Below are 454,524 nucleotides of genomic sequence, written 5' to 3' on the forward strand. Positions count from 1 at the left end.
CCAGCACGAATTATTTCGATAAATCTGCGGCCCCGATCTTCCCCTCACCAACGGTGTCGGGAAACCATGAGGTATCCATATCTCGGAAGGCGTTCACAAACTCGCAGTCGTGCTCCCACACTTCCCTTTTCAACAGTCGGAAGTAGGGCCGTTCAATCTCCAGATCCCCCTCGTCGACGAACTTTCTGAGCAGCTTGTTCACGTAGATCGACGTCATACCCACCGCTTGTCCGATTTCGACTTGGCTAAAGGGTACGCGAAAGCGATTGCCCAAACCCACATTCGCGACTTCCAGACGGGATCGAAGCTGTAGGAGCCAATACTTCAACTTGTTTGCAGCATCCATCGAGGCAAGGCTGTTTGCATGATGGCGCAGAGCGATCTGGTCAAGGCTACTGAGCGACATGAGCAGCGCCGCCAGTCTCGGATAGTCGTTGAACAAAGGTGCCAAGCCTTTACGGGGAAAGGGACAAACCGTCCCGTCTGTCAACATAACGATCTGGTGGTTCGCATGAGACGATCCAAGCTCGGCTATACCCATCACTTCACCCGGCAGATAGATCCGCAGGATCTGACTAGGTCCTTTCGCACTGCCAGATTTCACCACGGCCCAACCGGACTTCAGGACGGTAACTCCTTCGGAGACATCACCGATGTTTACGACCGGATGCCCTTTCCGACAGGCACGCTCGTCTTTTTCCATGCTTGCGACAAACGCACATTCCGCTTCCGTAAGCGCGACGAAGCGCGATAGGCGGCTGATAAGACAGCTTTCGTAATCAATCGACATGACTATGGTTACCACGCTTCGGCATTATTGAAACGGCCCGTTACTCTAGTGGCCGCAGAAAACGCGTACACCAGATATTGCTACCTACTCAACCATCTCCATCGTCTTCTTACCAGGTTGTTGCGCGGTCCTGTCGCTGGAAGGCAGATACTGCCAAATCTCCTTCCCGCAACCACTAGCGTAATCTGTAGCGACTTCGGACCAGTCGATGAGCCCCGCCATCGACCATTTCGGACGCTGCCCGTCGGGCTGATCCGCGGTTACTGCGCGTTCTGCTGCGTACCTGATGGTTTCCTGACCTTCGCGAAAATCACCCAATTTTTGCGTCCAGTGCACGCCGGCCATGGTCAGAGCCAGAGAACGCCTCTTGGGATCGTATTCTGCTGTGAATAGTGTACCAAACCCCTCGCTGTACCTGTGCTGCAACAACGGCGCATCCAGAAATTGAGCGCATAACTCTTCTGGCGGCACGTCAAGCTGATCCAGATGTGAGAGCCTCTCGAAACTTCGTGTAAATTCGGGACGCTCCGCCATTTTCGGACCGCTTTGATGATTGGTCGCAATGGCCTTCCGCATCCGCTTACACCCGCCTCCGGGCGTCAGCTCTACACTTGCGGTATGTCCCTCGGCGTCCGCCAAAACAACGTTATACGCCATATGTGATGGTACGCGACCTAGCACCGATAGCGCCTGCGAAACCGTATCACAGGTTTCCAGAACATATCTCAATATCGTCGTGATGCCAAAGCCCGTTGCGGTTTCGGAACGCCCACCATAGGCGAGCGCAACACTCAATCCAGCTTCGTTTATTCCGTCAGAGACACCCCATAAAAACTCGATCATCCCCATGACGGGTCGCCCGTTCCATTCGGACCTCAAAAGCAGCCCCTCATTCAGCTCTGGCGACAAGTCGTAATTTCTTACAAGACGAACCTCGGATTTTGTAGCTGACGCAGCAATCGAGCAACCACCAAGATAGCAAGGAGGACACCACGTTGTCAGGAAGCGGGCAGCCCGATCCGTTCCACCAGCCAGCCTGAGAAGTTTGACATAGATCGGATAGAGTTCTGGCATGTGCCGTTTAAGCGCGGCTTCAGACTCGCTCCGTGAAGGACCCATGTCGCCGCCACGGGCCGTGAACCAAGCCTCGTATGCCGGCCATGAACGGTTCCAGCGCGCCAACCATTTCTGACCAGGAAGACATTCATCAACTGCGTCGAACGTAAGTGTCGATAATGACATATTTCTATACACCTTCCACACAATTGAAGAAAAAGCGCACCATCTCTCGGCTTGCATCAGGACCTTGATCATCAGTGTAAGAGCCGGACTTATCTCCTCCTGACCACGCGTGCCCCTGCCCCTCCACACGCCATAACTCCGCCGTGGGAACACCGTCGTCTCCCCAAACGATGCATCTCTCGTAAGAGCGACCATTCTGCGTACCAAGTTCCGTCGTAGCGTTGCCGGATGAACCACGGATATTGGTGGCACGGCGAAAAATACGCTCGCTGTTTTCGGGGTGAACTGTGCTGTCACGCGTGCCGTGAAACGCTATTGTACGAACCGTTGACCCACTCTTTGACGGTAGTGCCGCGTCGAGAATCTTACCGGACATCGCACCAAATGCCGATGGGACGTCGCGTGCCGCCCCTTTGGGCAAACCCGAGTGAGCGCCAACTGCGGCGAATACGTCGGGATAGGTTTCGCCCAAAATTGCTGCCATGGCAGCCCCGGCAGATAGTCCGGCAACAAAGGTATTTGCGCGGTCGACCTTGTGATCTGCTGCCACTTCAGCAGCCAATCCCGCAAGGATTGCGGGTTCTCCGGCCCCTCGGCGCTGATCAGCCACAGAGAACCAATTCCAACAGGATTGGGCGTTGTTTCCCCGCGCCTGCACTGGATAGACGACTACGAAACCATGCAAATCGGCGAGCGCGTTCATGCCGGTGCCTGCCGCAAAGTCCTCTGGCGATTGCGTGCAGCCGTGAAGCATCATCACCACGCCACTGGCCTGCTCCGATGCGACCTCCGGAACGTAAATGAGATACTCGCGGCTACCTGCGCGACAGGTATAGGTTTTACGATGTTGCGACCTGTTATTCCGTGGCGCTTTCAGCTTCGAACCAAACTGCGCCATCGGGTCCATAGGTGCCTGATCGCCCAGCGGTTTTGACCTTTGCAACCCATCATCTGCGGGCCACAGACCATGTTGCGACAGGGTGCGCTCAACAAGAGAGTTCGCATTTGATAGCCGCGCGGCATCAAACGCCGGGCCCATTGCGCCCACGTTGAAAAATTTCATATTCTGTCCTCAATAAAATTGCAGGTGCTAGCTAATGCGATCAGCAAGCGCCTCTTTTAGGTCTTTGCTGGCCTGTAGGGCGCCGAGCACATTGATGGAAGCGATCGTCTGCAACGCGAGCTCCGCGCTGATATCCGCGTCGAACCGCGCAAGTCCCACCACCTTGATATGCAGTTTCTCACCTGCATCGCGCACCTTCTCCAGATCTTGTCGGGAAAAGTCTCGCAGCCCCAACTCCATCGTATGCCGCTCGAGTGTTTGGCTGACGACGCCGGAGTGCGTATCAAGCTGGTTCCGAATTGCCGTGCGTATGAGGTCACTGCGATTTGAGTAGAAACCTTCCTGAACGAGCAGATCTATCCGGCCCAGGTCTACAAAGCCCAGGTTGATGGTAATCTTCTCGTTCTCTGGAAGCCGGTCTCGCAGCTGTTTCACGTTACTCATCTGATTCTCCATCCATATGGATGGTATACAGATGCCTTATGGAGCCCTGCAAGTTGATACATATCAACTGCGGCGGCGTTACTTTTTGGACAAAACGCGCCGCTGTTCTTGATCTGGGGCGACCAAAGTTGTCTGGCAGTAGAGTAGATGAACCAAGAAAAAAGCCGAAATCCCGAGCGGGAGTTCCGCTTTACGGCAATGGATTTACGGCTCTATCTGTGCGCAAGAGTGGCGAAAACTGCCCCCAACCGCCCTACCCTGCAGGACGTCGGTGAGCTTACTGGCGGAGACGCAAGGCGGGGTTCCGACACCTTCCGTGGCGACAAGAACGTTAGTGTTGAGCGTATCCAATCACTCAAGCTGCTATTCTAAACCAGCCGAGCAATATCATGAGCATCGGCGCGTCTTCGACTTTTGGCGCAGCGGTTTCGGTTTTCGCAGTGGGTGCTAGCTCGGAGTGGCACTTTTCGAGCGCCGCAGCGCTCGGGATCGGGGTCGTGGAGACGGGGAGCAATTGGATGCCCCCCGAAACGAGTTCATTTCAGGGTAAAACCTCAATTCCACCAACCTTCATCGACCGCGTCCATTTCCTCGAGTTGTTCCTCGGTTTTGCGCGTGACGATGACGAAGGTTTTATCGTCAACAGGCGTCAGCCGAATATCCTCTATGGGGAGAAGCACATGCTTGTCACCAATATCGAGGAAACCGCCGATCTCTGCCACGATACCGATCATCTGCCCCTCACGGTCGAGAATGATATCCTCGATCTCGCCGATATCGTTCCAGTCTGGTCCAACGCCGTCGGCCTCCCAGTTGCCCCAGGTGTCTTCGTCCATGGGACCGTTCAGCGTGTAGATATCACCACCGGTGATGTCGCGGGACCGGATCAGATTTTCGGTATCCAAGTGGCTTTCCGCCAGCGCAGGACCAGCAGCCATTCCGGCTGCAAGCAGTAGAGATGCAAAGCGTTTCATCGATATTCCTCATTATGTAGTAAGAGCGCCCCACCGTGGGGCGTTGTGACGACAAAACGATAAAGATCGCCTACGGTTCCCTCTCGCCTCTCCGGTCAGGCAAAGAACATCCAATTCATTAAACCAGAACAAGTTTTCGATCTGATATCGCATCCGGGAAGCAGCCGTTATGATGCTTCCAACCCGCAAATTCGGCAGAAATCGGGCCGGGTCGCCCTGAGCGGATCTGATTGTCGGAGTCTGCAAAGACCATGAAGTGAGATGCAGACAATTACTGGTCTGCCAATACTTGGCAGACCGGCAAATGCTCCGCGGTGCCAAAACCGGTAGGAACCGAGAAGCCTCGCCCTATCGCATCGATCTCAGACCGTTTGCGGGTTGGCTCCTACGAACTCCCAAGCGGAAGAAGTCTCGGCGCTATCAAATGCACGTGCTTCTACCGGAATGACCTTATCGGCCCATTTGATCATTGTTGCTGCACTTTCGGGCGCACCGATAACCGCATATCGCGCAACCTTGGACCAGGACCGAACCTGTGCTTTCAGAACATCGTCGTCAAACATGATATCAAGATCGCGACCCGTCATGCTGCTCAGGTCGAGCAGCATGCTGACTTTGCCCGGGGCCTGATCGAAAACATCATTCATGTATTTCGACATCGCTTCCATATCATCATCATCAACATGGCCTTCGATTTTGAAGGCGTGAACGTCTGCTGTGGTTGTCGGGATCGAGTGGATTGAGCCGTGTTGGAACGCAGTCATGATCATCTCCTGAAATATCGACTTTGAGTTTCAGGTTTAACGCGTACATTTGCCGGTAGTTCCTGCCTCGTGGTTAAACGCGGTCGCAAGCAGTGCTGTCTGAAATAGGCTCGGTTCGGTTTTCATGATCTGGCCCTTTCGATGATAGACCAAACTTGTCTTAAATCGACATGGCGATCTTCTACATAATCGCCAACGTCGCGCCCTGAGCTGGCATTCTGCGGTCGCAGCCCGCATTCCGGTCATTCGCTGCGCGAGCGAGCTCCAGAACTGAGTGATCTCACACATCGCGGGACAAAGCGCCAATTCGTCGCATCCGCACCTACGTCCGCTTTTGACGGTGATGCTAGACGTATACTCATCGAGTATCTAGTACTAGGGTTTCTAGATGGAACTCTGGCAGCCACTCTCAATCGCGTTCTTTTACCTTGCGGCAGGCAATACGGGATCGCACGCGTTGCTGGCACCTGTACGCAAGGTGACGCCGATAGACTGTACGGCGTAGTTCTTTCACTTGCGCTCTATTGCGTGGCGTTACTCGGTTTGTGGTTGTCGTCGAGAGCCCGTTCTATCATTTTGTTTTGCCTTCCGGTCTTTCCAATCATCTTATGGCAAGTTTGGTTTTCGTTTCGCTTGAGTTTTGAAATTCTCTTACTGGGTCAATCTGCATGTACCGTTCCAGAGGGGCCCTCACCTGTATATCCCAACAGTGGTTCTGAACTCTTCTTTGCACTGTCGTGGCCACTTGTTTCATTCAGTGTCTTACTGGGAATACTGGCGGTATTGCGCGGCAAATACACTAGGACTCAGAGCCACTGACCTTTCGGGAAAGCAGCCATTCATGCGGTTTGCAGCATCGGTCAACATGGGCTCTTTGCAAGAGTCAGATCGGCCGCAGCGCAGCATCCTAAGAACGCGCAGCCCGGCTTTCGTCAGTTTGAGGTTAGACCGCCGCCTACCTCAACAACCACTGGAATGCGTTCCGCAGAGTTTGCAGCCCGTCGGTGGCTCGGGGCGCACCATGTGCGAAGACGAGACGCTCCGGTTCCCACTCAAGGATGTACTGCACGGCCTTTCTCGCGGCGGTTTTGTCAGTTGTTGCGAGGCGAAATTTGCGTGGGACGGACGGGCTTGCGGCGGTCATGAGGTCAAGCCGCGCGACAAGCGCACGCCAACCGCGAAACCAACCCGAAGGGATTTGCTGAACCCAATCTGTAACGATCACGGTGGACGAGTCCCTGTGAAAAAAGACGATCTCGGTTGTGATACGATTTCCCGGCACAAGCACTTGGTCCAAAGCGTCTGACCATTCCGGATCGGGTACATTGCCCAGCCGATGGTGAATTGAAGTCCCCGCAACAGTCTCTGACAGGCCAGGCGCAGCATGAACGCGCGCCAGCGGATAGGCCGCCGCCCATTCAGCCAGGAACGTATAGTGCAGGTTATTGGGTGCTATGAGATGCCGAACGGGTCCAAGAGCGTCTATTTCTGCCCTCAATTCCTGAGAAACTGCGACCGGGGACCAAACCCATAGTCCGCCGTCATCCGGAAGCCTGATTACGACCATGCGTGTGGGAAACCTGAATCCCGCGGCCCCGGTTACAGTCGGACCATCGCAAAGCCAGAGGTCGGAGCCAAACGGTTGAAGCATAGCGATTTCTCTCGGATCAGAATATCGGTGTGAGTTTTCATACCAATTTTACCCACGTGTCGAAATACCACTGAGCGTTGTCTTACAACTGCAGACGTCTGGGTCAGCATTTCAGTATGTCTAGCACACCAGTTCCAAGCTCCCGTCAGGCTCGGTCGAGGGCTTGCATCTTAGCCGCAATTGAAACTGTGCTTTGGGAAGTGGGGTGTCCGCCATACGCTGCACCCGCAAAGCCATAAAGGCCGGATTTACACATCGCGTCCTAAGCCGACATTGCGTCCCTTTAACACTGTCCACAGCCGCCGCTCGCCACCGATAATGATCCATGTTGTGCTGCTCGTCGCATCGCATTTTCGCTGCGCGCGCAAATTCAATAATCCGTGAATATCCACATCGCGGGGCAATGCTTCCCTCCCTTCCCGCTTAATTCCGCCTCTCCATCCTGTAGATGCGGGGGGTTGTTCCTACCTTTTTCTTGAACACGTCATTGAGGTGACTTTGAGAAGCAAATCCGCAGGCGTAGGCGATCTGGGCGATCGACATTTTAGAACTCCCAAGCATCTCCTTGGCGCGTGCGATACGACGACGCATGACGTACTGATGCGGACTAAGGCCCGTCGAATTCTTGAAGGCGCGGCCAAAATGCCAATCCGATAGTGATGTGAGCCGTGCAAGATCTGCAACGCTGAAACTTTCATCCAGTTGCTCTTCGATCATCTCGGAAACTTTTGCCAGATCGTCGTCCGACAGCACGATTGGCGCTTCTTCGATTACCGGTATGATCTCGCTTCGACATAGAAGAGTTGTCAGGATCGTATTTGTCGCCTGATCCAGAAACAGGTCACTAGTCGGATGCTCAAGCAAAGCTTGGTCAAGCATCCGCAGCATAAGCGCCTCCACGATGGGGTCGTGGAACTTCTGTGCATGCAGCTGGCCAAAATCCTTGGGAAGGTCGATGTCGGCTTGATCTCTAAATCGATCGGCAAGTGCCTTATTGATCGCCAGCGAAACAAATTTTTGCGGGCCATCGACTTCGTAGTCGACCTTTGTGTTCGCCGGCGCCATGAACAACGCGCCCGCATTCAATTGCGTGCGCACTTCAGCACCTTCAAATGACATCCGGAGGTTCGCGTTGCCACGCTGTACCAATTGAATGTGAAACTCAGGCATCGCAGGGTCGGGGAACGCGCCCGCTGGCTGTTCCAGCAATGCAAGCGCGTGCGTATTGCGCTTGCCGGTATGCAGCATTTTCACATGCGGGGCCCAGTCCCCGTCGGCCCAATATTCAGCGAAGGAGCCGAAGCTACCATTCTCGTTCTTGCTTTGAATACTCATTTTGAAACTCCTTGCCTCAGCAATCGTTCAGTCATGACATAAGTACGCCAGCCGCATGGTCCCGGTTGCCCCGTGATCATAAGCTAGCTCTGGAAGCCTGCTGTACAAGCGAGCGGAAAATGGAGGTTGCGTTGTCGGAAATTTCGGGATTCCAGCGGAATTTTCGCCGTGCAACAAGCGATGAGAAGTGTTGGTGGACCGTCAGCACCGCAGCAAAAGGACCGAACTGTGCCGCTTCTTCATCAGTGTTCAACGAGCGGGCCGAACACCCCAGAACCTCGCCGATTGTTTCAGCGACCGCTTTGATCTCGATTGGCTGGGCGGCCGCGAATAGCTCGGTATTCGGGACCGTCCTGTTTTCTACTGCATCAACGAGAAGTTTGCCCAGATCATCTACGTGTACAGTCGACCAGATCTGCTGACCCTTACCAAAGTATAATGCGGACCCTGTCTCTATGGCCGCCGCAATGAGCGTCGAAGGGATTGCGGCACCGCGCCCCCCAAAAACGAAAGAGCCATAGACGATCCTTGTATAGATATCTGACCGCCCGAATTGGAGAACACCGCGTTCGAACGAGGCCCGCGGCTCAAGCGGTGCCGGAGGGTTAAAAACAGGGGACCGCATTGCGTCCGGCCCGGTATCTCCGAACACGGCACTGCCCCCCTGCATGGCAAATCTTCCCCCCGGCGGCAGTCCTTTCAGAAACGCATCCGTTGAACGTCTCAACAGAGGCAGGAACGCAGGATCATCGCTTGCAGCGCAGTGTATGACGGCATCAACCGCAGCCGCGATTTCAGTCAGCCCATCCGCATCGTCCAGATCAATCACGGCATCACTCGACCTGCCAGCAGGCGTCCCGGGCCTCACTATTCGCGTTACACGGTGACCTCGATCTATTGCACAGCGTGTCACTGAACTTCCGATAAAACCAGTTGAGCCGGTGATGGCGATCTTCATACTCGAACCTTCTTCAAGAGCCTTAAGAGATGCGGAACCAAGTACCGCTTCGTAGAACCTTAGATGCTTGAGGTATCGCGTCTTCTTGAATTGCTGGCCTTTCCATATTTCGTGAGGCGTTCTGGATTCTCTGCCCTCTTAGCGTCGCGCTCCATCTGCAAGTGCCGGTCGGTCTGGCCCCGAGGTCTGGTTTCGCTTGAGTTGCGAAAGCCGCGAGTACTTTCGCAGGTCGCGGCCAAGCGATCATTACGACGATCATACGCGAGCGCCTTCTCCCTTGCCTCGTTGATTGTAAAAGATTGGCACCCCCCAAACCAAAGTCTGTCCGCAACGGTGCCCCCCCACCTGTCTCGCCGGCCTCTTGCGGGTTTGTCAAATATACAATCGCCTAAGAAATCGACATCCGGGTTTAAGAGCTGACCCAAACGCGAATTACCGGACCCAAAAACCGCGCCAACGGCATCGAAAGAAATCTGGAAAAATGTGGAGTTGGCGGAGGCTCAGTCCCCAAGCAATACCTCATAACTCTTTGTACAAACGAAACTATCTTATAGACAGGTATCATTGATACCACTGATCATACCACATAAGCGCTGCACCTATTTATCGACCCATAGTACTGTGTCTGGCTGTAGCTGCGAAGTGCTTCGCCTGGTTTAATTTTGCGTGCTAAACCCGATAGTTGCGCCCTAGCTCCTTCGAACCGGTCTAAACCTAGGCGTAGGTGACTGCCAAACCGCGAACTGCCAGTCTCGGCGTAAAGCTTTCGGGCAGGCCGATAGGAGCGAAGCCGTAGACCGATCCTAGAATTCAATATCGAAATACGGAACTATCTATCTTTTCAGAACGCTACAGTCAGTTTCGGACCGACGCCTGCGCTTTTTTGAAACCAACCCCGATGCCACGTAAAAGCTCTTCAAACCAAGCCCGAGCCACCGAATGTACTCAGCGTCACCGCAAGTGGAGGGAACAAAGTTGACGAATGAACGTTCCTTAACCGTGTAACGCGGGATCACGCGCACAACAAGATCGCGCAGATGCACAGTAATTTATTAATCTGTCTCGCAAGTTGTGGAGAATTTTCGTTGGACGTCAAAAAACATTCGCTTCCGCGTATCAGCCAAAGCGCCCTATCGGTTCGTCTGTCCAACTTCGCAACCTTGGGACAGCAAGAAGAGACCTTTCTGCAGAAAGCGCAAACGACTTCAAAACGGTACAAGAAAGGTGAGTGTCTCGTAAGGAGAGGCGATCGGCAAAATAACCTTTTTATGCTTCAATCCGGATTCGCTGTTATGAAGTCGTACAGCAGAGGAAACGGAGAACGGATCCTTCAGACTTACTTTCCCGGCGATATTATCGGGCTCGCTGAAATGGGCTCTCAACAAGCCACTCACCATGTATCCATGCAGAAGGACGGCATGCTCAGTACTATGTCAAAAACGTCATTTTGGCAGAAGTTGGAGGAGCTTCCGAGATTGGCCGCCCTGCTGAGAGCAATTAGTTGCTTGGATCTCTTAGCGCTCAGATATCACTTTTCTTGCTTGAGTTCGATGGACGCCAGCTCAAATTTGAAGCATTTCCTGCTTCAACTGCGAGCACGACAGAATGTACACAAGCTGGGGCTCGGAGACAAATTTGAAGTCCCGTTCAGTCAGGTTGAAATAGGACAGGCAATTGGTTTGACTCCGATCTATGTAAATAAGCTTTTGCGTTTGTTTAGAGACGAAGGCAGTCTTGAAATAGAGCGCCCCTACTACACACTCATGAAACGCCAAGCTTGGGAGCGGGAAACTGAGTTTCGCGATGCATACACCAACGTCGATCTCTCATGGTTCAATGAACGCAACAGCAAAGAATGTGCTTATAGTGACGAAATTATCGATCGTGTCCCGATTTATTCTCACCAAAAGAAATTCATTCAGGACCGCCCCCAATCCATCCTCTAGGCCCACTAATGCAAGTTTGACCTGAGTAAGTACGCGGTCATTCGGGTCAATATCTTGAACTCATATTTTTCAGAACTCGAGCATCCAAGCAGCGACAGTGAGATTTCAAGGGGCGGTCAAGTGGGGTCTTACAGGCTTTTCTTGCTGCCCATAAGCATGCAGAGATGAAACGTCCTCCACCCGTTTCCAGAATTCAATTATCAGACATTGTTTAACAAGAAAGTGCCAAAAAGCTGTTCCAGTTTAGTGCGGTCAGGAACGACTTCGGACGCCACCCACCTAGTTTGTAAATAGCTTGAAAGATTGACGAAATCGTCACTCTGGGCCGCCGTGGGGAAACTGCAAGAACTTCGGTTTTGCGGAACTCTCACCGGTAATTCAAAAGACCGGAATCAAACTTGCGGAGCACTATTCGACGCCTTCGAGCTTCTGGCCGTCTTGGGAAAAATACTATGAATACTACTATGAAAACACTTCTGAGCACCGTCGCTATTGGCGCGTTTACCGCCGGTGGCGTGTTCGCTCAATCTGCCACCGGGACTGATGAAACAACTGTCCCCGTTCAAGGTGGCCAAGTCGTTGTTGAACAGGAAGATGCAACGGTCAATGTCACCGTTCCGGATCCAAACGTCGAAGTTACACAAGGTCAGCCCGTCGTAACCGTGGAGCAGCCACAACCTGAAATCACAGTCGTCGTTCCTGAGCCAACAGTACGCGTCAGGCAACAGGCTCCCATTATTACAGTCGAGCAGGCACAGCCGCAAATTACGGTTGTCATCCCTGAACCTGTGGTCACCGTGATGGTGCCAAAACCCCAGGTAGATGTGGATACGGGAGAGCCAATAATCGATCTCGACCAGCCGGAACCCGTGGTGCGGTTTGTCCGCCCGGAGCCAAAGATCACAATTCAGGAAGCACAGCCGCGTATTGAATTCCAACAGGGTGAAGCGTCGGTAAACGTGACAGCTTCAGAAGCAGCCGAAGTAAACGTCACGCAAGAAGACGCTCAAGTGAACGTTGAGCAAGGCGACGACGCCAATGTTTCGGTGACAAGCGAAGAGGCTGAAGTAAACGTCGTAGACGGCGGCGAAGCTGACGTTCAGGTTGAACAGATGCAGGCGCGCGTCGTGCTCGAAGACTTCAATGCCGACGCCGAGGGCAACATGAGCGAAGAAGACCGCTCTCGCTATCAGGAATCTGTTAAGGTCCTTCCGATTTTTGATCGCACCGCGGAAGACCTGATTGGTCGCAGTGTTGCAACCGAAACCGGCGAAGATGTCGGCGAAGTAGATTTTATCGGTGTGCGCGGTCAGACGCTTGTTGCAATCGTGGGCGTCGGTGGCTTTCTCGGTATGGGCGAAAACGAAATCGCCGTGCCGGTTGAGAAGCTCATCCTTCGTCGTGACGAACTGATCTTGCCGGAGCATACGCAGTCACAACTTGAAAATATGCCGGAATACAATGAGGCCGAAGTAAAGGTTCTCGAACCCGGCATCCGGCTGGCAGAACAACTCGGTCTCGACTAAGCGAACGCTAGGCTGGCCGGCTTGCCAGATTAACCTAACAAAGCGATGCTCTGAGTTCTTATGGAACATGCGTAGAGCTTTGTTTTATTAGCGATAGTAGGTGCCTACAATCAAGGACCGCCCTCTGGGCGGTCCATTTTCTGTGTATAACTATGGAAACGCATGGAACCTTGCGGCGTGTCAATCGCTGCAAAAGTTAACCGGAAGATTCATACTGGCAGCGCAGCAACTTCCAGCAAATTACACCAGATTTTCGTGGATAAGCTGATCGCCAAATAGACTTCTGTCGCTTTCGGCTAATCCCACCAACAGGCACTGCGATATCTACGAACTGTTCCTCGAAATACGTTCGCATGGTATCTGTCCTGAATACACCGACAAGCCGACCAGTCTCCCTTGTGCGCGACCTCTGTCACTGCAAGGCATTTGAAGACTGCACAGAACCGCTCGGGATCAACGCAAGGCCCAAGCTGGAGCGGATTGACTGATGATCTTCATAGGTGCGCTGCGATTGCCATTGGGACAACCAAGTGCTGCGATCGATTGAATGCGACGCCCCACCCTCGGTAAATGGGCTATTGGCGGACAAATACAAGTTCAACCATAGGCACCCAAAGCGAACCGGAATGAACGGACGGTAAGCCCACTCATCAAGTATTTATTCAGATCCAGCCGAACCTTCGGGCTATCGGCGAATTTTGGTCGTGGCTCTTATGCCCTACTCAACACGCAGCGCGTCGGAAAGAAGACCGTCGCATGAATGGGAAAGTGGTCGGATCCAAAGTTCTCAAGCCGCGCAAACGATGTTAGCCCAATATCTTGTGTCACAAAAAGCTGGTCAATTGGTAGACGCATCCAGGGATATCCCGCATGAAAGCTTGACAGCATCCCTCGCCCGACCCGTGGTTCTCGAAAATCGGCATAGTGCTTGAAGCGCTTAGTAGTCGATGACCATGCGACATCATTGAAATCACCCATGCATACTGTCGGGCGTTCGGCGGAAGATGTCATTAGGGCGGCCTCGCGAATTTGCTCATCGCGGGTCTTGGTATCGTTCCCGGGTACAGGGGGCCGGGGATGTAGGCCGATAAAATTGAACTTTGTATTATTAGGAGCACACAGTAAGGCCTTGATGGCCGGTGTATCATCGCGTGATAGCCATACAAGCTCTGCTGAGAGTGCCTTAAGCCTCGTCGCGAATATCAGACCATAGTGATCATCAGTGATATGCGTTCTGACGGTACCATATCGCGCCAGATAAGGCTCAAGCGCATCTGCCCAGATTGCGTCGGTTTCCATAAGAAGAAGGACGTCAGGATCTTCACGTTCCAAAAGCTTCAATAGATCATCATGACGTTCGTTTTCCATGAGCACGTTGACAGACAACAGCGAAACTTCATGGGCGACGCTGGGTGCTTCAGTGAGCGATACTTCGGTAGGAGACCATTTGGTGTACGGAAATATGTGCACTACTTGATAGCCAAGTGCAGCGGATACAATAGTGATCAACACCGACTTGAACGGTATTGAAATTGGAGAGATCGCCAGAAGCAGTACGACAAAAGCAACTGCAGCGATGTGCAGGCGTGGGAAATCCCACATTCGGACCCACCATCGAACCGAGTTTAAGAACGGCAAAAGCGTGGTCACCACTACCAAACTGGCAACGATCCAGACTAGAATGCTTAGCATCGCCTGAACAGATCGCTCAAAAGGGTCGCATAGTGCGTTGATCTCAAACTGTTCACCATAAGAGCGTCCCCGTTAGTATCGTACGCTTCTCAAAACTAACTGGCACTTCCTGCTTAGGTTCCGCCTCAATGCCAAATCTCAAGCGTATTGAGCGCCTACAGAGCAAAAATTAGCTCCGCACCGATGATTTTGCCAAGTTCCGTTGCCTCCTTGATTTTGCTCGTCCGGGTTCTCATCATGTCCTTCCTCGCATAATCGGGTGGGCAAAGCAGGTCAGAGGTCAGACACTGGATAGCGCCGAGGGCACTCGCGCGCGCATATAGTGAGACGCCGATCAAGGAGATGAAGCTTTTAGTAATTCGCGGTACACCGCAGATGTTCCGCCGCGTACGGATCAGCGCCAGAATGTACCAAAGTCGGTTTTGACCGTTTGGCAGAAAAGGCCCGTCGCAGCTGTCAGGCGATAACAAGTTTGGACCAAGGGGCCGGCCGTAGGCGCCATTCACCTTGAATTATTGATACATTCTGCTCGTTAGGCTTGCAGGAGCTTGATTTCTCCCCATCCCGGTTGACCATTAAACGCTCCCGGAAAGCCTCTCGTCGTCTGCCGTTTGGAACTTGTCTAGCCCCCTGCGTCCGGGCCACTGATAAGGGGTTTCTCTAATAGGGTTTCTCCTTCTCCGGAAGCCGGTCTTGCAGCTGCCTAAAATTCCCCACTTCGCAATCCATCCATATGGATGGTATACAGATGACAAGCAGGGCCATGTAAGTTGATACATGTTAATTTGGGTCATATTGCCTTTTTTGACGAAACCCAACGTGTTTTCTGATCTAGGATGACCGAAGGTGTCATGTTGTAGAGCTAATGCACCTACAAAAATACTGAAATCCAGGGCGGGAGTTTTGCTATATGGCAATGACTTGACGGCTCGATTTGGTCGCAAGAATGGAGAAAACTGCACCCCAGAAACCAAACCTCCTACCCTGCAGGACGTCGGTGAATTTATTGGCAAGACGCAAGGCGGCATCCTGACAACTCTCGTGGCGAAAAGAACGAAAACGTTGGTCGATTGCAAACACTTAAACTGCTGAGGATAAGGCAAAAAGGTTCGTCTCAAAGACGTTAAGGGGGGAGGCGGCCCCTTCCCTCGATGAGAGTTCTGGTCGAAATGAGCGCTGGCATCGCAGCTGCCTGTCACAAGGTGGGCCCCCGGATCATCACCGATGATAAGGAAGTCTCACCGTGGGGCCCTTATTGTAAGCAGCTGTCTACTGCGGTTTCGGGGAAAAGGTAGTGCAACAAAAATTGGATCTTACAGTCCTTAACATCATCAAGTCACTTTCTGAACTTTGAGGAATAGCCTATGCGTGTACTGTTTCAATTTTTAGCTTTCGAAGTATGGAAGCAGATTTTTGCGCTTGGTCGCGGGACGGGAGATCGGGAGCATGCGTGACGACCTAAACATCGATACCGGTCCCTATTCGAGCAACTCAGAAATCGCTGAGAACGTGCTAGAGCTTGTTGGGAAAACGCCCCTCTTGCGCCTAAAAAGATACCTTAACCAAACTGACGTAAACCTGATTGCCAAGATCGAGGCACTCAACCCTGGTGGCAGTGCTAAAGATCGTCCCGCCCGCTACATGATCGAACAAGCGCTGAAAGAACGTCAGCTCGTTCCAGGCGACACAGTTGTTGAATCCTCTTCAGGGAACATGGGGATTGGTTTGGCGCAAACTTGCGCCGTGCACGGTTTGAACTTTATCTGCGTTGTCGATCCGAATGCACAATCGCAAAATGTCGAGATTATTCGAGCCTTGGGAGGCAAGATAGAATTGGTCGAACACGCAGTCGAGGGCGACTTCCTAGCGGCCAGGCTTGAACGGGTCGCGAAACTGCTGAGGGAATCTCCCGATCGCTACTGGCCAAACCAATATGCGAATAAGAACAATCCGGCAGCACACGCTTGCAGCACTATCGTGGAGATAGACGATGCGCTGCCCAATCAAGTCGATTATTTGTTCGTCGCCTGTTCCAGCACCGGTACAGCGCAGGGATGTCGCGATTATCTTCGGGAACAAGGCCGTAAAACGAATGTCGTTGCTGTAGATGCGATGGGAAGCACTTTGTTTAACGGTACCGCTGGCAAACGAAAGATTTCTGGTATGGGCGCGGGTCGGCTGCCTGAATTAGCCCAAGGCCAAACCTTCGACGACCTCGTACGTGTTGCAGACGTGACCTGTGTTGCAGGCTGCCGCAGAGCCGTCGCGAAGGAAGGTCTTCTAGTAGGAGGATCTGGGGGCGGCGTTCTCGAGGCAGTTCGTGGTATGCAAAACCAACTGGCGGGAAAGACCGCTGTCGCAATTATACATGATTCAGGATCGCGCTACCTCGGAACTGTCTTCGACACGCAATGGATACAACGAGAATTGGGGACATCTGAAGCCGAGATAAGAAAACTAGCTGGATTGGACGACTAACGCGGATGACAAGAACTCAAACACTGAGGCTCGCGATCGTAGGATGCGGGCCGAAAGGCCTTTACGCCTTGGATAGTTTGTCAGAGGCCGCAAAACGTAAATCGGCAGCCGTTGAGCTTGATATTTTCGAACCCGCCCCCTTTCCCGGCGCAGGCGTGATCTACGATCCGAACCAGCCCGATTGCCTGGTTATGAACTATGCTGCGGAACACATAGACGCTTGGACAGGAGGTCGGGGACCTTCGTTGATTGATTGGCTGTCCGAGCGCCAAACACCGGTATCACCTCAAGCTTGCGTACCGCGTTCCGTTGTAGGACGGTATCTCAACTGGTGCTTTTCTATGGTGCTGGACCGCCTACCGGAAAACCTACAGGTAAATTTACATAAGACACGCGTTACTTCCGTTAAGCCGACCGAAGATGGTTGGGTTTTGGAACCTGGCGCTGTGAAAGTTCGTGAAGTTCTTGTTACGACCGGCCATCAAAATTGGAACCGCCGTGGTGAAGAAACCCCGCCTCGGACAGTCGTTTCCCCGTTCCCGGTAAACCAGTCATTGACCACAGAGGTCATCCCTCCCAATAGTTCCGTTACCTGCAAAGGATTTGCACTCACATTTATAGATATGGTACTCGCACTCACTGAGGGTCGCGGCGGCACTTTTCGCGAGAAAAATGGATCCTTTGAGTACGTACCCTCTGGAGCGGAACCCTCTTTGATAGCTCCTTTCAGTAGATCAGGTCGCCCGATGCGTCCAAAAGTAGATCATTCACGGTTCGTTTCGCCAATGAACGAAGTGGAGTGGCGCAGCCTGCTATCGCCACTGCTGAAAGACTTGGAGAAAGACAAGCTGACGTCTTTCCAGAACGAGGTATGGCCCGCACTCCAGTCCATCGCCGGTCAAATACAAAATCTGCCACTTTGGGAGGTTAATGAAATATTTGCACATAGGCTGTCAGGACAGTTCGACTCAGCACGCGCTCAGCGCGAGATTGAAACCGGATATAATATAGCGGTCGGCAAAAGCGCGCCGGACCTAATCTGGTTCCTCGGGGAGGTATGGCGACGTAGCTACCCATCGCTAATTAATTGGATCGGAGGCCGCGATCTTTCGAAATCCGACGCCAACCTCTTCCAGCGGGTCGCGGCTGAAATGGAGCGGATTGCGTTTGGTCCTCCAGCCAGCAGTTTAGGCAAACTCATTTGCCTTCAAAAATTGGGGATGTTGACCTTCGAACACATTTCGGGTGGTGCGAAAGCCGACTGTACAGTCAACGCAACCATACCCTCCGGTAGTAGTCTGGCCCTGTCTGAACCTCTGTCTCAACTACTGGAAGATGGGCACCTCGATACCTGTTCTCTTGGAGGTGTCAAAATCGACGCAAGCGCAAACGCATGTAAAGGCCAAAACGTGATCCGTGGACTTTCGATCATTGGACGTTCGACCGAAGGGTGCGTCCTAGGAAACGACACTCTTTCGCGAAAACTTCACAATCATCCTGAACAGTGGGCTGTTCGTGTATTGCGGCCATACGCTTCGTGCCCTCTTGAAGGTTTGGAAACCACTACATGAAAAACCGATCTAATCTCTTCGCCAACTGTGAAGGTGTCGTTCCCCTGCGTCCCCGGCTCGAAAGCTGGATGACCGAATTACTGAGCGACACGACGATGCTGCACAGTATTTGTGATACGCACGGCGCGCCGCTTAACGTCCAGCATGACGGCCCATTTCACAGGAACATCAACAACCTGATTGATTGCGTTGGCGAATTTGGTGTGCCGTTCCTGCCTATGTTCGCTCGAAAAGCGAACAAGTGTCTAACCTATGTGGAATCAGCCCGCGACCTCGGTATCGGAGTTGATGCTGCAAGCACGGCAGAAGTCGCCCAGTGTGTTGATCTTGGCGTTCGCGGATCACGGATCGTCTGTACGGCCGCAGTTAAGGATCGCGACCTTATGACCCTTTGCATCAACAACGGCGTTACGATCATCATAGACAATTCTGACGAACTCGCTCTCTTGGAAGAGTTGGCTATCAATCCAGATCTTCCTGTATCCGTAGGACTGAGGCTGAACGGCTTTGTGACGGACGGTAAGGCTCTTTATTCGCGATTTGGCTTTCCTCTGGCTAAAATTGACGCAATTGCCAGACGTATTAACCGCTCTTCAAACCTGCGGCTCGATGGCCTGCACTTTCATCTGCACGGCTACAGCTTCGAAGATAGAATAGCTGCGATATCACAAACCTTGGATCTGCTCAAAACACTGGAACGCCCGCTAGATAAGTCGTTCTTCGTCGACATCGGTGGAGGTATCCCGATGAATTATCTTGAACAGATTGATCAGTGGCAGGAATGGCTTTCACAGTTGGATGCAGCCTTAGCGGGATCGAGGCCCGCCATCACTCACCGCAACAGTGATTTAGGTCGTACGAAGACGGCTGGTCAGGGCGCCGGGTCGATCGACAGCTATCCGGTCGCTCAGAACCTAGTGCAATCCGAGTGGGTGACGAAAGTTCTAGGTGGACAAAGCGGAGGCTCGACAATCGCACGTCGATTGAAGAATGAAAATGTTACGCTGCGGTGTGAACCGGGGCGATCTCTTCTCGACGGCTGTGGCATAACGGTAGCTCGGGTAACGTTCTGCAAAGAGGATAGTGAGGGCGCACGGGTGGTAGGCGTACAGATGAACAGGACACAATCGAGATCAGGCTTCTCCGAGTTTGCGGTAGATCCACTCATGGTGTTTGGTCCGTCTGAGCGCAGGGAGCCAGTGGAGGGGTATCTGGCCGGTACCTACTGTACGGAGAGTGAATGGCTCACGAAGCGAATGATGAAGTTTCCGCATGGTGTACGTCCGGGCGATCTGATGATATTTCCAAATACTGCTGGCTACCTCATGCATTTTTTGGAAAGCCGATCACACCAATTTCCGCTAGCGAAGAATGTTTTTCTGGACGCTGAACGAGGTGGGTCAGTCAGGCAAGATCCGGTAGACCTTATCTGAGCTCATATCGTTACGCGCATGGAATGCCTTCACTCGACCGTGCTAATCAATGTGTGGTCACCCGCAACCACCGTTTCTTACGTGGGAGAGAAGAGCATTCGTTGAACACCCGCGTCACTATCCTTCACTGCTGAACCTATTCCTGGGCTGCGCAGTACAATGCGTGCGCTTCTACCTATCAGACGGACCGTTTGCTTTCTAAGCTGTTGCGCTACCTGTGTTTTACTATGGACAAAAATAATCTAAACCAGATCGGCCTTAGTCGTCATTTGACACCTCAGCAATGGCGCACGCTTGTTGATTGCTGCGAAAGTATCGTGCCTGTTCCGAACAAGACCACCCTCAGTGAGCGGGGGACAAAACTCTCAAAGAGTTTATTTTTGGTTGAAGGTTTTATGGGCCGCTTCATCACGTACGATGTAACAGATCGAAAACAGTTAGTCGCAGTTGAAGTCCCGGGTGATTTCGTCGACTTCCACGCTTACCCGCTCAAACGGTTGGATCACGACGTCGTTTCTCTCTCCGATGCAAAGGTCGCGGTTTTTGATCACGTTGTTTTGCAAGAAATTTTTGATCAAGACGTAGAACTATGCAGGACAGTTTGGTTCATGACCCTTATCGACGCTTCAATACAAAGGCATTGGACATATCGAAATGCGGCGATGCGGGCACTTCCGGCAATAGCCAATCTGTTGTGTGAATTCAGGCAGAGGCTGATGCATGCCGGAATGGACACTGACTCCTCTTTTGAACTGCCTATACAACAGTCTACACTTGCTCTCGCGTGCGGGTTGTCAGTCGAACACGTTAGTAGAGTGATGCGGGACCTTCGAGAGGGCGGCTACTGCTCAATGTCTAACACAGTTGTACAAATACATGACCTACGCAGGCTCGAAGAGATTGCCCAATTTCGTACTGATTATCTCTGCCCGTCACATGACTGACACCTAAGTTGATAATTCTCAACTGCTGAGAAACGCAGAACAGCGTTCGTTAGTCCCGGCGTTTCGATAGGTAGACTTTTGGTTTCGTTCGGGAACAGGTCACCACCTGTTGCTGTTATAAAGGCAACCAATTGGCATGCTAAGTCAGCTTGGAGAACAAAATTGAAGGACGAAGCAGAAGCACTCAGCGACCTCCATACAACATTTGTCGACAGTCGCGATGGCTACGAACAGGCCGCGGGGTTGATCCATAGTGCACGGCTGACATCGTTCTTTGACGAAATGCAGTCGAACCGTGCGACACAGGCAGATGAAGTCCGGTCTTTTCTTCGCGGCGTAGACGTAGACTTGAGTAAAGACGGAACACTCTTCGCAGCGGCTCATCGGCATTTCCTGACCCTACGGGACTTCGCCTCAAGCGACGACGAAGACGTGGTCGAAGATATAATCCGCGAAGAACGCAAGGTGCTCGAGAACTACGACGAAGCTATCCGCCCGATGAATGGCGACAGCGACGCGTACAGGTTTGCGCAGACGCAATACGAAGCCCTAGCAAAACGTGTCGAAAAGCTAGAGAAAGAGGAACGCAGGCTGGATCGACCTTCCTGATGTCATTCTGTTGCTGAGGCGTCGAACGCATCGTTCTTTACCTACTTGGATTATGGTCTGGTTCAAGTTGCAGAAGTCGCTGGTTGACGCGCCTCGCAAGGGACCGTTCCAAATTCTTTTGGAACGATCTCTCTATACGTAAGCTTCGAGCAAAGGATTTGCCAAGGCGCGCCATCGCTCGTGCGAACTTGCGCGATCAAAATTGTTCAACTGTAGGTTTGCGGCTTCAGTGCAGGTCCGGTCTGTCGTCTGACCCCCTATTCTCCATGACGCAGCTCACCGCCAAGAGAGCAGCAGCGAGAATGGCGCAAGCAATCGAAAACAGACCATAGCCCATCCCCGCCGCCATTCCGAGTGCGCCGGCCACCCAGAGACTGGCAGCTGTGACCATTCCACCGACACGACGGTTGCCCTGGATGATTGCGCCAGCACCAAGAAAACCTAGACCGCCTATTATGCCCTGTATGACACGGGTCGGATCGCCCGATAGCCCCAGTTCGGTTAAGTCTTGAGACATTTCGACAGAGACAATCGTAAAGATAGCCGCACCGAGCGAGACCATCATGTAGGTACGTATGCCGACCCGGCGCTTACGTACCTCTCGATCTATACCAAGAATTGCTCCGGCGCTGAGGGCGAGGACAAGGCGGATAAACCAGTCCCCCTGCTCAAAATCGAACCCGATATTGTCAAGCCATTCAGGCATCTGAGGACCTCCAGTTTAAGACTGCATCTCTTAAGTCGACCTCGAGGAGCCTGCTATCCGGTGCCGTCATTCGAACTAATACCAACCTCGCGCTTCAATACATCTCGGAGGGACACGAGAGACCTATTTCCGGCAAGGCCTCGCTGACCCAAACGCAGCGCATTGTCGATGATATCCCAAGTAGTCTTGCTTGCGTACGGTCCTACCGTAACGACCTCCGACGTTATTGTCGGCCACTCACCATAGAGATCAAAATAGTCCAGTATCGTTCGCCTAACACCGTCTTCGTAGAAAGGCAGGTCGCGGAATACGTAGGCATCATAAACTCCGAGTTCGATAGCCACCTCCCGGGCTAGTTCGGCAAAGGTTGGGACCGGAGGTGAACCTGGCTGGTGCTTGGCCTTGAGCGATTTTTTCCGCAGTGAGGAAGCGACGGCCTTCCAAGTCGTCTTACCATTCGCATACGGTCCTTGCTTTATCTCTCCAGAGTTCTGTTTTGGCATCTGGCCCATAGCGTGCCAGTACGCTGAAATGCATTCACGCACCAAGGCGGGATCATACTCCTCCGGCCTGACTACAAGCTCCTCATCAAAGAATGACTCCTTTTGGTAGGATAGCTCATCCAATGCTTCACCGATCTTCGTACGGTACTGAACGCTGCTGCGGAAAAGGACGGTAGTAATTCCAAGTGTGTTCGTCAGTTCAATTTTCGAACGATTGTTCCAAAAATCCAAACCCCGTTGCCCCACTGAGATGTATGTCGCATGATTCAGCTGATTTGAAACAACAATTTCCAAGTTCCGCTTCGGCAAAACGAGCAAATAGTACTCCGCTCCCTTATGATCTTTGTATGCAACGGTACCGGAGTAAGCTGTGATATCTCCGCTCTGTGTTCCGCGCTTATCGAGCTCCTCAAGCACGAGGTCCAGCTTTGGCGCTGCATCTCGCTCATGGCTGCCAGTCGATTTGGATGGTGAATTTCGTGGCTGCGCGAGCCGCCTGCCCGTTCCAGACTTCAGCTCCAGTTCAGCACGTACGAACCTTAACCCGTCCGACCGGTCAGATGCTAATTGTTCAGCTTCCTTTTTTGACTTTTCCAAAGCATCAGATACGCGTTTGTCGATTAGAGAACGCAGGGTGGCAACAGCTTCTTTAAGTTCCTCGTCATCGTCACGGATCAAGTGAAAACTCCCGACCAACGCAAGAGATATCATCGCGAGCTTGCTATCGTCTTTTTGATCATCGTTCTCTGACATAGGTAACCTCGAAATTCCGAATATGCAGTTTACCCGCATGACCGCAAAGGTCCAACGCTGTGTTGTCCTTTTCTGCGACACAGACTGAACGGCGCAAACGAAAAACAGGACAAATCTGCGCGCCTTCGCCAGATTGCATTGTCTGTAACCTGGCGGCCGTAGCTAGTATCAAACCTAGGATAGCGGCAGGGCGCAAAAACATCAGTTACCTTCGAACGATCTCTAGGCTTTGACCTAGACCTTCGCCGATCGAAACACTCATCTATGCGATCGTACGACTGTCAACAGCGACTCATCCGCTGACGTCTGATCCGGACAGAGTGACAACATCGCAAAGTGATGAAGATGTATCGAACCCAAAACATTCGACGCGCGACGTGTCCATCGGTGCGAGCGAGCCACACAGGCAAAATCAAATCACAAGCCAGTAAGGTAGAGCAGCACGTCTGTGACTGTCCAAATGCCGTCGATGCAAGGATGACACCCCTTTCATCTCAACATATGCGCCAACCAGCTATTGTACCAAACGTGCTGGGTCCGTTGACGGTATGCTGGGGAAAAATCGGTACGGGTCCGCGAGCATGTTTCAGCGCCGTGCGATCATGGTGTGTCAAAAGTGCTTTGAACCGGTGCATCCTGGCGATATCGGAGAGCGTTGCCCGTGCGGGTGTCACGCGCACCCCAACCGTCGAGGATACACAGGACGACAGGTTTTGGGATACTCATTCACGGGCCTCAACATGTTTTCTGGCTTTTGCACAGGGTTGTAGCCGCTGCGCCCGCCACGGTGAACCATTGTCGACCGCGTGATGGATTTGAGCATGATCCGGTTCGCGCGGGTGGCGAAATTCGGCTACGTCCGGGTCGAAACAACAGGAGAGACAGCATGCGGTTCACGACCCTTCCCACCCCTCTCGTGCCGTCATTGCCTGACAGATGTACCCGCAGGCGCGCCCTATCTGATCGTGGCGCACCGGCCCTTCGAGGCGCTGCACCCTTACGCCGAATGTGGTCCGCTGTTCGTTTGTGCCGACGCCTGTGCGCGTCATCCCGATGGGCCTGATCTGCCGCCGATCCTGACCACGTCGCCCGATTATCTGCTGAAGGGATACAGCGCGGACGAGCGGATCGTCTATGGCACCGACAAGGTCGTCGCGCAGGCCGGGATCGCCGCTTATGCCGCGCAGGTGCTGGACGATCCGCGGGTGCGCCATATCCACGTCCGTTCGGCGCGCAACAACTGTTATCAGCTGCGGATCGCGCCTGATTGACACCCTTGCCCCGCGCCCTTCTAGCGGCCATATCGAGGCAACCGCCGCATCAGCCCCAAGGACGCGCCCGATGACCATCGCGGCCCCCGAAACCCGCATCGTGAACACCTGGCGCATCGCCTGCGACGGCGGTGAAGGGGGTCTGGGCCATCCGCGCGTCTGGTTGCAGATCCCGCGCGACGGGGGGTTTGTGGAATGCGTCTATTGCGACTGCAAGTTCGTACACGCCGATTTTGACGGCAAGGTCTGAGGGCGGGCCGCCCCTGTTTCCGACGCACTACCCCGCGTGAGCCTGCGCGCGCGGAGGGGGGCGCTTCATCGTAAAATTCGTGGCGTTCGGACGGGCAATGTCTGCGCCGTCGGATATCTAGACCAGGATCATGTCAGCGCTTAGGTCTTCGAAGGTCCTGTCCGCGATCCACAACGGCGAAAGTGAGAAATCGACAACAGGTCCATCGCCCCCAAGCCTGCGCAAGTATAGACCCCCGTCCTTTTCGACGAAGTCAGCCAGCGCCTCCTGTGGCGTTTCGTACATGAGCACGCCCAGGTCGATCCTGTCCCAAGGCTCCAGATCGTAGATCTTCTGTTCCGCGTCGGTCAGACGCAGGGCGAAAGTATCCGACAGGATGCCGCCCACCATTATCGCACCCCCGTACAGCTCATCATCCGTGCCCTGTGCGGCGATCCAGTCGGCGTGGGCCTGATCCGTGGCGGTGGTGAACTCTGCGCTTTGGGAAAAGCCGATGACGATCTCGGCGCGGCTTTGCCCGTCCGCCAGCCGCGCGACCCATCCTGCGGCCCCCGCCGCATCGCTCGCACGGTCCAGCGCATTCAGATAAAGCTGGTCCACGAAGGCTGCGTCGTCCAGCGCCCCGTAGGTCGCCTGAAACTCGTCCGAGGCGACAAAGCCCGCGGCGACCTGCGCCAGCTCAGCGTCCCCCGCCAGCCGTGCGGTCCAGTCGTAGAAACCGTCCAGATCGGGCGTGCGATCCAACGTCGCCTGATAGAGGCGAAAGACATCGTCGCTCCAATAGGTCTGGCGGCTTTGTGCCAGATAGGCCGTCGCGTCGGCCTGCGTCGCATCGATGACTTCATCGCTTTCGGCAAACAGATACACCACCTCGGCCCGCGACAAGCCAAAGTCGTTCATCCGCATCAGCCAGCCGTCCAACCCCTCCGGGTCCGGCGCGCGGTCCAGCACGTTGCGGTAGAGCAGCGTCACGAACTCGGTGTCGTCCGTGTCGCCGTAGAGCGCGCGGAACTCGGGCGCCTCGATGAAGCCGGGGACGATTTCGCCGACCGTATATGCATCTATGATGAAGCCCACCTCGCCCTGATTCCGCGCCACCCATTCGCCGAACCCCTGCGCATCCGGCTCGCGGCCCAGCGTCGCGAGGTAGAGGCGGTAGATGCTGTCGGCTCCGTCCTGCCCCGTGGTATCCGCCTCGTCGCCGAACAGGCGGTCGTTGCCGCGCACCCCGATCAGGACGTCGCCTCCTTTGGCGCCGATCAGCGTGTCGAGGCCCGGCGTGCCCCGCAGGATATTGTCGGCGTCGTCGCCCTGCTCGGTCCGGCCGAGGTAGCTGATGGACCAGCCGGGCTGTTCGTAGGATACCGTCTCGGTGCGCCCTGTCCCGTCCACATAGCTGACCTCGACGGCAAGGCGCGTGCCGAGATCCGCCCTCGTGGGCGTGTAGCTGGCAGCGGTGGCATCCGCGATGGGACTGTCCGTGGAGGGGTAGCCGCCGGTCCGATTGGCAAGCGTGTACCACTGAAAGGTGAAGTCGCTCGCTATTCCGTCGGCGTCCGTGATGCGGTCCGTTTGCGCCGTCAGGGGGACATCGACAAACCCGCTGTAGTCATCGCCGCCCTCCCCGGTCGTTATCCTGACCTGCCCTTCGGGCGGTACGTCATCGAGCGGCGCGCTGAAGTAGGTGCGCCCACCGGCTGCCACCCCCACGCCAGCGGCCAGCACCACGCCACCGGGCAGCCCGCGGATTTGCTCTTCGATAACGGAGATCGTGCTTTGACCGGTCAGCAAAAAGGAGACCGTCAGGATCGGCTCTCCTGCGTCGATGGTGCCGTCAAAGGTCGCGCCCGTGCCACTCGTGTAGCCGTCGACCCTGACGGTCGTCTCGATTTCGGCGCCACTTGCCCTGGTGTTCGGCCCGCCAAGGCCCGGGGCCTCGGCCGCGACAAACTGCGCGCCGGGGTGCTGGAAACCGAAGATCAAGGACACGTAGCCCCCAGGGGACGTCTGCGCTATGTCACTGACCAGCGTGCCGGTGACCGCGCGGCCCTCTTGAGTCCAGACGAAAGAAAACATGGCGTGCGGCCCCTTTCAGGTTGCAAATGCGCTGACTATGCAAGCACTCTAACACCCTGCACCCTTCTCGGAAAAGCCGCATCGCGCGCCCTACCCCACCTGCGTCGTGAATTCCGCGCCCAGCGTCGTCTCGATCAGTTCGCAATCGGGCGTCATGTCCACATAGCGCGCTTTGATGAAGGGCGGCAGGACGAAGGCGTCGCCTGCCTCGAGGCGGTAGGGGTCTTCGCCCGTGACCTCTAGCGTCAGGCTGCCCTCCTTGACGAAGGTAAAGAGGACGTCGGTATTGTGGCTGGTCCAGGCCCCCTGCGGATCGGCGGGCCGCGCGACGTGGACGCCTGCGACGCCCTTGGTTGCGGTGCCGATCCCGGTGTTGCGGCTTTCCCAGCCCGGGATGCGCCAGGGGGTCCATTCGGCCCCTTCCGCCTTGTGATGGACAAAGCGCGTGCCATCCCATTCGCGCACGGAGTCGTGGCGCCCGGTGGGCACTTCTATGTCGTGGTCGATGGTTGTGATGTGCTCGGCGGGCACGCCGATTTCCAGCACCCCCACGTTCTCGGAAGCCTCCAGCACGCGGTGGCGGATCTGCGGCGGCTGGATCACGCAATCGCCGGCCTCGAGGATGAAGGGATCGCCCTGATCCTCGTACACCAGCCGCACCCAGCCGCGTGTATTTCTGGGAACCGGGATCAAACCGCCAAACCTTGCACCGATCGTATCACTGTTGTCAGCGCAGTTGGCCCCTCGACAACGATGCGCCGTCCATCCGACAAGGTGATATCAATCCGGTTAGCGGACAGCGGCGCAGCTGGCGGCGGTGCCAGCATCTCCTGAAAGACTGGTTCGTGAACGGTGTTGCCCTCAATCTCGACAGGCAGGAACATAGCGTCATCACCCAGCTCTTCCGCAACTGGCGCGAAGCGCGGGTCCTTCAGCCAGGTATGGATCATGTTCTCGTTCATCGCATATCTGCGCGCAACCTGAGCCACTGAAACACCTGGCATCGACGTCTGCTGGCAAATCTCCCGCTTCTCACCCGACCAGCTCCAACGCTTTCGTCGCTTGCCCATAATGGCTCCCCTAAGTGTCCATTAATTTCAATGGACACTTAGCGCACTCAGCACCGCCCAGTTAGGTCGGGTTCATCGGACGCTCACCGATATCGCCTTTCTTCAATTTTTAGACCGGCCGCAGCAGCTGACCGGATAGCGATCCGCTTTAGCTAACTCTTGATAAATATCAAAGTCGGCCGTCTGTTCGGAACACGGAGCCACTAACCGGGTTAACTCACTAAAATAGCTCGGAGAACGAAATGAAGACCGTTGTGATACCGGCAGCTGGGCAAGGGACGCGACTCCTACCGCTTACGAAATGCACCCCAAAAGAGATGCTACCCGTCTTCGACAAGCCCATTCTCCAATTTGCGCTTGATGAAGCCTGCGGCGCAGGTGCCGAGCGAATTGTGGTTGTTACTCATCAAAGTAAGCCAGCGATTGCAAACTATGTCAGCAGAGATGACGAGGCAATCGAGTCCCTCAGACAGCTTAATAAGCCAGATTTGGCAAGCGTGCTTATGGAAGCGGGGGCACCTCAACACGTAGAGATCAGTGTTGTCGAACAGTCTGCCCCGCTCGGGCTTGGACATGCTATTTTAATGGCCCAGCCGCACTGCGTGGCAGGACCAATTGGCGTTATCTTGCCTGACGATGTGATTTTAGGCGAACCGGCTCTTCCAGAGATGGCACTCGCTTACGAAGGCGGTCATCTGGTTGCTGCCATGGAAGTCGATCGTAGTAGCGTAGGCAGATATGGGATTTTCAACGTAAAGGACCACACACCAAAGATGTTCAAGGCGAAGAGTATGGTCGAGAAACCCCTGTCCACGGATGCACCATCGTCGATCGCAGCGGTTGGACGCTATATTTTGGACCCATCAATCTTCTTGGCCCTCTCGTCCATCACCCGAGGAGCCGGAGAAGAGTATCAATTGACCGACGCGATCGCTTCGGACCTTTTGGACCGACAACTATACGGCTTCAAATTTTCTGGAACACGTTTTGATTGTGGCACTCACAAAGGCCTTTTGGACGCTGGCACGCGACGCCGAGCAGAAGTTCTAGAACCCGTACCGTTTCAGACCGCTGCCGAATAGTTCTGTGCCCGACCTTTAGGGGCCGTAAGCCTAGCATACGTTACTTGTGAACTGCGCCCGCGACCGCAACTATTCGTGTGCCTGTTGTACCCCGAACTCATCGGGAACGCTCACGGATTTGATCTTAGCAATCGCCAGCTCTGAATTTCCTCGCTCTGTCAAATCCGACACGAATGCAAATTGGTCTCTTGGTTCATAGGGGTAGGCCTTCAGCACATAGGTCACACCAAATGAAGTGTTTTCGCATACAACGATGATAGGTTTTTCCCAGTTGAGAAATACACTCGTAGCCGCGACATCTCGTAGAATATCGCTGACACTTCCCAGATACTGACCGCGTGCGAGGAAGAACGACGCAACACACATCAACTCGCTAGTTCCGCTGTTGGCGTTGCTTATATTCTCAGTCCAGATTCGATCATGCGGGATAGTCACGATACTGTCCTCGGGCGTCTTTATGCCGAACGAGCGCATGCCGATCTTAACGACTTCACCGTATTCATCCCCGACCCGTATCCAGTCGCCAAGCGCATAAGGTTTTTCGAACAAAGCGATGAACCCTGCGATGACCGAACTGGCCAAATCTTTAAAGGCGAAGCCGATTGCCACGCTCAGCGCGCCACCGATCACTATGAAGTTCTGAAACGTTATATTGAAGACAAGTGGCGTTACCCAGAACACCAAAATCAACAGCATGCACAGACGAAAGATCGGCACTGTATTGAGAGTGGTCTGACGAAGCCATGTTGGAAGAATTTCGGCGACAACTGGAAGAACCCGAGAAACAGCTTTGATGGCCAGCCACGTTATGAGCGCAGCGATCACAATTTCGACGATGACCCAAGCGGTGATCTCGTTAAACAAATTGGACAGGCGCTCGACCCGATCTTCCATCCTATCCTCCTAGAGTTTGTCGGCGTTCATGCCCGTCGCTCGCAACGCGCTTCGGATAGCCGGATAATGGCTCGGGCAATGACGAAACAGCCCCTGCTCCTCTGTTACGAAGCCAGATCTGGTCAGCGCGTCCCATAGACCGATCGAAACGTCGAATGGAACGCATCTTGCGATGACCTCTGGTTTGCAAGGCTCGTGTATAAGGAGGTTTTGAAGAATAAGACAGGCCATGTTGTTTGGGCTGTGCGGCAGCCTTGCATCCTTCGGGTGCCTCAAATAAACGCTTTCGCTTGTCTCATCAACTTCGTTGCAGTCCTTTGCCAACATACCATTGAAGAACATTTCAATCGCTACCCATGGCAGACCGAGGCTGCGTTTTCCAAGCTCACCGAAGTAGGGATCGGAGAGCGCGCCGTCAGATCTCTCGAATATTGGGTCGCCGGTATCGGCAGATTTGAACAACTGCAGCTTCGGTCGCGAAGCCAAAATTGGTCCAATGAGCGCGGCAAGCGCTTCTCCATCAAAAGACGGTATGGTGTAGGTATCGTGAAACAACAGTTCTATCTCGAAGTTCGAACTTAAGAACGCCCAGGTCCAACTGTTGCAGTTTACGATCAATCGACCTTCGCACGCTGCAATAGAGTTCAGTAGTTCCCGGTTTCGAGGCATTTGGCTGGCACATCGTTGCAAAGAGCTCTCCAACCCATCGAAAACCGCAATTTGTCCCGCCTGCATCTGGGCGAGTTCGGCAATCGAACTGACGACGTCCAGTCCTGCATCACGGGCCCAATCACCTACGTAGCCCTTGCCGCATGGTGGATGCACCACCGCGCATAGCGCTTTGTGACCGTCCGCAAGCCAATTGGTTAGAGTTCCGGCGATACACCGGTTGAGTATTTTCTTGAGTTCGGTGTGTGCTGCCTCTCGCTCTTTGCTATCGCTGTAATGCTTCAGCGATGGATCGTCCTCCAGGCTATCGGACTTCACCCACGGCAACTCAGCTCGCACATTATCAAATACATGCTCCAGCGTACGTCGGGTTTCCCCTTGGGGCCAAACATAACTCCCAAATTCGATAAGCTCTTCGGGGAGTTTTGCTTTGTCTTCATCTTCCTCGGTGACAGTCATTCAAAGCCATCTCGATCAGGGGGCAACAAACTTGGGCATCAAAGCGCCAAAGGCCACAATTTATTTTTTTGGTCACTATCAGCTAGAGCAACCATGCGTCCGGTCCATAATGTTCGCCAGATTCACATTCTGGCTGAACCTCTTCATATCCGCACCGTAAAAGGCACGGTTACTTGCCATGGCCTTCATCGCACACGAATGACAGGATGTCGCGTGTCGTTCTCGCGGCAGGACCGTCGCGACATCAGCTGCAACCCAGAGAAAAAGTACCTGATGAAGAAAGGTGAACTTTTCGTCTAGAGAACCGGAAGGTCCGGCTGCGTGCACTATGCCCCGCGCCTTCACCGGCGGGCATAGACGGCAAACGAAGCAAGACAGGCCTATGGCTAATCCCCGACCGCGACGGTAATGCGCGGCGAACTTGGTCCAAAAAACAATGGTTCGGGGCCTAATCATTGAACATACAGATTTCGATCCCAAAGACCGTGTCAGCTTGTTTGTGCTGTGCTATCGCGCTGACAAGTTAGGTAAACGGTTCAGTCGCGATCAATCGATGTAAAGAGCTTGATTGTTCCGGCCCCCTGCCCGCAAAAATTTTCATCAGCGCGTATATGCTCATGTGTCGCCACTGCCGCACGGCCATGCCGAGCGACAACAAAACCATGATCCGACAGTTGCGGTTCTTTATTTACATAGACTTCAACGCTTCTTCTGGCATGCTGTCTGACACAGTAATTTCCAAAGTGTCTTTGCATGCCCAGCTCCTAAGCCACGCGGCCGCTCCTTCACGCTTGCGAATGGCCTTATCGGATTTTGGCGGCACCCAGCCATAGATGGGTTGCTCACGCCAACCGGGTTTCGACATCCCGAAAACCCATCTCATATTCCCGTAGGTTGAAGGATCTCGGCCATCCAGAGACAGACGATCATTCAGATAGCACGCTGTTTTCCACGCTGTCTCTGGATCCCTCGTCCATTTAATAAGTTGCTTCCCCCAGTACATGCGCAAATTGTTGTGCATATATCCATTGTGCAGCCACTGACGCTGAGCCGCATTCCATGTCTCGTCATCAGTGCGGCCGTGAACCAGATCGGTAAGCTTATAAAGAACGGGCCGCTCATCTTCTACGTGCGCCAGAAGGGAGTGCCGCGGCTTTTCTGGTACGCTGTCAAAGCTATCGGGAGCTTCAACCCGGTAAGCTTGATAATGAAAGTACTCGCGCCAAGTCAGCAGCTCATCTAGATATTTCCATTTGGCTTTTGCAGGAGCGTCGCTCGCCCGCACGGCAGCCGTGATTTCACGAGGCCCAATGATACCAAAATGCAGATAAGGTGACAGGCGGGATACGCCGTCCTCCTCTGCTGGGTTGTTCCTTTGGTAAGGATAAAGCTCAAGCCTATGTACAACAAAGTCTCGTAAAGCGGCATTCGCGGCTTTCGATGTCGGTTCAAAATCAAGAACAGGCCGAAGACTATGATCGATGTCACATTCCGAGATAATGGATGCGATTTCGTCGTCCGATTTATTCCCCAAGGCCTCGTCTTCAAAGCATAGGCCACCATCCAAGATTGCGGCATTTGCTGCAATGTCAGATTGATGTGCTTCGTATTTCGGACGAAGTGCCCCGCTGGCTTTTCGAAAGGCCGGCGTTGCCCTTAAACCATCAGACAACACGCGCGTTGGTACCAATCGCGCAGTATCTACTGCAAATACAGTACGGTTGCACCTCTCTGCGAAGCGCTTTGCCTGTGCGCGCGCCACGAACACCGGATGATCATCGGTGAAAACCGCAGCCGCATCCTCAGCAAGTCGGTATACCAAGCCTTTTTCGTGTCGCCTTTTGCGTTCAACATAGGTGACGCACCTGACGCCGCGCTCGTCGCAGCCCTGTTGCAAATCCCGACTCGCATGAAGCAGAAAGTGATGCAGTCTGTCCGAGGCATACGGGTAATCCTCCCGCACCCCATGATAAACCACAACGGGCAATCCGATGTCATTACCCAGCTCCACGGCTGCGTCAATTACAGGATTATCCCAGGCCCACAGCGTTTGCTGGATCCAGCAGAGTACGTATCTTGCACCATTCTTACGGTTCAGTGGCACGTCATTTAGCGCACGCACGCGATCGCAAATGTCGGCCGACCAATTTATCGCCATTCCACCTTCAATCTTTCTTGTCGTACTTTGAGATCGATATTTCCTCGAAACCTAAATTAGTTAAGAACAGTGAATACACGCTGACAACCATAGCGTGATGTCACACTTTGCAGAAATGTGTTTTCGCATCATCCACCGGAGCGCTTCCAAAATCCGCCTGATCCGGGATCCGCCCAAACGCAATCTTCGCGCCAAGATAACCTCCCGGAACGATATCTTGCACACCAAGTGTGATAGCCTCCGGTCCGTGGTCACGGCGAAGTTTGTCCATCACATCGCTGATCTTTTCCCATTTCGCGACACCGCATTGTTCGGGATCCATCTGCCCGCGAAAGAGATCACTCGTCATTTGCTTGTCATCAGTCAGACCATGAAGCATCACGCTGACCGACCTTGGTGCGAAGTTGACCGCGCGCTCGGCCTCCTTGAGACTCTTCCCTAACGTTTCCAAAAAGGTGTGGTCATCTCTAGCTGGTAGAAAAGATCCTTCCCAATCCCACCGAAGATCATCCTTCCGACTGTTCGTACGGCCCCGATACCCGCCGCCTTTAAAACTTACGGACATCTTCGTGGCCCGCAAATCGTCACGTCGCAAGCGACGCGCCGCGCCGAGCGTCAATTGTCTGGCACAGATTGCGACCTTTTGGGGGGTACGCCAATCGGCAGGAAGCATTCGGCTATGGCCAAACATGCGCTTTTGGGTAGGTAGTTTTTCCGCATGAAGGCCGTGCAGTTCATTCCAGAATCTCTCGCCCTCTACACTGCGCCAAATGGCGCGAGCTTGTTTCGGAGCGATCGCCCATAGCGAACGAAAATCGGTAACTCCAGCCGCCATTAGCCGAGATTCCATGCCGGTAGATATACCTGGTATATCAGTCAATTTTATGTGCGCGAGGCTCTTAGGAAGGTTAGACGTTTCAATGAGGGCGAACCCGTTAGGCTTGTTGGCTTCAGCACCTATCTTAGCCAAGAGCTCTGTCGGCGCCATCCCTATCGAACATGTCAATACGGGACTAAAGGCAGACGCAAGAACCGTCTTTATTCTGTCGGCAAGTGCATGTCCTTTCCGCGCCTCGCTGGGAAGAAGATGGCAAACCACCTCATCGATGGACCTTACATGTGTGACCGGTAGGATCGTCTCCAAAACTTTGATAATGCGTTTGTGCAGGCGGACATAAACGTCGTGGCGAGCAACGACAAAAATCATGTCTGGAACGATTTTGCGAGCCTCTGAAATGCTCGCCATTCCTTTTACACCAAGCGCCTTTGCTTCCCGGCTGATAGCAATGCACCCCGTATTCGGACGATCGAGGGGGACCACACCTACAGGTTTCCCACGCAGATCAGCATTAAAGTGCTGTTCCGCAGTCGCGAAGAAGCTGTCGAAATCCAGATACAGTCGCGAAACAGGGTTTGGTGCAATTTGGTACATAAGGAATCACTGCCTAAAGAGACCGACAGAACATAAAGGGAACAAAGCTGATTTTCAACGTCATGTTAAGAAGACGCCTCGCAGCAAATTTGCTAAACAGTCGAACCTATGACCGATGCCGTGAATGGATCGATTGTGCAGCAACCCACTGATGTCCGCTTGAGCTACTTCATATGCCGCAACCGGCGAGATAACAGTGATGCATCAGTGTCGGTGTCAGAACTGCCGCGACAGACCTAGTTCGTACGTTCGGCAGACCCATGCTTTTCAATCAAACTGTCGGCACTATTGCGATCGGAGCTGACGTCCACGTCTAATGAACAATCTGGCGAGGACGAACACCAAAACGAAGGCAATCAGCCCAAGGTAGCGTTCGTAGACGCCGTCGATGTTGTCCGGAAGAAAGAAGAAGACCGGCGCAGACACAGCCCATAGTATGGAAACACCGATCAACAACTTTTTGTAGTGCGTACCGGCCCGGTCTGCACCGGACGACATCAGCCATGGAACCAGCGCCATAGTCAGCCCAAGGGCGTAGACCAAATAGATGTGGATTACGACACCTTCGCTATCATTGTCGCCATACTCATTACGCGCACCAATGAGGAAAACGATGAGGCCCATAAGAGCAAGGCCTAGTATTCCTACGCTCCAGCGCCAGCCCCCCATATGGACGTGAGCCGAAAGCAGCGCAATCGAAACCAAGGACGCCGAGAATGCATAGATACCGATGTCGACGATAAATTCGTAGCGACCTGCACCCAGGTCGCTGATGGTATCCGCGATCCAATCGTGGTCAGGTACCACAAAATCGGCGATCAGAATGGCGACCGCGAAGATCACACATCCGGCTATTGCATACCAGCCGAGTAATATCATGAGCATCGGCTCGTCTTCGACTTTTGGCGCGGCGGTTTCGGTTTTCACAGTGGGTGCTAGCTCCGAGCGGGATCTTTCGAGCGCCGCAGCGCTCGGGATCGGGGTCGTGGAGACGGGGAGCAATTGAATGCCCCCCGCAACGTTTTGATATCAGGGTAAAACCTCAGTTCCACCAACCTTCATCGACCGCGTCCATTTCCTCGAGTTGTTCCTCGGTTTTGCGCGTGACGATGACGAAGGTTTTGTCGTCAACAGGCGTCAGCCGAATATCCTCTATGGGGAGAAGCACATGCTTGTCACCAATATCGAGGAAACCGCCGATTTCTGCCACGATACCGATCATCTGCCCCTCACGGTCGAGAATGATATCCTCGATCTCGCCAATATCGTTCCAGTCTGGTCCAACGCCGTCGGCCTCCCAGTTGCCCCAGGTGTCTTCGTCCATCGGACCGTTCAGCGTGTAAATATCGCCACCGGTGATGTCGCGGGACCGGATCAGATTTTCGGTATCCAAGTGGCTTTCCGCCAGCGCAGGACCAGCAGCAATTCCGGCTGCAAGCAGTAGAGATGCAAAGCGTTTCATCGATATTCCTCATTATGTAGTAAGAGCGCCCCACCGTGGGGCGTTGTGACGACAAAACGATAAACATCGCCTGCGGTTCCCTCTCGCCTCTCCGGTCAGGCAAAGAACATGCAATTCATTAAACCAGAACAAGTTTCCGAGCTGATAACGCATTCGGGAAGCCGCCGTAATGATGCTTCCAACCCGCTAATTCGACAGAAATCAGGCCGGATCGCCCCTGAGCAGATCTGATCGTCGGGGTTTTCAAAGACCTTGCAGCGGGTTGCCGACAATGACTGGTCTGCCAAGATTTGGCAGACCAGTAACTGCACCGCTGTGCCAAAACCGGTATGAACCGAGAAGCCTCGCCCTATCGCATCGATCTCAGACCGCTTGCGGGCTGGCTCCCACGAACTCCCAAGCAGAAGAAGCCTCGGCGCTATCAAATGCACGCGCCTCTACCGGGATGACCTTATCGGCCCATTTGATCATTGTTGCTGCACTTTCGGGCGCACCGATAACCGCATATCGCGCAACCTTGGACCAGGACCGAACCTGTGCCTTCAGAACATCGTCGTCAAACATGATATCAAGATCGCGACCCGTCATACTGCTCAGGTCGAGCAGCATGCTGACTTTGCCGGGGGCCTGATCGAAAACATCATTCATGTATTTCGACATCGCTTCCATATCATCATCATCAACATGGCCTTCGATTTTGAAGGCGTGAACGTCTGCTGTGGTTGTCGGGATTGAGTGGATTGAGCCGTGTTGGAACGCAGTCATGGTCATCTCCTGAAATATCGACTTTGAGCTTCAGGTTTAACGCGTACATTTGCCGGTAGTTCCTGCCTCGTGGATAAACGCGGTCACAAGCAGTGCTGTGTGAAATAGGCTAGGTTCGGTTTTCATCATTTGGCCCTTTCGATGATGGACCAAACTTGTCTGAAATCGACATTGCGATCTTCTACATAATCGCCAACGTCGCGCCTTGATCCGCCGTTCGTGCAGAATACAACATTCGGTACTTTGGACTCTTCACCGCCGTTAGATCGATTGCAGTACATCCAGTCGAACGATCGACCTGTCCCGCCCAAGACGGCCCATATCTGCCGTTCGGTTGGGTTGCCGTGTGCTGCGGTGCAGCCTGTCGAACCGGCCGTTCGCTTCGGACGCAAAATCCGGTTGCAATCGAGCTCACAGTCTGCGGACTTTGCCGACCTTGGATTTTACTACTTCGCTAACGCATCATACGTTAGCACGCGCGGCACGCTTAGCGTCGAAGGCCAGTGGATGTCGCCAAACCAGCCGTTGTTGCGTGTCAATTTTGCCAGATCCAAGAGCGCGTTTTCGCTGCAGCTTGGTGGGACTAGATGGACGTGGATCTATGTCCGCGTCTGGCTCCATGCAAAGACATGTAGTTTTTCGTACATACTGCGTAGTTCTTGGTGCATGCGCCTGCAGCTTGAAAATCTCAAGTACAGAATGCGCTCTTTTCCGCTTTCGCCGGATAAAGAAGGAACGGCAGCTAAATCAAATAAGGCTCCGGATGTAATTTCGCTTTAGACCGCAAGTGACCCCTCCAGGTCCTCCCGATCCCATTTTTCATGTTCCGCACACTGACCGAATGTCGGGTTTAATAGCTCTAAGCGGATAGCACGGACCAAACGCGTTCTTCATCGAACAGCTCACCGATAATCCGAACGGGCGGCTTGGGGCTTAGTCGAAGGACGGTTGGGATTGCAAGGATGTCGAATTCAATAGCGGCCTCTGGTGTTTCATTCAAATCTATCACCTCCAAGGCTTCCGCGGGATGATTATGATGAGTCAGAAGTTGAGAAAGGGTGCGAATTTGGATATCGGCGCTGGCGCCTTCGCCCGCCACAAAAATCAGGATCGATAGCTGTTCCTTTGTCGGATCATCCATCGTCAGTCTCCAGTTTAAGACCACGATTTCCCACTGCGAATAGGAGTTTTCGATGATCGTGCGCAGTGCCGCGTGCTTTGATGATCTGCAAAGATCGTTCCACACCTTCGTCGGTCACGATGAAGCTAAGCTCAATCAGCGTGTCCAAAATGGACGAAAATGCAATTGCACGATCAGGATCATTCACTTCGGAAGGTTCAAGCGTAATGACAGTTGTGATCGCCAATCGCTTGAGGTAATCAATCATGCGCACGATTGTTCTGTACACTGCATCCCTGTCGCCCGCCGTCGCCAAACTGGATACGGGATCCAGCACGACCAATGACGGTTGATGTTCATCGACACGGCGATAAAGCTCGACCAGATGTCGTTCCAGCCCCATCAATGTCGGACGGGCAGATGTGATAATTAAATGCCCGTCATCATGAAATTTTTGCAGATCAACGCCTGCCGATCCTACGTTTTCCATCAGTTCCTGAGGGGATTCCTCGAAACTGAGATACAGCACTGTGTCTCCTCGTGCGCATGTTGCCTCGGCTGCCTTCGCGGCAAGGATGGTTTTGCATGTTCCTGTGCTGCCCGTCAGCAAAAGTGTCGAACCAACCCGCACGCCGCCATCCAGCGCATCATCTAAAGCCATAAGGCCGGTCGAAACCCGATCGGTCGAAACCTTGTGGTCGAACAATGCGGAGGTAAGCGGCGCAATTGTCAGGCCCTTTTCGTCAATCAGAAAAGGGTATTTGTTTGGGCCGTGATGCGCCCCGCGAAATTTGACGATCCGCATCCGTCGCGTAGCGGTATCGCCTATGGTGTCGTTCTCAAGAACGATAACTGCATCCGCCACATATTCTTCGAACCCATGTCGTGTTAGACGACCGTCGCCCTGCTCCGCGCTCATCAGTGTGGTGACGCCTTCGTCTGACAAAGTGTTAAAAAGATGCACGAGTTCGCCACGGATCGCGCGTTCGTCTTCGAACATCGCAAAAAGGGTTTCGACCGTATCCAACGCAAGCAGCCGTGCGTTTGTCGCTTTGAGGGCCAGCTTGATCCGCATCCGAAGACCGTCGAGCGTGTAGTTCCCGACCTCAGTTGTTGCATCGCGGGTTTGTGCCACATAATCGATCCGGAACAGCCCCTTATCGATGAGGGCTTGCAGATCAAGGCCAATAGATGCTGCATTTTTGATGATAGCTTCCGGGCGTTCCTCAAACGACATGAAGACCGCCGGACTTCCAGCCGTAAGCGCAGCGTTCGCAAGTATTGAGAGCATGAATAAAGTTTTGCCGCAGCCTGCGCCTCCGGTGATGACGGTCGTGCGACCACGTGGCAGACCACCGCCGCTAAGCTGATCAAACCCCGATATTCCGGTCGTAAATTGTTCGATTTTGTTCATAGACTAGCTTGCTACCTGTTCTTGCGCGAGGTGGAGGTAAAGGGTGTCGAAGTCGCAGAGTTCGGCCATTCCAGCGATGTCGATCAATTGCACCAATCGTTTTTGACGTCGAATAAAGCCCGCCTTTTCAAGCTTGCTGATGCTCTTGTTGACGTGAACAACGGATAGGCCAAGGACATCGGCGATTTCTGCTTGAGACAGCGGAAAGATCATCGCGGCTTCGTCGGCTTGTTGAACGATCAGCAACCTGCGGTGCACCTCGAGGAGTAGGTGCGCAATGCGTTCAATCGCCTTTCGCCGTCCAAGCCGCACAACGTGTTCGCGCACGATGCTGTCTTCTTGTGCTGTGGCCCACCACAGTGCAGCACTCAGGCCGGAAGCCTTGCGTAGCAAATTCTGTAGGTCATCCTTATTAATAAGTCTTACTGTTAGCGAAGACAGCGCTTCAATCTCATGATCAATGCTCTTCAATACGAACACATCCGGCGTGACGATATCACCAGGCAACAGAATGTTGATGATCTGACGCTGGCCCTGTGACGTATAGCGACTGCGCGCGGCCCATCCGGAGGTCACGAGCACAACCGGCCCCACCTTATCACCGCGAGAGATGACAATCTCATCTCTTACGTATTGTTTTTCTACATAGGGCAGGCTGTCGAGTACAGCGATCTCGGACGATGGAACTCGCATATGAAAGCTAAGTCGCGTTATCAGTGGAGTGTAGGCAAAATTGAGCGTTTTCACGTGACAAAGTTCCATGTTCACTAAATTGGCGCGAAAAATGCTACCTTGATAACTATGTCATAGATTAACTTTGGAGTATACATAGTCCAATTTACTCGCCGCGTAGCGGCACAGAATTTTACCCTCCCGCAGCATTTTCACCGCTGCGAGCGCACGCAGCGAGAAAACCGAAAGTTCAGTGTGGGCTCGAACCCGCCCAATGCGTTTGCAGCAACACCGCTTGCCAGCGACCTCGGACACCGGCCGTTGAACAGGATGCTATGCTATTGTTGCCAGCGCTGTGCTGATGTCTGGGTTTTGAGGGAGGATTGGAGGGCTTATTATGCCAAGAGTCCAACTTCCCGCAGTCACCCCTCAGCGAAAGGCCTGGAATAAACGGCGGATCAACGGACAGAAACGACCGCTGCTTTCCAAACAAGTGTGGGCTATACGTGCCCGGCTCAAACTTGCAGGTTATCTTCGCGACCCCGCGCTGTTTAGCGTCGCAATTGATAGCAAACTGCGTGGTTGCGATCTGGTAACTCTCGCCGTCACGGATTTGGTCAAGGAGGACCGCATCCGTGAACGGGTGTCAGTGATCCAAAGCAAAACCAAGAAGCCAGTTCAGTTTGAATTGACTGAAAACACGAAGGATAGCGTCATTACATGGGCAAGATCACCCGATTTCATGGGCAAGATCACCCGAGACGATCGGGTGCCGCTTTATGTTCCCGAGCCGTTTTCATGAGCGTCCGCATATCTCAACACGTCAACATAGTCGACTTGTGCGTGACTGGGTTACAGCGATTGGTCTGGAACCCAGCGGATACGGCACACACTCGATGCGCCCCACCAAAGCTGCGGAAAACTACCGCAAGACGGGCAACCGATCCGCCGTGCACCTTTTGCTTGGCCACACGAAGGTAGATAGCAAGGTGCGTTATCTCAGCGTTGAGCTGGAAGATCCGATGCGCATAGCAGAACGGATCGATGTCTGAACGTTGTTGGCGGGCGGTTGTTGCCGTTCGCCAACCCAAAACGGACCTAGGAATTTAATGCCACTGTCGGCGGTAGCGAGCCCAACCGGGCCAGTGCTTTTTTTCACCGCTTAAACACGGAATAAAGAATTTGCCACGCTGACTCAGATTAAGGTCAGGTACAGTGTCGTGAGAAGCAGTCGTTTGAAGATTTTGCGGAATCTGATTTTCAGCACACAACCGATTGGTAAACAGTTCCTATGTTTTTGAGCATTAGATCATTATGGGCAGTCAGTGGTAAGGATCCTCATCAACAACTGTCAGGCCATGAAGCTGGCAGAACGCCTAAGCCGGATCGACTAGACGTTCTGATTTTGCTTAAGTTATTGAGAAATGTGGTCGTAGGTGGGCAAGGTAAACTCGTTCTCATCCGCGCTGCTACCATCAAACAATGACGCGAATTTCTGCACCACTGAAGATGCACCGATTGCGGCACCTGTATGTATCAGCTTCACCTTGAACCGTGACTGCGCGTAGGCGAGATCTGGCACACCTGGCGGCAACTTTTGTTTTTTGCGAGCGAATTCCTTGAACTTGTCCTCATAAGCTTTGAAAGCTGCTGCGTGATCTTCATGCGCGACAAGCTCATTGGCCAGGATGTATGATCCGATCACAGCCAGCGTCGTGCCCATACCCGTGTAGGGCGTAGGACAACGCGCGCTATCGCCGACCAATACGCAACGCCCGTTTGACCAAGTCTCGGTCTTGATCTGGTGCAGAGGGCCAAGAAAAATATCATCCACCTCATCCAACGCTTTTGACAACCGTTCGGCTTCCCAACCGGCCCCGTCTAGACGTCTACGTAACTCGACCTTCTTATCGTCTAAAGTCATGTAGTCAGGATTATCGTTATCGCTCAGAAAGTTGACAGAGGCTCGCATCGTACCCTGGTTGTCAGGCCGTAAAAATGCAATCGCGCCCGTCGGAATGGTGTACCACCGCCACCAGTCGTTATCACGCTCCAAGCGCGGCACGGTAAAATAGGACGACCAGCAGCCTAGATATTCAAGGTAATCGCCATCTCCCACGATCATCTTGCGCGTCCTTGAATTCATACCGTCTGCGGCGATCACGATATCAAAGCTCTCTTGCTTCCCATCGTCGAAGACCACATCAACATGGCTGCCTTTGTCATCCAGCCTTTCTATTTTCGTACCAAAGCGGTACTCAACGTCATCAGGCACAGCATTCACTATGACATCAATCAGTTCGCCGCGCAGAATTTCAATTTCGCGTGTCAGAGATCCCGCATTCTCTACCGGGAAATCGGCAACAGTGTTGTTGTCGGTGTCGACAAATTGCAGCCCCTCTTCACCAGTGTGGCGTTTCTTGATTTCTTCTTTGATCTCCATAAGATCAACGACGTCCCGCGCCGCGTCCGAGAGATCAATGTTCTGCCCGCCGAGGCGCAATTCGTCTGCCCGTTCGATCATCGTGACTTTCCATCCAGCCCGTGCAAGCCAGTAGGCCGTAGTAGGTCCAGCGACGCCGGTGCCTGCAATCAAAACTGTCTTGGGCATTCACAAATTCCTTTCCTGTTCCAGAAAGTGGTGATTTGACATCCCAAGCCACGCAGTTCTCGCCTATATCGCGCGGAGTGTCCGCGTTACGGTGAAGATAGGTTGATTTGCGCAACCGAAAAGTGAAAATGTTTCAGTTATTAGGTAGAGCCTAAGTTGGTACGAGAGCCACAGCAAAATCGCGCCAAAGCAACGCGCGAGCGAATTCTGGATGCGGTCTGCGACCTCGCAGTATCCAAGGATGGCGACGCGGTGACGACAACCGCATTAGCACAACAGCTAGACGTGTCGGTTGGAACTATTTACCGCTACTTTGAGACGCGCGAAGATGCGTTACGCGCGGCCTACAATGACGCGTATGCTGACTTGATTGGTCGGTGGTTCAAGGGCTTGGGGAATCTTAGTATTCTAGATACTGATTCAGCAGCGCGGGAGCTATTTGGCAGCTACATTGCGGTGGCAGATAATCATCGGACCTTCTTACCGCTTCTAAAATGCATTCGCAAAATCCAATCACTCGAAGAGGAGCAGTCGCAAGAGGGGATGCCCCCGGACAGGCTGGCATCATTCGCGGCGATGCTCGGAGTTCATTTGCATCCCACCAACATGCAACGGATGGACTTATTGCGTCACCTTACGACGGATCTTTCGCATCTATACCTGATGCGCCCACAATCACAACGCGCGACGCTGCACGCAGAAACGCTGGCGATGATAGCACTTATGCTTGATCGCATGAGGGGTGACGGAGGGTAGAAAACGAGAACAAAAAATCCTTGTAAGCTTTTGGTGACTGCGGCCTTTGGGTCTCTTCTCCATCGACTGCTTTAAACCTAAACTACGCTCAAAAAAATTTGTATGGTAGATGCATAGCAGTACCACGTCAGTAGAGGCGAAGAAGCTTATGGTGTTTAAGTCACGCGACTTTTGAGTTCTGCACTGAGCTTCAAAAAATTTGGTTTGAAGACCGGCTAAGATCGTTAGTTTGAATGACTGCTTCGGTGAATAATTTTGCACTGGTGCATAATAGCTGAAGTGGTTCCAAACAAGTGCTGCTTAAGTAACAGGCGCATTTGCACGAGTCTGCTTTGTCCGCGACTCGATCCTTGAGCGTTTCGTTCTCGCTGTGCCTTGTATGAATGGCCGGTCTTCACGCTGCGTTGCGACACCGAGTTCTTAGCCGTTGCAACATAATCCGCGCTGCGAGCGCACGCAGCGAAAAATCTGTTGGTCTCCTGTGGGCTCTTCGCGGCCATCGGGGCGACCGCAGCATCCGGTGCTCATGGTCGGATCGCGTCGATGAGGACGGCCCTTTGCTGCCATTCGCCGACCAACTCTAATGCTGCGGTCGCAGTCCGCATCGCGGCCATTCGCTGCAAGTCCAAATTTTGGCACCACTCGAACTCACACAGTGCGGTATTTTGCGGCCATTCCTCTCCTATAGAGTTTCACGCGCCCGCCCCGTGGGGGCGGTTCGGGCGCTGCCTGTGCAACGCACGGGCAATCAAAGACAGATTTGACTAACGTGACTTCGGGCTCATTGCTGCCACCCTCTGCTTGCCGCTTCCCGCAACAAAGCCAGTTGAACCAACTCTGATTGGGACCTTCGCCGGTTGTCGCGTCGATCTCAAGACAAATGTGAGTTTGGCTCCAGCCCGGCCGTCCGGCTAAGCTTCCGGAAGCAGAAGACGGGGAATCAGTAATGGAAGATAGATATGGCAATGCGCTCGGCACGACGTCCGATGCGGCAGCAGCAGCCTATCGCAAAGGGGTGGACCACATTCTGGAAGCCAGCTTTGGCGCCACAGATGCCTTCCGTGCCGCAGTAGAAATCGACCCGGGGTTTGCGTTGGGTCATGCCGGGTTGGCGCGCGCGCTGATGTATGACGCCGATATGGCGGGCGCGAAGGCGGCGATCTCTAATGCAAAAGAGGTCAATAGCTCCGTATCCGACCGCGAATTGGCGCATATCGGGATTCTCGACTTGATGTTGTCGGGCCGCGTGCCGGAAGCGCGCGAGGCCGTGAAGCGACACGCCGTCGACTACCCTCTTGATGCGCTTGCCGTTCAGGCCGGCACCAACGTCTTCGGTCTCATTGGCTTTTCGGGCTGCCCTGGACGGGAGTCGGACTTGCTCGCCTATACCTCCATGCTCGCGCCGCACTATGGCGAGGACTGGTGGATGATGAGCATGCAGGCTTTATCGCTATGCGAGACCGGGAACCCACAGGCATCGCTGAGATTGATGGAGCGCTCACTTGAGCTCAACAACGCGAACTCTAATGCCGCCCATTTCAAAGCGCATGCGCAATATGAGCTTGGGGAGACGCAGGCGGGTCTCGACTACCTCGAGGACTGGATGACCGGGTATGACCGGCGCGGGATCATGCAAGTGCATTTGGCTTGGCACGCAGCGCTATGGGCCCTTTATCTTGGGGACCACGCCAAAATGTGGTCGCATGTGGATGCCAGTGTCGCACCGGGTGCCTGCCCCTCTGCCCTGCCGATTAATGTGCTGACGGACACTGCAGCCATCTATTGGCGCGCTCAGTTGCAAGGGGTGGAAGTGCCACGTGAACGCTGGGCGACCCTGAGCGCCTATGCCGCGAAATGCTTTCCTGAAGCAGGCCAGAGCTTTGCCGACATTCACGCAGCCCTTGCACATGCCATGGCCGGTGATGGCGACCGGCTGGACAAGCTGGCCGGTGCGGAAAAGGGGTTCGCCGCTGATCTTGTCGCACCCGTGTCGAGCGGCATTCAGGCGATCCTGCGGGAAGACTGGACGGGCGCATTAGAGGCGCTAACCCCCGTGATGAACGACCATGCCCGACTGGGCGGCAGCCGCGCGCAGCGGGACATTTTGGAACTGACCTATGCAAACGTGCTGATGCGGATGGGAAAAGGGGACGAGGCGGGTCGGGTGCTCAGGATGCGCAGGCCGGTCCTTGCCAAAATGCTGCACTAGCGCCTGTCGCAAATGAAAACTCCCGGCATGCGCCAACCGAGCATTTAAGACTTAGCCTCATCGTTTCCAAAGGCGGCGCAGCATCGACTCTATCCGTGGCCATCGGTAAGACTAGGAAGGCCCTTAGCGGACTCTCAGCACCTGATGGAATTGCTGTAGATGCAGCCCGCATTGCTGCCGTTCGCTGCATTCGCGAAATCTGGAACTGATTGAACGTTCAGTCTGCGGGACTTAGCCGACTTTCCCATTGCAAAGTCGAATGTCCGCTCCCAAAGGTTCCACCAATCAGTCTTTCAAAGATCCAAAGACATCTCGTGCCAAATCATTCCACCATGGTCAGAGGTCGATGGTCTTAGATAACTATACCCAAATCTCTCATAGAGCGGAACGTGATGCTCTTTGCACATGAGATGGATTGATGATTTTCCCATCCTTCGCATCCGTCCGATGAATGCGTCCATCAGCGCACGTGAATAACCGCGACCTTGTACCGTTGGGTCGACCACCACAGACATGATGACAACATTCGGGGCATCTGGGTCATGTCCGATGAGTTCTTTGAAGTCCTCGTCAGACATCTCGACCTCGTAAGCGCAGCCGCTATTGATGAAGCCAACGACTTCTCCGTCTACTTCAAGGATCAGAAAGCCTTCAGGATAGGTCGCAATACGTTCGGAAATTTTGGTGTGGGTTGCGGCTTCGTCGCCTTCGTAGGCTGAGGTCTCAATAGCAAAGCAGCGGTCTGTATCTGAAATAATTGCGTCCCGAAAATTTTGTTCATCCATTTGGCACCTGAATTCTCAACTATCTGACAACGGCTTTACCATAAGCACCCAGTCTTCCCCCGGTCCGTCCCAATCGCCTTTTACCATTGAGCGACGAGCAAACTCCGAGAAGCCGCATTTCTGATAAAGCCGGATCGCACCGACGTTTTCGTCGGCCACGACAAGCGCAAGGGATGGGTGATGGCCGTCACGGGCGAGCATTTCAGCCTGTTGCATCAGCACCGCTGCATGCCCCTGACCGCGAAATTCTGGCAGAGTTGCGATGACGTTGAGGCACCAACTCCCTGGAACCATGTTCTCAAGCTCCATAAGAGGAGTCCAAATCGGGTCCACGCCGTCTGTCGGAACGGAATCAGTTGCGTGTGGTTGCCCCATGAGAACGGCCTCGACCCCGTTGCCTTGATCCAGCACAATCACAACCCATCCAGAATTCACCTGCTCAATCTGTTGCAATCGCCCCTGTTCCCAAGAGTCTCCATCCTCTCCTGCCGCTTTTTCCCAAGTGTTGAACAGCAGTCCTCCCGACGCCATGTCATTCAACCGCGCCACAGTGTAGGCATCATCAGGACGGAATGGGCGCAAAGGTGGCGTAATTATTGCTGAAGTTTCTGGTTTTTTAGGTGCTTGCATAAGGCGAGCATAGCAGACCTTCATCCATCGCGCAGCATCGAGCAATTTGGACTCTCTTCCGACCTTGGAGCAAGCGCAGCATTTGACCTCTTATGCTAGCTAGCGACGTCGGGGACCGGCCCAAAGGAGACATTGGCCGGCGTTCGCGACGCCGCAGTGCAGCTTCCCCAGAACGGACATTGATCGACAACTCAAACTACAAATGTTCCGCAATTTATCGGCAATCTGATCTACCTTCTTCGGCCAAACCAAGAGCGGCTTTTGCGATTTCGTTTCTCTGCTGCCGCAATGACTGCACCGGCCAAGATCAGTGGGGCGGCGAGGATAAAGCTGTTTGACAGGCTGAGGCGGAAGATGAAGAGGTCCGCGAGGAGTGGCCAAAGCAGGGCGATATATTCAAACGGTGCCAGCCGCGATGCTTCTGCGTATCGAAAGGCCAATGTCATGGCGATATGCCCAAAGCCGCCGAAAAGACCCGATAGGATAAGCAGTCCGAGGGTCGCCCAGTCCGGCGTGATCCATCCCCATGGCAGGGTTGCGATCCCGCCGATCATGGAGGCGAGAACAAAATAAAGCGCAATCGCGCCGGGGCTTTCCGTCTGGTTCAGACTGCGCACCATGATAAGGGCAAGCGCGGACAGGGCGGCAGCACTAACCCCAATGGCATAGCCCAAAAGCCGTGCATCACCTCGCGAAGCTATAAGTTCCGGCCAGACAAGGACGATGACGCCTAAGAACCCAAACAAAAGGCCCAGAACGCGCCATTTGGTCAGCCGCTCGGACAGTAAGATAGCGGCACCGACGGCCATTAGGATGGGGGAAAGTTGCGCAATCAGGATCGCTTCGGCGAGGTTCAGCCGCGCAACGGCGGCGAAAGATGCGAACAAAGCAAGCGCGCCGAAGCTCGCCCGCAGAAAATGCGCACCGGGGCGTTTGGTGGCAAGGCCGCCGGGGAATTCGTTTCGCACCAAGAGGAAAATAAGCAGCGGCAGAATTGCGAAAAACGAGCGGAAGAACACGATCTGCCCCAGCGGCACGTCCGCGCTGACGGCCTTCACGCTAACAAACATACCGCCCATCAGTAGCCCTGACAGAATGCGCAGGCTGATCCCCAACGATGGTCTATCAAGACCGCTCATTCTTGAACGTCTCGCTTGGCCAGCGCATCGCGCAAGGCGTCGCCGCTCAGGTTGATGGCCAGCACGCAGATGACCACGGCAAGGCCCGGCCAGATCATTTGCAGCGGTGTGGACCGCAAATGAACCCGCGCGTCCAGTAGCATCGATCCCCATTCGGGGTTGGGCGGCTGCACCCCGAAGCCCAAGAACCCAAGCGCTGATATTCCAAGGATCGCCCGCGCGAACATGCCCGTCCAGACGACGGTCAGCGACGGGACCAGCGACGGCAAGTAATGCCAGCGTGCGATGGACCAGCGAGGCAGCCCGGCCAATCGCGCTTGCACCACATAGCCTTGGTTTTGGACCGACAGGCCGATGCCGCGCGCCACCCGTGCGTAGCGCATCCAGCCTGTGACGCTGAGGGCGAAGATCAGGCTCCATGTGCCCGCGCCCATCAGGCCTGCGATAACAATGGCCGCGACCAGTTCTGGGAAAGCCAAGAATGTGTCGGTGGAGCGCATCATGATCCAATCCGCAACTTTGCCGCCAAGGGCTGCAATCAGCCCGATTGTCGTGCCGACCACAAGGCTGATCACCGAGATCAGGAAGGCCAGCCCAAGCGACCAGCGCGCGCCGTGCATCAGGCGGGACAGGATATCGCGGCCCAAGGCGTCGGTGCCCAAAAGGAACTCTGTACTTGGGGGGGCCAAGCGTTTTGGAATATTAATCGCCGTCGGATCATAGGGTGCCAGCATCGGGCCGAGCCCCGTGAGCAGCACCAAGACGATCACCAGCGCCCAGACGCTACGCATTGTGCTCTCCGATGCGGGGATCGATGGCGCGGTAAATTAGGTCGATCAGTAGGTTAACCGTGACAAAGACCAGTGCCGTCAGAACGACGACGGCTTGCACATGTGAAAAGTCGCGGGCCAGAATCGCCTGCACCAGAAACGTGCCCAATCCGGGCCGCCCAAAGATCACTTCGACAAGGACCAACCCTTCCAACAAGAACGCAAGTTCCAGCCCGAAGACCGTGACGACAGGAATGGCCGCGTGCGGCGCGATGTGATCGCGGCCGATCGACTGTGCGGCGACCCCTCTGCGTCGGAACGCAGGCAGGAACGGTTGGATGCGTGCCTCTAGGATGCCCGAGCGGATAATCCGTGTCAGCGAGGCCGCGACCCCAAGCCCAAGGGTTAGTGCGGGCAGGATTGCATGGGCCGGGGTGCTGGCCCCAAGGGCCGGAAGCCACGCGAGTTGGACGGCAAAGATCAGGATCAGGATCAGACCCAGCCAATAAGACGGGATCGCATTTCCAAGTGACGCGATGCCAACGGCAAACCTATCCAGCCAACTGCCCGGGCGTTTTGTGGCAAGGATGGCAAGTGGGATCGATATGGCCAGACCGATGGCAAGCGCTGCGAAGGCAAGCGGGAATGTATAACTGATCGCGGCCCGCAGGTCCGGCCAAACCGGGCGGCCTGTCACCGCCGAATAACCCAAATCCAGCCGCAGCAGTGGCCTCAGCCAATCGCCAAAGGCCTGCCAGAAGGATCGGTTCAGCCCCACCTCTTCACGGACCTGATCGACAACATCTTGGGTTAACAGCGCGTCAAAGCGGGCCATGGCGATGGCTTGGGCCGGATCGCCGGGCGCGTTCCACAGCAGCGCGAATGTCAGGATTGCAGTGCCAAACAGCACCACGATCGCGCGTAGGATAAGGCCGCCGATGGTCTTGATCATGCCACAGCCTCAAGCGCGCCAAGGGCGATTGCGGCGTCACGCAAGCGGCGGCAGTAGGCTGATTGCGGGTTCAGCGCAAAGGTTTTCGCACCCGCGATTTCTTCGATGTGTCCGTCTTTGAGAACGGCAATCTGATCCGCATGGGCGACGGCATAGCCAAGGTCGTGAGTGACGATCAGCGCGGCGAATCCTTCCGCGGCTTGCACGTCTGCGATCACCTGTGCGGTGTGTTTCTGCGTCACCGCATCAAGCGCGGAAAGCGGTTCGTCGAATAAAACCAAAGGCGGGCTCGCGATCAAAGCGCGCAAGATGCCTGCGCGTTGGGCTTGCCCGATGGACACTTCATGCGGGCGGCGATCCAGAAGGTCAGGTGGTAATTCCAGCCCAATGCAAAGCTGTTCCAGCCTGCCTTCAGCCAACATAATACCCTGCGCGACGACGGGTTCCATGACGGACTGGCGCAGGCGCAGCACCGGGTTAAACGCCGCACGCGGCTCTTGCGTGACAAGGGCCGGGCGAATGTAACGCACTGCGGTATCGTTCCAAGTGATATCGCCAGAGGCCGGTTTCACCAATCCCAGAATAGCCCCGATCAGCGTCGACTTACCCGCGCCGCTTTCGCCGACGATGGCCAGCGTTTTACCGGCAGGCAAGGACAGGGTGATATCGTCCAGCGTCATCCGCGATCCGCGCACAACAGACAGGGCGTTGATCTTCAGCACGGCAAGGCCATCCAATTGCGGTGCGCGCAAAGCGCTTTGGCGGCGGGTGTCTGGGGGCGCTCTAACACGTCGGCGGTCGTGCCTTGTTCGACCAAGCGCCCGGTTTCCATGACCATCAGCGTATCAACACGGCGCGCGGCAAGCCCCAGATCATGGGTGATCAGGACCATCGCTGTGTCCCGCCCTTTGAGAAAAGCGCCTAGCAATTCCATCGTGGCGGCAGCGACAACGGGGTCAAGCGCAGACGTCGGTTCATCCAGCACGATCAAATCAGGCGTGCCGATCAGCGCCATGGCAATCACAAACCGCTGCTGCATGCCCCGGCTCCAGGCCCAAGGCCGTTTGCGCAGATCACCGCCCGCGATTTTCAGCGCCCCGAAAAGCCCCGCCTGATCCGCGCCCCCCGGCGCCAGGCCCAACGCAACCTCTGCCTCGCGCCAGTGAAACGCCATCGAGCGCAGCGGGTCGAGCGCCTCATCCGGGCTTTGCGGCACATGGGCGACGCTGTGCCCTTGCGCGCGTAGATCGTCGATCAGTGCATGGCCCAGCGTGGATTTGCCAGACCCAGACGCACCAACGAGGCCGATACGGCCTCGCGATGCGATCTCTATCGATGTGGGATGAAGGATCGTGCGGCCCGAGCGGATTGCGCTCAGGCCGACTGCGTTCAGAGTCATTCGGTCAGCTTTGTCTCGTGGGTGATCCAATAGGTTTCTGTCGGATGCACACGGTAGCCTGTCAGACCGGGTACGCCAACATTGGTTTGGCTGACGTGGAAGACGGGGATTATAGCTGCATCATCCGCAATGATCTGCTGCACCTCATCATAGATCGCCTTGCGGCCATCATGGTCAAAAGTCAGCCGACCATCGTCAAGCAGCGCATCAAGCTTTGCGTTCGCATATTGGCCCGCATTGGAGCCCCCGTCAGAGCGCAGGAGTGTTTCAAGCACAGCGCCCGGATCACCCTGCGGGGTGGTGACCCAAGCCTGCAAGAACAGATCGGCTTCTCCAGCGGCAATCGCGTCGTTGCTCGCACCCCATTCACCGACAGTGATATTCGCCTTCACGCCGATGGCAGACAGAAAGGCTTGCGTCAGTTCGGCGGTGGGCGGCAATGCGGCGCGCGAGGAATAGGTCACAATATCGATCTCAAGCGGCTCATCATTCAGCATCCATGTGTCGCCGTCTTTGACGGCGCCCGCTTCGGCGAGCAACGCCTCGGCCCGCGCGGGATCATAGCTGGCGGCAATGTCAGCGGCCCAACCTGTTCCCGCCGGGTAGACTGTGCCTGCCGCTTCACCGCCCACACCGGACAAAGCCGCCTGCACGATGCCTTCGCGGTCGATGGCATAAGACACTGCCTGCCGGATCAATGGATTGGCCATCGGACCGCTGGCTGCGTTCACCGTGTAGAAATAGAGCCGCGCGGTGGGAGCTGAAAATCCTTGCGCGCCGGTTTCTTTGATCCGGGTGAAATCGGTCTCGGGGTAGTTGATCACCAGATCAACTTCGCCCGCTTCAAACGCCAAAGCCGCCGTGGCCGGGTTGGTCGAAACAACCACGCGGACCTCTTCAAGTCCCGGCGCACCAAGGCGGTAATTATCATTTGCCTCAACGCGGTAAAGCTGCTCGGGAACCGCTTCTTTGAACACAAAGGGGCCTGTAGCATTGATCGGAAACGCTTCTGAGGCCGCACCTAGGATTGCAATGCCCGGTTCGGACAATGTCCAAGGGAAGGCCGCGTTCGGGCTGTTCGTCTCAAACACAACAACGTTGTCGCCGTCGGCGGACATTCCGGCAAGGTCAAGTAAGCCTGCGATCCGCGCGTTATGACCTTCGTGTTCTTCGTCAGCGATGGGTGCAATCGCGTCGATGACCGCCTGCGCAGTGACAGCGGACCTATCATGGAAGGTCAGCCCGTCGCGCAATGTGACGCGCCATGTTGTTGGCGACGACTGCGCGATCCCTTCGGCCAAGCGGGGATACAGTTTCATCTCATAATCGATCCCCATCAGCGTCTCGGTCACGCCGGTTTGGTTCGACATCCAGCCGTTATAGCCCGCGCGCGGGTCGGGAACTTCGGCGGTGGGGCCAAACCCGATTGAGATCGTCAAACTGCCCTCTTGGGCAGTGGCAGGGAGGGCGGCGATCAGCGAAAGCGCCGCTGCGCTCGCAAGGCGGGAAAAGAACGACATGAGGATTTCCTTTAGGTCGGAGAATTCAGTTTGAAAGCGGTTGATTGCCGGTCGCGCGCAAGTGTGCGGGCTTCGGCTTGGGTCAGTGTGTGCAGGGCCTCATCGTGCGATAGCCCTTTCGCGCGCGATTTTGACCAAATGCGGCGAACCGAGTTCGGGGACCACGGCAAGGCGGCTTGCGCGACCCATTGGCGGACGGGTTGCGGCAGGCCATCATAGGTATCCATGGGATGACTATTGCGCCGCTTACGGCGCAGGTCGCATTGTCCAAGGTTGCTTGCATAGGGCCTGTTTGTTGACATTAATGCGCTCCGTCGCGGTCTGAGATGATCACGCAACTTACGCAGTTACTAGACAAATGCAACCGCAATAGTTACGTGCTTTATCAATCAGAAGGAAATCAGCACATGAAGCGCAACAGCCGCCTTTCCCTTGCCCTCCACACGCTGAGTCACATGGCTGGTGACCCCAGCCGCACGCGCACGTCTGCGGATATTGCCGCGCATGCAGGCACGAATGCTGTTGTTGTGCGGCGGGTCCTTGGAAAGCTGCGTGAAGCCGGATTGCTGGCGTCTGAAAAAGGGCATGCAGGCGGCTGGAAACTGGCGAAATCAGCTGAAATCATCACGCTGGCGGATGTTTATCTGGCATTGGACGAAAGGCTTGTGTCCGGCAGTTCCGATATAGCTGAACCATCTCACTGCAATGTCGAAACCGATCTGCAACGACGTGTCTCAGAAGTTCTTGAAGACATTGAGGAAAGCTTGGTGCAACGACTAGGCGAAACATCGATCGTTGATGTACACACCAAGACCTGCAGCTATTGCGATAGTTGAGGAAGCTGTATGGCTTTCGTTCTTTGGCAGCGGCAGAGACTACAGCCGTGTCGCGCGCCTAAGCTCTCGAAAATTCAGCTGCGACAAAGCAAGGCATGATATACTGGGCCGTCAACGTCGGGTTGTCGTTGTGGGAGGGCATGGCGGATCGGAGGATCAGTCATGGAAACACCAAACTTACCTGCCATTCGCGCACTTCGCCCTGCCTGGAACAAGGGCCGTATCGTCGGCCAGAAACGCCCATTAAAGCCAAAGCATGTCTGGGCGATCAGGGTTCGGCTCGAGCTTGCAGAGAACTATCGTGATCTTGCTCTCTTCAATATGGCGATTGATAGCAAGCTACGCGGTTGTGATCTTTGTCGCATGCAAGTCGTCGATGTGATGGCGTCTGTCCAGATCAAGGAGCGGGCGTCGGTACTGCAAAGCAAGACACAGAAACCCGTACGGTTCGAAATTTCGGAGGGCACCCGGGCATCTGTTGCGAAATGGATGGAAGACCCGCTAATGGTTGGGTCCGAGTATCTCTGGCCAGGCCGCTTCCACGAGCGTCTGCACATCTCAACCCGTCAGTACGCGCGGATCGTTCGGGATTGGGTTACGTCGATTGGGCTAGAAGCAACCGCTTATGGCACTCATTCGATGCGACGGACCAAGGTGACGCAGATCTATAAAAAAACGGGCAACCTTCGTGCTGTCCAACTTTTGTTGGGGCATACCAAGATGGACAGCACTGTCCGATATCTTGGTGTCGAACTTGAAGATGCTTTGGCCATATCTGAGGCAATTGAAATCTAATACTGCGGGCCGCTGGCAGGGACGGCCCTAAGCTGCCGTTGACCAACATTCAGGACACTGCGATGCAGCTTTTGGTAAGCTGACATTCAGTCAATTGCGACCAGTTTAAGAAACTCCGTTTCTCCCAAAATCCTGATTTCATGTCCCTCACGCTGCAGTTCTTCCGCACGCCGATGCTTACTGCTTTTATCATGTCCTGCTAACGTCGAGATATCTTGGTCACCGACGATCAGTAGCGTTACCTTCTTAGAAACGCCTGTTTTGATTGTGATCCCAGCTCCGGCAGCAAAAGTAGCTGCTTCCACACGCGACATCGCCAGTTGCCCCGTAAAGCACGCAACATGACCGTAAAGCGGACCATTTTGATTGCCTGAAACAGCTACTGAAGTTTGGTATTTCTGCTTACTCGGCTTCGCCAGTTCTGAGAAGTCTTCACCTGTTACCGTTTCCGCCAAAAGAACAACTTCAGCAGCAGCTCGAGCATCCTCTTCAGCGTCGTGATGCTCAAACTCTAAATCTAGGTGAGTCTTCAAGCTAGCCAAGCCGTGACCGCCATTGCCTTTCAGTTCTGGCCAGGCCTTACGTGCTATTTGAACGCTATCTACCCAAGTCGCTCTCAGCTCTGGAACGCTATAGTATTTACTGGCAGCGTTGAACGCCTGCTTGTCAAAATTACTGTGTTGTACAAGGACGTGTCGCTCCAGAAACGGCCGCAAGAATTGCAAGACTTCCTTGAATGAAGGAGCGCCCTTTACTGTTATTTCGTCAATGCCGTGCAGGGTGACATTAAAACTCTCAAAGCCTTGCTCCGGGTCAACAAGAATGCTGATGGTTTCGATGTCACCATTAGTGGCGACCATTGCCAATCCGACTTGGCATATGCTGCTATGTTGCTGATTTGCTGTTTCGACGTCTAAAGCCACAAATCGATATGTTTGGTTCAAAAATCTGTGCAAATCGAGTGAGGTATCTATCTTAGGAAATGCGGGACTCGGCGAAGGTGCACCCTGTTCGAGCAAGTTGGTTTTGACCGAATTTGATGGAAGTTCGGCCTTGCTCAACGCATATGTCTTTCCGCTTTGCACTCTCGATATCTCTCCAGCTTTTACCAGCCAGGAAATCAGGTTGCCTATATGACGACCATCTTGTTCGTTGAGTTCCGCTTTGACCTTGTTTTGCAGCACACCAGGTTTTGACGCGACAAGTTGTCGAATACGCTCAAAAAGCTCGGCAGACTTTAAATGCTTCTCGGCATCAGACCTGTATGGCTCTAAGTGATCGAACTCACGTGTGAGATCGATCACCTTTGAAAGCCCCTTGGTGTCACCATTCAGCGCCATCATAGTACCGCCTTGTTGCAACGCCGGAATACGGAGGTGTAGGCGCTCCCCATGCCCTCTAGGGTCACTCAACCAATCTCGGAGCGGAGTGATACTCAAGTGGGCAGCTTTTGCCGCGTCGGCGTACCTTTTCTCGGAGATTGCGTTTTGCAACTTTTCGAGCAAAGCGAAGTAATCGCCCCCAGGCATCTGAGCCGACATGGCTTCTAGTCTGCTTCTGCTTTCGTGCTCGATATCTTCGAGGCTGAGACCCGCAACGAAAGGCACACGTTCATCGCTAACGTTTACGGATTGCGTGGTGTTTTCCACTGCTCCAATAGCTTTCTGACCACCTACAATTCTTCTCAAAAAAGCAAACACTATGTCCCTCCGAAATAGACCAAAATTCAACCCAAGACTCAATTTCCGCCCTTCGAGCTTCCAACATTAGCTAGGAACCTTTTGATTTCGCCAAGTCGCCAACACCCCTGCAACATCCAGCTCCGCGGGCTCTTCATTCCACAAGGCGGTGAATGATGCATCAGCGCTGTCAGGAGTGGGTTTGGGTTTGTCAACTTTGATGCGTGTGGGCATAATCATAGAGTCGCCAATGAGGATCGCTTCACCACGTCTCAAGGAAGAGAACATCGATGTAATTCCTCGCACCGAGTCTGGTAGCAGATTGCGAACATATGATTGGTCATCTGGGTTGGAAATCCTTAAGCACAGAAAGCTTCCACACTGCGACAAGATCGTAGACGACATCTCTCTGGGCCGCTGGCTAATCACCGTGAGGCTAATGCCGTATTTTCGCCCTTCCTTAGCAATCCTTTCAGCGGACTCTCTAGGTGCTTGATTTGATGCAGAGTCGCTCAAGTAGATATGAGCCTCATCTGCAAAGATCGAAATCGGAAAACGCGAACCTTTGAGGCGGCTATGCCAGTAAGAAAAATCAAACAAGCACCTCAATGTTAACGAAATCAAAGAGCCTCTAACGTCGAAAGGTACTGGGCTGAGATCAAGAACGACAATCTTCTTACGATTTGAGCTTTCTTCACCAAGCAGTTTGCGGAATAGATCATCCATTGAGGCGCTGGTGTTATATGTCTGGGGCTTGAAAATAAGGTCGTAACGTCGGTCGTTTAACCGTGACTCAAGCCGCATAAGAAGGCGAGTAAACTGCCCGTGAAGCGGGCCTTTTACTTTTTTAGTAGAACCTTGAACCATCTCGATATCAAGACGTGTGAATTCGTCGATAATTTCCGTGAGATCGAAGTACACTGGTGTGTCGATGGTCACCTTTTCCAATCCAAGTGCGGCATTCTCAGGATGATTTTCCTTTGCAGCCTGCAAAAGTTCCTTAAACTTTGCGTTTTGGTTTGGAGCACTGGACTCGGCCCGATCTATCATCAGAGACAGGATTTCTTCAGCGTTCATCAACCAATATGGCATTTCAATATCAGCGGCCGAAATGACTTCAGCTTCATCACCGAATGCCTGAGCATACTCCCCATGCAGATCTAGGAGTAGGACTGTGGATTGAGGGAAGGCTGCGATCTTCTGCAAGACCGAAGCGACAGTCCAAGACTTCCCGCCACCGGTTTGACCAAGTATTGCAGCATGACGGCTAAGAAACGCATCAAGGTTCATTTTAGCATCTTGCTCTGGCAGGAGAGATAGCTTTCCCAACGAGAAATCGCCTTCGGCAAAGCTCGTATAGATGTTGTTGATCGTCAATGGCAGCACCGCGAAGACAGGCGCGTTTACCGTCGGTAGAACATTGGTTCCTCGCTCAAATTCTCCAGTGGCATCCATAGTTCCAATTGGGATCGTTACGAGTTGCCTCAAGACCTGATCCACAACATAATCACCTGCTGCAACTGTTGTTTTCACTTCAGCGGCTCCAACATTGGCCTCCCTCATCCTAGTTTCTGTGACCAAGCAAAGCAAAGTACCGTTGGGCAAAGACAATTCTACAAACGAGCCAGGTTGGCCGATTAAGATATTCACAGGACCGTCGGGAGTAGTGACATCAACGGCCATTTCTTCGGGTACGCCAACGTTACTCTCACCGTCGAAATCCATTAGTGCGACGGCTATCGAATCGCCTTTGACCTCAATCACTTTTCCGATCTGATGTTTCAAATTCTATCCCCTAAAAGAGTTCAACAAACTTACTAAATTTCCATGTGTCGCTATCTTCTATGTGCTCACGCCCACCAATCACTTTTTTGTTGCTGCAAACGTGAAGTACGTTGGGCCGAGCGCGCAAATCACTAATGCCTTGTGGTTCGCCTTCGCAGAAGTTGGAAAGCGATATTCCCCCAGATGAAATATGGGGTTTCATTAAACTGTCATTAATATGGCTGTCGCCAAAGCTAAAACCCGATGAAATGAGGTATTTGCAACGGCTACTTAAGATCGAGTTCGAGACATGAAAAAGGCGATCATATGGACGCGACAGAGTCTCAATCACTTTGGTGCGCCTCGGAAGGACCATGCACCTGGCATCTTGGTCGACGATAGCGCTTGGAGCGGCTTCGAAAATTCTGTCGTCTCGTCTATACCAAGACACCGATCCATGAAGCTTTATCAGACGAATGGTTAAACCGTTTTCTGGCTTGAAGGTTGAGCCTGACGTTTCACCAGACACCATTGAAAACTCTTGCTCTGAAAAATGTCGCGTTGTTGCGCCGACAAAACCATTTACCAACTTCAAGCCAACTTCAGAACACGCGTCCTCAATCAAGAGGTCGTAATTTGTTGTAAAAAGCCACACGTTTGTGGGGCGCTCAAAAGCTCTCCACTTCAAGCGTTCTAAGAACTTTACTTGATTGGTAATATCGGGGTTCGTAACCCCCAAGATAACATCCCGGACCAACTCTCGTATTTTCTCTTTGAGTAGCTGATATTTTGGGAGAGGGTTGTTCGCGTGGTGAGCAATCACCAAGTCTGAAATTTCTTCGATGTTGGGTAGCCCGTTTGTGCCATCATAAGTCAAACCTGAGGCGGCAAGTATTTCATCCATCGAGGTGCGGTCGATTGCAGTTAACGCGTCGACCACAGATTTTGTGAGCCCGGTTACCAGCGGGTAACCAGACTCAAATGACGTACCAGCGCCAAACAGGAACCCAAGGTTATCAATGCTTGTTCCCGTTTTTGGGACGAATTCTTCAATACTCAAATCTGTACTTCTCAAAATAAGCGGCGCAATCGGGCCCAATCAAGAGTTGCACACTTTAAAGGAGATCGCCAGCCACAGCCCCGTCTCTTGATAATGTCAAATTCTCAGTCGAATGACTGCTAGAGCATCGAAACTTGCTCAATGTGCACATCGCAGCGAATGTCAGCTTTCCGCCCGAGATCGCCGAACCCCTTTTGCGCAAGTCTTTGCCAGAGGTAGGCTATTGTTCGAATAACCCGGAACTGCAAGAGCTGGGATCGGCATCTTTCCATTACAGGTTCCAGTCCAACAAGCGCTTGGCTGCAGGCGCTGGCGACTAAGTTGCTCCGCACTCTTTCAGGTTCATGACAGCTTTTTGAACCTTCCTTCGATATATTCAATTACATCTGCAAGGATCCCTGCAACTTCGATCGAATCCGCGGTTGTCTCTACGATGTCTTGCATGATCTCAATTCTTTTTTCGTCGGGTATATTTCCATACCACTGATCAGTCGTCTGTTCAGTGGTATGTCCCATGTTGGTTGACCACGCTTTGCGTTGCATTTGCGTCAACTGGCGCTCATCACGCGCAGCACTGATGGTGTGCCGCGCGGCGTGAGGCGTGTAGGATTTAGGCGAATTTTGGCACGCACATTTGAACGCATCCGTAACGATCTGAGTAGTCGTTGGAACCGGGATGCGAGGTCCGACAGGCGAACGTAGCTTCAGTCGTTTCTCTGCCGGAATTGCTGCATCGCCATTCTGAAAATTAAGTCGCCGGAGCTCGTTCAGCCAGCTAATCACCTCTTCCTCGAAGGGCCTTGGGATCGGGAACCAGGACACCACGATACTCTTGCCTGCCTTCGAGCGTGATATCTTCGTATCCTGTATGATACGTCGCTGGGCAATGTCGATATGTTCGACGCGCAACGACGCGATGGTGTCTGCACGCAAAGCACCCAGAAATGCGCTTGCAAATACAGCACGCGCGCGCCTGTCCTTCAGCGAGTGCGACGGCATATCCTGCAAAAGCTTTTCCGCCTCTTCAAGGTTGGGGTACGCCTTTTGCTGGATCGGCATCGCGCACGCGATAATCGCTTTGGGAAGCTGCAGATATCATGCGAAGTCGCGGGGAAGCCGCCGATACCCCGGCTGAGAGATCAGCCAGTCGAAGAATGCAATGAGATGCGACTGGAAATGCTTGTTCGACGATGCCGACAGGGAGTCGGCGACGTCGGTATCAGCGCGGCGTTTCAGGTCATCGCGCACTTTGGCGAAGTCGGTCAGCACGAGGCTAGCAAACGACTTTCCTGACAGACAGTTCTCGAAATACCGGATTGCAGCCAAATGCTTGACAACTGTCTTCTTGCTGTAACGCGCCGCATAGGTTTGCCATTTGTGAATGATGCGATCGTTAGAAAAGTGGACATCCGGCACATCGATTTGCCGGCACATCCAAATATCCCCATGCTTTCGCTTCTTTACTTCGTCTTGGCAGCCCATGGGCGTATTTGGATTGCGACAGTCTGTAGGTGTGTCGCAATCAATCTCACGGGCCAGCACCTGGATCTTGCCTTGGCAAAGAGGGCAGGCTCCCGTGCGCATCCGCCGTCCGTTTTTCGCAAGATCAAAATGAATACTATCGGGGTGCGGCATTACGGCACTCGCGCAGCGTCGGCAATAAATCTCGCCAACGCCCAATCTCCTCCTGCGCATGGCTGAACGTTGTTTATGGAATGCGACTACGACTTCACCGCGGAAGACGAAGGGTCTGTGACTGTCCGACGGCACCAGACCGTCCTTCACCCAGTTGGACACCGTGTTTTCCGTCACTTTGTATTCTGTCACAAGGTCATTTACAGAATAGACCGTGTTCTTCATCAGAGAGATGCCATTATATGATTTAGTCATCGCGCACCTCGCGGCCGCCATCGCCGATGACTTTTTGTTCAAAGCCCGAGAGCTTCTCTTCAAATTTTACCAGATCGCTGAATTTCCAACGGGAAGTACCCTTGCTCAGCTTTACGGGAGCAGGAAAATTCCCGTTTTTTTCGGCCCAGCGCCACACAGTTGCCCGTGAAATACCGTAGCGGTGCGAAACGCTGCGGTCTGACAGATAACTTTCTGCGCAAAGTGCGCATCCTGAGCGATCGGGCTTTGCGGCCTTCTTACCGCGTTTTTCGTGCTGCACCGCCACAGCGAAAAGTTCAAGTTGCTCAGTTTTCCCTGCCTTGGTCATTTAAAACCCCGCACGAGAAGCACAACTTTACCACCCTCAATGACATTAAGCATGTGACGGTGTCCCGCCTGGGATGATACGCTGCGCAGCGACCCATTCGTTCAGGTCAGCGCCGCGATACACGATCTTGCGCCCCAGCTTGTAATAGACAGGGCCCATGCCTTTGTGCCGCCATTGGGCGAGCTTGGTGCGGTCGCCCAAGAGTTCGAGTTCAGGGTCGCCCAAGACGTAGTTGCGATCGCTTTGAAAGAGTTCAGCCACCAAGATTTTCCTTCCATTGCATTGAAATACAATGGTCTGCTTCGGCTTGTTTCGGCTTTATCGGTAGTCCCCGATATCCAGATCGGGGACCTTAAAACTTCAGAAATCAAAGAAATAAAATTTGCTCAGACAGAGCGACATAGGGTGTCTGCGTGCCGCGTGGACAGCTTGAACTCAAAATCTGCCTGTACGCTTCTGCGACTTTGATCACCTCGCGTCGTCCGGTTGATCGATCTTCTTCCAAACCTAGCGCGATACTCAAATGTACAATTCCACGATATTGCTTCCAGATCTTGCGGAGACTGTCATGGTCTTTGAACACATTTAAATTTTCTCTAATTGACTGCTCTCGTACCTGTTGAAGTATGCCTGTCTCCGAGTACACGCCGTCGTATTTTTTATCGAGGATCGACGTCAGGATTTTCATCCCGATTAAGTCGGCGGTTTCAAGTCGGCGTTGATTACTTGCTTTGCCAGAACCTGTAAACCGCGCCTCAGTTTCAAAGAGACAACGCTTCGCGACATCCCGCTTCCTGGCAGCTAGGGCCATCTTCTTGTAATGTTCGTCTATTGAGGGAACTTTTATACGCCCCGCCGCATGATCTTCGACAAGAAAACTATCGGTTTCGGCTTCGACTTCGTGTCGAACATTTGCGATCGCACGCATTCTTAGGTCGTGGGTAGGTTCGCTCAACGCAACGTAGAACATCTCCAGATACCGGATCTCGAAGTTGTTAAAATAGACGGTTTCTATCATCCCTGCTCTCCTCGGGCCGCACTCGAAACAAACCCCGACCAGGCAACCATTAAGTCCCGCCTCTTTTCGAGCAAATCTGAACGGGCATAAGCCCTCTCGACATCTGAACCTACCGTATGCGCGAGGCTTTTTTCGGCCACTTCGCGCGGCGCATTCGCGACTTCGGCCGCCCAGTCTCTAAACGTCGATCTAAAGCCATGTACGGTAATACCCTCTACGTTCATACGCCGCAGAAGCATCAACATAGACATATTCGACAGCGGTTTATGTCTCTTCTGACCTTCGAATACATATGTGGATTTCAAAGCAACCAGCGGCTTCAGGATCGCCAGCGCTTCGGGTGTCAACGGAACTCGATGCGCGGTGCCCGTTTTCATCCGCTCGGCCGGGCATGTCCAAAGCTGCCTATCAAAATCAATTTCCTCCCAACACAAGCCAAGAACCTCATTCGTCCGAGCACCGGTCAGGCAGGTGAACATAAGTGCTTTTGCCGCCATAGCCTGCCTTTGGTTCAGCGCGGCATAGAGCGCGGGAATGTCTTGCCATTTCATTGCTTTGTGATGTGTGACTGCCGCCTTGACCTTCGGCAAAGTCCCGGCGCTCTTGATCAGCTCGACAGGATTTTCGCCCGACCGAAAGCCCTTCGCCCTCGCCACGTCCAGCACTGTCTTGATACGTTGCGCTAGACGCTTCGCTGTCTCATGCTTCTTGGTCCAAATGGGCAAGAGGCACATCATGACTTCTGGCTGGTCAATGCGGTCGACCGGCATCCCGCCGATCTTTGGAAACGCGTAATCACGCAACGTGTTTATCCATTGCTGTCCGTGCTTGCGATTTTTCCAAGTCGGCATACGGTCAGCGTGGACCTGCCCTGCAATCTCTTCAAAAGTTGGAACGTCGCGAGTAACATCAAACCGCGGGTCCTGACCCTGCCTTGCCAACCGCCGATACGCGAGCGCCTTCTCCCGTGCCTCGTTGATCGTAATTAGATTGGCACCACCCAAACCAAAGTCTGTCCGCAACGGTGCTCCCCGCTTGTTTCGCCGGCCCTTCACAATAACCCTGACGATCCAGCGTCGCGCACCTGAGGAGTCGACAACTAGGTAAAGTCCATTACCGTCACCATGGCGCCCAGCGCCTAATGTTTCGACCAGCTTCTTCGTAAGCCTTCCCGAAATCGCCATCACTGCATACCTCAGTTTGTACCACATAGTGAATAAAACTGACCATAATCGAGTGCAACTCAATACGCTACATAAACCGACGTAACCGCATACTAAGATGCAAAAAAATCGCGCCAACGGCATTGAGCGAAATCTGGGAAATTGTGAAGGTGGCGGAGGCTCAGGGATTCGAACCCTGGGTACGCTCTCACGCACGCCGGTTTTCAAGACCGGTGCATTCGACCACTCTGCCAAGCCTCCGCGTGGGGCTGTGCTAAAGGGCGCTTTTTGATTCTGCAATCGCGCTTTCTTGCCCGTGAGGGGTGGGGAATTTTGCCGATCCATGCGCCTGCGCCTTGTCGATGGGGCGCGTGGCAGGCTAGAGTGCCCCGAAAGCCCGTCAAAAGGGTGGTCAAGCATGCCTACAAGCATGGCGAAATGCCGCTCAAGCGGTGAAGAACAGGCAAGGACGAGGGACATGAGCAGCGCTTCTCTTATCGACGTTTTCCGGTCGGGACACCGGATCAGGATCATCGCGGGCAGCGCGCTCGCGCTTGGCCTTCTGGCCGGATGCGAGGACGGTGCGGGCTTCCGGCTGCCGGGTCTGACGCCAGCCCAGTCGGCCGACGCGACCGCCACAGACACAGGCCCCGTCATCGAACGCGACGTCGAAGCGCCCGAAATCTTCTCGGTCACCGACGACGGATTGTGGGACGGACGGCCAAGTCTGGGCGGTGTCTGGGTCGCGCATCCCGACGTGACCGACCCCGAGCGCGTGATCATCCGAAACCAGACAAACGGCAAATTCGTAGTGGGCGCCTTGTTCCGCCGCGAACGCGAAATCCCCGGCCCGAAGCTTCAGATCTCTTCGGATGCGGCGGCGGCCCTCGGCATTCTGGCGGGCGCTCCGACCAAATTGAACGTCACCGCGCTCAAGAAGGTCGAAGAACCCGCGACACCGGCCGCCCTGCCCGACACGGAAACAGCCGCAGGCATCGACGCGGCAGCGCCCGTGACGGCTGCACCGCTCGACCCGGTTGCGGCCGATGCCTCTGCCGCGATCGATGCGGCCCCCTTGGCCACGCCCACACCGCCCGCGGCCCCCAAACCGCGCCCGCAGGCCAGCTCCCTGTCGAAACCGTTCATCCAGATCGGCATCTTCAGCATCGAGGCCAACGCCAACCGGGCCGCCAAGCAGATGCGCGGCGCGGGTCTGGCCCCGCTGGTCAAGCAAAGCCAGATCAACGGCAAGACATTCTGGCGCGTGGTCGTCGGCCCCGCCGCCAATAAATCCGAACAGGCCAAGATCCTGTCGACCATCAAATCCGAAGGCTTTACCGATGCCTACGCGGTATCAAGCTAAGCCCCGCTAAAGGAGACTACCCTCGTGCGACCCCTTCGCCTTGCCCTCGGTCTGGCTGCTTTGCTGGCCTCTTCCGCCAGCGTGCACGCCTTTGAAACGCGCGCCAGCGCCGCCTATGTCGCCGATTTCACCACCGGCACCGTGCTGATGGCCAAGAACGCCGACGAACCCCTTCCGCCCGCCTCCATGTCAAAACTGATGACGCTCTACATGGCGTTCGAAGCGGTCGATAACGGCATACTGGAACTGGATCAGAAGCTGCCGGTTTCCGCCGCGGCCCAGGCCTATGGCGGGTCGACCATGTTCCTGCAGGCGGGCGAGCGTGTCTCCGTCGAGGATCTGCTGCGCGGCATCATCGTGCTGTCGGGCAACGACGCCTGCGTGGTGATCGCCGAAGCCCTCGCGGGCACGGAAGCGAAATTCGCCCGCCAGATGACCCAACGCGCACAGCAGCTGGGCATGACCAACTCGACCTTTACCAATTCCAACGGCTGGCCCAAGGCCGGTCACCGCATGTCGATGCGCGATTTGGGGCTGCTGGCCACCACGCTGATCCGCGACTACGCGCAATACTACCCGATGTTTTCGGAAACCGAGTTCCTCTTCGACGAAAAGGAGGCGCAGAACCGCTTCAACCGCAATCCGCTGCTGGGTCTCGGCATCGGCGCGGACGGTCTGAAGACCGGCCACACCCAGGAAGCAGGCTACGGCCTTGTAGGGTCGGCCAAACAGGGCGACCGCCGGGTCGTGTTCGTGCTGTCGGGCCTCGATACGGCACAGGCCCGCGCGCAAGAGGCCGAAGCGGTTGTGAACTGGGCGTTCCGCCAGTTCGCACAGACCACGCTGGGCACCGAAGGCCAGAAGATTGCCGATGCCAATGTGACCATCGGTGCAGAACCGCAGGTCGGGCTGGAACTGGCCGAGGATCTGTCGCTGCTGGTGCCGACAAATCCAATCGAGCCGCTCAAGGCCGAAGTCATCTACGAAGGACCGATCCGCGCGCCCATTCTCAAGGGTGACAAGCTCGGTGAGCTGGTGATCAGCCCCGAAGGCCTGCCCGAAAAGCGCGTGCCGCTCGTGGCGGACCGCTCCATCGCGCCCTACGGTTTTGTTGACAGGGTGATGGCCGCGGCACAGCACCTGCTGGTGCGGCTGAACCAGGGACCGGTCGACGCGGGCGAGAACGCTTCGTGAGCGCAAAAGGGCTGTTCATCAGCTTTGAAGGCATCGACGGTTCGGGCAAATCCACACAGGTGGGCCGATTGGCCGATGCCCTGCGCGCGCGGGGCCACGATGTGATTGTCACCCGCGAACCGGGCGGCAGCGACGGAGCGGAGGAAATCCGCGCACTTGTGCTTCAGGGCGATCCCGACCGCTGGTCTGCCGAAACGGAACTGCTGCTTTTCACCGCCGCACGGCGCGACCATCTCGAACGGTTGATCCGGCCTGCGCTGGCACAGGGCAAGATCGTGATCTGCGACCGTTTTGCCGACAGCACCCGCATGTACCAGGGCCTGAGCCGTGGCAATCTGCGGGCCACCGTGGACCAGTTGCACAATCTGATGATCGGGGTGGAGCCGGACCTGACGCTGCTCATCGACATGGACCCGGCCAAGGGGCTGGCCCGCGCCAAGGGGCGTCAGGGCGCCGAGGAACGCTTCGAGGATTTCGGTGCGGACCTGCAGGAAGCGATGCGCGCGGGCTTTCTCGATCTGGCCGCTGAATACGCCGATCGCTTTGTAGTGATCGACGGCGCCCGGGATATGGACGCGGTCGCACGGGACATTCTGGAGGCCGTCGGCCAGCGGCTCGATCAAAGCGGAGCGGCCCCCTGACGGGGCGGCTTTCCTCGGCCCGCAAACATGCTACACCGACCCGATGAGCACACAAGACGCCCTGCCCCCACCCGAACGCCTCGAAGGTGCGCCGCACCCACGTGACACGCCTGCGCTGATCGGTCAGTCCGCGGCCGAAGCGGCCTTTGTCGATGCGTTCAACACCGGGCGGCTGCACCACGCGTGGATGCTGACCGGCCCGCGCGGCGTAGGCAAAGCGACCCTTGCATGGCGGATCGCCAAGTTCCTGCTTGCCACGCCCGCGCCCGATGAGGGCGGCATGTTCGCACCCGAACCGGCGACATCGCTCGACATTCCCGCCGACCATCCGGTGTCGGTGCGTGTGGCCTCGGGCGGCGAAGGACGCATCCGCAACGTCACCCGCACGGTCAACCCCGACACCAAGAAGATGCGCCAGCAGATCGTGGCCGACGACATCCGCGCCCTGAACGGGTTTTTCCAGATGTCCGCCCCCGACGGCGGCTACCGCGTGGTGATCATCGACGACGCGGACCTGATGAACGTGACCGCCGCCAACGCGCTGCTGAAGATGCTCGAAGAGCCCCCCGCCCGCGCGCTGCTGCTGCTGATTTCGCACCAGCCCTCGGGGCTTTTGCCGACGATCCGCTCGCGGTGCCGCACCCTGCCCCTGCGTACGCTCGACGTGGAGGAGGTGGCGCAGGCCATGGCGCAGGCCGGTGTGAACGCCGACAACAGCGCCGGGCTCGCGGCGCTTTCGGGCGGGTCGGTCGGCGGTGCGCTGCGCCTGCACCTGCTGGGCGGTGCCGCGCTCTACGCCGATCTGATGGGGTTGATGAACACCCTGCCCTCGATGGACCGTGCCCGCGCCTTGCGCATCGCCGAGACGGCCGCGGCCCGTGGCGGCGAGGCCAAGCGCGATCTGCTTTTCGTGCTGATCGACCTGATGCTCAACCGGCTGGCGCGCACCGGTGCCATGGGCCAGCCCCCCGATCCGCAGGCCGTCGACGGCGAAGCGCAGATCCTGACACGGCTCAGCCCCGATGCCGCGCAGGCCCGTGTCTGGGCCGATGTCGCCGCCACGGTGAGCGCGCGGGCGCGTCACGGCATCGCGGTCAACCTTGACCCTGCCGCACTGGTTCTAGATACCCTGATGAAAATAAGCCAAGCCGCCCGGCGGTGAACGGACCCCATGACCCAGACACCGATCATCACCGACAGCCATTGCCATCTGGACTTTCCCGATTTCGACGGTGAACTGCCCGATCTCATCGACCGCGCCGCGGCCGCAGGGGTCGCACGGATGGTCACCATCTGCACCAAGCTGCGCAATGAACCCGCCGTGCGCGCGATCGCCGAAGCGCACGCGCCTGTTTTCTACGCCGCAGGCACCCACCCGATGAGCGTCGCGTCAGAACCGATGGCCACGCTGGAACAGCTCACCGACATCGCCAAACACCCCAAGATGGTCGGCATCGGCGAAACCGGGCTCGACTACCACTACACCGCCGAAAGCGCACAGGCGCAGCAGGACTCGTTGCGCCTGCACATCGAAGCGGCACGCCAGACCGGCTTGCCGCTGATCATCCACAGCCGCGATGCGGACGCCGACATGGCGCGCATCCTGACCGAAGAACACCGCGCGGGCGGCTACAGCTGCGTGATGCACTGCTTTTCGTCCTCCGCCGATCTCGCGCAGGCGGCGATTGATCTGGGGTTCTACCTGTCGATGTCGGGCATCACGGCCTTTCCCAAGAGTGGTGAATTGCGCGACATCTTTGCCGCCACCCCGCTCGACCGCATTCTGGTGGAAACCGACAGCCCCTATCTCGCGCCGCCGCCCTACCGCGGCAAGCGCAATGAGCCGGCCTATACCGCCCATACCGCGGCCCGCGCCGCCGAAACCTTCGGCGTCGACTACGCCACCTTCGCCGCCCGGACCGAAGCGAATTTCGCCCGCCTTTTCACCAAGGTCGCCGCGTTCGAGGCCGCCGCGTGAGCGACCGCATGCGCATCACGATCCTCGGGTGCGGATCATCGGGCGGTGTGCCGCGTCTGGGCGGTGTCTGGGGCGCCTGTGATCCCGACAATCCGCGCAACAGCCGCCGGCGCTGCTCCATCCTCGTCGAACGTGTCGGCCCGCAGGGCGTGACCTCGGTGCTCATCGACACCTCCCCCGATATGCGTGCGCAGCTGCTGGATGCGCAGGTCAGCCGCCTTGACGCGGTGCTCTATACCCATTCCCACGCCGATCATGTGCACGGTCTCGACGATCTGCGGATGATCGTGATCAACATGCGTGCGCGCCTGCCGGTCTGGGCCGATCAACCCACCCACGACGCGCTGATGGAGCGTTTCGCCTACGCTTTCGTGCAGCCCGAATGGTCCTCCTATCCACCCATCCTCGATCTGAACCTGATGGACGGCGACATCACGATCGACGGCCCCGGCGGGCCGCTGGTGTTCACCCCGTTCGAAGTGGCGCATGGCGGCATGAACGCACTGGGGTTCAAGATGAACAACGTGGCCTATCTCCCCGATGTCTCGGACATCCCCGCAGGGGTCTGGCCGCTGCTCGAAGGGCTCGACTGCTGGATCGTGGACGCCCTGCGCCGCGATCCGCACCCCACCCACAGCCATCTCGCCCAGACCCTCGAGTGGATCGACCGGGTCAAACCCGCGCGCGCGATCCTGACCAACATGCACACCGATCTCGACTACCGGACCGTCAAGGGTGAAACGCCCGGGCACGTGACGCCCGCCTATGACAACATGGTCGTCGATTTCGATCTGACCTGAGACTTTGCCATCCGGCCCCGCCCTGTGTAGGCAGGGGGCAGCACTTTCATCTGGTCGGCCGTATGCAAACCCTTCTCAACGTCATCCTGCCGGTCTTTCTGGTGATCGGGTTCGGCTATGTCGCCGTCTGGCGCGGGCTTTTTCCGCAATCGGGCATCGACGGCGTGCTGCGCTTTGCGCAAAGCTTTGCGGTTCCCTGCCTGCTGTTTCAGGCCATCGCGGGGCTGGATCTTCAGGCCGATTTCGACAGCGGCCTGCTGCTGGGCTTTTACGCCGGTGCGGCCATCTGCTTTGCGCTCGGGATGATCGGGGCGCGGGTGCTGTTCCACCGCGACTGGGAAGACTGCGTGGCCATCGGGTTTTGCTGTCTGTTCTCCAATTCGGTGCTGCTGGGCCTGCCCATCGCCGAACGCGCCTACGGAGAGGCGTCTCTGTCTGGCAATTACATGATCATCGCCTTCCATTCGCCCTTTTGCTACGGGCTGGGCATCACGGTGATGGAAATCGTGCGCGGACGCGGTCAGGGCGGGCTCAGGATGGCGCGGTCGGTCAGCTCGGCGATGTTCCACAATCCGCTGGTGATCGGCATCGGGCTGGGCTTCATCGTCAACCTGACAGGTCTGGCCTTGCCGGGGGTCGTCGACGACGCGCTGTCGCTGATTGTGCGCGCGGCCCTTCCCGCCGCCCTTTTCGCGCTCGGCGGTGTGTTGATCCAGTACAAACCCGAAGGCGACATGAAAACCATCGCGATGGTTTGCGCGATCGCGCTGCTGGTCCATCCCGCGCTGGTGTGGAGCTTTGGCAGCGCGCTGTCGGTGCCGCCCGACCTCTTCCGCGCGGGCGTGCTGACGGCTGCGATGGCGCCGGGTTTCAACGCCTATATCTTCGCCAACATGTACGGGCGCGGCCGCCGTGTTGCTGCCTCTTCGGTGCTGATCGCCACCGGCTGTTCGATACTGACGGTCTGGGTCTGGCTCGAAGTGCTGGGCTGATACAGGGGAAAAATGGTGCGGGTGAAGGGACTCGAACCCCCACGCCATAGGCGCCAGAACCTAAATCTGGTGCGTCTACCAATTCCGCCACACCCGCACGCCGCGTCCCGCCCCATGCTGTGGCCCGAACGCGTCACAGGCTCCTATCAAACGTGACAGACCGTGGCGAGACCAAAAAAACACGCGACATTAACATTTTATTACCATATTCTTTGGCAACCTGAGGCAGGTAGACAAGAAAGAGACGCCCATGAAACCGGAAAAGGTAGGGCGCGTTCGTGGACAGGATTCACAAACGGGCCGTTATGCGCCGTTTGCAGCACGCGATACAGGGCTGTTGCAAGGCACAACGATACTGACACTCGACGGGGAAATTCCCGTCGAATACCTGAGTGTCGGAGACAAACTCATCACACGTGACAGCGGCATTGCGCGGGTCGAGCATATTCAGCGCGCCACGCGCGACGTGCACGCCATTTCGCTGGCCGCCGGATCGTTGGGGCACACGCGCCCCGAACGCGATGCGACGCTTGCGGGGGACCAGATGTGTCTGATCCGCGACTGGCGTGCGCAGGCGATGTTCGGCGCGGACCGCGCGCTGGTGGCCGCCCGCACTCTGGTGGACGGTGAATTCATCCGCGACCTCGGGGTTCAGGAACACACGCTCATCCAGATTTTCTGCGACGGGCCGCATATCCTTTACGCCGACGGGCTGGAGCTCAGCACCGCCGATGGCGCACACGCCCGCGGACAGGTGCTGCACGCCGCCTAAAGCCCCTGGGCGCGTAACACCTTGGGAATTTCCCCGGCCAGATCCTCCGCGATCAGGCCGGGTCCGAACGACAACGCGCACTCCTGATGCAGCCACGCGCCCAGCGTCGCCGCATTACGCGGCGCAAACTGTCGTGCCATCAACCCTGTGATGATCCCCGCCAGCGTATCGCCCGCACCCGCCGTCGCCAGCCACGGCACCGCCCTGTCATACCGCGCGTGGCACAGGTTGGTGATCCCCTCCGGCCCCGCAACCACCGTGTCGGGCCCCTTGAGCAATACCGTACAGCCCACCTGCGCCGCGGCATCGCGCACCGCGTCGATCTTGGAATAGAGCGGGCCCGATTGCGCCGCGAGCGCCGCATGATAGGCACGTGTCTCGGCAAACCTATCCCCCGCCCGTCCGTCCCATTCCGGAACCGCCTTGGGTGCCTCTGGCCCGGCCAAACGCGCCGCGATCTCGGGAAAAACCCGCGCGAATTCGCCGCCGTGCGGTGTCAGCACGCATTTCGGGTGCAACAAGCCACGCAATCCGTCGTCGCGTGCGATCAACGTCAAAGCATCCGCGTCCAAAACGCAGGCGCGCTGTGACGCCAACGCCGCGCGCACCATATCCGCTGCCCGCGCATCGGTCCCCAGCGCCGGGCCCACGGCCAGCGCATTGATCCGGGTGTCCTGCGCCAGCACAGCCTCCAGCGCCGCGCCATCCGCCAACCGCGCCAGCAGTATCGCGTCCAGACGCGCCGCGTGCTCCATCAACGCGCTCGGCGGACAGCCCACGGTCACCACCCCCGCGCCCACCCGCAACGCCGCGCGCGCGGCCAACCGCGCAGCCCCTCCGCGCCCCACACCGCCCGACAGCACCAGCGCGGAGCCGTGATCGAACTTGTGACCGGCCCGCTTCGCCAGCCGTTCAGGCCCACATTCGACCGCATCGCGCAGGTCCGCCACCTCCGGCAGACCGGGCACCAGCCGCAACCGCACAGGCCGCAACACACGCGCCTGCGATACTGCGCGCATCTCTCCCAGCCCGATGTCGCAGACCACCAGCGCGCCACACAAATCAGGCCCGTCCGCCAGAAAATGCCCCGGTTTGGGGCTGTCAAAGGTCACCGTGAGCGCCGCATACGGGGCCAGTGACCGGAACGGCCGCGGATCGGGACAGCCCAGCACACGCCCGCTGTCGGCATCCAGCCCCGACGGCACGTCCACCGCCACCAGCCGCGGCTGGAAATAACCCGCGTCGCCGCCACTGCCCGCCAGATACCCGACGATCTCCGCCAACGCGCCCTGCACCGGCCGGCTCAGACCGATGCCGAAAAGCGCGTCCACGAAAACTGCGACCTCGCCCAGATTGGGCACCCGCCGCACCGACCGCGGGCACAGGGTCCAGACCGGATGATCGCGCGCCCAGCGGGCGTAGTTGAGCGCCGCATCCGGCGGCAAACGCGCCGCGTCACCGAAAAACTGCACCTCCACCGACCAGCCCGCCGCGTCCAGCAGCCGCGCGATGACAAACCCGTCGCCGCCGTTGTTGCCGGGGCCACACAGCACCACCGCGCGGCGGGCCTCGGGCGGCAGATCGGGCCAGCGGGCCTTGATCGCATCCACAACACCCTGCCCTGCACGCTCCATCAATTCGGCACCGGTGACACGGCCCGACGCGATGGCCCTTTGCTCCAGCGCCCGCATGTCGGCGGCGGTCAGGATTTCGGTCATATGCCCTCGCGATTCACTTTCGATTACTTTTTAATCACACCGCCCAAGAATAAGGCGGCCCTGATCTATTTCGATCCTACCGCAGGACATGGCGGCTGTCCTGTCTGGATTCCCCCCCGCACCGGTGAAATCACTCATGCGAAACGCGCAGGGAGGCGAGTATGAAAAAGATCGAGGCGATCATCAAACCATTCAAACTTGATGAGGTTAAAGAAGCCTTGCAGGACGTCGGCGTCCAGGGTCTCTCCGTGATCGAGGTCAAGGGGTTCGGCCGCCAGAAAGGCCATACAGAACTCTACCGCGGCGCCGAATACGTCGTGGACTTCCTGCCAAAGGTGAAAATCGAAATCGTGCTCGACGACGATCAGGTCGATGCGGCCATCGAAGCCATCGTGAGTGCCGCCAAAACCGAAAAGATCGGCGACGGCAAGATTTTCGTGTCCCCCATCGAACAGACAATCCGCATCCGTACCGGCGAAACCGGCTCGGACGCGCTGTAACCCATCCCTTAAGTCACAGACGAACCAACGCAAAAGGACTCCTGCCATGAGCAACAAGGACTTGCTGAAACAGATCAAGGACGAGGATATCGAGTACGTCGACATCCGCTTCACCGACCCGCGCGGCAAGCTGCAACACGTCACCGTATGCAGCGATCAGGTCGATGAGGATTTCCTTGAAGAAGGCTTCATGTTCGACGGCTCCTCCATCGCGGGCTGGAAATCCATCGAAGCCTCCGACATGAAGCTGATGCCCGACGCATCCAGCGCCTATGTCGATCCGTTTTACGCCGAGAAAACAATCTGCGTGCACTGCTCGGTCGTCGAGCCCGACACCGGCGAAGCCTACGAACGCGACCCCCGCGGCACCGCACAGAAAGCCGAGGCCTACCTGAAATCCTCCGGCATCGGTGATGTCGCCTACATGGGTCCCGAAGCGGAGTTCTTCCTCTTTGACGACGTGAAATTCTCCAACTCGATCAACAAGGTATCCTACGAAGTTGATGCGTCCGACGCATCCTGGAACACCGACACCGATTACGAGATGGGCAATATGGGCCACCGCCCCGGCGTCAAGGGCGGCTACTTCCCCGTCAACCCCATCGACGAAGCACAGGATCTGCGCTCCGAGATGCTCTCCACCATGAAGCGTCTGGGCATGAAGGTCGACAAGCACCACCACGAAGTGGCGTCGTGCCAGCACGAGCTGGGCCTGATCTTCGACAGCCTGACCAAACAGGCCGACGAGCTGCAGAAATACAAATACGTCATCCACAACGTGGCCCACGCCTATGGCAAATCGGCCACCTTCATGCCGAAACCCATCGCGGGCGACAACGGTACCGGCATGCACGTCAACATGTCCATCTGGAAAGACGGCAAGCCCCTGTTCGCAGGCGACAAATACGCCGATCTGAGCCAGGAAGCGATCTACTTCATTGGTGGCATCCTGTCCCACGCCAAGGCGCTCAACGCCTTCACCAACCCCGCGACCAACAGCTACAAGCGCCTGATCCCTGGTTTTGAAGCCCCCGTTCTGCGGGCCTACTCCGCGCGCAACCGCTCGGGCTGTGTCCGGATCCCGTGGACTGAATCGCCCAAGGCCAAGCGCGTAGAGGCCCGCTTCCCCGATCCGGCGGCCAACCCCTACCTGTGCTTTGCCGCGTTGCTGATGGCCGGCCTTGACGGCATCAAGAACAAGATCGACCCCGGCGAGGCCATGGACAAGAACCTCTATGACCTGCCCGCAGAAGAGCTGGCCGACATCCCGACCGTCTGCGGCTCCCTGCGCGAAGCACTCGACGAGCTGCAGAAGGACATGGACTTCCTGCTGGCGGGCGATGTTTTCACCAAAGACCAGATCGAGGGCTATATCGGCCTGAAAATGGAAGAGGTCGAAGCCTACGAGCACACACCTCACCCCGTGGAATTCCAGCTTTACTACAGCTGCTGATCTGCGATCCTGATCCGAGATGTGAAAGCGCCCCTTCGGGGGTGCTTTTGCGTTTTCATCCGCCCTGCGCCGCCCGCCAAAGCGGCGCTTTTCCGCGCATGATGCGCGGGGTTCTGCCAGCCCGCGGGCACTGCCTCATTTTGTCAATAATCCGTCACAATCTCGCCGCGCCGTTTCGATTTTACTACCTTCAGGCGAACACAAAGGACGGACACATGTCAGAAATCATCACCTTTCCGCATGAAATGACCCGCAAACCACAGGCACACCCGACAGCAACCCTCCATCGGGCCCTGATCCCCGCAAACGCGAACGCGGCACCTCCACGGGTGCGCTTTCGACCGCACCGGCGGGCGCGTCTGTCCTCCATCGCCGTTTTCAGCGCCAGCTACGTGCTGCTGAGCGTGGGCGTCCTGCACCCCGTGCAGGCGTCCACATCGGCGGCCCCCGATCCCGCCGCATGGGTGGAGCCTCTGGGCGCGCGCGACACACGGTCCTTGCACGTCACGGGCGATATCGTCGCACAGCCTTTGCCGCCCGCCCCCTAGGGTGCGACATTTGCCAGTTGAAAGATAAAGGCCCGCCGCTAAACTCTGATGCAATCATCATAGTTTGGGGGCCTTATGCAGCCGATCAAGACGACACTACTTTCCGTGGGGCTGTTGGCGGCCCTGTCCCTGCCAGCCCTTGCCGCGCAATGCGGCAATGACGCGGGCGGTTTCAACACGTGGAAAGCCGCTTTTGCGTCCGAAGCGCAACGCGCGGGCGTAAAGCAACGCGGGCTCGATGCGCTGGCCAAGGCTTCCTACGCGACCGATACGATCCGCGCGGACCGCAACCAGAAGTCGTTCAAATACTCGCTGGATAAATTCATGCAGGTGCGCGGGTCGGCAACGATCGTGGCGCAGGGCAAAAAGCGCAAGGCCCGCAACGCAGGCTTCTATGACGCGTTGGAGCGTCAATACGGTGTGCCCGCGGGCGTGCTGCTGGCCATTCACGGCATGGAAACCGGCTTTGGCGGGTTCATGGGCAACTCCTCCGTGGTGTCTGCCATCACGACGCTCGCCTACGATTGCCGCCGCTCCGCGTTCTTCGTGCCCCACGCCATCGGGGCGCTGATGCTGGTGGACCGCGGTTCGATCAGCGGCAATACCAAGGGCGCCAAGCACGGCGAACTGGGCCATACGCAATTCCTGCCCGGCAACGCGCTGCGCTACGGCGTGGACGGCAACGGCGACGGCAAGGTCGATTTCTACAACCAGACCGACGCGATGGCCTCCACCGCCAACTTCCTGCGCCAGAAGGGCTGGCGGCCCGGCGCGGGCTATCAGGAAGGGCAACCCAACTTCAACGTGATCAAGCAATGGAACGCCGCGGGCGTGTACCAGAAGGCCATTGCGATCATGGCGGCCCAGATCGACGGCTGATCCGCCACGCGGCTATCACCTCCAGGGGCCGCGCCATCCGCGCGGCCCTTGCGCTTTGTCCCACCTGCCCCTAAGTAACCGTCCAAGGGTCAGGCCCCTGCCGTCCGCATTCGCGGTGAAGTCCTGCTTGAGACAGATCAGCTTTCCCTCCCACGTGGACAGTTGGCAACGCGGACCCCACCTGCAGCATCGCGTGAGCGGAGTGAACGACATGACACCTCAATTCCCCAATCGGTCTGTGCTCAAGGCGCAGGCAAAACGGCTGCGCGCCGATCTGGCCGAGCGTGGCCAGACCCTGACCCACGCGCAATCGCTTGAAACCATCGCCCATCAATGGGGCATGCGCGACTGGAACACCCTCTCGGCGCGCGCGGCCCACGACGATACGCCCAACTGGCACCCCGGCCAGCGGGTGCAGGGCCGCTATCTGGGCCATGCCTTTACCGGTGTGGTCAAATCGGCGGGGCTCCGGGCAAACGGGCTGTGGTCCGTCAGCCTGCGCTTTGACGAAGCGATCGACGTGGTGAAATCCACGCTCTTCAGCGCGCACCGCCGGCAGGTCAACGCCACCCTGAACGCGCAAGGACGCACGCCGCAGAAAACCTCGGACGGGCAACCGCACCTCGTGGTCGAGCCCGCCTGACAGACCGGCCTAGCCGCGCACCACGAAGGTGTGGATGGAGAAAACCACCACATCGGTGCGCGGCATCCGCACGATGCACTGGCGCTCGGACCGGATGTAGGGGGCGGCGCGGCTGTCGGGCGCAATGCGGCGCGGCTCCTGCGCCGACCGCGGCTGGAACAGCGCCGGATCATCGTACCACAGCCGGTTGAAGCGCCACAGCGGGCGGCCCACCCGCACCCCGTCAAACAACCGCTGTACCCGCCGGGCCAGGCCTGCGTCATATTCGGGCACCGGATCGTGGATCGTCACCAGCGGGCGCCCCGCTTTTTCGGCCAATCGCCAACTGGCCGGAAAGCACAGCACCGCCCCCGTCAGAACATGCGCATCGCCGCGCTTTTGCATCAGGCAGATGTCCTGCTGCACCAGCACCCCCAGCGTGCCCAGCGGATCGCCCCTGTCCAGCGTCACGCGGCGGCCATCGGGGCAGACGGCTTCGTCGGCCCCGATCCCGAACCCCAGCCCCGGCAGGATCGCGAGCGCAGCCTCCAACACTTCGCAAGCGGCCGCGCGTGCGTCTTCCTCCAGATAGAGCACATCGCCGCGGCGTGTGCGCAACAGGTCCGCCCGCGCCGCCATCTGCCCGGCATAGGCGTCATCCACCCGCAGCCAATCGTCCGCAGCCGCCGGTGCCACCCCCGGCAGCCCCGTCTGTCCGCACATCTCGGGCGGAATCTCTTTTTGTAAAATCACCGTCATCCCTGCGGTCATAGCGCCCCTGCTGACCGAAAGCGACTGTTTGGGTCGCAATCGGCGCGGCAGCCCGCGATTCTGCGTCCCACCCTGACCCAAGGGAAAGGACATCCGCCATGAACCAGCATTTCAGCGACACGCGCAAAATCGATCCCGCCGCAGGCACCACCCTGCGCGACGGCACCCCCAACGACCAGAACCGCGTCGAAATCGGGCCAACGCAGCTGGCCTACGCGGAATGGGCCGCCGCCGGTCTCACCCTGCCCGACCTGCCCGCCATGCGCCGCTACCGCTGGGACCGGCTGACGCGCCATATCGTCGAGCGTGATCTGGGTGGCCTGCTGATGTTCGACCCGCTCAACATCCGCTACGCCACCGACACCACCAACATGCAGCTTTGGAACACCCACAACCCGTTTCGCGCGGTGCTGCTGTGCGCCGATGGCTACATGGTGATCTGGGACTATAAAAACGCGCCCTTCCTTGCGGATTTCAACCCGCTTGTCCGCGAAAGCAGATCGGGCGCATCGATGTTCTATTTTGCCGCCGGTGACCGGATCGATCCTGTCGCCGACAGGTTCAGCGCCGAAGTCGCCGATCTGGTGCGCGCGCACGGCGGTGGCAACATGCGGCTGGCGGTGGACAAGATCATGGTGCACGGCCTGCGCGCGCTCGAGGCGCAGGGATTTGCCGTCAGCGACGGCGAGGAAGTCACCGAAAAATCCCGCGCCGTCAAAGGCCCCGACGAAATTCTGGCAATGCGCTGCGCCAACCACGCCTGCGAAACCGCCGTGCGCAGCATGGAGGATTTCGCCCGCGCCGAAGTCCCGCGCGGCCAGACCAGCGAAGATGACGTCTGGGCGGTGCTGCACGCCGAAAACATCCGCCGCGGCGGTGAATGGATCGAAACGCGGCTGCTGTCTTCCGGCCCGCGCACCAACCCGTGGTTTCAGGAATGTGGCGGGCGGATCTGCCAGAACAACGAAATCATCAGCTTCGACACCGATCTGGTGGGCAGCTACGGCATCTGCATCGACATCTCGCGCAGTTGGTGGATCGGGGATCGCAAACCGCCCGCCGACATGATCTATGCCATGCAGCACGGGGTCGAACACATCCAGACCAACATGCAGATGCTCAAACCCGGTGTCATGATCCCCGAGCTGAGCGCCAATACCCACGTTCTGGACGCGCAGTTCCAGAAACAGAAATACGGCTGCCTGATGCACGGGGTGGGCCTGTGCGATGAATGGCCGCTTGTCGCCTACCCCGACAAGGCCGTGCAGGGCGCGTTCGACCACCCGCTGGAGGCCGGGATGGTCATCTGCGTCGAGGCGCTCGTCTCGCCCGAGGGCGGTGATTTCTCGATCAAGCTCGAGGATCAGGTGCTCATCACCGAAGACGGGTTCGAAAATCTCACCACATACCCCTTCGATGCCGCGCTGATGGGGGGCTAGGGCGTCACTGGCCCAGCGCCTGCGCCAGATCGTCCCACAGATCCTCGACCGCCTCGATCCCCACAGACACCCGCAACAACCCTTCGGGAATGCCGGTGTGCGGCTCGATCGTGTGACGATGCTCCACAAGGCTCTCGACCCCGCCCAGCGACGTGGCGCGGTGGAACAATTGCAGCCGCGACGTCGCGCGCAACGCGGCCTGCGCCCCGCCCTTGACCACGAAGGACAGCAACGGCCCATAACCGCCCTGCATCTGCCGCGCGGCAAGGCTGTGACCGGGGTGGTCGGTCAGACCGGGGTACAAGACCGCCTCGACCTGCGGATGGTCCGACAGCTGGTGCGCCAGCCGCAACGCATTTGCCGACATCCGCTCCATCCGCAGCGGCAGCGTGCGCATGCCGCGCAGCAACAGCCACGCCTCGAACGGGCCCAGCACCGCGCCTGCCGTATCGCGGTCTGTGCGTATCGCGGCCCAGATCGCACTGTTTGCATCCGCACAGGCCAGCGCGCCGGCCAGAACATCCGAATGGCCGTTCAGCCCCTTGGTCGCCGAGTGCATCACCAGATCGGCCCCGAAGGACAACGCCTGCGTCAGCACCGGTGTCGCCGTGGTCATATCCGCCACCAACAGCCCCCCCGCCGCGTGCACCGCCTCCGCACAGGCGGCCAGATCGGTGATGCGCAGCCACGGGTTCGACGGTGTCTCGACCCATGCCAGCGCGGGCCGCTCCTGTGCGCAGGCCTGCGCAAAGGCGTCCGTGTCGCTGCTGTCGACCTCGACCAGCCGCACATCGCGGCGGGTGCAGAAATCGCGGATCCACGCCGTCGTGCCCCAGTAGATCTGGCTTTGCACCAGCACCACCGCCCCCGCGGGCAAGGTCCGGAACACCGCCGCCACCGCCGCCATGCCCGACGGAAACACCAGCGCCTCCTGCGCCCCTTCCAGCTGCGCCAGCAAATCCTCCACGAGGCGCGCGTTGGGCGCGTGGCTGCGGGCATAGACATTGCCATCCACGGTCGGCACGTAATCGGTATCGCGCACGAAAGTCGTCGCCGGATGGATCGCCGGCACCACGCCTCCGCTGGCGGGATCGATGGCGCCTGCGGCCTGTGCTGCCAATGTTGCAGGTTTCAAACGGGCGGCGGGGGTGGCTGGCTTGCCTGACATCTGTGAAGATCCTGATATTGGACGATAATTTCGACGCCCTTCATACGCGCTGGGGGACAAAGGCGCAAATGCTGCGTCACAGCGACGTGAAACCGGTGTCACACACCTTGTCTGATGGCACCCCCTGCGCCACCTTGGGCACGAACCAAGGAGGCTTTTCATGCCAACCCAGCGCATCACATTCCCCGGCCACGACGGATCGACACTGTCGGCACGGCTGGACATGCCTTCGGGCCCGCATCTTGCAACGGCGCTCTTTGCGCATTGCTTCACCTGCGGCAAGGACATTCCGGCGGCCAAACGCATCTCGGCCCGGCTCGCGGCCATGGGCATCGCGGTGCTGCGCTTCGATTTCACGGGTCTGGGCCATTCCGAAGGCGAATTCGCCAACACCTCGTTCAGCTCGAACGTCGATGACCTGATTGCGGCCGCCACGTATCTGGCACAGGACGGCAAACCGCCCAGCATGATGATCGGCCACTCGCTGGGCGGCGCGGCCGTGCTCAAGGCCGCGGCCATGCTCGACGGGATCAAGGCGGTCGCAACCATCGGTGCGCCCTTCGATCCCGCCCATGTCACCCATCACTTCGCCGACGCAATCCCCGAAATCACCGCCAAGGGTCAGGCAGAAGTCAAACTGGCGGGCCGTCCCTTCACCATCGGGCGCTCGTTCATCGAGGACACCGGCAACGAGGTGCTCTCCAAGGTGCTGCCCGATCTGGGCGCCGCCCTGCTGGTCCTGCACGCACCGCGCGACGACACCGTGTCGATCGAAAACGCCAGCAACATCTTTCTGGCCGCCAAACACCCCAAGAGCTTCGTGTCGCTCGACGATGCCGATCATCTGGTCAGCCGCGCCGAAGACGCCGAATATGCCGCCGAAATCATCTCGGCGTGGGCCGTGCGCTATGTCAACCGCGCCGCCCCCGCCCCGCCCATCGGCACACCCGAAGGCGTGGTGCGCGTCTCCGAAGCGGACCGCAACGGTTTCCTGCAGGACATCACATCGGGCAGCAACGTGCACCTGCTGGCGGATGAACCGCTGGCCTACGGCGGCACCAACCGGGGCATGTCGCCCTACGGGTTCCTGTCGGCATCCTTGGGGGCGTGCACGTCGATGACCATCCGCATGTACGCGCGGCGCAAGGGCTGGCCGCTCGATCACGTGCGTGTCGATGTCTGCCACGAAAAGGTGCACGCACAGGATGCAGCCCTCGGCGCGGGCGACCGCATCGACACCTTCCGCCGCAAGATCAAGCTGACGGGCGACGCGCTCAGCGACGAACAACGCGACCGGCTGCGCGAAATCGCGGACCGCTGTCCGGTGCACCGCACGCTGGAGCGGACCTCCGAGGTGACCACCGAATTGCTCGCCGCAGTCTGATCCGCGCAGGTCGATCCGCTTTGGTTGATCGGTTCAGTCCATCAGCCGCCCGTCGGTCGTATCGCCCGACGGGCCGGTGAACCGCACCACATCGCCGCGGCGCGCCATGTCATAGCACGCCCACAGGTCCGATGGCGGCCACCGGCTGCAATACTGGTCCCCGCGCACCGCCCAATAGCCCCAACTGTCGCGCCCCGCATTGTAAAGCGTGCGCCCCGAGGCGCGAAATTCCTGCCACGCGCCGTCGTATGTCACCCGCTGACCGGTCAACGTGTCTGCGATGGCCGGACCGTCGAGCGGGGTAAATGTGCTGTCTTGTGCAGCCACACTGCCCGCAAACAGCACGAAAATGGGGATCAAGCCGCGCATCGGGCCCTCCTGTCTTGTCCTTGACGTGATGGCAGTCTATGCCGCGCCTGTCCCTTGCAGTGTCACAAAAAGGTGTGCCGATGATCCCCCGCTATTCCCGTCCCGACATGGTTGCCATCTGGTCGCCGGAATCCAAATTCCGCATCTGGTACGAAATCGAAGCGCACGCCTGCGAAGCGATGGCCAATCTGGGTGTCATCCCCCGCGAAAATGCCGATGCCGTGTGGAAAGCCAAGGACGTCGAATTCGATGTCGCCCGCATCGACGAAATCGAAGCGGTGACCAAACATGACGTCATCGCTTTCCTGACCCATCTGGCCGAACATATCGGCAGCGAAGAAGCCCGCTTTGTCCATCAGGGCATGACCAGCTCGGATGTGCTCGATACCTGTTTCAACGTGCAACTGGCGCGCGCCGCCGATCTGCTCATCGCCGACATGGAAGGCTTGCTGGCCGCGCTCAAACGCCGCGCGATCGAACACAAGGACACGGTGCGCATCGGGCGCAGCCACGGCATCCACGCCGAACCCACCACCATGGGCCTGACCTTCGCGCGCTTTTACGCCGAAATGGACCGCAACCTGCGCCGCCTGAAGACCGCTCGCGCCGAAATCGCCACCGGCGCGATCAGCGGGGCCGTCGGCACCTTCGCCAACATCGATCCCGCGGTCGAAGAACACGTCTGCGAACAGCTGGGCCTCTATCCCGAACCGATCAGCACCCAGGTGATCCCACGCGACCGTCACGCCGCCTTCTTTGCGGCCCTCGGCGTCGTCGGCTCCAGCATCGAAAACATCGCCACCGAAATCCGCCACATGCAGCGCACCGAGGTGCTCGAGGCCGAGGAGTTTTTCTCCGCCGGTCAAAAAGGCTCCTCCGCCATGCCACACAAGCGCAACCCCGTACTGACCGAGAACCTCACCGGTCTGGCGCGGCTGGTGCGCATGGCCGTGGTCCCCGCGATGGAAAACGTGGCGCTCTGGCACGAGCGCGACATCTCGCACTCCTCGGTAGAGCGCAACATCGGTCCCGACACCACGATCACGCTCGACTTTGCGCTGGTGCGTCTGACAAGCGTGATCGACAAGCTGGTGATCTATCCCGACAACATGCTCGCCAACATGAACAAGTTCCGCGGCCTCGTGATGAGCCAGCGTGTTCTGCTGGCGCTGACGCAGGCTGGCGTCAGCCGCGAGGACAGCTACAAGCTGGTGCAGCGCAACGCCATGAAGGTCTGGGAAGAAGGCAAGGACTTCAAGACCGAGCTGCTGGCCGACGCAGACGTGCTCGCCGCGCTCAGCGCCGAAGAGATCGAGGAGAAATTCGATCTGGGCTACCACACCAAACATGTCGACACGATCTTCAAACGCGTGTTCGGCGGCTGAGCCTGCGCGAAAGCGTCGCAGGGGATGAATGGGGTCGGACTCCTGAAAACAAGGCGTCTGACAGTGTATGACGTTTGTGTGCACACGGTGTCCACGCGCGGTGTACCGCGCATGGGGCTTTGACGCGTGCGGCTTTCAGGCTAACCTTACGCCACGTCATTAGGAGTAAGTCACATGAAACTGAAGATCACCCTCGCCGCCGTCCTTCTCACCGCCCTGCCCTCGCTCGCCGCCGCTGCCGGATGCAGCTATGGCAAACAGGCGATGTCCTGCGCCGAAGGCAGCATTTATGACAGCGAAACAGGGACTTGCGTCAAAGCATCCGCTTGATATCCGCACGCAACAACCAGCACGGAGCGCGCTCTGGCGGCGCGCTTCTGCGTACCCCAAACAAAATGTGATCGCGCGCGACCGGGAATTTCCTTTCCTTCCAGATCGCTGCACATAATTTGAACGACACATTACAGCCGCATCCACACACCGGAGACCCCAATGCGTCTATTGCTCGCCACTGCCCTGTCCCTCGCCCTGCCCAGCGGTCTGCTGGCCGCCGGCAGCGACGATTCGAATCCGCCCAAAACGGTGCATTGCAGCACTGGCGAAGTGTACGACGAAGGCGCCAAGAAATGCGTCGAGACAAGTCACCACAACATGGACACCGACAGCCTTTATGCCGCTGTCCGCACGCTCGCCTATCAGGAACGCTACCGCGAAGCGCAGGACCTGCTTGCCGATATGCCGCAAGACGACGACCGCACCCTGACCTATCTGGGCTTTACCCATCGCAAGATGGGCAACATCGACACCGCCATGACCTACTACAGCGCAGCACTCGCGCGGAACCCCGGCAACATCCTCGCGCGGTCCTATATGGGTCAGGGCATGGTGGCCGACGGGCATGTGTCGGCGGCCCTCGAACAGCTGCGGGCCATCCGCGAATACGGCGGCAAGGGAACCTGGGCCGAAGCCTCCCTGCGCACTGCAATCGCATCGGGCCGCACCTTTAACTACTGACCGGTCCGGCAAGATTTTTGACGGATGCCCCGCACGCAAGTGCGGGGCATTTTTCTCGGGCGCCGTATCCGTCAGAAACCCGATCTTAACTCCGCTGTGGCAAAGCTGCCCGCGAATGGTTGGCACAACGGGGCGGGCAGGATGCAACAGATCGGACAACTTCTACCGGCAAACGAGGCTGGTCTGCCGCATCCGGTGCCGGACGACGATCTGACGCTTGATCTGGGTCCACCGCCCAACATCAGCCGCAAGGCCAAAGCCGCCATTGTCGTGCGCCTGTTGTTGAACGAAGGGGCCGATATTCCGCTCGAGGATCTGCCATCGGAGTTGCAGGCTGACCTGACCCAGCAGATGGGCGCGATGCGCTTGGTCGATCGGCGCACGCTGGCCCATGTCATTACCGAATTTGCAAACGAGCTCGACCAGATCGGCCTGTCGTTTCCGGGCGGGATCGCCGGTGCGCTGGACGCGCTGGAAGGCCGCATCAGCCGTGAAACCGCCGCCCGCTTGCGCAAGGAAGCGGGCGTGCGCGCGGCCGGCGACCCTTGGAAACGGCTCGCCGGACAGGACGCCGAAACGCTCGCCCCGATGCTGGAGGCAGAAAGCACCGAGGTCGCGGCGGTTGTCTTGTCAAAGCTGGATGTGTCACTGGCCGCGGGCATACTTGCCAAATTGCCCGGCCCCGCCGCCCGGCGCATCACCTACGCCGTGCAGCTGACGAACAAGGTAACGCCCGAAGCGGTCGAACAGATCGGGCTGTCGCTCGTGTCCCAGCTTGATGCCCGCCCCGTGCCCGCCTTCGAGACAGAAGCGGCACAACGGCTGGGTGCCATTCTTAACAATGCGAACTCCCCCACGCGCGACGGCGTGATGGAGGGGCTGGAGGAAACCGACGGCACGTTTGCCACAGCAGTGCGGCGGGCGATTTTCACATTTGGCAATATCCCCGAACGGATCGAAACCCGCGACATTCCCCGCGTCCTGCGCGAAGTCGATCCTGCGGTGCTGCTGACCGCGATGGCCGGTGCTGAGGCCGCGGGGTTTGCGGATGCACGCGATCATATCCTCGACAACATGTCGAGCAGGATGGCCGACCAACTGCGCGAGGACATCGCAGAGGGTGGCAAGGTCAAACCCGCAGACTGCGAGGAAGCGATGAGCACCATCATCAATGTCATCCGCGAAATGGAGCGCAATGGCGACCTGACGATGATCGAGCTGGAGCAAGAAGAGGACGGCTAGCACCCCCGCGGTATTGCCTTGGTGTCCGACGCAAGACGCTGCGTGCAGCCGCCTGCGCCCTTGTTGCGGAGGCTGCGCGCCGTTAAGTCTGACAGCGCAACACTAACGCAAGAGCACCATGGCCAAAGAAGAACCTACCGGGCTGACGCAGCGCCGCATCGGCCACTACCTGACCAACGCGGTCATTGTCGGGCTTATCAAGGGCGCGTTGCTCTTGCCCTATGCCACGCGCGTGCGGGCCATGGGTTGGATTGTGCAACACGCGGTGGGGCCGCTGGCCGGATACCGCAAACGGGCCCTCGACAATCTCGCCATGATCCGCCCCGATCTGCCGCTTGCACGCCGCCAGCAGATCGCGCAGCGCTGTCTCAACAACGTGGGCCGCACGTTTATCGAAAACTACTCGGCCGATGATTTCCCCGACCGGATGGCGAAAAACACACCCGGCGGTCCGGGCATGGCGGTCCTCGAGAAAGCCGCCTCAGACGGCCGCGCCGTCGTGCTCGCCACGGGACATTTCGGCAATTACGAAGCGACACGCGCGGCCCTTGTGGCGCGGGGGTTCAATATCGGCGGGCTCTACCGCAACATGAAAAACCCCTATTTCAATGCCCATTACGTCAAGACGATGGAAGCATTCGGCGGGCCGGTTTTCCCGCAGGGGCGCAAGGGCACCGCGGGTTTTGTGCGTCACCTGAAAGACGGCGGGCAGCTGGTTTTGCTTTTCGATCAACACGTTTTTCGTGCGCCCACGTTCGACTTTCTGGGCCAGCCCGCCCATACCGCCCTGTCAGCGGCCGAGCTTGCCCTTCGCTACGATGCGCCGCTCATTCCGTTTTACGGCATCCGGCAGGCCGATGGCCTGTCCTTTGAAACAGTGCTGGAAGCCCCGATTCCACCCAGTGATGCGGAAACCATGACACAGGCCCTCAGCGACAGCCTTGCGGCTCGCGTCAACGATGATCCCGAACAATGGTTCTGGGTGCACCGCCGCTGGCGGCCCCAGAAGTGATCAGTCGATCCGAGCGGCGGCGATGATCGGTCCGGCGCCCTGCGCCTGCACCAGCACCACCGCCGGATCATCACCCGCAATCTCGGCGCTCAGCTCGAGCGGCCCTGCCCCGTCCCATGTGCCCGCCTGTTGCCAGCCGTGTGCGATGTTGGTGTAAGTAATCGTATGTCCGCGATTTTCGCCGCGCGTGATTTCGGTCTCGGCGCTTGGGATCACCCGCAATACATGTACGTCCATAGGCCCAAGATCTTCGGCAAGCGGCTGCGCCTCGATGCGCAAGGTATCGCCCGCCCGCGTCAGATCGAGATCAACCTGCGGCGCCTTTTGTGCATGGTCATTGATCGCCTTGGCCAGCGCCATCGGTTTCGAACCCACGATGTCGGTTTCGCCGTTCACGACCATTTCGGGCGTATAAATGGACCGCCGGCCCGCGACATTTGCATAAGCACGTTGCCGCTCCGCATGCGCAGGATCGCCGAATTCATCCTTCCATCCGATATAGTCCCAATAATCGACATGCAGCGCGATCGCGATGACGTCATCATTGCTCGACAGCTCGCTGAAAATCTCGTCCGCTGGGGGACAGCTCGAGCATCCCTGCGATGTATAGAGTTCCACCACCACAGGACGTTGCTCAGCCGCGAGCGCGCCCGCCAGCAGGGTCGACGCCGCAAAAGCGCAAGCGGCAATGGGGTATGATAGACGAGACATGCGATTCCGTTCGGATGTATTTTTCATGACCGACATGTATCCCCGCAGCACAGCAATATCCAATCAACGTTTCGAGACTGTACGTGTAGTTGGCGTGTGTGGCGGAATTGCGGGAAAATCGGCATACAATGGTATACAATTTTGCCGAATGACCTTGAAAATTCTGTCACGATCAGTCATCTAGGCGTCAAATCCCGCCCATATCCCTTTCCCTTAACGGAGATCCAGCATGACAATCATCGTCGGTCAGGACACTGCCAAAACCCGCAAGACGCTCACAGCGGGCGACCAGTCGGTTGCCTACTATTCCATTCCCGCCGCCCAGGAAGCGGGTTTGGGCGACTTTTCCAAGCTGCCCGCCGCGCTGAAGGTGGTGCTGGAAAACATGCTGCGTTTCGAAGATGGCAAGACCGTGACCGTCGATGACATCAAGGCATTCGCCGAATGGGCCGAAAAGGGCGGCAAGAACCCGCGCGAAATCGCCTACCGCCCCGCCCGCGTGCTGATGCAGGATTTCACCGGCGTGCCTGCCGTGGTCGACCTTGCCGCGATGCGTGACGGTCTGGTCGCACTCGGCGGTGACGCGGACAAGATCAACCCGCTCAACCCCGTTGACCTTGTCATCGACCACTCGGTCATGATTGATGAATTCGGCAACCCGCGTGCGTTCCAGATGAACGTGGACCGCGAATACGAGCGCAACATCGAGCGCTATACCTTCCTCAAGTGGGGCCAGAAGGCATTCAACAACTTCCGCGTCGTGCCCCCCGGCACCGGCATTTGCCACCAGGTGAACCTCGAATATCTGGCGCAGACCGTCTGGACCGATACCGACCAGAACGGCGAGGAAGTCGCCTATCCCGACACGCTGGTCGGGACAGACAGCCACACCACCATGGTCAACGGCATGGCCGTTCTGGGCTGGGGTGTGGGCGGGATCGAGGCCGAGGCCGCGATGCTGGGCCAGCCGATTTCGATGCTGATCCCCGAAGTCGTCGGCTTTGAGCTGACGGGCCAGATGATGGAAGGCACAACCGGCACCGACCTGGTGCTGAAAGTTGTCGAAATGCTGCGCGAAAAGGGCGTGGTCGGCAAATTCGTGGAGTTCTACGGCAAAGGGCTCGACACCCTGCCGCTGGCGGACCGTGCAACCATCGCCAACATGGCGCCCGAATATGGCGCGACCTGCGGCTTCTTCCCGATTGACGATGAAACACTGCGCTATCTGCGCACCACGGGCCGTGACGAGGCGCGCATCGCGCTGGTCGAGGCCTATGCCAAGGACAACGGTTTCTGGCGCGACGCGGACTATGCGCCGGTCTATACCGACACGCTCAGCCTCGACATGGGAACAATCGTTCCTGCCATTTCCGGCCCCAAGCGTCCGCAGGATTACATTGCACTGACGCAGGCGCACACTGCTTTCGCCGAATACGTCAAGGGTGTGCGGTCCGGCAAAGATGCGTCGACAGCGCAGGAAATCACATGGGAAGGCGAAGGCGGTCAGCCCGAGCCACAGGATATTCCCGGTGATGAAGGCCACCACAACCGCGGCTACGTCGCCACCGAAGACGGCAACTACCAGCTGCACGACGGGTCAATCGTGATCGCGTCGATCACCTCGTGTACGAACACATCAAACCCCTATGTCATGATCGGTGCGGGTCTGGTGGCGCGCAAGGCGCGTGCGCTGGGTCTTGACCGCAAACCATGGGTCAAGACATCGCTGGCCCCCGGTAGCCAGGTCGTTTCCGCCTATCTGGAGGCCGCCGGTCTGCAGGAAGACCTCGACGCGATCGGCTTCAACCTCGTCGGCTACGGCTGCACAACCTGCATCGGCAACTCCGGCCCGCTCGAAGCGCCGATCAGCAAGGCCATCAACGACTACGATCTGATCGGGACCTCGGTCCTGTCGGGCAACCGCAACTTCGAAGGCCGGATCAGCCCCGATGTGCGGGCCAACTACCTCGCCTCGCCGCCGCTGGTCGTGGCCTATGCGCTGGTTGGCGATATGAACGTCGATCTGGCCAACAGCCCGCTGGGTCAGGACAAGGATGGCAACGACGTTTACCTCAAGGACATCTGGCCGTCCTCCAAGGAAGTTGCCGAACTGGTCGAACAGACGGTCACACGCGAAAGCTTCCAGTCGAAATACGCCGATGTGTTCAAGGGCGACGATAAATGGCAGGACGTTGAAACCACCGATGCCAAGACCTACGACTGGCCCGTGCAATCGACCTACGTCCAGAACCCGCCCTACTTCCAGGGCATGTCGCCCGAACCGGGCACCATCACCAACATTGATGATGCGAAGGTTCTTGCGGTGCTGGGTGACATGATCACGACCGACCACATCTCCCCTGCGGGTTCGTTCAAGGAAACCACGCCCGCCGGACAGTATCTGGTGGAACGTCAGGTGCCGGTGCGTGAGTTCAACTCCTATGGCTCGCGCCGTGGCAACCACGAAGTCATGATGCGCGGCACGTTTGCCAACATCCGCATCAAGAACGAAATGCTCGACGGCGTCGAAGGCGGCTATACCAAGGGCCCCGATGGGGAGCAGATGTCGATTTTCGATGCCGCGATGAAGCATCAGGAAAACGGCACGCCGCTGGTCATCTTCGGTGGTGAGCAATACGGCGCAGGCTCGTCGCGTGACTGGGCAGCCAAAGGCACGGCGCTTCTGGGCGTCAAGGCGGTGATCGCGGAGAACTTCGAGCGGATCCACCGGTCCAACCTCGTCGGCATGGGCGTCATTCCGTTCGAGTTCACGAACGGAGACACCCGCAAATCGCTGGGCCTGACAGGTGAAGAAACCGTGAGCATTTCGGGTCTCGACACGATCAAGCCGCTTCAGGAAGTGCCTTGCACGATTACCATGGCCGATGGCACGGTCAAGGAAATCACGCTCAAGTGCCGTATCGATACCGCGATCGAGATCGAATACATCGAGCACGGCGGCGTTCTGCACTACGTGCTGCGCAACCTTGCGAATGAAAGCGTCGCTGCCGAATAAACCGGCCGCAAACACCACAATCAAAGGCCCTCGCTGCGCATTGCAGCGGGGGCCTTTTTCGTTAGGCTGCTGCGGGCGACAGCAGAGGATAGGCCCATGAAACCCGTAGCACTTGTCACCGGAGCGGCCCGCGGCATCGGGCGCGCCATCGCCGACAATCTGGCTCCCGATCACCAGCTTGCAGTGACCTATAATGCGACGCCGCCCACTGCCTTGCAGGCCGCCCACCCCGGCATTCAGGCCATCCATGCCGATCTGGCCGATCCTGCCAGCGCCACCCGCATCATAGACGAGATCATCGCCCGGCACGGTCGGCTGGATATCATCGTCAACAATGCCGGTTCACTGGAGCTCGACAGCGGGAATGTCGCGCTTAATCATGCGGTCAATGTGGCCGCGCCAATGGCGCTGTTGAACGCGGCGCTTGCACATCTGAAGCCGGGTGCCTGCGTGATCAGCATCTCGTCGGTGAACGCGGTCCTGCCCGCGCTCGGCGCGTCCAGCTATTCGGCCAGCAAGGCCGCACTCAACACGTGGACACGGGGCATGGCCCGCGAATTAGGGGCGCAGGGCATCAGGGTAAACGCTGTGGCCCCCGGCGCGATAGAGCGTAGCGAAACGCCCCGCCCGCCAGAGATGGTCAAGGCATTTGCCGATCTGACTGCGTTGGGCCGCGTGGGTACACCGGAAGATATCGCACCGGTCGTCAGGTTTCTCGCCTCCGATGCGGCACGGTTCATCACGGGCGAAATCATCACGGTCTCGGGTGGATACCGGCTTTAATCTAGCGCATGGCCTTTTCGAGTTCCGGCAGGAAACGTTGCTCGAAATCGCTGCCAATCAGCGGTCCGGCAAAGCGGTACAGCACGGTGCCGTCTCCGTCGACGATAAAGGTTTCCGGCGGCGCGGTGACGCCCCAGTCGATTGCCGTTCGCCCCTGCGGATCAAAACCAACGCCGACAAACGGATTTTCGTCGTCGATCAGGTATTTGGTGGCCGTGCTCGCCTGATCCTTGAAGTTGATGCCGATGATGTCGATGCCGTCCGCCTGCATTTCCAAGAGCTTGGGATGCTCCGCGCGGCAGGGCGGACACCAGCTGGCCCAGAAATTCACGAGCGTGACACGGCCATCGGACAACATCTCAGGGGTCGCTTGGGCAAAACCCTCGAGCGCCTTTTCGGGCACGCCGGGGGCGGGCTGGCCCACCAGCGTCGAGGGCAAGGCATCGGGATCGTCGCGGAACATGCCGACGGCCGCCAACGCGACGAACCCCGCGAAGATCAGCGGCGGGGCGAGCATCAGGGGGCTGATCCTAGCCATGTGTGCCGCGCTCCTTTTCGATCTCGCGCAAGGCGGCCCGCGCCCGGCGGCCCCGACGCAGCGTCGCACCCAGAAGAACCGCCAGCAGCAGCAAAGAGATACCGTAGGCGCTCAGCACCTCGACGGCATATTTTCCAAGATCGGGGATCATGCGTTCTCCATCCGTTTGCGCAGTGCCCCTGCCCGGCGCAGCGAGATTTCTGTCCCCGTGCGGTAGAGCACAAGCGCCAGAAACAGCAGGGTAAATCCGCCGATGGAAATGACCAGCGGCAGCCAGAACACATCCGAGATGTTCTCTTCCTTGTCAAGACTGAGGCTCGCGCCCTGGTGCAGACCCTGGTTCCAGAAGAACACCGCATAGCGGGACATCAATGCAAATACCGACCCCACGAGGCACAACACACTTGTCAGGTCTGCGGCGGTATCGGGGTCCTCAATGGCTTCCCACAGGGCGATATAGCCAAGATAGAACAGAAACAGGATCAGAAACGACGTCAGTCGCGGATCCCACGCCCACCACGTGCCCCACATCGGCTGGCCCCAGATCGCGCCAGTCAAAAGACCGATCACCGTCATGACCAGCCCGACCGGTGCCGCCGCCCTGGCCGCCAGCGCGCTGACATGGTGGCGCCGTATCAGCCAAATGAGCGAGGTCAGCAACATCATGATCCATGCGTTGATGGCGATCCATGCGGCGGGCACGTGCAGATAGATGATCTTGACCGTCGATCCCTGCCGGAAATCGTCAGGCGTGCCGAAAAAGCCCCAGATCAGCCCGACGCAAATCGCAACGGCCGCAAGCCCCCAGGCAAAGGGCTGCACCTTGGCGCTTAGCGCCAGAAACTTTACCGGATTGGCGTATTCCCAGACTGACATGGTGGTTATCTAACGCTCCGTTCGGTGTGGCTCAATGGGCAATTCATCGCAGTGTCATCCGCAGTGCGGCGGCGGCGGCAAAAGGCAGGAGCGCGCAGCATCCAAGCGAGATTCCTGCCAGCAATACCAACGGCGTCTCGACCGCCATTCCGGTGGCGCCCCGCCGCGCGGCTTCGGCCCCGAAGATCAGCGTGGGGACGTAGAGCGGCAGCACCAGCAGCGACAGCAAAAGCCCTCCCCGCTTGATCCCGACGGTAAGGGCCGCGCCGAACGTGCCGATCATCGACAGCGCCGGCGTTCCCAAGACCAAAGACACTACAAGCCACAGATACCCCTGTGCCGGCATATTCAACAGGACGCCAAGCGCAGGCGCGACCAGAACCAGCGGCAGACCGGTCGTCAGCCAATGGGCAAGCCCCTTGATCGCCAGCGCGGCCTCGAGGGGAAGTGCCGATGTCGCCAATACGTCAAGCGATCCGTCCTCGAAATCGAGCGCCAGCAGCCGGTCGAGCGACAGCAGGCACGCCAGCAACGCCCCCAGCCACAGCACCCCCGGCGCAATGGTGGCCAACAGCGCCGATTGCGGGCCAACGCTGAATGGGACCAGCACGGTCACGATCAGGAAAAACGCCAGTGCGAGGCCAAAGCCGCCCCCTGCCCGGAACGCCAGCTTCAGATCGCGCAGCAGCAGCGCGCTCACAGGAATGCCTCGTCACTTGCACCGTGCAGGCTGCCGCGTGCCGCACGCAATGCGCTGACGTCGAATGTGTCTGCCTCAAGGCCCAGATCGATATGCGTGGCGAGGATTGCCGATCCACCCGCCGCCAGATGGGTCTGCACGGCGCGCGCAAAGAGGCGCACCGCATCCGCGTCCAGCGATACCGTCGGCTCGTCGAGCAACCAAAGGGGCCGCCCCGTAACCATCAGGCGCGCCAGACCCGCGCGCCGTTTTTGTCCCGCCGACAACGTGCCTGCCAACCTGTCGCAAAGCGCGGTCAGCGCGAATGTCTCGAGCGCCGGCGTGATTGTGCTTTGACCGTAGATTCGCGCCCAGAACTTCAGGTTTTCCGCCACGGTCAGCATCGCCTTGAGCCCGTCGGCGTGACCAGCGTAGGCGACGCGGTCTTCAGCCCCCTCGATCTGTCCCGAAAGGACCGGTTGGAGGCCCGCGATCGTACGCAGCAGCGTCGTTTTGCCGGACCCGTTCGGCCCGCGCAGCACAAGAGCCGATCCCGCAGCCACATCAAAGGTGACGCCCGCCAGCACCGGCACGCCGCCGCGTGCCACAGCTACATTTGTCAGGCGCAGTGTCATGTGTGGATCAGACCGGCAGCATCGCCAGCGCAATGCGGCGGCCTTCGCTCAGCAGCACATTGTAGGTCCGGCTGGCGGACGGCGAGGACATCGCCTCTACCCCCACTCCGGCGGCGTCCAACTGATCGCGCAGGGTTTGCGGCAGGTGGGCGATGTCCGCACCGGTGCCCACAAAGATCACATCGACGTCCGCCGCCAGATCAAGCAGCGGCTGCACATCCTCAAAACCGCCCCACGTCCGCGTCCCCGAGGGGGCCGCGATGACCGGCCCGTCAATACGCTCACCGCCGATACGGAAGAACCCCGGCCCGTAGCTTTCCACGGGTTGGGCATCATTGAACACGATCTCATTGAGGCGCATGGGTTATCCTTTCCAAATCGGCAGCCCGATCATAGCCGATGCCGCGATGACAAGGTAGGCCACAGCTCGGAAAAGTCGCTCCGCCTGCGGGTCAAAAAGCCGCGCACCGATCATGTTCGCGATCACATTGGGCACCCCGACCAAGAGCCCGAGAAATGCGATCGGCCAATTCATCAGCCCGATGGCCCAGAGGTACGGGAACAACAGCAGGTCAATCGCAAGCAAATACAGAAGAAAGTTGGCGCGGATCACCGCGATCGGCAGACGGCTGGCCATATAGAGCATGATGACAGGCGGTCCGGGGATACCGGAAAATCCGGTCATGAAGCCACCCAACGCACCGGCCCCCACGGTCATCGGATGGGTCAGCGGCCGTTGCAGCCGCCAACCGGTGATCATCAGCCCCAGGAGCAGCCCCACAATGAGCGAGACCACCCAGCCGAATGCCGTCGGATCCATCACGCTGAGCGCCCACACCCCGAAAGGCAGCGCGATTACCGCCCCGATCATCAGGCGGCCCACGTCACGCGGCGCGCCCTCACGCCACGCCGCGGGCGCGTTTGGCAAGGGCCCGATCAATTCTGCTGCGACGAGGAAAATGACCGCTTCGACCGGCGATAGGACGGAGCTGGCAACCGGCATGATGATCATCGCCGATCCAAAGCCCGCGAAGCCCCGCACCAGACCGGCGACAAAAACCGCGCCCACCAACCAGACAAGCCCCGGCGTTGCCAGAGCTTGTCCCAAAAATTCAGGCATCGATGTTGGCGTATTGGTTTCCGGTGTTGTTGGGGTCCGGCTTGGACCAGTCCCGCTTGACGCCAAAGTAAAGCAGGATCGCCGACGCCACGAAGATCGACGAATACGTCCCGACGATCACGCCCCAGATCATCGCAAAGACAAAGCCGCGGATCACATCACCGCCCAAGACAAACAGGGCGATAAGCGCCAGCAAGGTGGTCACGGAGGTCATGAACGTGCGGCTGAGGGTTTCATTGATCGACATGTTCAGCACCTCTTTGAGGGGCCGCTTTTTGTATTTGCGAAGGTTTTCGCGCACACGGTCAAAGACAACAACCGTATCGTTCAGCGAATAGCCAACGATGGTCAGAAGCGCGGCGATGATCGCCAGATCGAAACGGATTTGCAGTTCGGAAAAGACACCGATCGTCAGCACCACGTCATGCACAAGCGCCAGCACGGCACCGGCTGCGAACTGCCATTCGAACCGCAACCAGATATAGACAAGCACGGCCCCGATTGCCAAAGCAACGGCGAGGATCGCGGTGTTGATCAGCTCGCCCGAGACTTTGGGGCCAACCGATTCCACCGAAATAAACTTGATATCCGGCCGCACGGTTTTCAGGGCGCTCTCGACCGCAGCGATGGTTTCGTTGTTCACCGCTTCCTGATCCTCCTGCGCTTGAATCCGGATCATCGCGACATTCTGGTCCGCGCGGAAATTGGGATCGAAGACTTCGGTGATCGAAATATCACCCAGTTCGAGCGGCGCAATCGCATCGCGGTAGACAGCAACATCGACGGGCATCGGGCTTTCGGTGCGCACGGTTGTGCCACCCCGGAAATCGATGCCGAAATTAAGACCCTGATAGGCGAATGACGCCGCCGCCACCAACATCATGACCAGCGAAATCCCCAGCCACATCTTCCAGCGGCTGAAGAAATCGAACGACGTGTTCTGTTTGACAAGTCTCAGGCGCATATCAAAGCTCAATCGTTTTGGGACGGCGGCGTTCAAACCAGATCACGACCATCAGACGGGTGACAAAAATGGCGGTAAACACGGACGTCAGAATGCCCAGACCCAGCGTAATGGCAAAGCCACGCACCGGACCGGACCCCATGACGAACAGGATCACTGCTGTGATGAAGGTGGTGATGTTGGCATCCAGAATGGCGCTGAGTGCCTTTTCGTAGCCGAGCGAAATCGCCCGTGCGGGCCCCTTCGCAGAGCGCATCTCTTCGCGGATGCGTTCAAAGATAAGCACGTTGGCGTCCACCGCCATACCGACCGTCAGAACGATGCCCGCAATGCCCGGCAGCGTCAGGGTCGCCCCGATCAGGCTGAGCAGACCGAAAAGCAGCCCCACATTGATGATCAATGCGATATTGGCAAACAGGCCGAACAATCCGTAGCTGGCGAACATGAAAAACAGCACCGCCGTGAAGGCGACAATGGTCGCCACCTTGCCCGCGTCGATGCTGTCCTGTCCCAGTTCGGGGCCGATCGTACGTTCTTCGAGGAAATCTAGCTGTGCCGGCAGGGCACCCGCGCGCAGCAGCACCGCAAGGCGGGTCGATTCCTCGACCGAGAAGCGGCCAGTGATGATGCCCGATCCCCCGGGAATATGGCTCTGGATGGTGGGGGCGCTGACAACTTCGTCGTCCAGCACGATCGCGAAGGGGGAGCCGATGTTCTCGGCCGTGTAGTCGCCAAACTTGCGTGCGCCGGAACTGTTGAACCGGAAATTGACCGCCGGGCCGCCGTTCTGGTCAAAGCTGGGCTGCGCGTCGACAAGCTCCTCGCCAGTGACGACGGGGCTGTCTTCGATCACGTAGAACACGCCCTCCTCGTCAAGGGACGGGAGTGCGACGTTGCCGATGCCAGGATTTGCCGCGCCGTCTGTGGTGCGGCGCACGACCGGATTGAAGGTCAGCTGCGCGGTGGTGCCGATGATTTCCTTCAGCTCCGCTGCAGATCCGATGCCCGGCACCTGAATAAGGATGCGCTCCGAACCCTGCCGCTGGATTGTTGGCTCGCGGGTGCCAACCTCGTCGATGCGGCGCCGGATAATCTCCAGCGACTGCTGCATCGTACGCTCGTCGGTTGCGACTTTTTCGGCGTCCGACAGGGCAACGATAAGGATGTTGCCCTCTGCCGAGACGTCGATGTCGTTGGCGCCTGCGCCAGTCAGCGTCTGAACGGGTTGGGCCATCTCGCGCACGATGCGCAGGGCCTCTGGCATGGCGGCGGGGTCTTGCAAACGGACCCGCAGCTCGCCGCCTTCCAGCGATTGGCGCTGCACCGGCGTGAGCGACCGCAGCGCGTTGCGCACTTCGGGCCACATCGCCTGCATGCGGGCCGTATAGACATCCTCGACGCGGACCTCGGCCAGCAGATGCGCGCCGCCCCGCAGATCAAGACCGAGATTCACCAGACCGCTGGGCAACCATTCGGGCCACAGATCGCGCTGCGCCTCGAGCGCAGGCGTCGCGCCGGACAGTTCGATTTCCTTTACGGCGTCGTTGTGGCTCTCGACGGGGCCGTAAAAAAGGTTCGGCATCGCCAGCCACAGCCCGACCGCACAGGTCAGCCAAATGGCGATGCGTTTCCACAGGTCGATCTGAAGCATGGCGCCGCCTTCTTGTCGCTTGGTGTCGTAAGGGCGAACCCGGGGCCTAGTTGGCCGGTTCGGTCTTGTTGATGACGGTTGCGATGGTGTTCTGGATGACGCGGATTTTCACGCCGTCCGCGATTTCGACTTCGACTTCACCGTCGTCTTTCACTTTGACGACCTTGCCGACAACGCCGCCCTGGGTCACGACCTGATCGCCCCGGCGCAACGCCGCGACCATCGCCTGATGCTGCTTGAGCTTCTTTTGCTGGGGACGGATCAGCAGGAAATACATGATGCCGAAAATCAGAATCAGCGGAATAAATTGCTCAATGCCAGCCATGTGACGTGTCCTTTTGGATTAAACTTGGGGGGGCCGCCCCCGCCTGTCAGAGTTTGCGAGAACCTATGCCTGCGCCTGTTGGTTTGCAAGCCGCTCGGCGGGTGTTTGTGGGCCTTTTGCACAGGTTTTGCGGCGTTGTCTGGCAGGCTCTACCACCGCGCGGGAATATCCGCCATAAGGCGGCCAGTACGATTCACTTTAAGGAGGACATCTTCGATGCATGACATTCGTGCCATCCGTGAAAACCCGGACGCTTTTGACGCAGCCCTTGCGCGCCGTGGCGATGCGCCGATGTCCTCTTCGATCCTGTCACTCGACAGTGCGCGGCGCGCCAAGATCCAATCCGCCGAAGGGGCGCAGGCCGATCAGAACGCCGCCTCCAAGCAGGTCGGTGCGGCAAAGGCATCGGGCGACGAGGCCGAGTTTGAGCGGCTGCGGGCACTGGTCGGCGAGAAGAAGGCCGAAGTGGCCCGGATGAACGCCGAGGCCAAGGAGCTTGATGCCCAATTGACGGACATGCTGGCGCGCATCCCCAATCTGGCCGCTGACGATGTTCCGCAAGGCGCAGACGAATCCGATAATGTCGAAGTCAAACGCTGGGGCACGCAGCCTGCGTTCGATTTCGATCCGGTCGAGCACTTCGAGATTGGCGGCGTGGCCGCGAACATGGATTTCGAAACGGCGGCAAAGACGTCCGGTGCGCGGTTTGTCATGCTCAAAGGGGCCGTGGCGCGCATTCACCGTGCATTGGCGCAGTTCATGATCGACACGCATGTCGACGAAAACGGGCTAACAGAAATCAACAGCCCCGTTCTGGTTCGGGACGAGGCGATGTACGGCACCGACAAGCTGCCCAAGTTCGGCGAAGAGAGCTATCGCACCGAAGAGGGCATGTGGCTGGTGCCAACCTCCGAAGTCCCGCTGACGTATTCGGTTGCGGGCGAAACACTCGATGCTGCCGCTCTGCCGCTTCGGATGGCCGCCCATACGTTGTGTTTCCGCTCGGAAGCCGGCAGCGCGGGCCGCGACACCTCCGGCATGTTGCGCCAGCACCAGTTCGAAAAGGTCGAAATGGTGTCGGTTACCCTGCCTGACGCATCCGATGACGAACAAAAACGGATGCTGTCCTGCGCCGAGGGCATATTGGAAAAACTGGGCATTCCCTACCGCACCGTGATCCTGTGCACCGGCGACATGGGCTTTGGCGCGCGCCGGACCTTCGATATCGAGGCGTGGGTGCCGGGCCAGAACACCTACCGCGAGATCAGTTCGGTGTCGACAACCGGCGATTTCCAGGCCCGCCGCATGAACGCCCGTTACAAACCCGAGGGCGGGGGCAAGCCACAATTCGTCCATACGCTGAACGGATCGGGGCTGGCCGTGGGCCGCTGCCTGATCGCGGTTCTTGAAAACGGCCAACGTGCCGACGGGTCGGTTGTGTTGCCTGAAGTGCTCTCGGCCTATCTGGGCGGAAAATCCACCCTCGGCGCGGACGGAAAGCTGGTCTAGGCGTCGAACAGGTGCGGCATGAGATTTTGCAGCGACCGGGGGCGGTAATCGCGCCGCCCCTCCACGCGCGCCTTTGCGCTGGCGTGCAGATCGATGTCGTGGCCCGGCCCGTCGCGCCATTTCAGCAGATGCCCCGCCACCTGATACAGCCACGGCGGCTGTGACAGCGACAGGCTGTTAACCAGAGGATCGAGCGGCGCATCGAGCATGTTGCCTGCGCGCATTTCCAATCCCGCCTGCTGGGCGCCTTCCGCGATCCAAGCCAGCGATTCTCCGGCAAGTCCGCGTGCGGCATCCGATCCGCCGACAATGGCGTGGGTGCCCGTGAACCAGACCTGTTTGAACTTGCGATTTTCCGAACGATCACCGGCGTTGCGGCCCGGATCATCGCGACTGGCCTCCAAATTGTCCCAAAGGCTGGGCCGGTAAAACACACGCCGCTCATCAAGCGCCACGGCGTGACGCGCGGCACTGACAATCCGGCTCAGCTTGGTATCGTGAAAGCGGTACTTGCCATTCCACAGCCCCGCGATCGGTCCCAGAATGGGCGCGGGAATACCCAAAGCGCCGACCGTGTCCCAGATCCCCAGATAGCTGATTCGCACGATGCGGTGTTCGTCGGGATCATCGTCGATCGGATTGACCAACCGGTGGTTCACGTCGTCTTGCGACGTGGCATAGTGGGGAGACAGGGCGCGCCGCGCTTTGATGATCTGCAACGCATCGGGATGATTTTCGGGTCCCGCCAACCGGTACAGATCGAAAGCCGCATCGACGTTTTCCGGCGTCGGGGATTTCAGGATACCGCATTTGCGGATCATCCCGGCAAGTGACCGCGCGGTGTAAGCCCCACGTGAAAAACCGAAGATCATGATGTCATCGCCCGGACGGTACAGCAGACACAGCGAATGATACGCCTGCTTGATATTGTCGTTCAGCCCCCAGCCGAACGCCCCCCCGCCGATCCGGTCGGCCAGCCCGGCCAAAAAGCCCGCGTTGCGGGCCCGCGTGCCCACGCCCGTGATGTAAACCGTGCGCTGCTCGGCCGTGATGGCCGTGTGGTCGAAAAGACTGACGACATGGGTGGGCTGTGCGATGGTGGGGCTGTTCCAGGTGCCGTCGCAGAAAATAGCGATCCGTCCCATTGGCAAAATTCCCTGTAGCTTTAAGTGCATAATTGAATGGGCCCAGCATACCCGCATAGGTTCAGATTCGAAAATCAATAAGGTCCACCATGTCCCGCCCCCTGCTCGCCTTCGTGTGTTTCGCACTCGCCATCACTTTTGCAGCCTCCCCGGCTTTCGTGCCGGACTTCGGGGGATTTGATGCCGATCAGTTCCCCGTCCCCCAAGAAGACCCGGCGGTCCAGCCTGCCGGATACGCCTTCGGGATCTGGGGGCTGATCTATCTATGGCTGGTCGTCGGATTGGGGTTCGGCGTGTGGAAGCGACGTGACGACGCCGCGTGGCATGCCATGCGGGGCCCGCTCGCAGTTTCGCTGGCGGTCGGAACCGCGTGGCTGGCGGTGGCGGTGGCAAGCCCGGTCTGGGCCGCGTTGCTGATCTGGATCATGCTGATCTCAGCGCTTGTCGCGCTGTTCCGCTCCCCGGTGGATGATGGCTGGTTCGCGGCCTTGCCTGTGGGCCTGTACGCGGGCTGGCTGAGTGCCGCGTCCTGCGTATCGCTGGGATTGCTGGCGGCGGGTTATGGCTATGTCTCCGAAGGCACGGCGGCGCTCGGGGCCATATTCCTCGCTTTGGTGATCGCGTCGGCCGTACAGACGCAGCTGCGCCGCGCGCCCAGCTACGGCATCGCGGTCATCTGGGCGCTGATCGCCGTGGTCGTACAGAACATGGGCGGCAACAGCACCGTGGCCGCACTGGCCGCGGGGGGCGCGATCGCCTTGCTGGTTCCCACCTACAAGGCGTGGCGCGCCTAGTCCTTGCGCCGCCCGTCGGTGTGCTTGCGCAGCTTTGATGGCGCGGCCTTTTTGCGGCCCTTGTAGGGGTTTGCATCAGACTGGCCGCGCATCCACAGGCGGATGGGCGTTCCGGGCATGTCAAAATCGACGCGCAGCCCGTTGACCAGATACCTGCTGTAGCTTTCAGGAACCTTGTCGGGATGGCTGCACATCACCACGAAGCCCGGTGGACGGGTCTTGGCCTGTGTCATGTAGCGCAGCTTGATCCGCTTGCCCTGCGGTGCTGGGGGCGGATGGGCCTCCATCATGCCCGACATCCAGCGGTTCAGCTGGGCAGTGGTGACACGGCGGTTCCACACGTCATAGGCGCGCATGATCGCCTGGTGCAGCCGGTCGAGGCCCCTGCCCGTCTTTGCCGATACGGTGATCAGGGGCGCGCCGCGCAACTGTGGCAGCAACCGCTCGAAACTCTCCTTGAGCGCCTTGAGCTTGGCTTGGCGGTCTTCCTCGATGTCCCACTTGTTCACCGCGACCACAACGGCGCGGCCTTCGCGTTCGGCCAGATCAGCGATGCGCAAGTCCTGTTGCTCAAACGGGATTTCCGCATCCAGCAGCACCACGACGACCTCGGCGAATTTCACTGCCCGCAAGCCATCGGACACGCTCAGCTTTTCGAGCTTTTCCTGAACCTTGGCCTTCTTGCGCATGCCCGCCGTGTCGAAGATCCGCATCGGCACGGCATCCCCATCGGGGCCGACCCATTCTGTCGTGAGCGAAATCGCATCGCGGGTGATCCCAGCCTCGGGACCGGTCAGCAGGCGGTCTTCTTTCAGGATCTGATTGATCAGCGTCGACTTGCCCGCATTCGGACGCCCGACGACAGCCACCTGCAAAGGTTTGGCGCGCGTGGGCATGGGAACGGCATCGGGTTCCTGTTCCGCTTCATCCTCGGTCAGGTCCACATCCGTTTCGGGTGCGTCGTTGCGGGCCTTTTCGGCAAAGCCATCGGCCAGTGGCATCAACTGCGTATAGAGATCGTTGAGCCCCTCGCCATGCTCGGCCGACAGACGGATCGGTTCGCCCAGACCCAGCGAATAGGCCTCGATCACGCCACCGTCGGCAGCGGCGCCCTCTGCTTTGTTCGCGGCGAGGATGACATGTGCGGATCTCTTGCGCAGGATTTCGGCAAAGACGAGATCGGAAGGCGTGATGCCGACCCGCGCGTCCACCATGAACAGGCAGATGTCGGCCATATCCACGGCGCGCTCCGTCAACCGGCGCATCCGGCCCTGAAGGCTGTCGTCGGTGACTTCCTCCAGACCGGCGGTATCAATCACGGTAAACCGCAGGTCCGCCAGTCGCGCGGCGCCTTCGCGCAGGTCGCGCGTCACGCCGGGCTGGTCGTCAACCAGCGCCAGACGTTTGCCCACAAGGCGATTGAACAGCGTGGATTTGCCCACATTTGGGCGCCCCACGATGGCGAGGGTGAAGGACATGTCGAAGGCTCCGATGCGTATCAGACCCGCGCCATAGCGTATCTGATGCGCTTAGGAAACCCCGCTTAGCGGTAGGCCAGCAGTTGCCCTTTGGACGACACCACGTAAAGCGTGCCACCTGCAACGACCGGCGCCGTTGTCGCGCCGCCCGCGATTTCAACGGTGCCGAGCGCGGCGCCGTTGGTCGGATCGAAGCTGCGCAGCAGGCCATCCCCCGACGCGACGTACACCCGAGCGCCAGCGATGATCGGCCCGTTGTGCGGTACGATGCGGCTTTGGCGTCTGGGCTTGCGCTTGACGTAGTTCGGCAATTCGACACCCCAGATGCGCGATCCGTCTGTGGCGTCCAGCCGGACCAGTTCATTCAGATCCGTCACCGCAAAAACGCTGTCGCCCGCGGGCCAGACGGGGCCCACCGCACCCTCGCGTGCGGTCCAGCGGCGGGCACCGCTGGCAAGCCCGAGTGCCACGATACGGCCCGACTGGTTGCCAACGTACACCGTATCGCCAGAGATCACGGGCGCGGACGTCACATCGGAGATGGACGACAATGCACGGCCGGGCCGTTTGCCCAGAACCGACGCATCCCAACGGTTGAGCCCGCCTTGCCGGAACACGCCCTGCACTTCGCCGGAGCCAAAGGCGAAAACAGCCAGATCGCCGCTGATCGCGGGGGCCGGCGCACCAAGCACATTGCTTGCGTCATCGGAGGCGTTGATTTGCCAGCGCACGCGCCCGTCGCTGCGGTTGACGGCCCAGCCGGTGTCGTCGCCCGATGTCACATAGACGAGATCCCCCGCGACCGTCGGCGCGCCAGAGGCCGTCGCGTCAAGTTGCTGGGTCCAGCGGACCACACCGTTCGCGGCATCGACCGCGGCCAGAACGCCGTAGCCCAAAGAGGCATAGACCGTACCATCGGCGACCACGACACCACCGCCTGTCGCTTCGCCTTCTTTATCGCGGGCCGGGCGCAGATCGGTGGACCACAGGGTCGCGCCGGACGTCGACGTGGCCGTCAGCAAAGCCTCCGCATCCAGCGTGAAGACACGGCCGTCAGACACAACCGGATCGGCGGTAATGCGTTGCTTGCGGCTGTCGCCCTGCCCGATGTTTGCGGACCAGACCAACTGGGGCGTCGCGCGCAGGGCGGGATGGGCGACACGGGTGCCGGGGCTGCCGACGGTCTGGGTCCAGTTTGCGTTTGTGCTGGCGGCGGGCAAGGCGATGGGCCTGCTCTGGTTGCCGGTGCTTTCGGGCGCTGTTTGCGTCGCAACATCGGGATTTTGCAGCACGGCGCGGACATCTTCGCGCGCACCTTGCAGGATCGGATCAGGTTCGACACAGGCCCCCAGAAGGGCGGCACAGGCCACGCAGGGCAAACCGATCCGGTGCCATTTGCTGGAAAGGGTCGGAAACACTGTCATCGCCTGCTCACTTCAGTCTTATGCGCCACTCATGCCCGTTTGATCGGGTTAGCCGTCTGTCTCGTCGGTTGGGGCGCCTGCGCCCTGTGGGTCTGCCATCCGGTCAAAGTCCGGCTCGCCGCCCAGCGCCACAATCACCTGCAACGCACGTTGTTGCAAGTCCGGTGTGACCTCGGCGCTCGTTAGAACGTCCTGATAGGTTGCGATGGCCGCTTCGGCGTTGCCCTCTTCGATCTCGATCAGCGCAATCTGTTCCCGCGCCAACAGGCCCAGCGCACCGCCAGCACCCGCAAGCCCGTCAAATCCCGCGCGCCGATCCGCCGCGGGCAGCGTATCTGTCTGCAATGTCAATGCTTTGAACTGCGCTACCTGCCGGTAGATCAAAGGCACATCGCCACTTCCGGCCACGGCCTGCAGGTTGGCTATCGCCTCTGCGCGGGCATCTGCCGAGATCTGCTCGGACGCTGTCAACAGTTTGAGGACCGCCGCGGCCTGCGCGTTTTCGCTCGATATGTCGGCCAGCGCGTCTGCACGCTCCGTCGCCTCGGAACTGTCGAGCGCCACCAGCATCGCGTCGCCCAGCGCTTCGGCTTCGGCGCGCGTCGAGGCTTTGCGGTATTCGTTATAGGCAGCGCCCCCCACCAGCAGCAGCACGGCGGCGACTGCGATGGGCGCATAGCGGCGCATCTTGGCGAAAAGCTGGTCGCGCCGCAGCTCGTCCGTGACTTCGTCGATAAAACTGTCGGTGTCGCTCATGCGGTACTGCCCCCCGGGGTGTCTTTCGCCCCTATTAGCGCGGCCCGACGGCCAAGCCAAGACCCCCGGATGCCGAAGCCGGAGGCATCGGGCTGCCGAAAGTCACAAAACCGCAAGTCTGAACTGGTCAGTTTAGTTGTAAACTACTACATACTTCCCCAACGACACCCCACGCGCCCGACGGACGAGTCGCCAGCGGACGCCGACACGACGAGGACCATCATGCGTGTATTTCCAATTCTGGCCGCAGCCCTTTTTGCGGGGGGCTTGTATCTGGCGATCTTCGAACGCGCGGCTCTTGTCGGTTTTTTTGCCGCAGACGAACCGCCGCAGGATGCACAGGCCGTAGCCACGATCGAGACCGGGGATGCCGGTGCCGACGCGCAGGCACCTGTGGGCCGGGTGAAGGTCGTCGTCCAACGCAGCCGTGCGCAGCAGATCGACAGTGCCGTTGTCCTGCGCGGCCAGACCGCCGCCGCACGGCAGGTCGACGTGCGCGCCGAAACATCCGCGATCGTCATCTCCGAACCCCTGCGAAAAGGGGCGCAGGTTTCGCGCGGCCAAGAGCTTTGCGTGCTCGACAAGGGCACACGGGGCGCCGCGCTGGAAGAGGCGCGCGCCCGTCTGGCCGAAGCAGAATCCCGCGTACCCGAATCCGAGGCGCGTGTGATGGAGGCGCGTGCGCTGCTCGAAGAGGCACGGATCAACCAGAACGCATCATCCAAATTGAGCGAGGGCGGTTTTGCATCAACAACCCGTGTGGCAGGAGCCGATGCCGCCGTTGCCGCGGCGCAGGCCGGCGTCAGTTCTGCGCAATCCGGTTTGCGGGCGGCCCGTTCGGGCATCGAGGCCGCGCGCGCGGCGGTCGCCTCCGCCGAGAGCGAGATTGACCGGCTGACCATCGCCGCCCCTTTTGACGGCCTTCTGGAGAGTGATACCGCCGAGCTTGGCAGCCTGCTACAGCCCGGTGCGCTATGCGCCACCATCCTGCAGCTCGACCCGATCAAGCTGGTGGGTTTCGTGCCCGAGACCGAAGTCAACCGCGTCCGCGTCGGGGCCATGGCCGCCGCGCGGCTGGCAGCGGGCGGCGATACCGTGCAGGGCGAGGTCACCTTCTTGTCACGCTCCGCCGATCCGGCGACACGGACATTCCTGACCGAGATCGAGGTGCCCAACGACGATCTGAACATCCGCGACGGCCAGACCGCCGAAATCCTGATCGCTTCGGAAGGGGCCAATGCGCATCTGATCCCGTCCTCGTCGCTGACCCTGAATGATGACGGCACGCTGGGCGTGCGCACGGTGAATGATGAGGCCGTTGTGCGATTTGTGCCCGTCACACTGGTGCGCGATGCGCCTGACGGGGTGTGGGTCACCGGTTTGCCGCAAATTGCGGATGTGATTGTCGTGGGTCAGGAATACGTCATTGACGGTGTGACCGTCGACGCCACATCGCGCGAGGTCACCCAATGAGCGGTATCGTCGATTGGGCAGCGGGCCGTGCCCGCATGGTGCTGGCCTTCATCCTGCTGAGCCTCGTCGTGGGGGGCTACGCCTATTCCACGCTGCCCAAAGAGGGCGAGCCGGACATCGAAATCCCCGCGCTTTTCGTTTCCGTCCCCTTCCCCGGCATTTCCGCCGCCGATGCCGAGACGCTTCTGCTCAAACCGATGGAAAACGAGCTGTCCGATCTTGACGGTTTGAAGAAAATGACCGGCACCGCAGCGGAAAACTATGCCGGTCTGGCGCTGGAATTCGAATTCGGCTGGGACAAGTCCGCGATCATTGCGGATGTGCGCGATGCGATGGGGACGGCCGAGGCCGATTTTCCCGAAGGGGCCGAAACCTACACGATCAACGAGATCAACTTCTCCGAATTTCCGATCATCATCGTCAACCTGACCGGACCGGTGCCCGAGCGCACGATGGCGCGCTTTGCCAAGGCGCTTCAGGATGATCTCGAAGCGATGGATGCGGTATTGGAGGCGGGGATTGCCGGCAACCGCGACGAGATGCTCGAAGTGCTGATCGATCCGCTCAAGCTGGAAGCCTATGATGTGACGGCAAGCGAGCTGATCCAGACCGTCCAGAACAACAACCAGTTGATCGCTGCGGGCGAGGTCGAAAGCGCGAACGGTACATTCGCGGTCAAGATCCCCTCGAGCTTTGACGAGCCGCGCGATGTCTACGATCTGCCGGTCAAGACAAACGGCGACCGGGTCGTGACACTGGGCGATCTGGCGCAAATCAATCTGACGTTCGAGGACCGCACCGGAACCGCACGGTTCAATGGCGAAAGCACGGTCGCCTTGCAGGTGGTCAAGCGCAAGGGGTTCAACCTGATCCAGACCTCCGCCGCGGTCAAGGAACTGGTGGCCGAGAAAAGCGCCGACTGGCCCGACGGGTTGAAAGCCGCGGTCGAAGTCGGCACGTCAAACGACCAGAGCCGCGTCGTCGACAGCATGGTCCAGCAGTTGCTCGGTTCGGTCTTTACCGCCGTGGCGCTCGTAATGATTGTGGTGCTGGCGGCGCTCGGCATCCGCGCGGCACTGCTTGTCGGATTTGCGATCCCGACATCATTCCTTTTGTGTTTCGCCTTTCTGGCGGTCATGGGGATTTCGATCTCGAATATCGTGATGTTCGGTCTGATCCTCGCCGTGGGGATGCTTGTCGACGGGGCGATCGTGGTGGTCGAATACGCCGATGCCCGCCAACAGCAGGGCGAAGGCCCCATGCGGGCCTATGTCGAGGCCGCAAAGCGGATGTTCTGGCCGATCATTTCGTCCACGGCGACCACGCTTTGTGCGTTTCTGCCGATGCTGTTCTGGCCCGGTGTGCCGGGCGAGTTCATGGGCATGTTGCCCGTGACGCTGATCTTTGTCCTGTCGGCATCGTTGGTGGTGGCCTTGGTCTATCTGCCCGTTCTGGGCGGGGTAACCGGGCGGCTGGAGCAATGGATGGCCGCCAATCTGCTGCGGATTGCAGAGCTGCGCTGGTACCTGCACGCGGCCCTTTTCTTCGGTGTGTTCCTCATGCTGCTGCCGGCGATGGTGCTGCTGGCGCCGCAGGGGCCGGGAGCGCCCGGTCTGCTGTTCGGCTGGATGGGGTCGCTGCTGGGCCAGATGGACGGTCTGAACCTGCCGGGCTCCGTGATCCCGACGCTTGCCTCCGTCTTTGCGCTGGTGGTTGTGGCGGCCGCGGTTCTGTTGATCGCGCTGGGGGGCTTCATTCTCGGGCTCATCGCGCTTTTTGCAATCGTGACCCGCATGGGGCGCGGCGGGCGCTGGTTGACATCAAAGCTGTTCCGCAAGGAACCGGACCGCATTCAGGCAGGCTACAAACGGTCTTTCTTTGGCCGTGTGATCGAAGGGATCACCGGCAATCCGGTCATGCCTCTCGTCATGTGCGGTGTGGTCTTCGTCTTTGTGGGATCGGTGCTGATCTACTTCTCTAACAACAGCAAGGGCGTGGAATTCTTTGTCGAATCCGAACCTGAACAGGCCATCGTCTATGTGCTGGCGCGGGGCAACCTGTCGCTGGAAGAAAAGGACGATCTGCTGCGACAGGCCGAAGAGGTCGTCGTGGCGCATCCCGGCATCGCCACCGCGTTTGCCTTTGCGGGTGAAGGCGGGCTGGACAGCAACACAGGCGGCAGCGCGGCCCCGAAGGATCTGATCGGTCAGGTGCAGTTCGAGACCATTCCCTGGGCGGACCGCGCGCTCAACCCCGAGCTTGACGGTGACATCATTATCGCCGAACTCACCGAACAGCTGGAAAACATCCCCGGTATCGGCATTGAAGTGCTGTCACTGGACCGCGGGCCGGCATCGGGCAAACCGGTGCATCTGCGGATGACCGGCAACAGCCTTGACGAATTGATAACGGCGACCGGCATTGCCCGTGCGCATTTCGATACAGTGCCGGGTCTGACGCTGATCGAGGATACACGCCCCCTGCCCGGCATCGACTGGCAGATCGACGTCGATGTGGAAAAAGCGGGCCGTTACGGCGCCGACGTGCTGAGTGTCGGGGCGATGGTACAGCTGGTCACCCGCGGGCTGTTGCTGGACACCATGCGCGTCGATACTTCTGACGAGGAGATCGAGATCCGCGTGCGCCTGCCCGAAAGCGACCGGGTCCTGTCCACGCTCGATACACTCAAGGTGCGCACCCCTGACGGGTTGATCCCGCTCTCCAACTTCATCACACGCACCCCTGTCCCCAAGCTCGCCGAGATCAACCGCATTGACCAAAAGCGCTATATGGACGTGAAGGCGGACGTTACGGTCGGCCTGATGAAGGCGGTCAGCGGCACCGGTGAGGACGAGGTCACGCTGGCCACCCTGCGCCCTGCGGGCCTCGATGCCGATTTCACCGATCTGGAAGCCACCCGCTACAAGATCACCGACCGCACGGACGCGGCCGGCGATACCGATCTGCAGGATGCCTACGATGACCAGTCGATCAGGCTCGTGCCGATCAACGCGAACGAACGGATTGCCGAGATCAGCAAATGGCTCGAGACCGATCCGCTGGCGGATGGTATTGCGACCGAATGGACAGGCGATCAGGAAGACCAGGCTGAATCGGGTGCCTTCCTGCAATCCGCCTTCACCGCAGCGCTGGGTCTGATGTTCATCATCCTGCTGGCGCAATTCAATTCCTTCTACAACGCTGTGCTGGTGTTGCTTGCGGTGGTGCTGTCGACCACGGGTGTCCTGATCGGGATGCTGGTGATGGACCAGACCTTCAGCATCATCATGACCGGAACAGGGATTGTGGCGCTGGCGGGGATCGTGGTGAACAACAACATCATCCTGATCGACACCTATCAGGAATACGAACGCTATATGCCACGGATCGAGGCGATCATCCGCACTGCACAGGCGCGGATCCGGCCAGTTCTGCTGACGACAATCACCACGATGGCGGGGCTCGCGCCCATGATGTTCGGGCTGTCGCTCAATTTTGCCGAGGGCGGCTATACCATCGACAGCCCCACGGCGCTGTGGTGGAAGCAGCTGGCGACGGCGGTGGTTTTCGGGCTCGGCATTGCCACGGTTCTGACGCTGATGGTTACGCCGTCCCTGCTCGCGATCCGGGTCTGGGCCACGACCTATGCCCGCTGGATCGCGCAGCTTCTGGCCAAGATGTCGATGGGCCGCGCCAGCCGTGCGGCACGTGACTGGGCGCTGCAACGCGATGCGCGCCGCACGGCCGAGGATGACCTGATCTGGAGCGACGAGGCCTTGTCGAACATGCGCCCGCAAAAACAGCTCAATCCGGCAGAATAACGCCGCTCACCTCAATGTGACCTGATCGCGCCCTCGCCCCACCCGGCGGGGGCGCTATGCTTTGTGGGTATCGCAATTACCTCAAGGAGCCATCCCATGCGCGCCCGCCTTTCCCATATCGCCCTAGCTGCCACGATCGGAGTTGTCACAATGGCCCAATCCGCATTCGCAGAAATGGTCGAGAAGACCAGCCCTCATTCGGTCGACGTGACGATAGACCGGCTCGCCGCCGCCGTGGAAGGTGCCGGGGCGACCGTGTTTGCACGGGTCGATCACGCGGCCGGTGCCGCCAAGGTCGATATGGAGCTGCGCCCGACGCAACTGCTGATCTTTGGCAACCCCAAGCTGGGTACACCCGCGATGCTCGACGGCCAGACGGCGGGGCTTGACCTGCCGCTGCGCGTTCTGGCCTACGCAGATGCGGAAGGTGTCGTGCACGTGGCGTATCACGATCCGGCGACACTGGCGCAGACCCACGGGTTGCCTGCGGATGCCAAGTATATCGCCATGATGACCGGTGCGCTGGACAAACTCACCAGCAAGGCCGTCGCCGAAGAGTGATGCAGACCGGCGCTGTTCGGCCAGCGCGTCCAATAACCATCGTCAAATCTTCCCTCAGGGGGCGGGTTTGGCTTTGGGATCTCCAGTGATCTGAACGTCGGGTGCAAGCGCGTCCCACCAGGCGGCATAGCCGGTGTTCTTGGGGTGTTTGCCGCCCTCGTCCGGTGCCCCGTCGTCCCACCAGACGGGGCCGCGTTCGCCCAGCGTATGTTTGGCCGCGTCCACCTCCGCCCGTGCCTGCGCCGTTTCTGCGTCAGTTTGGGCAAAGCGCACCGCACGCCGCCCCTGCATCAGGCGTTTGACAGCCGCGCGGCGGGTGCTGTCGTCCAGCCGGGGATCCGTGCAACGCCACAGGCGCCCCTTGGATACGAAATACCGTCCGTCGGGCGTGACGGGATATTTGCTTTGCTTACTCTTCATTCTGCTGGCGTTGCCACAGCTGCGCGTAGCGTCCTTCGCGCGCCAGCAGCTCGTCGTGGGTGCCCTGTTCTACGACCTCGCCCTGCTCCAGCACCACGATACGGTCCGCTTCGGCGACGGTGCTCAACCGGTGGGCGATGGTCAAAACCGTGCGTCCCCGCCCCGCCTGGCGCAATGCATCCTGGATCTCGTGCTCTGTTTCGGAATCGAGCGCCGATGTCGCCTCGTCCAGCAACAGGATCGGTGGGTTCTTGAGCAGCGTGCGGGCGATGCCGACCCGCTGCTTTTCGCCGCCCGACAGTTTCAGGCCCCGTTCGCCAACCGTCGTGTCGTAGCCATCGGGCAACCGCGTGATGAAATCGTGGATTTGGGCGGCGCGCGCGGCGTCTTCCACATCGGCCTGCGTCGCGCCGTCACGGCCATAGGCGATGTTATAGCCGATGGTATCATTGAACAGGACGGTGTCCTGCGGCACCACGCCTATATTGTCGTGCAAGGAGCGCTGTGTCACGTCGCGGACATCCTGCCCGTCAATCCGCAGACTGCCCGACTGCACATCGTAGAAGCGAAACAGCAGACGCCCGACGGTGGACTTGCCCGATCCGGTGGAGCCCACGATGGCGACCATTTCACCGGGTTTGGCCTCGATGCTCACACCCTTGAGGATTTCGCGGTCCGGATTGTAGCCAAAGCGCACATTGTCGAGCGTGACGCGCCCCCCATCAACTTTCAACGCAGCCGCATCCGGCTTGTCCGAAATTTCCGCCGGCTGCTCCAACAGGTCGAACATCTCGCCCATGTCGACAAGCGCCTGACGGATTTCGCGGTACACGGTGCCCAGAAAGTTCAACGGCACGGTGATCTGGATCATATACGCGTTGACCATGACGAAATCACCCACCGTCAGGTCACCGTTTTGCACCCCGATGGCCGCCATGACCATCACGCCGACCAATCCCGCAGTGATGATAACCGATTGTCCGAAGTTCAGGAACGCGAGCGAGTAATTCGTCTTGATCGCCGCCTCTTCGTAGCCTGCCATTGCCATGTCATAGCGATGCGCCTCGCGGGCCTCGGCTCCGAAATACTTCACCGTTTCGTAGTTCAGAAGGCTGTCGATTGCCTTCTGGTTGGCATCGGTATCCTGATCGTTCATCACCCGGCGCAGCTTCACGCGCCATTCGCTGACCGTGAAGGTGAACCAGATATAAAGCCCGATCGTGGCCGCAACCACCAGCAGGTAGGTCACATCGAACAGGATCGTCAGGATGATCCCGATCAGCAGCAATTCAAGGATGAGCGGCCCGATGTTGAACAGCAAGAAGCGCAGCAGGAATTCGACGCCCTTGACGCCTCTTTCGATGATCCGGCTCAGCCCGCCCGTCTTGCGGGTGATATGATAGCGCATGGAGAGTTTGTGGATATGCTCGAATGTCTCGAGCGCGAGGGTACGCAGCGCGCGCTGCCCCACGCGGGTAAAGATCGCGTCCCGCAGCTGTTGGAACCCCACGTTCATCAGACGCGCGAGACCGTAGGCCACGGTCAGGCCGATTGCACCCAGCGCAACCATCGGCACGCCCTCGCCCGCCAGCACATCCGTCGCGTCGCGGTAGAACAGCGGCGTGATGACCGACACCGCCTTGGACAGGACAAGCGCAAGCATCGCCCAGACGACCCGCTGGCGCACCCATCCCATCTCCGGCGCCTTGGGCCAGAGATAGGGCGCCACCTTGCGCAGCACCAAAAGGGCGGACTGCCGCTCCTTGGCGACGGCGTCATCTTCGGCGGCTTGGGGGGATGTTTCGGTCTGCGATGCAGCGTCTGTAGCAGACGTTCGGGCGTTGTTTGGCGACATGAGCTATCCTATGGGTCCTGTCGCTACATAGGTCACCTGCCCGCGGACTGCCACCGGATCGACCGTTTAATCCGCCGCCGAACGCCCGATTTCAGTCCGGCAAATCGAAAACCTGACCGGGATAGATCAGGTCGGGGTCGCGTATGGCGTCCGAATTGGCATCGAACACCCGCACGAACAGGGTTCCGTCCCCGTATCGATCACGTGCGATGGCCCAGAGCGTCGCGCCTTTCTGAACCGTGATGGCCTTGATCGGCCCCGTCGACGACAGGCTCGCCTGCGCCAGCGTTTGCGCGGATTCGCGTTTGAACGGTGTCTCGACTCGGCTGCTGATCCGTCCGTCGGGGGTGACCTCGTCCACGCGCAGCGTATAGATGCCCTCGTCCACGTCGGGCAGATCGCCCTGCCACCGGCCGTCCGCGCCCACGGGCAATGTAATCACCGATGCATTGTCGAGATACACGCGGACCTGCACCGCCTCGTCCTGCGCCCGCCCCGCGAGCTGTACATCGCCCACGTCGGAATAGCCGATCGTGTCGATCGCCACATTTGTCATCACCTCGGGCGATGGGGTGTTCAGCAGTCGCACGCCTTGCGCGTCCGACTGCAGCACCGCAACCTGCTCTGCGGTGTCGTCGGCATCGGGCCGGTCCAGTTGGGGCGCTGTCGCGTCCGCCGTTTGCACCCCTTCCGAGGGTGCCGCCGGCCGCGGCGCCGCCTCGGCAGTCACGGGGGCGTTTTGGGTCGGCACAGGCGCCGGCATATCGGGGGCAGCGGTGGCCGCGACGTCGACCGCGGGGCGCGGTGTGAGAATGATCTCATCCGAAGATACGATGGCCGTGTCTGCGTCCAGCGGCTGTGCGGACAGGGTCACGACCTGCGGCTGCGGGCTTGCGGGCAATGTGGCGAGTGCTGCAAACCCGCCCTGCCCGTCGGCCTGCGTTTCGGCCACCTGCTCGCCATCGACCAGAATGCGCACGGTGCTGCCGGCTTCCGCACGTCCAGCGATCACGGTCGTGCCGTCCTCTTCGCGGCGTACCTCGTCAAAGCTGGGGAACGATGGCTGCGGCGCGGGATCTTCGGCTGTTTGCGTGGTCGGTTCAGAATCTTCGGTTTGTGTCGCCACAGGCGCAGGTGTTTTGGGCGCGTTCGTTCTGGGGGCTGGTGTTTCGGGTGCGGCCGCATTTCTGTCAGGCGGTGGCGTCAGCGCCGGATCGTTGAGCGCGATATAGGCGCCAGCGATTACTGCGCAGGCCACCACGCCGCCTGCCAAAACGGCACCTGTATTTCCGCCCAATGCGGCCAGCACTTTGCTCATCTTGATCGTCTCCCCCCGGCGCCCCTTCGGACGTCCCGTTGAGGCTTTGTAGCGGAGGCTGTATCACGGGTCAAAATACGTCTGCGTGCGCGCCCCGTTTTCCGTCAATGGAGGCTTTTATGCCAATGATTTCCGTCTGCGTTTTTTGTGGCTCCCGCACGGGTGGGGATCCCGCCTATGTCGCGGATGCGCGTACGCTTGGCGCGGAGTTGGCCGGACGGGGCTGGCGGCTGGTCTATGGCGCGGGCGATGTGGGGTTGATGGGCGCGGTGGCGCACGCCGCGCAGGATGCGGGCGGCGATACCTTCGGGGTCATTCCGCGTCACCTTGTCGACTGGGAAGTCGGCAAGACCGATCTGACCCGCTACATCGTGACCGAGACCATGCATGAGCGCAAAAAGGTCATGTTCATGAATTGCGATGCCGTTGTGCTGCTGCCGGGGGGTGCGGGGTCGTTGGACGAGCTTTTCGAAGTGCTGACATGGCGGCAGCTGGCGCTGCACGCGAAACCCGTGGTGATCGTGAATACCAATGGATATTGGGATCCACTTCTCGACGTCTTGCGTCACGTCGTGGATCAGGGGTTCGCCGACGCGTCACTGCTGGAGTATTTCACCGTGGTGGCGGATGCGCCCGCGGCTCTGCGCTCGATCGAGGGCGCGATAAAAGGGTAAAGGCGCGGCCCTGTCAGGGCCGCACCTTCGTGGATTAAACTCATGCTGCTTCCAGCTCGGCGGAAACGATTTTCTCGATTTCCTCGACCGGATGGTTCGTCAGGGTTTTCGGCACCTCGCCGACGACCTTGTCGGTCACCTCCTGATGCAACTCCTTGCGCAGCTCGCCCAGCGTCGATGGGTCCGCGACCAGGACAATACGGTCAAAATCCTGCGCGTGCGCCCTGCGATAGAGAATATCGGCCAGATCGCCGGCAAAACGGTCCTTGGCCAACTGGTGCCAATCTGTGTCCTGCACCGCAGAGCGATGGGTGGACGGGCCGTCGTTGAAACGGCCGGGTCTGTTGGCCGCCTGTTCGCGGTTTGGTGGGTTGTCCTGCTCTTCCGTGCGGATCACATCCAGATGCGGGTTTGCCGCGTCGGTGCGATTGACGAGAAACAGGGCCTTCTCGCCGTCGGCGATCAGCACCCACGTATCTTGGGTCAAGGTGCTCATCCGGTTTCTCCGTGGTTGCGTTTGTCCTCGCCCGTGACGCGTGTCGTACCCTCGGGATCCTCGGTCGCTCTCTTGCGTTCGTCCTGCGTAGAGACATCGCGCTGCAAATCACCGCCCGCGCGCCCTTGCTGTGCAGCAGCGGCGGTGTCATCGGTGAATTTCTCGGTTTCGCGTGTGCCGTCATTGGATCGGTGGCGTTCGGCCATGGTAATGTCCTTTCACGTCTTTTCAGTTGCAGGACCAACGTGCCCGACCACCCAAGGGTTCCAACGCAAACGCCCCGCAGGAGAACCTGCGGGGCGTTTTTTTGTAAGCCGTAAAGGTTGATTTACATGCGGCCCGCGACGTTTTCCCAATTTACGAGATTGTCGAGGAAGTTGGACAGATAGTCCGGACGCGCGTTGCGGAAATCGATGTAGTAGGAGTGTTCCCAAACGTCACAGCCCAGAAGCGCGATCTGGCCAAAGCACACGGGGTTCACACCGTTTTCGGTCTTGGTGACCTTCAGGCTGCCATCGCTGTCCTTGACGAGCCATGCCCAGCCCGATCCGAATTGACCGGCACCGGCGGCTTTGAAGTCGTCCTTGAACTTATCGACGGATCCGAAAGATTCGGTCAGCGCCTTTTCCAGCTCGCCCGGCATCGCAGTCGAATCCGGCCCCATCATTTCCCAGAACTGGTTGTGGTTCCACAACTGGCTGATGTTGTTGAAAATACCGCTCTGGGCAACGGCGGAGGGGTCATAAGTGCCCTTGATGATCTCTTCGAGCGATTTGCCTTCCCACTCGGTGCCTTCGATCGCCTTGTTGCCATTCGTGACATAGGCATTGTGGTGCTTGTCATGGTGGAATTCGAGCGTCTCGGCGCTCATGCCTTTCGCCGCCAGCGCGTCGTGTGCATAGGGAAGATCGGGGAGTTCAAAAGCCATGGTGGGGCCTCCTCTGAGATTGTTAATGTCTGTGAGACATGAAGCGCGGAAAGGCGCGAGGTCAAGTCTACCCGGTGTCATTAAACACCAAACGTGCAATCAGGGCCGAAAGCCCTTCGCGGACTTGCGCTCGACGCAGCGGCCCTGCCCCTTGAATACCTGCTGGGTGCCTTACGGCCGTGCGAACACGGAGATGGCGCCCGTTGCGGTGTCCAACTTGCCATCGTAGCGGAAGTCGGGGATGCGCCTGCCGGTGCTGTCTTGCATTTCGCGGATGGACCAGTTGAACCTCATGGAGGCACCGCGCCGGCGCACCTTCGCAGGGACCGGTTTGCCAACGAAGTGCAGGACCGGGGCGTCGATGACCTGCAGTTTGCCCGCAGCATCGAACACCAGCCCGACCTTCGGGGAAACCCAACCGTTGGGTTCATCCACATCCATCGTACAGTCATAAAACAGGCCAGCGGCGTGGGTCGGTGCAGCGACAGACACACACAGGGAACATACAGCAAGAACAGATCGCAACATCATGAAAAGCATCCCAAAATTTCTACCATAGATAGGTAATTCAGGAAGTTTCGGGCTTCACCCGGAAACACCCGGCTGTCACGGTTTAATCTGCTTTGTGCACTTCGGAACTGGCCTGTGCTGCCACGCTGAGAACGTCGAACACGTACTGCGCGACCGATCTGAAGCAGACCACGCGGAAAGTCTGTTCATCGGTCATCCAGAACGCGGCCGCCACCTGCGCCAAACGGGTCCTGCGGAACATGCCGGGCTCGAACTGGCCCTGCGCCAGATCAACCGGGGCCAGTTTGGCCATCACGTCCCGCGCGTGTGGACCCGAGACTTCGAAAACGGCGCGAGCGTCGGATACGTTCACCGCCAGCGCGTGCTGCTTGGCCAGCTTGTCGGACAGATCCTGCGTCCTTTGGCGCACGCTTGCGTAGTCGGTCATGATCAGCAGCTCATCGGGCGACATCCATGCAATGGCGTTGTCACCCTGGCTCAGGATGGTGCGGGTTTGCGGCACGTTCACGCCCCCTGCCTCCTTGGCAGCCTTGATCAACGCCTTGTCAGCCAGATCGCCACGCAGTGTGATCATGCCGAGCGGGCCAAGCTCGGTAATGCGGGCGATGCCCCCGTCGAAACGGGCCTGGCCCAGCGCGGTTACGGGATCAGACATTCTGCTTTGCCCCTTCCTTGTCATAGAATACAGGGTCAACGATCCGAGCGCGGTAGGTTTTGCCGTCGGTGCCGGGGAACTCCAGCGTCTCTCCCATCCGGTCCGGCCCGTGCAGCACCAGACCCATCGCAATGCCACGGTCCAGATTGGGTGAATGGTAGCTGGACGTCACCCGCCCGATCACGTTGCGCTGGCCATTGTCGTTGGTGCCCTCGCCCACGGCGTATGCGCCATCGGGAAGCGTCGAGCTGTCCTCGGTTTCGAGGCCCACAAGCTTCCAGCGATCCGGATCGGCCATGTGGGAGCGCAAATGCGCGCGCTTGCCCAGATAATCCTCTTTCTTCTTGGACAGTGCCCAGTGAAGATTGAGGTCCTGGGGGATGACCGTGCCGTCGGTTTCATCACCGATCATGATGAAGCCCTTCTCGGCACGCAGGATATGCAGCGCTTCCGTGCCATAGGGCATCGCACCCAGCGACGTGCCGACCGTCATCAGCGCGTCCCAGAAAGCCCGACCCTGCCCGGCATCCACTGCGATCTCGTAGGACAGCTCGCCCGAGAACGAAATCCGGTAGACCCGGACATTGAAGCCACCGATCGTGCCGTCAGCCCATTCCATGAAGCCGAGCGCCTCGGCAGAAACATCCATACCGCCCAACGCCTCCAGTGCCTTGCGGGCATTCGGACCAACCACCGCAATCTGTGCGTATTGTTCGGTTACATTGGCGACATAGACGTCCCAATCCCACCATTCGGTCTGCAGCCATTCTTCCATGTGCGCGTGAATACTGTCGGCACCGCCGGTGGTGGTGTGGCACAACCATGTGTCCTCATCTATGCGCGCGACCACGCCGTCATCAATGAGGAACCCGTTGTCGTTGCACATCAGCCCGTAACGGCATTTGCCGGGTTTCAGCGTGCTCATCATGTTGGTGTAGAGCATGTCGAGGAATTTGCCCGCATCCGCCCCCTTCACGATCAGTTTGCCAAGGGTGGAGGCGTCCAGCAGACCAAGGTTTTCGCGGGTGTTTTTGGTCTCCCGCATGACCGCGTCGTGGGTGGTTTCGCCCGCCCGTTTGTAGGTATAGGGGCGGCGCCACTGGCCGACGGGTTCCCATTCCGCGCCATTGGCGTCGTGCCAGTCATGGAGCGGTGTGCGGCGCAGGGGCTGGAACACATCGCCGCGGGCCTCGCCCCCGATCGATGCCATGGAGATGGGGTGGTAAGGGGGCCGGAACGTGGTTGTCCCCACGGCTGGAATGTCTTCATCCAATGCACCAGCAAGCGTCGCGAGCCCGTTGATGTTGCTCAGTTTTCCCTGATCGGTCGCCATACCCAAAGTCGTATAGCGCTTGGCGTGTTCGACGCTGACAAAACCCTCCTGTGCCGCCAGCCGCACGTCTGAAACCTTCACATCGTTCTGGTAATCCAGCCATGCCTTTTCACGCAGCTTGACCGACGCGCCTTGTGGCATCAGCCATACCGGCATCATCGGGGCCTCGTCGCGGCGTGTGCCAACCGCCGCGCGGCCTGCGTCATCGGTGCTAAGCTCCAGTTGGGTCAGCGCGGCCAGCGCCGCGTCATGTGCATCGCGCAGAACGTCATCGAGTTGGAACACTCCCGTGGCCGTTCCTGCCGTGGTGACGAAAGCCTTGCCGTCGGCGCCCAGCGGTGCGCGAGACGCATCGGGGCTGAAGCACGCCTGCTCCGTGTCCCACTTGAGTTTGCCACCGCAATGCGACCACAGATGCACCACGGGTGACCATCCGCCCGACATCGCGACCGCATCGCAGGCGATCTCTTCGAGCACCGCGCCTTCGCCAGCCTGACTGCAGATCGTCACACCGGTGACCCGTTTCCCGCCTTTGACCGACGAGATCGCGTGCCCCACCATCACGCGAATGCCCAGCGCCTTGGCCTGTGTCATCAGCGGGCTGTCCTCCGCCGGCACGCGGGCGTCGATGATTGCAGGGACGTGCAGACCGGCGTGCTTCAGCGCGATCGCGGTGAGATAGGCGTCATCGTTGTTGGTCACCACCACCGTGCGGTCGCCGACCAGAACGCCGTAATTGACCACATAGTCGCGCATTGCAGCGGCGAGCATGACGCCCGGAATGTCATTACCCGCAAAGCTGAGCGGCCGTTCGATCGCCCCCGTTGCCGTGATGATGTGACCTGCCCTGATGCGCCACAACCGGTGGCGCGGGCCCGCGGCGCCCGGCGCGTGATCGGTCAGACGTTCGTAGCCCAGAACATAGCCGTGGTCGTAGACACCTGACCCCATCATGCGGGTGCGCATCGTGACGTTGTCCATAGCGACAAGTTTCACCAGAGTGTCGTCGATCCACTCCTGCGCAGGCTTGCCGTCAATCACCCCTTCATCGACAGGAGCCCGCCCACCCCAGTGGGCCGTCTGTTCGACAAGGATCACCCGTGCCCCTGTCGCCCCTGCCGCAAGTGCAGCCTGAAGCCCGGCCACGCCACCGCCGACGATCATGACATCGCAAAACGCGTAGTAATGCTCGTATGTGTCCTCGTCCCGTGCCTTGGGTGCTTTGCCGAGACCTGCGGAGTGCCGGATGATCGGCTCGTACACGTGTTTCCAAAGCGGGCGGGGATGAATGAACATCTTGTAATAGAAGCCTGCCGGCAGAAAGCGGCTGAGATGCTTGTTGATTGCGCCTACGTCGAATTCGAGGCTGGGCCAGTGGTTCTGGCTGGCCGCAGTCAGCCCCTCGAAAAGCTCGGTTGTCGTGACACGCGCGTTCGGCTCGAAACCTGCCTCCACGCCGAGATTGACCAGCCCGTTCGGTTCTTCGGCCCCCGAGGCCACGATGCCGCGCGGACGGTGGTATTTGAAGGACCGGCCCACCAGCATCTGATCATTGGCCAACAGGGCCGACGCCAGGGTGTCGCCCGCGTAGCCGCGCATGGATTTACCGTTGAACGTGAAGGAAACGGCGCGTTGCTTGTCCAGCAGGCGGCCGCCCGAAGCGAGACGGGTGCTCATAATAGAAGCTCCTTGGCGGGTTGCACGGTCGCGATGAGTTTAGGGGCAAGATGAAGCATTGCGTTACGCATCCCGCCACCCCGGGCGCTTTGTGTCGATCTGCGTGAGCAGGTCCTTGGGTGGTGCGAGCGTTTGCGCACTATAGGTGCCGAAGACTTCGAGGGTCATCGTATCGCGGGCCATATGGAACCACTTGCCGCAGCCGTTCTGGTGCCGCCAGCGTTCGAAATGCACACCTTTCGGGTTCTTGCGCATGAACAGGTATGTCTCCATCTCGTCGTCGGATGCGCCGGGGCCATGGCGGGTGATATGGGCCTCACCGTGGGCATGAAATTCCGATTCTTCGGCGGTGATGCCGCAACAGGGGCAAGACACGATCAACATGGGCGGGATCCTCCGAGACGCGCGGGGGCGTGGTGCATGCACGCAAAAAGACCGATACCCCGAGGGGCATCGGCCTGTGCGACAGATGAAAGGTTGCTTGGTTTATTCGGTTGCGGCTTCGGCGCCATCTTCGACAGCTTCGGCCCCGTCTTGGGCAGTATCTGCCGCACCTTCGACCGCGTCTGCTGCGCCCTCTGCTGCACCTTCGACGTTGATGTTGACGTCTGTGGTGCCATCACCGGCGTCACCGCCTGCGAAGACAAAATACGCGAGGATCGCCACGACGACGACAACCGCGCCGAGGATGAAGCCCATACCACCACCGCTGTTTGTCGTGGTGGTTGTGGTTGTGGTCTGGCGTTCCGGTTGCGGGTTCTCTGGTTGTGCCATGATCTGTCTCCTTTGAGTGTGCGAATGCACAGACAAACGGACAGAATGCAGGCTTCGTTCCCGCCGGTTTTCGGCGTCGGCATCAATGTGCCACCCCCGCCGCGACGCTTTCGTCGATGAAGCGGCCTTCGGTGAAACGGTCCAGCCCGAAAGCGTCGGTCAGGGGCGAGCGGCCCTTCGCCATCAGCTCTGCCATCGCCCAGCCCGAACCGGGGATCGCCTTGAAGCCGCCGGTTCCCCAGCCGCAGTTGATGAAGACGCCTTCCACCGGCGTTTTGCTCAGGATCGGCGAGCGGTCGCCGGTGACATCCACGATGCCGCCCCACTGGCGCAGCATCTTGAGGCGGCTGACCATCGGAAAGGTTTCGACCAGCGCGCGCACGGTTTCCTCGATATGGTGGAAAGAGCCGCGTTGTGTGTAGTTGTTGTAGCCATCCGTGCCACCGCCGATCACCATTTCGCCCTTGTCGGACTGGCTCATGTAGCCATGAACGGTATTGGCCATCACCACGACATCCATGCACGGCTTGATCGGTTCCGATACCAGTGCCTGAAGCGCGACGCTTTCGATCGGCAGCCGGAAACCGGCCATATCGGCCAGATGCCCGGAGTGACCGGCCACCACCATGCCCAGTTTATCACAGTCGATGTCGCCGCGTGTCGTGCTGACGCCGGTCACTTTGCCGCCCTCGGTGCGCACGCCGGTGACTTCGCATTTCTGGATCACGTCCATGCCCATGTCAGAGCACGCCCGCGCATAGCCCCATGCGACCGCATCGTGGCGCGCGGTGCCGCCGCGTGCCTGCCACAGCCCGCCCAACACAGGGTAGCGTGGCCCGTCGAGATTGATGATCGGCACCAGTTGCTTGACCTTTGCGGGCTCGATCCATTCGGTTGTGACGCCCTGCAGCATGTTGGCATGGGCCGTGCGCTTGTAGCCGCGGACTTCGTGTTCGGTCTGCGCCAGCATGATCACGCCCCGCGGGCTGAACATCACGTTGTAGTTCAGATCCTGGCTCATCGTCTCGTAAAGGCTGCGGGATTTTTCGTAGATCGCCGCGGAAGGGTCCTGCAGATAATTCGAACGGATGATCGTCGTGTTGCGGCCGGTGTTGCCACCGCCGAGCCACCCTTTTTCAAGGATCGCCACATTGGTGATGCCGAAATTCTTGCCAAGATAATACGCCGTGGCGAGCCCGTGCCCCCCCGCGCCGATGATGATCGCATCGTAGCGTTTTTTGGGGGCTGCGTCGCGCCATGCCCGTGTCCAGCCGGTGTGATGGCGCATGGCTTCGCGGGCCACGGCAAATACCGAATATTTTTTCATCTGGCATCATCCCCTGCATGCAGCTCGACACGGATTCGGGGCGGCGCCCGATCCTGAAATACTTCATGGCGGGTATGGCATAAAAAAGGATACCCGGCGCGGCAATTCTTACCCATTTTGCGACATGCGCCTTTTGACCGCAGCCCATCCATCGGTTTCCCGGTCCGCGCGGTGAAATGGCCCCTTTCGGGGCACGGCACGGCGTATTAAGTCTGTGTCCAACACAAAGGGGGCGCGATGCTGAGTTTCTGGCTGGTTGCGGCGGCAATGACGATCATGGTGGGGGCTGTTCTGGCGCGTGCCGTGCTGAAAGGATCGACACGTGACATCAGCGTGCGTGCGGCGTCCGATGTGGATGTGTACCGCGCACAACTGGCCGAGGTCGACCGTGATGTGGCCCGCGGGGTGATCGATCCTGCGGATGCCGAACGCGTGCATGCCGAGGTGGCGCGCCGCCTGCTGGCCGCCGACACCGCCGCGCAGGCCGAGACACGGCAGGCGGGAAAGCGGCGGGCCGGCATCGTGGTTTTCGCCCTCATCGGGGTGGCATTGGCCGGCAGCCTTGCCACGTACATGCGCCTTGGTGCGCCGGGGTACGGTGACATGGCGCTGAGCGACCGCATCGCGTTTGCCGAGGAAGTCCGCCGCACGCGCCCTGCCCAAGAGGTGGCACAGCGCAGCCTGCCGGACGCCGTGCTGCCCGACGGGTTGGGTGACCAGTACCGCGAGTTGCTGATCAAGCTGCGGGAGACTGTCGAGGCGCGTCCCGACGATCTCGAGGGCTACACGCTGCTGGTGCGCCAGGAACGCAACATCGGGGATTTCAAACGCGCCCTCGCCGCCCAGCGCAATGTGGTGCGCCTCAGGGGGGACGATGTGTCGGTCGCGGATCTTGAAACGCTGGGCGATTTGCTGGTGCTGGCGGCGGGCGGCTATGTGTCGCCCGAGGCAGAAACGGTGTTGCGCGCCGTGCTCGCCCGCGACCCGTCAAGTGGCATCGCGCGGTATTATCTGGGCTTGATGCTGACGCAGACCGGGCGGCCGGATCAGGCGTTCCGGATTTGGGACCAACTGCTGCGCCAAGGCCCTGAAACGGCGGCTTGGATCGAACCGATCCTGTTCCAGATCGAGGAATTGGCACAGCTTGCCGGCGTGCGCTACGCCATTCCCGAAATCGGCGGCGGTGTTGCGCGGGGGCCAAGCCAGGACGATCTGGATGCCGCCGCAGAGATGACACCGGCAGAACGCATGGAGATGATCGGCGCCATGGTGTCAGGCCTGTCGGACCGGCTGGCCCGCGAAGGAGGCCCGGCGGAAGACTGGGCGCGGCTGATCTCGTCGCTTGGCGTCATGGGAGAATGGCAGCGTGCATCGGCCATTCATACAAATGCGATCGAGGTATTTGCCGATGACAAGGACGCACTCGAGATGATCAACGCCGCAGGGCGCCGCGCGGGAGTGATCGATTGATACTGGATGACACGGAGGCGTTTCTGGCCGCACTTGCGCCCATGCAGGCGCTGATCGGGCTCGATCTGGGCGACAAGACGATCGGCGTGGCGGTCAGCGACAGCTTCTTGTCGGTCGCAACGCCGCTCGAAACGGTCCGGCGCAAGAAATTCGGGCTGGATGCCGCACGGCTGACCGAAATCATCACGGGGCGCGGGATAGGCGGTGTGGTGCTGGGCCTGCCGCGCAATATGGACGGCTCCGAAGGGCCGCGCTGCCAATCGACGCGGGCTTTTGCGCGCAACTTCGAGCGACTGCATCCCGATCTGCCGATCACGTTCTGGGACGAACGCCTGTCCACGGTTGCCGCCGAACGCGCGCTGCTCGAGGCGGATACGACGCGAAAGCGTCGCGCAGAGGTGATCGATCACGTGGCGGCGGGCTATATTCTGCAAGGTGTGCTGGACCGGATTCGCGTCCTGAGGGCCAATCAATGAACCGCGCACGCAACGCCAAGAGGGACCCCGATGTCTGACACAGTCTGGAAGCGCAACGAGGTCGAAAGCCCGTGTATCAAGATTTGCGTGATCCACCCCGAAAGCCGTCTTTGCACCGGCTGTCTTCGCAGCATTGATGAGATTACGGCGTGGTCGAAAATGACCCCGGACGCGCGCCGTGCCGTGATGGAAACCCTGCCGGAGCGGGCGGGTGCGTTTTCAAAGCGCCGGGGCGGGCGCGCCGCACGATTGGCACGCGACAGCTGATCAGGCGGATCGCATTTCAGGTGCGCGGCGTATCTGTACGGCCCGGATCACCGAACATCGCCAAAGCGGCCCCGCGGCGCAACCGGCGCGGCAAAGCCACGACCCGCGGCGCGGCATCCGTATTGGCGACCCGTGCCGCGACAGTTTTTGCAAAATCAATATCCGGACGCGGCATTGCGGGAAATTGCGATGCCGGTGTTCCATGCCCGCCAAAATAGGCAAGCCTCCCATACGGGCCTGTCAGTACGTGTTTCAAATGCCAACCTCGTCTCAGAGATGCGCCTCTTGCGGACGCGTAATGCCAAGATAGATGAACTGCGGATGGGGCAACAATGCGGCACCGGTAAGATAATTGTGTGCCGCGGCGAAACGGTGACACTGCCCTGTCAGACGCCATGCAGCCACTCCGCCGCACCTCCCGCGCATTCGGGTCGGAAAAACGCGACAATCCGGCCTTCGGGTTTCGCGGGTCCATCCCACGGTGCCACGCCGTGCAGCAGATGCCGATGCAGCAAGGCCACCTGACCGGGTTGAAGAGCCAGCGGCTCCATCCGGCACTGCGCGAAAACGGCCCGTCGCGCCTCGGCATAGGCTTCTGTCAGATCGACCTCCGCGACCGGCCTGTCGCCGATCGCATCGCGCAGGGCGGCTTGCATGATGAGATGACTGCCGGGCCAGACAACAGTCGGGGCGGCTGTCACGTCATTGAGCGGAAGTGCCAGAATATAGGCGTGGAATTCGCGGGCAAAACGGCGGCGCTCCGGTCCTTCGGGCAACAGGCCATCGACATGGGCGGCGGCCCTGTCACGTCTGAACCGGTGGTTGGCATCGCTCTCACCGGCATCCTGCTGGGGATAGCCCGGGTAGATCACCGAAACCTGCGCGGGGTGCAGAGGGAGGTCCGCCACGCAATCGCGCCACGCGCCCGCCAAAGGCACCCCGCCTACGGCACCGTCAGGCCGGTTCGGCAAAAGATCGACGCCGACGAACCAAGTCTTGCCGTGGCGTAGGTGAGCAGCCCTGTTCGCGGGATCGTCCAACAGGGGGCGCGCCACGCGCAAGGCAGCCTGCGCCCATACAGCGACACCGGGGTCGTGAGGAAAAAGCCGGACCCCGCTCGCCCCGATCATCCCATAAGGGCCTTGCGCAGCATGTTGAGCGCCACCAGAACCAGGAAAAAGCCGAAGACGCGCTTGAGCGGTTTGGGGTCCATCGCATGGGCCAGTCGCGCGCCCAGAGGGGTGGTGACCAGCGTCATGGCGATGACCAGCACGAAAGCGACCATATTCACCGCCCCTACGGTCAGCGGTGGCCGGACTTCGGCGGCGATCGGCACGAACAGGAAACCGATGACCGAGGGCACCGCGATCACGACGCCAAAACCGGCAGCCGTGGCAACGGCGCGGTGGATTGGCACGTTGAAAAGGCTCATCAGCGGGACGCCAAAGCTGCCGCCGCCGATTCCCATCAGCACGGAGCCAAAGCCGACGGCAGGCGACAGCGCCGCGCGCCCTGCCCCGCGCGGCATCGCCTGACCCAAGCGCCATTCAGACCGACCCAACCCCATATAGAGCCCGACAATCAGTGCCAGAATGCCGAATATCGCCTGCAGGGTCGCTGACCGCAGCCCGGCCACGACGAACATCCCGACCACGGCACCGATCGCGATGCCGGGCGCCCATCCGCGCAAGATATCCCAATCCACAGCGCCCTTCTTGTTGTGCGCGTGTACCGAGCGCAACGAGGTCACGATGATCGTGGCCAACGAGGTCGCCAGACACATCTGCATCAGCTGATCGCCACCATAGCCCAAGGTCTGAAACGCATAGAAAAAGGCAGGGACCAGAACGATACCGCCACCCACGCCCAGCAGCCCCGCCAGCACACCGGCAAACGCGCCGATGACAAGCAGCATAAGCCCCATCTGGAGCAGTAGGATCGTATCGGGCATGTCAGTCTCCGCAGCTTTACCGCAGACCTACACCGCCCGCGCGGCCTGTGCCAGTGCGGTTTGATCCTGTACCAGCGCCAGCGCCGTGCGCACCAATGTGCTGTCTGCACCGGCCTTGTGCGCGCCTTCGGACAGCGTGCGCCGCCAGACCCGCGCCCCCGGCTGGCCCGCAAACAGGCCCAACATATGGCGCGTGACCTGCCCCAGACGCCCCCCTTGCGCGAGATGCGCGTCGATATAGGGGATCATTTGCTGCACAACATCCTGCGGCGTGGTATCCGGGCCATGCCCGAAAATGCGGCGGTCCGCGGCACACAGGATGTCCGCCGGTTGATGATAAGCCGCACGCCCGATCATCACACCGTCCAGCCCCGCGTCCAACAGCGCCTCGGCGGCATCAAGGCTGTCAACGCCGCCGTTGATGGAGATATGCAGATTGGGAAACAGCATCTTCATACGCTGCACCAGATCGTAATCCAGTGGCGGAATATCCCGGTTTTCCTTGGGGCTCAGACCCTGCAGCCAGGCTTTGCGCGCATGGATCGTGATCCGTTCCAGCCCGACCGCCACCAATTGCGACAGGAATTCGGGCAGTGTTTCCTCGACGTTCTGATCGTCGACACCGATGCGGCATTTCACGGTGACTTCCACATCCACCGCGCGGCGCATCGCGGCGACTGCGCGGGCCACGAGAGCCGCGTCCTTCATCAGCACCGCACCGAATGTCCCCGATTGGACCCGGTCGGAAGGGCAGCCGCAGTTGAGATTGATCTCGGCGTACCCCGCCTCTTCTCCCAGCCGCGCGGCCTGCGCCAGCTCTGCCGGATCAGAGCCTCCTAATTGCAAGGCGACTGGTTGTTCTGCCGCGTCGAAATCAAGCAAATGCAACGCGCCCCCCCGCACCAAGGCGGGCGCGGTGACCATCTCGGTGTACAAGAGCGTTTCATTGCTCAGCAACCTGTGCAGATAGCGGCAATGACGGTCGGTCCAGTCCATCATCGGGGCCACGCTCAGGCGGGCGTTCCGGTGCAAATTGTAGCGTGTATGATCAGTCATCTGCGGACCTTTTGCCCAACCGTTTTTTGCAAGAGCGCTAGTTAGTCGAAAACCGGCCGGACGACAACAGTCCGGCCCTTGAAGCAAGGGGCGCAACGCTACTCGCCCGAAGTGCGCGGTGCAACGTCACCGATTCTTCAGGCCTTTGGTAAGGCACGCCTCCTGCCCCCCCACGCATTTTCAGGACGTTTTCGGAGCATGAAAGAAAGCTCATTCTTCAACAGCATGTCGAGCGCGCCGACTTCGGCTGCAACGCTGAACAGAAGCCTGCATGTCGACGCGGGTCCAATTTCGGCACGGGCCAAGCAGCCATTTCAAAGCGGTTCCTGTCTCGGCAGCCATCTGCGAGCACCCGCGCGCAACCGCGTCCTCAGCTCGGTCAGTTCTTCGCCTCTTCGACGACATGCAGCGGTTCGGTGGGCTGAATGACGTCCCTGACGACACGACCTTCCTCCAGCGTTATGATCCTGTCCGCCATCTCGAGGATACGGTTGTCGTGCGTGACCATCACCGTGGTGGTGTTGCGTTGCGCGCCAAGCGCCTTGAGCATTTCCACGACGGTGCGCCCCGACACTTTATCCAATGCCGCCGTCGGTTCATCGGCAAAGATAATTTTGGGGTTCGACACCAACGCGCGCGCAATCGCGACGCGCTGTTTTTGTCCGCCCGACAGGTTGCCCGGCAGATAGTCGCGCCGGTCAGCCAGACCGACCAGGCCAAGGATATGATGGGCCGCGGCCAGTTGCCTGGCGCGGTCACCGCGCCCGTGCACCTGCAGGCCCATCATGACGTTTTGGGTCGCCGTCAGGCTTTCGTGCAGATTGTGCGCCTGAAAGATAAAGCCCAACTTGCGCCGCAATGCGACAAGCTGCTTTTCGGTTGCCCCGTTCAGTTCGGTGCCCAGCAGTCTGACACTTCCATCGTTGACGTCCCGAAGGCACCCCATCAGCGTCAGCAGGGTGGTCTTGCCCGATCCCGATGGCCCCATCAGAACCGTCAGCTTGCCGGGTGCGATTTCCAGATTGACGTCCCAGATGGCCTGCTTGCGCGCCTCGCCCGTCCCGAAGAAATGGTCAAGACCGGTGGTGACGATGGGGGCGGTATCATGCATCAGAACAGGTCCGCCGGATCAGCACCCGCCAGCCGCCTTGTCGCAATTGCCCCCGACAGACAGCATGCGACCAGCGTGCCGGCAAAAACAGACAGGATGCGGGCAAGATCCATTTCCACGGGCAGCCCGGTGGCCGCGCTCATCCCCATATAAAGAAGCATGGAAACGAGCAGCCCCGGGATGAAACCGAAAACCGCCAGCACAAGCGCCTCTTCGAACACGATCCCCAGAAAAAACCGCTGCCCGTAGCCCATCGCCTTGAACGTCGCGTATTCGCCCAGATGGTCAGCCACGTCCGTCGACAGCACCTGATACACGATCACGATGCCCACGATGATCCCGATCAGCACGCCAAAGCCAAAGATGATGCCTGTGGGCCGCTCCGTCGTCTGGTAGGCCAGATCGGCATTGGCCGCTTCTTCCAGCGTTTGGACCTTGACCGCTTCGGCAGGCAGAACCGTGCGCAGACGCCCGACAACCTCATCCGCATCCGCCCCTTGCGCCACCTTGAGCAGGATGTGATTGGGGGCCCCGCTGCTGCGTCCGCCGAAGAACCGCAGAAACGTCTGGTCTGACACGAACAATGTGCCGTCAGCGGTGAACCCGCCACCCATTGTCAAAGTGCCCACGGCGGTCAGAGTCTTGCCCCCGATTTCGAAGGCAAACGGCTGGCCCGCGCGTAACCCGTCAAAAGCATTGGCCGGCACGCCGCGCATGGCCGTGTCGATCAACGCGGTGTTTTCAGGGATCAACTGCGCGAACTGGCCGCCGATCTCGGGCGTGACATAAGCCGCGCCTTGCGTGTCGAGCGCGTAGGTCTGCAGGCTGGCCGTGCTGCCACCGTCCAGCTGAAAGTCGAGCGATCCGATATAAAGCGGCGTACCCGATGCAACCCCGCCCACGCCCAACGCCTGAAACAGGCGACTGCGCGCCACGTTACTGCCATCTGTCAGGGTATTGGCATCTTCGGCTGAAATGATGATGTCTGCGTCAAAAAAGCTGTAGGGCGCGATGGTTGAGCTGTTAAGTGCGCCCAGGATGCCCAACTGCATGAAGACGAGAAGCGTGGCAAAGGCGACGCCGGCAAGTGCGGCAGCAAAACGGGCCTTGCTGTGCGACAGCTGCAGCCATCCGATTGGCAGACGCCCGAACAGTCGTTGCAACAGCCCGCTCATTCGGATCGCTCCGTATCGATACGCACGATGGTTTCAAGGTTGGTATAGCGCTTGGCCCTGTCGGAGGACGCAGGGTCGAGCATCACGATCACATCGACCACACGTGCGTCCGTATTGGCGGCTGGATCATCCGACGTGATCGACTGGCGACCGATCTCCAGCCCGATCGCCTGCACCGTTCCGCTCAGGTCCTCTCCCAACGCCGCAGCGGCCACCGTGACCGGATCGCCAATGGACACACGCCCGATCAGGGTTTGATACACTTCGGCCTCGACCGTCATCTGCGCGATATCGCCAAGGTTCAGGATGCCGTCCGTGCCCGGCCTCTCACCCACTTGCACGTTGATACCCAGAACTGTGCCATCTCGGGGGGCACGTACGATACTACGCTCAAGATTCCGTTCGGCGCTGCGTAAATCGACACGCGCGGCGTCCAGATTGGCTTCGGCCACGGCGATGTCGGCCTGAACTGTGCCCGACAATCCGTTGTAGCGCGACAGCGTAGCGCGGTTGCGTTCGACGTCGCGCGCCGCTTCGGTGGCACGCGCGACCACCACATCGAGATCGGCGCGTGTCGTCACCCCGCGGTCGAGCAAGGAGGTGGCACGCTCAAGCTCGGATTGCGCCTGTTGTGCGGTGATCTCGGCACGCTCAAGGTTGGCGGCGGCTTCCTCGCGGCTGGCGCGTACCGTTTCGCGCATTTGCATCAGCGCCGCTTCACGGACCTTGACCGTGGCAGCCGCGATCTCGATGTCGCTTTGCAAATCGCGCCGGTTGTCTAGGACTGCGAGCGTATCGCCTTGGGCAACCGTGTCTCCCACCGCCACTTCCAGCGCGTCGATACGGGCATCGCTGGCTCCGAACGGCGTGGCGATCCGGATCACGTCGCCCGCGGGCAAAATGCGACCCAACGCCACGATATCGCCCTCGCTCACGACGGCGACTTCCTCCTGCGTTCTGACCTTGGCCAATGCCACGGCAATCGGGGTTTCCGTCCCTGCCCCCGGCGTCAGCCCCGTCGTCGCGAAGAAAACGCGCAGGGCCGGAGGCTGGAAATAGAGGCCCAGCACACCGCCCATAAACATGAACACCATCGCCAAAGGCACCAGCCGAAGCAGCGGTTTGCGCCTGCGCGCCGGGGCATTGCGTTCTGGTACTGTCGCCCCAAGCCCATTATCCGTAAGGGGCAATTCAGCTGACGGGGCAGGATCATGTTTGGACATTCGCAATCCTCACTTTCGTTAATGACACATATGTCATTAAGGGGCGAAATATCAACCGGGGATGAAGAATGACGAAGCCCAAACGCAGCCGGCGCAAAGAGATGCGCCCGTCCGACATCATTGATGCAGCGGTTCAGGAATTCGCGATCAAGGGCTATTCAGCCACGTCCATCGGCTCAATCGCGGCACGGGCAAATATCGCAAGATCAACTGTTTATCTGTATTTCGATGACAAGGAGGCGCTGATCAAGGAAGCGTTTCGCGTGCGCATCGGCGATGTCATGGCCGACGCACGTCACGTGGGATCAGCCGCAGACCGGCCCTTTCCGGAGCTTTTGCACCATCTGCTCGACACGATGTACGCCCGGCTTGTCGACAGGGATACGATCGTGTTGCTGCGGGTATTGATCGCCGAAGGGCAACAGTTTCCCGAGCTTACGCGCTTTTACCACGACACGATTTTGAGCGCAGCGCAGGACATGCTGTCTCAGATGCTGGCGCTGGGTGTCGCGCGGGGTGAGGTTCGGCCGGAGGCGTTGGCGTACGACCCCAAGCTGATCATGGCTCCGGTTCTGATGTCGGCCATCTGGCGGCTGACCTTCGAGGAGATCGCCCCCCTAGACACGGACCAGCTGGTCAAATCGCACATGGACCTTCTGGCCTCGGGTCTGTTTGTGCACGGACCGGACTGATCCGCCCCGATCCGGAGCCCCCCGTCCGGTCGGGCATGCACCGTGTCAACCGTGGACGGGTGCGCGCGCGGCATTCTCCACTGGCGCCGGACGCGGCAATCCGCCCGCGTTGAGCAGATGCTCGACCACGGTGTCCGTCCCCTGCCCGTGCCGCACGGCGCAAAAGACAAAGGGTTTGCCCGCCCGCATCCGCGCCGCATCGCGCTCCATCACCTCGAGCGACGCGCCCACATGTGGGGCGAGATCGGTTTTGTTGATGATCAACAGATCGGATTTCGTGATGGCCGGCCCCCCTTTGCGCGGAATTTCTTCTCCCGCGGCCACGTCGATCACGTACAGGGTCAGATCCGCCAATTCGGGGCTGAACGTCGCTGACAGATTATCGCCGCCGCTTTCGATCAAAACGATATCGAGGTCCGCGTGCCGTTTGCGCATCTCGGCCACTGCGGCGAGGTTGATGGACGCGTCCTCCCGGATCGCGGTGTGCGGGCAGCCGCCGGTTTCGACACCGATCACCCGGTCCTGTGGCAAAATCTGCATGCGCATCAACGCTTCGGCGTCTTCCTGCGTATAGATGTCATTGGTGATAACCCCGACCGACAGGCGGGGATGCAGGGCCTTCGCAATGGCCGCCGTGAGCGATGTCTTGCCCGCGCCCACGGGTCCGCCGATGCCCACGCGCAGCGGGCCGTTCATCTTTGTCATGATCGAAATATCCTGTGTTTGAGTGTTTCGTGGCGCATCGCGGCAATGTCCGAGCCAAAGCAGTGGCTGGCCAGATCATCCAGCGTCAGCCCGCGCGTGGCTTCGGCCGTATCGCGGCATACAGCAATCAGGTTGCGCAAAACGAGCTGCCCTTCGGTCTGGCCCAGCGGGATCAGACGCACCGCCGCTGACACCAGATTTGCCGCAAATGCCTGCAGGTACATCGCGACTGTCAGATCCAGCGGCAGGTTCTGTGCGCGGGCGGCCACCGCGACCGCCACGGGAAGTGTAAAGGCAGGCGTGTCATCGCCCCAGATCGCCGCCGTCGTCGCGGCAAATGCCGCACCCTGCAACACCGTTTCCTGCACCCGCTCGGCGCTGACGGCATAGGCACGCGCGATGGCGTCGATCATTTCGTGCGCCGCGCGGTCGGGGGCTGCAAAGGCCGCACGCAGCAATATTGCGTCGGCGCGCCCCGTCCCGTGCGCGATGACGTCCGTCAGCCAGTCCTCGACCGATGCCGCATCCCGCAGACGCCCGTCCGCGATCGCGGTTTCGAGCCCGTGGGAATAGGCAAAAGCGCCGAGCGGATAGCCCGGCGAAAACCACTGCGTCAGGACCGCAACGCTGTGCGCATCAATGGCTGTGGTCATGGCCCTGCCCGTGCGGGTGATCGTGGGTGTGCTCGTGCGCGGTGTGCCCGTGGCTGTGGCTGTGGGTGCGCCCGTGGCCGTATGCGCCGCCTTCGGGGGTAAATGGCTCGGTCACAGCCCTGATCCGCGCGCCCAGATGCTCCAGCATGTGACCAATGACCGGATCACTCTGGATCAACAACCGGTCCGCTTCGATCTGGCACGGTGTGTGGCGGTTGCCGATGTGCCAGGCCAAGCGGACCAGATCCGGACCGGATACTTCCAAAAGCGGCTCGTCCGCCGCGCGCACCGCAATCACGCCGCCCTGCGCGAGGGCCAGCCCGTCTCCGTGACCCAGCGATGTGGTCTGCGGCAAATCCACCAGAAGCTGCTTACCCTGATCGGTTGTGAGCACCTTGCGGCGCAAAAAGCGGTCGTCGTACCCCAAGGTGCAGCTGTCGGTCGCGTGCGTGCTGTCCCAGCTTTGTGCGGGCAGGACGGATTGGCTCAGATGATCGGTCATATCGTCTCTTTCAGAACAGGAAATATCTCTGCGCCATGGGCAGCACGTCTGCAGGCGCACAGGTCAGCAATTCGCCATCGGCGCGCACGTCATAGGTTTCGGGGTCAACCTCCATGACGGGGGTCGCATCGTTGAGGATCAGGTCCGCCTTGCCGATGGTCCGCGTGTTGCGCACGGCCTGCGTGCGCTTCGACAGGCCCAGCGCGTCGCCAATGCCGTCCGCCTGTGCCGCCTGCGACACAAAGGTGACCGACCCGTGCGCGACCGACGTGCCATAAGCCCCGAACATGGGCCGCGAATACACCGGTTGCGGGGTCGGGATCGACGCATTCGGATCGCCCATCTGCGCGACAACGATCGTCCCGCCCAACAAGACCATCTCCGGCTTCACCCCGAAAAACGCCGGATTCCACAACACCAGATCGGCACGTTTGCCGACCTCGATGCTGCCCACGCAATGGCTCACGCCCTGTGCGATGGCGGGGTTGATCGTGTATTTGGAGATGTAGCGGCGCACCCGGTAATTGTCGTTTTCGCCCGTCTCCTCGGCCAGCCTGCCACGCTGCTTGCGCATTTTGTCGGCGGTTTGCCATGTCCGGATCACCACTTCGCCCACGCGTCCCATGGCCTGACTGTCGGACGCGATGATCGAAAATGCGCCCATATCGTGCAGCACGTCTTCTGCGGCGATGGTTTCACGGCGGATGCGGCTCTCCGCAAAGGCGATGTCTTCGGGAATGGATTTATCGAGGTGGTGACACACCATCAACATGTCGAGATGTTCTTCCACGGTGTTGACTGTAAAGGGCCGCGTGGGGTTGGTGGAGGACGGCAGCACATTGGCGTCGCCGCATATCTTGATGATGTCCGGCGCGTGCCCGCCTCCGGCTCCCTCCGTGTGGAAGGCGTGAATGGTCCGGCCCTTCATGGCGCCCACCGTATGCTCGACAAAACCGCTTTCGTTGAGCGTATCGGTGTGGATCATCACCTGAACGTCCATATCGTCGGCCACCGACAGGCAGCAGTCGATGGCGGCCGGTGTGGTGCCCCAATCCTCGTGCAGCTTGAGCGCGCAGGCGCCCGCCTTGACCATCTCGACCAGCGCGTCGGGCTGGCTTGCGTTGCCTTTGCCCGACAGACCGATGTTCATCGGGATCGCGTCAAATGCCTGCATCATCCGCCCGATGTGCCACGACCCGGGCGTGCAGGTGGTGGCAAGGGTTCCGTGCGCCGGGCCGGTCCCTCCGCCAAAGCAGGTGGTCACTCCCGAGTGCAGCGCGTCCTCTATCTGCTGGGGTGCGATGAAGTGGATATGGCTGTCAATGCCGCCCGCCGTGACGATCCGCCCCTCGCCCGCGATCACTTCGGTTCCGGGCCCGATGATGATGTCCACACCGTCCTGCATGTCGGGGTTGCCCGCTTTGCCGATCGCCGCGATCAGACCGTCACGCAGCGCCACATCGGCCTTGTAGATGCCTGTGTGATCCAGAATCAGCGCATTGGTGATGACCGTATCCACCGCCCCCTGTGCGCGGGTCGTCTGGGATTGGCCCATCCCGTCACGAATGACTTTGCCACCGCCGAACTTCACCTCCTCGCCGTATAGGGTGAGGTCACGTTCGACCTCGATGACCAGATCGGTATCGGCAAGCCGCACCCGGTCACCGGTGGTCGGGCCATACATCGCGGCATATTGGGCACGTGGAATTCTGGTCGCCATATCAAAAGCTCCGAAGGTCGTTGCGGATGGGGGTCTGGGGGCCGAACACGGGCAGACGCTATTTCTTCTTGGTGCCGCGCTTGGCCAGCCGTTTGGCATTGGCGCGGGTGGTTTGGCGGATGGGTTTGATGGCCGCCTGCGCGATCTTTTCGGGCGGGCCGCCCCGGGCCATGACACGCGCCGCGTCGGTGCCCGATTTCGTCAGCGCATAGGCTTTTTCGGACAGCATCCGGTTGTTTTCATTGCGCGTGACCGACCATATCCCCGCCATCCCCAGCATGCGCATCCCGATCACCGCCTGCGCTTCGGCAGCGACCATTCCGATCTGGAAGGCGTTTGCCCACATTTGCACCGGTAAAAACCCCTTCATTCCAGATCTCCCATAACCTGACCGTTGAAGCCGAATATCCGCCGTGCGCCACCGATGGGGATGAGTGACACTTCACGCGCCTGCCCCGGCTCAAAGCGCACCGCTGTTCCTGCCGCGATGTCGAGCCTGTGGCCCCGCGCGGCGGCACGGTCGAAGTCGAGCGCGGGATTCGTCTCGGCAAAGTGGTAATGGCTGCCGACCTGCACCGGCCTGTCGCCGGTATTTGCGACCACCAGCGTGATGGCCTGCGCCTGCGCATTCAGCGTGATGTCGCCCTGTGCGGGCATGAGTTCTCCGGGGATCATCTGCGTCTCCTAGCGGATCGGATTGTGGACGGTCACCAGCTTGGTGCCATCGGGGAATGTCGCTTCGACCTGCACTTCGGGGATCATCTCGGCCACGCCGTCCATACATTGCTCACGCGACAGCACATGCCCTCCCGCCTGCATCATGTCGGCCACCGACCGGCCGTCGCGGGCGCCCTCGACAACCGCATCGGTGATCAGGGCGATCGCTTCGGGATGGTTCAGCTTGACCCCGCGGGCCAGCCTTTTGCGGGCCACTTCGGCGGCCATCGCCACCAGTAACTTGTCCTTCTCACGGGGGGTCAATTGCATCTCTTACAGTCTCCAGACAGTCGGCAGGGATTGGTGGGTCAGTCGGTCGAGGATCGGGATCAGGCTGCGCCGCAGGGCAAGCCCGTCTGCCGCCAGCAACCGCACAACCAGAACATCGGCCGCAAGCAGGCTCGCCCCGCCCGTCACGGGCAGCAACGCGCGCACCTGCCCGAGCAGCGCAGGCGCCTGCGGTCCGACCATAACGATGCTGCTGACCGCGCAGGCCCCCGCACCCGTCGCGGCACCGCGCAGGCTGCGGCTGGCATCCCCGCTCAGGCGCACCGCATCGCGAAAGATCGGGCTGCCCGCGCGATCAATGGCGATCCGGTCCCACAAATCCACGCAAGCAACGCGCTCGCCCATCGCCGTGCGCCCGAAAATCAGGGTCTCGACCATCACCGCGGTCGCATCCCGTGCGAGCGAAATCTGCAACCGCCGCGATACTGCGGCGTGATCGAAAACGATCGTTTCCTGCGGCAACCAGTTCAAATGCCCGCCCTGCCCGACGCTGAGGGTGTTCTGGATGTTGCCCTGTGATCCGGCGGTCGCGCGGTACAGGCGTTCGGCGGCTTGGGTGGTTACGGTCAGCCGCGCATCGGCACCGACCTCTGCCGACAGGGCCAACCTGTCACCACCGGTGACACCGCCCGCCGTGTTGACCAGCACCGCTTCGGCCTCGGGGCGGTGCGTTGTGGGAAACACCAGCTTCAGACAGCCCGATTGCCGCAGGTCCGCCAAAGCGGTCCTGCCGTCCCGCGCACGGACCGCCACATGCGCCGCCCCCACGGCGCGGGGCTGCGCCGGGGCCACCGCGCGGGCGGGCGAATGTTTTCTCGTCAAGAGTGTTATCGGGGCCACCATAGGGTTGTTCGCCCCACTCGATCACATGGGTCCGGCCCGCGGTAGGTCTGGGGTGCATCCTGCGCATCGAAATTGGGCCAACTGCCCAATCAATAGGCAGATCAGCCGGCCGCGTCCGAAATTCTCACCCGAGGGCGGTCCCCGCCGAGCGTATCGAACGCCATCTGGCGGCAGGTAAAGACGATGACCTGCTGGTCCTCGGCCACGCGGTGCAAGGCCGTAAACATCTTCACGATGCGGTCGTCATCGGAATACACAAGCGCGTCGTCCAGAATGATCGGCACCTCGCGCCCCTGACGCGCGAACAGCCGCGCAAACGCAAGACGGGTCAAAATCGCGATCTGTTCGCGGGTGCCACCGCTCAGCGTGCCCAGCTCTTCTGCAACCCCGTCCCGCGCGAGCGTGTCCGGCAGCAGGTTGTCATCAAAGCTCAGCTCTCCTGCACCGTGCACAATCGACATCAACGGCTTGAGTTCCTGCTTGATCGGCTCGAAATAGGCCTCGCGGGCCGCGGTTCGGGTCTGCGAGAGCGTATCGGCCAAAAGCTGCAGCGCGGCCACTTCCCGTGCGAGGTTATCGGCACGCTGGCGCGCGGCGTGCAGTTGGCCTTCGACTTCGGCAAGCGCTTCTTCGACCCCGTTTTCCGCCCGTGTGGCGATCCGGCCGTCCAGCGTTGCTTTCTCGGTTTCCAGCCGCTGGATGTCGCGGGCGGCATTGTCGAGCACGGCACGGGTGCGTTTCACATCCGCCTCCGCCGTGCCCAGATCGATTGCCCCCCCGTCGATGTCCTCAAGGTGCCGCTGCGCTTGGGTCAAGGCGGCTTCGGCGCGGGCCAAGGCATGGCCAGCGGCCTGTTTGCGGGCATCGAAATCCGCGTCGTTGCCACGCTCGGCGGTTGCGGCCTCGAACGCGGCGCGGGTCTGGGCCTGCGTGGCCTGCGCCGCCATCGCCGCGCGCTCTGTTTCACGCAGGCGCGCCTCGGCTTCGGTCTGCGCCTTGCGTGTGGTCTCTGCAGCCTGCTGCGCATTGGCGAGCAGATCGGCAAGTGTCTCTGCGTCCGTTTCCTCATCCGCGTCGGTGGCCGCGCCCATCTGCTGAACGAGAGTTGCCGCCTCTTGCTGGAGCGCCGGAAGCCCGTCGGGTGCCAGCGCCTGCAGGACAGTCTGGTGTTGTTGCAGCGCCGTTTGCGTCTCGCGGCGGGCGCGTGCAGCGTTGCGCGCCGCGGCCACATCGGCGCAGTCCGCGTCGTCCAGCAGATGCGCAAGCGCGCGTTCGGCAGTGTCGATATCTCCGGCGTCGGCCTTTTGGTCACCCGGATCGATGGTAATAGCACCGAAGCCGGGCAAAGTCAGTGTTGCAGTCTCGCGCAGGGCCAACGCCGCTTGAGGGTCAAACGGCACACCGTCCATCATCGGCACCGCGCCCCCGGTGGGATCGAACCGGACCGACACGGCACTGGCCTGCGCTGCCTGCCGCGCAAGATCGAGCGTATTCTGCGCCGCGTCGATGCGGGCAAGTACGTCCGCCGATACCTTCATCACACTCAAATCGGCCTTCGCCGATTCAAGCGCGGTTCGCGCGGCCTCGGCCTTGCTGATCCTCGCGCGCAGCGTGTCCAGTTGCGCCGCCAGCGAGACGCGCAATGCGGCCGTACGGGCCCTTTGCTGGCGCGAGCGCAGCGCTTCAAACGCATCCAACGCGGCTTTGGCCTGCTTACCCGCCGCCTCGGCTGTGCGGCGTTCTTCGGCGAGCCGGTCGTCGATGACCTTCGCCTCCTTGTGCGCCTCCGCCTGCGCCTTGGCCGCCCTTTGCACCGCTTCATCCTGTGCCACAACGGCGGCGAGGCTCGCTTGGTCATTGCCAAGCTCGAGCGTGCGCAGGTCCACATCGGCGCGTGCAGCCTGCGCGCGTGCAGCATGTGCGCGCGCGGTCTCCAAGGTCGCGGATGCGGTATCGAACGCGTCCTGTCGGGACTGGCGCAGCGCGGGATCGGCCAGTTTGGCAAGCGTTTGCTCGACCCGCTTACGGCTTTGCAGCGCCTCGGCCAGATCGCGGCATTTCGCCCCCAGATCGGCCGCCCTGTCGTTCAGTGTGCTTACCGCATCGACCGCGTCTTTCCAGGCGCCGCCGGTTTTGGGGCGCCCCTGCTTGGTGGCCAGCGCCTCGAGCGCATCGTTGCACGCGCCCAGCACACGGTCCATCCGGCGACCGCCGGTCACCATGTCGATTTCACCCGCGACCGAGGACAGCACATCGCGGCGGCTCTCGCGCAGCCTGTCACGCTCCGCAGTGCTCGCACCCTGTGGCTCCAGCCCTGTCACGCCTTGTCGCACCCACAAAAGCCCCGCCGGCCCGTCCGCGCCCTCCCCCATCAGGCGTGCGATCCAGCGCTCGGCCTCGTCATCCTGCGCCACGATACGCCCGTTGGCGTCGCTCACCCTTGCGTATTTCTTGCGCAAGAAGCTCTTCTCGATGGTAAAGAGCCCCTCTGCGGTTTCGATGTCTGCCGACACCTGCACCGCGCCACCGGAATGTGGCTCGAGCGCGCGCACCTCGCGCCCGGTCGCGCTCGATTTGGTGAAGAACAGCGCGTGAAGTGCGTCGAAAAAGGTCGATTTGCCGAATTCATTCGCTTCGGACACCACCGTGATACCGTCGGCAATACCCGTTACAGATGCGGTTTGTCCCGCAAACCGGCGCACGTTGGTCAGGTGAAGGGCGCGCAGCTTCATGGGTCAGGTGCCTGTGCCGCAAATCCGAACAACAGCGACAGGGCCGCATCGGCCACGCGCCGATCCTCCAGCGCCGCATCAGGGTCACGGGCCATCTCGACCAGCCGGTCGGCCGTCAGCCGCAACGCCCCTCCGGTGGGATCGATGGCATCCAGATCATCCGTATCGTGCACCAACGCCAATCCCGACAAATCCGCATCGAGTGACAGAAAATCCGGTGCGATCCGGTCAAGCATCGCCTGCATCCGTTGGCGGGCGTCCATCCGCGCGCGGCCCCCGAACCGCAGCCGCAGATTACAATCGCGCCTGTCCGCCACTGCGGGCACCGCGCGCTCGAGCAGGGCCGCCGGATCATCGTCCGGTGTCATATCGAGCGTGTCGGCTTGCCAGTCGATCGCACCTGTTTCGATCGGGCTGACCTGCGGTTGGGCGCCCGCCGCCTCCACCGTGACCAACAAGGCCGACGCAGCAGCCGCATGCCGGAAACTGTCCCGCTCGGGCGTGCCCGAATACCAGCAGTGCGGCGTCACCTGCATTTGCCCGTGCCAATCGCCGAGCGCCAGATACGCCAGTCCCGACTGCTCCGCCCTGTCGGGTGGAATGACACCGGTGGGGCCGGCGGTGCCCGCATCGCCCATGCTCTGGAAATCGACGATCCCGCCGTGGCCCAGACCGATCCTTATGGCCCCTTCGGGGGACGGCTGGTCCATGCTGCGGGTCAAATCGCGGCCCGGCGACCGTTCAGTGCAAGGTGCGGGCAATAGCCACGCTTGTGACAGATCCAGCGGGCTGTCATCGAGTGCCAGAATGACGTTTTCGGGTTTGTCGCGGGTGATGATGCGCCAGGCCTCTGCGGCGGCAAGGCTGTCGTGGTTGCCCGGCATCAGAACCCACCGGATATCCTGTGCCCCGGCCATTGTGTTAAGCGCCTGTCGCACGACCGCAGGGTTCGGCGTTTCCTGATCAAAGGTGTCGCCCGCCAGCAGGACCAGCCCTGCGCCACCCTCCCGCGCGGCTTGGGCCAACCGGTCCAGCGCACCGTGGCGCGCCTGGCGCAGACGCCCGCGCACGTCTTCGGGATAGCGCCCGAAAGGTTTGCCCAAATGCAGATCGGAACTGTGCAGAAAACGGATCATTGCGGCGCGCCGTTGGAGGACCAGAGGGCTTATCTGCGGCCCGCGCGGGCCCGAGGTCAAGCGCAAAGCAGATACAATGCAATAAGCCTTGAACCATATCTGGGATTGCGGCGTTATCTCCTACACACCCTCGCGCATCGGAGCCTGCCTTGGACGACATCACCTCGATCCGCCGATCCCTGCAACTGCTGTGCGTGATCGCCGTCTTCGTGACGGCCTACTTCGCCAAGGACCTTATCCTGCCGATCATCCTCGGCTTGCTTCTCGCTCTGACGCTCAGCCCGGTGGCCCGCGCGCTTGAGCGGATGGGGCTGCCAAACGGGCTCGCCGCGGTGCTGCTCGTGGGCACGGCGGGCACTGTTTTTCTTGGCATTGCAGGGCTTTCGGCGGGGACCATTGCGCTCTGGTCAGAAGATCTGCCGCGCATGGGTCAGCAGATCGAAGCCAAGCTGTCGGGGATGAGCGAGACCGTCGAATCCGTACGCGAAGCCACCGAAAAGGTGCAGGAAATCTCAGCCGGTGAGGAGGCGCCGCAAGAGGTTGTCGTACAGCAGCCTTCCCTGCTCAACAGCGCGCTGAATACGGCGATCAAACTGGGGGGCACGCTAGCCGTGACCCTCATACTCGCGATGTTCCTCATCGCGTCGGGGGATCTGTTTTACGTTAAACTGGTGCAATCGTTCCAGACGCTGACAGGCAAGAAACGCGCGCTTGCCGCCGTGTATGATGTCGAACGTCGGGTGTCGCGGTATCTGCTGACAATCACGGTGATCAACGCGGCACTTGGCCTTTCGGTCGGCGTGTTCTTGTGGCTGCTGGGCCTGCCCGGCGCGCATATTTTCGGGATCATGGCGTTCTTGCTCAACTACCTGCCCTACATCGGCGGGGTGATCGGATCGCTGATCGCGGGCGCCTATGCGATCATTACCTTCGACAGCGTCGGCTTCGCGCTTCTGGCGCCGCTGGGCTATCAGGTCCTCACCGGCATCGAGGGGCAGTTCATCACCCCCTGGCTTGTCGGAAAGCGGCTCGAGATGAACACGGTTGCCGTGTTTCTGACGGTCGTGATCTGGGGTTGGCTCTGGGGCATACCCGGTGCCTTGATCGCGGTGCCGTTTCTTGTGGTGTTCAAGGTGGTCTGCGAAAACGTAACGGCGCTGAAAATCATCGGAAACTTTCTCGACAGCAGCCAGCAAGCGCCGCGCGATCCCGACGCCGAGCCCGAGGCAGGCACGGGATAGCCGCGCCTGCCCGCCTGTCAGCCCGCGAGGCTGGGCAGCCAGAGCACGATCCCAGGAAATGCCACCAGCAGGGCAATCGTGATTGCATCCGCGATAAAGAACGGCGTGACGCCTTTGAACACGTCCTGAACGGTCAGGTCATCCCGCACGCCCGCCACGACAAAACAGTTAAGCCCGATGGGCGGCGTGATCAGGCAGAACTCCGCCATTTTGACCACAAGAATACCGAACCAGATGGCGCACATCGGGCCGGACATGCCGAATGCCGAATCCGCCGCCGCGACTGTCTCGCCGCCGTTCAGGGCCATTACGGCCGGGTATACGACGGGCAGCGTCAACAGCAGCATGCCGATCGCATCCATGAACATGCCCAGCACCGCATAGGCCAGCAAAATGCACACCAGTATGACGATCGGTGCCATTTCGAGCGATGTAATCCACGCGGCAAAGGCATCCGGCAGTTCCGCAAACCCCAGAAAACGCACGTAGATCAGCACGCCCCAGATGATCGTGAAGATCATCACCGTCAGCTTGGCGGTCTCGAGCAGCGCCTCTTTCAACTGGTTCCACCGCATGCCTTTCCACAAGGCCATGAGGAACACGATGAATGCGCCCACTGCCCCGCCCTCGGTCGGGGTGCCCCAGGCGTCTCCGAAAGGGTTGTAGACAAAGAAGATGATGATCACGACGACCGCCACAATCGGCAAGGCGGGCGGCAGCGAGGCAAGACGCTCGCCCCAGGTAAAGCCGCGCACGGGCGGGCCTACGTTCTTTAACACCATTGCGATGCCGATGATCAGCCCCGCATAGACGACCGCCGAAAACGCTCCGGGAATGAAGCCTGCCAGCAGCAGCTTGCCGACGTCCTGTTCGACGATGATCGCGTAGATCACGAGGATCGCGGAGGGCGGGATGAGCGAGGCCAGCGTACCCCCGGCGGCGACGACGCCTGCGGCAAACTGTTTGTTGTACCCGATCTTGAGCATTTCGGGGATCGCGATGCGGGCGAACACGGCCGCGGTGGCAACGGATGCACCGGACACGGCGGCAAAGCCCGCGGTGGCAAAGACGGTCGAGACAGCGAGCCCGCCCGGCACCCACGCGATCCAGCGTTTCGCGGCCTCGAAAAGGGCGGTTGTCAGCTTGGCGTAATAGGCCAGATATCCGATCATGATGAAGACAGGGATCAGCGACAGAACTTGGGCGCTAACCTTGGAGTGCGGCGTCAGACCCGCGATTTTCACACTGATTTCAACGGCTTTCCAGAAACGGTCCGGGTCGTAGTCAAAGCCGTTCCAGCGCAGCCAGACCAGCCCGACAAAGCCCGCGAGGCCGGCGGCGAAGGCGACGCGCATGCCGAGCACGACGAGCACGAGCATGCCCAGCGAAACATAGATACCTATGGTGATCGGTTCCATCAGTCCGCCCCTTCCAGCGCTTCGGCTTCGGCGCGTGCCTGTTCCTCGATCGAGAGCGTCAGCGGCACGGCGACCGGGTTTTCAAGCCCCAGAACAAGCGCGCGTCCGTAGCCCCATGCCTGCAACACCAGCCGCAGGGTCAGAACGGCGAAAGCCACCGGCACGACGAGTTTGCTGGGCCAGATGGGGATGCCGATGTCGATGGAGCTGTCGCGGCTGCACAGGGGGCGCGCGCAGTCGAACGAGCGGTCGAAATGTTCCCACGCACCCCACGTGAGCGCCACGATCAGCACCAGCATCAGCAGCACCGAGACCAGCTCGAAAAACCAAAGAATACGGCCCCTTAGCGCCCCGACAAGCATGTCCATACGGATGTGTGTGCCGTCGCGCTGGACATAGGAAACTCCCATGATGGCGATGATCGGCATGGCCGCTTCGATGTAGTCCACATAGCCCGCCAGCGGGCTGGAAAAAAACTTCCGGCCGGTCACCGAATAGGCGGCCAGAAACATCAGCGAAAAGATCGCCAGACCGCTGAGAAGCGCGCAAAAACGCTCCACCGGCAACAACATCCTGTCGAGTTTACTCAGCGTGCTGCTGTCTTCGAGCACGGCGGCTGATCCTGCCATCTTCCCCTCCCTCAAGGTGCAGATCGGGGCGCGGTTTCGGCGCGCCCCTGATCGTGTCAAACCGGCCCGTTTGCGGACCTTTTTCGCGTGTCACACAGTGTGCACAGATTGTGCACCGCCCGTACACCGGACGGCGCACCCATTGGCACGGACCGCGGGCTTAGCTGTCGCCCTTGGCGTCGGCCAGTGTCTTGACCACGAGGTCGTAGAGTTCCTGACCGGGAAGGCCCTGCGCTTCCATGTCGGAGATCCAAGCGTCACGGATCGGATCGGCGGCGGTCTTGCGGAATTCCGCGATCACCTCGGGGGCGATTTCGACTTTCTGCACGCCTTTTTCCTCGAGCACGCTGTCCCAGCGCTCGAGCAGTTCGGCGTAGTTGGCCAGATAGTGATCGAGCGCTTCGTCCACGGAGCTGTCGAGGGCCTCGCGCTCGGCGTCAGAGAGGCTCTCATAGGCGTCGATGTTCACCACCACGGGGCAGTTCACGGTGCCGGGGTTGAGGTTGGCTGTCCACCAGTCGGCTTCGTTGATGGTGCCAAAGCTGAGGTGAGCGTGCTGGGCGAAGGCCACGGTGTCAACGACGCCGCCTTCCATCGCCTGGAACGCTTCGGTCGCGGTCACGGAGGTGGGCACACCGCCGACGGCCTCGAAGGCCTGGCCGATGCCGCCCGTGGCCCGCACGCGCATGCCTTCAAATTCGGACAGTTCATCGCGCGGATCGCCGGTGCCGACCAGATTGTACTGGGGCATGGGCGACGTCATCAAAAGCTTTGCGTTCCATTGCGCCATTTCTTCGGCGGCGGCGGGGTGGGCATAGACGGCCTTGGAAACGGCGACTTCCTGTTCGAGGTTTTCAACACCCAGGAAAGGCAGTTCCAGCACGGTGATCACGCGATTCTTGTCGCGGTGGTAGCCCGCACAGAATTGCGCCATCTCGAACGCGCCGATGGAAATGCCGTCGAGGTTTTCGCGGTTTTTGGACAGGCCGCCGTAGCTGACGTTCATGGTGAATTCGCCGCCGGTCTTTTCGGACACCAGTTCGGCGATTTTTTCGACGTGTTCGGTGAAGGCGCGGCGTTTGCCCCACACCGACACGTTCCATTCGGTGGCGGCGGCTTCGGTCACGAAAGCAAAGCTGATGGCGCAGACGGCGGCGCCGCTGAGGTATTTGGTCATTGGTCTCTCCCAGTTTGTGCACGTCTTCGCTGACGCGCTTGCGCGAAAGGCTAGCGTGACGGTGGGTCAGTGCCAACCCCCCAACGCGCGCCGCGGGCGTGCCGCGCGTGGCGGGTGTGCTTTGGTCGCAGATCGCTGGCTTTGGCAGCAGTGCAGACCGGCTGGCCGCAGTGACGGTGCGGTGCCGTGGCCGCCATCCCCTTGCCCAAAGGTCGGATTTACAAGTTTTCCAGAACGGCGGAAATAACTTTACAGAAGCGGCCGCATGGTTTGGCCTGCGTGTTTCTTTTGCGCAATCTTGGCCATAAGCTGCGAAAAAACCATGGTTTAGCCGCGCGTGAATGCAAAAGACGCGGCGCCAGCCCCCGGAGGAGACCCCCAAGATGTCCGATACCGCCAAGACCTTTCCGCCCAGCGAAGAGATGGCCGCCAATGCCAATGTGGACGCCGCCGCCTATGAGAAGATGTATGCCGCATCGCTCGATGATCCCGATGCGTTCTGGAGCGAACAGGCCAAGCGCATTGACTGGATGCGCGCCCCGACGCAGATCAAGGATGTCGATTTCACCTTGGGCAATGTCCACATCAACTGGTACGCCGACGGACAGCTGAACGTGTCGGCCAATTGCATCGACCGCCATCTGGACACGCGCGGCGACCAGACAGCGATCATCTGGGAGCCCGACAGCCCCGACGCGGGCGCACAGCACATCACCTACCGTGATTTGCATGCGGGCACCTGCCGGATGGCAAATGTGCTCAAGGAACTGGGCGTGGGCAAGGGCGACCGGGTGGTCCTGTATCTGCCGATGATCCCCGAAGCGGCCTATGCCATGCTGGCCTGCGCCCGGATCGGTGCGATCCATTCCATTGTTTTCGCGGGATTTTCGCCCGATGCGCTGGCTGCCCGTGTCAACGGGTCCGAGGCCAAGGTCGTCATCACCGCCGACGAGGCCCCGCGCGGCGGGCGCAACACGCCGCTGAAGGCCAATGCCGACAAGGCGCTGGCGGGGTGCGATCCGTCCGTGAAGTGCCTGACCGTGCGCCGCACCGGCGGCGATGTGGCGTGGGATGACGCGCGCGACGTGGACTACAACGCACGCGCCGCCGAGGTCGCGGACACCTGCGAGCCTGCCGTCATGGATGCCGAGGATCCGCTGTTCATTCTGTACACCTCGGGGTCGACAGGCATGCCCAAGGGGGTGGTCCATACCACTGGCGGCTATCTGGTTTATGCCGCGCTGACCCATGAGGTGACGTTCGATTACAAGGACGGCGATATCTACTGGTGCACGGCGGACGTGGGCTGGGTGACCGGCCACAGCTATATCGTGTATGGCCCGCTGGCCAACGGGGCCACCACGGTGATGTTCGAGGGTGTGCCGACCTATCCCGACGCCAGCCGGTTCTGGCAGGTGTGTGAAAAGCACAAGGTCACGCAGTTCTACACGGCCCCCACCGCCATCCGGGCCCTGATGGGTCAGGGCAACAGTTTTGTCGAAGGGTGTGATCTGAGTGCCTTGCGGGTGCTGGGCACGGTGGGCGAGCCGATCAACCCCGAAGCCTGGAACTGGTACAACGAGATTGTCGGCGGCGGCCGTTGCCCGATTGTCGACACCTGGTGGCAGACCGAAACGGGCGGCCATTTGATGACCCCCCTGCCCGGCGCCCATGCGATGAAGCCCGGATCGGCGATGAAGCCGTTTTTCGGCATCCAGCCCGTCATTCTGGAGCCCACGACCGCCGAGATCATCTCCGAGAACCCCGCCGAGGGGGTGTTGTGCATCGCCGACAGCTGGCCCGGCCAGATGCGCACGGTCTGGGGCGATCACGAGCGGTTCGAGAAGACCTATTTCGCGGATTACCCCGGCTATTACTTCACCGGTGACGGGGCCAAGCGCGACGCGGATGGCGATTACTGGATCACCGGCCGCGTGGACGATGTGATCAACGTGTCGGGCCACCGGATGGGCACCGCGGAGGTCGAAAGCGCGCTGGTTGCGCACAAGCAGGTCGCGGAGGCCGCCGTGGTGGGATACCCGCACGACATCAAGGGCCAGGGCATCTATTGCTACGTCACGCTGATGGGCGGGCAAGAGCCGTCGGATGCGCTGCGCCGCGAGTTGGAAACCTGGGTGCGCAGCGAAATCGGCCCCATCGCCAAGCCCGATCTGATCCAGTGGGCGCCGGGCCTGCCCAAGACACGTTCGGGCAAGATCATGCGCCGCATCCTGCGCAAGATCGCCGAGAACGACTATGGCGCGCTGGGGGATACCTCGACGCTGGCCGATCCATCGGTGGTCGATGACCTTATCGAAAACCGGATGAACCGCTAGGGCGCATCCGCCCCACCCGAAGACATCCTTTCCCGATGCACCTTGCGCCCCTCCGGTTTCGGACGGGGCGCTTTTTTGTGCGCCGCCGCGATCAGTAGTCGCGTTCGAAGAAGATGCCGATGGAAGAATCGCCGTCCGAGCCGAGGGTCGCGCGCCCCGTGAGGCTCTCGGTGAGATCGAGGTTCAGGGACACTTCGCCCACGCCTTCGGAGGTTGCGGTCACGTCGGTATAGACGTTGTCGCTGATGTATTTGCCAAAGCTCAGCGCGGTGGTGCCGTCGGCGTTGGTGGTCACATCGAGATCGTCCAGCCCGAAATTGTCCCGCAGATTGCCCACGATGCCGACACCGCCGCGACCGGCGAGCGTGGCCACGGCATTGGCCAGTTGCAGGGCCTGGAAGGGCGAGATGTTTTCGATGTTCTGACCAAAGAGCAACTGCGCCAGCACCTGATCCTGCGGCGCGTCGGGTGTGCTTTCGAAGGTGACTTCGGGGTCATCGGCGGGGCCTTCGACAATGACGCTGACGGTGCCCTGCTCGGTGGAGGTGGTCGAGCGGAAACGGATGTAGGGGATGAAATCGCCCTCGAAGGTCACGGCCCCCTCTTCCAGATCGAAGCGTTTGCCAAGGATGTCGAGCCGGCCGCGCTCCAGCTCGAAGCGTCCGGTGGAAATGATGTTGTTGGTGGTGCCCGTCAGCCGCAATTGCCCGCCCAGTTCGGCGTCAATGCCGCGGCCGCGCACAAAGATGCGGCCGGGTGCGACCACCGTTACATCCAGTGCCAGCCCCGGACCGGAGGCGCCTTCGGTGGGGTCATTGCCGGCGTCCTGTCCGATCAGCCCCGCGCGGCGGCGGGTGGCGGTGGCGTCCTGCGGCGCGCCGACGTGGGTAATCTGGGGAATGTCGCCGATGCTGGTCAGGCCGGTGGAGGGCACGGAAATGTTGGTGTCGTCCGTTTCGATCCGCCCCGCGATGCGCGCCCCGCCGGTGACCGGTCCGGTGATGGTCAACGTCCCGTCGAGTTCGGTGGAATAGAGACGCGGATCGGAGAGGATGAAATCGTCAAGTGTCACGGTGATATCGGCGGGCAGCGGCCCCGTCAGACCGATGCTTCCGGTGATGTCGAGCCTGCCGCCCCCGGTGGGCGATGCGTTGACGTCGAGCACGGCGCGGCTGTTTGCGAGCTCGACATCGGCGTTCACGCCTTCGAGCGCCAGCCGCAGATTGGGTGCTGTGACCGTGGCGTCGCGGGTGCGCAGCGTGCCGCTGACCGAGCCGAGCGCGGGGGGGCCGTTGATCGCCAGATCGAAATCGGCCTGTCCCGACAGGGTACGGGGCCGCACGAAGGGGCTGAACAGCCCCAGTGCCGCGCTGCCGGTAACGTCGAGATCAAGCGTGCCGTCATTGGCAACCAGCCCCGAGACATCGGCGTTGGTGCCGACAGGGCCGCTCAGATCGGTATCGATGCGCCAGCCCTGACCGGTTTGCGCCGCCGTGCCGTCGACCGAGAGCGGGCCGCGCAGCTGCGGCACGAGCGCGGCGAGATTGGGGACATTCGCGGTATATTCCACGGCCGCACTGTCGCCCGTGACGATCCCGTTGACGCTGGCGCGCGCGCTGTAGGGGCCGCTGGCGTTCACATCCACGCGCAGCCCTTGCGGGGATTGCGCGACGGTGCCGTTGGCCGACAGCGCCCCTGTGACACCGGGCACCACGGGGGCGACGTTCGGCAGGCTGAGGTCGAAATCAAGCGCCATGTCGGGCCCGGTGGCCAGCCCGTTCACGGTGGCGCGGGCGCCGTAGGGCCCCCGCGCGGTCGTATCGACCACAAAGCCGCGGTCCGTCTGGCGCAGCGTGCCCGTCGCGTCGAGCGGCCCGTTCACCTGTGGCACCAGCGGGTTCAGGTTGGGCACCGACAGATCGAAGGCCACATCGACCGCGGGGGTCAGCGTGCCGCGCACATCTGCGTTGATGGCGTATGGGCCGGTGGCGTCTGTGTCGATCTCGAACCCGTTTTCTGTCTGGCGCAGGCGGCCGGTGGCCTGCACGGGGCCGTCGATTTGCGGCGCCAGTTCAGACAGGTCCTGCACCGACAGATCAAAGCCGATGTCCACCTGCGGCGTGACCAGCCCGTTGACCCGTGCGTCGGCCCCGTAGGGACCGGTGGCATCGGCCTGCACCAGCCAGCCCTGCGGCGTCTGGCGGATCGATCCTTTGGCGTTCAGCGCGCCTTCGATGGTGTCGGCAAAGGCGCTCAGCCGTGGCACTTGCGCCGCGAAATCGAGCGCTGCGTCCGGGCCGGTGGCCAAACCGTCGAGGGACAGGGTGACGTCGTAGGGCCCGCTGCCGTCCACATCCACCCGCCAGCCCGCCGCGTTCTGGACCGCGTTGCCGGTAATTTGCACGCGCCCTTCGTATTGCGGCAGCACCGTGCCGATGTCGCGCAGCACGATGTCGGCGTCGACGCGGCTGTTGTCGGTGGCAAGGGCCGCTTCGCCGGTGAACAGGAGTGCGGCGTTGGACAGCTCGACCCCGCGCAGGAAGGTGCCGTTTTCGTTGCGGATCGCTGTGAGGGTCAGATCGGTACGCCCCTCGAGCAGCGCGTCGGCCTGCGCGATGCCGGTGGCGATACCTGTCGCTTCGCCCGCCGCATCGAGATTGAATTCACCGCTGAGCGGCGTCACCTGACCTTTGAGCGTGAGGGCGGTGCTGCCGTCGAGTTCGCGCCCCGCAAGTGCGGAAAAGCGTGACAGATCATCGGCTTGCAGGCGGACGTCAAGGTCGGTTGTCAGCCCCTCGCCGACGCCCGAGATGGCCACATCACCGGCCAGCCGGTAGTCGGTGCCGCCCAGATCGAGGTTGGTGATGCGGAAGGGTTGGTCGGTCAGGTAGTTGATGTCGGTGGTGCCTTCGATGCGCGACCCGATCGCTTCGGCCAGAGCGGGATCGGTGAGCGCGAGATCGAGGGCGGCAAAATTCACCCGGCCCCGGATCTGGCCCACGGCGCCGTTGGCCCCCGCGAGCGTTCCGGTGGAGCGCAGCGTGGTCTGGCCGATCGTGGCGGCAGAGGTCGACAGGCCGGTGATGTCAAAGACGGCCTCATAGGCTTCGCCCTGTTCGATATCGTAGTCCACATCCAGCACGACCCGTTCGAGCGTGGTTTCGCCGCCCCCGCCGGGCAGCAACACGGGTGCGCCGTCGGCGCGGGCAATCGTGCCTTCGAGGTCGATAAAGCTGGGCCATTTGTCATCGGCAAGCCGCACGCGCCCTTGCAGATCGACCGCCGCCGCCTGCAGATCGAGTGTCGACAGCTCTACCGCGCCGGACGCCGCGAGCAGCGCGTCCGCCTCAAGCGAGACTTCGGTGCCGAAAAAGTCCCGGTATTGCGGCAGGACGATTGCTGTCAGGTCGCCGTCGATGTCGGCGATGATCCGTCGGTCGGGCGTGTCGGCGTCGCCTTGGGTCACGACGCGGATGTCGCCGCCGAGCCGTTCTTCGCCGTCGGTGGTCAGGGTGATATCGGTGGTCAGATCGTCGAGTTCGCCGGTGCCCGCGATGGTCAGGTCGACCGAGGGGTTTCCGGGGATATTGGCCAGCGTGCCGATGATGCCTTCGGCCCCTTCGGAGAGGTTGACCAGCAGATCGATGGCGTTTTCATCACGCGACAGGCTGATTTCGATGTCGAACTGGCCGCGCTTGCCGTCGGTGCGGCTGGCGTTGAAATCGGCATTAAGCCCTTCATCGTTGAGCTGTGCGGTGGCCGACAGTTGCATCTGGACGGGTTCGCCCACCAGCGGCGCGCCAAGGATCACTTCGGCGATGCTGACCTGTTCGATGTCGATGGCGACGGGCAGATCGGGCAGTTGCGGAAAGGTGAAAGGGGTCGCTTCGGCGTCGGGCAGCGTGTCCGGATCGCCCTGCGGCAGGCGGGGGATGTCGATGCGCGCGGCGCTGAGTTCTTCGACCTCGAGCCGTCCACGCAGCAGGGCCGAGCGGTTCCAGTCGAGCCGCACGTCCTCGAGGGTGAGCCAGACCCCGTCGGCGTCGGCGATGGTCATGCGGTCAAACGATGCCTCGGAGCTGAGCGCGCCGCGAAAGCCGCTGATGTTCACGTCGCGGCCTGCGCCGCTGAGCAACTCCTGGATCTTGCGGGTGAGAAAGCCTTTGTCTTCCTCCTCCTGCTGCGCATGTGCGGGGATGGCCAGCAGCGACAGGACGAGAAGAAACGATGTCAGAATACGCATCAAAAGGCCTGCCCGATACCGATGTAAACCTGAAAATCCTCGTCGACACTTGGCCCCGAGGTGGGCACGGCAACGTCCAGACGGATGGGACCGATGGGGGTGTTGTAGCGCAGGCCGAGCCCCGCGCCAGAGTGCCATTCACCGGAGCCGTCGTAGAATTCTTCCTCGCCGATGTAGCCCGCATCGGCAAAAGCCACGACGCCGATGCTGTCGGTGGCCTGCACGCGCACTTCGCTCATCACGCCGACAAAGCTGCGCCCGCCCACGTCGTCATCGCCCACCGGCACGCCGAGCGTCTGGTAGGGTTGGCCGCGCACGGTGCCGCCGCCGCCCGAATAGAACAGATAATCGGCGGGTGCCTCATCGAGATCGGGGCCATAGACCGAGCCGAACTGGCCGCGCACCGCCAGCGTGACGGGCCGCGCGTCGCCGAAGGTGCGGTAAGCGCGCCCGTCAAGGTAGGTGCGCACACCGTTGTCGGCCCCGTCCACCGCCAGAAACGGGGTCACATCGGCGTTGAAGTACCACCCGTTGAGCGTATTGGCGGGATTGTCGCGGTAATCGAACTCCGCCCCCAGAGGCAGCGTCAGGATGGTGTATTTGTCTTCGCCGAATGCGTCGCGGTTTTCGGCCGTGCGCAGGCCAACGCCAAGGGTGTAGGTGCGGTTTTCGGAGGCGATCCGCTCGATCCCGGCTTCGAGGTCAAGCTGGCGCGAGAAGAACGATTCCTCGTCGAGCTGTTCGATCTGGGCCAGCGCATAGAAATTGGTGTCTTCGTTGAAGGTGGCGGGCCGTTCGAAGCGCACGCCGAGTTTATAGTCGGTGCCGCCGGTGCCACCGCCGATGCCGGTGATTTCGGCGTCAAAGCGCAACCGCTCGGCACCGCCCAGAAGATTGCGGTGCAGCCAGTAGCCGCTCAGACTGAGCCCTTCGAGGGTGGAGAGTTCAGCGCCGAACCCGATGCGGCGCAGCGGCGCGTCGATCAGCGTGGCGTTGATGGGCAGCGTGCCGTCGGGGGTGGGCACATCCGCCTCGTCGAGGTTGACGGCATTGAATGCGCCGGTGCGCCGCAGCCGTTCGGTCGCCAGACGGATTTCGCTGGGCGAGAAGATTTCGCCTTCGGGGAGCCCCGCGATGTCGATGATGCGCTGGCGGCGCACGCCGCTTTCGCTTTGGATGACGAGCGGTCCGAACCGCAGGCGGGGCCCGGGATCGAGCCCCAGATCGGCGTTGATCTGACGGTTGGGGTGATCGGCGGTGAGGTCCTGCTTGGTCAGCGCGGCCTTGGCGTGGCCCTGTTCGCGCCAGCCGTCGATGCCCGCGTCCGCGGTGCGTTTGAGCACGCCCAGACTGGCGGTTTCGCCGCTGGCAAAGCCTTCGGGCAGTTCGGTCCCTTCGGCCACGGGGGCGATACGGGCGCGCCCGAATTTGAATTTCGGCCCCGGTTCGACGGTGATGCGGATACGGTCGATGGTCGCGGGGGGCTGAACGGGCGGAATTTTCGCCGCCTCGATGCCATCGAGGCTGATGCGGATGACGCCGCCGAAATAACCGTTGTCGTAGAGCACGGCCAGCAGGCGTTTGTAATCCGCCTGCGCGGCGGCGAGGATTTCGGCCTTGGTCGGGGGGTTTTCCTCCAGCGCTTCCTGCTCGACCAGCAGCGAGCCGCCGCGCAGGGCGCTGTAGAGCGCGTCGTCCTCGGGTACACCGGTCAGCGTGACATCGGCGGCCTGTGCCGACAGCGTCCCCATGACCGAAATGAGGGCAGCCCCCAGAAAGGTGCGATACCCGCGTGGCGGAATTGGCTTCACGCAAAGACCCTCATCTATGACCCCGGCGCCCGCGTCCCGTTGGGGGGATCTGTCGGCCCGGTGTGTGACACTCACTAACGCACTCTAGTGCCACGGGCGGGCCGATTTCAAACGGCTTTCCTGCGGCGGCGTGCTTGCGCCAATGCTAACCTATCGCGGCAGGATTGCGACCGTTTTCAGCGGGCGCGCACCAACTATGACGTGATGGGGCGCAAAACCACACGGGCCGCCGCCGACAGGCACGCGTTCCGTGTGGTTTATCGTGGCGGGCATCACCGGTCAGCAGAAGGACACGGCGCGTTGGCGGGCCTGCGGAACATCGTAACGGTCCAGCATCATCACCTTGTGCCATGCGGCGGCGAAATCCTGCACGAGACGCGCGTTGCCGTCGTCGGCGCTGTACATCTCGGCCACCTGCCGCAGTTCGCTGTTGGCCCCGAACACCAGATCGCAGCGCGTGGCGGTGTAGCGCTGTGCCCCGCCGTCCCGCTCCACCAGATCAAAGAGGCTTTCGCTGTCGTCGCGCGGTTTCCATTCATAGTCCATCGACACGAGCACGCGGAAGAAGTCGTTGCTCAGCGTGCCGGGCCGGTCGGTAAAGACGCCGTGGTCGGACCCGTCGAAGTTCTGCCCCAGCACCCGCAGCCCGCCGGTGAGCGCCGTCCATTCCGGCGCGGTCAGCGTCAGCAGGGCGGCGCGGTCGAGGAACAGATGTTCGAGTGGGACGTCAAAGCGCACATCGGGGTTGTGGTAGTTGCGAAAGCCGTCGGCGACCGGTTGCAGGTAATCCATCTGTTCGGGGTCGGTCATCTCGTCGGTGGCATCCGTGCGGCCCGGCACGAAATCGACCGTGATGTCGTGGCCTCCGTCCTGTGCCGCCTGCTCTACCGCGGCGCAGCCCGCCAACACGATGAGGTCGGCCATCGAGACTTTCTTGCCGCCCGCCGCGTTCGCGTCGAAGTCCGCCTTGATGCCTTCGAGCGTGGCCAACACCCGGTCGAGCCGGTCGGGCGCGTTCACGGCCCAGCCCCGCAGAGGATGCAGCCGCAGCCGCGCCCCGTTGGCCCCGCCGCGTTTGTCGCTGTGGCGGTAGGTGGAGGCAGACGCCCATGCCACGGCCACCAGATCGGACACCGGCGTGCCGCTGTCCAGCACGCGGCGTTTGAGATCGGCCACCTCGGCGGCCTCGATCAGCGGGTGGTCGACATCGGGCAGCGGGTCCTGCCAGATGAAATCGGGGCCGACGTTTGGGCCGAGGTAGCGCGATTTCGGGCCCATGTCGCGGTGGATGAGCTTGTGCCACGCTTTGGAAAAGGCGGTGGTGAAGGCGTCAAAATCCTCGAGGAAATGCTCGCAGATCGCGCGGTAGGCGGGATCCCTGATGAGGGCGATATCGCTGGTCATCATCATCAGATCGTTCATTTTGCCCGGCTCGTGTGCGTCGGGCGTCTTGGGGGCGTTCGGGTCAGCCGGTGTCCATTGCAGCGCCCCTGCGGGCGACGTGGTCTGGACCCATTCGAACTTGAACAGATTCTCGAGGTAGCTGTTGTCCCAACGGGTGGGATCTGGGGTCCAGGATCCTTCGATGCCATTGGTCATGGTGTATTGCGCGAAACCGGTGCCGTTGGGGTTTTGCCAGCCCAGACCCATCGCCCTGAGCGGGGCACCTTCGGGGGCGGGGCCGATTTCCTGCGGGTCGGTCATGCCGTGGCTCTTGCCAAAAGCGTGCCCGCCCGCGATCAGCGCCACGGTTTCTTCGTCGTTCATGGCCATGCGGCTGAAGGTTTCGCGGATGTCGCGGGCCGATTCGAGCGCGTTGCCGTTGCCGTTGGGCCCTTCGGGATCGACATAGATCAGCGACTGGTGCGAGGCCCCGAGAGGGTTTTCGAGATCATAGTGATCCTCGTCGACCGCCCCTTCCCAGCGCAGGGTGCGGGTGACCATCTGGTTGGGGTGCCCCTCGCGCGGGCCTGCGGGCACTTCGCCGACCGGTTTGCCGTTCCAGCCTTCGGGGCCCCAGTAGGTTGCGCGGTCCGCTCCCCACGCGTCCTCGCGGCCAAAAGCAAACCCCTGCAACGGCAGACCCATGTCCTGCAGCGCGACGGTGCCCGCAAGCGCGATCAGGTCCGCCCAGCCGAGTGCGGCGCCGTATTTCTGCTTGATCGGCAGCAGCAGGCGGCGCGATTTGTCGGTGTTGCCATTGTCCCACCACGAATTGATCGGGGCAAAACGCTGCATCCCCTGCCCTGCACCGCCGCGCCCGTCGGCGATGCGGTAGGTCCCCGCGGAGTGCCACGTCATGCGCACCATTTGCGGGCCGTAGTTGTCGTAATCGGCAGGCCACCATGCCACCGGCGTGTGCAGAAAGCTGCGGATGTCGGCCCAGAGCGCGTCGACATCGAGATCGGCGATGGCGGCGGCCTGATCGAACCCTTTGGCGAGCGGATTGGCCTGCGCGGGGTTCTGATGCAAGATTTCGACCTTCAGCCGGTTCGGCCACCAGTGGTCAAGCTGGGGCTCGGACCCTGCGGCACCGCCCATGCGCGTGCCGCGGAACGGACAGGCGCCCTGGGTGGCTTCCATGCGGGTGTCGATCGGGGGGGTGGGGATAGAATTGGCCATTGCGTGTGTCTCCGTCTGCGTATGCAAACGAGTATAGGGCGCGCGGGCGGCTTGTCCGGTGTGGTGCGTGATTTGAAGCAAAGCGCCGCGACAAAAACCAATGGCGTTTCGGGAGCGCGGCGTCGGGTCATCGGGGAAAGTGGTGCGGTCGGAGAGACTCGAACTCTCACGGGTGTTACCCCACAGCGACCTCAACGCTGCGCGTCTACCATTCCGCCACGACCGCACGTCTGTGATGGTAGGGTCCAATACCGCGGTGTCGGCGCGACCTCAAGAGCCAATCTGCGAGAAAATGCGCGACCGGGGAAAACGGCGCGTGCCGGTGGGGTGTGGCGGGCCTCTTTTCCGGCGGGGGGGATTGAATTTGCCCGCCGCGATGGTCAGGTCAAGCGACGCCAAACACAAAGGATGCACCGTGACAGACACCGCAGCGCCGCAAGGCCCCGTTATTCAGGTCGACATCGTGTCGGACGTCATGTGCCCGTGGTGCATCATCGGATTTCGCCAGCTGGAACAGGCGCTTGCGCAGACCGGCACAGGCGCGCAGGTGCGGTGGCATCCGTTCGAGCTGAACCCGCAGATGGCGCCGGAGGGTGAAAACCTGCGCGATCATATCGTGCGCAAATACGGGATCAGCGCCGCGGACAGCGCCCGCAATCGCGCGCAAATGGAGGCGTTGGGCACATCGCTGGGTTTTGCGTTCAACTTTACCGACGACAGCCGCATCGTGAACAGTTTTGCCGCGCATCAGCTTCTCGATTGGGCGCTGGAGCATGGCCGGCAGCATCCGTTGAAGATGGCGTTGTTCGCGGCCCATTTCACCCAAGCGCGCGATGTGTCGGACCATGCGACGCTGGTTGATATTGCGGCGCAGGTCGGGCTGGACCGGGACGCCGCGCGCGGCGTGCTGGAGAGCGGATCACATGCCGCACAGGTGCGCGAGCGGCAGGGGTTCTGGACGGCGCAGGGCATTTCGGGCGTGCCCTCGATGATCTTTGGCGGCAAATACCTGTTGACCGGGGCGCAGGGCGCCGAGGGATACGCGCAGGTGCTGGCGCACGCGGTGGCGCAGGGCGATACCGTGACGGCAGGCTAGGCCCTTTTCCTTTGTCGGGCAGGCGGGTACATCAACGCCATGGTGGAATGGATCACATCGCACGGGTTGACCGATTACCGCCGCGCCGAGGCGTGGATGGAGACCCGCGCCGCGCAAATCGCGCAGGGCACGGCCGACGAATGCATCTGGCTGGTCGAGCATCCGCCCCTTTACACCGCCGGGACATCCGCCAGACCCGCCGATCTGATTGACCCCGACCGGTTCGATGTCTTCGACACGAAACGCGGGGGGCAGTATACCTATCACGGGCCGGGGCAGCGGGTGGCGTATGTGCTGCTGGATGTGGGCGCGCGCGGGCGCGATGTGCGCAGGTTTGTGCAAGACCTCGAAGGATGGGTGATCGACACGCTGGCCCAGTTCGGCGTGACCGGTGAGATCCGCGAGGGGCGCGTGGGCGTCTGGGTCAGTCGGCCCGAAAAGCCGCGCAACGCGGCCGGTCATGTGGCCGAGGACAAGATTGCCGCGATCGGTATCCGATTGCGTAAATGGATCAGTTTCCACGGCATTTCGATCAACGTGGAGCCGGATCTGTCGCATTTTGACGGGATCGTCCCCTGCGGCATTGCGCAACACGGTGTGACCAGTCTGGTCGATCTGGGGCTGCCGGTGACGATGGATGATCTGGACCTGGCGCTGCGCGAGAGTTTTGCCCGCCGGTTCGGACCGCGGCCCGCGCACGGCTGATCAGGCGGCATCGGCACCGCGCCCGTGCAGCCGCTGGTACTCGGCAATCACCTCGAGCAGTTTTTCGGTCCGCAGGGGTTTGTCCGAAAAGCTGTGGACGTGGGGATCGGCCTCGGCCCGGGCATGATCGGCGTGCAACAGCGATGTGGACAGCATCACGATGATCAGCTGTTCGCCCACCGGCAGACCCAGCTTTGCGTATTCCTCGAGAAATTCGAAACCGCCCATGCGCGGCATGTTGATGTCCAGAAATACGAGTTCCGGCAGGGCGCGCGCGGCGGCGAGATCGGATTTGATCAGTTCGAGCGCTTGCAGGCCGTCGGTGGCCACGTCGATATGCGCGGCCTTGCCCGATTTGCGGATGATGCGGGTGTGCATGAGGTTGGTGACGGCGTCGTCATCGACGAGCAGGATGCGGTTGATGGGGGTCATGGCTGTGTCCTTGCGCGGGGAATCGTGAGAGTGAAGGTGGCGCCCTGTCCCGGCGCGCCCTGTGCCTGCAGCGTGCCGCCGCGCCGCTGGACAAGCGTACGGGCGCAATAGAGCGCGACGCCCTGCCCCGGCGGATCGACGTGCAGGCGTTTGAAAAGCCCGAATAAATTTTCCTCGTCGCGCGGCAGGTCGATGCCGGTGCCGGTGTCCTGCACCGCGATGGCGAGTCCGTTTGCGGTGGCGTGGGCGCGGATGGTGATGGTCAACGGCCGCGTGGCATCGGCGTAGTCGCAGGCGTTTTGCAGCAGGCTGTGCAGGACGGCGCGCAGGTCGTCGGGATGAAAGCGCACCCGAAGGCCCCGCTCCACCTGCAGGACGAGCCGCGCCCCCGCCGCGCGCAGCCGTGCCCGCATGCCCCACAGCGCCGCCGCGATGGCACCGCGCGGGTCGATCAGCGGATCGGGGGCGACCGGTTCGTCGCGGATTTGCGAGACATGCACGAGGCTCGCGATTTTTTCGTTGGCCTGCTCGGCGGCGCGGTTGAGCCAATCGACAAGTTCGCGCACGTCCGGCGACAGATCGTCGGCACAATCCTGCAGCATCAGGCTCAGCCGCGCCAGATTGTTGACCGGCACCTTCAGATCATGGGTCGCCACGAAGGTAAGCTGGCGCAGTTCTTCGGCCTGTTCGGTCAATTGCGCGTGGGCGCTGGCCAGATCGAGACTGCTTTGCTTTTCGGCGGTGATGTCGGTGGCGCATCCGATGTGGCGCAGCACGTGCCCGTCTGTGCCCCGCTCGAAGATGCGGTCGACGGAGCGCAACCAGACGGTGCGCCCGTCCTTTGCACGGATGCGGTAGTCGAGCCAGAGCGTGCCGTCGGCGTCGAGATCCTGCATCGCGCCGACATGGGCGATCAGTTTGGGCAAATCCTGCGGGTGGGTGATCTGCAGAAAGAGGGCATCGCCCATCGCGCGCAATTCGTCCGGATCGTAGCCGAGATACTGCCCCACGGAGCGGTTGGTGTATTCATTCGCCTGCGTCCGGTGATTGTAGACATAGATGAAGCCCGGCATCAGCTCGACGATACGTTCGACCGACCACGGCTGCAGCGCGGCGGCAGCGGCACTGTGCGCGGGGGCGGCGGTATCGTAGGGCAGATGGCGCAGGGGCACGGGCGGTCGACCTTTCGGGGTTATGGCCCCCATTCATGGCGCGCGGTTTGTAAGGATTCGCTTAACACCCGCCCCCCGACACAGCAGGGAATCATTAAAATCAGAGCGAGCTTGCCGCCTGCGCGGGTCGGCCGGGGCGCGATCACACGGGTATGATCGCCCCGCGCGCCCGAAGAAGCGGCCGGGGGGTTGAAAATAACCCCACCTGCGACCATCGCGCCCATTGCTCTGTGCGGGACTTGGAATTAGAAGGTGCCAGAGCGCGCACCGCGTTTCGCCAACAGGCGTGGTGCGTTTTATGAATAATACTAGGAGGCACCGCATGGCAGACGCAGCCATTCACGGGCACGACCATGAAGACGAGCGTGGATTCTTCACGCGCTGGTTCATGTCCACAAACCACAAAGACATCGGTATCCTGTACCTGATCGTCTCCGCTTTTGTCGGGTTCATTTCTGTCGCCTTCACCGTTTACATGCGGTTGGAGCTGATGGATCCCGGCGTCCAGTACATGTGTATGGAAGGCGCGCGCATGTTCGCCGACGCTTCGGCCACCTGTACGCCCAACGGCCACCTTTGGAACGTTCTGATCACCGGCCACGGCATCCTGATGATGTTCTTCGTGGTGATCCCTGCCCTGTTCGGGGGCTTCGGCAACTACTTCATGCCGTTGCAGATCGGCGCGCCGGACATGGCGTTCCCGCGGATGAACAACCTGTCGTTCTGGCTGTATGTGGCCGGCACATCGCTGGCGATCTGTTCGGTTCTGCTGCCCGGTGGCAACGACCAGGCCGGATCGGGCGTTGGCTGGGTCCTGTATCCGCCGCTGAGCGTCAAGGAAGGCGGCATGTCGATGGATTTCGCGATCTTCGCGGTCCACGTCTCGGGTGCCTCTTCGATCCTTGGTGCGATCAACATGATCACCACCTTCCTGAACATGCGTGCCCCCGGCATGACCCTGTTCAAGGTGCCGCTGTTCAGCTGGTCGATCTTTGTCACAAGCTGGCTGATCCTGTTGTCGCTGCCGGTACTGGCGGGCGCGATCACCATGCTGCTGATGGACCGCAACTTCGGTTTCGCGTTCTTTGATCCTGCAGGCGGTGGCGATCCGGTACTGTACCAGCACATCCTGTGGTTCTTCGGTCACCCCGAAGTGTACATCATCATCCTGCCCGGTTTCGGCATCATCAGCCACATCATCGCGACCTTCTCGCGCAAGCCGATCTTTGGCTATCTGCCAATGGTCTGGGCGTTGATCGCGATCGGTGTTCTGGGCTTTGTCGTCTGGGCGCACCACATGTACACCGTCGGGATGAGCCTCAACCAGCAGGCCTATTTCATGCTGGCCACGATGGTCATCGCGGTGCCGACAGGGGTCAAGATCTTCTCGTGGATCGCGACCATGTGGGGCGGTTCGCTCGAGTTCAAGACACCCATGCTCTGGGCCTTCGGCTTCCTGTTCCTGTTCACCGTCGGCGGTGTGACCGGTATCGTGCTCAGCCAGGCGGCTGTGGACCGGTACTATCACGACACCTACTATGTCGTGGCGCACTTCCACTACGTGATGAGCCTTGGCGCGGTGTTCTGCATCTTTGCGGGTATCTACTTCTACCTGCCCAAGATGACGGGCCGTATGTATCCCGAATGGGCCGGCAAGCTGCACTTCTGGGCGATGTTCATCGGGGCCAACCTGACGTTCTTCCCGCAGCACTTCCTGGGCCGTCAGGGTATGCCACGCCGCTACATCGACTATCCCGACGCGTTCGCCTACTGGAATGCATGGTCGAGCTGGGGCGCGTTCCTGTCCTTTGCATCGTTCCTGTTCTTCTTCGGGGTCATCGCCTACACCCTGACACGCGGCGCGCGCGTCACGGCGAACAACCCGTGGAACGAATACGCCGATACGCTGGAATGGACCCTGCCATCGCCCCCACCGGAGCACACCTTCGAGCAGCTGCCGAAACGTGAGGACTGGGACAAGGCGCCCGGCCACTAAGGCCAGCGACACAAGAACAGCAAGGGGCTCCGACGGCGGTCGGGGCCCCTTTTTACGTGCGCCCCCTTTTTGCGCGGCGGCATTCTTACTTTTGCCGGGTTTGCACGGTAGCCTGCACGGGATTGCCACCGCCGGACACGCCATGCTGACCACCCTCACCCTTGCCGCGATCCACGCGCCGCAGACTTTGGCGAGCCGGTATGCCCCGACGCCCGAGATGATCCTGAGTGCGCAGATTGTCGGGTTGGGCCTGCTGGCGGCATGCTTCGCCGCGATTACCTTCGGGGTCATGCCCTACTGGCTGCTGATCGCCCCACCCCCGCCCTATGCCCTGCTGACGGCGACGCCGGTCGGAGCGAGCATCGTGGGAATGGTGCTGCTGGCGCCTGCGATGTGGGCCGCGGCCGGGGGCCGGACAGACCGCGCGACCGAGATCGACCGCACGCTGGTGCAGGGGCTGGGGTTCACACTGGCGCTTGCCCCCGTCGGATCGCAGGCGCAGCAGGACTTTGGCGCGGGCGGGCCGGTGCCGGTGATCCTGGGCTGTGCGTCGCTGGTGGTGGTGGCGGTGCTGGTGCTGCGCACGCTGCGGAACTTGCGCCGCGCCCTGCGGCAGCCCGACCCGTGCAATGCACCGTTCACAGATTGTCGCATTGATCCGTGGGCCAGAGGCATTACAACACCCCCATGCCTTACGAGTGGACATCAGCCCCCCACAGCACCCCGCAGATCATGCGGTTGTGGCCCCATCAATCCCTGCCCGCGCGGGGCATGGCGGCCTTTGTGCTGACGACCTTTACGCTGATCTGCATTCCTACGCTGCCGCTGCTTGGCTCGCCCATCCTGTGGGGGATGTTGCCGTTTACGATGGCTGCGGTGTGGGGCATCTATTTCGCGCTGCAACGCAACCACCGTGCCCGGCTGATCGAAGAGGAGCTGGTGCTGGACCGCGACATGGCGCGTCTGGTGCGCACCAACCCCAAGGGTGACACGCAGGAGTGGGACTGCGACCGGTACTGGACGCAGGTCACGAAATACGACGATGAAGGGCCGGTGCCGCATTACGTCACCCTGCGCGGGAAGGGCCGCGAGGTCGAGATCGGTGCGTTTCTCAGTGAGGAGGAGCGGATTGCGCTTTACGAAGACCTGCAGCGCGCGCTGAAGCGGTAGTGTCGTGGGGCACGCGGCCCCCCGATGTGCGGGGGGCTGCGGTTGTGGCGCGCTCAGGCCGAGAGCTGGTCCTTGACCATCGGGCCGACGCGGCCGAAATCCATGCGGCCGGTGTATTTCGACTTCAACACGCCCATGACCTTGCCCATATCGCGGATCGAGCTTGCGCCCGTTTCGGCAACGGCATCGGCCACGGCGGCCTTGGTTTCCGCCTCGTCCAGCTGGCGGGGCAGGAATTCTTCGATCACCTCGATCTCGGCCCGTTCGCTTTCGGCCAGATCAAGCCTGCCGCCCTCTTCGTAGGCGCGGGCGGATTCGACCCGTTGCTTGGCCATTTTGCCAAGGATCGCAAGCACATCGTCATTGCCGACGCCTTCGTCGTTGCCTTCGGCACGCGCGGCGATGTCCTTGTCCTTGATCGCGGCATTGACCAGCCGAAGGGTGGACAGCCGGCTGGCGTCCTTGTCTCTCATCGCCTGTTTCAGGGCGTCGTTGATACGGGTGCGCAGATCCATCATGGTCCTCTATGCAAACATCTGTTCGAGCCTGTGACCCTAGCGAAACTATTGCAATTCCGCAATGCTGGCGACACTGCGTAACCTGCTGGCAAACATAGACTTTTCATTTAGGCGCCCCCATTGACGGCGGATGCCCCACACGGTAGTTTCCAGCCGTTTGCCGATCCATCCCCGCCCCGCGCCGCCGGGGTCTGCCAAAAAGGATACGCCCATGGCCGCTGCTGCCCCCACACACCCGACTGCCTGTCTCGCGCTTGCGGATGGATCGCTGTTTTACGGGATGGGGTTCGGCGCGACCGGCCAGACCGTGGCAGAGATGTGTTTCAACACCGCGATGACCGGCTATCAGGAAATCATGACCGATCCGTCCTACGCAGGCCAGATCGTCACCTTTACCTTTCCGCATGTGGGCAACGTCGGCACCAACCCCGAAGACGACGAAACAGCCGATCCGGTTGCGGCGGGCATGGTGGTCAAATGGATGCCGACCGACCCGAGCAACTGGCGCGCGGTCTCGCATCTGTCGGACTGGCTGGCCGCGCGGGGGCGTATCGCCATCGGCGGCATCGACACACGCCGCCTGACCCGTGCGATCCGCCAGCAGGGCGCGCCCCACGCGGCGCTGGCCCACAACCCCGACGGGGTTTTTGATGTCGAGGCGCTGGTGGCGGCAGCGCGCGAATTTGCGGGGCTGGAAGGTATGGATCTGGCGAAGGACGTGACCTGTGCGCAGTCCTATCGCTGGAACGAGCAACGCTGGGCCTGGCCGGAAGGGTACACGCCGCAGGTCGATGCCAAGCACAAGGTCGTGGCGATCGACTATGGCGCCAAGCGCAACATCCTGCGGTGTCTGGCATCTGCGGGGTGCGAGGTGACGGTGCTGCCCGCATCGGCGACCTATGAGGATGTCATCGCGCATCAGCCCGATGGTGTATTTTTGTCGAACGGTCCGGGCGATCCGGCCGCGACGGGGGAATATGCGGTACCGATGATCCGCGACGTGCTGCACAAGACGGAGCTGCCGGTGTTCGGCATCTGCCTCGGCCACCAGATGCTGGCGCTTGCGCTTGGCGGCACCACGGTCAAGATGAGCCACGGCCACCACGGGGCGAACCATCCGGTAAAGGACATGGACACCGGAAAGGTCGAGATTACCTCGATGAATCATGGGTTTGCCGTCGACAGCCAATCCCTGCCCGACGGCGTCGTTGAGACGCACCGGTCCCTGTTTGACGGGTCGAATTGCGGCATCCGCATGGAGGGGCGTCCGGTCTATTCCGTCCAACACCACCCCGAAGCGAGCCCCGGCCCCCAGGACAGCTATTACCTGTTCGAGCGGTTCGCGGAGGCGATGGCGGCGCGGGGGTGAGCCGCCAGGCGTCTTGTTGATAGGATTATTGACAATTAACCATTTGATACAAATGGATAATTTAAGATTTCGTTAACCACCAGTTAACCTCTCGCGCACAAAGCTGTCGTGTCCTTGAACGACAGGTGGTGCGCGATGAGCGATCTGCGCCTGCGTTTGCCCGAACCGAAGGCGGCAGAATATCTGGAGGCCCCGCCGCCCTTTGGCCGATTGCTGGTAAATGCGGGAATCATAAAGCAAGACGACCTTGTCCATGCGCTGAACCTGCAGCAGCATGTGGATGCCCCTTTGGGCGAAATTCTGGCCGCCGAAGGCTTGGCGCGGCGCAGCGATATTCTGGCCGCGCTGTCGCGCCAGCACCAGATGCAACTGGCCGATCTGGCGGCCGATCCCCCCGATCCGCGCATCAAGGCCTATCTGCCCACGGCGCTGTGCCTGAAATATCAGGTGGTCCCGTGGATGATGATGGGGGATGTTTTGCTGGTCGCGACCAACACGCCGGGCGCATTTGCCGATTTTCAGGCCTGTCTGGGCGTCGGCGGACGCAAGGTGTTGCCGGTGCTGGCTCAGGCGGCGGACATCCGGCACGCGATCAGCACGCTTTATGGTGACGAACTTGCCGAACGCGCCGCGACCCGCGTGCCCGCCGCGCATAGCTGCCGGACCTGGACCGCGACATCGCCGTTGCGCCGGGTGTGGGCGAGCCTCATCGCGGGCGCAGCCATCGGCCTGACAATTGCCGCACCGCGCATGGTGCTGACCGGGCTTTTGCTGCTGGCGCTGTTGACGCTGGTGATGACGACAACGCTCAAGGTGCTGGCCTTTGGCGCCCAGATGCACGCGCGGTTTTTCGACCGCACGCCCCCTGCCCCCGAAGCGGCCGCCCCGTTCAGATTGCCGCGGGTGTCGGTGCTGGTGCCGTTGCTGAACGAAGAGGAAATAGCCGGAAAGCTGATCGAGCGGTTGTCGCGGTTGACCTACCCCAAGTCCCTGCTGGACGTGGTTCTGGTGCTGGAAGCGCAGGACACTGTCACGCGCAAGACCATCGCGCGCACCCAGATGCCCCCGTGGATGAGCGTGATTGAAGTGCCGCAAGCCTCTGATCTGACGACAAAACCAAGGGCGCTGAACTATGCGCTGGATTTCTGTCGGGGATCGGTGATCGGGGTCTGGGACGCCGAGGATTGCCCCGAGCCGGACCAGATAGAGCGCATCGTGACACGGTTCAATGCGGCGCCTGACAACGTGGCCTGCCTGCAGGGGCGGCTCGATTACTACAACCCGCGGGCGAACTGGTTGGCGCGGTGTTTTGCCATCGAATATGCCACGTGGTGGCGGATGATGTTGCCCGGCGTCGCGCGGTTGGGGCTGGTGGTGCCATTGGGCGGCACCACGCTGTTTTTCCGCCGGCCCATACTGGAAAAACTGTGCGGTTGGGATGCGCATAATGTGACCGAGGACGCCGATCTGGGCCTGCGGCTGGCCCGTGAGGGATACGTCACGGAGCTGGTCGAGACCACGACCTTCGAGGAGGCCAACGCCCGCGCGTGGCCGTGGATCAAACAACGCTCACGGTGGTTGAAAGGCTATCTCATCACGTGGGTCGTGCACATGCGCGCGCCCGGCAAGCTAATGAAAGAGCTGGGTTTTTGGCGATTCATGGGGGTGCAGGCCCTGTTTCTGGCGACATTCGTGCAATTCGCGCTGGCGCCGCTGCTGTGGTCATTCTGGATCACGCTTCTGGGGGTCACGCATCCGGTGACCAGCGTTCTGGGGTCTGACCTGATGTGGCATATCGCGGTGGTTTTCCTGGTGGCGGAAGTCATCAATCTGACGGTGTCGCTGGCGGCAGTGTCGGGGCGCGCGCACCGGCATTTGCTGCCGTTTGTCTTTACCATGCCGTTCTATTTCACGATGGCGGCCGTCTCGTCCTACAAGGCGCTCAAGGAAATGGTGGCGCAGCCATTTTACTGGGACAAGACGCAGCACGGGATCAGTCTGGGCGACGAACCCGCCCGCGCGGCGGCTCCTGACGCGGACGCGGCCCACCATGCCGATTTGCAGCCCATCCGTCTGCCGCTGGCGCAGCTGTGGGACAGCACCCGCTGTTTGGTGGCGGGCGGCGGTCGGTGGAGCGGTTTCATTCCGCCCGATCAGGATGCCGTTTTGCCGACGGTAGTGCCCGCCTTGCCGGAGGATCTGGTCGTGCCGCCGCAGGAGCCGCGCGCCTAGGCTTCAGGTTCGCGCGCGTCTGCGTCCTGTTTGAGGCGGGTGGTGAAGGCCACCGAGATATGCGCCCGCAGTGCGGCATCCGCGGCATCGCCGTCACGCGCCTCGATCGCGGCCACGATGCGGTCGTGTTCCTGCTGGGCGATTTCGCCGCGCCCTGTCGCGGCCAGCGAGGTTGTCGCCATCAACGCCATCGAGCGGTGCACCAGATCGAGCTGCTGCACCAGAAAGCGGTTGTGCGAGGCAAGATGGATCTGTTTGTGAAACCGCCGGTTGGCGCGGGCCAGTGCTGCGGGATGGTCCATCAGGGCATTGTCGTCCTCGACCATTTCACGCAGGAGCCGGACCTCTTCTTCGGTGGCGTGACGGGCGGCAAGGCGGGCGGCGAGCCCTTCGAGTTCACCGCGCACCACGTAGAGTTCGGCCATCTGGTTATGATCGAGCGACGCGACGATCAGGCTGCGCCCGTCGCGGGTTAGCAGGGATTGGGTTTCGAGCCGCTGCAGGGCTTCGCGGATGGGGGTGCGCGACACGCCGAACCGGTCCGCCAGTTCACTTTCCACCAGACGGTCGCCGGGGCGGTAGATGCCGGTGTCGATCGCTTCGAGGATCATCGAATAGGCATCGGTCGACGGGGCGCGCGCGGAGGGGGTACGGGTGGGCATGGCCGTTCTTTTCATTTGTTTCGCCGCACCTTAGCGGGCGTCCTGCGGGCTGCATAGCCCCTTGCACCTGCGCCTTCGGCTGCCTACGACTGGCACATGGCCAAAGACGCGTTTTCCCACGTGGACACCTGGGTGTTCGATCTCGACAATACGTTGTATCCGCCCTCGGCGCGGTTGTTCGATCATATCGAGGTGCGCATGACCGATTGGGTGATGCAGGCGCTTGATGTCGATCAGGCCGAAGCAAACCGCTTGCGGGTCGCGTACTGGCACCGCTATGGCACGACGCTGGCGGGGCTGATGCGCGAGCATGATCTGGACCCGCTGCCCTATCTGGAGGATGTGCACGACATCCCGATGGACAGCCTGACCCCCGACCCGGTGCTTGCCGCGCGCATTCGTGACCTGCCGGGGCGGCGCATTGTCTACACCAACGGCTGCGCGCCCTACGCCGAGCGGGTGCTGCATGCGCGGGGTCTGTCGGGGTTGTTTGATGCGATCTACGGTGTGGAGCACGCGGATTTCCTGCCCAAACCCGAAGCGGCGGCCTTTGACCGTGTTTTTGCGCAGGACGGCATCACACCCGCCCGCGCCGCGATGTTCGAGGACGAGCCGCGCAATCTGGCGGTGCCCCATGCCCTGGGCATGCGCACGGTTCACGTGGCCCCCGAACGCGCCGACGCGCCGCATGTGCAATTCCATACCGATGACCTATCTGTGTTTCTGGACAGGCTGACACGGTAAGGCGCGATGACACAGAGCTGCGATATTCTGATTTCGGGTGGCGGCATTGCCGGGCTGACGGCCGCGGCGGCCTTTGGCACCGCGGGGTTCAAGGTGATCTGTGTCGATCCGGCACCGCGCATCACCGACGGGAACGCCAAGGGCGCCGATCTGCGCTCCACTGCGATGTTGCAACCGGCGCGCGCGTTGCTGGCGCGGGCGGGTGTATGGGAGGCACTGGCCCCCCATGCGGCAGCGTTGCAGGTGATGCGGATCATCGATGCGGGCGGCGAGGTCGCCGAACCGCGGGTGACCAAGGAATTCGACGCATCCGACATTTCGGATGAGCCGTTTGGCTGGAACTTTCCGAACTGGTTGCTGATCCGCGAGCTTGTGGCACGGCTGGAGGCGTTGGAGACTGTTGATTTCCGCCCCGGTGTCGGGACAACGCGGCTGTTTACCCGCACGGGGTCGGCGAAGGTATCGCTGAGCGAGGGCGGGCCGGTCACCGCGCGGTTGGTCATTGCGGCCGACGGGCGCGGATCGCCCATGCGCACAGCGGCGGGGATCGGGGTGCACACCAAACGCTATGGCCAGAAGGCGATGGTGTTTGCGGTGACCCACCCTGTGCCGCATGATAATGTGTCGACGGAAATTCACCGCACGGGGGGGCCTTTCACGCTGGTGCCGCTGCCGGACCGCGACGGGATGCCCTGTTCGGCGGTGGTGTGGATGGACGACGGGCGCGCCACGATGGACCGGATGGCGCTGGATGCACAGGCCTTCGAGGCGGCGGCGTCGGACCGGTCGTGCCACCATTTCGGACCTTTGACGCTGGTCAGCGACCGTCAGGTGTGGCCGATCATCACCCAGCATGCCGATCGGCTGAGCGCGGAGCGGGTGGCGCTGATCGCGGAGGCCGCCCATGTGATGCCACCCATCGGGGCGCAGGGGTTGAACATGTCACTGACCGATATCGCGACGCTGCTGGATCTGGCGGAGGCCCGGCGCGAGGGGCTGGGCGATGCGCAGATGCTGGAGGCATATCACAAGGCACGCCATAGCGATGTGCGGATGCGGGTGCAGGGGATCGATCTGCTGAACCGAGCCAGTCAGGCGCAGGCTCCGCTGGCACGCGATGCGCGCGCCGCGGGGCTGAACGCGCTTTATTCGGCGGCGCCGGTGCGCAAGATACTGATGCAGATGGGCCTTGGCATGCGCTGAGTGCTGCGGCTATTCGGCGGCTTCGACAGTTTCGGCCTCAATCTGTGCCGCCCGTTTTTCAACCTGCTCGACGATGTGATCGACCATCTGCGCGTTGTCGAGTTTGTGGCTTTGCTTGCCCGCAAGATACACCATGCCGGACCCTGCCCCGCCGCCGGTAAAGCCCACGTCCGTCATCAGCGCCTCACCGGGGCCGTTCACGACGCAGCCGATGATCGACAGGCTCATCGGGGTTTTGATGTGCTCGAGCCGCTGTTCGAGGGCTTCGACGGTCTTGATCACGTCAAAGCCCTGCCGCGCGCAGGACGGGCAGGAGATGATGTTCACGCCGCGGTGCCGCAGCCCCAATGATTTGAGAATTTCATAGCCGACCTTGACCTCTTCAACCGGATCGGCGGAGAGCGAGACGCGGATCGTGTCGCCGATCCCCATCCACAGCAGGTTCCCCAGCCCGATGGCCGATTTGATGGTGCCCGACGTCAGCCCGCCCGCCTCCGTGATGCCAAGGTGGATGGGCGCGTCGGTGGCGTCGGCAAGTTGCTGGTAGGCGGCGGCGGCCATGAACACATCCGAGGCTTTGCAGCTGATCTTGAATTCGTGAAAATCGTTGTCCTGCAGGATCTTGATGTGATCCAGACCGCTTTCGACCATCGCGTCAGGGCACGGCTCTCCGTATTTTTCGAGCAGGTGCTTTTCGAGACTGCCCGCGTTCACGCCGATGCGGATCGAGCAGTTGTTGTCGCGCGCGGCCCTTATGACCTCCTTGACGCGCTTTTCGTCCCCGATGTTGCCGGGATTGATGCGCAGGCAGGCCGCACCCGCTTCGGCGGCTTCGATGCCGCGTTTGTAGTGGAAATGGATGTCGGCAACGATCGGCACGGGCGATTGGGCCACGATGTCCTTGAGCGCGGCGGAGCTGTCCACATCGGGCACCGACACGCGCACGATATCTGCCCCCGCATCGGCGGCGGCCTGAATCTGCGCGACGGTGGCGGCAACATCCGGTGTCAGCGTGTTGGTCATGGTCTGGACGGTGATGGGGGCATCGCCGCCCACCGGCACGTTGCCCACCATGATCTGGCGCGATGTGCGGCGGTAGATGTTGCGCCACGGGCGGATGTGATTGAGCGACATGTCAATTCCTCGGGACAGGGAGCACCCCATCTACCTAGTCAGGCAGGGGCCGGGCCGCAATGAAAAGCTGAGGATAAATCGGGAACCGGCCCGCGGCTTATTCGCCGGGGACCGCAGTTGCGGGCTGCAGCTCTGCGACCACCTTGGCGATGGTGCTGTCTTGCTGGAACACGGTGGGCTCATAACGCTCGGTCAGGGCCGCCTGTTGCAGGGGCAGATTGGACGTGACGCTGCCGCGCCCGCCCACGGGGCCGAAGACCTGACCGGCCATCATGAAATAGACCGCCCCGCTTTGGCCGGTGCGCAGGGTTGGCGCCTCTTCCAGCGCGGGCACGTCGTAGGTTTCGCCCTGCTGCATGACCTTCTCGAACAGGTTGGTGCCATCGGCGGCACGCACGCGCACCCAGGTTTCGCCGGTGGCGACGATGGTGACGGCGGGGGCCGGACCTTCGACAACCTGCGGCACGTTGAAGCCCGTGGGCACAAGTGGTTGCGCGATGTCGGTCGGATCGGCGTCGGCGAATTGCGCGGTAAGCGGTGTATCCGGCGCATCGGCCTGCGGGCTGCGGGTTTCCTGCGTCCCTGCTGTGGCGAAAACGCCGACATTGCGCGGATCAAGCGTCGAAATGGGCGCGTCGCGGGCCACCATGACCGGCACGTCAAGCGCCTGCGGACGGTAGAGACGGTCCAGCGCCTCCACCCGCGCGGTTTCCAGCGTGGCGGGCACCGATACATCGGTTGTGGTCGCGTCGGGTGTTGTGCCGATGGCCGCGCCTTGCAGCGGGTCAAGATCGGACAGAACAATCGGTGTCTGGTCGACGGGTGCGACCTGCACGCGCTGCACTTCCTGCAGCACGGTCCAGCCGCCAAAACCGATGGCCCCGATCAGACCGACCAGAACAAAGGTCGAGCCGATGGCGCTGGGTTCGATGCGGCTGAGCACACTGTCGCCGCTGGGGGCAAAGGGCATGACCGGTTTGGCAAAGATATCCTGATCGCCGCGGTTGTTGATGCGGTCCTCGCGGCTCGGCTTTTTGACGACAGAGGCTTCGGCGGACATGCCGTGCGCCACGGAGAAGCCTGATTCGGTGCAGAACGCATCGAACGCCTTGTCAGGGTCCATGTTCAGATAGCGCGCGTAGGAGCGCACGTAGCCGGCGATAAATCCGGGGGTGTCGAAGGCATCGGGATCGGCGTTTTCGATGGCCGCGATATAGGAGGCCTTGATGCGCAATTCGCGCTGCACATCCAGCAGGGATTTGCCCAAAGTCGCCCGTTCGCCGCGCATCACGTCGCCCAGACGCAGTTCGAAAGCGTCAAAACCAGTCGGTTCTACCGCTTCCACCTCAACGTTCTTGGAGGACCAACGCCCAATCATACCGATGCCCCAATACAGCTATATGCCTGCAGACCCTTGAACCAACCACATCTTGATTCGTCCTGAGCCTTTGTTCCGCTACCAATAGCATAACGCAAACAGTTTGGCGAATTTACGGTATTCAGCCGACCATTTCGGCGCGATTTAGCGCACAATGCGCCCATAGCCCATCCATAGCGTGTACGAGCTTGTCCATTTCATCCGGTCCGTGCACGGGCGACGGTGTAAAGCGCAGCCGCTCCGTGCCGCGTGGCACGGTGGGGAAGTTGATGGGCTGGACGTAAATGCCGTGTTCTTCCAACAGCATGTCCGACAGCAGCTTGGTGTGGACGGGATTGCCGACGATGACCGGAACGATGTGGCTGCCGTGATCGATGATCGGCAGGCCCAGCCCCTTGAGGCGCAGCTTGAGTGCCGCGGCCTGTTGCTGGTGCTTTTCGCGCAGTTCGGGCGCTTTTTTCAGGAATGCCACGGATGCGGCCGCCCCTGCGGCCACGGCGGGCGGCAGCGAGGTGGTGAAGATGAAGCCCGGCGCGTAGGAGCGAATGGCATCGCACATCTTGTCGGAGGCCGCGATATAGCCGCCCATCACGCCGTAGGCTTTTGCCAGCGTGCCGTTGATGATGTCGAGCCGGTGCATCAGGCGGTCGCGTTCGGCCACCCCTGCCCCGCGCGGCCCGTACATGCCCACGGCGTGCACTTCGTCGATATAGGTCAGCGCGCCGAATTCGTCGGCCAGATCGCAGATCGCCTCGATCGGGCCGAAATCGCCGTCCATCGAATAAATCGATTCGAAGGCGATCAGCTTGGGCGCGTCTGCGTCGTCGGCTGCCAGAAGCTCGCGCAGGTGGTCGACGTCATTGTGGCGGAAGATGCGTTTGGAGCCGCCGTTGCGGCGCACGCCCTCGATCATGGAGGCGTGGTTGAGCTCGTCCGAATAGATGATCAGGCCGGGAAAGAGTTTCGGCAGCGTGCTGAGCGTGGCGTCATTGGCAATGTAGGCGGAGGTGAACAGCAACGCCGCTTCCTTGCCGTGCAGATCGGCCAGTTCGGCCTCCAATCGCTTGTGATAGACGGTCGTGCCCGAGATGTTGCGCGTGCCGCCCGAGCCGGCTCCGGTGGCATCGATGGCTTCGTGCATTGCGGCCAGAACGACCGGATGCTGCCCCATGCCGAGGTAGTCGTTGCCACACCACACCGTGATGTCACGCTCGGCGCCGTTTTCCTGTGTCCAGACGGCATGGGGGAAGTTGCCGTTGCGCCGCTCGATGTCGATAAACGTGCGGTAGCGCCCTTCGTCGTGCAAGCGGTCAATCGCCTGATCGAGCTTTGCCGAATAGTCCATGCGCGTCTCCGTCCGAACCGGGTGTGCAGCGTCCGGGCTGCACCCCACCTGAATTGTTTAGAACGAATATAGACTGGCGGCGGCAGCTTCAACTCAGAAAGCCGCGCAGAGTGTCGCATGTCTTGTTTCCAATGGGAAATTTTGGACCCGGCGCGGGACGCTGGACACGCCCCGCGCGCCTGTTAGGGTCGCCCCGAACCGCATAAAGGAGCCCCCCATGTCGCTTGACGATGTTCTTGCCCGTATTGACGCCGATCTGCCCGCCGCGACCGAACGCCTGCTGGATCTGCTGCGCATCAAGTCGATCTCTACCGATCCCGCGTTCAAGCAGGAGTGCGAGGCGGCTGCGGACTGGTTGGTGGCCGATCTCGAGAGCCTCGGCATCACGGCGCAGAAATGCCCCACGCCGGGCCATCCGATGGTGGTGGGTCACGCGGGCCCCGAGGACGGCAAGCCGCATCTGCTGTTTTACGGCCACTACGATGTGCAGCCGGTTGATCCGCTCAACCTGTGGGACCGCGACCCGTTCGACCCCGCCGTGGAGGAGACCGAGGCGGGTCAGGTCATTCGTGGCCGCGGTGCCGCCGACGACAAGGGCCAGTTGATGACCTTTGTCGAGGCGTTGCGTGCGTGGAAGGAGGTCGAGGGGGGGTGGCCGTGCCGGATCACGATCTTTTTCGAGGGCGAGGAGGAATCCGGTTCGCCCTCGCTGGTGCCGTTCATGCAGGAGAACGCAGACGCGTTGCGCGCCGATTTCGCGATGATCTGCGACACCGGCATGTTCCAGAGCCGCACCCCCGCGATCACAACCATGCTGCGCGGGTTGCTGGGCGAAGAGCTGACGATCAAGGCCGCGACGAAAGATCTGCATTCGGGCATGTTTGGCGGTGTGTCGATCAACCCGATCCGCGTGCTGGCCCGCGTCATCGCGTCTTTGCACGACGACGAGGGGCGCATCACGGTGCCGGGATTTTACGACGGCGTGCCCGAATTGCCCGACGCGTTGCGCCAGCAATGGCAGGGGCTGGCCTTTGACCACGCGGGGTTTTTGGGCGATGTGGGGCTGAGCCATCCTGCAGGAGAGCAGGACCGCACCCCGCTCGAGATGATCTGGTCGCGGCCCACCTGCGATGTGAACGGCATCGGGGGCGGGTATCAGGGCGACGGGTTCAAGACCGTTCTGCCCGCAGAGGCCTCCGCCAAGATTTCGTTCCGGCTGGTCGGCGATCAGGATCCGCTGGCGATCCGGGCGGCGTTTCGCAAGATGGTGGAGGACATGCTGCCGCCCGATTGCTCGGCAGAGTGGACAGACCACGGGGCCAGCCGGGCCTCGGCCATGTCGATCGATGATCCGGCGTTTGCTGCTGCACTGGGGGCATTGAGCGATGAGTGGCAAATCCCCGCGGCCTATATCGGGTGCGGCGGGTCGATCCCCATCGCGGGACACTTCGCACAGATCCTCGACACCCCGCCGATGCTGATCGGTTTCGGGAAGGACGACGACCAGATCCATTCCCCGAATGAAAAATACGACATGGAAAGCTTTCACATGGGCACGCGGTCGTGGGCGCGTATTCTGGATGCGCTGACCCGCTAGGGCCGGTTGCCCGGATTGCCGTCGCGGTCGGGATCGTCGGGATTGCTGGAAAACAGCGCGATCTTGTTGCCTTGGGGGTCGCGCAGATAGCCCACGTAAAAGCGGGGGCCGTAGTCGGGGCGAAAGCCCGGCTGCCCTTCGTCGCTCCCGCCTGCGGCGATGGCAGCGGCGTGCAGGGTGCGCACCTGACGCTGGGTGCGGGCCTCGAACGCGACCATCGCGCCGTTGCCCGCTGAGGCCGGCCGCCCGTCGAACGTCGGCTTGACGTAGAAATCGGGCAGCGTCGGCGCCGGCCCCGTCGGCACCGGCAAGGCAAAGCTGAGCCCCTCGGCCCCTTCCGTCAGACCGTAGCCCAGCGCCGGCAGAAAGGCACAGTAGAACCGTTTGGCGCGGGCCAAATCGTCGGCCCCCACCGTGACATAGGCGATCATCGTGCCACTCCGGCCGGTCGCACGCTAGAGCACCTCGTCCACGACAGCCTTCAGCCGCGCCAGCGTCGCATCCACGTCATAGAGTTTATCCAGACCGAATAGGCCCAGCCGGAAGGTACTGAAATCATCGGGTTCGCCCACCTGCAGCGGGACGCCCGCGGCGATCTGCATGCCCTTTTCCATGAACGCCTTGCCCGATTTGATCTCCGCGCGGTCGGTGTAGCAGACCACCACCCCCGGCGCGCCGTAGCCGTCGGCGGCGACCGCGCGCACGCCGTGCGCCTTCATCATCTCGCGCACCCCGTCACCCAGACGCCATTGCGCTTCCTTGAGCCGGTCGAAGCCGTAGTTTTTGGTTTCGACCATCGTGTCGCGGAAATCGCGCAGCGCGTCCGTCGGCATCGTCGCATGGTAGGCGTGGCCGCCATCGAGATAGGCGCGCATGATGCTGTGCCATTTGCCCAGATCGATCGCAAAACTGTCGGAGGTGGTCTCTGCGAGCCGGTCGACGGCGCGTTGCGACATCATCACCAGCCCGGCGGAGGGCGAGGCGCTCCAGCCCTTTTGCGGCGCGGAGATCAGCACGTCGACGCCCAGCGCCTTCATGTCGACCCACGCACAGCCCGAGGCGATGCAATCCAGCACCATCAGCGCGCCCGCGTCATGGGCGGCCTGCGCCATCTGGCGGATGTAGGCGTCGGGCAGGATCACCCCCGCGGAGGTTTCCACGTGCGGGGCAAAGACCACGGCGGGTTTCGCGTGGGCGATGGCGTCGACCACGTCCTCGATGGGGCACGGGGCATAGGGCGCGGGGCTGTCGTTGCCCTGTGCGCGGGCCTTCATCACGGTGGTGTTGCCCGTCAGCCCGCCGGTTTCGATGATCTGGCTCCACCGGTAGGAGAACCAGCCGTTTCGCACCACCACCACATCGCGGTCGCGGGCGAACTGGCGGGCGACCGCCTCCATGCCGTAGGTGCCGCCACCGGGCACGAGCGCCACCGCATCGGCGTTGTAGACCTCGCACAGCATGGCGTGAATGTCGCGCATCACCGACTGGAAACTTTGCGACATCGAGTTCAGCGAGCGGTCGGTGAACACCACCGAGAATTCTTCGAGCCCATCGGGATCCACGGTATCAAGCAATGCCATTGGTCAGTCTCCATCTGTGTCAGGCTTCTTGCATAGAAAGCACGGGCCGCGGTTGCAAAGCCTATCTTGGTATACCGTGGCCGCCGGGGGCCGATGGCGCGCGCGGATCGGAAACGAATGTGCCGATCAACCGCGCAAGGGTCCCGGCAGCCGTTCCTCGCTCAGCAGCACGTTGGCTTCGACCTCTCCCGCGCCGGGCAGTGTCATGATCCGGCGGCGCAGCACCCGTTCGAAATCAGGCAGGTCGCGGGCCACGACGCGCAGCCGGTAGTCGTAGAGCCCCAGCACGTGTTCGACGGTCTGAACTTCGGGAATGGCCGTGACGGCGCGTTCGAAATCCTCAAGGCTGACGCGCCCCTTGAGCGCCAGTTTGACCCCCAGAAAGACGGTGACGCCGAAGCCCAGCTTTTCCGCGTCGAGCCGCAGTTGCCGCCCCTTGATGACGCCTGCCGCTTCGAGCCGTTTGATGCGCCGCCACGTGGCCGGTTGGCTGAGCCCCAGCCTGCGGCCCAGCGCGCCCGCGCTTTGGCTGGCATCGCGCACGAGCGCCTGCAACAGGCGGCGGTCGAGATCGTCGAGCGCGCTCACAACGGCAGCCCTTCGCTGGATTTGACCCGCGCCACCTGCATCAGCGCCTCGATGTCGGCGATGTGCGGCAGGGTCAGGATACGACTGCGGTAGATCTGCTGGTAATGCGCCATATCGCGGGCGATGATCGACAGGCGCACATCGACGCGGCCCAGAAAGGTTTGCAGTTCGATGACTTCGGGGACTTTGCGGGCCTCGGCCATGAAGGCGTCGAATGCGTTGCCTTGGGTCTTGTCGAGCGTGATGCGCAGGGAGACTTCGACGCTGTAGCCCAATGCGGCCCAGTCGATGACCGCCTGTACACCGCGCAAAACGCCCATTTCCTGCAGCCGCGCGATGCGCCGCGTGGTGCGTCCGACGCTGATCCCCGCGCGTTCCGCGAGGTCGGCGTGGCTGAGGCTGGGATCGGCCTGCCAGTAGCGCAGCAGGCGTCGGTCATCGTCTTCAAGCATGAAAAATCCGTTATTTGATAAAATGACGAATAACTCTCTTTCAATTTGGGGTAAAGAGCGTGGCTGCGCCCGTTTAATCCTGCGATCCATGCGGTAGTGTCCCGCCAGAACACATTCCAACAGGAGATCCAGACATGCGCGTGTATTATGACCGTGATTGTGACGTTAACCTCATCAAGGACGCGAAGGTCGCGATCCTCGGCTATGGCAGCCAGGGCCACGCCCATGCGCTGAACCTGCGCGACAGCGGTGCCAAGAACCTTGTCGTTGCCCTGCGTGACGGCAGCCCGTCCAAGGCGAAGGCCGAAGGCGAAGGTCTCAAGGTGATGGAAATTGCCGAAGCGGCGGCCTGGGCGGATGTCATCATGTTCACCATGCCCGACGAGCTGCAGGCCGAAACCTACAAGAAATACGTCCACGACAACATCCGTGAAGGCGCCGCGATTGCCTTTGCCCACGGTCTGAACGTGCACTTCGGGCTGATCGAGCCGAAAGAAGGCATCGACGTCATCATGATGGCGCCCAAGGGCCCCGGCCACACGGTGCGCGGCGAGTACACCAAGGGTGGCGGCGTGCCCTGCCTTGTGGCGGTTCACGAGAACGCATCGGGCAAAGCGCTGGAAATCGGTCTGTCCTATTGTTCGGCGATCGGTGGCGGGCGCTCCGGCATCATCGAGACGAACTTCCGCGAAGAGTGCGAAACCGACCTGTTCGGCGAACAGGCGGTTCTGTGCGGCGGCATCGTCGAGCTGATCCGCATGGGGTTCGAAACGCTGGTCGAGGCGGGCTATGCCCCCGAGATGGCGTATTTCGAATGCCTGCACGAAACCAAGCTGATCGTGGACCTGATCTATGAAGGCGGCATCGCCAACATGAACTACTCGATCTCCAACACGGCCGAGTACGGCGAATACGTCTCCGGCCCCCGCGTGCTGCCTTATGACGAGACGAAGGCCGCCATGAAAGGCATCCTGACCGACATCCAGACCGGCAAATTCGTGCGCGACTTCATGCAGGAAAACGCCGTGGGCCAGCCCTTCTTCAAGGGCACGCGCCGCATCAACGACGAACACCAGATCGAACAGGTCGGTGAAAAGCTGCGTGGCATGATGCCCTGGATTTCCGCGGGCAAGATGGTCGACAAGGAAAAGAACTGATCCCAGCGCGGATCAGGTCACGAAAAAGGGCGCCCGTTGCGGCGCCCTTTTTGCGTGATGGGTGGCGGTGTCAGACGTCGGCGGGTTTGCCGTGTGCGTCCTTGTCCTTGGCCAGTGTCGATTTGGCGGCCGACGGGTCGTCCATCCGGTTTTCGACGCTGCGTTTGTTGTAGATCGCAAAGCCCACGGCCCCCAGAAGGGTGACAAAGGCAAGTGCTGCGGTGAGTATCGTCCAGTCCATTGGTCTTCTCCTCAAAAGCATCTCTCTTGTCAAAGGAACCCGCGACGCACACAGAACGTTCCCGTCGCAAGTGTCGCACCCCATTGACCCTATCGGCCAAGCGGTATCTCTAGGCGCTACCCATCAGTCAGGACATTGCATGAATACCCAACCGCAGATCACACCGGCCAGCTGGCTGATGGTGGCAATACTTGGTCTGACGTGGGGGGGCACCTTCATGGTGACCGAAATCGCGCTGACCGGAATGACGCCTTTCTGGCTGGCCGCATCGCGCATCGGCTTTGCCGCCGTTCTGATGAGCGCGGTCTGGGGCGCGATGGGGTTTGCGCTGTTCGAGGCGCCGGTGGAACGCGGGACATGGGGTGTCATCACGGTGATCGGCGCGATCAGTTCGGCGGTGCCTTTCAGCCTGCTGGCGTGGGGTCAGCAGCATGTGACATCGGGCTTTGCGGGCGTGTCGATGGCAGCCGTCGCGTTGATCGTGCTGCCGCTGGCGCATTTCTTTGTGCCCGGCGAGCGGATGAACCTGCGCCGCGGCATCGGATTCGGGGTCGGGTTCGTGGGGGTGGTGATCCTGATCGGGGCGCAGGCCTTCGAGGCGACAGGCAGCGCGTGGGAAACGCCGGGGCGCATTGCGTGCCTGATGGCGGCGAGCTGCTATGCCGTGGGATCGGTGTTGATGCGACGTCTGCCAAATGTGAACCCGATCGGGTTGGCCACGGTATTGCTGATCATCGGTGCGTTGATCACCGTACCGCTGGCGCTGACGGTCGAGGGGATCCCGCAGGTGCCATCCGCGAAGATCCTCGGCGTGCTGGCGTTTCTGGGGCTGATCCCCACGGCGGCGGCCAACCTGTTGCGGGTGCTGGTCGTGCGCAGCGCGGGTCCGGTGTTCATGTCCCTTGTGAATTATCAGGTGCCGGTCTGGTCGGTGGTGCTGGGCGCGCTTGTTCTGGGCGAGCCGTTGCCCCAATCGCTGTTGCTGGCGATGGGGTTGATCCTGTGCGGTGTGGGGCTGAGCCAGTACGGCGCGCTCAAGCGGTTGTTCGGCGCTCAGGCCTGACCGCTGACGCTGGCCTGCCACAGGGCCAGCGCCTGACGGGTTTCGGCCACATCGTGCACGCGCACCATCTGCACCCCCTGAGCGATCCCCGCCAGCGCCACGGCGATGGAGCCCGGCGCGCGGTCGGAAGCGGCATCCGCCCCGCCGATGGTGCCGATGAACCGTTTGCGCGACGCCCCGAGCAGCAGCGCCACCCCCAGCCCGTGCAACACGCCCAGCCGTTCCAGCAATGCCAGATTATGCGCCTGTGTTTTGCCAAACCCGATACCGGGGTCCGCCATGATCCGGTCGCGGGGAATGCCGACCGCTTCGAGCGCGTCGAGCCGACGGGCAAGGTGGTCGTACACATCCAGCACGACGTTTTTGTAGGTCGGATCGCGCTGCATCGTGGCCGGATCGCCCTGCGCATGCATGACGCAGACCGGCACGCCCGCCTGCGCCGCAACCCCCGCAAGATCGGGGTCGTAGGTAAAGCCCGACACATCGTTGATCAGCGTGGCCCCCGCCGACAGGGCCGCCGATGCCACGCTGGATTTGCGGGTGTCGATTGAAATGACCCCATCGAAGCTAGCCGCCCGCAGCCCCGCGATCACCGGTGCGGTGCGCGCGATTTCTTCGGCGCTGTCGACGGTGTGGGCGCCGGGCCGGGTGGATTCGCCCCCGATGTCCAGCACATCGGCCCCCGCGGCCGCCATGGCCAGCCCCCCCGCCACCGCATCGTCGAGAGCGGCATGTTTGCCCCCGTCGGAAAAGCTGTCGGGGGTGGTGTTGACGATGCCCATGATGCGCGGCCGGTCGAGCGTCAGCCCCGCCAGTGGCGCGCGCGGCCCGGTCAGTTCGGCGCTCGCGTCCCGGGCGGCGATCACCTGCGGCGGCGCGGTGCGCGACAGAACCTCGACATGGGTAAACCAGCCCCAGCCCCCCGCCAGCACAAGCGCGTCGGACGGGCGGCTGCGCCCCCCCTGCACCAGCGGCCGCATATAGGTCACAGTGTGGCGTCCGACGCCAACACGACCCGCAGCGGGACCGATGCGCTCTCGGGGCGCTCTGCGCCAATCACAAGCATTTCCTGCGCATCGAAAGTGGCCGCGAACCAAGCGGCGAGCGCCACGCTGTCACGCGGTTGGGCCGATGGCGTATCGACGCTGTCGAGCACGATTTTGGACGGTGCCCAGACGCAGGTCTGGCCGTTTTTCATGGCCCAGTCGAGTTCGGTCCGGGTATCGACGACAACGCAGCGCGGATCGCGGGCCGCCAGCACCCAGGCGTTTTGTTCGATGGCCAGCAGATCAATTCGGCGCTGTGCCATCTTGTGCGCCACTTGCGGCGCCGGCGTGTCGGAGGCGCCCACGCACAGGATCAGCGGGCGGCCCAGCGCCAGCAGTTGATCCAGCCAGCCGCCCAGATGCGGCGAGCCGATGGCGTCATTGCCCAGATACACCAGCTCGGGCTGCGGTGTTTCGGTCGGCAGATCGGCATCGGGGGTCACGTCGCCCTGTTCGCGGGCCCGCACGATTTCGACGCCCAATGCGCCCGGACCGCGGTCGAGCTTTTCGATGCGCACGAAGACCCGCATGGCCTGCGGTTCGAGCAGGATGCGTTCGGCGACACGTTCGGCAAGGGTTTCGAGAAGGGCCAGACGCTCGACCGCGAGCTCGGCGGCAATCGCTTCGGTCACGCGGTCGTAGCTGAGGATGCGGTCGACATCGTCGTCGATCGGTCCGGTGAGCGGCTGCACCTCGACCACCACGTTGAAGCAGATGCGCTGGGTTACGCCACGCTCGGCCTGAAAGGCACCGATTTCGACCTCGACCGTGTGGTCGCGCAGGGAAATGCGGTCCAGCGGGGCGGCATCTGTAGCGGTGGCCTCTGCCCGCTCGGATGGGTGGGCAAAGGCAAGTCGGGTTTCGGATGGCATGTCGGCGCTCGCTTGGGCTTGGGGCAAGAATGCGTCCGTTATAGACGCTGCCCGCCTGATAGCAGGGCGACATGCGCCCTGCCAGAGCCGCTTTGCGTCAGTTCGACGCGGTACGTACGCCGCGGCGGTAGAACAGGTGCACACCGATGCGGGCGGTCCGTGTGAACTTGCGCGCCCAGCTGGGGCGTACCGCGGTCGTGTGATAGAAGGTCGCGCCATCGGTGATGTCGGGCGCGCGCCCGTCGATCACGGCCCGCGCCACCTTGGCCACCCGCTCGTAGGCGCGCGGCTCGCGGATGTGTTCGGGATTGCCGTCACAGGTATAGGTGAACTGGCACTGGTATTTCTTGCCCGTGCCCTGATTGATCACCGAACAGAAGCTGTTGGGGAACCGCGAGGAGTTCACCCGGTTCTTGATGACTTCGGCCACGGCAAACTGGCCTTTGACCGTTTCACCGCGTGCTTCGAAATAAAGCGCTTCGGCGAGGCATTTGAACTGCGCCGAGCCGGATGCCTTGGGCTGGCTGTCGATCCACGCGCGCGAAAACTTCACGTCGCCCTGTTTGGCCGACGCTTTTGTCACTGTCGTGCCCAGCTCCTTGAGCCGGTCCGGCGATACCGTTTCGAGACCCTTGGCCTCGATGCGCGCCAGATCGTCGGCGGCTTTGGTGTTTGCGAGTGTTGCGGCTGGCAGCGCCGCGATCAGTGCGAGTGCCAGCGCACCCTTTTTGAAACCGTTAAATCCGGACCCCATTGTCCTTCCCCCAAGTTATGTAAATATGCCCCGCCGCTTAGACGGAACTTTACGTGCCGACAAGCGTTGACGCAGATTTTGGGCAAGGGTCCGCTCAAATCCGATAAGTTTACTTAAATAACAGATGGTTACTCGCCAATTCGGTCTGAAATCGCAAGTTGTGCTGCGGCCAGCCGTGCCACCGGTACGCGGAAAGGCGAGCATGAAACATAGTCGAATCCCACCTGTCGGCAGAAGGCAATCGATTCGGGATTGCCGCCGTGTTCGCCACAGACCGACAAGGTGACCCCCGGCTGGGCCGCCCTGCCCCGTTCCGCGCCCAGCTTTACCAGCTCTCCCACACCTTCGTAATCGAGGGTGTGAAACGGGTCTTCGCTGAACACGCCCTGCTGGACGTAGTCGGACATGAAGCGGCCCGCGTCGTCGCGGGACAGGCCGTATGTCATCTGGGTCAGATCGTTGGTGCCAAAGCTGAGAAAGGCGCAATGGGGGGCGATTTCGCCGGCGCGCAGGGCGGCCCGCGGTGTTTCAACCATGACCCCAAGACGGTAGGTGAAATCGGTTTCATGGGCCGTGCGCACCGCGGCGGCGACCGCGTCGATGGCCACCTTGACCAGTTCGACCTCGCGCTTGGCAGAGACCAGCGGGATCATGATTTCCGGCACCACCGGATCGCCATCGCGGCTGGCCTCGACCGTGGCCTCGAAGATGGCGCGGGCCTGCATTTCGTAGATTTCGGGCACGGTGACGCCCAGACGCACACCGCGCAGCCCCAGCATCGGGTTGTATTCGCCCATCGCCTCGATCCGGCGGGTCACATCGGAGCGCGGCAGACCAAGGGCTTCGGCCAATTCGCGCTGGCCGTTCTTGTCGGCGGGCAGGAATTCGTGCAGCGGCGGATCGAACAGCCGGATGGTCACCGGCTGGCCCTGCATGATGCGGAACAGTTGCACGAAATCGTCGCGCTGCATTGGCAGCAACCGCTCCAGCACGGCGCGGCGCCCGTCCGAGGTATCGGCAAAGATCATTTCGCGCATGACGGTCAGGCGACCGGGGTCAAAGAACATGTGTTCCGTCCGGCACAGGCCGATGCCGTGGGCGTTGAAATTGCGGGCCGTCTGGGCATCGGCGGGGGTATCGGCGTTGGCGCGGATCCCGATATCGGCGGCCGCGTCTGCCCAGTCCATCAGCTTGCGGAAATAGTCGTCCAGCGCGGCTTCCTGCATTTCGGCCGCCCCGGCGAGCACCTGCCCGGTGCTGCCGTCCACGGTGATTTCGTCGCCGGCGTGAAACACGCGCCCGTCGCCGGCGGTGATCGTCTTGGCGACGAGGTCGAACTGCATGTTGGAGGCCCCCACCACGCAGGGCAACCCGATGCCGCGCCCGATCACCGCGGCGTGGCTGGTGATGCCGCCGCGTTCGGTCAGCACCGCGTGGGCCGCGTGCATGCCGCGGACGTCTTCGGAGGAGGTTTCGCGCCGCACGAGGATGCACGGTTCGTTGCGCGAATGGGCGGCCTGTGCTTCGGCGCCGTCAAACACCAGCTTGCCCGTGGCCGCACCGGGGCTGGCGGCGATGCCGTGGCCGATCACGTCACGCGGCGCGGAAGGATCGATCTGGCGGTGCAGCAATTCGGTGAGCAACCGCGACGGAACCCGCATCAGCGCCTCTTCCCGCGGGATGATCCCGTCTTCGGCGAGCGTGACGGCAATGCGGACCGCCGCGCGCGACGAGCGTGCCACGCGCACCCCGTCGAGGATGTGCAGCGTGCCGTTGTCGATGGCAAATTCAACCTGCATTTCTTCGCGCAGACGCACGCGCATCAGGCTGGCGTGGGCCTTGAGCGTTTCAAACGCATCGGGCAGCGCGTCTTCGAGCGAGGGCCCGCGTGGATCACACACCAGATAGAGCGCATCTTCGTCGCCTTCCAGCGCGTCGCGGCCCTGGCTTTGTGCCAGATACCGCCCCGTGACCTGTGGCGCGCCGGTGTCGCTGTCGACCAGTTGCAGCACGCCGGATCCGCAGCGCCCCGCGCCGACGCCGAAGATCATTTCCTGCACCACCAGCCCCAGACCCGCGTCGGCGGGCGCGCCCTTGGCCTGACGCAGCAGCCGTGCGGAGGTGCCTTCCCACGCGCGCGCCATCGAACGCAGCACGGCGGCGAGCTGGATCCGGCGCAGTTGCGGAAAACGCTCTTCGGTTTCGTCCTCGTAGGCGCGCAGGGTTTCTTCGAGCGCGCTGCGGCCTTCGCCGGTCACATCGTCGAACATATCGGGGTCGAGCCGCATGACGTTGATCGCGTAGGACTGGATAAAGCGGGTGTAGATCTGCGCGGCGGCGGTTTCGCCCATGCTGTCGCAGAAGCGCTCGAAACGGGCATCGTTCATGCCGATGTTCAGAACCGCCCCCGGCCCGCCCCAATCGGGATCCTGGCTGCTGGGCCGCACACAGAGCAGGGCATCGCGGTCGAACTGGTCCACGACCGAACCGACGTCGGGCAGTTTGTCCTGCGCGATGCGGTGCACCGTCTCGAACGAAAGAGCGACGGTACGCGGGACAGGCAAATCGAGCCGCACCAGACGCTGCAAGCATTTCGCACGCCCCCCGTGGGTCGCCGTGGCGACGGGGGCGGTTTGCGTAATCAGCGTGGTATCGGGGTTATTCTGCACCGCAGCATCCTTTCACATCGGATGCACCATAGGAGGTTTGGCGCACATGGCAAGCGCCGCGTGACGGGCGCCGGGCGTCCCGTCACGTCGCGCGCGGCGCTATCCTTCGATGCGCGTGAGGTCGGCCACACCGGTACAAATGGTGCGGATGCGGCTGAGCAGATTGAGCCGGTTGCGGCGCACGGTCGCGTTGTCGGTGTTGATCTGCACCGCGTCGAAAAACGCATCAAGCGGGCCGCGCAGCCCCGCCATCGCGGAGACGGCGGTGGTGAAATCCTGTGCCTGCATGGCGGGCGTAATCCTGGCCTCCGCCGCATCGAGCGCGGCAAAAAGCGCCTTTTCCTCGGGGGTTTCGGCGAATTTCACGTCCGCACCGTAGGAGTATTCGACGCCATCGGCGGCTTCGGCCTGCGACAGGATGTTGTTGGCGCGTTTGAAGGCCTGAATGAGGTTACCGCCATCGTCGGTTTTCAGCGCATCGGAAAGCGCCCGCGCCCGTTTGACCAGCAGGTTGAGATCATCCGATCCGTCCATCGCGATGCAGGCATCGATCACGTCGTGGCGGATGCCCTGATCCTTGAGATAGACCTTGAGGCGGTCGTGCAGGAAGGACAGCAGGTTATCCGTTTTGGCAGGCACGGCTTCGCGCAACTCACCAAAGCTTTCGGAGGGGAGTTTGTGATCCTTGCGGTGCAGGAACGCATCGAAGGCGGCACCGAACACGCCATGCTTGGCAATTTCGCCGAGCAGGTCGTTCACATCGGCCTCGTGCAGATCGGGCTTGGCCTGCGCCTTGTTGCGCACGAGCTGGACGGAATTGAGATGATCGAGCGCCACGTGCAGATCGTTTTCCACCAGAATGCGGATCACCCCGAGCGCGGCGCGGCGCAGGGCGAAGGGATCCTTGGAGCCGGTGGGCTTTTCGTCGATCGCCCAGAAGCCGGTGAGCTTGTCGATCTTTTCGGCCAAGGCGACGGCGATGGACACGGGTGCCGTTGGCACCGCGTCCGACGGCCCCAGCGGCGCATAGTGTTCTTCCGCGGCGGCGGCGATGGCGTCACTGTGGCCTGCGGCGGCGGCGTAGTAGCGGCCCATGAGGCCCTGCAATTCGGGAAATTCATAGACCATTTCTGACGACAGGTCGGCCTTGGCCAGCTTGGCCGCTTGCCGCGCCTCCTGCGGGTCGGCGCCGACCATCGGGGCCAGTTCGCACGCCAAGGTCGCCATACGCTCGATCAATTCGGCCTGTGTGCCCAGCTTGTTGTGGAAGGTCACGTTCTTGAGATTGTCGACCCAGGCGTCCATGCCAGCGTCGGACGTGGCGGTGCGCAGGTCGTTGTCCCAGAAGAATTTGGCGTCGGCCAGCCGAGCGCTGAGCACCTTTTCGTTGCCTGCGAGGATCGTGGCACCGTTGTCGGCGGTTGTGCGGTTCGCCACGGTGATGAACCGCTCGATCCGGCCCGTCTTGGGGTTGCGCACGGAAAAGAACTTCTGGTGTTCTTTCATGGAGGTTTGCAGCACTTCGGCAGGCAGATCGAGAAAGGCATCACCGATGCGCCCCATCAACACGACGGGCCATTCCACCAGACCGGCCACTTCGGCCAGAAGGCCCGCGTCCTCGACAACCTCGAGCCCGTTGGCGAAGGCGGTGTTGGTGGCGTCGTTCCAGATCGTATCGCGCCGTTCCGCGCTGTCGAGCACCACATGCGCGCGCTTGAGCTTGGTCGTGTAGTCGTCAAAGCCGGTGACCGTGATCGCGTCGGGCGCAAGAAAGCGGTGGCCGTAGGTCAGGTTGCCAGCGGTGATCCCATCCACGTCCAGCGGCACGACGTCTGCGCCGTCTTCGCGGGTCAGGATGCACAGGATGGACTGCAACGGGCGTACCCAGCGCAGGCTGCCGCTGCCCCAGCGCATGGATTTGGGCCACGGGAAATTGCGGATCGTGTGGTCGAGCACTTCGGCGATGATGTCTGCGGCGGGCCGTCCGTCGCGGGTGATCTTGGCGAACAGGATCTTGCCCTTGGGGGTGTCGCGTTCCTCGAGGTCGTCGCGGCTGAGGCCTGCGCCGCGCAGGAATCCTTCGATCGCCTTTTCGGGGGCGTCGGCCTTGGGGCCTTTGCGTTCTTCGACCGTGCGCGGGCTGGCGTCAAGCACGCCTTCCACCGTCAGGCACAGGCGGCGCGGTGTCGCGAATGCCGCTGCGGAGGCATAGGTGAGGCCCGCCTCGACCATGCCGTTGGTCACCAGCTTTTTGAGATCATCGGCCGCGCGCGACTGCATGCGGGCGGGGATTTCTTCGGAGAAAAGTTCAATCAGCAGGTCTGGCACGGGCGCGTCTTTCTGAAGTCAGATAGGTCGCCATCGCAATAGCGGTGCGGCGCGCCCGCGTCCACCCCCGCGCGACAGGCGGGGGCCGTCACCTGCGTTCAGGACAGTTTGTTGGCCAGCGTCTCCACGTCGGGTCCGTTGATGCGGGGCACCACGCGGTATGCGGCTTCGACAAAGTTGTAGAGCGCGAAGGCCAGCACCCCGATGCCCGCGACACCGAGCAGAATCCGCCCGTAGGCCACGCTGCGCAGTTGCTGGAGCGCCTGACCCAGACCGCCGGCGCGTTCGGGATCCCCAAAGAAGGCCGCCGCCGCAATCGAAAGGGCCACCAGCGCCAGCAATCCGCCGTAGACGACCAGACCGCCCGTCAGCACCGGCGAGAGTTTCGTTGTCAGCGACGAGGCCGCCAGGTGGTCCTTGTATTTGCCGCTGAGACCCTTGTACGCGTAATAGATGCCCGCACCGAGCAGGATGCAGGCGCCGATCCCCACGAGAATGCGCCCCTGTGGCATCGCCATGACCTTTTGGGTCCAGTCCGACGTGCTGTCGCCGCCGCTTGACTGGCCCTGCGCCAGACCGATCACCGATACCCCGATGGCGCCATGAAGCAGGCCCGTCACGATGAGACCCGCGCGCGAAAAGAGACCCTTGGCATCCGTGCCCTTGTCATCGACATCCGCAATGCCCGCGATCACGCGCCAACCAAGATAACAAAAAAGCCCCAGCGCGATCAGCCACAACAGCGGGGTGCCGAAGGGTTCGGAGCGCAGGGCCACCAGCGCGTCCTTCGTGCCGGATGTGCCGACCGATTTGACCGCGGCAAGGATGGCAAGAAAGCCGACCGCCACGTAAATCGCGCCGCGCGCGCCGTATCCGGCCCGCATGACCCATTTCAGTCCTTCGTGTGATTTGTCAGCCATTGCGCATCTCCCGTTGAGGAAGAAAGGGCGCGGCGGCCCGTTTGGTTCCGTGCGCGCCCAAAGAATGCGTCAGACCACCGCGATGATCACGGCCTGCGGGGGCATTCCTCGCCGACGATCGTGCCGTCGTAGGCCTTTTCGCCGCAATCGTTGAGCTCGTGCCAGATATAGCCGCGCCCGTCGTCGGTGATGGCAACGATCCGGTCGACCCCGAAAGCGATGTTCTTTTCGCTCAGAAACACGAGGGCCGTGCCTGCGGTGATGTCTGCCCCGATCGCTTCGGCGTCAAAACAGTCGAACCACCCCGGCGCGTTGCGCGGGCTGACGTCGGTGTCGACCATCTGGTAGGTTTCGGTCAGCAACGCGAGGCTGAAGGGGGTTTCGAAACAGGCGCGGTAGCGGATCGGCGAGCTGTCTGCATCAATGGCGCGGAACGCTTCGGTCGGGATGGGTTCGGGCTGCCCCGAAGAGAGCGACACCAGCGCCACGCCATCGTCGGGGGCCGCGACCTCTTCGTAGAAACCGTAGATTTGCAGATAATACAGGGCTGCGCCCGCGATCAATGCCGACACCAAAATGATAATTCCTACGATTTTGCCGCTCATCCCGCGTCCTGTCCGAAACACAGCACATTGTCGTCGGGGTCGGTGACCTCGATTTCGCGCATGCCGTAAGAGGTGACATCCGGGCCCTTGTAGGGCTGCTTGCGGGTGTCGAGATGTGCGATCATTGCGTCCATGTCCGGCACATAGAAATAGGCGCGCCAGTTGTCCCATGCCTCGCCCGGGCCATCCCAGCTGTGCAGGAAAATCTGCGCCGCACCCGCCCGGAAGATGCCGAAGCCGGTGACCGGATCGCCCGCCTCGTTCACCACGGTGTCAAAACGCAGCTCGTCCATGTAGAACGCCTTGGCCCGCTGGTAATCGGACACGCGCAGGACCGGGGTGGCGTTGACGTAGCTCACGCCGCGTCCCCGGGTTGCCAGCCGCCGGCACGGGTCTGCACGAAGGCATCGGCGCACATTTTGGTCAACGCCCGCACCCGCCCGATATAGGCCTGCCGTTCGGTCACCGAGATCACGCCGCGCGCGTCGAGCAGATTGAAGATGTGGCTGGCCTTGATCGCCTGGTCGTAGGCGGGATGGGCCATCACGATCCGTTTGCCCGTCTTGGGGTCGTCGTGCGGTGCCTCGATGATGGCGCGGCATTCGGCCTCGGCCTCTTCGAAGTGGCGCAGCAGCACGTCGGTGTTGGCCACGTCGAAGTTCCAGCGCGCGTATTCTTCTTCGGTCTGTTTGAACACGTCGCCGTAGCTGAGCGCGATGGGCGCGTCGGGATCGTTGAAAGGCATGTCCATGACGTGATCCACGCCCAGAATATACATCGCCAGACGTTCCAGACCGTAGGTCAGCTCCCCCGACACGGGGTGGCAGTCGTGCCCGCCGACCTGCTGGAAATAGGTAAATTGGCTGACTTCCATGCCGTCGCACCAGACTTCCCAGCCCAGCCCCCACGCGCCAAGCGTCGGGCTTTCCCAATCGTCCTCGACAAAGCGGATGTCGTGCAGGTCCATCTTGATGCCGATCGCCTCGAGCGATCCCAGATAGAGGTTCTGGAGATCGGGCGGGCTGGGTTTGATCAGCACCTGATACTGGTAATAATGCTGCAACCGGTTCGGATTTTCGCCGTAGCGCCCGTCGGTGGGACGGCGCGAGGGCTGCACATAGGCCGCGGCCCACGGTTGCGAGCCGAGCGACCGCAAGGTGGTGGCCGGGTGGAACGTGCCCGCGCCCACTTCCATGTCGTAGGGTTGCAGCACCGCACAGCCCTGACGCGCCCAGTAGTCCTGCAAGCGCAGTATGATTTCCTGAAAGGACCGGGGGGTTTGCGCCATCGTCTTTTTCCTTGCCGTTTGACCGCCCTTTTATGGCGAGACGCGCCGCCGCGCAAGCCGCCGCCGTGCGGGGGCCACACGGCCTCGCAAATGTCATCGGACATGTGCTTTACCTTGTGGCAATCGTTGCTAAATCCTGTTTATGTGCCGCAATTGCAAACCCAGTGAGTGTTCCTGACGATGATCCGTTCTCTATTGGCTGTTCCGGCCGCCCTGTGCCTTCTTCTTCTGACGTGGAGCAGCACTGCGCTGGCGCAGCAGGGCAACCCCGATGATGTGGTCTGGGTGCAGGTCGAAGCGCAACCGTCGCTGACCCGCGCCACCGACCGTGCCCGCGCCTATGCCGCGCAGCTCGATGATGTGAACGGGTTTGCGGTCGGCGGTGGTTGGTACGCGATTGTCGTGGGCCCCTACCGGCGCGCCGATGCGGAGCTGGTGCTGCGCAGTTACCGCCGCGACCGGATCATCCCGCGCGACAGCTTTATCCAGTTGTCGAGCCGTCTGCGCCAGCAGTTCTGGCCCGTAGGCGCCAATGTGCTGGGCAATGGTGCCGTGGCCGCGCCCGAGAGCACCCTGCCCGCGACCGCCCCCGAAGCGCCCGTGACGGACACACCGGTGGAGCCCTTGGCGCAGGACACCGAGACCCCCGCGGCCCCCGCGCCCGCGGACGAGACGCCGCAGCAGGCCCGCCAGTCGGAACGGCTGTTGGACGGTGACGGGCGCAAAGCCCTACAGATTGCGCTGAAATGGGCGGGGTTCTACACCGCCGGCATAGATGGATCGTTCGGCCGGGGCACCCGCAATTCGATGGCCGCGTGGCAAGAGGCCAACGGTTTCGAGGTCACCGGCATTCTGACCACGCAGCAACGCGCGGTGCTTTTGCAGCAGTACAACGCGGTTCTTGACGGTATGGATTTGCAGATCGTGACCGACACCCAGGCCGGCATCGAAATGCTGGTGCCGCTGGGCGTGGTCGCATTCGACCGATACGAGCCGCCGTTCGCGCAGTACAACAGCACCGGTGATGTGCCCGCGCAGGTTCTGCTGATCAGCCAGCCGGGCGACCGCGCGACACTTGCCGGTCTGTACGAGATCATGCAGACGCTGGAAATTGTGCCGCTTGAGGGTCCGCGCGAACGCAAGCGCGACAGTTTCACGCTGGTCGGAGAGGACGCGCGGCAGATCAGCTATACCGAGGTGACGCTGCAAAACGGCGAAATCAAGGGATTCACCCTGATCTGGCCCACCGGTGACGAAGAGCGCCGCCGCCGTGTGCTGGGCGAAATGCGCAGCAGTTTCACCCGGATCGACGGTGTGTTGAGCCCGTCCGCCGGTGTGGCGGGCACCCAGTCCATCGATCTTGTCGCGGGGCTTCAGATCCGCAAGCCCAAGTTGTCGCGGTCGGGGTTCTTCATCACCGCGCGGGGCGATGTGGCGACGACGGCGCAGGCGGTGCAAAGCTGTAGCCGCATCACGCTTGATACCGATACCGAAGCCATGGTCATTGCACAGGATGCGGCCAGTGGCATTGCGTTGCTCAAGCCCAGCGCGGCTCTGGCGCCGCTGGCGGTTGCACAGCTGACCGCGCAGGAGCCGCGGCTGCAGAGCGAGGTCGCGGCCGCCGGTTACAGTTTCGAGGGCGTGCTGAGTGCGCCGTCGATGACCTTCGGCACGCTGGCCGATGTGCGCGGGCTGGACGGGGAAGATACGCTCAAGCGGCTGAGCCTGAAGGCGCGTGACGGGGATGCGGGAGGACCGGTTCTGGACCAGTCCGGGCAGGTCATCGGGATGATGATGCCACGTGATGGTGGTGAGGGTGTGCTGCCCGAGGACGTCAGCTTTGCCCGCGACGCAGCCTCCGTCGTTGCGGCCAGTGCGGAAGCCGGATTGACTTTGCCCGCTTCCCAGATCACCCCCGCGGGGCTGACACCCTTCCAGATTGCGCAGCGCGCCACCGGCATGACCGTGCTGGTCAGCTGCTGGGACTGAGGCGCGCCCGAGCCTTCAGGCGATATCGGGTGTGACGTAGATCAGCGTCGGGCCGTCCGCGTCAAAGGCGGCTTTCACGGCCGTTTGCATGTCGGCAAGTGACGAAGGTGCGACAGACCTTGCGCCAAAGGCTTCGGCCAGTTTGCAAAAATCGGGATTGCGGGCGACGACGGCATTCGGGGCGATCTGGGCGCGCACCATGCTGTCCTCGATCTCCTTGAGCTTGCCATTGTCCCACAGGATGATGGGGAGCGGCAGGCCGAGTTCGACCGCGACGCCCAGTTCCGGCATGGTGTAGTGGAACCCGTAATCACCGATGATCGCGAGTGTCGGTTTGCCCTTGCGTGCCACCGCGCCGCCAATGGCCGCAGGGGTCGCATAGCCGAGGGTGCCAAAGCCGGATGGATGGTGCCAGTGGTGCGGCTGCGGCATGTCCCAGACCTCCTTGGCGGTATAGGCAAATTGGGTCATGTCGGAATAAATCATCGTGTCGTCCGGCAAGGCCGCGCGCAGCGCGTCGCAGACCGGCACGATGCCGGGGCGTTCGGCCATGATTTCGGCCCGCCAGCGGGCGCGTGCGGCGCTGATGTCGTCGGCCTGCCAGTCGCTGTCACCGGTCCAGTCCGCGGTGGCCTGCTGCAGGGCGGACAAGACCGCCCCCGCGCAGCCCGTCACCCGCACGTCCGCGTTTTGCGCGTCGGCAAGCACGGTGGGATCACGGTCGATGCGGATCAGCGGCGCGGTGTGCCCCAGATCGGCGCGCCACAGATCGACCTGCGCCAGTTCGGTACCGACCGCGATCACCAGATCGGCCTGCGCGATGTCATCCGCGCTGCTTGCACGGCTGAGGGTGGAGCCGAACGAGAGCGGATAGTCGTGCGCGATCAAACCACGCCCCGCGTAGGTGCAAAAGGCCGCGGCCCCTGTCTGGCGCAGCACATCCATCAGCGGCGCTGCGGCTGGCACGCCCCCGCCCACGATAAACAAGGGGCGGCGGGCCGTGCGCAAATGGGCGGTGATCTGGTCGATGCCGGGTGCTGGCGGCGTGCGGTCCACCATTTGTGCGGGCCTTGCCGGCGCGGGGTCTGCGGGTGCTTCGAGATGGCGGATCGGCACATGCACGACCTTGGGACGGCCACGCACCACTTCTGCGAATTCCTCGAAGGCGCGGTCGATCAGGCCATACGCGGCCCCTGCCCCCTGCGCGGTTTCGGACCAGTCCGCCACGGTTGCGGCGGCCCCTTGCTGATCTTTCATCTGGTGCAACTGGCCCTTGCGGGCCGCCGTTTCATCAAGGCAGCTGGCGATCACCAGCATGGGCACCGAATCCGAGTAGGCCTGCCCGATGGGGGTGAGGATGTTGCACAGCCCCGGCCCCGTGATCACGTAAGCCACGCCCGGTTTGCCGCTGGCGCGTGCATAGCCGTCCGCCATGAAGCCCGCGCCCTGTTCGTGGCGTGCCAGAACATGGGTGATCCCCGCTTCTTCGATGCCACGGTACATTTCCTGATTGTGCACACCAGGTATGCCGAAGATCACGTCAACGCCGCGGTCCTTGAGCATGTGGGAAATCTGTGCGCCGAGGGGGCGTTTTGTCGGTTCAGCCATCAGGCCCTCCAGAAATTGACCGTCAGGATGACGTAGACGACCATCAGCTCGAGCCGCCCCAGCAGCATCGCGATGGTGAGTATCCATTTCGCCGTATCGTTGAGCGGCGCAAAATTGCCCGCAGGCCCGATGATGTCGCCCAGACCCGGACCGATGTTTGCCAAAGCGGCGCCCGCCCCGGAGACGGAGGTGATAAAGTCCAGCCCCGTCAGCGACAGCGCCGCCGCCACCAGACCCAGTGTCACCACGAAGAACATGAAGAACGACATGACCGAGGTCAGCACGTCTTCGCTGACCGGGCGGCCATCGTAGCGGGGGGTAAAGATGCCGTGGGGCGACCGGATGCGCATCAGCTGTGCCCGGATGGAGGCGAACAGAAGCTGGTAGCGGAAAATCTTGATCGAGCAGGCCGTGGAGCCCGCACACCCGCCGATAAGGCCGATGAAGAAGAACAAGGCCACGGCAAAGCCGCCCCACTGCATGTAATCGACCGAGGCATAGCCCGTGCCGGAAATGATCGAGGTGACGTTGAAGAGCGCCTCGCGCAGCGTGCCTTCGATCTCGAGGCTGATGCCTTCTTCGAGCACGATCAGCAGCATGAGCACGAGGATCGCGATGGTGGCCACAAAGCCGCGGACCTGCGGGTCGCGGTGCAGCGCGTATGGGTTGCCGTTGATCAGCTGCACGTAGCGCACGAAGGGAAGTGCTGCGAGGATCATGAAAACCGTCGCCACATACTCCATCGAACCCGAGAATGTCCCGAAGGAGGCATCATAATTCGAAAATCCGCCCGTCGAGATCGTCGTCAGCGCGTGGGTCGTGGCATCGAAGACGTTCATGCCGAACCACAGATAGGTCAGCGCGCAAATCAGCGTCAGCCACAGGTAGATGCCCGAAATCTGGGTCGCGATCTGCCCCGCGCGGGGCAGGATTTTGCCGAAGGTGTCAAAGGCTTCGGATTTGAAGATCTGCATGCCGCCGACGCGCAGTTCGGGCAGGAACACCATCGCCACGACGATGATGCCGATCCCGCCAAGCCATTGCAGGATGCCGCGCCAGATCAGCAGTCCCTTCGGCAGGTCATCGAGCCCCGACAGGACGGTGGCACCGGTGGTCGTCAGGCCCGACATGGCCTCGAAGACAGCGTCGACGGTGGTGGACTGGGTGGCGCCGATCATGAAGGGGATGGCTCCGAACAGCGGCAGGATCATCCACACAAATGTCGTCAGCAGAAAGGTTTGCTGGATCGTCAGGCCTTCGCGCACGCCACTGGCGCAGGCCAGCGCAATGACCGTGCCGCTGAGGATCGTGATCGCGGCGCTTTCGAAAAACACGGGCCAGTGCCCGCGCCCTTCGGCTACGTCGACCAGCAAAGGCACCAGCATCGCCAGCCCCAGCACGGCCACCAAAAGGCCAATCACATATCCTACCGGGCGCACGTCCAACATCATGGCAGGGTTGGCGCTTCGCCGATCAGGTGTCAAGCGACGCAAGGGTGAGCCGCGCGAAAAAGAAAAAACCCGCGGCGGGCCGGTATCGGCGCGCGTCGCGGGCTTTGTCAGGGGGCCGCCCGGCTTTACCGGGGGGCCAACGTATCAGACGTAGTAAAGATCGCGGAAAACGTGGTGCACGATTTCGTCGCGTTTGATGCCGATATCGGCAAGCTCTGCGTCCGATTTGCTTTGCAGCGCCTCGATCTGGCGCACACGTGCAGAGGAGGTTGACGCGTGCATCAAGGCCACGTTGATCGCGCGCAGGACAGCGCCGATCTGGCTGAGGACTGCGGTGGCTGTCAGGAAGGGAGCGGGCGCCGTGGTTTGGGCGCGGGCGGGCATGGCAGCGTTGAATTGGTCGGTTGTTGTCGATTGGTATGCCATTTTGAGCACCTATTGGTCAGTTCGGGATCATCCCCGTGACGCCTAGATAGGCCGCCTGTGGGCCGGTCAGTACCGCCAAATGCGCATAGCCGCTGCCCGCTTCGCGCAGCTTGGGGGTGCATCCCCTAACACGCGGACGCAAAAGGGCCGGACCCGCGATCTGCGGTCCGGCCCTTGTAGTGTCACGAAGGATGGGTGCGTCAGCCCACGTGGAAAAGCGTGTTGAACAGTTTGGGATCAAAGCTCGTCTGCGCGAAGGTCGGGCCCTCGGTCAGCACGGAAACGGCGTCATGGCTGTGCAGGCTTTCCTGATGGCTCGCGATCACGCGGAAATCGGAGATGCGTGTGTCCGCGAGAAGCTGTTCACAGAACAGGCGCGCTGCGTCTTCGACAAAGATCGGGTTCGCCGCGTTCAGCTCGGCAAAGGCCTGTTCGTCCTCGCGTTTGACCATGACCTGGGTTTCGGTCGGGACCGCACGGCGGCAAGCGTCGATCAGATCCTCGAACCACAGACAATCGGCGCCCTCTTCGATCAGCACCGATACCCGCGCCACGGAGCGTTGCGAATGCGGCGTGGCCAGTTGCCCGCGCGTGGCGCGCGCGTGTTCCGACAGCTCGAGCGAGCAGGGGCAGGTCGAGGAATAGACATAGTCAAGATGCACGATTTTCTGGCGCACACCGTTCTGTTCCACCAGTTCCAGCGCGACGTCGTAATACTGGTACCCTTCCAGACCCGACCGCAGGCTGGTGGTCTTCATCGGGAAGGAGAAGCGCATCTGGATGCGGGCGTCAAAGCTTTCGAGATCGGTGATGTAGTCGTCCAGCGCGGCGTCGATCACCTCGAAGCTGAACGTCGCATCGGCATGCTTGTAAAAGCTGCGCATGATGCGCGACATGTTGATGCCCTTCTTGTCCGCTTCGAGGCTTACGGTGCCTGTCACGGACGCTTCGAGCGTCAGATCGCCGTTGTCACGGGTGTGAAAGCGCACCGGCAGGCGGAAGTTGGAGATGCCCACGTGCTGGATCTGCTGCTTGGCGCCGCGGATCAGGCTGGACGGTCCGTTCTGCAGGTCAGGCAGTGTGTTCTTGTAGGCCGCATCCGCATCGAAATCTTCGGGATAATCGCGTGTCAGCAAGGGATAGCCGTCACCGCTGGCCAGCATCTTGGCGATTGCCGGATCAAGTGTGGCAATGTCGCTTTCGCTGGCCTGAGCTGCGAAAGCGCGCAGGGTATCCAATGCTGCCTCGGCCTCGTCCCGGCCGGGAACCCCTTTGATGGGCATCACGATGTTCATGGATCATTTCCCCTTTTGCTACCGGATCATTACATAGGATCATGACCCGGTTTTTCCAAATCTTTGTCACAGATACGTGGCACAGGGTGCAGTTGGATCACTTATTCCGCCGGTGCCTGTTCCATTTCCGACGCCACCTGTAACGCCTGTTCGAAATCCGCGATCAGATCGCCTGTATCCTCCAGCCCGACGCTGACGCGCACCAGACCTTCGCTGATGCCCAGCGCATCTTTCTGGTCTTGCGGCAGACGTTGGTGGGTGGTGAAGGCAGGCGGCGTCAGGATGGTTTTCGCATCACCGAGATTGTTGGAGATGACACCGACCTTGATGCTGTTGAGGAAGGCATAGGACGCGCGTTTGCCGCCGCGCACCTCGAGGGCGAGCACGGTGCCCCCTGCCCCTGTCTGGCGTGTGACCAGATCGTGCTGGGCGTGGCTGGGCAGGCCGGGATAGATCACCCGCGACAGCATCGGGTGCCCCTCGAGCCGCTCGGCCAGCGTTTGCGCAGAGGCGGTCTGCGCCCGCACACGCAGGTTCATCGTCTCGAGCCCCTTGAGCATGACCCACGCGGTGAAGGGCGACATGGATCCGCCGGTATGCTTCATGTAGGGCTCAACCGTGCCGCGGATGAAATCACGGGTCCCGAGGATCACACCGCCCAGCGCACGGCCCTGCCCGTCGATATGTTTGGTGGCCGAGTAGATCACCACGTCGGCGCCCTGTTCGATGGCGCGGCTGTAGACCGGCGTGGCAAAGACATTATCGACCACAACCAGCGCCCCGTGGGCATGGGCCAGCGCGCTGACCCCCGCGATATCGACAACCGTGAGCGTCGGATTGGAAACGCTTTCGAAAAACACCGCCACCGTGTCGGGGCGGATCGCCGCTTTCCACTGGTCCAGATCAGGCCCGTCGACAAAGGTGACCTCGACCCCGTAGCGGGTCAGGATTTCCTCGAGCACGTAGAGGCATGATCCGAAGAGCGCGCGGGACGACACCACGTGATCGCCGGCCTTGAGCATGGAGGTCAGCGCCCCCGACACGGCGGCCATGCCCGAGGCGGTGGCAAAGGCGTCTTCGGCCCCTTCCAGCGCCGCGATGCGATCTTCGAACATGGCGACGGTCGGGTTGCCGTAACGGGCGTAGATGAATTCATCGGGGCCTGCCTCGACAAAGCGGGCCTCGGCGTGTTCGGCACTGTCGTAGACAAACCCCTGTGTCAGGAAGATTGCCTCGCTCACTTCGCCGTATTGGCTGCGGCGGGTGCCTGCGTGCACTGCCTTGGTCGCGGCATTCCACTTTTCGGGCGTATCGGTCATTTCGTGTCATCCTCTGTGTGCCGACGCGCGGGTTGCGGCACAAAAAAACCCCAGACGCGGTCAAGCGAAAGGGGGCTTTCATCCTGACCTTTTAGCGGAATATTTAACGTGGCCCGCAATCCGGTAACAAATCGCCACGCCATTGCGATACGCCAAACTGCGCGGGCAGGTCAAGACGGGTCTGGCCTCGCGACGCTGGTGTAACGAAATGTTCATGCCGTTGCCCTAGCGTTTCGGGACGATCCCCTGACACATCCGATGAGGACTGGCAGATGCCGCTCATTCAACTGGAAGCACGCGATGGCGTGCTGCGCCTTTTTGGTGCGAGCCCCCCTGCGGCCTGCGTTCTGCGCGGTGCGGCCCGCCGTGCGCGGCGCATCATCGTGATGGTGCACGGAGCGAAATACGCACCGGGCGATCCGCACCATTGCCCGCACCGCAAAATCCTCGGGCCGCGGGGTTGGGCGGCGCATCTGGGCGCGGACCCCGACACCTTGCTGGTGGCCTTTGGCTGGCACGCGCGCGGTGGCCTGCGTCTGGCCCAAGTGCAGGCACGCCGGGACGGCAAACTGCTGGCGCGGACCTTGCGCCATCTGCGTGCCGCTGGCCTTCTCCCACCGGTTCGGATCATGGCCCATTCGCTCGGGGCCAGCCTCGCGCTGGAGGCGCTGCACCACGCGCCTGCGCAGAGCGTCGGGCGCATGCTGCTGCTCAATGCTGCTGTTCACCGCGATCTGGCGCATGATGCCATGCTGACCCCGGCAGGCCGAAACGCCGAGTTGGTCCACCTGAGGAGCGGCGAGAACCTTCTGTTCGATCTCGCGTTCGAGCGGATGATCCCCGGTGCGGGTGCCTTGGGGCGCGGGCCACTCTGTCTGCCGTGGACGGCGGATGTACGCATCGATTGCCCGCGAAGCCTGGCGGCCCTGGCGCGGCTCGGGTATCCGCTGGCGGCGCCGCTGCGCCGGGTGTGCCACTGGTCCGCCTACACCCGCCCCGGTGTCATGCGCCTCAACGCGGCGCTGCTGAACGACGCCAATGCCCTGCCCCTGCGCACGCTGCAGCGGCTGGACGCGCAGGATGCCGCCGCCCCCCTTGCCCCTGCCGGTCAAACGCGCATCATGCCCAAAGCGCATGCGACAGGGAAATTTGCACATGACCACACCCATCGATCTGTATTTCTGGCCAACGCCCAACGGGTGGAAGGTGTCCGTCTGTCTTGAGGAAATGGGTCTGCCCTATACCACCCACCTGATCGACATCGGCGCAGGCGCGCAGTTCACGCCGGCGTTTCTGGACATCTCGCCAAACAACCGGATGCCCGCCATCGTCGACCCCGTGGGGCCGGATGGCGCGCCGGTCGCGCTGTTCGAAAGTGGTGCCATTTTGCAGTATCTGGCGCGCAAGACCGGCCAGTTCTATGGCGAAACCGAACGTGACCGGATTGCCGTCGACATGTGGCTGATGTGGCAGATGGGCGGTCTGGGCCCCATGGCCGGGCAAGCGCACCATTTTCTCAAATACGCTCCCGCGATGGACCCGCCGCAGGATCTGCCCTATGCCAAGGACCGCTACCGCACCGAAGTGGCGCGGCTCTACGGTGTGCTGGACCGGCAGCTGGCCCTTCATCCGTTTGTCGCAGGTGATTTTGTGTCGATCGCGGATTACGCGATCTGGGGGTGGGCGTCGCTTTGGGAAGGCCAACAGCAGACGCTTGACGACAAGCCCAACATGGCGCGGTGGTTGCAGGACATGGGCGCCCGCCCCGGTGTTCAGGCAGGCCGCGCACTGCACGCCGAAAAGCGTGGCGACTTCAAGAAAGACGCGCAGGACACGCTGTTCAAGCGCTAGCCGTCGGCGCTGTCGCGGCCGGTGCCGTCTTCTTCGATCACGTAGGATTGCAGCGCGGCGAATTGCCAGAACAGGAACCCCATGAGCGCGACGGGGAAAGCGAATGTTTCGATCTTGACCCACGCGTCGGTCGACATGGTGCGCCAGACAAATTCGTTGGCGCAGGCCAGTATCACAAAAGCCAGTGTCAAACGGCGGGTCAGGATCATCCAGCCTTCGTGCCGCATCGGCATCACATCGGCCATCACGAATTCGAGCCACGACCGCCCCCGCGCCAGACCGATGGCCAGTATGGCTGCGAGAAAGCCGTAGACGATTGTGGTCTTCATCTTGAAAAACCGCTCATCGTTGAACCATGCCGTCAGGCCGCCGAAAAAGATGACCATGAAGGCCGTGAAGACCTGCATGCGGCTGAGCTGTCCTGTCAGCGCCCACAAGAGGCCCATCGCGATCAGCAAGATCGGCACAAAGACCACGGCGGCCACGATGAAGCCGCTGTATTCGGTGCCGCCCCAGACAAACACGTCGTCCTTGATACGCAGGTAAAGCACGAAAAACACGAGCGTCGGGCCCAGTTCCAGCGCCTGTTTGAGAAAGGGGTTGATGTGTTTCTGCGTCGCCATGGGCGTCAGCCTCCGAATTCTACAATGACCGCACCAAGGGCGATTAACGTCATCAGCGCGACCCTGCGCGGGCCGACCGTTTCCTTGAGCACCAGCCAGCCAATCACTGCGGCAAAGACGGTGGATGTTTCCCTCAGTATCGCGGCCTCGCCCACCTTATCAAGGCGGGTGGCCATCATGATCGCCCCGAAACTGGCGAATGCGACGATACCGCCCACCACGCCCCGCGCCATCAGGGGGCCGGGTGCGGGGCGGTCGGGCATCGCGCGCCAGCGGCGATAGGCCAGTATAGGGAACAAAAAGCCGTCGATCATGAAAAACCACGCCAGAAAAGTAAACGGGTTGGCGGTGGCCCGGATGCCGTAGGCATCGAACGTGGTATAAAGCGCCACGAAAAGCCCCGTGATGACCGCCAGCCCCAGCGCCGCGTTGAGCGTTTCGCGCTCGGTCTCGAGAAAAATCATGTTGTAGAGCGCAAGACCGAAGATGCCGGCCATCAGCACAACCACCCCGAGCCATTGCACCAGCGTGAATGTCTCGGCAAAGATCAGATATGCGCCCAGCACCGTAAAGAGCGGCCCCGTCCCCCGCACCACCGGATAGACCACCGTGTACGCGCCCTTGGTATAGGCCTGGGCCTGCAGCAGTTTGTAGCCGACGTGGATCACCCAGACGCCGGCAAAGATGGGCCACATGTGCGGTTCGGGCCAGGGCACCACGAAAAGCGCGAAGGGGGCGGCCATCACGCAATAGGAGGCGTCAATCGCCCCGCGCGACAGCCACGGATCGTGCCGCCCTTTTTGCAGGGCCCCGAAAACAGCGTGCAGGAACGCGGCCATGAGCGCCAGCACCAGCGCCACGCGGCTGCCCGTTCCGGTCCCCTCGATAGAGATGAGCCAGTCGGTCACCGCTGCGGGCTTTGTCGCGAAGGCAAAGGCATGTGCGGACCCCTAGCGGTCCACACCCGTGAGTGCATCGGCAAATTCTTCGGGATCGAACGGCGCAAGATCGTCGATCTGTTCGCCCACGCCGATGGCGTGGATGGGCAGGCCGAACTGGTCTGCCAGCGCCACGAGCACGCCCCCTTTGGCGGTGCCGTCGAGTTTTGTCATCACGAGGCCGGAGACATCGGAAATTTCCTGAAAGACCTTGACCTGATTGACCGCGTTCTGCCCCGTCGTCGCGTCCAGCACCAACAGCGTGTTGTGCGGCGCATCGAGGTCTTTCTTGCGAATGACGCGCACGATCTTAGCCAGCTCCTCCATCAGGTCGGAGCGGTTTTGCAGCCGACCGGCGGTGTCGATCATCAGCAGGTCGGCGCCGTCTTCCTGCGCGCGGCCCATCGCGTCAAAGGCAAGGCTCGCGGGGTCCGAGCCTTCGGGAGCCGTCAGCACCGGCACGCCGGCACGCTCGCCCCAGACCTGAAGCTGCTCGACCGCGGCGGCGCGAAAGGTATCACCCGCGGCAATCACGACCTTTTTGCCCGCTGCACGGAACTGGCTGGCCAATTTGCCGATGGTGGTGGTTTTGCCCGATCCGTTGACGCCAACGACCAGCACCACCTGCGGCGTCTTGGAATAAAGCGGCAGGGGTTTGGCGACGGGCTCCATGATGCGTGCGATTTCGGAGGACATCAGCGCCTTGATCTCGTCAACCGAGAGTTTTCGGCCCAACCGTCCTTCTGCCATGTTGGCGGTCACCCGCATGGCCGTATCGACGCCCATATCGGCGGTGATCAGCAGCTCTTCGAGCTGCTCGAGCATGTCGTCGTCCAGCACGCGGCGCATGACGGGCGCGGCCGTGCGGCCCATCAGACGGCCAAGAATGCCGGTTTTGCGGGCAGGCTCTTCGGGAACGCTCGCCATCGGGGCAACGGGCGTCAGGGTCGTGCGCAGCGGTTCGGGCGCAGGCGGGGCAGATTGCACAGCGCGGCTTTCGGCCTCTACCGCAGCCTGAGCTTCCGCTTCTGCAGCGGCTTGGGCTTCCGCTTCTGCAGCGGCTTGGGCTTCCGCCTCGGCGGCGCGGCTTTCGGCCTCTGCCGCGGCTTGGGCTTCCGCCTCGGCGGCGGCGCGGGCGGTGGCCTCTGCTGTGGCCTGTTGCGCGGCCTCTTCGGCCTGCCGGGTGGCCTCGGCCTGTGCTTCGGCATCAACCTGCTCGCGCGCGCGGCGGGCTGCTTCCTCGGCTGCCTGCGCCTGACGACGCTCTTCCTGCGCCACACGGTCGGCTTCGCGCATTGCCGCGTCGGCGGCGGCACGCTGGGCGGCTTGCGCTTGCGCGGCGGCATCATGGTCCGGCGCGGGGGCAGGTTCGGACGCACCGTGATCCACGGCCTCGGGCACGTCCTCGATTGCTTCGGCGGGGGTTTCCATCACCGTATCGACCGGTTCCTCGACGCCGCCGTCGTTGACAATCGCCTCCAGCCCCTCGTCCAGTTTGGAGGAGGATTTGAACAGACGGTCTTTGAGTTTTTTGAAAAACGCCACGCGGCAGCACTCCGGTTTTGGTCTGAACCTGATCTAACCCCTTGTGCCGCCGGATGGAAGGGACACGCGGACGATTGACAGGGCGCGCCCCAGCGGCCACGAAAGGGTGTGCGTGTGACCTTTCTTCTGATTGCCCTTGTCTGGGCGGGCACGGCAGCCGCCGGGCCGCCGCAGAAACACTGCTCGACCGGGAAATGGGGCCATGCCCATTGCATCCGCACGGCGCATTTTGCCCACGACACCTGCCGCGCGATCGAGACTTTTTCCGCCCGTCACGGGCTCGACACAGGGTTCTTCGCACGTCTGATCTGGCAGGAAAGCCGGTTTGACCCGAACGCCCTGAGCCCCGCAAACGCGCGTGGCATTGCGCAGTTCATTCCCTCGACGGCGCGGCTGCGCGGGTTGAAAGATCCGTATAACCCGGCAGATGCGCTGGAGCATTCAGCCCAATACCTCGCCGAGATGGTCCGCCGGTATGGCAACGAAGGCATGGCGGCGATCGGCTACAACGGTGGCGAGCGGCGGGCGGAAGGGTTTCTGGAAGGCAAGGGTCTGGCCCGCGAAACGGTGAACTATGTCCCGATCATCACCGGGCTGAGCGCGGAGCAATGGCGCGATGCACCGCCGCAGGCGCATGATTTCCGGCTGTCGAAAACCGAAGCCTTTTACCCCGCCTGCTTGCAGATGGCCAAGAACCGCAAGCTGACCCCGTTGAAGCGACCGCCGCCAAAGCTGAAGCCTTGGGGCGTCCAGATCGGATTTGGCACGTCACGGGACGCGGCACGCCGCAAGATCGCCGGACAGACACGGGCCTGCCGGAGCCTTGTCCAGCGCGAGAAACTGGATCTGGTCTACGTCAAGAACCGGGTTTCGGGCCGCAAGGGGTATTACTTCGGACGGTTGGGCCGCAACACGCGGGGCGGCGCGCAAAAGCTGTGTCGCCAGCTGCAGGCACGCGGGTGCAAATGCCTCGTGCAGCGCAACAAATAGCCTCAGATTTCGTCGCCGAAGTGTTTCATCGTCAACCGGATCGGGTTCGGCGCCGCCTGCCCCAGACCGCAAATCGACGCATCCACCATCGCCTGGCTTAGCTCTTCGAGCAGGCCGCGATCCCACGTGTCGGCTTCCATCAGCTTGACCGCCTTTTCACAGCCCACACGGCAGGGCGTGCACTGGCCGCAGCTTTCGTCCTCGAAGAAACGCAGCATGTTGAGTGCAGCAGCGCGCGCGCTGTCGTCTTGTGACAGCACGACCACCGCGGCGGACCCGATGAAACTGTCATGCGGTTGCAGCGTGTCAAAATCCAGCGGAATGTCGTTCATCGAGGCGGGCAGAAGGCCGGACGACGGGCCGCCGGGCTGATAGGCCTTGAAGCTGTGACCCTCGGCCATGCCGCCGGCGGCCTCGATCACGTCCATGATCGTCGAGCCTGCGGGCAGCAGATGGACACCGGGGCGCGCGACGCGGCCCGAGACGGAATAGCTGCGCAGGCCCGTGCGGCCGTTCTTTTCGACAGAATTGAGGATTTCGGGACCTTCACGGCAGACCCGCGCGATCCAGTGCAGGGTTTCGACATTGTGCACGAGGGTCGGACGGCCGAAAATGCCAACCTGCGCCACAAAAGGCGGCCGGTGGCGCGGCAGGCCGCGCTTGCCCTCGATGCTTTCGATCATCGCGGATTCTTCGCCGCAGATATAGGCGCCCGCGCCGCGGCGCAGATCGATATAGCCTTTCTCGACGATACCTGTCGCCTCGAGCGCGGCAATTTCGCGCGCCAGAATATGCAGCACGGCGGGGTATTCATCCCGCATATAGATAAAGGCGCGATCGGCCTCGACTGCCCATGCGGCGATCAGCATCCCTTCGAGAAACAGATGCGGGGTCCGTTCGAGGTAGTAGCGGTCCTTGAAGGTGCCCGGTTCGCCCTCGTCGCCGTTCACGGCGAGATAGCGCACGCCGTCATTGGCGCGCACGAAGCCCCATTTTTTGCCCGACGGAAAGCCCGCGCCGCCCAGACCGCGCAGGCCGGATGCCAGCACCTTGTCCTGCACCGCTTCCCAATCGCCGTGATCGCGCAGATCGGCGAGCGTGGCATAGCCGCCGTCGGCGCGGTAGGCATCGAGCGTCTGGTAGTCGGGGATGTGGGCGTGCGTGTCGTTCTGCGCGATGGCGGCCTGTACCTTTTCGGGTGTGGCGTGATCGATGTGGTTATGGCCCAGCTCAAGCACCGGCGCGGTGTCGCACCGCCCCATGCAGGGCGCCCGCAGCACACGGACCTGATGCGGATCAAGCCCCTGTTCGAGCGCCGATTTCAAGGCCTGCGCGCCCGCCAGTTCGCAGCTGAGGCTGTCGCAGACTCGGATCGTCAGAGCCGGCGGTGGTGTGTCGTCCTCCTTCACCACATCGAAATGGGCATAGAAGGTCGCGACCTCATAGACCTCGGCCATGCTGAGCCGCATTTCCTCGGCCAGCGCGCGCAGATGCGCGGCGGAGAGATGACCATGGGCATCCTGAATAAGGTGCAGATGTTCGATCAGCTGGTCGCGGTCGCGCGAACGCTCCCCGAGCAGGTCACGCACCTCGGTCCAGGCATCATCACGCAGCTGGCGGCCCTTCGTGTGGGTGCGCCCCTTGCCTTTGCCCGATTTCCAGACGCCTTTGCCGGCGCCGTCCTTGGCTGTGTCGAGTGCCATGTGTCGCATCCTCCGCTCGTTCCTTGGCGGTGTAGCAAAGGGGCGCATGTCCACGACCGCAAAAAACGACAATTTAGCGCCGCTTTGCGCGGTGGTGGGGGCGCGCGCGACGCCGATCGGAAACGGGCGGGCCTTTGCCAGCGAGGGCCGGGGTGCTGGCGCGGTGGCGCAGGCTCTGGCATGATCGGGCCATGAGACATGCTTTGCCCGCCCTGTGCCTGATGATCGCCCTGCCCGCTGCGGCGGAGCCACGGATGAGCGCGGCAGAATTCGACGCCTATACCCGGGGCAAAACGCTCTATTACGCTGACGGAGCGGAGCCATACGGTGCGGAAATCTATCTGCCCGGGCGGCGCGTGCGGTGGTCCTTCCTTGACGGGGAGTGCCGTGACGGAGAGTGGTACGAGGCCGGTGGCTTGATCTGCTTTGTCTACGAGGACCGCCCCGATGCGCAATGCTGGAGCTTCGAGCGCAGGGCCACGGGGTTGATTGCGCGTTTCGAGAACGATCCCGCCGCAACCGAGCTGTATGAGGCGGCAGAACAGGACGAAGAGTTGCTGTGTCTTGGACCCAAGGTCGGGGTTTGAACGGCTAGAACAGTGAGCCCTGATCAGGTGCCGGGCCTTTCGATTTTCGCGGCGTGGCTGCGCCGCCGATCGTTACCCGTCCATCGGCAAACTGTATTTCGAGGCTCGTCGCAGCTTTGGCAGATTGCGTATCGGTGATGACCCGTTCATCGCTGCGCACAACGGCAAAGCCCCGCTCCAGCGTGGCCTCATAGCCCAGCGTCAGGCGAAGCCGCTCGGCGGCTTCGATCTGGGTTCGCCATTTGCCGGTCAGACGCTGGCCCGCGACCGCCAAGCGACGTGCGATGTCGTCGAGCCGCGCCTGCTGCCTGCGGTGTTCGCGCACCAATGCGTCGGGGCGCAGGGCCCGGCTTTGCAATGCGCGCTGCTTGTCCGCGACCATCCGCGCCAGTGCGGGTTTCAGCCGTGACGACAGGGTGGCAAGGCGGCGGTCTTCCTGCGCGATGCGGTTGCGTAATGCCGCGGGTCGCAAACCGCCGCTGCGATCGGCCAGCCGGACCTTGCGGGCCTGCACCCCCGCGATGAGCGCAGGCCCGAGGCGTTCGGCAGCCCGGTCCAGGCGCTGTGCCGGTCCTTCGATCAGCATGTCGGGACGCGGCAGCGCACGCCCCAAGTCGCGCAGGCGCTGGCCGCGCTGGATCAAACCCTGACTCAGTGCCCGGCTCATGCGGGCGTGTTGCTGGTCGAGATAGGCCATCAGCTCATGGCGCACCGGCACCGCCAGTTCGGCCGCTGCCGTGGGGGTGGGTGCCCGTTTGTCCGAGACGAAATCGATGAGCGTGGTGTCCGTTTCATGCCCCACCGCCGAAATCAGCGGGATGTCTGAGGCCGCGGCGGCGCGCGCCACGATTTCTTCGTTGAAGCCCCACAGGTCCTCGACCGATCCGCCGCCCCGCGCCACGATCAGCAGATCGGGACGCGGCATGGCACCGCCCGGTGTCAGTTTGTTGAAACCCGCAATGGCGCGGGCCACTTCGGGTGCGCATTTCGCGCCCTGCACTGCTACCGGCCAGATCAGCACCTTGCGCGGGAAGCGGTCGCGCAACCGGTGCAGGATGTCGCGGATCACCGCGCCCGAGGGCGAGGTCACGACCCCGATCACGTCCGGAAGATAGGGCAGCGGCTTTTTCAGCTGCGGATCGAACAGACCTTCGGCGGCCAGCTGTGCCTTGCGTTTTTCCAGCAGCGCCATCAGCGCGCCCATGCCCGCCGGTTTGATGTCCTCGATCACCACCTGATATTTCGACTGGCCACCAAAGGTGGTGACCCGCCCCGTGGCGATCACCTCCATGCCCTCCTCCGGCATCGTGTCGAGCTTGGACGCCACGCCCTTCCAGATGACGCCCGCGATGACGGCCTTGTCGTCCTTGAGGTCGAGATAGACATGTCCCGAGCGTGGCAGACTGACCCGGCCCACCTCGCCGCGGATGCGGACATGGCCGAACTCTCCCTCGATGACACGTTTGATCGCGCCCGACAGCTCGCCCACCGTGAATTCGGGGCTGTTGTCGCCTGTTTCGTCTGCCGGGCCGTCGTCGAATAAGTCCATGGGAGGGGCATCCACCTGTAAGGTTGTGCAATCGCGCGCCCCAGCTTAGAACGCCCGCAGCAAGAGGCCAAGGGAGTGCGCGCGATGAATATTCTGATCCTGGGCGGTGGTGGACGTGAACACAGTCTCGCATGGGCGGTCGTGCAGAATCCCAAATGTGACAGGCTGGTCGTGGCGCCGGGCAACGCGGGGCTTTCGCAAATCTCCGATTGCGCCAATTTCGACATCAACGATGGCGGCGCGGTGGTCACATTCGTCGAAGAAGAAAGCATCGATTTCGTCATCATCGGCCCCGAGGCACCGCTTGCCGCGGGGGTGGCCGACAGGCTGCGTGACGCGGGCATCGCGGTATTCGGCCCGTCACAGGCCGCAGCGGCCCTCGAGGCATCCAAGGCCTTCACAAAGGAAATCTGTGCCGCCGTCGATGCGCCGACCGCAGCCTACGGCCATTTCACCGATGCGGCGGCAGCCAAGGCCCACGTCACCGCTCAGGGCGCACCGATCGTCGTCAAAGCGGACGGGTTGGCGGCGGGCAAAGGGGTGATCATTGCCGAAACCGTGGCACAGGCGCATGCGGCCATCGATGACATGTTCGGGGGCGAATTCGGGGCGGCCGGCGCCGAAGTCGTGATCGAGGAGTTCATGGACGGCGAGGAAGCATCTTTTTTCGTGCTGTGTGACGGCACGGATGTTCTGCCCATCGGGACGGCGCAAGACCACAAGCGCGTGGGCGACGGCGACACCGGGCCCAATACAGGCGGCATGGGCGCCTATTCGCCCGCGCCCGTTTTGACCGATCAGATCGCCGAGATCGCCTTGCGCGATATCATAACGCCCACGATGGCCGAAATGGCGCGGCGCGGCATGCCGTATCAGGGGGTGCTTTATGCCGGTCTGATGATCAAGGACGGCCAGCCACGGCTGGTCGAATACAATGTCCGGTTTGGCGATCCCGAATGTCAGGTTCTGATGATGCGACTGGGTGCACAGGCGCTTGACCTGATGCTGGCGGCGGCGCACGGCGGGCTGCGCGATGCACGGGTCAATTGGGCCGATGATCACGCTTTGACGGTTGTAATGGCGGCCAAGGGCTATCCCGGCAGCTATGACAAAGGGTCGGTGATCGGCGGGCTGGACGCCATCGAAGGCGACAGCAGCAACATGGTGTTTCACGCCGGTACCGCGTCCGAGGGCGGACAGGTCATCGCCACGGGCGGCCGGGTGCTGAACGTCACGGCGCGCGGTGCCACGCTGGCGGATGCGCAGGCACGGGCCTACGCGATGGTCGACAGCATTGACTGGTCGGATGGCTTCTGCCGCCGGGATATCGGCTGGCGTGCGCTTGGCTGAGGCCCGTTTCAGGAAATCGGGGCGTCCTCGCACAGCACAGGATCGTCGCTCAGATCGGTAATCTGCTGCACTTCGCCCCGCCGTTTCGACATGACCAGCAACCTGCCGGTGTCGTTGAACGGCAACCAGCAGTTCTCGGGGTCGGGATAGTCCTCGTAGATAAAGCAGATGTAGGGGCCGCGGATGTCAATCTGTCCGTAGGTGCAGCGGCCCGTCTTGTCGGCCCACACCGACCGGTCGCGGCGCAAGAACTGCTCGACCCCGACAGTGCGCCCTTCGCCAATCGTGCCAAAAGTCAGTGTGCGGCCCACGATCATGTCGAGAAACGTATCGGGGGCAAGCTGGTCCTGTGCGGCGACGGACGTGGCCGAAAGCCCCAGACAGAACGCCAGAGCCACGCGCATCAGCATGCCATCGCCTTGGCAAAGCTGTCGCGGCCGGTATGCGGCCCGAGTTCCGTCGTGATCAGCCCGGTGCCGTCAAAGCGCACAGACATGACCCGCCGCCAGTCGGCCCGCGCCACGATCATCTCAGGGCCGTCAGCGCAGTTTCGCAGGCCCCCCGCGATGTCACGTTCACCGATGCGGTGATTTGTCAGCCCCTCTTGCGATGCAACCTCGATCAGCCCATCGTTCGCGTAGCGCCAGATGCGCAGTGTCTTGGCCAGATGGGGACGGTCGATATAGGCCAGTTCGACGGCGCCGTCACCGTCCAGATCGGCAATGGCCACGGGGGCCAGCCACCTGAACCTTTGCCCGATGAAGGGCGTGGCGGCCAAGAGGCCCGCGCCGTTGTAGATTGCCAGCCGCGCGCCCTGATCGCGGTCGCTTTCGACCACAACCACCTCTGCGAGACCGTCACCATCGACGTCCACAACACGGGGGGTCGTGTCCTCGAACACACGTGCGGTGGGCAGGGTCAGTGTAAAGACACGCGCGTCGCCGTCGTATTTGATTTCGAGCGCACCGTATTCGATTTCATCGCCCAGCACCCCGTGGGGATAGCGGGCAGTGGGCGCGGCAAAGCGTGCCCATTCGACGCCACTGCTCACCCATGGCTGGGGGTCCTGCGCTGCGGTTGCGCTTGGCATGGCCCCCGCCAGCCCCAGACACAGCATCGGCAGTGCGCGGCGCAGGTGACGGGCCAACACCCGCTCCGCCAGACGCCGCGCCCGGCGAAACATCAGATCTGTTTTTCCGGCATTTGCACGCGCAGCCCGTCCAGCGCGTCGGTCACCTTCAACTGGCACGTCAGCCGCGAGCGTGCGGGATCGGGCTCGTAGGCGAAGTCCAGCATGTCTTCTTCCATGTCGTCCTTGGCGGGCAGTTTTTCGACCCAGGCGGCATCGACATAGACGTGACAGGTCGAGCAGGCACAGGCCCCGCCGCAGTCGGCTTCGATGCCCGGAATGTTGTTGTCGCGCGCGCCTTCCATGACGGTCAGCCCGTTGGCCACCTCAACAACGTGTTCGGTGCCAGAGTGTTCGACGTAAGTGATCTTGGCCATGCGTGCAGCCCCTTTGCATTGCTGTTTCGCGCAGAGTTCTACGCAAGCCTGCCGCCCCGCGCCAGCCCCTTTTGCAGCGGCCCTGCGCCGCAGTCCGACGCCGCGCTAGGCAGCGGGCCCGCGGTACGCTAGGATCGGCCCGAAATCAGACCCGTACAGGCGGGCAGTCGCGGGCAGCGAGGCACAGGCCATGACACATCATCTGCGGGTATTGACCCTCTGCGCGACCGCCGCCCTGTCGGCCTGCGACATGCCGCGTGCGGCACAGACCGTGAGCGCGCAAGGCGTCGTGCAGGGCAACGGGTTGGCCCCACCGGGCGCACCGCGCGGCACCTGCTGGGGCAAGATTCCCACGCCCGCGGTCATCGAAACGGTGACAGAACAGGTGCTCGTAACTCCTGCAAAGACGAATGCCGACGGCACAATCGCGACCCTGCCCGTCTACCGCGACGAGACCCGCCAGAACATCGTCACGCCGCGTACGGACCGCTGGTTCGAGACCCCCTGCCCGCCTGCCTTTACGGTCGAGTTCGTCTCGACGCTCCAGCGGGCGCTGAAGGCCCGTGGTCGCTACGCCGGGCCCATCAACGGCAATCTGGACAGCGCCACCCGCGCGGCCGTTCTGGACGTGCAGCGCGCCAACGGGCTGTCGAGCGATGTCTTGTCCATCGAAACGGCGCGGATGCTGGGGCTGGTGGCTGCCCCGCGCGACGGCTGAAGCCGGAACGAAAAAAGGCGCCCGATCGAAACGGGCGCCCTTTGGCTTGATGGATTTCTTTGGCGCTTATTCGTCGCCGAGGGTCAGCGCCACGAACCGTGGATCGCCACCGCGCCGCACCAACAGCAGCAGCGATTTGCGGCCCGCCTCGCGGGCGGCTTCGACACTGCGGGTCAGCTCGGAGATGGAGGCCACGGGCTGCTGGCCCGCTTCGGTAATCACGTCACCGGCGATCAGACCCTTTTCTGCCGCTTCGCTGTCCGCTTCGACGTCAGTGACCACAAGGCCGTTCATGTCGTCCGCCACGCCGAGTTCCTCGCGCATGTCGTCCGTCAACGCCGTCAGTGTCAGACCCAGAAGCTCACTGCTTTCGGCTTCTGCTTCGGCTTCGGGCTCTTCTTCCTCGGGGGCTGCGGCGCCATCGGCATCCTCGCGGCGGCCCAGCGTGACCGGTATGGTCTGTGTTTCACCTTCGCGCAGCACGGTCACCTGCACCACGGCACCGACGGGGCTGTTGCCGACCTGACGGACAAGCCCGCGCGTGTCTTCGACATCGACACCGTCGAACGACACGATCACATCGCCTGTCTGCAAACCGGCATCGCGGGCGGGGCCTTCGGGAACATCCGTGATCAACGCGCCGGTTGCCGCTTCCAGACCGATCGCATCTGCCACGTCATCGGTGACATCCTGAATGCGCACACCGAGCCAGCCGCGCCGCGTCTCGCCGAATTCCTGCAACTGGTCGACCACCCGTGTCACCACGTTGGCCGCCATCGAGAAACCGATCCCGATGGAGCCGCCGTTGGGCGACAGGATTGCGGTGTTCACGCCGATCACGTCACCGTCCATGTTGAACAGCGGACCGCCCGAGTTGCCCCGGTTGATTGCGGCGTCCGTCTGGATGTAGTCGTCATACGTACCGCTCAGCGCGCGGTTGCGGGCCGACACGATCCCGGCAGAAACCGAAAACCCCTGCCCCAGCGGGTTACCCATCGCGATGACCCAATCGCCCACACGGGCATTGTCTGAATCGCCAAAGCTGACAAAGGGCAGCGGCCCGTCGGCTTCGACTTTCAACAGCGCGATATCGGTATTGGGATCAGTCCCGATGACCGTCGCCTCAAGCTCCTGGCCCGAGAAGAATTCGATGGTGATTTCATCCGCACCTTCGATCACGTGATTGTTCGTGACGACATAGCCGTCTTCGGAAATGACAAAGCCCGACCCCAGTGCCGAAGACCGCCGCGGTGCCGGCGCACCATCCTCATCGCCGCGGTTACGGTCCTGAAATTCACGGAAAAAATCTTCGAAAGGAGATCCTTCGGGAACAATGCCGCGCGGGCCGGTGCGCCCTTCGACAAGCGTCGAGGTGGTAATGTTCACAACCGACGGGCTGATCTGTTCGGCCAACGGGGCAAGGCTCTCGGGCTTGGCCTGTGCCATCACCGCCTGCAATGCGACAAGCGCCAGCGCCAATAGGCCCATTACGGCAGCGCGCAAGGCAACTGTATCTGATTTCGTTCTGGTTCGGGCGACCGCTTTGGGCTGCATGTAATGTCTCCTGATCGAACCCACGCCTCACTGGCGGGATATTCTTCCTTCAGACTGCCCCCAAAGAAGCAGCCACCGCAATAGGTAGATGTGGCGCATGGCGTCGATTTCAACAGGCTTTGAACAGGCCGTGATCGGCCCGAATTGACTGCGGCTGGCGCGGGGCCGCGTGCTAGGAGTTGCATAATGTGCCTGCAACAGGAGTGATTCCCGCGCCATGTCCCATGTTCTTCGCCGCAGCCTCACCGCCGCCCAACCGTCGATTGTCGGCGGTGAGGGGCCCTATCTGATTGACGACACTGGCAAACGCTATCTCGATGCCTGCGGGGGGGCTGCGGTTTCGTCGCTGGGCCACGACAACAAAGCGGTGCGCGACGCGATCTGTGCGCAGGTCAACACGCTCGCCTTTGCGCATACGGGGCTGTTCACGAATCCGTGGGCCGAGGAGCTGTCGGATTATCTGGTGGCGCAGGCGCCGGAGGGCACCGGTGAAGGCCGTGTCATGTATCTGGGCAGCGGGTCGGAGGCGATGGAGGCGGCACTCAAGCTGGCGCGCCAGTACCACGTCGAACGCGGCGAGCCCGAGCGCGCGCATATCATCGCACGCGCGCCTTCGTATCATGGCAACACGTTGGGCGCGCTTGCGGTCAGCGGCCACGCGGGGCGCCGTGCGCCTTTTGCGCCGCTGTTGATCGAAACACAGCATATTGACGCGACCTATGACTACCGCCTGCGCCGCGACGCAGAGACGCCCGAGGCGTTTGGCCTGCGCATGGCCAATCAGTTGCGGGAGCGGATCGAAGCGCTTGGCCCCGAAACGGTCGCCGCATTCGTGGCCGAACCGGTCGTCGGGGCATCGCTGGGCACCCAGCCGCCGCCGCCGGGGTACTTCAAGCGGATCCGCGAAATCTGCGACACCTACGGCGTGCTTTATATCGCCGATGAGGTGATGTGCGGCATGGGACGCACCGGCAGCCTTTTCGCGTTATCGCAGGAAGGGATTTGTGCAGATATCACCACGATGGCCAAAGGGCTGGGCGCGGGATACCAACCCATCGCCGCCGTGCTGGCATCGGAACGGATTTGCGGGGGCATCCTCGCGGGGTCAGGCAAGCTCTGGAACGGTCACACCTACATGAGCCACGCCACCGCGACGGCCGGTGCAATGGCTGTGATGCGTGAAATCGACGATCGCGATCTGCTGGCGAATGTACGTGCGCGGGGCGCCCAATTGGCCGATCGGCTGCACGCGCGTCTGGGTGCGCATCCGCACGTGGGTAACATTCGCGGGCGCGGCCTGTTCTGGTCCACCGAATTGGTGGCGGACCGCAGCACGAAAGCCCCGTTCGATCCTTCGCTGAACGTCGCGGGCCGTGTGCTCGACGCGACGCTGGCGCGGGGGATGGTGTGCTATCCGGCGCAGGGGTGTGCCGATGGCACCGCGGGTGATCACACGCTGCTGGCCCCGTGTTTCACGTCCACCGAGGCAGAGATCGACCTGATCGCAGAGACGCTGGCGGAGGCGGTGGATGAAGTGACGCGCCGCATCTGACTGCGGAGGACGCAAACAAATAAGGGGCCAGCACAACCGCTGGCCCCTTTTCGAATTGTTTGGCCGGTATGCGCGTTAGCGCAATTCGCCCTCTTCCGAGCGGACGCCCTGATCCGAGCGCAGGTAGTTGAAGAACTCGCTGTCGGGCGACAGAACCATCGTGGAGTTCGACCCGCGCAGGGATTCCTCGTACGCGCTCAGCGACCGGTAGAATTCAAAGAATTCCGGGTCTTTCGAATAGGCCTGCGCAAAGACGCGGTTGCGTTCGGCGTCGGCCTCACCTTCGATGATGCGGGCGTCGCGGCGCGCTTCGGAGAGGATCTCTTCGTAGGTACGATCCGCGAGGGCGGTAACACGCTGCGCGGCTTCACGGCCGCGGGCGCGTTCATCCGTTGCTTCACGATCCCGTTCGGCGATCATCCGGCGCAATGTGGCGTCAAAGTTCTGCTCCGGCAGGTTGGTCTGGCGCAAGCGCACGTCAACCACACGCAGGCCCAGAGCCGTGGCGCGGGCATCGGCGCGTGTGCGGATCTGGTCCATCAGGGCGGACCGTTCCGGCGACAGGATCGTGTTCGACGTCACGCCCTGCGCACCGAGCACGGCACGGATCTGGGATTCGAGAATACCGCTCAATTCAGAGCTGGCGCGGCTTTCGCCACCGGTACCGATCGCCTGACGATACTGCACCACATCATCGATGCGGTAGAGCACGAAGGCATCGACGCGCAAACGACGGTCATCGGCCGGTGTGACCTCGATCACCTCGGTTTCCAAAGACAGGATACGGTCTTCGAAGCGGACGACCTCGTCGACCCATGGCACCTTGAAGCCAAGACCGGGCTCGGTGACGACCTGTTTGATCTGGCCGAACCGCAGGACAAGCGCCTTTTCACGTTCGTCCACGACAAAGATGGAGGACAGGACCGCCGCGATGGCGACAATGATGACCGGGATGAAGAAACTGCTCTTTTTCATCAGTTTGTGCCTCCGCTGCGACGCAATTCATTGAGCGGCAGATAGGGAACAACGCCCTGCCCGCCACCGGCGCCCTGTTGGTTTTCGAGGATGATCTTGTCCACGTCGCCAAAGACCTTTTCCATCGTCTCGAGATAGAGGCGCTTGCGGGTCACTTCGGGGGCTGCCTGATATTCCTCAAGCACCGCTTCGAAACGGCTGGCTTCACCGATGGCGCCGTTGACCTCGCGCGCGCGGTAGCCTTCGGCCGCCTCAAGCAGCTTTGCGCTTTCACCACGGGCTTCGGCCGTTTTCTGGTTGGCGTAGGCGTCGGCCTGACGTTCGAGGCGGTCGCGCTCCTGCTCGGCGGCCTGAACGTCGCGGAAGGCGTCAACCACGGAGACAGGCTGCGAATTGCCCTGTGCGTCCACGACCGTCACGGTTTCGGCGGGCGGGTCGACCTTGTTCACGTTGACACGCAAAACGTTGATGCCGGTTTCGCGGTTATCGAGCGTGGTCTGGATCAGCGACTTGACCGTTTCCTCGACACGGCCACGGTCGCGGTTGAGGATCGGAGCCAGTTCGGATTGCGCGATCACTTCGCGCATTGCGGACTCGGAAATCGCCCGGACGGATGCATCGGGATCGCGCAGCGAGAATTTGAACTGCTGGGCGTCCTTGATGTTCCAGACGACCTGGAAGTCGATATCGACGATGTTTTCGTCCGTTGTCAGCATCAGGCCGTCGTTGGTGTTGCCACCACGGTTCACGCCGAGCGTTTCGGTGCGGTTGGTCGTCACATCGAACACTTCGGCCGTGACAAAGGGCCATGGCGCAAAGTTCAGACCCTCGGTGCCGATGCCGGAAAACTCACCCAGGAACAGCTCGATCGATTGCTGTTCGGGCCGGACCGTATAGGCCGAGGCAAAGAGCCACGCGGCCGCCGCGACCAGTGCCGCAATCCCGACCGTGCCGCGCGTGATGACCGGACCGCCGTTGCCGCCGCCCGTGCCACCGCCGCCGCCGTTCTGGCGGCCACCGCCGCCCATCAGCACACGCAGTTGTTCCTGACCTTTTTTGACCAGCTCGTCGATCTCGGGGATGGGGGGTTTATCACCGCCGCCGCGGTTGCCACCGCCACCACCACCGCTGGGAGGACGGTTGCCGCCCCCGCCCTGATTACCGCCGCCGCCGTTCGCGCCGCCGCCTGAATTGCCACCGCCGCCCCAAGGACCGCCTGTGTTGCCAGCCATATGTCTTTCCCTCTTTCGGCGCCTTTTTGGGCACCCTTAATCCTGTGTGTCTAACCTGTGCGCTCTGGCGTTAAAATCAAGATGTGCGCACCGGGTCTCGCATGGTTACCAGTTCTTCGGACATGGTGGGGTGAACCGCGCATGTCTGGTCGAATTGTTGCTTGGTTGCGCCCATCTTTACCGCGATGCCTGCCAACTGGATCATTTCACCCGCGTTCGGTGCGACGATATGACAACCCAGCACAACCTGCGTTTTCTTCGATACCACCAGTTTCATCAACACGCGCGAGGTTGATCCTGCAAACGCCGATTGCATGGGGCGGAAAGATGTACAGTAGACGTCGATCTCTTCCTGCTCGCGGGCGTCTTCTTCGCTCATCCCGACGGTGCCCATTTCAGGCTGTGTAAAGATGGCCGATGCGATCAGTTCGTGGTCCACCGGCGTGGGTTCATCGCCAAACACCGTCTTGGTGAATGCCATGCCTTCGCGGATCGCGACGGGGGTCAGATTGACGCGGTCGGTCACGTCACCGATGGCATAGACGGACGGAACCGCGGTTTGCGAGTACTCGTCCACGACAATTTCGCCGCGTCGCCCGATTTCAATCCCGATCTCCTCGAGGCCCATGCCCTTGGTCGACGGATCGCGACCGGTTGCGAAAAGAACCATGTCAAAAATCTTCTCACCGCCGTTCGTCGACTTGACCCAGATCGGGCCGCGCTGCCCTGCCTGCGCGCCGTCATTCTGCACCCGCATGTCCTCGGCCTGTTTGACAGACGCGCCCATCGACGCATCCGAGGCTGTCGGCTGCGGCCCCTCATTGCGGTCTGCCTCGAGCGCCATCTCGACGATATTGGTGCCCGTGTGCAGATCGATGCCGTTGCTGCGCATGCTTTCGGCAATCAGGCCCCGCGCCTCTTCGTCAAAGCCGCGTAGAATCTGGGCACCGCGGTAGTATTGCGTGACCTCGACACCCAGCCCCTTGAGGATGCAGGCAAATTCACACGCGATATAGCCGCCCCCGATGATCAAGATCGATTTGGGCAGCTTTTCGAGGTGGAAAATGTCATCCGAGACGATCCCGAGATCGGCATTGGGCAGGTCGGGGCGCACGGGGTGCCCGCCGGTTGCCACAAGAATATGCTTTGCGGTTTTTGTCTCGCCCGTGGACAGCTTGACCGTGTGCGCATCCTCAAGGCTTGCGAAGGCGTCGAATTTATCGACCCCGGAGCCGTCCAGCAGGCTGCGGTAGACATCTTCGAGCCGGTCGAGTTCGCTGTTGAGCCGGTCGCGGAAACCGTGCCAGTCGAAAGGCCCGGGCTTGATGTCCCAGCCGTAGCACTGCGCCTCTTCTGCGGTCGCGGCATAGCCGGAGGCGAAAACCATCAGCTTTTTCGGCACGCAGCCGCGGATCACGCAGGTGCCGCCGTAGCGGTCGTGTTCGGCCAACCCGACCTTGGCACCGTATTCGCCCGCCGCGACACGGGCAGCCCGCACACCACCGGATCCACCGCCGATTACAAACAGGTCGTAGTCATATTTGGACGTGTCGCTCATTGGGTAGCCTTTCGGTGTCTTTGAATTCAGTCGCTCAGATCGGAAAAAAGATTGTCGGTCTCGACAAAGTCCAGCCGCTCGGTGGCGACAGTGCCTTCATTTATGTCGCGCACTTCGACCTTGCCATCCCCGTAACCGATCACAACCGCGTCACAAATGTCGATAAACAGGCCGTTTTCCACGACACCCGGCATCTGGTTGATCACCAGTGCCAACTGGCGCGCGTTGCCGATGCGGTTGAGGTGCAGATCAAGAATATGGTTGCCCTCGTCCGTGATGAACGGGACATCGCCGTTCATCCGCAAGGTGCTGGAACGGCCCAGAACATCCATCGAGATCAGGGTTTCCTCGACAAGCGCCTGTGTGGTTTGCCATCCGAAGGGGATCACCTCGATCGGCAGGGGAAAAGCCCCGAGCGTTTCGACTTCCTTGCCGACATCCGCGATCACGACCATCTGGTCACTGGCGGTGGCGACGATCTTTTCCTGCAACAATGCGCCGCCGCCCCCTTTGATCAGGTTCAGGTCGCCGTCGAATTCATCGGCACCGTCAATCGTGAGATCGAGCCATTTCGCCTCGTCGAGGCTGATCACCTCGATCCCGACCTCGCGGGCGAGCTGTGCCGTGCGCGTCGAGGTCGGCACGCCGCGTATCTTCAGACCGTCGTCACGCACCATTTCGCCCAAGCAGCGCACCAGCCACGCGGCCGTCGATCCGGTGCCGAGCCCGACCCGCATGCCGTCCTCGACGTATTCAGCCGCGCGCTTGGCGGCCACGAATTTCGCTTTGTCGATGGGCGACAGTTCTCCGGACATGGGGCAGCTCCTTTGGTCACTGACCGCGTTATAGAGCGATTGCCCCGCAGGAGCGAGAGGGCGCATGCGAAAATTGCGCACGCCGCATTTTCGGGCGCGCGAAACCGGAACGCACCGCGCGCCGACCGGTTTTCAGAAGAGCGTCGATAGTGCGTTTTGGGCACCCAGTTGCTGGGTGAGGGTAACCCAGACGACGCTGATGATGACAAGGAATGTGAATCGCTGCATGCCCCCAATCTAGGCCAGCGGCATTTAACAGACCGTTACCCGTGACCCTTTCGGATGACAGCGGGTCGTTTTGGGCCAACCCCGCACAGGCGGCTCCCCCTACACAGCGCGTATGACTTACCTGCTGCACTACGCCCCCGACAACGCATCCCTGATCATTCGGCTGGCGCTGGAGCACCGCGGCGTGGCTTATACCACCGCCCTCGTTGACCGCAGCGCGCGCGCGCAGGAAACGGCAGAATATCGCAAGATCAACCCCACCGGCCTGATCCCGGCGCTCGAGACGCCACAGGGTACGCTCTTTGAAACGGGAGCGATTCTGCTGTGGCTGGCGGACCGGCATGGCGGATTGGGCCCCGCGCCCCATGACGCCGCGCGCGGCGATTTTCTCAAATGGTTTTTCTTTGCGGCCAACACGGTGCATCCCGTGCTGCGGATGATGTTCTATCCCGAAAAATACACGCAAGGGTCCGCCGCCGGTCTCCGGGCGGGCCTTGTGGTGCAGCTGAAATCCGGGTTTGCGCATCTGGACGCTGTCGCGGCGGGCGGTGAACAGTGGTTCGGCGGTGAGAGCCCCACCGCGCTCGATTTCTATGTGGCGTGCATGCTGCGGTGGTGCGCGCTTTATCCCGACGACTATGACAGGGGCTGGTTCGATCTGCGGGCGACGCCCGCTCTGGCCGATCTGTGCCAGCGGTTGGAGCAGTTGCCTTGTGTCCACCGGCTGCAAGCGGCAGAAGATCTTGGGCCGACCCCGTTTACGCGGCCGCGCCGCGCCACCCCTCCAACCGGAAGTGCAACCTGATGTTTCTGTCTGTTTTCGACATGTTCAAAGTGGGTATCGGCCCGTCGTCCTCTCATACCATGGGGCCGATGGTGGCGGCCGCGCGGTTCCTTGACCTGATGCGCGCCTCGCCCTTCCGCTTTGCCGGGCTGCGGGCGTCGCTGCACGGATCGCTGGCGTTTACCGGGGTGGGTCACGCCACGGACCGCGCCACGATACTGGGTCTGGCCGGCTTTACGCCCGAAGCCTACGACGCGGATGCGGCCGAGCGCTGTTTGCAGTCCATTCGAGAAAGCCACACCATCACCGTGGACGGGCTGCCGCCTTTGCACTTCGATCCCAAAGAAGATCTGGTGTTCGACTATGACACACCGCTGGCTGGCCACGCCAATGGCATGATGCTGATGGCCCGCGATGCGCAAAGCGATGTCGTGCTGCGTGAAACCTACTATTCCATCGGCGGTGGTTTCGTGATGACCGAGGCGGAGCTGGCCGCAGGCAAGGACACCGACGAAGGCGCGCCCGTGCCCTATCCGTTCAAAACCGCTTCGGAGATGCTGAAAATGGCGACCGCGGCGGGAAAGACGATTGCCCAGATGAAACGGGCCAACGAGATTTCGCGCAACGGCGAAGTGCATCTGCGCACCGGTGCCCGGCGGTTGTGGCAGGTGATGAACGCGTGCATTGATCGCGGTTTGCAAACGGACGGCATATTGCCCGGCGGATTGTCGGTGCGCCGTCGTGCCAAGGGCATACATGATGCGTTGCAGGCCGAACGGGGCCTCAACCAGAGTGCGCCGCACACGATCAATGACTGGATGAGCGTTTACGCCATGGCGGTGAACGAGGAAAACGCGGCCGGCGGACAAGTCGTGACCGCGCCCACGAACGGGGCCGCGGGCGTGCTGCCCGCAACGCTGCGCTATTATCTCGATCATGTGCCCGGTGCCTCCGAGAACCACATCGAGGAGTTTCTGCTGACCGCGGCCGCGATCGGCGGTCTGGTGAAGTTCAACGCCTCCATTTCGGGGGCCGAAGCGGGCTGCCAGGCCGAAGTTGGGTCAGCGGCGGCGATGTCGGCGGCGGGACTGTGCGCCGTCATGGGCGGCACGCCCCAGCAGGTCGAGAATGCCGCCGAGATCGCGCTCGAACATCATCTGGGAATGACCTGTGATCCGGTCAAAGGTCTGGTTCAGGTGCCCTGCATCGAACGCAACGGTCTGGGCGCGATCAAGGCGGTATCGGCGGCGTCGCTGGCCCTGCGCGGGGATGGCACGCACCTTGTTCCACTGGATGCCTGCATCGAGACGATGCGTCAGACCGGTGCCGACATGAGCGAGAAATACAAGGAAACCTCACTGGGCGGTCTGGCTGTCAACATTCCCAACTGTTGACCGTACGAAAGCGGGAACCAACTGCTGCGGCGATTGTTGGGATTGCCTGTACCCGAACGGGTGCATCTAGATACCAACAGAGCAGGAGACCGCTATGCACGTCCTTATGATCCTCACGTCCCACGATGAACTTGGTGATACCGGAGAGAAAACCGGCTTCTGGCTCGAAGAATTCGCGGCCCCCTATTACGTCCTCAAGGACGCAGGCGCGCAGATCACGCTGGCCTCCCCCAAGGGCGGGCAGCCGCCACTCGATCCGAAGTCCGACAGCGAAGACGCCCAGACCGAAGACACAAGGCGCTTCAAAAACGACGATGACGCGCAGGCGGCGCTGGCATCGACCCACAAGCTGTCCGAGATCGATCCGGCGGGATATGACGCGGTGTTCTATCCCGGCGGCCACGGCCCGCTGTGGGATCTAGCGCATGATCCCGACAGCATCCGGATCATCGAAGCCTTCGCCGCACACGACCGCCCCATCGGTGCTGTCTGCCACGCGCCGGGTGTGTTCAAGAACGTGAAGGGCACGGATGGCGACCCGCTGGTCAAAGACCGCAAGGTCACCGGATTTACCAACACCGAAGAAGAAGGGGTAGGTCTCACCGATGTCGTGCCTTTCCTTGTCGAGGACATGCTGAAAGAGAATGGCGGTCACTATGACAAGGGTGATGACTGGGCGAGTTTTGTGCTGACCGACGGGAAGCTGGTGACGGGCCAGAACCCTGCCTCCTCCAAAGAAGCGGCACAGGCGTTGCTGAAGCTGCTGTGATACCGATGGCATGCCGTTAGGTATGGACAGACCGGGCGCCCTGCGTCCGGTCTTTACGTTTGGGGGCGCGCAGACCAGCTCTGGCCCTGTGCCGCCAGAAAGCCCACGACCTGTTCAAGACAACGGCGCGGCACGATGACCAGCATCCCCGGTCCGTCCATCCACAACTCTACGGGTCCGAGCGCGTGGTTCGATGTGCCGACCGTGCCATCGGGTGCGAAATCAATCCCGTCAATGGGCCAGTTGAGACCCTCACTGCGCCCCCGCACCGGTGACAGTGGATAGAGCGATACAGGCTCCCCCGCCCGTGTATCGAGGTGCAGATGCGGCGGACAGGCCAGAACAATCTCGTGCTCGCCCAGCAAGACACACGCGCGGTCGGCCCGGCGCACCAGCACCGTCATGGCGGCCATTTGGTGATCAATCCGCGCGCCCAGAAACCCGACCCCGATCACCACGGGGGCCCGTGTATTGCGAAGCGCCTTGTCGAAATCGGTGGATTGTTGTTCACTGATGCGGTGCTGACGGTCGGAGGGGATCTGCGCCAGTGCCTCTGGGGGGGCGCTGTCCATGTCTCCGATCACTGCGTGCGGCAGATGACCTGCCGCCAATGCCAGCGACACGCCGCCGTCCACTGCCACCAACAAGGGCGCGTGGATTAAGGCCTCTTCAACGTCTCGCACGCTAGCCTGCCCCCCACCGACAAGTGTGACTGGAGCTGAATCGTGAACAATGGGATCTGACATGCAGCATTCATGCCCTTTTTGGAAACCGACCACAATAACGCCGCAAAATCATACTGCTACTGGCATAGTTTGGGGCCGCTTTAGTCTTGACCATCGTGGTAAACGACAAGCTGCAAAGACGCAGAGGACGAGCATCCGATGATCAACAACAACAAGATTCTAACGGTCTCCTACGGTACATTTTCGTGCACGCTCGAGGGGTTCGATGATTCCTTCGGCACGATGAAGGCAATTGCGGAGTATTTTCGCGATCTGGCCGCCGATGACAGATATTTCGGGGCCGAGCCGCCGCAACCCGATGCACAGATGCTGGCGCGGATCGCACAACGCGAGATATCGCGACACGTCGAAGCCCGCGAGCACGAAGGCAAGATTGTCCTGAGTGCGCAGGAAAACGCCCAGATCGCAGCACCCGCCGCAGCAGTCGCTGCAACTGCCGCAGCCACAGCGCCTGCAGCCGAAGCCCCCGAGCCCGTGGCCGCCCGAGAAGACGTGACACCCCCGGCGCCCGCCGCCGAAGCCCCGCCAATGGATGAAGTCACGGCGGACGTGGAAACTGCGGCGCAAGATGATGCGCCCGATGCAAGTGACGCGAAGGGCGTTGCCGACGCGCATACCGATCACGAAGACATGCCCGATATCGTGCCCAGCCTTCCCGACGCCGAAGTCGAAGCGTTTTTCGCCGAGGCCGAGCCGGAAGCTTCCGCAGATGTATTCGAGGACGATGTTCCGCCTGCGCCCGTCACAGCCGATCAGACGGCGACCTCCATTGCGGAAAAGCTCAAGCGGATCCGTGCCGTGGTATCGAGCCAGACGGACGAGACTGACGACGCAGACACGGCATATCTGGAAGACGAACACGCCCAAGATGCCGCCTCTGGCGAAGACGCGGAAGAGCACGCTGCTATCGATATTTCGGTCGACGTCGAGGCCGAGGACGACGCGCAGGTCGACGTCGAGGTAAATGTCGAGATGGCCGACGAGGACGCCGTTGAAGAAGCCGAAGCGGTTTCGGCTGACGCGGCGGAAAACCCGGTCATCGCGGATACCCTGCGCGACATCGAAGATGCGCTGGACGCCGATGACGAGATGGAAACGGTGTCGGAATTCGACCCCGACGATGCAGACGAATACGACGATGTCGCCGCTTTGCTCAGCCGGCTTGACGCCGAAGTCGAAGCGGAGCCTGTGGATGCCGATGAGGTCGCGGAGACAGAAGCTGTTTCCGAGAGCGATGAAGATAACACTCCCGAAGACGAAATGGCCTCCGAAGAGGTTGACGTGGCCGAGGACGGTTCCTCGGACGACAACATTCTCGCCGCGTTGGCCTCGCACGATGACGACGCGGGCGATGCCGAGGACGACAACCTGTTTGACGCCGACGGCGAAACCGCCGCCGATAGCGAAGCAGATGACGACGACCGCCCGGCGCCGCGTGCACGTGTGATCAAGGTCAAACGCGCCGCCCTCGAAGCTGCGATCGAAAGCGGCCAGCTTGAGGAGTACGAAGACGATGACGCCGAGGCGCCCTCTTCCGTCCCGCTGGCTGACCGCTCCAGCCTGAGCGATGAAGCAGAAGCCGAACTCGCACGCGAATTGGCCGAACTCGAAGCAGAGTTGAATGACGACGATATCGTTGCGGCAGATGCAGAGGTGGCGGCCGAGGATGATGCCGTTGAGGCTGAAGACGCGGAGGGTGCCGAGACGACAGAGGACCTCCCGACAGCGGATGCTGCGTTCGACAGCACAGACGAGCCGATCGAGAATGTCGAGACGGCCACGGACGCGCCCGCCGAAACAGCCGACATGCAGGAAACACCGGACGACGATCTGACGCGCCTGATGGCAGAGGCCAAAAGCCAGATGGACGAGCCGGAAAGCGCGACGCGCCGCAACGCCTTCACGCATCTGCGTGCGGCCGTGGCTGCGAAAAAAGCGGATGAAGCGGTCAGTGGATCGGACGCCGACGACGAAGCGGACGAAGCCTATCGTGACGATCTGGCCAGTGTCGTGCGCCCGCGCCGTCCCGAAGCCCGCGGCACCCGTACCGAACGGCCCAGCGATATGCGCCCGGCGCCCCTCAAACTTGTGGCCGAGCAAAGGATCGATGTGGACACCGCCAATGCGGCCCCCGTCCGGCCCCGCCGCGTCGCGGCCGTGGTCGACACCCCGCCCGCGACAGCAGACGGCAGCTTTGCCGATTTTGCCGAAGAGCAGGGAGCACATGACCTGTCGGACATGCTCGAAGCGGCGGCATCCTACATGTCTTTCGTCGAAGGGCAGTCGCAATTCTCGCGGCCGCAGTTGATGAACAAGGTCCGCCAGATCCACGAAGGCGAACTGACACGCGAAGATGGCTTGCGGTCTTTCGGACGCTTGCTGCGCGAAGGCAAGATCGAAAAAATCAAGGGGGGACGCTTCCAGGTGTCCGACCAGATCGGTTTCAAACCGGACGCACGCGCCGCCGGATGATCCCACTTACTTACCAAAAGGCGGGCCTGACGGTCCGCCTTTTGCATGTCTTACTGTCAGTCGTTCTCCGAGGGCGGCGCATCGGGGTCCGCCTGCCCGACGCCCTTGAACACGGCCTTCATCGGAAAGGCCCAAAGCACCCCAAAACCCACATAGATCAGCAGCTCGACCAGAAACGATGGCCTGTCAAAAAGGGACAGCGTAAAGATGACGGCAATGATATAGGCCGGAATACCGATTAGCAGAACAACCAGCGACCAACGCCGCCGTGCCTTGTAGCTCATCGCCATGATCGGTCTCCTCTCTTTGCTCTCGGGTCTGAAAATGGGGCCGCGCGGACCCCATTCAACTGCGACACTCAGTCCGCGAAAGGATCGGTCACAAGGATCGTATCCTCGCGCTCGGGCGATGTGGACAAAAGCGCAACCGGACACTCGATCAGTTCTTCCACACGGCGCACATATTTGATCGCCTCCGCAGGCAGATCCGCCCAGGAGCGTGCGCCCTCGGTCGACTGGGACCAGCCGGGCATCTCTTCGTAGATCGGCGTGCACCGCGCCTGCGCATCCGCGGCGGTCGGCAGATAATCCATCCGCGTACCGTCAAGCTCGTACCCCACACAGATTTTCAGCGTCTCGAATCCGTCGAGCACATCCAGCTTGGTCAGCGAAATGCCGGTCACACCCGAGGTCACGCAGGTCTGGCGCACCAAGGCGGCGTCGAACCATCCACAGCGGCGCTTGCGTCCCGTGGTGGTGCCAAACTCGTGCCCCCGCTCGCCCAGCCGCTGGCCGTCCTCGTCTTCCAGCTCGGTCGGGAATGGTCCCTCACCCACGCGGGTGGTGTAGGCTTTGACGATCCCCAGCACATAATCGATGGAGCCCGGCCCGATGCCCACGCCCGTCGCCGCCTGCCCCGCGATCACGTTTGACGATGTGACAAAGGGGTAAGTGCCGAAATCAATGTCGAGCAATGCCCCTTGCGCGCCTTCAAACAGGATACGTTTTCCGGCTTTGCGCTTTTCGTTCAGCACCTTCCAGACGGGTGCGGCAAAAGGCAGGATCTGTCCCGCGATCTGGCGCAATGCGTCGATCAATCCATCGCGGTCGACAGGATCAATTCCCAGACCACGCCGCAGCGGGTCATGGTGCTGCAAGGCGCGGTCCACCCGTGCGATCAACGTGGCCTCATCTGCCAGATCGGCCACCCGCACGGAGCGGCGCCCGACCTTGTCCTCATAGGCCGGGCCGATGCCGCGGCCCGTGGTGCCGATCTTGGTGCCCTTGCTCGCAGCTTCTTCGCGGGCGCGGTCCAACTCTCCGTGGATTGGCAGGATCAAGGGAGTGTTTTCCGCAATCATCAGCGTCTCTGGTGTGATGTCGACACTCTGCGCGCGGATTGTGTCGATCTCCTTGAACAGATGCCAGGGATCGAGCACCACCCCGTTGCCGATAACCGAAAGCTTGCCGCCGCGCACGACGCCGGAGGGCAAGGCATGCAGCTTGAATACTTCGCCGTCGATGACCAGTGTGTGGCCTGCGTTATGGCCTCCCTGGAACCGGGCGATGATGTCGGCGCGTTCCGACAACCAGTCGACGATCTTGCCTTTTCCCTCGTCACCCCATTGGGCGCCTACGACAACAACATTGGCCATGTTCTTCCTCTTCTGATCGGGGCGGCGGGCAGCCCGCACTGCAAACCCGCGCCCGTATAGCGGCCCCTGCGCGTCGGGGGAACCGCAAACTGCAGCTTGTGCATAGACTTTTGCAAGCGACGCGCGGATATTGCCGGACATCACGATGAAGAGGCAGCAGCAGATGGGTTTCGTGCTCAGGTGGATGTGCGCATTTGCGCTTTTGGCGCTCACGTTCAATCCGACAGAATACAATTACGTTCAGTGGGTGCGCACATACGGCAGCCAGAACCTCTCCGTCGCGGCACTGGCCGGATTGATCCTGCTGATCGGCTATATCATCTATCTCAGGGCGACTTTGCGCAGCATCGGCGGATTTGGCATGGTGCTCGTGCTCGCCGTTGTCGGTGCGTCCCTTTGGGTGCTTTACGATCTGGGCGTGTTGCGGCTTGATAATCCGAGCTTCAACGTCTGGCTGGGTCTGGTTGCGCTGAGCTTCGTGCTGGGCATCGGGCTAAGCTGGTCGATCGTGCGGCGTGCCGTCTCCGGACAGGCCGATGTGGATGATGTTGATGCGTGACGCCGGGACGGTGGGCGGGGCGATCTGAGCCGTCAGGGGTCAGGAGCGCCGGACAGTGTCACCGGCTCACCATGCGGCGTCGAGAGATAAGCCTGTTCCCACGCATCGCGCGCCTTTGATACCGCACCGGGGTCCGCCATCCGCTTTTCCGCCAGGTAGCTTTCGAGCGTTTCCAGCCAGGCCGCGAAATAATCGTCTCCGCCGTTCAGCTCGCGGCTCACCCCGTGCCGCCGCAGCGTTGCACCAAACCGCGCAGCCCAGTCGGGCCAGGAAAAATGCCCCGCCTCGTTGAGATGGACGGTCAGCGCAAAGACCTGCGCGTGCCACGGCGCTTCGAAGGCGGGGGACGGGGCGCTATTCATGCCGGCACCAGATAGCTTTGCCACAAATCCAGGACCACTTCGTCACGCGGATGTTCAGGATGCTGCCACAGTTCGGACGCCGCAAACACCACCGCGTACAGGGGCTCCGGTGCCTCGCCCAGACCGTGCGCATTGCTGTCGGGCAAAACGTGCGTGCCATGGTAGCGCAGTACCCTGCCGCGTGCGCCCGCCGCGTAGCCCGGCAAGCGGGTATGGCCGCCCGCAACAAAGAGGTTTTCGGCAATCCTGCGCGTCACGACCGCATCACCAACGGCGAAAACCGGCGCAATGTCACTGTCACGGTCCGCCGGTCCTCCCTTGGCCAGCACGCCCGCCACCTGATCCGCCGACAACCTGCGCACCGCCAGATCGCTGAGCGTACCTCTGTCCACGCCCGCCAGTTCGTCACGGCTCAGGACACCCGTCTGCACCAGAAGCGCGGCCAGCCCGCCCATCCATTTTTCGTAATAGCTGAAGGCCGTATAATCGCGCGGCGCAAGACACTCACGCGCGTGTCGCGACACGTCGATGTTCCATTTACCCAGACTGCCGGCAGCAAGGGTCAGCGCGAGGGCACGGGCGTGCCAATCCTCGTGAAACCGTTCGTCCTCGGGTTCGGGCACGACCGCGCCGTCGCCAAAACGCCCGCCCATATCATGTACACGGCTCATGGGGCTGCTCCGGCGACCGCGGTGCCGATCATACTGTCGCGGCTGACCAGATCCATCAGCGCCTCTTCGCTCCATCCATCGGTGTTTTCGGGGCGCATGGGCAGCACCAGATACCGGACTTCGGCGGTCGAATCCCAGACCCGCACCGCCGTATCATCGCCCAGACGCACACCGAAATCGGCAAGCACACGGCGCGGCTCACGCACGACCCGCGCGCGGTAGGCATCGGATTTGTACCACCCCGGCGGAATGCCGAGCAACGGCCACGGATAGCAGCTGCACAGGGTGCACACGACAATGTTGTGGGTATCGGCCGTGTTTTCGACAACCACAAGATGTTCTCCCTGCCGCCCGAAATACCCCATGTCGGCAACGGCCGTGGTTGCGTCATCGCGCAGCGCCTGCAAGAAGTCCGGCTCGCGCCACGCGCGGGCGACGACATGCGCGCCATTGCGCGGTCCGATCCTGTTTTCGTACGTATCGATGATCGCATCCAGCGCCGCAGGGTCGATCAGCCCCTTGTCTGTCAGAATGGTCTCGAGCGCCTTGACCCGGAGGGCGGGATCGGGGGGCAGAAGGGCGTGCGGGTGATCGTGGTCATGGCTGTCATGGGGCATGGCGCCAGATTGGCGCGCCGCCGCCGCGTTGTCCATTGCCGATCTGACACAAAACACCTTGCTTGCGTCTTGCCCATACCGGCAAACTTGCCTAGATACGGCCAAAGCCAAATCGCCCCAGCTGAGAAAGCCGCGCCCGTAATGGAAAATGTTGTCCTCATCGTCCACCTTCTTCTTGCCCTTGGCCTGATCGGCGTGGTGCTGCTGCAACGCTCCGAAGGGGGTGGGCTGGGTATCGGTGGTGGCGGCGGCGGCACATCGGGGCGCCCCCCTGCGACTCCAATGTCGAAAGTGACATGGATCCTTGCCGGTGCGTTCATCTGCACCTCGATGGCTTTGACCATTCTTGCCGCGCAAAAATCGGCGGGCACATCGGTGATCGACCGGCTGAGCACGACACCCCCTGCATTGAACGATACGGCGCCAACAGTGCCCGACACGGACAATCTGCTGCCCCCCGCGCAGGGCGACAACGCCCCGTTGGTACCGACCGTCGACTAAGGCCACAATTACAACAGCTTGAGGCATGGGCCAATATCGCAACATCATGTTGCGTGACCGCCCTTGCCTTGGCTTTCCGAATCCTGTTAAGCTTAAGTCCCGTGATGGTGCGGTTTTCGCACGTCTCAAGGCGGCATTTTCAGGCCCCCACATCTTGAGCAGACGCATACGCGCACGGGAGTTTACTTCGCATGGCACGCTATATTTTCATCACCGGCGGTGTTGTTTCTTCGCTTGGCAAGGGCCTTGCTTCGGCTGCGCTGGGTGCCCTGCTGCAGGCGCGTGGGTTCAGCGTGCGTTTGCGCAAACTCGACCCCTACCTCAACGTCGATCCCGGCACGATGTCCCCGTTCGAGCATGGCGAGGTTTTCGTCACCGATGACGGGGCAGAGACCGATCTGGATCTGGGCCATTACGAGCGCTTTACCGGTGTGCCCGCCCGCAAGACCGACAGCGTGTCGTCGGGGCGCATCTATTCGAACGTGCTCGAAAAAGAGCGGCGCGGCGACTATCTGGGCAAGACCATTCAGGTCGTTCCGCACGTCACGAACGAGATCAAGGATTTCCTCGCGGTCGGCGACGACGAGGTCGATTTCATGCTCTGCGAAATCGGGGGCACGGTGGGCGACATCGAAGGTCTGCCTTTCTTCGAGGCCATCCGCCAATTCAGCCATGACAAGCCGCGCGGGCAGTGCATTTTCATGCACCTGACGCTCCTGCCCTATCTCGCCGCGAGTGGCGAGCTGAAGACAAAGCCGACACAGCACTCCGTGAAGGAATTGCAATCCATCGGCATCGCACCCGACATTCTTGTGTGCCGCTCCGAACACCCGATCCCCGAAAAGGAGCGCGAGAAAATCGCCCTTTTCTGTAACGTGCGCAAAGAAGCGGTTGTGGCGGCCTATGACCTGAAATCAATCTACGAAGCGCCGTTGGCCTATCACGCGCAGGGTCTGGATCAGGCCGTTCTGGATGCTTTCGATATCTCGCCCGCGCCCAAGCCCGACTTGCGCGTCTGGAACGATGTGGCCGACCGTATCCACAATCCCGAAGGGGATGTGCGCGTGGCCATCGTCGGCAAATACACCCAGCTTGAGGATGCGTATAAATCCATCAAGGAGGCATTGACGCACGGGGGCATGGCCAATCGCGTCAAAGTGCATGTGGAATGGGTCGATGCGGAAGTATTCGACCGCGCCGAGGATGTCGCGCCGCACCTCGAGGGCTATCACGCGATCCTCGTGCCCGGCGGTTTTGGCGAGCGCGGCACGGAGGGCAAGATCAAGGCGGCCCAATACGCCCGCGAGCACAAGGTCCCCTACCTCGGCATCTGTCTGGGCATGCAGATGGCCGTGATCGAAGCGGCGCGCAACGTTGCCGGGCTCAGCGCGGCAGGATCGGAGGAATTCGATCACGAAGCAGGCAAAAAGCGTTTCGAACCCGTTGTTTACCATCTCAAGGAATGGGTTCAGGGCAACCACAAAGTGGAACGCAAGGTGGGCGACGACAAGGGCGGCACCATGCGGCTGGGCGCCTATGACGCGACGTTGCGCGAAGGCACCAAGGTGGCCGAAGTCTATGGCACCACCAGCATCGACGAACGCCACCGCCACCGCTACGAAGTGGACATCGCCTACCGCGAACAGCTTGAAAAAGCGGGCCTGTGCTTTTCCGGCATGTCACCCGATGGAAAGCTGCCCGAGATTGTCGAGTGGCCGGATCATCCGTGGTTTATCGGCGTGCAATTCCATCCCGAGCTGAAGTCCAAACCATTCGACCCGCACCCGCTGTTCAAGGATTTCGTGCGCGCGGCCAAAGAAAACTCGCGGCTGGTCTGAGGGGCCGGCGCAGTGCCTTTTCGCATTGCGCCCAAAGCTGCATCGGCTAATGCTTGGCCATGCTCAGCTATCAACATATCTATCACGCCGGCAATCTGGCCGACGTGCACAAACACGCGCTGCTGTCGTGGATGCTGGCGTATCTGGCGCGCAAGCCCAAGCCCTTCACCTATATCGAAACCCATAGCGGTCGTGCGCTTTATGATCTTGGCTCTGACCCCGCGCGCAAGACGGGCGAAGCGCAGGCCGGGATCGAACGCGTGGCCGGTCGGTTCGACCCCGATCACCCCTATGCGCGCGTACTGGCGGCGACCCGCGACACGCACGGGGCCCACGCCTACCCCGGATCGCCGATGATCGCCGCACATCTGATGCGCGAAACCGATCACATCCATCTTGCCGAACTCCACCCGGGTGAACACGCAGCCCTCGATCTGGCGATGTCCCCTTTTGGCGCAAAGACCCATCTGCGCGACGGCTTCGAAACCGCATTTGCGCTTTGTCCCCCGACACCGCGGCGGGGTCTTCTGCTCATCGACCCCAGCTTCGAGATCAAGTCCGACTATGCCGATCTGCCACGCCACATCGCCAAGTTGCACCGCGCGTGGAATGTTGGCATCATCGCGCTGTGGTATCCCATACTGACCAATGCCGCGCACAAGGACATGGCCGCGGCCCTGACGAGATCACACCCCGATGCACTGCATCACCAGGTTCGGTTCGCGCCCGCGCGTCCGGGTCACGGAATGATCGGATCGGGTATGTTCGTTCTCAACCCGCCCTACGGTGCAGACGAAGAAGCCGACCGGATCGGCCGTCTGTTCGCGCGGCTGTCGTAATGAATCGTTGAAAGGAAATGCGTTATGCCCAAAGGCTACTGGATCGGGAATATGGACGTGCGCGACGCGGAAACCTATGACAAATACCGCGCGGCAAACGCCAAGCCCTTTGCCGAATTCGGCGCTCGTTTTCTGGCCCGCGGCGGCACCCAGCAGGTGCGCGAAGGCGCCGCGCACGGCCGCACGGTCGTGATCGAATTTCCCAGCTACGCCGAGGCGGTGGCCTGCTACGAAAGCCCCGCCTATCAGGCCGCCAAGGATATCCGCATGTCTGTCGCGGACGGATCGCTCATTATTATGGAAGGCTACGACGGCTGAAATATGCTAGGCTGTCACCATGAGACAGCTTGCAGCCTTTCTGGCCCTTGCCCTGCCCCTGCCCGCTCTCGCTTGTGGGCAAATGGTCTGCGTCGTGAGCCCCGAGACGCTGAACCTGACCGAGATCATCACTTTCGATGACACCAAAAGCAGTTTCGGCCCCGGCCACCGTGTCGACGAGGTGCTGTCCGAACCGGGCGCGCGGTTCGGTGAACGCTTCGTGGGTCAAGTGTTGGACGGGGCGCCCCATGACGCCGTATCCGGAGAGGCGATTGGCCCGCTGACCCTGCTGGCCGGGGCCCCGGGGCAGAACCTGTCGGTCGTGACGTTCTGGGGGGTGAGCGTGCTCAACGGATACGGGCCTGCCGGCTATCCGCGCCGCGAGGCACAGGGCGAAGGGGCGATTGCCGTACTCTTTGACCGCGATCAATCCGCACTGTCCCTGCACATCAGGGGCGGCGAAGCGGGTGCCGCGCGTGTCCGGTTCCTGCGCCGCGATGGTGCGATGATCGCCGATCTGTCGGTCTCCCCGTTGGGAGAACACAGCATCGGTTTCCTGCGCGCGCAGGCGGGTGCGGACATTGCGGGGCTGGTGATCACCAATACCGATCCGCAAGGCATTGCGCTCGATACAATTCAGTTTGGAAAACCGCCCGACCTCAGCTAAAGCGGTTCTATGCTTGAACGACTTTTTCCACGCCGCAAACCCGATCCGAAACCGCTGCCGCAGCCCAACGCCCAACTGGCGCTCGGGGCTTTGCTTGTTCGTGTGGCTTTGGCCAACCGTCAGTATGTTGCATCCGAAGTGGCGCAGATCGACCGCATTCTGTCAGCGACATTCGCGCTTGGCCCGCTCGACGCGGCCAAATTGCGCGCCACCTGCGAAGCGCTGGAACGACAGGCCCCCGGCACGCCCGAATTCACCCAGATCCTGCGCGAGGAAGTCGACTATGCCCAGCGCAAGGCGCTTGCCGATGCCATGTGGGCCGTGGCTCTCGCCGACGGGGCGCGCGACAACGACGAAGAATCGACTTTGACCGCCATCGAAGAAGCCCTTGGCCTCAGCCCCGAAGACATCGCCGCCACTCGCGAAAACGCACTTAAATCGCCGAAGGGATTGTGACCGCCGCCGAGCGCTCTAAATAGACGGACATGTTTGCAGATTTTATAAAACGGCTGACCGACCCGGCCCCCGACACCCTGCCCGATGGCGATGCGCGATTGGCGCTGACGGCACTTTTGGTCCGCATCGCGCGGTCCGACAATGTCTATTCTCCGGCTGAAAAAGCGCGGATCAGCCAGATCGTCGAGCACCGCTACGCCCTCGCCCCCGCAGACCGCGATGCGCTTCTGGCTGACGCCGAAGGGCTGGAGGCCGAAGCTCCCGATACTGTCCGCTTCACCCGCGCGATCAAGGACGCCGTGGCCTACGATGACAGGCTCGCCGTGGTCGAGGCGATGTGGAAGGTCGTGCTTGCCGATGGCACACGCGCCAAGGAAGAAGACGCGCTGCTGCGGTTGGTGACCAATCTGCTTGGCATTTCCGACATGGACAGCAACCAGGCGCGCAAACGGGTCGAGGGCTGACGTAGCGGCACCGGAGCGCTTCTGCATTCCGCGTTGCGTTACGGCCGATTCTCACGTCATATACCGCCTGCAATTGGAAAAAGACGGCGCACGTGACAACTCAGACCCCCGTTATCGATATCCGCGACCTGCACAAGGCGTATGGCGCGCTCGAAGTGTTGAAGGGCGTTAGCATTGCCGCGCCCAAGGGGCACGTGATCTCGTTGATCGGGTCATCGGGGTCCGGTAAATCGACGCTGTTGCGCTGCTGCAATCTGCTTGAGGACAGCCAGCAGGGAGAAGTGCTCTTCAAGGGAGAACCCGTCACCTGGCGCGGCACCGGTGATCACCGCCGCCCGTCCGATCCCAAACAGGTTCTGCGCATTCGCACAAATTTGTCGATGGTGTTTCAGCAATTCAACCTCTGGGCCCATATGACGATACTGCAAAACGTCATGGAAGCGCCCGTCACCGTGCTGGGCCGCGAGCGCGGCGCGGTGGAAAAAGCCGCGCGTGCCTATCTCGAAAAGGTGGGCATCGGTGACAAATGCGATGTCTATCCGGCCCAGCTTTCGGGCGGCCAGCAACAGCGTGCCGCCATCGCGCGGGCGCTGTGCATGGAACCCGAAGCCCTGCTGTTTGACGAGCCGACTTCCGCCCTCGACCCCGAACTCGAACAGGAAGTCGTCAAGGTCATCAAGGATCTTGCCGCCGAGGGCCGCACGATGGTCATCGTGACACATGATATGAAACTGGCCGCCGATGTGTCGGATACCGTCGTATTCCTGCACCAGGGCCTGATCGAAGAACAAGGGGCGCCCGAACACGTGTTCGACAACCCCAAATCCGAACGTCTGCGCGGGTTTCTTTCTGCAACCCACGCTGCGTAACCCAAAAAAACAAACGGGAGACACCAAATGAAAAAAATCATTCTTGCCACAACGGCTTTGACCCTGTCCGCAGGGGTTGTATTGGCCGATGGCCACGCAAAAACCATCCGCATGGGAACCGAGGGCGCCTACCCTCCCTACAACTTCCTCGATGACAACGGCGAAGTCGCAGGCTTCGAACGCGAGCTGGGCGACAGGCTGTGCGCGCGCGCCGAACTGACCTGCGAATGGGTCACCAACGAATGGGACAGCATCATCCCGAACCTGGTGTCGGGCAACTACGACACGATCATCGCCGGCATGAGCATCACCGATGAGCGCGACGAGGTCATCGATTTCACCCAGCCCTACACACAACCCGATCCATCCGCCTATCTGGCCATGGGCGACGTCGATCCCGCCTCTGCCGTGATCGCGGCACAGACCGGCACCATTCAGGCCAGCCACGTCGCCTCCATTGAGGGCGCGACACTGGTTGAATTCGCAACCCCCGAAGAAACGGTTGCCGCAGTGAAAAATGGCGAAGCGGATGCGGTGCTGGCAGACAAGGCGTTTCTTGAGCCCGTCGCCGAAGCCGAAGCAGACCTCAGCCTCGTGGGCGAAGACGTCCTTCTGGGCGGCGGTATCGGCATGGGCCTGCGCGAAAGCGACGGTGATCTGCGTGAAAAATTCAATGCGGCCATCCAGTCCATGAAGGACGACGGCAGCCTGAACGCGCTGATCGAAAAGCACCTGCCCGGTTCGGCCACGTTCTGATCAAAACCGCGAAGGGGGGCGCTACGTGCCCTCCTTCATCTTGCCCTTAAACTCATTCCAAAATCCCGGCAGAGCGTTCCCATTTTCGACTTTTGCACCGATCCCGCCCAGCTTGAGGGCGCCAGATGGCTCAGCTGCTACCTGACGACGGGCAAGCATATGAACCTCTATTGGTCGGTCCTCACCGTTCTGGCCCTGTTGGGCATTACCGCGCCGGTGGCGCTGGCCTTCGGCTTCGGCGGCGCCTCGGCGGCGCGCTCCGGCTTTGCTCCGCTGCGCTGGATCGGAAAATCCTATATCGCGATCGTGCGCGGCGTGCCCGACATCGCATTTTTCCTGTTCTTCGTGATCGCCCTTGATCAGGGGATCGAATATCTGCGCCACCGCGCGTTGTGCCCCGATTGGGACCAACCGGTGCGGCAAGGCAATGACTTTATCGTCTGTCAGGCCGCCAAAATGCCCTTGGGCAGCGCGCCGCAATGGGTGCACGAAACTTACGGCTTTTCGCTGGCGGTGCTGACGTTTGCCATTGTTTTCGGGGCCTTTGCAGCGAATGTACTGTTTGGCGCGATGCGGGCCGTGCCACGCGCACAGCTAGAGACGGCGGAAGCCTACGGCATGTCCCCGCGCCAGACGTTCTGGCGGGTCCTCGTTCCGCAGATGTGGGTCTACGCTCTTCCCGGTCTGGGAAACCTGTGGATGGTCCTGATCAAGGCGACGCCGCTGCTGTTTTTGCTCGGCGTCGAGGATATCGTCTACTGGGCTCGCGAACTCGGCGGCTCCAAAACACCGCGCTTTACCGACTATCCGCATCCCGACTGGCGGATGTGGTACTTCCTTGCGCTTTTGGTGTTCTACCTCTGCTTCACACGGGTGTCGGAAATCGTGATCGCCCGTCTCATGACGCGGCTCACGCGCGGACAGGCGACAACCGGCGGCGAAGCGCAAAGGAAAGCGGCATGAGCTGCCTGCAGACCATTCAGGATTACGCATTGCGCTCCGTGGGATTTGGCGAACGCCTGCTCCCGCGCGAGGATTTCACCCTGTGCGAACAGTTTACGCTGATCGGCTCCGGCATGATCTGGAACATCTATTTCGGCGTCGTCGCACTGATCTTCGGTTTCTTCTTTGCCACCGCCCTGGCGCTGGGTAAGGCCAGCACGCGCACCATTCTGCGCAAGCCGAGCGAATGGTTCATCTTTATCTTCCGCGGCTCCCCGCTCTTCATCCAGTTCTTTTTCGGCTACTTCGCCTTCCTCAGCTTGAAATCGCAATTCGCCTTTTTCGACCCGTTCACCGCCGCGTGGCTCGGGGCCTTGATCGTCTTGTTCTGCAACACCTCCGCCTACTCGGCCGAGATTTTCTACGGCGCGTTGCAGTCGATCCCAAAAGGCGATGTGGAAGCGGCCGATGCCTACGGGTTGTCCGGCACGCCACGGTTCAAGCGGATTGTCTGGCCCACCATGCTGCGTCTTGCCTGGCCGGCCTATACCAATGAGGCGATCTTTCTGTTCCACGCCACCACGCTGGTCTTTGTGTCGAGCTTTCCCGCGTGGCAACAACGCGGTGATGCGCTGTATTACGCCAGCTATTTCGCGGACAAGACGTTCAATCCGTTCATCCCCTATCCGATCCTTGCGGGTTACTTCATTCTGCTGACGCTCGTGGTCATCGGCATTTTCGGTGCGGTGAACAAGCGGTTGAACCGCCACCTGCCCGCAGAACGCCGCCGCAAAATGCGCTTGCGCCCTAATCTGATCCGGTAGTAATATTTGATCAAATCATTCCGGTGGCGCTGACCGCGGAACAGGCACCTCATCGCCCCTGCGATACCAGCGCCCCATTCAGGTGATCTATGCACAACTGGCTTCGCAAAAACCCCTCCGTCCGCACCATCCGTGTGGCGGCAGCGGACCTGAACGGTGTGCCTCGCGGCAAGCGCATCCCCACCCGTTTTGCGGATAAGGTCGTTCAGGACGGCACACGTTTCCCGATGTCGGTGCTGAACCTCGACATTTGGGGCGAAGATATCGACGACAGCCCGCTTGTTTTTGACACGGGCGATCGGGACGGCGTTCTCAAACCGACGGAACGTGGCTTCATGCCGATGCCGTGGCTCGATGCGCCTTCCGCGCTGCTGCCGATCTGGATGTTCCACGAGGACGGGCGCCCCTACGCAGGCGATCCGCGCCATGCCTTGCGTGCCGTGCTTGACCGGTTCAAGGCCCGTGGGTTGACGCCCGTTTGCGCGGTCGAGCTGGAGTTCTTCCTGATCGACGATTCCGGTCGCAAGCTGCAAATCCCGCCCTCGCCCCGATCCGGCAAGCGGCGCAAGGGTGCCGATACGCTCTCGATCCGTGCGCTGGACCAGTTCGACCAGTTCTTTACCGACCTCTACGATGCCTGCGAGGAAATGGACATTCCCGCAGATACCGCGATCTCCGAAGCCGGTCTGGGCCAGTTCGAAATCAACATGATGCACTGCGATGACGCGCTGCGCGCCGCCGATGATGCGTGGCTGTTCAAGATGCTGGTGCGGGGTCTTGCGCGCCGTCACGGGTTTGCCGCCAGTTTCATGGCGAAACCCTACGCCGACTATCCCGGCTCGGGGCTGCATACGCATTTTTCGGTGCTTGATGCCGATGGGGCCAACGTCTTTGACAACGGGGGGCCCGAAGGCACCGATGTCATGCGCCATGCCGTCGCGGGCTGTCTGCAGGCCATGCCCGGCTCGGCCCTGATCTTTGCCCCCCACGCCAACAGCTTTGACAGGATCGTGCCGGGCAGCCACGCGCCCACGGGCGTCAGCTGGGCCTATGAGAACCGCACATCGGCGATCCGCATCCCGTCGGGAAATCCGGCCGCCCGTCGCATCGAACACCGCGTGTCGGGCGGTGACGTGAACCCCTACCTGATGCTGGCCGCGGTCCTCGGCGCTGCGATCGGAGGGATCGAGGATGCCGCCGAGCCCCCTGCGCCAATCAGCGGCAACGCCTATGCCGCGGATTTGCCGCAAATCCCCACCGACTGGAAAACCGCGATCGACACCTTCGAGACCGATCCTCATATCGCCCGCATCTTTGCGCCCGAGTTGATCCGCAATATGGTGCTGACCAAACGGCAGGAACTGCATTACATGCACGAGCTGACCCCGGCGGAGCGGGTCGAAATCTATCTGGATACGGTGTAGCCATGAAAATCGGAATCTTGCAGGCGGGTCATTCCCCACAGGCTCTTTTTGGTCCGGCGGGCGACTATGGATCGCTCTTTACCAAGCTGCTCGACGGGCACGGTTTCGATTTCGAAATTTTTTCTGTTGTGGACGGGGTGTTCCCCGCGGGCCCGCAGGCCGCCGATGGCTGGCTGATCACCGGCTCCAAACACGGCGCGTACGAAGATCTCGACTGGATTGCGCCGCTCGAAGACCTGATCCGCGAGATCGACGCAGCCAAGTTACCGCTTGTCGGGATCTGTTTTGGTCATCAGATCATCGCGCAGGCACTGGGCGGAAAGGTTGTGAAATTCCCCGGCGGCTGGTCCGTGGGGCGCACGGAATACATGCTGGACGGCAAAGCCGTCGCCCTGAACGCATGGCATCAGGATCAGGTGATCGAACGGCCTGCCGCGGCGCGTGTTGTCGGATCGTCGGCATTTTGCGAAAACGCGATGCTGGCCTACGGTGACCAGATCTGGACCGTGCAGGCCCATCCCGAATTCCAATCGAGCTTTGTCGACGGTCTGATACGCACCCGCGGCAAGGGCGTCGTGCCCGAAGCGCAGCTGCAGGCGGCGCGCGACACGCTCGATCTGCCGAACAACAACACCGATATCGCGGCCCACATCGCCGGATTTTTCAAGCAGAAAGCGAGGGCCTGATGGCCGACTGGAAAGACGATCTGCCCCCCGCGGCGCAGCAGTATTTGCAAGACCGCCGTCTGGACGAAGTGGAATGTGTCATCCCCGATCTGCCGGGCATCGCGCGCGGCAAGGCGGTCCCGGCGTCCAAATTCGCGCGGCAGGATCAGTTTCACCTGCCCGACAGCATTTTCTACCAGACGATCACCGGCAACTGGGGCGAAGCGGCGGGCGACGAAGGGTTCATCGAAAAAGACATGATCCTCAAGCCCGATATGTCGACAGCGACGGCCGCCCCCTGGACCGGAGACTGGACACTGCAGGTCATCCATGACGCGTACGACCGCAAGGACAATCCCGTCCCCTTCAGCCCGCGCAATGTGCTCAAGCGGGTTGTCCAGCTTTATCGCGACAAGGGCTGGGAGCCGGTTGTCGCCCCCGAAATGGAATTTTTCCTCGTCGGTCGCAATCTCGATCCCGCCCACGAGATCAAACCGATGATGGGGCGGTCCGGCCGGCCCGCAGCGGCACGGCAGGCCTATTCCATGACCGCGGTGGACGAATTCGGCCCCGTGATCGACGACATCTACGATTTTGCCGAAGCACAGGGGTTCGAAATCGACGGCATCACGCAGGAAGGCGGTGCGGGCCAGCTGGAGATCAATTTGCTGCACGGTGATCCGGTGCGTTTGGCCGACGAGGTCTTCTATTTCAAGCGCCTGATCCGCGAGGCGGCGATGCGGCACGATTGCTATGCCACCTTCATGGCTAAACCCATCGCGGACGAGCCGGGCTCGGCGATGCACATCCACCATTCGGTGCTCGATGCCGACACCGGGGCGAACATCTTTTCCGGCCCGCAAGGGGGCGAGACTGACGCGTTCATGCATTTCATCGCCGGATTGCAGAACCACCTGCCCGATGCGCTCGCTGTAATCGCGCCTTACGTCAACAGCTACCGCCGATACGTCAAGGACCACGCCGCCCCGATCAACCTCGCGTGGGCGCGCGACAACCGCACGACAGGCATCCGCGTGCCGCTGTCGGGGCCCAGCGCGCGGCGGGTGGAAAACAGGCTCGCGGGGATGGACTGCAACCCCTATCTGGGGATCGCGGCGTCTCTGGCCTGCGGATATCTGGGCCTGACCGAAAAGCGCAAACCCGAAGCCGAATTCAAGGGAGACGCCTACGGCGGCGACGGTGACATCCCGCGCACCATGGGCGAGGCCTTGCGCAAATTCGACGCCGCCACAGCGCTGCACGAGGTGCTCGGACCGGAATTTGCCCGCGTGTATTCGATCGTCAAGGATGCCGAATACGATGAATTCCTGATGGTGATTTCACCGTGGGAGCGCGAGCATCTGTTGCTGAACGTCTGATTGCGCATGCGGGGGGCCACGTGATGAACCTACTTTATGCAAACGATAAGGCGGGCACCTATCCCGAAAGCTGGTACGCGGCCACGGCGGATGCTTTGCCGTTTTTCGAGCCGATGCGCGGCGCGCAAAAAGCCGACGTCTGCATTGTGGGCGCAGGCTACACCGGATTGTCGGCGGCGCTGCACCTTGCGCAGGCAGGTCGCGATGTTGTGTTGCTTGACGCCCAACGCGTCGGGTTCGGCGCGTCCGGGCGCAACGGCGGTCAGCTCGGCTCGGGTCAGCGCATGGAGCAGGACGCGCTCGAAGGCTTGATGGGTGCTCCCGAGGCCGCCAAGCTGTGGGAGCTTGCCGAAGAGGCCAAGACACTGGTCAAGGATCTGATCGCGGCCCACGACATCGACTGCTATCTCAAGCCCGGTATCGCCTATACCGCCTCGACGGACGCTGATGTGCGCCATTTGCATGAGTACGCGCAGTTCCTCTCGGACCGCTACGGCTATGACCAGATAGACACGCTGGATCACGCGGCACTGCAACAGGTGTGCCGGTCACCCGACTTCCGCGGCGGCATACTCGATATGGGGTCCGCACATCTGCACCCGCTGCGCTTTGCGCTTGGGCTGGCGCGGGCTGCGGCCAAGGCGGGCGTGCGTATCCACGAACGCTCGGCCGTGCACCGCATCGATGAAGGCACCCCCGCTACCGTGCGCACCGACGCGGGCCATGTGGTTGCGGATCACGTCATTCTGGCATGCAACGGGTATCTTGGCGGCCTGAACCGCAACGTCGCCGCGCGGGTGATGCCGATCAACAATTTCATCGCGGCCACCGAACCTCTGGGCAGTCGCGCTCAGGACATCCTGCCGCGCGATGTTGCCGTCGCCGATAGCCGGTTCGTGGTCAATTACTTCCGGTTAAGCCACGATGGTCGTCTCCTGTTCGGGGGCGGTGAAAGCTATGGCTACCGGTTTCCGAAAGACATCGCCGCGAAGGTGCGCAAACCGATGTCGGTGGTCTTTCCCCAGTTGCGCGATGTCCGGATCGACTACGCATGGGGCGGCACATTGGGCATCACTATGAAACGCATGCCCTACCTGGCACGGTTGGGCGCGAACATGTTGTCGGCCTCGGGCTACAGCGGTCACGGTGTCGGGACCGCCACCCATGCGGGGGCCTTGATGGCGCAGGTCATCGCGGGCGATAGCGATGGCTTTGACCTCATGGCGCGGGTGCCGAATACCCCCTTCCCCGGAGGGCCGGCGATGCGCAACCCGATGCTCGTTCTCGCGATGAGCTGGTATGCCATGCGCGACAGGCTCGGCATTTAACCCACCCGATGTGACGTATTTTTTATCTCGGACGCCTTGGCGTCGCCATATTCTTGTTTTACAAAATTGAAAACACGGATTCGGAGTTTTGAAATATGCGGCTTCCAGACATTCACCAGGCAGAACCCCTCCCGGACGCCGTGCGCAGCGAGGTCGACCGCCTCCTGCGCACCGGCGATCTGTTTCGCTATACCGCCGAGGCCGACGCGCCTGCGACGCTGCTGGAAACCGAATTCGCCGCCATGATGGGCGTCAAATACGCGTTGGCGGTCTCCTCCTGCTCGGCGGCGTTGTTCTTGTCGCTCAAGGCGCTTGACCTGCCCCGCGACGCCCGTGTGCTGATCCCGGGCTTCACCTTTGCGGCCGTACCGTCGGCCGTGGTACATGCCGATTGCCAGCCTGTCTTGTGCGAAGTCGACGCGACCTACCGCATCGACCTAGAGGATTTCGCAGCCAAGCTGGCGGGTGTCGACGCCGTCATCATCAGCCACATGCGCGGGCATACGTCAGACATGGACGCTATCCTGCGCCTGTGCGAGGCCGCGGATGTGCCGATGATCGAAGATGCGGCCCACTCGCTGGGGACGATATGGCGTGGACGGCGCATCGGCACACTGGGGCGCATCGGCTGTTTTTCCTTCCAGAGTTACAAGATGATCAACGCGGGCGAAGGGGGCATCCTCGTCACCGACGATGCCGATCTGGTCGCCCGCGCCATCATCATGTCCGGCGCGTACGAACATAACTGGAAAAAGCATCAGGCCCTGCAAGAGGCGTTTGCCACCCACCAGAACCGGCTCCCCCTTTATAATCTGCGGCTGAACAATCTATCGGCGGCGCTGGTGCGGGCACAGTTGCCGGAACTGCCGCGCCGCGTTGCGGACGGTCGGCGCAACCATGATCTGGTGGCCGGTCTGCTGGCCACATCGCCGCATATCTGCGTACCCTCACCGCTGCCGGGCGAAGAACGCGCACCGGATTCGATCCAGTTCAATCTGGTCGGGCTGGACACCGCCGGGATCGCCGCTTTTGCCGACCGCGCGGCAGCTGCGGGCGTCAAGGTTCAGGTGTTCGGTCTAAGTGCGGACAACGCGCGCGCCTTCTGGAACTGGAAATTCATCGACGATCTGCCGGACTTGCCGCAGACGCGCGCGATGCTGATGCAGGCCTGCGACGTACGCCTGCCCGTCCAACTGACGCCCGATGACTGCCATGCTGTTGCGCAGGTGCTGCTCGACGCCGTGTCAGACGTCAGCAAAGCTGCCGCCTGACATCCGCGCGCTTATTTCAGCTTCGACAATTTGTCCTGAAGCTCGGACAACTGGCGCTTGATCGCGTCCAGATCCTCGGTTTTTTCCGCAGGCTTGGCCGTGGGCGCGGCTTCTGCTTCGCCGGGGCCCGTGGTGCCCCCTTTCCAGCCGCTGGTCATCGCCTTCATGAACGCCTGTTGCTGCGCCTGCATTGCCTCGAAGCCGGGCATGCTGGACAGCGGGTTCATGGTGCTCATGTTTTCCATCACCTTGGCCTGCCCGTCGCGCAGCATCGAAAAGCTCTGCTGCAGGAATTCGGGCACGACGCTGACGCCGCCCGTCATATAGCTGCGCACCAGATCGTTGAGCACATCGACCGGCAAGACGTTTTCGCCCCGGCTTTCGTGTTCTGCAATGATCTGAAGAAGATACTGGCGTGTCAGGTCGTCACCGCTCTTGAGATCGACGATCTGGACCTCGCGGCCATCACGGATGAACCCGGAAATATCCTCAAGCGTCACGTAATCGCTTGTTTCGGTATTATAGAGCCTGCGGCTCGCGTAACGCTTGATCAATAGGGGCTTGCCCGTTTCAGCCACGTAATGTCCTCCCCGACGCGGTTTGCTGCATTGCAGCCTAGACGTGGCCCGCGCAAAAAGAAAGGGCGAGCTGTTTCCAGCCCGCCCCGACGCATCCCGACAAAATCGGGGTTTGCGCTCAAAACCCAGCGATTACTTCGCTGTTGCTTTTTTCGCAGCTGCCTGCACGTCGTTGGACGCTTTGGCCATCGCTGTTGTCGCTTCGTCGGACATGTCTTTGCCCGCAGCCATCATCAGCTCGACCGTATCCATTTGCACTTTCTTCGCGACTTCGGCGAATGCTGCCATGTGCTCGGCGGCTGTTTCGCTGTATGCGGTCGCGAAATCTGTCATCGCTTTGGCGTAATCCGCAGGCTCTGCTTTCGCTTTCGCCATGTCGGACAGTTTTGCAACGGTGTCTTTTGTCCAAGCCGAGGAAATCTCGGTGGATTTTTCAACAGCCGACAGCGCCACGCTGGACAGTTTTTCGTTCAGTGTCGCGGTTGTCTTGAAGGAAGCTTCCATCGCGGAGGTGTCCACAGGGAATGCGCCCATCATGTCTTTCATCATCGCGGTCATGTCTGGTGTCTTCGTAGCCATTGTCATAATCCTTTGTTTGCGTCAGTGCGGGGGCCATCCCCCAGCGTTTCTGCGTCTGCAAACAATATAGATGCTGCACTGCGGCATTTCAAGCTTTTTCTGCAGTGCAGCATAAGCCGCCAGATTGTCAATAAAATGCTTTCGGATCAGCCCCTTGCCTTTACGGCAACGTAGGTTCCCGGCGCGTCGCCCAAAATTTTTCTATCGCCCTCACCGGGATTTCGGGCAGGAATCATCTTGCCTGAGCGGCGTTTGAGCCACTTTTCCCAACGGGGCCACCACGACCCCTTGTGGAACTTCGCGCCTTCCAGCCAGTCTTCGTACTGCAGGTCCAGATCGGTATTGGTGTAATGCCCGTATTTGCCTTTGCTGGGCGGATTGACGATGCCCGCGATATGGCCCGACTGCGTCATGATAAACGTCTTGTCGTCGCTGCCCATCTGCTGGACCCCGCGGTAGCTGTCTTTCCACGGCGCGATGTGATCGGTTTCGCACGCGATGGCGCAGACGGGAACGTCGACATCGTCCAGCGAGAGCCTCTCCCCGCACAGATCAAAGCCGCCTTCGGCAAGCTCGTTGCGCTGGCACAGGCCGCGCAGATACTGCATCGCCATCTTGGCAGGCAGGTTTGCGCCGTCTCCGTTCCAGTACAGCAGGTCAAAGGCAGGGGGCGTCTCTCCCATCATGTAGCTTTTGACAGCGGGCCCGTAGACCAGATCATTGGACCGCAGGAACGAAAACGTCCGCGCCATGATGATCGACGGCAACATCCCCTTGTCGCTTGTTTCCGCCTCTATCCCGTCGATGAAGTCATCCGTCAGGAAGGGCTGGAATTCTCCCTGATCGCCGAAATCGGTCAAGGCCGTGAACAAGGTGGCAGATTTGATCGACCGGTCACCGCGCTTTTTCATCAGGGACAGGGTCAATGACAAAGTGGTGCCCGCGATGCAGTAGCCGACCGCGTTGACCTTATCCTCGCCCGTGATCGCCTTCACTTCGCGGATCGCGGTCATGTAGCCATCCTCGACATAATCTTCCATCCCTACGTCACGGTAGGTGCTGTCGGGATTGACCCAGGACACCATGAACAGCGTATAGCCCTGATCCACGATCCATTTGACCAGACTGTTCTGCTCCTTGAGATCGAGAATATAGAACTTGTTGATCCATGGCGGAAAGATCACGACGGGCGTCTTGTGGACGTCTTCGGTGCTCGGCGCGTACTGGATCAATTCGAACATCCGGTTGCGGAACACCACCTTGCCCGGCGAGGTCGCAATGTTACGGCCCAGCTCGAAAGCATCCTCATCGGCCAGACGCACGATCATTTCGCCGTCGTTGGCTTCCAGATCGGCAATCAGGTTCTCCAGCCCCCGGATCAGGCTCTCGCCCTCCGTCTCGACCGCGCGCTGCAGGGCATCGGGATTGGTGGGCAGGAAATTGGTCGGGCTCATCATGTCGATGATCTGGCGACTGAAGTATTGCAGCCGCTGCTTTTCGCGCGGATCCATATCGTCCACGTCCTCGACGGCCTGCCGCAGGGCGTCGGCGTTGATCATGTACTGTTGCTTGACGAAGTTGAAATAGGGGTGCTTTTCCCACATCGGGTTGGCAAACCGCCGGTCCGCGGGGGTGCGGTCCTCCGGGGCTTTCAGCTCTCCGCTGGCCAGCGCCTGTTGTGCCTCGACAAAGTGGGTGACGGATTTTGTCCAGTACTCGAGCTGGTGTTCGATCAGCTTGGCCGGATTGTTCATCGCCTCGCTCATATAGGCCTGTGCTGCTTTTGCGAACAACTCTTGATTCGGGCCATCCAGCGCGGGCTGGTGTGTGGACCGGTGCGTCAGCACGTGGCTCAAACGCTCGCGTAACGCATCAACTTTACTGAGGTTTTCTGTCATCCGTGCCAACGAAGCCGCAGTTGGTTCACCATTTTGCGTCGTATCGGTTGTCATATCAAACCTTCCGTCATATCTTTGCACCTGCAGCATTTGCGTCGCCCGCGGTCGAGGGGGAGTGACGGGTCGCCCGATTGTCGGGCTTTGAGTACAGGAGTTCCCCAATGCGCTTTATGGCATCTTACGACCTGATGGAGACAATCCGCAACACGAACCAGTGGCTCGGTGCCTCTGCCCTTGCGATGGCATCCTACCCCGCCGTTTCTATCTTTCCCAACCCAGCGTTGCAATGGATGGGCGCGTGGGGCGAAGTGACCGAACGGACATTTTCGCGCATGGTCCTGAAACCGGACTGGAACATCCCGCCTTTCGTCGGCGCGACCGGTCAGGACCGCATGGTCACGGAAGAAATCGAAATCGCCGGTGACTTTGGCGACCTGCTGCATTTCCGTGTGCAGGGACGCACCAGCAAGAAACGCAAGGTTCTGCTGGTCGCGCCGATGTCGGGCCACTACGCCACGCTGTTGCGCTCCACCGTGATCAGCCTGCTGCCGGATTGCGATGTCTACATCACCGATTGGCACAACGCGCGCGACATTCCCGTCAGCGCGGGCAAATTCGATGTCGAAGATTACACCATGTATCTGGTCGACTACATGCGCCACCTTGGCCCCGACACCCATGTGATCGCCGTGTGCCAGCCCGCGCCTCTCACTTTGGCCGCGACTGCGTATCTGGCCGAAGAAGACCCGGACGCACAGCCCCGCACGCTCACCCTGATCGGGGGGCCGATCGACCCCGACGCGGCGCCGACCGAAGTGACCGACTTTGGCCATTCCGTCACCATGGGCCAGCTCGAAGAGCTGATGATCCAGCGCGTGGGCTTCAAATATGCGGGCGTCGGACGTCTGGTCTATCCCGGATTGCTACAGCTTTCGTCCTTCATCTCGATGAACATCGACACCCATCGCGATGCCTTTATCGGGCAGATTAAGCGCGTGGCGACCGGCGATGCGCACGAGCACGACAAGCACAACAAATTTTACGACGAATATCTGGCCGTTATGGACATGCCTGCCGAGTTTTACCTCAGCACCGTCGACCGCGTGTTCAAACGGGGCGAGATCGCCAAGAACCAGTTCACCGTGCGCGGCAAAAAGGTCGATATCGGCAAGATCACGACCGTTGCGGTAAAGACCGTCGAAGGCACCAAGGATGATATTTCGGCGCCCGGGCAATGCGTGGCCGCACTTGACCTGTGCAGCGGGCTTCCGGCTAACAAAAAGGCCAGCCATGTCGAAGAAGGCGCGGGCCATTACGGTATCTTCGCCGGTAAAAGCTGGCGCAACAACATCCGCCCTCTGGTGCTGAACTTCATTGACGCCAACGACGGACCGCCCGCCAAGAAAGCGCGCAAGCAAAAGGCAGCAAACAAGAACGCCGCGGCCTGACGCCATGACGGACGTCAGCTTTTCGTGCGTCTGTGGCAAGATTTGCGGCACTGTTCTTCAGGCCGGTCCCGCGCGCGGCACCCACGCGCAGTGCCACTGCAAAAGCTGCCGTCGTGGCGAGATCCAGAAAGCGCCGGATGCCGAGGCGCCGGACCTGATCGGCATTTATCAGACCTCGCCGCACCTGCTGCGCATTGAAACAGGCAAAGACCTGCTTGGCGCGTTTTCCTATGGCCCCCGCAATCTGCTGCGCTGGTATGCGACGTGCTGCGGCAGCGCGATGTTCAATTCGCCGCGCAATCCGAAAATGGCATTTGTCGGCATACGCACGGATCGGTTGGCAGACACGGACGCAATCGGACCCGTGACAGGCAGGGCATTCGTGCCGACCAAGGGCGGCAAGACACGCCATGAAGGTCTGCGCACGCTCGTCGTCAACGCGGTCACCCGCATTCTTGGCAACAGGTTCTCTGGCCGCTGGAAAGAAACGCCCCTGTTCGATTTGCCCGATGCCACACCCGTGGCCTCCGTCGAAGTCATCGCGCCCGCAGACAGGGCTCGCGTGACGGCGTAGGCCGCTATTGCAGGACGTAGGGTTGCGCCAACCATTCGCGCAGCGCCGCTGTCGTTTCGTCCGGCTGTTCCAGCGTCGGCAGATGCCCCGCGCCCTCCAGCACATGCAGTTTCGCATAGGGGATCAGTTCGGCCATGAATTCATGGCGCTTGACCGGGCATAGCGCGTCATGCGCACCGCACAGCACGAGCGCCGGCACCTTGCATTTGCGCAGCGTGACCTGCTGGTCCTTGCGCCGCTGCAGCACGCGGGACTGGCGGATGAACGTATCGGGGCCCAACGTCTGTGCCATTTCCATGACCAGATCGAGGATTTCGGACCGGAACGGCCCCGGCGCGAGGTAATTCGGCTTCATCTCGTCGCGCATAACCTCAAGCAGCCGACCCGACCGGACCTTGACGATCTGCGGTTCGCGATTGGCCGCAACCACCGGGGTTTCGGCAAGCGGGTTGGTGTCCATCAGCGCGATGCGGCTCACGCGGTCGGGGGCGCGGCGCAGGATTTCCATCGCGACGATACCGCCCATCGACAACCCGGCAAGCGCAAATCTCTTGGGCAGGATATCCAGCAGCCCCGAGGCAATCTCCTCGACCCTGTCGCCCTGGGTGATCGGGGCCACCATCACGGCCGTATCCGCCGAAAGCTCTGCAATCTGCGGGCCGAACAGCCGCGCATCGCACATCATGCCCGGCAAAAGGACCAACGCCTCACCCATATTCGTGCTCTCCTGATTTGCCCGTCGTGCGTAGGTAGACACGCAATGCCGCAAGCTTCAAGGCGGCGCAACCGCCTGCGGCGATCACGGATAGGCGATGCCGCGAAACGGTGGAAAATCGCCGTAGCGCGCGCGCCGTACCTCCGGCGCTTCCGTCGGTTCATGGCCTGCCCGCAGCAACAGTCCGCGCGGGGCGATATAGCTCGAAATCGTGCGCAACGGTTCGGGACGCCAGACAAGGTTGAAGGCCGCCAGCTTCGGGAAAAACCACATTTCGGAGTAAGGCAGATGATCGTGCACCCACCACGCCAGATCGCGCCAGTCACGGCCCTTGTCATACTGGTCGGCAAACCACGGGATCACCAATGACGTGCCCGCGATGGGCGGTCCGGTCCAATCCCAGATATGGCATTCGATGGGGTTATCGCTGCGCGCGCAGTTCAAACCGTTATCATTGCCAAAGGTGTTGAGCGCCGCCGACCTGTAGCCCGACCGTATTGCGATCCGGCCGAAAGTCTCCTCCAGCGGGTCGAGCAGGTCCTGACACAGGCGTCGACCGTGGGCGATGGCCACATCCGGTCGATCGGGGATATTGGGGATCCCGTGAAACGCGCCGATCTCGCTCATCAGAAAGTCCCGCATGTAGAAATGACGCGACAGCCGCACGCGGCCCAGGGTCTCGAGGCTCCACATGCTGGCAGGTCTGCGCATCAGCCGTAGCCGTTCCAGCGAACCGCGCCATTGGGGCCCAGCGCCGAGAACGGATTGTGCGCCACTTCCCAAATGTGGCCCTCGGGGTCTGCGAAATAGGCGATGAAGCCACCCCAGAACACCTCCGAGGGATCGCGCAAAATCCGCGCCCCCGCGTCGTGTGCCCGCGTCACCAGGGCGCGTACGGCATCGGCACTGTCGACGTTATGGGAAAACGTGCTGGCACCGCGCCCCAGCGTTTCGACCGGAACACCGATGTCCTCGGCCAGCTTGTTCAGCGGATACAGCCCCAGCGTCTGCCCGATCAGATCGAAGGCAATGACACCATCGGGGCTGTCTACGCGGGTCCAGCCCAAGGCCTCGTAGAAAGCGGCGAGTGCTTCGGGATCGCGGGCGCCAAGCGTGACGAGGCTGATACGCTGGTCCATCGTCAAAGCCCCTCGACCCAGCGCAGAATTTCGTTGGTCACTGGTTTCGTCTGGCCCGGCGAGACGATATCGCCAGCGAGGACGTGGGCGGAGGGGTCATCGCTTTCACCCAATGCGGGTTTATAGGCCACGACAGGGCCACCCCATTCGGCCATTGCAGCCTGCGTTGCTTCGGCGCTCACCACCTTGTCGTCATCGGCGAAAATGAAGAGTGCGGGGGCCGTGGCCGCACGCAGGTCCAACCCGTTGACCGCTTTGACCAATGCCGCCATCGGCATCACGGCGACGCTGGGGTATTCGGTCGACCAATAGCGCTCCTGCGCATCGTTGAGCGGCTCGAAGCTGCGCCGCTCGCCCGCGACAATCGGCAGCCAGTAGCGCGCCGCGGGAAAGGTCAGCAGCGGGGCCATGGGGTTGTTGACCGCGAAGTTGGGCGAAATCAGAACGTGACCCGCGACGCCCTCGCTCAGCGTAGGGTCAACGGCAGTCGCCGCCGCCAGCGTGCCGCCCGTGCTGGTCGAGATGACCAGCACCCGTTCGCCCACGCGTTTCGCAATTGCCAACGCCTCGACGGTGTCTTCCATCCAGGCCGCGACCGACCCTTCGGCCATCGCGTCCCCACTGCGGCCATGTCCGCGCAGCCGCGTCAGCACAAGATTCGCACCCAGCGCGTCCGCGACCACATCCGGGACCGGGCGGATTTCCTGTGCCGTGGCGGAAAAGCCGTGCAGATACACCACCGACCACGGGGTTTTTTCTTCTGGTGCACCGGCCCAGATCACCTGCTTTTGCACGCCGTCCGTAATATCGTCGAACGCCGCCTCTCTCGCGGCGAGATAGGTATCCACGCCGTCCTCCAGCACCGTATCGTCGAAGGATGCCGTCAGCGCCGCATCCTCATAGGGGCCGAAAATCCACAGCGCCAGAACCGCCACCACCAGCAAGACCATCAACCGACCGGTCCATTTCAGCAGCTTTTTCATCGCATGACCTCCTCTACGGCATTTTCAATCAGCGCCAGGCACGGGCCATCCGAAAACCGGTGATCGGCGTCCTTGACCAACAGGAGTTGCATGTCAGGGCTGTTGGCGTGGGCCAGAAGCGATGTCGCAACCTCGACGCTGACGGCGGTATCTGCGGTGCCTTGCAGCAATCGCACCGGAAATGGCAGATCGAGCCGCGCGCGCAGCACCAGATGCGCACGCCCGTCGTCGATCATGCGCTTGGTCACGATATAGGGTTCCATGTAGTCGGAGGGCAGCGCAATCTGGCCGACGCTGTCCAATTCGGACCGCTGGCTGTCGGTAAAGCCCGCCCACCAGCCGTCTTCAGTGAAATCGGGTGCTGCGGCGATACCGACCATGCCCGCGATCCGTTCGGGCCGTGCGCGGGCCAGCAGCAGGGCCTGCCACCCCCCCATGGAAGATCCGACAACCACGATATCGCCGTCGATCAGCGTGTCGATGACGGCAAGTGTATCTTCGTGCCAGTCACCGATGCACCCTTGCTCGAACGTGCCGCCTGACATCCCGTGGCCGGAATAGTCAAACCTCAGAAAAGACTGCCCTTTTGCCCGTGCCCATGCCTCGAGATGAATGGCTTTCGTGCCCTCCATGTCCGACTTTAACCCGCCGAGGAAAACCAGCGTGGGCCCGTGACCGTCCAGCCGGTGATAGGCAAGGCGCCTGCCTTGCGGCGTGTCGAAATAGGATGGGTCTGACATGGCGTGCTCCGACTGTGGCTTGGAGGGATCATGCGCCCCGGCGGACGGGGGCGCAACCGCTGACGCAGCGGTTTGATTAAGTGACCATCTTGTCACGTGACTAATAAGTAACCTATAAGTGATTCCCATGGACGCGATATTCAAATCCCTCGCCGATCCGGCCCGGCGCACGCTGCTCGATGCCCTGCGCGAGAAAGACGGCCAATCACTGGGCGAGCTGACCGAGCTGCTGGAGATGTCACGTTTCGGCGTGATGAAGCATCTGGGTGTGCTGGAGGACGCAGGGCTCATCGTGTCGCGCAAACAGGGGCGGTTCAAATACCACTATCTCAACGCCCTGCCCCTGCAAGAAGCCATTGATCGCTGGATCGAGCCCTTGCTCGTCAAACCGGCGGCCCGAGCGGTGCTGACTTTGAAAAATCAATTGGAAGGACCCCCAGATATGAACGAGACCAAAACCCGCCCCGATTTCGTGATGCAGACCTTCATCCGCTGTACCCAAGACGCCCTGTGGGAGGCGCTGACCGATCCCGCGTCGATGGCCGCCTATCATTTCATGTGCGACCGCGTCGAAGGATCGGCCGCAGACGGGCAAACGGTGCATTTCATCAAACCCGACGGCGAAGGGATGCTGTCGCAAAAGACCCTGTCGAGCACCCCCAAATCACGTATCGAGACCACGTTCGAGCCGCATTTCTTCGGCCCCGATGCGCCAGCATCGCGCATGGTGTACCTGATCGATCCCGAAGGCCCGGTGTGCAAGCTGACTATCGAACACTATGACATTCCCGCGGGTCAGGACGGGGTTGCAGAAGGCTGGGCGCGGCTGGCCGCATCGCTCAAGAGCTGGCTGGAGACCGGTCAGCCGCTCAAGGTCACGGGTTGAGAGGAGGCGAGATGATGCAGAATTTTCCAACGGAACTGGGCATTCTCACCTGTCTGGCGCTTATGGCCGCAACGCTTTGGGTGCCCTACATCATCGGGGTCAACCGCGTAGCACTACCCGAGGGCGCGCCCGATCCTTTCGAACGGCCCGGCGATCTGAACGCCCTGCCCGCTTGGGTGCATCGCGCCCACCGCGCGCATCTCAACCTGCTGGAGCAGTTTGTTCCCTTCGCGGTGCTGGTCCTGCTTCTTGATCGGGTAGACGGGTTCACAGCCTTGACCTACTGGACCGCGATCGCGTTCTTCTGGATCAGGGTGGCGCATGCGGTCGGCATGATTTCGGGCACCGCGCGGATGCCGCTACGCCCGATCCTGTTTACGCTTGGGTGGGTTTGTTGCCTGATCCTCGGCTACGCGGTGTTTGCCGCGCGCATGGTCTAGCCGCTGACGTAGGGCTCTTCGCTGGGGCGGTAGAAAATCTTCTGGTTGTGAAGCCGCCCCATCAGATCGTCGATCTCGCGTTCGACGGTCGTTTCTTCCACCTTCGGAAGCAAGGCCCGCGCGCCTTCGCGACCCAGCGACAGATCACGTTTGACCACCTGCAGGGCCGCTTCGATCAGGTCAATGTCCGCGAGGGTCAGTTCGAACCGGCGATTGTACTTGGGCATGTCTGCGCTCCTTGGCTGGGGATAAAGATGGGGCGCGCGGGGCGCGGGTCAATCCTGTTCTGCCTCCGGCAGCCCGCGCGCGGCCACGGCCGCCGCGATCCCCATCATGGCAAACAACGCCAGAACCGCTTCCGGTCCCAACAAAGCGGCACCGCCCCCCGCGACACCCGCGACCAGCAAAAGCACCCCGATGACGGTGTTGGACACGGCCGCATAGGCAGAGCGCTGATCTTCGGGCGATATGTCCACCAGATAGGTCGACCGGCCTTGTCTGACCCCGTGATACGCAATCATCAGCACAAACAGCACCAGCGGCATAGCCCAGACCGTTTGCGCCAGCCCCGAAAACGCCAGTACGACGGCCAGCAGCATCGCCGCGGCCCCCACGACCCCCGTTAGCATCAGCACCCGCCGACTGGAGCGATCCGACATGCGCCCCCAGACATAAGAGCTGAGCAAGGAGGCAAGCGCAGAGGCGAGCACCAGCGCCCCCAGCTTGCCCAGCGCGCCCGCATCCTCGCCACCGCCAAGGATGACCAGATAGGGCGGCGCAAGTGCTGTCGACACCAGCAAACCGCGCACGATGATAAAGCGCCACAAGACCGGGTTGTCGCGCAAAACGGCGAAAGACGCCTGAATGCCGGTGTCCCCGCTGTCGCTCGGCTGTTCTTCGAGCCGCGAAAAGACTGTCGCGGCCAGCAGCCACAGCACAGCGGCAAGAGCAATGGCCGCCACGACCACACCGCGGTTCTGGACCAGCCCCGACATCAACAGAACGGCGAACAGAAGCACACCTGCGGCGGACACCGACCCCGCCAGCCCGGTGATCGCTCCGCGCCGCGTCTTGCCCACCGTCTTGCCGAGGATGTCCTTGAACGACACCGAACAGACCGCACGAAACAGCGCCAGCCCGCCGAGCGCCGCGCAGATGGCAAGACCTGCCGCCCCACCTTCGAGCGTCAGTGCCGCAAGCACGATCAACGCCGCGCACAGCCCCTGCCCCGCCGAACCGATGACCCACGCCCATTTGCGATGCGTCAGCCCCTGCACCCATCCCGCCAGCGCGATCTGCGGCAACAGCGCGCCTGCCTCGCGGATCGGGACCAGCGCACCGGCATAGACCGCAGGCGCACCCAGCGCGGTCAACAGCCAGCTCAGCACCAGCTTGGGGTCGATCAATCCGTCCGCGACCTTGGTCATGCTCAGCGAAACGGCATGGCGCAAACCGTTGCGCGGTTCTGCCGCCTGTGCATCCTCGTCCAGCGTCTGCGCAGGCGCATCGCTGCCCGTCAGCGCGTCAAACGCCTTTTCGGTGAGGCTGTCGTGGTGCGCATCTGTCATACTGAACTCCTTGGCTCGGCAAGCTAGGGCACCGTGGCACAATCGCAACCCGCTTGCCGCAGCCGCGGATTGGCGTATGTAGCGCGGATGACCCAAGCAGAAACCAACCGTGTCCTCATCCTCGTCTTGTCGGCGTGCAACTTCGTCATCGGCATCGGGGCGTTTGTCATTGTCGGCATTCTGCAACCCCTTGGCGCGGATCTGGAGCGGTCACCGGCACAGGCAGGGCAGTTGATGACCGTCTATGCGGTGGGCTACGCCATCTTGTCGCCGATCCTCGTGTCGGTCACAGGCCAAATCGGCAGACGACGCATATTGGCGATTTCCTTTGGCATCTTTACCCTTGCCGCGGTTCTTTCGGCGCTGGCGCCCAACTATCTCACGCTGTCGGTGGCACGCGTCGTTGCGGCCGCGGGCGCGGGAATATTCACGCCGATCGCGGCTGCCGTGGCTGCCACGCTGTCGCCCGAAGCCCAACGCGCACGGGTGCTTGCGGCGGTATTTTTCGGGCTGACGCTGGCGCAGGTCGTGGGCGTTCCTGCCGGAAGCTGGATCGCCTATACCTTTGGCTGGCGGTGGGCGCTGTGGCTGGTGGCGGGTCTGGGCGTGCCGTGCATCTGGCTAATCTGGACACGGGTGCCCGCGGGCCTGCGCTTTCAACCGGTAAGCATGGCCGACCTTGGCGATGTCCTGTGTCAGGGCCGCATGATGCTGGCCATCATGTTCACCGGGACGTTTCTTGGCGCGATTTACGTCCTTTATACCTATATATCCCCGCTTTTGAGCCAAACGATGGGCTACGGCGGCAACGGGATCACGCTGATCCTGATTGTTTTCGGACTTGGTGCGGTGGGCGGCAACATCATGGGTGGGTTTCTGGCGGACAAGCTGGGCTGGCACAAAACACTCACCGTGTTGTGCGTGGCGCAGATGCTGATCATGCCCATGTTTTCGCTCTTGCCGGTGGCCACCGGCATGGTGGTGCTGCTGGCCTTTCTGTGGTCGCTGTGCGGGTGGTCTTTCATGGCGGGCCAACAACTGCGGCTGATCAATCTGGCAGGACCACGGGCGCCCGTTGTGTTGGCGCTGAATGCGGCGGCGATCTATATCGGGGCCGCGCTGGGGTCGGGACTGGGCGGTCTGATCATCGCGCGCTTCGGGATCGAGGCCACGGGGCTGGCTGCCGGTCTGGTATCGCTCGGGGCGTTGATCCATTTGACACTATCGGCCCGTCTGTCGCCGCGCCCTGCAACGGGCTCTTGACGCTCGCGCCTCCCGGCGTCACATGTGCACCCACATAAACCCGCAACCGGGCGTCTCGTAGGCGCCAAACCGACGAGGAGGCCCCGATGGCCCAGATCGCACTCACCCTTCCCGATGGCAACGCACGACACTACGACGCAGGCATAACTGCGGGCGAAGTTGCCGCGGACATTTCCAAATCACTCGGCAAGAAAGCCATCTCCGCGACTGTGGATGGTCAGCATTTCGACCTGTCCTGGCCCATCGAGGCCGACGCGCAGATCGCGATCCATACCATGCAGGACGAGGTGCAGGCCAACGAACTGGTGCGTCACGATCTGGCGCACATCATGGCGCGCGCCGTGCAGGAAATCTGGCCAGACACCAAGGTGACCATCGGCCCCGTGATCAAGGACGGCTGGTATTACGACTTCGACAGGGCGGAACCTTTCACCCCCGAAGATCTGGGTCTCATCGAAAAGAAGATGAAAGATATCATCAACAAACGCGATCCCGTGCGCACCGAAGTCTGGGACCGGGACGTGGCGATCCAGTACTACAAGGACCGCAACGAGCCCTACAAGGTCGAGCTGATCGAAAGCATCCCCGGCGATGAGCCATTGCGCATGTACTGGCACGGCGACTGGCAGGATCTGTGCCGTGGCCCGCACCTGCAGCACACCGGGCAAGTGCCGGGCGACGCGTTCAAACTGATGTCGATCGCCGGTGCGTACTGGCGCGGCGACAGCGACCGCGCGATGTTGCAACGCATCTACGGCGTCGCCTTTACCGGCAAGGAAAAGCTGCGCGCGCATCTCAACATGCTGGAGGAAGCGGCAAAGCGCGACCACCGCAAGCTGGGCCGCGAGATGAACCTGTTTCACATGCAGGAAGAAGCCCCGGGGCAGGTCTTCTGGCATCCCAACGGCTGGAGCATCTACACCACCCTGCAGGACTACATGCGCCGCAAGCAGCGCGCCGCGGGCTACGTCGAGGTGAACACCCCGCAGGTCGTGGACCGCAAGCTCTGGGAAGCGTCAGGCCACTGGGACAAGTATCAGGAGCACATGTTCATCGTCGAAGTGGACGAGGAACACGCGCGCGAAAAGGCGATCAACGCACTGAAACCGATGAACTGCCCCTGCCACGTGCAGATCTTCAATCAGGGTCTGAAATCCTACCGCGATTTGCCGTTGCGCATGGCCGAATTCGGATCGTGCAACCGCTACGAGCCTTCGGGCGCGCTGCACGGCATCATGCGCGTGCGCGGGTTTACACAGGACGATGGCCACATCTTCTGCCGCGAGGACCAGATCGAGGCGGAATGCGCGGCCTTCATCGACTACCTTGCCTCCGTCTACCGCGATCTGGGGTTCGAGAAGTTCGAGATCATGTTCGCCACCCGCCCCGAAAAGCGCGTGGGGAGCGAGGAATCGTGGGACCACGTGGAAAGCGCTTTGGAAAATGCGATCAAGAAGACCGGGCATCCCTACACGCTCGACGCGGGCGAAGGCGCGTTCTACGGCCCGAAGCTGGACTTCAAGCTGACCGACGCGATCGGGCGGGAATGGCAGTGCGGCACCTTTCAGGTCGACCCCAATCTGCCCGAGCGGCTGGGCGCGCAATACGTGGCCGAGGATGGTGCGAAGCACCGCCCCTACATGCTGCACCGCGCCTGTCTGGGCTCTTTCGAGCGTTTCATCGGCATCCTGATCGAAAACTCGGCGGGCAAGCTGCCCTTCTGGCTGGCACCACGGCAGGTTGTCGTCGCCTCCATCACCGGCGAAGCGGATGAGTATGTGACCGAGGTCGTGGCCGACCTGCGCGCGGCGGGCGTGCGGGCCGAGGCGGACATCCGCAACGAAAAGATCAACTACAAGGTCCGCGAACATTCGGTCGGCAAGGTCCCCGTGATCCTCGCGGTTGGCAATCGCGAAGTCGAAGAGCGCACCGTCTCCGTGCGCCGTCTGGGAGAAAAGCAGACGTCGGTCCAATCGCTCGATGACGTGCTTGGCGCGTTGCGCGTCGAGGCCACACCGCCCGATTTGCTGTAATAATCGCCGCACCCGCCGCAACCGGTCCGGCGGGTGCGTGCCCCAATGTTACAGTTTGTCAGGACACGCCCCCGCAATATTGCGGGTTTTTGCCCGTTTTTGGCGGATTTTCTAACGGGGATGTTATACACTGCGTCGTGAATGGCCTCCGCCTCTGCGGGCTGCTTTAACAGTGTCATTGAACTTTCATTGTGACTTCAAAACGGGAGAAACCTGATGTCCACAACCATGAAAACGCTCGCTATTGCCGGTGTTGTCGCCGCATCCGTCACCGGTGTGACCACGACCTCCGCCGCTGCTGCCGCGAAAGAGAAATGCTACGGCGTGTCGCTGGCTGGCGAAAACGATTGCGCCGCGGGCCCCGGCACCACCTGCGCCGGTACATCCGTGACCGACTATCAGGGCAACGCATGGACGCTTGTTGATGCTGGCACATGCGCCGAAATCGAACTGCCCGCAATGGCAGACGGGACGGAGCGGACAGGTTCGCTCGAAGCGCTCGACCGCGATTTGCCGGCCTGAGAAATATCGCGCGGGGTCCAAGGTCCAACCGGGGCCCCGCGCACTTTAACCTGAGACCGGAGGGTATTGAGATGTTTGACCAATCCGCCCCCGCGACCCGCCTTCCCAATGGCGTCGGCGTCGGCTACAAACCACAACATTTCTCCGACCTGATGGCTGCCCCCGGCCCTGTCACGTGGATCGAGGTCCATGCGGAAAACTACATGGGTGACGGTGGCCGCCCCCACGCGCAGCTGCGCGCACTGTCCGAAAAATTTGCGGTGTCGGTGCACGGTGTCGGATTGTCGATCGGCGGCGAAGACCCTCTGGACCGCGAGCATCTGGCACGGTTGCGCAAATTGCTCGACTGGTCCAACCCCGCCAACTTTTCCGAACATCTCGCCTGGTCCACGCATGGCGCTGAGTTCCTGAACGACCTTCTACCTTTGCCCTATACCGACGCGACCCTCGCCCGTGTCGCGGACCATATCGCGCAGGTGCAGGACGTTCTGGGGCGGCAAATGCTTCTTGAAAATCCGTCTAGCTACCTTGCTTTCGCAGAGAGCACTTTGTCTGAAACCGACTTTCTGACCCTGCTTGTCCAGCAAACCGGCTGCGGTCTGTTGCTGGATGTCAACAATGTGTTTGTTTCGTCCACAAACCTCGATGTCAGCCCGCGCGCCTATATCGATGCCTTTCCGCTCGAAGCGGTCGGCGAGATCCATGTCGGCGGGCACGATGAAGATACGGACGACAGCGGCGCGCCCCTGTTGATCGACAGCCACGGCGCACCTGTAGTTGATCCTGTGTGGTCGCTGCTCGACTACACGCTCGCGCGGTCTGGTCCACGTCCCGTCCTTGTGGAATGGGATACCGACGTGCCCGACTGGCCCACGCTCCGGCGCGAAGCAGACCGCGCCGCGCAGGCGCTTACCGGTGTGACCGCGAGCCAATGACGGCGTCACAGCGCCAGTTTCGTGCGGCTTTGCTAGATGCCGAAGCCGCGGTGCCGGACGGGTTGCTGGATTGTGCGGGCGCACCCGCAGGGCGCCGATACGGTGTCTACCGCAACAATGTCGTTGTGTCCCTCATCGAGGCGATGAAGACGGCCTTTCCAACGGTTCGGACTTTGCTGGGGTCGCAAAACTTCGACGGTCTGGCACCGATCTTTGTCCGCCAGCACCCGCCCTCCTCTCCGCTAATGATGCACTACGGTGCGGAATTCCCCGGGTTTCTTCAAGGCGTGAGCCAGCTGTCGCATCTGGGATACCTGCCCGACGTCGCGCGTCTCGATCTGGCCATGCGGCAGTCCTATCACGCAGCCGATCCCACCCCTTTCGATGTCTCCGTCCTCGAACAACCGCCCGAGGAATTGTCGCGCGTGTATCTTGCGCTTGCGCCGCCGGTACGGATCATCCGGTCCCGCTGGCCCCTGTTTGACATCTGGCAAAAAACACAGGACCCGCAGGCCGCAGCGCCCCGCAATATCGCGCAGGACATCATGATCGCGCGGCCCGAATTTGATCCTGCCCCGTATCTGCTGCCGCCCGGCGCCGCCGTGTGGTTGAGCGCGCTTGTCGAGCACGATCTGGGCACTGCGCTCGAAATGGCAACAGCGGCGGATCCTGACTTTGACTTTGCCGCAGCCCTCACGCTGGCACTGCAAACCCAAGCATTGACCACCAAGACAAAGGACGCCTGAATGAACGCGCTTTTTTCGACCTACCGCTCCATCACCACACGGCTTGACCGCGCGGATTGGCTGTTGCCGACGCTCGCCCGGTTTCTCTTTGCCGCCATTTTGCTGATGTATTTCTGGGTCTCCGGTCTGACCAAGTTGGGCGATGGCTTCATGGGCATTTTCGCCCCCTCCACAGGGGCTTACGTGCAGATCTTCCCCCGAATGATGGAAGCTGTCGGCTATGATACAAGCCAGTTTTCGCTCTTTCACAAGCTGGTCGTTCTGGCCGGCACATGGGCGGAGTTCATCTTGCCCGCTTTGATCGTACTGGGCCTGCTGACACGGCTTTCCGCACTGGGGATGATCGGTTTTATCGTGGTGCAATCGCTGACCGACCTTTACGGCCACAACGGTTGGGAAGACAGCACGGTTCTGGGCGCATGGTTCGACCGGTTCCCGGACGCAGCCATCCTTGATCAAAGAGCGCTATGGGTGTTTTTACTGATCGTTCTGGTCATCAAGGGCGCGGGTCCGATTTCATTTGACCGGGCACTCTCCCCCAAAAACTAGAGCGCCGCGCGCACCTCTTCTTCGGTTTGCGCCGTCCACCCCAGAAACAACCGATCGCCCGCTTTGATCAGCGGGCGTTTCATCAGTGCGGGATGGGTTTTGAGCAGCTCAGCGGGGTCCCCCGCGCGCTCGATCTCGGACAGGCCCCGCCATGTGGTCGAACGGGTGTTGACCAGCTTGTTGCCAAATTGTGCATGCGCTTGCGCCATCACATCCGCGGGCACACCGTCGATACGCACGTCGCGCAGCTGCGCTTCCGGCAACGCTTTCATGGCCTTCCGGCAGGTGTCACAATTTTTGAGACCAAATACCTCAATCATTTCGGCGAACTCCTAAAGTTTGGGCGTATTGACGCGGGTTTGATGATAAATACCAACGATTTCCTTGATTTTTTGCGTGCCTGAGCGATCTTTTCTAGCGTGGGTGTTGACGTAAGGTTACCGCCTGCCCCGCATGACTGCGGGAACTTGACTTGCAAAGGAGGCATGGAGAGATGCCAACGGGTACTGTGAAGTGGTTTAACACGACAAAGGGCTATGGTTTTATTGCGCCCGAAGGCGGCGGAAATGATGTGTTTGTCCACATTTCAGCCGTGGAGCGTTCGGGGCTGACGGGCCTCGCGGACGACCAGAAAGTCAGCTACGAGCTGTCGGAGGGCCGTGACGGCCGTCAGATGGCGTCCGATCTTTCGCTTCTATAACAAAGACTTGAGAACCCGGCGCCGCCCGAAAGGCCCGCCGGGGATGACCGCCGCTGCACCGCGCTACCGCTTGTCCAAAGAGGGTGGCGGGGTGTTTTGTGCGGGGTGGGTCCCTGCGATGGTACGCTGCGGTGCGTGGCCCTAGGACCAAGGGTCTTTCGGAGAGCGCGACCACGCCTGAAACTGCGGCCTGCCCGGAGCAATTCCGAAGTGTCTTGCAGTTCCGATCGCGCCCGCTCCCTGCCCTTTTTCAGACCTTTACAGCGGGTCACCACGGGTGCATCCGGACCTGTGCACAAAGTGTATGACTCGCGTACACCGCACGTGCATACACCGTGCGCGGGCGATGGGCCGCGTCCTGACGCTCCGCTGCGGGGATTGGCGGCTGGTGGTGGCTACTGCGCCAGCCAGACGGCCTGTGCGGCCGCGTCCCAGCCGAGGGTGTAACGGGTGCCATCGGTGATGACGGGGCGGGCCATGAGGGCGGGTTGGTCCATCAGCTGCGCCTCGGCCTCGCTCTCGCGCATCCATGCGTTGAGGTTGCGGTAGGTCTGGGACTTGCGGTCGACGAGCGTGTCGCCGAATTCGGCGAGCAGCGGGGCCCATTCGGCCTCGGTCAGCCGGTCGGCACGGACATCCCGAAAGGTGACGGCATGACCCGCGTCCGTAAGGGCGCGTTGGGCTTTCTTGCAATCGGAACAGGTGGGCAGGCCATAGAGGATCATTTGGGGGGCTTTCGGATTGGGGAGACCGTCGGGCGTTTCACGTTTCATTAACACTGAATCGGCAGGGTTTGACCATGCCTCACTATCTTCGCCCGCGCAGATCGGGGGCTTGCCTGTTTCTGACCATCACCCTCGCGCGGCGCGGCGCGCGGGATCTGGTCGAACATATCGACATCTTGCGCGATGCGGTGCGCAGGACGCGCGCGGACCGGCCCTTTGCCATCGACGCTTGGGTCGTGTTGCCCGATCACATGCACTGCGTCTGGACGCTACCGGAGAATGACTGCGATTTTTCGACCCGTGTGGGGCTGATCAAGGCGCGGTTCTCTCGCCGCTTGCCGATGGGACAGCGCCGCGCGAGCCATGTTTTCAGACGTGAACGGGGCATCTGGCAACGTCGGTTCTGGGAACACCACATTCGGGACGAAACGGATTACCGCAATCATGTCGCGTATTGTTGGCACAATCCGGTGAAGCACGGTTACGTGGCGCGCCCGGAGGATTGGCCGCATTCGTCATGGCACCGGGATCACGCAAGCGCCGCACGCACGTAGGGTGCGCATTCATTGCGCACCTTCCGCGGGCCACAGAAGGCGGACGTCAAGTGCAAAGCGCGGGCGTAGGGTGCGCATTCATTGCGCACCGTTGCGAGGGTTGGATGGGGTGGATGGTGCGCAGTGAATGCGCACCCTACAGATTGCTCGGTGCTTCGCCCAGTCCCATGGGGTCGGTTTGGGCGGTGCCCTATCGGAGGTTGGACATAGATATGAAAGTGTTCAGATTGATCTTAGGACTCGCATTTACTCGCACCTTCGCGGAAATGAGGCGAGATAGACGAACGAAGCGAATGCTCCCCCAAACAGACCTCAATCACGGATGGGAATTCTATTCCAAGGGCTTCGATTTGCAGTTGCAACTCGGCGTAAATAGTTTCGAAGGAAGTTATCTGTCTCAATCGTCAGTCTATCAATAAGTTCCACTTTGTTTCGGAGTTCATTGCGCCTGACATATGGAGCATCAGGTCCCCTATGAGCAATTTCACCTCTTAGAGAAACAAAATTGTTCAAGTCCTCACGAGAATACGACCAAGCGTTTTCAAGATCGTTTGCATCGACTCCCAACCAATCATGAAACAGAGACGATATTTGTCCAAATTTTGGAGTATTGAGTATGCTACAGTTTTGACGGACCGCGCTAAGAAAGACATTTTTCCAACCTTCACCACATAGCAAGAGCACGCCGAAATCGTGCTTGTCAGATTTTGCAGTCTTCACCAATTGGCCTTTGACTCGATTCGGAAGCGCATCTGGCACATCAGAACCCGCAATAAGAAATTCGGCGCACTCAATCGTTACGTCTTCGACATAGAGCTCCCACGCACTGCTTAAACTCAGTACCCCGCTTCGAGTTATGTGCCCGAGATGCCGCCGACCCCTTCCAGGAGGATTAAGCTCTTCGTGCGTTTTGAGTAGCTTCTGTACATCTGGCATGAGCTTCCGTTTGAAATTCTGCCTCGCATTCGATGGCATCTTACCTAATCACCCCCTCAAACTCCCGCCATTCCCCCTTCGACATGCCGCTGTTCTCCTGCGTGACCTCCTCCCCCGCCAACATCCGGCGCAGGCAGTCGAGTGCCTTGCCGGAGAGGGTGGCGCCGCCCAGCCGGTAGTCCTCGAAGGCGCCGTAGGCGGCGGGCACCCAGTCGGCGACGACTTTGCAGATCGCATCGGCGTAGACGCGGATTTCGTATTGGGCGTGGCTGTCGGCGCGCAGGCGCAGGAAGTGGAAGAGGTTGTGCAGATCCACCTTCCAGTACCACTGGGTATAGATGTTGGCGGGCAGGTTCATGCGGGCCAGTTCGCGGGCGAGGCCGTCCTGCCCGTCCTGGCTGATCATCTGCTCGTAGTTGTCATAGGCGCGGTTGCTGTCGGATTTGAGGATTTCGAGCACGCGGGCGGCCTCGTCGCCCTCCAGCACCCCGCCGCGCCCCTGATTGTTGACGACGGATTGCGCGTTGATGTGATCGGCGGCGGGAATATAGAATTCACGGTCGAGAATCGAATAGCGGGCGGAGTATTCGTTTACGTTGGCCGTGCGGTGGCGAATCCACTGGCGGGCCACGAAGACGGGCAGTTTGACGTGCAGCTTGATCTCGCACATCTCGAAGGGGGTCGAGTGCCAGTGCCGCATCAGGTAGCGGATGAGCCCTTCGTCGTTCTGCACCGACTTGGTCCCCTTGCCGTAGCTGACCCGCGCGGCCTGACAGATCGCCGCGTCGTCGCCCATGTAGTCGATGACCCGGACAAACCCGTGGTCGAGCACTTCGTGCGCGCGGTAGAGATGCGCCTCCATCCCCGGTGAGACGGCGCGCAAGGTGGGTTGTGCATTGGCGCGCAGGGCGTCGATTTCGGCTTGTTGCTCGGGCGAAAGCGGCATGTTCGGTTCCTTGGCGGCTGGGGAAGGATGGATTCGTCTGTTACTATATCTGGCGGATGGTCGCTTCCCAACAGCGATATGCGGTATTGTTTTTTCGCCATGCTTATATGGTTTCTTTGCCGCAACCGGTGGACGGCGTTGACAATGCGCCGAAGTTGCGGCGACTGTTGCCGACAAAAGAACACACCGTTTTTTGAGGGCAGACCTGTGAAAACCAAGATTATGAGCCTCGTGCTGATCGCGACCCTTGCGGGCTGCGGCAGTGGCGGGAACCCTTTCGAGGATGAAGAGACAACGACCGATGCCGGTGACGACACGGGCACCGATGACACCACCACCGAGGGCACCGGTATCGACCGCGAGGGTATCCCCCCCGGCACCACCAGCCCCTCGCCCAACGAGAGCCTGTTCCGCTCCGAGGCGCCTGTGGAAGGCGATGGGCCCGATACCGGCAACGGCACGGCGACGGGTGTGTCCTACAACGGGGCCGATGATACCTTTACGGTGGACGGGATCGCGCTGGACGGTGACCGCCCCTACGACCGCGGCGTTGCCGTCAGCAGTTTGAACGGGGGCCGGTTCCAGGTCTATGACGGGCCGGCCACGGCGATTGATCCGGTGTCGGGTGATGTGATCAACCAGTTCACCTACCGCGCGGTATACGGGGTCAGCCGCAACCGTGTCGCGGATGCCGCGGGCGCACCGACGACCGTGCCGACGACCCAGTTCGCCATCGTGCGCACGGGCAGCTATATCGACTACGGGTTCGGCGGGTTCATCTACCAGCGGGATGCGGATGTGACCCTGCCCACCGAGGGCGAGGCCCGCTTTACCGGCCAGTCCGCAGGCTTGCGTGACTTCATCGGGCGGGGCGGATTGGAGTATTCCACCGCGGACGTCGAGATCATCATCGACTTTTCCGACTTCAACGACAGTGCGAATGTGCTGGGCGACGGGGTGGCCGGCACGATCAGCAACCGGCGCGTGTTCGATCTGGCGGGCAACGACATCACCGCAGAAACGGCGGGCCGCATTTCCGATGGTCTGACCGAAATTCCCTCGGCTGTTTTCTCGGTCGGGCCGGATGTGCTGGACGTGAACGGCGATCTGGTAGGCGAAATGACCAGCACCTTCGTGGATGACGAAGGCAATGTCGTCAGCTACGAGACGGGGAACTACTATGCCATCGTGTCGGGCGACGATCCCGACGAGATTGTCGGTGTCTTTGTGGTGGAAAACTCGCTTGACTACGAAGGGGCGACCACCCGCGACACAAGCGGCTTTATCGTGTACCGGGGTGATCCGATCACGCCATGACGCGGCTTCGTATCAGGCAATGGATTTTGGCAGCGGGCGTGGCGACGATGATCGCCGCGCCCGGTCTGCCTGTGGGGGCGCAGGATGCGGTGACGCTGTCGCCCGCCGAGATGGAAAAAGCCGCCAAGCTGAGCCTCGAGACGGGATATTTCGAACGGGCGGAGACCTTTGCCGCGGCCCTGCTGACGCGCGACGAAACCGATGTGGTGGCGCATTTGATCCGGTCGCGGGCGCTGCGCCTGATGGGCGAGCTGGAACCTGCACGCAAGGCCGCGCGGGCGGGTTGGAGCCACGCCGAAACCGACGAGGAACGCTATGCCGCGGCGCTGCTGATGGCGCAGGCGCTGTCGTCGCAGGACAAGCGCACGCGGGCGCAGTTCTGGCTGCGCCGCGCGGCACAGCACGCCCCGTCGGAGGCCCACAAGGCCAAGGCCGCGCAGGATTTCCGCTATGTCCAGCGGCGCAACCCGTGGTCCACGTATCTGTCCTTCACGCTAGCGCCCAACAGCAATATCAACAACGGATCGGCGCGCGAAAGCCTCGAGATCGAGAACGAGCTGTACGATGTGCTGGCGGGCGGGCCGGTGACGGTGCCCATCGATGATACGTCGCGCGCGCTGTCGGGGATCGAGATCGGCGGCCAGTTGCAGACGCGTTACCGTTTTGCGCAAACCGAAACCACGGCGCACGATCTGCGTGCCACGCTGAGCTACCGGACCTTCCGGCTGTCCGATAGTGCCGAGCGGGACGCGCCGGACGTGTCGGGCAGCGATTACGCCTATGGCACGGTCAGCGTCGGCTACGGGTTCAAGCGTCTGCGCGCGGACCGGCGCGGTGAATTCGGTCTGACCACGGACATCGGACAGGCGTTTTACGCCGGCAGCCGCTACAACAGCTTTGTGCGCGCGGGCGTGAGCCAGACATATTACACCGACCGCCGCACCAAGCTGCGCTTCGGGGCCGTGGCAGAGGCCGAGAACGGTCAGGCGGTCAGCGACACCGAAAGCCTGCTGCTGTCGCTGAGCCGTGACCGGCAGATGCGATCGGGCAACGGGCTGCATCTGGGCGTGACGGTCAAGCGGCAGATATCGGACAATCCGGTGCATGATTATGCCGAGACGCGGCTGCGCAGCGGTCTGGTGCTGGGCAAACGGGTGATGGGGGTGCGCTGGCGTTTCGGGGCCGGTGTCGCCTTTCGCGACTACGAGGAATCGTTCTTTGACCCGAGCGGGCGGCAGGATACGCGGCTGGAGTTGGATGCGACCGCCACCTTCGAGCAGATCGACTACTACGGGTTCAGCCCCACGGTCAGCGTGCGCGCGTCGAAGACCAACAGCAACGTGGCGCTCTATGATGTGAACCGCTTTGGTGTGAGCCTCGGGATTGTGTCGAAATTTTGAGCGGCGGTGCCCTGCCCGCACGCTCGACACGGTGCGAATGCATGCTAGGTTTCGCGCGACACCCAATCGCAAGAAGGAAGCCCCGTTATGCCCATCAAGTATCTGCACACAATGGTCCGCGTCAAAGATCTCGACACGTCGATCTCGTTCTACAAAATGCTGGGTCTGGTCGAGCGGCGGCGCACCGAGAACGAGGGCGGCCGGTTCACGCTGGTGTTTTTGTGCCCGCCCGGCATGGACGACGGCCACGCCGATGTGGAGCTGACCTATAACTGGGACGGCGACGATGCGCTGCCGGATGACAGCCGCCATTTCGGCCATCTGGCCTATACGGTCGAGAATATCTACGACATGTGCCAGAAACTGATGGATGCGGGCGTGACGATCAACCGCCCGCCGCGCGACGGCCACATGGCGTTTGTCCGCTCGCCCGACAACATTTCGATCGAGCTTTTGCAGGAAGGCGACCGGTTGCCCGAGCAGGAGCCGTGGAAATCGATGGAAAACACCGGCCACTGGTAAGCCCGTGATGCGCGCGGCCCTTCTGGCGGCGGTGACGGGGCTGGTGCCCCTGCCCGCCCTGGCCATCGAGTGCCGGTTGGCGCTCGCGCTGGCCATTGATGTGTCCAGTTCGGTCGACGCGCGCGAAGACACATTGCAGCGTGGCGGCGTTGTCGCCGCGTTGACCGCACCCGAGGTTGTCGCGGCGTTCTTTGCCTCCGATCTGCCGGTGGCCCTGTCGGTCTATGAATGGTCGGGCCGTTATAATCAGGAGCTGATCCTCGACTGGACGCTGATCGACGGGCGTGCCGCGCTGCTGGATGCGGCAGAGGTCGTGGCCCGTTCGAAGCGGTCCCACAATGATTTTCCCACCGCGATGGGCTACGCGCTCGGCTATGGCGCCAAGCTGCTGGAGCGCGCGCCGCGGTGTCTGCGCAAGACGCTGGACATGGCGGGCGACGGGCAGAGCAACGAGGGGTTTCCGCCCGCCGCGGCCTACCGCGAATTCGCGTTCGACGATGTGGTGGTCAACGGTTTGGTCGTCAATGCCGCCGATTTCGAGGGCGAAGTGGGGTTGATCGCCTTTTACAAGGCCGAGGTGGTCCACGGCCCCGGAGCGTTTGTCGAGATTGCCGACGGGTTCGAGGATTACGAGCGCGCGATGCGCCGCAAGCTGGAGCGGGAGCTGAAGCCGCCCGCCATCGGCGCGCTGGACGCGGCTGGAGATGCGGGATGATCCGTGCGGCGCTGCTGGCGCTGATGGTGGCGGCAACGGGGGCGGCGGCGGATGTGTGCCGTCAGGCGCTGGCGCTGGGGCTGGATGTGTCGGGGTCGGTGGACGCGCGCGAGTACCGGTTGCAAATGGACGGGCTGGCCGATGCGCTCGACAGTGTGGCGGTGCGCACGGCCCTGCTCGAGCGCCCCGATACGCCTGTGGAACTGCTGGTGTTCGAGTGGAGCGGACCCGCGGACCAGATGACGCTGGTGCCGTGGACGCGCGTGGTGGACGGCGCGGCGGTGGACGGCATCATCGCGACCCTGCGCGGCGTGGAGCGGCGGGGCGACGCGACCCCGGGCACCGCGCTGGGTGTGGCCATGACGCTGGGGGTGCAGCACCTGTCGCAACGCGCTGCGTGCTGGCGCCGGGTTCTGGATATTTCGGGCGACGGCAAGAGCAACCTCGGCCCCCGCCCACGCGATGTCAAAACGCAGCTGGCCGCGCGGGGGGTGACGATCAACGCGCTGGTGATCGGCGCGGATGATCCGGCCGCCGGAGACGCACGACAGGGCGATATCGCCGAGTTGTCGGCGTATTTCACCGCCGAGGTGATCGTGGGGCCCGATGCCTTCGTGGAGACCGCGCTGGGGTTCGAGGACTATGCCCGCGCCATGGAAACCAAGCTGCTGCGCGAGTTGGGCGGTATGGTGCTGTCCGGCCCCCCGTTGCGCGACAGCGTCATCGCACGCTAGGGTGCGCCACCATGTTGCGTTTTCTGACCCCCAAGCCGCGGCCAACTGTGGCCACGTTGCAGGCCCTTGTGCGGGCCAGCTGGGCCAAGACCGGCCTGCCCCCTGCCGCGCCGATCGCCACGCGCCCCTACGGCGACGGATCGGTGCACGTCGAGGTGGGGGACGATGGCTTTGATCTGGTGGTCGAGGAGCGCGGTGTCGAACTGGAGCGCCAGTCGGGGCTGAGCCTGCAGGACGCGGCGGCGCGGTTCCTGATGTCCTATGCCACGGCGCACGGACAGGCGCGTGAGCTGACCGAGCGCCGCCCTCCGCAGGGCCAGAAGGCGGCGGCGGACGGGCTGTGCGAGAGCGGCTATGCGCGCTGGAACTGGATGGCCATCGCGATCCTGACGGCGCGGCAGATTTCACCCGCTTTGGGCGCGCGGCTTTATGCGCAGTTTCACGAGACACTGGAGCATCATCCGCCGAGCGCACAGGAGCAGGCCGCACTGCGCTGGACCATCGCCCCGATCCCGCGGCGCATCGGAGACGATCACGCAGATGTTGATCCCCTTGCGCCCCCTGACCCGCTATAGCGGGGCCAGCGAGGGAGGAGAGTTCATGATCCGGATGACGACACGGCGCAGGGCGCTGGTGACGGGAGCGGCCGCGGCATTGCTGTGGCCTGTAGCTGGGGTCGCGGCGGCGCCGGTGCGTGTGGCCGTGGACGCAAGCGGAACCGCCATCGACGGATACGACAGCCACGCCTACTGGCGTCACGGCGCTCCGCGGGTGGGCCAGACGGCGCATGTGGTGGACTGGGCCGGTGTGCCGTGGCGGTTCGAGACGGCGCAGGATGCCGCGGCCTTTGCCGCGACGCCCGATGCCTTTGCCCCGAAATTCGGCGGGTTTTGCACCCGCGCCATGTCATTCCGCAAGATCGTCAACGCCGATCCCGAAGTCTGGCGCATTTTCGAAGGCGGGCTGTACCTGTTTGCCAAACCCGTGGGCGGCACGAAATTCGATGCCGGACCTCGGGCGATGATCGCCAAGGCCCAAAGCCACTGGGACACGCTGTAACGGGTGATCCGCATGTGCACAGGGCGCCCGAAGATACCTCCGGACGCCCTGCACTGCCTGCATGTACCCCCCTCTGAGGGATGCTGCCTGTGGTCAGTAGATGTATCTGATCTGGTCGGTCCAGTAGCGTTCCATCCGCTTGAGACTGTCGGTGATGTCGACGATGCCCGCCGGTCCCAGAACGCCCTTGTCCTCGAGCCCGTCGGCGTGGCGGGCGAACAGACCCGACACCACATCGCGGATCTTGCGCCCCTTGTCGGTCAGGCGCACCCGCACCGAGCGGCGGTCGATTTCGCAGCGCTGGTGGTGCATGTAGCCCATGTCCACCAGTTTCTTGAGATTGTAGCTGACGTTGCTGCCCTGATAGTAGCCGCGGCTTTTCAATTCGCCCGCGGTCACTTCGTTATCGCCGATGTTGAACAGCAACAGCGCCTGAACCGCGTTGATTTCCAGCACCCCGACACGTTCGAACTCATCCTTGATGACATCCAGCAGCAGCCGGTGCAGGCGTTCGACCAGCGACAGCGCCTCCAGATAGCCGACCATAAACCCCTTGTTGCCGACTGCGGGCGGCGCTTGGGGAATGTCGATGTGATCCTGTAAACTCATTATGCTCTCCAACCTTTTGGCTGTGTCGGAGATTGAAGAATAAATCAGAATATTTCGTTAAACGCGTATCGTATTATCCGTGGATGCCCGCGACGTGACTCTGGATGTCCGAAACCATTGCGCCGTATGGGTCTTTTGCGGGGACCTGGCCGGTGACCCACTGGTAAAGATCGTGATCGTTTTCGTTCAGAAGCCGGTCATAGAGATCCAGATCCTGCACCGTCATCGCGGCCAGACGGTCCCGCGCGTAGGCCGATAGAATCAGGTCCATTTCCTTGATCCCGCGGCGCATCGATCGCATGACCAGCCGCTTTTCGCGCGTTTCGCGGGTTTCGTCGGCGGGCGGCGTGGGGTGCGGCAATTCGATCATGCGCCGTCTTTCAGCATCACGCGCAACCGTTTTTCGAGCCGTCCGACGTGTTTTGCCGTCTCGGACAGTTCGACCCGCAGATCGCGCAGTTCGCCCAGCACGTCCGAGGCGCCTTCGGGCAGGGTGCCGCCCGCTTCGGGGCCATCGAGCCCTTCGCCTTCGCCGTTGATGAGCCACATCATCGACACGTTGAGCAGACCGGCCAGCATTTGCAGCCGGTTGGCGCGCGGCTCGGACAGATCGTTTTCCCAGCCGCGCAGGGTGGCCAGCCGCACGCCGAGCCGCCGGGCGAGAATCGTTTGTGTCATGCCGGCCGCTTCGCGCGCCGCGGCGACCCGGTCGCCAAAGGTGGCCATGTCGGGCCCGTACCAGTCCACTTCGGGGGTGTCGGTTGGTCCATTTGCAGTGGTGTCGGCCATAGAACTCTCCTGTCGGGGCGGATGTCGCTTGATCGTCGAATGGGCCGCCCCTACACAGGGGGCGGGACCTACACATAGCTTGATGAGGACAAAATGGAACTGCTATCTGCGACACTTCAGCGTGTAAAACCATCACCCACGATTGCAGTCACCACGAAAGCCCAGGAGCTGAAGGCGGCGGGCCGTGATGTGATCGGACTGGGTGCGGGGGAGCCGGATTTCGACACGCCCCAGAATATCAAGGACGCCGCCGTGGCCGCCATTGCGGCGGGCAAGACGAAATACACCGCTGTCGACGGTATTGCCGAGCTCAAGCAGGCGATTTGCGCCAAGTTCGAGCGCGACAATGGCCTGAGCTATAAGCCCGCGCAGGTGAGCGTGTCGGGCGGTGGCAAGCAGGTTTTGTACAACGCGCTGATGGCGACGCTGAACCCCGGCGACGAGGTGGTGATCCCTGCGCCCTATTGGGTCAGCTATCCCGACATGGTGCTGCTTGCGGGCGGTGAGCCGGTGATTGCCGAGGCGTCGTTGCAGACCGGTTTCAAGCTGACCGCCGACCAGCTGGAGGCCGCCATCACGCCCAAGACCAAGTGGTTCATCTTCAATTCGCCCTCCAACCCGACCGGCGCGGGGTATTCGCGCGACGAGATGAAAGAGCTGACGGATGTGTTGATGCGCCACCCCCACGTCTGGGTGATGACCGACGACATGTACGAGCATCTGGCCTATGACGATTTCGAATTCTGCACGCCTGCGCAGGTCGAGCCGCGCCTGTACGACCGCACGCTGACGGTAAACGGTGTGTCGAAGGCCTATGCCATGACCGGCTGGCGGATCGGCTATGCCGCGGGGCCGGAGGACTTGATCAAGGCGATGCGCAAGGTGCAGTCGCAATCGACCTCCAACCCCTGTTCGATCAGCCAGTGGGCCGCCGTCGAGGCGCTCAACGGGCCGCAGGATTACATCGGCCCCAACAACGAGATGTTCGTGCGCCGCCGTAATATGGTGGTCAAGGCGCTGAACGCGATCGACGGCATCAGCTGTCCGGTGCCGGAGGGGGCGTTCTATGTCTATCCGTCCATTGCGGGGCTGATCGGCAAGACAACGCCAAACGGGGTGAAGATCACCGATGACGAGACGTTCGCCACGGCGCTGCTGGAGGATGTGGGCGTGGCGGTGGTGTTTGGTGCGGCCTTCGGGTTGAGCCCCAACTTCCGCGTCAGCTATGCCACGTCGGACGAGGCGCTGGAGGAGGCCTGCGCGCGCATCACCTCCTTCTGCAACGGCCTGAGCTGACGACCGCGCGGTGCAGGAGGCGGGGCTATCGCCTCCTGTCGCCGCGTGATACATGCGGGAACCAACCGCAGATTGAACCCAGTTTGGCAGGACAGGCAGCATGGCAGGCGCGCTCCCCGAATATTACTTTCGCGTTCGTGAGAACGGGGCGTTCGCGTTCCGGCTGGATACCGAAAACCGCCAGCGCCGGATCGAGATGGACCAGATCGCCGTCGTCAACATGCGCAGTGGCGAGATCAAACCCCACGGCGACCGGACCCTGACCGAAGCCGATATCGCCGCGATCACCGAATGGATGGAAGAGCGCGCGCAGGTGCTGGCGCACCGCGACATCGACGACATCCACCGCGCGGTTGACTACCTCAACCTGACGACCCACTGGGCGCAATCGCGGGCCACCGATGCACAGCTGGACGCCGTGACCGACCGGTTGCTGCTGGCGATGCACGATCTGCGGGCCACGCTGGTGCGCAAGAAGGCCGACAGGCTGACCAAGGACTAGACCGCGCGCACGTCGCCCGCGTTTCCTTTGATCCCTGGCAGGACCGTGCGCCAGAACCGGGTGTTCAGCAGGATCGCCGCGACGCCGAGCCCGATGCCCAGACCCGCCCAGACGCCGATCCCGTCGAAGCCCATCCAGAAGCCCAGCAGATACGAGCACGGCACGCCGATGACCCAATAGCTGAACGTGGCATAGACCATCGGCAGCGTGGTGTCCTGCACCCCGCGCAAGACGCCCAGACCGATCGCCTGTGCCCCGTCGACAAGCTGGAACAGCCCCGCCATGAACAGGATGCCGACCCCGATCTGCAGGATTTCGACCTTGGCGGGTTCGCTTTCGAGAATGAAGATGCCGATGAGCCATTCGGGGTAGAGGAAGAACACAGCCACCGTCACCACCGAAAACAGCAGCGACAGCGCCGTGGCGACCGCGGCACCCCGTGCCAGATGACGCGGGTCGTGCCGCCCGTAGGCGTTGCCCGCCCGCACCGTTGCGGCATTGCTGAGCCCCAGATGCACCATGAACGTCAGCGAGGCCAGTTGAACCGCGATCCCGTGCGCGGCCAGCGGCACCGTCCCCAGCCAGCCCATCATGATCGCAGAGGCCGCGAACAGCCCCACTTCGCTCAGCGAGGTGATGGAGATCGGCAGGCCCAGCGTGAACACCCGCTTGAGCATATCCACATCCTTGGCCCAGAGCCTGCGAAAGAGGTCGTGTTCGGGCAGCCGCATCCGCACGTAGATCACCACGCCCACCAGCGACACCACCTGTGTGCACAGCGAGGCAACGGCCGCCCCGCGGATGCCCATTTCGGGCGCACCCCAATTGCCGAAGATGAGCGCGTAGTTCACGACGGCGTTCACGAGGGCCGCAAGCACGGTGATCCAAAGCACGATCTGCGTGCGCTCCAGCGCGGCGAGATAGGATTTCAGCACCATCACGAACAGCGCCGGCAAAATCCCCCAGCCCGCCACCGTGAGGTAGGTCGCGGCCTGTGCCACCACCGCTTCTTCCTGTCCGATCAGCCGCAGGATCGGACCGGCAAAGAGCATCGCGGGCAGCGCCAGCAGGGCAAAACCGAAGCTGAGCCAGAGCCCCATGCGCGTGGCCCTGCGGATGGAGGTTTCATCGTCTTCGGCGGCAAAGCTGGCGACCATGGGCATCACCGCCCATGCGTATCCCGAGCCGAAGATGAAGAGCACGAAAAAGAAGGTTGAGGCCAGCGTCACCGCGGCCAGTTCCTCGACCCCGTACCAACCCAGCATGACCGTATCCGTCACGCCGATCGCCATCTGCGCCAGATGTCCGCCGATGAGCGGCAGCCCGAGGACCGACAACGCCTTGGCGTGGGCCGGGAAGGTCATGTGCTTGTGCATGTCTTCCCCTCTACGCCCCGACCCGCCGCATGGGAAGAGCCAACTTGCGCCTGCCCTTCGGGGGCGGCACAGTCGCGGGATGGAACACCACAACCGCGTCGATCTTGTCAGCCCCTTTGCCCCAACCCTTGCGCGGCGGGGGCACTGTGCCGTGGGCGTGCAGACCGTGCAGCTGACGTTGCGCGATCAGCCCGATGTCGCGGCGGGTGACCTGCGTGGCCACGACCGCCCCCTGACCGTCGAGCTGTGGTATCCGGCGGTGGCGGGCAGCGGCACGCCAGCCGCTTATGAGGTGACCCTGCGCTGCGGCGTGCGCCGCGCCGCCCTTTACGGGTCCGCGCAGCGCGGGGCAACGCCTGTGGGGGCGCCTGCGCCGGTCGTCCTGATCAGCCACGGATACCCCGGCAGCCGGTATTTGCTGGTGCATCTGGCCGAAGCCTTCGCCAGTCACGGGTTCATCGTGGCCGCCGCCGATCACGCGGGCAGCACCTATGACGATCTGCGCGACTTTGGCGAGACGCTGCTGCACCGTCCGCTGGACCAGATGGGGCTTCTGGATGCGCTGGCGCGGCTGGAGGGGCCGCTGGGGGCGATGATGCAGACCGACAGATGCGGTCTGGTCGGCTATTCCATGGGCGGCTACGGCGCGTTGGTGTCGGCGGGTGCCGGGGTCAACCGCGCGGCGCTCGACTTTGAACGCGCCCCTCCCGGCGGGATGCTGGCCGTCCACCGTGCGGGCAGCGACACCCATGCGGCGCTGCGCGACCCGCGGCTGAAGGCGATTGTGCCCATCGGCCCTTGGGGGGGAGGATTTGGCATGTGGGACGCCGACGCGTTGGCGCAGATCGAGATCCCCGCGCTGATCATGGCGGGCACGCGCGATGACGTGTCGAATTACGCCGGGATGCGCCATCTGTTTGACGCGATGACCGGCACCGGGCGCCATTTGCTGAGCTTCGAGGGGGCGGGCCACAATGCCGCCGCCCCCCACCCCGCGCCCGCCGAGGCGTGGCAATTTTCGCCCGCGTTGGGCCGTGCGCCGTTCGACCATTATGCCGATCCGGTGTGGGACACCCTGCGCATGAACAACATCGCCCAGCATTTCGCGGTGGCCTTTCTGGGCCGGCATTTGTCGGGGGATACCGCGATGGACCGCTATCTCGACGGTGTGTCATGGTCCGGATTTGCCGAAGGCACCGCCACGGGATTGCGGTTCGAGACCCATGAAAAAGGAGCGCCCCTATGATGTGGACAGAGACGGTCGAGTTGGGCGGGCAGCCGTTTTTCCTCCGCCATTGGGGCCGCGAGGACGCGCCCAGGCTGCTGATGTTGCACGGGTTTCCAGAGTATAGCGGCGGTTGGGCCGAACTCGCACCCCTGCTGGCCGAGCGGTTTCACTGCATCGCGCCAGACCAGCGGGGCAACGGCCAGAGCTGGCGACCGGCGGAGGTGGCCGATTACCGCACATCGCTGCTCGTGGGTGATATGGTGGCGCTGATCGGGGAGGAGCCGGTGTATCTGCTGGGCCATGACTGGGGGGCGTCGGTCGCCTATGCGCTCACGATGACGCGGCCCGATCTGATCCGCAAGCTGGTGATCCTGAACGGGGTGCATCCGCTGCCGTTCCAGCGGGCGCTGGCGGCGGGCGGGCCGCAGACCGATGCGTCGCAGTACATCCATTACCTGCGCGCGCCGGGGTCCGAGACCCAGCTGGCGGCGGATGATTTTGCCAAGCTGATGGATCTGTTTTCGGCCAAGATGGATGTGTCGTGGCTGCGCGGCGAGACGCTGGCGGGCTACAAGGCCGCGTGGCGCGATGCGGCGGGGCTGGGGGCGATGATCAACTGGTACCGCGCCTCGCCCCTGCGGTTGGGCGGGCCCGGTGAGGCGCTGGCCGATCCGCCGCAGTTCGATGCCGACCGGATGCGCATCACGGTGCCCCATCTGCTGGTCTGGGGCACCGGCGACACCGCGCTGTTGCCCGAGGCGCTGGAGGGGCTGGAGGCGCTGGCCCCCGATCTGACGCGGGTGGACATCGCGGGGGCCGATCACTGGCTGCACCACCAAAAGCCGCGCGAAGTGGCGCGGGCGATCCTCGACTGGATCTAGTGGTGGCCCCAATCGTCGGGGTCGTCCGAATTGCCGGGGCTGAGCCCGATCACATCGCCGTCGGTCGAGCAGCCCAGCCCCAGCACGGTGCGGTTGGCATAGCCGAAATAGGCGGTGACCTGATTGATCTCGAGGATCTGGCCGTCGTCCCAGCCCGCCATGCGCAGCGCCTCGACATCGGCGGCGTCCATATCGGCGGGGGTTTGGGTCAGTCGCTGGGCGTAGCGCAGGGCCGCCTGCTGGGCGGCATCGAGCGGTGTGCCGCCCACGTCGCCCGCCGCCAGCGCCGCCCGCAGCGCATCCGCCCGCGCGTCATCGTCCAGCAGCCGTTTGAGACCGGCAAAGTGGTGCTCCACGCAATACGCGCAGTCGTTGAGCGACGAAACCCAGACGCCCAGCGTTTCCAAAAACCACTTGGGCACCGTGTTGGCCGAATGGTGCAGCACGTGTTTGTAAAGTGCCATGTGCCCTTCCATCGTGTGGGGCCGCAGGCTGTGCATCATCATGATGTTGTCGACGTTGTTGCCCGGCCCCGTCACGCGGTCGTAGAGCTGGCGTAGCTTGCCGGTGGCGGCGTCGAAGGGGATTGTCTTGATCCAGGCCATGGGGGGTGCTTTCCGGTTGGGGGTTACTTGCGGGGGCGCGAAAAGATCATGCGCTGTTCGTGCAGGTCTTCGGGCGCGCCGATCCAGGCATAGGCCAGCAGCGCGGGTTCGCGTTTGCCCACGGTGATGCGGTGCAGGTGCTGGGGCGGATTGAAGATCATCGAGCCGGGCACATAGACGCCCTGATGATTTTCCGACACCGCCCCCGACAGGCACACATAGCTTTCGGTGATGCCGTGGTGGGCGTGGGCGGGATAGGTGCAGCCCGGACCGAACAGCACCACGCCCAGGATGATTTCGGTGCTGACCACCGGTCCGGTACCGCCCGCGATCTCGGCGTAGGCGAACGTGTCCTGCAGCCCCTTTGGCACCCGCTCGTACCCGTATTGCCAGCTGAGATCGGGGGCCACCACGTCCAGCGCGCGGATCACCGGGGCCAGCACGCCCTGCCGCCCTTCGTCGAGCGCGCGGCGCAGGTGGGCGGTTACCGGTTTGTCGGCCTTGGGTTGCGGTGTCACGGGAGCGTTGGTGCGAATGAGGCGGCTGATCGCCTCGCGGACCTTGCGCTGGTGGCCCGCGATCTTGTCGCTGCCGCCAGCGGGCAGAAAACGGTAAAGCTCGTCGTATTCCTGCAGCAGATAGCGCCAGTCCGGCAGCTGGCGCAGGGTAAGGCGCGGGGCGGTATCGGCGGATGGGGTCATGGCCGCTCTCCTGGCGGGTGGATTTTGCGCCACATTAGCCACGCGGCGACCAAAGGAAAGGGGCCGCGCCCTCTTTTCGCCGATGCCGCGCTCTGACATACTGCGGATGATCCAATAACAAGCAAATGCAGGCGCCTCACATGTCCGATCTTCTGTCCGGCACCACGCCGGAGCCGACCGATTACGATGCCTCCTCCATCGAGGTACTGGAGGGGCTGGAACCCGTCCGCAAGCGCCCCGGCATGTATATCGGCGGCACCGACGAACGTGCGCTGCACCATATGGTGGCCGAAGTGCTCGACAATTCGATGGACGAGGCGGTCGCGGGCCACGCCAACCGCATCGAAGTGGAGCTGCACGCCGATTACAGCCTCACGGTGCGCGACAACGGCCGCGGTATCCCGATTGATCCGCATCCCAAGTTCCCCGACAAATCCGCGCTGGAAGTGATCCTGTGCACGCTGCACGCGGGCGGCAAATTCTCGGGCAAGGCCTACCAGACGTCGGGCGGTCTGCACGGGGTGGGTGCCTCTGTCGTCAACGCGCTGTCGGATTCGATGGTCGTGCAGGTGGCGCGCAACAAGGAAGTCTATGAGCAGCGCTTTTCGCGCGGCCTGCCGCTGGGCCCGGTCGAAAAGGTGGGCGCGGCCCCCAACCGGCGCGGCACCACGGTCACCTTTCACGCGGACGAGCAGATTTTCGGCAGCCACCGCTTCAAGCCCGCGCGGTTGTTCAAATCGATCCGGTCGAAAGCCTATCTGTTTTCGGGTGTGGAAATCCGCTGGAAATCGGCCATTGACGATGGCGAGACCCCGACGGAGGCGACGTTCCATTTTCCCGGTGGCCTGTCGGATTACCTGACCGAGACGCTGGGCAAATCCACCACCTACGCCGAGACCGCCTTTGCCGGCACGGTCGATTTCCGCGAGAAATTCGGCGAGGCGGGCAAGGTCGAATGGGCGATCAACTGGACGCCGTCGCGCGACGGGTTTATCCAGAGCTATTGCAACACGGTCCCCACCCCCGAGGGCGGCACCCATGTCGCGGGGTTCTGGGCGGCGATCCTGAAAGGCATCAAGGCCTACGGCGAATTGTCGAACAACAAGAAGGCCGCATCGATCACCCGCGACGACCTGATGTCGGGGGGCTGTGCGCTGGTGTCGTGTTTCATTGCCGATCCTGCGTTCGTGGGCCAGACCAAGGACCGGTTGTCCACCGAGGCCGCCGCCAAAATGACCGAAGGCGCGGTGCGCGACCACTTTGACAACTGGCTGGCGGCAGACACGAAGTCCGCCGGTGCGATCCTCGATTTTCTGGTGCTGCGCGCCGAGGAGCGTCTGCGCCGCCGTCAGGAAAAGGAAACCGCGCGCAAGAGTGCCACCAAGAAGCTGCGCCTGCCCGGCAAGCTGACCGATTGCACCAGCAAGTCGCGCGAGGGCACTGAGCTGTTCATCGTGGAGGGCGATTCTGCGGGCGGGTCCGGCAAGGGCGCGCGCAACCGCGTCAATCAGGCCCTGCTGCCGCTGAAGGGCAAGATCCTCAACGTGTTGGGCGCCGCGTCGGGCAAGCTCAACACCAACGCCGAGATCAACGATCTGTGCGAGGCGCTGGGGGTCGGCATGGGCACGAAATTCAACCTCGACGATCTGCGCTATGACAAGATCATCATCATGACCGACGCCGATGTGGACGGGGCGCATATCGCGTCCCTGCTGATGACGTTCTTTTTCACGCAGATGCGCCCGATGATCGACGCGGGCCACCTGTATCTGGCCTGTCCGCCGCTTTACCGGCTGACGCAGGGTGCGCGCCGCGTCTATGTCGCCGACGACGCCGAGAAGAACGCCCTGCTGGAGAAGGGCTTGGGCGGCAAGGGCAAGATCGACGTGCAGCGGTTCAAGGGGCTGGGCGAGATGGACGCCAAGGATCTGAAGGAAACCACGATGGATCCCGCAACCCGCAAGCTGATCCGGGTGACCGTCGACGAGGACATGCCGGGCGAGACCGGCGATCTGGTCGAGCGGTTGATGGGCAAGAAGCCGGAGTTGCGGTTCCAGTACATTCAGGAAAACGCGCGGTTCGTCGAAGAACTGGACGTGTGAGCGGGCGCGCTACTGCTGCACGCTTTGCAGGTAGGCCACCAGTTCGACAATCGGGCGGCTGGTAAAGATCGGCTGGCCGAGGTGGGTCTTGAGCGGGGTGTCGTCGCCTTCGAAGAAATCCCCGTAGATCGGCATGTCCGATCCGTGGCTAATCAGCGGATCGCGCCCGTCGATGCGCATCACCACCCGCAGCGTGGGGAAGATGTTGCCGTTGCGCGCCTGCAGCGTGCTGAGGTCGGAGGGTTGCACCAGAAGCGCAGGCGCCATCGGGCCGTTCCCGTCGTGGTTCACCCCGTGGCAGGTGGCGCAATTCTGGGCGTAAAGCTCGGCACCGAGGCCTGCGCCCTGCGCCTGTGCGCCGGCCGCCAGCAGGCAAAGGACGGTAGCGAGAATGTATCGTTGCATCGTCGGACCTTTCGTGTCGCGGGTATAGGTCCGATGCTAATGCACCGCGATGCGCCGCCCATGATCTGGATCAAGCGGGCGCGAAAAAGCGGCGGTGGGGGTGGGAAAGGATGGGGCCCTGTGGCCCCACCCGTGTGGTCCTCTTCAGACCATGAAGCTGGCGGCGGTGACGCCCCAAACGCTCATCATGGCGACAAAACCGAATACCGTGGGTGCAATAACGCGAAGCATAGTGATCTTCCTTTTCCAGGCAGCGGCCCGTTCGCCGCTGCGGTCAGTGCCGCGGGACCCTTGTGGCCCTGCGATCTGAATAAGAGGTGGGGACGGTGCGTTGAAATAATAAGGGACCGGATGGTCACTATACTACACCGCGGCGCGAGTGCTCCGTAACAAACGCGCGGGCGCGCGCGGTTTGTCCTTGCGGTGACGCCGGACCCGCGCATGATGGCGTCATGCGTATGGCTTTCATTCTTTTGCTGTTTCTGGCCGCCTGTGGCCGCCCCCTGTCGGACGCGGAGCGCGCCTTTGCCTTCGGGCTGACGGGCGACACGCTTGATTACGACCGGGTGCGCCTGCACGACGGGGCGCCCACGCGGGCCGTCACCTTCCGGCGCAAACCACGCCCGCGCACCACCTGCCGCGAACAGATCCTGCCGCCGCCCCAGGACGAGATCATCACCACGAAACCCGCGGCCGTTGCGCTCTACAACACCGTCCTGTTCGACCGGGACTGGTATCTGGACGACTACCTGCCCGATTATCCCGACCGCATCGGGCTGATCGCCGCGATGCTGTTTGCCCACGAGATGACCCACGTCTGGCAATGGCAGAACCGCCGCTTGACCGGCTTTACGCCGCTGCGCGCCGCGACCGAACATTCGCCCGGCGCCGATCCTTATCTGTTCGAGATCGGCGACCGCAGGTTTCTCGATTTCGGCTACGAGCAGCAAGGCTCCATCGTGGAGGAGTTCGTCTGCTGCCGCGCCTTGGCCCCGCAAGGCGCGCGGACGCAGCGGTTGCACAGCCTGATTTCGCAGGTCATGCCGCTGTCGCCGCTGCCCGCGCGTCCGCCCTATGACGTGGGTCTGCCGTGGGACGGCGTTGATCTGGACACCATCTGCCGTTGAGGACGCCCATGACACAATATGCCATCATCATGACGCTTGCGGGCATCGGCATTCCGCTGCTCGCGGCGTTGAATGCAGCGCTTGGCACGCGGATCGGATCGCCCGCCGTGGCGGCCACGGTGCTGTTTGCCATCGCGTTCGCCACGGCGCTGGTGGTGGCCCTTGCGACCGGGCCCGGTGCATTTGCACGCGTTGCAGGCACCCCGCGCCACCTGTTGCTGGCCGGTGTGCTGATCGCGTTCTACGTGCTGAGTATCACCTATATCGCGCCGCATTTCGGGATCGGGAATGCGGTCTTCTTCGTGCTGCTGGGCCAGCTCATTTCGGCCGCGTTGATTGACCAGTTCGGGCTGTTTGGTGCGCAGGTCTCGCCCATAAGCCCGACCCGTGCCGCAGGCATCGCGACCATGGCGATCGGTGTCTGGCTGACGCAGCTGGCCTAGCCGCCCGCGGGCCCTTCGGCCAGTCCGGTGATCAGATCCCATGTCTGTGCCCCCACATCGACGGGATCCTGCCCCGTCTTGCCCCGGCCGGGCATCCGCGCGCCCGCGTCGCGCGCAATGTGATCTGCCAGCGCCTGAACCTTCTGGGCGAAATCCGGCGCGGTGCCGGGATCGATCAGCACATAGTACTGGCCCAGATCGTGCGGCGCGCCCTCGGGCGCCTTGAGCGGTTTGACATCGCGCGACAGCACCGAGCCGGTCATCCCCGCCGCAAGAATTTCGACCATGAGACCAAAGCCCCAGCCCTTGTATCCGCCCGTTGAGACAAGCGATCCGCCCAGCGCGGCGGTGGGATCGGTCGTCGGCTTGCCGTCGGCGTCAAGCGCCCAGCCTTCGGGGATGCGTTCGCCTGCCGCCTTGGCCATCGTGATCTTGCCCAGAGCGACGGTGGTCGTGGACTGGTCGAATTGCATCGCGATCCCGCCCTGCCCGTCGGGCACCGAAAACGCCATCGGGTTGGTGCCGATGGCGCGGGTCTTGCCCCCCGGTGCGGCCACGATCGGCGATGCGTTGGTCATGCCCAGCGCAATCATGCCCGCCGCCGCGATCTGTTCGGTGAAATAGCCCAGCGAGGTGCAGGTATGCGCGTGTCCCACCGCCAGCGACGCCACGCCATTGGTGCGTGCGGCATCGAGCGCGAGCGGCAGGGCGTGGGCGAATGCCGGTTGCGCGAATCCGAAGCCCGCATCGACCACCACGGTGCCGGGGCGCGGGGTGCTGACCTGCGGTGTCACGGTGCCGTTGACACGCCCGCTTTGCAATTGCTGGCAGTAGCTTTCGACATAGTAGAGGCCGCAGATCTTGTTGCCGATGCTTTCGGCCTTGCGCACGGCGCGGGCCACTTCGGCGGCGGCAAAATCGCCCGCACCATGCGCCAGAAGCGCGCTGCGGGTGGTTTGTTCGATGTCGTCGAGAGATATTTTCGGCATAAAGCCCTCCGGTTGCGGTCAGACCGCGGCAAGCTGGCCCTGATCGAGCCGGATCTGGCGGTCCATCCGCGCGGCAAGGTCAAGGTTGTGGGTGGCAATGAGCGCGGCGAGACCGGTGTCGCGCACCAGCGTCAGCAGGGCGGCGAAAACGCGGTCCGATGTTTCGGGGTCGAGATTTCCTGTCGGTTCATCGGCCAAAAGCAGGCGCGGCCCGTTCGCCAGTGCCCTGCAAAAGGCGACACGCTGCTGTTCGCCGCCCGACAGCGCGGCGGGGCGGTGCGCGGCGCGCGCCTTGATGCCGACACGCCCCAACAGGTCCAGCGCGCGGTTTTCCGCATCACGCCGGGGGGTGCCGTTGGCCAGCTGTGGCAGGACGATGTTTTCGAGCGCGGTGAATTCCGGCAGCAGGTGGTGAAACTGGTAGATGAAGCCCACATCGGCGCGGCGCACCGCGGTGCGTTTGCCATCGCGCGCGCCGGTCAGGTCTTCGCCCGCGATGGCCACCTGCCCCGCGTCGGGCGTATCGAGCAGCCCCGCGATGTGCAGCAGCGTCGATTTGCCCGCCCCCGAGGGCGCCACCAGCGCCACGACTTCGCCCGGCTGCACCTTCAGATCGATGCCGCGCAGCACCGTCACCTCGTTGGGTTTGCCGTGGTTATAGGCCTTGGTGATCGCGCTGAGCGACAGGATCGGATCACTCATAGCGCAGCGCCTCGACGGGGTTCATGCGCGCCGCGCGGCGGGCGGGAAAGATCGTCACGATGAACGACAGCCCCAGCGACAGGGCCACCGCCGACAGCACATCGCCCAGTTGCAGTTTCGCAGGCAGGAAGTAGATGCCCCGGATCGACGGGTCCCACGCATTGCCACCCGACAGCCAGTTCACTATGCCGAATATCTGATCGACGTAGAGCGCGAAGAGACAGCCCAGGATCACACCCAGCGCCGTGCCGATAAGCCCGGTAAAGGCCCCGCAGATGAAGAAGACCCGCAACACGGAGCCCTCGCTCAGGCCCATGGTGCGCAGGATGCCGATGTCGCGGCCCTTGTTCTTGACCAGCATGATCAGCCCCGACACGATGTTCATCGCCGCGATCAGCACGAGGATCGACAGGATCACGAACATCACGTTGTCCTCGATGTCGAGCGCGTTGAGAAAGCCCGAGGAGGCATCCCGCCATGTCCAGATCAGCCCCTCGTCGCCTGCGGCGCGCAAAATGGCATTGGCCACCGGATCGACGTTGTCGGGGTCGGCGACCATCACCTCCAGCTCGGAGGCGCGGCCTTCGTAGTTGAAAAAGCTCTGCGCCTCCGCGATCGGCAGGTAGGCGCGGGTGCGGTCGATGTCGTAGCGCCCGGCAGTGAAGATATAGGTGATTTCGTAACCGTTTACCCGCGGGCTGACACCGAAGGCGGTTTTGACCCCGTTGGGTGAAATGATGCGGATCGTATCGCCCACCCCCGCGCCCAGAGCGCGTGCCACGCCCGATCCGATGGCGATGCCTTCGCCGAAGCGGCCGATGTCGCCCTGCGCATCTTCGGGATCGGCAATGCGGGGGATGGTCAGCAGATCGTCGGGCGCGATGCCGAAAATCTCGACGCCCGCGTTGTTGCTGCCCAGCGAGGCCATGACCTGCCCGCGCACCAGCGGCGCGACCCGGGTCACGCCATCGACGGCGCGCACGCTGTCGGCCAGCGCTTCGTAATCATCGATGGAGCGGTCGATGCCACCGCTGGGCTGCACGGTGCCCATCTCGTAGACCGTCACATGGGCGTTGGCCCCCAGGATCGTATCGACGAATTCGGCGCGGAACCCCGAGCGCACGGCCAGCGTGGCGATCAGCGCAAAGACCGCCAGCGTGATGCCGATGAGGCTGATCCAGGTCATGACACTGACGCCGCCTTCGGCGCGGCGCGCGCGCAGGTACCGCCACGCGATCATCCATTCGAACGGGGCAAAGGGGGGAGTGTTCTGGGCCATGGGGGTCCTTGTGATTTGCCGCGCAAACTGCGGCTTTGGGCGCACAGGGTCAAGGGGGATCGGGGGCCGCGCTCAGGCGGTGCCGCGACGGCGCAGCGGCCAGACCATGAGCCGTGCCAGCCCTGCCAGCAGCGCCGCGCCCAGCACGAAACCCGCCGCGGCAAAACTCAGGCCCGCAAAGCTGATCGGGACAGCGGGCACATAAGCCTGCCACGCGGCCTGTGCGATGTCGGTGTCGGTGAGGCGGCTGGCGTGATAGGCGCGCATGAACGGTCCCTTTGCCCGCAGCGCGGCCAGATCGTCGCGCAGGGTTTCGTAGCGGGCGATGGAGCGCGTCATGTCGGCGCGGCGCCGTTCGATAAAGGCAGTGCCCTGCATCTGTGCCAGTGCCTCGGTGCGGCTGAGGTTCTCGGCACGTGCGGAGGCATCGAAATCGGCCACCACCTGTTCGAGCGCGTCCACAGCCCCGCCCAGCCGCTGCACGTACTGCTGCGAGAACTCGGGAAATTGCGATCCGGCGGTTGCCCCCGCCAGCCCCCCTGCAAGAGCGATGCTGCGCAAGATCATCAGGTGCCTGTGGTTCTTGTTATCGTTGATCCGAGGCTGCCATGGCCGGGCCTGTCAGACAAGCCCGGCGTGCGCTCACCGGCTCAGACGCAACAATCTGCCACCTGCCCCGTCGAGGATCAGGATCGCGCCGTCGCGGTCGATCTCCACGTCGCGCACGCGCATTTCACCCGTCAGGAACCGTTCTTCGCCGCTGACCCGGTTGCCTTCCAGCGTGAGGCGTACCAAACCGCCGGGGTTCAGCGACGAGGCCAGCACATCGCCCTGCCAGTCGGCAAACATGTCCCCGTCGTAAAAGGCAAAGCCACCGGGCGCGATCACCGGATCCCAGTAGTACCGCGGCTGGGTGAAGCCTTCGCCGCTGCTTTGTCCCGAGCCAATGTCACCGCCCGAGTAGCGGATGCCGTAGCTGACCACGGGCCAGCCGTAGTTCGCGCCCGCCTCGATCAGGTTGAGTTCGTCCCCGCCGCGGGGGCCGTGCTCGAGGGTCCACAGCGCGCCGGTGTCGGGGTGCACATCGGCGCCCTGCACGTTGCGGTGGCCCAGTGTATAAACGGCGGTGCCAAAGGGGTTGCCGGAGGCCGCCTCACCGTTTGGCGTGACGCGCACGACCTTGCCGTAGGTCTTGTCGAGATCCTGCGCATAGACCCGTTCGGCCAGCGACGAGTGTTCGCCCGTGGTGATGTAGACATGCCCGTTCAGCGGGACCACGCGGCTGCCGTAGTGTTTGGTGGTGGGCGACGGGGGCGATTGCACGAAGATGTCGCGCACATCCGTCAGCGCGCTTCCGTCGGCGCTGAGCACGCCGCGGGCCGCGGCGGTGGCGGACATGTTGTCTGGCATCCGCTTGGCGTAGCTGAGGTAGATCACGCGGCTGGTGGCGAAATCCTCGGCCAGTGCCACGTCGAGCAGCCCCCCCTGCCCGGCCGCCAGCACATCGGGCACGCCGGTGATGGGCGCCCCCACCACGCCGTCCCTGATCAGCCGCAACTGACCAGAGCGTTCGGTCACCAGATAGCCGCCCTCGGGCAACACTTCGACGCCCCACGGGACATCAAGGTTGGTGGCCAGTTCGGTGATGGTGAAGTCCACGCCGCTGTCGAGCGCGGGGGCGCGGGTCTGGGTCGGCCACTGCGGTTCGAACTGGGGGGCGTTTTTGGCGCCCTGCTGCACACCTTGGGCGCAGGCGGCGGTGGCGGCACCGAAAATCAGGGCTGTCAGGAAAAATCGCATCACATATCCTCCGGTCATTGTCTGACGAAGGAGGTGGTGCAGCGGGCGCGCAGGTCCAGCCCGCGCACCCAAATTGTGATCAGAGCCCTTTGACCGACAGGCCCTTGTAGATCTGCGCGATCCGTTCGACCGCCTGTTCGGGCGGCAGCTCTTCGCTTTCGCCGGTGCGGCGGCTGGTCAGCTCGACGACCCCGTTCTTGAGCCCCCGCGGGCCGACCGTGATGCGCCACGGCAGACCGATCAGGTCCATCGTGGCGAATTTGCCGCCCGCGCGTTCGTTGCGATCGTCATAGAGCGGCTCGAGCCCCAGCGCGGTCAGGCTGTCGTAGAGCGACTGGCACGCGGCGTCGGCCTCGGCGTCGCCCTGTTTGAGATTGACGATGCCGCAGTGGAAGGGCGTGACGCCTTCGGGCCAGATGATGCCCTTGTCGTCGTGTGAGGCCTCGATGATCGCGCCCAGCAGGCGGCTGACCCCGATGCCGTGGCTGCCCATATGTACCGGGGTGACCTTGCCGTCGGGGCCCTGAACGGTAGCACCCATGGCGTCGGAATACTTGGTGCCGAAATAGAAGATCTGCCCGACCTCGATGCCGCGGGCGGTGCGCTGGCGGTCCTGCGGAACCTTGTCAAAGAGGGCCGGATCATGGGTTTCGTCGGTGCGCGCGTAGAGGTTTGTGAATTCCTCCATCACACCCGCGCAGGCCGCGTGATCGTCATAGTCGATGTCACGGTCGCCGAATTTCAGGTCCGTCACGGCGCTGTCGTAGAACACCTCGCTTTCGCCGGTGTCGGCCAGCACGAGGAATTCATGCGTGTTGTCACCCCCGATGGGCCCCGAATCCGCCCGCATCGGGATGGCCTGAAGGCCCATGCGTTCATAGGTGCGCAGGTAGCTGACCAGATGACGGTTGTAGGCGTGCAGCGCGTCTTCCTTCGTCAGATCGAAGTTATAGCCGTCTTTCATGAAGAACTCGCGGCCCCGCATCACGCCGAAGCGCGGGCGCATCTCGTCGCGGAACTTCCACTGGATGTGATAGAGCGTCAGCGGCAGATCCTTGTAGGAGCCGACGTTGGAGCGGAAGATATCGGTGATCATTTCCTCGTTGGTGGGCCCATAGAGCATGTCGCGGTCCTGCCGGTCGCGGATGCGCAGCATTTCGGGGCCGTAGGCGTCGTAGCGGCCGCTTTCGCGCCACAGGTCGGCCGATTGCAGCGTCGGCATCAGCATCGGGATATGGCCCGCGCGCATCTGTTCTTCGTGCACGATGTTTTCGAGCTTGCGCAGCACCTTGAAGCCCAGCGGCAACCACGAATAGATGCCGGCCGCGTTTTGTTTGATCATGCCGGCGCGCAGCATGTACCGGTGGCTGACGATCTGTGCTTCGGCGGGGGTTTCCTTCAGCACGGGCAGGAAATAGCGGCTCAGACGCATGGGGGCGCTCCTTGGGTTTCGGGGTCGGCATTGCTTAGGTCAAAGCGTGCGTCGTTACAATCATGATCCTTGCGGGGCGGCGGCGCGTCGGGCCAGATGCAGCGCCACGTGCACGGCCTTTTCCATGTCCTGCACAGATATCCATTCCAGCGGTCCGTGAATTTCCTGCATGCCGGTAAAGACGTTGGGGCATGGCAGGCCCAGTTCGGTCAGCCGCGAGCCATCGGTGCCGCCGCGGATCGGCACCGATACCGGTTCGATGCCCGCGTCGCGCACCGCGTCCTGCGCCAGATGCACCGGCGTCATGTCCTTTTCCAGCCAGTAGCGCATGTTGCGGTATTGCGGGGTGATATCGCAGGTGATGCTGGCGCGGGGTTCGGTGGCGGCCACGGTGTCGCAGATCTGCCGGATCAGCGCGCCTTTGGCCTCGAGCCCGTCCATTTCGAAATCGCGGATCATCAGGACAATTCGCATCTCGAAGGCATCGCCCGGGTAGTGGGTCAGTTTGAAATATCTTTTTTCTGACGCGGCTTATATGGCCCACGCTTCTTAGGCGCAGCGTCCTCCGCCTTCTCAACCAGCGCAACGATATCATCAACGGTCCAAGGTGACGCAACAAGGTTAGCCGCCATGGCGGGCGTAACGCGAAGCGTCTTGTGGATGCGGCAATAGTTGTAATGCATGAAATGCAGCGCAACCGCATAGGCGTGGTTCTCTGCCTTCTTTGAGAAGGCGTTGGTGAGGCGAGTAAAGCGGCGCATGCCCATCCGCATTGTAAGGTTCTGGCGTTCAATGTGGCTGGTGCCAACCTGCTCCATGTCAGGCTTGCCAAAGATGGCCTCTTTCTTTGCGCCCGTGCATTCGGCGGGGGAATACTTGCGCTCGTGGCCTTTCTGGCCTGTAGGGTCGCCGTATTGCTTGATCAGCATGGCATAGTCCACATCGCCCGAGAATGCGTCCGTGACCGCCTTGAGGTAGCCGCCGTGGCCGTCCGTGGTCAGCTGGATACGTGTCGCCAAGCGGCCAGCCAGATCAAACATGAACTCACGTGCAGTGTTCTGCGAACGGTCGCCGACCGTGTACGAGATCATCAACTTGCTATCACGATCCATGGCGGTCCACGTCCAAATGTCGCCAGCTTCGGACGGTGCCGCCTTTGCGCCCTCTACGTTTTTTGCTTTCGCATAGCAGAACGCCCAGATTTCATCGGCCTGCACGTGGCTGGCCTCTACGTTGCGCACATTTTCGTCGTGGAATTTGGCGCAGGCTTTGCCAGCGTCTTCCAGAAGCTTCGTGACAGTGTTCTTAGAAACGTCAGCAATGCGCGCGGTGGCGCGGATGGAGTTACCTTCCACCAAAAGGCGGATGATCAGGGCGCGGGATTTGGCGTCGAGTTTTCTCATACCCTCGATTTAATTTCAAACTGACCGTTAGTCAAGCATTTATGTATAGTTTGCGATTTTTCGCATATTCCCTATTGCCTGCTAAATGGTACCGCCTTATACGGATGCTATGAGCAGTGAAGAATATAAATCACCAGGGCAGTTGGTCACGGCGCTACTCGCTGAGCGAAGCTGGACAAAAAGAACGCTGGCAATCATTTCTGGGATGGATGAATCTATTATCAGCAAGACAACGTCAAACGTAAGAAAGGTCGATGCCGAGACAGCGATTATCTTTGAAGAAGTATTCGGTATCCCTGCCGAGAGGTTTTTGTCCTTGCAAAAGACCTATGACCTCGCAGTCGCGCGTATCGAAAGCACACCAAACCCCAAGAGGCAGATGCGGGCAGAATTGATTGGCAAGCTGCCGATCAGCGCAATGATTGCGCGGGGGTGGTTGGACGCAAAGTCAGTCAAAGATATTGATGATGTAGAGGAATCGCTGCTCCGTTTTTTCCAAGCAAATCGCCTTGAAGATATTGAAACACTTCCACATGCGTCGAAGAAAACGGAAGTCAGTATTGCAGCTACGCCAGCCCAACTCGCTTGGCTTTATAGGGTTAAGACGCTTGCATCGGAAATGTTGGTCGCGCGGTATTCGCCAACATCTGTGAAGTCGGCCATATCAAAGATCAAGACACTCATTCACTCTGCCGAAGAACTGCGCAAAGTGCCCCGCATCCTTGCCGAAGCGGGGATTCGCTTCGTGATCGTTGAGGCGCTGCCCTCGACAAAAATCGACGGTGTTTGTTTCTGGCTTGATGAGAACTCGCCAGTCATTGGTATGACAATGCGATTTGATCGGATCGACAATTTTGTTTTTGTGCTTCGGCATGAACTTGAGCACGTTCAAAATCGAGATGGCCTCATGCAGATGATGCTTGATGTTGATATCAACTCTGGCGAGGCAGCGCAGGTCACACAAGAGCTTATCGAACAAGAAGCAAGAGCGAATGCGGCAGCTTCCGAGTTTTGCGTACCAAAGAAAATGATGGACGCATTTATTTCCAGAAAGGCCCCAATCTTTGCTAAGCGCGACATCATTGGTCTGGCGCGGATGCTCAAGGTTCACGCAGGTCTAGTCGCTGGCCAATTACAGTTCAGAACAAAAAAGTATCATTTGGCGCGGGATCAGCTTGTGCCAGTCAGATCAATTGTAACACCAAACGCCGTAACAGACGGCTGGGGTGATGTTGCCCCTACTGATGCTTATTAGAAAGGGGCTGTCACCATGAGTAAGAAAAAAGACCTTCAACGCCTTATTCGTCACTACAAAGACGAAACTGGCGAAATCCAAGTGGACATGAAGAAAGTCGCAAAGTTCGCAGAACTTATGGGTTGGGAAATGCCAATTCCCAAAGACCCATTGGACATCTTGGCACAAGAGTTGTCTCGGGCTGCAAGAGATGAAATCAAACACGATGATAAGACCGGGCGGCCATATCGCGTGAATCACGCGATACCGATCAAGCAAGGCCAGCAATCTCTTTTTGTGTGGATTGATATAGACGAAGCACCCCGCAATATGATGCTAAAGTCACTCAACCTGCGCCGAGAGCAGATGGTAGGTGACGGTTTGCAGTTGAGCTACGACGCAGATCACTGGAACACTCGGCACCCCGACCAAGACGAAATTCAGCTTGATTTTGACTTTGGCTTTGACATTGAGCTTCGCAAGCATGCTGCGGACGCGGAAGACGAAGATATCACTTAAAAAGCGAAACCCCGCGAGGGCCGAAGCTGTCGCGGGGATCTATCAGTCTGGGGCGGTGTGAAACAGTGACTACCCGCAGCGCACAAGATGTTAGATAGGCTTATGAACAACAAAGGTCAACAAGTTATTAACAGCCCGCACCCGATACACGCGCTCTCTGAAATAATTTCTCCTTTAAGAATGGGCACTTACCTTCAAGCATCCGGTCAAGACCCAGATCGTGCCCTTGCATTATATCTGTGGAATGCAAAGATGGGGGAGGCGTTTCACCTACCCATACAGTCTTTTGAGGTTGGCCTCAGAAATCGGGTATCAGATGGCATACAAGCTGTATTTGGACCTAACTGGTGGTGCGATCCCTCTTTCCTCAAAGAAGCTGGCGAGAAAAGAGCTAGAGACATAAATCTAGTGTTAAACAGGTTAAAAAGCAAAGACGTGCCGCAAGATACAGGTCAGATCGTAGCCGGTCTATCCTTCGGGTTTTGGATAGCTATGCTACATGGCAGGCATAACATAAGAATTTGGAGCGCTCAGCTAAAGACCGCATTCCCGCATCTCCCTAATGAAGTGAACCGCAAGATTCTGCATGGCCGATCAACAAAAATAGCTGATTTTCGAAATAGGATTTCACACCACGAGCCAATATTTAAGCGCAACTTATTGCTTGACTACAGCATGTGCATGGAGGGGCTAAAGTGGCTGTGTCCAACAAAAGCATCTTGGATAAAACCCCATTGTAGAGTTGCCGCGATGGTACGACAAAAGCCGTAGCAGAGCGCCTTAATCCTTCTTCCAGCGAGCGGCTGCGGCGATCTGTGCGGCTTCGGATCGCTGCTCAGGTGTGAGCAAGCGTGCCTTTGCCTTGCCGCCCTTCAACCCGCCCTTGCGCTGCCCTGATGTGTCAGGCTCATGCACGGGCTCTTCGTCCTCCGTTGCCAAGTCCACAATGAACTTGGCAAGCTGGTTGGCGTCTCTGGGTCTCTTGGGTTTGTCTGTCATAACCCTAGGATAAGCACTCCCTCGCGCGAGGGCAAACTATCTAATTTCAAACTGACCCACTACCATCGCCCGCCATGGTGTTGACATAGATGAACCCTTCGAGCCCTTCGGTCGTCTCCGGTGTCATTTTGGTGCGCGGCAAAAGCCCCACGATCTGTGACGCCAGATGGGTGGCGTTGACCAGCTTGTCCTTGGCCCAGCCGGGGTGGATCGACACGCCCTGCACGGTAATCACGGCCTGATCGGCCGAAAAGGTTTCGAACTCGATCTCGCCGGGGCTGGCGCCGTCGAAGGTATAGGCAAAATCGCAGGCCATGTCGGCAGGCAGATCGGCGTGCACGCCGCGCCCGATTTCTTCGTCGGGGGTAAAGGCAAGCCGGATCGGCCCGTGCGCGATATCGGGGTTTTGCAACAGGTGCCGCGCGGCGGTCATGGCGATGGCGACGCCCGCCTTGTCGTCCCCGCCCAGCAGGGTCGTGCCGCTGGCGGTGATGATGTCGTGGCCCACACAGCGGTCCAGATGCGGCGAGATGTCGGGCCCGAGCCGCAGGTCTGGCGCATCGGCAAAAGTGATGTCACCGCCGTTGTAGCCGCGGTGAACCACGGGTTTGACCCCGCTGGCGTGGAACTGCGGGGCGGTATCGACATGCGCGCACCAGCCCATCGTGGGGCCCGCCACCGTGCCCGGAACGGTGGCCAGCACGGTGCCGTAGGCCGTCAGCGTCACGTCCTGCGCGCCCATATCGGTCAGCTCTGTCACCAGCTGGCGGCTGAGATCGAGTTGGCAGGCGGTGCTGGGTTGGGTGCTGCTGGCCGGATCGCTTTGCGTGTCGATGGCGGAATAGCGGATCAGGCGGGTTTCCAGTTCCGGTTTGAAATCTGTGGACACGGGCGCGGACCTCTTGCTGTGGGGGGTGCGCCCACCCTGCGTGCCGCAGCGGCGCTGTCAATGCCCGATGCGCGGGCGACGGCCTTAGCGCGGGCCGCCGCGATGTCCACTGACTTTGAAGTGATGGTGCGGCTCCCACGCCGCTGTGATCCGGACGGCAGCGGCAGGCGTACCCCTGACGAACATGCAAAACGCATGTCGCACCAACCCGGAGGAAAACACTTGTGACCAAACGTACATTCGCCGCAGCCGTCGTCGCTGCCACGCTGGGCTCGGCCACTGTCGCATCTGCGGCCAACATTGTAGAGATCGCATCCGCCGACGAGCGGTTCTCGACGCTGGTGGCGGCAGTCTCGGCCGCGGGCCTTGCCGAAACGCTGCAGGGCGAAGGCCCGTTCACCGTGTTCGCGCCCGTCAACGATGCCTTTGCCGCCCTGCCGGACGGCACGGTCGACACGTTGCTCAAGCCCGAGAACAAGGGCCAGCTGACCGATGTCCTGCTGTATCACGTCGATGACCGCAACCTGACCGCCGAGCAGATCCCCGGCGGGTCGAACTACTTCAAGCCGATCAACACCGCCGAGCGCCTGTGCATCACCAAGGGTGCGAATGGCGTGAGCATTGCCGACGGCACGGGTGAGACGGCCAATGTGGTCATCGCCAACATCGAAGCCGACAACGGCGTAATCCATGTGATCGACAAGGTGCTGCTGCCCGGTACGCGCCCTGCGTGCCACTGATCGCACGCTGACGCGCGGCCCTGCCTGCCCAGACCGCAGGCAGGGCCGCTTTTCACAATTGCGCGGCGATCATCCGCGCGGCGGGGCCGTCCTGTGCCGCGGCCTGCGCGTCCTCTGCTTCCCACTGCGCGATCCAGTCGTCCCCGCCCAGCGCCGTGCGCATCGGGGCCAGCTCATCGGCAAAGCGGGTCCAGCGCCCCTGCCCGTCGGGCGTGATTTCGCGGCGCACCTGCACCACGGACGCGGTGCGGATCACCCCCCTGCGGTTTTGCGGGGCGAGGCAGGCCGGATCCCATGACAGCCCCGCATGCGCGACACAGGCGCGGATCTGCGCTTCGGGTTCGGTGACCAATGCGCTGTAGGATTGCCAGCGCAGCGCCGCGCCCAGTTTGCCGCGCAGGTCCCGCCCCGTGGCATAGACCGTGCGCGTCATATGCGCGATATCGGCAGGGGCCTTCGCATGCGGGTAGGCCCCCGCGAAAGGGGTGGCATAGTTTGACAGCCCCGTGTCGAGCGGATGGCGCGACATGAAGATGAACCGCGCCTGCGGCAGGATGCGGCGGGCAAAGCCGAGCCGGAAGACATTGAGCGGTGTCTTGTCGACGAAAAACCGGTGATCGCCGATCGGTGCCTGCGCCGCGATGCGCGCACGGTACTGCGCACCGAGTGCGGCGGCCTGTGCGGGGTCCAGCGTGTCGACCCAGCTCCAGCCATCGTCCGATCCTTCGGTGCCTTGCCACATGGCGAACGTGCTCTCCAGCGCGGTGGATTCGCCCGCGGCGCAGACCTCCGCGTGACACGCCAGCACGCTTTCCATCAAGGTTGTGCCGGAGCGCGGCATCCCCACGACAAAGATCGGCACCGGCCCGTCCGGCGGTTCGGTCGCAGGCGCAAAGACGGGGCACTGCGCGATCTGGGCGGCCAAGCCGGCATCTAGGCCCGCGGTGTCATGGTGGCCCGCGCCCAGACGTTTCGATTTGCCATAAAGATAGAAAGCCGATCGGGGGCGGTTGGCCGCCTCTTCGATCTGGGCCAACGTGTTCAGCGCGGTGGCCCGCAGTGCCGCATCTGTGCTGCGGGATTTTGACAGGCGGCGCAGGGTGTTGGCGCGGCGGCTGTCGCGGCCGAAGGGCTCGAGCCGGTAGAGCGCGGCGAGCGCGCGGATGTTCTTGGGATCGGCCTGCACCGCGGCCTCGAAAGCGGTTTTCGCACGACCGGTGTCGCCCACCGAGACCGCCATCGCGCCCAGCTTGGCCCAGGCGGCGGTGTCATTGCCCAGATCCTGCGCCACGGCGGTGGCCAGTTTCAACGCTGTATCGGTATCGTGCAGCCCCCAGTAGCACCGCGCCATATCGTCAAGCAGCGCGGCACCCGGACCGGTCCGCTCGAACTGCGCCAGAATACGGGCGAGCGCGGGGCGCCATGCCCCCTGCGCCATCAGGCGGGTTATGGCGGGTCGGTGGGCAGCATAGGGATCATTGGCGGGCATGGGCTTTCCTCGGGCCGTGGCGGCACGGCCACAGGGGTACGCGATGAAGCTGAACAACTGTTAAACCGCCGAAAACTTTGCCCATGCGGGCCGCCCCCCTTGAAACCCGCGCCCCCATGCGCGATTTGTCAGGTGAAACCGAGGAGACAGACATGGCCCTGCCGATCCGAGACCAGCTGAAGTACTGGGGCGTTGCCGCGGCGCTGTTTCTGGTGGTGTTGTGGTTCATGGGCGATGTGCTGCTGCCCTTTGTGCTGGGCAGTGCGGTGGCCTATTTCCTCGATCCGGTGGCCGACCGTCTGGAGCGGTTGGGCCTGAGCCGGGTGGCGGCAACGGCGCTGATCACGGTTGTGGCGCTGGTCATGTTCGTCATCATGGCGCTGCTGGTGGTGCCGACGCTGGTGGCGCAGGCGGTTAACCTGTTCGAGATCGCCCCCGACCTGACGCGCCGGTTGTCGGCCTTTCTGACAGAGCGTTTCCCCTCCATTCTCGAGGATGGATCAACCCTGCGCAATTCGATCCAGTCGCTGGGCACGGTGGTACAGGAACGCGGCGGCCAGCTGCTGGAGACGGCGCTGAGTTCGGCGGCGGGTCTGTTGAACGTGATCATGCTGTTCGTGATCGTGCCGGTCGTGGCGGTGTACATGCTGCTCGATTGGGACCGGATGGTGGCGCAGCTGGACCAGCTTTTGCCGCGGGATCACGCGCCCACGATCCGCCGGCTGGCCCGTGACATCGATGCGACGCTTGCGTCGTTCATCCGCGGCATGGGCACCGTTTGTCTGATCCTTGGCACATATTACGCGATTGCCTTGATGCTGGTGGGGCTGCAATTCGGTCTGGTCGTGGGGTTCGTGGCCGGGCTGGTGACCTTCATTCCCTATCTGGGTGCGTTGATCGGCGGGGCGCTGGCCATCGGTCTGGCGCTGTTCCAGTTTTGGGGCGACTGGGTGTCCATCGCGCTGGTGGGCGGTATTTTCGTCATCGGTCAGGTGATCGAGGGCAACGTGCTGACGCCCAAGCTGGTGGGCAATTCGGTGGGCCTGCATCCTGTGTGGCTGATCCTTGCTCTGTCTGTTTTCGGGTCGCTGTTCGGCTTCGTGGGGATGCTGGTGGCGGTGCCGATGGCGGCGGCGCTTGGGGTTGTGGCCCGTTTCGGGGTCGAACAATACCAGCAAAGTCTGCTGTACCGCGGCACCGAGCAGAACAGGGACTGACACATGGCAACGCAGCTCGGACTGGCCCTGCCCGCCCGCACCGCGCGCGGGCGTGACGATTTTCTGGTGGCTCCCAACAACGCGATGGCCGTGGCGCTGATCGAGAACTGGCGCAACTGGGCGGGCGCGAAAATGGTGCTGAGTGGCCCGTCGGGCGCGGGCAAGACTCATCTGGTGCACGTCTGGGCGCAGGCGGCGGGCGCGCGGATCGTAAACGCGGCCGATCTGCACAGCGACACCGTGCCGGAGCTGGCGCAATCGTCGATCGCGGTGGAGGACGTGGACCGGATTGCCGGACACCTTGAGGCGGAAACCGCGCTGTTCCATCTGCACAACATGGTGCTGGCCGAGGGCCATTCGCTGCTGCTGACCGGAACGCCGCCGGCCGCGCATTGGGGTCTTGCGCTGCCCGATCTGGCGAGCCGGATGCAGGGAGCGACCGAAGCGACGATCGACGCGCCCGATGACGCGCTGCTGTCGGCGGTGCTGGTGAAACTGCTGGCCGACCGGCAACTTGTCCCGCGCCCCGATGTGATCCCCTATCTGCTCAAACGGATGGACCGGTCGTTTGCCGCCGCACGCGATGTGGTGGCCGCACTGGACGCAGAAAGCCTCGCGCGCCAGCGGCCGGTAACACGCGCATTGGCAGCGCAAGTACTGGACAAACTCAACCCCCACGGGTCATAAACGATGCTCAGCGCGCGGCGGTTATCGCCGCGTCGTCAAACCCTTGGGTCAGAACAGAGCAATGACAGATACCAACTTTCTCGAGGCGCCGTTTGATCCGCCGGTGGAGCTGCCGGAGCTGGATCTGACGGGACCGGGGCGGTTTTTCAACCGCGAGCTCAGCTGGCTGGGCTTCAACTGGCGGGTGCTGGAGGAGGCCGAGAACGCGCGGGTGCCGCTGCTGGAACGGCTGCGGTTCCTGTCGATTTCGGCCAACAACCTCGACGAATTCTATACCGTGCGTGTGGCCGGACTGAGAGAGTTGGCGCAGGCGGGCAACACGACCCCCGCCGCGGACGGGCTGACCCCGGCGGAACAGCTTGTCCTGATCAATGAAAATGCGCGGTCCCTGATGATGACCCAGCAGCGGGTGCTGGTGGATTTGCTCAAACAGATGGACGCCCAGAACATCATGCTCGAAGGGCCGGACGATCTGGATGAGGACGACCTACGCGCGCTGGATCACGTTTTCCTTAATCAGGTTTTCGCGGTTCTGTCGCCGCTGGCGATCGATCCCGCGCATCCTTTTCCGTTCATCCCGAACACCGGATTCGCGCTTGCCGTGCAGCTTGAGCGGACCAGCGACAAGCGCCCCTTGCAGGCGTTGCTGCCGATCCCCGCGCAGATTGACCGCTTTGTGCGGCTGCCCGCGCCGGAGGGGTGCAAACGCTTTTTGCCGCTCGAAGACCTGCTGGCGCTGAAAATCCCCGATCTGTTTCCCGGCTACAGGCTGAAGGCGCATTTCGAATTCCGCGTGCTGCGCGACAGCGATCTGGAGGTCGAGGACGAGGCCGAGGATCTGGTGCGCGAATTCGAGGTTGCGCTCAAACGCCGCCGCCGCGGCGAGGTCGTGCGCATGACCCATTCGGCGGGCGCGCCGGCCAAGCTCAAGAATCTGATCATGCGCGAACTGGACGTCAAGCCGCAGGACGTGATCGAGATCGACGGCATGATCGGCATCGACAGCCTGTCGGAACTGGTCACCGGGGACCGGCCCGATCTGCTGTGGCCCAGTTTCACACCGCGCATCCCCGAACGGGTGACCGACCACGAAGGCGACATGCTGGTGGCGATCCGTCAAAAGGACATGCTGCTGCACCACCCCTACGAGACCTTCGACATGGTGGTGCGGTTCCTGCAGCAGGCCGCGCGTGACCCGCAGGTGGTCGCCATCAAGCAGACGCTTTACCGCACCTCGCGCGACAGCCCGATTGTCGAGGCGCTGTGCGAGGCGGCGGAGGGGGGCAAATCGGTCACCGCGCTGGTCGAGCTGAAGGCCCGTTTCGACGAGGCCGCCAACATCCGCCAGTCGCGGCGGCTGGAACGGGCGGGCGCGCATGTGGTGTACGGGTTCATCGACCTCAAGACACATGCCAAGATTTCGACCGTGGTGCGCCGCGAGGGCGACCAGCTGGTCACCTATACCCATTACGGCACGGGCAATTACCACCCCATCACGGCGCGGGTTTATACCGATCTGTCGCTGTTTACCTGCGATCCGAAGCTGGGCCGTGATGCGACGAAGGTGTTCAACTACCTGTCGGGATACGCCAAGCCTGAAAAGCTCGATAACCTTGCCATTTCACCGCATACGCTCAAGCCGCAACTGCTGGCCATGATTGCCGCGGAGGCCGAGCACGCGCGCAAGGGCAAACCGGCGGAGATATGGGCGAAGATGAACAGCCTTGTCGACAGCGAGGTCATCGACGCGCTTTATGCGGCGAGCGCGGCGGGCGTGAAGATATCGCTGGTGATCCGCGGCATCTGCGGGCTGCGCCCAGGGGTGAAGGGGCTGTCGGAGAACATCCGCGTGAAATCCATCGTCGGGCGTTTTCTGGAGCACAGCCGCATCGTGTGTTTCGGCAATGGCCACGGCTTGCCGCACAAGAAGGCCCGCGTGTTCATGTCCTCGGCCGACTGGATGGGCCGCAACCTGAACCGGCGCGTGGAGACGATGGTCGAGATCCAGAATGCGACCGTGCAGGCCCAGATCACCAGCCAGATCATGGCGGCAAATCTGGCCGATGTCGCCCAGAGCTGGGTCATGGCGGCGGACGGATCATTCACGCGCCCCCCGGTGCCCGAGGGCAAGTTCGCGTTCAATTGTCACCGGTTTTTCATGGAGAACCCGTCGCTGTCGGGCCGCGGCACGGCGGGGGCGTCGGATGTGCCGACGTTGACGCACGGTGAAGACTAGCGCCGCGCGCGTCATCCCGCTAGATCCGCCACCGCGCTGCATCTCTTGACCCGCAGGCGTCACTGGGTCACGGTGCCGCCAATCGTGGCCTTTGCCTGCCGGAGTGTTCATGCCCTCACGATCGTTATCCTCGCAAGTTCCCGAAACCGGCGTTGCCGATCTGGGGCTGTTTGGCAAACCGCTGTTCGAAGATCCGTCCGCACGCGCCCTGCGGCGGGTGGGCGTGGTCGATGTCGGCTCGAACTCGGTCCGGATGGTTGTGTTTGACGGCGCGGCGCGGTCGCCTGCGTATTTCTACAACGAAAAGATCATGTGCGCGTTGGGTGCGGGCATGGCCGAGACGGGCCATCTGTCGCCCGAAGGCCGCGTGCGGGCGCTGTCGGCGATGCGCCGGTTCAACAAACTGGCCGAGGGCATGGGTCTGTCGGAGCTGACGGTGGTGGCCACGGCGGCGGTGCGCGATGCAACGGACGGGCGCGAGTTCTGCGAGGAGGTCCGCCGCGAGACGGGCCTGCGCATCTGGGTGATCGACGGCGAGGAAGAGGCGCGACTGTCGGCACAGGGCGTTTTGCTGGGCTGGCCCGGCGCCTATGGGCTGGTGTGCGATATCGGCGGGTCGTCGATGGAGCTGGCCGAGATTTCGGGCGGCCGCGTGGGCCGCCGTGTGACGTCCAATCTGGGTCCGCTGAAAATGCGCGATCTGAAGGGCGGCGCCAAGGCCCGCAACGCCCAGATCAAGAAAACCATGCACGGTCTGGCCGACAAGATGGGCGCCCAGCGCGACCGCTTGTTTCTGGTTGGCGGCAGTTGGCGGGCGATTGCGCGCATCGACATGGTGCGGCGCGGCTATCCGTTGATGGTGCTGCACGAATACCGCATGACGCGGCAATCGGTGCGCGACACCATCGCCTTCATCAAGGCCACGGATGCGGACGAGCTGCGGGCCGCCGCCGGCGTGTCGAGCGGGCGGATGAGCCTTGTGCCCTACGCGATGGAAGTGCTGAGCCGGTTGGTCAAGACGTTCAAGCCCAAGGACATCGCCGTGTCGAGCTACGGCATCCGCGAGGGGATGCTCTATGAACAAATGCCGCAACGCCTGCGCGACCGCGATCCGCTGATCGAAGCGTGCCGGTTTGCCGAGGCCAAGGACGCGCGCACCCCCGGTTTCGGACGTACGCTCTATAACTTCATTCTGCCGCTCTACAAATCGGCACCCGGGCCGCGCAAGCGTCTGGTCAAGGCCGCCTGCCTGCTGCACGACGTCAGCTGGCGCGCGCACCCCGATTACCGCGCCGAAGTCTGTTTCGACAATGCCACCCGCGCCAATCTGGGCGGTCTGAAACACGCCGAACGCATCTATCTGGGGCTGGCGCTGATGCACCGCTATTCCAACAAGCGCGAGAACGCACGGTTTGACGATCTGTTCGATATGGTCGACGACCAGACCCGCGCCGAGGCCGAAATACTGGGCAAGGCCATGCGATTTGGCGCGATGCTATGGATGGACAAGATGGGAGAGCTGGGCGAAATGCGCTGGTATCCCAAGAAAAAGCTGCTTGAGTTGCGGGTTTCTGCCGACATGGTGCCGCTGTTTGGCGAAGTGGCCGAGGCGCGGTTCAAATCGCTCGCCGCATCGCTGGATGCGGAGGCAAAGGTCAAGACCGCACGGCGCTAAAGCTCGATCTGCGGGCCGTCCGGCAGGGGCGGCAGCGGCTCGGGGTCGGGCAGCGGTGCGTCGGGCTTGCGGCGGATGATGATATCCCCGTTCGGCAGAACCTCGGGCGCCTCGTAAACGCTCCAGTCCTCGACATCGGCCATCACGGATTTCAGTTTGGGGCCCATTTCACGCAGGAAGTCCTGCACCGCGGGGCCCATATCTTCGAGCAGGGTCGCCATTTCGTCCATCGCGGGCGCCGTTTCTTCCAGCAAGCCTTCGAGAAACATCTGCGCGCCCCGCTCCATCAACGAGGGCGGATCGGCGGTATCCTGTGCGGCCAGCGGAGTTGCGACCAGCAGCGCGAGGGCGAAAGCGGCGTGTCTCATACCGGTCAATATAGTCCCGTTGCCCGGCAAACCCAAATCAGGCGTCGAAATCCAGCGTCACGGGAAAATGATCAGAGGCGGTGACAAGCGCATCGCGCAGGCCCGCGTCGCGCCAGCAGTCGGGATCGTCCAGAGGATGCCAGATGCGCCAGCGCGGCGCACGGGTGCGAAACTGCGGCGACACCATGATATAGTCGAGCAACGCCTGCAAAAACCGCTTTTCGGTGCGGATCCAGAACCGGGCGGTGGTGGGAACGGCGCCGCGCCGCGACGACAGCGCGCGCGCCGCGTGCGGGTCAAAAAGCGCGCCCTGCCCTTCGCCCAGGATAATTTCGACCGAAGAGCGGCCAAAGAGATCCTCGAACGTATCGAGCCCCGGGCCATCGTTGAGATCGCCCAGCACCATGACCGGGGTGTCCCCCATCGCATCGAGCCTGCGGCGCAGCCAGATCGCCTGCGCCAGCTGTTTGCGCCGGTTGGCGATGGAGATTTTCATGGCCTCCGCGTCCGTGCGCGCGCCGTGCGGTGCTTTGGATTTCAGATGCGTCCCGATCATGCGAAAGCGGAAACCCGATGCCGCCTCGATCGCCAGCTCCAGCGGAGGTTTGGAGAAGATGACCGTGTCGCGGGTCGCGTCCACGTCGAGATCCATCAGCAGCGTGCCGTCGAATTGCGGCGCGTCCGGCGCGCTTTGGGGATCGTGCACCGCCGAGAGCCGGTCGGGATCGTAGAGCAGCGCGATTTCCTGCTGGGTGTCGTTGGCAAACCCGATGACCGCCTTGCGCGCGCGCAGATCGAACCGGTCGGCAAACCGTTCCAGCGCGACGACCCCGTTGTGGCGGCGGCCGGCGTCGGGTGCTTCGATCACCATCACCGCGTCCGCGTCCATGCGGCGAAAGACGTGGCCCAATGCCTGGGTCTGCTGGGCGCGGGTCACGTCCCAGCGCGCGGACCATCCGCCGTCTTCAAAAAGCCTGTCTTCGTCATCAAAAAGGTTGGCGAACCATTCCACGTTATAGGTCGCCAGACGCATGTCAGGCGGCCTTGCCCGACAGGGTTTCCCACGCGCGGTTTATGTCGATCATGCGCTTTTCGGCGAGTTTCACGGCCTCTTCGGGCAATCCGCGGGCGATCAGGGCATCGGGGTGGTTGTCACGCACCAGTTGCCGCCAGGCGGCACGCGCTTCGGCCAGACTGGCCCCCGGTGCGATGCCCAGAACCGTGTGCGGCAGCGGCGAGGTATTGGGCACAAAGCGCGCGCGCAGCGATTCGAAATCGCCCGTCGGCAGGGCAAAAATCTCGGCCACCTGTTCGAGAAACGCGTTTTCGTTCGGATGGTACACACCGTCGGCCATCGCGATGTGGAACAGCCCTTCGAGCAGATCGGCGAGAATGCCCGTATCGTCGCCGAACATCCCCTTGATGCGGCGGGCGTAATCGTCAAATCCGGCGACATCGGTCCGCGCGAGGTTGAATACCCGCGCCGCACCGGCCGCATCGTCATCGGCGATCTTGAACACCTCTCGGAACGCGGTGACTTCGTCGCGGGTGACCTGCCCGTCCGCCTTGGCCATCTTCGCGCCCAGTGCGATCACCGCGATGGTAAAGGCAACGGAGCGTTCGGGCGGGGCGCGCAGGCGGTCAAAAACCTGCGACAGTCCTTCGCCGGTGGCAAGCGCAGACAGCGCGTCAGAGATACGGGTCCAAATCGACATGGGTGTGTTGTAGCCAATCGGCGCCCCCTTGTCAGGGCGGATCACAAGTGTTTCGTCATCAAGATCAGGTCGAGCCATCGCCCTTCCTTGCGCCCCACTTCGCGCATATGGCCCGCCTTTGCAAACCCCATCCGCGTGTGAAAGGCAACCGCAGGTTGGTTTTCGCCGCTGATTGCGGCCACGGCCACATGCGCGCCCTGCTGTGCGGCATCCGCCAGACCGCGCTGCAAAAGCGCGCGCCCGACCCCTTTGCCCGGTGTAGCGGTGATGATCGTATGCTCGACCGTATGGGCATACCCCGGTCCGGAGCGGAAGGGCCCCCAGGTGACAAACCCCGCGATGCTCGGCATCTTTTGGGCCGTTTGGGCCGTTTGCGCCACGATCAGCGCGGCGGGCCGGTTTTCGAGCAGGTCTTGCAGATCTTGCGGGGTTTTCTCGCGGGTGGTGAAGGTCGCCGTCGTGTCACGGATCATGGCGTTCCACAGAGCGCCGATCGCGGGCAGATCCGCAGGCGTGGCGGCGCGCAGGATCACAGCTGCCGCAGGCCGCCCGGTGTCATCAGCCGGGCCGACACCGCCGCGTCCCCGCGGGCAAAGCCGATGCGGTCGTCCGACAGGAACGGCGCGAGCAGCCCGCGCAGCGCATCCGCGTCAGGGTGGTGCACCGTGAGCGTGTCGAGCGTGACCTGCGAGGGCGCCAGCATATCGACAGGATGCGCCCCGCCCTGCCACTCGATCAGCGCGGGCGCGCAGTTGTCGAACGGCAGGATGCCCCCGTCCGGGACCGCCATGCGCCAACGCAGCGCGCCGCGCTGCAAATCGACGGGGCGGCCAAAGCCGTCCGGCAAGGCGGCGAGTGTGGCATCCAGATCATCGCAGCGACAGATCCAGTTTGTCAGCCGCGGCGGGCCCGTGAAATTGTCCAGATCGAACCAGCGCGCGCGGTCGGGCTTCGGGGCGTCGGGATTGATCGCAATTGCTTCGAGATAGAGCCCGTCGGCCATGCCCAGCAGATCGTTGTGGGTGTGAAACACTGCGTGCTCTCCACCCGGTTGCAGCGCCACGCCCAGCGCGTCCGAGGCATAGGCCGAGGCGGCGGCGCGGGTCATCCCCGCCACCGCCAGATGGTCCAGCGTGATCATGCCCGCGCGTCGCGGATCAGTTTCAGGATGTCCTGCGCCGCGTTGGGGATGTTGGTGCCGGGACCGAAGATCGCCTTGACCCCCGCATCATAGAGGAACTGGTAATCCTGCTGCGGGATCACACCGCCGCAGATCACGATGATATCCTCAGCACCCGCGTCCTTGAGGGCTTGCACCAGTTGCGGCGCGAGGGTCTTGTGCCCCGCTGCCTGTGAGCTGATGCCGATGACGTGCACATCGTTGTCGACCGCATCCTGCGCGGCCTCGGCCGGGGTCTGGAACAAGGGGCCGACGTCGACGTCGAACCCGATGTCGGCAAAGGCCGTGGCGATCACCTTGGCGCCACGGTCGTGACCGTCCTGCCCCATCTTGACCACCAGCATGCGCGGGCGGCGGCCTTCGTCCTCGGCAAAGGCATCGACGGACTTCTGGATGGCGGCGAAGCCCTCGTCGCCTTCATAGGCGGCGCCGTAGACCCCCGCGAGCGTTTTGACTTCGGCGCGGTGGCGGCCGAACTGTTCTTCCATGGCCATGCTGATTTCTCCTACGGTGGCGCGGGCGCGGGCGGCTTCGACGGCCGCTTCGAGCAGATTGCCCCCTTCCGAGGCGCGGCGGGTAACTTCGGCAAGCGCGGCTGTGCAGGCGTCATCGTCGCGCGACGCGCGGATGCGTTCGAGCCGGGCCACCTGTGCCTCGCGGACCTTGACGTTGTCCACATCGAGAATGTCGATCGCATCTTCCTTGTCGCGCCGGTATTTATTGACGCCCACGATCACATCGGTGCCGCGGTCGATGCCCGCCTGACGCTGGGCCGCGGCTTCTTCGATCCTGAGCTTGGGCATCCCGGAGGCGACGGCCTTGGTCATGCCGCCCATGTCCTCGACCTCTTCGATCAGCGCCCATGCGGCATCGGCCAGATCGGCGGTCAGTTTTTCGACATAGTAGCTGCCCGCGAGCGGATCGACCACGTTGGTCACGCCGGTTTCCTCCTGCAAGATTAGCTGCGTGTTGCGTGCGATGCGGCTGGAGAAATCGGTCGGCAGGGCAATCGCCTCGTCGAGCGCGTTGGTGTGCAGCGATTGGGTGCCGCCCAGTACCGCCGACATCGCCTCGTAAGCGGTGCGCACGACGTTGTTGTAGGGGTCCTGTTCCTGCAAGGACACGCCCGATGTCTGGCAATGGGTGCGCAGCATCGAGGACTTGGGGTTTTGCGGTTTGAATTCGTCCATGATGCGCGACCACAACAGGCGCGCGGCCCGCAGTTTGGCCGCTTCCATGAAAAAGTTCATGCCGATACAGAAAAAGAACGACAGGCGGGGGGCGAATTTATCCACGTCCATGCCAGCCGCGATGGCGGTGCGCACGTATTCGCGCCCGTCGGCAAGGGTGAAGGCCAGCTCCTGCACGAGGTTCGCGCCCGCTTCTTGCATATGGTAGCCGGAAATCGAGATGGAGTTGAATTTCGGCATCTCGTTGGCGGTGTATTCGATGATGTCCGCGATGATCCGCATCGAGGGTTCGGGCGGATAGATATAGGTGTTGCGAACCATGAACTCCTTGAGAATGTCGTTCTGGATCGTGCCCGACAGCACGCTGCGGTCGTGGCCCTGTTCTTCGCCCGCGACGATGAAATTCGCCAAAATCGGGATCACCGCGCCATTCATCGTCATCGACACGCTGACCGTGTCGAGCGGAATGCCGTCAAAGAGGATCTTCATATCCTCGACGCTGTCGATGGCCACGCCCGCCTTGCCCACGTCACCCTCGACGCGGGGGTGGTCGCTGTCGTAGCCGCGGTGGGTGGCCAGATCGAAGGCCACGGAGACGCCCTGCTGGCCCGCCGCAAGCGCGCGGCGGTAGAAGGCGTTCGATTCCTCGGCGGTGGAAAAACCCGCGTATTGGCGGATGGTCCAGGGACGGCCCGCGTACATCGTGGCCTTGACCCCACGGGTGTAGGGCCCCTGCCCCGGAATGCCGCCCAGATGGTCCAGCCCGGCCACATCTTCGGCCGTGTAGAGCGGCTGCACGTCGATCCCTTCGAGCGTGTGCCAGGTCAGATCGTCCAGCGGGCGGCCGCGTAGTTCGCCCTCAGCCAGGTTGCGCCAGCTGTCCTTGTCGCCCTTGGGGGTGTCGGTCATGGATATGTCCTTTTGTCATGGCCTCGACCGGCGGGCTTGTGCCCACTCTTGTGCCAAGGCGATCCTCTGTCAGTGTCGCGAGCCCGTCCGCCCCGGCGGCGAGCCACATGATATCATCCGCATAGCGTTCGCGCAGCATTGCGATCTGGGATTGCGAAAACGGCTGCCAGCGGGTCTCGGTCGCCTCCAGATGGTCGGGCAGCGTGTCGGGATCGTGCCCCATATCAATGAGATACGACCGCAACATCCCTGCATCGGGCGACCGGTTGTGCCATGTTTTCGCGTGGTTTGCGGGGGCGGCACGGTCGGTCAGCCGCATCAGGGCGGCATCGGCGCGCCCCGCGTATTGCTCGAACGGCAGCACGCGGATTTCGGTATCGGGCAGCGCGCAGGCCAGATCGGTGATCATGTCGCGCCAGCTGCGCGGATTGCAGGCGATCGCCTCCCAATGCAGCGGCGGCGGCAGCGCGTGGCCGCGTGCCACGCTGAAGGCCGCGATGGACGCCCACCACAGCTCCAGCGAGCGTATCGAGAGCGTGACCCGCGTGATATTCCCGTCGAAGGCCGCGTTCAGCCGCGCGGCCCGTTCTCCGACACCGGCGTAAACGGCCCCCGTGCGCAGACAGTTGCGCGGCGCCCCGATGATGTTTTCCTCCGTCACGACCAGACGTTCGGCCCCGGATTTGCGCGCCAGCGACGCGTTCATGCGGATACGTCCTGTCGCGCGGCGTTGCAGGCTGCGCCCGTTTTGCATCCGCGGCGCAGGAAACAGCCCCGCAAACAGGTTCTTGCGGGTCTGCGGTGGCGCCCAGACCACCGTGCCATCGCCGCGCAGCCTGTCGCCGTTGCAGCGCAGGTATTTCTGAAAACTGGTGGTGCCCGTGCGGTGCGCCCCCACATGCAATAGGATTTCCATCGGTCGCCATGCCCCCCTCGGCAATGGGGCCCTGTGAAGGGGCCCGGTCAGGTGATTTGGCGCAGTCATGCGACATAATCCCTTGCCGGGCGCTTAATGGTAAAATCCGCTCTATCACTGGTCGCAATCGGTCGTCGCACCCCTATATTGGGGGAAGAAGAGGTACTTATGAAACTGATCTTAGCCACTGTTTTCACTGGTCTATTCGGCATCACGGCGACCGCGCAGACGTTGTTCGAACCTGACTTTCCGCTGCTTGTCCGGCAGGCCGAAGACGTCAATTTGAGTGAATTCAAGTGGAAAAACCGGCCCGTCATCGTGTTTGCCGACTCGCCGGACGATCCGGCCTTCATCGAACAGATGTCTTTGATCGAGGCGCGGGCGGAAGCATTGGCCGAGCGCGACGTGGTTGTCATCATCGATACCGATCCCGAGGCGCGCGGCGACATCCGGCTGCGCATGCGACCACGGGGGTTCATGCTGACGCTGGTGGGCAAGGACGGGGGCGTAAAGCTGCGCAAGCCGTTCCCTTGGGACGTGCGCGAAATCACCCGCAGCATCGACAAGATGCCGATGCGGCAGCGCGAAATCCGCGACCGCAAGGCCGCCGCGGACGGGTAACCGCCGCGCCGGCCCTTATGGCGCTTTTGCTTCATTCAAATTCCATGATGACATCGTCCACCGCGAGGCTGTCGCCCGCAGCGGCGTTGGTTTTGGACACGATGCCCTTCTTCTCGGCGCGCAGGATGTTTTCCATTTTCATCGCTTCGATGGTGCAGAGCGCCTGGCCTTCCTGTACCTCGTCGCCCACTTCCACGTCGAGTTTCACAACCAGACCCGGCATCGGGCAAAGCAGCAGCTTTGACGTATCGGGCGGCAGTTTCTCGGGCATCTTGCGGGCCAGTTCGGCCTGCCGCGGGGTACGCACATGCACCTTGAGATCGGCACCACGGGTGCGGATGCGGAACCCGCCCGACACTTTGCCCACCTTCAGGACCAGCGGCGCGTCGGCGACCTTCATCGTGGCCAGCTGATCGCCCGGGGTCCAGTCCCCCGAGACGCGCAGCGCGGCACCGTCGGCAAACCGCACCGTCGCGCCGGCCTGATCCGCTTCGATCACCACGTCAAAGCTGTGGCCTTGCAGGGCGACATTCCAGTCGGTGCCGACCTTGCGTTCGTGGTTGTCCATGCGGCCCGACACCCGCGCCCGGCGGATTTCGCCGACGCGGTGCATCGCCGCCGTTGCCGCCGCGATGCGGCGCAGTTCGGCTTCGGGCAATTCGACGCCGGTAAAGCCGTCGGGATACTGCTCTTCGATAAAGGCGGTCGTCATGGTGCCGTCGATAAAGATCGGGTGGTCCATGACCGCGCTCAGAAACGGCAGGTTATGTCCGATGCCCTCGACCTCGAAACTGTCGAGCGCCACGCGCATCCGCTCGATCGCCTCGGCGCGTGTGGGCGCCCATGTGCACAGCTTGGCGATCATGGGATCGTAGTACATGCTGATCTCGCCGCCCTCGTAGACGCCGGTATCGTTGCGCACGGCCATCTCGGCCGCGGGTGCATCACCCTGCCATGTCCCCTGCTCCAGCAGCGGGCCCGCGGCCATCTCCTGCGGCGGGCGGTAGCGGGTCAGCCGCCCGATGGAGGGCAGGAAACCGCGGTAAGGGTCTTCGGCGTAGAGCCGGTTTTCGATCGCCCAGCCGGTCAGCGTCACGTCATCCTGCGTCATGGTCAGCCGTTCACCATTGGCCACGCGGATCATCTGCTCCACCAGATCCACGCCGGTGATCAGTTCGGTCACCGGATGCTCCACCTGCAAACGGGTGTTCATTTCGAGGAAATAGAAGTTCTTGTCCCCGTCCACAATAAATTCGACCGTGCCCGCGCTGGCGTATCCGACGGCCTGCGCAAGGGCCACGGCCTGTTCGCCCATCGCGCGGCGGGTGTCTTCGTCGAGGAATGGCGACGGCGCCTCTTCGACGACCTTCTGGTTGCGGCGCTGGATCGAGCATTCACGTTCGCCCAGATAGATGCCGTTGCCGTGGCTGTCGCATAGCACCTGAATTTCGATATGGCGCGGCTGCGTGACGAATTTCTCGATGAAGATCCGGTCATCGCCAAAGCTGTTGGCGGCCTCGTTCTTGGACGACTGGAACCCCTCACGGGCCTCGTCATCGTTCCACGCGATGCGCATGCCCTTGCCGCCGCCGCCCGCCGAGGCCTTGATCATCACCGGATAGCCGATTTCGTTGGAGATCTTGACCGCCTCGTCGGCGTCCGCGATCAGCCCCATGTACCCCGGCACGGTGCTGACGCCCGCCTCCTGTGCGATTTTCTTCGAGGTGATCTTGTCGCCCATCTTTTCGATAGCACCCACGGGCGGACCGACAAAGGCCACGCCCGCGGCCTCGAGCGCCTCGGCAAAGGCCGCGTTTTCGGACAGGAAGCCATAGCCGGGGTGCACGGCCTGCGCGCCGGACGCCTTGATCGCCTCCATCACCTTGTCGATGACAATGTAGGACTGGTTGGCGGGGGGCGGGCCGATGTGGATTGCCTCATCCGCCATTTCGACGTGCAGCGCCTGCCGGTCGGCATCCGAATAGATGGCAACCGTCTGGATGCCCATCTTGCGGGCCGTCTTGATGACGCGGCAGGCAATTTCGCCCCTGTTGGCGATCAGGATCTTATTGAACATCATCTGTCCTTTTTGATGAATGAGGGGTGAGCACACGAAAAAAGCCACACAACCGGAAGGCTGCATGGCTTTGATTGGATTGGGGTGACGGGCGCAGGGCCCGCCGCGTCAGATCAGTTGCAGTTGACGACGCCGGTCTGGCAGGCCGCGATGTTGCCGGCAGCACCAATGGCAGCGCCCTGTCCGAGGCTGCCGCCCGTGACGGCTGCGGCACCTGCGCCGATGGCTGCGCCACCGATGGCCTGTTCACCGATTGTGTCGCCACACGCGGCGAGACCCGCACAGGCAACTGCGACAAGGGCGATTTTCTTGAATGACATGCTTCGATCCTCTTGGATGGTTGTATCGTTGACGCAACGCACGACGTTCCAATCGGTTCCCGCGCAACGGATGCCATTTTCGTGATCTTCGTCCAGACCCCGATCGGGGCAGAAACCGGCCCAAAAAAAACGGGCAGCAGGCTATTGGGACATGCCTGCCGCCCGGTAAGGGAAGGGGTATGGTTCTGAGACGAAAAACGTCCGAGGTTGGAGCCCGTGCGTTTCGCGTCCCTTACGTTTGCGCGTTTTGTCGCAGCTTGAAAGCGGCGAATGCCGGCGGGGCCTGCGTAGGCCAAGCTCTGCTCAAATGTGCAACTCATGCGCGAATTCATGCCGATCACGCCCCCACGATATCGGGAAAGCTTTGGCGGATGGCCGTTTCGTCGAGAACCAGCATCGCTTCGTAATGCGCGGGGTCGAACGGGTCGGTCGCAGGCAGGACTTCGCGCTCGAAAAACCACGACAGCCGCCCCGCGTCCAGATTGCCCCGCTCGAACGGTTCGGTGCCGAAATGGTCCCACAACGCGCGCAGGAAGGCTTCGTCGGCGCGGCGGTCGGGGGCACGCCGGTCGGGGCGCCGTTCGCGGCGGGTGATTTCCGTCGCCCCCTTGGGGTTGGCGCGGCGCAATGTGAACTGGAAGTCGGTGCCCGGCAGACGCCCGGGAAAGCCGCGGTGTTTGAGCATGTAGTCTAGTGCCATGCTGCGCCCTCCGCGGTGAGGGTGCGGGTCAAGGCGGGCGCGAACGCCCGCCCTGTCGTGAAGTTACTTGTACTTGCCTGTGAACACAGGCTCCTGGCTGATCGGCTCTGGATCGACCACGACAAATTCTTCGACCTGCTGCTCTTTGGCACAGGCGGCAACTGCGGCGATAAGACCGAATGCTGCCAAAAGTTTGATGCTCTTCGACATCTGAGACTCCTGTCTGTTGTGACGCGGGAAAGACGTTTGAAACCTGCCTTTGTTCCCACATGAATGTCAGACGACACAAATGTGTTGCCCAGCGGCACCGTACCGCACCGCCGCGTGGCGCGATACGCCGCCGTAACAGATCGGCGGATTTGTGGCGTCAAAGCCGCAGATTGGCGCGCCGGCAGGGGTCTGGCCGCAAGATATTGTGTAGGCATCAGAATCCGTCCCAGATGCAGGCCCCGTTATCGGGGCGGAAGGCTTCGAAATATTGGGTGATGTCGGGGTCGAACGCGCCGAATTCGATCGGTTGGTCCATAAATGAAATGACGATCCGGTCGCCGGTGAGCTCGTACTCGGTCATGTAGGGGATCACGAATGTCTCGCACAGGTACAGCATGTCGATCTCGGCCACCTCGAAAGGCAGCTGTTCTTCGCCCGGTGCGATCTGGGGAGCGATGAACCGAAAGCGCAGGAACGTCAGCGGATCCTGCGCGTCGACCAGAACCTCGTGCAGCTGGACCGTCTGCTGCGATGGCAGATCGGTCGCGGCGGCCGCCGGGGCCATCAGCATGAAGGCGAGCGCGGCCCGTTTCATGGCGCCACCGCCGGTGCCTGCGTCAGCTGTTGCGCAGCGCCTCGATCAATTCGGATTTGTCCATGTCTGAACGTCCCTCGATCTCCAGTTCTTGCGCACGCGTGTAAAGGTCGTCCTTTGTCCAGTCCTCGTAGGGTGGCTGTTTGCCCCCCTTCTCGCCCGGTGACATGTCCGAGCTGGCCTGTGCATTCGCGATGCGCGCGGCCTTCTGCTTGGACGCACCATCCTCGCGCAGCGCTTCGTAGGTTTCGTCGTCCTTGACGGACGGTCCGTGGTCTTTTGCCATGATCGTCTCCTTTCACGCACAACGTCACGACCGGCCCGCCGGTTCCCGCGCACACTGCGGGCCGGACAGGCATCACCGAAACGGTATGGGGAAAGAAAAGCGGCGTCATCATCGGCTCACAGCGGGATGTTGTTGTGTTTCTTCCACGGCATGCTGGCCTTTTTGTTGCGCAGGCTGGCAAAGGCACGCGCGACCCGTTTGCGGGTGGAGCGCGGCTGGATCACCTCGTCAATGAAGCCACGCTCGGCTGCGACAAAGGGATTGGCAAAGCGGGTTTCGTAATCCGCTGTGTGCTGGGCGATCTTTTTGGCATCGCCCAGATCGGCGCGGTGGATGATTTCGGTCGCGCCCTTGGCCCCCATCACGGCAATCTCGGCGGTGGGCCAGGCATAGTTGAAATCAGACCGCAGGTGTTTGGACGCCATCACGTCATAGGCCCCGCCGTAGGCCTTGCGGGTGATCACGGTCACCATTGGCACAGTCGCTTCGCCATACGCAAACAGCAGCTTTGCCCCGTGCTTGATAACGCCGCCATATTCTTGGCTGGTCCCCGGCAGGAAGCCCGGCACATCGACCAACGTCAGGATCGGGATTTCGAACGCGTCGCAGAACCGCACGAAACGCGCGGCCTTGCGGCTGCTGTCGATGTCCAGACAACCGGCCAGCACCATCGGCTGGTTGGCGACCACACCGACACTGCGCCCCTCAAGACGGATAAAGCCGGTGATGATGTTCTTGGCGAAATCTTCCTGAATCTCGTAGAAATCACCCTCATCCGCGAGCTTGTGGATCAGTTCTTTCATGTCGTAGGGCGTGTTGGGATTTTCGGGCACCAGCGTGTCCAGCGACGCCTCGATCCGGTCCGGTTCATCGAAGAACGGGCGCACGGGGGGCTTTTCGCGGTTGTTGGAAGGCAGGAAATCCACGAGCCTGCGGACCTCGGCCATCGCCTCGACGTCATTCTCGAACGCCCCGTCGGCAACGGAGGATTTGCGGGTGTGGGTGCTGGCGCCGCCCAGCTCTTCGGCGGTGACCTGTTCGTTGGTCACGGTTTTGACCACGTCGGGGCCGGTGACGAACATGTAAGAGGTGTCTTTGACCATGAAGATGAAGTCGGTCATCGCGGGGCTATAGACCGCGCCGCCCGCACAGGGGCCCATGATCACGCTGATCTGCGGGATCACGCCCGAGGCTTCGATGTTGCGCTGGAACACTTCGGCGTATCCCGCAAGGCTTGCCACGCCTTCCTGAATACGCGCGCCGCCGCTGTCGTTGATGCCGATGACAGGCGCGCCATTCTGGATCGCCATGTCCTGTATCTTGCAGATTTTCTGGGCATGGGTTTCGGACAAGGAGCCGCCGAACACCGTGAAATCCTGACTGAAGAGATAAACAAGCCGCCCGTTGATCGTGCCCCAACCGGTGACAACGCCGTCGCCTGCGGGCTTTTGCTTTTCCATCCCGAAATCGGTGCAGCGATGCGTGACGAACATGTCGAATTCTTCGAAAGAGCCTTCATCCAGCAGCAGATCGATGCGTTCACGGGCCGTCAGCTTGCCGCGCGCGTGCTGCGCGTCGATGCGTTTCTGGCCACCCCCCAATCGGGCGTCGGTGCGGCGATCGTCGAGCTGTTGCAGAATGTCTTTCATGGCGGGCTCCTCCCCTTGCGTTGGCCCTGTTTAGCCAAGCGGACGGGGGAACCAAAGGGGATTCCGGCAAATTTGCAAATTCTATTCAGTCGCATCGCTGCGAATTGCAAAACTGCGAAGCGCAATTCTGGATGGACAGGTTGAACCGATGCGTTTAGTTCCGTGAGCATGCAACATATCCGCGAAGATCTGGCGCCGGTACAACTTGGCGACCGGAACAGCCCCCCGCATATCCTGACCCTGATCCTGCTGGCTGGCATGTCCGCCACGGTGATGAATATGTTCCTGCCCAGCCTGCCCCGCATGGCCGACCATTTCGACACCGAGTATAGCGTGATGCAGTTGTCGGTGGCTGTGTATCTGGGGTTCAGCGCGGTCATGCAGCTGTTTATCGGGCCGATTTCGGACAAATTGGGCCGGCGGCCCGTGATCCTGTGGGGGGTCGGGGTGTTTCTGGCCGCGACCGTCGGCTGTATCTTCGCCAGCAGCATCGAAGTCTTCCTGATGTTCCGGATGTTGCAGGCCGTCGTGGCGGTGGCCATGGTGCTCAGCCGCGCCGCGGTACGCGACATGTACGCCGACAATCAGGCCGCCTCCGTGATCGGATATGTCACGATGGGCATGGCCGTCGTGCCGATGATCAGCCCCGCTTTAGGCGGCGTATTGGATGAGCTTTTTGGCTGGGAAGCGGTGTTCTGGGCCCTGTTCGCCATGGGCGCAGGCGTCTGGCTGATGGCGTGGAGCGATATGGGAGAGACCGCGCAGCCCTCGCACAAGAGCATTTTCCAGCAGTTCGCCGAGTATCCCGAGCTGCTGAGCAGCCCGCGCTTCTGGGGGTATGCGCTGGCCTCCGGTTTCTGCTCGGGCGCCTTTTTTGCCTATCTCGGCGGGGCGCCGTTTGTGGGCAAGGAAGTCTTCGGCATGTCGCCTTCGGTGCTCGGCTTTTTCTTCGGGGCACCGGCTGTGGGCTATTTCTTGGGCAATTTCCTGACCGGACGGTATGCCACGCGCTTTGGCGTGAACCGGATGGTGTTCTGGGGCTGCATGGCAAATGCGGTGGGCGGGGCCATATCCCTACTCATTTTCCTTGCAGGCTACGGCACGCCCGTCAGCTTTTTCGGGATGATGACACTGGTCGGTCTGGGCAACGGATTGTGCATTCCCAACGCCACGGCGGGCATGTTGTCGGTGCGCCCGCATTTGGCGGGCACCGCGTCGGGTCTGGGCGGTGCGATCATGATCGGCGGCGGCGCGGGTCTCAGCGCGCTGGCCGGTGCGCTGCTGAACGAAAACACCGGCGCCTTCCCGCTGTTGTGGCTGATGTTCCTGACCGCGCTTGCGGGGCTTGCCTCCATCTGGACGGTGGTGCGTCGCGAACGGACACTGGCGCTGCGAGGCGGACCGACACCCTTGTGAGCGCCGCTTTGCAAAGCTAGGGTGCGGCGCGTGCAAAGTTGCAAAGGGCTGCGATCATGGCGACACAAAAGCTTTATGCGGGGGCAAAGCTGCGCGAATTGCGCACGCGGCTCGAACACACCCAGAAGGATTTCGCCGCCCGGCTGGGCGTGTCGCTGCCCTATCTCAACCAGATGGAAAACAACAACCGGCCCGTGTCCACGACGGTGGTTCTGGCGCTGGCGTCGGAATTCGGGCTCGATGTTACGGAATTGAGCGCGGGCGACGGCGAAAGGCTGGTCTCGGACATGCGCGAGGCGCTTGCCGATCCGCTTTTCGAAGGGGACATGCCGCCGCTGGCCGACCTGCGGCTTGCCGCGTCGAACGCACCGGGGCTGGCGCGGGCCTTTCTGGCCCTGCACCAGAACTACCGGCAGGTGCACGAACGGCTCGCGTCACTGGACGAGGCGTTGGGCCGCGAGGACAGCCGCGCCACCCCCAGCCCATGGGAAGAGGTGCGCGATTTCTTCCATTACTGCGACAACTATATCGACGCCGTCGACCGCGCAGCGGAGCATTTCGCCGCCCGCCACGCCGGTCCGCAGGGCATCCGTGCCGCGGCGATCGAGGCGCTGTCGCAGCGCGGTTTGCGGGTGATGTTCACCGATATGGATGCCATGCGGATGGTCGATCCTGCGGCCGGAACGCTGCAGATCTCGTCGCGGCTGACCGAACAGACACAGACGTTCCAGATCCTGCTGCAGGTGGCCCTGCGCACACAGGACAAACTGCTCGATGCCACGCTCGATCTGGCGCGGTTCCACACGCCTGCGGCCCGCGACATTGCCAAGATCGGGCTGGCCAACTACTTCGCGGGCGCGGCGCTCATGCCCTATACCGCCTTTCAGGACCACGCCCGAAGCTGCCGCCACGATCTGGAAATACTGGCCCAGCATTTCGGCGCATCCATCGAACAGGTGGCGCACCGGCTCTCCACCTTGCAGCGTCCGGGGGCGAAGGGGTTGCCCTTCTTCTTTGTCCGGGTCGATCAGGCCGGCACCATCACCAAACGCCATTCCGCCACGCGGCTCCAGTTTGCCCGGTTCGGCGGCGCCTGTCCTTTGTGGAACGTGCACCGCGCCTTTGAGACCCCTTCGCAATTCCTGCGCCAACTGGCCGAAACCCCCGATGGCGTGCGCTATATCTCCATCGCGCGGGACATTTCGAAATCCGCAGGCCGGTTCGGCGCGCCGCTGCGCCGGTTTGCCATCGCCTTGGGGTGCGAGGTCCGGCACGCTTCCGAACTGGTCTATGCGGACGGTCTGGACCTCAGCCGCGACAGTGCGTTTGAGCCGATCGGGATTTCGTGCCGCATTTGCGAGCGCAAGCAGTGCCACCAGCGCGCGGTGCCCCCGCTGGAGCGCAATCTGGTCGTCGATCCGAACCGGCGCGACCTGCTGCCCTACCGCGTGGACTAGCGGCGTGCGGCCCGCCAACCGGCGGCGCGGGCGGCCTCGGCCGAGCAGAACCACCGCTCGCCCTTGTCTGTATTGATGCCGGTGCGTTCGTAATGGGCCTGTTGTGGCATATGAAAGATGCGGGTGCCGGACCCGCTGATATTGCCCTTGATCGGACAGGCGGCGTCCGGCGGGATGCGCCCTTTTGCACGGGTGGCACGGTGCTGGGCGGGGCTTTGCAGACGCTGCGCGTGCAGCCCGCGGTCCAGCCGTGCCGCGTCACGTTCCAGCGCCGCATAGTCATCGCCATACCGGACATAGGCAAAGGCCAGCCCTTCGCCGACCAGCCACGCCCCGATGTCGTCACCGTCAAGATTGCAGCGCGCCACGTGGCGTCCGTATCTGTCGCGCTCCATCAGGTTGCAGCGGATTTCGTCGCCCTGCAACCGGGCGCGCACCGCATCCGTCACCCAGGCCCCGCAGCCCCACTGCACACCCTGTTCGGTGCGGCAGGTCTGGTCATTCTCGGGGGCATCGATCGCATGCAGGCGGATGCGCGTGCCGTCCACGTCAAGCGTGTCGCCGTCAATGACCCGCGCCGGGCCGCTGACCGTGTCGGTGGACACGGGCGCGCAGGCCTGAACCGTCAGGCCCACTGCTACCAGCGCACCACATATTGATCTTACACTCACCACAAACCGCTATATGGGCGCGGCGGTATGCTTTCACAACCGTTAATCCTGCAAAAGGGTTAACGCGACAATGCGGGCGCGCCGGAGGTCCTAGCGTTGCGCATTTTCCCAGTCGGGATGCACCCACGGCGTCTCGTTGGAGGCGGCCAACGGGTCTTTGCCCAGCACATGATCGGCCATCTTTTCGCCCACCATGATCGACGGCCCGTTGAGGTTGCCGTTGGTGATGCGCGGAAAGATCGAACTATCCGCCACCCGCAGCCCGTCCACCCCGATCACACGGCCCTGCGGATCGACAACGGCGTCGGGATCGTCGGCGCGGCCCATGCGGCAGGTTCCGCAAGGATGATAGGCGCTCTCGGCATGGGCGCGCACGAAATCGTCGATCTCGTCGTCCGTCTGCACGTCCGATCCGGGCAGGATCTCGTGTTTGACATAAGGGGCAAAGGCCTCCTGCTCGAAAATCTCGCGGGTCAACCGGACCACGCGCCGCCATTCAAGCCAATCGTCGTCATGCGACATGTAGTTGAAGAAGATACGCGGATCATCCGCCGGATCGGAGGAGCGCAGCGACACCCGCCCGCGGGACTTGGACCGCATGGGGCCGGTGTGGGCCTGAAACCCGTGCCCCTCGGCGGCGGCCTTCCCGTCATACCGCACGGCGATGGGCAGGAAATGGTACTGGATGTCGGGATAGGGAATACCGGCCCGACTGCGGATGAACGCGGCACTTTCAAACTGGTTCGATGCGCCCATGCCCTTCTTGGTAAACAGCCACTGCGCCCCGATCACCGCCTTCGACATGAGGTTCCAGTGTTTATAAAGCGTGATCGGCTGGCTCGACGCCATCTGGAAATACACCTCCAGATGGTCTTGCAGATTGCCCCCCACACTCGCGCGGTCCGCGATCACGTCGATGCCATGCTCGGCCAGATGCGCGCCCGGACCGATGCCCGACAGCATCAGCAGCTTGGGCGAGTTGATGGAAGAGGCCGCGATGATCACCTCACGGCGGGCGCGGATGGTTTCTGTTTTGCCGCCGCGCCGGACCTCGACGCCGGTGGCGCGCCCCTCCTCGATCACGATCCGCTGTGCCAGCGCGCGGGTCACCGAAACCGTATCGCGGCGCAGGGCGGGCCGCAGATAGGCGTTGGCCGCAGACCAGCGGCGACCGTTGAAGACCGTCTGCTCCATCGGGCCGAAACCCTCCTGCTTGCGGCCGTTATAGTCGTCGGTGCTCTCGTAACCCGCCTGCCGGCCTGCATCGACGAAAGCCCGAAACAGCGGGTTCTTGCGCGGACCGCGGCTGACATGCAGGGGCCCTGCAGTGCCCCGCCAGTCGCTTTCGCCCCCGTGGCCCCCATCGTGCCAGGTTTCCATCCGCTTGAAATACGGCAACACATCGGCATAGCTCCAGCCATCGGCGCCGCTGTCGCGCCAGTGGTCGAAATCCATCGCGTGCCCGCGCACGTACACCATGCCGTTGATCGACGATGACCCGCCGATGACCTTGCCACGCGGACACACGAGCCGCCGACCGCCCAGACCCGGTTCTGCCTCGGACATGAAGCCCCAGTCGTAGCGCTTCATGTTCATCGGATAACTCAGCGCCGCCGGCATCTGGATGAACGGCCCCGCATCGGTGCCCCCGTGCTCGATCACCAGCACCGAATGCCCGGCCTCCCCCAGACGGTAGGCCATGGCACAGCCCGCCGATCCGGCGCCGACAATTACAAAATCCGCTTCCATCGTCCCGTTCCTTCGCCTTCGTGATTCCGCAACGGGTCAAGGAGGCGCGCAGCGCCCCGGGCACAGCCCGGCCATGTCCTTGAGGCGTTGGGGAATCGCACTCAAACTCGTCGAGGTGCCTTGAGGCGCGCATTGCGCCCTCAAGCACCTCTGTGCAGACAGGACAGCGCGTGCGGCCTGCCCGGTCCGTGCTTTTCTGCGAGAACCTGCGCGCCCTGCCCCCTAAAAAAGGCGTGCGCGCAGCGCTCCGCAGGATCACCGCTCAGAACGGCGCTTCCACGTCGCCCATCCGCACGTAAACGGATTTGACCTGGCTGTAGTGCTCGATCGCGGCTTTGGAATTCTCGCGGCCCACACCCGATGCCTTCACCCCCCCGAACGGCGCCTCGACCGGCGCGTCATTGTAGGTGTTGATATAGCAGGTGCCCGCCTCGAAACGGGCCGCCACGCGATGCGCGCGCGCCAGATCGCGGGTAAACACGCCTGCGGCCAGCCCGAATTCGGTGTCGTTGGCGCGCGCCATCACATCCGCCTCGTCCTCGAAATCGAAAACCGCCATCACGGGGCCAAAGATTTCCTCGCGCGCGATGGTCATCCCGTCGGTCACATCGGCAAAGACCGTGGGCTGTATAAAGTATCCGTCGCCCTCGATCTCGGCGCCGCCGGTCACCAGCCGCGCGCCCTCTGCCTTGCCCGTCTCGATGTACTTCAACACGATGTCGAGCTGGTTGCGCGACACCATCGGGCCAAAGCTCGTGGCCGGATCCATCGGATCGCCGATCACCGCCCCTGCCAGACGCTCGGACAGCCGCTCGAGGAACGCCTCCTTGATGTCCTTGTGCACGAAGACCCGCGTCCCGTTGGAACAGACCTGCCCCGAGCTGTAGAAATTGCCCAGAATGGCGCCCGATACGGCATTCTCGATATCGGCATCCTCGAACACGATCATCGGGGATTTGCCACCCAGCTCCATCGTGACGTGCTTCATGCCCGCGGCAGCGGCAGCATAGACCTTGCGCCCCGTGGGCACCGACCCGGTCAGCGACACCTTGTCGACCCGCGCGTCCGTGACCAGTTTCGCGCCGACCTCACCCATGCCCTGAATGACATTGTAGAGCCCCGCGGGCAGGCCCGCCTCATGCAGGATCTCCGCCACTTTCAGCGCGCACAGCGGCGTGGTCTCGGACGGTTTGAACACGACCGCATTGCCACAGGCCAGCGCAGGCGCGCCTTTCCAGCAGGCGATCTGGGTGGGATAATTCCATGCGCCGATGCCAACACAGACGCCTAACGGCTCGCGGCGGGTATAGACCCAATCCTCGCCCAGCTGGATATGCTCTCCGGTCAGTGCGCCGGCCAGTCCGCCGAAATACTCCAGCGCGTCCGCACCTGACGTGGCATCGGCGACCGAGGTTTCCTGATAGGGCTTGCCGGTGTCATAGGTCTCCAGCACCGACAGATCGTGGTTGCGCGCGCGCATGATGTCGGCGGCGCGGCGCAGGATGCGGCCCCGCTCTGTCCCGGTCATCGCGGCCCAGGCGGCCTGGGCCGTGCGCGCGGCATCCAGCGCCATGTCGACAATCGCGGGCGTGGCGGCATGCACGGTGGCAATGACCTCGCCGGTTGCGGGGTAAACCACGTCGATCTTCGCACCTGCGGTGTCTTCGACATAGGCGCCATTGATGAAATGGCTGGCTTCGGGTTGGGTGTTCATAGGGCCTCTCATGTGTCGGATGGGGCAGCCCGCGTGGCGCGGGCGACCCCTTTGATGGTCAGATTGCGCGGATCATTCGGCCGGCACGTTTGCATTGCCCGTCAGCGCGCTCAGCTTGCCGCGCTTGACGAAAAACATATACGCCAACGCCGCGAGATAGATGCCGATCACCACCGTGCCGACCCACTGGATCTGCAGCCACTGGCTCTGGAACAGCAGCGTCAGCACAAACAGGCCGATCGCATTGGCCAGCACGTAGGACACGGTGCCGAACCGTTCGGTCGTCAGGTTCAGGTTGTCGGTATAGAGCCGGATCAGGCTGTCGAAGGAATTGATCACGAAGACAATGCCCACGACTGTCATGGCCCAGTTGGGCACACCCGCGGTACCGATGCCGTTGAGGAAGTAGAAATACAGCACCGAAAACCACAGTGCCAGGGGGATCGACGGGAACACCAGCAGCGCCGCCAGCAGTTGCCACGTCTTGAGCCCGCCCACGAAACGGCTGACGAACTGGCCGATCATGATGGACCACGCGAACCACCAGAAAAGGTAGAATTCGTGGTAATCGGTCAGCGGCACGATGAACTTGTGGATGTTCGAGAAATAGCCGCCGATGTTGCTGGCACTCGAGGCCAGATCGCCCACGCCCATCCCCGCGTTGAGGAACATGTAGAGGATCAGGCCCAGAAACAGCACCGTGGAGCTGACCGACAGGACCTTGACGAATTTCAGGTCCGTGGAGCTGAACGCGGCGACAAGGATCACCAGGAAGCAGATCAGGTAGAACACCGGCAGGATCGTCTCACCGTCGCCCACTTCGGCGATATAGTAGGGCATGTAGATCAGGAAAAGCGCGCCGGTAAAGGCGCAGGTCGTGATGATGACGATGTTGTTGAGCACCTTGATCACGGGGATTTCAAAGAACTTCACCCGCGGCTCGATCGCGCAGAAATAGAAGGTCGTCAGGAAGTAGAACGCCCAGATCAGAAACCCCCAGAACCCGAATTCCAGCGCCAGCGGATTGGTGAACGCATAGGCAGGCTCGGCTGCCGTATCGGCATAGAGCGGAAAGTCGAAGGCCAGCGGGAACATGATCAGCCCCACATCCAGCCCCGAAGTGAACAGGATCGCGATAAAGGTGAAAAGCGGCACCGGGGTCACGCCGGTCAGCGGCAGGTTCCACCACTTGATGACGCAAAAGATGACCAGCGCGAACGCCAGTATGACGCCGAATGATATGATCGATGTAAGCATGTTGTCCCTCTTGTTGTTCTTGTTCGTTCCGGCCTGCGCGACGGGGTCGCGTGGCCGTTATTCACCGCGGGGAAAGCGCTTGTTCTCTTCGAGCACGTTGAGGTCCATGTGGTTGCGCATATAGGCCTCGGACGCGTCACGCAGCGGTTGGTAATCCCACGGGTAATAGCCCCCCTTGCGCAGGGCTTCGTATACAATCCAGCGCCGGGCCTGGCTTTTGCGGACATCCGCGTCATAGGCCGCGAGGTCCCAGCGGGCTTCCGATTTCGCGCGCAACTGGTCAAGCGTGTCACGGTGCGCGGGCACGTCCGCGAGATTGTGCATCTCGTGCGGGTCCGCGTCCAGATCAAACAGCTGGTCGGGGTCGAGCGCACAGCGGTTGTATTTCCACTTGCCATAGCGCAGCGACACCAGCGGGGCATAGGATGCCTCGGCTGCATATTCCATCGCCACCGGTTCGGTCCGCTCCACGCCCTGCCCCATCGGCACAAGGCTCTGGCCGGTGGTCCACGGCATGATCTCGGACATGTCGACCCCCGCCAGATCGCACAGCGTGGGGCACACGTCGATGTTGCTGACCGGCGTGGTCTGCAGGCCGGGTTCCATCTGCGGGGCGCTGATCATCATCGGCACACGGGCGGAGCCTTCGAAAAAGCTCATCTTGAACCACAATCCGCGCTCGCCCAGCATGTCGCCGTGGTCGGATACAAACAGGATGATCGCCTCTTGCCGCGTGTCTTCGAGGGTCTGCAATATCTCGCCGATCTTGTCGTCAAGATAGCTGATGTTGGCGAAATATGCGCGGCGGGACCGGCGGATGTCCTCCTCGGTGATGTCGAAATCGCGCCAGTTGTTGGCGTCGAAAATCCGCTGCGAATGGGGGTCGTGATCGGCATAGTCCATCGCGGGCACCTCCGGCAGCAGGTGTTCGCAGTCTTCGTAGAGATCCCAGTACTTCTTGCGCGCCACATACGGATCGTGCGGATGCGTAAAGCTCGCCGTCAGGCACCACGGCCGCGGATCGAGCCCGCGCGACAGGTCGTAAATCTTGCGCGTGGCCTCGTAAGCGACGGCATCGTCGTATTCCATCTGGTTGGAGATTTCGGCCACGCCCGCACCGGTGACCGAGCCCATGTTGTGATACCACCAGTCGATCCGCTCGCCCGGTTTGCGGTAATCCGGGGTCCATCCGAAATCCGCCGGATAGATATCGGTGGTCAGCCGTTCCTCGAACCCGTGCAGCTGATCGGGGCCGACGAAATGCATCTTGCCCGACAGGCAGGTCTGGTATCCCGCGCGGCGCAGGTGGTGCGCGTAGGTGGGGATGGAAGAGGCAAATTCGGCTGCATTGTCATACACGCCGGTGTCCGACGGCAACTGCCCCGACATGAACGCCGCCCGCCCCGGCGCGCACAGCGGCGACGCGGTATAGGCATTGCGGAACCGGGTCGAGCGCGCCGCAAGCTTCTTGAGGTTGGGTGCGTGCAGCCAATCGGCGGGCCCGTCGGGAAAGAGCGTTCCGTTCAACTGGTCAACCATCAGAATGAGGATATTGGGTCGGGTCATGATGTGGCTTTCAGCAGGGTTTCGAGAGTGACCAGCGCAGTGCGCATTGCCCCGTCGCTAGAGGTATCGTCGGACAGCGCGGCGCGCAGATACAGACCGTCGATCAGCGCCGCCATCGTTTCGGCAAGCCGTTCGGGCGTGGCGGACACAGGCCGCAATGCGTGGGTCAGATTGCTGCGCAGCCGGGACTGGTAGATCCCCAGCAGACGTTTGGTATCGGGCGTTACCCGCGCCGAGGAATACAGCGTCATCCACGCGCAGACCGTGGCGGGCGCAAAGCAGGTCGGCGCAAAGCTCGCGCGGATGATCGCTTCGGCGCGTGCGTGCGGCGTGCGGGCCTGTGCCAGTTCGCGGCGCACCTCATCCCCGTATTCGCGCAGGATATGGCGCATGGCGGCCAGAAATATCTGGTCCTTGCCGCCAAAGTAATGATGCGCCAGTGCGGTCGACATTCCCGCCGCCTTGGCGATCTGCCCCACCGTCACATCAAGCGACTGGGTGCGCCCGATCTCGGCGATCGTGGCATCGATGAGCGCTGCACGGCGCAGCGGTTCCATTCCCACTTTGGGCATCAGAATCAGCTTTCGGTTGCGTTCCCGCCACCGTAGTTTCATTGACTGACCAGTCAATCAAAATTAATTAGTTCGCATTTTCAGACCTTTGTGGCGTGCGACACCGGTGTAATCTGCGCCTTCAGCACCGCTTCGCGCCATGTGATGAAGCTGACCGAGCCAAGGATCACCAGACCGCCCAACACCACCCAGATGTCGATCGCCTCCTCGAACCAGATCACGCCCAACAGCGTGGCCCAGACCAGTTGCAGGAACGTGACCGGCTGCGTCACCGTCACGGGCGCGGCGGCAAAGGCAAGCGTCATGGTGTAATGGCCCGCGGTGGCAAAGCTGGCCACACCGGCCAGAAACAGCATCTCGCGGCCCGTGGGGCGGATCCAGTCGGCCGCGGCAAAGGGCGCCAGCCCGACCGTCACGAAGATCGACAGCAGCGCCACGATCACCGCCGGCTTGACCTCATCGGCGAGCACCTTGGCCGTCAGGTAGCTGCCCGCAAACACCACCGCCGCAAACAGCATCGCCAGATGGCCGCCCGACACCTCGCGAAATCCCGGACGCAGGATGATGACCGCTCCCAGCAGCCCCAGCACCACCGCCACGATCCGCCGCGTGGCCAGCCGTTCGCCCAGAAACAGGGCCGCGCCCACGGTGACATAGATCGGCGCGAGATAGTTCATGGCCGTGACTTCGGCGATCGGGATGCGCACCATCGCGTAGAACCACAAGATCACGCCGCCCGCGTGGCAAAACCCGCGCACCGAAAACAGCGCCCACTGGCGGCGGGTCAGACGCGTGTCGCGCAGCGTGCCCAGCACCGGCAGCAGAAACACCAGCCCCAGCGCGTACCGGATGAACGCCGCCTCGCCCGCCGGCATGCGTGGTCCCATCGTCTTGACCAGCGCGGTCACCATGATGAAGCAGCCCCCCGTTACCAGCATCCAGAAGATGCCGACCAGCGGGCGCGGAGGTGTGGTTGATGTCATACCCAGACATGACAACACCCCAGACTTGTATTCAAGGGCGATGATCACCGGCCTATTCGTGCGACGGAAAGTTTGTTTCGCTGCGTAAAAGAACAATTGAAACAGGGACCAACACGGAGATTGCCTATGCCCCTACCCGCCTGCTGCATGCCTGCTATGCGCCGCCACAGGCGCAATCGCTCTTGCGGCTGCACAATCACAAGAGGTAGGACGCGCCTCCGGCTCACCGGCGATCACCAACCGCTCACGCAGTTGCGTTTTGTCCGTGTAACGCCGCACCGCTAGATTGGATTGCATCAGGAAGAGGAAATGCGTGTCGGCAGACCTTCGCCACCCCATGGCAGAAATCATCCGACCGATCACATTTTTTTCAACTGAAATGAAACTGAACGACCAGACCTAGCGTATATAGAACATAGCACCTATCTGAAGCCTCAGATACGAAGGATAAAAAGATGATCGACGCACCACAGAAGCTGGAAATCAGCCAGAAAGAGATCGAATTGATCGAAGCCGCCTTGCAGACGCAGTCCAAGATCCTGCGTGTGCAGGCCAGTGCCGGCGGATCGGGCGCTCGCGAAAAGCTCAACGATGTGAAACGCACGCTCGCCACGATCACTGCGCAACGTGACAACCAACGCAGCAAATCCTGCGCTGGAACAGGCCTGTCGGGTCTGGTCCGCTTCATGACGCAGGCGACCTGATCCCCCGGATCGCTTGCCCGTGACGTGAGTTCAGGCCGCCCCGCATTTGGGGCGGCTTTTTTTGTGGCGCTGCGGCGCGCAAACAAAAAAAAGGCACGCCGCGCCGGCGACGTGCCTTTTCAATGTCTATCCCTTGCGGGACCGGGTCAGTGGCTACTCCAGCTGCTCCATCACCTCGTCGGAGGCTTCGAAGTTCGCGGTCACGCGCTGCACATCGTCGTCGTCTTCCAACGCGTCGATCAGCTTCATCAGCTTTTGCATGCCCTCGAGGTCCATCTCGGTGGTGGTGGTCGGCTGCCAGATCAGCTTGGTGCTGTCGCTCTCGCCCAGTTCCGCCTCAAGCGCGTTCGATACGTCATTGAGATCGGTATCGGCGCAATAGATCGTGTGCCCGTCCTCCGAGCTTTGCACATCTTCGGCGCCCGCCTCGATCGCGGCCATCATCACGGTATCCGCATCGCCCACATCGGCCGAATAGGTCACCTCGCCCTTGCGGTCGAACATGAACCCCACCGATCCGGTCTCGCCCAGATTGCCGCCGTTCTTGGTAAAGGTCGATCGCACGGTCGACGCGGTGCGGTTGCGATTGTCGGTCATCGTCTCGACGATCACGGCAACGCCGTTCGGGCCATAGCCCTCATAGCGGATTTCCTCGTAGTCGTCCCCGTCGCCCGCCTGCGATTTCTTGATCGCGCGGTCGATGACATCCTTGGGTACCGAACTGGATTTCGCTTCCTTCACGGCCAGACGCAGGCGCGGGTTCTTGTCGGGGTCGGGATCACCCATCTTGGCCGCAACGGTGATTTCCTTGGACAGTTTGGAAAACAGTTTCGAGCGCAGCTTGTCCTGGCGCCCCTTGCGGTGCTGGATGTTTGCCCATTTTGAGTGGCCGGCCATGTCGGTCTCCGTATCGGAATTTCGAATTGCTGCGCTTATACGTCAGCGCCCATGACCTGAGCAAGGCTCTGTGGTGGCTTATCGAACCTGCCCGCGGCGGGGGCCGATTTGGCCTTCGCCCTTGCCCTTGGCGGGGTGGTGAAACATGGTGCGCGGATGAACCAAGATCAGATTATCCTCTTCGCGCTTTTCGGCGCTGTCTTCGGCCTGCTGCTGTGGGGCCGGTTCCGCTATGACATCGTCGCGTTTTCGGCCCTTATGGTGGGGGTCGTGCTGGGCGTCGTTGAAACAAAGGACGCCTTTTCAGGCTTCGGGCATCCCGCGACGCTGGTCGTCGCGCTGGTGCTGGTGGTGTCGGCGGGGCTGGTGCGCTCGGGCGCGGTGCTGCTGATCACCCGCACGCTGGTCGATGCCTCGCGCAGCCTGGGCGCGCATATCACGCTGATGGGGGCCGTGGGGGGCGTATTGTCTGCCTTCATGAACAACGTAGCCGCGCTCGCACTGCTGATGCCGGTCGATATCCAGACCGCGCGCAAGGCGGGCCGTGCTCCGGGGCTGTCGCTGATGCCGCTGTCGTTCGCCACCATACTGGGCGGCATGGTCACGCTGATCGGGACGCCCCCCAACATCATCATCGCCTCCATCCGCGAAGAAAGCCTCGGCGCGCCCTTTGCCATGTTCGATTTTGCACCGGTCGGCGGGATCGCGGCACTGGCGGGTCTGGCCTTTGTCGCGCTGATCGGCTGGCGGCTTATCCCCGTGCGTGATGACGGATGTCTGAAACCCGAGGATGTGGCCAATTACGTCGCCGAACTCGTGGTCCCCGAAGACAGCAAACACATCGGCAAGCGCCTGTCGGAGCTGGACGACGAGGCCGACAAGGCCGACGTGGCGATCCTTGGCCTGATGCGCGAAGGCAAACGCCGCTATGGCCGGGCGCGCACCGCGCAATTGCGCGCCGGCGATGCGCTCGTGCTCGAAGCGGCCCCCGATGCGCTGGATGAATTCCGCTCGGCGCTGGATCTGGCCGTGGCCGAGGCCGAGCGTGAAGAACGGCTGCGCGCAGACGGTGACGGCGTCGAGATCATCGAGGTGGTCGTCACCGAAACCAGCCGTCTGGCCGGGCGCAGCACCCAGTCCGTGGGGCTCGCATGGCGCAGGCGGACCGTGCTGCTGGGCATTTCGCGCAGGGGCCGGAAGATCACGTCACAGCTGCGCAAGGCCAAGCTCGAGGTGGGCGACATCCTGTTGCTGCTGGTGCCGCGCGATCACGGGGACGAGGTGTCCGAATGGTTGGGCGCGCTGCCGCTGGCCGACCGCGGTCTGGCCATGACCGAGAACAAGAAGGTCTGGCTGGCCATCGGGCTTTTCGCGGCTGCCGTGGCTGCGGCGTCTGTGGGCCTGATCTATCTGCCCATCGCGCTGGGTCTTGTGGTGGTGGCCTATGTGCTGGCGAAAATCGTGCCATTGGCCGAGCTTTACACCCACATCGAATGGCCCGTGGTGGTCCTTCTGGGGTCGATGATCCCGCTGGGTGCCGCGCTGGAAAAATCGGGTGGTACCGAGCTGATCGCGGACGGTCTGGTCGGGCTGACCGAAGGCTGGCCCGCCTGGGCGGTGCTGACGGTGCTGATGGTCGTGACAATGACGCTCTCGGATGTGCTCAACAACACGGCGACGACAATCGTGGCCGCACCCGTGGGCATCCAGATGGCCAACACGCTGGACGTTTCGGCGGACCCGTTCCTGATGGCGGTGGCCATCGCGGCTTCGGCGGCCTTCCTCACGCCGATCGGGCACAAGAACAACACGCTGATCCTCGGGCCCGGCGGCTATGGCTTCGGAGACTACTGGCGCATGGGCCTGCCGCTGGAAATCATCGTGGTGGCGGTGTCGATCCCGTCGATCCTCGTGTTCTGGCCGCTTTGACAGCCGCCCTGACGCTACGGCAGGAATAAATCCTTTGGCGGGGCTGCCCTCCCGTGGCAGTTTCACGCAAAATGCGCACGCCCGCGCGGGGGAGCCCCGATGGATATTCTGATCAACGTCGTTTTGCCACTGTCGCTGGCGATCATCATGCTGTCGCTGGGCATTGGCCTGACACTCGACGATTTCGCCCGCGTCGCCCGCCAGCGTCGGGGGTTTCTGGCCGGTGCCGTGTGCCAGATGCTGTTGCTGCCGCTGGTGGGGTTCACCGTGGCGACGGTCTTCGGGCTGTCGCCGGAACTGGCCGTGGGGGTCATGCTTCTGGCGTTGTGCCCGGGCGGGGTGACGTCAAACATCCTGACACGGCTGGCGCGCGGTGACGTGGCGCTGTCGGTATCGCTCACGGCGGTCATTTCGCTGGTATCGGTGGTGACGATGCCGGTGCTGGCGGCGTGGTCGGTGGCGCATTTCATGGGGGCCGCCGCACCGCAGGTGTCGGTGACCTCGCTGGGCATCGCGATGTTCGTCATCACTGCCCTTCCGGTCTGCCTCGGTGTGGCCGTGCGCCACAAGGCGCCGCAGTTCGCCGACCGGGTAGAGCCTGTCCTGACCAAACTGGCGACCGCATTGTTCATCCTGATCGTGGTGGCCGCGCTCGGCTCGAACTGGGCGCTTTTCGTCGAAAACATCGCCGTTCTGGGCCCGGTCCTGATTACCTTCAACGCCGCGCTGATGCTGATGGGGCTGGCGGTCGCGGCGCTCTGCGCGCTGGACACTGCGGGGCGCAAGACGCTCTCGATCGAAACGGGCGTGCAGAATGCCACCCTCGGCATCACGCTGGCGGCGCTGATTTCGGGGCAAACGGACGGGTTCAGCACGCTGGCCATGCCGTCGGCGTTCTACGGCGTGACCATGTATCTGGTCGCCGCACCCTTCGTGCTGTGGTTCCGGCGCGGCTGAGCGCTCACCAGAACAGCGGGATCGTCACGCTGGAGATGACCGACATCGACAGGTTGAGCGGGATCCCCACCTTCATGAAGTCGCTGAACTTGTAGCCCCCCGGCCCGTAAACCAACGTGTTTGTCTGGTATCCGATGGGCGTGGCGAACGCGCAGGACGCCGCGATCATCACCGCCACCACCAAGGGGCGCGGATCAAGCCCGAGCGCCGCCGCAAGGCTGATCGCGATGGGCGTCATGATCACCGCCACCGCATTGTTTGACACGATTTCCGTCAGGATCGTGGTCAGCAGGAACACGCAGAAAATCACCATCGGCAGCGGCATATCCCCCAGCGTGGGCGATATCGCATCGACGATCATCGCCACCGCACCTGTGTGCTGCAGCGACGCCCCCACCGCCAACATCGAAAAGATCAGCGCCAGCAGACGCCCGTCGACGTATGAGAACGCCTCGTCCGCGTCGATGCAGCCTGTCACCAGCACCAGCGCCACCGCGATCACCGCCAGCATCAGGATGGGGGCGACATTGAGCGCCGCAAGTGCCACAATCGCGATCAGGCCGCCCACGGCTATCGGCGCGTGGCCGCGACGGTAGGCGCGTTGGGAGGGTTGGCTCACGTCGACCATCTCCATATCCGCCGCCAGCCGCTGGATGTCCTCCGCCGCCCCTTCCAGCAGCAGGGTATCACCCACTTTGACAATAAGATCATCCAGTTGGCGACCGATGTTCTGGTTGCGGCGGTGGACGGCCAGCGGATAGACCCCGTACCGGCGGCGCAACCGCAGCGACCCGAGACTGCGGCCCACCATCTTGCAGCCCGGCGTGATCAACACCTCCACGGTGGTCGTCTCGACCGCGGACACCTGATCGACGCGCTTGAGCTCCTTGTTGGCCTGCAGGCTCAGCAATTCCGTCATCTGCGTGCGCAGCACGACCCGGTCGCCCACCCGCAGCGTCACCGCCGCCAGATTGCGGCGCAGCGAGGCATCACCGCGCACAACGTCGATCAGACGCACGCCGTCGCGTTTGAACAGCTTCACATCCAGCACTTCGCGCCCGACAAGGTTGCTGTCCGGCGGGATCACCGCCTCCGAGAAGAATTTCATCTTCGAGCGGTCGCTGAGCATCCCCGCCATGCTGTCACGGCTGGGCAGCAACCGCCGCCCGATGGTCGACATGTAAAACAGCCCCCACGCACAGACGACCAACCCGATGGGCAGGATCTCGAAAATGCCGAAGGGCTCCAGCCCCTGACCCCGCGCCACACCATCCACCAGCAGGTTTGTCGACGTGCCGATCAACGTGAGCGACCCGCCCATGATCGCGGCATAGCTGAGCGGGATCAGCAGCTTGGACGCCTTGGTGTCCAGCGTCTTGCTCAGCTGCACCACCACCGGGATCATCACCACCACCACGGGGGTGTTGTTCATGATGGCACTGGCCCCCATGACCGACAGGATCACCCCCACAACGGCCATTCGCGGATTGGTGCGGGCGTGCCGCTCGGCCAGCGCGGTCAACACCTCAAGCGCGCCGGTGCGCACCAGCGCCCCCATCACGATGAACATCGCCGCAATCGTCCATGGCGCCGAATTCGACAGTACCGCCAGCGCATCGTCGTAGGGCAACAGCCCCAGCGCCAGCATCACCGACGCCCCCGCCAGCGCCACAACTTCGGTCGGAAAACTCTCGCGCAGGAACAGAACGAACATCACCACGACGACCGTCATGCTCAGAACCGCTTGCGTTGTCTGCGGCAGGTCTAGAAAATCCATGCGTGGGGGTCCCCCGATGGCTGGCCCGTGCTGGATGTAGCGGTGGCCGGAACTGGCGTCATGTTTCGCGCATCACGCATGAACCCGCAAGCGGCTATGGCCCGCTCTGCTGGAGTTTGCCGCCCTGACGGACCGGAACGATCCGCGTCGCGCGGCCCGTCTTGTCATCCGTCTCGACGTAAACACCCGACAGTGTCGCCGCGTCGTTGGCGGGGGTGAACCGGTCCTTAGGCATGCCGGTGATGAACCGGCGCAGCGGCTCCGCCTTTTCCATCCCGATGACCGAATTGTAATCCCCGCACATGCCTGCATCCGTCAGATAGGCGGTGCCCGCGGGCAGGATCATCGCATCCGACGTCGGCACATGGGTGTGCGTGCCCACCACGAGCGAGGCCCGCCCGTCGCACCAATGCCCCATCGCCATTTTCTCCGAGGTCGCCTCGCAGTGGAAATCCACGATGATCGCGTTGGCCATACCGCCCAGCGGATGGGTCTTGAACACTGCATCCAGCGCCGAGAACGGATCGTCAAACGGGCGTTTCATGAACACCTGGCCCAGCGCCTGGGTGACCAGCACACGCTTGCCGGTCTGCGTCTTGTAAAGCCGCGCGCCCTTGCCCGGCGCCGAGCGCGAGAAGTTGAGCGGTCGCACGATGCGGCTTTCCTGCTCGGCAAAGGCCAGCATGTCCTTTTGGTCGAAGGCATGATCGCCCAGCGTCAGCACATCCGCCCCCGCCTCCAGCAGCACCTTGGCATGGCTGGCCGACAACCCCATGCCCGATGTCGCGTTTTCGCCGTTGACCACCACGAAATCGAGCTTCCACGCGCTGCGCAGACGGGGCAGGTTTTCGGTGATGGCACGGCGCCCCGCGCGGCCCATCACGTCTCCGAGAAACAATATCTTCATCGCTTCTCGCTACGCCTCAACACGCGGTGGTGCAACCCCGACGCTATGTGCGCACCACGTCAATGACCCCGTTTTCCGTCACGATCATGTCCAGCGGCTGGTCCGTGGGTTCCAGCGGCAGATCGTCGTCCTGTTGGCCCGCAAAGGCAAACCCGATGGCCAGCGTCGCCTGCCGCGCGCGCAACTGCTCCAGCGTGCGGTCGTAAAACCCGCCACCGTATCCCAGACGCCCGCCTGCCAGATCGAACGCCAGCAGCGGCACGATGACGATCTCGGGGTCGAAAAACTCGGGCCGCTCGGGCACCGCCGCGCCAAAGGCACCGGCGATCATCGGCGTGTCCGGCGTCCAGCGCGCGAACCGCAGCGGTTGGTCCGGCCCCGTGATCACGGGCACCCCGACCGGTCCGTAGGCAGAGGCCTCGACCATCGCGGGGCGCGGGTCGATCTCCGTACGGATCGGCATGAAGCCCGACACAGGCACACCGCGGTGGCCGGCCAGAACCTCACTCAAATAGCCCGCCTGCGCGGCATTCGCGCTGTCAAAAATCGGTTTGCGCCGGGCGAATGCGGCCTTGCGGGCGGCGTCCTTGCGGGCGGCCAGATCGCTCACAACAGCACCATGGAGGCAAGGCCCAGAAACGCGAAAAAGCCCACCACATCCGTCACCGTCGTCACAAACGCACCGGAGGCAAGAGCCGGATCGACACCGATCCGTTCGAGCACGATGGGAATGCCGGTTCCGGCCAGCCCCGCCACCACCATGTTGATCACCATCGCCGTGGCAATGACATAGCCCAGCGCGGGCGAGCCGAACCAGATGACACCCACGATGCCCATGACCACCGCAAAAATCAGCCCGTTGATCAGCCCCACCAGAACCTCGCGCCGGATCACGCGCCAGACGTTCGACCCGGTCAAATCCTTCGTCGCCAGCGACCGCACCGCCACCGTCAGGCTCTGCGTGCCCGCGTTGCCGCCCATCGACGCCACGATCGGCATCAGCACCGCCAGCGCCACGATCTGGGCAATCGCCACGTCGAACTGCGAAATCACCATCGACGCGGCAATCGAGGTCAGCAGATTGATCGCCAGCCACGGCAGACGCTGTTTGGTGGTGTTGATCACCCTGTCCGACAGCGACCCGTCGCCGACACCGGCCAACCGCAGAATGTCCTCTTCGTGTTCCTCGTCGAGCACCGCCATCGCGTCGTCGATGGTAATCACCCCGATCAGCCGTCCGCCGTCATCGACGACGGGGGCGGAAATCAGGTGGTACTGGTTGAACGCATAGGCCACATCGCCCTCGTCCCGCGTGGCGGGAAACACCTGGAATGTTTCCTCCAGCAGCGATGTCAGCGGCGTCTCGCGCTTGGATCGCATCAGCTTGCCCAATGTCACATTTCCAACCGGATGCAGGCGCGGATCGACCATGACGATATGGTAGAACTGGTCCGGCAGGTCCTGCTCGGGCGTGGCGCGCAGATGGTCGATGGCCTGTCCGACAGTCCAGTGTTCGGGCGCCATGACGACCTCGCGCTGCATCAAACGGCCCGCGGAGTATTCGGGGAACGACAGCGCCTGCTCTACCGCCGCGCGGTCGCTGTCTTCCAGCGCCTCGAGAATCGTTTCCTGCTGTGCGCCCTGCAAATCCTCGATGATGTCCACGACATCATCACTGTCGAGTTCGCGCACCGCCTCGGCCAGAACCTGCGGGCGCAGGATGCCGATCACTTCGTCGCGGATGGAATCATCCAGCTCGGAGAGCAGCTCGCCATCGAATTCACGGTCATAAAGCCGGATCAACCGCGCCCGCTCGTAGGAGCTGATCTGTTCGAGAAGGTCCGCGATGTCGGCCGCGTGCAGCGGCTCCATCAACTCGCTCAGCTTGTCGCGGTCGTCGATATCCACCGCATAGAGGATCGCATCGACATCGCGTTTGCTCAGGACATATGCCTCCTGTTCGCCGTCGTCATCGGGGGTGGTTTCCGCGTGCGTCACCTGATCCGTCATGCCTGTCTCCCCGCGCTGATTTGTGCAGAACATAGCAGGCCGACGGAAGGTAACAATGGGGCCTGCGCGGGTGGTTGATTGCGGCTTGATCGGATCGGTGTATAGAGAACGGATGACCCATCAAACACTCCTTCTCGGCCAGACGCTCCACTTTGACGGCAACCCGCTGACGGGCGACTGGCGCGACACCGTGCGTATCGACAGCGCCGGTGGCGTGCTCATCGAAAACGGGCGCATCGCGGCCACGGGACCCGCAGACCGGCTGCGCGCGGCGCACGGTGCGGCCGAGGTTGTCGACTATGGCCGCGATCTGATCTGCCCGGGCTTCATCGATGCCCACGCTCACCATCCGCAGACCGCGATGATCGCAAGCTGGGGCAAGCGGCTGATCGACTGGCTCAACACCTACACCTTCCCCGAGGAAGAGCGGTTTGCCGATGCCGATTACGCCGCCACGATCGCCGAGCGCTATCTCGACCTCACGCGCGCGGCGGGGACCACGACGATGTGCAGCTTTGCCACCATTCATCCCGCCAGCGTCGACGCGTTTTTTGCGGCGGCGGCGGTGCGCGACCAATGCGTGGTGACGGGCAAGACCTGCATGGACCGCAACGCCCCCGAAGATCTGCGCGATACCGCGCAATCGGCCTATGACGACAGCAAAGCCCTGCTTGAGCGCTGGCACGGAACCGGGCGGGCGCATTATGCGATCACACCGCGGTTTTCACCGACCTCCACGCCCGAACAACTCGACGCGCTTGGCGCGCTCTGGGACGAACACCCCGAGTGCCTGATGCAGACCCATCTCAGCGAACAACCCGACGAGGTGGCATGGGTCCGCGGCCTCTATCCGGACGCGCGCGATTATCTCGATACCTACGAAGCGCACGGCCTGATCGGGGCCCGTGCCCTTTACGGCCACACCATCCATCTGGAGCCGCGCGAGATCGCGCGTCTGAGCGAGGTCGGGGCCGCCGTTGTGCATTGTCCCACGTCCAACGCGTTCATCGGGTCGGGTCAATTTAATCTGGGCCGTCTGCGCGACGCGGGCGTGCGGATGGGTCTGGCCACCGACACCGGCGGCGGATCGTCGTTTTCGATGCTGCGCACGATGGCCGCGGCCTATGAAGCGGCCCAGCATCACGGTGTCGCTCTTCATGCCGCACAGCTGATGTGGCTTGCCACCGCCGGATCGGCCGACGCGCTGCATCTGGGCCACGAGATCGGCACCGTGCGGGCGGGATACGCCGCCGACCTGACGGTGCTCGACCTGAAGTCCACCCCCGCCATTGCCCAACGGGCCAACCGCAGCAATGATGTCTGGGAAGACGTATTTGCCACCATCATGATGGGCGACGACCGCGCCGTGCGCGACACGTGGATCGCGGGCAAACGCTAGCCCGCAATCACCCCGCCGACGGCGCGGGCCCGGTGCATCACAGTTCTCAGCAGCTCTTGGCGCCCAGCACCATGACCCAGTTCGGGCCGCTGCGCGCAATGCCGTAGTTGTCCATGTCGCGGATCGTCATGTTGCGCAAATGGCCCGATGACGCTTTCCACGCCTGCATGACCGACGCGGTGTCGGGCTGGCCCTTGGCGATGTTCTCGGCCACGCGGCACCAGTCATATCCCGCCATCTTGGAGCGTCTGCCAACGGTCGATCCGTTGCTGCCCTTGTGGCTGAAGAAATTCCGGCGCGCCATGTCGGCGGCATGCATTTGCGCGGCACGGTCCAGCGCCCGCGAGCGTTTGAGCGTCGACAGCCCGCGCGATGCCCGCAGGGCGTTCAACTGCTGATCGACGACACTGCTACTGAATGAGGGTGCTGTCAGACTGCGCGACACAACATCTTGGGAAGGTGGCGCAGCACATGCCGACACTGCTGCAACGGCCAAAGCCGCTATTCCAATTCTGACTTTCACGTCATTACTCCAACTCGATTGCCAACTCGCGTTGTCTTGCCAGCAAATTATGAAGATCTAATGTCAGAATTTGGCCTTGTTCCACGATGCGGCGGCCTTCGACAAATAGATCACGCACCGTGGTAGGACCGGCAAGCAACAAGGATGTCTTATCCCAGCTTCCCGCAGTTTCCACCCCGCGCATGTCCCAGACCGCGATATCGGCACGTTTCCCCACTTCCAGACGTCCGCAATCGGCACGATTCAGCACATCGGCCCCGCCACGGGTCGCAATCTCGAGTGCCTCGAGCGGGCTCATGGCGTCGGCGCCATAGGCCACGCGTTGCAACAACATCGCCTGACGGCCTTCCGCCACCAGATTGCCGGCGTCGTTGCTCGCCGATCCATCGACACCCAAGCCCACAGGCACGCCCGCATCCCGCATCGCACGGACCGGTGCGATGCCGCTGCCCAACCGGCAGTTCGAACAGGGGCAATGGGCAACCCCCGTCCCCGTGCGCGCGAACAAGGCGATTTCCGCAGGGTCGAGTTTCACACAATGGGCGTGCCACACATCGGGGCCGACCCAGCCGAGGCTTTCGGCGTATTCACCCGGTCTGCAGCCAAAGGTTTCGAGACTATAGGCGATGTCCTCTTCGTTTTCGGCCAGATGCGTGTGCAGCATGACGCCCTTGTCGCGCGCCAGCACCGCGGCGTCGCGCATCAGATCGCGGCTGACCGAAAACGGGGAACAGGGCGCCACCCCGACGCGGCACATCGATCCTTCGGCAGGGTCATGAAAAGCGTCGATCACCCGGATACAATCCTCCAGTATCGCCGCCTCTTCCTCGACGAGACTGTCGGGCGGCAGGCCCCCCGCGCTTTCGCCAATGCTCATGGCACCGCGGGTGGCATGGAACCGTATGCCCAGATCGCGGGCGGCATGGATCGTGTCATCCAGCCGCCCACCGTTGGGATAAAGATAGAGATGATCGGAGCTGAGTGTGCAGCCCGACAAGGCCAGTTCCGCCAGACCGACCTGCGCCGAGACGAAAAAATGCTCGGGCGTGAAGCGGGCCCAGATCGGATAAAGCCGGCGCAGCCAGCCAAACAACAGCGCATCCTGCGCGCCCGGCACCGCGCGGGTCATGCTCTGGTACAGATGGTGGTGCGTGTTGACCAGACCGGGGGTCACCAGACAGCCGCGCGCGTCCACCACATCGGCCCCCTCGGGCACCGGCAGGTCCGGCCCGATCGCGGCGACCGTCCCGCCCCGGATCAGCAGATCGACATCCCGCAAGTGCCGCCGCCAGTCGTCCATCGTCAGCAGATCGTCGATCCCGCGAAGGAGCGTGTCGCCCTTCACGCGGCACCCATCCGTTCTTGCAGGATCGCCAGTGCCTGCGCGTGGATATCGCTGTTGGCGGCCGCAACCGCCGTTCCGCCGTCATGGGCGGGGTTGCCCTGCCAGTCGGTCACCACGCCACCCGCCGCCTGCACCAGCGCCAGCGGTGCCTGAATGTCATAGGCCGCCAGCCCCGCTTCGATCACCAGATCCACCTGCCCCGCCGCAACCAGCGCGTAGCCATAGCAGTCCATCCCGTAGCGGGTCAGCTGCGCCCGCTCGGCCACCGCATGAAACGCGCGGCGCTCCGCATCGCTGCCCACTTCGGGAAAGGTCGTCAATACGGTGGCCTGCGACAGATCACGCGCGGGGGCGGTTGTCAGCTTGCGCGCCGTTTCACCGCGCAGCAGGCGCGCGCCATCCGGTGTCCCGATAAACCGCTCACCGATATAGGGTTGGTCGACAATGCCGATGAACGGCCCGTCCTGCGTGCCCACCGCGACCAGCACACCCCACGTCGGCGTGCCTGACACAAAACCGCGCGTTCCGTCGATCGGATCGAGCACCCACGTCAAACCGGAGCTGCCCTCCGACACCCCGTATTCCTCGCCAAGGATCGCGTCGTCGGGCCTGTGGCGGGCCAGCAGATCGCGCATCACGCGCTCGGCGGCACGGTCGGCTTCGGTCACGGGGTCGTATCCGCCCTTGAGCTTGTTGTCCGTCTGCAGCGTGTCCGCGCGGAAATAGGGAAGAATCGTGTCGCGTGCGGCATCCGCCAGCATATGCGCCACACGCTCGAGTTCGGTAGTCAAAAGGGGGTCATGGGTCATGCAAAAGGCCTGTCAGGTCGCGCCCCTTCTGGCAAGGGTCAAGACCGACCGCCACGCATAAAAAAGCCCCCCTGCCGCGTGGCAGAGGGGCCTTGAATTTGTCTGTGCCGCGGATCAGGCGACGTCGCTCAGCACGCGTGCCAGTTCAAACAAACGGCGGCGCTGGGTTTCCGGGATCGCGTAATACGACCGCACCAGATCCATTGCTTCCTTGTCGCCCATCAGATCGTCGGGCACATTTTCCTGCGTGGTCGGCTGGACCTCGTCCTTGCCGCGCACACCTTCGAAGAAAAACGAAATCTGCACACCCAGCGCTTCGGAAATGTCCCAAAGCCGCGAGGCGCTGACGCGGTTCGCGCCGGTTTCGTACTTCTGGATCTGCTGGAATTTGATCCCGACCAGTTCCGCGAGTTTTTGTTGGGTCATGCCGATCAGCCAGCGTCGTTGGCGAATCCTTTTGCCGACATGCGTGTCTACGATATGAGCCATAATGACCTACTTTCTTTACGTGCAAACGCTTCATTGCGCTTACGATAAGAACGTTTGGCGACCGTGTTGGTTGCAAAACAGTCCTCTTTGTTGCTGACCACTTTACTACGTTTGCGATATTCAGCAATCATATTAATAACGCCGCACTCTCCTCTTGGTTGCCAAAAAGAACGTGACGTTAGGTTGCGCCCGCGCAGGGGCGCTCGCGTGTCTGGATATCTCTGTCCGGTATATCCGCCACGCGAAATGCCCGCCAAAACCGCAATTGCGAATTCATCAGCCATTACATGCCGTTGATGCGAAACAGCATCAAAACGGCTCAATTTCGCGGGGTTTTTAAAGCATGCCCGGGGATTCGATCCGAAAAGTAGGCGGAAAACCGCCGATATTGCAGATTATCAAAAATCCGCACTCCCTTTAATTGAGCGCCGCACTAAGCCGCTCAACCATCTGCTGGCTGATTTCGCTCTCCAGCGTATCGGCTTTGTACAGATTGATGTTCTGATCCGGCAGCCGCGGCAGGGCGTCGCCATGCGCGATTCGCTCGAGGTGGTCCGGCGCGGTGCCCTCGATCATGGCGTGTATTGCCATATCCGCGGTGACTGTCGCTTCGATTGTACGGTCGCTCTCCGTCTCCACCAGAATGTCCCAGGGCAACGCCGCCGCATCCAGCGCCTGTGTCAGCGTCGGGCGGAACGAACACAACCGCCCCACGGCGAGGTTGACCGGCCGTTTGCGCCACGCGGCACCGCCTTTTGCGCCGACCCAGTGCAGCGGCCGCGTGCTGAGCGTGCGCCCCCCGGGATCGACGCCGGTTTCGGTCGTCAGAATGATGTCGCACTCGCCCCGCGCAAACATCTCCTTGAGCACCCGCGTATGCGATGTCTCCAGCACGACGCGCACATTGGGATAGGCCGCGTTGAACGCCTTGAGCACTTGCGGGATCGCGGGATACACAATGTCATGCGGTACGCCCAACCGCAGGGTGCCATCGAACGTCTGCTCGGTCAGCCGCGCAATCACCTCGTCGTTGAGCGCGACCATCCGGCGGGCGTAGGCCAGCAGCTGGTCGCCCTGCGCCGTCAGCGACACCGTCCGCCCCGACCGGTCCAGCAGGGTCAGGTCCAGCAATTCCTCGAGCCGCTTGATCTGCATCGACACCGCCGATTGCGTCAGATGCAGCATCCCCGCCGCCCGCGTGACACCGCCCGCATCCGCCACCGCCATGAAAGACCGCAAGGTTGTCACATCAAGATTACGCATTTCGCACCACGCGTTTGTTGGGTTCGGCGCGTAATCTACCGCACCACGGGCGCAACATCAATATATCGAATTGATCGCCAACCATCCATCACCATACCGGATGGAAGTGGCTCTGCGCTGGGACGTCCTGTCGCAGCCACCGCACGTCAGGCCCAGACTGTTCTCCGACACGAAACAATCCGGCCCCGAAACTGGCGCAAAGCCCAGATAAAACACGAAAATGCCCACAATCTGACCCTTCGGGCGGATCGGCGGGTTTTTACGCATGACAGTCCGAAAACCCGACCGAAAAACCTTGAAATACACCTCTGCGCACCCGATATTGGACCCGAACCACCGCGCGGGCGCCTCTGCGCGGGGCTATTTAGGGAGTTACAGATGGCAGACGTGAATACCATCCGGACAGGTGCCGGCACGCGCGCGGCGTCAATCGACGCAGGCTTGCGCGCACACATGAGCAAAGTCTACGGAACGATGTCCGTAGGTATGTTGATCACTTTCGCAGCCGCATGGGCGATCTCGGGACTGGCGGTCACGACCGATCCGGCCGCCGCTTCTGCGCAATTGAGCGCTGACAAATATCTCACCAGCCTCGGCTACGCGATCTACGCATCGCCGCTGAAGTGGGTGATCATGTTCGCCCCATTGGCCTTCGTCTTCGGCTTCAGCGCCGCAATCAACCGGATCTCCGCCGCGACGGCGCAACTGGTGTTCTACGCCTTTGCCTTCGTGATGGGTCTGTCGATCAGCTCGATCTTCCTGGTCTACACCGGCGTGTCGATCATTCAGGTGTTCCTTGTGACCTCGATCGCCTTCGCGGGCCTGTCGCTGTGGGGCTACACCACGAAGAAGGACATCTCCGGCTGGGGCAGCTTCCTGATCATGGGTGTGATCGGCCTGATCGTTGCGTCGATCGTCAGCATCTTCTTCCCCAACCCCGCGCTGACATTCGCGATTTCGGCCATCGGCGTGCTGATCTTCGCCGGTCTGACCGCCTATGACACGCAGCGGATCAAGACGGACTACATCGCGCACGCACAGCACGGTGACACCGAATGGCTTGGCAAAGCCGCCATCATGGGCGCGCTGAGCCTGTATCTGAACTTCATCAATATGTTCATGATGCTGCTGAGCCTCTTCGGCAACCGCGAATAACGCGCGCCACACCACCGACCCAAAGCCCGCCAAGCACATCGCTTCGGCGGGCTTTTTCATGGCCTGCCGCCCTGCCCCTGCACGCAAAAAAAACCGGCCCCCGTGACAGGGGCCGGTCTGCGCAAAAGCGTCCACGCGGGCGTGGCTCAGATCAGCTTGCCCATCGCGACGGCGGTGTCCGCCATCCGGTTCGAAAAGCCCCATTCGTTGTCATACCACGTCAGGATACGCACCATGTTGCCGTCCAGCACCTTGGTCTGGTCCAGGTGGAAGATCGACGAATGCGGGTTGTGGTTGAAGTCGATGCTGACCATCGGCATGTCCGTATAGCTCAGCACACCCTTCAGCGGACCATCTGCCGCCGCCTTGATCGCGGCGTTGATCTCTTGGACGCTTGTGTCCTTGCCCGCCTCGAAGGTCAGATCGACCACGGAAACATTGGGCGTCGGCACACGGATCGCCACACCGTCCAGCTTGCCGTCCAGTTCGGGCAGCACCAGACCGACGGCCTTGGCCGCACCGGTGGACGTGGGGATCATCGACATCGCCGCCGCGCGGGCGCGGTACAGATCCTTGTGCATCGTGTCCAGCGTCGGCTGGTCACCGGTGTAGCTGTGCACGGTCGTCATGAACCCCTTGGTGATGCCCACCGCGTCATTCAGGACCTTCGCCACCGGCGCAAGGCAATTGGTGGTGCACGATGCGTTCGACACGACCAGATCGTCGGAGGTCAGCACATCGTCGTTGACGCCGTAGACGACAGTCTTGTCCGCGCCCTTACCGGGGGCCGAGATCAGAACCCGGCTGGAGCCGTTTTCCAGATGCGCCTGACAGGCCTCCTTGCTGGTGAAGATGCCGGTGCACTCCAGCACGACATCCACGTCGCTCCACGGCAGGTCCGCCGGGTTTCGGATCGCCGTCACCTCGATCGGGCCGCGGCCCGCGTCGATGGTGGTTTCCGTGGTCGTCACCGTGCCGGGAAACAGACCGTGCACGCTGTCAAAGCGCAGCAGATGGGCATTGGTTTCGACCGGGCCCAGATCGTTGATGGCGACCACTTCGATGTCGGTGCGACCACTTTCGATGATGGCGCGCAGCACGTTGCGGCCGATACGTCCAAATCCGTTGATGGCTACTTTGACTGTCATGTGTCGTCTCCTGCGAATGTAAATGCGGTACGGCCCGCCACCGCGCAGGCCGCCCCGTTCGGGCAAACACACACGCGGGCGGATTGGATCCACAACCGGGCCGGGTCTTTCCCGGATACTCCTTTGCGGTTTCGCCCCCGGTGTCAAGAAAAGATGTTATCGCTAACGGGAAATTGCCGGTGCGGCGTCCGGGGCCGTTCCATTGATCTTTGGCACAGGCCCCGCCACAGTGCAGCGCCAAGGAGAGACGATGCTGCACCTGCGCCCCTCGTGCGAATTATGTGACCGCGCCCTGCCGCCCGACAGCACGCAGGCGCGGATCTGCAGCTATGAATGCACCTTCTGCGCCGACTGCGTGCAGACGCGCCTGCACGACGTCTGCCCCAACTGCGGCGGCAATTTCGCGCCCCGCCCGATCCGGCCCAGAACCGCGTGGCGCGACGGCACCGGCCTGCGCCACCACCCTGCCACGACCAAGGCCGCGCGGTGCACGTGGACAGATGCGGAGATCACCCGCTTTGTCGCCCGCCTGCGCGACACCGCCCCGCAGGACCGCTAGCCCCCAGAAACGCTAGCCCCCAGAAACGCAAAAGACCGCGCTGATGCGCGGCCTTGCAATCGGTCATTGACCAAAGGCGATCTTACTTGATCTTGCCTTCTTTGTACTCGACGTGCTTGCGCGCAACGGGGTCGTATTTCTTGATGACCATTTTCTCGGTCATGGTGCGTGCGTTTTTCTTGGTGACGTAGAAGTGGCCTGTGCCCGCGGACGAGTTCAGACGGATCTTGATCGTGGTTGGCTTAGCCATGGTATCTTCTCCTGTGCTGCGCGACGCTCACATCCGTGCCGCGCGCGTAATCTCTGAGGTTTGCGTTCTACTCAGGTCAGCCCCCGAGTCAACCCTGATTTGGCCTCCGCAGCGCGCCCGTGGCGTAAAATCTGCCGATTTTCCGACAGGCCCGTATTTCATATGTGCGGAAGGCCTGTAAGCCGGATTCTGTCCAAAGGGTTGCCCCTTCTGGATGACCATTCCTCTGACCCTGCCGTTACCGACAAGGCTACAGCTGCCAACCCGGACCTGCTGGAGCAAAAGAGGCTCCGCCGGTTGCCCGGCACGCGGTCCCTATTTGGCATTGCTCCCGGTGGGGCTTGCCATGCCGCCCCTGTTGCCAGCGGCGCGGTGGGCTCTTACCCCACCGTTTCACCCTTACTGCCGCCCGGGGGCCGCAGCGGTTTATTTTCTGTGGCGCTTTCCGTCGGGTTGCCCCGCCCGGGCGTTACCCGGCACCGTTTCTTTCTGGAGTCCGGACTTTCCTCCCCGCGGGTTGCCCCGCAAAGCGGCCATCCAGCCTTCCGCACATGGCGCGAAGTAGCCCCGCACGAGGGGCGCGGTCAAGCCCACAGTTCGCGGTGGCCCAGCGGCACGAAGTCGTCCGCACAAAGCGGCCCCTTGGCCCCGGCGCGGTAGCGCAGGCGCACGGCCGCCAAAAGATCCGCGTCATCCACATCCGCCGTGTACCCCGCCGCACGCGCCGCGCGCCGGAAAGCGGCCGCATCCACATGCGACGGCCCGTCCGCCGTCCCGCGCGGTGCGGCAAGGCCCCGCGCCTCGAGACGTTCCCAGTCAAACAGCGGACCGGGATCGAACTTGCGCCCCGGCGCCATATCCGAATGTCCGATCACGCCCTCGGGCGGAATGTCCCAGCGCGCCATGATTGCGCCCAGCAAATCCTCAAGCGCCGCCATCTGTTCTTCGGGAAAGCCGCACACCCCGTCGTTGTCGATCTCTATGCCGATGGAGCGTGAATTGATGTCGTCCTGCCCGTGCCATTCACCCGCACCGGCATGCCACGCCCGCAAGCTCTCGTCCACCAGCGTCAGCAGCGTGCCGTCACGGGCCAGCAGATAGTGGGCGGACACTTCGGCCGCCGGATCACACAGACGGGCCGCCGCCGCCTCGGCGCTTTGCATGGCCGTGTAATGCAGCACGATCAGCGATGGCCTCAACCCGTCGCGCCGTGGCCCGCAGTTGGGCGATCGCCCCGCGTCCGGCGTCATCCGTTGCCAGTGCTGCCCGCGACGTTCCGGTACACGCTGGGGTCCCAGGTGCAGGCATAACCGTCACCATCGGGGTCCATCCCCTTGGGGTCACGCTCCGGCCCGCCTTCGGCCAGAAACGCGATCTGCGCCTGATCCTGATGTTTGAACTGGCCGCAATTGCGGTTGTACTTGGCCGCGGGTGCGAGGCTGAACCGGCTATAGAGCTTGGTGCCCACAGGATGGCTCGTGGCAAGGGCATAGGCCACGATGTTTGGCCCCGTGGCGGTACGCTCGGGCACCGCCTGCGGCTGGATCACCTGATACTGCGCGCGGTTGGCGGCGATGCGCTGTGCATCGCTCTCGATGCTGCGCTGGCCGGACACGGCATCGAAGTTATTCTCGCGGCTGATGCCCGTGGCACTGTCGAGCACCGCAGGCGCGGGATTGGACGGGCTGGCATTGACAGGCGCAACACCGGAATTGGCCGCGGCTGCCGCCTGACGCGCGGCCGCGTCGGGGTCGGTCTGTGCCAGCACCGCCGATGTCTGGGCCGCTGTCGCCTCCGCCGATCCCGGCGCGGGCAAGGGCTGTGCGCTCACACCGGCAGGCGCGGGCACGCTGCTCTGGGCGAGCGCGGCATCCCGGTTGGCCCGCTGGGCGTCGAATGTCTGGTCAAAGCCGACACCGAACCGGCTGTCCTCGGGCTGACCCGGCTGGCAGGCGGCCAACACGGCAACCCCAAGTACTGCAATAGAAATTCGCGCTGTCATCGTTCCATTCTTCCTGCAATGCGGTCAAGCTGGCGCTCGGTTTACCACCATTTGTCGGCCTTGGCCACAAAGCCCGCCGCCCGCTCGAGGGCATAGGCGGAAGACAGCAGATCGGCCTCGGCCCATGGCCGTCCGATCAGCTGCAGGCCCAGCGGCAGACCGTTGCGGTCAAGCCCCGCAGGCACCGCGATCCCCGGCAGACCGGCGAGGTTCACCGTCACGGTAAAGACATCGTTGAGGTACATCTTGACCGGATCGGCATCCGCCATTTCGCCCAGACCAAAGGCCGCCGACGGTGTCGCCGGCGTCAGGATGCAATCGATCCCTTGCGCGAAAACATCCTCGAAGTCCTTCTTGATCAGCGTCCGCACCTTGCGCGCGCGGTTGTAATAGGCGTCGTAGAAACCGGCGGAAAGAACATAGGTCCCGATCATCACGCGGCGCTGGACCTCGTCGCCAAACCCTTCGGCGCGGGTCTTTTCGTACATCTCGGTGATCCCGTCGCCCGCGTCCAGCGTGGCACGGCGACCATAGCGGACACCGTCGTAACGGGCGAGGTTCGATGACGCCTCCGCCGGGGCAATCACGTAATACGCAGGCAGGGCGTATTTCGTGTGGGGCAGCGAAATGTCGACAATCTCGGCGCCCGCATCTTTCAGCATCGCGTTGCCATCGGCCCAGAGCTTTTCGATCTCGTCGGGCATCCCGTCCATGCGGTATTCCTTGGGGATGCCGATCTTCTTGCCCTTTACGTCGCCGGTCAGCGCCGCTTCGAAGTTCGGCACCGCCAGATCGGCGCTGGTGCTGTCCTTGGCGTCATATCCCGCCATCGCTTCCAGCATGATCGCCGCGTCGCGCACGGATTTGGTCATCGGTCCCGCCTGATCAAGCGATGAGGCAAATGCCACCACGCCCCAGCGCGAACACCGCCCGTAGGTCGGCTTGATCCCCACGGTGCCTGTAAACGCCGCCGGCTGGCGGATGGACCCGCCCGTGTCGGTGCCGGTCGCCGCCAGACACAGATCGGCGGCCACGGCAGACGCCGATCCGCCAGACGATCCGCCCGGTGTCAGCGCCGTGTCCTCGTTGCCGCGGCGCCACGGGTTGACCACATCCCCGTACACGGAGGTCTCGTTGGACGATCCCATCGCGAATTCGTCCATGTTGAGCTTGCCCAGCATCACCGCGCCCGCATCCGCGAGGTTCTGGCTCACGGTGGATTCGTACTCTGGCCGGAACCCTTCGAGGATACGGCTGGCGGCCTGGCTCGGCACACCCTTGGTGCAAAACAGGTCCTTGATGCCGATGGGCAAACCGCACATGGCGGGCGCATCGGCGTCGGACTTCAGACGCGCATCTGCCGCCTCGGCCCGCTCCATCGCAATCTCGGGGGTGTGATGGACAAACGCATTCAGCGCGCCCGCCCCTTCGATCGCGGTCAGGCAGGCCTGCGTCAGCTCCGTGGCGCTGGTATCGCCCTTGCGCAGTGCATCGCGGGCCTCGGCAAGCCCCATCTTGTTGAGATCAGACATCATTCCACCACTTTCGGTACGGCAAAAAATCCTTCGCGCGCGTCCGGCGCGTTCTTGAGCACGGCGTCCTGCTGGTTGCCATCGGTCACCACATCGGCGCGACGGGCCAACCGCTGCGGCGTCACGGAGGTCATCGGCTCGACGCCGTCGATGTCCACTTCGCCCAGTTGTCCGATGAAACCGAGGATGGTGTTGAATTCCTGTGCCAGCCCCGGCAACGCCTCGGGCTCGACCTTGATGCGGGCCAGTTTCGCCACCCGCGCTGCGGTGTTTTCATCAATCGACATGCCATGTCCTCTTCTGCTTGTCCGTCCTCTACCTTTCCCTGCGCATCCCCGCAAGAAGCAACGGGAACACCGCCCTGCCCGACCGCCCGCGGCAGGTTTCCGCTGCCTGCGCCCGCACTTGGGGTTAAGATGGCGCCGTTATGCGTATGAAAGGGACCGAAGATGAACATTATCTGGCTGGGACACGGCAGTTTTCGCATCGAAACCGGGGATCAGGTGATCCTCGTTGATCCGTGGCTTTCCGGCAATCCGATGCTGCCGGCAGACCGCCACGCCGATGCCGTCGCCGGGGCCACGCACATCCTCGTGACCCACGGCCATTTCGACCACACCGCCGATATCGTCAGCCTGTCGGCGCAAGCCGACATTCCCGTCTCGGGCATGGTCGAGCTTGCCCAGCACCTGCACGCACAGGGCGCCGTCGAAGGGGCCGCGTTCAACATGGGGGGCACGATCCCCATCGGCACCGGCGCGACGGCCAGCATGGTGCCTGCCTCCCATTCCTCCAGCATCCCCGTCGGGCAGACCAAACACTACACAGGCTCCGAATCGGGCTTTGTCCTGCGGGCGGAAGGGCGGTGCATCTACCTGTCGGGGGATACCGGTCTGATGGCCGACATGGGCTGGATCGCCGATTACTTCAAACCCGACGTGGGCATCCTGTCGGCGGGCGGGCACTATACGATGGACATGGAAATGGCCGCCTACGCCTGCCGGACATGGTTCGATTTCAAACTGGTGATCCCCTGCCACTACCGCACCTTCGACGCGCTCGAGCAATCGGCCGACGCGCTGCGCAACGGCGTGATGCCCGGCACCACCGTGATCGAACCGCAGGTGATGAAGGCGATCCGGCTCTAGCGCCCGGCGTCCTTGCGGCGCGCCGCGAAAAAGGACCGCAACAACTGCTCCGACGGGGCCGCGGCGATATCGTCGAACACCTCGGGCGCGTGGTGGCACTGCGGATGGGCAAAGACCCGCGCGCCCTGCGCCACACCGCCCGATTTCGGATCCTGCGCGCCGTAATACAGCCGCGCAATCCGGGCATGGGCAATCGCACCCGCACACATCGCGCAGGGCTCCAGCGTGACGTAGAGGTCATGCCCCGTCAGCCGCTCCTGACCCAGCGCGGCACAGGCCGCCCGCAGCGCCAGCATCTCGGCATGCGCTGTCGGATCGTTCAATTCGCGGGTCCGGTTGCCCGCCTGCGCCACCACGCCGCCCGCCGGGTCCACCACCACCGCCCCCACCGGCACTTCGCCGCGCGCGGCGGCGGCGCGGGCCTCGGCAAGGGCCTGATCCATGAATGACGTGAAACGCATGCCCCTTGATGGCGGCAAAAGCGTCCCTTTCGCAAGTGGGTCGGTGCCGCTATAGGACGGGGATGACACAAAAACCGCCCCCCACACCGCAGGCCAGCCCCGACGGCGACCGCATCGCCAAAGTTCTGTCGCGCGCAGGCATCGCCAGCCGCCGCGAGGCCGAACGCATGATCGAAGCGGGCCGCGTCGCGGTAAACGGCAAGGTCATCACCTCGCCCGCGCTCAACGTCACCGACGCCGACCGCATCACGGTGGACGACAAACCCGTCGGCCCCGCCGAGCCTGCCCGCGTGTGGCTCTACCACAAACCCACGGGGCTGGTGACCACCACCAGCGACGAAAAGGGCCGCGAGACGATATTCGACGCGCTGCCCGAAGACATGCCGCGGGTGATGAGCATCGGACGGCTCGACCTCAACTCCGAAGGCCTGCTGCTGCTGACCAATGACGGCGCGATCAAGCGCAAACTGGAACTGCCCTCCACCGGCTGGCTGCGCCGGTACCGTGTGCGGGTCAACGGCCGGCCCACCGACGAGATGCTCGAGCCGCTGCGCAAGGGCGTCATCGCCGATGGCGAGCCGTTCCAGCCGATGGATGTGTCGCTCGACCGCCAGCAAGGGGCGAACGCATGGCTCACGGTCGGCCTGCGCGAGGGCAAGAACCGCGAGATCCGCCGCGCGATGGACGTCATCGGGCTGAGTGTGAACCGCCTTATCCGCGTCAGCTACGGCCCCTTCCAGCTCGGTCAGCTGCCACAGGGCGAGGTCGAGGAAATCCGCCGCAAGATCCTGCGCGATCAATTGGGGGCCGAAGCCGACAGCCTGCTTGGCACTCCGGTGGAGCGGCCCCGCACGGTCACCTTCAATCCCAAACGCCGCCCCCCGCGCAAGGGCAGCTTTGGCGGGCCCGGTCAACCCGGCCGCCCGCGCCCGCCCGCCGAGGACGAAGCAGCGCCCGCGCGGCGCGGCGGCAAACCCGGCCCCCGCGGCGGCCACAAACCACAGCCCAAATCCGGCGCGAAATCCGGTCCCAGATCCGGCGGCCCCCGCGGCACCGGCCCCGCACGCGGTCCGCGCAAACCGCGCTGATCCGCCCCGCGGCGGGGAAATGACAAATTTTTCAGCGTCTTCCCCGCGTCTGGCCAATTCACAATTCCCCCGCCCTGCGCTACATCTGCGTCAAACGACCGCAGTCTAGACATTAGGGGACACATTCATGGCAGACCTGCTGACACTCGAAAATCTGGGCAATCTGGTGATGCTTTGCTTTTTGCAAGCGGTGCTGGGCTTCGACAACCTGCTATATATCTCGATCGAAAGCCAACGCGCGCCGGTGGCCCAGCAGGCCGCCGTGCGCAAATGGGGCATCATCCTGGCCGTGGCCCTGCGCATCGTGCTGCTGTTCGTGATGATCCGCCTGATCGACGCCATGGCCGAGCCGTTCTTCATCCTGAACTGGGAAGGCGTGCTTACCGGCGGCGTCAATTTCGCCACGCTGGTGTTCATCCTCGGCGGGGCCTTCATCATGTATACCGCCGTCAAGGAAATCGGGCACATGCTGGCGATCGAACATCTGGATACGGACATCGAGGCGAAATCCGGCAAATCGGCCGCCAAGGTGGTGGGGCTTATCGTGCTGATGAACCTGATCTTCTCGTTCGATTCCGTGCTCTCGGCGCTGGCGATCACGGATGTGTTCGTGCTGCTGGCCACCGCGATCATCCTGTCGGGTCTGGCGATGCTGCTGCTGGCCGAACGGGTGACGCAGTTTCTCGAGGCCAACCGCATGTACGAGGTGCTGGGCCTGTTCATCCTGCTGATCGTCGGCATCGTGCTGCTGGGCGAAGCGGGACAGGCCGCCGCCCACGCGATGCACGATCCGGAACTCGCCCTGCGCTTTTTTGGTTATGAAGTTGTACCGATGTCGAAAACGACGTTCTACTTCAGCGTCGTCGTGCTGGTGTTGGTCGAAGTCATCCAGTCGGGCTACACCCGCAAACTCAACGCGCAGCGCCGCACGGGCCAGCGCCACTAGAAACACGGGTGTCGGCTGCGTATGTTAGGCTGACACGCGCGCCGTGGGGCGCAAGTAACGAGGGACCATGGGACAAACACCGTTTCGCAAGATCTCATACGTGGCGCTGATCATCGTGCTGATCGGCGTCTCCTCCGGCTGGATCGGAGGGCTTTGAGCGTGGCAAAACGGTTTGGCGGCAAATACAGCCCCGAGGGCGATACGGCCCAAGGCACGCCGCCCCCGGTGCCCGGCGCGCCGCGTGGCCGCGCGCGGGTCACCGTCGATCCCGCAGGGGCGCGCGCCAATATGCTGTTTGTGCCCGCCGTGATCCTTGTCGCGACCAGTGTGCTGGGGGCCGGATCGGCCATCGGCATGGCGTCGGGGCTTCTGGGCGCGCTGGCGCTGACCAGTGCGGCATGGCTGTTGCGCGGGGGCCTGCGCGCCGAAGCGGCCTTTGCGGCGCGCAAAACCGCCCGCCGTCCCGCCATTCCGCGCAAACTCTTTGCCGCCGTGCTCAGCGGCGTGGGCGCGACCCTCGCCGTGGGCGCACACACGGGTTTCGCAAATCCGCTCTCTGCCGTGATCTACGGGCTCATCGCGGGCGGGTTGCATCTGGCGGCCTTCGGGCTCGACCCGATGCGCTCCAAGGGGATGGACGGCGTCGATACCTTCCAGCAGGACCGCGTCGCCCGCGTGGTGGACGAAGCCGAAAAACACCTCACGACCATGCGCCAAACCATCGAGCGCGCCCGCGACCGCGAAGCCACCGGCAGGCTGGAGCAATTCGTGCAAACCGCACGTGACCTGATCCAGACCGTCGAGGAAGACCCCCGCGATCTGACCGCCGCGCGCAAGTATCTGGGGGTCTACCTACAGGGCGCCCGCGATGCGACGGCCAAATTCGCCGACATCTACGCGCGCTCCCGCGATCCGCAGGCCAAGGCCGATTACCTCGCGCTGCTGGACGATCTCGACCAGAATTTTGCCGCCCGTAACCGTAAATCGCTGCTCGCCGACCGCAGCGATCTGACCGTTGAAATCGACGTGCTGCGCGAGCGGCTGTCACGTGAAGGGGTGCGGCTGGACTAGCGCGCGCCAACCAGAAACAGGGAACACCACATCATGTCCGATACCGTCCGTCAAAAGGCCACCCAGTCGCTCGCATTGGTCGAAGAGGTCAACGCCGTCGTGCTGCCCGAACCCCAACAAGCCAATGAGGTGGTCGCCCTCGACGACGCCACGCCCGCCCAAAGCGCCGAAATCCGCGCCCGCATGGACGAGCTGGACATGGACGACACCCAGTCCATCATCGGCTTCGGCTCTGCCGCACAGGCCGAACTGCAGGAAATCAGCCAGTCGATGCTGGCGGATGTGCGCAACAAGGATGTCGGCCCCGCCGGCGACAGCCTGCGCAACATCGTGACCACCATCCGCGGCTTTTCGGTCTCCGAACTCGACGTGCGCCGCAAACAGAGCTGGTGGGAAAAACTGCTGGGCAAGGCCGCGCCTTTCGCGAAATTCACCGCCAAGTTCGAAAAGGTGCAAGGCCAGATCGACAAGATCACGGACAACCTGCTTAGCCACGAACACACGCTGCTCAAGGACATCAAATCGCTCGACATGCTCTACGAAAAGACGCTGCAGTTCTACGATGAACTGGCGCTCTACATCGCCGCGGGCGAGGCCAAGCTGGCCGAGATCGACGCCACCGCGATCCCCGCGAAAGAGGCCGAAGTCAACGCCGCCCCCGAGGATGATCAGGTCATGAAAGCGCAGGAACTGCGCGATCTGCGTGCCGCGCGGGACGATCTGGAACGCCGTGTGCACGATCTCAAACTCACCCGTCAGGTCACGATGCAATCGCTGCCCTCCATCCGGCTGGTGCAGGAAAACGACAAGTCGCTGGTGACCAAGATCAACTCGACACTCGTCAACACCGTACCGCTTTGGGAAACCCAACTGGCGCAGGCGGTGACGATCCAGCGCTCCGCCGAAGCGGCCGGTGCCGTGCGCGAAGCCAACGATCTGACCAACGAACTGCTGACCTTGAACGCGCGCAACCTGCGCGAAAGCAACAAGGTGATCCGACAGGAAATGGAGCGCGGTGTCTTCGACATCGAAGCGGTGCGCGCCGCCAACGCCGATCTGATCGGCACGATCGAGGAATCGCTGCAGATCGCCGACGAGGGCAAAGCCAAACGCGCCGCCGCCGAGAAAGAGCTGCAGGAGATGGAAAGCAAGCTGCGCGACACGCTCGCTGCCGCCAAGTCGGGCGCAACATCCGCCCCCGCCGGTAGCTGAGCCATGCGGCGCGGCGGCACAGCCATCGGCCGGAGCAGCAGGGCGCTGGTGGCGCTCTGCGCCCTGACGCTTGGCGCCTGCGCGCTGATGGAGCCGCCGGTCGATCCGGTTCTCAAACCCGTGGCGCGCCCCGCCGAACGCCGCCCCGCGCCCGCGCCGATCATCGTCGCCCAACCCACATCACAAGAAAGCGCAGCCCTACGCAGCTATCTCAACGAGGTGCAGCGCGCCCAGCTGAGCCAGGGCCTGCTGCGCCGCGACGGGGGCGGCACCGACGCGCCCTTCACCTCCGCGATGCTGGCGCGCAATTTCGAACAGATCGCGTTTTTCAATGAATACGACGGCTCCTTCTCGGGGCGCGGCGGGGCCAGCCCGATGCGGCGCTGGGAAAGCCCCGTGCGCATGCAGATCATCTTCGGCGCGGGCGTGCCCCCGTCCCAACGCGCCCGCGACAGCGCCAACATCGCCACCTACGCCGCACGGCTGGGCCGCGTCACGGGCCACCCGGTCGCCGTCGCCAACAACCCCAATTTCGTGGTCATCGTGGCCAGCGAGGACGACCGCGCCGCCGCCCTGTCCGAAGCGGTGGCCCGCGTGCCCGGCATTTCCGCCAGCAGCCTCGAGCCGCTCGCGCGCATGCGGCGTGATACCTATTGCGTCGTCGCCGCCTATGCCGCCGGATCGGGCGCCAATGTCTATACAGCCGCTGTCGCCGTGATCCGCGCCGAAAACCCCGAACTTCTGCGCCTGTCGTGCATCCACGAAGAACTGGCGCAGGGCATGGGGCTGGCCAACGACAGCCCCGAGGCGCGGCCCTCCATCTTCAACGACGACGATGAATTCGCCCTGCTGACGCGCCACGACGAGTTGCTGCTCAAGATGCTCTACGACGACCGCCTGCGCCCCGGCCTGAGCGCCGACGAAGCGCGCCCCACCGTCCGCGCCATCGCCTCCGAACTTCTCGATACAGGGCCCGTCTGACCGCGCCGCTTGCACGCGCACGGCCCTTTGCCTACCCTTTCCTCCGACACCCAGACCAAAGGACACCCCATGGGCATTTTTGACTTCCTCTCTGGTGAATTCATCGACGTCATCCACTGGACGGACGACACCCGCGATACGCTTGTCTGGCGGTTCGAACGCGAAGGCCACGCCATCAAATACGGCGCCAAGCTCACGGTGCGCGAAGGTCAGGCGGCGGTCTTTGTGCACGAAGGCCAGCTTGCGGATGTGTTCACGCCCGGGCTCTACATGCTCGAAACCAACAATATGCCGATCATGACGACCCTGCAACATTGGGATCACGGCTTCAAAAGCCCGTTCAAATCGGAAATCTATTTCGTCAACACCACCCGCTTCAATGATCTCAAATGGGGCACCAAGAACCCCGTGATCGTGCGCGACCCCGAATTCGGGCCCGTGCGGCTGCGGGCCTTCGGCACCTACAGCGTGCGGGTCAGCGACCCCGCGCTGTTCCTGCGCGAAATCGTCGGCACCGACGGCGAATTCACAATGGACGAAATCAGCTACCAGATCCGCAACATCATCGTGCAGGAATTCTCGCGCACCATCGCGCGCGCGCAGATCCCGGTGCTGGACATGGCCGCCAATACCCGCGAACTGGGCCAACTGGTGGGCGGTGAGATCGCGGGCCAGCTGGCCGAATACGGTCTGGCGATGCCCGAACTCTATATCGAGAACATCTCGCTGCCCCCCGCCGTGGAAGAGGTGCTGGACAAGCGCTCGTCAATGGGTGTGATCGGCAATCTCAACGAATATATGCAGTTTCAGGCCGCCGAGGCATTGGGCCGCGACGGGGCCGGTGCGGCCGCGATCCAGACGGGGCTGGGCGCCGGGCTGGGGATGCAGATCGGCGCGCAGGCCGCGCAGGGCGGGCCGTGGGGCGCGCGTCCGCAGATGCAGGCCGCGGCGGCACCGGCAGGGCACCTGCCCCCTCCGCCCCCGCCGGTCGAACACGTCTGGCACATCGCCGTCAGCGGCCAGACCAGCGGCCCGTTTTCCAAGGCCCGCCTTGGCCGCATGGCCGCCGAGGGGGAGCTGTCGCGCGAAACCTATGTCTGGACACCAGGACAGGACGGCTGGATGAAGGCCGAAGACGTCGCGGAGCTTGCACAGCTCTTCACCGTTCTGCCGCCGCCGCCGCCGGGCAGCTGAGCACATGCGCCGCGGCCTGGTCTCTGCCCTGCACTGGGGCGCGTTCTTTCTGGTGCTGACGATGGTCAAGGGCGGTGTGTCGCACCCGTGGGTTCTGGCGCTGTTTGTCGCACTCATCGCGGCATGGGGCGCGCTGACACTCCGGCGCGGGATGCAGGCGCGACCGGGCCCGAAACTCTCCGCCCCCCTGCGTCAGGCCTACCCGTGGATGCACCGCGCCCTGCATCTGCTGCTGATCCTGACCGCCATCGCCATCGCCGCGCGTCTGGCAGGGCGCAGCCTCCCGCTGCTGGATGCCTGGACGCTGCTGTTGGTGACACTGGCGGCAGGCACCTTTCACGGACTTTTCCATGTCTGGCGGCACATGGCGCTTTACGACAACGCGCTGCACCTGATCACGCCGCGCTGGATGCACAAATGGCTCTGAAACCATCCGCCCTGACGCGGCTGCGGGCGCGGCTGCCGCACCCGCGTACCCGGCTGAAATGGCTGCACGGCGTGATGATCCCGCTGTTTGCGTGGTTCGTGCTGGTGACCCCCGATATGGTGGTGCCGATGGGAAAAGGCTGGTTCGCGCTGCATTCAAATCTGGCGCTGGTGTTCGTGTCGCTGTGCCTGTTGTGGACGGCAGGTCTGATGCGGCGTGGGCTGGCCTCGCGGCCCGGACCCAAGCTGCAGGGCTGGGCCCGCAGGCTGCACCGGCCCTTGCACCTGACAATCATCTGGGGGCTGTTCGTGGTGGCCGTGGGCGGCTTTCTTCTGGGGCTCAGCTCGACCGTGATGTTGCGGGCGGGCACGTGGCTGCCCATCGCGCCACCGATGGGCTGGCGGGCGGCCAACGACCTGATCGGCACGCTGCACATCGCACAATTTTACCTGCTGGGCCTTGTGATCGTGGGGCATGCGGGGTTTCATATCTGGCGTCACGTCCGGCTGGGCGACAACGCGTTGCGCATCATGGCCCCCAAGGCGCTGCACCGCTTTTTGTGACCGACCCCTTGACCGCCGCGACCGCGGCAACACCCTTGAACCCCGACACCGGCCCATCGCCAAGGATCCGCTTTGCCCGCTTCTGCCCCCCCCACCACCATTCTGCAAGAACACCGGTTTCCCTGTGACACCTGCGGCTCTGACCTGCGCTATGATCCGCAAACGGGCCACCTGCAATGCGACCACTGCGGCAATACCCAAACCATCGCAAGCCCCTGGGCCGCCCCCCACCAGATCGCCGAAATCGACCTGCGCCGCGGGCTGGCCAAAGATCTCGCACTGGCCGAAATGGAAGAGACCCGCGTCAGCAAATGCCCCAACTGCGCGGCCGAGGTGGAATTCGACCCCGACAGCCAATCCACCGAATGCCCCTTTTGCGCCACGCCGGTCGTCATCGACAGCGGGGTGCACCGGCACATCAAGCCACGCGGCGTGATGCCCTTCGGCCTGCCCGAAGAAACCGCGCGCGCGGCCATGAACGACTGGCTGGGGGGCCTGTGGTTCGCGCCCAACGGTCTGCAACAATACGCCCGCAAAGGCCGCCGGATGGAAGGGATATACGTCCCCTACTGGACCTTCGATGCCCAGACCGATACCCGCTACCGCGGCGAACGCGGCACGGTCTACTACGAAACCCGCACCGTCATGCGCGATGGCAAACGCCAGCAGGTGCGCGTGCCCAAAGTGCGCTGGCGGGGCGTATCGGGACGCGTTTCGCGGTTCTTCGACGATGTGCTGGTGCTGGCCTCCCGCTCGCTGCCCAAACGCTACACCGATGCGCTGGGGCCGTGGGACATGGCCGATCTGTCGCCCTATGCGCCCGAATACCTCGCCGGATTTCGCGCCGAAGGCTACACCGTGGGGCTCGAAGAGGGCTTTGACGAGGCCAAGGTCCACATGGATGCGATGATCCGGCGTGACGTCACCTTTGACATCGGCGGCGACCGCCAGCGCATCCACGCGATGGATGTGGACATGTCCGCCATGACCTTCAAACACGTGCTGCTGCCGGTCTGGCTCGCGGCGTACAAGTACCGTGGCAAAAGCTACCGCTTCGTGGTGAACGGCCAATCCGGGCGCGTGCAGGGCGAACGCCCGTTCTCGGCCATCAAGATAACGCTGGCGGTGATCGCCGGCCTGATCCTCGCCGCCATCGCCGGCTATATCTACGCAGTGAACCAATGACCCAGCTTGATACCTTGTACCAGATCATGACCGCCCGCCATTCGTGCCGCGCCTTCCGGCCCGATCCCGTCTCCCGGACGGTGCTCCAACAGATCGTGCAGACCGCACAGCGCGCCCCGTCGTGGTGCAACGCGCAGCCGTGGCGGTTGAGCCTGACCGAAGCGGAGGGCACCGAGCGGTTGCGCCGCAAACTCGCGGCCGCCGCCGCCGAAGGCACCCCGCCGACCCCCGATCTCGACTGGCCCACAGGCTACAGCGGCGCGTACGCCGAACGGCGGCGCACCTGCGGCTTTCAGCTCTACGAGGCGGTGGGCATTGACCGGTCGGACCGGGCCGGACGACAGGCCCAGATGCTGCGCAACTACGCGCTGTTCGATGCGCCCCACGTGGCCATCGTGCACAGCCCCGCCGAGCTTGGCCCCTACGGCGCGATGGATTGCGGCGGCTTTGTCACCGCCTTCACACTCGCGGCCACGGCGGCGGGTGTGGCGAGCATCCCGCAAGCCGCGATCGCCGCCTACGCGCCGCTCTTGCGTACCGAGCTGGGCATCGGCGACGACCGCCTGATCCTTTGCGCCATCTCGCTGGGCTACGCCGATACCGACCACCCCGCCAACGGCTTTCGGACCCACCGCGCCGATCCCGCCGATGTCGTCGATTGGGTCACCGCATGAGGGCGGTGATCCAACGCGCGGGCGCGGCAAGCGTCACGGTCGGGGGCCGCGTCATCGGTGAAATCGACGCCGGTCTGGTCATTCTCGTCTGCGCCATGCCCGGTGACGACACTGCCACCGCCGAGGCTTTGGCGCTCAAGATTTCCAAACTGCGGCTGTTCAAGGACGACGCGGGCAAGATGAACCTGAGCCTTGCACAAACCGGCGGCAGCGCGCTGGTGGTCAGCCAGTTCACCCTTGCCGCCGATACCTCCCGCGGCAACCGTCCGGGGTTTTCCGGTGCAGCCAAACCCGACGTGGCCAAGGCGCTTTACCTGCACTTTGCCGCCCACCTCGAAACACTGGGCGTGCCGGTGGCCACGGGCGAATTCGGCGCGGACATGTCGGTGGCACTGGTCAACGACGGGCCGGTGACCATCTGGCTCGACACTGACGCGCCCTAGGGTTCGCGGAACGCTTCCTTGGATTTGTAGAGCGGCTTCATCAGGTATTGCAGCACCGTCTTGGACCCGGTGTGCAGCTCGACCGAGGCCTGCATGCCGGGGCGAATTTCCAGCGACGCCTGCCGCGCGCTCAGATTGTCGGTATCCACCGCCAGCGTCACCTTGTAGTGCGGATCGCCATCGGGGTCACGGGCGCGGTCGTCCTTGAACGTATCGGCCGAAATCAGCTTCACCTCACCGCTCAGGCTGCCGAATATCGTGTAGTCATAGGCCGACAGCTTGACCGTCGCGGTCTGTCCGGGGCGCACACCGGCAATGTCCTCGGGCCGGATGCGCGCCTCGACAAACAGCTCTTCGTCGAGCGGGATGATCTGCAATATCTCCTCGCCGGGGCGCACGACGCCGCCAATGGTGGTCACACTCAGGTTGTTGACGATGCCGCGCATGGGGCTGCGCAGAACCGTGCGGTTCAACTGGTCGGTGCTGGCCTTGAGGTTCTGGCGCAGGGTCGCGAGTTCCTTGAGCACATCCGAATACTCCTGCGCGCGGTCCAGCTCGGTGCGGGTCACGACCTCGTCGTATTTTATCTTGGCATCGGCATAGGCCTTGCGCGCGCGCGTCGCCTCGATCAGCGAGACGATCTTGTTCTTGAGCAACCGCTCCAGAAGGTCGCGCTCGGTGGCGGCCTGCGCCAGCACCTGCCGCGCGCCCTCCACGCTCGACACGAAATCCGACTGGCGGGCCTGCAAGAGTGCGGCCTCCGATGCCACGATGTCGGGCGTCCGGCGCGCCCACTGGTCCGGCACGTCAAACGTGTGGTTGCCGTCGATCTCCGCCTCCAGCCGCAGCCGGCGGATTTCAAAGGCGCTGATCTGGTCCTGCAAGTCATCGACCGACGACTGGAACTGCGTCCCGTGCAGCCGCGCCAGCACCGCACCGCTTTCGACAACATCGCCCTCGCCCACGGCCAGCTCCGCCAGAATACCCCCTTCGAGGTTCTGGATGATCTGCGGGCGCGAACTGGATATCATCGACCCTTCGGCCCGCACGATCTCGTCGACCCAAGCAAAAGCCGCCCACAGCACGAAAACCAGAACCGCCGCTCCGGACAGCCAGACCACCATCGACGGGCCGCGCATCTGGCGCGCCAGATGGGCATCCATGTCGGTTTCTTGCGGCGTGGCCGTCATGCGGCGCCCTCCTTGATGGTGTTGAGATGGGCCAGCACCTGATCCTTCGGCCCGTCCACGCTCAGCCGTCCGTTGGCCAGCACCAGCGTGCGGTCCGTCAGGCCGAGGATTGGCGCGCGGTGGGTGGCAATCACCGCCGTGCGGCCCGCCATCCAGGTCTCCAACCTGCCGACAAGCGCGCGCTCCAGCGTCTGGTCCAGCGCGGCCGTCGGTTCATCCAGCAAACAGATCTTGGGGTCCTGCAGCCACAACCGCGCCCAGCCGATGGACTGGCGCTGCCCGATCGACAACCCCTGCCCCGCGTCCAGTATCTCCAGATCGAGCCCTCGCGGGTGGTTCCTGACAAAATCGCCAAGCCCCGCGAAATCAAGCGCCGCCATCAACCGGTCGTCGTCGCGCTCCAGCATCGTGAGGTTGAGATTGTCGCGCAGCGTACCGGCAAAAAGCCGCACGTCCTGACCCAGATACCCGATCAACCGGCGCAGATCGCGCGGCTCGATCTGACCCATCTCGGTGCCGTCGATCAACACCCGTCCGGTCGTGGGCGCATAAAGGCCCGACATCAGCTTCAAAAGCGACGACTTGCCCGACCCGTTGGCCCCCAGAACCGCGATCCGCTGGCCGGGTAACACGTTGATCCCCGGCAGATCGAGCGTCGGTGCCCCCTCTTCGATATAGCGGAACGTGACATCGCGCAGCTCGAACCGGCCGCTCAACTGGTCACGCCGCAAATAACTGCGCTCGGGGTCGGCATCCTGCGCCGCACCGGCCACATGCTCCAACCCGTCCAGCGCGGATTTCACGTTGCCCCAGCGCGCCATCGTGCCGGCCAGCTGTGTCAGCGGAGCCAGCGTGCGGCTGGTCAAAATCCCCGTCGCGATGATGGAGCCGACGGTAAACTGCCCCGCAAACACCAGATAAGTTCCCATGATCACGGCCGCGACATAGGTCGCCTGCTGCACGCCCTGGCTCCAGAACGTCAGGGCCGAGGCCAGCTTGCGCTGCTGGGAAGACTTGACCGCCGACAGGGTCGTCAGCTCGTGCCAAAGCCGCGCCACACGGTCCTCGCCGCGCTGGGTCTTGATCGTGTCCAGCTCGAAGATCGCCTCGTGCAGCAGGCGCGAGGATTTGGCATTGGCGCCCTGCGTTTCCTGCGTCAGGCGGATCATCCGGCGCTGCATGAAGAACCCCGGCACCACCATCAGCACCCCGCCCAGCACCAGCACCCACACCACATTGCCTGCAATCGACGCCACCAGCGCCAGAAAGACAAAGATGAACGGAATATCTGCCAGCGTACCGATGGTCGAGGCGGTGAAAAATTCGCGCACACTGGAGAATTCGCGCATCGACGAAAAAAGATCCGACGGCGACTGCGTCCGCCGGTCGCTGCGCATGCCCAGAATGCGCCGCATCAGGATCTCGAGCACCGACAGTTCGATCTGGCGGCCCGCGCCATCCATCAGCTGCGCGCGCGCCACCTTGATGAACGCCTCCATCAGCAGCGCCAGACCGGCCCCCGCCGCCAGCACCCAAAGCGTCGCTTCGGACTGGTGCGGGATCACCCGGTCATAAACCTGTAGCGAAAACAGCGCGACCGCCACGGCCAGCAGGTTCGCCACGAAAGACCCCAGCGCCACTTCGGCCAGCTGGCGACGGAAGCGACCGAATTGACCCCAGAACCAGTGCTGCGGTTTTTGCGCGGTCTTGTGCAGGGCCGCAACCGTGTCGATGGGCATCTCGGCCCGCACGGCCAGCCCGCCAAAGAACGGCGCAAAATCGGCCAGCGGCACCAGCGCGCGGTTGTCGGGACAGGTGGTGTCATAGACCACCAGGTCGTCGCGGTTGCGCCCTATGACCAACAGCAACTGCCCCGACGACATATACAAAAGCGCCGGCAGCGCCTGATGGGCCAGATCGGTATCGGCCTGCAAGGTGACCACCAGACCCGCCTGCCGCAACAGCGTGGCAATGACCTGCGCCTCTTGCGCCTTGTCGCCCTGCGCGGGCAGACGCTGCTGCATGGTTTCGGCCACGTCGGTCTGCGCAATGCCCATGCCGAGCAGGCTGGCATAGGTCGCCACCAGACCCGCGCGCGCGCCAACCCGTGCGGCGTGGTCGTCCACCGCTACGGGCGTCTGCGGCGCGACCGCCGCCTCGATCCTGGCGCGGTTGCCGTTGACGATGGTCAGGGTGAAAGGCTTGGCTGCGGCACTCACGATCAGATCTTGCTCCCGTCCGCCAGAACGCCGAGGATTTCGGCCATCTGAGTGCGCAGGCGGACCGCTTCGAATGTCAGGCGCACTTCGTCCTCCTGCTGGCGGGCAAACGTCTCATAGACCCCCACCACATCCATCACCTGCCGCTGTCCGGCGTCATATTGCTGCTGGAACAGATCGAGGTTCCGTTTCGCCTGCGCCGTCAGCTGCGCGGCCTCGTCGGCCTGCCGCTGTGTCGCGGCGATCTGCCCGTCGAGCCTGCGCAGCGTGCGGTTGGCATCCTCGTCGGCCTGCGCGACCTTGCGGCCCGCCGCCTCTGCCGTGGCCTCGATCGCGCGCAGCCGGTCCGCCGTGCCCAGCCCCAACAGGCTGTCCGACTTGACCTGCACGCCAAAATTGCTGTCATCCCCGACGATGCCCCCCGCCGACAGACCCGGCAGCTGGCCGGCACGCTCGACTTTCGCCGCGGCAATGGCCCGTGTCTTTTCCGCCTCGGCCCGCGTCACGCTCAGCGGTTGGGCCAGATCGGCGCGCACCGGCACCGGCCCCAGCGGGCCAAACTGCGTCACGTCGCCCACCGCCATCGCGCCCAGTTCGGCCAGCGCGGTCTGCGCGGCCTCTGCGCTGGCGGTCTCGCGGGACCGGATCTCGGCCAGTTTTTGTCGCAGGATGTGCAAGTCGGACATGTCCGATACTCCGCCCTGCACCCGCTGGGTCATGATCCACTCGAAATGCTGCATATCCTTGAAGGTCTGGCGGGCCAGCGCATGGCGCGCCCGCGCCTCGGCGGCATCGGTATACAGATCCAGCCCCTGCCGGACCCGCGCATTGGTGTCTGCCGCCAGTGCCACGGCGGCCACCTCGACATCCGCCACCGCAAAGGCGCGCTCGCCCTTCTTGCGGCCGTTGTCATAGATCACCTGCTCGACCACGATGTTGGTTACCACGGTTCTGAGCGAGGTCAGGCTGACCTGCGGGCCGATCTGCGGCAGCCAGTTCTTCGACGCGGCCTGCGCCCGCAACTGCGCCGCGCGCAAATCGCTTTCCGCCGCGCGGGCGTTGGCCGCCAGAACGGCCGTGGCCACACGGTCCGACGCGCTGCCTTCGGGCAGCACCGACCGGCGCGCCTGTAAATTCTGGATGATCACGCTTTGCGCATTGAGCTTTTCGGCATGGGTCGGCTTGGGCGCATCAAGCGTGTCGGCCGGGCGCATGCGGGCCACGAAATCCTGCGCGCCGCCCCCCGCATCCGATAGACACCCTGCAAGGCCCAGCGCCGCGGCGCACAGCCCTGCTGTCCTTGTTACACACTGCCCCATATCCTGCCCTTAACGTGCCGGTATTTCATTTGCCTGCCTGTGGTGCGGCGATGATTGAGCCCCGCCGCATCCACCTGTCCTGCCCCCGCCGACGCGGGGGACCGGCCCCTAGATGATGACCGGAATTTCGCTGTCGATGATCAATGTACCTTCGGCGCCCACGGCATAGACATTGTAGGTCTGGCCACCCACATCCTGCGTGCCCTGCAGCGTGCCGTTCTCGATGGTCACCTGATCTTCGGAAGAGCCGTGAATGGTCAGCGTGTTGCTCTGCGTCGACAGCGCCAGCAGGCTGGCTTCGTCGATCACGACACTGGCCGCTTCGGCGAAATCGAGATCGAGGTTCTCGATCTGGTACTCGCCCAGCGCCAAACTGCTCAGATCCACCGCACTGGTGGCGCTTTCATCGTCGAGCACCAGATAGGTGCCGCTGGTGTTGCCCGCAGCATCGGTGGCATTCACGATCAGCTGCGATCCGTTCGGCACATTGTCGTCAAAGGCGAAATCGGTCTCGCCGCGCAGGGTGTTGAACCCCGACATGCCGTCGACATCGCTGATCGATCCGTTTTCGGCCACCTGCACGATGGACACATCATCGGTGCTGTCCATCTCGGCCTCGATCGAAATGCCGCGGATGCCGTCGCCGCCGCGCGTGAAGGACGCGATCACCGGCCCGTCCGGCGCATCGGTATCGATGGCCAGTGTGTCGGAAATGGTGGCCACGTTGCCCACCGCATCCGTCGCCGTCACGGTAATCTCGGCCGCGTATTCGCCCGCGCGCACGGCGCTCGCCGGAATGGCCAGCGACCAGTTGCCAGCCGCATCGACCTGCGCCGCATAACTCGTGCCGTCAAAGGTCACCTCGACGGTCGATCCCGCTTCGACCGCGCCGCCCAGATCAATGCCGGTGGCAGCCTCGGCCGCGTTCAGCGTGTTGTCCGCGCCCGCGCTGTTGCTGGTCAGGGCCAGCGGATCAACCTGCGTATCGACGGCAACGGTATCGGTGATCGTGGCGACATTGCCCGCCGCATCGGTGGCGGTCACGCTGATATCGGCGTCATAGGTGCCTGCCGCCAGCGCAGAGCTGTCGAAGGTGGCGGTCCAGTTGCCCGCGGCGTCCACAGGCGCGTTCACCGTCTGGTTGCCCAGCGTGACCGAAACCGAAACGGAGCCCACTTCGGAGGTGCCGCTGACCGCAAAGCCCGCCGCACTTTCGGCGGCGTTGACGATACCGTCCGCCGTCACCGCATCGGCGGCCACCGACAGGTTGTCGACACGGGTGTCGACCTGCACGCTGTCGCTCGCCGACCGGCTGTTGCCATAGGCATCCGTGGTCGTTGCCGTGATATCGGCGGTGTATACGCCCGCGGCCACATCAGAGGCGGCAAAATACGCTTCCCAGTTGCCCGATCCGTCGGCAACCACGGAATGCGTCACACCCGCCATCGTAACGTCGACAACAGCGCCCGCATCCGCGGTGCCCGTCAGAACCACACCATCGCTGGCTTCGGCTTCGTTGACGACATCGTCGCCCTCGACCGGCGCGCTGTCGATCGTCAGAACGCCGGCTTCGGTATCCACCGTAACTGTCGTGCTGGCCGTGTCGGAGTTGCCCGCCGCATCCGTGGCGGTGGCGGTCATGGTGGTGGTGTAGGTGCCGCCCGCTACGCTTCCGGCGGCAAATGTGGCGGTCCAGCTGCCGTCGGCGGCCACAACCGCGCTCTGGCTGACGCCGCCCAGTTCGACAACCACGGTCGACCCCGCTTCGGTCTGGCCCGAAACGACGAGCGGCTGACCCGCCTCTTCTGCATTGATGACGCCATCGCTGCCGCCGTGGGTCGACGTGATCGCATGGGCATTGACCAATGTGTCGACCTCGAAACTGCCCGAGGTGGACGCGGTGTTGCCCGCGGTATCGGTGGCCACGACGCTGACGCTGCCGTCATATTCGCCCGTGGCAATCTCGCTGGAGGAGAATTCCGCGCTCCACGTGCCCGAACCGGTCGCGGTGACAATGTGGGTCACGCTGCCCACGGTCACCTCGACGGTCGATCCCGCCTGCGCGGTGCCGGTAAAGCTGACGCCGCCCGACCGCTCGACACCGTTGATGACACCGTCGCCGCCCACGCTGGCGGTATCGACGGTCACGGATGTCACCGTGTCGACCACAAGCGTTTCGGTCGCGGTCGAACTGTTGCCAAAGCTGTCGGTGCTGACCAGCGTCACGTCGGTGCTGTATTCACCGCCCTGCAAGACACCGGCCTCCCAGACCACGTTCCACGTGCCGTCCGCGCCCACGACCGTGCTGCGGGTCTCGCCCGCGATCGTGACGTCCAGCTGTGCGCCCGCTTCGCCGGTGCCCGAAATGCTGACACCGCTGCCAAAGCTGTCTTCGTTGAAGAAATCTCCTGTGGATTCAGTGCCTTGCGTGACCGTAACGGTCGGCGCCGTGGTGTCGATCACGAATGCGGGTCCGTCCAGCACCGTGTCGTTGCCATCGGGGTCCGTGACAGTCACGACCGCCTCGTAATTCCCGTCGACGGGAAAGTTGTCGCCCTCGAATGTGCCGGTGAACCTGCCGTCTTCGTCGATCACGGTCGACACGACCTTGTCGCCCACCGTGATATCGACGGTCCAGCCCGGCTCGCCGCCGCCCGAAATCGTCAATGTCGGCTCGCCGATGCCGTTGATGTCTGCAGAGCTGTCGGCGTCGTCGACAAACGGCGCGTTCGTGGCGTCGCCGTCACTGCCGCTGCCGCCCGCGATCCCGCCGACAATCGCCGCACCGCCCAGACCGGCCGCCACTGCCGCGCCGCCGCCCAGAAGGCTGCCGCCCCCCAGAAGAGCCGCACCCAGCATCGACACCTCGTCACCGTCCTGTGCCAGTTCGACACCGGCAACTTCGGTATTGCCCAGAAAGATCAGATCGTCGGACGGGCTCCACTTGCCCCATTCCTCGGTCGGGCCGTACTGCGCATAAAGGTTGCCTTCGCCGGCTTCGACAAAGCTCACTTCGTTGAGATAGCCATCGGCCGATACGAACAGGCGGTTCGCCTCGCCCGTCTCGTTGAAGAAGTTGTCGATGGTGATCACGCGGCCATCGGCCATGGTGATGATCAACTGATCCCCGTTGCGGATCTGGCTGGCAAAATCGGATTGCCGTGCGTTGATGGAAATTTCCTGACCCGCGCCTGCCACGATCGTCTGGTTCTGCGTTTCCGCCGCGATCTCGCCACGTTGCAAACCGCCCGCTTGATCGCGGACGACGAAATTAATCGCCTTCATTGTACTACCACTCTACCTCGAAGTGCCCGTCTTGCGCGGGTCACCGCTTCTTTGATTTGTTTTACTGCTTTCCGGACCGTTCGAGCGTTCCGTGAATTCACCGTTATTGCGCTTTACATAGGCAGCAAACTGCCGAACGGTCTAGTATTTTATTACACAATATTTCCCCTCGACCGGCACAGTGTTGGCGAATGGCAACAAATCCACCCTCGCGTTGGCCGGCCCTCTCCCCCAGATTGCGGAAACCGGATTTTCGCGCCTTTCCAGCGCGGTAACGGCGGTGCGCGTCTGTTTTCATTGACACACGCCGCCGCCACCCATCACGATGCGCGCAATGTGCATAAAGACGGTGCTGCCATGAATACCCTGCCCGACGTGATCGAATACCCCGACGAGGCCATCGTGCTGGCCTGCGGGACGCGGCTCTCGGCGCGCGTCTGGCGCCCCGCGGGCAGCGATAACACCCCCGTGCCCGCGATCCTCGAATATCTGCCCTACCGCAAGCGCGACGGCACCTGCGCGCGCGATGCGCTGACCCACCCCTATTTTGCCGCGCGCGGCTATGCCTGCCTGCGGGTGGACATCCGCGGCAACGGCGACAGCCACGGCATCATGACGGATGAATACACCGAACAGGAACTGTCGGACGCCGAAGAGGTGATCGCATGGATCGCGGCGCAGCCGTGGTGCAGCGGCAAGGTGGGGATGATGGGGATCAGCTGGGGCGGTTTCAACAGCCTACAGGTCGCCGCCCGCGCGCCCGAGCCGCTGGCCGCGATCATCACGCTGTGCTCGACCGTCGACCGTTTCGCCGACGACATCCACTACAAGGGCGGCTGCCTGCTGAACGAAAACCTCGGCTGGGGCGCGACCATGTGGAGCTATTCCAGCCGCGCGCCCGATCCCGCCCTGCGCCCCGACTGGCGCGAAATGTGGCTGCAACGGCTGGAGGCGGAACCCTTCCTGCCCTCGGTCTGGCTGCGCCATCAACGGCGCGATGCCTACTGGCAGCACGGTTCGGTCTGCGAGGACATCAGCGCCATCAAGGCCAAGGTGCTGGCCATCGGGGGCTGGGGCGACGCCTACAAGAACGCGGTGCCGCACCTGGTCGAGGCTCTGCCGGGGGCCAAGGGCATCGTCGGCCCGTGGGTGCATAAATATCCCCATTTCGCCGTGCCCGAACCGCGCATCGGGTTCCTGCAAGAGGCCCTGCGCTGGTGGGACCGCTGGCTGCGCGACATCGACACCGGCGTGGAGGACGACCCCGATTACCGCGCCTACCTGATGGACGGAGTGCGGCCCGCGACATGGTACACCACACGACCGGGGCGCTGGATCGCCGAAGACAGCGGCGCGACCAGCCACCTGCCGCGCAGAACGCTGCACCTGACGGACACGGGCCTGCACGACAGCGCCGCACCGCTCACGCGCACCGTGGCCTCCCCCGCCCACTGCGGCGCACAGTCGGGCGAATACTGCGCCATCTGGCTCGGCCCCGAAATGCCCGGCGACCAACGTCCCGACGATGCCCTCTCGGCCTGTTTCGACAGCGCCCCGCACGACAGCGACCTCGATATCGTCGGCGCGCCGCAGGTGACGCTGACGCTGGCCGCGTCGCACGCTCAGGCACAGGTGGCGGTGCGGCTCAACCACGTGCATCCCGACGGGGCCAGCACCCGCATCACCTACGGCGTGCTCAACCTCAGCCACCGCGACGATCCGGTGACACCCGCGCCGATGACGCCGGGGGCCGCCACGACCCTGACAATCCCGCTCGATCATATCGCCTACCGGCTGCCCGCGGGGCACCGGCTGCGGGTGGCCGTCTCCACCGCCTACTGGCCGCTGATCTGGCCCGCGCCGCAGGCGACCGAACTGACGCTCACCGCCGGACACCTCGATCTTCCCTTGCGCGCGCCCGCCACCTCGGACGAGGCGCATTTTCCGCCGCCCGAAGCCGCCGATCCGTGGCAAACCGAAGAAATCCGCCCCCCCGCCCATGTGCGGCGACAGGAAACCGACATGACCACCGGCGTTGTATCTTTGGTGATCGAGGACGATTTCGGCAAACTGCGCGACGGCGACCACGGGCTGATCACCGGCAGCGTGGCGCGTGAGCGCTGGGACATCCACCCCGACGATCCGCTCTCGGCCCGCGGCCAGTGCCACTGGAGCGACGAGCTGCAGCGCGGGTCCACATCCCTGCGCACCGAAACCCGCTGCGAGATGTGGTCGGACGCCACGCATTTCCACATGACCGCACGGCTGGAGGCATGGGAAAATGGCGCGCTGATCTACGAACGCGACGTCGAAGACCGCGTGCCGCGCGATCACATGTGACCCGCGCGCACCCCCCCGCCACGGGAAAAAAAGGGTTATTCACCTTGCCGATAGGCCGCAAATGCGCAACCCTCCGGCATCATCGAAGAAACGCGCCCGCCAACGAGGTGCGATTCCAACACGGGAGACACACTATGAAAGATCAACTGCAATCCATGACGGCCAAGGTGGCCGCCGGTGCCATGACGCGCCGTGATTTCATCGCACGTGCCGCGGCCCTCGGCGTGACCGCCGCCGTCGCCAACTCCATGCTCGCGCAGGCCGCGCAGGCCGATGGCCACGCAAAACCCGTCGCGGGCGGCACGTTCCGCATGGGCGCGCAGGGCGGCGAAAGCACCAACACGCAAGATCCCGCAAGCTGGGCCTCGGACGTGCCGATCCTGATTGGCCGCCTCTGGGGCGAGACCCTCGTGCGCGTCGAACCGACGGGCGAGCTCTCCGGTCTGGTCGCCGAAAGCTGGGAAGGCTCGGCCGACGCCAAGACGTGGACCTTCACGGTGCGCAACGGGATCACCTTCTCCGATGGCAGCGAAGTGACCGGCGACGACGTGCTGAAAACGATGGAGCGTCACTCCAACGAAGAATCCAAATCCGGTGCTCTGGGCATCATGAATGGCATCGAGAGCATGTCCGCAGATGGTCGGACATTTACCGTCAACCTTGGGACCGGCAACGCCGACCTGCCCTATCTGATGGCTGACTATCACCTGATGATCCAGCCGGGCGGCGGTTTCGACAATCCCACGGCGGCCATCGGCACCGGTGCCTACACGCTTGAGTCCGATGAACCGGGCGTGCGTGCGGTCGCGAAGCGCCGCGAAGGGTACTGGGGCGGCGATCAGACTGAAACCGCCCATTACGATACCGTCGAGGTACTCACGCTGAACGATGCAACCGCGCGCACTGCGGCCCTGCAATCGGGTCAGGTCGACGCCATCAACCGCGTGGAGCCCAAGATCGCCAAGCTTCTGGACCGGGCACCTACTGTCAATGTCGTGAACGTATCGGGTCGGGGCCACTACGTCTTCATTATGCACATCGATTCGGCGCCATTCGACAACAACGAGCTTCGCCTCGCGCTCAAGCACGCGATCAACCGGCAGGAAATGGTCGACAAGATCCTGCAGGGCTACGGCGGCGTCGGCAACGACATGCCCATCAATGCGGCCTATCCCCTGTTCGATGAGACGATCCCCCAGCGTGAGTTCGATCTGGAAAAAGCCAGCATTCACTACAAGAAATCCGGCCACGATGGCTCGCCCATCATCCTGCGCACCGCCGATGGCGCCTTCCCGGGTGCGGTCGATGCCGCCGCCCTCTTCCAGCAGTCAGCGCAGGCCGCAGGCATCCCGCTGGAAATCAAGCGTGAGCCAAACGACGGGTACTGGTCGGAAGTCTGGAACGTGCAGCCTTTCTGCGCCTCCTACTGGGGTGGCCGCCCCGTGCAGGACCAGATGTACACCACCGCCTATCTGTCCACCGCGGACTGGAACGACACCCGCTGGAAGCGCGATGAATTCGACGCGATGCTGCTGGAAGCCCGTGCCGAGCTCGACATCGAGAAGCGCAAGGAGATCTACTCCAAAATGGGTCGCATGCTGAACGAAGAAGGCGGTCTGATCCTGCCGATGTTCAACGATTTCATCGACGGTGTATCTGCCGAAGTGCAGGGCTACGAAGGCGATCCGAACGGCGACCTGATGAACTACTACGCTTTCAAAGAGACCTGGAAAGCGTAACCGGATCATGGGTCCCATACTCTCACTGGTTGCCCAGCGCCTCGCGCTGGGCATCCTGCTCCTCTTTGCCGCCTCGATCCTCATCTTTGCCGGGACCACCATGCTGCCCGGCGACGTGGCGCAACAAATCCTCGGTCAGGGGGCCACACCGCAGGCGCTCGAAAACCTGCGCGCCGCACTGGGCCTGAACGACCCGCCGGTCACCCGCTACTTCAACTGGCTGGGCGGCGTGCTGCAGGGCGATCTGGGCACCGCACTGACCAATGGCCGCGACATCGCCGAAAGCATCGGCGGGCGGCTCAAGAATACCATGTTCCTCGCCTTCTGGGCCGCCGCCGTTTCGGTGCCGCTGGCCATCTTTCTGGGCCTTCTTGCCGTACGCTACAAAGACCGCTGGCCGGACAAGCTGATCTCCGGGGTCACGCTGACCACCATCTCGATCCCCGAATTCATGATCGGCTACATCCTGATCTACTGGCTGGCGATCAAGCTGCGCTGGTTCCCTTCCGTGGCGCTGATGAACGATTCCATGAGCCTTGGCGAAAAGCTCAACGCCATCGCCATTCCGGTTATGGTGCTGACGCTGGTGGTGCTGGCCCACATGATGCGCATGACCCGCGCGGCCATCCTCAACGTGATGCAATCGGCCTATATCGAAACCGCCGAGCTCAAGGGGCTGCGGCTGCTCACGGTGATCCGCAAACACGCCTTTCCCAACGCGGTCGCGCCCATCGTCAACGTGGTGATGATCAACATGGCCTATCTCGTCGTGGGGGTCGTGGTGATCGAAGTGGTCTTTGCCTATCCCGGCATGGGGCAATACCTCGTGGACCACGTCAGCAAACGCGATGTGCCGGTGGTGCAGGCCTGCGGGCTGATCTTTGCCGCCGTCTATATCGGGCTTAACCTGGTGGCCGACATCGTGTCGATCGTGACCAACCCGCGGCTGAGGCACCCCAAATGAAAAATCCCCGAATTTTTCATTTCGTGCGACCACGCGTCTTTGCATCGCAAAGGTGCCGGGAGGCACTCGGTAGCTATTCCGGGAACCATAGGACCCGTACCCCATGATCCGCATTCCACCCGCCGCCCTGATCGGGCTGTTCTTCACCGCCGTGTTCTTCTTCTGCGCCATCTTCGCGCCCTTCATCGCCCCCTACGGCATGGCCGAGGTCGTGGGCGACGTGTGGGAGCCGCCCTCGGACCGGTTCCGCCTCGGCACCGACAGCATCGGGCGCGACCTGCTCAGCCGGATGATCTGGGGCGGGCGCACCACCATCTTCATTGCCACCGCCGCCACCGTGCTGAGCTTCGTGACCGGATCGGTGCTGGGCTTCTTCGCCGCCGTGTCGGGCGGCTGGATCGACCAGCTGCTCAGCCGCTTTGTCGATCTCATCATGTCGATCCCCTCGCTGATCTTCGCGCTGGTGGTGCTGTCGGTGATGCCGACCACCATCGTGACGCTGATCGTGCTGATGGGGCTGCTGGACAGCACGCGGGTCTACCGGCTGGCCCGGGCTGTGGCGGTGGACATCACGGTGATGGACTACGTCGAGGCCGCGCGCCTGCGGGGCGAAAAGATCTGGTGGATCATCTTCCGCGAAACCCTGCCCAATGCGCTGTCGCCGCTGGTGGCCGAAATGGGGCTGCGGTTCATCTTCATGGTGCTTTTCGTGTCGACACTGTCGTTTCTGGGGCTGGGCGTGCAACCGCCGCAGGCCGACTGGGGCGGCATCGTGAAAGAAAACAAGGAAGGCATCAACTACGGCATTTCCGCCGCCCTCTATCCGGCGGTGGCCATCGCGGTGCTGTGCATTTCGATCAATCTGGTGGCCGACTGGATCCTCAGCCGCACCACCTCGCTGAAAGGGGGCCGGGGATGAACGACACACCCCTTCTGCAGGTACGCGGGCTCAAGATCGGGGCCACCATCTACCCCCCCGGCGAACGGGCGCGCGACATCGAAATCGTGCACGGGGTCGATTTCGACCTCGAGGCGGGCAAGGTGCTCGGGCTCATCGGCGAATCCGGTGCGGGCAAATCCACCATCGGTCTGGCGGCCATGGCCTACGGGCGCGGCGGGGTCGAACTCACCGGCGGCGAGGTCATCGTCAACGGCCGCGATATCCTGCAATCGCGGCCGGGCGACGTGCGAAGCCTGCGCGGGGCCGAAGTCACCTACGTCAGCCAATCGGCGGCGGCCTCGTTCAACCCGGCAAAACGGATCATGGAACAGGTCACCGAAGCCGCGATCAGCCAGGGCAAATTCAGCCGCAAACAGGCCGAGGACCGCGCGGTCGCGCTCTTCGACAAACTCGGCCTGCCCGATCCGCAAAACATCGGCAACCGCTACCCCCATCAGGTCTCGGGCGGCCAGCTCCAGCGCTGCATGACGGCGCTGGCCCTGTGCCCGCAACCCGATCTGGTGGTCTTTGACGAACCCACAACGGCGCTCGACGTGACCACGCAGATCGACGTGCTGGCCGCGATCAAGGAAGCGATCCGCGACACCGGCGTGGCCGCCCTCTACATCACCCACGATCTGGCCGTCGTGGCACAGGTCAGCGACCACATCATGGTGCTGCAACAGGGCGCGATGGTCGAATACGGCACCACCGAGCAGATCATCAACGCCCCGCGCGAAGACTATACCAAGGCGCTCGTCTCCGTGCGCTCCATTGAACACGCCGAAAAACAGCCCACCGACAGCCCCGTTTTGCGGGTCAGCGGCGTGACCGCGCGCTACAAGGGTACGAATTTCGACGTGCTCAAGGATATCAACGTCGATCTGCACCCCGGCCAGACACTCGCCGTGGTGGGCGAAAGTGGCTCTGGCAAATCGACGCTGGCGCGGGTCATCACCGGCCTGCTGCCGCCCTCGGCGGGCACCATCACCTTTGACGGCCGTCCCCTGACCCCCGATCTGGCCACCCGCCCGCGCGAGGATCTGCGCGAGTTGCAGATGATCTACCAGATGGCCGATACCGCGATGAACCCGCGCCAGACCGTGGGCACGATCATCGGCCGGCCGCTCGAATTCTACTTCGGGCTCAAGGGCAAGGCAAAACGCGACCGCATCCAGGAACTGCTCGACGAAATCGAACTGGGCGACGGCTTCATCGACCGCTACCCCGCCGAGCTGTCGGGCGGCCAGAAACAGCGCGTCTGCATCGCCCGCGCGCTGGCGGCCAAACCCAAACTCATCATCTGCGACGAAGTCACCTCCGCGCTCGACCCGCTGGTCGCCGACGGCATCCTCAAACTGCTCTTGAACCTCCAAAAGATCGAGGACGTCGCCTATCTCTTCATCACCCACGATCTGGCCACGGTCAAAGCCATCGCCGACAGCATCGCGGTGATGTATCAGGGCGAGGTCGTGCGCTACGGGCCGAAATCACAGGTCCTGTCGCCCCCCTTCGACGCCTACACCGACCTGCTGCTCAGCTCGGTGCCGGAAATGAAGATCGGCTGGCTCGAGGAAACGATCGAAAACCGCCGCATGGAAAGCGCTGGCAACTGAGGAACACACGCAACGCATTCTGCCCGCCCGCATTCACGCGGCACGCTCGACGCGGGGCACACCGGGCGGCTTCATCTTGCCTTTAAACTCACCTGCGCACGGTCTGTTTACCCCGCCCGGCCCGTGATTTCCGTGCACGTTTGGTGCACAGGCTGTGTACAAACTGTGCCAGCTGTTTCACCCTTCAAAATATACGTAAACCGCCGCTGCGAATCGCCGGGGCGGTGCACAGCCTTCCTGCGTTGCCCCGCCCCACCCGACGCAACACCCCGAACCCGGAGACCCGCACCGTGAAACCCAAACTCCTGCTCATCATTCTCGACGGCGTCCCATGGCGCAACTGGCGGCGCTTGTTCGGCAATCTCGAAGGCTGGGTCGACAGCGGCGATGCCCGCGTCTGGAAAATCCGCTCGGTGCTGCCGTCGATCTCCGCGTCCTGCTATGCCTCCATCCACACAGGCGTCGCACCGGCCGTGCACGGCTGCACCGGCAACGGCAATGTTTTCCGCCTGTCACAGCCCGATGTGTTCTCGCAGGTGGCCGCCTCCGGTGGGGTCACGGGGGCGGTGGCGCACAGCTTCTGGTCCGAGTTTTTCAACCGCGCACCCTTCGATTTCGTGCGTGACATCGAATACGACGAACCCGACAGCACCACCATCCACCACGGCCGTTTCCACACGATGACGGGCTACGGGCTGATCAACCAGATGACCCCGTCCGACGTGGACCTGTTCGCCACGCTGACCAACCTGTGCGGACGATTTGGGTTGAATTACGGGATGTTACATACCTGCACGCTGGACAGCATGGGACACAGGTTCTTCCATGACAGCCAGGAAATGGACCACGCCTGCGCGGTGATGGACGAAATGCTTGCCCCCTTCATCCCGAAGTGGCGGGCGATGGGGTACGAGGTGATCGTCACCGCCGATCACGGGCAGGACGCGCGCGGCCACCACGGCGGGCGCGATCCGCTGCAACAGGACGCGGCGCTCTACTACTTCGGGGACGCGCAGGGGCCCGCGTCCGATACCCTGCTCGACCAGCTCCAGCTTGCGCCGACCATCCTGTCGCTGCTGGGCGCCGACATACCGGATACGATGGCCGCAGACCCCTTCTTGCGGTGACGCTCAAAAGGGCCAGTCGCCCTGTCCCAGATCGGTGATGGCCGCGATGACGCGGCCGAAAAGCTTCGCCGCCCGCGCGCTCGAATGGCGCGCGCGCAGGCACCCGTGCACCAGCCCGTCCTCGTTGAACCACACGGCCTTGCCGCCCGCCGCCAGCACCCTGTCGCGATAGGTTTCCCCGTCGCTGGCCAGCGGATCGCAGGCAGCGGTGATCAACACGCTGGGGGGCATGTTTCCGAAATTCAGATCAGACAGCGGCGCGTAGCGCGGATCGAGTTCCACCTCATGCGCACCGCCCGCCCGGATGCGATCGTATTTGACGATATCGGCCAGCGTCAATTCGGGCGCATGCGCGTGGGTGACATAGCTGCCGGTCGTCCTGTCGCCGCCCAGACCGGGATAGATCAGCACCTGCCCCGTAATCCGGTTGTCGACGCGGCTCGCTCCGGTCACCGCCGCGCCGAGGGTGCCACCGGCGCTGTCACCTGCAATGATAATCGGGCCCGACGTCTCGCGCCGCAGAGCATCGTAGGCCGCATACGCATCGTTGTAGCAGGCCGGAAAGGGGTTTTCGGGGGCAAGGGCGTAGTCGACCGACAGCACAGTGTAGCCGCTGCGCGCACAGATTTCCGCACAGATGTCATCATGGCTGTGAAGCCCGCCCACGACGAACCCGCCGCCGTGGAAATACAGGACGACGGCATCGGAGCCGCCGCAGCTGTATCTGCGGCAGGGCACACCGCCATAGATCGTATCGTGTGATCTGACACCGTCGGGATAGGGCGCATGGAACGCCTCGCACATGGTGTCGTAGAGCGCGCGCTGAACCTTGATGTCGAAATCGACAGCGCCCTCTGGGTACAGGGACGCGGAGAGGTCCAGATAGGCCTTAATCTCCGCGTCCAGCAGCGTCGTGTAATCCGGCTTAGAAATCAGGCAGCTTCCCACTGGTTCACAAAATCACCCAGCACCTTGCCGACGTCTTTCTCGTCGGTGCCGTTCATCGCGACACAGGCCACGAGCCCGCGCTTTTTATCATCGATAACGTGGTCAACACGCGCATCCAGCCCCGCTTTTTCCAGCGCGCCGTCGTAGATGCGTGTGATCGCGTGGCGGCGCAGATCGGGCTTGAAGATCTTGCCCACAGCCGTTTTGGGCAGCTCGTCCATGATGGTCATATGCTTGGGGTGCGCCGCGCGTTCGTGCACGTGCTCCTTGCAATAGCCCATCAGCTCCTCGGTCGTGACGCTCGCGCCTTCGACCAGTTCGACAAAGGCACAAGGGACTTCGCCTGCATGCGCGTCGGGCTGCCCGATGGCGCCCGCAAAGGCGACGGCCTCGTGGCCCAGAAGCGCCTCTTCGATCTCGGCGGGATCGATGTTGTGACCGCCACGGATAATGAGGTCCTTGGCACGGCCGGTGATCCACAGATACCCGTCATCGTCACGACGGCCCAGATCGCCCGTGCGCAGGTAATCGCCGTGGTAATACAGGTCCTTGTTCTTTTCGACCTCGGTATATGTCGCACCCGCGTTGATGCCGGGGTTCGAGATACAGATTTCGCCGATCTCGTCCGTGCCGGCATCGACGGGGCCGTTTTCGGTGCCCTTGATGATGCGCACGTCGGTGTACGGGAACGGCAGGCCGATGGAGCCGACCTTGCGCAGCCCGTCCGTGGGGTTGACGGAAACGAGACAGGTCGCTTCGGTCAACCCGTAGCCCTCGATCAGGGTAATGCCGGTGGCCGCCTCGAACCGCTTGAACAACTCCAGCGGCAAAGGCGCGGAGCCTGAAAAAGCCGTTTTCACGGTCGAGATATCGGCGTCGATCGGGCGCTGCATCTTGGCGGAAATGGCCGTGGGTACGGTGATGATGAAGGTCACCCCCCAGCGTTCGATCAGCTTCCAGAAATTGTCGAACACGCCGTCGCCGCGGTAACCCTGCGGCGTTGGGAAAATGACGTGCGCGCCTGTTGCGATGGCCCCCATCAGGACCGGATGGCAGGCAAACACGTGGAACAGGGGCAGCGGGCACATCAGCACGTCTTTTTCGGTGTAAAGAAGCTCACCGCCCAGCCAGCCGTTGTAAACCATGCCGGAATACTTGTGCTGCGCCACTTTCGGCATGCCCGTCGTGCCGCCCGTGTGGAAATAGCACGCAACGCGGTCTTCGGTGCTGTCCGCAAAGGTGAGTGTCTTTGGCTGCTTGTCCAGTTCCGCGTTGAGGTTTTTGTAGGTCGCGTGGTTCTGCGCGGTCCGCTTGGGACGGACCAGCGGCACGATCCACGATTTGGGCGGCGTCAGATAGCGCAGCAAATCGACCTCGAGCACTGTCTCCACATTTGGAGCGAGCGCCACGGCTTCGGCGGTTTTATCCGCCACATCCGTTTTCGGAAAAGGCCGCAGCGTGACGACAACCTTTGCACCAGTCTCGCGCAGGATCGCACCGATCTGTTCGGCATCCAGCAAGGGGTTGATGGGGTTGACGATACCCGCGATCGCCCCGCCCATCAGGGTGATCGCCGTCTCGTTGGCATTGGGCAGCACATAGGCCACCACGTCTTTCTCACCGATGCCAAGGCTGCGGAACAGATTTGCCGCCTGCACGGATTTGTCGTGGAACTGCTGCCACGTCAGCGTTTCGGCCTTGTCCTTAGGACCCGAAAACAACTGGTAGCTGATGGCCTTGTGGGACGGGTATTTGGCCGTCGTGTTCGATAACATCTGGTAAAGTGTCGTGGGCAGATCGCGCTCGCCATAGGCGCCTTGCGCCTCGATTGCCTTGCTTGTTTCGATTCCCGAAAACGCCATGGTGTCTCCTCCCCGAGATGCCATTTTTATATATGTAGCCTTGGGCGGGCACGATGGAGATGTTGGGGGGGAATTTCAAGCGCACTCGGCCCAAGACGCAGCGTCAATATCGGGCACGCGGGCCCGCCCCTGCCCCGCCGCGAAGTCGCGGCCCGACAAAGCATCGGGCCGCAGCTCAAAAGTCATCCGCTCAAAGCGTTGGAATACGCAGAACCTGACCGGGATAGATTTTGTCGGGGTCCGACAGCATCGGCTTGTTGGCTTCGAAAATCTTCTGGTAATGCGCGCCGTTGCCGAGCGTTTTTTCCGAGATCGCCCAGAGCGTATCGCCTTTTTCGACCGTGTGGAATGTCGGATCGCCGTCGCCGCCCGATACGTCGTCCTCGACCTCGGCCACGCCTTCGACGTTGCCCACCGCGAGAATGACCTTTTCCTTCATTTCCTGACTGGCCGCGTTGCCGGTCACCTTGACCTTGTCGCCGTCCACCGAAATGTCCAGACCCTCGGCATCGAGCCCCAGTTCCTTCAGTTCGTCCTTGAGCGCGGCACCGGAGACTTCGGCGTCATCGCCGCCGCCGAATACTTTCTTGCCCGCGCCTTTTACAAAACTCCACAAACCCATTCTGATCTCCCTTTTTCATTGTCGTATGTGTGCGCCGATTGTTTCGACCCGCGCACCATACCGCAAGGGGGAATCATTCAGCCGCAATGCCATCGGTGAACTGCAACCGCGCCAAACGGGCGTAAAGCCCGCCCTTGGCGACCAGCGCGTCGTGGGTTCCCGTCGCCACGACACGGCCCTGCTCCAGCACGATAATCCGGTCTGCCTTTTTCACAGTGGCAAGACGGTGCGCCACAATCAACGTCGTGCGGCCCACCGACAATTCGTCCACCGCCCGCTGCACCGCCCCTTCGCTTTCGGCGTCAAGCGCGCTGGTCGCTTCATCGAGCAGCAGCACCGGCGCGTCGCGCAGGATGGCGCGGGCGATTGCGATCCGCTGCTTTTGGCCACCCGACAACATGACACCGCGTTCGCCCAGATAGCTGTCGTATCCGTCCGGCAAGGCGGTGATGAAGTCATGGGCCGCGGCAGCACGCGCGGCCGCGTCGATCTCTGCATCGCTGGCGTCGGGACGGCCGAACCGGATGTTTTCGCGCGCGGAGGTGGCAAAGATCACGGGGTCCTGCGGGACAAGCGCGATATGCCGTCGAAACGCGTTGCGGCTCAGGTCACGCAGATCGACCCCGTCAAGCGTGATGCGGCCGGACTGCGGATCGTAAAAGCGCAGGATCATCTGGATGATCGTCGTCTTGCCCGCGCCCGAAGGCCCGACAAAGGCGACCGTTTCGCCCGGTTCGATCCGGATATCCACCCCGTCGAGCGCGGCAACCTTGGGCCGCGCGGGATAGTTGAAGCTGACGTTTTCGAACGCGATCTGTCCGCGCACGGGTGTGACCAATGCGGTCGGTGTATCGGCGTCGCGCACGGGATCATCGGCCTGCAACAGTTCGACCAACCGTTCCGTGGCCCCCGCGGCGCGTTGCAGTTCCGACCAGATTTCCGACAGCGCGGCCACGGCCCCTGCGACCATCACGGCGTAAATGACAAACTGGACAAGGGCGCCCATGCTCATCACATCCGACCGCACATCCCGCGCGCCGATCCAGAGGACGCCCACGATGCCGCTGAACACGAGGAAAATCACAATCGCGGTCAGGTAGGCGCGGGTGCGAATGCGGCTGCGTGCCGCGACATAGGAATTTTCGGTCATGTCCGCGAACTGGCCGCGGCTGGCGACTTCGTGGGTGAAGGCCTGTACGGTCTGCACGGCACTCAGGCTTTCGGAGGCATTGCCCGAGGACGCCGCGATCCAGTCCTGGTTTTCACGGCTCAGCACCCGCAGCCTGCGCCCCAGGAGCAGGATCGGAACGATCACCGCGGGCACCAGCAGCAAAACCAGCGCTGTCAGCTTGGCCGATGTCAGCATCATGAATGCCAACCCGCCGATAAAGATCAGGATGTTGCGCAGCGCGATGGAAACGGATGATCCGATCACGCTCAAGATAAGGGTGGTGTCTGTCGTGATGCGGCTGAGGACTTCGCCTGTCATCAATTGCTCAAAAAAGACGGGGCTCATCCCGATGACCCGGTCGAACACGGCCTTGCGAATATCGGCCACGACCCTTTCGCCCAGACGCGTGACCAGCGCATAGCGCAGAGCCGTGCCCAGTGCCAGAAATCCCGCAATGGCCAGCGCCGCGATGAAATATTGATCAAGCAGATGGGCTTCGGCGGTGTTGAAATTGTCGATCACACGGCGCACGGCCAGCGGCAGGGTCAGCGATATGATTGCCGTCAGGACCAGCGCCAGCAGTGCGGCCACCATCAGGCCGCGGTACGGCAACATGAACGGGGCGAGCGCCCGCAAGGCACCGATCTTGCGCGACTTGGCACGCTCTGCGTCGGCGGGCGGTGGGGGCGTGGGTGTGTCAGCCATGCGCTGTCCTTCAGAATGTCGTGACGGCTTCATGGCCCGCAAGGCGCAGGGGGTCAAGCGCAGCAAAGGTCGCAGTTTGCAATGACACAGGGAGGATTGGAGCGGGCGACGGGAATCGAACCCGTATCATCAGCTTGGAAGGCTGAGGTCTTACCATTACACAACGCCCGCGTCGCGTTCAGATGGGGTAAGCGATGCTGCGCGGGGCGTCAAGATGTTCGCGGTCGATCGGCGGCGCGTTTTTCGCGCAAATTCCGATACGCCCTACAATCGGCCCAGTGCACCCGGCAGATTGGCGGCCGGTGCGCCCATGTGCCAGCCCAGCACAAGGTTGCTCGATAGACAGATCAATCCGGTATCGCGCTCGACCGCGTCGATGATATCGAGAGTTCTGAGGTTCGTGCAGGACAGAAAGATCGCATCGGCCTGTGCGTCTCGCGCCAGCTTCACCGCCGCCTCAAGGGTCGATTCAGGTGCAATCCGCGCGACACGGGCCTCGACCGCTTCGTCGAAAGACCCCATGACAGGCGTTTGCACACCTTGGTCGCCCAGAGCATGGCGCAGCGTATCGGAGACCGATGCCACGTAGGGAGACAGAAGCACCAGCCGCCCGAGATCCAGCGCCCGGCACGCGGCGACGAGCGCAGAAAGCGGGTCGGTCACCCGCGCGGCATTGCACCCTGCGGATATGCGTGTCGATACCTGCTCTGCCCCGATCTGAGCCGTGGCCGACGTACAGCCATAGCCCACACAGGAGAACCGCGCTGCAGGCGGCAGAAGAGATGCGGCGTCGGTCAACCGGTCCGCCATCGCTTGCAGGCTGGCTTGGGACACCTCCGCACCGCTGGCCACACGGGTGATGTGCAGGGGCACCGACGCCGGCAGCATCCGGCGCATGTCGCCTTCGATCGTTTCATCGACCTGAAGCGCGATCAGCCCGAGCGCCGGATCAGATTGCGTTACCGTGTAGGGCAGCACGGTCATATTTGCACCAGTTCCCGCGATGCGCGCGGCGACAGGAACCGACAGCCTTCTTGCGTGATGGCGATCACCTCCTCGTGCACCATGATACGGCCGGCGGCCACATCCATGCCCGGCTCGAGCGTGATGACCATGCCGGGTTTCAGTGGCGTGTGATCGGCAGGCACCAAGGATAATCCTTCGGTCAGTTGCATGCCAAGCCCGTGGCCCAGCCTGCCCGCATCCGACCCGCCTGCGCCGCCGGTGACGATCCTGTCCATCGCATGAAACAGCTCTGCAGCGGTCGCGCCGGGGGCCGCGATATCCGCGGCTGCGTCGACCGCATCGATCAGGCGGGCGTGCGCCTCCCGCGCAGCGGTATCCGGCGGGCCAACCGAAAAATTGCGGTCAAAGTCGCAAAAATAGCCATCCCAGACCAAACCGGTGTCGAGCATTAGCACATCACCGCGTGCCAGAGGGGTATCGGCCGCGGGGGAAATGACATCACTGTACCCGCTCGGCCCGGCGCCCCCCGCAAGATACGGCACCCAATCGGCCCCATGCCCCAGACAGGCGGCCTGAAATTCACGAAACACCTGCGATAGCGGCGTTCCTTGCGCCGCGATACGCGGTACATCGGCGAAAGCAGCCGCCGCAATATCACATGCCCGCGCAATCTTGGCGATTTCGCGGTCGCTCTTGATCGCGCGCAGGCGGCGCATGATGCCGTTTGCGCTACCGATCGTGCCGTCACAGCCCGCAACGACGCGCGCCCAGTCGGCCAGCGGCATGCGGATGTGGGTTTCCGGCCCCGACGGGACACCGATCCGCCCTGCCCCGGCCACCTGATTGAGGGTGTCAATCAGAAGGCTGACCCCGTCGTCGTGCGGATCAGGGGCGCGCCATGTGCGGATATCGCTCAGCCACGTCTGCGCCATGAGCGCGGCACCGATGCTGGGGATCACAGCGATCGGGTCGCCCGCGGCGGGAACGATCACGAACCACGGACGGGTCGGGCTTTCCCAGAAACGGGTCAGGAAACCGGTGAAATAGCGCACGTCGGCTTCGGTTGACAGCAGCAGGGCTTCGATACCGGCGCTGGCCATGTCTTTTTGTGCATGGGCGACGCGGATTTCGAATTCGTCCTGGGGAAATCCGCGTTCCTGCATCAGGCGGGCCCTTCGCTGAGCACGCACAAAACGCGCGAGGCGGCGGTTATGCCCAGCGCCTCTTTCTGCGCGTCGTCGAGGGACGCAAGGGCCGCCAGCCCGGCCGCACCGGACGGGGATGCAGGCATGCCCGCGACCATTGCGAGCCCCGCACCCGCCTGCCCTTCGGCTTCGGATATCAGGGCAAAGTCATCGGCATCACGGGCCAGCCCCTTGAGCGCAATCAGCGAGGGGGTCTTGCAATCGAGCCGCCCCATATCGGAAACGGGTCCTGCCGTATCCACGCATTTGCCTGCCTTGATCGACGCATGCAGCGCGGGGGCGGCATCGGGTTCGACCACCACGATGCGCGGGCCATCCCCCCACGCCTCGCGGGCCAGAGCCGCACAGGAAGCGGCAAGACCGCCCACGCCGGCCTGCAGAAAAATATGGGTCGGCATGTCCTCGATCTCGGCAATGACCTCGGCCATCAGCGCCAGATACCCTTCCATCAAACGATGCGGCCGCTCGGTGTAGCCGGGCCATGAGCTGTCGGACAAAAGCTGCCAGCCGTTATCGTCGGCGGCGCGGGCAGCCGCGGCCATGCTTTTTTCGTAGGTGGCCCCTTCGCGCACGACGGTGGCACCCTGCTCTTCGAGCCGCCCGGCAAAGCTTTCGGGTACGGATTGCGCGATGTAGACCACTGATTGCGCCCCGAATGCAGAAGCCCCTGCCGCCACGGACATGCCGTGGTTGCCCGCACTAGCGGTCACATAGGTATGTCCTGTGACACCCGCCGGGCTTTGGGCATCGGTCGCGATGACATAGGCGGCCCCCAGCGCCTTAAAGCTGCCCAGCCCCATGCGACCGCGTTCGTCCTTGATCCACACGGTCGTGACACCGGTTTCAGTGGCGATCGCTTCGGAATGGACAAGCGGTGTAGCGGCGGCGACGGGGCATCGCGCGAGCAGAGCCTGCGCAGTGGCGGCATCCCGGCTGGGAAGCGGTATGTCATCGACGCCTTGCAGCGCTGCGGGACGGGTGATGTGATGAATTTCCATAGGCGGATCAAGACAAGCCCGCACCGTCGCGGTCAAGCACATTCGCGGCGTCCATCACCCGAATGCGACGCCTTTAGCCTGCGTTGTCACAAGGGGTTCCGGCAGCGACCCAGATATCGAGGTTCTCCAGAAGCTGCGCAAGAGTACCCGGCGCTGCATCGCGGCCGCCACCGGGCGTAAAGCCCCAGTTGACGAAAGCGCTTTGCGCCAGATGATCGGATAGCGCGGCCATGTCGAAGCCATCGTTGGTGTCGGGGTTGCGCAATTGGCGGCAGACCTCCGCGCTGGATTTGCCGCGCCACGCCAGTTCAACGGGGGGCAAGCGCCACGCATCATCGATCTGCGGCGCCGCGTGGGGCCGGTCATTGGCGCCCGCCGCGCCGATGTGGCAGGTTCGACAGGGCACGCTTTCGGCCCCGATGCGGCTTTCTCCCGCAATGATATTCATCGCATGCAGCCGGTCAGGCCCGTAGCCCAATCCGGCCCACCCGGGACGCCCCGCCGCGCCCACATGGCAGTTGGTACAGCGCGGGTGCGACGCGACCGCGTAGATATCCGCCCAAGCGGCGAGCCCGGCGTCGCGGTCGGTATCCTGAGCCAAGACCCCCGTGGCAGACAGGGCGAGACCCAAGCCAAGTGCGAGGCGCTTCATACAAAGTCCACCGTGTTCCAGAACGGCATTTCGCGCAGCCGCGTGCCGGTGGCCACATAGATCGCGTTGGCCAGGGCCGCGGGTGCGGGCGGCACAGGAGGCTCGCCCACGCCGCGGATCTGGCTGTTGTTCTCAAGTCCGCGCACTTCGATTACGGGGCACTGGTGCAATCGCATGCCTTCGGCCATATGGAAATTCGTTTGCTCGGGTACCCCAGCGTCATAGGTGATTTCGGAGTTCATGGCATGGCCCAACCCCCAGATAACACCGCCCGCGACGACATTTTCGAATGTCACCGGATCCACCACGCGGCCCACTTCGGCGGCCACCCAGACGCGGTCGATGCGAATGCCGTCAGGTGTATTGGTCACCTCGACCACCTCGGCCGTTGGCACCCCGAACGACGTGACAAGCGCCACGCCCCTGCCGCTTCCCGGCGCAAGCGGCGCGCCCCAGTCCGACATCTCGCCGACCGCCTCGAGCACGTGCCGCGCGTCGGGATCGTTGGCCAGCCGGAGGCGTTCTTCCAACGGGTCCGCCCCTGCGGCGTGGATCACCTCGTCCATGAACCCTTCCGCGAAAAACCCCGCGGTCGACGCGCCTACAGACCGCCAGGATGATGTGGGGGCAAGCTCAGGCACCGCATAGGCACGCACCCGCAGGTCTGGAATGGCATAGCGCATGTTCCACGCGCCTGCCGCGATCTGCGTATCGGGACCGGGCAGCGGCTGGCCCAGACGCGCGGCCTGGCTGCGGGCGGCGGAGACTGTCGCGATATCGAGATCGAGCGCGGTGACCTGCCCCTGTGCCACGGCCCCGCGGCCCCGCGCCATGCCGATCTGGCGCATGTAGTCCTGCACAAAATCCTCTTCGCGCCGGAAGGTCAGTTTGATCGGCGTGCCCGGCATCTGGCGCGCCACGTCCACTGCGCGGTCGATGTTATCAAATTCCAGACGGTGGCCAAAGCTGCCGCCCGCATACTGGTTGTGCAGATGTATGTCTTCCGCATCACGCCCGAGCGCCGCTGCCACGCGTTGTTGGACAAACCGGGGGAGCTGATGCGCGGCCCAGATATCCACACGGTCGTCACCGACCTTCACCACGGCGCTGAGCGGTTCAAGAGGTTGGTGGGCAACGTAAGGCGCGCGGTACTCTGCTTCGATGACCTGCGCGCCATCAAGGGCGGCGTCGACATCGCCGTCGGCGCGCCATTCCTTGTCCAGCCTTTCGGGCGTAAAGGACGCGGCCACTTCGGCCCAATGGTCGGCTTGCTGGGCAGGGTATGGCCCATCCCCCCAAGTGATATCGATCTCTTCGAGCGCGCGAAATGCCCGCCACGTGTTATCGGCGATCACCGCCACGCCGCCGTCAAGCGCCACGATCTTCTGCACGCCACGCATGTCCTTTGCGCCGCTCGCATCAAAGCTTTGCATTGCGCCGCCCTTGTACGGGTTCATCCGGACGGACGCATGCAACATGCCGTCCATTTCAAGATCGATGCCATAAGTCTGCGTGCCTGTGGACTTTGCCTTGATATCAAGCCGTTGCACGTCTTGGCCGATAAGACGCCATTGCGCGGGATCACGCAGCGGCACATCCGTGACAGGCTCAAGCGTTGCGGCGGTTGCGGCCAGATCGGTATAGGCGCGCTTGGTGCCATCGGGCAGGATCACCTGCCCGGCTTCGGTGCGCATGTCTGCGACGGCAAAGCCGGTCTCCTGCGCCGCTGCCAGCTTGAGCGTTTCGCGGGCTGTCGCCCCTGCCGCACGCAGCTTGTCGAAACTGTCCGGCACGGAGGTGGATCCGCCCGTCACCTGAGCGCCGAGCAATTTGATCGCAGCGGACATCACCCCACGCATCGTCTGTGCGCCAAAGCCGTCATCGTTGAATTTAAAGGGCACCGCATCACCGGCCAGCGCGGTATTGTAGTAGGCCGCCGCCGGAACCCCGGGCGCGGTGGTGATCTGGTCCAGCTCGACGTCGAGCTCTTCGGCGATCAACGTGGCCTGCATGTGCGCCGCACCCTGTCCGATATCGGTATGTGGCGTGATCAACGTGATCCGGTCCGCGTCAATCTTGACCCAAGGGTTGAACACCGCCTCGCCCGCGTCTGCGGTCAGCGGGTTGTCGTGGGGTTTGCGCACCATGTAGGCGCCGAAGGCCACGCCGCCGGCGATGGCGGCCGATCCGATGATGAAGCTGCGCCGTGCAATTGTTCTGGCTCGACCCATCGCTTAGCCCTCCTGCAAGGATGCGGCGGCGGTCTTGATCGCCGCGCGGATGCGGGGGTAGGTCCCACACCTGCACAGGTTCCCGCTCATCGCGGCGTTGATCTGTGCGTCGGTAGGATCGGGATTGAGGTCGAGAAACGAGGCCGCCTGCATGATCTGGCCCGACTGGCAGTAGCCGCATTGCGCGACTTGGTGATCGACCCACGCCTGTTGCACCGCGTGCAGGCTGTCGGGGCTGCCGAGCCCTTCGATCGTGGTAATATCGCCGTCCACATCCCCTGCCGCGAGCTGGCAGGACCTGACAGCCACACCGTCCACATGCACCGTGCACGCGCCGCATTGGGCGATGCCGCAGCCGTATTTTACGCCCTTGATGTCCAGTTCATCGCGCAGCACCCACAGCAGGGGCATGTCATCTTCGACATCCACGTCGTGGACGGTCCCGTTCACGTTCAATTTCACTGCTTTGTCCCCTTTCGCCCCGCAGAGCGCTTATTTCTTCTGCATGCCTTCGACCATTTTCAGCACCGCCCGGCGGGGCAGCAACGGCACGATCCAGTTGACAAGAAAACCGAGCGGCCCTTCGTTCACGGTCACCAGCGCACCGCGTGTCATTGCCTCATACCCGTGTTTGGCGACCGACGCGGGCGATTTGCCACCGCCCTTGACCAGATTGGTGCCGTGAAGATCAGCGGCATCGGCAAAGCCGGTCTCTACGTAGCCGGGTGCCAGCACCGTGACGGTCACGCCGCGGGGGCGCAATTCGTGGTCCAGCGCTTGCGAGTAGGACTGCACGAAAGCCTTGGTCGCGAAATAGACGTTCTGCAACGGGCCGGGCATGAACCCTGCGGTCGATCCGACGTTGAGAATGCGCCCGCTGCCCCTTTCGGCCATCTGTGCCCCGAACTGGTGGCTCAGCGTGACGAGCGCCTTGACGTTGAGGTCGATCATCGACAGCTCTTTGTCCAAATCGCGGTCGACGTGGGGCCCATGCCCGCCAAAACCGGCATTGTTGATCAGGATATCAACGCCAAGCCCGGCTGCGGCGACCTGATCGACAAGATCTTGTGCACCACCGTCGGCGCCGAGATCGAGTGCAAAGACATGCGTTTTCACGCCGTGCGTGTCGCGCAGTTCGTCCGCCAGTTTGTCCAGCTTGTCGCGGCTTCTTGCCGTGAGGATCACGTCGCCGCCCTTGCGGGCATGCAAATGCGCGAAGGCTTCGCCGATCCCGGAGGAGGCTCCGGTGATGAGTGCAGTTTTGGCCATGGGCTTCTCCTTCCGAAAAGTTCAACAAGCGTTGACGTTCAATCTACGCCCTGCGCGGCCCATGTCAACGCATGTTGACAAAAATCGGGAGGGCGATAATGAAGGATGCATGAACAAAGCATTGGCCACACGCGAAAAACTGCTGATCGAGGGCACGCGACTGTTGTGGGCGCGTGGATATTCGAATGTGCCGCTGCGCGAAATCGCGCTTGGTGCGGGGGTCGATGTGGCGCTGGTGTCGCGCTATTTCGGCGGCAAACGGGGATTGTTCGAAGCCACGCTCGACGGTGCGTTCGAAACACCGCCGGTGGCGCATGCGGATGACCTGATCGAAACGGTGGTGCGCATGTTTGTCGATGCCCCCCGCACGGGCGAGATGCCGTCGATCCTGCAGATGATGCTGATGAACGCACATGATCCGGAAGTCGGCCCGATGGTGCGCGACCAGCATGCGCGGATCATGCAGGCCAAGCTGGAGCAGTTGATCGGCGACGCCCCGCGCGCGGCGCTGTTCATGGCGGCAATCCTCGGGATGAGCGTGGCGGAAAAGACATTGCACCTGTCGGGCATTGCCGCGCCGACGACCCGCGCTTACGCGGACCAATTGCGCCATATGTTGCGCGCCGCACTCAGCTACGAAGGCTGAACGCGGCGCGGCGGATCATCAGAATTCGACGACAGCGCGGATCGATTTGCCCTCGTGCATCAGATCGAAACCGTGGTTGATCTCGTCAAGCGTCAGCTTGTGGGTGATCATCGGATCAATCTCGATCTTGCCGTTCATGTACCAGTCAACAATCTGCGGCACATCCGTGCGTCCCTTGGCACCGCCAAAGGCCGTGCCCCGCCAGACCCGGCCGGTCACAAGCTGGAAAGGACGGGTAGAGATTTCCGCTCCGGCGGGTGCGACGCCGATGATGATGCTTTCGCCCCAACCCTTGTGCGCGGCTTCCAGAGCAGTGCGCATCACCGTTGTGTTGCCCGTTGCATCAAAGGAGTAATCCGCGCCCCCGCCTGTCAATTCCACAAGATGCGCGACCATGTCGCCATCGACATTCTTGGGGTTCACAAAATCGGTCATGCCGAAATAGGTGCCGATCTCGGCCTTGTCGTCGTTCAGGTCTACGCCGACGATCTGGTCCGCACCGGCCAGCCGCAGGCCCTGAATGACGTTGAGCCCGATGCCGCCCAGACCGAACACAACGCAACGCGCGCCGATTTCGACCTTGGCGGTGTTGATCACAGCGCCGATGCCGGTGGTGACGCCACAACCGATGTAGCAGATCTTGTCGAAAGGCGCGTCCTTGCGGACCTTTGCCAGCGCAATTTCGGGCACCACGGTGTGGTTGGCGAAGGTCGAACAGCCCATGTAGTGATGGATCGGTGTGCCGTCGAGCATGGAAAAGCGGGTCGTGCCATCCGGCAACAGCCCCTGCCCCTGTGTCACGCGGATTTTCTGGCACAGGTTTGTCTTGCCGCTCAGGCAATATTCGCACTCACGGCATTCAGGCGTATAAAGCGGGATCACGTGGTCGCCGGGTTCGAGTGTGGTGACCCCTTCGCCGACCTCCAGCACGACGCCTGCGCCCTCGTGTCCGAGGATTGCGGGGAAAATGCCTTCGGGATCATCGCCGGACCGGGTAAATTCATCGGTGTGGCACAGGCCTGTGGCCTTGATCTCGACCAGCACCTCGCCTTTTTTGGGTCCTTCGAGGTTCACCTCCATGATTTCGAGCGGTTTACCTGCTTCGACGGCGACGGCGGCACGGGTTTTCATCGGGGGATCCTCCTTGGGTGATTTGTTTCAAAAGGCCCAAGCAGGCGTGGCTTGTCAAGCAACGTGGCGCATGGCTACTCGGCGGCGGCCATCGGGCGCAGGGGCTGTCCGGCCGCAGGCGCGCCAAGAAAAACATCATCCATTGCCGCGCCAAGGGGGGTCGCGGTGAACCGGGGCAGGAAGGCGCGCAACTTGCTGTCCGCCAGACGGTGGGGCACGTCCCACAGATAACGCATTTCGGCCACCTCGCGCATCAACGGAGAGGCGATGCCCATCACCCGGATCAATGGCCAGGGAATGGTCTTGTGCCGCAGGCTGCCCCCGATCTGTGCTTCGATGGCCGACTGAAGCTCTGCCCCGGTCAGGCTGAACCCTTCAAAATTGAATTGCTCGAAGCCGCGCAGCGTCTCGCGCCGCTCTGCCAGACCGACGAGCGCGCGTGCCATATCCGGCAGGTAAGCCCAGGCGTGCATCGCATCCACGCGCCCGGGATAGGTGAAAATGCCCCTATCCACGCGGTTGATGATCTGGCTGTCAAACCAGTTTCCCGTTTTCGCGGCTTCGATGAAATCCCCGCCCCGCAGCACGATGGTACGCAGCCCGCGGGATGCTGCGTCGGCGAAAGCGTTTTCCATCTCGACCCGCAGCACCCCTTTGCGCGAAGTCGGCACGAAGGGCGTGTCTTCGGTCAGATCCGCGGGGGCGTCCGCGCCGTAGTTGTAGACATTGCCCGGCACCATGACCGTGGCCTTGGCGGCAAGTGCTGCGCGGATCACGTTTTTGGTTGTCACCGGCAGCAGGGCTTTCCATGCCGGATAGGGCGGATTGACCGCATGCACGATGACATCGGCAGGCGCACATATATGTTCGAGAGCAGCTGCATCGGTGACGTCGCAGGCGATCGTTTCGACCTGTGCGACACCGGGCACCGGGAGCCCGTCGCGGCTGACGGCGACGACACGCCAGCCCGCATTTGCGAATGCTGTGGTGGCGGCACGGCCAAAGCGGCCCTTGGCGCCGAGTATGAAGACAGTTCTACTCATGATGGCAATCCTTCGCTCTGTTAGGTGATATAGATTTCGCATCGCGGAATTGAATGGCGTAGTCCTAAAAAACCGATACAGTCATTCAAATATGGATAGCAGCACGCAGATACCCTGGCACTTGTTGCAAAGCTTTGCCGCGATGACACGGCACAAATCGCTGTCGGCCGCAGCAAGCGCGACCGGAGCGAGCCAGCCCACGCTCAGCCGTCATCTGTCCCAGTTGGAAGAACGCGTGGGCCACCGCCTGTTTTACCGCGACACAAGCGGGTTGGAACCGACGCCCGAGGGGTTGAACCTGCAAGTCTATGCCGAGCGGATGCTTGAGGCGGCGGCGGGCATTTCGGTGGAGGATACATCCGACGGACCAGTCGCAGGCACCGTGCGCATCACCGCGAGCAGGGTGGCGGCCAGCTACCTGCTGCCGCCGATGTTGCAGGCGTTGCGGCTGCGTCACCCGCGGCTGTCGGTCGAGCTTGTCGCATCGGATGAAACGCACAACCTTTTGCGCAGGGAGGCCGATCTGGCCATACGCATGTACCGTCCTACGCAGAGCGATCTGATTGCGCGCAAGGTGGCCGAACTGCCCTTGGGGGTCTTTGCCGCGCGCAGCTATATTGCGCGGCGCGGATTGCCCGAACACATCGGGGATCTGCACCGGCATGACGTGATCGGATACGACCGCAGCACATTGATCATCGACGGCATGGCCCGCATGGGCATGAAAGTGGAGCGGTCATTCTTCGCGTTTAGATCGGACGATCAGGTCGCCTGCTGGAACATGATCCGCGCGGGGTGCGGGATCGGGTTTGGACAGGTTGCAATTGGCCGCGACGATCCCGACCTGGTGCAAATTCAGCCGACGCTTGACATCGGCAGTCTGCCTGTCTGGCTGGCGGCCCATGCCGAATTGCGATCAAGCCCCCGCGTGCGGCGCAGCTTCGACGCGCTCGCCGAGGCGTTCAAAGCGTTTTGAGCGGTTTGTCCGTCGTGTCGGGGATGGTTTCGTACCCGTCAGGACGGTCCAGCGTTGCCCAGTCTTCGCCTGTGGGCAGATCGGGAGGCGTGTCGCAGGAGCGCACGTGGATGTTCACCTTGGCCATGAAGTTCGCGGAAATCGGCGCGGTCACGAAAAGGAAGGCCATGATAAGCACCTCGTGCATCGCACCGTCACCGAACACATAGCTGTGGATCATCGATGCCATCAGCAACGAGCCGATCCCGATGGTACCCACCTTTGTCGGCGCGTGCAGACGCGTCATGCTGTCGTTGAATTTCAGCAGACCGATGGCACCGACAAGGGTGAACCCCGCGCCGACAAGCAACCAGAAGACAACGGCGTAAACGGCGATTGTTTCCATCATTCGATGATGTCCCCCCGTAGCACAAACCGCGCATAGGACACGGTCGACACGAACCCGAGCATGGCGATGATCAGTGACGCTTCGAAATAGATGCGGCTGCCTTGCGACAACCCCATCAACACGATCAGGCCGATGGCATTGATGACCATGGTGTCGAGCGCGAGGATCCGGCTGCCGGTATCCGGCCCGATGACAAGCCGCGTCATGGCCATGATCTGGCTGATCCCCACCGCGATGAACGCAACGATGATCGAGATGTTCATGATTTCTGTCGCAAGGCTCATCGGAAAATCTCCTTCAGGCGTCGCTCGTAGCGGTTCTTGATGTTTTCGACTTCTGCCTCCGGGTCATCGGTATCGAGCACATGCACCAGAAGGTAATGCCCGCTCGCGGATAGATCGGCGGAGACCGTACCGGGCGTCAGGGTGATCGTACCGGCAAGCACGGTGATCGCCTCGGGTTGGCGCAACTCGAGCGGAACAATGATCCACGCCGGCCGCAGATTGGCGTTCGAGCGCGTCAGAACGATCCAGGCGACCTGCAGGTTCGCGACGATGATATCCCACAGAACCATGGCGGAATAGGTGAGCATTTTGCCCATATTGAAACCGGTTGGCCGTTCGGGCCACCACGCCGCCGTCAGGCGCGGGATGATGATGCCGAGGATGACACCGAATACGACCATCCCCGCGGAAACATTGTTTTGCAGCAGGGTCCAGACAACCGCCAGCAACAGGGTCAGCAACGGATGCGGAAAGAGCCATTGGAACAGGCGTACCATCAATGCGTCTCCCCTTCGGTCTTGGTCTCGTCTCCGGTTTTGCCGTCCGTGTCGTAGTCGGCCTTGGCGTCTCCGGCGCGGCCGAGCTTGCCCGGTGTGTTCATCACGGTGTCGATATAGGGCTGCGGCGCATAGAGCTGTGCCGCGGTCGCCGTGTTGTACTCATATACCCGGCCCGCAAATCCCGTGAGCGCCAGAAGAAGGGCCAACAGCCCGCCTACGGCCACGTAGGACAGCGTTGCGGGAGGTGCCGCAGGTTCGGCGGTCTCGTCCACCTCGACCGATTGCGCCTTCCAGAAGATCGTGCTGCCCGCGCGGGCAAAACCCACGACGCTGACAAGGCTCGACACCAGTATCAGGGCCCAGGTCCAGACCGGCAATGGCCCGTCCAGCGCGGCCTGCAGGATCATCAGTTTGCCCACAAAGCCCGAAAGGGGCGGCAGGCCGGTCATCGCAATCGCGGCGGCCATGAATACACCCGCGGTCAGCGCGGCCCCCGCAACGGGTGCCGCCGTTTTGAGCTTCACGTGACCACGGCTCTGGCGCACCAGATCTACGATCAGGAACAGGCTCGCTGCCGCCAGGGTCGAATGGATCATATAGTAAAGTGCCGCCGCAAGGCCTGCTTCGCTGAACAATGCGACGCCGATCATGACCATGCCCATCGAACTGATCACGGCGAACGCAACAAGACGGTCGAGTTTCTTGGCCGCCAGAACACCGACCGCGCCCACCGCCATCGACAAGAGCGCCGCTGGCAGCAACCACACATCGTGCAGACCTGCCGTCAGTTCCAGATCGGCGGGGAAGACCAGTGTATAGACCCGGATAATGGCGTAGCCGCCGACCTTGGTCATGATCGCAAAGAGTGCTGCGACGGGCGCAGGCGCTTCGGCATAACTTGACGGGAGCCAGAAATGCAGCGGCACGATTGCAGCCTTGATCGCGAAGACGAGGATCAACAGCACGGCGGCCACGCGGATGCCCGCGCTCGCGTCCGGGTCGATCAGCTGGGTACGCTGCGCCAGATCCGCCATGTTGAGCGTACCGGTTTCGGCATAGATGGCGCCGAGCGCAAACAGGAACAGGGTCGAGCCCAAGAGATTGAACAGCACGTATTGCACACCCGCCCGCAGGCGCGCATTGCCGCCCGAATGGATCATCAACCCGTAGGACGCGATCAGCAACACCTCGAAAAAGACGAACAGGTTGAACAGGTCGCCCGTCAGGAACGCGCCCGAGATGCCCATGATCTGGAACGCGAAGAGCACGTGGAAGTGTCGGCCCCTTTCGTCCCATTTCGATCCGATGGCATAGAGCAGGACGAACAGCGACAAAACGGCCGTCAGCAGCACAAGCATCGTTGACAGCCGGTCCCCCACCAGCACGATCCCGAAGGGCGCGGCCCAGTCGCCGAGCTGGTACAGCAGCACGGTGCCGTCAGAGGTCCGCAATGCAAGTCCGAGGGCGATCGCGATCTGGACCAGAACACCTACAACGGAAAACACCCGCTGGATGCCGATGTGATAGCGCGCGGCCAGAATGATAAAGGGCGCCACCATCGCAGGCAGCACGACAGGCGCAATCAGCCAATGGGTCATGCGGCGTCTCCCTTCTTGCGGGCCTGTTTGGCGGGCACGTCATCCACGTGGTCGTCGTCGGTGCCAAGGTAGGCACCAAGCGCAATCATCACGATTACGGCCGTCATCCCGAAGGAGATCACGATCGCCGTCAGGACAAGCGCCTGCGGCAGCGGATCAGTGTAGGTGGTGGCATCCGTAAGGATCGGTGGTGCCTGTGTCGTCAGACGCCCCGACGCGAACAGAAAGACGTTCACGGCATAGGTCAGCAGCGACACACCTAGGATCACGGGAAACGTGCGCAGGCGCGTGACCAGATACAGACCCGCGGCGGTCAGGATACCGATGGCAGAAGCGACGAGAAATTCCATGCTCAGCCCCCCTGCTCTTGCGGTTTGTCCGTACGCGGACGCGCGGGGTTGATATCCATTGCATACTCACTGTCTTTGACATGGGCGCGGCGGGCCAGACGGCTGAACCCGTCGATTGACAACATGACCGCACCGACAACCGCAAGGAACACGCCAAGATCGAACAGCGCCGCGGTGGCCAGTTCGAATTCCTGGAATGGCGGGATGCGCACGTAGGTAAAGTCGGATGTCAGGAAGGGCTTGCCTACGAACCACGATCCGATCCCCGTCAGCCCCGCCACCAGCACACCTGCGCCGATCACCCCGTGATGGGGGTAGCGTTGCCGGTCCGTGGCCCAGTTGTACCCCGAGGCCATGTACTGCATCAGCAGGCCGATCGACACGACAAGCCCCGAGATGAAGCCGCCGCCCGGCTCGTTGTGTCCGCGCCAGAAGATGTAGAAGCCCACCATGATCACCACCGGCATCAGGACGCGCGTCAGCACGACCATCATCATCGGGTGCATGTCCCCCGCCAGCTGTCTGCCGGGTTTTCGGTTCAGCAGGCGCGCGCGAACAGGCCCGCCGAGCAGGCTTTCCGTAAGCGCGTAGATCAGCACCGCCGCGATGCCAAGAACGATGATTTCGCCGAAAGTGTCGAAACCACGGAAATCCACGAGGATCACGTTGACGACGTTTGTACCGCCGCCGCCCTTGTAGCTGTTGGCCAGATGGAATTCTGAGATCGGCGAGGACACCGCGTCGCGCAGTAGATAGTGATAGCTCAGCGCGAATGCCGCGACACCGCCTGCCACCGCCAGCGCCCCGTCGCGCAACCTGCGCAAAACAGTCGATTCCACCGGCGTGCCCGTGGGCAGGAAATTAAGCGCCAGCAAGAGCAGCAAGGTGGTGACCACCTCCACCGTGATCTGTGTCATCGCCAGATCCGGCGCGCTGAAGAATACGAAGCCGACGGAGACCATCAGGCCGACAATCCCGATCAGGATCAGGGACAAAAGGCGGTTGCGGTGCAAAAGGACCATCCCGGTCACGGCCGCCACCAGCATCAGCCAGCCCGCGATTTCGATTGCTCCTACGGGCTGAAGCTGCCGGGTCGCGGGACCGATGGTGCCGGACGCAAACGCATAATACCCCGCCAGAATGACGGTTATTGCCATAATCGCGCCGTAGCGGGAAAACGCGCCATTGTGGATCGGATGGGTCAGGCCCTTGGCTGTTGATACAGCGCCTGCGATGACCGCGTCGAAGAGCGTCTTGGCTTCGGGCCGCGGCGCGGCATCCCACGCGCGCAGGAGCGGTTTGAACACTGCAAGTACGATCAGGCCGCCGACCACCGCGGCGATGGACATGTACAGGGCCGGGACCAGCCCATGCCAGATCTTGATATAGGCTTTGGGCATGTCTGCCGTTCCGGCAAGCACGGCCTGCGTGATGCCACGCACCGCCGGCTCCGCGATAAAGGGCGCCACACCGATGGCCACCACGAGGACGGCCAGCAATGCGGGCGGCCCCCACATGCCGACGGGGGGATCGTGGGGATGGGCCGGGTAGTCATCCCGCTGCGGCCCCAGAAACGTGTGGCTGATGAGCCGGAAACAATAGGCCGCCGAGAACAGAGAGCCGATCACCGCGAGCGTCGGCACAAGCCACGGCGCACCGAAAAGGGTCGTGTGCGTTGCTTCTTCCAGCATCATTTCTTTTGACAGGAAGCCATTAAGCAGCGGGATACCCGCCATCGACAGCGCCGCGATCACGACGATCACAAAGGTGATCGGCATCAGCGTGCGCAGCCCCCCGAGGCGGCGGATGTCTCGGGTTTTGGCCTCGTGATCCACAATGCCCGCCGACATGAACAAGGCCGCCTTGAACGTCGCGTGGTTCATGATGTGGAACATCGCCGCCATCACACCAAAGGCGGTACTGGTCCCCAGCAGCATCGTGATGAGACCCAGATGGCTGACCGTGGAGAAGGCCAGCAAGGCTTTCAGGTCATGTTTAAAAAACGCGATGACGGCGCCCAACACCATCGTGACCAAACCGGCTGTCGTGACGATCACGAACCATTCAGGTGTGCCGGACAGAACCGGCCACAGACGGGCCATCAGGAAAATCCCGGCCTTCACCATCGTTGCGGAGTGCAGATACGCCGAAACCGGTGTGGGGGCGGCCATGGCGTGTGGCAGCCAGAAATGGAACGGAAACTGTGCCGATTTCGTGAAACAGCCCAATAGGATGAGGATGAGCGCGGGCAGATACAGTGGGCTGTCCTGAATAAGATCGCGGTTTTGCAAGATGACGCTGAGATCGTAGCTGCCTGCCGCCTGCCCCAGAAGCAACATCCCCCCGATCAGCGCGAGCCCTCCCATCCCCGTGACGGTCAGGGCCATGCGGGCGCCTTGCCGGCCTTCGGGCAGGTGCTTCCAGTATCCGATCAACAGGAAGGACGACAGAGACGTCAGCTCCCAGAAAACCAGCAGTAACAGGATGTTGTCGGACAGCACGATACCCACCATCGCGCCCTGAAACAGCAACAGATAGGTAAAGAATTCGCCCATGTTGTCTTCGCGGGCGAGATAGAAGCGCGCATAGGTGATGATCAGCAACCCGATGCCCAGAATGAGCGTTGCAAAGAAGAAGCCAAGTGCGTCCAGCATCAGCGTGAGGTTCAGGCCCAGCGACGGTATCCAATCGACCCGCATCATGACCGTGTCGCCCGCCATGATCGCAGGCAGGTTGGTTATCAGCCCGACAAAGGCGGCGAGTGTCACGGTAAATGTAATGCCAGCACAGGCTGCACGTCCGGCCGAATTCATCAGCCCCGGTAGCAGTGCCCCAAGGAACGGCAAAGCGACGATCAGAAAAAGGGACACGCGTGCTCCTTAAAATCAGTTGTCGGGTGGTCGCCCCACCGCCCGGATGTGCCTTAGTCGAAAAAACGACTGCAATTGTCAAACGATCAATCACCTCCCGCACGCTGCAAAGCGGCGAAATTCACATCGGTAACTGGCCTGACTGACCCCCTAGATAGATCGTAAAACCGTAGCTTAAAGAGATGTCACAGTTTATATTACAAAAACCCTGAGGTTTTTCACGCAACCGACAAACCTGCATTCGTATTGAGCAGAAATTGCGAGAAGATCGGCGCGCTTGCCGCACCGATCGCACGGGCGTTGCCGCCGATGTTGCCACTTTCGATCTGCGGTGGCAGCAGGCCGCGCGTGTCCTGGGTCACGATGTACCTGCGCACCCTTTCGACCAGTTCATTGCGTATTTCCGCAGGAAAGGCACCGTCGATCAGGATCGCCTCGAAATCGATCACCGAACAAATCGACAGGCTGGCCTTGGCCAGTTCCTGTGCCGTCTGGCCCAGCCACGGGTCGACGTAGCGGCTGATCCCGCGCCAGTCTTGCGGGGACTTCCAGATGACATTGGGGTCGATGTCGACTTCGGCCAGTCGCGCTTCCAGCAAATGGATCGACGCCATATCGATGAGCCGTTTGCTTTCGCCCAGCGGGCTGATTGTGGGCAGCGATCCCAGCGCACCGGCATTGCCCTGCCGCCCTTCGAACACCGAATGGTTCAGGACGATACCGCCCCCGACGAACGCGCCCACGAAGAAATATGCGTAATCGCGGAATTCCTTGCCCCGACCGAAAACCTGTTCGGCCTGACATGCCGCGGTCGCGTCATTCAACAGGCTGACGGGGAGCGTACTGAAGGCGCTGATCCTTGCGCGGATGTCGATGTCTTTCCAAAGTTCATAGGGCCCGATCGCATCGGCCCCGTGCGCGCCCCAGTTCCACATCTCGAAGGGGGCCGCCACACCCAGTCCGCAAACACGTCGGGCTTCGGCCGGCGTAATCGAGGCCATGATTTCGGCGATGCCCTGTTCAAGAAAGGCAAAAACGGCACCCGGTTCGGGGTGATCGTAGCGCAGTACGCGCTGCTGGCGCAAAGCGCCCGTGAAATCCATCAGAAGCAGATCGGCAGACCGGCGGCCAATTTTCAGGCCAAGCGACAGCACACCGCCCGGCGCAAGACGCATCGGGACCGACGGTTTGCCCACCTTCCCGCGCATAGGATCACCCCGAAGCAGCAACCCCTCGTTTTCCAACCGCTTCAGAATCGCGGAGACCGCGGGCGGCGACAGTCCGGCCAGCTTTGACACATCACTGCCCGGCATCGCGCCGTGGCGCTGCAACAATGACAGGATCAGCCGTTCGTTGTGATTGCGCACGCCGCGTTGGCTGAGGCCCGCGCTGATTGATCTGACGACAGAATTTTCCATTCCGGCCTTCATATCGACATCCTCCGCGTTCACAAATACACATTTTTGATTAATAAATAAAGTTAACTAATTAATTGACAGGCGCGGTAGAATCACGTTTTTTAAGCGACATTCGCCGTGCATCACGATGCGGTGATCGTTCGGGGCACACCGGACACACATGAAATTTTCTGGGAGGAAACCATGAAGAAGCTGCTTATCGGCACCGCACTTGCGGCCATCGCATCCGCCACGACCGCCATGGCCGACGGACATGCGACATCCGCGTGCCTGATCACCAAGACCGACACGAACCCGTTCTTTGTCAAAATGCGCGAAGGTGCGACGGCCAAGGCCGAAGAGCTTGGCATCTCGCTCAATTCCTATGCCGGTAAGGTCGACGGTGACCACGAAACGCAAGTGCAGGCCATCGAGACCTGCATCGCGAACGGCGCGAAGGGCATCTTGCTGACGGCCTCCGACACCGCGTCGATCGTGCCCGTCGTGCAGCAGGCCCGCGATGCCGGTATCCTCGTGATCGCGCTGGACACCCCGCTCGAGCCGATCGACAGCGCCGACATGACGTTTGCAACCGACAACTTTCTCGCAGGTGAGCTGATCGGTCAGTGGGCCGCGGCGCAGCTTGGTGACGAGGCCGCGAATGCGCGTATCGGCATGCTCGATCTTGCTGTCTCGCAGCCTTCGGTCGGTGTCTTGCGTGACCAGGGCTTCATGACGGGTTTCGGGATCGATATCAAAGACCCCAACAAATGGGGTGACGAGGACGATGCCCGGATCGTGGGCCATGACGTGACTGCCGGTAACGAAGAAGGTGGCCGCAAGGCGATGGAGAACCTGCTGGCCAAAGATCCTTCGATCAACGTGGTCTATACGATCAACGAGCCTGCGGCAGCCGGTGCCTATGAGGCGCTCAAGGCAATCGGTCGCGAGAACGACGTGCTGATCGTTTCCGTGGATGGTGGCTGTCCCGGTGTGCAGAATATCGCGGACGGGGTCATCGGTGCCACGTCGCAGCAATATCCGCTGCTGATGGCGTCCAAGGGGATCGAGGCGATCGCTGCCTGGGCCAAGGACGGTACGAAACCCGAAGCCACGGACGGCAAGGCGTTCTTTGATACCGGTGTGGCGCTGGTGACGGACCAGCCGGCCGACGGTGTCGAGTCCATCTCGGTTGCCGAGGGTACGGAGAAGTGCTGGGGCTGAGGCCTCTGGTGCCGGTCCGGCTTGTCTGAACCGGCATTTCACAGTCTGATCGGGGTGGGCCCACACGCCCACCCCTTTTCATAACACCCGCCATTCAGCGGCCGGAGGAACCATGTCACAATCCGACGAATATGAAACCGCAGCCAACCGGGCCAATGACATCGCAGCCTTTGAGCCGCACAAGAAGGGCTTCATCGGCCACTTCCATCACGCATTGCACACCAACCCTGCCCTTGTCCCGCTGATCGTGCTGATCGCGGCGGTTGTGGGTTTTGGTCTCTACCTCGGCAGCCGTTTTCTGTCTCCCTTTGCGATGACGCTCATCCTGCAGCAGGTCCAGATCGTGGGCGTGCTGGCAGCGGCGCAATCGCTGATCATTCTGACCGCTGGCATTGACCTGAGTGTGGGTGCGCTGGCCGTGCTGACGTCGGTGGTGATGGGCCAGTTCACCTTTCGCTACGGCATTCCCGCGCCCATCGCGGTGGGCCTGGGGCTCGCCGTGGGTACGGCGCTGGGGGCTGTGTCAGGCTGGCTCGTCAGCCGGGTGAAACTGCCCCCCTTCATCGTGACGCTGGGCATGTGGCAAATCGTGCTGGCGGCGAATTATCTGTATTCGAACAACGAAACGCTCCGCTCTCAGGACATCGAGGCACAGGCGCCGTTCCTGCAGTTTCTGGGGACCAAATTTAATGTGGCGGGGGCCGTCTTTACGCTGGGCGTGCTGCTGATGGTTATCCTGGTCATCGCGCTGGCTTATGCGCTCAAGCACACAGCCTGGGGGCGACACGTCTACGCGGTGGGCGATGACCCCGAGGCGGCAGAGCTGGCAGGCGTCAATGTCCACGGCACGCTCATGTCTGTCTATATGCTTGCGGGCTTCATCTGTGCGCTTGCCGGATGGGTGATGATCGGAAGGTTCGGATCGGTCTCTCCTTCCGCGACGACGGGGGTTATCGGCAACATTCAGGCAATCACCGCCGTGGTGATCGGGGGCATATCGTTGTTCGGGGGGCGCGGATCGATACTGGGTGCGTTCTTCGGGGCCCTGATCGTCGGCGTGTTCGAACTGGGTCTGCGCATGGCGGGGGCCGATCCGCAGTGGACCTTCCTTCTTATCGGTGTGTTGATCATTGCCGCTGTCGCCGTCGACCAGTGGATCCGGGAGGTATCATCGTGATGGAACCCATTCTCAAAGGCCGCAATCTGACCAAGCGCTACGGCAAGGTCACGGCATTGGACCAGTGTGATTTCGACCTGATGCCCGGCGAAATTCTCGCTGTGATCGGCGACAACGGCGCGGGCAAGTCATCGCTGATCAAGGCGGTGTCAGGGGCCGTCACACCCGATGAGGGGGAGGTTTTCCTCGATGGCGAAAAGGTCAATTTCCGCTCGCCGATCGACGCACGCGATGCAGGGATCGAAACGGTCTACCAGACACTTGCCATGTCCCCTGCCCTATCGATCGCGGACAACATGTTCATGGGCCGCGAACTGCGCAAACCCGGCTGGCGCGGCACCCTGTTCAAGCAACTCGACCGCAAGCGCATGGAGGATTTTGCCCGCGACAAGCTGTCGGAGTTGGGGCTGATGACCATTCAGAACATCAATCAGGCGGTGGAGACACTGTCGGGTGGTCAGCGCCAGGGTGTTGCGGTGGCGCGCGCGGCCGCTTTCGGATCAAAGGTGATCATTCTGGATGAACCGACTGCCGCGCTTGGCGTCAAGGAATCGCGCCGCGTGCTGGAGTTGATACTCGACGTTCGCTCGCGCGGTATCCCGATCATCCTGATCAGCCACAACATGCCCCACGTGTTCGAGGTAGCAGACCGCATTCACGTCCACCGCTTGGGCAAACGGCTGTGTGTCATCGACCCCAAGGATTACACCATGTCCGACGCGGTGGCGTTCATGACCGGGGCCAAGGACGCGCCGGTGCAGTAACGCTACATCCGCCATTCGGGAGGAAGATCGCGCATGATGTCGGGCAAATGCTTGGCACAGAACGCCATGAACCCCCGGATGAGCGGATCGGCGTGGCCCGCGCGGCTGGTGACCAGCCAGAGCCCCTGTTTCAGCGCCGGATCGCCAAAACAGAACTCCAGGAGCGGATCGATATCGCCTTCGGCCCGCGGCGCGATTCCCACCCCTTCGCCCGCATGGATCAGACCGATCATCCCGTCGAGTGAGGATATATCGGTGATCTCGGTGGTCTGTGGATAGCGGGCCTGCGTCGAGGCCATAGGTTCGGAAAAGGAATATTCCCCCGTACAGCGCACGAGCCTGTGTGTCGCAAGATCATCAAAGGACCGCGGCGCACCATGCTGCGCGATGTACGGTTTCGACGCGTAGAAGCCCCACGGATGATCCATAAGCTTGCGCGCCACGAGCGTGTCGCCCTCAAGCTGGACCGCGGGGCGCAAAGCGACATCGGCCTCCCCGTCCTCGAGGGAAAGTGTGCGGGGTTGGCTGTCGATCTCGAAGCGGGCCTCTGGATGTTGTTGCCGGAACCGTGCGGTCAGCCCTGCGGCATACCGGATCGCGATGGGATTGGCCGTCAGCCGTATTGTCCCTGACAGGCGGCGCGTCATGTCACGCGCGCGCACATCGAGCGCGTCTGCTGCCGCTTCCATCGCCTCGGCATCGGCCAGAAGACGGCGCGCCGCTTCGGTCGGAATGGCCCCGCGCGCCCCGAAATCAAACAGCGTGAGCGAAAGCGCCGCTTCGAGACGCGCAATACGGCGACTGACCGTTGTCTGGTTCGTGCCCAGATGACGGGCCGCTTCGGCGGCAGACCCGTGACGGACCACCGCAAGAAACATCCGCATATCGGACCATTCGAACATCTCGGCCTCCTGTCAGCGCTGCGTTTTTGCAGATGTGATCTCCATCAATCACGGTTCTGACAGGCGCACAAGTGGGTCACCCTCAATGGCGTGGCAGTTGACCTGCCCAACGCGAAAAGGAGCGAGAGATGAAACTGATGTATGCTTTGGCGATGTTATTGCTGATGGGGGTGGGCACTGCCGACGCATTTGGCGCGCCGGTGACGGACTTATTTCCGCCCGTTGATTATCCGGCCCCCGAAGCGCCCGAGCCGTCATCCGGCACGGAGGATTAGGCGCCTTCCGTCAGTTGCGGATACGGCCAAAAGTCGACAGGCGGTTGATTTCGTCGAGCCGTTCCAGATTGACAACTGTCGACAACATCAGCCGATCCTGGCTCCAGTCCGCCGGGCGCTGTATCGCAACGGCGGTCAGGAAAATCGCGGCAGCCATCGGCATGACGGTCACGGCATACAAAAGGCGGGGCCGCCGCAGATGTCGCAGATCCAGCAGCGCCGTTATCCGGTGCTGCAGAAAGCTCATCTTGCCGTCCCGCAGCGCCGACCGGTCCGCAGTCACAAGTGTGACCTTCGGAACGGCGACCACAAACATACGGTCCTTGCGCAGCGTCTGCTGGCACACCGACAGCAGCGTGTCACAATAGGCACGCACGTCGATCCTGCCCCGGCGCAGGACTTCGGCATCACAGCTGAGTTCACGCAGGTTTTCGACCTGCCTTTTCCACGCGTGATAGGCCGGGTTGAAGAAGAAAAACGGTTTGAGCGCTTCGAGAATGATTTCCCACTCGATGTCGCCCTGCCGCAGATGCTGGAATTCATGCGCGAGCGACACGGCCAGTTCCTGACGTTGCCCCAGCATATGCGAAGGGATTACCACATAGTAGTTGCGCAGCCCCCGTGTGGAGAAGGGCACCAACGTCCGGTCCGACAGGCGCAGATGGATCCGGCCGATCCGGCGCCACGTATAGCCCGCCGATACGATGCGAAAGAGGCAGATGACCGAATAACAAAGCCGCAGCGTCCCGATGGCCATGCTGACCAGAAAGGCCGCGATGGCGCACAGCGCGACCCAACCTGCCGCGTTGATGACGTTGTTCATGAAGGTGTGGCGCAGATTGACCAGCCGTTCAAATTCGGTCGCCTGCATCTCGAACCCGCCGTTCAGGTAATAGGCGACCACCATGTCCGACAGGTTGACGTTGACGCTCTTGGCGTAGCCATTCGATTGCAGCGTTCCCAGCGCCAGCACCAGAAACGGCGATAAGATGATTGCGACGAATACGGTGTTGAGCAGCTTGAGCTGTGTGGCGTGACTGTGCTGCAGGCCGCCGCGGTTCAGGGCAAACCGCACCGCCAGCCACAACAGGTAGGCGACAAATATGAGGATATTGGCATTGATGAACGCATTGAGAAGGGCTTCACCCGGTATCATTTTTCAACCTCCGATCCACTAAGGCCCGAATTTTCCCCAATGCCTCTGTGCTGAGATCCTCGTCGTTGACGAGCCGCGCCACCAATGACACCGGCGTGTCATCGAACAGCTTAACGGATAAATCCCTGAGCGAGCGGGTCTGGTAGGCGTCTTTGCCCAGCGTCGGTTTGAAGACATGGCGCTTGCCGTCTTTCTTGCTGGTGACGAATTCCTTTTGTTCGAGTATGCGCAGGATCGTCGCGCCTGACGTATACGCCAGATCACGGCCTTCGGGCAGTTGGTCCAGCACATCGCGTACCGTCCCCTCGCCCAAGGCCCAGAGTTCGTTCATGAACTCCAGTTCGACTTCGGTCAGCAGTTCACTTTTCTTCTTCTGTCTCATGCAGACCTATCCAACACGCATCGCCCACTCGTTACACAGGGTTGAGTAGATACGAAATTACGGGTTTCGCAAAACCCTTTCTCAAACCTTCCAGAAACAGAAGACCCCCCAAGCCATCGACAATCCCAATGGCGCCCACAGCGGTTGCCCCATCAGACCAAGCCATGCAAGGAAGATGTAGGCCGTTCCCAGAAGCGTGATGAACAGCCGGTCCCCCAGCGTGGTGGTGAGGCCCAACACGCCCACCCGTTCAATTCCGTCCCGGTATTTCGTGATTTCCAGAACCGCGATAATCGCGATCGCGCCGAAAATTCCGCAAAACAGGACAAAGGTGACCGGCGTCCACGCCATCCAGAAGCTCGGCCAGAGCGGGTCAGTCCACGAAAAACCCTTTTCTTCGGCTTCTTTTGCGACGTTGCCCCATCCTTGGGCCCAGGCATGGCCCGGCATCAACAGGGCAGGCAATAGCAGACGTTTCATCAAACTCTCCCCAGGGCAAAGCCCTTCGCGATGTAGTTGCGTACGAAATAGATCACGATGGCCCCCGGTATGATCGTCAGCGTACCGGCAGCCGCCAGCAGCCCCAGTTCGTAGCCCGCAGAAGACGCCGTTTTCGTCATGGTCGCGGCGATGGGTTTGGCCGCCACGGCCGTCAGCGTCTTGGCCAAAAGCAGTTCAACCCATGAGAACATGAAACAGAAGAACGCGGCCACGCCGACACCCGCCTTGATCGTGGGAAGGAAAATGGTCACGAAAAAGCGCGGAAAGGAATAGCCGTCGACATAGGCTGTCTCGTCCAGCTCCTTGGGGACGCCCCCCATGAACCCTTCGAGAATCCAGACGGCAAGCGGGATGTTGAACAAACAGTGGGCCAGCGCCACCGCGAGGTGCGTGTCAAACAGCCCGACTGACGAGTAAAGCTGGAAGAACGGCAGCGCGAAGACGGCAGCAGGCGCCATGCGATTGGTCAGCAGCCAGAAGAAAAGCTGCTTGTCGCCCAGAAACCGGTAACGCGAGAAGGCGTAGGCTGCGGGCAAGGCGACGGCCACCGAAATTACGGTATTGAGCGAGACGTAGATGATCGAGTTGATGTAGCCCCAGTACCACGTCGGGTCGGTAAAGATGACGCGGTAGTTTTCGAGCGTGAATGTCTGCGGGAAAAGCGAAAAGCCCGACAGGATCTCGTTCGTTGTCTTGAAGCTCATCGCGACGAGCCAATAGATCGGCAACATCAGGAACGCGATATAGAGGATCGGAATGAGGGAGCGTTTTCTCATTGCGCATCGTCCTTTGTCATCAGTGTGTAGAACAGCCACGACACCAGAAGCGTGATTGCAAAGTAGATCAGGCTCATGGCCGCCGCAGGACCCAGATCGAACTGACCCAGCGCGATCTTGACCAGATCAATCGACAGCAGCGTGGTCGAATTGCCCGGCCCGCCGCCCGTCAGCACGAAGGGTTCGGTGTAGATGTTGAAACTGTCCATGAAGCGCAGCAGGATTGCGATGGTCAGCACCGTCTTCATCTTGGGCAGCTGGATATAGCGAAACACCTTCCAAGGGCTTGCGCCGTCGATCTTGGCCGCCTGATAATAGGCGTCGGGGATCGATACCAGACCGGCATAGCTCAGCAGTACAACAAGCGATGTCCAGTGCCACACGTCCATCACGATGATCGTGATCCACGCCGAAATCGGTTGCTGCGTCATGTCATAGTTAATGCCCAGCACATCGTTGAGGAAATATCCCAGCAGACCGATCTTGGGCAGCGTGAGGATGTTCCACATGGAGCCGACGACATTCCACGGGATCAGCATGGGCAGCGCCATCAGCACCAGACAGACGGGCACCCAGAACCCTTTGCGCGGCATCGACAGCGCTATGATGATACCGAGCGGGACCTCGATGATGAGGATAAGGAAGGTGAAGAGGAACTGTCGCCCGAGTGCCGCCTGAAAGCGGTCAGAGCGCAGGATCTGTTCGAACCAGTCCAGCCCTTGCCAGAAGAAGATGTTGTTGCCGAACGTTTCCTGCACGGAATAGTTCACGACAGTCATGATCGGCACGAGCGCGTTGAAGGCGACCAGCAACAGCACCGGAAGCACAAAGAACCATGCCTTCTGATTTTCGGTTTTCATGCCCCTGCCTCCGTTGCGAGCCATCCATCACGGTAAAGTCGGGTCTGATCGGGACGGAAGGCCAGATGCACCTCTGCCCCCCGTTCGGGCACGGCGCCTTCGACGATGGCCTTGACCGGCGTGTCGCCCACCATCGCCTCCACCACCGCGTGGCGGCCGATGTCCGACACCTTGCGGACGCGCGCGGCCAGACCGTCATCGGCGAGCGACACAAATTCGGGCCTGATGCCCAATTGCGTCTGCCCCCCGCTTCCCACAATCCGCCCTTCGAGCCTGACAGGTTGGCCTTCGAAAAGCGCGCTGTCGCCATGTTGCGATACCGGCAGCACGTTCATCCCCGGTGATCCGATAAAGTGCCCGACAAAGGTGTGCTGAGGCCGCTCGAACAGCTCGACCGGCGTGCCGATCTGGACGATTTCACCCTCCTGCATCACCACCACCTGATCGGCGAAGGTGAGCGCTTCGGTCTGGTCGTGCGTCACGTAGATCATCGTGGCCTGCACCCTTTGATGCAGTTCCTTCAGCTTTGATCGCAGTTTCCATTTCAGATGCGGATCGATCACGGTCAGCGGTTCGTCAAACATCACCACGTTCACGTCGTCGCGCACCAGCCCGCGGCCCATCGAGATTTTCTGCTTGTTGTCAGGCGACAGGTGCGCCGCGCGAATGTCGAGCATGTCTTCGACTTCGAGCATGGTAGCAATTTCACCCACCCGCGCCTTGATGCGCGCTTCGTCGACACCGCGGTTGCGCAAGGGGAACGCAAGGTTCTCGCGGACGGTCATCGTATCGTAGATCACCGGAAACTGGAAAACCTGCGCGATGTTGCGCTGATCGGGCGGCAGCGCCGTGACATCGCGATCATCGAACAGGATCCGGCCCTCGGACGGGGTCAACAGGCCCGAGATGATGTTGAGCAGCGTTGACTTTCCGCATCCCGAAGGCCCCAACAGGGCATAGGCACCGCCGTCTTCCCAGTCGAGGTCGATTTCCTTGAGCGCGTAGTCGGCGGGGGATGCGGGATTGTCGAGATAGGAATGCCGCAAGTTTGAGAGTGTGATTTTCGCCATCAGGCCACGAGCCTCCCGTCGGGTGCGAAGTAGAATGCGTTGTCAGGGTTCATGAAAAAGGCATGGTCCGCGCCAACCTCGTAGGGGTGCACGCCATGTGCCAAAGAGACCCACCCATCGTCACCCATCTGGAAATGCGCGCTCGACTCCGATCCGGACAATTCGGTCACAAGGACCGTCCCGTTGAGCGCCACACGGTCCGATGGTCCTTGCACGGGGCTGACATGGTGGGGTCGGATCGCGACGGTATAGCTGCCATCGGCGAGAGACGCGGCGGCACCGGTCAGGGTCCACTCCACACCATTGGGAAGCCGCGCAACGGTACCCGTCTTGGTGATCGCGGCGGCATTGATCGGCGGGTCAGAAAACACCCGCGCCGCGGTCAGATTGTCCGGTTTGCGGTAGATCTCGGCCGTGGGCCCGAATTGCGTCACGCGCCCATCGTCCATCAGGGCCGTCCGCCCGCCCAGCAGCAATGCCTCCTCAGGCTCGGATGTCGCATAGACCACGACGGCGCCGCGCCCGGCAAAAAGCTCCGGCAATTGCTCACGCAGTTCTTCGCGCAGTTTATAGTCCAGATTTGCCAGCGGTTCGTCGAGGAAAACGGCCCGGCTTTCCTTGGCAATGGCGCGCGCCAGCGCACACCGCTGCTGCTGGCCGCCCGACAGTTCCTGCGGACGCCGTTTCAGCATCGGACGCAGTTGGAGAATGTCGGCGGCCTCTTCCACGCGGCCCTGTATTTCCGATTTCGCCATGCCCGCAACCCGCAGGGGCGAAGCGATATTGTCGTAGACTGTCATCTGCGGGTAGTTGACGAAAAACTGGTGAACAAGACTGATGTTGCGTTTCTGCGTCGACAGGCGCGACACGTCCTGCCCGTCCATCCAGACCTCGCCGGAGGCCAGCGGATCAAGCCCCGCCATCAGTTTGATCAGGGATGTCTTGCCCGCCCCGGTCTGGCCCAGCAGCACGTTGAAATGCCCGGTCTCCAACACCAGCGAGGTCGGCTTGATATGGGTGATCCCGCGGGTCACTTTGCTGGCCTGCTTCAGCTCGATTGTCATGGGGGTGATGTCCTGCGTGTAAAAAGGCCGGGGCAATCTGCGCCCCGGCCAGTGGCTGGCCCGAAAGAGGTATCCGGCGGGCCAGCCGTTGGGAGTTATTGCTGCCAGCGTGCGACGAGTTCGTCGTAGTTGACGGTTTCACCCTGCGGTTTTTCGTTGTCCAGCTTGGGCTTGGCGCCGCCATTGGCGAACCAGTACTCGGCATCACGCTCTTCGTTCAGGCGTGGACCACAACCGCCATAAATGTTCTGCGCCTCATCGGCGGATTGCATCCGGGCCATGGTGATGTCCATCTCCTCGGCCAGACGGTCCATCGCTTCCTGCGGAGTGAAGGCACCGGAGTTCACGTCACCGATTTGCTGCCACCAGATCTGCGCAAGCTTTGGATAGTCGGGCACGTTGATGCCTGTTGGCGACCATGCCACGCGATCTGGCGAGCGGTAGAATTCGACCAGACCACCCAATTTGGGCGCGCGCTCGGTGAAGCTTTCGTGGTTGACCGAACTGTCGCGGATGAAGGTCAGACCCACGTGGGATTTCTTCACATCAACAGTTTTGGATGTCACGAACTGGGCGTAGAGCCAGGCCGCTTGTGCACGGTCGGAGGGTGTGGACTTGAGGAATGTCCAGGAGCCCACGTCCTGATAGCCGACCTTCTGGCCTTCTTCCCAGTAGGGGCCATGCGGGCTGGGTGCCATACGCCACAGTGGGTTGCCTGCATCGTCGACAGTGTTGTTGCCTTCGGACTTGGGCTTGACCATGTCGGCGGTAAAGGCGGTGTACCAGAAGATCTGCTGGGCCACGTTGCCTTGCGCCAGTGCGGGCAGCGATTGGTAGAAGTCATAGGACGCCGCACCGGGAGGTGCGTATTTGCGCAGCCATTCGTCCCATTTGCGGATCGCATAGACCGCCGCAGGACCGTTCGCCGCACCACCGCGGGATACGGATGCGCCTGCGGGGTTGCACGAACCCTCTTCCATGCGGATGCCCCATTCGTCGATCGGCACGCCGTTTGGCTCGCCCTTGGAGCCTGTGCCCGCCATCGACAGCCACGCGTCCGTCATCCGCCAGCCCAGATCGGGCGCACGCTTGCCGTAATCCATGTGGCCGTAGATCGCGACACCGTCGACTTCTTTTACGTCGTTGGAAAAGAAATCAGCGATGTCTTCATAGGCCGACCAGTTGACCGGAACGCCCAGATCGTAGCCGTATTTTTCCTTGAACGCGGCTTTGTTGGCCTCGTCATCGAACCAGTCCTTGCGGAACCAGTAGAGGTTCGCGAACTGCTGGTCGGGCAATTGGTAGAGGTTGCCGTCGGGACCGGTGGTGAACTGGATGCCCATGAAGTCATCGAGGTCCAGCGTTGGCGATGTGGTGGCAGACCAGTCGCCCGCCATCTGTTCGGTCAGGTTATAGGCCAGTTGCAGGCGCGAGTGTGTGCCGATCAGATCGGAATCGTTGACGTAGCCGTCATAGAGGTTCCGCTGTGTCTGCATTTGCGTTTGCACGGCCTGAACCACTTCGCCCTCGCCGAGGATCTGGTGGTTGACCTTGATACCGGTGATTTCCTCGAAGGCTTTCGTCAGCACTTCGGATTCATATCCGTGCGTCGGGATGCCCTCGGACAGAACGTTGATTTCCATGCCGGCATAGGGCTCGGCCGCTTGAATGAACCACTCCATCTCGGACATCTGCTCGTCTTTGCTGAGCGTTGATGGCTGGAATTCCTGGTCAATCCATTTTTGAGCTGCCGCCGCGTCGGCAAAAGCAGTTCCGTGCCCCGCGATGACAGCCATAGCTGCAGTCGCGGAGAGTAGATACTTACGCATCCTCTTCTCCTCCCAGAAGTTTTAATTGAGCCGGATTTCGCCGACTGCCACTACGATAGTCGCAATATTTCGCGCCTGTCAAACTAATAGTTTAGTAGTTTTTTAGCATTACATATCAGATGCCTACCACGTAATCCTGACATTCTTGGCCAGTTTCCGATCACGAAATCGTTGGGTCAGCCCCGCCGCCGATCATCCGTTCCCCGACGGCATCTTGCGCGCGTCGCGCGGCCAGATTCTGCATCAAGGATGACAGCCCCGCGCGGATAATTTGGCGCTATTGTCCGCCCTGCCCAATGCATGTCAACAGCGATGCCATCGGACGCATACGCATACGGGAAACGGGCCCAGCAGTGTCAGACGGAATAGGTGCCCGCGACGCGCTGAAATACAGTTGCCCATTTGCGTATTCCCGGACCCGGCGGTGTGAAACCTCTTTCTCGGAAACCAAAAAACGTGGAAGGTTCACCGGGGCCTGACGATCGCCCACCAATGCCATGCGCCCAACACGTGAGGTGGCCGCACAATGACCGACCCGAAAACCGATCCACTTCAGCACTTGTTGAACGCGCGATTTGCGGATGCTCCCGATGTCGAGGCGCCCCAAAAATCTGCGGACCGTCTGGCGCGGCTTGCGGCGCACGGGTCGTGCCGCTCCTTCACCACCGACCCGATCCCGGATGCGGTGTTGCAGACCCTCTGCGCAGTCGCGCTCTGCGCTCCCAGCAAGAGCGACTTGCAACAACGCGACATCATCCTTCTCAAGTCGGGCCAGCAGCGCACGGCCCTTGCGGAGCTGGTGCCCAAGCAACCCTGGATTGCCCAAGCGCCTATGATCGCGGTCTTTTGCGGAAACAATCGACGACAGCGTCTGATGCACGATTGGAAGAACATTCCGTTCGCCAATGATCACTTCGATGCGCCCTTCAACGCTGCAGCAGATGCGGCAATCGCGCTTGGTGCGTTCGTCACTGCCGCCGAAGCGGTGGGACTGGGCTGCTGCCCGATAAGTGGTGTGCGTAACCGCCCCCGTGCGCTGTCAGAGCTGCTGGCGCTGCCGCCGTATGTCTTTCCCTTCGCGGGGCTCGCTGTGGGCGTGCCCGAAGCGGCCCCTGCAATTTCGCAGCGGTTGCCTTTGGATGTCACCTGCCACACCGACAGGTACGACGAAACCGGTCTGCGCACCCAGATCGCGCAGTACGACGCAATGCGGCGCGAAAGCCAACCCTACCCACAGCAACGCCGAAGGGCGCAATTCGCAGAAAGCGCGGCCTACGGCTGGTCAGACGACAAGGTCCGCCAGTACAGCGTGCCGGAGCGCGAAACCTTTGGCGCTTACATGCGCGCGCAAGGGTTCAAATTCGATTGAATTTTTCGAAAATATCCATGCTTCGCAGGGCTCAACTTGAGTGAGGGCAAGACAATCGGCACGCGGGCCGATAAGGCGGCCAGAATAGGACGATCAATGCATTGTTTTAAAACGATAAATCCACCATCTCAAAACTCCTGCGCGAACTTGCCGCATCCCCATAACAATCGCTGACGACAGCCCCATATCTATTCCAACAAGACACGTTTCAGAGGACTAGATAATGTTGGACACATTGCTGCTGTCGCGCATTCAGTTTGCGGCGAATATCTCTTTCCACATTCTGTTCCCGACAATCACGATCGCGCTGGGCTGGGTGCTGTTGTACTTCCGCCTGCGCTATAACCGGTCGGGCGATGAACGCTGGATGGAGGCTTACGGCTTTTGGGTAAAGGTCTTTGCGTTGTCTTTCGCGATGGGTGTCGTGTCCGGCATCACGATGTCGTTCCAGTTCGGCACCAACTGGCCCGGCTTTATGGAAATCGTCGGTAACATCGCGGGTCCGCTACTGGCCTACGAAATCATGACCGCATTCTTTCTCGAGGCTGTCTTTCTGGGGATCATGCTCTTCGGGTTCAGCCGTGTGCCACGTTGGATGCACACCGGCGCCACGTTTCTGGTAGCCTTCGGCACGACGATGTCGACCTTCTGGATCATTGTCCTGAACAGCTGGATGCACACGCCTCAGGGCTTCGAGATGATCGATGGCGTGGCCCATGCCACCGATTGGTGGGCGATCATCTTCAATCCGTCGATGCCATACCGCTTCTTCCATATGCTGTTGGCCAGCTTCCTCACCGTCAGTTTCCTGATCGCGGGTGTCAGCGCGTTCCGTTGGTTGATCGGCGGTCGGACAAAAGGCGTGCGCGTCGCTTTGCGCACCTCGCTCTTCATGGCGGCACTGCTTATTCCGGTACAGATCTTCGTGGGTGACCTGCACGGGCTGAACACGAAAGAATACCAGCCTGCCAAAGTGGCAGCGATGGAAGGTGTCTGGGAGACCCAGCGCGGTGCCCCGCTGCTGTTGTTTGCCCTGCCCGACGATGCGGCCCGTGAAAACAACATGGAGATCGGCATTCCCGGTCTGGCGTCCTTTATCCTGACCCACGAATGGGATGGCGAAGTCAAAGGTCTGAACGAATTTGTCGCCGAAGACGGAACTGTCCTGCACCCGCGTGTCGCACCTGTTTTCTGGTCCTTCCGCGTGATGGTCGGCACGGGCGTGCTTATGTTGATGGCCAGCTGGGCCGCGGTGGCGTTGATGCTGCGCAAGCGTGCGGATGGCGTCGGGCGGCGCGGTGTGGACGGGTTGCCCAAGGTGTTTCTGATCGGTCTGGTCGGCATGACCTTCAGCGGCTGGCTTGCCACGCTTGCGGGCTGGTACACCACAGAGATCGGGCGCCAGCCGTGGTTGGTGCAGGGTGTTATGACCACCAAGCAGGCGGTGGCGGACGTACCGCCGACCATGGTGCTGTCCTCGCTGATCGCCTACCTCGTGGTCTATGCGGTGCTCTTGGGGGCCTACATAGGGGTAATTTTCTATCTGGCGCGCCGCGCATCGAAGGGACAGTCGATTGAACCACGCGTCCCGCAATCCGAAGCGGCACAACCCCGTGCCGTACCGGCGGAGTAAACACTATGTACACCTTTGGTGATCCAACCCAGTGGCTGCCCTTTGTCTTTGCAGGCCTGATGGGGCTGTCGATCCTGATCTACGTGATCCTCGACGGCTTCGACCTTGGCGTCGGGGTCTTGTTCCCCTTCGCCAATGAAGAAGAGAAAGACGCCATGATTGCGTCGATCGGCCCCTTCTGGGATGCCAATGAGACGTGGCTCGTGCTCGCTGTGGGACTGCTCCTGGTGGCTTTTCCCACTGCGCATGGCGAAATCCTGACCGCGCTTTATGCCCCTGTGGCGATCATGCTGATCGGCCTGATCCTGCGCGGTGTTGCCTTCGAGTTCAGGGTCAAGGCGCCGGCCGCCTACAAACGGTTGTGGAACAACGCGTTCTTTACCGGATCCCTGATGACCTCGCTGAGCCAGGGTTTCATGCTGGGGCTCTATGTCATGGGTCTCGACTGGACCTTGGGCCACGTCGCCTTTGCCTTTCTCACGGCAATCTTCCTGACCGTCGGATACAGCTTTATCGGGGCGACATGGGTCATTCATAAAAACAGCGATGCCTTGCAGATCAAGGCGGTGCGTTGGGCCAAGGGCGGCATTTGGGGGCTTATTCTGGGGATCGGTGCAATTTCACTGGCCACGCCTTTTGTCAGCCCGCGCATTTTCGACAAATGGTTCAGCTTTCCCGAAATGATCTGGCTCGCGCCACTGCCCGTGCTGTCTGCTGCGGTGATCATCTGGCTCTGGACGATGCTCAAGCGGATGCCCTTTGCGAACGACCATTGGAACTGGCTGCCGTTCGTGGCGGCCACCTTGCTGTGGACCATGGCCTACGGCGGGATGGCGTATAGCTTCTATCCCTATGTCGTGCCCGAAAAGATCACGATTTACGAGGCCGCAAGCGCACCTGAATCGTTGTTCATTATCCTGATTGGATCGCTTTTCGTTCTGCCCACGATCGTCGGCTACACGTTGCTGTCCTATTGGGTTTTCCGCGGCAAGGCACGCGAGCTGCGCTACGACTGAGCGGCGCGTTTCAGGGTCTGCCCAGGCGCATGGTGTTTGGGCAGACCCACCATTCGCGACACCTAAAAACCGGATGTGCCCCTCGCCCCCGAGCACATCAACGCTAGGTTGCGGATGAGATAGCAAAGGGCCCCACCATGCAGCTTCTCCATCTCGTTGGCGCGACCAACAATGATTTCTACCACGATTTGTCGTGTACCTATCACCAGTCCACGCTGGTTCTGGACCGGATGCCCGCCCATGTGTTGCGCGTCGATCCGCGGGGAGCGCTGCATCTGCGGCGGGCAGGATCGGTCGAAGAGCGCGGGACTGATCTCAGCGAAGTGGCGCAGCTTTGCACTGATATCGATCTTATGGTGCCCTTCATGTTTTGCCCCGACGGGATGATGGTCTGGCGCGAAATGTTCGAGACGGTTTTCAAGGTGCCGGTTGTCGGCCCGCCCCTGTCGGCCACCGTTGCGTCCACCTCCAAATGGCAGACCAAGGCCATCGCCAAACTGGCCGGGGTCCGGTCACCGGACGCGGTTCGGCTGTCGCGCGGTGCGCCTGGTCCAGCTTGGACCGGTCCGTGCATCGTGAAACCCGACAGCGAAGACAATTCCATAGGTCTGTCGCTTGTTCAGGACCCTGCCGACCTGCCCCGCGCGCTCGCGGATGCGTGGGCCTGCGGCGACAGCGTTCTGGTGGAGCAGTATGTACCGGGCCGCGAAATCCGTGTGGGGGTGCTCGATATCAACGGAGAGGCGCGCGTGTTGCCGATCCTTGAGTACCATGTCTCCGAAGCCCATCCGATCCGCCGCCGCGAGGATAAGGTCGACATCAGCGAGGACGGCAGCGTGACGCGAAAAACGTGGGAAGCCCCCCCGCTGGAAACATCCTGCCCCGCCACACTTGGTACGGATCTGCTCGAGCAGGTAAGTGCCTGCGCGCTGGAGATGCACAGCGCTCTTGGCAGCCGCGACTATTCCCTGTTCGACATGCGGATCGATACCGCAAGCGGTGCGCCCTATCTGCTGGAGGCCTGCAGCTTCTGGACCTTTGCGCCCATCAGCATTCTGTCGCGTATGGTCGAGGCAGCGGGCCTTGATCTGAAGGACGTGACACGGCAGGTGTTCGAGCAGGCAGCTGCACGTGACACGCGCGACCGCCACGGGCCAATCGCTTCGCGCGCCTGATCTGGCGCATCAAGGCTGCACAAATAAATCTGGGTGTGCTGCACCCTTTTCGCGGCTTCATGCGTTGGACCCTGTGCCTGTCAGCAAGGATGTCCGCCATGCAAACCACCCACCTGAGCCAACGCGACCAGGAGTTGTTGTTCGGAAGCGAAACCGCCAAGCCGGGCGACGCGGTCGTGCACTTCAAACACGGGCTCGCGGAGTACCGCGGCGAGGAAAACTGCACCATCGGCGACGTGGAGCAGACACTTGTGTCCTTGCGGTACCGGAATGGCGGCAAGTTGCTCCTGCCTGCGGTCGAAAACGAGGATTTTTGGCTCTACGGTGCGAGCGCCGGCGCTGTGAACCTTGACCGTTTGAAATCCGGTGACTGGACAAAGCGGCGTGATCAGATGGTCGACGAGGTCAACAAAAGCGCCGATGCCGTCATCGCACAGGACAAGGAACGCCGCGCAACGAAGGCACGCAAGATAACGCCATCCGCAGATGCAATGAAAGCATTCGCCGAAAGCTTTGCCTTTGATGAAACCGAAGATCAGCTTGCCACGATTGATGCGGTCCTCGCCGACATGGCGCGCGAGGTGCCGATGAAACGGCTGCTGATCGGTGACGTGGGGTTCGGCAAGACCGAAGTCGCGATCCGGGCCGCAGCAGCCGCGGTGCTGAGCGGCCATCAGGTTGTGATGGTTGCGCCGACCACCGTGCTTGCCCGCCAGCATTTCGAGGAAATGCAAGACCGGTTCAAAGACATCGCGACAGATGTGATCGAGGTATCCCGCTCCACGACCGCGCAGGACATGCAGGACTTGAGTGGGAAAGTGAAGGCAGGGCACGCGCAGATTATCGTCGGCACCCATTCCGTTCTCACTGCGGATCTGGAGTTTGACAAATTGGCGCTGGTTGTCATCGACGAGGAACAGAAATTCGGTGAGCGCCAGAAGGCGGATCTGGAAACACTGGCCTCGGGCGCGCATGTGCTGACCATGACCGCGACACCGATCCCCCGTTCGCTTGCCGCGGCAGAGGTCGGTCTGCTTGATATTTCGGTCATCGCGACAGCACCCAAAGACCGGTTGCCCATTGAAACTGAGGTTACCGCGACCGATCTGGACATGATGTTGAAAGCAATTGACCGGGAACTGGCGCGAGACGGTCAATGCTATGTTGTGTGCCCGCGTGTGGCAGGGATCGACCGATTGGCAGGCAAACTGGACCGGATGGACATCCCGTTCGACTACGCCATTGCACACGGCCAGATGCCCGACGACGACATGGAAGCGTCGATGCTGCGCTTCATGCGAGGCGAGGTTCAGGTTCTGTTGTCGACCTCCATCGTGGAGAGCGGGCTTGATAACACCAATGCAAATACGATGATCGTCTTTGATGCAGAGCTTTTCGGTCTCGCCCAGCTTCACCAACTGCGCGGACGGATCGGGCGCAGCAAGCTGCCCGCTCATATGATCCTTTTCTCGGACATTGACCTTGGCGACGACAGCGAAGCCGCAACACGGCTGACCGCTTTCGCACAGATGTCCGAACTGGGTGCGGGTTTTCGCATTGCGCGCAAAGACCGCGATATTCGGGGTTTTGGCACATTGGACGGTCCGGAACAGTCCGGCCAGCATTCGCGCCTCGGCATCGGGCTTTATCGCCATGTGCTCAAGCAACATGTCGCGCGGTCCTGACCCGTCGCATACACCGCTTTTTGCGAACCGAAAAAATCCACCCCGACGCCCGTTCCGGGCATTCGGGCAGCGCAGATTTGTACCTTGGGAATTATCGATATAAGATAGAAAAAACAAAAGAATTAGAGGTTTGGAATGAGCATCGTATTGAGCAGGGTCTGGGAATCGGTCTTTTTCCCCCTGCTTCAGCGGCCCAAGCGCCTTCAGGTGGCCGCCCTGTGCCACAAGGGAGAGGGCCCGAACCGGCGCTTTCTTTTGGTCACAAGCCGCGAAACCAAACGCTGGATCATTCCCAAGGGCTGGCCGATACGCGGGCTGACCTCGAATGAAGCAGCACTTCAGGAAGCCTGGGAAGAGGCCGGCGTCAAACGCGGCCGTGCCGACGGCGCCCCCGTTGGCAAATACACCTATCAGAAGAGACAGGCATCGGGGTGGAGTTTCCCCGTAGAAACATTGGTTTATTCCGTCGCCGTGGCAGAGACGTCCGACAAATTTCCCGAAGCCCAAGAACGCACACGCACATGGGTCACCGCCCAACGTGCTGCCGACATGGTCAACGAACCGGAACTTCGCCAGATCTTTCTCGATCAGGCGGCGCAGGGCACGTGAAAAGTTAATTGAAAACTGCCGCCCTCACGCGTTAAAGGCTGTGAAACTTCGGGGGACGCAGTATGACAAACCAAAACAGCGACGCACGCCACCTTGAAACGCTTGACCGCGATCTGGACCGGTTTTCCAAGCTGGAGATGGCGACAAGCTATGTCGGCAGGCCCCTGGTGGGACCGGGCATCTCCCTCGTCTTTGTGGTGCTGGCCGGACTGACGGCCGTGCTGTTTTTCGGTCAGACAAACAACACGATAGTGGTGCTTATTGCTGCCTGTTTCGGGGCGTATATGGCGCTCAATATCGGCGCCAACGATGTGGCGAACAATATGGGGCCCGCTGTGGGTGCCAATGCCCTGAGCATGGGCGGAGCCATTGCGATCGCTGTCATCTTCGAAAGCGCGGGCGCGCTTATCGCCGGTGGGGACGTGGTATCGACCATCGCCAAGGGAATCATTGCACCCGAAAGCATGGGAACAGCGCAGATATTCATCTGGGCCATGATGTCCGCGCTTTTGTCGGCGGCCTTGTGGGTCAACCTAGCCACGTGGGTGGGCGCACCGGTTTCGACGACCCACTCCGTTGTGGGCGGCGTCATGGGAGCCGGGATTGCCGCCGTTGGCTTCGCTGCCGTGAACTGGCCCACAATGAGCAAGATCGCCGCGAGCTGGGTGATCTCACCGGTTCTTGGTGGCGCAATCGCCGCCCTTTTCCTTGCGCTGATCAAATCCCGCATTATCTACCGCGAGGACAAGATCGCCGCAGCCCGTACGTGGGTGCCGATCCTCGTGGGGATCATGGCAGGAGCGTTCGCGGCCTATCTGGCGCTCAAGGGGCTCAAGAAGATTATCAAGATCGATATGCCCATGGCCCTGATGATCGGTGCGGCCATCGGCGTGCTCGCATGGGCCGTCATGATCCCAGTCATTCGCAAACAATCCCAAGGTCTGGAAAACAGAAACAAGTCGCTCAAGGTGCTCTTTGGCATTCCGCTGGTCGTCTCGGCCGCGTTGCTGAGTTTCGCCCACGGTGCGAACGATGTGGCAAATGCGGTCGGCCCGCTCGCGGCCATCGTACAGGCCTCGCAGTCTGGCAATTTCACCGAAGCGGTGAGCATCCCGCTCTGGGTCATGGTCATTGGTGCCTTCGGTATTTCCTTTGGCCTGTTTCTGTTTGGCCCCAAGCTGATCCGGATGGTCGGAAGCCAGATCACCAAGCTGAACCCCATGCGCGCCTACTGCGTTGCCTTGTCGGCCGCGATTACGGTCATCGTGGCCAGCTGGCTGGGCTTGCCTGTCAGCTCGACGCACATCGCGGTCGGTGGTGTCTTTGGAGTGGGGTTCTTCCGCGAGTGGGACGCAGAACGCCGCATCCGCAAAGCGCGGCTTACCATGCCTGACCGCCCCGCCTATGCGCCGGAGGAACGCCGCCGCCGCAAACTGGTGCGTCGGTCCCATTTCATGACGATCATCGCAGCCTGGGTCATTACCGTCCCCGCAGCGGCTTTGCTGTCGGCCACAATCTTCTTCCTGATCAACGCGGCGCTCGGTTCCACCTGATCGCCGCACACTAAATGGCAATAGGAACAGGGTCGCGCCAATATCACGACAGGCGCGGCCCAACGAACAATCAGTGCCCCAGTATCGATGTGTTCGTTTGGGATATCAGTATCTTGGCGAAATTGTAAAGCCGCCGCCGGAGGCCACTCGTGGCTGAACAACTCGGCCAATCGGGTTTTTTTAGCAGTAATGGTGCCCGGGGGCGGAATCGAACCACTGACACGAGGATTTTCAATCCGCCACTTATCCAGCGCAATCAAACGGTTACTACCGCAAGGGGTGTCAAACCCACTACGGGAAATCAAATACTTAGCAGCCATTTGTCAAACCTCCTCGACGAGGCGTTCCAATGAGCTGGCGGGTTGCGAACACATGCGCAGAACGGAAATTCGGTAGCGCGACGCGCAAGCAGATAATTATGTTCCTCGCCGACAAGGCGAGCGATGATGGGTCCGGCATTTGGTGTTCCAAAGGAACAATCCAACGGCACACAGAGCTGGGAGAGACCACCGTCAAACGAACGGTTCGCGAGTTCCTGAAAGAAGGCATTCTGGTCGAGACCGGCGCACGCACCTGCAAGAACGGATTCACCGTCGTTTACCGGATCGATCTGGCCAAGGTTGAGGCGCTGGACCCCACTCTTGAGCCCGAGATTGAGACGGGGTCCACTGTGGCCCCCGTCCAGTATGGTCCCGGTACGGGGGCCACTGTGGCCCGGGTACCGGGGCCACCACGGCCCCCAAACCATCCTAAAACCATCCATAAACCACCTACGCGCAGGCGCGAGGCGGCGGTGGATGAAGATGCTGAAAAGGTTTTAGCAGCATATCCACCGGACCGATTACGCGGCAAGGCGGCGTGTCTTGCCCAGATCGAAGAGGCCATGAAGGAAGGGATCGAACCCGAGGACTTGCGGCAAGCCGTCCAAGCCTATGCCACCGACAGCGCAGGTTTCACTCGCTCCAAGGTCTGTTTTTCCGACAACTGGTTCAAGTCAGGGCGCTGGCGGGCCTATGTCGAGGACATCGCCAAAGGCCGTGAGGAGGCCGAGGTGAAGCAGGCCGAAATGCTGGAAGGGGTGGCTGGCTGGGTCACAGACCGCCACCCCTTATGCCGTCACATCACAGCCAAGCAGATCGACGGATTGCTTGCCTCAAAGCTGGTCACAAAGGCGCAAATCCAGGCGGCAGGCCTCAGATCATGACCGCAACCGATCCGACCGAAGCGCAAACAGCAAGGCGACCCATGTCATACGCTGGCGCTGCTGACACGGGACCTTGCGAGGGGCGGCAAGCCTCCCCTTCGAACCCCACCGGCGCAGGCAAAGCCCGCACCAAAGAGCCGCTGACCGAGACCTTCGTCTTTCGGTGCAGCGCCGCAGAGAAGGCCCAATTGCGCGCCAAGGCCGAGGCCGCTGGTCTACCCGCCGCGACCCTGCTGCGCGAGGCGCTTGGCCTGACCGAAGCCCGCCGTCGCAAGCCCATCCCCCGCGTCGATCCCGCGCTTGTGCTGGCCGTCGGGCGTATCGGCGGCAACCTGAACCAGATCGCCCGCTGGCTGAACCGCGCGATGCTGGCAGGCCGCGTTGACCTCGACGCGCTAACCGTGGCCCGTCGCCTGCTGACCATCGAACGCCAGCTTGCCCAGATCGTCGAGGCATCCCGCCGATGCTGATCAAGTTCTTCCGCAACGGCAAAGGCGCAGGCGCTGGTCCTGTCGGTTACCTCGTCGCGGACAAGGTGCTGGCCTACGACGACAACTGCGACCTGATCCACGATGCCGACGGCCAGCCGATGACGGTCACGCGCGAGCCACTGCCCGAGGTCCTGCGCGGCAACCCTGACCGCACCGAAGCCCTGATCGACGCCACCCGCCACCAGTGGACTTACCGCGCGGGTGTCATCAGCTTTGCCGCCGAGGATGCCCCGACCGAAGAGCAGCAAGACGAGGTCATGGACCATTTCGAACGTCTGGCCTTCGCGGGGCTGGACCCTGAGCAATATGACGTGCTTTGGGTCCGACATACCCACGAAGACCGTGTCGAGCTTCACTTCTGCACGCCGCGCTTGGAACTGACCTCAGGCCGAAGCCTGAACATCGCGCCGCCCGGATATGAGAAAGCCTTCGACAGCCTGCGTGATGTGATGAACCAGCGCCACGGCTGGGCCGATCCGATGGAGTTGGAGCGCACTCAAGAGGTCCGCGACACCATCGAGACTCCGACCCGCGCCCAAGGCCGCGACGAGCTGCATGCCTGGCTGCAAGACCAGATCAGCGTCGGCTTTGTCACTGACCGCGCCAGCATGATTGACGCGCTGACCGACGCAGGCTTCGACCTGCCGCGCATCGGCAAGGCCTACATCACCGCCCAAGACCCCGACACCGGCGAGCGCTGGCGTTTGAAAGGAGAGATCTTCCATGAAGACTGGCAAGCCGACCCGGTTGAGCGAGAAACTGAACGCGGAGCTGGATACGATCCGGCAGGACTACGCCGCCTCGATGGCATCCCAGCTAGAGAGCTTCAGGACCGATTTGAGCAAAATTGCGACCATCGCGCATCGTACAACCGAGAGCGATACCCGCAGCTTTCTGCGACAGAACAAGAGCTGGCTGACGATCTCGCCCTGGCTGATCACGGGAACGTTCTTAGTGGGGATCGTCTTGATGATGGGCGCGAGCTTGCTTTGGACGCTGATGCTGGCGAGCTCGGAACTGACGGACTTGGGTCTGACGCGGATCGACAGGGAGGACGGGACATGGGTGGTACTGGACTCGACCAAGACGCGCCTGAGGACCTGCACACTGGGCGGCAGATCAGTGACCTGCATCAAGATCGAGGAGAATTAGATGACGACACCCCTGACAGCCTTGGAACGCGACTTGCTCGCCTGCGTAGAGCGGTTGGTGACGGCCTGCGAGGTCTCAGCAAAGGAATTGAGCGGGTTAGAGGAACGCTCGACGACGAGGATGCAGAGTCAGCTGGATGGATTGGCCGCCTGCGTGTCGGTGTTCATTCAATCGCAAACGGCGTCCGTGGCTGCGTTGCACGGCTTGTTGAACGAGGGCTCGAACTACGCGAGGCTGCGCACGCAACTCGAGAACAGCTTGAAATTAGTGAAGGCCGCCGAAGAGAGGTTGAGACAGAGCTAGGGGAGCGGGAGGTCGAGATGGATCGGGGGCTGACGCATTGATACCTAAAGTAATATTTTCCTTTATATCAATAGCCTCCGAAGAGTTGGCTGTAAGCCCTAACAGCCCTTGAGCTGGCAAAAAAGCACCTGAACGCGTAGGTTGGGCTGCCTCAGATTTAAAATAGTCGTGTTTTGCCTCGTCGGATCATGGGAGCTTAGACTATTTGATCGTTGACCCTCGTTTACACTTGTGACCATTTTGACCACAAATTGAAGGCACTATGAAATCTGTATCCGCACGTGAAGCAAAGTACCATTTTGGCCAGTTGATCGACGAATCACGAGCAGAGCCAGTGGTCGTTGCGAAACATGGTCGGCCCGTAGTTGTTGTCCTTGCTGTGGAAGAATACCAGCGCTTAAGCGGGCAGGATGTGAGCCCAAATTCCATTGGTTCTGTACTGAGCAAAGAGCAATGAGGCACAGTAACTTGAGGGATTTATGGAGATGGATAGCTATCTTCAGATTGGCATACGGCCATGAGCAGGGTTAATCGAATGCACATATCTGCAAAATTGAGAACCACAGGTGACCCAACAAGTGAGGCTCGTAAGCCCACAACTAAGGCGGTAGCGCTCGGGCAAGTTTTTACAGACGAAACCCTTGCTAAGCGTATGGTACTTGGTCTCGGAATTGATAGAGCACCAGACGACAAGGTTGTTTTAGATCCATGTGTTGGCCCGAACACGTTCCCTTCAGTCATTTCTGCGGTGCGTAGCCGCCCGATCCACGTTAAGGCTTTTGATATCGATGCGGAAATGTGCCGTTTCAGTAGGCTAAACAATAGCGAAACATTTACTTCGGTGTTCTGCGCTGACTATTTGCTGTCTCCTATCCAAGGCAACTTCGACTTTGCAATTCTTAACCCGCCATATGTCCGACAAGAGTGGATTAGAGAAAAAGCTCAATACCGAGAGACTCTCAAGTCGACCCTAGGTTTTGAACTGCCAGGAACGTCAAACCTCTACGTCTACTTTATTGTCAAAGCACTATGTGACCTGAAAGTAGGGGGAAAACTCAGCTGTATAGTGTATGACTCATGGCAGTCCACCCTCTATGGGCGATGGCTGAAAGGCTTCTTGGATAAGATGTGCCGAACGTGGCGAGCGGAGCCTGCTCCAGCGATGCCTTTTGAAGGAAAACTGATCGATGCAACCATAATTTATGCTGAGAGAGGCCAACCGGACGAACAAATAGAGCTTTCAACTGGCGCTGTTGTTCGTGAAGGATTCGCGCCCATCGATGACCTTTTTGTTTCGCGTAGAGGTTTGCGGCTCAAACAAGCGAATTTCTTTCTAAGCACAATGGAACGAAGGGGCATCGAAGGCTCATCTCCGTTCATCAAGAAAATTGCGAAAGTCCCGGGCTACATTGTAGGGGCAGACCACCCAGAGGCAGCACTCCTTATCAAAGAGTTAGGCGAAAACAAAAAAGCGCACAGTACTATCGAAAAGAGACTTTCTGAGGCGCTAGGTGACCCAGAGAAGAACCTTTCGATACTTACCTGGTACCGCGAACGGCCTGACCAATGGTGCACCCACAAGAACGTTCCAAAGGACACTTTACTTTTCAACTATTATCTTCGACATCGCCCTCGGCATATCTGGAACTCCGAGGCACGTGCATACTCAGACAATTTCTATGGCATTACGTCAAAAAGCCCCATCAATGCTCTTGCTTGGCTAGCCGCTCTGAACGCAACCGCCAGCGTTACGGGGATACTGCAGAAAGCACGAAATCAAGGTGCTGGTTTAGCAAAACTGCAATTGTTTGAATATCGAGAAGCACCAGTTGTCGATCTTCGCCTCTGGAGCGAAATCGATCGTCGCAAATTGGAAGTTATAGGCCAGCAGTTTACTAAAGCTACGTATCCGAACGTATCTCTTGTGGAAAAAGTAGACAGTTTGATTGCATCTGTTTTAGGAAATCCAGATTTGGCTCCCGCAAGAATTGAAGCCGATCTTGCTAGAGCTGATATCGCGGCCAAACAACCAAGCGGAAGAGAAGTATGAGTTGGCTTTCATATGCCTCTGATGAAGTTGGTGAATTTCATCCAGAGTTCCAGTCCGCCGCTGAACAAGCTTTGTTTGACCTCAACCTGAGCGCAACTCACCACTGGCGGCATCACCCAGTCAGCATGGGTGTTGGGGTAGTGCCCGACTACGTACTTGTTGAGAGCGCGTCAGGCAGATGGATGCTGATTGTCGAAATAAAGCGGCGCCCAGATGCAGTGAAATCAGAGCGCAACCAAATCCAGGCGAAGGGTTATGCAGAGGCAAATGCTAGCTACTTCCGTGCCGGTTGGCCGCAATACTTTTGCGTAACAAATCTAGAAATTACTCAGGGCTTTGCTTTGAGAGGTGGGATGCCACCGAGGGACTGCCTAGTCGATGGAATGCAATTCGACTCTGGTACGTTTGCATCAACGCCTCAGGCTGATCATCGTAGACAGTTCATTGACGATTTGAAAATCATGATCAGTCACGTACAAAACATATCCGAACCTACGTTTACCTTCGTTTGGCCCAGAGTTGTTCGTGGTGCATATCAGCATGCGGAAGGACTTCCGTTCAACCCAACTATGGACGGTGCCGCAGGGCTAGTCCCAGATATTGTTCGAGACTACTTCTCGATCGACTATCAGCTAAGTGCTCGAAGACAGATGCTTATACGTTGCCTAATGGCAGAGTATCTTCGAGGGCTCCTTCGTCGGCATGACCACCCACAAAAAAATTCGGTGGGCTCAGTGGGAACTACGCTTGCTGGCGCTGCAAACGCATTGGTCAGACTTCGATCAATCGACTTTGCCGGCGTATTTGAAGACAATTTTGCGCCTGTCTATCTAGGTTTCGAGGCAGACCCATCGGTTCGGCCCTTCATAGAGGGCTACTTAGCGGCGCTACAAGTTGACGACGTCACTGCATTGTCCGCAACACGTAGCGACAGTCATGAGCTGCCCGAGAGATTGATCCAAGAGACAGCACCAGCCGCTGTTCGAGATGCTCGAGGAAAGGCAGCTACTGATCCAGAACTTGCCGCTCTTCTCGTGTCGCTAACTGTGACAAACGCTAACGGAATCTACTTGGATCCAGGATGCGGGGAAGGGAACCTGATTTCAGCAATATATGACTGGCTTAGATCAAAAGGGGTGGAGCATGATCAAGCTCTTGGTCAAACGATGGGTATCGAAGCAGACTCGCTTGCGGCAAAAGTCGCAGCCTTGAGGCTTGTTCTGAAAGAGCCAAGGCTAGCAAATCATGGTGCGCCATGCCGCGTAGAAGTCGCGGATATGTTCAGCTCTTCGGCACAAATTGCGTTGGCTGACGCGATCCTGATGAATCCTCCTTTTAAGCGATACGAAGTCCAAGATGATGCTCCGATCCCTGCGGCGCTTCGACAACATTACCGTGCAGCTATCGCGGCTCTGGGCGGCCAAGTCGAAGCAGATGGAGGCCAATCAAATATCTATGCACTTTATATTGAGTACTTGATCAAGGCGGCGAAACCTGGCGCAACGATTGGAATCGTTTTAGATAATAAGTGGTTCCACAATGAGACGGCCCGTCCCATTCGAGAGTTGCTTCTCCGCTACTGTGAGATACTGGGGGTCGTCACTTATCCACATAGCCGCTTCTTTGAAGAGTTAATGATCGCGACGTCAATGGTAATCGTGCGCAAAGGAATGCCATCTGATGATCACTCGGTTTGCTTTGCTCGCGTTGAAGAACCCGGTGCTACAGCCACAGACGACGCTGCAAATGCAATCCGAGGCGGTGCCATTCCAAACGGTTGGAGCGTTCGCCACGTACGCCAATCCCAACTCGGTGGCAATTCCTGGAAGTCTTACTTGTCAGCAAACCTAGTAAGTGAATTTAGACAAGCGCCCCTAGCCAAACTCCCAACGTTGTTCACGCATTCGCGACGTGGGGGCCTAGCGAAGGAAGGCGGCGGAATAGCGGTCTACGAATTTCCTGAGCGCACTCAGTATGGGCCAAAACGACAGTACAAGGTCAATGGAAACCCCTTTCAAACTGAAAAAGGGCGCGAACTGACAAAAGCTGAAAATGATCAGCTCAGAGCGTTGGCTGGTAACATCCCTGACAATTATCGTGGATATGCTATAAACAAGGCGGATCGGATTGCGGGATATAACTTGTCTGAAGCTGATGTTACCCGCGATTGGACTCTTGAATCCCCTTCCCAAAGAACACCAGGCATAGCTTCAGGGTATGCGGGCAACCGGCGTCGCGTCTGGGACAACAGCCTCGAACAAGCGGTTGCTTCGTTTCGTGCAAATGCGGAAACGCAAGTTTACATAGAACAAATCGAACAAAATGTTGGGCTTGACGATACCGTCTTGCCGAATCCTCAACTTTGGAATGCTCTGAGAGAACCCTTTGCTGGCGGGTTAATAATCCCAAGAAAACAGCGCGTTGGACACCGTGTGCACATTAATGGATATGCATTCGCCCCTCAGGGCCGTCAGGTTCGGTTATCTAGTAACTTCCTGAGCTACGGCGGGTGTACTGCCATTGATCCAGATACCAATTTAGACGAAAGCTCTGCTACTCGCCTGATAGCAGCTTGGTTGCTGTCTAGTTTTGGTCATCTGCAGTTTGAGTTGGAATCAAATAACAGGGAGGGGGCTAGGTCGCTGGAGCAACATCATGCCGACAGTATTTGGATTTTCGATCCACGTTTGATTCAGCCGCAGAAACGAACCGAAATATTGGATATTTTTGCAAGACTGCCTTTCCCTGTGCGAACCGATATCCGCCCAGAACTTCAACCAGAACTCATGCAGCTGGATCGCATATTTTCTGATGAGCTCGCACGGGTAGTTCCCAATTTAGACAGTAACGCCATGCTGTTAGAGGTTTGGGACCGGCTACATGATCTGCATGATGAAAGGAACAACTAGTGGGTGTTACTGTAAGTTCTTTCTTTAGCGGCATTGGCGGGTTGGACCTAGGCTTCGATTGGGCGGGTGCAACCGTGCACTATGCTACAGACCTCTCACCCATCGCCGCCAAAACCTATCCGCTCAACTTTGGCAGAGAACTTGTCGAAGCAGACATCAATAATTTGTGCCACTCGCAAATACCTAACTCCGACATCATCATTGGTGGGCCGCCATGTCAGTCATTTTCCCTCGTTGGCTTGCGCCGACCGGACGATGAGCGCGGTAAGCTTGTCTTCAGGTTTATTGAAATCATTCGTTCAAAAAATCCGTCAGGCTTTGTTCTCGAAAATGTTCCAGGCCTTTCGTCAGCTCGTATCGACGGCGAAAGACTTACATCTCATCTAGCCCGCGAACTAGAAGCCTTAGGCTACTTCGTCACGGTTATGAAACTAAATGCAGCTCAATACCTCGTTCCTCAGTTGCGAAAGAGGGTCTTCATCGTGGGGTCACGCGTTTCGCCAGTCGCGGTTCCAAACCCAGAAGAATTTGCAAAAAGTGTATCGGGTCGATCTTACGCAGAATATGAAATTGGTAGTTGGGCTGCGCTCCGTGATCTAGGAGAAGTAGTCGGTAAAGGAGAACTAACGACTTATTCGCAACCGGCAACGTCACAGTTTGCAGCCTTGATGCGACGGAGAAACGCAGATTTTTCGCTGCATGAAATGCCGCGAATGTCAGAGACGGACAAAACGCTCATAAAATTTATCCCACCTGGTGGTAACTATATGGATGTTCCAGATGAATTTTCGACCCAGCGGATCATGAACTTCAAACGCACAGGCGGGCGGACGACTACTTATGGCAGGTTACATCCACTTCGGCCTGCATACACCATCAACACTTATTTTAGACGGCCAAATGTTGGTGCAAACTTCCACCCAGTCGAAGATCGTTTGATAAGCGTCCGCGAGGCTATGCGCCTTCAATCAATTCCTGACAAGTTTTCCATAGCTAAAATTGGGCCTCAAGACGAGCGCAATGCTCTCGTCGGCAACGCAGTACCCCCGCTTCTAGCGCATGCTGTCGCGCGGGAACTACTACGCTCCCTTGGAGTAACAGTCCAAACGGTAAAGATGACACGCTCGAAGTCGACCATAAGTATTGGAGCTGACGAGTTCACTTAATTATCGCCAAACATAACGCAGTACATTCGAACCATAGGCGTCAAAAACTCAATCCACTACGGCACAGCATCTCAATTTTTGTCACCCAGATTCGGCTTAATGGCCAGTTGCGAAGCCTTGGCTACCAGTTGGCCACAGTAGAGCTCGAGAGTGGCAGCCAAAGCAAACACGGGAGACAGCAGAACAAGCGTGACCGCTGACAAAGCCAGAAGCACAATCGATGGATCAAGAGTACCAGATGCCGAAAAAAGCATGAGCTTGGCGTAGCAGGGAAGGTAGATTGCTGCCGCTATCAAAATGCACTGAAAACAGGGTTAGTGAAACGGCCAACATCATGCCGCACCCGCTCCAGAATGACCAGTTTTTGCCGCTGCATGTGCGGAATGTTAGAAAACACCAAAGTCTACTCCTTCAGCAATTCGATCCACGTATGAACGTCTTCCATTGGAACCTCTTTTCCATCGGTTAGCGACCGATACCATCGTGCGATAATAGCCCCGCGCTTTTCGCTTTTGATCCTGATGCCTTGTTCGATCAGGAATCGATCAAGCGAGGTTTCAAATTCTTCAAGCGCGTCAATGTCATGCTCAACACGTGCGGATTTCGTGCCGAGAAGAATCCAATTCACATCGACACTGAATTTTTCTTCGAGCAACACCAGCGCCTCAATCGGGAGGCCGCGCTCACCTTTTTCGTAGCTGTGGTAAGCCCGTAGTGAGACGCCAATTTCCTTGGCCATGTCCGTCTGAGACAAGCCCGTTTCATTGCGCGTGATCGCAAGCCTGGCCCCGATGCCAATGAACATTTCAGACGTTTTTTGCGCCACGTGTGGTTCCCAGTTGACGGATGTGCATTTATTAGCACGTATGCAAAAAATGACAAATTTAGGTTCGTTTCGTTATCTGACCATGCAGGATGACTTAAAACAAGCGATTCCAGACAACCGTAGCAAAGAAGACCATTTTAGAACAAGAACGTCTGCTTTCACCGAAACAGCTAAGCGAGATCGTTGGCCTCAGCCCTGCGCAAATTCGCGCACTTATGAACGATGGGCGACTAGAGTTCATAGAAATATCGTCGAAGACCAAGCGACTGACTATGAGCGGCTGGGAACGGTTCCAGAAGAACGCAACCAAAGTCAAAAGCTGCGAAAGCGAAAGAACGGCTGCAAACTGACGGGGGGACAAAAGCAATGGCTACGACCAATCTCAATATCAGCGTGATCGACAAGCGCATGATGAAGCAATCCGAGGCCGCAAGTTATTCTGGATTGCCAGTGAAACACTTCAAGGCGGCATGCCCGGTGCGGCCAGTTGAGTTGAAAGAGGGCACGTTGCTTTGGGATCGCAAAGACATCGACCTGTGGATCGACGGTTTGAAATCAGGCGCGATGACTGAAACGCGGGATGACATTCTGGGCCGTCTCTGATGACGCAAGTACGCATCAAAGGCTTTAAGATTTTCAAAGACCGGCATGGAAAGTTGCGTTGCTACCACCGCGCCACTGGCCACAAGATCGATATTGAAAAGTCGCCAGTTGGGTCTGCGGATTTTTTTGCTGAGTGCGAAACGATCCGTGCCATTGCTCAGGCTTAAAAGGCGAAGGCACCGAAAGCTGGCACCCTTGGCGCACTCGTTCAGACGTATTTCGAAACCGAACATTTTCAGAACCTCGCTGAAGCCACTCGTCGCGACTACCGCAAATGCGTTGATTTTCTTAAACCGATCAAAGGCACGCCCGTCCATGTGATCGACACCCCTCTAGTTTCGGGTATTCACGACAAGGCCGCAAAGAAGATTGGTTGGCGACGCGCCAACATGGTGCGTACGCTATTGAGCGAAGTTTTCCGATACAACATCCCCAAGGGCTTGATTGAGGTGAATTACGCCAAGGACGTGATCCCCAAACGCCGACCGCGAGATCGCGCTTATGCCAACAGGCCATGGAACATTGAAGAACGAGATATCGTTCTGCCCCGCGCAAAGCCGCATGTGCATGTGGCCCTTGCTCTTATGATGAACACAGGACTTGATCCAACGGACGCGCTCAAGCTGCGCAAAGATCAGATTGACGAAGATACGATCTGGGGTGTGCGCGGCAAAACTGGCGAAGAGGTCGCAATCCCGATCAGTCCCACTCTGCAGGCGGCGCTGGACTTGTTTCCCGATCATGAGGCCGAAACGGTTCTTGCCAGCTCACGCGGTGAAGCATGGACTTACAATGGCTTTTCAACGGTTTGGCACCGCTTCAAGATCAAGCTTGAGGACGAAGGACTGATCGCGCCAGATTTAACGCTCAAAGGTATGCGCCACACGGTAGCCACCACACTTCGTGAAGCTGGCCTTGATGAACGCCGCATCGCCGACCTTCTGGGACAGAAGACACCATCCATGGCGCGGCACTATTCCCGCTCGGCAAACCTTGCCGAAAAGAACCGCGAAACCATGGCGACATTGGAAAAAGAAAAAGAAAGACGCGCGAAGATTGTCAAACCTTCGCTGAAAAGCGTCAAACCTGACCAAAGTGAGGATCAAAAATGAGCGGTAAACTCAATTATATCATATAGTTAAATGGTGCCCGGGGGCGGAATCGAACCACCGACACGAGGATTTTCAATCCACTGCTCTACCCCTGAGCTACCCGGGCACGGGAACCGAATTATCGGCTGGGTGAGCGCGTTCTATGGCGTCTACGCGGGGGTGTCCAGCCTCTTTTTGTCGGCGGGTTGGATAAATTCAATGCGGCTTTTCAGGGGGATGGTTTTGGGATGCTTCAAAGGCCGCCTCAACGTCTTCGGGGTCCTGTGACGGGCTGGCGTAGCTTCCGTTCAGCCACTTGGCCAGATCCAGATCCGCACAGCGGCGCGAGCAGAAGGGGCGATATTTCGCGGCAGTTTGTGCGCTACAGATCGGGCAGCTCATGAGATGACCTCGGACAACGGAATGCGCACACGTTTGCGCTGGAGTTCGTAGTGACCAAGCGGTGTCCAACCGACAAGCGCGGTGTCGACGTCATCGGATTTGAATGCCGCACGCAATGCCGTCTCGAAAGGACGGCGGTCCTTCTTGGGCATTGGCGCCAGATCGAGGGTGATTTGCCCGCCAAGACCGCGCAGACGCAGCGCACGCGGCAAAAGACGTGCGCAGGCCATGTTGGCCTTGATACCCGCCGCCAGTGACGCATCACCACCGGTATTCACATCGACAGCCACCAATGCGCGTGTCGGCTCTACATACATGAAGGCGCCGCCTGACAGCCCGACCCGGTCTTGCGACAAGCCGCCGATCGCGTCCAGCACACCGCGCGTTTCAAACCCGCCTGTGTCTGTGACGACCTCGGCCTTCGCGGTCCACTCGCGCCACGCCATGACATGCGGGCCATCCCCTTCGGCAAGGGTTTCCGGACCCGTGCCCTCGTCTTCGAGCACGGTCGCTGCCAGCGTCAACATCGCGCCGATATCCTCGGCGATTTCATCTGCATCCGCTTCGGCGCAGGAGGACCGCAGGATGAGCCCGTGAGGCGCCTCGCCCATCGCATCATGCGCGATCTCGAGCAACCGGTCGCGTTCGGCCTCGTCCTTGACCGAACGGCTGATGTTCAGCCCCGGCGCATCGGGCGTGACAATCGCGTAGCGGCTTTTGAACAACAGCTTTTGTGTGACCGGGATCGCCTTGCCGTCTTCTGCATGACCCGACACCTGTACCAGCAACTGTTGTCCGGGGGCGAGGCCCTTGACCTGACGCAAGAACGCAGCGCCATCGGGGGTGCGCAGAAACATACCGCCCTGCCCCTTTACCGGCCGGTCCGCGACGGCGCGGTAAATGGTTCCCACACGGGGCAGATCCTCGGCATCCACCAGCAGATCCTCAAGCTGGCCATCAACCATCAGTGCCGCCGCTTCGGCGTCGCCCAGATGGTCCAGAACAATCGTGCGTCCCTTCATTGCGTATCTCCAAACGGGTAACCTGCCGCGCGCAGCAGCGTTGCGGTTTCGGCAAGCGGGAGCCCCACGATGCCGGTAAATGAGCCCGAGATCCAAGGGATCAAAGCGCCGGCAGGTCCCTGGATCGCGTATCCGCCGGCCTTGCCCTGCCAATCCCCGGTGTCGAGGTAGCCGTTCAACTCATCGGCGGACAGGACTTTCATGCGCACGGTGCTGACCACGTCGCGCGCCCACGTGCGGTCGCCCCGCTTGACCGCGACGGCGGTAATCACTTTGTGACGTCGCCCCGACAGGCCGCTCAGAAACCGTTCTGCTTCGGATCGATCGGCCGGCTTGCCCAGAATGCGCCGTCCAAGCGCAACCGTGGTATCGGCGCATAGCACGATATCGTCAGCATCAGCCGCAACGGCCGCCGCTTTCGCCTGCGTGATCCTGCTGCAATAGGGGCGCGGCAGCTCGTTCTTCAGCGGGTCTTCGTCGATATCGGGCGGGGTGATTGCGTCCGGCACAACGCCAATTTGCGCCAGCAATTCCTTGCGGCGCGGCGATCCTGATCCGAGGATGAATCTCATCTTGTCTCCTCGCCCCGGCAGGCCGCCGGGCGTGGGGTTATTTGAAACGGTAGTTGATCCGGCCCTTGGTCAGGTCATAGGGGGTCATTTCGACCTGTACCTTGTCACCTGCCAGAACACGGATCCGGTTCTTGCGCATCTTGCCTGCCGTATGCGCGATGATCTCATGGCCGTTTTCCAGCTCGACCCGAAACGTCGCGTTAGGCAGGAGTTCCTTCACAACACCGGGAAATTCGAGCGTATCTTCCTTGGCCATGGTCTCTCCATACTTACAATCGCCCCCAATTGCGGGGACACGCGCCTAAATGAGCGCATCCGCACCTTTTTTCAAGGGGTTTTCAACCAAGCGGGACATTTGGCGCCGTACCGTCACGGCCTGCCTGTTCTTCCCAATGCGCCCTGTTGAGCACAACACCATCCGCCCTGACCCGTGCGATCGCACCAAGATCCACGTCCGCGTAGGTCCAGCCGGGTGTGTTGATCGTACCGGCGTTCAACACACCCGTGGAGGGGAACCCCGTATCCGGCGGGCCAAAGATGCCACCGGCACCTGTCGACGTGTCCACAGCCTCGGACCAAGGTGCCGCGCCCACGACCGATGACATGGCCGTGACACACTGCTGCTCGAGCGCACGGGCCATCGCCCCTGTGCGCACGCGCCAATATCCTGCCAGCGCTTCGGTGACGCTTGGCACGGCGATAACGTCACACTCCGCTAGGGCACGCCCCAACAGCGGAAACTCGCTATCGTAGCAGATGAGAATACCGATGCGGCCAATCGCGGTGTCAAACACCTGCAAAGGGCCGCCGCCCCTGACCCCCCAGATATCGCGCTCGAACCGGGTCATGATCTGTTTGTCCTGCACGCCGATGCCGCCCGTCGGCGTAATCAGCCGCGCGCGGTTGACCGGGCGCGTCGCGGTCGCTGCAGGGCCCGAGGCCGCGACGATGTGCACACCATGTTCTGCGGCAAGTCTGACATGCAGCGCATCCGCAGCGTCCAGCCGGTCGGACACCGCAAAAAGCGATGCCTCGAGATTGCCCGCCACGTCGAGCCCCGAAAGCGTGGCAAGCTCCATAGCGCCGTATTCCGGGAAGACAAGCAGGTCCGCCCCCGATGCGGCGGCCCGGGCAACCCAATCGGCGATCTTGTCTTCAAACTGCGCCCAGGAAGACAAAACATCGAGCGGATAGGCAGCGGTGGCGATCTTCATGGCGGCGGGCTCCTCGTTTGCAGGCCACTTTGCGCTGCCCGCGCGGCGGCGACAAGGCGGGTCATGGCCAATGGCGTCCGCAAGCGGTTGACGCGCGGCTTTCAAAATTCCAAAACTGTGCGTTGACGAAATACCGGGGAAGACAGCATGCAAATCAAGGGGATCAGCCTGCGCGGCCTCGAAGTATTCGAAGCGCTTGCACGCAATGGGTCAGTGGCCCAGGCAGCACAGGACACCGGGCTGAGCCAGCCTGCCGTCAGCCAACAAATGCGAAATCTTGAAAACGCGCTGGGCAATACGCTTGTCGATCATTCCCGTCGTCCGATGCGTCTCACCCCGGCGGGCAAGAGTTTTTTGCGCCGTGCGACGGCCGCATTGTCCGAATTGCGGCTGGCCACTGCCGAAGTCAGCGTCATGGATCTTGCGCACCTCAAGGATCTCAGCCTCGGCATCATCGATGATTTCGATGACGATATCACCCCGCGGCTTGCCCTGATCCTCGCGGAAAACCTTCAGGGGTGCCGGTTCAAGATGATCACGGCCAGCAGCCACGACCTGATCCAGTCTGTCCATGACGACGCGCTGCATATGGCGATTTCGGCGTCCAACGGCGAACGCCACGACAAGATCAAGGAACACAAGCTCGCCCGCGATCCGTTTATCCTTGTGGCCTCCTCCGATGCGCCGGTGACGCCCGATGCGATGCTGCGCGGCACGGGCGCGCTGCCCTTTCTGCGCTACAGTCAGGACCAATTGATCGCGCGCCAGATCGAAAGCTATCTCAAGCTTGAGGGGGCAACCCTGCCCGCACGGTTCGAAATCGGCAGCCATCTCGCCTTGATGGCGATGGTGGCCCAAGGCATCGGCTGGACGATCACCACGCCTTTGGGATTCATGCGGGCGGCACGGTTTCACGACCGGATCGCGGCGCATCCGCTGCCCGGTGCCGGGGCCGCGCGCCAGATCTCGCTTTATGCGGGCGCGGACTGGAGCGACGAGGTCCCCTCCGACATTGCACAGGCCATGCGCGGCCTGATGGAGCGGCGCATCGTGGCCCCCGCCGTCGACAAGATGCCGTGGCTCGACGGCGAATTTCACCTGCTCTGAGGACGTCCCATGACAAACATCGTGATTCTGACCGGCGCGGGCATTTCGGCCGAAAGCGGCATTGAGACCTTTCGCGCCGAGACCGGTCTGTGGGCGCAGCACCGTGTCGAAGATGTCGCGACGCCCGAAGGCTATGCCCGCGATCCCAAGCTGGTGGTGGACTTCTACAACGGTCGCCGCGCCCAGCTATCGCAGGTGGGCCCGAATGCCGCGCACGAAGCGCTCGCGCGGCTCGAGGCAGAACTCGACGGATCGGTGCTTGTCGTCACGCAAAACGTGGATGATTTGCACGAACGGGGCGAAAGCCAAAACCTCATCCACATGCACGGCGCTTTGACATCCGCGCTCTGTGCAGCGTGTGATCATCGCTGGCCACAATCGGGCGACATGCAGGTCGGTCAGAAATGTCCCGCCTGCGGCGCACCCGCGGCACGCCCAGATATCGTCTGGTTTGGAGAGATGCCCTATCAGATGGATGCCATTTTCGAGGCTCTGCAAAACGCCGACATCTTTGCATCCATCGGGACGTCTTCAAACGTCTATCCCGCCGCCGGCTTCGTAATGGAAGCCGCCCGCGCGGGCGCCCATACGGTCGAGATCAATCTCGAGCCCTCCGCGACAGCGACGCATTTCGAGCAAAGCCTGCTCGGGCCCGCAACACAGACGGTGCCGCAGTGGGTGTCAGAAATCTTGGGGCAAGAGCGTAGTTAACGGCCCAGATCGACGGGAATCCGGATCGCCACTTCGCCTGCTTCTTCGAAGACCAGCGTCACCGACACCGGCGCGCCATCCGTGAGCGGGGCCGACAGGCCCAGAAACATCAGATGATCCCCCCCGCGCACAAAGGCATGGCTGTCGCCATCGGCGATCGGAATGCCGTCATCGATCGGGCGCATGCGCATGACACCGTTTTCGTCCTGTGTGTGCGTATGCAGCGCCGCATTCTGCGCAAAATCCGCACGCACGCCGATCAAACGGTCATCGCGGCCTGTATCGTTGTGCAGCACCATAAAGGCCGCAGCGGTCGGGCTATCGGGCAATGTCGCCCGCAGATAGGGGTCTTCCAGCCGGAAGGCAGGTTTGTCGAGAGGCGACATCTTGATCGAAACGACTGTTACGACGACAGCGAGGATTGCCACAAAAGCAGCGATAGCAACGGTCATTGATCTGGTCATCACGGGGTCTCCGGTTGGGGCAAAAGCAAAACCCCGACCAAAGGGCCGGGGTTTCAGATATTTGTCAGCGATGGCAGAAAATCAGGACAGGACGTCCGCTTCCGTACCCGACTTTTCGATGGCTTTCTTGATTTTCAGCGCGTTGTCGGACAGTTCGCTGTCTTTCGCTTTCGCGAGGAACTTGTCCAGACCACCGCGGTGGTCGACGCTGCGCAGGGCAGCGGCGGAGATACGCAGTTTGAACCCACGGCCCAGCGCTTCGGATTGCAGCGTGGTGTCGTTCAGGTTCGGCAGGAACCGACGGCGCGTGCGGTTCTTGGCGTGGGATACGTTGTTACCCGTCATCGGGCCTTTTCCGGTCAATTCGCAGCGGCGCGACATGAGCTTTTCCTCTTGTTATTCAAAGGGCACCAGCGTGTCGGCGCCATAGCTGAAGGGACCGCATCGGCGGCGACCCTGAATTCGGTTCGCAGGCTTTAGGGGGAATCGTGTTTGGCGTCAACCCGCAAGGGCCGCAGAATAGGTCAATCGGCCGCTAATTCGCGCACAAAGGCCTGCGCTGCTGCGGCAGGGTCCTGATGACCTTGCGACACTGCATCGCTGAGCGCGGCGAGACGGGAACGGGCCTGCGCCGTGTCGAGCTGTGCAAGCAGGGCCGCGCGGACCGCCTCCTCGAACCAGTAGCGCGCCTGTGCCGCCCGCGTCCGGGTCCAATGCCCTTCGTCCTTGCGCCATTCCGCAAGCTCCTGCAGCGCCGCCCAGACTTCCGGAAGGCCCCGATCTTCCAACGCGCTGACGGTCATGGCGCGGGGGTAGCCTTCGGGATCCTGCGGGCGTTTGCGCATCAGACGCAGGGCCCCAGCATAGTCAGCCTGCGTGCGGGTGGCGGTCGCCTTCAGATCCCCGTCTGCCTTGTTGATAACGATCAGATCGGCCATTTCCATTATGCCGCGCTTCACGCCTTGCAACTCGTCTCCGCCCGCGGGCGCCAGCAGCAGCAAGAACACGTCCGCCATTTGCGCGACAACCGTCTCGGACTGCCCGACCCCCACTGTCTCGATCAGGATCACGTCAAACCGCGCGGCTTCGCACAGCGCCACCGCCTCGCGGGTGCGGCGGGCCACGCCGCCCAGATGGGTCTGACTGGGCGAGGGCCGGATAAACGCGTTCGGATCGCGTGCCAAACGGTCCATGCGGGTCTTGTCACCCAGAATGGATCCCCCCGAGCGCGCCGAACTCGGATCGACGGCCAGCACCGCCACGCGCAAGCCCTGCCCCGTCAGCATCATGCCGAAGCTCTCGATGAAGGTGGATTTGCCAACGCCCGGCGTACCGGACAAACCGATGCGCAATGCCTCGTGCTCTGTTCCCAGCGCCGCCAGCAACTCGGTCGCCTGTGCGCGGTGGTCCGCCCGGCCACTTTCGATCAGCGTTATGGCACGGGCCAACGCGCGCCGCTCACCCGCTTTGATCCGCGCTGCCTGATCCGCAATATCCATACCGCTCTCCACCTGCCGTGCCATGTTTTCCGCCGCTCGTGCGCGAATGTCCAGCCTTGCCCCGCCGCGCCGCAGCCGTGATAACGCCCGCATGAGTATCGCGCTTCCCATAGACACCGTCATGCCACAGGTTATCGACGCCCTGCGCAGCGCGGGCCGCGTGGTTCTGCAGGCGCCCCCCGGTGCGGGCAAGACAACGCGGGTTCCGCTGGCCATGCTGGAGGCGGGTCTCACGCAGGGCCGCATCCTGATGCTCGAGCCGCGCCGCCTCGCCGCACGCGCGGCCGCCGAACGCATGGCCCAAACGCGCGGCGAGAAAACCGGAGATGTTGTCGGATACCGCGTGCGCGGCGCGTCGGCCGTATCAAGCGCGACACGCATCGAAGTCGTGACCGAAGGCATCCTGACGCGCATGATACAGGACAATCCCGATTTGCCCGGGGTCGGGGCGGTGATTTTTGACGAGTTTCACGAACGCTCCCTCAATGCGGATCTGGGTCTTGCCCTGACGCTGGAAATAGCGGGCGCGCTGCGCGACGATCTGTTGATCGCGGTCATGTCTGCGACGCTCGACGCGCAGCCCGTCGCCACCCTGATGCAGGCTCCGATTGTCACCTCGCAGGGGCGCAGCTTCGACGTGACGCCGCGGTGGCTCGACCGTCCGCTGGCCAAGACGGACCGGCTGGAGCAGGCCGTCGCTGACCGCACGCTGGCCGCGCTGGCCGAAAGCCCCGGCTCGGCGCTGGTTTTCTTGCCCGGCGAAGGCGAAATTCGCAAGACTGAAGCCTTGCTGCGCCCGCATCTGCCAGCCGATTGCACGCTTGCCCCCTTGTTTGGCGCAATGGACTTCAAGGCACAGCAAGCCGCGATCCGCCCCTCGCCGCAGGGTCGCAAGTTGGTTCTGGCCACCGCGATCGCCGAAACCTCGCTGACCATCGAAGACATTCGCATCGTTGTGGATGCAGGCCGCGCGCGGCGATCCGTGTTCGATCCGTCATCGGGCATGGCGCGGCTGGTGACCCAACGTGTCACCCGTGCCGAAGCGACCCAACGCGCAGGGCGTGCGGGGCGTGTCAGCACCGGTGTCGCGTACAAGATGTGGACCCGCGGCGAAGAAGGTGCGCTTGCCGCCTTCCCGCCCGCCGAAATCGAGGTAGGTGATCTGTGCGGCTTTGCGCTGGAGCTGGCGCTTTGGGGCGCCGAGGCCGCAGCGCTGAACTTCGTCACCCCCCCGCATCCCGGCAGGCTGGCCGAAGCGCGCAGCGTGTTACAGATGCTGGGCGCGCTTGACCGGCGCGGCCTCATTACGGCGCACGGGCGCACCCTTGCCAGCCTTCCGCTGCACCCGCGGCTGGCGCATATGGTGACACGCGGCGGGCCGGAGGCCGCCACACTTGCCGCGATCCTGTCGGAACGCGATCCGCTCAGGGGCGCGCCCCTTGATCTGTTGCACCGCATGCGCGCCCTCGCCGGAGAGCGCGTCGCGGGCACACCCCATTCCGCGACCCTCGCCCGGATCCGCCAGGATGCGAAACGCTTGCTGAGCCGCACCGATCCCGACGGGCCGCGCGATCTCGGAACGCTCGCGGCACTGGCCTATCCCGACCGGGTCGGTCTGCGCCGCAAGGGCGATGCTCCGCGGTTTGTGCTCTCGGGTGGCAAAGGCGCCGTGGCGCCTGCGGGTGATCCTCTGGCCAGCGCAAGGCTGCTGGTCGCCACCGATCTGGACGGCGATCCGCGCGATGCACGCATCCGACAGGGCACCGCGCTTGGCGAAAGTGCGTTGCGCGCAGCGTTCGGTGATCAGATCGGGTGGGAAGATGTGTGCGTCTGGTCACGCCGCGAAGGCCGCGTGCTGACCCGCAAACAGGAACGCTTCGGGGCGTTGGTCCTTGATGATCGCGCTTGGCACGATGCCCCCGATGATCAGGTCGCGACCGCCATGCTGGAAGGGGTGCGCGAACTGGGTCTGCGTCCCGGCAAATCCGCCGCCCGTTTCCTGCGCCGTGCCGCGCTGGTGGAGGGGCGCGACGGCTTTCCCGCTTTCGACGAACCGCATTTGCTCGACACGCTGGAGGACTGGTTGCTGCCGCATCTTGGCGCTGTGCGCTCGACCGCCGATTGGAAAGCCTTTGATCTGCTGCCGGCCCTGCGGGCGCGTCTGGACTGGGACCAGCAACAGGTACTGGACCGCGTGGCACCAGGCCATTTCGAGACCCCGCTTGGTCGCAGAATCGCGATCGACTACGATGGTGACACCCCGCAAATCGCGGTGCGGCTGCAAGAGATGTTCGGCGTGACGCAGCATCCGCAGGTCGCGGGCCAACCGGTACAGGTCACATTGCTGTCGCCCGCCCAGCGCCCGGTGCAGGTTACGATGGATTTGCCCGGTTTCTGGTCAAGCTCCTACGCGGACGTGCGCAAGGACATGCGCGGTCGTTATCCGCGCCACCCCTGGCCCGAAGACCCGACGCAGGCGGATCCCACACTCCGGGTAAAGCGGCGTAACAGCTGATTACGGATCCCGTTCGGCAGGGCAAAGCGCGGGCCAGTCTACGTGGTGTTTTCCGTCCTCGTCTATCCGTTCGAACCCGTGCGCGCCGAAAAAGTCACGCTGCGCCTGAATGAGGTTCGCCGTACCGCGACCCCGCCGGATGCTGTCGTACCAAGCAAGTGCCGCCGAAAGACCCGGCAGGGCCACGCCCGCCCCGACGCCGGCGGCCACCACCCGGCGCAACCCCGGCAGCGCCTCGGCCAAGGCAGTGCGCATTGCAGGCGCGAGGATTAGATGGCCCTGCGGCAACTCCCCGCGAAACGCATCGGCGAAATCGTCAAGCAGCGCGGACCGGATGATACAGCCCGCCCGCCAGATTTCGGCGATCCGCGCAAGATCCAGATCCCACTCGAAGGTCTCCGAAGCCGTTGTCAAAATCCGAAAACCCTGCGCATGCGCCAGAATACGTCCCGCCAGCATTGCGTGCTCGAGGTCCTGCGCGTCGGGCAGCTCAAAACCGGTGGTGCCGGGCTCCAGCAACGGCTCGGCTGCCTCGCGGGTCGTCTTTTCGGCGGACCACCCCCGCGCGCCCACTGCCGCCTCGATGGCGCTGGCCGATTGGCCCATCTTCAGCGCTTCGATCACGGTCCAGCGGCCTGTGCCCTTCTGACCCGCCTGATCAAGGATCACATCGACCATCGGCGCGCCGGTCTTGGGGTCAGTGGCCTGCAATGCCGCACCACTGATTTCCATCAAGTAGGAACTGAGCGGTCCCTTGGTCCAGCCCTCGAACAGCTTTCCGATGCGCGCGGCTTCCCAGTCGCCCGCGTCGCGCAACAGCCCGTAAAGCTCTGCGATCATCTGCATATCGGCGTATTCAATCCCGTTGTGCACGGTCTTGACGAAGTGTCCTGCGCCATCGGGGCCCAGATGGGCGACACAGGGATCGCCTTCGAACTTTGCCGCAATGGCTTCTGCCATCGGTTTCATCTGTTGCCAGCTGTGACGCGATCCACCCACCATCATGGACGGCCCCGTGCGTGCACCGAATTCTCCACCCGACACGCCCATGCCTACGAAATGCTTGCCGGTGTCCTTCAGCTTATCAAAACGGCGGCGGGTCGCGTTGAAATCGGCATTGCCCCCGTCAATGATGGTATCGCCTTCTTCCAGCAGCGGCAGCACCTCGTCGATCATCGCGTCCATGGGAGCGCCCGACGGGATCATGAAAAGGATGGTGCGCGGCGTGGCAATCGCCCGAACGAAGCTTTGCAGATCGTATGCGGGCACCAGCTTTCCCGACAGGGAGGCATCTTCCGCGACAAAGGTGTCGATCCAATCGGTTTCGCGGTTCGTAACCGCCACCGTAAAGCCGCTGTCGGCAAGGTTCAGCGCCAACGCGCTGCCCATCGTGCCAAGTCCATAGACACCGATATCCGCGCCGTTTTCTGCCATCTTCACACCTATTTAAGTTATCTGCGCACAACCTAGGGAAGTTGCGGGCAAGCGCAAGCGCGGCGGGCGATTTGTCTTTCGCCGCTGTCGCGCCTATAAAGTGGGCATAATAATATAAAATACAGAGCAGTCGTCTTTCACATTCATGAAACATACATTCGCCACGGGTTGGGTCGAACGGATCTGGCCGATCTTTCGCAAGTCACGCAGACCGCAGGTTGCCGCGTTGTGCCTGCGCCATTCCCCGAGCGGTGCCACCGAAGTCCTGCTGATCACCAGCCGCGACACGGGGAGATGGATCATCCCCAAAGGTTGGCCGATGGACGGGATGTCGGATGCAGAGGCCGCAGCGCAGGAAGCCTGGGAAGAAGCGGGCGTCGAGGTTGCGACCGTCGATGCGACCCCGGTGGGCTCGTTCGACTATGACAAGGGCCTGAAGGACGGCGCGAGCACGCCGGTCCGCGCGACGGTGTTTCGCGCCGACGTCAAGGGCATGTGCGACGATTTTCCCGAAGCCGCACAGCGAAAGCGCGCATGGTTTGCGCCCGCAACCGCGGCGCGCCTTGTGGCGGAGCCGCAGTTGCGCGATCTGCTGGTCTCGCTCGATCACCAGCAGCGATAGCGCGTCCTATTTTTCCAGACACCAGCGCATGATCGCCTTTTGGGCGTGCAGTCGGTTTTCGGCCTCGTCAAAGATCACGGAATGCGGCCCGTCCATGACCGACGACGTTGCTTCGTCATCGCGATGTGCAGGCAGGCAATGCATGAAGAGCGCGTCATCCTTGGCCTTGGCCATCAGCGCATCATTGACCTGATAGCCGCGCAACTGGTTATGGCGGCGTTCGCGTGCCGATTGCGGATCGTGCATCGACACCCAGGTGTCCGTCACCACCAGATCGGCGCCCTGCACGGCCTCGTCGGGGTTGCGCACGGTGGTGTAGAGCCCGTCAAGCGCCCTTTCGGGATCGAGCGTTTCCGGCCCTGTGAAAACAAGATCGAATTCGAACTGTTTCGCGGCATGGGCGAAACTTGCAAAGACATTGTTGCCGTCTCCTGACCAGACGACCTTCTTGCCCTTGATCGGCCCATTGTGTTCTTCGAACGTCATAACGTCCGCCATGATCTGGCAGGGATGCGTGCGGTTGGTCAGCCCGTTGATGACCGGCACGGTGGCGTGTTCGGCCATTTCGAGCAGCGTGGCTTCCTCGAAGGTTCGGATCATGATCAGGTCGACATAGCGGCTGAGTACGCGGGCGGTATCGGCGATGGTTTCACCATGGCCAAGCTGCATATCCGCGCCCGACAGCACCATGGTCTGCCCGCCCATTTGCCGGACGCCGACATCGAAGGACACGCGCGTGCGTGTCGAGGGTTTCTCGAAAATGAGCGCAACCATGTGATCCTTCAGCGGCTGGTCGTCATCCAGCGCGCCGCGCGGACGGCCCTGGCGCGCCGTCTTTATGTCGCGTGCGGTATCGATGATCCGCCGCAGATCGGTTTGCGATGTGTGGTGAATGTCCAGAAAATGGTTCATCGGAAGTTCTTTTTTGCAGATGTCGCAGCCGGAACGCGCGGCGGTCCGGCATTGAGTTTAAAGGGCAAGATGAAGTCAGGCGCCGCCGAGCGTGGTAGCGGCGCGGTCAAGACGCTCTACGGCCTGCGCGATTTCATCGTCGGTTATGGTGAGCGCAGGCAAGAGCCGCACCACGTTGTCGGCCGCCGGCACTGTAATCAGTTCCTGCGCGTAGGCCGCAGTGACCAGATCGCCGGGTGCGCCTTTGCATTTGAGGCCAAGCATCAGCCCGGTGCCGCGGACTTCCTCGAAAACATCGGGGTGCGTGCTGACCAGTCCTTCGAGCCTTTGGCGCAGCAGACCGGCCTTGCGGTTCACTTCGGCAAGGAAATCCGCATCGGCCACGATATCGATGACCGCGTTGCCCACGGCGCATCCCAATGGATTGCCGCCGTAGGTGGAGCCGTGGGTGCCGGCAGTCATGCCACTGGCGGCCCGTTCGGTTGCCATGACACATCCCAGAGGAAAGCCCCCGCCGATGCCTTTGGCCACCATCATGATATCGGGCGTTATTCCGGCCCACTCATGCGCAAAAAGCTTTCCCGTGCGCCCGACACCGCACTGGACCTCATCAAGGATCATCAGGATGCCGTGGCTGTCGCACAGATCGCGCAGCCCCTTGAGACAAGCGTCGGGCAGCGGACGAATGCCGCCTTCGCCCTGAATGGGCTCGACCAGCACCGCACAGGTGGCGTCGGTGATCGCCGCGTTCAGCGCGTCGTGGTCGCCAAATTCGAGATGTACAAATCCGGGCAAAAGCGGGCCAAAGCCCTTCGTCATCTTTTCCGAACCCGCCGCCGCGATGCCCGCGGAGGACCGGCCGTGGAAGGACCCCGAAAAAGTGATGATATCGGTCCGGTCGGGCTGCCCCTGATCGAAGAAGAACTTGCGCGCCATCTTGACTGCAAGTTCGCAGCTTTCGGTGCCGGAGTTCGTGAAGAACACCGTATCGGCAAAGCTGTGTTCGACCAGTTTATCCGCCAACGCCTGTTGTTGCGGTATCTGGTAGAGGTTCGATGTATGCCACAGTTTGCCCGCCTGTTCGGTCAGCGCTGCGGTCAGCGCCGGATGCGCGTGGCCCAAGGCGTTGACCGCAATGCCCGCGCCCAGATCCAGAAAACGTCGCCCGTCTGCTTCCTCGAGCCAGCTGCCTTCGCCTTTGACAAAGCTCAGGGGCGCGCGTGCGTAGGTCGGCAAGACGGAAGAGATCATGGGATCGTCCTTTGGTGTGGGGCCGCAGAGCCGCAAAAAGGGCATGGGCGGCGCGTGGGGTCAAGATGGTTTTGGAAGTTGCGTGCCGTGCGGGCACGTCCGATGATCACGCCCCTGCATGTGCAGGCAGCGCGGGCTGTCTTAACCGCGACGTCGTCGCAAAGAGAGGGGCACAGCAGTGATCATGACGCCTGCATACCGGCCCGCACGCCAAAAACAAGCCCGGATTTGCGTGCTTGTGTCACCCCGCCTTGCCCGTCATAGCTGCGCCATGCATGTTGCCGCCCGCCCCAACAACGCGCTTGCCGCCGGTTTGATCACACTGGCAACCGCGTTTATTGCCACGACGACGCTGATGGCAAAGGCGCTGGGCACCGATACGCTGGGCCCGCCCCTGCCCGCGCTGCAAATCAGCCACGGGCGATTCCTCTTCGCGTTTATCGGGCTGACCACCGCGGCGCTGATCCTGCGCCCGCGTATCGGGCGACCCCATTGGGGGTTGCATGTGGCGCGGTCGGTTCTTGGCTGGGGCGGTGTATCGCTGATGTTTGCCTCTGTCGCCTTCATCCCGCTGGCCGACGCCACGGCGATTTCGTTTCTCAATCCGGTCTTCGCGATGATGCTGTCGATCCCGCTCCTGGGCGAACGGGTGGGGCGCGTGCGCTGGTCTGCGGCGGCGCTGGCGCTGCTGGGCGCGCTGATCCTGTTGCGTCCCGCGCCCGGCAGTTTCCAACCTGCAGCGCTGCTCGCCTTGGGGGCCGCGATGGCGATGGGGCTTGAACTGATCTTCATCAAGAAGCTGGCGGGCCGCGAGGGGCCTTTCCAGATCCTGCTGGTCAACAATCTGATCGGATTGAGCATCGCGAGCGCAGCGGTCCTTCCGGTGTGGCAAATCCCAACATCCGCTCAATGGGCGACCCTTGCCGGTCTGGGCCTGTGCATGGCGGTCGCGCAGGCCTGTTTCGTCAACGCGATGGCCCGCGCCGACGCCAGCTTTGTCGCGCCCTTCGCCTATGGCACACTGGTGTTTGCCGCGCTTTATGATGTCCTGTTCTATCGCGTGGTGCCCGACTGGATCACCCTGATCGGTGCCGCGATCATTCTCACCGGTGCGGTATGGCTGGCGCTGCGCGAAGCACGCGTCCGACCGCCCCCGGATAACAGGCCGCCGCCGCGTTGATACCGCGGTCCCTTGCACCTGCCGCTTGAGTGATTAGTATAGGGGACTGAATTTGCCAAAGCGGTCCCGCGGGGCCGCTTTTTACACTAGGGAAGCATCCATGTCCTGGACAGATGACCGCGTTGAAGTTCTGAAGAAAATGTGGGGCGAGGGCCAGTCCGCCAGCCAGATCGCCAAAGAGCTGGGCGGTGTGACCCGCAACGCGGTGATCGGCAAGGTGCATCGCCTTGGACTGTCGAACCGGGCAACGGCAGGCGCCGCCGCCAAGCCAGAGCCGAAAGCCAAGGCAGCGCCCAAGGCCGAGGCCAAGCCGAAGGCCGCCGCCAAGGCAGCCGAGCCCGCATCAGAAGAAAAGCCCGCCAAACCCGATTTGAAGACCGAGCCCGCAATTTCGCCGCAGGCCAATCTGCCCGCCCGCAAACAGATCATTCCCGCAGGCCAACCGCTGCCGCCGCAGCCGTCCGCGAACGAGATCAGCCCCGAGGCGTTGGCCAAGGTCAACGAGATCGAGAAGAAGGCCAAGAAGCTTGGCCTGATGGAGTTGACGGAACGGACCTGCAAGTGGCCCGTGGGCGACCCCGCAACCGAAGATTTCTGGTTTTGCGGCCTGCCCGTGCAACAGGGCAAACCCTACTGCGAGGCGCATGTCGGCGTCGCATTCCAGCCGATGTCATCGCGCCGTGACCGCCGCCGCTAGGCGCCAGCCGTGAAATAAAGACAACGCAATGGTGAGTTGCGCAGACCGCAGGGACATGGTTTCTGCGGTCTTGTTCTTTCGTGATACAGGATGCCGACATGACCGCAGCCACCTCCATCCGCGCCGCAGATGCGCTGGCCCGCCGCCTGTACGATGCAGGATGCCGTCACGCGTTCGGGATGCCGGGCGGCGAGGTGCTGACGATCGTCGACGCGCTTGAAGCGGCGGGCATTACCTTTGTGCTGTGCAAACACGAAAATGCCGCGGGTTTCATGGCCGAAGCGGCCTGGCACCAGACCGGCGCACCCGGCGTTCTGGTCGCCACACTCGGGCCCGGGGTTCTCAACGGAATCAATTCGGTTGCCAATGCGCATCAGGACCGTGTGCCGCTGATTGTGCTGGCGGGCTGTGTCGATCTGGCCGAGGCCGAGACGTACACCCACCAGATTCTTGATCAGCAACAGGTCATGCGCCCCATCACCAAGGCGAGTTTCCGGCTCAGCGCCGATGCGGCCCATGTCGTGGCCGACAAGGCCGTTGGTATCGCGCTCGAAGGGCGGCCCGGTCCGGTCCATATCGATGTTCCGATCTCGACCGCGGATACGCGCATCGCGGCGACGGCCCCTGCCCCCCGCGCCCCCGCCGCTCCGACCGCGCCTGCGGGCGAGGCGCTTGAAACTGCGCGCGACTGGCTGGCCCGATCTGTCCGGCCCCTCATCATCGCAGGTGTCGATGCGGTGAACGAAAACGCCGGACCAGCGCTCAGCGCGTTTGCGACAGACCGCAACATTCCGGTCATCACCAGTTACAAGGGAAAGGGCCTGCTGGACGAACGCCACGCCCTCAGCCTTGGCGGTGCAGGCCTGTCGCCGCTTGCCGACCAGACGCTTGTTCCCCTTGTGCAACAGGCTGATCTGGTGATCTGCGTCGGGTACGACCCCATCGAAATGCGCCCCGGCTGGCGCGACATCTGGGATCCGCGGCGCACACGTGTGATCGACATCACCGCCGCGCCGAACCACCATTACATGCATCAGGCCGGGCTGAACATTGTCGCCGACTGCGCCGCCACACTGGCCGCCATCAGCGACGGAACTGCGCAGCCCGAGACGTGGCCCGGTGGCGAAATCGCGCAGGCAAAAGAGGCGCTCGCCGCTGCATTCCCGACTGACGAAGACTGGGGCCCCGCCGCCGTGATCGACACCTGTCGCCGCCTTTTGCCCGACGACACGGTTGCGACCGCGGACAGTGGTGCGCACCGCATCTTGTTGAGCCAGATGTGGACATGCCCGCACCCGCGCGGCCTGCTGCAATCCTCTGCGCTGTGCACGATGGGCTGTGCGTTGCCGCTGGCGATGGGCGCGGCCCTCGTCAGCCCGGACCGCACGGTCGTTTCCTTCTCGGGTGATGCGGGTTTCCTGATGATCGCGGGCGAGCTGTCCACCGCAGCGGAACTCGGGATCAAACCGATCTTCATCGTGTTCGTGGACGCGTCACTCGCCCTCATCGAGCTTAAACAGCGCGGACGCCAGTTGCACAACGCCGGCGTCGATTTCGGGCATCACGATTTTGCCGCGCTCGGCCGGGCGCTGGGGGGCGCAGGACACACCGTGCGCAGCCGTGCCGATCTGGAAGCAGCACTCGACACCGCGCAATCCGCCGACACCTTCACCGTAATCGCATGCGAAATTGACCGGGGCGCTTATGACGGACGCATCTGAAGCCACGCAAACGCCCGGTGCACTTGACGGGCTCTTCGTGCTCGACCTGACGCGCATTCTGGCGGGCCCAACGGCGACACAGCTTCTGGGCGATTTCGGTGCCACCGTAATCAAGATCGAAAACCCCGCTACAGGGGGGGACGATACCCGCGGGTGGGGTCCGAATTTCGTCAAGGATGCGCAGGGCGACAAGACCGATCTGTCTGCCTATTTCATGGCGGCCAATCGCAACAAACGCTCTGTTGCGGTGGATATCTCTACCGAGGAAGGCCAGACACTTGTTCAGCGGCTCGCCGCCCGCGCCGATATCGTTATCGAGAATTACAAACCCGGTGGCCTGCGGAAATACGGTCTGGACCATGACACATTGCGTGCCCGCCACCCATCCTTGATCTATTGCTCTATCTCCGGGTTCGGACAAACCGGCCCCAACAGCAGCCAGCCGGGCTATGACCTTATGGCACAGGGCTATGGCGGGATCATGTCGCTGACCGGCGATCCGGACGGCATGCCCACGAAAGTGGGCGTCGGCATCGCGGATGTAATGTGCGGGATGTACGCCACCATCGGCGTACTGACTGCACTACGCCACCGCGACAAGACCGGCGAGGGCCAGCATATCGATCTGGCGCTGGTTGACGCGCAGATGGCGTGGCTCATCAACGAGGGGCTGAATTATCTGGTCTCGGGCACTGCACCCGAACGGCGCGGCAATGCGCATCCCAACATCGTCCCCTACGACGCTTTCGAAGTGTCCGACGGTCATTTCCTGCTTGCGGTGGGCAATGACGCCCAGTTTGCGCGGTTTGCGGATGTCATCGGCCTGCCCGAGTTGGCGTCAGATACGCGCTTTGTCACCAATGTGGCCCGCATCGAAAACCGCGACGCCCTGATGCAACAGATCCGCCCCGCACTGCGCCAGTGGACAAAGGATGGCATCATCGCCGCCCTGCACGCGGTCAAGGTGCCCGCCGGCCCGATCAATACCGTTTCCGAAGCGCTGGGTTCGGATCAGGCGCAGGCCCGCGGCGCGGTGCAGACGATCCCCGCCCCCGGGACCGCCCCGGGCAGCGTCAGCGTTCTTGGCAATCCGCTCAAGTTTTCGGCGACACCGGTCAAATATCAGCGCCCGCCTCCCCGCTTTGGTCAGGACACGCAAGAGGTTCTTGAAATATGGGGTTTGGCAAAAGACACAGACCCCGCATAAGACCGCCGCAAAGTGCCCCTCATGGGCGAATTATTGCGCAAATACTTGCCAATAGGCTGCAGACCGTCACATCTGCTCACGAAACAACTAGACGGGTTCACGTTGACGTGTGACAGCGCGCAATGACGTGCTTTGCGCCCTTTCTATCTGGTAGCAATTACAAAAGTTAGGCGCGGCTGGCGTCTCGCACGTCCTTAGAAAAGGTGTATGCCCTGTGACCGTATATGATATCTGTTCCTGCCCCGTAACGCTGTCGGACCGCGCAAGTGTGGATGACTGGAACGGCGTGATCCTCGGTCTTCTGTCTCATGGCACCCAAACCCCTGTGCACCTCGGCCGCCTGATGGAGGCAGAGCCGGAGTTTGCGATGGGCCATGCGGCGCGCGGATTGTTCTGCCTGATGACCGGCCGGGCCGAAGTTCTGCCTGCGGCGCACGAGGCACTGGCGCAGGCACGTAAATGCGCGGCAGGCCAGACGATCACCTCGCGGGAAAACGGTTGGGTCGACGCGCTCGATCTTTGGCTCCAGGGCAAACCGACAGCCGCCATCGCGCGCGTTGAAACGGTGCTGCGCGCCCTGCCCCACGACACGTTGTCCGCCAAACTGAGCCACGGCATCCGTTTCATGATCGGCGACAGCGCAGGCATGCGCCGGTCGGTCGAGCGGGTATTGAACGCGCACGGACCCGATCATGCCTGCCGCGGCTACCTGCTGGGCTGCCATGCGTTTACCCTTGAGGAAACCGGCGAATACAAAGCCGCCGAAGTTGTCGGTCTCGAGGGGCTGCAAACCGTGGACGACGATGCCTGGGGTCTGCATGCGGTGGCCCATGTCTATGACATGACCGCCCGGCCCGGCGACGGCATAACCTTAATCAACGATCACCGCTCCGCGTGGCAGGGATCGAACAATTTCCGCTACCACGTCTGGTGGCACAAGGCGCTGCTGCACCTCGACCGCGGCGAAATGGACGTCGCTCTGGGGCTGTACGACGCGCAGATCCGCGCGGACAAGACCGACGATTACCGCGACATCTCGAATGCCACGTCGTTGCTGATCCGTCTGGAGCTCGAGGGCATGGACGTCGGCAATCGCTGGGCGGAACTGGCCGATCTGTCGGAAAACCGTGTTGAGGATGGCTGTCTCGTCTTTGCCGACCTGCACTATCTGCTGGCGCTGACCGGCGACGACCGCCCGGAAGCCCGCGTGGCGATGGCAGACCGGTTTGCCCGCGATGCCCGCCGCGAAGGCGAGATGCCCGACCGTGTCGAACACCCCGGGCTTGCGGCATTGAGCGGGCTCAACGCGTTTTCCGAAGGACGCTACGATGCCGCGTTCAAGCAGCTGGCCACCGCGCGCCCCGCCATGCCGACCATTGGCGGCAGCCACGCCCAGCGCGACGTCTTTGAACGGATCACCATCGATGCCGGTCTGCGAGCAGGCCGCTACGACGAAACAGAGATTATCCTCAAAGACCGGCTGAACCTG

437 protein-coding genes, 5 tRNA genes, 1 other RNA gene, 3 pseudogenes and 1 riboswitch (1 of these 447 only partly in view) are annotated in these 454,524 nt (G+C 61.7%); of the genes and pseudogenes, 181 read left to right on the top strand and 265 right to left on the bottom strand.

Annotated elements, in window-relative coordinates; translation table 11 throughout:
- Window positions 1–10 precede the first annotated feature (10 nt).
- From K3756_RS11025 to K3756_RS11065, 9 genes are all read right to left on the bottom strand, one after another.
- On the bottom strand, window positions 11–790 hold the full coding sequence (locus K3756_RS11025) for a Crp/Fnr family transcriptional regulator (protein ID WP_259987343.1): 780 nt from the start codon (window positions 788–790) through the stop codon (window positions 11–13).
- Between the two features lie 84 nt (window positions 791–874).
- Window positions 875–2,104 carry a C45 family autoproteolytic acyltransferase/hydolase gene (locus K3756_RS11030; protein ID WP_259987345.1) on the bottom strand — a complete coding sequence of 410 codons (1,230 nt, stop codon included), beginning with the start codon at window positions 2,102–2,104 and terminating at the stop codon, window positions 875–877.
- Window positions 2,037–3,095, bottom strand: coding sequence for a PHB depolymerase family esterase (locus tag K3756_RS11035; RefSeq protein ID WP_259987346.1), 1,059 nt, complete (start codon window positions 3,093–3,095; stop codon window positions 2,037–2,039). The genes K3756_RS11030 and K3756_RS11035 overlap by 68 nt, the downstream gene beginning before the upstream one ends.
- 27 nt (window positions 3,096–3,122) lie before the next feature.
- Window positions 3,123–3,539 carry a CopG family transcriptional regulator gene (locus K3756_RS11040; protein ID WP_259987348.1) on the bottom strand — a complete coding sequence of 139 codons (417 nt, stop codon included), beginning with the start codon at window positions 3,537–3,539 and terminating at the stop codon, window positions 3,123–3,125.
- 554 nt (window positions 3,540–4,093) lie between these two features.
- Window positions 4,094–4,513, bottom strand: a complete 420-nt coding sequence (locus tag K3756_RS11045; protein WP_259987350.1) for a PRC-barrel domain-containing protein — start codon at window positions 4,511–4,513, stop codon at window positions 4,094–4,096.
- A gap of 362 nt (window positions 4,514–4,875) precedes the next feature.
- A complete protein-coding gene (locus K3756_RS11050; protein ID WP_259987352.1) occupies window positions 4,876–5,277 on the bottom strand; it encodes an STAS/SEC14 domain-containing protein in 402 nt (133 codons plus the stop codon).
- A gap of 955 nt (window positions 5,278–6,232) precedes the next feature.
- The gene (locus K3756_RS11055; RefSeq protein ID WP_259987354.1) at window positions 6,233–6,928 is read right to left on the bottom strand and encodes a DUF4336 domain-containing protein; all 696 of its coding nucleotides are present in this window, start codon (window positions 6,926–6,928) and stop codon (window positions 6,233–6,235) included.
- Between the two features lie 423 nt (window positions 6,929–7,351).
- Window positions 7,352–8,263 carry an AraC family transcriptional regulator gene (locus K3756_RS11060; protein WP_259987356.1) on the bottom strand — a complete coding sequence of 304 codons (912 nt, stop codon included), beginning with the start codon at window positions 8,261–8,263 and terminating at the stop codon, window positions 7,352–7,354.
- A gap of 76 nt (window positions 8,264–8,339) precedes the next feature.
- Window positions 8,340–9,221 (bottom strand): NAD-dependent epimerase/dehydratase family protein, encoded by an 882-nt coding sequence (locus tag K3756_RS11065; protein WP_259987357.1) that lies wholly within the window; start codon window positions 9,219–9,221, stop codon window positions 8,340–8,342.
- Between the two features lie 1,085 nt (window positions 9,222–10,306).
- Here K3756_RS11065 and K3756_RS11070 point away from each other — a divergent pair.
- Together K3756_RS11070 and K3756_RS11075 are read left to right on the top strand one after the other, a co-directional pair.
- Window positions 10,307–11,167, top strand: a complete 861-nt coding sequence (locus K3756_RS11070; protein ID WP_259987359.1) for a Crp/Fnr family transcriptional regulator — start codon at window positions 10,307–10,309, stop codon at window positions 11,165–11,167.
- 464 nt (window positions 11,168–11,631) lie between these two features.
- Window positions 11,632–12,693: a PRC-barrel domain-containing protein gene (locus K3756_RS11075; RefSeq protein WP_259987341.1), complete on the top strand. Its 1,062-nt coding sequence runs from the start codon at window positions 11,632–11,634 to the stop codon at window positions 12,691–12,693.
- 711 nt (window positions 12,694–13,404) lie between these two features.
- On the opposite strand, the gene K3756_RS11080 is transcribed toward K3756_RS11075, so the two are convergent.
- Window positions 13,405–14,295, bottom strand: a complete 891-nt coding sequence (locus tag K3756_RS11080) for an endonuclease/exonuclease/phosphatase family protein (RefSeq protein WP_259987363.1) — start codon at window positions 14,293–14,295, stop codon at window positions 13,405–13,407.
- A gap of 1,536 nt (window positions 14,296–15,831) precedes the next feature.
- Here K3756_RS11080 and sbnA point away from each other — a divergent pair.
- From sbnA to K3756_RS11105, 5 genes are all read left to right on the top strand, one after another.
- Complete coding sequence (sbnA, locus tag K3756_RS11085; protein ID WP_259987365.1) at window positions 15,832–16,863, top strand: 2,3-diaminopropionate biosynthesis protein SbnA; 1,032 nt, start codon at window positions 15,832–15,834, stop codon at window positions 16,861–16,863.
- A gap of 5 nt (window positions 16,864–16,868) precedes the next feature.
- A complete protein-coding gene (locus tag K3756_RS11090; protein WP_259987367.1) occupies window positions 16,869–18,434 on the top strand; it encodes an FAD/NAD(P)-binding protein in 1,566 nt (521 codons plus the stop codon).
- On the top strand, window positions 18,431–19,867 hold the full coding sequence (locus K3756_RS11095) for a Y4yA family PLP-dependent enzyme (RefSeq protein ID WP_259987369.1): 1,437 nt from the start codon (window positions 18,431–18,433) through the stop codon (window positions 19,865–19,867). The genes K3756_RS11090 and K3756_RS11095 overlap by 4 nt, the downstream gene beginning before the upstream one ends.
- A 227-nt stretch (window positions 19,868–20,094) precedes the next feature.
- Window positions 20,095–20,811 carry a Crp/Fnr family transcriptional regulator gene (locus K3756_RS11100; RefSeq protein WP_259987371.1) on the top strand — a complete coding sequence of 239 codons (717 nt, stop codon included), beginning with the start codon at window positions 20,095–20,097 and terminating at the stop codon, window positions 20,809–20,811.
- A gap of 162 nt (window positions 20,812–20,973) precedes the next feature.
- Complete coding sequence (locus tag K3756_RS11105) at window positions 20,974–21,420, top strand: PA2169 family four-helix-bundle protein (protein WP_259987373.1); 447 nt, start codon at window positions 20,974–20,976, stop codon at window positions 21,418–21,420.
- Window positions 21,421–21,646: 226 nt separating this feature from the next.
- On the opposite strand, the gene K3756_RS11110 is transcribed toward K3756_RS11105, so the two are convergent.
- Together K3756_RS11110 and K3756_RS11115 are read right to left on the bottom strand one after the other, a co-directional pair.
- Window positions 21,647–22,126, bottom strand: a complete 480-nt coding sequence (locus K3756_RS11110) for an MgtC/SapB family protein (protein WP_259987375.1) — start codon at window positions 22,124–22,126, stop codon at window positions 21,647–21,649.
- 53 nt (window positions 22,127–22,179) lie between these two features.
- On the bottom strand, window positions 22,180–23,307 hold the full coding sequence (locus K3756_RS11115; protein WP_259987377.1) for a hypothetical protein: 1,128 nt from the start codon (window positions 23,305–23,307) through the stop codon (window positions 22,180–22,182).
- An 896-nt stretch (window positions 23,308–24,203) separates the two neighbouring features.
- On the opposite strand from K3756_RS11115, the gene K3756_RS11120 reads away from it, so the two are divergent.
- Window positions 24,204–24,653, top strand: a complete 450-nt coding sequence (locus K3756_RS11120; protein WP_259987379.1) for a DUF1203 domain-containing protein — start codon at window positions 24,204–24,206, stop codon at window positions 24,651–24,653.
- 70 nt (window positions 24,654–24,723) lie between these two features.
- Window positions 24,724–24,903 (top strand): zinc-finger domain-containing protein, encoded by a 180-nt coding sequence (locus tag K3756_RS11125; protein WP_259987381.1) that lies wholly within the window; start codon window positions 24,724–24,726, stop codon window positions 24,901–24,903.
- A gap of 117 nt (window positions 24,904–25,020) precedes the next feature.
- Here K3756_RS11125 and K3756_RS11130 read toward each other — a convergent pair whose 3' ends face one another.
- From K3756_RS11130 to tnpA, 3 genes are all read right to left on the bottom strand, one after another.
- Window positions 25,021–26,979, bottom strand: coding sequence for a DUF4214 domain-containing protein (locus tag K3756_RS11130; RefSeq protein WP_259987383.1), 1,959 nt, complete (start codon window positions 26,977–26,979; stop codon window positions 25,021–25,023).
- 90 nt (window positions 26,980–27,069) lie between these two features.
- Window positions 27,070–27,672, bottom strand: coding sequence for a hypothetical protein (locus tag K3756_RS11135; protein WP_259987385.1), 603 nt, complete (start codon window positions 27,670–27,672; stop codon window positions 27,070–27,072).
- On the bottom strand, window positions 27,669–28,049 hold the full coding sequence (gene tnpA, locus K3756_RS11140) for an IS66-like element accessory protein TnpA (RefSeq protein WP_259987387.1): 381 nt from the start codon (window positions 28,047–28,049) through the stop codon (window positions 27,669–27,671). The genes K3756_RS11135 and tnpA overlap by 4 nt, the downstream gene beginning before the upstream one ends.
- Window positions 28,050–28,291: 242 nt before the next feature.
- On the opposite strand from tnpA, the gene K3756_RS11145 reads away from it, so the two are divergent.
- Window positions 28,292–29,131, top strand: a complete 840-nt coding sequence (locus K3756_RS11145) for a UTP--glucose-1-phosphate uridylyltransferase (protein WP_259987389.1) — start codon at window positions 28,292–28,294, stop codon at window positions 29,129–29,131.
- A 69-nt stretch (window positions 29,132–29,200) separates the two neighbouring features.
- Here the strand turns inward: K3756_RS11145 and K3756_RS11150 are convergent, their stop codons facing one another.
- From K3756_RS11150 to K3756_RS11195, 10 genes are all read right to left on the bottom strand, one after another.
- Entirely contained in the window at window positions 29,201–30,025 is an 825-nt protein-coding gene (locus K3756_RS11150; protein ID WP_259987391.1) for a mechanosensitive ion channel family protein, read from the bottom strand.
- Between the two features lie 9 nt (window positions 30,026–30,034).
- A complete protein-coding gene (locus tag K3756_RS11155) occupies window positions 30,035–31,153 on the bottom strand; it encodes a hypothetical protein (RefSeq protein WP_259987393.1) in 1,119 nt (372 codons plus the stop codon).
- Window positions 31,154–31,841: 688 nt separating this feature from the next.
- Entirely contained in the window at window positions 31,842–33,311 is a 1,470-nt protein-coding gene (locus tag K3756_RS11160; protein ID WP_259987395.1) for a deoxyribodipyrimidine photo-lyase, read from the bottom strand.
- Window positions 33,312–33,411: 100 nt separating this feature from the next.
- Complete coding sequence (locus K3756_RS11165) at window positions 33,412–34,743, bottom strand: type VI secretion protein ImpB (protein ID WP_259987397.1); 1,332 nt, start codon at window positions 34,741–34,743, stop codon at window positions 33,412–33,414.
- A 285-nt stretch (window positions 34,744–35,028) separates the two neighbouring features.
- A complete protein-coding gene (locus K3756_RS11170) occupies window positions 35,029–35,622 on the bottom strand; it encodes a DUF998 domain-containing protein (RefSeq protein ID WP_259993538.1) in 594 nt (197 codons plus the stop codon).
- 163 nt (window positions 35,623–35,785) lie between these two features.
- Window positions 35,786–36,205 (bottom strand): PRC-barrel domain-containing protein, encoded by a 420-nt coding sequence (locus K3756_RS11175; RefSeq protein WP_259987399.1) that lies wholly within the window; start codon window positions 36,203–36,205, stop codon window positions 35,786–35,788.
- A gap of 363 nt (window positions 36,206–36,568) precedes the next feature.
- Window positions 36,569–36,970: an STAS/SEC14 domain-containing protein gene (locus K3756_RS11180; RefSeq protein ID WP_259987401.1), complete on the bottom strand. Its 402-nt coding sequence runs from the start codon at window positions 36,968–36,970 to the stop codon at window positions 36,569–36,571.
- An 859-nt stretch (window positions 36,971–37,829) separates the two neighbouring features.
- The gene (locus K3756_RS11185) at window positions 37,830–38,111 is read right to left on the bottom strand and encodes a circadian clock KaiB family protein (protein WP_259987403.1); all 282 of its coding nucleotides are present in this window, start codon (window positions 38,109–38,111) and stop codon (window positions 37,830–37,832) included.
- A complete protein-coding gene (kaiC, locus tag K3756_RS11190; protein ID WP_259987405.1) occupies window positions 38,104–39,504 on the bottom strand; it encodes a circadian clock protein KaiC in 1,401 nt (466 codons plus the stop codon). The genes K3756_RS11185 and kaiC overlap by 8 nt, the downstream gene beginning before the upstream one ends.
- A 3-nt stretch (window positions 39,505–39,507) precedes the next feature.
- Complete coding sequence (locus K3756_RS11195; protein WP_259987407.1) at window positions 39,508–40,251, bottom strand: Crp/Fnr family transcriptional regulator; 744 nt, start codon at window positions 40,249–40,251, stop codon at window positions 39,508–39,510.
- 322 nt (window positions 40,252–40,573) lie between these two features.
- Between K3756_RS11195 and K3756_RS11200 the strand changes: the two are divergent.
- Window positions 40,574–41,228: pseudogene (locus K3756_RS11200) on the top strand (tyrosine-type recombinase/integrase).
- Window positions 41,229–41,590: 362 nt separating this feature from the next.
- Here the strand turns inward: K3756_RS11200 and K3756_RS11205 are convergent.
- The gene (locus K3756_RS11205) at window positions 41,591–42,787 is read right to left on the bottom strand and encodes an FAD-dependent monooxygenase (RefSeq protein WP_259987409.1); all 1,197 of its coding nucleotides are present in this window, start codon (window positions 42,785–42,787) and stop codon (window positions 41,591–41,593) included.
- 156 nt (window positions 42,788–42,943) lie between these two features.
- Here K3756_RS11205 and K3756_RS11210 point away from each other — a divergent pair, with 156 nt between their 5' ends.
- Both K3756_RS11210 and K3756_RS11215 read left to right on the top strand, forming a co-directional pair.
- A complete protein-coding gene (locus K3756_RS11210) occupies window positions 42,944–43,543 on the top strand; it encodes a TetR/AcrR family transcriptional regulator (protein WP_259987410.1) in 600 nt (199 codons plus the stop codon).
- Between the two features lie 1,015 nt (window positions 43,544–44,558).
- Complete coding sequence (locus K3756_RS11215; protein WP_259987411.1) at window positions 44,559–45,752, top strand: tetratricopeptide repeat protein; 1,194 nt, start codon at window positions 44,559–44,561, stop codon at window positions 45,750–45,752.
- A gap of 293 nt (window positions 45,753–46,045) precedes the next feature.
- Here the strand turns inward: K3756_RS11215 and K3756_RS11220 are convergent, their stop codons facing one another.
- The 9 genes from K3756_RS11220 to K3756_RS11260 form a co-directional block, all read right to left on the bottom strand.
- Window positions 46,046–46,537, bottom strand: a complete 492-nt coding sequence (locus tag K3756_RS11220) for a GNAT family N-acetyltransferase (RefSeq protein ID WP_259987412.1) — start codon at window positions 46,535–46,537, stop codon at window positions 46,046–46,048.
- Window positions 46,538–46,552: 15 nt separating this feature from the next.
- Window positions 46,553–47,212: an N-acetyltransferase gene (locus K3756_RS11225; protein ID WP_259987413.1), complete on the bottom strand. Its 660-nt coding sequence runs from the start codon at window positions 47,210–47,212 to the stop codon at window positions 46,553–46,555.
- Window positions 47,213–47,397: 185 nt separating this feature from the next.
- Entirely contained in the window at window positions 47,398–48,306 is a 909-nt protein-coding gene (locus tag K3756_RS11230) for a DMT family transporter (protein WP_259987414.1), read from the bottom strand.
- Window positions 48,303–49,097: an ABC transporter permease gene (locus K3756_RS11235; RefSeq protein WP_259987415.1), complete on the bottom strand. Its 795-nt coding sequence runs from the start codon at window positions 49,095–49,097 to the stop codon at window positions 48,303–48,305. Before K3756_RS11235 ends, K3756_RS11230 begins: the two co-directional genes overlap by 4 nt.
- Window positions 49,090–50,028 carry an ABC transporter permease gene (locus tag K3756_RS11240; protein WP_259987416.1) on the bottom strand — a complete coding sequence of 313 codons (939 nt, stop codon included), beginning with the start codon at window positions 50,026–50,028 and terminating at the stop codon, window positions 49,090–49,092. Before K3756_RS11240 ends, K3756_RS11235 begins: the two co-directional genes overlap by 8 nt.
- On the bottom strand, window positions 50,025–50,750 hold the full coding sequence (locus K3756_RS11245) for an ABC transporter ATP-binding protein (protein WP_259987418.1): 726 nt from the start codon (window positions 50,748–50,750) through the stop codon (window positions 50,025–50,027). The genes K3756_RS11240 and K3756_RS11245 overlap by 4 nt, the downstream gene beginning before the upstream one ends.
- Window positions 50,744–51,427 (bottom strand): ATP-binding cassette domain-containing protein, encoded by a 684-nt coding sequence (locus K3756_RS11250; RefSeq protein ID WP_259987420.1) that lies wholly within the window; start codon window positions 51,425–51,427, stop codon window positions 50,744–50,746. The genes K3756_RS11245 and K3756_RS11250 overlap by 7 nt, the downstream gene beginning before the upstream one ends.
- Window positions 51,424–52,947, bottom strand: a complete 1,524-nt coding sequence (locus K3756_RS11255) for an ABC transporter substrate-binding protein (RefSeq protein ID WP_259987422.1) — start codon at window positions 52,945–52,947, stop codon at window positions 51,424–51,426. The genes K3756_RS11250 and K3756_RS11255 overlap by 4 nt, the downstream gene beginning before the upstream one ends.
- 11 nt (window positions 52,948–52,958) lie before the next feature.
- Window positions 52,959–53,249, bottom strand: coding sequence for a DUF6525 family protein (locus K3756_RS11260; RefSeq protein WP_259987424.1), 291 nt, complete (start codon window positions 53,247–53,249; stop codon window positions 52,959–52,961).
- Window positions 53,250–53,354: 105 nt separating this feature from the next.
- Here K3756_RS11260 and K3756_RS11265 point away from each other — a divergent pair, with 105 nt between their 5' ends.
- On the top strand, window positions 53,355–53,783 hold the full coding sequence (locus K3756_RS11265; protein ID WP_259987426.1) for an Rrf2 family transcriptional regulator: 429 nt from the start codon (window positions 53,355–53,357) through the stop codon (window positions 53,781–53,783).
- A gap of 162 nt (window positions 53,784–53,945) precedes the next feature.
- On the top strand, window positions 53,946–54,578 hold the full coding sequence (locus K3756_RS11270; RefSeq protein ID WP_259987428.1) for a tyrosine-type recombinase/integrase: 633 nt from the start codon (window positions 53,946–53,948) through the stop codon (window positions 54,576–54,578).
- A gap of 86 nt (window positions 54,579–54,664) precedes the next feature.
- Here the strand turns inward: K3756_RS11270 and K3756_RS11275 are convergent, their stop codons facing one another.
- The 10 genes from K3756_RS11275 to K3756_RS11320 all read right to left on the bottom strand — a co-directional run bounded on the left by K3756_RS11275 (window position 54,665) and on the right by K3756_RS11320 (window position 63,741).
- Window positions 54,665–56,278: an exonuclease domain-containing protein gene (locus K3756_RS11275; protein WP_259987430.1), complete on the bottom strand. Its 1,614-nt coding sequence runs from the start codon at window positions 56,276–56,278 to the stop codon at window positions 54,665–54,667.
- A gap of 66 nt (window positions 56,279–56,344) precedes the next feature.
- Window positions 56,345–58,042 carry an ATP-binding protein gene (locus tag K3756_RS11280; protein ID WP_259987433.1) on the bottom strand — a complete coding sequence of 566 codons (1,698 nt, stop codon included), beginning with the start codon at window positions 58,040–58,042 and terminating at the stop codon, window positions 56,345–56,347.
- Window positions 58,043–58,052: 10 nt separating this feature from the next.
- Complete coding sequence (locus tag K3756_RS11285) at window positions 58,053–59,081, bottom strand: SIR2 family protein (RefSeq protein WP_259987435.1); 1,029 nt, start codon at window positions 59,079–59,081, stop codon at window positions 58,053–58,055.
- 342 nt (window positions 59,082–59,423) lie between these two features.
- The gene (locus K3756_RS11290) at window positions 59,424–60,140 is read right to left on the bottom strand and encodes a site-specific integrase (protein ID WP_259987437.1); all 717 of its coding nucleotides are present in this window, start codon (window positions 60,138–60,140) and stop codon (window positions 59,424–59,426) included.
- Between the two features lie 36 nt (window positions 60,141–60,176).
- Window positions 60,177–60,941 (bottom strand): hypothetical protein, encoded by a 765-nt coding sequence (locus tag K3756_RS11295; RefSeq protein WP_259987439.1) that lies wholly within the window; start codon window positions 60,939–60,941, stop codon window positions 60,177–60,179.
- A 22-nt stretch (window positions 60,942–60,963) separates the two neighbouring features.
- Window positions 60,964–61,299, bottom strand: a complete 336-nt coding sequence (locus K3756_RS11300) for an AlpA family transcriptional regulator (RefSeq protein ID WP_259987441.1) — start codon at window positions 61,297–61,299, stop codon at window positions 60,964–60,966.
- A gap of 45 nt (window positions 61,300–61,344) precedes the next feature.
- Window positions 61,345–61,560 carry an AlpA family transcriptional regulator gene (locus K3756_RS11305; protein WP_259987443.1) on the bottom strand — a complete coding sequence of 72 codons (216 nt, stop codon included), beginning with the start codon at window positions 61,558–61,560 and terminating at the stop codon, window positions 61,345–61,347.
- A gap of 106 nt (window positions 61,561–61,666) precedes the next feature.
- On the bottom strand, window positions 61,667–62,317 hold the full coding sequence (locus K3756_RS11310) for a hypothetical protein (protein WP_259987445.1): 651 nt from the start codon (window positions 62,315–62,317) through the stop codon (window positions 61,667–61,669).
- Window positions 62,314–63,501 (bottom strand): site-specific integrase, encoded by a 1,188-nt coding sequence (locus tag K3756_RS11315; RefSeq protein ID WP_259987447.1) that lies wholly within the window; start codon window positions 63,499–63,501, stop codon window positions 62,314–62,316. The genes K3756_RS11310 and K3756_RS11315 overlap by 4 nt, the downstream gene beginning before the upstream one ends.
- A 150-nt stretch (window positions 63,502–63,651) precedes the next feature.
- A tRNA-Ser gene (locus tag K3756_RS11320) sits at window positions 63,652–63,741 on the bottom strand.
- Between the two features lie 217 nt (window positions 63,742–63,958).
- Between K3756_RS11320 and K3756_RS11325 the strand changes: the two genes are divergently transcribed.
- From K3756_RS11325 to K3756_RS11355, 7 genes are all read left to right on the top strand, one after another.
- Entirely contained in the window at window positions 63,959–64,843 is an 885-nt protein-coding gene (locus tag K3756_RS11325) for an SPOR domain-containing protein (protein WP_259987450.1), read from the top strand.
- A gap of 24 nt (window positions 64,844–64,867) precedes the next feature.
- The gene (locus tag K3756_RS11330) at window positions 64,868–66,037 is read left to right on the top strand and encodes a D-alanyl-D-alanine carboxypeptidase family protein (RefSeq protein WP_409202399.1); all 1,170 of its coding nucleotides are present in this window, start codon (window positions 64,868–64,870) and stop codon (window positions 66,035–66,037) included.
- The gene (tmk, locus tag K3756_RS11335) at window positions 66,034–66,678 is read left to right on the top strand and encodes a dTMP kinase (protein WP_259987452.1); all 645 of its coding nucleotides are present in this window, start codon (window positions 66,034–66,036) and stop codon (window positions 66,676–66,678) included. The genes K3756_RS11330 and tmk overlap by 4 nt, the downstream gene beginning before the upstream one ends.
- A 43-nt stretch (window positions 66,679–66,721) precedes the next feature.
- Window positions 66,722–67,840: a DNA polymerase III subunit delta' gene (locus tag K3756_RS11340; RefSeq protein WP_259987454.1), complete on the top strand. Its 1,119-nt coding sequence runs from the start codon at window positions 66,722–66,724 to the stop codon at window positions 67,838–67,840.
- Between the two features lie 9 nt (window positions 67,841–67,849).
- A complete protein-coding gene (locus K3756_RS11345; RefSeq protein WP_259987457.1) occupies window positions 67,850–68,656 on the top strand; it encodes a TatD family hydrolase in 807 nt (268 codons plus the stop codon).
- 8 nt (window positions 68,657–68,664) lie between these two features.
- Window positions 68,665–69,456 carry an MBL fold metallo-hydrolase gene (locus tag K3756_RS11350; RefSeq protein ID WP_259993540.1) on the top strand — a complete coding sequence of 264 codons (792 nt, stop codon included), beginning with the start codon at window positions 68,665–68,667 and terminating at the stop codon, window positions 69,454–69,456.
- Window positions 69,457–69,518: 62 nt separating this feature from the next.
- A complete protein-coding gene (locus tag K3756_RS11355) occupies window positions 69,519–70,448 on the top strand; it encodes an AEC family transporter (protein ID WP_259987458.1) in 930 nt (309 codons plus the stop codon).
- A gap of 13 nt (window positions 70,449–70,461) precedes the next feature.
- On the opposite strand, the gene K3756_RS11360 is transcribed toward K3756_RS11355, so the two are convergent.
- Window positions 70,462–70,545: transfer RNA gene (locus K3756_RS11360), tRNA-Leu, on the bottom strand.
- Window positions 70,546–70,698: 153 nt separating this feature from the next.
- Here K3756_RS11360 and K3756_RS11365 point away from each other — a divergent pair.
- A complete protein-coding gene (locus K3756_RS11365; RefSeq protein WP_259987460.1) occupies window positions 70,699–71,220 on the top strand; it encodes a Hint domain-containing protein in 522 nt (173 codons plus the stop codon).
- On the opposite strand, the gene K3756_RS11370 is transcribed toward K3756_RS11365, so the two are convergent.
- The gene (locus tag K3756_RS11370) at window positions 71,217–72,938 is read right to left on the bottom strand and encodes an NAD(P)H-hydrate epimerase (RefSeq protein WP_259987462.1); all 1,722 of its coding nucleotides are present in this window, start codon (window positions 72,936–72,938) and stop codon (window positions 71,217–71,219) included. The genes K3756_RS11365 and K3756_RS11370 overlap by 4 nt on opposite strands.
- Before the next feature lie 161 nt (window positions 72,939–73,099).
- On the opposite strand from K3756_RS11370, the gene K3756_RS11375 reads away from it, so the two are divergent.
- From K3756_RS11375 to K3756_RS11395, 5 genes are all read left to right on the top strand, one after another.
- On the top strand, window positions 73,100–73,438 hold the full coding sequence (locus tag K3756_RS11375; RefSeq protein ID WP_259987465.1) for a P-II family nitrogen regulator: 339 nt from the start codon (window positions 73,100–73,102) through the stop codon (window positions 73,436–73,438).
- A gap of 46 nt (window positions 73,439–73,484) precedes the next feature.
- Complete coding sequence (gene glnA, locus K3756_RS11380) at window positions 73,485–74,891, top strand: type I glutamate--ammonia ligase (RefSeq protein WP_259987467.1); 1,407 nt, start codon at window positions 73,485–73,487, stop codon at window positions 74,889–74,891.
- Between the two features lie 215 nt (window positions 74,892–75,106).
- A complete protein-coding gene (locus tag K3756_RS11385) occupies window positions 75,107–75,439 on the top strand; it encodes a hypothetical protein (protein WP_259987469.1) in 333 nt (110 codons plus the stop codon).
- A 75-nt stretch (window positions 75,440–75,514) separates the two neighbouring features.
- The gene (locus K3756_RS11390; protein WP_259987471.1) at window positions 75,515–76,318 is read left to right on the top strand and encodes a lytic transglycosylase domain-containing protein; all 804 of its coding nucleotides are present in this window, start codon (window positions 75,515–75,517) and stop codon (window positions 76,316–76,318) included.
- 211 nt (window positions 76,319–76,529) lie between these two features.
- On the top strand, window positions 76,530–76,961 hold the full coding sequence (locus K3756_RS11395; protein WP_259987474.1) for a glyoxalase superfamily protein: 432 nt from the start codon (window positions 76,530–76,532) through the stop codon (window positions 76,959–76,961).
- A 9-nt stretch (window positions 76,962–76,970) separates the two neighbouring features.
- Here the strand turns inward: K3756_RS11395 and K3756_RS11400 are convergent, their stop codons facing one another.
- Window positions 76,971–77,699 carry a DUF3445 domain-containing protein gene (locus tag K3756_RS11400; protein ID WP_259987477.1) on the bottom strand — a complete coding sequence of 243 codons (729 nt, stop codon included), beginning with the start codon at window positions 77,697–77,699 and terminating at the stop codon, window positions 76,971–76,973.
- A gap of 110 nt (window positions 77,700–77,809) precedes the next feature.
- Between K3756_RS11400 and dddP the strand changes: the two genes are divergently transcribed.
- Complete coding sequence (gene dddP / locus K3756_RS11405; RefSeq protein ID WP_259987479.1) at window positions 77,810–79,150, top strand: dimethylsulfonioproprionate lyase DddP; 1,341 nt, start codon at window positions 77,810–77,812, stop codon at window positions 79,148–79,150.
- A 4-nt stretch (window positions 79,151–79,154) separates the two neighbouring features.
- Here dddP and K3756_RS11410 read toward each other — a convergent pair whose 3' ends face one another.
- On the bottom strand, window positions 79,155–80,318 hold the full coding sequence (locus K3756_RS11410) for a PLP-dependent aspartate aminotransferase family protein (protein ID WP_259987480.1): 1,164 nt from the start codon (window positions 80,316–80,318) through the stop codon (window positions 79,155–79,157).
- Between the two features lie 160 nt (window positions 80,319–80,478).
- Here K3756_RS11410 and K3756_RS11415 point away from each other — a divergent pair, with 160 nt between their 5' ends.
- Window positions 80,479–81,702, top strand: coding sequence for an alpha/beta fold hydrolase (locus K3756_RS11415; RefSeq protein WP_259987481.1), 1,224 nt, complete (start codon window positions 80,479–80,481; stop codon window positions 81,700–81,702).
- A gap of 33 nt (window positions 81,703–81,735) precedes the next feature.
- Here K3756_RS11415 and K3756_RS11420 read toward each other — a convergent pair whose 3' ends face one another.
- Window positions 81,736–82,071, bottom strand: coding sequence for a hypothetical protein (locus K3756_RS11420; RefSeq protein WP_259987483.1), 336 nt, complete (start codon window positions 82,069–82,071; stop codon window positions 81,736–81,738).
- Between the two features lie 80 nt (window positions 82,072–82,151).
- On the opposite strand from K3756_RS11420, the gene purB reads away from it, so the two are divergent.
- The 5 genes from purB to K3756_RS11445 all read left to right on the top strand — a co-directional run bounded on the left by purB (window position 82,152) and on the right by K3756_RS11445 (window position 86,724).
- Window positions 82,152–83,456: an adenylosuccinate lyase gene (purB, locus tag K3756_RS11425; protein ID WP_259987484.1), complete on the top strand. Its 1,305-nt coding sequence runs from the start codon at window positions 82,152–82,154 to the stop codon at window positions 83,454–83,456.
- 174 nt (window positions 83,457–83,630) lie between these two features.
- Complete coding sequence (locus tag K3756_RS11430; RefSeq protein WP_259987485.1) at window positions 83,631–83,786, top strand: hypothetical protein; 156 nt, start codon at window positions 83,631–83,633, stop codon at window positions 83,784–83,786.
- Window positions 83,787–83,948: 162 nt separating this feature from the next.
- Window positions 83,949–84,470: a hypothetical protein gene (locus K3756_RS11435; protein WP_259987486.1), complete on the top strand. Its 522-nt coding sequence runs from the start codon at window positions 83,949–83,951 to the stop codon at window positions 84,468–84,470.
- A gap of 24 nt (window positions 84,471–84,494) precedes the next feature.
- Window positions 84,495–85,712, top strand: coding sequence for a flagellar motor switch protein FliG (locus tag K3756_RS11440; RefSeq protein ID WP_259987487.1), 1,218 nt, complete (start codon window positions 84,495–84,497; stop codon window positions 85,710–85,712).
- Window positions 85,713–85,830: 118 nt separating this feature from the next.
- Window positions 85,831–86,724: a lysophospholipid acyltransferase family protein gene (locus K3756_RS11445; RefSeq protein ID WP_259987488.1), complete on the top strand. Its 894-nt coding sequence runs from the start codon at window positions 85,831–85,833 to the stop codon at window positions 86,722–86,724.
- On the opposite strand, the gene K3756_RS11450 is transcribed toward K3756_RS11445, so the two are convergent.
- A complete protein-coding gene (locus tag K3756_RS11450) occupies window positions 86,725–87,435 on the bottom strand; it encodes a thioredoxin family protein (protein ID WP_259987489.1) in 711 nt (236 codons plus the stop codon).
- 229 nt (window positions 87,436–87,664) lie between these two features.
- On the opposite strand from K3756_RS11450, the gene acnA reads away from it, so the two are divergent.
- On the top strand, window positions 87,665–90,451 hold the full coding sequence (gene acnA / locus K3756_RS11455; protein ID WP_259987491.1) for an aconitate hydratase AcnA: 2,787 nt from the start codon (window positions 87,665–87,667) through the stop codon (window positions 90,449–90,451).
- Window positions 90,452–90,547: 96 nt separating this feature from the next.
- The gene (locus tag K3756_RS11460) at window positions 90,548–91,234 is read left to right on the top strand and encodes an SDR family NAD(P)-dependent oxidoreductase (RefSeq protein ID WP_259987493.1); all 687 of its coding nucleotides are present in this window, start codon (window positions 90,548–90,550) and stop codon (window positions 91,232–91,234) included.
- A 1-nt stretch (window position 91,235) separates the two neighbouring features.
- Here K3756_RS11460 and K3756_RS11465 read toward each other — a convergent pair whose 3' ends face one another.
- From K3756_RS11465 to yajC, 10 genes are read right to left on the bottom strand one after another with little or no spacing between them, the layout of a single operon-like run.
- Window positions 91,236–91,772, bottom strand: a complete 537-nt coding sequence (locus K3756_RS11465) for a DsbE family thiol:disulfide interchange protein (RefSeq protein WP_259987495.1) — start codon at window positions 91,770–91,772, stop codon at window positions 91,236–91,238.
- Window positions 91,765–91,923 (bottom strand): heme exporter protein CcmD, encoded by a 159-nt coding sequence (gene ccmD / locus K3756_RS11470; RefSeq protein ID WP_259987496.1) that lies wholly within the window; start codon window positions 91,921–91,923, stop codon window positions 91,765–91,767. Before ccmD ends, K3756_RS11465 begins: the two co-directional genes overlap by 8 nt.
- Window positions 91,920–92,648: a heme ABC transporter permease gene (locus K3756_RS11475; protein ID WP_259987498.1), complete on the bottom strand. Its 729-nt coding sequence runs from the start codon at window positions 92,646–92,648 to the stop codon at window positions 91,920–91,922. The genes ccmD and K3756_RS11475 overlap by 4 nt, the downstream gene beginning before the upstream one ends.
- Window positions 92,649–92,691: 43 nt before the next feature.
- The gene (ccmB, locus tag K3756_RS11480; protein ID WP_259987500.1) at window positions 92,692–93,348 is read right to left on the bottom strand and encodes a heme exporter protein CcmB; all 657 of its coding nucleotides are present in this window, start codon (window positions 93,346–93,348) and stop codon (window positions 92,692–92,694) included.
- The gene (gene ccmA / locus K3756_RS11485) at window positions 93,345–93,962 is read right to left on the bottom strand and encodes a heme ABC exporter ATP-binding protein CcmA (RefSeq protein ID WP_259987502.1); all 618 of its coding nucleotides are present in this window, start codon (window positions 93,960–93,962) and stop codon (window positions 93,345–93,347) included. Before ccmA ends, ccmB begins: the two co-directional genes overlap by 4 nt.
- Before the next feature lie 7 nt (window positions 93,963–93,969).
- Window positions 93,970–94,323: an Mth938-like domain-containing protein gene (locus K3756_RS11490; protein ID WP_259987504.1), complete on the bottom strand. Its 354-nt coding sequence runs from the start codon at window positions 94,321–94,323 to the stop codon at window positions 93,970–93,972.
- Between the two features lie 3 nt (window positions 94,324–94,326).
- Window positions 94,327–95,082 carry a sulfite exporter TauE/SafE family protein gene (locus K3756_RS11495; RefSeq protein WP_259987506.1) on the bottom strand — a complete coding sequence of 252 codons (756 nt, stop codon included), beginning with the start codon at window positions 95,080–95,082 and terminating at the stop codon, window positions 94,327–94,329.
- On the bottom strand, window positions 95,075–96,046 hold the full coding sequence (secF, locus tag K3756_RS11500) for a protein translocase subunit SecF (RefSeq protein ID WP_259987509.1): 972 nt from the start codon (window positions 96,044–96,046) through the stop codon (window positions 95,075–95,077). Before secF ends, K3756_RS11495 begins: the two co-directional genes overlap by 8 nt.
- Before the next feature lies 1 nt (window position 96,047).
- Window positions 96,048–97,697, bottom strand: coding sequence for a protein translocase subunit SecD (gene secD, locus K3756_RS11505; protein WP_259987511.1), 1,650 nt, complete (start codon window positions 97,695–97,697; stop codon window positions 96,048–96,050).
- A 46-nt stretch (window positions 97,698–97,743) separates the two neighbouring features.
- The gene (yajC, locus tag K3756_RS11510) at window positions 97,744–98,022 is read right to left on the bottom strand and encodes a preprotein translocase subunit YajC (protein ID WP_259987513.1); all 279 of its coding nucleotides are present in this window, start codon (window positions 98,020–98,022) and stop codon (window positions 97,744–97,746) included.
- Between the two features lie 216 nt (window positions 98,023–98,238).
- On the opposite strand from yajC, the gene serS reads away from it, so the two are divergent.
- Window positions 98,239–99,531 (top strand): serine--tRNA ligase, encoded by a 1,293-nt coding sequence (serS, locus tag K3756_RS11515; protein ID WP_259987515.1) that lies wholly within the window; start codon window positions 98,239–98,241, stop codon window positions 99,529–99,531.
- Here the strand turns inward: serS and K3756_RS11520 are convergent.
- The gene (locus K3756_RS11520; protein WP_259987517.1) at window positions 99,528–100,676 is read right to left on the bottom strand and encodes a DUF2235 domain-containing protein; all 1,149 of its coding nucleotides are present in this window, start codon (window positions 100,674–100,676) and stop codon (window positions 99,528–99,530) included. The two genes, serS and K3756_RS11520, sit on opposite strands and share 4 nt — an antisense overlap.
- A gap of 89 nt (window positions 100,677–100,765) precedes the next feature.
- On the opposite strand from K3756_RS11520, the gene K3756_RS11525 reads away from it, so the two are divergent.
- Window positions 100,766–101,470, top strand: coding sequence for a tryptophan-rich sensory protein (locus tag K3756_RS11525; protein WP_259987518.1), 705 nt, complete (start codon window positions 100,766–100,768; stop codon window positions 101,468–101,470).
- On the opposite strand, the gene der is transcribed toward K3756_RS11525, so the two are convergent.
- From der to K3756_RS11540, 3 genes are all read right to left on the bottom strand, one after another.
- Window positions 101,467–102,948: a ribosome biogenesis GTPase Der gene (der, locus tag K3756_RS11530; RefSeq protein WP_259987520.1), complete on the bottom strand. Its 1,482-nt coding sequence runs from the start codon at window positions 102,946–102,948 to the stop codon at window positions 101,467–101,469. The genes K3756_RS11525 and der overlap by 4 nt on opposite strands.
- Window positions 102,949–103,013: 65 nt before the next feature.
- Window positions 103,014–104,372 carry a PQQ-like beta-propeller repeat protein gene (locus tag K3756_RS11535; protein ID WP_259987522.1) on the bottom strand — a complete coding sequence of 453 codons (1,359 nt, stop codon included), beginning with the start codon at window positions 104,370–104,372 and terminating at the stop codon, window positions 103,014–103,016.
- 48 nt (window positions 104,373–104,420) lie between these two features.
- Window positions 104,421–105,128 (bottom strand): hypothetical protein, encoded by a 708-nt coding sequence (locus tag K3756_RS11540; RefSeq protein WP_259987524.1) that lies wholly within the window; start codon window positions 105,126–105,128, stop codon window positions 104,421–104,423.
- Window positions 105,129–105,350: 222 nt separating this feature from the next.
- On the opposite strand from K3756_RS11540, the gene K3756_RS11545 reads away from it, so the two are divergent.
- From K3756_RS11545 to K3756_RS11555, 3 genes are all read left to right on the top strand, one after another.
- The gene (locus tag K3756_RS11545) at window positions 105,351–106,601 is read left to right on the top strand and encodes an efflux RND transporter periplasmic adaptor subunit (RefSeq protein WP_259987526.1); all 1,251 of its coding nucleotides are present in this window, start codon (window positions 105,351–105,353) and stop codon (window positions 106,599–106,601) included.
- Window positions 106,598–110,422 carry an efflux RND transporter permease subunit gene (locus K3756_RS11550; protein ID WP_259987528.1) on the top strand — a complete coding sequence of 1,275 codons (3,825 nt, stop codon included), beginning with the start codon at window positions 106,598–106,600 and terminating at the stop codon, window positions 110,420–110,422. The genes K3756_RS11545 and K3756_RS11550 overlap by 4 nt, the downstream gene beginning before the upstream one ends.
- 150 nt (window positions 110,423–110,572) lie before the next feature.
- Window positions 110,573–110,983, top strand: coding sequence for a DUF302 domain-containing protein (locus tag K3756_RS11555; protein ID WP_409202441.1), 411 nt, complete (start codon window positions 110,573–110,575; stop codon window positions 110,981–110,983).
- Window positions 110,984–111,037: 54 nt separating this feature from the next.
- Here K3756_RS11555 and K3756_RS11560 read toward each other — a convergent pair whose 3' ends face one another.
- The 3 genes from K3756_RS11560 to K3756_RS11570 form a co-directional block, all read right to left on the bottom strand.
- A complete protein-coding gene (locus K3756_RS11560) occupies window positions 111,038–111,403 on the bottom strand; it encodes a hypothetical protein (protein WP_259987533.1) in 366 nt (121 codons plus the stop codon).
- The gene (locus K3756_RS11565) at window positions 111,393–113,258 is read right to left on the bottom strand and encodes an ABC transporter ATP-binding protein/permease (RefSeq protein ID WP_259987535.1); all 1,866 of its coding nucleotides are present in this window, start codon (window positions 113,256–113,258) and stop codon (window positions 111,393–111,395) included. The genes K3756_RS11560 and K3756_RS11565 overlap by 11 nt, the downstream gene beginning before the upstream one ends.
- A gap of 91 nt (window positions 113,259–113,349) precedes the next feature.
- Window positions 113,350–114,576, bottom strand: a complete 1,227-nt coding sequence (locus K3756_RS11570) for a LysM peptidoglycan-binding domain-containing protein (RefSeq protein WP_259987538.1) — start codon at window positions 114,574–114,576, stop codon at window positions 113,350–113,352.
- 119 nt (window positions 114,577–114,695) lie between these two features.
- On the opposite strand from K3756_RS11570, the gene K3756_RS11575 reads away from it, so the two are divergent.
- Window positions 114,696–115,250: a TIGR00730 family Rossman fold protein gene (locus tag K3756_RS11575; protein WP_259987540.1), complete on the top strand. Its 555-nt coding sequence runs from the start codon at window positions 114,696–114,698 to the stop codon at window positions 115,248–115,250.
- Window positions 115,251–115,290: 40 nt separating this feature from the next.
- On the opposite strand, the gene K3756_RS11580 is transcribed toward K3756_RS11575, so the two are convergent.
- The 9 genes from K3756_RS11580 to K3756_RS11620 form a co-directional block, all read right to left on the bottom strand.
- Window positions 115,291–115,746, bottom strand: a complete 456-nt coding sequence (locus K3756_RS11580) for a host attachment family protein (protein WP_259987541.1) — start codon at window positions 115,744–115,746, stop codon at window positions 115,291–115,293.
- Entirely contained in the window at window positions 115,743–115,952 is a 210-nt protein-coding gene (locus K3756_RS11585) for a hypothetical protein (protein ID WP_259987542.1), read from the bottom strand. Before K3756_RS11585 ends, K3756_RS11580 begins: the two co-directional genes overlap by 4 nt.
- 122 nt (window positions 115,953–116,074) lie before the next feature.
- Complete coding sequence (locus tag K3756_RS11590) at window positions 116,075–116,674, bottom strand: superoxide dismutase (RefSeq protein WP_259987543.1); 600 nt, start codon at window positions 116,672–116,674, stop codon at window positions 116,075–116,077.
- A gap of 171 nt (window positions 116,675–116,845) precedes the next feature.
- Entirely contained in the window at window positions 116,846–117,205 is a 360-nt protein-coding gene (locus K3756_RS11595) for a hypothetical protein (RefSeq protein WP_259987544.1), read from the bottom strand.
- Window positions 117,206–117,287: 82 nt separating this feature from the next.
- Window positions 117,288–117,860, bottom strand: a complete 573-nt coding sequence (locus K3756_RS11600) for a sarcosine oxidase subunit gamma (protein WP_259987546.1) — start codon at window positions 117,858–117,860, stop codon at window positions 117,288–117,290.
- Window positions 117,853–120,870, bottom strand: coding sequence for a sarcosine oxidase subunit alpha family protein (locus K3756_RS11605; protein ID WP_259987547.1), 3,018 nt, complete (start codon window positions 120,868–120,870; stop codon window positions 117,853–117,855). The genes K3756_RS11600 and K3756_RS11605 overlap by 8 nt, the downstream gene beginning before the upstream one ends.
- Window positions 120,871–120,933: 63 nt before the next feature.
- Complete coding sequence (locus K3756_RS11610; RefSeq protein WP_259987549.1) at window positions 120,934–121,254, bottom strand: sarcosine oxidase subunit delta; 321 nt, start codon at window positions 121,252–121,254, stop codon at window positions 120,934–120,936.
- A 102-nt stretch (window positions 121,255–121,356) separates the two neighbouring features.
- Window positions 121,357–121,644 (bottom strand): hypothetical protein, encoded by a 288-nt coding sequence (locus tag K3756_RS11615; protein WP_259987551.1) that lies wholly within the window; start codon window positions 121,642–121,644, stop codon window positions 121,357–121,359.
- A gap of 82 nt (window positions 121,645–121,726) precedes the next feature.
- On the bottom strand, window positions 121,727–122,971 hold the full coding sequence (locus tag K3756_RS11620) for a sarcosine oxidase subunit beta family protein (protein ID WP_259987553.1): 1,245 nt from the start codon (window positions 122,969–122,971) through the stop codon (window positions 121,727–121,729).
- 237 nt (window positions 122,972–123,208) lie between these two features.
- Between K3756_RS11620 and ccmI the strand changes: the two genes are divergently transcribed.
- The 3 genes from ccmI to K3756_RS11635 are packed head-to-tail and all read left to right on the top strand — an operon-like array spanning window position 123,209 to window position 125,184.
- Window positions 123,209–124,441 carry a c-type cytochrome biogenesis protein CcmI gene (gene ccmI, locus K3756_RS11625; RefSeq protein ID WP_311201696.1) on the top strand — a complete coding sequence of 411 codons (1,233 nt, stop codon included), beginning with the start codon at window positions 123,209–123,211 and terminating at the stop codon, window positions 124,439–124,441.
- Window positions 124,438–124,917, top strand: a complete 480-nt coding sequence (gene ruvX, locus K3756_RS11630) for a Holliday junction resolvase RuvX (RefSeq protein WP_259987554.1) — start codon at window positions 124,438–124,440, stop codon at window positions 124,915–124,917. Before ccmI ends, ruvX begins: the two co-directional genes overlap by 4 nt.
- Before the next feature lie 30 nt (window positions 124,918–124,947).
- A complete protein-coding gene (locus K3756_RS11635) occupies window positions 124,948–125,184 on the top strand; it encodes a DUF1289 domain-containing protein (RefSeq protein ID WP_259987555.1) in 237 nt (78 codons plus the stop codon).
- Between the two features lie 16 nt (window positions 125,185–125,200).
- On the opposite strand, the gene K3756_RS11640 is transcribed toward K3756_RS11635, so the two are convergent.
- The 7 genes from K3756_RS11640 to K3756_RS11670 all read right to left on the bottom strand — a co-directional run bounded on the left by K3756_RS11640 (window position 125,201) and on the right by K3756_RS11670 (window position 131,700).
- Window positions 125,201–125,359: a hypothetical protein gene (locus K3756_RS11640; protein ID WP_259987556.1), complete on the bottom strand. Its 159-nt coding sequence runs from the start codon at window positions 125,357–125,359 to the stop codon at window positions 125,201–125,203.
- Window positions 125,360–125,570: 211 nt separating this feature from the next.
- The gene (locus K3756_RS11645; protein WP_259987557.1) at window positions 125,571–126,314 is read right to left on the bottom strand and encodes a hypothetical protein; all 744 of its coding nucleotides are present in this window, start codon (window positions 126,312–126,314) and stop codon (window positions 125,571–125,573) included.
- Window positions 126,311–127,135 (bottom strand): sulfite exporter TauE/SafE family protein, encoded by an 825-nt coding sequence (locus K3756_RS11650; protein WP_259987558.1) that lies wholly within the window; start codon window positions 127,133–127,135, stop codon window positions 126,311–126,313. Before K3756_RS11650 ends, K3756_RS11645 begins: the two co-directional genes overlap by 4 nt.
- Window positions 127,136–127,162: 27 nt before the next feature.
- Window positions 127,163–128,191: a tRNA dihydrouridine(20/20a) synthase DusA gene (dusA, locus tag K3756_RS11655; RefSeq protein WP_259987559.1), complete on the bottom strand. Its 1,029-nt coding sequence runs from the start codon at window positions 128,189–128,191 to the stop codon at window positions 127,163–127,165.
- Window positions 128,192–128,570: 379 nt separating this feature from the next.
- Complete coding sequence (locus tag K3756_RS11660; RefSeq protein ID WP_259987561.1) at window positions 128,571–129,302, bottom strand: ATP-binding cassette domain-containing protein; 732 nt, start codon at window positions 129,300–129,302, stop codon at window positions 128,571–128,573.
- Window positions 129,302–130,477 carry an ABC transporter permease DevC gene (gene devC, locus K3756_RS11665; protein WP_259987563.1) on the bottom strand — a complete coding sequence of 392 codons (1,176 nt, stop codon included), beginning with the start codon at window positions 130,475–130,477 and terminating at the stop codon, window positions 129,302–129,304. The genes K3756_RS11660 and devC overlap by 1 nt, the downstream gene beginning before the upstream one ends.
- Entirely contained in the window at window positions 130,474–131,700 is a 1,227-nt protein-coding gene (locus K3756_RS11670) for an HlyD family efflux transporter periplasmic adaptor subunit (protein ID WP_259987565.1), read from the bottom strand. The genes devC and K3756_RS11670 overlap by 4 nt, the downstream gene beginning before the upstream one ends.
- A 68-nt stretch (window positions 131,701–131,768) precedes the next feature.
- Between K3756_RS11670 and K3756_RS11675 the strand changes: the two genes are divergently transcribed.
- Complete coding sequence (locus K3756_RS11675; protein ID WP_259987567.1) at window positions 131,769–132,392, top strand: TetR/AcrR family transcriptional regulator; 624 nt, start codon at window positions 131,769–131,771, stop codon at window positions 132,390–132,392.
- Between the two features lie 45 nt (window positions 132,393–132,437).
- Here the strand turns inward: K3756_RS11675 and ureG are convergent, their stop codons facing one another.
- The 10 genes from ureG to K3756_RS11725 form a co-directional block, all read right to left on the bottom strand.
- Window positions 132,438–133,097, bottom strand: a complete 660-nt coding sequence (ureG, locus tag K3756_RS11680) for an urease accessory protein UreG (protein ID WP_259987569.1) — start codon at window positions 133,095–133,097, stop codon at window positions 132,438–132,440.
- Entirely contained in the window at window positions 133,094–133,750 is a 657-nt protein-coding gene (locus K3756_RS11685) for an urease accessory protein UreF (RefSeq protein WP_259987571.1), read from the bottom strand. The genes ureG and K3756_RS11685 overlap by 4 nt, the downstream gene beginning before the upstream one ends.
- Entirely contained in the window at window positions 133,734–134,252 is a 519-nt protein-coding gene (locus tag K3756_RS11690; RefSeq protein WP_259987573.1) for an urease accessory protein UreE, read from the bottom strand. The genes K3756_RS11685 and K3756_RS11690 overlap by 17 nt, the downstream gene beginning before the upstream one ends.
- Before the next feature lie 10 nt (window positions 134,253–134,262).
- Window positions 134,263–135,972: an urease subunit alpha gene (ureC, locus tag K3756_RS11695; RefSeq protein WP_259987575.1), complete on the bottom strand. Its 1,710-nt coding sequence runs from the start codon at window positions 135,970–135,972 to the stop codon at window positions 134,263–134,265.
- A 58-nt stretch (window positions 135,973–136,030) separates the two neighbouring features.
- Complete coding sequence (locus tag K3756_RS11700) at window positions 136,031–136,342, bottom strand: antifreeze protein (RefSeq protein ID WP_259987577.1); 312 nt, start codon at window positions 136,340–136,342, stop codon at window positions 136,031–136,033.
- The gene (locus K3756_RS11705; RefSeq protein WP_259987579.1) at window positions 136,339–136,647 is read right to left on the bottom strand and encodes an urease subunit beta; all 309 of its coding nucleotides are present in this window, start codon (window positions 136,645–136,647) and stop codon (window positions 136,339–136,341) included. The genes K3756_RS11700 and K3756_RS11705 overlap by 4 nt, the downstream gene beginning before the upstream one ends.
- A 9-nt stretch (window positions 136,648–136,656) precedes the next feature.
- On the bottom strand, window positions 136,657–136,959 hold the full coding sequence (locus K3756_RS11710) for an urease subunit gamma (protein ID WP_259987581.1): 303 nt from the start codon (window positions 136,957–136,959) through the stop codon (window positions 136,657–136,659).
- Window positions 136,960–136,962: 3 nt separating this feature from the next.
- Complete coding sequence (locus K3756_RS11715) at window positions 136,963–137,799, bottom strand: urease accessory protein UreD (RefSeq protein WP_259987583.1); 837 nt, start codon at window positions 137,797–137,799, stop codon at window positions 136,963–136,965.
- A 122-nt stretch (window positions 137,800–137,921) separates the two neighbouring features.
- Window positions 137,922–140,552 carry an AAA family ATPase gene (locus K3756_RS11720; RefSeq protein ID WP_259987584.1) on the bottom strand — a complete coding sequence of 877 codons (2,631 nt, stop codon included), beginning with the start codon at window positions 140,550–140,552 and terminating at the stop codon, window positions 137,922–137,924.
- Complete coding sequence (locus K3756_RS11725) at window positions 140,549–141,688, bottom strand: DNA repair exonuclease (protein ID WP_259987585.1); 1,140 nt, start codon at window positions 141,686–141,688, stop codon at window positions 140,549–140,551. Before K3756_RS11725 ends, K3756_RS11720 begins: the two co-directional genes overlap by 4 nt.
- A 149-nt stretch (window positions 141,689–141,837) precedes the next feature.
- Here K3756_RS11725 and K3756_RS11730 point away from each other — a divergent pair, with 149 nt between their 5' ends.
- The gene (locus K3756_RS11730) at window positions 141,838–142,929 is read left to right on the top strand and encodes an AI-2E family transporter (protein WP_259987586.1); all 1,092 of its coding nucleotides are present in this window, start codon (window positions 141,838–141,840) and stop codon (window positions 142,927–142,929) included.
- Between the two features lie 17 nt (window positions 142,930–142,946).
- Here the strand turns inward: K3756_RS11730 and K3756_RS11735 are convergent, their stop codons facing one another.
- The 3 genes from K3756_RS11735 to dctP form a co-directional block, all read right to left on the bottom strand.
- Window positions 142,947–144,347 carry a TRAP transporter large permease gene (locus K3756_RS11735; RefSeq protein WP_259987587.1) on the bottom strand — a complete coding sequence of 467 codons (1,401 nt, stop codon included), beginning with the start codon at window positions 144,345–144,347 and terminating at the stop codon, window positions 142,947–142,949.
- On the bottom strand, window positions 144,347–144,976 hold the full coding sequence (locus tag K3756_RS11740) for a TRAP transporter small permease subunit (RefSeq protein WP_259987588.1): 630 nt from the start codon (window positions 144,974–144,976) through the stop codon (window positions 144,347–144,349). Before K3756_RS11740 ends, K3756_RS11735 begins: the two co-directional genes overlap by 1 nt.
- A gap of 160 nt (window positions 144,977–145,136) precedes the next feature.
- On the bottom strand, window positions 145,137–146,153 hold the full coding sequence (gene dctP / locus K3756_RS11745) for a TRAP transporter substrate-binding protein DctP (protein ID WP_259987589.1): 1,017 nt from the start codon (window positions 146,151–146,153) through the stop codon (window positions 145,137–145,139).
- 383 nt (window positions 146,154–146,536) lie between these two features.
- On the opposite strand from dctP, the gene acs reads away from it, so the two are divergent.
- On the top strand, window positions 146,537–148,489 hold the full coding sequence (acs, locus tag K3756_RS11750) for an acetate--CoA ligase (RefSeq protein ID WP_259987590.1): 1,953 nt from the start codon (window positions 146,537–146,539) through the stop codon (window positions 148,487–148,489).
- A 91-nt stretch (window positions 148,490–148,580) separates the two neighbouring features.
- Here the strand turns inward: acs and K3756_RS11755 are convergent, their stop codons facing one another.
- The 4 genes from K3756_RS11755 to K3756_RS11770 form a co-directional block, all read right to left on the bottom strand.
- Window positions 148,581–152,732 carry a translocation/assembly module TamB domain-containing protein gene (locus tag K3756_RS11755; protein ID WP_259987591.1) on the bottom strand — a complete coding sequence of 1,384 codons (4,152 nt, stop codon included), beginning with the start codon at window positions 152,730–152,732 and terminating at the stop codon, window positions 148,581–148,583.
- Window positions 152,732–154,543: an autotransporter assembly complex family protein gene (locus K3756_RS11760; protein WP_259987592.1), complete on the bottom strand. Its 1,812-nt coding sequence runs from the start codon at window positions 154,541–154,543 to the stop codon at window positions 152,732–152,734. Before K3756_RS11760 ends, K3756_RS11755 begins: the two co-directional genes overlap by 1 nt.
- 279 nt (window positions 154,544–154,822) lie before the next feature.
- A complete protein-coding gene (gene katG / locus K3756_RS11765) occupies window positions 154,823–157,165 on the bottom strand; it encodes a catalase/peroxidase HPI (RefSeq protein ID WP_259987593.1) in 2,343 nt (780 codons plus the stop codon).
- A 140-nt stretch (window positions 157,166–157,305) separates the two neighbouring features.
- Window positions 157,306–157,391, bottom strand: a tRNA-Leu gene (locus K3756_RS11770).
- A gap of 189 nt (window positions 157,392–157,580) precedes the next feature.
- Between K3756_RS11770 and K3756_RS11775 the strand changes: the two genes are divergently transcribed.
- The gene (locus K3756_RS11775) at window positions 157,581–158,261 is read left to right on the top strand and encodes a DsbA family oxidoreductase (RefSeq protein ID WP_259987594.1); all 681 of its coding nucleotides are present in this window, start codon (window positions 157,581–157,583) and stop codon (window positions 158,259–158,261) included.
- A gap of 39 nt (window positions 158,262–158,300) precedes the next feature.
- Window positions 158,301–158,966: a lipoyl(octanoyl) transferase LipB gene (gene lipB / locus K3756_RS11780; protein WP_259987595.1), complete on the top strand. Its 666-nt coding sequence runs from the start codon at window positions 158,301–158,303 to the stop codon at window positions 158,964–158,966.
- Here the strand turns inward: lipB and K3756_RS11785 are convergent, their stop codons facing one another.
- The gene (locus tag K3756_RS11785; RefSeq protein ID WP_259987596.1) at window positions 158,967–159,398 is read right to left on the bottom strand and encodes a response regulator; all 432 of its coding nucleotides are present in this window, start codon (window positions 159,396–159,398) and stop codon (window positions 158,967–158,969) included. It lies immediately after the preceding gene.
- A complete protein-coding gene (locus K3756_RS11790) occupies window positions 159,395–160,570 on the bottom strand; it encodes a PAS domain-containing sensor histidine kinase (RefSeq protein ID WP_259987597.1) in 1,176 nt (391 codons plus the stop codon). Before K3756_RS11790 ends, K3756_RS11785 begins: the two co-directional genes overlap by 4 nt.
- 322 nt (window positions 160,571–160,892) lie before the next feature.
- On the opposite strand from K3756_RS11790, the gene ctaD reads away from it, so the two are divergent.
- From ctaD to K3756_RS11805, 3 genes are all read left to right on the top strand, one after another.
- Complete coding sequence (gene ctaD / locus K3756_RS11795; RefSeq protein ID WP_259987598.1) at window positions 160,893–162,566, top strand: cytochrome c oxidase subunit I; 1,674 nt, start codon at window positions 160,893–160,895, stop codon at window positions 162,564–162,566.
- Between the two features lie 142 nt (window positions 162,567–162,708).
- The gene (locus K3756_RS11800; protein WP_259987600.1) at window positions 162,709–163,356 is read left to right on the top strand and encodes a hypothetical protein; all 648 of its coding nucleotides are present in this window, start codon (window positions 162,709–162,711) and stop codon (window positions 163,354–163,356) included.
- The gene (locus K3756_RS11805; protein ID WP_259987601.1) at window positions 163,254–163,736 is read left to right on the top strand and encodes a DUF2244 domain-containing protein; all 483 of its coding nucleotides are present in this window, start codon (window positions 163,254–163,256) and stop codon (window positions 163,734–163,736) included. Before K3756_RS11800 ends, K3756_RS11805 begins: the two co-directional genes overlap by 103 nt.
- Window positions 163,737–163,789: 53 nt before the next feature.
- Here K3756_RS11805 and K3756_RS11810 read toward each other — a convergent pair whose 3' ends face one another.
- Entirely contained in the window at window positions 163,790–164,251 is a 462-nt protein-coding gene (locus K3756_RS11810) for a GatB/YqeY domain-containing protein (protein WP_259987602.1), read from the bottom strand.
- A 214-nt stretch (window positions 164,252–164,465) separates the two neighbouring features.
- On the opposite strand from K3756_RS11810, the gene carA reads away from it, so the two are divergent.
- Complete coding sequence (gene carA / locus K3756_RS11815; RefSeq protein WP_259987603.1) at window positions 164,466–165,623, top strand: glutamine-hydrolyzing carbamoyl-phosphate synthase small subunit; 1,158 nt, start codon at window positions 164,466–164,468, stop codon at window positions 165,621–165,623.
- 135 nt (window positions 165,624–165,758) lie between these two features.
- Window positions 165,759–167,855, top strand: coding sequence for a glycosyltransferase family 2 protein (locus K3756_RS11820; RefSeq protein ID WP_259987604.1), 2,097 nt, complete (start codon window positions 165,759–165,761; stop codon window positions 167,853–167,855).
- Here K3756_RS11820 and K3756_RS11825 read toward each other — a convergent pair.
- Entirely contained in the window at window positions 167,852–168,517 is a 666-nt protein-coding gene (locus K3756_RS11825; RefSeq protein WP_259987605.1) for a GntR family transcriptional regulator, read from the bottom strand. The two genes, K3756_RS11820 and K3756_RS11825, sit on opposite strands and share 4 nt — an antisense overlap.
- A gap of 96 nt (window positions 168,518–168,613) precedes the next feature.
- On the opposite strand from K3756_RS11825, the gene K3756_RS11830 reads away from it, so the two are divergent.
- Both K3756_RS11830 and K3756_RS11835 read left to right on the top strand, forming a co-directional pair.
- Entirely contained in the window at window positions 168,614–169,261 is a 648-nt protein-coding gene (locus tag K3756_RS11830; RefSeq protein ID WP_259987606.1) for a pyrimidine 5'-nucleotidase, read from the top strand.
- A 6-nt stretch (window positions 169,262–169,267) separates the two neighbouring features.
- The gene (locus K3756_RS11835) at window positions 169,268–170,464 is read left to right on the top strand and encodes a UbiH/UbiF family hydroxylase (protein ID WP_259987607.1); all 1,197 of its coding nucleotides are present in this window, start codon (window positions 169,268–169,270) and stop codon (window positions 170,462–170,464) included.
- Window positions 170,465–170,473: 9 nt separating this feature from the next.
- Here the strand turns inward: K3756_RS11835 and ispG are convergent, their stop codons facing one another.
- The 3 genes from ispG to hemA all read right to left on the bottom strand — a co-directional run bounded on the left by ispG (window position 170,474) and on the right by hemA (window position 174,321).
- Window positions 170,474–171,598, bottom strand: coding sequence for a flavodoxin-dependent (E)-4-hydroxy-3-methylbut-2-enyl-diphosphate synthase (ispG, locus tag K3756_RS11840; RefSeq protein WP_259987608.1), 1,125 nt, complete (start codon window positions 171,596–171,598; stop codon window positions 170,474–170,476).
- Window positions 171,599–171,695: 97 nt separating this feature from the next.
- Window positions 171,696–172,976: a helix-turn-helix domain-containing protein gene (locus K3756_RS11845; RefSeq protein WP_259987609.1), complete on the bottom strand. Its 1,281-nt coding sequence runs from the start codon at window positions 172,974–172,976 to the stop codon at window positions 171,696–171,698.
- Window positions 172,977–173,097: 121 nt separating this feature from the next.
- On the bottom strand, window positions 173,098–174,321 hold the full coding sequence (hemA, locus tag K3756_RS11850; protein WP_259987610.1) for a 5-aminolevulinate synthase: 1,224 nt from the start codon (window positions 174,319–174,321) through the stop codon (window positions 173,098–173,100).
- Window positions 174,322–174,538: 217 nt separating this feature from the next.
- Between hemA and K3756_RS11855 the strand changes: the two genes are divergently transcribed.
- Entirely contained in the window at window positions 174,539–175,918 is a 1,380-nt protein-coding gene (locus K3756_RS11855; protein WP_259987612.1) for a M20/M25/M40 family metallo-hydrolase, read from the top strand.
- Here K3756_RS11855 and K3756_RS11860 read toward each other — a convergent pair.
- From K3756_RS11860 to K3756_RS11875, 4 genes are all read right to left on the bottom strand, one after another.
- Window positions 175,915–176,349 carry a VOC family protein gene (locus K3756_RS11860; protein ID WP_259987613.1) on the bottom strand — a complete coding sequence of 145 codons (435 nt, stop codon included), beginning with the start codon at window positions 176,347–176,349 and terminating at the stop codon, window positions 175,915–175,917. The two genes, K3756_RS11855 and K3756_RS11860, sit on opposite strands and share 4 nt — an antisense overlap.
- A gap of 24 nt (window positions 176,350–176,373) precedes the next feature.
- Window positions 176,374–177,498 carry an aminotransferase class V-fold PLP-dependent enzyme gene (locus K3756_RS11865; RefSeq protein WP_259987614.1) on the bottom strand — a complete coding sequence of 375 codons (1,125 nt, stop codon included), beginning with the start codon at window positions 177,496–177,498 and terminating at the stop codon, window positions 176,374–176,376.
- A 126-nt stretch (window positions 177,499–177,624) separates the two neighbouring features.
- Window positions 177,625–178,086: an Lrp/AsnC family transcriptional regulator gene (locus K3756_RS11870; protein ID WP_259987615.1), complete on the bottom strand. Its 462-nt coding sequence runs from the start codon at window positions 178,084–178,086 to the stop codon at window positions 177,625–177,627.
- Entirely contained in the window at window positions 178,083–178,538 is a 456-nt protein-coding gene (locus tag K3756_RS11875) for an Lrp/AsnC family transcriptional regulator (protein WP_259987616.1), read from the bottom strand. Before K3756_RS11875 ends, K3756_RS11870 begins: the two co-directional genes overlap by 4 nt.
- Before the next feature lie 134 nt (window positions 178,539–178,672).
- On the opposite strand from K3756_RS11875, the gene ilvC reads away from it, so the two are divergent.
- Window positions 178,673–179,695 carry a ketol-acid reductoisomerase gene (gene ilvC / locus K3756_RS11880; protein WP_259987618.1) on the top strand — a complete coding sequence of 341 codons (1,023 nt, stop codon included), beginning with the start codon at window positions 178,673–178,675 and terminating at the stop codon, window positions 179,693–179,695.
- A gap of 70 nt (window positions 179,696–179,765) precedes the next feature.
- On the opposite strand, the gene K3756_RS11885 is transcribed toward ilvC, so the two are convergent.
- Window positions 179,766–179,936: a hypothetical protein gene (locus K3756_RS11885; RefSeq protein ID WP_259987619.1), complete on the bottom strand. Its 171-nt coding sequence runs from the start codon at window positions 179,934–179,936 to the stop codon at window positions 179,766–179,768.
- Between the two features lie 139 nt (window positions 179,937–180,075).
- Here K3756_RS11885 and K3756_RS11890 point away from each other — a divergent pair, with 139 nt between their 5' ends.
- Window positions 180,076–180,999: a DMT family transporter gene (locus K3756_RS11890; RefSeq protein ID WP_259987621.1), complete on the top strand. Its 924-nt coding sequence runs from the start codon at window positions 180,076–180,078 to the stop codon at window positions 180,997–180,999.
- Here the strand turns inward: K3756_RS11890 and folP are convergent.
- From folP to K3756_RS11935, 9 genes are all read right to left on the bottom strand, one after another.
- Window positions 180,990–181,979, bottom strand: coding sequence for a dihydropteroate synthase (gene folP / locus K3756_RS11895; protein ID WP_259993542.1), 990 nt, complete (start codon window positions 181,977–181,979; stop codon window positions 180,990–180,992). The genes K3756_RS11890 and folP overlap by 10 nt on opposite strands.
- A 5-nt stretch (window positions 181,980–181,984) precedes the next feature.
- Window positions 181,985–182,917: a dihydroneopterin aldolase gene (locus K3756_RS11900; protein ID WP_259993545.1), complete on the bottom strand. Its 933-nt coding sequence runs from the start codon at window positions 182,915–182,917 to the stop codon at window positions 181,985–181,987.
- Window positions 182,918–183,014: 97 nt separating this feature from the next.
- A complete protein-coding gene (locus K3756_RS11905) occupies window positions 183,015–183,671 on the bottom strand; it encodes a cell wall hydrolase (RefSeq protein ID WP_259987623.1) in 657 nt (218 codons plus the stop codon).
- Between the two features lie 128 nt (window positions 183,672–183,799).
- Window positions 183,800–186,340, bottom strand: coding sequence for a pyruvate, phosphate dikinase (locus tag K3756_RS11910; RefSeq protein ID WP_259987625.1), 2,541 nt, complete (start codon window positions 186,338–186,340; stop codon window positions 183,800–183,802).
- A 99-nt stretch (window positions 186,341–186,439) separates the two neighbouring features.
- Window positions 186,440–188,668, bottom strand: coding sequence for a glycine--tRNA ligase subunit beta (glyS, locus tag K3756_RS11915; RefSeq protein ID WP_259987627.1), 2,229 nt, complete (start codon window positions 188,666–188,668; stop codon window positions 186,440–186,442).
- A 98-nt stretch (window positions 188,669–188,766) separates the two neighbouring features.
- Window positions 188,767–189,588 (bottom strand): DUF1206 domain-containing protein, encoded by an 822-nt coding sequence (locus K3756_RS11920; protein ID WP_259987630.1) that lies wholly within the window; start codon window positions 189,586–189,588, stop codon window positions 188,767–188,769.
- Window positions 189,589–189,674: 86 nt separating this feature from the next.
- The gene (locus K3756_RS11925) at window positions 189,675–190,193 is read right to left on the bottom strand and encodes a DUF6446 family protein (protein WP_259987632.1); all 519 of its coding nucleotides are present in this window, start codon (window positions 190,191–190,193) and stop codon (window positions 189,675–189,677) included.
- Entirely contained in the window at window positions 190,190–190,552 is a 363-nt protein-coding gene (locus tag K3756_RS11930) for a glyoxalase superfamily protein (protein ID WP_259987634.1), read from the bottom strand. Before K3756_RS11930 ends, K3756_RS11925 begins: the two co-directional genes overlap by 4 nt.
- Window positions 190,549–191,481, bottom strand: coding sequence for a glycine--tRNA ligase subunit alpha (locus K3756_RS11935; protein ID WP_259987637.1), 933 nt, complete (start codon window positions 191,479–191,481; stop codon window positions 190,549–190,551). The genes K3756_RS11930 and K3756_RS11935 overlap by 4 nt, the downstream gene beginning before the upstream one ends.
- Before the next feature lie 180 nt (window positions 191,482–191,661).
- Here K3756_RS11935 and K3756_RS11940 point away from each other — a divergent pair, with 180 nt between their 5' ends.
- Entirely contained in the window at window positions 191,662–193,470 is a 1,809-nt protein-coding gene (locus K3756_RS11940) for a serine protease (protein ID WP_259987639.1), read from the top strand.
- A 15-nt stretch (window positions 193,471–193,485) separates the two neighbouring features.
- On the opposite strand, the gene K3756_RS11945 is transcribed toward K3756_RS11940, so the two are convergent.
- The 5 genes from K3756_RS11945 to metZ form a co-directional block, all read right to left on the bottom strand.
- The gene (locus tag K3756_RS11945) at window positions 193,486–195,078 is read right to left on the bottom strand and encodes a thiamine pyrophosphate-binding protein (RefSeq protein ID WP_259987642.1); all 1,593 of its coding nucleotides are present in this window, start codon (window positions 195,076–195,078) and stop codon (window positions 193,486–193,488) included.
- Window positions 195,078–196,526 (bottom strand): TrkH family potassium uptake protein, encoded by a 1,449-nt coding sequence (locus K3756_RS11950; RefSeq protein ID WP_259993546.1) that lies wholly within the window; start codon window positions 196,524–196,526, stop codon window positions 195,078–195,080. Before K3756_RS11950 ends, K3756_RS11945 begins: the two co-directional genes overlap by 1 nt.
- A 147-nt stretch (window positions 196,527–196,673) precedes the next feature.
- On the bottom strand, window positions 196,674–196,955 hold the full coding sequence (locus tag K3756_RS11955) for a DUF1127 domain-containing protein (RefSeq protein ID WP_259987644.1): 282 nt from the start codon (window positions 196,953–196,955) through the stop codon (window positions 196,674–196,676).
- A gap of 200 nt (window positions 196,956–197,155) precedes the next feature.
- Window positions 197,156–198,250, bottom strand: coding sequence for a GTP cyclohydrolase FolE2 (gene folE2 / locus K3756_RS11960; RefSeq protein ID WP_259987646.1), 1,095 nt, complete (start codon window positions 198,248–198,250; stop codon window positions 197,156–197,158).
- Between the two features lie 101 nt (window positions 198,251–198,351).
- Window positions 198,352–199,569, bottom strand: coding sequence for an O-succinylhomoserine sulfhydrylase (gene metZ, locus K3756_RS11965; RefSeq protein ID WP_259987648.1), 1,218 nt, complete (start codon window positions 199,567–199,569; stop codon window positions 198,352–198,354).
- Window positions 199,570–199,640: 71 nt separating this feature from the next.
- Window positions 199,641–199,717: riboswitch (SAM riboswitch) on the bottom strand.
- Window positions 199,718–199,841: 124 nt separating this feature from the next.
- Here metZ and K3756_RS11970 point away from each other — a divergent pair.
- Both K3756_RS11970 and K3756_RS11975 read left to right on the top strand, forming a co-directional pair.
- Window positions 199,842–200,792 (top strand): hypothetical protein, encoded by a 951-nt coding sequence (locus tag K3756_RS11970; RefSeq protein ID WP_259987650.1) that lies wholly within the window; start codon window positions 199,842–199,844, stop codon window positions 200,790–200,792.
- Window positions 200,725–201,420, top strand: coding sequence for a glutathione S-transferase N-terminal domain-containing protein (locus K3756_RS11975; protein ID WP_259987652.1), 696 nt, complete (start codon window positions 200,725–200,727; stop codon window positions 201,418–201,420). Before K3756_RS11970 ends, K3756_RS11975 begins: the two co-directional genes overlap by 68 nt.
- On the opposite strand, the gene K3756_RS11980 is transcribed toward K3756_RS11975, so the two are convergent.
- From K3756_RS11980 to ftsY, 3 genes are read right to left on the bottom strand one after another with little or no spacing between them, the layout of a single operon-like run.
- Complete coding sequence (locus K3756_RS11980; protein WP_259987654.1) at window positions 201,417–202,043, bottom strand: inner membrane-spanning protein YciB; 627 nt, start codon at window positions 202,041–202,043, stop codon at window positions 201,417–201,419. The genes K3756_RS11975 and K3756_RS11980 overlap by 4 nt on opposite strands.
- Window positions 202,044–202,048: 5 nt before the next feature.
- Window positions 202,049–202,951 (bottom strand): EamA family transporter, encoded by a 903-nt coding sequence (locus tag K3756_RS11985; RefSeq protein ID WP_259987656.1) that lies wholly within the window; start codon window positions 202,949–202,951, stop codon window positions 202,049–202,051.
- 42 nt (window positions 202,952–202,993) lie between these two features.
- Window positions 202,994–204,526: a signal recognition particle-docking protein FtsY gene (gene ftsY, locus K3756_RS11990; RefSeq protein WP_259987658.1), complete on the bottom strand. Its 1,533-nt coding sequence runs from the start codon at window positions 204,524–204,526 to the stop codon at window positions 202,994–202,996.
- Between the two features lie 114 nt (window positions 204,527–204,640).
- Between ftsY and K3756_RS11995 the strand changes: the two genes are divergently transcribed.
- Window positions 204,641–205,516, top strand: a complete 876-nt coding sequence (locus tag K3756_RS11995; RefSeq protein ID WP_259987661.1) for a lytic transglycosylase domain-containing protein — start codon at window positions 204,641–204,643, stop codon at window positions 205,514–205,516.
- Window positions 205,517–205,518: 2 nt separating this feature from the next.
- On the opposite strand, the gene K3756_RS12000 is transcribed toward K3756_RS11995, so the two are convergent.
- A complete protein-coding gene (locus K3756_RS12000; protein ID WP_259987664.1) occupies window positions 205,519–207,219 on the bottom strand; it encodes an NAD(P)H-dependent oxidoreductase subunit E in 1,701 nt (566 codons plus the stop codon).
- A gap of 191 nt (window positions 207,220–207,410) precedes the next feature.
- On the opposite strand from K3756_RS12000, the gene K3756_RS12005 reads away from it, so the two are divergent.
- On the top strand, window positions 207,411–207,806 hold the full coding sequence (locus tag K3756_RS12005) for a hypothetical protein (RefSeq protein ID WP_259987666.1): 396 nt from the start codon (window positions 207,411–207,413) through the stop codon (window positions 207,804–207,806).
- A 4-nt stretch (window positions 207,807–207,810) separates the two neighbouring features.
- Here the strand turns inward: K3756_RS12005 and xseA are convergent, their stop codons facing one another.
- The gene (xseA, locus tag K3756_RS12010) at window positions 207,811–209,355 is read right to left on the bottom strand and encodes an exodeoxyribonuclease VII large subunit (protein ID WP_259987667.1); all 1,545 of its coding nucleotides are present in this window, start codon (window positions 209,353–209,355) and stop codon (window positions 207,811–207,813) included.
- Window positions 209,356–209,439: 84 nt separating this feature from the next.
- Between xseA and purD the strand changes: the two genes are divergently transcribed.
- A complete protein-coding gene (gene purD, locus K3756_RS12015) occupies window positions 209,440–210,705 on the top strand; it encodes a phosphoribosylamine--glycine ligase (protein WP_259987669.1) in 1,266 nt (421 codons plus the stop codon).
- Between the two features lie 8 nt (window positions 210,706–210,713).
- Here purD and K3756_RS12020 read toward each other — a convergent pair whose 3' ends face one another.
- Genes K3756_RS12020 through K3756_RS12030 form a run of 3 tightly spaced genes read right to left on the bottom strand, consistent with a single transcriptional unit; the run spans window position 210,714 to window position 212,211 of the window.
- Window positions 210,714–211,115 (bottom strand): hypothetical protein, encoded by a 402-nt coding sequence (locus tag K3756_RS12020; protein WP_259987671.1) that lies wholly within the window; start codon window positions 211,113–211,115, stop codon window positions 210,714–210,716.
- Window positions 211,109–211,888 (bottom strand): VCBS repeat-containing protein, encoded by a 780-nt coding sequence (locus K3756_RS12025; protein WP_259987673.1) that lies wholly within the window; start codon window positions 211,886–211,888, stop codon window positions 211,109–211,111. The genes K3756_RS12020 and K3756_RS12025 overlap by 7 nt, the downstream gene beginning before the upstream one ends.
- Entirely contained in the window at window positions 211,888–212,211 is a 324-nt protein-coding gene (locus K3756_RS12030) for a 2Fe-2S iron-sulfur cluster-binding protein (RefSeq protein WP_259987674.1), read from the bottom strand. Before K3756_RS12030 ends, K3756_RS12025 begins: the two co-directional genes overlap by 1 nt.
- Window positions 212,212–212,401: 190 nt before the next feature.
- Between K3756_RS12030 and K3756_RS12035 the strand changes: the two genes are divergently transcribed.
- Entirely contained in the window at window positions 212,402–212,929 is a 528-nt protein-coding gene (locus K3756_RS12035; RefSeq protein WP_259987676.1) for a peptidoglycan-binding domain-containing protein, read from the top strand.
- 66 nt (window positions 212,930–212,995) lie between these two features.
- Here K3756_RS12035 and K3756_RS12040 read toward each other — a convergent pair whose 3' ends face one another.
- Window positions 212,996–214,483, bottom strand: coding sequence for a Do family serine endopeptidase (locus K3756_RS12040; protein ID WP_259987678.1), 1,488 nt, complete (start codon window positions 214,481–214,483; stop codon window positions 212,996–212,998).
- A gap of 217 nt (window positions 214,484–214,700) precedes the next feature.
- On the opposite strand from K3756_RS12040, the gene K3756_RS12045 reads away from it, so the two are divergent.
- Entirely contained in the window at window positions 214,701–216,035 is a 1,335-nt protein-coding gene (locus K3756_RS12045; RefSeq protein ID WP_259987680.1) for an aspartate aminotransferase family protein, read from the top strand.
- Window positions 216,036–216,110: 75 nt separating this feature from the next.
- On the opposite strand, the gene hflC is transcribed toward K3756_RS12045, so the two are convergent.
- From hflC to rpiA, 4 genes are all read right to left on the bottom strand, one after another.
- Entirely contained in the window at window positions 216,111–217,010 is a 900-nt protein-coding gene (gene hflC, locus K3756_RS12050) for a protease modulator HflC (protein ID WP_259987682.1), read from the bottom strand.
- Complete coding sequence (hflK, locus tag K3756_RS12055; protein WP_311201697.1) at window positions 217,010–218,242, bottom strand: FtsH protease activity modulator HflK; 1,233 nt, start codon at window positions 218,240–218,242, stop codon at window positions 217,010–217,012. Before hflK ends, hflC begins: the two co-directional genes overlap by 1 nt.
- A 76-nt stretch (window positions 218,243–218,318) precedes the next feature.
- Entirely contained in the window at window positions 218,319–219,800 is a 1,482-nt protein-coding gene (locus tag K3756_RS12060; RefSeq protein ID WP_259987684.1) for an FAD-dependent oxidoreductase, read from the bottom strand.
- Window positions 219,801–219,826: 26 nt separating this feature from the next.
- Window positions 219,827–220,615 (bottom strand): ribose-5-phosphate isomerase RpiA, encoded by a 789-nt coding sequence (gene rpiA, locus K3756_RS12065; protein WP_259987686.1) that lies wholly within the window; start codon window positions 220,613–220,615, stop codon window positions 219,827–219,829.
- Window positions 220,616–220,955: 340 nt separating this feature from the next.
- Here rpiA and K3756_RS12070 point away from each other — a divergent pair, with 340 nt between their 5' ends.
- The 3 genes from K3756_RS12070 to K3756_RS12080 all read left to right on the top strand — a co-directional run bounded on the left by K3756_RS12070 (window position 220,956) and on the right by K3756_RS12080 (window position 223,790).
- Window positions 220,956–221,648, top strand: a complete 693-nt coding sequence (locus K3756_RS12070) for a glutathione S-transferase family protein (RefSeq protein ID WP_259987687.1) — start codon at window positions 220,956–220,958, stop codon at window positions 221,646–221,648.
- The gene (locus K3756_RS12075) at window positions 221,648–223,021 is read left to right on the top strand and encodes an L-serine ammonia-lyase (protein WP_259987689.1); all 1,374 of its coding nucleotides are present in this window, start codon (window positions 221,648–221,650) and stop codon (window positions 223,019–223,021) included. Before K3756_RS12070 ends, K3756_RS12075 begins: the two co-directional genes overlap by 1 nt.
- A gap of 94 nt (window positions 223,022–223,115) precedes the next feature.
- Window positions 223,116–223,790: a type 1 glutamine amidotransferase domain-containing protein gene (locus K3756_RS12080; protein WP_259987691.1), complete on the top strand. Its 675-nt coding sequence runs from the start codon at window positions 223,116–223,118 to the stop codon at window positions 223,788–223,790.
- A 53-nt stretch (window positions 223,791–223,843) separates the two neighbouring features.
- Here the strand turns inward: K3756_RS12080 and K3756_RS12085 are convergent, their stop codons facing one another.
- Window positions 223,844–224,536: a thiamine diphosphokinase gene (locus K3756_RS12085; protein ID WP_259987693.1), complete on the bottom strand. Its 693-nt coding sequence runs from the start codon at window positions 224,534–224,536 to the stop codon at window positions 223,844–223,846.
- A gap of 138 nt (window positions 224,537–224,674) precedes the next feature.
- On the opposite strand from K3756_RS12085, the gene K3756_RS12090 reads away from it, so the two are divergent.
- On the top strand, window positions 224,675–227,008 hold the full coding sequence (locus tag K3756_RS12090) for a hypothetical protein (protein ID WP_259987695.1): 2,334 nt from the start codon (window positions 224,675–224,677) through the stop codon (window positions 227,006–227,008).
- A gap of 56 nt (window positions 227,009–227,064) precedes the next feature.
- Here the strand turns inward: K3756_RS12090 and K3756_RS12095 are convergent, their stop codons facing one another.
- Together K3756_RS12095 and K3756_RS12100 are read right to left on the bottom strand one after the other, a co-directional pair.
- Window positions 227,065–227,298, bottom strand: a complete 234-nt coding sequence (locus tag K3756_RS12095; protein WP_259987697.1) for a DUF2842 domain-containing protein — start codon at window positions 227,296–227,298, stop codon at window positions 227,065–227,067.
- A 68-nt stretch (window positions 227,299–227,366) separates the two neighbouring features.
- Window positions 227,367–228,662, bottom strand: coding sequence for an adenylosuccinate synthase (locus K3756_RS12100; protein WP_259987699.1), 1,296 nt, complete (start codon window positions 228,660–228,662; stop codon window positions 227,367–227,369).
- Window positions 228,663–228,825: 163 nt separating this feature from the next.
- Between K3756_RS12100 and K3756_RS12105 the strand changes: the two genes are divergently transcribed.
- Entirely contained in the window at window positions 228,826–229,221 is a 396-nt protein-coding gene (locus tag K3756_RS12105; protein ID WP_259993549.1) for a DUF6524 family protein, read from the top strand.
- A 32-nt stretch (window positions 229,222–229,253) separates the two neighbouring features.
- On the opposite strand, the gene K3756_RS12110 is transcribed toward K3756_RS12105, so the two are convergent.
- Genes K3756_RS12110 through nthA form a run of 3 tightly spaced genes read right to left on the bottom strand, consistent with a single transcriptional unit; the run spans window position 229,254 to window position 230,871 of the window.
- Complete coding sequence (locus tag K3756_RS12110) at window positions 229,254–229,583, bottom strand: nitrile hydratase accessory protein (RefSeq protein ID WP_259987701.1); 330 nt, start codon at window positions 229,581–229,583, stop codon at window positions 229,254–229,256.
- Window positions 229,580–230,254: a nitrile hydratase subunit beta gene (gene nthB, locus K3756_RS12115; RefSeq protein WP_259987702.1), complete on the bottom strand. Its 675-nt coding sequence runs from the start codon at window positions 230,252–230,254 to the stop codon at window positions 229,580–229,582. The genes K3756_RS12110 and nthB overlap by 4 nt, the downstream gene beginning before the upstream one ends.
- Window positions 230,251–230,871: a nitrile hydratase subunit alpha gene (gene nthA / locus K3756_RS12120; RefSeq protein WP_259993550.1), complete on the bottom strand. Its 621-nt coding sequence runs from the start codon at window positions 230,869–230,871 to the stop codon at window positions 230,251–230,253. The genes nthB and nthA overlap by 4 nt, the downstream gene beginning before the upstream one ends.
- Before the next feature lie 141 nt (window positions 230,872–231,012).
- Here nthA and secG point away from each other — a divergent pair, with 141 nt between their 5' ends.
- From secG to K3756_RS12200, 16 genes are all read left to right on the top strand, one after another.
- Window positions 231,013–231,372 carry a preprotein translocase subunit SecG gene (gene secG, locus K3756_RS12125; RefSeq protein ID WP_259987703.1) on the top strand — a complete coding sequence of 120 codons (360 nt, stop codon included), beginning with the start codon at window positions 231,013–231,015 and terminating at the stop codon, window positions 231,370–231,372.
- 191 nt (window positions 231,373–231,563) lie between these two features.
- Window positions 231,564–233,210, top strand: coding sequence for a CTP synthase (locus tag K3756_RS12130; RefSeq protein ID WP_259987704.1), 1,647 nt, complete (start codon window positions 231,564–231,566; stop codon window positions 233,208–233,210).
- Window positions 233,211–233,269: 59 nt separating this feature from the next.
- Window positions 233,270–234,049, top strand: a complete 780-nt coding sequence (locus K3756_RS12135; protein ID WP_259987707.1) for a 23S rRNA (adenine(2030)-N(6))-methyltransferase RlmJ — start codon at window positions 233,270–233,272, stop codon at window positions 234,047–234,049.
- A gap of 24 nt (window positions 234,050–234,073) precedes the next feature.
- Complete coding sequence (locus K3756_RS12140; protein WP_259987709.1) at window positions 234,074–234,367, top strand: DUF1330 domain-containing protein; 294 nt, start codon at window positions 234,074–234,076, stop codon at window positions 234,365–234,367.
- 19 nt (window positions 234,368–234,386) lie between these two features.
- The gene (locus K3756_RS12145) at window positions 234,387–235,034 is read left to right on the top strand and encodes a hypothetical protein (protein ID WP_259987711.1); all 648 of its coding nucleotides are present in this window, start codon (window positions 234,387–234,389) and stop codon (window positions 235,032–235,034) included.
- Window positions 235,035–235,043: 9 nt separating this feature from the next.
- Window positions 235,044–235,490: a TerB family tellurite resistance protein gene (locus K3756_RS12150; protein ID WP_259987714.1), complete on the top strand. Its 447-nt coding sequence runs from the start codon at window positions 235,044–235,046 to the stop codon at window positions 235,488–235,490.
- 29 nt (window positions 235,491–235,519) lie between these two features.
- Window positions 235,520–235,954: a TerB family tellurite resistance protein gene (locus K3756_RS12155; protein ID WP_259987716.1), complete on the top strand. Its 435-nt coding sequence runs from the start codon at window positions 235,520–235,522 to the stop codon at window positions 235,952–235,954.
- Between the two features lie 92 nt (window positions 235,955–236,046).
- Window positions 236,047–236,823 carry an ABC transporter ATP-binding protein gene (locus K3756_RS12160; RefSeq protein ID WP_259987718.1) on the top strand — a complete coding sequence of 259 codons (777 nt, stop codon included), beginning with the start codon at window positions 236,047–236,049 and terminating at the stop codon, window positions 236,821–236,823.
- 27 nt (window positions 236,824–236,850) lie between these two features.
- A complete protein-coding gene (locus tag K3756_RS12165) occupies window positions 236,851–237,579 on the top strand; it encodes a transporter substrate-binding domain-containing protein (RefSeq protein ID WP_259987720.1) in 729 nt (242 codons plus the stop codon).
- A gap of 81 nt (window positions 237,580–237,660) precedes the next feature.
- Complete coding sequence (locus K3756_RS12170) at window positions 237,661–238,542, top strand: ABC transporter permease (protein ID WP_259993551.1); 882 nt, start codon at window positions 237,661–237,663, stop codon at window positions 238,540–238,542.
- A complete protein-coding gene (locus K3756_RS12175; RefSeq protein WP_259987722.1) occupies window positions 238,539–239,345 on the top strand; it encodes an ABC transporter permease in 807 nt (268 codons plus the stop codon). Before K3756_RS12170 ends, K3756_RS12175 begins: the two co-directional genes overlap by 4 nt.
- 89 nt (window positions 239,346–239,434) lie before the next feature.
- Window positions 239,435–240,769, top strand: coding sequence for a glutamine synthetase family protein (locus K3756_RS12180; protein ID WP_259987724.1), 1,335 nt, complete (start codon window positions 239,435–239,437; stop codon window positions 240,767–240,769).
- 2 nt (window positions 240,770–240,771) lie between these two features.
- Window positions 240,772–241,455 (top strand): type 1 glutamine amidotransferase, encoded by a 684-nt coding sequence (locus K3756_RS12185; protein ID WP_259987726.1) that lies wholly within the window; start codon window positions 240,772–240,774, stop codon window positions 241,453–241,455.
- Window positions 241,455–242,813, top strand: coding sequence for a glutamine synthetase family protein (locus tag K3756_RS12190; protein WP_259987728.1), 1,359 nt, complete (start codon window positions 241,455–241,457; stop codon window positions 242,811–242,813). Before K3756_RS12185 ends, K3756_RS12190 begins: the two co-directional genes overlap by 1 nt.
- A gap of 23 nt (window positions 242,814–242,836) precedes the next feature.
- Window positions 242,837–244,141 carry an FAD-binding oxidoreductase gene (locus tag K3756_RS12195; protein WP_259987730.1) on the top strand — a complete coding sequence of 435 codons (1,305 nt, stop codon included), beginning with the start codon at window positions 242,837–242,839 and terminating at the stop codon, window positions 244,139–244,141.
- 95 nt (window positions 244,142–244,236) lie between these two features.
- A complete protein-coding gene (locus K3756_RS12200; RefSeq protein WP_259987732.1) occupies window positions 244,237–245,412 on the top strand; it encodes a DegT/DnrJ/EryC1/StrS aminotransferase family protein in 1,176 nt (391 codons plus the stop codon).
- Between the two features lie 11 nt (window positions 245,413–245,423).
- Here the strand turns inward: K3756_RS12200 and phaR are convergent, their stop codons facing one another.
- From phaR to K3756_RS12215, 3 genes are all read right to left on the bottom strand, one after another.
- Complete coding sequence (phaR, locus tag K3756_RS12205; protein WP_259987734.1) at window positions 245,424–245,990, bottom strand: polyhydroxyalkanoate synthesis repressor PhaR; 567 nt, start codon at window positions 245,988–245,990, stop codon at window positions 245,424–245,426.
- A 132-nt stretch (window positions 245,991–246,122) separates the two neighbouring features.
- Window positions 246,123–246,569 (bottom strand): phasin family protein, encoded by a 447-nt coding sequence (locus K3756_RS12210; protein ID WP_259987736.1) that lies wholly within the window; start codon window positions 246,567–246,569, stop codon window positions 246,123–246,125.
- 146 nt (window positions 246,570–246,715) lie between these two features.
- On the bottom strand, window positions 246,716–248,521 hold the full coding sequence (locus K3756_RS12215) for an alpha/beta hydrolase (RefSeq protein WP_259987738.1): 1,806 nt from the start codon (window positions 248,519–248,521) through the stop codon (window positions 246,716–246,718).
- A gap of 107 nt (window positions 248,522–248,628) precedes the next feature.
- On the opposite strand from K3756_RS12215, the gene phaZ reads away from it, so the two are divergent.
- A complete protein-coding gene (phaZ, locus tag K3756_RS12220; protein WP_259987740.1) occupies window positions 248,629–249,915 on the top strand; it encodes a polyhydroxyalkanoate depolymerase in 1,287 nt (428 codons plus the stop codon).
- A 4-nt stretch (window positions 249,916–249,919) separates the two neighbouring features.
- Complete coding sequence (locus K3756_RS12225) at window positions 249,920–250,489, top strand: DUF6151 family protein (protein ID WP_259987742.1); 570 nt, start codon at window positions 249,920–249,922, stop codon at window positions 250,487–250,489.
- A gap of 4 nt (window positions 250,490–250,493) precedes the next feature.
- Here the strand turns inward: K3756_RS12225 and K3756_RS12230 are convergent, their stop codons facing one another.
- The 5 genes from K3756_RS12230 to K3756_RS12250 all read right to left on the bottom strand — a co-directional run bounded on the left by K3756_RS12230 (window position 250,494) and on the right by K3756_RS12250 (window position 254,066).
- Window positions 250,494–251,204 (bottom strand): alpha/beta fold hydrolase, encoded by a 711-nt coding sequence (locus K3756_RS12230; protein WP_259987744.1) that lies wholly within the window; start codon window positions 251,202–251,204, stop codon window positions 250,494–250,496.
- An 84-nt stretch (window positions 251,205–251,288) separates the two neighbouring features.
- Window positions 251,289–251,897 (bottom strand): hypothetical protein, encoded by a 609-nt coding sequence (locus K3756_RS12235; RefSeq protein ID WP_259993552.1) that lies wholly within the window; start codon window positions 251,895–251,897, stop codon window positions 251,289–251,291.
- Window positions 251,898–251,914: 17 nt separating this feature from the next.
- Window positions 251,915–252,343, bottom strand: coding sequence for a VOC family protein (locus K3756_RS12240; RefSeq protein ID WP_259987746.1), 429 nt, complete (start codon window positions 252,341–252,343; stop codon window positions 251,915–251,917).
- Between the two features lie 2 nt (window positions 252,344–252,345).
- Entirely contained in the window at window positions 252,346–253,326 is a 981-nt protein-coding gene (locus tag K3756_RS12245) for a carboxylesterase (RefSeq protein ID WP_259987748.1), read from the bottom strand.
- Window positions 253,323–254,066, bottom strand: coding sequence for an alpha/beta fold hydrolase (locus K3756_RS12250; RefSeq protein WP_259987750.1), 744 nt, complete (start codon window positions 254,064–254,066; stop codon window positions 253,323–253,325). Before K3756_RS12250 ends, K3756_RS12245 begins: the two co-directional genes overlap by 4 nt.
- A 127-nt stretch (window positions 254,067–254,193) precedes the next feature.
- Here K3756_RS12250 and K3756_RS12255 point away from each other — a divergent pair, with 127 nt between their 5' ends.
- Together K3756_RS12255 and K3756_RS12260 are read left to right on the top strand one after the other, a co-directional pair.
- Entirely contained in the window at window positions 254,194–254,952 is a 759-nt protein-coding gene (locus K3756_RS12255; protein WP_259987752.1) for a metalloregulator ArsR/SmtB family transcription factor, read from the top strand.
- A gap of 14 nt (window positions 254,953–254,966) precedes the next feature.
- Entirely contained in the window at window positions 254,967–255,392 is a 426-nt protein-coding gene (locus K3756_RS12260; protein ID WP_259987754.1) for an MAPEG family protein, read from the top strand.
- Here K3756_RS12260 and K3756_RS12265 read toward each other — a convergent pair.
- Together K3756_RS12265 and K3756_RS12270 are read right to left on the bottom strand one after the other, a co-directional pair.
- On the bottom strand, window positions 255,389–255,619 hold the full coding sequence (locus tag K3756_RS12265; protein WP_259987756.1) for a hypothetical protein: 231 nt from the start codon (window positions 255,617–255,619) through the stop codon (window positions 255,389–255,391). The two genes, K3756_RS12260 and K3756_RS12265, sit on opposite strands and share 4 nt — an antisense overlap.
- 48 nt (window positions 255,620–255,667) lie before the next feature.
- Entirely contained in the window at window positions 255,668–256,960 is a 1,293-nt protein-coding gene (locus K3756_RS12270) for an MFS transporter (protein ID WP_259987758.1), read from the bottom strand.
- Window positions 256,961–257,047: 87 nt separating this feature from the next.
- Between K3756_RS12270 and K3756_RS12275 the strand changes: the two genes are divergently transcribed.
- From K3756_RS12275 to K3756_RS12300, 6 genes are all read left to right on the top strand, one after another.
- Window positions 257,048–258,223 (top strand): MFS transporter, encoded by a 1,176-nt coding sequence (locus tag K3756_RS12275; RefSeq protein ID WP_259987760.1) that lies wholly within the window; start codon window positions 257,048–257,050, stop codon window positions 258,221–258,223.
- An 86-nt stretch (window positions 258,224–258,309) separates the two neighbouring features.
- On the top strand, window positions 258,310–260,256 hold the full coding sequence (gene thrS / locus K3756_RS12280) for a threonine--tRNA ligase (protein ID WP_259987762.1): 1,947 nt from the start codon (window positions 258,310–258,312) through the stop codon (window positions 260,254–260,256).
- 216 nt (window positions 260,257–260,472) lie between these two features.
- Window positions 260,473–260,778 carry a DUF2282 domain-containing protein gene (locus K3756_RS12285; RefSeq protein WP_259987764.1) on the top strand — a complete coding sequence of 102 codons (306 nt, stop codon included), beginning with the start codon at window positions 260,473–260,475 and terminating at the stop codon, window positions 260,776–260,778.
- Window positions 260,779–260,849: 71 nt separating this feature from the next.
- Entirely contained in the window at window positions 260,850–261,713 is an 864-nt protein-coding gene (locus K3756_RS12290) for a DUF692 domain-containing protein (protein WP_259987766.1), read from the top strand.
- The gene (locus tag K3756_RS12295) at window positions 261,710–262,459 is read left to right on the top strand and encodes a DNA-binding domain-containing protein (protein ID WP_259987768.1); all 750 of its coding nucleotides are present in this window, start codon (window positions 261,710–261,712) and stop codon (window positions 262,457–262,459) included. Before K3756_RS12290 ends, K3756_RS12295 begins: the two co-directional genes overlap by 4 nt.
- On the top strand, window positions 262,460–263,008 hold the full coding sequence (locus K3756_RS12300) for a DoxX family protein (RefSeq protein ID WP_259987770.1): 549 nt from the start codon (window positions 262,460–262,462) through the stop codon (window positions 263,006–263,008). It abuts the gene before it with no gap.
- Here K3756_RS12300 and K3756_RS12305 read toward each other — a convergent pair.
- The gene (locus K3756_RS12305; RefSeq protein WP_259993553.1) at window positions 263,005–263,325 is read right to left on the bottom strand and encodes an arsenate reductase family protein; all 321 of its coding nucleotides are present in this window, start codon (window positions 263,323–263,325) and stop codon (window positions 263,005–263,007) included. The two genes, K3756_RS12300 and K3756_RS12305, sit on opposite strands and share 4 nt — an antisense overlap.
- Window positions 263,326–263,501: 176 nt before the next feature.
- Here K3756_RS12305 and K3756_RS12310 point away from each other — a divergent pair, with 176 nt between their 5' ends.
- Window positions 263,502–263,708 (top strand): cold-shock protein, encoded by a 207-nt coding sequence (locus K3756_RS12310; RefSeq protein ID WP_259987772.1) that lies wholly within the window; start codon window positions 263,502–263,504, stop codon window positions 263,706–263,708.
- 395 nt (window positions 263,709–264,103) lie between these two features.
- Here K3756_RS12310 and K3756_RS12315 read toward each other — a convergent pair whose 3' ends face one another.
- Window positions 264,104–264,433 (bottom strand): arsenate reductase family protein, encoded by a 330-nt coding sequence (locus tag K3756_RS12315; RefSeq protein WP_259993554.1) that lies wholly within the window; start codon window positions 264,431–264,433, stop codon window positions 264,104–264,106.
- A gap of 74 nt (window positions 264,434–264,507) precedes the next feature.
- Between K3756_RS12315 and K3756_RS12320 the strand changes: the two genes are divergently transcribed.
- Window positions 264,508–264,987: an REP-associated tyrosine transposase gene (locus tag K3756_RS12320; RefSeq protein ID WP_259987774.1), complete on the top strand. Its 480-nt coding sequence runs from the start codon at window positions 264,508–264,510 to the stop codon at window positions 264,985–264,987.
- Between the two features lie 312 nt (window positions 264,988–265,299).
- Here K3756_RS12320 and K3756_RS12325 read toward each other — a convergent pair whose 3' ends face one another.
- Both K3756_RS12325 and thyX read right to left on the bottom strand, forming a co-directional pair.
- A complete protein-coding gene (locus K3756_RS12325; RefSeq protein ID WP_259987776.1) occupies window positions 265,300–265,923 on the bottom strand; it encodes a HEPN domain-containing protein in 624 nt (207 codons plus the stop codon).
- A gap of 40 nt (window positions 265,924–265,963) precedes the next feature.
- The gene (thyX, locus tag K3756_RS12330; protein WP_259987778.1) at window positions 265,964–266,869 is read right to left on the bottom strand and encodes an FAD-dependent thymidylate synthase; all 906 of its coding nucleotides are present in this window, start codon (window positions 266,867–266,869) and stop codon (window positions 265,964–265,966) included.
- A gap of 207 nt (window positions 266,870–267,076) precedes the next feature.
- On the opposite strand from thyX, the gene K3756_RS12335 reads away from it, so the two are divergent.
- The 7 genes from K3756_RS12335 (at window position 267,077) to K3756_RS12365 (ending at window position 272,616) form a co-directional block, all read left to right on the top strand.
- Window positions 267,077–268,186, top strand: coding sequence for a hypothetical protein (locus tag K3756_RS12335; protein ID WP_259987780.1), 1,110 nt, complete (start codon window positions 267,077–267,079; stop codon window positions 268,184–268,186).
- Window positions 268,183–269,586 carry a surface lipoprotein assembly modifier gene (locus K3756_RS12340; RefSeq protein ID WP_259987782.1) on the top strand — a complete coding sequence of 468 codons (1,404 nt, stop codon included), beginning with the start codon at window positions 268,183–268,185 and terminating at the stop codon, window positions 269,584–269,586. The genes K3756_RS12335 and K3756_RS12340 overlap by 4 nt, the downstream gene beginning before the upstream one ends.
- An 87-nt stretch (window positions 269,587–269,673) precedes the next feature.
- A complete protein-coding gene (locus K3756_RS12345; RefSeq protein WP_259987784.1) occupies window positions 269,674–270,108 on the top strand; it encodes a VOC family protein in 435 nt (144 codons plus the stop codon).
- 4 nt (window positions 270,109–270,112) lie between these two features.
- A complete protein-coding gene (locus tag K3756_RS12350; RefSeq protein WP_409202400.1) occupies window positions 270,113–270,823 on the top strand; it encodes a DUF1194 domain-containing protein in 711 nt (236 codons plus the stop codon).
- On the top strand, window positions 270,820–271,557 hold the full coding sequence (locus K3756_RS12355; protein WP_259987788.1) for a DUF1194 domain-containing protein: 738 nt from the start codon (window positions 270,820–270,822) through the stop codon (window positions 271,555–271,557). The genes K3756_RS12350 and K3756_RS12355 overlap by 4 nt, the downstream gene beginning before the upstream one ends.
- An 11-nt stretch (window positions 271,558–271,568) precedes the next feature.
- Window positions 271,569–272,132 carry a hypothetical protein gene (locus K3756_RS12360; RefSeq protein ID WP_259987790.1) on the top strand — a complete coding sequence of 188 codons (564 nt, stop codon included), beginning with the start codon at window positions 271,569–271,571 and terminating at the stop codon, window positions 272,130–272,132.
- Window positions 272,133–272,157: 25 nt separating this feature from the next.
- On the top strand, window positions 272,158–272,616 hold the full coding sequence (locus K3756_RS12365) for a YHS domain-containing (seleno)protein (RefSeq protein WP_259987792.1): 459 nt from the start codon (window positions 272,158–272,160) through the stop codon (window positions 272,614–272,616).
- Window positions 272,617–272,709: 93 nt separating this feature from the next.
- Here K3756_RS12365 and K3756_RS12370 read toward each other — a convergent pair whose 3' ends face one another.
- The 3 genes from K3756_RS12370 to K3756_RS12380 form a co-directional block, all read right to left on the bottom strand.
- Complete coding sequence (locus K3756_RS12370) at window positions 272,710–273,225, bottom strand: MarR family winged helix-turn-helix transcriptional regulator (protein WP_259987794.1); 516 nt, start codon at window positions 273,223–273,225, stop codon at window positions 272,710–272,712.
- A 73-nt stretch (window positions 273,226–273,298) separates the two neighbouring features.
- Entirely contained in the window at window positions 273,299–273,595 is a 297-nt protein-coding gene (locus tag K3756_RS12375) for a succinate dehydrogenase assembly factor 2 (RefSeq protein WP_259987796.1), read from the bottom strand.
- Window positions 273,592–274,014, bottom strand: coding sequence for a helix-turn-helix domain-containing protein (locus tag K3756_RS12380; RefSeq protein ID WP_259987798.1), 423 nt, complete (start codon window positions 274,012–274,014; stop codon window positions 273,592–273,594). Before K3756_RS12380 ends, K3756_RS12375 begins: the two co-directional genes overlap by 4 nt.
- Window positions 274,015–274,107: 93 nt before the next feature.
- Here K3756_RS12380 and K3756_RS12385 point away from each other — a divergent pair, with 93 nt between their 5' ends.
- Together K3756_RS12385 and K3756_RS12390 are read left to right on the top strand one after the other, a co-directional pair.
- Window positions 274,108–275,310 (top strand): pyridoxal phosphate-dependent aminotransferase, encoded by a 1,203-nt coding sequence (locus K3756_RS12385; RefSeq protein WP_259987800.1) that lies wholly within the window; start codon window positions 274,108–274,110, stop codon window positions 275,308–275,310.
- A 100-nt stretch (window positions 275,311–275,410) separates the two neighbouring features.
- Entirely contained in the window at window positions 275,411–275,812 is a 402-nt protein-coding gene (locus K3756_RS12390) for a hypothetical protein (protein ID WP_259987802.1), read from the top strand.
- Here K3756_RS12390 and K3756_RS12395 read toward each other — a convergent pair.
- Entirely contained in the window at window positions 275,809–277,188 is a 1,380-nt protein-coding gene (locus tag K3756_RS12395) for an MATE family efflux transporter (RefSeq protein WP_259987804.1), read from the bottom strand. The genes K3756_RS12390 and K3756_RS12395 overlap by 4 nt on opposite strands.
- A gap of 79 nt (window positions 277,189–277,267) precedes the next feature.
- Here K3756_RS12395 and K3756_RS12400 point away from each other — a divergent pair, with 79 nt between their 5' ends.
- Complete coding sequence (locus K3756_RS12400; protein ID WP_259987806.1) at window positions 277,268–278,434, top strand: dienelactone hydrolase family protein; 1,167 nt, start codon at window positions 277,268–277,270, stop codon at window positions 278,432–278,434.
- Complete coding sequence (locus K3756_RS12405; RefSeq protein ID WP_259987808.1) at window positions 278,431–279,297, top strand: alpha/beta fold hydrolase; 867 nt, start codon at window positions 278,431–278,433, stop codon at window positions 279,295–279,297. The genes K3756_RS12400 and K3756_RS12405 overlap by 4 nt, the downstream gene beginning before the upstream one ends.
- On the opposite strand, the gene K3756_RS12410 is transcribed toward K3756_RS12405, so the two are convergent.
- On the bottom strand, window positions 279,294–279,902 hold the full coding sequence (locus K3756_RS12410) for a carboxymuconolactone decarboxylase family protein (RefSeq protein WP_259987810.1): 609 nt from the start codon (window positions 279,900–279,902) through the stop codon (window positions 279,294–279,296). The genes K3756_RS12405 and K3756_RS12410 overlap by 4 nt on opposite strands.
- Before the next feature lie 23 nt (window positions 279,903–279,925).
- On the bottom strand, window positions 279,926–280,603 hold the full coding sequence (locus tag K3756_RS12415; RefSeq protein WP_259987812.1) for a dimethylsulfoniopropionate lyase: 678 nt from the start codon (window positions 280,601–280,603) through the stop codon (window positions 279,926–279,928).
- Window positions 280,604–280,743: 140 nt separating this feature from the next.
- On the opposite strand from K3756_RS12415, the gene parE reads away from it, so the two are divergent.
- Complete coding sequence (gene parE / locus K3756_RS12420) at window positions 280,744–282,705, top strand: DNA topoisomerase IV subunit B (RefSeq protein ID WP_259987814.1); 1,962 nt, start codon at window positions 280,744–280,746, stop codon at window positions 282,703–282,705.
- A 9-nt stretch (window positions 282,706–282,714) separates the two neighbouring features.
- Here the strand turns inward: parE and K3756_RS12425 are convergent, their stop codons facing one another.
- Window positions 282,715–283,110 (bottom strand): c-type cytochrome, encoded by a 396-nt coding sequence (locus tag K3756_RS12425; RefSeq protein WP_259987816.1) that lies wholly within the window; start codon window positions 283,108–283,110, stop codon window positions 282,715–282,717.
- Window positions 283,111–283,562: 452 nt separating this feature from the next.
- Here K3756_RS12425 and K3756_RS12430 point away from each other — a divergent pair, with 452 nt between their 5' ends.
- Together K3756_RS12430 and K3756_RS12435 are read left to right on the top strand one after the other, a co-directional pair.
- Complete coding sequence (locus K3756_RS12430; RefSeq protein ID WP_259987818.1) at window positions 283,563–284,237, top strand: hypothetical protein; 675 nt, start codon at window positions 283,563–283,565, stop codon at window positions 284,235–284,237.
- 8 nt (window positions 284,238–284,245) lie between these two features.
- Window positions 284,246–284,680 carry a DMT family transporter gene (locus K3756_RS12435; RefSeq protein ID WP_259987820.1) on the top strand — a complete coding sequence of 145 codons (435 nt, stop codon included), beginning with the start codon at window positions 284,246–284,248 and terminating at the stop codon, window positions 284,678–284,680.
- On the opposite strand, the gene K3756_RS12440 is transcribed toward K3756_RS12435, so the two are convergent.
- The 8 genes and pseudogenes from K3756_RS12440 to K3756_RS12475 all read right to left on the bottom strand — a co-directional run bounded on the left by K3756_RS12440 (window position 284,677) and on the right by K3756_RS12475 (window position 292,285).
- Window positions 284,677–285,669, bottom strand: coding sequence for an Ldh family oxidoreductase (locus tag K3756_RS12440; protein WP_259987822.1), 993 nt, complete (start codon window positions 285,667–285,669; stop codon window positions 284,677–284,679). The genes K3756_RS12435 and K3756_RS12440 overlap by 4 nt on opposite strands.
- Window positions 285,670–285,687: 18 nt before the next feature.
- On the bottom strand, window positions 285,688–286,371 hold the full coding sequence (locus tag K3756_RS12445; protein ID WP_259987824.1) for an ABC transporter ATP-binding protein: 684 nt from the start codon (window positions 286,369–286,371) through the stop codon (window positions 285,688–285,690).
- On the bottom strand, window positions 286,364–287,650 hold the full coding sequence (locus K3756_RS12450) for a lipoprotein-releasing ABC transporter permease subunit (RefSeq protein WP_259987827.1): 1,287 nt from the start codon (window positions 287,648–287,650) through the stop codon (window positions 286,364–286,366). The genes K3756_RS12445 and K3756_RS12450 overlap by 8 nt, the downstream gene beginning before the upstream one ends.
- Window positions 287,651–287,722: 72 nt before the next feature.
- The gene (locus K3756_RS12455; protein WP_259987829.1) at window positions 287,723–288,217 is read right to left on the bottom strand and encodes a DUF2937 family protein; all 495 of its coding nucleotides are present in this window, start codon (window positions 288,215–288,217) and stop codon (window positions 287,723–287,725) included.
- Window positions 288,218–288,292: 75 nt separating this feature from the next.
- The gene (locus tag K3756_RS12460; RefSeq protein WP_259987831.1) at window positions 288,293–289,450 is read right to left on the bottom strand and encodes a PQQ-dependent sugar dehydrogenase; all 1,158 of its coding nucleotides are present in this window, start codon (window positions 289,448–289,450) and stop codon (window positions 288,293–288,295) included.
- Between the two features lie 79 nt (window positions 289,451–289,529).
- On the bottom strand, window positions 289,530–290,882 hold the full coding sequence (gene proS, locus K3756_RS12465; protein WP_259987833.1) for a proline--tRNA ligase: 1,353 nt from the start codon (window positions 290,880–290,882) through the stop codon (window positions 289,530–289,532).
- 60 nt (window positions 290,883–290,942) lie between these two features.
- Window positions 290,943–291,341, bottom strand: a pseudogene (locus tag K3756_RS12470) (M20/M25/M40 family metallo-hydrolase); the annotation flags it as partial.
- A 41-nt stretch (window positions 291,342–291,382) separates the two neighbouring features.
- Window positions 291,383–292,285, bottom strand: coding sequence for an IS1 family transposase (locus K3756_RS12475; RefSeq protein WP_259987835.1), 903 nt, complete (start codon window positions 292,283–292,285; stop codon window positions 291,383–291,385).
- Between the two features lie 109 nt (window positions 292,286–292,394).
- Between K3756_RS12475 and K3756_RS12480 the strand changes: the two genes are divergently transcribed.
- Together K3756_RS12480 and K3756_RS12485 are read left to right on the top strand one after the other, a co-directional pair.
- A complete protein-coding gene (locus tag K3756_RS12480; RefSeq protein WP_259987837.1) occupies window positions 292,395–293,540 on the top strand; it encodes an ImmA/IrrE family metallo-endopeptidase in 1,146 nt (381 codons plus the stop codon).
- 15 nt (window positions 293,541–293,555) lie between these two features.
- On the top strand, window positions 293,556–294,038 hold the full coding sequence (locus K3756_RS12485) for a hypothetical protein (RefSeq protein WP_259987839.1): 483 nt from the start codon (window positions 293,556–293,558) through the stop codon (window positions 294,036–294,038).
- Window positions 294,039–294,818: 780 nt separating this feature from the next.
- On the opposite strand, the gene K3756_RS12490 is transcribed toward K3756_RS12485, so the two are convergent.
- Window positions 294,819–295,037: a histone H1 gene (locus K3756_RS12490; protein WP_259987841.1), complete on the bottom strand. Its 219-nt coding sequence runs from the start codon at window positions 295,035–295,037 to the stop codon at window positions 294,819–294,821.
- Window positions 295,038–295,095: 58 nt separating this feature from the next.
- Window positions 295,096–295,926, bottom strand: a pseudogene (gene pepT / locus K3756_RS12495) (tripeptide aminopeptidase PepT); the annotation flags it as partial.
- Between the two features lie 224 nt (window positions 295,927–296,150).
- Between pepT and K3756_RS12500 the strand changes: the two are divergent.
- On the top strand, window positions 296,151–296,666 hold the full coding sequence (locus K3756_RS12500; RefSeq protein WP_259987844.1) for a fasciclin domain-containing protein: 516 nt from the start codon (window positions 296,151–296,153) through the stop codon (window positions 296,664–296,666).
- A 52-nt stretch (window positions 296,667–296,718) separates the two neighbouring features.
- On the opposite strand, the gene K3756_RS12505 is transcribed toward K3756_RS12500, so the two are convergent.
- The gene (locus tag K3756_RS12505) at window positions 296,719–298,155 is read right to left on the bottom strand and encodes a tetratricopeptide repeat-containing sulfotransferase family protein (protein WP_259987846.1); all 1,437 of its coding nucleotides are present in this window, start codon (window positions 298,153–298,155) and stop codon (window positions 296,719–296,721) included.
- 152 nt (window positions 298,156–298,307) lie between these two features.
- Here K3756_RS12505 and K3756_RS12510 point away from each other — a divergent pair, with 152 nt between their 5' ends.
- The 4 genes from K3756_RS12510 to K3756_RS12525 all read left to right on the top strand — a co-directional run bounded on the left by K3756_RS12510 (window position 298,308) and on the right by K3756_RS12525 (window position 303,970).
- Window positions 298,308–299,372, top strand: a complete 1,065-nt coding sequence (locus K3756_RS12510) for an AI-2E family transporter (protein WP_259987848.1) — start codon at window positions 298,308–298,310, stop codon at window positions 299,370–299,372.
- A gap of 3 nt (window positions 299,373–299,375) precedes the next feature.
- Window positions 299,376–300,059, top strand: coding sequence for a chromosomal replication initiator DnaA (locus K3756_RS12515; protein ID WP_259987850.1), 684 nt, complete (start codon window positions 299,376–299,378; stop codon window positions 300,057–300,059).
- A 61-nt stretch (window positions 300,060–300,120) separates the two neighbouring features.
- Complete coding sequence (locus K3756_RS12520; protein ID WP_259987852.1) at window positions 300,121–302,295, top strand: RNA degradosome polyphosphate kinase; 2,175 nt, start codon at window positions 300,121–300,123, stop codon at window positions 302,293–302,295.
- Window positions 302,296–302,404: 109 nt separating this feature from the next.
- A complete protein-coding gene (locus K3756_RS12525) occupies window positions 302,405–303,970 on the top strand; it encodes a Ppx/GppA family phosphatase (RefSeq protein ID WP_259987855.1) in 1,566 nt (521 codons plus the stop codon).
- Here K3756_RS12525 and K3756_RS12530 read toward each other — a convergent pair.
- Genes K3756_RS12530 through K3756_RS12560 form a run of 7 tightly spaced genes read right to left on the bottom strand, consistent with a single transcriptional unit; the run spans window position 303,967 to window position 310,248 of the window.
- Window positions 303,967–304,338, bottom strand: coding sequence for a hypothetical protein (locus tag K3756_RS12530; protein WP_259993555.1), 372 nt, complete (start codon window positions 304,336–304,338; stop codon window positions 303,967–303,969). The genes K3756_RS12525 and K3756_RS12530 overlap by 4 nt on opposite strands.
- Before the next feature lie 37 nt (window positions 304,339–304,375).
- On the bottom strand, window positions 304,376–305,371 hold the full coding sequence (locus K3756_RS12535) for an endonuclease/exonuclease/phosphatase family protein (RefSeq protein ID WP_259987857.1): 996 nt from the start codon (window positions 305,369–305,371) through the stop codon (window positions 304,376–304,378).
- A gap of 1 nt (window position 305,372) precedes the next feature.
- Window positions 305,373–306,053, bottom strand: coding sequence for a molecular chaperone DjiA (locus K3756_RS12540; protein WP_259993556.1), 681 nt, complete (start codon window positions 306,051–306,053; stop codon window positions 305,373–305,375).
- 41 nt (window positions 306,054–306,094) lie between these two features.
- On the bottom strand, window positions 306,095–306,586 hold the full coding sequence (locus K3756_RS12545; protein ID WP_259987859.1) for a GNAT family N-acetyltransferase: 492 nt from the start codon (window positions 306,584–306,586) through the stop codon (window positions 306,095–306,097).
- A complete protein-coding gene (locus tag K3756_RS12550) occupies window positions 306,583–307,194 on the bottom strand; it encodes a VOC family protein (protein WP_259987861.1) in 612 nt (203 codons plus the stop codon). Before K3756_RS12550 ends, K3756_RS12545 begins: the two co-directional genes overlap by 4 nt.
- Window positions 307,191–309,332, bottom strand: a complete 2,142-nt coding sequence (gene scpA, locus K3756_RS12555; protein ID WP_259987863.1) for a methylmalonyl-CoA mutase — start codon at window positions 309,330–309,332, stop codon at window positions 307,191–307,193. The genes K3756_RS12550 and scpA overlap by 4 nt, the downstream gene beginning before the upstream one ends.
- Window positions 309,283–310,248 carry a hypothetical protein gene (locus K3756_RS12560; protein ID WP_259987865.1) on the bottom strand — a complete coding sequence of 322 codons (966 nt, stop codon included), beginning with the start codon at window positions 310,246–310,248 and terminating at the stop codon, window positions 309,283–309,285. The genes scpA and K3756_RS12560 overlap by 50 nt, the downstream gene beginning before the upstream one ends.
- A gap of 168 nt (window positions 310,249–310,416) precedes the next feature.
- Here K3756_RS12560 and K3756_RS12565 point away from each other — a divergent pair, with 168 nt between their 5' ends.
- Window positions 310,417–310,869: a DUF4174 domain-containing protein gene (locus tag K3756_RS12565; protein WP_259987867.1), complete on the top strand. Its 453-nt coding sequence runs from the start codon at window positions 310,417–310,419 to the stop codon at window positions 310,867–310,869.
- Window positions 310,870–310,900: 31 nt separating this feature from the next.
- Here K3756_RS12565 and K3756_RS12570 read toward each other — a convergent pair whose 3' ends face one another.
- From K3756_RS12570 to K3756_RS12600, 7 genes are all read right to left on the bottom strand, one after another.
- Window positions 310,901–312,946: an acetyl/propionyl/methylcrotonyl-CoA carboxylase subunit alpha gene (locus K3756_RS12570; RefSeq protein ID WP_259987869.1), complete on the bottom strand. Its 2,046-nt coding sequence runs from the start codon at window positions 312,944–312,946 to the stop codon at window positions 310,901–310,903.
- A gap of 113 nt (window positions 312,947–313,059) precedes the next feature.
- The gene (locus K3756_RS12575) at window positions 313,060–313,266 is read right to left on the bottom strand and encodes a hypothetical protein (protein ID WP_259987871.1); all 207 of its coding nucleotides are present in this window, start codon (window positions 313,264–313,266) and stop codon (window positions 313,060–313,062) included.
- A gap of 337 nt (window positions 313,267–313,603) precedes the next feature.
- Window positions 313,604–313,951, bottom strand: coding sequence for a hypothetical protein (locus K3756_RS12580; RefSeq protein ID WP_259993557.1), 348 nt, complete (start codon window positions 313,949–313,951; stop codon window positions 313,604–313,606).
- Between the two features lie 78 nt (window positions 313,952–314,029).
- Window positions 314,030–314,176, bottom strand: a complete 147-nt coding sequence (locus tag K3756_RS12585) for a hypothetical protein (RefSeq protein WP_212705255.1) — start codon at window positions 314,174–314,176, stop codon at window positions 314,030–314,032.
- Window positions 314,177–314,390: 214 nt separating this feature from the next.
- A complete protein-coding gene (locus tag K3756_RS12590; RefSeq protein ID WP_259987876.1) occupies window positions 314,391–314,771 on the bottom strand; it encodes a DUF6497 family protein in 381 nt (126 codons plus the stop codon).
- A 22-nt stretch (window positions 314,772–314,793) separates the two neighbouring features.
- The gene (locus K3756_RS12595; RefSeq protein WP_259987878.1) at window positions 314,794–315,057 is read right to left on the bottom strand and encodes a Rho termination factor; all 264 of its coding nucleotides are present in this window, start codon (window positions 315,055–315,057) and stop codon (window positions 314,794–314,796) included.
- A 116-nt stretch (window positions 315,058–315,173) separates the two neighbouring features.
- A complete protein-coding gene (locus K3756_RS12600) occupies window positions 315,174–316,706 on the bottom strand; it encodes an acyl-CoA carboxylase subunit beta (protein WP_259987880.1) in 1,533 nt (510 codons plus the stop codon).
- Window positions 316,707–316,874: 168 nt separating this feature from the next.
- Here K3756_RS12600 and K3756_RS12605 point away from each other — a divergent pair, with 168 nt between their 5' ends.
- Together K3756_RS12605 and K3756_RS12610 are read left to right on the top strand one after the other, a co-directional pair.
- A complete protein-coding gene (locus tag K3756_RS12605) occupies window positions 316,875–318,122 on the top strand; it encodes a multidrug effflux MFS transporter (protein WP_259993558.1) in 1,248 nt (415 codons plus the stop codon).
- 56 nt (window positions 318,123–318,178) lie between these two features.
- Entirely contained in the window at window positions 318,179–319,579 is a 1,401-nt protein-coding gene (locus K3756_RS12610; RefSeq protein ID WP_259987882.1) for a short-chain fatty acyl-CoA regulator family protein, read from the top strand.
- Here K3756_RS12610 and K3756_RS12615 read toward each other — a convergent pair.
- The 7 genes from K3756_RS12615 to K3756_RS12645 all read right to left on the bottom strand — a co-directional run bounded on the left by K3756_RS12615 (window position 319,576) and on the right by K3756_RS12645 (window position 328,091).
- Window positions 319,576–320,250, bottom strand: a complete 675-nt coding sequence (locus K3756_RS12615; RefSeq protein ID WP_259987884.1) for a thermonuclease family protein — start codon at window positions 320,248–320,250, stop codon at window positions 319,576–319,578. The two genes, K3756_RS12610 and K3756_RS12615, sit on opposite strands and share 4 nt — an antisense overlap.
- Window positions 320,251–320,340: 90 nt before the next feature.
- On the bottom strand, window positions 320,341–321,999 hold the full coding sequence (gene betA / locus K3756_RS12620; RefSeq protein ID WP_259987886.1) for a choline dehydrogenase: 1,659 nt from the start codon (window positions 321,997–321,999) through the stop codon (window positions 320,341–320,343).
- Between the two features lie 262 nt (window positions 322,000–322,261).
- Window positions 322,262–323,713, bottom strand: a complete 1,452-nt coding sequence (betB, locus tag K3756_RS12625) for a betaine-aldehyde dehydrogenase (RefSeq protein WP_259987888.1) — start codon at window positions 323,711–323,713, stop codon at window positions 322,262–322,264.
- 72 nt (window positions 323,714–323,785) lie between these two features.
- Window positions 323,786–324,970, bottom strand: coding sequence for a BCCT family transporter (locus K3756_RS12630; RefSeq protein WP_259987890.1), 1,185 nt, complete (start codon window positions 324,968–324,970; stop codon window positions 323,786–323,788).
- A 57-nt stretch (window positions 324,971–325,027) separates the two neighbouring features.
- Window positions 325,028–326,536, bottom strand: a complete 1,509-nt coding sequence (gene betC, locus K3756_RS12635) for a choline-sulfatase (protein ID WP_259987893.1) — start codon at window positions 326,534–326,536, stop codon at window positions 325,028–325,030.
- Entirely contained in the window at window positions 326,533–327,108 is a 576-nt protein-coding gene (betI, locus tag K3756_RS12640; protein ID WP_259987895.1) for a choline-responsive transcriptional repressor BetI, read from the bottom strand. The genes betC and betI overlap by 4 nt, the downstream gene beginning before the upstream one ends.
- 80 nt (window positions 327,109–327,188) lie before the next feature.
- The gene (locus tag K3756_RS12645) at window positions 327,189–328,091 is read right to left on the bottom strand and encodes a DMT family transporter (protein WP_259987897.1); all 903 of its coding nucleotides are present in this window, start codon (window positions 328,089–328,091) and stop codon (window positions 327,189–327,191) included.
- Between the two features lie 455 nt (window positions 328,092–328,546).
- Between K3756_RS12645 and K3756_RS12650 the strand changes: the two genes are divergently transcribed.
- Window positions 328,547–328,795: a hypothetical protein gene (locus tag K3756_RS12650; RefSeq protein ID WP_259987900.1), complete on the top strand. Its 249-nt coding sequence runs from the start codon at window positions 328,547–328,549 to the stop codon at window positions 328,793–328,795.
- A gap of 153 nt (window positions 328,796–328,948) precedes the next feature.
- Here K3756_RS12650 and K3756_RS12655 read toward each other — a convergent pair whose 3' ends face one another.
- Complete coding sequence (locus K3756_RS12655; protein ID WP_259987902.1) at window positions 328,949–329,692, bottom strand: YebC/PmpR family DNA-binding transcriptional regulator; 744 nt, start codon at window positions 329,690–329,692, stop codon at window positions 328,949–328,951.
- A gap of 156 nt (window positions 329,693–329,848) precedes the next feature.
- Here K3756_RS12655 and K3756_RS12660 point away from each other — a divergent pair, with 156 nt between their 5' ends.
- Window positions 329,849–331,621 (top strand): SLC13 family permease, encoded by a 1,773-nt coding sequence (locus K3756_RS12660; protein ID WP_259987904.1) that lies wholly within the window; start codon window positions 329,849–329,851, stop codon window positions 331,619–331,621.
- A 99-nt stretch (window positions 331,622–331,720) separates the two neighbouring features.
- Window positions 331,721–332,578, top strand: coding sequence for a bile acid:sodium symporter family protein (locus K3756_RS12665; protein ID WP_259987906.1), 858 nt, complete (start codon window positions 331,721–331,723; stop codon window positions 332,576–332,578).
- Window positions 332,579–332,582: 4 nt separating this feature from the next.
- Here K3756_RS12665 and K3756_RS12670 read toward each other — a convergent pair whose 3' ends face one another.
- The 4 genes from K3756_RS12670 to mgtE all read right to left on the bottom strand — a co-directional run bounded on the left by K3756_RS12670 (window position 332,583) and on the right by mgtE (window position 337,272).
- Entirely contained in the window at window positions 332,583–334,355 is a 1,773-nt protein-coding gene (locus tag K3756_RS12670) for an SLC13 family permease (RefSeq protein WP_259987908.1), read from the bottom strand.
- A gap of 94 nt (window positions 334,356–334,449) precedes the next feature.
- Window positions 334,450–335,262, bottom strand: a complete 813-nt coding sequence (locus K3756_RS12675; protein ID WP_259987910.1) for a TIGR00282 family metallophosphoesterase — start codon at window positions 335,260–335,262, stop codon at window positions 334,450–334,452.
- Window positions 335,263–335,305: 43 nt separating this feature from the next.
- Complete coding sequence (locus K3756_RS12680; RefSeq protein ID WP_259987912.1) at window positions 335,306–335,872, bottom strand: 5-formyltetrahydrofolate cyclo-ligase; 567 nt, start codon at window positions 335,870–335,872, stop codon at window positions 335,306–335,308.
- Complete coding sequence (gene mgtE / locus K3756_RS12685; RefSeq protein ID WP_259987914.1) at window positions 335,869–337,272, bottom strand: magnesium transporter; 1,404 nt, start codon at window positions 337,270–337,272, stop codon at window positions 335,869–335,871. The genes K3756_RS12680 and mgtE overlap by 4 nt, the downstream gene beginning before the upstream one ends.
- Before the next feature lie 112 nt (window positions 337,273–337,384).
- On the opposite strand from mgtE, the gene guaD reads away from it, so the two are divergent.
- Entirely contained in the window at window positions 337,385–338,671 is a 1,287-nt protein-coding gene (gene guaD, locus K3756_RS12690; RefSeq protein WP_259987916.1) for a guanine deaminase, read from the top strand.
- Between the two features lie 46 nt (window positions 338,672–338,717).
- On the opposite strand, the gene K3756_RS12695 is transcribed toward guaD, so the two are convergent.
- From K3756_RS12695 to K3756_RS12720, 6 genes are all read right to left on the bottom strand, one after another.
- On the bottom strand, window positions 338,718–339,194 hold the full coding sequence (locus K3756_RS12695) for a CAP domain-containing protein (protein WP_259987918.1): 477 nt from the start codon (window positions 339,192–339,194) through the stop codon (window positions 338,718–338,720).
- A gap of 4 nt (window positions 339,195–339,198) precedes the next feature.
- Complete coding sequence (locus K3756_RS12700; RefSeq protein WP_409202442.1) at window positions 339,199–340,494, bottom strand: 8-oxoguanine deaminase; 1,296 nt, start codon at window positions 340,492–340,494, stop codon at window positions 339,199–339,201.
- Between the two features lie 41 nt (window positions 340,495–340,535).
- Window positions 340,536–341,348: a histidinol-phosphatase gene (hisN, locus tag K3756_RS12705; protein WP_259987922.1), complete on the bottom strand. Its 813-nt coding sequence runs from the start codon at window positions 341,346–341,348 to the stop codon at window positions 340,536–340,538.
- A 114-nt stretch (window positions 341,349–341,462) separates the two neighbouring features.
- On the bottom strand, window positions 341,463–341,837 hold the full coding sequence (locus tag K3756_RS12710; protein ID WP_259987924.1) for a helix-turn-helix domain-containing protein: 375 nt from the start codon (window positions 341,835–341,837) through the stop codon (window positions 341,463–341,465).
- Window positions 341,822–342,121, bottom strand: coding sequence for a hypothetical protein (locus K3756_RS12715; protein WP_259987926.1), 300 nt, complete (start codon window positions 342,119–342,121; stop codon window positions 341,822–341,824). The genes K3756_RS12710 and K3756_RS12715 overlap by 16 nt, the downstream gene beginning before the upstream one ends.
- Before the next feature lie 133 nt (window positions 342,122–342,254).
- Window positions 342,255–343,100, bottom strand: coding sequence for a LysR family transcriptional regulator (locus K3756_RS12720; protein WP_259987928.1), 846 nt, complete (start codon window positions 343,098–343,100; stop codon window positions 342,255–342,257).
- Window positions 343,101–343,478: 378 nt separating this feature from the next.
- On the opposite strand from K3756_RS12720, the gene K3756_RS12725 reads away from it, so the two are divergent.
- The gene (locus tag K3756_RS12725) at window positions 343,479–344,255 is read left to right on the top strand and encodes a Bax inhibitor-1/YccA family protein (protein ID WP_259987930.1); all 777 of its coding nucleotides are present in this window, start codon (window positions 343,479–343,481) and stop codon (window positions 344,253–344,255) included.
- A gap of 146 nt (window positions 344,256–344,401) precedes the next feature.
- Here the strand turns inward: K3756_RS12725 and gap are convergent, their stop codons facing one another.
- On the bottom strand, window positions 344,402–345,403 hold the full coding sequence (gene gap / locus K3756_RS12730; RefSeq protein WP_259987932.1) for a type I glyceraldehyde-3-phosphate dehydrogenase: 1,002 nt from the start codon (window positions 345,401–345,403) through the stop codon (window positions 344,402–344,404).
- 250 nt (window positions 345,404–345,653) lie between these two features.
- Here gap and K3756_RS12735 point away from each other — a divergent pair, with 250 nt between their 5' ends.
- The gene (locus K3756_RS12735) at window positions 345,654–345,962 is read left to right on the top strand and encodes a DUF1272 domain-containing protein (RefSeq protein ID WP_259987934.1); all 309 of its coding nucleotides are present in this window, start codon (window positions 345,654–345,656) and stop codon (window positions 345,960–345,962) included.
- Window positions 345,963–346,044: 82 nt separating this feature from the next.
- Here the strand turns inward: K3756_RS12735 and rpmG are convergent, their stop codons facing one another.
- The 6 genes from rpmG to gatC form a co-directional block, all read right to left on the bottom strand.
- Window positions 346,045–346,212, bottom strand: a complete 168-nt coding sequence (gene rpmG, locus K3756_RS12740; protein ID WP_007119221.1) for a 50S ribosomal protein L33 — start codon at window positions 346,210–346,212, stop codon at window positions 346,045–346,047.
- A gap of 162 nt (window positions 346,213–346,374) precedes the next feature.
- An RNA gene (rnpB, locus tag K3756_RS12745) (RNase P RNA component class A) lies at window positions 346,375–346,761 on the bottom strand.
- A gap of 35 nt (window positions 346,762–346,796) precedes the next feature.
- A complete protein-coding gene (locus K3756_RS12750; protein ID WP_259987935.1) occupies window positions 346,797–347,462 on the bottom strand; it encodes an N-acetylmuramoyl-L-alanine amidase in 666 nt (221 codons plus the stop codon).
- Window positions 347,459–348,214, bottom strand: coding sequence for a hypothetical protein (locus K3756_RS12755; protein ID WP_259987936.1), 756 nt, complete (start codon window positions 348,212–348,214; stop codon window positions 347,459–347,461). Before K3756_RS12755 ends, K3756_RS12750 begins: the two co-directional genes overlap by 4 nt.
- A 41-nt stretch (window positions 348,215–348,255) precedes the next feature.
- Window positions 348,256–349,746, bottom strand: coding sequence for an Asp-tRNA(Asn)/Glu-tRNA(Gln) amidotransferase subunit GatA (gatA, locus tag K3756_RS12760; protein ID WP_259987938.1), 1,491 nt, complete (start codon window positions 349,744–349,746; stop codon window positions 348,256–348,258).
- Complete coding sequence (gene gatC, locus K3756_RS12765; protein WP_259987940.1) at window positions 349,746–350,033, bottom strand: Asp-tRNA(Asn)/Glu-tRNA(Gln) amidotransferase subunit GatC; 288 nt, start codon at window positions 350,031–350,033, stop codon at window positions 349,746–349,748. Before gatC ends, gatA begins: the two co-directional genes overlap by 1 nt.
- 162 nt (window positions 350,034–350,195) lie before the next feature.
- On the opposite strand from gatC, the gene K3756_RS12770 reads away from it, so the two are divergent.
- A complete protein-coding gene (locus K3756_RS12770; RefSeq protein WP_259987942.1) occupies window positions 350,196–350,894 on the top strand; it encodes a metal-dependent hydrolase in 699 nt (232 codons plus the stop codon).
- Here the strand turns inward: K3756_RS12770 and K3756_RS12775 are convergent.
- Window positions 350,891–351,355 carry a nucleoside deaminase gene (locus K3756_RS12775; protein WP_259987944.1) on the bottom strand — a complete coding sequence of 155 codons (465 nt, stop codon included), beginning with the start codon at window positions 351,353–351,355 and terminating at the stop codon, window positions 350,891–350,893. The two genes, K3756_RS12770 and K3756_RS12775, sit on opposite strands and share 4 nt — an antisense overlap.
- Before the next feature lie 62 nt (window positions 351,356–351,417).
- On the opposite strand from K3756_RS12775, the gene K3756_RS12780 reads away from it, so the two are divergent.
- From K3756_RS12780 to dtd, 11 genes are all read left to right on the top strand, one after another.
- Window positions 351,418–352,443 carry a pseudouridine synthase gene (locus tag K3756_RS12780; protein WP_259987946.1) on the top strand — a complete coding sequence of 342 codons (1,026 nt, stop codon included), beginning with the start codon at window positions 351,418–351,420 and terminating at the stop codon, window positions 352,441–352,443.
- A gap of 127 nt (window positions 352,444–352,570) precedes the next feature.
- Window positions 352,571–353,389, top strand: a complete 819-nt coding sequence (locus K3756_RS12785) for a TerC family protein (RefSeq protein ID WP_259987948.1) — start codon at window positions 352,571–352,573, stop codon at window positions 353,387–353,389.
- A 159-nt stretch (window positions 353,390–353,548) separates the two neighbouring features.
- Window positions 353,549–354,460, top strand: coding sequence for a 5-bromo-4-chloroindolyl phosphate hydrolysis family protein (locus K3756_RS12790; RefSeq protein ID WP_259987950.1), 912 nt, complete (start codon window positions 353,549–353,551; stop codon window positions 354,458–354,460).
- A 33-nt stretch (window positions 354,461–354,493) separates the two neighbouring features.
- Window positions 354,494–355,672 carry a toxic anion resistance protein gene (locus K3756_RS12795; protein ID WP_259987951.1) on the top strand — a complete coding sequence of 393 codons (1,179 nt, stop codon included), beginning with the start codon at window positions 354,494–354,496 and terminating at the stop codon, window positions 355,670–355,672.
- 3 nt (window positions 355,673–355,675) lie between these two features.
- A complete protein-coding gene (locus K3756_RS12800; protein WP_259987953.1) occupies window positions 355,676–356,653 on the top strand; it encodes a DUF2927 domain-containing protein in 978 nt (325 codons plus the stop codon).
- A 69-nt stretch (window positions 356,654–356,722) separates the two neighbouring features.
- Window positions 356,723–357,847 (top strand): SPFH domain-containing protein, encoded by a 1,125-nt coding sequence (locus K3756_RS12805; protein WP_259987955.1) that lies wholly within the window; start codon window positions 356,723–356,725, stop codon window positions 357,845–357,847.
- 4 nt (window positions 357,848–357,851) lie between these two features.
- Window positions 357,852–358,274 carry a hypothetical protein gene (locus K3756_RS12810; RefSeq protein WP_259987957.1) on the top strand — a complete coding sequence of 141 codons (423 nt, stop codon included), beginning with the start codon at window positions 357,852–357,854 and terminating at the stop codon, window positions 358,272–358,274.
- Window positions 358,265–358,837, top strand: coding sequence for a cytochrome B (locus K3756_RS12815; RefSeq protein WP_259987958.1), 573 nt, complete (start codon window positions 358,265–358,267; stop codon window positions 358,835–358,837). Before K3756_RS12810 ends, K3756_RS12815 begins: the two co-directional genes overlap by 10 nt.
- Before the next feature lie 72 nt (window positions 358,838–358,909).
- Window positions 358,910–360,022: a TFIIB-type zinc finger domain-containing protein gene (locus tag K3756_RS12820; protein WP_259987960.1), complete on the top strand. Its 1,113-nt coding sequence runs from the start codon at window positions 358,910–358,912 to the stop codon at window positions 360,020–360,022.
- A complete protein-coding gene (locus K3756_RS12825) occupies window positions 360,019–360,696 on the top strand; it encodes a nitroreductase (RefSeq protein WP_259987962.1) in 678 nt (225 codons plus the stop codon). Before K3756_RS12820 ends, K3756_RS12825 begins: the two co-directional genes overlap by 4 nt.
- Window positions 360,693–361,139, top strand: coding sequence for a D-aminoacyl-tRNA deacylase (gene dtd / locus K3756_RS12830; protein ID WP_259987964.1), 447 nt, complete (start codon window positions 360,693–360,695; stop codon window positions 361,137–361,139). Before K3756_RS12825 ends, dtd begins: the two co-directional genes overlap by 4 nt.
- On the opposite strand, the gene K3756_RS12835 is transcribed toward dtd, so the two are convergent.
- From K3756_RS12835 to K3756_RS12850, 4 genes are all read right to left on the bottom strand, one after another.
- Window positions 361,136–362,329: an HlyD family efflux transporter periplasmic adaptor subunit gene (locus K3756_RS12835; RefSeq protein ID WP_259987967.1), complete on the bottom strand. Its 1,194-nt coding sequence runs from the start codon at window positions 362,327–362,329 to the stop codon at window positions 361,136–361,138. The two genes, dtd and K3756_RS12835, sit on opposite strands and share 4 nt — an antisense overlap.
- Window positions 362,326–364,548: an ATP-binding cassette domain-containing protein gene (locus K3756_RS12840; RefSeq protein ID WP_259987969.1), complete on the bottom strand. Its 2,223-nt coding sequence runs from the start codon at window positions 364,546–364,548 to the stop codon at window positions 362,326–362,328. The genes K3756_RS12835 and K3756_RS12840 overlap by 4 nt, the downstream gene beginning before the upstream one ends.
- A 2-nt stretch (window positions 364,549–364,550) precedes the next feature.
- Window positions 364,551–365,867: a TolC family protein gene (locus tag K3756_RS12845; protein ID WP_259987971.1), complete on the bottom strand. Its 1,317-nt coding sequence runs from the start codon at window positions 365,865–365,867 to the stop codon at window positions 364,551–364,553.
- A gap of 108 nt (window positions 365,868–365,975) precedes the next feature.
- Window positions 365,976–369,152, bottom strand: coding sequence for an Ig-like domain-containing protein (locus K3756_RS12850; protein WP_259987973.1), 3,177 nt, complete (start codon window positions 369,150–369,152; stop codon window positions 365,976–365,978).
- A gap of 357 nt (window positions 369,153–369,509) precedes the next feature.
- Here K3756_RS12850 and K3756_RS12855 point away from each other — a divergent pair, with 357 nt between their 5' ends.
- The 6 genes from K3756_RS12855 to K3756_RS12880 all read left to right on the top strand — a co-directional run bounded on the left by K3756_RS12855 (window position 369,510) and on the right by K3756_RS12880 (window position 377,878).
- A complete protein-coding gene (locus K3756_RS12855; RefSeq protein WP_259987975.1) occupies window positions 369,510–371,492 on the top strand; it encodes a CocE/NonD family hydrolase in 1,983 nt (660 codons plus the stop codon).
- A gap of 134 nt (window positions 371,493–371,626) precedes the next feature.
- On the top strand, window positions 371,627–373,231 hold the full coding sequence (locus tag K3756_RS12860; RefSeq protein WP_259987977.1) for an ABC transporter substrate-binding protein: 1,605 nt from the start codon (window positions 371,627–371,629) through the stop codon (window positions 373,229–373,231).
- Between the two features lie 7 nt (window positions 373,232–373,238).
- Entirely contained in the window at window positions 373,239–374,195 is a 957-nt protein-coding gene (locus K3756_RS12865; protein ID WP_259987980.1) for an ABC transporter permease, read from the top strand.
- Between the two features lie 103 nt (window positions 374,196–374,298).
- On the top strand, window positions 374,299–375,114 hold the full coding sequence (locus K3756_RS12870; protein ID WP_259987982.1) for an ABC transporter permease: 816 nt from the start codon (window positions 374,299–374,301) through the stop codon (window positions 375,112–375,114).
- On the top strand, window positions 375,111–376,751 hold the full coding sequence (locus tag K3756_RS12875; RefSeq protein ID WP_259987983.1) for an ABC transporter ATP-binding protein: 1,641 nt from the start codon (window positions 375,111–375,113) through the stop codon (window positions 376,749–376,751). The genes K3756_RS12870 and K3756_RS12875 overlap by 4 nt, the downstream gene beginning before the upstream one ends.
- A 290-nt stretch (window positions 376,752–377,041) precedes the next feature.
- Window positions 377,042–377,878 (top strand): alkaline phosphatase family protein, encoded by an 837-nt coding sequence (locus K3756_RS12880; RefSeq protein WP_259987984.1) that lies wholly within the window; start codon window positions 377,042–377,044, stop codon window positions 377,876–377,878.
- A gap of 3 nt (window positions 377,879–377,881) precedes the next feature.
- Here the strand turns inward: K3756_RS12880 and K3756_RS12885 are convergent, their stop codons facing one another.
- From K3756_RS12885 to K3756_RS12940, 12 genes are all read right to left on the bottom strand, one after another.
- Window positions 377,882–378,826 (bottom strand): alpha/beta hydrolase fold domain-containing protein, encoded by a 945-nt coding sequence (locus K3756_RS12885; RefSeq protein WP_259987985.1) that lies wholly within the window; start codon window positions 378,824–378,826, stop codon window positions 377,882–377,884.
- Window positions 378,811–380,688, bottom strand: a complete 1,878-nt coding sequence (locus tag K3756_RS12890) for an acyl-CoA synthetase (RefSeq protein ID WP_259987986.1) — start codon at window positions 380,686–380,688, stop codon at window positions 378,811–378,813. Before K3756_RS12890 ends, K3756_RS12885 begins: the two co-directional genes overlap by 16 nt.
- Before the next feature lie 190 nt (window positions 380,689–380,878).
- Window positions 380,879–381,310, bottom strand: a complete 432-nt coding sequence (gene lysM, locus K3756_RS12895) for a peptidoglycan-binding protein LysM (protein WP_259987988.1) — start codon at window positions 381,308–381,310, stop codon at window positions 380,879–380,881.
- Window positions 381,311–381,383: 73 nt separating this feature from the next.
- The gene (locus K3756_RS12900) at window positions 381,384–383,186 is read right to left on the bottom strand and encodes an ABC transporter transmembrane domain-containing protein (RefSeq protein ID WP_259987990.1); all 1,803 of its coding nucleotides are present in this window, start codon (window positions 383,184–383,186) and stop codon (window positions 381,384–381,386) included.
- Between the two features lie 97 nt (window positions 383,187–383,283).
- Window positions 383,284–383,357, bottom strand: a tRNA-Gly gene (locus K3756_RS12905).
- Between the two features lie 93 nt (window positions 383,358–383,450).
- Entirely contained in the window at window positions 383,451–384,170 is a 720-nt protein-coding gene (locus tag K3756_RS12910; protein WP_259987992.1) for an Asp/Glu racemase, read from the bottom strand.
- On the bottom strand, window positions 384,167–385,315 hold the full coding sequence (locus K3756_RS12915; protein WP_259987994.1) for a Xaa-Pro peptidase family protein: 1,149 nt from the start codon (window positions 385,313–385,315) through the stop codon (window positions 384,167–384,169). Before K3756_RS12915 ends, K3756_RS12910 begins: the two co-directional genes overlap by 4 nt.
- On the bottom strand, window positions 385,315–386,355 hold the full coding sequence (locus tag K3756_RS12920) for a pyridoxal-phosphate dependent enzyme (protein ID WP_259987996.1): 1,041 nt from the start codon (window positions 386,353–386,355) through the stop codon (window positions 385,315–385,317). The genes K3756_RS12915 and K3756_RS12920 overlap by 1 nt, the downstream gene beginning before the upstream one ends.
- 73 nt (window positions 386,356–386,428) lie before the next feature.
- Window positions 386,429–387,007 (bottom strand): hypothetical protein, encoded by a 579-nt coding sequence (locus K3756_RS12925; RefSeq protein ID WP_259987998.1) that lies wholly within the window; start codon window positions 387,005–387,007, stop codon window positions 386,429–386,431.
- A complete protein-coding gene (locus K3756_RS12930) occupies window positions 387,004–389,238 on the bottom strand; it encodes a xanthine dehydrogenase family protein molybdopterin-binding subunit (protein ID WP_259988001.1) in 2,235 nt (744 codons plus the stop codon). The genes K3756_RS12925 and K3756_RS12930 overlap by 4 nt, the downstream gene beginning before the upstream one ends.
- Window positions 389,239–389,241: 3 nt before the next feature.
- Window positions 389,242–389,700, bottom strand: a complete 459-nt coding sequence (locus K3756_RS12935; RefSeq protein WP_259988003.1) for a (2Fe-2S)-binding protein — start codon at window positions 389,698–389,700, stop codon at window positions 389,242–389,244.
- Between the two features lie 30 nt (window positions 389,701–389,730).
- On the bottom strand, window positions 389,731–390,507 hold the full coding sequence (locus K3756_RS12940; RefSeq protein WP_259988004.1) for an SDR family oxidoreductase: 777 nt from the start codon (window positions 390,505–390,507) through the stop codon (window positions 389,731–389,733).
- A 109-nt stretch (window positions 390,508–390,616) separates the two neighbouring features.
- On the opposite strand from K3756_RS12940, the gene K3756_RS12945 reads away from it, so the two are divergent.
- Window positions 390,617–391,153: a TetR/AcrR family transcriptional regulator gene (locus K3756_RS12945; RefSeq protein ID WP_259988006.1), complete on the top strand. Its 537-nt coding sequence runs from the start codon at window positions 390,617–390,619 to the stop codon at window positions 391,151–391,153.
- A gap of 18 nt (window positions 391,154–391,171) precedes the next feature.
- Here the strand turns inward: K3756_RS12945 and K3756_RS12950 are convergent, their stop codons facing one another.
- Window positions 391,172–392,284, bottom strand: coding sequence for an S-(hydroxymethyl)glutathione dehydrogenase/class III alcohol dehydrogenase (locus K3756_RS12950; protein WP_259988008.1), 1,113 nt, complete (start codon window positions 392,282–392,284; stop codon window positions 391,172–391,174).
- Between the two features lie 74 nt (window positions 392,285–392,358).
- A complete protein-coding gene (locus K3756_RS12955) occupies window positions 392,359–393,327 on the bottom strand; it encodes an NAD-dependent epimerase/dehydratase family protein (protein ID WP_259988010.1) in 969 nt (322 codons plus the stop codon).
- Window positions 393,328–393,418: 91 nt separating this feature from the next.
- Between K3756_RS12955 and K3756_RS12960 the strand changes: the two genes are divergently transcribed.
- Window positions 393,419–394,303 (top strand): LysR family transcriptional regulator, encoded by an 885-nt coding sequence (locus tag K3756_RS12960; protein ID WP_259988012.1) that lies wholly within the window; start codon window positions 393,419–393,421, stop codon window positions 394,301–394,303.
- Here the strand turns inward: K3756_RS12960 and K3756_RS12965 are convergent.
- The 7 genes from K3756_RS12965 to K3756_RS12995 all read right to left on the bottom strand — a co-directional run bounded on the left by K3756_RS12965 (window position 394,290) and on the right by K3756_RS12995 (window position 401,711).
- Window positions 394,290–394,691 carry a monovalent cation/H(+) antiporter subunit G gene (locus tag K3756_RS12965; protein ID WP_259988014.1) on the bottom strand — a complete coding sequence of 134 codons (402 nt, stop codon included), beginning with the start codon at window positions 394,689–394,691 and terminating at the stop codon, window positions 394,290–394,292. The genes K3756_RS12960 and K3756_RS12965 overlap by 14 nt on opposite strands.
- Window positions 394,688–394,975, bottom strand: coding sequence for a K+/H+ antiporter subunit F (locus tag K3756_RS12970; protein ID WP_259988016.1), 288 nt, complete (start codon window positions 394,973–394,975; stop codon window positions 394,688–394,690). Before K3756_RS12970 ends, K3756_RS12965 begins: the two co-directional genes overlap by 4 nt.
- A complete protein-coding gene (locus K3756_RS12975) occupies window positions 394,972–395,472 on the bottom strand; it encodes a Na+/H+ antiporter subunit E (protein WP_259988019.1) in 501 nt (166 codons plus the stop codon). Before K3756_RS12975 ends, K3756_RS12970 begins: the two co-directional genes overlap by 4 nt.
- Window positions 395,472–397,073, bottom strand: a complete 1,602-nt coding sequence (locus K3756_RS12980) for a monovalent cation/H+ antiporter subunit D (protein ID WP_259988021.1) — start codon at window positions 397,071–397,073, stop codon at window positions 395,472–395,474. Before K3756_RS12980 ends, K3756_RS12975 begins: the two co-directional genes overlap by 1 nt.
- Window positions 397,070–397,423 (bottom strand): Na+/H+ antiporter subunit C, encoded by a 354-nt coding sequence (locus K3756_RS12985; protein WP_259988023.1) that lies wholly within the window; start codon window positions 397,421–397,423, stop codon window positions 397,070–397,072. Before K3756_RS12985 ends, K3756_RS12980 begins: the two co-directional genes overlap by 4 nt.
- Before the next feature lie 2 nt (window positions 397,424–397,425).
- The gene (locus K3756_RS12990; RefSeq protein WP_259988025.1) at window positions 397,426–400,293 is read right to left on the bottom strand and encodes a monovalent cation/H+ antiporter subunit A; all 2,868 of its coding nucleotides are present in this window, start codon (window positions 400,291–400,293) and stop codon (window positions 397,426–397,428) included.
- A gap of 218 nt (window positions 400,294–400,511) precedes the next feature.
- On the bottom strand, window positions 400,512–401,711 hold the full coding sequence (locus tag K3756_RS12995) for an ROK family transcriptional regulator (RefSeq protein ID WP_259988027.1): 1,200 nt from the start codon (window positions 401,709–401,711) through the stop codon (window positions 400,512–400,514).
- Window positions 401,712–401,894: 183 nt separating this feature from the next.
- Here K3756_RS12995 and K3756_RS13000 point away from each other — a divergent pair, with 183 nt between their 5' ends.
- From K3756_RS13000 to K3756_RS13010, 3 genes are all read left to right on the top strand, one after another.
- Entirely contained in the window at window positions 401,895–402,914 is a 1,020-nt protein-coding gene (locus K3756_RS13000; protein ID WP_259988029.1) for a sugar ABC transporter substrate-binding protein, read from the top strand.
- Window positions 402,915–403,026: 112 nt separating this feature from the next.
- Complete coding sequence (locus K3756_RS13005; protein WP_259988031.1) at window positions 403,027–404,091, top strand: ABC transporter permease; 1,065 nt, start codon at window positions 403,027–403,029, stop codon at window positions 404,089–404,091.
- Window positions 404,091–404,855, top strand: a complete 765-nt coding sequence (locus K3756_RS13010; RefSeq protein WP_259993559.1) for an ATP-binding cassette domain-containing protein — start codon at window positions 404,091–404,093, stop codon at window positions 404,853–404,855. The genes K3756_RS13005 and K3756_RS13010 overlap by 1 nt, the downstream gene beginning before the upstream one ends.
- Before the next feature lie 2 nt (window positions 404,856–404,857).
- On the opposite strand, the gene K3756_RS13015 is transcribed toward K3756_RS13010, so the two are convergent.
- A complete protein-coding gene (locus K3756_RS13015; protein ID WP_259988033.1) occupies window positions 404,858–405,757 on the bottom strand; it encodes a LysR family transcriptional regulator in 900 nt (299 codons plus the stop codon).
- 128 nt (window positions 405,758–405,885) lie between these two features.
- On the opposite strand from K3756_RS13015, the gene K3756_RS13020 reads away from it, so the two are divergent.
- Window positions 405,886–406,032, top strand: a complete 147-nt coding sequence (locus tag K3756_RS13020; protein WP_259988035.1) for a hypothetical protein — start codon at window positions 405,886–405,888, stop codon at window positions 406,030–406,032.
- Window positions 406,033–406,042: 10 nt separating this feature from the next.
- Here K3756_RS13020 and K3756_RS13025 read toward each other — a convergent pair whose 3' ends face one another.
- From K3756_RS13025 to K3756_RS13060, 8 genes are all read right to left on the bottom strand, one after another.
- Window positions 406,043–407,188 carry a M56 family metallopeptidase gene (locus K3756_RS13025; RefSeq protein WP_259988037.1) on the bottom strand — a complete coding sequence of 382 codons (1,146 nt, stop codon included), beginning with the start codon at window positions 407,186–407,188 and terminating at the stop codon, window positions 406,043–406,045.
- Window positions 407,175–407,570, bottom strand: coding sequence for a BlaI/MecI/CopY family transcriptional regulator (locus K3756_RS13030; protein ID WP_259988039.1), 396 nt, complete (start codon window positions 407,568–407,570; stop codon window positions 407,175–407,177). The genes K3756_RS13025 and K3756_RS13030 overlap by 14 nt, the downstream gene beginning before the upstream one ends.
- 81 nt (window positions 407,571–407,651) lie before the next feature.
- Window positions 407,652–408,050 carry a DUF2160 domain-containing protein gene (locus K3756_RS13035; protein WP_259988041.1) on the bottom strand — a complete coding sequence of 133 codons (399 nt, stop codon included), beginning with the start codon at window positions 408,048–408,050 and terminating at the stop codon, window positions 407,652–407,654.
- Window positions 408,050–408,847 (bottom strand): carbohydrate ABC transporter permease, encoded by a 798-nt coding sequence (locus K3756_RS13040; protein WP_259988043.1) that lies wholly within the window; start codon window positions 408,845–408,847, stop codon window positions 408,050–408,052. The genes K3756_RS13035 and K3756_RS13040 overlap by 1 nt, the downstream gene beginning before the upstream one ends.
- Window positions 408,844–409,707, bottom strand: coding sequence for a carbohydrate ABC transporter permease (locus tag K3756_RS13045; protein WP_259988045.1), 864 nt, complete (start codon window positions 409,705–409,707; stop codon window positions 408,844–408,846). Before K3756_RS13045 ends, K3756_RS13040 begins: the two co-directional genes overlap by 4 nt.
- The gene (locus tag K3756_RS13050) at window positions 409,704–410,777 is read right to left on the bottom strand and encodes an ABC transporter ATP-binding protein (protein ID WP_259988047.1); all 1,074 of its coding nucleotides are present in this window, start codon (window positions 410,775–410,777) and stop codon (window positions 409,704–409,706) included. The genes K3756_RS13045 and K3756_RS13050 overlap by 4 nt, the downstream gene beginning before the upstream one ends.
- The gene (locus tag K3756_RS13055; RefSeq protein WP_259988049.1) at window positions 410,777–411,841 is read right to left on the bottom strand and encodes an ABC transporter ATP-binding protein; all 1,065 of its coding nucleotides are present in this window, start codon (window positions 411,839–411,841) and stop codon (window positions 410,777–410,779) included. The genes K3756_RS13050 and K3756_RS13055 overlap by 1 nt, the downstream gene beginning before the upstream one ends.
- Window positions 411,842–411,936: 95 nt before the next feature.
- Entirely contained in the window at window positions 411,937–413,670 is a 1,734-nt protein-coding gene (locus tag K3756_RS13060; protein ID WP_259988051.1) for an ABC transporter substrate-binding protein, read from the bottom strand.
- 526 nt (window positions 413,671–414,196) lie between these two features.
- Between K3756_RS13060 and K3756_RS13065 the strand changes: the two genes are divergently transcribed.
- From K3756_RS13065 to K3756_RS13130, 14 genes are all read left to right on the top strand, one after another.
- On the top strand, window positions 414,197–415,039 hold the full coding sequence (locus K3756_RS13065; protein WP_259988053.1) for a nitroreductase family protein: 843 nt from the start codon (window positions 414,197–414,199) through the stop codon (window positions 415,037–415,039).
- 223 nt (window positions 415,040–415,262) lie between these two features.
- Complete coding sequence (locus K3756_RS13070; RefSeq protein WP_259988055.1) at window positions 415,263–416,672, top strand: cytochrome ubiquinol oxidase subunit I; 1,410 nt, start codon at window positions 415,263–415,265, stop codon at window positions 416,670–416,672.
- Between the two features lie 5 nt (window positions 416,673–416,677).
- Window positions 416,678–417,688 (top strand): cytochrome d ubiquinol oxidase subunit II, encoded by a 1,011-nt coding sequence (locus tag K3756_RS13075; RefSeq protein ID WP_259988057.1) that lies wholly within the window; start codon window positions 416,678–416,680, stop codon window positions 417,686–417,688.
- Between the two features lie 137 nt (window positions 417,689–417,825).
- Complete coding sequence (locus K3756_RS13080; RefSeq protein ID WP_259988059.1) at window positions 417,826–418,863, top strand: hypothetical protein; 1,038 nt, start codon at window positions 417,826–417,828, stop codon at window positions 418,861–418,863.
- 98 nt (window positions 418,864–418,961) lie between these two features.
- The gene (locus tag K3756_RS13085) at window positions 418,962–420,548 is read left to right on the top strand and encodes a DEAD/DEAH box helicase (RefSeq protein ID WP_259988061.1); all 1,587 of its coding nucleotides are present in this window, start codon (window positions 418,962–418,964) and stop codon (window positions 420,546–420,548) included.
- Window positions 420,549–420,683: 135 nt separating this feature from the next.
- Window positions 420,684–421,157 (top strand): NUDIX hydrolase, encoded by a 474-nt coding sequence (locus K3756_RS13090; protein ID WP_259988063.1) that lies wholly within the window; start codon window positions 420,684–420,686, stop codon window positions 421,155–421,157.
- Window positions 421,158–421,219: 62 nt separating this feature from the next.
- Window positions 421,220–422,710, top strand: coding sequence for an inorganic phosphate transporter (locus K3756_RS13095; protein ID WP_259988066.1), 1,491 nt, complete (start codon window positions 421,220–421,222; stop codon window positions 422,708–422,710).
- A 418-nt stretch (window positions 422,711–423,128) separates the two neighbouring features.
- Window positions 423,129–423,914 carry a hypothetical protein gene (locus tag K3756_RS13100; protein ID WP_259988068.1) on the top strand — a complete coding sequence of 262 codons (786 nt, stop codon included), beginning with the start codon at window positions 423,129–423,131 and terminating at the stop codon, window positions 423,912–423,914.
- Window positions 423,911–424,384 carry a MobC family plasmid mobilization relaxosome protein gene (locus tag K3756_RS13105; RefSeq protein ID WP_259988070.1) on the top strand — a complete coding sequence of 158 codons (474 nt, stop codon included), beginning with the start codon at window positions 423,911–423,913 and terminating at the stop codon, window positions 424,382–424,384. The genes K3756_RS13100 and K3756_RS13105 overlap by 4 nt, the downstream gene beginning before the upstream one ends.
- On the top strand, window positions 424,378–425,901 hold the full coding sequence (locus tag K3756_RS13110) for a relaxase/mobilization nuclease domain-containing protein (RefSeq protein ID WP_259988072.1): 1,524 nt from the start codon (window positions 424,378–424,380) through the stop codon (window positions 425,899–425,901). Before K3756_RS13105 ends, K3756_RS13110 begins: the two co-directional genes overlap by 7 nt.
- A 221-nt stretch (window positions 425,902–426,122) precedes the next feature.
- A complete protein-coding gene (locus tag K3756_RS13115; protein WP_259988073.1) occupies window positions 426,123–426,317 on the top strand; it encodes a type II toxin-antitoxin system Phd/YefM family antitoxin in 195 nt (64 codons plus the stop codon).
- A gap of 78 nt (window positions 426,318–426,395) precedes the next feature.
- Complete coding sequence (locus tag K3756_RS13120) at window positions 426,396–427,910, top strand: Eco57I restriction-modification methylase domain-containing protein (protein ID WP_259988074.1); 1,515 nt, start codon at window positions 426,396–426,398, stop codon at window positions 427,908–427,910.
- Entirely contained in the window at window positions 427,907–430,819 is a 2,913-nt protein-coding gene (locus K3756_RS13125; RefSeq protein ID WP_259988076.1) for a BpuSI family type II restriction endonuclease, read from the top strand. Before K3756_RS13120 ends, K3756_RS13125 begins: the two co-directional genes overlap by 4 nt.
- A complete protein-coding gene (locus tag K3756_RS13130) occupies window positions 430,819–431,985 on the top strand; it encodes a DNA cytosine methyltransferase (RefSeq protein ID WP_259988078.1) in 1,167 nt (388 codons plus the stop codon). The genes K3756_RS13125 and K3756_RS13130 overlap by 1 nt, the downstream gene beginning before the upstream one ends.
- Window positions 431,986–432,388: 403 nt before the next feature.
- Here the strand turns inward: K3756_RS13130 and K3756_RS13135 are convergent, their stop codons facing one another.
- Window positions 432,389–432,811 carry a helix-turn-helix domain-containing protein gene (locus K3756_RS13135; RefSeq protein WP_259988080.1) on the bottom strand — a complete coding sequence of 141 codons (423 nt, stop codon included), beginning with the start codon at window positions 432,809–432,811 and terminating at the stop codon, window positions 432,389–432,391.
- A 366-nt stretch (window positions 432,812–433,177) separates the two neighbouring features.
- On the opposite strand from K3756_RS13135, the gene K3756_RS13140 reads away from it, so the two are divergent.
- A complete protein-coding gene (locus K3756_RS13140; RefSeq protein ID WP_259988082.1) occupies window positions 433,178–433,414 on the top strand; it encodes a hypothetical protein in 237 nt (78 codons plus the stop codon).
- Between the two features lie 317 nt (window positions 433,415–433,731).
- On the top strand, window positions 433,732–434,526 hold the full coding sequence (locus K3756_RS13145) for a tyrosine-type recombinase/integrase (protein WP_259988084.1): 795 nt from the start codon (window positions 433,732–433,734) through the stop codon (window positions 434,524–434,526).
- A 31-nt stretch (window positions 434,527–434,557) separates the two neighbouring features.
- Here the strand turns inward: K3756_RS13145 and K3756_RS13150 are convergent.
- From K3756_RS13150 to K3756_RS13175, 6 genes are all read right to left on the bottom strand, one after another.
- Window positions 434,558–434,632 (bottom strand) — tRNA-Phe (locus tag K3756_RS13150).
- Window positions 434,633–434,721: 89 nt separating this feature from the next.
- Window positions 434,722–434,907, bottom strand: coding sequence for a DNA gyrase inhibitor YacG (locus tag K3756_RS13155; protein ID WP_259988086.1), 186 nt, complete (start codon window positions 434,905–434,907; stop codon window positions 434,722–434,724).
- Window positions 434,904–435,929 carry a ribonuclease E/G gene (locus K3756_RS13160; RefSeq protein WP_259988088.1) on the bottom strand — a complete coding sequence of 342 codons (1,026 nt, stop codon included), beginning with the start codon at window positions 435,927–435,929 and terminating at the stop codon, window positions 434,904–434,906. Before K3756_RS13160 ends, K3756_RS13155 begins: the two co-directional genes overlap by 4 nt.
- On the bottom strand, window positions 435,926–436,501 hold the full coding sequence (locus tag K3756_RS13165; protein WP_259988091.1) for a nucleoside triphosphate pyrophosphatase: 576 nt from the start codon (window positions 436,499–436,501) through the stop codon (window positions 435,926–435,928). The genes K3756_RS13160 and K3756_RS13165 overlap by 4 nt, the downstream gene beginning before the upstream one ends.
- Before the next feature lie 37 nt (window positions 436,502–436,538).
- Window positions 436,539–436,757: a translation initiation factor IF-1 gene (infA, locus tag K3756_RS13170; protein ID WP_005978431.1), complete on the bottom strand. Its 219-nt coding sequence runs from the start codon at window positions 436,755–436,757 to the stop codon at window positions 436,539–436,541.
- Window positions 436,758–436,839: 82 nt separating this feature from the next.
- Complete coding sequence (locus K3756_RS13175) at window positions 436,840–437,715, bottom strand: carbon-nitrogen hydrolase family protein (protein ID WP_259988093.1); 876 nt, start codon at window positions 437,713–437,715, stop codon at window positions 436,840–436,842.
- Window positions 437,716–437,862: 147 nt separating this feature from the next.
- Here K3756_RS13175 and K3756_RS13180 point away from each other — a divergent pair, with 147 nt between their 5' ends.
- Window positions 437,863–438,822 carry a LysR family transcriptional regulator gene (locus K3756_RS13180; protein ID WP_259988095.1) on the top strand — a complete coding sequence of 320 codons (960 nt, stop codon included), beginning with the start codon at window positions 437,863–437,865 and terminating at the stop codon, window positions 438,820–438,822.
- Between the two features lie 9 nt (window positions 438,823–438,831).
- On the top strand, window positions 438,832–439,533 hold the full coding sequence (locus K3756_RS13185; protein WP_259988096.1) for an NAD-dependent deacylase: 702 nt from the start codon (window positions 438,832–438,834) through the stop codon (window positions 439,531–439,533).
- Here K3756_RS13185 and K3756_RS13190 read toward each other — a convergent pair.
- From K3756_RS13190 to meaB, 3 genes are all read right to left on the bottom strand, one after another.
- Window positions 439,530–439,997, bottom strand: a complete 468-nt coding sequence (locus tag K3756_RS13190) for a copper chaperone PCu(A)C (protein ID WP_259988098.1) — start codon at window positions 439,995–439,997, stop codon at window positions 439,530–439,532. The genes K3756_RS13185 and K3756_RS13190 overlap by 4 nt on opposite strands.
- 81 nt (window positions 439,998–440,078) lie before the next feature.
- Window positions 440,079–440,378 (bottom strand): 50S ribosomal protein L28, encoded by a 300-nt coding sequence (rpmB, locus tag K3756_RS13195; protein WP_259988100.1) that lies wholly within the window; start codon window positions 440,376–440,378, stop codon window positions 440,079–440,081.
- A 143-nt stretch (window positions 440,379–440,521) separates the two neighbouring features.
- Window positions 440,522–441,496 (bottom strand): methylmalonyl Co-A mutase-associated GTPase MeaB, encoded by a 975-nt coding sequence (gene meaB / locus K3756_RS13200; protein WP_259993560.1) that lies wholly within the window; start codon window positions 441,494–441,496, stop codon window positions 440,522–440,524.
- A gap of 91 nt (window positions 441,497–441,587) precedes the next feature.
- Between meaB and hrpB the strand changes: the two genes are divergently transcribed.
- Window positions 441,588–444,011, top strand: coding sequence for an ATP-dependent helicase HrpB (hrpB, locus tag K3756_RS13205; protein ID WP_259988102.1), 2,424 nt, complete (start codon window positions 441,588–441,590; stop codon window positions 444,009–444,011).
- Here hrpB and gndA read toward each other — a convergent pair whose 3' ends face one another.
- Window positions 444,012–445,445 (bottom strand): NADP-dependent phosphogluconate dehydrogenase, encoded by a 1,434-nt coding sequence (gndA, locus tag K3756_RS13210; protein ID WP_259988104.1) that lies wholly within the window; start codon window positions 445,443–445,445, stop codon window positions 444,012–444,014.
- 145 nt (window positions 445,446–445,590) lie between these two features.
- Between gndA and K3756_RS13215 the strand changes: the two genes are divergently transcribed.
- Window positions 445,591–446,067, top strand: coding sequence for an NUDIX hydrolase (locus K3756_RS13215; protein ID WP_259988106.1), 477 nt, complete (start codon window positions 445,591–445,593; stop codon window positions 446,065–446,067).
- A 6-nt stretch (window positions 446,068–446,073) separates the two neighbouring features.
- On the opposite strand, the gene argF is transcribed toward K3756_RS13215, so the two are convergent.
- Entirely contained in the window at window positions 446,074–446,979 is a 906-nt protein-coding gene (gene argF, locus K3756_RS13220; protein ID WP_259988107.1) for an ornithine carbamoyltransferase, read from the bottom strand.
- 75 nt (window positions 446,980–447,054) lie between these two features.
- The gene (locus tag K3756_RS13225; protein WP_259988109.1) at window positions 447,055–448,230 is read right to left on the bottom strand and encodes an aspartate aminotransferase family protein; all 1,176 of its coding nucleotides are present in this window, start codon (window positions 448,228–448,230) and stop codon (window positions 447,055–447,057) included.
- Between the two features lie 271 nt (window positions 448,231–448,501).
- Here K3756_RS13225 and K3756_RS13230 point away from each other — a divergent pair, with 271 nt between their 5' ends.
- The 5 genes from K3756_RS13230 to K3756_RS13250 form a co-directional block, all read left to right on the top strand.
- Window positions 448,502–449,410: a DMT family transporter gene (locus K3756_RS13230; protein WP_259988111.1), complete on the top strand. Its 909-nt coding sequence runs from the start codon at window positions 448,502–448,504 to the stop codon at window positions 449,408–449,410.
- Between the two features lie 100 nt (window positions 449,411–449,510).
- Window positions 449,511–450,107, top strand: coding sequence for a GcrA family cell cycle regulator (locus tag K3756_RS13235; protein ID WP_259988113.1), 597 nt, complete (start codon window positions 449,511–449,513; stop codon window positions 450,105–450,107).
- 98 nt (window positions 450,108–450,205) lie between these two features.
- Window positions 450,206–451,828, top strand: coding sequence for a thiamine pyrophosphate-binding protein (locus K3756_RS13240; RefSeq protein WP_259988115.1), 1,623 nt, complete (start codon window positions 450,206–450,208; stop codon window positions 451,826–451,828).
- Complete coding sequence (locus K3756_RS13245; RefSeq protein ID WP_259988117.1) at window positions 451,812–453,035, top strand: CaiB/BaiF CoA-transferase family protein; 1,224 nt, start codon at window positions 451,812–451,814, stop codon at window positions 453,033–453,035. The genes K3756_RS13240 and K3756_RS13245 overlap by 17 nt, the downstream gene beginning before the upstream one ends.
- 214 nt (window positions 453,036–453,249) lie before the next feature.
- Window positions 453,250–454,524, top strand: the 5' portion of a protein-coding gene (locus tag K3756_RS13250; RefSeq protein ID WP_259988119.1) for a tetratricopeptide repeat protein. The gene runs 78 nt beyond the window's last position; 1,275 of the gene's 1,353 nt are visible here — the first part of the coding sequence; it begins with the start codon at window positions 453,250–453,252; its stop codon lies off the right edge, out of view.

Origin of the sequence: Sulfitobacter sp. S190 (assembly GCF_025141935.1) — a bacterium.
Lineage (GTDB): Bacteria > Pseudomonadota > Alphaproteobacteria > Rhodobacterales > Rhodobacteraceae > Sulfitobacter.

Bases quoted from the DNA above. Each gene is read 5' to 3' on its own strand.
- K3756_RS11025 (WP_259987343.1), bottom strand. From the start codon at position 790: ATGTCGATTGATTACGAAAGCTGTCTTATCAGCCGCCTATCGCGCTTC.
- K3756_RS11030 (WP_259987345.1), bottom strand. From the start codon at position 2,104: ATGATCAAGGTCCTGATGCAAGCCGAGAGATGGTGCGCTTTTTCTTCA.
- K3756_RS11035 (WP_259987346.1), bottom strand. From the start codon at position 3,095: ATGAAATTTTTCAACGTGGGCGCAATGGGCCCGGCGTTTGATGCCGCG.
- K3756_RS11040 (WP_259987348.1), bottom strand. From the start codon at position 3,539: ATGAGTAACGTGAAACAGCTGCGAGACCGGCTTCCAGAGAACGAGAAG.
- K3756_RS11045 (WP_259987350.1), bottom strand. From the start codon at position 4,513: ATGAAACGCTTTGCATCTCTACTGCTTGCAGCCGGAATGGCTGCTGGT.
- K3756_RS11050 (WP_259987352.1), bottom strand. From the start codon at position 5,277: ATGACTGCGTTCCAACACGGCTCAATCCACTCGATCCCGACAACCACA.
- K3756_RS11055 (WP_259987354.1), bottom strand. From the start codon at position 6,928: ATGCTTCAACCGTTTGGCTCCGACCTCTGGCTTTGCGATGGTCCGACT.
- K3756_RS11060 (WP_259987356.1), bottom strand. From the start codon at position 8,263: ATGAGTATTCAAAGCAAGAACGAGAATGGTAGCTTCGGCTCCTTCGCT.
- K3756_RS11065 (WP_259987357.1), bottom strand. From the start codon at position 9,221: ATGAAGATCGCCATCACCGGCTCAACTGGTTTTATCGGAAGTTCAGTG.
- K3756_RS11075 (WP_259987341.1), top strand. From the start codon at position 11,632: ATGAAAACACTTCTGAGCACCGTCGCTATTGGCGCGTTTACCGCCGGT.
- K3756_RS11080 (WP_259987363.1), bottom strand. From the start codon at position 14,295: ATGTGGGATTTCCCACGCCTGCACATCGCTGCAGTTGCTTTTGTCGTA.
- sbnA (WP_259987365.1), top strand. From the start codon at position 15,832: ATGCGTGACGACCTAAACATCGATACCGGTCCCTATTCGAGCAACTCA.
- K3756_RS11090 (WP_259987367.1), top strand. From the start codon at position 16,869: ATGACAAGAACTCAAACACTGAGGCTCGCGATCGTAGGATGCGGGCCG.
- K3756_RS11095 (WP_259987369.1), top strand. From the start codon at position 18,431: ATGAAAAACCGATCTAATCTCTTCGCCAACTGTGAAGGTGTCGTTCCC.
- K3756_RS11100 (WP_259987371.1), top strand. From the start codon at position 20,095: ATGGACAAAAATAATCTAAACCAGATCGGCCTTAGTCGTCATTTGACA.
- K3756_RS11110 (WP_259987375.1), bottom strand. From the start codon at position 22,126: ATGCCTGAATGGCTTGACAATATCGGGTTCGATTTTGAGCAGGGGGAC.
- K3756_RS11120 (WP_259987379.1), top strand. From the start codon at position 24,204: ATGATCCGGTTCGCGCGGGTGGCGAAATTCGGCTACGTCCGGGTCGAA.
- K3756_RS11125 (WP_259987381.1), top strand. From the start codon at position 24,724: ATGACCATCGCGGCCCCCGAAACCCGCATCGTGAACACCTGGCGCATC.
- K3756_RS11130 (WP_259987383.1), bottom strand. From the start codon at position 26,979: ATGTTTTCTTTCGTCTGGACTCAAGAGGGCCGCGCGGTCACCGGCACG.
- tnpA (WP_259987387.1), bottom strand. From the start codon at position 28,049: ATGGGCAAGCGACGAAAGCGTTGGAGCTGGTCGGGTGAGAAGCGGGAG.
- K3756_RS11145 (WP_259987389.1), top strand. From the start codon at position 28,292: ATGAAGACCGTTGTGATACCGGCAGCTGGGCAAGGGACGCGACTCCTA.
- K3756_RS11150 (WP_259987391.1), bottom strand. From the start codon at position 30,025: ATGGAAGATCGGGTCGAGCGCCTGTCCAATTTGTTTAACGAGATCACC.
- K3756_RS11155 (WP_259987393.1), bottom strand. From the start codon at position 31,153: ATGACTGTCACCGAGGAAGATGAAGACAAAGCAAAACTCCCCGAAGAG.
- K3756_RS11160 (WP_259987395.1), bottom strand. From the start codon at position 33,311: ATGGCGATAAATTGGTCGGCCGACATTTGCGATCGCGTGCGTGCGCTA.
- K3756_RS11165 (WP_259987397.1), bottom strand. From the start codon at position 34,743: ATGTACCAAATTGCACCAAACCCTGTTTCGCGACTGTATCTGGATTTC.
- K3756_RS11170 (WP_259993538.1), bottom strand. From the start codon at position 35,622: ATGATATTACTCGGCTGGTATGCAATAGCCGGATGTGTGATCTTCGCG.
- K3756_RS11175 (WP_259987399.1), bottom strand. From the start codon at position 36,205: ATGAAACGCTTTGCATCTCTACTGCTTGCAGCCGGAATTGCTGCTGGT.
- K3756_RS11180 (WP_259987401.1), bottom strand. From the start codon at position 36,970: ATGACTGCGTTCCAACACGGCTCAATCCACTCAATCCCGACAACCACA.
- K3756_RS11185 (WP_259987403.1), bottom strand. From the start codon at position 38,111: ATGGATGATCCGACAAAGGAACAGCTATCGATCCTGATTTTTGTGGCG.
- kaiC (WP_259987405.1), bottom strand. From the start codon at position 39,504: ATGAACAAAATCGAACAATTTACGACCGGAATATCGGGGTTTGATCAG.
- K3756_RS11205 (WP_259987409.1), bottom strand. From the start codon at position 42,787: ATGCCCAAGACAGTTTTGATTGCAGGCACCGGCGTCGCTGGACCTACT.
- K3756_RS11220 (WP_259987412.1), bottom strand. From the start codon at position 46,537: ATGGATGAACAAAATTTTCGGGACGCAATTATTTCAGATACAGACCGC.
- K3756_RS11230 (WP_259987414.1), bottom strand. From the start codon at position 48,306: ATGAGCGGTCTTGATAGACCATCGTTGGGGATCAGCCTGCGCATTCTG.
- K3756_RS11235 (WP_259987415.1), bottom strand. From the start codon at position 49,097: ATGCGTAGCGTCTGGGCGCTGGTGATCGTCTTGGTGCTGCTCACGGGG.
- K3756_RS11240 (WP_259987416.1), bottom strand. From the start codon at position 50,028: ATGATCAAGACCATCGGCGGCCTTATCCTACGCGCGATCGTGGTGCTG.
- K3756_RS11250 (WP_259987420.1), bottom strand. From the start codon at position 51,427: ATGACTCTGAACGCAGTCGGCCTGAGCGCAATCCGCTCGGGCCGCACG.
- K3756_RS11255 (WP_259987422.1), bottom strand. From the start codon at position 52,947: ATGTCGTTCTTTTCCCGCCTTGCGAGCGCAGCGGCGCTTTCGCTGATC.
- K3756_RS11260 (WP_259987424.1), bottom strand. From the start codon at position 53,249: ATGTCAACAAACAGGCCCTATGCAAGCAACCTTGGACAATGCGACCTG.
- K3756_RS11265 (WP_259987426.1), top strand. From the start codon at position 53,355: ATGAAGCGCAACAGCCGCCTTTCCCTTGCCCTCCACACGCTGAGTCAC.
- K3756_RS11270 (WP_259987428.1), top strand. From the start codon at position 53,946: ATGGAAACACCAAACTTACCTGCCATTCGCGCACTTCGCCCTGCCTGG.
- K3756_RS11290 (WP_259987437.1), bottom strand. From the start codon at position 60,140: ATGCCGATCCAGCAAAAGGCGTACCCCAACCTTGAAGAGGCGGAAAAG.
- K3756_RS11295 (WP_259987439.1), bottom strand. From the start codon at position 60,941: ATGAAGAACACGGTCTATTCTGTAAATGACCTTGTGACAGAATACAAA.
- K3756_RS11300 (WP_259987441.1), bottom strand. From the start codon at position 61,299: ATGACCAAGGCAGGGAAAACTGAGCAACTTGAACTTTTCGCTGTGGCG.
- K3756_RS11310 (WP_259987445.1), bottom strand. From the start codon at position 62,317: ATGATAGAAACCGTCTATTTTAACAACTTCGAGATCCGGTATCTGGAG.
- K3756_RS11315 (WP_259987447.1), bottom strand. From the start codon at position 63,501: ATGGCGATTTCGGGAAGGCTTACGAAGAAGCTGGTCGAAACATTAGGC.
- K3756_RS11325 (WP_259987450.1), top strand. From the start codon at position 63,959: ATGAGCAGCGCTTCTCTTATCGACGTTTTCCGGTCGGGACACCGGATC.
- K3756_RS11340 (WP_259987454.1), top strand. From the start codon at position 66,722: ATGAGCACACAAGACGCCCTGCCCCCACCCGAACGCCTCGAAGGTGCG.
- K3756_RS11345 (WP_259987457.1), top strand. From the start codon at position 67,850: ATGACCCAGACACCGATCATCACCGACAGCCATTGCCATCTGGACTTT.
- K3756_RS11350 (WP_259993540.1), top strand. From the start codon at position 68,665: ATGCGCATCACGATCCTCGGGTGCGGATCATCGGGCGGTGTGCCGCGT.
- K3756_RS11355 (WP_259987458.1), top strand. From the start codon at position 69,519: ATGCAAACCCTTCTCAACGTCATCCTGCCGGTCTTTCTGGTGATCGGG.
- K3756_RS11365 (WP_259987460.1), top strand. From the start codon at position 70,699: ATGAAACCGGAAAAGGTAGGGCGCGTTCGTGGACAGGATTCACAAACG.
- K3756_RS11370 (WP_259987462.1), bottom strand. From the start codon at position 72,938: ATGACCGAAATCCTGACCGCCGCCGACATGCGGGCGCTGGAGCAAAGG.
- K3756_RS11375 (WP_259987465.1), top strand. From the start codon at position 73,100: ATGAAAAAGATCGAGGCGATCATCAAACCATTCAAACTTGATGAGGTT.
- glnA (WP_259987467.1), top strand. From the start codon at position 73,485: ATGAGCAACAAGGACTTGCTGAAACAGATCAAGGACGAGGATATCGAG.
- K3756_RS11385 (WP_259987469.1), top strand. From the start codon at position 75,107: ATGTCAGAAATCATCACCTTTCCGCATGAAATGACCCGCAAACCACAG.
- K3756_RS11390 (WP_259987471.1), top strand. From the start codon at position 75,515: ATGCAGCCGATCAAGACGACACTACTTTCCGTGGGGCTGTTGGCGGCC.
- K3756_RS11395 (WP_259987474.1), top strand. From the start codon at position 76,530: ATGACACCTCAATTCCCCAATCGGTCTGTGCTCAAGGCGCAGGCAAAA.
- K3756_RS11400 (WP_259987477.1), bottom strand. From the start codon at position 77,699: ATGACGGTGATTTTACAAAAAGAGATTCCGCCCGAGATGTGCGGACAG.
- dddP (WP_259987479.1), top strand. From the start codon at position 77,810: ATGAACCAGCATTTCAGCGACACGCGCAAAATCGATCCCGCCGCAGGC.
- K3756_RS11410 (WP_259987480.1), bottom strand. From the start codon at position 80,318: ATGTCAGGCAAGCCAGCCACCCCCGCCGCCCGTTTGAAACCTGCAACA.
- K3756_RS11415 (WP_259987481.1), top strand. From the start codon at position 80,479: ATGCCAACCCAGCGCATCACATTCCCCGGCCACGACGGATCGACACTG.
- K3756_RS11420 (WP_259987483.1), bottom strand. From the start codon at position 82,071: ATGCGCGGCTTGATCCCCATTTTCGTGCTGTTTGCGGGCAGTGTGGCT.
- purB (WP_259987484.1), top strand. From the start codon at position 82,152: ATGATCCCCCGCTATTCCCGTCCCGACATGGTTGCCATCTGGTCGCCG.
- K3756_RS11430 (WP_259987485.1), top strand. From the start codon at position 83,631: ATGAAACTGAAGATCACCCTCGCCGCCGTCCTTCTCACCGCCCTGCCC.
- K3756_RS11435 (WP_259987486.1), top strand. From the start codon at position 83,949: ATGCGTCTATTGCTCGCCACTGCCCTGTCCCTCGCCCTGCCCAGCGGT.
- K3756_RS11440 (WP_259987487.1), top strand. From the start codon at position 84,495: ATGCCCCGCACGCAAGTGCGGGGCATTTTTCTCGGGCGCCGTATCCGT.
- K3756_RS11445 (WP_259987488.1), top strand. From the start codon at position 85,831: ATGGCCAAAGAAGAACCTACCGGGCTGACGCAGCGCCGCATCGGCCAC.
- K3756_RS11450 (WP_259987489.1), bottom strand. From the start codon at position 87,435: ATGTCTCGTCTATCATACCCCATTGCCGCTTGCGCTTTTGCGGCGTCG.
- acnA (WP_259987491.1), top strand. From the start codon at position 87,665: ATGACAATCATCGTCGGTCAGGACACTGCCAAAACCCGCAAGACGCTC.
- K3756_RS11460 (WP_259987493.1), top strand. From the start codon at position 90,548: ATGAAACCCGTAGCACTTGTCACCGGAGCGGCCCGCGGCATCGGGCGC.
- K3756_RS11465 (WP_259987495.1), bottom strand. From the start codon at position 91,772: ATGGCTAGGATCAGCCCCCTGATGCTCGCCCCGCCGCTGATCTTCGCG.
- ccmD (WP_259987496.1), bottom strand. From the start codon at position 91,923: ATGATCCCCGATCTTGGAAAATATGCCGTCGAGGTGCTGAGCGCCTAC.
- K3756_RS11475 (WP_259987498.1), bottom strand. From the start codon at position 92,648: ATGTCAGTCTGGGAATACGCCAATCCGGTAAAGTTTCTGGCGCTAAGC.
- ccmA (WP_259987502.1), bottom strand. From the start codon at position 93,962: ATGACACTGCGCCTGACAAATGTAGCTGTGGCACGCGGCGGCGTGCCG.
- K3756_RS11490 (WP_259987504.1), bottom strand. From the start codon at position 94,323: ATGCGCCTCAATGAGATCGTGTTCAATGATGCCCAACCCGTGGAAAGC.
- K3756_RS11495 (WP_259987506.1), bottom strand. From the start codon at position 95,082: ATGCCTGAATTTTTGGGACAAGCTCTGGCAACGCCGGGGCTTGTCTGG.
- secF (WP_259987509.1), bottom strand. From the start codon at position 96,046: ATGCGCCTGAGACTTGTCAAACAGAACACGTCGTTCGATTTCTTCAGC.
- secD (WP_259987511.1), bottom strand. From the start codon at position 97,697: ATGCTTCAGATCGACCTGTGGAAACGCATCGCCATTTGGCTGACCTGT.
- yajC (WP_259987513.1), bottom strand. From the start codon at position 98,022: ATGGCTGGCATTGAGCAATTTATTCCGCTGATTCTGATTTTCGGCATC.
- serS (WP_259987515.1), top strand. From the start codon at position 98,239: ATGCATGACATTCGTGCCATCCGTGAAAACCCGGACGCTTTTGACGCA.
- K3756_RS11520 (WP_259987517.1), bottom strand. From the start codon at position 100,676: ATGGGACGGATCGCTATTTTCTGCGACGGCACCTGGAACAGCCCCACC.
- K3756_RS11525 (WP_259987518.1), top strand. From the start codon at position 100,766: ATGTCCCGCCCCCTGCTCGCCTTCGTGTGTTTCGCACTCGCCATCACT.
- der (WP_259987520.1), bottom strand. From the start codon at position 102,948: ATGTCCTTCACCCTCGCCATCGTGGGGCGCCCAAATGTGGGCAAATCC.
- K3756_RS11535 (WP_259987522.1), bottom strand. From the start codon at position 104,372: ATGACAGTGTTTCCGACCCTTTCCAGCAAATGGCACCGGATCGGTTTG.
- K3756_RS11540 (WP_259987524.1), bottom strand. From the start codon at position 105,128: ATGAGCGACACCGACAGTTTTATCGACGAAGTCACGGACGAGCTGCGG.
- K3756_RS11545 (WP_259987526.1), top strand. From the start codon at position 105,351: ATGCGTGTATTTCCAATTCTGGCCGCAGCCCTTTTTGCGGGGGGCTTG.
- K3756_RS11550 (WP_259987528.1), top strand. From the start codon at position 106,598: ATGAGCGGTATCGTCGATTGGGCAGCGGGCCGTGCCCGCATGGTGCTG.
- K3756_RS11555 (WP_409202441.1), top strand. From the start codon at position 110,573: ATGGCCCAATCCGCATTCGCAGAAATGGTCGAGAAGACCAGCCCTCAT.
- K3756_RS11560 (WP_259987533.1), bottom strand. From the start codon at position 111,403: ATGAAGAGTAAGCAAAGCAAATATCCCGTCACGCCCGACGGACGGTAT.
- K3756_RS11565 (WP_259987535.1), bottom strand. From the start codon at position 113,258: ATGTCGCCAAACAACGCCCGAACGTCTGCTACAGACGCTGCATCGCAG.
- K3756_RS11570 (WP_259987538.1), bottom strand. From the start codon at position 114,576: ATGAGCAAAGTGCTGGCCGCATTGGGCGGAAATACAGGTGCCGTTTTG.
- K3756_RS11575 (WP_259987540.1), top strand. From the start codon at position 114,696: ATGCCAATGATTTCCGTCTGCGTTTTTTGTGGCTCCCGCACGGGTGGG.
- K3756_RS11580 (WP_259987541.1), bottom strand. From the start codon at position 115,746: ATGAGCACCTTGACCCAAGATACGTGGGTGCTGATCGCCGACGGCGAG.
- K3756_RS11585 (WP_259987542.1), bottom strand. From the start codon at position 115,952: ATGGCCGAACGCCACCGATCCAATGACGGCACACGCGAAACCGAGAAA.
- K3756_RS11590 (WP_259987543.1), bottom strand. From the start codon at position 116,674: ATGGCTTTTGAACTCCCCGATCTTCCCTATGCACACGACGCGCTGGCG.
- K3756_RS11595 (WP_259987544.1), bottom strand. From the start codon at position 117,205: ATGATGTTGCGATCTGTTCTTGCTGTATGTTCCCTGTGTGTGTCTGTC.
- K3756_RS11600 (WP_259987546.1), bottom strand. From the start codon at position 117,860: ATGTCTGATCCCGTAACCGCGCTGGGCCAGGCCCGTTTCGACGGGGGC.
- K3756_RS11605 (WP_259987547.1), bottom strand. From the start codon at position 120,870: ATGAGCACCCGTCTCGCTTCGGGCGGCCGCCTGCTGGACAAGCAACGC.
- K3756_RS11610 (WP_259987549.1), bottom strand. From the start codon at position 121,254: ATGTTGATCGTGTCTTGCCCCTGTTGCGGCATCACCGCCGAAGAATCG.
- K3756_RS11615 (WP_259987551.1), bottom strand. From the start codon at position 121,644: ATGGCACAACCAGAGAACCCGCAACCGGAACGCCAGACCACAACCACA.
- K3756_RS11620 (WP_259987553.1), bottom strand. From the start codon at position 122,971: ATGAAAAAATATTCGGTATTTGCCGTGGCCCGCGAAGCCATGCGCCAT.
- ccmI (WP_311201696.1), top strand. From the start codon at position 123,209: ATGCTGAGTTTCTGGCTGGTTGCGGCGGCAATGACGATCATGGTGGGG.
- K3756_RS11635 (WP_259987555.1), top strand. From the start codon at position 124,948: ATGTCTGACACAGTCTGGAAGCGCAACGAGGTCGAAAGCCCGTGTATC.
- K3756_RS11640 (WP_259987556.1), bottom strand. From the start codon at position 125,359: ATGCCGCGTCCGGATATTGATTTTGCAAAAACTGTCGCGGCACGGGTC.
- K3756_RS11645 (WP_259987557.1), bottom strand. From the start codon at position 126,314: ATGATCGGGGCGAGCGGGGTCCGGCTTTTTCCTCACGACCCCGGTGTC.
- K3756_RS11650 (WP_259987558.1), bottom strand. From the start codon at position 127,135: ATGCCCGATACGATCCTACTGCTCCAGATGGGGCTTATGCTGCTTGTC.
- dusA (WP_259987559.1), bottom strand. From the start codon at position 128,191: ATGACTGATCATACACGCTACAATTTGCACCGGAACGCCCGCCTGAGC.
- K3756_RS11660 (WP_259987561.1), bottom strand. From the start codon at position 129,302: ATGCATGATACCGCCCCCATCGTCACCACCGGTCTTGACCATTTCTTC.
- devC (WP_259987563.1), bottom strand. From the start codon at position 130,477: ATGAGCGGGCTGTTGCAACGACTGTTCGGGCGTCTGCCAATCGGATGG.
- K3756_RS11670 (WP_259987565.1), bottom strand. From the start codon at position 131,700: ATGTCCAAACATGATCCTGCCCCGTCAGCTGAATTGCCCCTTACGGAT.
- K3756_RS11675 (WP_259987567.1), top strand. From the start codon at position 131,769: ATGACGAAGCCCAAACGCAGCCGGCGCAAAGAGATGCGCCCGTCCGAC.
- ureG (WP_259987569.1), bottom strand. From the start codon at position 133,097: ATGACAAAGATGAACGGCCCGCTGCGCGTGGGCATCGGCGGACCCGTG.
- K3756_RS11685 (WP_259987571.1), bottom strand. From the start codon at position 133,750: ATGACCACAGCCATTGATGCGCACAGCGTTGCGGTCCTGACGCAGTGG.
- K3756_RS11690 (WP_259987573.1), bottom strand. From the start codon at position 134,252: ATGACCGATCATCTGAGCCAATCCGTCCTGCCCGCACAAAGCTGGGAC.
- ureC (WP_259987575.1), bottom strand. From the start codon at position 135,972: ATGGCGACCAGAATTCCACGTGCCCAATATGCCGCGATGTATGGCCCG.
- K3756_RS11700 (WP_259987577.1), bottom strand. From the start codon at position 136,342: ATGAAGGGGTTTTTACCGGTGCAAATGTGGGCAAACGCCTTCCAGATC.
- K3756_RS11705 (WP_259987579.1), bottom strand. From the start codon at position 136,647: ATGATCCCCGGAGAACTCATGCCCGCACAGGGCGACATCACGCTGAAT.
- K3756_RS11710 (WP_259987581.1), bottom strand. From the start codon at position 136,959: ATGCAATTGACCCCCCGTGAGAAGGACAAGTTACTGGTGGCGATGGCC.
- K3756_RS11720 (WP_259987584.1), bottom strand. From the start codon at position 140,552: ATGAAGCTGCGCGCCCTTCACCTGACCAACGTGCGCCGGTTTGCGGGA.
- K3756_RS11725 (WP_259987585.1), bottom strand. From the start codon at position 141,688: ATGATCCGTTTTCTGCACAGTTCCGATCTGCATTTGGGCAAACCTTTC.
- K3756_RS11735 (WP_259987587.1), bottom strand. From the start codon at position 144,347: ATGGAACCGATCACCATAGGTATCTATGTTTCGCTGGGCATGCTCGTG.
- K3756_RS11740 (WP_259987588.1), bottom strand. From the start codon at position 144,976: ATGGCAGGATCAGCCGCCGTGCTCGAAGACAGCAGCACGCTGAGTAAA.
- dctP (WP_259987589.1), bottom strand. From the start codon at position 146,153: ATGACCAAATACCTCAGCGGCGCCGCCGTCTGCGCCATCAGCTTTGCT.
- acs (WP_259987590.1), top strand. From the start codon at position 146,537: ATGTCCGATACCGCCAAGACCTTTCCGCCCAGCGAAGAGATGGCCGCC.
- K3756_RS11755 (WP_259987591.1), bottom strand. From the start codon at position 152,732: ATGCGTATTCTGACATCGTTTCTTCTCGTCCTGTCGCTGCTGGCCATC.
- katG (WP_259987593.1), bottom strand. From the start codon at position 157,165: ATGGCCAATTCTATCCCCACCCCCCCGATCGACACCCGCATGGAAGCC.
- lipB (WP_259987595.1), top strand. From the start codon at position 158,301: ATGGTGGAATGGATCACATCGCACGGGTTGACCGATTACCGCCGCGCC.
- K3756_RS11785 (WP_259987596.1), bottom strand. From the start codon at position 159,398: ATGACCCCCATCAACCGCATCCTGCTCGTCGATGACGACGCCGTCACC.
- ctaD (WP_259987598.1), top strand. From the start codon at position 160,893: ATGGCAGACGCAGCCATTCACGGGCACGACCATGAAGACGAGCGTGGA.
- K3756_RS11800 (WP_259987600.1), top strand. From the start codon at position 162,709: ATGCTGACCACCCTCACCCTTGCCGCGATCCACGCGCCGCAGACTTTG.
- K3756_RS11805 (WP_259987601.1), top strand. From the start codon at position 163,254: ATGCCTTACGAGTGGACATCAGCCCCCCACAGCACCCCGCAGATCATG.
- K3756_RS11810 (WP_259987602.1), bottom strand. From the start codon at position 164,251: ATGGATCTGCGCACCCGTATCAACGACGCCCTGAAACAGGCGATGAGA.
- carA (WP_259987603.1), top strand. From the start codon at position 164,466: ATGGCCGCTGCTGCCCCCACACACCCGACTGCCTGTCTCGCGCTTGCG.
- K3756_RS11820 (WP_259987604.1), top strand. From the start codon at position 165,759: ATGAGCGATCTGCGCCTGCGTTTGCCCGAACCGAAGGCGGCAGAATAT.
- K3756_RS11825 (WP_259987605.1), bottom strand. From the start codon at position 168,517: ATGCCCACCCGTACCCCCTCCGCGCGCGCCCCGTCGACCGATGCCTAT.
- K3756_RS11830 (WP_259987606.1), top strand. From the start codon at position 168,614: ATGGCCAAAGACGCGTTTTCCCACGTGGACACCTGGGTGTTCGATCTC.
- K3756_RS11835 (WP_259987607.1), top strand. From the start codon at position 169,268: ATGACACAGAGCTGCGATATTCTGATTTCGGGTGGCGGCATTGCCGGG.
- ispG (WP_259987608.1), bottom strand. From the start codon at position 171,598: ATGTCGCTCAATCACATCCGCCCGTGGCGCAACATCTACCGCCGCACA.
- K3756_RS11845 (WP_259987609.1), bottom strand. From the start codon at position 172,976: ATGATTGGGCGTTGGTCCTCCAAGAACGTTGAGGTGGAAGCGGTAGAA.
- hemA (WP_259987610.1), bottom strand. From the start codon at position 174,321: ATGGACTATTCGGCAAAGCTCGATCAGGCGATTGACCGCTTGCACGAC.
- K3756_RS11855 (WP_259987612.1), top strand. From the start codon at position 174,539: ATGTCGCTTGACGATGTTCTTGCCCGTATTGACGCCGATCTGCCCGCC.
- K3756_RS11860 (WP_259987613.1), bottom strand. From the start codon at position 176,349: ATGATCGCCTATGTCACGGTGGGGGCCGACGATTTGGCCCGCGCCAAA.
- K3756_RS11865 (WP_259987614.1), bottom strand. From the start codon at position 177,498: ATGGCATTGCTTGATACCGTGGATCCCGATGGGCTCGAAGAATTCTCG.
- K3756_RS11875 (WP_259987616.1), bottom strand. From the start codon at position 178,538: ATGCTTGAAGACGATGACCGACGCCTGCTGCGCTACTGGCAGGCCGAT.
- ilvC (WP_259987618.1), top strand. From the start codon at position 178,673: ATGCGCGTGTATTATGACCGTGATTGTGACGTTAACCTCATCAAGGAC.
- K3756_RS11885 (WP_259987619.1), bottom strand. From the start codon at position 179,936: ATGGACTGGACGATACTCACCGCAGCACTTGCCTTTGTCACCCTTCTG.
- K3756_RS11890 (WP_259987621.1), top strand. From the start codon at position 180,076: ATGAATACCCAACCGCAGATCACACCGGCCAGCTGGCTGATGGTGGCA.
- folP (WP_259993542.1), bottom strand. From the start codon at position 181,979: ATGCGGCCGCTGGTGCAGGGGGGGCGCAGCCGCCCGTCCGACGCGCTT.
- K3756_RS11900 (WP_259993545.1), bottom strand. From the start codon at position 182,917: ATGCCATCCGAAACCCGACTTGCCTTTGCCCACCCATCCGAGCGGGCA.
- K3756_RS11905 (WP_259987623.1), bottom strand. From the start codon at position 183,671: ATGGGGTCCGGATTTAACGGTTTCAAAAAGGGTGCGCTGGCACTCGCA.
- K3756_RS11920 (WP_259987630.1), bottom strand. From the start codon at position 189,588: ATGGCTGACAAATCACACGAAGGACTGAAATGGGTCATGCGGGCCGGA.
- K3756_RS11925 (WP_259987632.1), bottom strand. From the start codon at position 190,193: ATGAGCGGCAAAATCGTAGGAATTATCATTTTGGTGTCGGCATTGATC.
- K3756_RS11935 (WP_259987637.1), bottom strand. From the start codon at position 191,481: ATGGCGCAAACCCCCCGGTCCTTTCAGGAAATCATACTGCGCTTGCAG.
- K3756_RS11940 (WP_259987639.1), top strand. From the start codon at position 191,662: ATGATCCGTTCTCTATTGGCTGTTCCGGCCGCCCTGTGCCTTCTTCTT.
- K3756_RS11945 (WP_259987642.1), bottom strand. From the start codon at position 195,078: ATGGCTGAACCGACAAAACGCCCCCTCGGCGCACAGATTTCCCACATG.
- K3756_RS11950 (WP_259993546.1), bottom strand. From the start codon at position 196,526: ATGTTGGACGTGCGCCCGGTAGGATATGTGATTGGCCTTTTGGTGGCC.
- K3756_RS11955 (WP_259987644.1), bottom strand. From the start codon at position 196,955: ATGGCATACCAATCGACAACAACCGACCAATTCAACGCTGCCATGCCC.
- folE2 (WP_259987646.1), bottom strand. From the start codon at position 198,250: ATGAACATCGTGATGCCCATCAAAGGGGTTCCCGGCCGGGACGAGGCC.
- metZ (WP_259987648.1), bottom strand. From the start codon at position 199,569: ATGACCGATACGCCCGAAAAGTGGAATGCCGCGACCAAGGCAGTGCAC.
- K3756_RS11970 (WP_259987650.1), top strand. From the start codon at position 199,842: ATGCCGCTCATTCAACTGGAAGCACGCGATGGCGTGCTGCGCCTTTTT.
- K3756_RS11975 (WP_259987652.1), top strand. From the start codon at position 200,725: ATGACCACACCCATCGATCTGTATTTCTGGCCAACGCCCAACGGGTGG.
- K3756_RS11980 (WP_259987654.1), bottom strand. From the start codon at position 202,043: ATGGCGACGCAGAAACACATCAACCCCTTTCTCAAACAGGCGCTGGAA.
- K3756_RS12000 (WP_259987664.1), bottom strand. From the start codon at position 207,219: ATGGCACTCGACACAGCCAAGGACGGCGCCGGCAAAGGCGTCTGGAAA.
- K3756_RS12005 (WP_259987666.1), top strand. From the start codon at position 207,411: ATGAGACATGCTTTGCCCGCCCTGTGCCTGATGATCGCCCTGCCCGCT.
- xseA (WP_259987667.1), bottom strand. From the start codon at position 209,355: ATGGACTTATTCGACGACGGCCCGGCAGACGAAACAGGCGACAACAGC.
- purD (WP_259987669.1), top strand. From the start codon at position 209,440: ATGAATATTCTGATCCTGGGCGGTGGTGGACGTGAACACAGTCTCGCA.
- K3756_RS12020 (WP_259987671.1), bottom strand. From the start codon at position 211,115: ATGCTGATGCGCGTGGCTCTGGCGTTCTGTCTGGGGCTTTCGGCCACG.
- K3756_RS12025 (WP_259987673.1), bottom strand. From the start codon at position 211,888: ATGTTTCGCCGGGCGCGGCGTCTGGCGGAGCGGGTGTTGGCCCGTCAC.
- K3756_RS12030 (WP_259987674.1), bottom strand. From the start codon at position 212,211: ATGGCCAAGATCACTTACGTCGAACACTCTGGCACCGAACACGTTGTT.
- K3756_RS12035 (WP_259987676.1), top strand. From the start codon at position 212,402: ATGACACATCATCTGCGGGTATTGACCCTCTGCGCGACCGCCGCCCTG.
- K3756_RS12040 (WP_259987678.1), bottom strand. From the start codon at position 214,483: ATGCAGCCCAAAGCGGTCGCCCGAACCAGAACGAAATCAGATACAGTT.
- K3756_RS12045 (WP_259987680.1), top strand. From the start codon at position 214,701: ATGTCCCATGTTCTTCGCCGCAGCCTCACCGCCGCCCAACCGTCGATT.
- hflC (WP_259987682.1), bottom strand. From the start codon at position 217,010: ATGAAAAAGAGCAGTTTCTTCATCCCGGTCATCATTGTCGCCATCGCG.
- hflK (WP_311201697.1), bottom strand. From the start codon at position 218,242: ATGGCTGGCAACACAGGCGGTCCTTGGGGCGGCGGTGGCAATTCAGGC.
- K3756_RS12060 (WP_259987684.1), bottom strand. From the start codon at position 219,800: ATGAGCGACACGTCCAAATATGACTACGACCTGTTTGTAATCGGCGGT.
- rpiA (WP_259987686.1), bottom strand. From the start codon at position 220,615: ATGTCCGGAGAACTGTCGCCCATCGACAAAGCGAAATTCGTGGCCGCC.
- K3756_RS12070 (WP_259987687.1), top strand. From the start codon at position 220,956: ATGACTTACCTGCTGCACTACGCCCCCGACAACGCATCCCTGATCATT.
- K3756_RS12075 (WP_259987689.1), top strand. From the start codon at position 221,648: ATGTTTCTGTCTGTTTTCGACATGTTCAAAGTGGGTATCGGCCCGTCG.
- K3756_RS12080 (WP_259987691.1), top strand. From the start codon at position 223,116: ATGCACGTCCTTATGATCCTCACGTCCCACGATGAACTTGGTGATACC.
- K3756_RS12085 (WP_259987693.1), bottom strand. From the start codon at position 224,536: ATGTCAGATCCCATTGTTCACGATTCAGCTCCAGTCACACTTGTCGGT.
- K3756_RS12090 (WP_259987695.1), top strand. From the start codon at position 224,675: ATGATCAACAACAACAAGATTCTAACGGTCTCCTACGGTACATTTTCG.
- K3756_RS12095 (WP_259987697.1), bottom strand. From the start codon at position 227,298: ATGGCGATGAGCTACAAGGCACGGCGGCGTTGGTCGCTGGTTGTTCTG.
- K3756_RS12100 (WP_259987699.1), bottom strand. From the start codon at position 228,662: ATGGCCAATGTTGTTGTCGTAGGCGCCCAATGGGGTGACGAGGGAAAA.
- K3756_RS12105 (WP_259993549.1), top strand. From the start codon at position 228,826: ATGGGTTTCGTGCTCAGGTGGATGTGCGCATTTGCGCTTTTGGCGCTC.
- K3756_RS12110 (WP_259987701.1), bottom strand. From the start codon at position 229,583: ATGAATAGCGCCCCGTCCCCCGCCTTCGAAGCGCCGTGGCACGCGCAG.
- nthB (WP_259987702.1), bottom strand. From the start codon at position 230,254: ATGAGCCGTGTACATGATATGGGCGGGCGTTTTGGCGACGGCGCGGTC.
- nthA (WP_259993550.1), bottom strand. From the start codon at position 230,871: ATGCCCCATGACAGCCATGACCACGATCACCCGCACGCCCTTCTGCCC.
- secG (WP_259987703.1), top strand. From the start codon at position 231,013: ATGGAAAATGTTGTCCTCATCGTCCACCTTCTTCTTGCCCTTGGCCTG.
- K3756_RS12130 (WP_259987704.1), top strand. From the start codon at position 231,564: ATGGCACGCTATATTTTCATCACCGGCGGTGTTGTTTCTTCGCTTGGC.
- K3756_RS12135 (WP_259987707.1), top strand. From the start codon at position 233,270: ATGCTCAGCTATCAACATATCTATCACGCCGGCAATCTGGCCGACGTG.
- K3756_RS12140 (WP_259987709.1), top strand. From the start codon at position 234,074: ATGCCCAAAGGCTACTGGATCGGGAATATGGACGTGCGCGACGCGGAA.
- K3756_RS12145 (WP_259987711.1), top strand. From the start codon at position 234,387: ATGAGACAGCTTGCAGCCTTTCTGGCCCTTGCCCTGCCCCTGCCCGCT.
- K3756_RS12150 (WP_259987714.1), top strand. From the start codon at position 235,044: ATGCTTGAACGACTTTTTCCACGCCGCAAACCCGATCCGAAACCGCTG.
- K3756_RS12155 (WP_259987716.1), top strand. From the start codon at position 235,520: ATGTTTGCAGATTTTATAAAACGGCTGACCGACCCGGCCCCCGACACC.
- K3756_RS12165 (WP_259987720.1), top strand. From the start codon at position 236,851: ATGAAAAAAATCATTCTTGCCACAACGGCTTTGACCCTGTCCGCAGGG.
- K3756_RS12175 (WP_259987722.1), top strand. From the start codon at position 238,539: ATGAGCTGCCTGCAGACCATTCAGGATTACGCATTGCGCTCCGTGGGA.
- K3756_RS12180 (WP_259987724.1), top strand. From the start codon at position 239,435: ATGCACAACTGGCTTCGCAAAAACCCCTCCGTCCGCACCATCCGTGTG.
- K3756_RS12185 (WP_259987726.1), top strand. From the start codon at position 240,772: ATGAAAATCGGAATCTTGCAGGCGGGTCATTCCCCACAGGCTCTTTTT.
- K3756_RS12190 (WP_259987728.1), top strand. From the start codon at position 241,455: ATGGCCGACTGGAAAGACGATCTGCCCCCCGCGGCGCAGCAGTATTTG.
- K3756_RS12195 (WP_259987730.1), top strand. From the start codon at position 242,837: ATGAACCTACTTTATGCAAACGATAAGGCGGGCACCTATCCCGAAAGC.
- K3756_RS12200 (WP_259987732.1), top strand. From the start codon at position 244,237: ATGCGGCTTCCAGACATTCACCAGGCAGAACCCCTCCCGGACGCCGTG.
- K3756_RS12210 (WP_259987736.1), bottom strand. From the start codon at position 246,569: ATGGCTACGAAGACACCAGACATGACCGCGATGATGAAAGACATGATG.
- K3756_RS12215 (WP_259987738.1), bottom strand. From the start codon at position 248,521: ATGACAACCGATACGACGCAAAATGGTGAACCAACTGCGGCTTCGTTG.
- phaZ (WP_259987740.1), top strand. From the start codon at position 248,629: ATGCGCTTTATGGCATCTTACGACCTGATGGAGACAATCCGCAACACG.
- K3756_RS12225 (WP_259987742.1), top strand. From the start codon at position 249,920: ATGACGGACGTCAGCTTTTCGTGCGTCTGTGGCAAGATTTGCGGCACT.
- K3756_RS12230 (WP_259987744.1), bottom strand. From the start codon at position 251,204: ATGGGTGAGGCGTTGGTCCTTTTGCCGGGCATGATGTGCGATGCGCGG.
- K3756_RS12235 (WP_259993552.1), bottom strand. From the start codon at position 251,897: ATGTGGAGCCTCGAGACCCTGGGCCGCGTGCGGCTGTCGCGTCATTTC.
- K3756_RS12240 (WP_259987746.1), bottom strand. From the start codon at position 252,343: ATGGACCAGCGTATCAGCCTCGTCACGCTTGGCGCCCGCGATCCCGAA.
- K3756_RS12245 (WP_259987748.1), bottom strand. From the start codon at position 253,326: ATGAAAAAGCTGCTGAAATGGACCGGTCGGTTGATGGTCTTGCTGGTG.
- K3756_RS12250 (WP_259987750.1), bottom strand. From the start codon at position 254,066: ATGTCAGACCCATCCTATTTCGACACGCCGCAAGGCAGGCGCCTTGCC.
- K3756_RS12255 (WP_259987752.1), top strand. From the start codon at position 254,194: ATGGACGCGATATTCAAATCCCTCGCCGATCCGGCCCGGCGCACGCTG.
- K3756_RS12260 (WP_259987754.1), top strand. From the start codon at position 254,967: ATGCAGAATTTTCCAACGGAACTGGGCATTCTCACCTGTCTGGCGCTT.
- K3756_RS12265 (WP_259987756.1), bottom strand. From the start codon at position 255,619: ATGCCCAAGTACAATCGCCGGTTCGAACTGACCCTCGCGGACATTGAC.
- K3756_RS12270 (WP_259987758.1), bottom strand. From the start codon at position 256,960: ATGACAGATGCGCACCACGACAGCCTCACCGAAAAGGCGTTTGACGCG.
- K3756_RS12275 (WP_259987760.1), top strand. From the start codon at position 257,048: ATGACCCAAGCAGAAACCAACCGTGTCCTCATCCTCGTCTTGTCGGCG.
- thrS (WP_259987762.1), top strand. From the start codon at position 258,310: ATGGCCCAGATCGCACTCACCCTTCCCGATGGCAACGCACGACACTAC.
- K3756_RS12285 (WP_259987764.1), top strand. From the start codon at position 260,473: ATGTCCACAACCATGAAAACGCTCGCTATTGCCGGTGTTGTCGCCGCA.
- K3756_RS12290 (WP_259987766.1), top strand. From the start codon at position 260,850: ATGTTTGACCAATCCGCCCCCGCGACCCGCCTTCCCAATGGCGTCGGC.
- K3756_RS12295 (WP_259987768.1), top strand. From the start codon at position 261,710: ATGACGGCGTCACAGCGCCAGTTTCGTGCGGCTTTGCTAGATGCCGAA.
- K3756_RS12300 (WP_259987770.1), top strand. From the start codon at position 262,460: ATGAACGCGCTTTTTTCGACCTACCGCTCCATCACCACACGGCTTGAC.
- K3756_RS12310 (WP_259987772.1), top strand. From the start codon at position 263,502: ATGCCAACGGGTACTGTGAAGTGGTTTAACACGACAAAGGGCTATGGT.
- K3756_RS12315 (WP_259993554.1), bottom strand. From the start codon at position 264,433: ATGATCCTCTATGGCCTGCCCACCTGTTCCGATTGCAAGAAAGCCCAA.
- K3756_RS12320 (WP_259987774.1), top strand. From the start codon at position 264,508: ATGCCTCACTATCTTCGCCCGCGCAGATCGGGGGCTTGCCTGTTTCTG.
- K3756_RS12325 (WP_259987776.1), bottom strand. From the start codon at position 265,923: ATGCCAGATGTACAGAAGCTACTCAAAACGCACGAAGAGCTTAATCCT.
- thyX (WP_259987778.1), bottom strand. From the start codon at position 266,869: ATGCCGCTTTCGCCCGAGCAACAAGCCGAAATCGACGCCCTGCGCGCC.
- K3756_RS12340 (WP_259987782.1), top strand. From the start codon at position 268,183: ATGACGCGGCTTCGTATCAGGCAATGGATTTTGGCAGCGGGCGTGGCG.
- K3756_RS12345 (WP_259987784.1), top strand. From the start codon at position 269,674: ATGCCCATCAAGTATCTGCACACAATGGTCCGCGTCAAAGATCTCGAC.
- K3756_RS12355 (WP_259987788.1), top strand. From the start codon at position 270,820: ATGATCCGTGCGGCGCTGCTGGCGCTGATGGTGGCGGCAACGGGGGCG.
- K3756_RS12360 (WP_259987790.1), top strand. From the start codon at position 271,569: ATGTTGCGTTTTCTGACCCCCAAGCCGCGGCCAACTGTGGCCACGTTG.
- K3756_RS12365 (WP_259987792.1), top strand. From the start codon at position 272,158: ATGATCCGGATGACGACACGGCGCAGGGCGCTGGTGACGGGAGCGGCC.
- K3756_RS12370 (WP_259987794.1), bottom strand. From the start codon at position 273,225: ATGAGTTTACAGGATCACATCGACATTCCCCAAGCGCCGCCCGCAGTC.
- K3756_RS12375 (WP_259987796.1), bottom strand. From the start codon at position 273,595: ATGATCGAATTGCCGCACCCCACGCCGCCCGCCGACGAAACCCGCGAA.
- K3756_RS12380 (WP_259987798.1), bottom strand. From the start codon at position 274,014: ATGGCCGACACCACTGCAAATGGACCAACCGACACCCCCGAAGTGGAC.
- K3756_RS12385 (WP_259987800.1), top strand. From the start codon at position 274,108: ATGGAACTGCTATCTGCGACACTTCAGCGTGTAAAACCATCACCCACG.
- K3756_RS12390 (WP_259987802.1), top strand. From the start codon at position 275,411: ATGGCAGGCGCGCTCCCCGAATATTACTTTCGCGTTCGTGAGAACGGG.
- K3756_RS12395 (WP_259987804.1), bottom strand. From the start codon at position 277,188: ATGCACAAGCACATGACCTTCCCGGCCCACGCCAAGGCGTTGTCGGTC.
- K3756_RS12400 (WP_259987806.1), top strand. From the start codon at position 277,268: ATGGAACACCACAACCGCGTCGATCTTGTCAGCCCCTTTGCCCCAACC.
- K3756_RS12405 (WP_259987808.1), top strand. From the start codon at position 278,431: ATGATGTGGACAGAGACGGTCGAGTTGGGCGGGCAGCCGTTTTTCCTC.
- K3756_RS12410 (WP_259987810.1), bottom strand. From the start codon at position 279,902: ATGGCCTGGATCAAGACAATCCCCTTCGACGCCGCCACCGGCAAGCTA.
- K3756_RS12415 (WP_259987812.1), bottom strand. From the start codon at position 280,603: ATGACCCCATCCGCCGATACCGCCCCGCGCCTTACCCTGCGCCAGCTG.
- parE (WP_259987814.1), top strand. From the start codon at position 280,744: ATGTCCGATCTTCTGTCCGGCACCACGCCGGAGCCGACCGATTACGAT.
- K3756_RS12425 (WP_259987816.1), bottom strand. From the start codon at position 283,110: ATGCAACGATACATTCTCGCTACCGTCCTTTGCCTGCTGGCGGCCGGC.
- K3756_RS12430 (WP_259987818.1), top strand. From the start codon at position 283,563: ATGCGTATGGCTTTCATTCTTTTGCTGTTTCTGGCCGCCTGTGGCCGC.
- K3756_RS12435 (WP_259987820.1), top strand. From the start codon at position 284,246: ATGACACAATATGCCATCATCATGACGCTTGCGGGCATCGGCATTCCG.
- K3756_RS12440 (WP_259987822.1), bottom strand. From the start codon at position 285,669: ATGCCGAAAATATCTCTCGACGACATCGAACAAACCACCCGCAGCGCG.
- K3756_RS12445 (WP_259987824.1), bottom strand. From the start codon at position 286,371: ATGAGTGATCCGATCCTGTCGCTCAGCGCGATCACCAAGGCCTATAAC.
- K3756_RS12450 (WP_259987827.1), bottom strand. From the start codon at position 287,650: ATGGCCCAGAACACTCCCCCCTTTGCCCCGTTCGAATGGATGATCGCG.
- K3756_RS12455 (WP_259987829.1), bottom strand. From the start codon at position 288,217: ATGATCTTGCGCAGCATCGCTCTTGCAGGGGGGCTGGCGGGGGCAACC.
- K3756_RS12460 (WP_259987831.1), bottom strand. From the start codon at position 289,450: ATGCGATTTTTCCTGACAGCCCTGATTTTCGGTGCCGCCACCGCCGCC.
- proS (WP_259987833.1), bottom strand. From the start codon at position 290,882: ATGCGTCTGAGCCGCTATTTCCTGCCCGTGCTGAAGGAAACCCCCGCC.
- K3756_RS12475 (WP_259987835.1), bottom strand. From the start codon at position 292,285: ATGAGAAAACTCGACGCCAAATCCCGCGCCCTGATCATCCGCCTTTTG.
- K3756_RS12480 (WP_259987837.1), top strand. From the start codon at position 292,395: ATGAGCAGTGAAGAATATAAATCACCAGGGCAGTTGGTCACGGCGCTA.
- K3756_RS12485 (WP_259987839.1), top strand. From the start codon at position 293,556: ATGAGTAAGAAAAAAGACCTTCAACGCCTTATTCGTCACTACAAAGAC.
- K3756_RS12490 (WP_259987841.1), bottom strand. From the start codon at position 295,037: ATGACAGACAAACCCAAGAGACCCAGAGACGCCAACCAGCTTGCCAAG.
- K3756_RS12505 (WP_259987846.1), bottom strand. From the start codon at position 298,155: ATGCCCGCCAATGATCCCTATGCTGCCCACCGACCCGCCATAACCCGC.
- K3756_RS12510 (WP_259987848.1), top strand. From the start codon at position 298,308: ATGGCCCTGCCGATCCGAGACCAGCTGAAGTACTGGGGCGTTGCCGCG.
- K3756_RS12515 (WP_259987850.1), top strand. From the start codon at position 299,376: ATGGCAACGCAGCTCGGACTGGCCCTGCCCGCCCGCACCGCGCGCGGG.
- K3756_RS12520 (WP_259987852.1), top strand. From the start codon at position 300,121: ATGACAGATACCAACTTTCTCGAGGCGCCGTTTGATCCGCCGGTGGAG.
- K3756_RS12525 (WP_259987855.1), top strand. From the start codon at position 302,405: ATGCCCTCACGATCGTTATCCTCGCAAGTTCCCGAAACCGGCGTTGCC.
- K3756_RS12530 (WP_259993555.1), bottom strand. From the start codon at position 304,338: ATGAGACACGCCGCTTTCGCCCTCGCGCTGCTGGTCGCAACTCCGCTG.
- K3756_RS12535 (WP_259987857.1), bottom strand. From the start codon at position 305,371: ATGCGTCTGGCGACCTATAACGTGGAATGGTTCGCCAACCTTTTTGAT.
- K3756_RS12540 (WP_259993556.1), bottom strand. From the start codon at position 306,053: ATGTCGATTTGGACCCGTATCTCTGACGCGCTGTCTGCGCTTGCCACC.
- K3756_RS12550 (WP_259987861.1), bottom strand. From the start codon at position 307,194: ATGATCACGCTGGACCATCTGGCGGTGGCGGGGATGACCCGCGCCGCC.
- scpA (WP_259987863.1), bottom strand. From the start codon at position 309,332: ATGACCGACACCCCCAAGGGCGACAAGGACAGCTGGCGCAACCTGGCT.
- K3756_RS12560 (WP_259987865.1), bottom strand. From the start codon at position 310,248: ATGGAAATCCTATTGCATGTGGGGGCGCACCGCACGGGCACCACCAGT.
- K3756_RS12565 (WP_259987867.1), top strand. From the start codon at position 310,417: ATGAAACTGATCTTAGCCACTGTTTTCACTGGTCTATTCGGCATCACG.
- K3756_RS12570 (WP_259987869.1), bottom strand. From the start codon at position 312,946: ATGTTCAATAAGATCCTGATCGCCAACAGGGGCGAAATTGCCTGCCGC.
- K3756_RS12575 (WP_259987871.1), bottom strand. From the start codon at position 313,266: ATGTCATTCAAGAAAATCGCCCTTGTCGCAGTTGCCTGTGCGGGTCTC.
- K3756_RS12580 (WP_259993557.1), bottom strand. From the start codon at position 313,951: ATGCTCAAACACCGCGGCTTTCCCGGGCGTCTGCCGGGCACCGACTTC.
- K3756_RS12585 (WP_212705255.1), bottom strand. From the start codon at position 314,176: ATGTCGAAGAGCATCAAACTTTTGGCAGCATTCGGTCTTATCGCCGCA.
- K3756_RS12590 (WP_259987876.1), bottom strand. From the start codon at position 314,771: ATGAAACGGGCCGCGCTCGCCTTCATGCTGATGGCCCCGGCGGCCGCC.
- K3756_RS12595 (WP_259987878.1), bottom strand. From the start codon at position 315,057: ATGGCAAAAGACCACGGACCGTCCGTCAAGGACGACGAAACCTACGAA.
- K3756_RS12600 (WP_259987880.1), bottom strand. From the start codon at position 316,706: ATGAAAGACATTCTGCAACAGCTCGACGATCGCCGCACCGACGCCCGA.
- K3756_RS12605 (WP_259993558.1), top strand. From the start codon at position 316,875: ATGCAACATATCCGCGAAGATCTGGCGCCGGTACAACTTGGCGACCGG.
- K3756_RS12610 (WP_259987882.1), top strand. From the start codon at position 318,179: ATGGCGACACAAAAGCTTTATGCGGGGGCAAAGCTGCGCGAATTGCGC.
- betA (WP_259987886.1), bottom strand. From the start codon at position 321,999: ATGGAAGCGGATTTTGTAATTGTCGGCGCCGGATCGGCGGGCTGTGCC.
- betB (WP_259987888.1), bottom strand. From the start codon at position 323,713: ATGAACACCCAACCCGAAGCCAGCCATTTCATCAATGGCGCCTATGTC.
- K3756_RS12630 (WP_259987890.1), bottom strand. From the start codon at position 324,970: ATGCTTACATCGATCATATCATTCGGCGTCATACTGGCGTTCGCGCTG.
- betC (WP_259987893.1), bottom strand. From the start codon at position 326,536: ATGACCCGACCCAATATCCTCATTCTGATGGTTGACCAGTTGAACGGA.
- betI (WP_259987895.1), bottom strand. From the start codon at position 327,108: ATGCCCAAAGTGGGAATGGAACCGCTGCGCCGTGCAGCGCTCATCGAT.
- K3756_RS12645 (WP_259987897.1), bottom strand. From the start codon at position 328,091: ATGACATCAACCACACCTCCGCGCCCGCTGGTCGGCATCTTCTGGATG.
- K3756_RS12650 (WP_259987900.1), top strand. From the start codon at position 328,547: ATGATCGACGCACCACAGAAGCTGGAAATCAGCCAGAAAGAGATCGAA.
- K3756_RS12655 (WP_259987902.1), bottom strand. From the start codon at position 329,692: ATGGCCGGCCACTCAAAATGGGCAAACATCCAGCACCGCAAGGGGCGC.
- K3756_RS12660 (WP_259987904.1), top strand. From the start codon at position 329,849: ATGAACCAAGATCAGATTATCCTCTTCGCGCTTTTCGGCGCTGTCTTC.
- K3756_RS12665 (WP_259987906.1), top strand. From the start codon at position 331,721: ATGGATATTCTGATCAACGTCGTTTTGCCACTGTCGCTGGCGATCATC.
- K3756_RS12670 (WP_259987908.1), bottom strand. From the start codon at position 334,355: ATGGATTTTCTAGACCTGCCGCAGACAACGCAAGCGGTTCTGAGCATG.
- K3756_RS12675 (WP_259987910.1), bottom strand. From the start codon at position 335,262: ATGAAGATATTGTTTCTCGGAGACGTGATGGGCCGCGCGGGGCGCCGT.
- mgtE (WP_259987914.1), bottom strand. From the start codon at position 337,272: ATGACGGATCAGGTGACGCACGCGGAAACCACCCCCGATGACGACGGC.
- guaD (WP_259987916.1), top strand. From the start codon at position 337,385: ATGACCCATCAAACACTCCTTCTCGGCCAGACGCTCCACTTTGACGGC.
- K3756_RS12700 (WP_409202442.1), bottom strand. From the start codon at position 340,494: ATGGACGACTGGCGGCGGCACTTGCGGGATGTCGATCTGCTGATCCGG.
- hisN (WP_259987922.1), bottom strand. From the start codon at position 341,348: ATGACCCATGACCCCCTTTTGACTACCGAACTCGAGCGTGTGGCGCAT.
- K3756_RS12710 (WP_259987924.1), bottom strand. From the start codon at position 341,837: ATGGCTCATATCGTAGACACGCATGTCGGCAAAAGGATTCGCCAACGA.
- K3756_RS12715 (WP_259987926.1), bottom strand. From the start codon at position 342,121: ATGGCTGATGAATTCGCAATTGCGGTTTTGGCGGGCATTTCGCGTGGC.
- K3756_RS12720 (WP_259987928.1), bottom strand. From the start codon at position 343,100: ATGCGTAATCTTGATGTGACAACCTTGCGGTCTTTCATGGCGGTGGCG.
- K3756_RS12725 (WP_259987930.1), top strand. From the start codon at position 343,479: ATGGCAGACGTGAATACCATCCGGACAGGTGCCGGCACGCGCGCGGCG.
- gap (WP_259987932.1), bottom strand. From the start codon at position 345,403: ATGACAGTCAAAGTAGCCATCAACGGATTTGGACGTATCGGCCGCAAC.
- K3756_RS12735 (WP_259987934.1), top strand. From the start codon at position 345,654: ATGCTGCACCTGCGCCCCTCGTGCGAATTATGTGACCGCGCCCTGCCG.
- rpmG (WP_007119221.1), bottom strand. From the start codon at position 346,212: ATGGCTAAGCCAACCACGATCAAGATCCGTCTGAACTCGTCCGCGGGC.
- K3756_RS12750 (WP_259987935.1), bottom strand. From the start codon at position 347,462: ATGACGCCGGACGCGGGGCGATCGCCCAACTGCGGGCCACGGCGCGAC.
- K3756_RS12755 (WP_259987936.1), bottom strand. From the start codon at position 348,214: ATGACAGCGCGAATTTCTATTGCAGTACTTGGGGTTGCCGTGTTGGCC.
- gatA (WP_259987938.1), bottom strand. From the start codon at position 349,746: ATGTCTGATCTCAACAAGATGGGGCTTGCCGAGGCCCGCGATGCACTG.
- gatC (WP_259987940.1), bottom strand. From the start codon at position 350,033: ATGTCGATTGATGAAAACACCGCAGCGCGGGTGGCGAAACTGGCCCGC.
- K3756_RS12770 (WP_259987942.1), top strand. From the start codon at position 350,196: ATGAACATTATCTGGCTGGGACACGGCAGTTTTCGCATCGAAACCGGG.
- K3756_RS12775 (WP_259987944.1), bottom strand. From the start codon at position 351,355: ATGCGTTTCACGTCATTCATGGATCAGGCCCTTGCCGAGGCCCGCGCC.
- K3756_RS12780 (WP_259987946.1), top strand. From the start codon at position 351,418: ATGACACAAAAACCGCCCCCCACACCGCAGGCCAGCCCCGACGGCGAC.
- K3756_RS12785 (WP_259987948.1), top strand. From the start codon at position 352,571: ATGGCAGACCTGCTGACACTCGAAAATCTGGGCAATCTGGTGATGCTT.
- K3756_RS12795 (WP_259987951.1), top strand. From the start codon at position 354,494: ATGTCCGATACCGTCCGTCAAAAGGCCACCCAGTCGCTCGCATTGGTC.
- K3756_RS12800 (WP_259987953.1), top strand. From the start codon at position 355,676: ATGCGGCGCGGCGGCACAGCCATCGGCCGGAGCAGCAGGGCGCTGGTG.
- K3756_RS12805 (WP_259987955.1), top strand. From the start codon at position 356,723: ATGGGCATTTTTGACTTCCTCTCTGGTGAATTCATCGACGTCATCCAC.
- K3756_RS12810 (WP_259987957.1), top strand. From the start codon at position 357,852: ATGCGCCGCGGCCTGGTCTCTGCCCTGCACTGGGGCGCGTTCTTTCTG.
- K3756_RS12815 (WP_259987958.1), top strand. From the start codon at position 358,265: ATGGCTCTGAAACCATCCGCCCTGACGCGGCTGCGGGCGCGGCTGCCG.
- K3756_RS12825 (WP_259987962.1), top strand. From the start codon at position 360,019: ATGACCCAGCTTGATACCTTGTACCAGATCATGACCGCCCGCCATTCG.
- dtd (WP_259987964.1), top strand. From the start codon at position 360,693: ATGAGGGCGGTGATCCAACGCGCGGGCGCGGCAAGCGTCACGGTCGGG.
- K3756_RS12835 (WP_259987967.1), bottom strand. From the start codon at position 362,329: ATGACGGCCACGCCGCAAGAAACCGACATGGATGCCCATCTGGCGCGC.
- K3756_RS12845 (WP_259987971.1), bottom strand. From the start codon at position 365,867: ATGGGGCAGTGTGTAACAAGGACAGCAGGGCTGTGCGCCGCGGCGCTG.
- K3756_RS12850 (WP_259987973.1), bottom strand. From the start codon at position 369,152: ATGAAGGCGATTAATTTCGTCGTCCGCGATCAAGCGGGCGGTTTGCAA.
- K3756_RS12855 (WP_259987975.1), top strand. From the start codon at position 369,510: ATGAATACCCTGCCCGACGTGATCGAATACCCCGACGAGGCCATCGTG.
- K3756_RS12860 (WP_259987977.1), top strand. From the start codon at position 371,627: ATGAAAGATCAACTGCAATCCATGACGGCCAAGGTGGCCGCCGGTGCC.
- K3756_RS12865 (WP_259987980.1), top strand. From the start codon at position 373,239: ATGGGTCCCATACTCTCACTGGTTGCCCAGCGCCTCGCGCTGGGCATC.
- K3756_RS12870 (WP_259987982.1), top strand. From the start codon at position 374,299: ATGATCCGCATTCCACCCGCCGCCCTGATCGGGCTGTTCTTCACCGCC.
- K3756_RS12875 (WP_259987983.1), top strand. From the start codon at position 375,111: ATGAACGACACACCCCTTCTGCAGGTACGCGGGCTCAAGATCGGGGCC.
- K3756_RS12890 (WP_259987986.1), bottom strand. From the start codon at position 380,688: ATGGCGTTTTCGGGAATCGAAACAAGCAAGGCAATCGAGGCGCAAGGC.
- lysM (WP_259987988.1), bottom strand. From the start codon at position 381,310: ATGGGTTTGTGGAGTTTTGTAAAAGGCGCGGGCAAGAAAGTATTCGGC.
- K3756_RS12900 (WP_259987990.1), bottom strand. From the start codon at position 383,186: ATGGCTGACACACCCACGCCCCCACCGCCCGCCGACGCAGAGCGTGCC.
- K3756_RS12910 (WP_259987992.1), bottom strand. From the start codon at position 384,170: ATGACCGTGCTGCCCTACACGGTAACGCAATCTGATCCGGCGCTCGGG.
- K3756_RS12915 (WP_259987994.1), bottom strand. From the start codon at position 385,315: ATGCAGGAACGCGGATTTCCCCAGGACGAATTCGAAATCCGCGTCGCC.
- K3756_RS12920 (WP_259987996.1), bottom strand. From the start codon at position 386,355: ATGGAAATTCATCACATCACCCGTCCCGCAGCGCTGCAAGGCGTCGAT.
- K3756_RS12925 (WP_259987998.1), bottom strand. From the start codon at position 387,007: ATGAAGCGCCTCGCACTTGGCTTGGGTCTCGCCCTGTCTGCCACGGGG.
- K3756_RS12930 (WP_259988001.1), bottom strand. From the start codon at position 389,238: ATGGGTCGAGCCAGAACAATTGCACGGCGCAGCTTCATCATCGGATCG.
- K3756_RS12940 (WP_259988004.1), bottom strand. From the start codon at position 390,507: ATGGCCAAAACTGCACTCATCACCGGAGCCTCCTCCGGGATCGGCGAA.
- K3756_RS12945 (WP_259988006.1), top strand. From the start codon at position 390,617: ATGAACAAAGCATTGGCCACACGCGAAAAACTGCTGATCGAGGGCACG.
- K3756_RS12950 (WP_259988008.1), bottom strand. From the start codon at position 392,284: ATGAAAACCCGTGCCGCCGTCGCCGTCGAAGCAGGTAAACCGCTCGAA.
- K3756_RS12955 (WP_259988010.1), bottom strand. From the start codon at position 393,327: ATGAGTAGAACTGTCTTCATACTCGGCGCCAAGGGCCGCTTTGGCCGT.
- K3756_RS12960 (WP_259988012.1), top strand. From the start codon at position 393,419: ATGGATAGCAGCACGCAGATACCCTGGCACTTGTTGCAAAGCTTTGCC.
- K3756_RS12965 (WP_259988014.1), bottom strand. From the start codon at position 394,691: ATGATGGAAACAATCGCCGTTTACGCCGTTGTCTTCTGGTTGCTTGTC.
- K3756_RS12970 (WP_259988016.1), bottom strand. From the start codon at position 394,975: ATGAGCCTTGCGACAGAAATCATGAACATCTCGATCATCGTTGCGTTC.
- K3756_RS12975 (WP_259988019.1), bottom strand. From the start codon at position 395,472: ATGGTACGCCTGTTCCAATGGCTCTTTCCGCATCCGTTGCTGACCCTG.
- K3756_RS12980 (WP_259988021.1), bottom strand. From the start codon at position 397,073: ATGACCCATTGGCTGATTGCGCCTGTCGTGCTGCCTGCGATGGTGGCG.
- K3756_RS12985 (WP_259988023.1), bottom strand. From the start codon at position 397,423: ATGGAATTTCTCGTCGCTTCTGCCATCGGTATCCTGACCGCCGCGGGT.
- K3756_RS12995 (WP_259988027.1), bottom strand. From the start codon at position 401,711: ATGGAAAATTCTGTCGTCAGATCAATCAGCGCGGGCCTCAGCCAACGC.
- K3756_RS13000 (WP_259988029.1), top strand. From the start codon at position 401,895: ATGAAGAAGCTGCTTATCGGCACCGCACTTGCGGCCATCGCATCCGCC.
- K3756_RS13005 (WP_259988031.1), top strand. From the start codon at position 403,027: ATGTCACAATCCGACGAATATGAAACCGCAGCCAACCGGGCCAATGAC.
- K3756_RS13010 (WP_259993559.1), top strand. From the start codon at position 404,091: ATGGAACCCATTCTCAAAGGCCGCAATCTGACCAAGCGCTACGGCAAG.
- K3756_RS13015 (WP_259988033.1), bottom strand. From the start codon at position 405,757: ATGTTCGAATGGTCCGATATGCGGATGTTTCTTGCGGTGGTCCGTCAC.
- K3756_RS13020 (WP_259988035.1), top strand. From the start codon at position 405,886: ATGAAACTGATGTATGCTTTGGCGATGTTATTGCTGATGGGGGTGGGC.
- K3756_RS13025 (WP_259988037.1), bottom strand. From the start codon at position 407,188: ATGATACCGGGTGAAGCCCTTCTCAATGCGTTCATCAATGCCAATATC.
- K3756_RS13030 (WP_259988039.1), bottom strand. From the start codon at position 407,570: ATGAGACAGAAGAAGAAAAGTGAACTGCTGACCGAAGTCGAACTGGAG.
- K3756_RS13035 (WP_259988041.1), bottom strand. From the start codon at position 408,050: ATGAAACGTCTGCTATTGCCTGCCCTGTTGATGCCGGGCCATGCCTGG.
- K3756_RS13040 (WP_259988043.1), bottom strand. From the start codon at position 408,847: ATGAGAAAACGCTCCCTCATTCCGATCCTCTATATCGCGTTCCTGATG.
- K3756_RS13045 (WP_259988045.1), bottom strand. From the start codon at position 409,707: ATGAAAACCGAAAATCAGAAGGCATGGTTCTTTGTGCTTCCGGTGCTG.
- K3756_RS13050 (WP_259988047.1), bottom strand. From the start codon at position 410,777: ATGGCGAAAATCACACTCTCAAACTTGCGGCATTCCTATCTCGACAAT.
- K3756_RS13055 (WP_259988049.1), bottom strand. From the start codon at position 411,841: ATGACAATCGAGCTGAAGCAGGCCAGCAAAGTGACCCGCGGGATCACC.
- K3756_RS13060 (WP_259988051.1), bottom strand. From the start codon at position 413,670: ATGCGTAAGTATCTACTCTCCGCGACTGCAGCTATGGCTGTCATCGCG.
- K3756_RS13065 (WP_259988053.1), top strand. From the start codon at position 414,197: ATGACCGACCCGAAAACCGATCCACTTCAGCACTTGTTGAACGCGCGA.
- K3756_RS13070 (WP_259988055.1), top strand. From the start codon at position 415,263: ATGTTGGACACATTGCTGCTGTCGCGCATTCAGTTTGCGGCGAATATC.
- K3756_RS13075 (WP_259988057.1), top strand. From the start codon at position 416,678: ATGTACACCTTTGGTGATCCAACCCAGTGGCTGCCCTTTGTCTTTGCA.
- K3756_RS13080 (WP_259988059.1), top strand. From the start codon at position 417,826: ATGCAGCTTCTCCATCTCGTTGGCGCGACCAACAATGATTTCTACCAC.
- K3756_RS13085 (WP_259988061.1), top strand. From the start codon at position 418,962: ATGCAAACCACCCACCTGAGCCAACGCGACCAGGAGTTGTTGTTCGGA.
- K3756_RS13090 (WP_259988063.1), top strand. From the start codon at position 420,684: ATGAGCATCGTATTGAGCAGGGTCTGGGAATCGGTCTTTTTCCCCCTG.
- K3756_RS13095 (WP_259988066.1), top strand. From the start codon at position 421,220: ATGACAAACCAAAACAGCGACGCACGCCACCTTGAAACGCTTGACCGC.
- K3756_RS13100 (WP_259988068.1), top strand. From the start codon at position 423,129: ATGTTCCTCGCCGACAAGGCGAGCGATGATGGGTCCGGCATTTGGTGT.
- K3756_RS13105 (WP_259988070.1), top strand. From the start codon at position 423,911: ATGACCGCAACCGATCCGACCGAAGCGCAAACAGCAAGGCGACCCATG.
- K3756_RS13110 (WP_259988072.1), top strand. From the start codon at position 424,378: ATGCTGATCAAGTTCTTCCGCAACGGCAAAGGCGCAGGCGCTGGTCCT.
- K3756_RS13115 (WP_259988073.1), top strand. From the start codon at position 426,123: ATGAAATCTGTATCCGCACGTGAAGCAAAGTACCATTTTGGCCAGTTG.
- K3756_RS13120 (WP_259988074.1), top strand. From the start codon at position 426,396: ATGCACATATCTGCAAAATTGAGAACCACAGGTGACCCAACAAGTGAG.
- K3756_RS13125 (WP_259988076.1), top strand. From the start codon at position 427,907: ATGAGTTGGCTTTCATATGCCTCTGATGAAGTTGGTGAATTTCATCCA.
- K3756_RS13140 (WP_259988082.1), top strand. From the start codon at position 433,178: ATGGCTACGACCAATCTCAATATCAGCGTGATCGACAAGCGCATGATG.
- K3756_RS13155 (WP_259988086.1), bottom strand. From the start codon at position 434,907: ATGAGCTGCCCGATCTGTAGCGCACAAACTGCCGCGAAATATCGCCCC.
- K3756_RS13160 (WP_259988088.1), bottom strand. From the start codon at position 435,929: ATGAAGGGACGCACGATTGTTCTGGACCATCTGGGCGACGCCGAAGCG.
- K3756_RS13165 (WP_259988091.1), bottom strand. From the start codon at position 436,501: ATGAGATTCATCCTCGGATCAGGATCGCCGCGCCGCAAGGAATTGCTG.
- infA (WP_005978431.1), bottom strand. From the start codon at position 436,757: ATGGCCAAGGAAGATACGCTCGAATTTCCCGGTGTTGTGAAGGAACTC.
- K3756_RS13175 (WP_259988093.1), bottom strand. From the start codon at position 437,715: ATGAAGATCGCCACCGCTGCCTATCCGCTCGATGTTTTGTCTTCCTGG.
- K3756_RS13180 (WP_259988095.1), top strand. From the start codon at position 437,863: ATGCAAATCAAGGGGATCAGCCTGCGCGGCCTCGAAGTATTCGAAGCG.
- K3756_RS13185 (WP_259988096.1), top strand. From the start codon at position 438,832: ATGACAAACATCGTGATTCTGACCGGCGCGGGCATTTCGGCCGAAAGC.
- K3756_RS13190 (WP_259988098.1), bottom strand. From the start codon at position 439,997: ATGACCAGATCAATGACCGTTGCTATCGCTGCTTTTGTGGCAATCCTC.
- rpmB (WP_259988100.1), bottom strand. From the start codon at position 440,378: ATGTCGCGCCGCTGCGAATTGACCGGAAAAGGCCCGATGACGGGTAAC.
- meaB (WP_259993560.1), bottom strand. From the start codon at position 441,496: ATGGATATTGCGGATCAGGCAGCGCGGATCAAAGCGGGTGAGCGGCGC.
- hrpB (WP_259988102.1), top strand. From the start codon at position 441,588: ATGAGTATCGCGCTTCCCATAGACACCGTCATGCCACAGGTTATCGAC.
- gndA (WP_259988104.1), bottom strand. From the start codon at position 445,445: ATGGCAGAAAACGGCGCGGATATCGGTGTCTATGGACTTGGCACGATG.
- K3756_RS13215 (WP_259988106.1), top strand. From the start codon at position 445,591: ATGAAACATACATTCGCCACGGGTTGGGTCGAACGGATCTGGCCGATC.
- argF (WP_259988107.1), bottom strand. From the start codon at position 446,979: ATGAACCATTTTCTGGACATTCACCACACATCGCAAACCGATCTGCGG.
- K3756_RS13225 (WP_259988109.1), bottom strand. From the start codon at position 448,230: ATGATCTCTTCCGTCTTGCCGACCTACGCACGCGCGCCCCTGAGCTTT.
- K3756_RS13230 (WP_259988111.1), top strand. From the start codon at position 448,502: ATGCATGTTGCCGCCCGCCCCAACAACGCGCTTGCCGCCGGTTTGATC.
- K3756_RS13235 (WP_259988113.1), top strand. From the start codon at position 449,511: ATGTCCTGGACAGATGACCGCGTTGAAGTTCTGAAGAAAATGTGGGGC.
- K3756_RS13240 (WP_259988115.1), top strand. From the start codon at position 450,206: ATGACCGCAGCCACCTCCATCCGCGCCGCAGATGCGCTGGCCCGCCGC.
- K3756_RS13245 (WP_259988117.1), top strand. From the start codon at position 451,812: ATGACGGACGCATCTGAAGCCACGCAAACGCCCGGTGCACTTGACGGG.